Source organism: Ornithinibacter aureus (assembly GCF_009858245.1).
Classification (GTDB): Bacteria; Actinomycetota; Actinomycetes; order Actinomycetales; family Dermatophilaceae; genus Fodinibacter; species Fodinibacter aureus.
In genome coordinates this window covers 800,522-1,261,894 of sequence record NZ_VMSB01000001.1, presented here as the reverse complement: position 1 = coordinate 1,261,894, position 461,373 = coordinate 800,522, and the positions used below count along the sequence as shown (strand labels likewise).

The 461,373-nt window shown below is 70.9% G+C and carries 423 protein-coding genes, 3 tRNA genes, 3 pseudogenes and 3 riboswitches (2 of these 432 only partly in view); of the genes and pseudogenes, 298 read left to right on the top strand and 131 right to left on the bottom strand.

Annotated features, from left to right (window positions below; translation table 11 throughout):
- Positions 1-8 carry the start of an NADP-specific glutamate dehydrogenase gene (gene gdhA / locus C8E84_RS05980; protein WP_159900333.1) on the bottom strand. Its footprint begins 1,345 nt before the window's first position, so the window shows 8 of its 1,353 coding nt (coding positions 1-8); its start codon is at positions 6-8; the stop codon falls past the left edge of the window.
- Positions 9-142: 134 nt separating this feature from the next.
- Between gdhA and C8E84_RS05975 the strand changes: the two genes are divergently transcribed.
- Positions 143-616 carry a mycothiol transferase gene (locus C8E84_RS05975; protein WP_159900331.1) on the top strand — a complete coding sequence of 158 codons (474 nt, stop codon included), beginning with the start codon at positions 143-145 and terminating at the stop codon, positions 614-616.
- Positions 613-2,799: an NAD-dependent DNA ligase LigA gene (gene ligA / locus C8E84_RS05970; protein WP_159900329.1), complete on the top strand. Its 2,187-nt coding sequence runs from the start codon at positions 613-615 to the stop codon at positions 2,797-2,799. The genes C8E84_RS05975 and ligA overlap by 4 nt, the downstream gene beginning before the upstream one ends.
- A gap of 129 nt (positions 2,800-2,928) precedes the next feature.
- Here the strand turns inward: ligA and C8E84_RS05965 are convergent, their stop codons facing one another.
- Together C8E84_RS05965 and C8E84_RS05960 are read right to left on the bottom strand one after the other, a co-directional pair.
- The gene (locus tag C8E84_RS05965; protein WP_159900327.1) at positions 2,929-4,728 is read right to left on the bottom strand and encodes a hypothetical protein; all 1,800 of its coding nucleotides are present in this window, start codon (positions 4,726-4,728) and stop codon (positions 2,929-2,931) included.
- Between the two features lie 102 nt (positions 4,729-4,830).
- Entirely contained in the window at positions 4,831-5,496 is a 666-nt protein-coding gene (locus C8E84_RS05960) for a trimeric intracellular cation channel family protein (RefSeq protein WP_246196814.1), read from the bottom strand.
- A 45-nt stretch (positions 5,497-5,541) separates the two neighbouring features.
- Between C8E84_RS05960 and gatC the strand changes: the two genes are divergently transcribed.
- The 5 genes from gatC (at position 5,542) to ahpF (ending at position 11,484) form a co-directional block, all read left to right on the top strand.
- A complete protein-coding gene (gene gatC, locus C8E84_RS05955) occupies positions 5,542-5,838 on the top strand; it encodes an Asp-tRNA(Asn)/Glu-tRNA(Gln) amidotransferase subunit GatC (RefSeq protein WP_159900323.1) in 297 nt (98 codons plus the stop codon).
- A gap of 111 nt (positions 5,839-5,949) precedes the next feature.
- Positions 5,950-7,485: an Asp-tRNA(Asn)/Glu-tRNA(Gln) amidotransferase subunit GatA gene (gatA, locus tag C8E84_RS05950; protein ID WP_159900321.1), complete on the top strand. Its 1,536-nt coding sequence runs from the start codon at positions 5,950-5,952 to the stop codon at positions 7,483-7,485.
- A 3-nt stretch (positions 7,486-7,488) separates the two neighbouring features.
- Positions 7,489-9,015: an Asp-tRNA(Asn)/Glu-tRNA(Gln) amidotransferase subunit GatB gene (gene gatB, locus C8E84_RS05945; RefSeq protein ID WP_159900319.1), complete on the top strand. Its 1,527-nt coding sequence runs from the start codon at positions 7,489-7,491 to the stop codon at positions 9,013-9,015.
- Between the two features lie 304 nt (positions 9,016-9,319).
- The gene (gene ahpC / locus C8E84_RS05940) at positions 9,320-9,883 is read left to right on the top strand and encodes an alkyl hydroperoxide reductase subunit C (RefSeq protein WP_159900317.1); all 564 of its coding nucleotides are present in this window, start codon (positions 9,320-9,322) and stop codon (positions 9,881-9,883) included.
- A 5-nt stretch (positions 9,884-9,888) separates the two neighbouring features.
- The gene (gene ahpF, locus C8E84_RS05935) at positions 9,889-11,484 is read left to right on the top strand and encodes an alkyl hydroperoxide reductase subunit F (RefSeq protein ID WP_159900315.1); all 1,596 of its coding nucleotides are present in this window, start codon (positions 9,889-9,891) and stop codon (positions 11,482-11,484) included.
- A 121-nt stretch (positions 11,485-11,605) separates the two neighbouring features.
- On the opposite strand, the gene C8E84_RS05930 is transcribed toward ahpF, so the two are convergent.
- Positions 11,606-12,280 (bottom strand): DUF937 domain-containing protein, encoded by a 675-nt coding sequence (locus C8E84_RS05930; protein WP_159900313.1) that lies wholly within the window; start codon positions 12,278-12,280, stop codon positions 11,606-11,608.
- Between the two features lie 121 nt (positions 12,281-12,401).
- Here C8E84_RS05930 and C8E84_RS05925 point away from each other — a divergent pair, with 121 nt between their 5' ends.
- Positions 12,402-12,932, top strand: coding sequence for a SixA phosphatase family protein (locus C8E84_RS05925; RefSeq protein ID WP_159900311.1), 531 nt, complete (start codon positions 12,402-12,404; stop codon positions 12,930-12,932).
- Between the two features lie 133 nt (positions 12,933-13,065).
- Here C8E84_RS05925 and C8E84_RS05920 read toward each other — a convergent pair whose 3' ends face one another.
- Both C8E84_RS05920 and C8E84_RS05915 read right to left on the bottom strand, forming a co-directional pair.
- Positions 13,066-14,058 (bottom strand): SDR family NAD(P)-dependent oxidoreductase, encoded by a 993-nt coding sequence (locus C8E84_RS05920; protein WP_246196813.1) that lies wholly within the window; start codon positions 14,056-14,058, stop codon positions 13,066-13,068.
- Complete coding sequence (locus C8E84_RS05915; RefSeq protein WP_246196812.1) at positions 14,055-14,558, bottom strand: MarR family winged helix-turn-helix transcriptional regulator; 504 nt, start codon at positions 14,556-14,558, stop codon at positions 14,055-14,057. Before C8E84_RS05915 ends, C8E84_RS05920 begins: the two co-directional genes overlap by 4 nt.
- A gap of 61 nt (positions 14,559-14,619) precedes the next feature.
- Between C8E84_RS05915 and C8E84_RS05910 the strand changes: the two genes are divergently transcribed.
- The 9 genes from C8E84_RS05910 to C8E84_RS05870 all read left to right on the top strand — a co-directional run bounded on the left by C8E84_RS05910 (position 14,620) and on the right by C8E84_RS05870 (position 24,541).
- Positions 14,620-16,704 carry an MMPL family transporter gene (locus C8E84_RS05910; RefSeq protein ID WP_159900309.1) on the top strand — a complete coding sequence of 695 codons (2,085 nt, stop codon included), beginning with the start codon at positions 14,620-14,622 and terminating at the stop codon, positions 16,702-16,704.
- On the top strand, positions 16,649-16,978 hold the full coding sequence (locus C8E84_RS05905; protein ID WP_281348917.1) for a tryptophan-rich sensory protein: 330 nt from the start codon (positions 16,649-16,651) through the stop codon (positions 16,976-16,978). Before C8E84_RS05910 ends, C8E84_RS05905 begins: the two co-directional genes overlap by 56 nt.
- A 176-nt stretch (positions 16,979-17,154) precedes the next feature.
- Positions 17,155-17,730, top strand: coding sequence for an RNA polymerase sigma factor (locus tag C8E84_RS05900; RefSeq protein ID WP_246196811.1), 576 nt, complete (start codon positions 17,155-17,157; stop codon positions 17,728-17,730).
- On the top strand, positions 17,717-18,472 hold the full coding sequence (locus C8E84_RS05895; RefSeq protein WP_159900305.1) for an anti-sigma factor domain-containing protein: 756 nt from the start codon (positions 17,717-17,719) through the stop codon (positions 18,470-18,472). The genes C8E84_RS05900 and C8E84_RS05895 overlap by 14 nt, the downstream gene beginning before the upstream one ends.
- A gap of 27 nt (positions 18,473-18,499) precedes the next feature.
- Positions 18,500-20,200: a dihydroxy-acid dehydratase gene (ilvD, locus tag C8E84_RS05890; RefSeq protein WP_159900303.1), complete on the top strand. Its 1,701-nt coding sequence runs from the start codon at positions 18,500-18,502 to the stop codon at positions 20,198-20,200.
- Positions 20,201-20,289: 89 nt separating this feature from the next.
- A complete protein-coding gene (locus tag C8E84_RS05885) occupies positions 20,290-20,964 on the top strand; it encodes an ABC transporter ATP-binding protein (RefSeq protein ID WP_343041454.1) in 675 nt (224 codons plus the stop codon).
- Positions 20,965-20,974: 10 nt separating this feature from the next.
- Positions 20,975-22,543 (top strand): hypothetical protein, encoded by a 1,569-nt coding sequence (locus tag C8E84_RS05880; protein ID WP_159900301.1) that lies wholly within the window; start codon positions 20,975-20,977, stop codon positions 22,541-22,543.
- A 109-nt stretch (positions 22,544-22,652) separates the two neighbouring features.
- Positions 22,653-23,366, top strand: a complete 714-nt coding sequence (locus C8E84_RS05875) for an RraA family protein (RefSeq protein WP_159900299.1) — start codon at positions 22,653-22,655, stop codon at positions 23,364-23,366.
- A 2-nt stretch (positions 23,367-23,368) separates the two neighbouring features.
- Complete coding sequence (locus C8E84_RS05870) at positions 23,369-24,541, top strand: branched-chain amino acid aminotransferase (RefSeq protein WP_246196810.1); 1,173 nt, start codon at positions 23,369-23,371, stop codon at positions 24,539-24,541.
- Here C8E84_RS05870 and C8E84_RS05865 read toward each other — a convergent pair.
- On the bottom strand, positions 24,531-25,634 hold the full coding sequence (locus C8E84_RS05865; RefSeq protein WP_159900297.1) for a hypothetical protein: 1,104 nt from the start codon (positions 25,632-25,634) through the stop codon (positions 24,531-24,533). The genes C8E84_RS05870 and C8E84_RS05865 overlap by 11 nt on opposite strands.
- A 367-nt stretch (positions 25,635-26,001) precedes the next feature.
- Between C8E84_RS05865 and C8E84_RS05860 the strand changes: the two genes are divergently transcribed.
- The 19 genes from C8E84_RS05860 to C8E84_RS05770 all read left to right on the top strand — a co-directional run bounded on the left by C8E84_RS05860 (position 26,002) and on the right by C8E84_RS05770 (position 50,200).
- Positions 26,002-27,918: an acetolactate synthase large subunit gene (locus C8E84_RS05860; protein ID WP_159900295.1), complete on the top strand. Its 1,917-nt coding sequence runs from the start codon at positions 26,002-26,004 to the stop codon at positions 27,916-27,918.
- A gap of 14 nt (positions 27,919-27,932) precedes the next feature.
- On the top strand, positions 27,933-28,445 hold the full coding sequence (ilvN, locus tag C8E84_RS05855) for an acetolactate synthase small subunit (protein ID WP_159900293.1): 513 nt from the start codon (positions 27,933-27,935) through the stop codon (positions 28,443-28,445).
- Between the two features lie 90 nt (positions 28,446-28,535).
- Entirely contained in the window at positions 28,536-29,567 is a 1,032-nt protein-coding gene (ilvC, locus tag C8E84_RS05850) for a ketol-acid reductoisomerase (RefSeq protein ID WP_159900291.1), read from the top strand.
- 312 nt (positions 29,568-29,879) lie between these two features.
- Positions 29,880-30,353, top strand: coding sequence for a DedA family protein (locus C8E84_RS05845; protein ID WP_159900289.1), 474 nt, complete (start codon positions 29,880-29,882; stop codon positions 30,351-30,353).
- A 262-nt stretch (positions 30,354-30,615) separates the two neighbouring features.
- On the top strand, positions 30,616-32,202 hold the full coding sequence (gene serA, locus C8E84_RS05840; RefSeq protein WP_159900287.1) for a phosphoglycerate dehydrogenase: 1,587 nt from the start codon (positions 30,616-30,618) through the stop codon (positions 32,200-32,202).
- A 317-nt stretch (positions 32,203-32,519) separates the two neighbouring features.
- Positions 32,520-32,615 carry a 3-isopropylmalate dehydrogenase gene (locus C8E84_RS05835; protein ID WP_159900285.1) on the top strand — a complete coding sequence of 32 codons (96 nt, stop codon included), beginning with the start codon at positions 32,520-32,522 and terminating at the stop codon, positions 32,613-32,615.
- 193 nt (positions 32,616-32,808) lie between these two features.
- Positions 32,809-33,870: a 3-isopropylmalate dehydrogenase gene (locus tag C8E84_RS05830; protein WP_159900283.1), complete on the top strand. Its 1,062-nt coding sequence runs from the start codon at positions 32,809-32,811 to the stop codon at positions 33,868-33,870.
- 69 nt (positions 33,871-33,939) lie between these two features.
- A complete protein-coding gene (locus C8E84_RS05825) occupies positions 33,940-35,034 on the top strand; it encodes a branched-chain amino acid aminotransferase (protein ID WP_159900281.1) in 1,095 nt (364 codons plus the stop codon).
- Positions 35,031-35,870, top strand: coding sequence for an HAD family hydrolase (locus C8E84_RS05820; protein ID WP_246196809.1), 840 nt, complete (start codon positions 35,031-35,033; stop codon positions 35,868-35,870). Before C8E84_RS05825 ends, C8E84_RS05820 begins: the two co-directional genes overlap by 4 nt.
- A 58-nt stretch (positions 35,871-35,928) precedes the next feature.
- Positions 35,929-36,675 (top strand): FadR/GntR family transcriptional regulator, encoded by a 747-nt coding sequence (locus C8E84_RS05815; RefSeq protein WP_159900279.1) that lies wholly within the window; start codon positions 35,929-35,931, stop codon positions 36,673-36,675.
- Positions 36,676-36,692: 17 nt separating this feature from the next.
- Entirely contained in the window at positions 36,693-38,075 is a 1,383-nt protein-coding gene (locus tag C8E84_RS05810) for a glutamine synthetase family protein (protein ID WP_159900277.1), read from the top strand.
- Between the two features lie 10 nt (positions 38,076-38,085).
- Positions 38,086-39,513, top strand: coding sequence for an aldehyde dehydrogenase family protein (locus tag C8E84_RS05805; RefSeq protein ID WP_159900275.1), 1,428 nt, complete (start codon positions 38,086-38,088; stop codon positions 39,511-39,513).
- A gap of 9 nt (positions 39,514-39,522) precedes the next feature.
- A complete protein-coding gene (locus C8E84_RS05800) occupies positions 39,523-40,290 on the top strand; it encodes a 3-oxoacyl-ACP reductase (protein ID WP_159900273.1) in 768 nt (255 codons plus the stop codon).
- Positions 40,291-40,315: 25 nt separating this feature from the next.
- Positions 40,316-41,059, top strand: a complete 744-nt coding sequence (locus C8E84_RS05795) for a gamma-glutamyl-gamma-aminobutyrate hydrolase family protein (protein ID WP_159900271.1) — start codon at positions 40,316-40,318, stop codon at positions 41,057-41,059.
- A 10-nt stretch (positions 41,060-41,069) separates the two neighbouring features.
- Positions 41,070-42,179, top strand: coding sequence for an MBL fold metallo-hydrolase (locus C8E84_RS05790; RefSeq protein ID WP_246196808.1), 1,110 nt, complete (start codon positions 41,070-41,072; stop codon positions 42,177-42,179).
- 157 nt (positions 42,180-42,336) lie between these two features.
- A complete protein-coding gene (locus C8E84_RS05785) occupies positions 42,337-45,624 on the top strand; it encodes a S8 family serine peptidase (protein ID WP_159900269.1) in 3,288 nt (1,095 codons plus the stop codon).
- A 458-nt stretch (positions 45,625-46,082) separates the two neighbouring features.
- Positions 46,083-47,675, top strand: a complete 1,593-nt coding sequence (gene cimA, locus C8E84_RS05780) for a citramalate synthase (RefSeq protein WP_159900267.1) — start codon at positions 46,083-46,085, stop codon at positions 47,673-47,675.
- Between the two features lie 153 nt (positions 47,676-47,828).
- A complete protein-coding gene (locus C8E84_RS05775; RefSeq protein WP_246196807.1) occupies positions 47,829-49,319 on the top strand; it encodes a M28 family peptidase in 1,491 nt (496 codons plus the stop codon).
- 125 nt (positions 49,320-49,444) lie between these two features.
- A complete protein-coding gene (locus C8E84_RS05770) occupies positions 49,445-50,200 on the top strand; it encodes a 2-phosphosulfolactate phosphatase (protein WP_159900263.1) in 756 nt (251 codons plus the stop codon).
- Between the two features lie 44 nt (positions 50,201-50,244).
- Here C8E84_RS05770 and C8E84_RS05765 read toward each other — a convergent pair whose 3' ends face one another.
- Positions 50,245-51,141 (bottom strand): 3-methyladenine DNA glycosylase, encoded by an 897-nt coding sequence (locus tag C8E84_RS05765; RefSeq protein WP_211675410.1) that lies wholly within the window; start codon positions 51,139-51,141, stop codon positions 50,245-50,247.
- A gap of 167 nt (positions 51,142-51,308) precedes the next feature.
- Between C8E84_RS05765 and C8E84_RS05760 the strand changes: the two genes are divergently transcribed.
- The 6 genes from C8E84_RS05760 to C8E84_RS05735 all read left to right on the top strand — a co-directional run bounded on the left by C8E84_RS05760 (position 51,309) and on the right by C8E84_RS05735 (position 56,149).
- Positions 51,309-52,232, top strand: coding sequence for an SGNH/GDSL hydrolase family protein (locus tag C8E84_RS05760; RefSeq protein WP_159900261.1), 924 nt, complete (start codon positions 51,309-51,311; stop codon positions 52,230-52,232).
- Between the two features lie 53 nt (positions 52,233-52,285).
- On the top strand, positions 52,286-53,056 hold the full coding sequence (locus C8E84_RS05755) for a fumarylacetoacetate hydrolase family protein (RefSeq protein WP_159900259.1): 771 nt from the start codon (positions 52,286-52,288) through the stop codon (positions 53,054-53,056).
- A gap of 13 nt (positions 53,057-53,069) precedes the next feature.
- On the top strand, positions 53,070-54,740 hold the full coding sequence (gene gltX, locus C8E84_RS05750; protein ID WP_159900257.1) for a glutamate--tRNA ligase: 1,671 nt from the start codon (positions 53,070-53,072) through the stop codon (positions 54,738-54,740).
- 120 nt (positions 54,741-54,860) lie between these two features.
- Positions 54,861-54,935: transfer RNA gene (locus C8E84_RS05745), tRNA-Gln, on the top strand.
- A 105-nt stretch (positions 54,936-55,040) separates the two neighbouring features.
- Positions 55,041-55,113: transfer RNA gene (locus C8E84_RS05740), tRNA-Glu, on the top strand.
- Between the two features lie 133 nt (positions 55,114-55,246).
- Complete coding sequence (locus C8E84_RS05735) at positions 55,247-56,149, top strand: bile acid:sodium symporter family protein (protein WP_159900255.1); 903 nt, start codon at positions 55,247-55,249, stop codon at positions 56,147-56,149.
- On the opposite strand, the gene C8E84_RS05730 is transcribed toward C8E84_RS05735, so the two are convergent.
- Both C8E84_RS05730 and C8E84_RS05725 read right to left on the bottom strand, forming a co-directional pair.
- Positions 56,117-56,461, bottom strand: a complete 345-nt coding sequence (locus C8E84_RS05730; RefSeq protein WP_159900253.1) for an NAD(P)-dependent oxidoreductase — start codon at positions 56,459-56,461, stop codon at positions 56,117-56,119. The two genes, C8E84_RS05735 and C8E84_RS05730, sit on opposite strands and share 33 nt — an antisense overlap.
- 378 nt (positions 56,462-56,839) lie before the next feature.
- Positions 56,840-57,583: an IclR family transcriptional regulator gene (locus tag C8E84_RS05725; RefSeq protein WP_159900251.1), complete on the bottom strand. Its 744-nt coding sequence runs from the start codon at positions 57,581-57,583 to the stop codon at positions 56,840-56,842.
- Positions 57,584-57,737: 154 nt separating this feature from the next.
- Here C8E84_RS05725 and leuC point away from each other — a divergent pair, with 154 nt between their 5' ends.
- From leuC to murA, 4 genes are all read left to right on the top strand, one after another.
- Positions 57,738-59,153: a 3-isopropylmalate dehydratase large subunit gene (leuC, locus tag C8E84_RS05720; RefSeq protein ID WP_159900249.1), complete on the top strand. Its 1,416-nt coding sequence runs from the start codon at positions 57,738-57,740 to the stop codon at positions 59,151-59,153.
- On the top strand, positions 59,153-59,743 hold the full coding sequence (gene leuD, locus C8E84_RS05715; RefSeq protein WP_159900247.1) for a 3-isopropylmalate dehydratase small subunit: 591 nt from the start codon (positions 59,153-59,155) through the stop codon (positions 59,741-59,743). Before leuC ends, leuD begins: the two co-directional genes overlap by 1 nt.
- Positions 59,744-59,959: 216 nt before the next feature.
- Positions 59,960-60,313, top strand: a complete 354-nt coding sequence (locus tag C8E84_RS05710) for an HU family DNA-binding protein (RefSeq protein ID WP_159900245.1) — start codon at positions 59,960-59,962, stop codon at positions 60,311-60,313.
- 65 nt (positions 60,314-60,378) lie between these two features.
- Positions 60,379-61,695: a UDP-N-acetylglucosamine 1-carboxyvinyltransferase gene (gene murA / locus C8E84_RS05705; RefSeq protein ID WP_159900243.1), complete on the top strand. Its 1,317-nt coding sequence runs from the start codon at positions 60,379-60,381 to the stop codon at positions 61,693-61,695.
- A 56-nt stretch (positions 61,696-61,751) separates the two neighbouring features.
- Here murA and cofC read toward each other — a convergent pair whose 3' ends face one another.
- Positions 61,752-62,615 (bottom strand): 2-phospho-L-lactate guanylyltransferase, encoded by an 864-nt coding sequence (gene cofC / locus C8E84_RS05700; protein WP_159900241.1) that lies wholly within the window; start codon positions 62,613-62,615, stop codon positions 61,752-61,754.
- A gap of 90 nt (positions 62,616-62,705) precedes the next feature.
- On the opposite strand from cofC, the gene C8E84_RS05695 reads away from it, so the two are divergent.
- Together C8E84_RS05695 and C8E84_RS05690 are read left to right on the top strand one after the other, a co-directional pair.
- Positions 62,706-63,464 (top strand): lysophospholipid acyltransferase family protein, encoded by a 759-nt coding sequence (locus C8E84_RS05695; RefSeq protein ID WP_246196806.1) that lies wholly within the window; start codon positions 62,706-62,708, stop codon positions 63,462-63,464.
- Positions 63,461-64,459 carry an NAD(P)H-dependent glycerol-3-phosphate dehydrogenase gene (locus C8E84_RS05690; protein WP_159900239.1) on the top strand — a complete coding sequence of 333 codons (999 nt, stop codon included), beginning with the start codon at positions 63,461-63,463 and terminating at the stop codon, positions 64,457-64,459. The genes C8E84_RS05695 and C8E84_RS05690 overlap by 4 nt, the downstream gene beginning before the upstream one ends.
- 20 nt (positions 64,460-64,479) lie before the next feature.
- Here the strand turns inward: C8E84_RS05690 and C8E84_RS05685 are convergent, their stop codons facing one another.
- Positions 64,480-65,580, bottom strand: coding sequence for a trans-sulfuration enzyme family protein (locus C8E84_RS05685; protein WP_159904536.1), 1,101 nt, complete (start codon positions 65,578-65,580; stop codon positions 64,480-64,482).
- A 213-nt stretch (positions 65,581-65,793) separates the two neighbouring features.
- Here C8E84_RS05685 and C8E84_RS05680 point away from each other — a divergent pair, with 213 nt between their 5' ends.
- On the top strand, positions 65,794-66,945 hold the full coding sequence (locus C8E84_RS05680) for a D-alanine--D-alanine ligase family protein (RefSeq protein WP_159900237.1): 1,152 nt from the start codon (positions 65,794-65,796) through the stop codon (positions 66,943-66,945).
- A gap of 72 nt (positions 66,946-67,017) precedes the next feature.
- Here the strand turns inward: C8E84_RS05680 and C8E84_RS05675 are convergent, their stop codons facing one another.
- Positions 67,018-67,383 (bottom strand): DUF3515 family protein, encoded by a 366-nt coding sequence (locus C8E84_RS05675; protein WP_246196805.1) that lies wholly within the window; start codon positions 67,381-67,383, stop codon positions 67,018-67,020.
- An 86-nt stretch (positions 67,384-67,469) separates the two neighbouring features.
- The gene (locus tag C8E84_RS05670) at positions 67,470-67,703 is read right to left on the bottom strand and encodes an Lrp/AsnC family transcriptional regulator (RefSeq protein ID WP_159900233.1); all 234 of its coding nucleotides are present in this window, start codon (positions 67,701-67,703) and stop codon (positions 67,470-67,472) included.
- Between the two features lie 170 nt (positions 67,704-67,873).
- On the opposite strand from C8E84_RS05670, the gene thiL reads away from it, so the two are divergent.
- Positions 67,874-68,947, top strand: coding sequence for a thiamine-phosphate kinase (thiL, locus tag C8E84_RS05665; protein ID WP_159900231.1), 1,074 nt, complete (start codon positions 67,874-67,876; stop codon positions 68,945-68,947).
- 82 nt (positions 68,948-69,029) lie between these two features.
- Here the strand turns inward: thiL and rpmB are convergent, their stop codons facing one another.
- Positions 69,030-69,224, bottom strand: coding sequence for a 50S ribosomal protein L28 (rpmB, locus tag C8E84_RS05660; RefSeq protein WP_159900229.1), 195 nt, complete (start codon positions 69,222-69,224; stop codon positions 69,030-69,032).
- A gap of 143 nt (positions 69,225-69,367) precedes the next feature.
- Here rpmB and C8E84_RS05655 point away from each other — a divergent pair, with 143 nt between their 5' ends.
- From C8E84_RS05655 to mutM, 10 genes are all read left to right on the top strand, one after another.
- Positions 69,368-71,110: a DAK2 domain-containing protein gene (locus C8E84_RS05655; RefSeq protein WP_159900228.1), complete on the top strand. Its 1,743-nt coding sequence runs from the start codon at positions 69,368-69,370 to the stop codon at positions 71,108-71,110.
- Positions 71,111-71,127: 17 nt separating this feature from the next.
- Positions 71,128-73,332, top strand: a complete 2,205-nt coding sequence (locus C8E84_RS05650; RefSeq protein WP_159900226.1) for an ATP-dependent DNA helicase RecG — start codon at positions 71,128-71,130, stop codon at positions 73,330-73,332.
- Positions 73,332-73,901: a 16S rRNA (guanine(966)-N(2))-methyltransferase RsmD gene (gene rsmD, locus C8E84_RS05645; RefSeq protein ID WP_159900224.1), complete on the top strand. Its 570-nt coding sequence runs from the start codon at positions 73,332-73,334 to the stop codon at positions 73,899-73,901. Before C8E84_RS05650 ends, rsmD begins: the two co-directional genes overlap by 1 nt.
- Positions 73,902-73,984: 83 nt before the next feature.
- Positions 73,985-74,605 carry a hemerythrin domain-containing protein gene (locus tag C8E84_RS05640; RefSeq protein ID WP_159900222.1) on the top strand — a complete coding sequence of 207 codons (621 nt, stop codon included), beginning with the start codon at positions 73,985-73,987 and terminating at the stop codon, positions 74,603-74,605.
- Between the two features lie 9 nt (positions 74,606-74,614).
- A complete protein-coding gene (gene coaD / locus C8E84_RS05635; protein ID WP_159900220.1) occupies positions 74,615-75,169 on the top strand; it encodes a pantetheine-phosphate adenylyltransferase in 555 nt (184 codons plus the stop codon).
- Entirely contained in the window at positions 75,156-77,255 is a 2,100-nt protein-coding gene (locus C8E84_RS05630; RefSeq protein WP_159900218.1) for an acyltransferase family protein, read from the top strand. The genes coaD and C8E84_RS05630 overlap by 14 nt, the downstream gene beginning before the upstream one ends.
- Positions 77,256-77,349: 94 nt before the next feature.
- Positions 77,350-77,928: a YceD family protein gene (locus tag C8E84_RS05625; protein WP_159900216.1), complete on the top strand. Its 579-nt coding sequence runs from the start codon at positions 77,350-77,352 to the stop codon at positions 77,926-77,928.
- A 1-nt stretch (position 77,929) separates the two neighbouring features.
- Entirely contained in the window at positions 77,930-78,124 is a 195-nt protein-coding gene (rpmF, locus tag C8E84_RS05620; RefSeq protein WP_159900214.1) for a 50S ribosomal protein L32, read from the top strand.
- A 10-nt stretch (positions 78,125-78,134) separates the two neighbouring features.
- Positions 78,135-78,878, top strand: a complete 744-nt coding sequence (gene rnc, locus C8E84_RS05615) for a ribonuclease III (protein ID WP_159900212.1) — start codon at positions 78,135-78,137, stop codon at positions 78,876-78,878.
- 7 nt (positions 78,879-78,885) lie between these two features.
- On the top strand, positions 78,886-79,749 hold the full coding sequence (mutM, locus tag C8E84_RS05610; protein WP_159900210.1) for a bifunctional DNA-formamidopyrimidine glycosylase/DNA-(apurinic or apyrimidinic site) lyase: 864 nt from the start codon (positions 78,886-78,888) through the stop codon (positions 79,747-79,749).
- A 4-nt stretch (positions 79,750-79,753) separates the two neighbouring features.
- Here the strand turns inward: mutM and C8E84_RS05605 are convergent, their stop codons facing one another.
- Positions 79,754-81,739: an acyltransferase family protein gene (locus tag C8E84_RS05605; protein WP_159900208.1), complete on the bottom strand. Its 1,986-nt coding sequence runs from the start codon at positions 81,737-81,739 to the stop codon at positions 79,754-79,756.
- Between the two features lie 65 nt (positions 81,740-81,804).
- Here C8E84_RS05605 and C8E84_RS05600 point away from each other — a divergent pair, with 65 nt between their 5' ends.
- The 3 genes from C8E84_RS05600 to smc all read left to right on the top strand — a co-directional run bounded on the left by C8E84_RS05600 (position 81,805) and on the right by smc (position 86,153).
- Positions 81,805-82,104: an acylphosphatase gene (locus tag C8E84_RS05600; RefSeq protein ID WP_159900206.1), complete on the top strand. Its 300-nt coding sequence runs from the start codon at positions 81,805-81,807 to the stop codon at positions 82,102-82,104.
- Between the two features lie 83 nt (positions 82,105-82,187).
- On the top strand, positions 82,188-82,508 hold the full coding sequence (locus tag C8E84_RS05595; RefSeq protein ID WP_159900204.1) for a chorismate mutase: 321 nt from the start codon (positions 82,188-82,190) through the stop codon (positions 82,506-82,508).
- Between the two features lie 72 nt (positions 82,509-82,580).
- Positions 82,581-86,153 carry a chromosome segregation protein SMC gene (gene smc, locus C8E84_RS05590; protein WP_159900202.1) on the top strand — a complete coding sequence of 1,191 codons (3,573 nt, stop codon included), beginning with the start codon at positions 82,581-82,583 and terminating at the stop codon, positions 86,151-86,153.
- 48 nt (positions 86,154-86,201) lie between these two features.
- On the opposite strand, the gene lepB (C8E84_RS05585) is transcribed toward smc, so the two are convergent.
- Positions 86,202-86,969: a signal peptidase I gene (gene lepB, locus C8E84_RS05585; protein WP_246196804.1), complete on the bottom strand. Its 768-nt coding sequence runs from the start codon at positions 86,967-86,969 to the stop codon at positions 86,202-86,204.
- A 133-nt stretch (positions 86,970-87,102) separates the two neighbouring features.
- Here lepB (C8E84_RS05585) and C8E84_RS17635 point away from each other — a divergent pair, with 133 nt between their 5' ends.
- From C8E84_RS17635 to ftsY, 3 genes are all read left to right on the top strand, one after another.
- The gene (locus C8E84_RS17635; RefSeq protein ID WP_170296266.1) at positions 87,103-87,264 is read left to right on the top strand and encodes a hypothetical protein; all 162 of its coding nucleotides are present in this window, start codon (positions 87,103-87,105) and stop codon (positions 87,262-87,264) included.
- 75 nt (positions 87,265-87,339) lie between these two features.
- Positions 87,340-89,292 carry a M13 family metallopeptidase gene (locus tag C8E84_RS05580; RefSeq protein WP_159900200.1) on the top strand — a complete coding sequence of 651 codons (1,953 nt, stop codon included), beginning with the start codon at positions 87,340-87,342 and terminating at the stop codon, positions 89,290-89,292.
- Positions 89,293-89,848: 556 nt separating this feature from the next.
- Positions 89,849-91,060, top strand: coding sequence for a signal recognition particle-docking protein FtsY (ftsY, locus tag C8E84_RS05575; protein ID WP_159900198.1), 1,212 nt, complete (start codon positions 89,849-89,851; stop codon positions 91,058-91,060).
- Here ftsY and C8E84_RS05570 read toward each other — a convergent pair.
- A complete protein-coding gene (locus C8E84_RS05570; protein ID WP_159900196.1) occupies positions 91,057-91,464 on the bottom strand; it encodes a thiol-disulfide oxidoreductase DCC family protein in 408 nt (135 codons plus the stop codon). The two genes, ftsY and C8E84_RS05570, sit on opposite strands and share 4 nt — an antisense overlap.
- Before the next feature lie 146 nt (positions 91,465-91,610).
- Between C8E84_RS05570 and C8E84_RS05565 the strand changes: the two genes are divergently transcribed.
- The 6 genes from C8E84_RS05565 to C8E84_RS05540 all read left to right on the top strand — a co-directional run bounded on the left by C8E84_RS05565 (position 91,611) and on the right by C8E84_RS05540 (position 99,394).
- Complete coding sequence (locus C8E84_RS05565) at positions 91,611-93,008, top strand: ammonium transporter (RefSeq protein ID WP_159900194.1); 1,398 nt, start codon at positions 91,611-91,613, stop codon at positions 93,006-93,008.
- Positions 93,005-93,343: a P-II family nitrogen regulator gene (locus C8E84_RS05560; protein ID WP_159900192.1), complete on the top strand. Its 339-nt coding sequence runs from the start codon at positions 93,005-93,007 to the stop codon at positions 93,341-93,343. The genes C8E84_RS05565 and C8E84_RS05560 overlap by 4 nt, the downstream gene beginning before the upstream one ends.
- 2 nt (positions 93,344-93,345) lie before the next feature.
- A complete protein-coding gene (locus C8E84_RS05555) occupies positions 93,346-95,739 on the top strand; it encodes a [protein-PII] uridylyltransferase (RefSeq protein ID WP_159900190.1) in 2,394 nt (797 codons plus the stop codon).
- A 137-nt stretch (positions 95,740-95,876) separates the two neighbouring features.
- Positions 95,877-97,472, top strand: a complete 1,596-nt coding sequence (gene ffh / locus C8E84_RS05550; protein ID WP_159900188.1) for a signal recognition particle protein — start codon at positions 95,877-95,879, stop codon at positions 97,470-97,472.
- Positions 97,469-98,296, top strand: coding sequence for an alpha/beta fold hydrolase (locus C8E84_RS05545; RefSeq protein ID WP_159900186.1), 828 nt, complete (start codon positions 97,469-97,471; stop codon positions 98,294-98,296). Before ffh ends, C8E84_RS05545 begins: the two co-directional genes overlap by 4 nt.
- A gap of 9 nt (positions 98,297-98,305) precedes the next feature.
- Complete coding sequence (locus tag C8E84_RS05540; RefSeq protein WP_159900184.1) at positions 98,306-99,394, top strand: amidohydrolase family protein; 1,089 nt, start codon at positions 98,306-98,308, stop codon at positions 99,392-99,394.
- 112 nt (positions 99,395-99,506) lie between these two features.
- Here C8E84_RS05540 and C8E84_RS05535 read toward each other — a convergent pair whose 3' ends face one another.
- Positions 99,507-100,451 (bottom strand): sulfite exporter TauE/SafE family protein, encoded by a 945-nt coding sequence (locus C8E84_RS05535; protein ID WP_159900182.1) that lies wholly within the window; start codon positions 100,449-100,451, stop codon positions 99,507-99,509.
- A 138-nt stretch (positions 100,452-100,589) separates the two neighbouring features.
- Between C8E84_RS05535 and C8E84_RS05530 the strand changes: the two genes are divergently transcribed.
- From C8E84_RS05530 to trmD, 5 genes are all read left to right on the top strand, one after another.
- Positions 100,590-101,054, top strand: a complete 465-nt coding sequence (locus C8E84_RS05530) for an RrF2 family transcriptional regulator (RefSeq protein WP_159900180.1) — start codon at positions 100,590-100,592, stop codon at positions 101,052-101,054.
- A gap of 222 nt (positions 101,055-101,276) precedes the next feature.
- Entirely contained in the window at positions 101,277-101,762 is a 486-nt protein-coding gene (gene rpsP, locus C8E84_RS05525; RefSeq protein WP_159904532.1) for a 30S ribosomal protein S16, read from the top strand.
- 2 nt (positions 101,763-101,764) lie between these two features.
- Positions 101,765-102,007, top strand: a complete 243-nt coding sequence (locus C8E84_RS05520) for an RNA-binding protein (protein ID WP_159900178.1) — start codon at positions 101,765-101,767, stop codon at positions 102,005-102,007.
- 102 nt (positions 102,008-102,109) lie between these two features.
- Entirely contained in the window at positions 102,110-102,646 is a 537-nt protein-coding gene (gene rimM / locus C8E84_RS05515) for a ribosome maturation factor RimM (protein ID WP_246196803.1), read from the top strand.
- 4 nt (positions 102,647-102,650) lie between these two features.
- Positions 102,651-103,874, top strand: coding sequence for a tRNA (guanosine(37)-N1)-methyltransferase TrmD (trmD, locus tag C8E84_RS05510; RefSeq protein ID WP_159900174.1), 1,224 nt, complete (start codon positions 102,651-102,653; stop codon positions 103,872-103,874).
- Between the two features lie 3 nt (positions 103,875-103,877).
- Here the strand turns inward: trmD and C8E84_RS05505 are convergent, their stop codons facing one another.
- Positions 103,878-104,636, bottom strand: coding sequence for an ABC transporter permease (locus tag C8E84_RS05505; protein WP_159900172.1), 759 nt, complete (start codon positions 104,634-104,636; stop codon positions 103,878-103,880).
- Between the two features lie 244 nt (positions 104,637-104,880).
- Here C8E84_RS05505 and rplS point away from each other — a divergent pair, with 244 nt between their 5' ends.
- The 9 genes from rplS to C8E84_RS05460 all read left to right on the top strand — a co-directional run bounded on the left by rplS (position 104,881) and on the right by C8E84_RS05460 (position 112,050).
- Complete coding sequence (rplS, locus tag C8E84_RS05500) at positions 104,881-105,240, top strand: 50S ribosomal protein L19 (protein WP_159904530.1); 360 nt, start codon at positions 104,881-104,883, stop codon at positions 105,238-105,240.
- Positions 105,241-105,294: 54 nt separating this feature from the next.
- Complete coding sequence (locus tag C8E84_RS05495) at positions 105,295-105,864, top strand: S26 family signal peptidase (RefSeq protein WP_159900170.1); 570 nt, start codon at positions 105,295-105,297, stop codon at positions 105,862-105,864.
- The gene (gene lepB, locus C8E84_RS05490) at positions 105,861-106,664 is read left to right on the top strand and encodes a signal peptidase I (protein ID WP_425495947.1); all 804 of its coding nucleotides are present in this window, start codon (positions 105,861-105,863) and stop codon (positions 106,662-106,664) included. The genes C8E84_RS05495 and lepB (C8E84_RS05490) overlap by 4 nt, the downstream gene beginning before the upstream one ends.
- On the top strand, positions 106,661-107,467 hold the full coding sequence (locus C8E84_RS05485) for a ribonuclease HII (protein ID WP_159900168.1): 807 nt from the start codon (positions 106,661-106,663) through the stop codon (positions 107,465-107,467). The genes lepB (C8E84_RS05490) and C8E84_RS05485 overlap by 4 nt, the downstream gene beginning before the upstream one ends.
- Entirely contained in the window at positions 107,464-107,778 is a 315-nt protein-coding gene (locus C8E84_RS05480) for a DUF2469 domain-containing protein (RefSeq protein WP_159900166.1), read from the top strand. Before C8E84_RS05485 ends, C8E84_RS05480 begins: the two co-directional genes overlap by 4 nt.
- Positions 107,779-107,984: 206 nt before the next feature.
- Positions 107,985-108,368, top strand: coding sequence for a YraN family protein (locus C8E84_RS05475; protein WP_246196802.1), 384 nt, complete (start codon positions 107,985-107,987; stop codon positions 108,366-108,368).
- Positions 108,365-109,909, top strand: coding sequence for a YifB family Mg chelatase-like AAA ATPase (locus C8E84_RS05470; RefSeq protein ID WP_159900162.1), 1,545 nt, complete (start codon positions 108,365-108,367; stop codon positions 109,907-109,909). The genes C8E84_RS05475 and C8E84_RS05470 overlap by 4 nt, the downstream gene beginning before the upstream one ends.
- Before the next feature lie 37 nt (positions 109,910-109,946).
- The gene (dprA, locus tag C8E84_RS05465; RefSeq protein ID WP_159900160.1) at positions 109,947-111,134 is read left to right on the top strand and encodes a DNA-processing protein DprA; all 1,188 of its coding nucleotides are present in this window, start codon (positions 109,947-109,949) and stop codon (positions 111,132-111,134) included.
- A 4-nt stretch (positions 111,135-111,138) separates the two neighbouring features.
- Positions 111,139-112,050, top strand: coding sequence for a tyrosine recombinase XerC (locus tag C8E84_RS05460; RefSeq protein WP_159900158.1), 912 nt, complete (start codon positions 111,139-111,141; stop codon positions 112,048-112,050).
- Between the two features lie 30 nt (positions 112,051-112,080).
- On the opposite strand, the gene C8E84_RS05455 is transcribed toward C8E84_RS05460, so the two are convergent.
- Entirely contained in the window at positions 112,081-112,689 is a 609-nt protein-coding gene (locus C8E84_RS05455) for a murein hydrolase activator EnvC family protein (RefSeq protein WP_246196801.1), read from the bottom strand.
- 117 nt (positions 112,690-112,806) lie between these two features.
- Positions 112,807-113,961 carry a pyridoxal phosphate-dependent aminotransferase gene (locus C8E84_RS05450; RefSeq protein WP_159900156.1) on the bottom strand — a complete coding sequence of 385 codons (1,155 nt, stop codon included), beginning with the start codon at positions 113,959-113,961 and terminating at the stop codon, positions 112,807-112,809.
- A 38-nt stretch (positions 113,962-113,999) separates the two neighbouring features.
- Here C8E84_RS05450 and C8E84_RS05445 point away from each other — a divergent pair, with 38 nt between their 5' ends.
- The 3 genes from C8E84_RS05445 (at position 114,000) to tsf (ending at position 117,419) form a co-directional block, all read left to right on the top strand.
- Positions 114,000-115,406, top strand: coding sequence for an amidase (locus tag C8E84_RS05445; RefSeq protein ID WP_159900154.1), 1,407 nt, complete (start codon positions 114,000-114,002; stop codon positions 115,404-115,406).
- Positions 115,407-115,603: 197 nt separating this feature from the next.
- Positions 115,604-116,536, top strand: a complete 933-nt coding sequence (rpsB, locus tag C8E84_RS05440) for a 30S ribosomal protein S2 (protein WP_159900152.1) — start codon at positions 115,604-115,606, stop codon at positions 116,534-116,536.
- A 52-nt stretch (positions 116,537-116,588) separates the two neighbouring features.
- On the top strand, positions 116,589-117,419 hold the full coding sequence (tsf, locus tag C8E84_RS05435; protein ID WP_159900150.1) for a translation elongation factor Ts: 831 nt from the start codon (positions 116,589-116,591) through the stop codon (positions 117,417-117,419).
- Between the two features lie 106 nt (positions 117,420-117,525).
- On the opposite strand, the gene C8E84_RS05430 is transcribed toward tsf, so the two are convergent.
- Positions 117,526-118,059 (bottom strand): NUDIX domain-containing protein, encoded by a 534-nt coding sequence (locus C8E84_RS05430; RefSeq protein WP_159900148.1) that lies wholly within the window; start codon positions 118,057-118,059, stop codon positions 117,526-117,528.
- Between the two features lie 267 nt (positions 118,060-118,326).
- Here C8E84_RS05430 and pyrH point away from each other — a divergent pair, with 267 nt between their 5' ends.
- From pyrH to C8E84_RS05415, 3 genes are all read left to right on the top strand, one after another.
- Positions 118,327-119,085 (top strand): UMP kinase, encoded by a 759-nt coding sequence (gene pyrH / locus C8E84_RS05425; RefSeq protein WP_159900146.1) that lies wholly within the window; start codon positions 118,327-118,329, stop codon positions 119,083-119,085.
- 103 nt (positions 119,086-119,188) lie between these two features.
- On the top strand, positions 119,189-119,746 hold the full coding sequence (gene frr, locus C8E84_RS05420) for a ribosome recycling factor (protein ID WP_159900144.1): 558 nt from the start codon (positions 119,189-119,191) through the stop codon (positions 119,744-119,746).
- A gap of 15 nt (positions 119,747-119,761) precedes the next feature.
- On the top strand, positions 119,762-120,649 hold the full coding sequence (locus tag C8E84_RS05415; RefSeq protein ID WP_159900142.1) for a phosphatidate cytidylyltransferase: 888 nt from the start codon (positions 119,762-119,764) through the stop codon (positions 120,647-120,649).
- A 30-nt stretch (positions 120,650-120,679) separates the two neighbouring features.
- Here C8E84_RS05415 and C8E84_RS05410 read toward each other — a convergent pair whose 3' ends face one another.
- Positions 120,680-121,651, bottom strand: a complete 972-nt coding sequence (locus tag C8E84_RS05410; protein ID WP_159900140.1) for a hypothetical protein — start codon at positions 121,649-121,651, stop codon at positions 120,680-120,682.
- 94 nt (positions 121,652-121,745) lie between these two features.
- On the opposite strand from C8E84_RS05410, the gene rlmN reads away from it, so the two are divergent.
- From rlmN to C8E84_RS05395, 3 genes are all read left to right on the top strand, one after another.
- Complete coding sequence (gene rlmN / locus C8E84_RS05405) at positions 121,746-122,999, top strand: 23S rRNA (adenine(2503)-C(2))-methyltransferase RlmN (protein ID WP_159900138.1); 1,254 nt, start codon at positions 121,746-121,748, stop codon at positions 122,997-122,999.
- A gap of 390 nt (positions 123,000-123,389) precedes the next feature.
- Positions 123,390-124,568 (top strand): monooxygenase, encoded by a 1,179-nt coding sequence (locus tag C8E84_RS05400; protein ID WP_159900136.1) that lies wholly within the window; start codon positions 123,390-123,392, stop codon positions 124,566-124,568.
- 92 nt (positions 124,569-124,660) lie between these two features.
- A complete protein-coding gene (locus C8E84_RS05395; protein WP_159900134.1) occupies positions 124,661-125,221 on the top strand; it encodes a DUF805 domain-containing protein in 561 nt (186 codons plus the stop codon).
- A gap of 36 nt (positions 125,222-125,257) precedes the next feature.
- On the opposite strand, the gene C8E84_RS05390 is transcribed toward C8E84_RS05395, so the two are convergent.
- The 4 genes from C8E84_RS05390 to C8E84_RS05375 all read right to left on the bottom strand — a co-directional run bounded on the left by C8E84_RS05390 (position 125,258) and on the right by C8E84_RS05375 (position 129,823).
- Complete coding sequence (locus C8E84_RS05390; protein WP_159900132.1) at positions 125,258-126,373, bottom strand: LOG family protein; 1,116 nt, start codon at positions 126,371-126,373, stop codon at positions 125,258-125,260.
- Positions 126,374-126,415: 42 nt separating this feature from the next.
- Complete coding sequence (locus C8E84_RS05385) at positions 126,416-127,768, bottom strand: NAD(P)/FAD-dependent oxidoreductase (protein ID WP_159900130.1); 1,353 nt, start codon at positions 127,766-127,768, stop codon at positions 126,416-126,418.
- A 124-nt stretch (positions 127,769-127,892) separates the two neighbouring features.
- Positions 127,893-129,323 (bottom strand): aspartate aminotransferase family protein, encoded by a 1,431-nt coding sequence (locus C8E84_RS05380; RefSeq protein ID WP_159900128.1) that lies wholly within the window; start codon positions 129,321-129,323, stop codon positions 127,893-127,895.
- Complete coding sequence (locus C8E84_RS05375) at positions 129,320-129,823, bottom strand: Lrp/AsnC family transcriptional regulator (protein ID WP_159900126.1); 504 nt, start codon at positions 129,821-129,823, stop codon at positions 129,320-129,322. Before C8E84_RS05375 ends, C8E84_RS05380 begins: the two co-directional genes overlap by 4 nt.
- Positions 129,824-130,000: 177 nt before the next feature.
- Between C8E84_RS05375 and C8E84_RS05370 the strand changes: the two genes are divergently transcribed.
- The 8 genes from C8E84_RS05370 (at position 130,001) to C8E84_RS05335 (ending at position 139,753) form a co-directional block, all read left to right on the top strand.
- On the top strand, positions 130,001-131,449 hold the full coding sequence (locus tag C8E84_RS05370) for a gamma-aminobutyraldehyde dehydrogenase (protein ID WP_159900124.1): 1,449 nt from the start codon (positions 130,001-130,003) through the stop codon (positions 131,447-131,449).
- Positions 131,450-131,461: 12 nt separating this feature from the next.
- Positions 131,462-132,700: an ABC transporter substrate-binding protein gene (locus tag C8E84_RS05365; protein WP_159900122.1), complete on the top strand. Its 1,239-nt coding sequence runs from the start codon at positions 131,462-131,464 to the stop codon at positions 132,698-132,700.
- On the top strand, positions 132,700-133,842 hold the full coding sequence (locus C8E84_RS05360) for an ABC transporter ATP-binding protein (protein ID WP_159900120.1): 1,143 nt from the start codon (positions 132,700-132,702) through the stop codon (positions 133,840-133,842). Before C8E84_RS05365 ends, C8E84_RS05360 begins: the two co-directional genes overlap by 1 nt.
- Position 133,843: 1 nt before the next feature.
- A complete protein-coding gene (locus C8E84_RS05355) occupies positions 133,844-134,758 on the top strand; it encodes an ABC transporter permease (protein ID WP_159900118.1) in 915 nt (304 codons plus the stop codon).
- A 26-nt stretch (positions 134,759-134,784) separates the two neighbouring features.
- A complete protein-coding gene (locus tag C8E84_RS05350) occupies positions 134,785-135,558 on the top strand; it encodes an ABC transporter permease (RefSeq protein WP_159904524.1) in 774 nt (257 codons plus the stop codon).
- An 82-nt stretch (positions 135,559-135,640) separates the two neighbouring features.
- On the top strand, positions 135,641-136,924 hold the full coding sequence (locus tag C8E84_RS05345) for a saccharopine dehydrogenase family protein (RefSeq protein ID WP_159900116.1): 1,284 nt from the start codon (positions 135,641-135,643) through the stop codon (positions 136,922-136,924).
- A gap of 67 nt (positions 136,925-136,991) precedes the next feature.
- On the top strand, positions 136,992-138,452 hold the full coding sequence (locus tag C8E84_RS05340; protein WP_159900114.1) for an NAD-dependent succinate-semialdehyde dehydrogenase: 1,461 nt from the start codon (positions 136,992-136,994) through the stop codon (positions 138,450-138,452).
- Positions 138,453-138,487: 35 nt separating this feature from the next.
- Positions 138,488-139,753 (top strand): DUF6357 family protein, encoded by a 1,266-nt coding sequence (locus C8E84_RS05335; RefSeq protein WP_211675408.1) that lies wholly within the window; start codon positions 138,488-138,490, stop codon positions 139,751-139,753.
- Positions 139,754-139,905: 152 nt separating this feature from the next.
- On the opposite strand, the gene C8E84_RS05330 is transcribed toward C8E84_RS05335, so the two are convergent.
- Entirely contained in the window at positions 139,906-140,880 is a 975-nt protein-coding gene (locus C8E84_RS05330) for an IS5 family transposase (protein ID WP_159904451.1), read from the bottom strand.
- A 128-nt stretch (positions 140,881-141,008) separates the two neighbouring features.
- Here C8E84_RS05330 and C8E84_RS05325 point away from each other — a divergent pair, with 128 nt between their 5' ends.
- From C8E84_RS05325 to C8E84_RS05305, 6 genes are all read left to right on the top strand, one after another.
- Positions 141,009-142,082 carry a DnaB-like helicase C-terminal domain-containing protein gene (locus C8E84_RS05325; protein ID WP_246196800.1) on the top strand — a complete coding sequence of 358 codons (1,074 nt, stop codon included), beginning with the start codon at positions 141,009-141,011 and terminating at the stop codon, positions 142,080-142,082.
- Positions 142,083-142,164: 82 nt separating this feature from the next.
- Complete coding sequence (locus C8E84_RS05320) at positions 142,165-142,512, top strand: barstar family protein (RefSeq protein ID WP_159900112.1); 348 nt, start codon at positions 142,165-142,167, stop codon at positions 142,510-142,512.
- Positions 142,513-142,514: 2 nt separating this feature from the next.
- Complete coding sequence (gene dxr, locus C8E84_RS05315; RefSeq protein WP_159900110.1) at positions 142,515-143,735, top strand: 1-deoxy-D-xylulose-5-phosphate reductoisomerase; 1,221 nt, start codon at positions 142,515-142,517, stop codon at positions 143,733-143,735.
- Positions 143,732-145,096, top strand: a complete 1,365-nt coding sequence (locus C8E84_RS05310) for a M50 family metallopeptidase (RefSeq protein ID WP_246196799.1) — start codon at positions 143,732-143,734, stop codon at positions 145,094-145,096. Before dxr ends, C8E84_RS05310 begins: the two co-directional genes overlap by 4 nt.
- Before the next feature lie 255 nt (positions 145,097-145,351).
- Positions 145,352-145,483: a hypothetical protein gene (locus C8E84_RS18635; protein ID WP_484549346.1), complete on the top strand. Its 132-nt coding sequence runs from the start codon at positions 145,352-145,354 to the stop codon at positions 145,481-145,483.
- 276 nt (positions 145,484-145,759) lie between these two features.
- Positions 145,760-146,296: a GNAT family N-acetyltransferase gene (locus tag C8E84_RS05305; RefSeq protein WP_159900108.1), complete on the top strand. Its 537-nt coding sequence runs from the start codon at positions 145,760-145,762 to the stop codon at positions 146,294-146,296.
- A 41-nt stretch (positions 146,297-146,337) separates the two neighbouring features.
- Here the strand turns inward: C8E84_RS05305 and C8E84_RS05300 are convergent, their stop codons facing one another.
- Positions 146,338-149,256 carry an ATP-binding protein gene (locus C8E84_RS05300; RefSeq protein WP_159900106.1) on the bottom strand — a complete coding sequence of 973 codons (2,919 nt, stop codon included), beginning with the start codon at positions 149,254-149,256 and terminating at the stop codon, positions 146,338-146,340.
- Between the two features lie 287 nt (positions 149,257-149,543).
- A complete protein-coding gene (locus tag C8E84_RS05295) occupies positions 149,544-150,626 on the bottom strand; it encodes a lipase family protein (RefSeq protein WP_159900104.1) in 1,083 nt (360 codons plus the stop codon).
- Between the two features lie 237 nt (positions 150,627-150,863).
- On the opposite strand from C8E84_RS05295, the gene C8E84_RS05290 reads away from it, so the two are divergent.
- From C8E84_RS05290 to C8E84_RS05255, 9 genes are all read left to right on the top strand, one after another.
- The gene (locus C8E84_RS05290) at positions 150,864-151,028 is read left to right on the top strand and encodes a hypothetical protein (protein WP_159900102.1); all 165 of its coding nucleotides are present in this window, start codon (positions 150,864-150,866) and stop codon (positions 151,026-151,028) included.
- Positions 151,029-151,245: 217 nt separating this feature from the next.
- Positions 151,246-152,406: a flavodoxin-dependent (E)-4-hydroxy-3-methylbut-2-enyl-diphosphate synthase gene (gene ispG / locus C8E84_RS05285; RefSeq protein WP_159900100.1), complete on the top strand. Its 1,161-nt coding sequence runs from the start codon at positions 151,246-151,248 to the stop codon at positions 152,404-152,406.
- A gap of 81 nt (positions 152,407-152,487) precedes the next feature.
- Positions 152,488-153,333, top strand: a complete 846-nt coding sequence (locus tag C8E84_RS05280) for a GNAT family N-acetyltransferase (RefSeq protein WP_159900098.1) — start codon at positions 152,488-152,490, stop codon at positions 153,331-153,333.
- Positions 153,334-153,419: 86 nt separating this feature from the next.
- Complete coding sequence (locus C8E84_RS05275; RefSeq protein WP_159900096.1) at positions 153,420-154,322, top strand: GNAT family N-acetyltransferase; 903 nt, start codon at positions 153,420-153,422, stop codon at positions 154,320-154,322.
- Positions 154,323-154,338: 16 nt separating this feature from the next.
- Complete coding sequence (locus C8E84_RS05270) at positions 154,339-155,133, top strand: sulfite exporter TauE/SafE family protein (protein WP_159900094.1); 795 nt, start codon at positions 154,339-154,341, stop codon at positions 155,131-155,133.
- 187 nt (positions 155,134-155,320) lie between these two features.
- Positions 155,321-157,090 carry a proline--tRNA ligase gene (locus tag C8E84_RS05265; RefSeq protein WP_159900092.1) on the top strand — a complete coding sequence of 590 codons (1,770 nt, stop codon included), beginning with the start codon at positions 155,321-155,323 and terminating at the stop codon, positions 157,088-157,090.
- The gene (locus C8E84_RS05260; RefSeq protein ID WP_246196798.1) at positions 157,087-157,767 is read left to right on the top strand and encodes an HAD family hydrolase; all 681 of its coding nucleotides are present in this window, start codon (positions 157,087-157,089) and stop codon (positions 157,765-157,767) included. The genes C8E84_RS05265 and C8E84_RS05260 overlap by 4 nt, the downstream gene beginning before the upstream one ends.
- The gene (locus C8E84_RS18335) at positions 157,710-157,841 is read left to right on the top strand and encodes a hypothetical protein (RefSeq protein WP_281348916.1); all 132 of its coding nucleotides are present in this window, start codon (positions 157,710-157,712) and stop codon (positions 157,839-157,841) included. The genes C8E84_RS05260 and C8E84_RS18335 overlap by 58 nt, the downstream gene beginning before the upstream one ends.
- A gap of 7 nt (positions 157,842-157,848) precedes the next feature.
- Positions 157,849-158,628, top strand: a complete 780-nt coding sequence (locus C8E84_RS05255; protein ID WP_159900090.1) for a TSUP family transporter — start codon at positions 157,849-157,851, stop codon at positions 158,626-158,628.
- A 121-nt stretch (positions 158,629-158,749) separates the two neighbouring features.
- Here the strand turns inward: C8E84_RS05255 and C8E84_RS05250 are convergent, their stop codons facing one another.
- Entirely contained in the window at positions 158,750-159,682 is a 933-nt protein-coding gene (locus C8E84_RS05250; RefSeq protein ID WP_159900088.1) for a hypothetical protein, read from the bottom strand.
- Positions 159,683-159,851: 169 nt separating this feature from the next.
- Positions 159,852-161,810 carry an alpha-amylase family protein gene (locus C8E84_RS05245; RefSeq protein WP_343041432.1) on the bottom strand — a complete coding sequence of 653 codons (1,959 nt, stop codon included), beginning with the start codon at positions 161,808-161,810 and terminating at the stop codon, positions 159,852-159,854.
- Between the two features lie 145 nt (positions 161,811-161,955).
- Between C8E84_RS05245 and C8E84_RS05240 the strand changes: the two genes are divergently transcribed.
- The 3 genes from C8E84_RS05240 to C8E84_RS05230 are packed head-to-tail and all read left to right on the top strand — an operon-like array spanning position 161,956 to position 164,745.
- Positions 161,956-163,428 (top strand): ferredoxin reductase family protein, encoded by a 1,473-nt coding sequence (locus tag C8E84_RS05240; protein ID WP_246196797.1) that lies wholly within the window; start codon positions 161,956-161,958, stop codon positions 163,426-163,428.
- A gap of 28 nt (positions 163,429-163,456) precedes the next feature.
- Positions 163,457-163,957 carry an FMN-binding protein gene (locus tag C8E84_RS05235; protein WP_159900084.1) on the top strand — a complete coding sequence of 167 codons (501 nt, stop codon included), beginning with the start codon at positions 163,457-163,459 and terminating at the stop codon, positions 163,955-163,957.
- Positions 163,954-164,745, top strand: coding sequence for an FAD:protein FMN transferase (locus tag C8E84_RS05230; protein ID WP_246196796.1), 792 nt, complete (start codon positions 163,954-163,956; stop codon positions 164,743-164,745). The genes C8E84_RS05235 and C8E84_RS05230 overlap by 4 nt, the downstream gene beginning before the upstream one ends.
- Here C8E84_RS05230 and C8E84_RS05225 read toward each other — a convergent pair.
- From C8E84_RS05225 to C8E84_RS05215, 3 genes are all read right to left on the bottom strand, one after another.
- The gene (locus C8E84_RS05225) at positions 164,732-166,750 is read right to left on the bottom strand and encodes a thioredoxin domain-containing protein (protein WP_159900082.1); all 2,019 of its coding nucleotides are present in this window, start codon (positions 166,748-166,750) and stop codon (positions 164,732-164,734) included. The genes C8E84_RS05230 and C8E84_RS05225 overlap by 14 nt on opposite strands.
- A gap of 126 nt (positions 166,751-166,876) precedes the next feature.
- On the bottom strand, positions 166,877-167,788 hold the full coding sequence (locus tag C8E84_RS05220) for an aminoglycoside phosphotransferase family protein (protein ID WP_159900080.1): 912 nt from the start codon (positions 167,786-167,788) through the stop codon (positions 166,877-166,879).
- Positions 167,789-167,817: 29 nt separating this feature from the next.
- Positions 167,818-168,825, bottom strand: a complete 1,008-nt coding sequence (locus C8E84_RS05215; protein WP_159900078.1) for a hypothetical protein — start codon at positions 168,823-168,825, stop codon at positions 167,818-167,820.
- Positions 168,826-168,929: 104 nt separating this feature from the next.
- Here C8E84_RS05215 and rimP point away from each other — a divergent pair, with 104 nt between their 5' ends.
- From rimP to C8E84_RS05130, 17 genes and pseudogenes are all read left to right on the top strand, one after another.
- Positions 168,930-169,445: a ribosome maturation factor RimP gene (gene rimP / locus C8E84_RS05210; RefSeq protein ID WP_159900076.1), complete on the top strand. Its 516-nt coding sequence runs from the start codon at positions 168,930-168,932 to the stop codon at positions 169,443-169,445.
- 1 nt (position 169,446) lies between these two features.
- Positions 169,447-170,511, top strand: coding sequence for a transcription termination factor NusA (gene nusA, locus C8E84_RS05205; protein WP_159900074.1), 1,065 nt, complete (start codon positions 169,447-169,449; stop codon positions 170,509-170,511).
- Between the two features lie 20 nt (positions 170,512-170,531).
- Positions 170,532-170,900, top strand: a complete 369-nt coding sequence (locus tag C8E84_RS05200; RefSeq protein ID WP_281348915.1) for a YlxR family protein — start codon at positions 170,532-170,534, stop codon at positions 170,898-170,900.
- A 58-nt stretch (positions 170,901-170,958) separates the two neighbouring features.
- Complete coding sequence (gene infB / locus C8E84_RS05195; RefSeq protein WP_159900072.1) at positions 170,959-173,766, top strand: translation initiation factor IF-2; 2,808 nt, start codon at positions 170,959-170,961, stop codon at positions 173,764-173,766.
- Between the two features lie 120 nt (positions 173,767-173,886).
- Positions 173,887-174,396, top strand: coding sequence for a 30S ribosome-binding factor RbfA (gene rbfA / locus C8E84_RS05190; protein WP_159900070.1), 510 nt, complete (start codon positions 173,887-173,889; stop codon positions 174,394-174,396).
- Positions 174,359-175,306 carry a tRNA pseudouridine(55) synthase TruB gene (gene truB / locus C8E84_RS05185; protein WP_159904510.1) on the top strand — a complete coding sequence of 316 codons (948 nt, stop codon included), beginning with the start codon at positions 174,359-174,361 and terminating at the stop codon, positions 175,304-175,306. The genes rbfA and truB overlap by 38 nt, the downstream gene beginning before the upstream one ends.
- A gap of 9 nt (positions 175,307-175,315) precedes the next feature.
- Entirely contained in the window at positions 175,316-176,278 is a 963-nt protein-coding gene (locus C8E84_RS05180) for a bifunctional riboflavin kinase/FAD synthetase (RefSeq protein ID WP_159900068.1), read from the top strand.
- Positions 176,279-176,488: 210 nt separating this feature from the next.
- Complete coding sequence (locus C8E84_RS05175; RefSeq protein WP_159900066.1) at positions 176,489-178,363, top strand: AMP-dependent synthetase/ligase; 1,875 nt, start codon at positions 176,489-176,491, stop codon at positions 178,361-178,363.
- 260 nt (positions 178,364-178,623) lie between these two features.
- Positions 178,624-180,594: a TIGR03960 family B12-binding radical SAM protein gene (locus C8E84_RS05170; protein WP_159900064.1), complete on the top strand. Its 1,971-nt coding sequence runs from the start codon at positions 178,624-178,626 to the stop codon at positions 180,592-180,594.
- Positions 180,591-181,751, top strand: coding sequence for a sensor histidine kinase (locus tag C8E84_RS05165; protein WP_159900062.1), 1,161 nt, complete (start codon positions 180,591-180,593; stop codon positions 181,749-181,751). The genes C8E84_RS05170 and C8E84_RS05165 overlap by 4 nt, the downstream gene beginning before the upstream one ends.
- A complete protein-coding gene (locus C8E84_RS05160; RefSeq protein WP_159900060.1) occupies positions 181,748-182,395 on the top strand; it encodes a response regulator in 648 nt (215 codons plus the stop codon). The genes C8E84_RS05165 and C8E84_RS05160 overlap by 4 nt, the downstream gene beginning before the upstream one ends.
- Before the next feature lie 96 nt (positions 182,396-182,491).
- Positions 182,492-183,265 (top strand): ABC transporter ATP-binding protein, encoded by a 774-nt coding sequence (locus C8E84_RS05155; protein WP_159900058.1) that lies wholly within the window; start codon positions 182,492-182,494, stop codon positions 183,263-183,265.
- Positions 183,262-184,656: an ABC transporter permease gene (locus tag C8E84_RS05150; protein ID WP_159900056.1), complete on the top strand. Its 1,395-nt coding sequence runs from the start codon at positions 183,262-183,264 to the stop codon at positions 184,654-184,656. Before C8E84_RS05155 ends, C8E84_RS05150 begins: the two co-directional genes overlap by 4 nt.
- Positions 184,657-184,720: 64 nt before the next feature.
- Positions 184,721-184,981: pseudogene (locus C8E84_RS18330) on the top strand (ion channel); the annotation flags it as partial.
- A gap of 704 nt (positions 184,982-185,685) precedes the next feature.
- Positions 185,686-186,033, top strand: a complete 348-nt coding sequence (locus C8E84_RS05140; protein ID WP_159900054.1) for a DUF2750 domain-containing protein — start codon at positions 185,686-185,688, stop codon at positions 186,031-186,033.
- 112 nt (positions 186,034-186,145) lie between these two features.
- Complete coding sequence (locus C8E84_RS05135) at positions 186,146-186,871, top strand: formylglycine-generating enzyme family protein (RefSeq protein WP_246196794.1); 726 nt, start codon at positions 186,146-186,148, stop codon at positions 186,869-186,871.
- Positions 186,872-187,030: 159 nt separating this feature from the next.
- On the top strand, positions 187,031-187,216 hold the full coding sequence (locus C8E84_RS05130) for a hypothetical protein (RefSeq protein WP_159900052.1): 186 nt from the start codon (positions 187,031-187,033) through the stop codon (positions 187,214-187,216).
- 124 nt (positions 187,217-187,340) lie between these two features.
- Here the strand turns inward: C8E84_RS05130 and C8E84_RS05125 are convergent, their stop codons facing one another.
- Positions 187,341-188,030 (bottom strand): winged helix-turn-helix transcriptional regulator, encoded by a 690-nt coding sequence (locus tag C8E84_RS05125; protein WP_159900050.1) that lies wholly within the window; start codon positions 188,028-188,030, stop codon positions 187,341-187,343.
- A 52-nt stretch (positions 188,031-188,082) separates the two neighbouring features.
- On the opposite strand from C8E84_RS05125, the gene C8E84_RS05120 reads away from it, so the two are divergent.
- From C8E84_RS05120 to C8E84_RS05110, 3 genes are all read left to right on the top strand, one after another.
- On the top strand, positions 188,083-188,715 hold the full coding sequence (locus C8E84_RS05120; RefSeq protein WP_211675406.1) for a maleylpyruvate isomerase family mycothiol-dependent enzyme: 633 nt from the start codon (positions 188,083-188,085) through the stop codon (positions 188,713-188,715).
- A gap of 359 nt (positions 188,716-189,074) precedes the next feature.
- Entirely contained in the window at positions 189,075-189,404 is a 330-nt protein-coding gene (locus tag C8E84_RS05115; RefSeq protein ID WP_159900048.1) for a PadR family transcriptional regulator, read from the top strand.
- 27 nt (positions 189,405-189,431) lie between these two features.
- A complete protein-coding gene (locus tag C8E84_RS05110; RefSeq protein ID WP_159900046.1) occupies positions 189,432-190,388 on the top strand; it encodes a permease prefix domain 1-containing protein in 957 nt (318 codons plus the stop codon).
- A 12-nt stretch (positions 190,389-190,400) separates the two neighbouring features.
- Here the strand turns inward: C8E84_RS05110 and C8E84_RS05105 are convergent, their stop codons facing one another.
- The gene (locus tag C8E84_RS05105) at positions 190,401-191,768 is read right to left on the bottom strand and encodes a transaminase (RefSeq protein ID WP_159900044.1); all 1,368 of its coding nucleotides are present in this window, start codon (positions 191,766-191,768) and stop codon (positions 190,401-190,403) included.
- 197 nt (positions 191,769-191,965) lie between these two features.
- On the opposite strand from C8E84_RS05105, the gene C8E84_RS05100 reads away from it, so the two are divergent.
- The 6 genes from C8E84_RS05100 (at position 191,966) to proB (ending at position 199,378) form a co-directional block, all read left to right on the top strand.
- A complete protein-coding gene (locus tag C8E84_RS05100) occupies positions 191,966-192,721 on the top strand; it encodes a TIGR03936 family radical SAM-associated protein (RefSeq protein ID WP_159900042.1) in 756 nt (251 codons plus the stop codon).
- A 162-nt stretch (positions 192,722-192,883) separates the two neighbouring features.
- Positions 192,884-195,838, top strand: a complete 2,955-nt coding sequence (locus C8E84_RS05095; RefSeq protein WP_159900040.1) for an Rne/Rng family ribonuclease — start codon at positions 192,884-192,886, stop codon at positions 195,836-195,838.
- Positions 195,839-195,986: 148 nt separating this feature from the next.
- Entirely contained in the window at positions 195,987-196,292 is a 306-nt protein-coding gene (gene rplU, locus C8E84_RS05090; protein ID WP_159904493.1) for a 50S ribosomal protein L21, read from the top strand.
- A 33-nt stretch (positions 196,293-196,325) separates the two neighbouring features.
- Complete coding sequence (gene rpmA / locus C8E84_RS05085) at positions 196,326-196,595, top strand: 50S ribosomal protein L27 (RefSeq protein WP_159900038.1); 270 nt, start codon at positions 196,326-196,328, stop codon at positions 196,593-196,595.
- A gap of 123 nt (positions 196,596-196,718) precedes the next feature.
- On the top strand, positions 196,719-198,242 hold the full coding sequence (gene obgE, locus C8E84_RS05080; RefSeq protein ID WP_159900036.1) for a GTPase ObgE: 1,524 nt from the start codon (positions 196,719-196,721) through the stop codon (positions 198,240-198,242).
- A gap of 5 nt (positions 198,243-198,247) precedes the next feature.
- Positions 198,248-199,378 (top strand): glutamate 5-kinase, encoded by a 1,131-nt coding sequence (gene proB / locus C8E84_RS05075; protein WP_159900034.1) that lies wholly within the window; start codon positions 198,248-198,250, stop codon positions 199,376-199,378.
- A 13-nt stretch (positions 199,379-199,391) separates the two neighbouring features.
- Here proB and pdxY read toward each other — a convergent pair whose 3' ends face one another.
- Complete coding sequence (gene pdxY / locus C8E84_RS05070; RefSeq protein ID WP_159900032.1) at positions 199,392-200,246, bottom strand: pyridoxal kinase PdxY; 855 nt, start codon at positions 200,244-200,246, stop codon at positions 199,392-199,394.
- A 436-nt stretch (positions 200,247-200,682) separates the two neighbouring features.
- Here pdxY and C8E84_RS05065 point away from each other — a divergent pair, with 436 nt between their 5' ends.
- Positions 200,683-201,975: a glutamate-5-semialdehyde dehydrogenase gene (locus tag C8E84_RS05065; protein WP_159900030.1), complete on the top strand. Its 1,293-nt coding sequence runs from the start codon at positions 200,683-200,685 to the stop codon at positions 201,973-201,975.
- A gap of 43 nt (positions 201,976-202,018) precedes the next feature.
- On the opposite strand, the gene C8E84_RS05060 is transcribed toward C8E84_RS05065, so the two are convergent.
- Positions 202,019-202,999, bottom strand: a complete 981-nt coding sequence (locus tag C8E84_RS05060) for a glycosyltransferase family 2 protein (RefSeq protein WP_159900028.1) — start codon at positions 202,997-202,999, stop codon at positions 202,019-202,021.
- Positions 203,000-203,528: 529 nt separating this feature from the next.
- On the opposite strand from C8E84_RS05060, the gene C8E84_RS05055 reads away from it, so the two are divergent.
- From C8E84_RS05055 to C8E84_RS05030, 6 genes are all read left to right on the top strand, one after another.
- Positions 203,529-203,771 carry a hypothetical protein gene (locus tag C8E84_RS05055; RefSeq protein ID WP_159900026.1) on the top strand — a complete coding sequence of 81 codons (243 nt, stop codon included), beginning with the start codon at positions 203,529-203,531 and terminating at the stop codon, positions 203,769-203,771.
- 11 nt (positions 203,772-203,782) lie between these two features.
- Entirely contained in the window at positions 203,783-204,415 is a 633-nt protein-coding gene (nadD, locus tag C8E84_RS05050) for a nicotinate-nucleotide adenylyltransferase (RefSeq protein WP_159900024.1), read from the top strand.
- Entirely contained in the window at positions 204,412-204,792 is a 381-nt protein-coding gene (gene rsfS / locus C8E84_RS05045; protein ID WP_159900022.1) for a ribosome silencing factor, read from the top strand. The genes nadD and rsfS overlap by 4 nt, the downstream gene beginning before the upstream one ends.
- On the top strand, positions 204,789-205,454 hold the full coding sequence (locus tag C8E84_RS05040) for a histidine phosphatase family protein (RefSeq protein WP_159900020.1): 666 nt from the start codon (positions 204,789-204,791) through the stop codon (positions 205,452-205,454). The genes rsfS and C8E84_RS05040 overlap by 4 nt, the downstream gene beginning before the upstream one ends.
- Before the next feature lie 75 nt (positions 205,455-205,529).
- Positions 205,530-205,602: transfer RNA gene (locus C8E84_RS05035), tRNA-Ala, on the top strand.
- A gap of 333 nt (positions 205,603-205,935) precedes the next feature.
- Complete coding sequence (locus C8E84_RS05030) at positions 205,936-207,114, top strand: YibE/F family protein (protein WP_246196793.1); 1,179 nt, start codon at positions 205,936-205,938, stop codon at positions 207,112-207,114.
- A gap of 40 nt (positions 207,115-207,154) precedes the next feature.
- Here the strand turns inward: C8E84_RS05030 and C8E84_RS05025 are convergent, their stop codons facing one another.
- From C8E84_RS05025 to C8E84_RS05015, 3 genes are read right to left on the bottom strand one after another with little or no spacing between them, the layout of a single operon-like run.
- Positions 207,155-207,760, bottom strand: a complete 606-nt coding sequence (locus C8E84_RS05025; RefSeq protein ID WP_159900018.1) for a DNA-3-methyladenine glycosylase I — start codon at positions 207,758-207,760, stop codon at positions 207,155-207,157.
- A gap of 47 nt (positions 207,761-207,807) precedes the next feature.
- Positions 207,808-208,956, bottom strand: a complete 1,149-nt coding sequence (locus C8E84_RS05020; RefSeq protein ID WP_159900016.1) for a metallophosphoesterase — start codon at positions 208,954-208,956, stop codon at positions 207,808-207,810.
- Positions 208,953-209,444, bottom strand: coding sequence for a glutathione peroxidase (locus C8E84_RS05015; protein ID WP_159900014.1), 492 nt, complete (start codon positions 209,442-209,444; stop codon positions 208,953-208,955). Before C8E84_RS05015 ends, C8E84_RS05020 begins: the two co-directional genes overlap by 4 nt.
- 97 nt (positions 209,445-209,541) lie before the next feature.
- Between C8E84_RS05015 and C8E84_RS05010 the strand changes: the two genes are divergently transcribed.
- A complete protein-coding gene (locus tag C8E84_RS05010; protein WP_159900012.1) occupies positions 209,542-211,005 on the top strand; it encodes a flavin-containing monooxygenase in 1,464 nt (487 codons plus the stop codon).
- Between the two features lie 4 nt (positions 211,006-211,009).
- On the opposite strand, the gene C8E84_RS05005 is transcribed toward C8E84_RS05010, so the two are convergent.
- A complete protein-coding gene (locus C8E84_RS05005) occupies positions 211,010-211,579 on the bottom strand; it encodes a MarR family winged helix-turn-helix transcriptional regulator (RefSeq protein ID WP_159900010.1) in 570 nt (189 codons plus the stop codon).
- 601 nt (positions 211,580-212,180) lie between these two features.
- Between C8E84_RS05005 and C8E84_RS05000 the strand changes: the two genes are divergently transcribed.
- The 3 genes from C8E84_RS05000 to C8E84_RS04990 all read left to right on the top strand — a co-directional run bounded on the left by C8E84_RS05000 (position 212,181) and on the right by C8E84_RS04990 (position 217,546).
- Positions 212,181-212,558: a lysoplasmalogenase family protein gene (locus C8E84_RS05000; RefSeq protein ID WP_159900008.1), complete on the top strand. Its 378-nt coding sequence runs from the start codon at positions 212,181-212,183 to the stop codon at positions 212,556-212,558.
- A 196-nt stretch (positions 212,559-212,754) separates the two neighbouring features.
- The gene (gene leuS, locus C8E84_RS04995) at positions 212,755-215,697 is read left to right on the top strand and encodes a leucine--tRNA ligase (RefSeq protein WP_159900006.1); all 2,943 of its coding nucleotides are present in this window, start codon (positions 212,755-212,757) and stop codon (positions 215,695-215,697) included.
- Between the two features lie 214 nt (positions 215,698-215,911).
- Positions 215,912-216,027: riboswitch (SAM riboswitch) on the top strand.
- A gap of 43 nt (positions 216,028-216,070) precedes the next feature.
- Positions 216,071-217,546 carry an aminotransferase class V-fold PLP-dependent enzyme gene (locus C8E84_RS04990; RefSeq protein WP_246196792.1) on the top strand — a complete coding sequence of 492 codons (1,476 nt, stop codon included), beginning with the start codon at positions 216,071-216,073 and terminating at the stop codon, positions 217,544-217,546.
- A gap of 270 nt (positions 217,547-217,816) precedes the next feature.
- Here C8E84_RS04990 and C8E84_RS04985 read toward each other — a convergent pair whose 3' ends face one another.
- On the bottom strand, positions 217,817-218,119 hold the full coding sequence (locus C8E84_RS04985; protein ID WP_159900004.1) for an ankyrin repeat domain-containing protein: 303 nt from the start codon (positions 218,117-218,119) through the stop codon (positions 217,817-217,819).
- A gap of 116 nt (positions 218,120-218,235) precedes the next feature.
- Between C8E84_RS04985 and C8E84_RS04980 the strand changes: the two genes are divergently transcribed.
- The 5 genes from C8E84_RS04980 (at position 218,236) to C8E84_RS04960 (ending at position 224,509) form a co-directional block, all read left to right on the top strand.
- A complete protein-coding gene (locus C8E84_RS04980) occupies positions 218,236-219,171 on the top strand; it encodes an acyl-ACP desaturase (RefSeq protein ID WP_159900002.1) in 936 nt (311 codons plus the stop codon).
- 64 nt (positions 219,172-219,235) lie between these two features.
- On the top strand, positions 219,236-220,159 hold the full coding sequence (locus tag C8E84_RS04975; protein WP_159900000.1) for a DegV family protein: 924 nt from the start codon (positions 219,236-219,238) through the stop codon (positions 220,157-220,159).
- Positions 220,160-220,162: 3 nt separating this feature from the next.
- Complete coding sequence (locus C8E84_RS04970; RefSeq protein WP_159899998.1) at positions 220,163-220,771, top strand: glycerol-3-phosphate acyltransferase; 609 nt, start codon at positions 220,163-220,165, stop codon at positions 220,769-220,771.
- Between the two features lie 436 nt (positions 220,772-221,207).
- Positions 221,208-222,041 carry a ComEA family DNA-binding protein gene (locus tag C8E84_RS04965; protein ID WP_246196790.1) on the top strand — a complete coding sequence of 278 codons (834 nt, stop codon included), beginning with the start codon at positions 221,208-221,210 and terminating at the stop codon, positions 222,039-222,041.
- Entirely contained in the window at positions 222,038-224,509 is a 2,472-nt protein-coding gene (locus C8E84_RS04960) for a ComEC/Rec2 family competence protein (RefSeq protein ID WP_246196788.1), read from the top strand. The genes C8E84_RS04965 and C8E84_RS04960 overlap by 4 nt, the downstream gene beginning before the upstream one ends.
- Positions 224,510-224,852: 343 nt before the next feature.
- On the opposite strand, the gene C8E84_RS04955 is transcribed toward C8E84_RS04960, so the two are convergent.
- A complete protein-coding gene (locus C8E84_RS04955) occupies positions 224,853-225,806 on the bottom strand; it encodes a LysR family transcriptional regulator (protein WP_159899994.1) in 954 nt (317 codons plus the stop codon).
- A gap of 177 nt (positions 225,807-225,983) precedes the next feature.
- On the opposite strand from C8E84_RS04955, the gene C8E84_RS04950 reads away from it, so the two are divergent.
- Positions 225,984-226,895 (top strand): NAD-dependent protein deacetylase, encoded by a 912-nt coding sequence (locus C8E84_RS04950; protein ID WP_159899992.1) that lies wholly within the window; start codon positions 225,984-225,986, stop codon positions 226,893-226,895.
- 147 nt (positions 226,896-227,042) lie between these two features.
- Positions 227,043-227,468: a DUF4259 domain-containing protein gene (locus tag C8E84_RS04945; RefSeq protein WP_159899990.1), complete on the top strand. Its 426-nt coding sequence runs from the start codon at positions 227,043-227,045 to the stop codon at positions 227,466-227,468.
- A 153-nt stretch (positions 227,469-227,621) separates the two neighbouring features.
- On the opposite strand, the gene lexA is transcribed toward C8E84_RS04945, so the two are convergent.
- The gene (gene lexA / locus C8E84_RS04940; protein WP_159899988.1) at positions 227,622-228,344 is read right to left on the bottom strand and encodes a transcriptional repressor LexA; all 723 of its coding nucleotides are present in this window, start codon (positions 228,342-228,344) and stop codon (positions 227,622-227,624) included.
- Positions 228,345-228,592: 248 nt separating this feature from the next.
- Between lexA and C8E84_RS04935 the strand changes: the two genes are divergently transcribed.
- The 3 genes from C8E84_RS04935 (at position 228,593) to C8E84_RS04925 (ending at position 230,609) form a co-directional block, all read left to right on the top strand.
- Entirely contained in the window at positions 228,593-228,976 is a 384-nt protein-coding gene (locus C8E84_RS04935) for a LysM peptidoglycan-binding domain-containing protein (RefSeq protein ID WP_159899986.1), read from the top strand.
- 329 nt (positions 228,977-229,305) lie between these two features.
- Positions 229,306-229,947, top strand: coding sequence for a hypothetical protein (locus C8E84_RS04930; RefSeq protein ID WP_159899984.1), 642 nt, complete (start codon positions 229,306-229,308; stop codon positions 229,945-229,947).
- Positions 229,947-230,609 (top strand): class F sortase, encoded by a 663-nt coding sequence (locus tag C8E84_RS04925; RefSeq protein ID WP_159899982.1) that lies wholly within the window; start codon positions 229,947-229,949, stop codon positions 230,607-230,609. The genes C8E84_RS04930 and C8E84_RS04925 overlap by 1 nt, the downstream gene beginning before the upstream one ends.
- Before the next feature lie 6 nt (positions 230,610-230,615).
- Here C8E84_RS04925 and C8E84_RS18325 read toward each other — a convergent pair.
- Positions 230,616-231,128: pseudogene (locus tag C8E84_RS18325) on the bottom strand (DNA glycosylase AlkZ-like family protein); the annotation flags it as partial.
- Between the two features lie 4 nt (positions 231,129-231,132).
- The gene (locus C8E84_RS18320; protein WP_159899980.1) at positions 231,133-231,714 is read right to left on the bottom strand and encodes a DNA glycosylase AlkZ-like family protein; all 582 of its coding nucleotides are present in this window, start codon (positions 231,712-231,714) and stop codon (positions 231,133-231,135) included.
- A 111-nt stretch (positions 231,715-231,825) separates the two neighbouring features.
- On the opposite strand from C8E84_RS18320, the gene C8E84_RS04910 reads away from it, so the two are divergent.
- Positions 231,826-232,524, top strand: coding sequence for a hypothetical protein (locus C8E84_RS04910; RefSeq protein WP_281348914.1), 699 nt, complete (start codon positions 231,826-231,828; stop codon positions 232,522-232,524).
- 138 nt (positions 232,525-232,662) lie between these two features.
- On the opposite strand, the gene C8E84_RS04905 is transcribed toward C8E84_RS04910, so the two are convergent.
- Complete coding sequence (locus tag C8E84_RS04905; protein WP_159899978.1) at positions 232,663-233,256, bottom strand: GNAT family N-acetyltransferase; 594 nt, start codon at positions 233,254-233,256, stop codon at positions 232,663-232,665.
- Between the two features lie 173 nt (positions 233,257-233,429).
- On the opposite strand from C8E84_RS04905, the gene C8E84_RS04900 reads away from it, so the two are divergent.
- Positions 233,430-233,657 (top strand): hypothetical protein, encoded by a 228-nt coding sequence (locus tag C8E84_RS04900; RefSeq protein ID WP_159899976.1) that lies wholly within the window; start codon positions 233,430-233,432, stop codon positions 233,655-233,657.
- An 82-nt stretch (positions 233,658-233,739) separates the two neighbouring features.
- Here the strand turns inward: C8E84_RS04900 and C8E84_RS04895 are convergent, their stop codons facing one another.
- From C8E84_RS04895 to C8E84_RS04880, 4 genes are read right to left on the bottom strand one after another with little or no spacing between them, the layout of a single operon-like run.
- Positions 233,740-235,596, bottom strand: coding sequence for a hypothetical protein (locus tag C8E84_RS04895; RefSeq protein ID WP_159899974.1), 1,857 nt, complete (start codon positions 235,594-235,596; stop codon positions 233,740-233,742).
- Positions 235,597-235,606: 10 nt separating this feature from the next.
- Positions 235,607-239,878 carry a hypothetical protein gene (locus C8E84_RS04890; protein WP_159899972.1) on the bottom strand — a complete coding sequence of 1,424 codons (4,272 nt, stop codon included), beginning with the start codon at positions 239,876-239,878 and terminating at the stop codon, positions 235,607-235,609.
- Positions 239,875-243,168: a hypothetical protein gene (locus C8E84_RS04885; protein ID WP_159899970.1), complete on the bottom strand. Its 3,294-nt coding sequence runs from the start codon at positions 243,166-243,168 to the stop codon at positions 239,875-239,877. Before C8E84_RS04885 ends, C8E84_RS04890 begins: the two co-directional genes overlap by 4 nt.
- 3 nt (positions 243,169-243,171) lie before the next feature.
- Complete coding sequence (locus tag C8E84_RS04880) at positions 243,172-246,018, bottom strand: DUF6603 domain-containing protein (RefSeq protein WP_159899968.1); 2,847 nt, start codon at positions 246,016-246,018, stop codon at positions 243,172-243,174.
- A 324-nt stretch (positions 246,019-246,342) separates the two neighbouring features.
- On the opposite strand from C8E84_RS04880, the gene nrdR reads away from it, so the two are divergent.
- The 8 genes from nrdR to C8E84_RS04840 all read left to right on the top strand — a co-directional run bounded on the left by nrdR (position 246,343) and on the right by C8E84_RS04840 (position 255,484).
- Positions 246,343-246,843: a transcriptional regulator NrdR gene (nrdR, locus tag C8E84_RS04875; protein WP_159899966.1), complete on the top strand. Its 501-nt coding sequence runs from the start codon at positions 246,343-246,345 to the stop codon at positions 246,841-246,843.
- Positions 246,844-246,965: 122 nt separating this feature from the next.
- Positions 246,966-249,959 carry a vitamin B12-dependent ribonucleotide reductase gene (locus C8E84_RS04870; RefSeq protein ID WP_159899964.1) on the top strand — a complete coding sequence of 998 codons (2,994 nt, stop codon included), beginning with the start codon at positions 246,966-246,968 and terminating at the stop codon, positions 249,957-249,959.
- Between the two features lie 151 nt (positions 249,960-250,110).
- Positions 250,111-250,482, top strand: a complete 372-nt coding sequence (locus C8E84_RS04865) for a TIR domain-containing protein (protein WP_048698329.1) — start codon at positions 250,111-250,113, stop codon at positions 250,480-250,482.
- A gap of 3 nt (positions 250,483-250,485) precedes the next feature.
- On the top strand, positions 250,486-251,466 hold the full coding sequence (locus C8E84_RS04860; RefSeq protein WP_048698327.1) for a caspase family protein: 981 nt from the start codon (positions 250,486-250,488) through the stop codon (positions 251,464-251,466).
- Entirely contained in the window at positions 251,466-251,765 is a 300-nt protein-coding gene (locus C8E84_RS04855) for a hypothetical protein (protein WP_048698326.1), read from the top strand. The genes C8E84_RS04860 and C8E84_RS04855 overlap by 1 nt, the downstream gene beginning before the upstream one ends.
- A 75-nt stretch (positions 251,766-251,840) precedes the next feature.
- Complete coding sequence (locus C8E84_RS04850) at positions 251,841-252,947, top strand: tyrosine-type recombinase/integrase (protein WP_226963962.1); 1,107 nt, start codon at positions 251,841-251,843, stop codon at positions 252,945-252,947.
- Positions 252,925-253,248 (top strand): helix-turn-helix domain-containing protein, encoded by a 324-nt coding sequence (locus C8E84_RS04845; RefSeq protein ID WP_048700200.1) that lies wholly within the window; start codon positions 252,925-252,927, stop codon positions 253,246-253,248. The genes C8E84_RS04850 and C8E84_RS04845 overlap by 23 nt, the downstream gene beginning before the upstream one ends.
- Before the next feature lie 1,108 nt (positions 253,249-254,356).
- Positions 254,357-255,484: a hypothetical protein gene (locus C8E84_RS04840; RefSeq protein ID WP_159899962.1), complete on the top strand. Its 1,128-nt coding sequence runs from the start codon at positions 254,357-254,359 to the stop codon at positions 255,482-255,484.
- A gap of 78 nt (positions 255,485-255,562) precedes the next feature.
- Here the strand turns inward: C8E84_RS04840 and erm are convergent, their stop codons facing one another.
- The 6 genes from erm to C8E84_RS04810 all read right to left on the bottom strand — a co-directional run bounded on the left by erm (position 255,563) and on the right by C8E84_RS04810 (position 261,869).
- Positions 255,563-256,381: a 23S ribosomal RNA methyltransferase Erm gene (gene erm / locus C8E84_RS04835; RefSeq protein WP_048700196.1), complete on the bottom strand. Its 819-nt coding sequence runs from the start codon at positions 256,379-256,381 to the stop codon at positions 255,563-255,565.
- Positions 256,382-256,960: 579 nt separating this feature from the next.
- A complete protein-coding gene (locus C8E84_RS04830) occupies positions 256,961-257,674 on the bottom strand; it encodes a hypothetical protein (protein WP_159899960.1) in 714 nt (237 codons plus the stop codon).
- Positions 257,674-258,867 carry a hypothetical protein gene (locus C8E84_RS04825; protein ID WP_159899958.1) on the bottom strand — a complete coding sequence of 398 codons (1,194 nt, stop codon included), beginning with the start codon at positions 258,865-258,867 and terminating at the stop codon, positions 257,674-257,676. The genes C8E84_RS04830 and C8E84_RS04825 overlap by 1 nt, the downstream gene beginning before the upstream one ends.
- Positions 258,864-259,613: an AAA family ATPase gene (locus C8E84_RS04820; protein WP_159899956.1), complete on the bottom strand. Its 750-nt coding sequence runs from the start codon at positions 259,611-259,613 to the stop codon at positions 258,864-258,866. Before C8E84_RS04820 ends, C8E84_RS04825 begins: the two co-directional genes overlap by 4 nt.
- Positions 259,614-259,641: 28 nt before the next feature.
- Positions 259,642-261,255: a DDE-type integrase/transposase/recombinase gene (locus C8E84_RS04815; protein WP_159899954.1), complete on the bottom strand. Its 1,614-nt coding sequence runs from the start codon at positions 261,253-261,255 to the stop codon at positions 259,642-259,644.
- Positions 261,252-261,869, bottom strand: coding sequence for a hypothetical protein (locus tag C8E84_RS04810; RefSeq protein WP_159899952.1), 618 nt, complete (start codon positions 261,867-261,869; stop codon positions 261,252-261,254). The genes C8E84_RS04815 and C8E84_RS04810 overlap by 4 nt, the downstream gene beginning before the upstream one ends.
- Positions 261,870-262,042: 173 nt before the next feature.
- Here C8E84_RS04810 and C8E84_RS04805 point away from each other — a divergent pair, with 173 nt between their 5' ends.
- The 3 genes from C8E84_RS04805 (at position 262,043) to C8E84_RS04795 (ending at position 263,493) form a co-directional block, all read left to right on the top strand.
- Positions 262,043-262,366 (top strand): helix-turn-helix domain-containing protein, encoded by a 324-nt coding sequence (locus C8E84_RS04805; RefSeq protein ID WP_159899950.1) that lies wholly within the window; start codon positions 262,043-262,045, stop codon positions 262,364-262,366.
- Between the two features lie 133 nt (positions 262,367-262,499).
- The gene (locus C8E84_RS04800) at positions 262,500-262,982 is read left to right on the top strand and encodes a hypothetical protein (RefSeq protein ID WP_159899948.1); all 483 of its coding nucleotides are present in this window, start codon (positions 262,500-262,502) and stop codon (positions 262,980-262,982) included.
- A gap of 61 nt (positions 262,983-263,043) precedes the next feature.
- A complete protein-coding gene (locus C8E84_RS04795; RefSeq protein WP_211675403.1) occupies positions 263,044-263,493 on the top strand; it encodes a type I restriction-modification system subunit M N-terminal domain-containing protein in 450 nt (149 codons plus the stop codon).
- Here the strand turns inward: C8E84_RS04795 and C8E84_RS04790 are convergent.
- Positions 263,441-265,012, bottom strand: a complete 1,572-nt coding sequence (locus C8E84_RS04790; protein ID WP_159899946.1) for an IS1634 family transposase — start codon at positions 265,010-265,012, stop codon at positions 263,441-263,443. The two genes, C8E84_RS04795 and C8E84_RS04790, sit on opposite strands and share 53 nt — an antisense overlap.
- A 141-nt stretch (positions 265,013-265,153) precedes the next feature.
- On the opposite strand from C8E84_RS04790, the gene C8E84_RS04785 reads away from it, so the two are divergent.
- Positions 265,154-266,002, top strand: a complete 849-nt coding sequence (locus C8E84_RS04785) for an HsdM family class I SAM-dependent methyltransferase (protein WP_159899944.1) — start codon at positions 265,154-265,156, stop codon at positions 266,000-266,002.
- Between the two features lie 11 nt (positions 266,003-266,013).
- Here the strand turns inward: C8E84_RS04785 and C8E84_RS04780 are convergent, their stop codons facing one another.
- Together C8E84_RS04780 and C8E84_RS18430 are read right to left on the bottom strand one after the other, a co-directional pair.
- Positions 266,014-267,015 carry an IS3 family transposase gene (locus C8E84_RS04780; RefSeq protein ID WP_159899942.1) on the bottom strand — a complete coding sequence of 334 codons (1,002 nt, stop codon included), beginning with the start codon at positions 267,013-267,015 and terminating at the stop codon, positions 266,014-266,016.
- Positions 267,012-267,374: a hypothetical protein gene (locus C8E84_RS18430; RefSeq protein ID WP_211675401.1), complete on the bottom strand. Its 363-nt coding sequence runs from the start codon at positions 267,372-267,374 to the stop codon at positions 267,012-267,014. Before C8E84_RS18430 ends, C8E84_RS04780 begins: the two co-directional genes overlap by 4 nt.
- A 126-nt stretch (positions 267,375-267,500) precedes the next feature.
- On the opposite strand from C8E84_RS18430, the gene C8E84_RS04770 reads away from it, so the two are divergent.
- Genes C8E84_RS04770 through C8E84_RS04755 form a run of 4 tightly spaced genes read left to right on the top strand, consistent with a single transcriptional unit; the run spans position 267,501 to position 272,258 of the window.
- The gene (locus C8E84_RS04770) at positions 267,501-267,782 is read left to right on the top strand and encodes a hypothetical protein (RefSeq protein ID WP_159899940.1); all 282 of its coding nucleotides are present in this window, start codon (positions 267,501-267,503) and stop codon (positions 267,780-267,782) included.
- A complete protein-coding gene (locus tag C8E84_RS04765) occupies positions 267,775-268,386 on the top strand; it encodes a restriction endonuclease subunit S (protein WP_159899939.1) in 612 nt (203 codons plus the stop codon). The genes C8E84_RS04770 and C8E84_RS04765 overlap by 8 nt, the downstream gene beginning before the upstream one ends.
- The gene (locus C8E84_RS04760; RefSeq protein ID WP_159899937.1) at positions 268,376-271,390 is read left to right on the top strand and encodes a type I restriction endonuclease subunit R; all 3,015 of its coding nucleotides are present in this window, start codon (positions 268,376-268,378) and stop codon (positions 271,388-271,390) included. The genes C8E84_RS04765 and C8E84_RS04760 overlap by 11 nt, the downstream gene beginning before the upstream one ends.
- A gap of 19 nt (positions 271,391-271,409) precedes the next feature.
- Positions 271,410-272,258 (top strand): hypothetical protein, encoded by an 849-nt coding sequence (locus tag C8E84_RS04755; protein ID WP_159899935.1) that lies wholly within the window; start codon positions 271,410-271,412, stop codon positions 272,256-272,258.
- A gap of 136 nt (positions 272,259-272,394) precedes the next feature.
- On the opposite strand, the gene C8E84_RS04750 is transcribed toward C8E84_RS04755, so the two are convergent.
- A protein-coding gene (locus C8E84_RS04750; protein ID WP_159899933.1) for an IS3 family transposase occupies positions 272,395-273,581 on the bottom strand; the annotation gives its coding sequence in 2 pieces (ribosomal slippage) (positions 272,395-273,294 and positions 273,297-273,581; 1,185 coding nt in all).
- A gap of 215 nt (positions 273,582-273,796) precedes the next feature.
- Here C8E84_RS04750 and C8E84_RS04745 point away from each other — a divergent pair.
- Positions 273,797-274,114: a hypothetical protein gene (locus C8E84_RS04745; protein ID WP_159899931.1), complete on the top strand. Its 318-nt coding sequence runs from the start codon at positions 273,797-273,799 to the stop codon at positions 274,112-274,114.
- A gap of 443 nt (positions 274,115-274,557) precedes the next feature.
- Positions 274,558-275,310: a toll/interleukin-1 receptor domain-containing protein gene (locus tag C8E84_RS04740; RefSeq protein ID WP_159899929.1), complete on the top strand. Its 753-nt coding sequence runs from the start codon at positions 274,558-274,560 to the stop codon at positions 275,308-275,310.
- Between the two features lie 334 nt (positions 275,311-275,644).
- On the opposite strand, the gene C8E84_RS17770 is transcribed toward C8E84_RS04740, so the two are convergent.
- Complete coding sequence (locus tag C8E84_RS17770; RefSeq protein WP_211675829.1) at positions 275,645-275,908, bottom strand: hypothetical protein; 264 nt, start codon at positions 275,906-275,908, stop codon at positions 275,645-275,647.
- Between C8E84_RS17770 and C8E84_RS18495 the strand changes: the two are divergent.
- A pseudogene (locus C8E84_RS18495) lies at positions 275,858-276,286 on the top strand (HNH endonuclease); the annotation flags it as partial. The gene C8E84_RS17770 and the pseudogene C8E84_RS18495 overlap by 51 nt on opposite strands.
- 126 nt (positions 276,287-276,412) lie before the next feature.
- Here the strand turns inward: C8E84_RS18495 and C8E84_RS04730 are convergent.
- Complete coding sequence (locus C8E84_RS04730; RefSeq protein ID WP_159899927.1) at positions 276,413-277,984, bottom strand: IS1634 family transposase; 1,572 nt, start codon at positions 277,982-277,984, stop codon at positions 276,413-276,415.
- Positions 277,985-278,318: 334 nt separating this feature from the next.
- On the opposite strand from C8E84_RS04730, the gene C8E84_RS04725 reads away from it, so the two are divergent.
- Entirely contained in the window at positions 278,319-279,182 is an 864-nt protein-coding gene (locus C8E84_RS04725) for an HNH endonuclease (RefSeq protein ID WP_159899925.1), read from the top strand.
- 63 nt (positions 279,183-279,245) lie between these two features.
- Here the strand turns inward: C8E84_RS04725 and C8E84_RS04720 are convergent, their stop codons facing one another.
- On the bottom strand, positions 279,246-279,845 hold the full coding sequence (locus C8E84_RS04720; RefSeq protein ID WP_211675399.1) for an HNH endonuclease: 600 nt from the start codon (positions 279,843-279,845) through the stop codon (positions 279,246-279,248).
- 421 nt (positions 279,846-280,266) lie between these two features.
- Complete coding sequence (locus C8E84_RS04715) at positions 280,267-282,147, bottom strand: DUF2075 domain-containing protein (RefSeq protein ID WP_246196783.1); 1,881 nt, start codon at positions 282,145-282,147, stop codon at positions 280,267-280,269.
- A 140-nt stretch (positions 282,148-282,287) separates the two neighbouring features.
- Here C8E84_RS04715 and C8E84_RS04710 point away from each other — a divergent pair, with 140 nt between their 5' ends.
- On the top strand, positions 282,288-282,656 hold the full coding sequence (locus tag C8E84_RS04710; RefSeq protein WP_159899921.1) for a nucleotide pyrophosphohydrolase: 369 nt from the start codon (positions 282,288-282,290) through the stop codon (positions 282,654-282,656).
- A 107-nt stretch (positions 282,657-282,763) separates the two neighbouring features.
- Here the strand turns inward: C8E84_RS04710 and C8E84_RS04705 are convergent, their stop codons facing one another.
- Positions 282,764-283,183, bottom strand: a complete 420-nt coding sequence (locus C8E84_RS04705) for a type II toxin-antitoxin system VapC family toxin (protein ID WP_159899919.1) — start codon at positions 283,181-283,183, stop codon at positions 282,764-282,766.
- Positions 283,180-283,416: a FitA-like ribbon-helix-helix domain-containing protein gene (locus tag C8E84_RS04700; protein WP_159899917.1), complete on the bottom strand. Its 237-nt coding sequence runs from the start codon at positions 283,414-283,416 to the stop codon at positions 283,180-283,182. The genes C8E84_RS04705 and C8E84_RS04700 overlap by 4 nt, the downstream gene beginning before the upstream one ends.
- 146 nt (positions 283,417-283,562) lie before the next feature.
- Between C8E84_RS04700 and C8E84_RS17765 the strand changes: the two genes are divergently transcribed.
- The 3 genes from C8E84_RS17765 to C8E84_RS04680 all read left to right on the top strand — a co-directional run bounded on the left by C8E84_RS17765 (position 283,563) and on the right by C8E84_RS04680 (position 288,946).
- The gene (locus C8E84_RS17765; RefSeq protein ID WP_246196781.1) at positions 283,563-284,801 is read left to right on the top strand and encodes a nuclease-related domain-containing protein; all 1,239 of its coding nucleotides are present in this window, start codon (positions 283,563-283,565) and stop codon (positions 284,799-284,801) included.
- A 67-nt stretch (positions 284,802-284,868) separates the two neighbouring features.
- Positions 284,869-287,571 (top strand): hypothetical protein, encoded by a 2,703-nt coding sequence (locus C8E84_RS04685; RefSeq protein ID WP_159899915.1) that lies wholly within the window; start codon positions 284,869-284,871, stop codon positions 287,569-287,571.
- Positions 287,572-287,653: 82 nt separating this feature from the next.
- On the top strand, positions 287,654-288,946 hold the full coding sequence (locus tag C8E84_RS04680) for an HNH endonuclease signature motif containing protein (RefSeq protein WP_159899913.1): 1,293 nt from the start codon (positions 287,654-287,656) through the stop codon (positions 288,944-288,946).
- 67 nt (positions 288,947-289,013) lie between these two features.
- On the opposite strand, the gene C8E84_RS04675 is transcribed toward C8E84_RS04680, so the two are convergent.
- Entirely contained in the window at positions 289,014-290,456 is a 1,443-nt protein-coding gene (locus tag C8E84_RS04675; protein ID WP_159899911.1) for a glycosyltransferase family 39 protein, read from the bottom strand.
- Between the two features lie 84 nt (positions 290,457-290,540).
- Positions 290,541-291,563 carry an ADP-ribosylglycohydrolase family protein gene (locus tag C8E84_RS04670; protein ID WP_159899909.1) on the bottom strand — a complete coding sequence of 341 codons (1,023 nt, stop codon included), beginning with the start codon at positions 291,561-291,563 and terminating at the stop codon, positions 290,541-290,543.
- Between the two features lie 86 nt (positions 291,564-291,649).
- On the opposite strand from C8E84_RS04670, the gene C8E84_RS04665 reads away from it, so the two are divergent.
- From C8E84_RS04665 to C8E84_RS04630, 8 genes are all read left to right on the top strand, one after another.
- On the top strand, positions 291,650-291,901 hold the full coding sequence (locus C8E84_RS04665; protein WP_159899907.1) for a type II toxin-antitoxin system VapB family antitoxin: 252 nt from the start codon (positions 291,650-291,652) through the stop codon (positions 291,899-291,901).
- Positions 291,898-292,305, top strand: coding sequence for a type II toxin-antitoxin system VapC family toxin (locus C8E84_RS04660; RefSeq protein WP_159899905.1), 408 nt, complete (start codon positions 291,898-291,900; stop codon positions 292,303-292,305). The genes C8E84_RS04665 and C8E84_RS04660 overlap by 4 nt, the downstream gene beginning before the upstream one ends.
- Positions 292,302-293,609 (top strand): alpha/beta fold hydrolase, encoded by a 1,308-nt coding sequence (locus C8E84_RS04655; protein WP_159899903.1) that lies wholly within the window; start codon positions 292,302-292,304, stop codon positions 293,607-293,609. Before C8E84_RS04660 ends, C8E84_RS04655 begins: the two co-directional genes overlap by 4 nt.
- A gap of 178 nt (positions 293,610-293,787) precedes the next feature.
- A complete protein-coding gene (locus C8E84_RS04650; RefSeq protein WP_246196779.1) occupies positions 293,788-295,029 on the top strand; it encodes a threonine/serine exporter family protein in 1,242 nt (413 codons plus the stop codon).
- Positions 295,030-295,208: 179 nt separating this feature from the next.
- Positions 295,209-295,787 carry a DUF6318 family protein gene (locus C8E84_RS04645; RefSeq protein ID WP_159899899.1) on the top strand — a complete coding sequence of 193 codons (579 nt, stop codon included), beginning with the start codon at positions 295,209-295,211 and terminating at the stop codon, positions 295,785-295,787.
- Positions 295,788-296,221: 434 nt separating this feature from the next.
- On the top strand, positions 296,222-296,680 hold the full coding sequence (locus C8E84_RS04640; RefSeq protein ID WP_159899897.1) for a hypothetical protein: 459 nt from the start codon (positions 296,222-296,224) through the stop codon (positions 296,678-296,680).
- Between the two features lie 123 nt (positions 296,681-296,803).
- Complete coding sequence (locus tag C8E84_RS04635) at positions 296,804-298,471, top strand: nuclease-related domain-containing DEAD/DEAH box helicase (RefSeq protein WP_159899895.1); 1,668 nt, start codon at positions 296,804-296,806, stop codon at positions 298,469-298,471.
- A 336-nt stretch (positions 298,472-298,807) separates the two neighbouring features.
- Positions 298,808-299,134, top strand: coding sequence for a hypothetical protein (locus C8E84_RS04630; RefSeq protein WP_159899893.1), 327 nt, complete (start codon positions 298,808-298,810; stop codon positions 299,132-299,134).
- 70 nt (positions 299,135-299,204) lie between these two features.
- Here the strand turns inward: C8E84_RS04630 and C8E84_RS04625 are convergent, their stop codons facing one another.
- The 3 genes from C8E84_RS04625 to C8E84_RS04615 form a co-directional block, all read right to left on the bottom strand.
- On the bottom strand, positions 299,205-300,056 hold the full coding sequence (locus tag C8E84_RS04625) for a hypothetical protein (protein ID WP_159899891.1): 852 nt from the start codon (positions 300,054-300,056) through the stop codon (positions 299,205-299,207).
- A 189-nt stretch (positions 300,057-300,245) separates the two neighbouring features.
- Positions 300,246-300,554: a hypothetical protein gene (locus C8E84_RS04620; protein ID WP_159899889.1), complete on the bottom strand. Its 309-nt coding sequence runs from the start codon at positions 300,552-300,554 to the stop codon at positions 300,246-300,248.
- Between the two features lie 11 nt (positions 300,555-300,565).
- Positions 300,566-300,961 carry a hypothetical protein gene (locus tag C8E84_RS04615; RefSeq protein WP_159899887.1) on the bottom strand — a complete coding sequence of 132 codons (396 nt, stop codon included), beginning with the start codon at positions 300,959-300,961 and terminating at the stop codon, positions 300,566-300,568.
- A 211-nt stretch (positions 300,962-301,172) separates the two neighbouring features.
- On the opposite strand from C8E84_RS04615, the gene C8E84_RS04610 reads away from it, so the two are divergent.
- The 5 genes from C8E84_RS04610 (at position 301,173) to C8E84_RS04590 (ending at position 306,137) form a co-directional block, all read left to right on the top strand.
- Positions 301,173-301,850, top strand: coding sequence for a response regulator transcription factor (locus C8E84_RS04610; protein WP_159899885.1), 678 nt, complete (start codon positions 301,173-301,175; stop codon positions 301,848-301,850).
- Positions 301,847-303,631: a sensor histidine kinase gene (locus tag C8E84_RS04605; protein WP_159899883.1), complete on the top strand. Its 1,785-nt coding sequence runs from the start codon at positions 301,847-301,849 to the stop codon at positions 303,629-303,631. The genes C8E84_RS04610 and C8E84_RS04605 overlap by 4 nt, the downstream gene beginning before the upstream one ends.
- A 71-nt stretch (positions 303,632-303,702) precedes the next feature.
- Positions 303,703-304,860 carry an NAD(P)H-binding protein gene (locus C8E84_RS04600; protein WP_246196777.1) on the top strand — a complete coding sequence of 386 codons (1,158 nt, stop codon included), beginning with the start codon at positions 303,703-303,705 and terminating at the stop codon, positions 304,858-304,860.
- Between the two features lie 9 nt (positions 304,861-304,869).
- A complete protein-coding gene (locus C8E84_RS04595; RefSeq protein WP_159899881.1) occupies positions 304,870-305,127 on the top strand; it encodes a GlsB/YeaQ/YmgE family stress response membrane protein in 258 nt (85 codons plus the stop codon).
- Positions 305,127-306,137, top strand: coding sequence for an aldo/keto reductase family protein (locus C8E84_RS04590; RefSeq protein WP_159899879.1), 1,011 nt, complete (start codon positions 305,127-305,129; stop codon positions 306,135-306,137). The genes C8E84_RS04595 and C8E84_RS04590 overlap by 1 nt, the downstream gene beginning before the upstream one ends.
- A gap of 106 nt (positions 306,138-306,243) precedes the next feature.
- Here C8E84_RS04590 and C8E84_RS04585 read toward each other — a convergent pair whose 3' ends face one another.
- Complete coding sequence (locus C8E84_RS04585) at positions 306,244-307,098, bottom strand: SDR family oxidoreductase (RefSeq protein ID WP_159899877.1); 855 nt, start codon at positions 307,096-307,098, stop codon at positions 306,244-306,246.
- A gap of 169 nt (positions 307,099-307,267) precedes the next feature.
- On the opposite strand from C8E84_RS04585, the gene C8E84_RS04580 reads away from it, so the two are divergent.
- The 3 genes from C8E84_RS04580 to C8E84_RS04575 all read left to right on the top strand — a co-directional run bounded on the left by C8E84_RS04580 (position 307,268) and on the right by C8E84_RS04575 (position 309,583).
- On the top strand, positions 307,268-307,612 hold the full coding sequence (locus C8E84_RS04580) for a winged helix-turn-helix transcriptional regulator (RefSeq protein WP_159904477.1): 345 nt from the start codon (positions 307,268-307,270) through the stop codon (positions 307,610-307,612).
- A 238-nt stretch (positions 307,613-307,850) separates the two neighbouring features.
- On the top strand, positions 307,851-308,129 hold the full coding sequence (locus C8E84_RS17630) for a hypothetical protein (RefSeq protein WP_170296249.1): 279 nt from the start codon (positions 307,851-307,853) through the stop codon (positions 308,127-308,129).
- Positions 308,120-309,583, top strand: a complete 1,464-nt coding sequence (locus C8E84_RS04575; protein WP_211675397.1) for an adenylyl cyclase — start codon at positions 308,120-308,122, stop codon at positions 309,581-309,583. Before C8E84_RS17630 ends, C8E84_RS04575 begins: the two co-directional genes overlap by 10 nt.
- A 95-nt stretch (positions 309,584-309,678) precedes the next feature.
- Here C8E84_RS04575 and C8E84_RS04570 read toward each other — a convergent pair whose 3' ends face one another.
- The gene (locus C8E84_RS04570; RefSeq protein WP_159899875.1) at positions 309,679-311,481 is read right to left on the bottom strand and encodes a SulP family inorganic anion transporter; all 1,803 of its coding nucleotides are present in this window, start codon (positions 311,479-311,481) and stop codon (positions 309,679-309,681) included.
- A gap of 212 nt (positions 311,482-311,693) precedes the next feature.
- On the opposite strand from C8E84_RS04570, the gene C8E84_RS04565 reads away from it, so the two are divergent.
- The 4 genes from C8E84_RS04565 to rocD all read left to right on the top strand — a co-directional run bounded on the left by C8E84_RS04565 (position 311,694) and on the right by rocD (position 315,383).
- Complete coding sequence (locus tag C8E84_RS04565) at positions 311,694-312,395, top strand: SprT-like domain-containing protein (protein WP_159899873.1); 702 nt, start codon at positions 311,694-311,696, stop codon at positions 312,393-312,395.
- A gap of 149 nt (positions 312,396-312,544) precedes the next feature.
- Positions 312,545-313,561 (top strand): patatin-like phospholipase family protein, encoded by a 1,017-nt coding sequence (locus C8E84_RS04560; RefSeq protein ID WP_159899871.1) that lies wholly within the window; start codon positions 312,545-312,547, stop codon positions 313,559-313,561.
- Between the two features lie 82 nt (positions 313,562-313,643).
- A complete protein-coding gene (locus C8E84_RS04555; RefSeq protein ID WP_159899869.1) occupies positions 313,644-314,027 on the top strand; it encodes a hypothetical protein in 384 nt (127 codons plus the stop codon).
- Positions 314,028-314,135: 108 nt separating this feature from the next.
- Positions 314,136-315,383 carry an ornithine--oxo-acid transaminase gene (rocD, locus tag C8E84_RS04550; protein ID WP_159899867.1) on the top strand — a complete coding sequence of 416 codons (1,248 nt, stop codon included), beginning with the start codon at positions 314,136-314,138 and terminating at the stop codon, positions 315,381-315,383.
- Positions 315,384-315,386: 3 nt separating this feature from the next.
- Here rocD and C8E84_RS04545 read toward each other — a convergent pair whose 3' ends face one another.
- The gene (locus C8E84_RS04545; protein WP_159899865.1) at positions 315,387-316,292 is read right to left on the bottom strand and encodes an alpha/beta fold hydrolase; all 906 of its coding nucleotides are present in this window, start codon (positions 316,290-316,292) and stop codon (positions 315,387-315,389) included.
- 33 nt (positions 316,293-316,325) lie between these two features.
- On the opposite strand from C8E84_RS04545, the gene C8E84_RS04540 reads away from it, so the two are divergent.
- Both C8E84_RS04540 and C8E84_RS04535 read left to right on the top strand, forming a co-directional pair.
- Positions 316,326-316,688: a hypothetical protein gene (locus C8E84_RS04540; RefSeq protein ID WP_159899863.1), complete on the top strand. Its 363-nt coding sequence runs from the start codon at positions 316,326-316,328 to the stop codon at positions 316,686-316,688.
- Positions 316,681-317,112, top strand: coding sequence for a hypothetical protein (locus tag C8E84_RS04535; protein ID WP_159899861.1), 432 nt, complete (start codon positions 316,681-316,683; stop codon positions 317,110-317,112). The genes C8E84_RS04540 and C8E84_RS04535 overlap by 8 nt, the downstream gene beginning before the upstream one ends.
- A 29-nt stretch (positions 317,113-317,141) precedes the next feature.
- Here C8E84_RS04535 and C8E84_RS04530 read toward each other — a convergent pair whose 3' ends face one another.
- Together C8E84_RS04530 and mgrA are read right to left on the bottom strand one after the other, a co-directional pair.
- The gene (locus C8E84_RS04530) at positions 317,142-317,627 is read right to left on the bottom strand and encodes a nitroreductase family deazaflavin-dependent oxidoreductase (protein ID WP_159899859.1); all 486 of its coding nucleotides are present in this window, start codon (positions 317,625-317,627) and stop codon (positions 317,142-317,144) included.
- 12 nt (positions 317,628-317,639) lie between these two features.
- On the bottom strand, positions 317,640-318,707 hold the full coding sequence (gene mgrA / locus C8E84_RS04525; protein ID WP_159899857.1) for an L-glyceraldehyde 3-phosphate reductase: 1,068 nt from the start codon (positions 318,705-318,707) through the stop codon (positions 317,640-317,642).
- Between the two features lie 84 nt (positions 318,708-318,791).
- Positions 318,792-318,906: riboswitch (SAM riboswitch) on the top strand.
- Between the two features lie 16 nt (positions 318,907-318,922).
- On the opposite strand from mgrA, the gene C8E84_RS04520 reads away from it, so the two are divergent.
- The 3 genes from C8E84_RS04520 (at position 318,923) to C8E84_RS04510 (ending at position 321,839) form a co-directional block, all read left to right on the top strand.
- On the top strand, positions 318,923-320,245 hold the full coding sequence (locus tag C8E84_RS04520; RefSeq protein WP_159899855.1) for a bifunctional o-acetylhomoserine/o-acetylserine sulfhydrylase: 1,323 nt from the start codon (positions 318,923-318,925) through the stop codon (positions 320,243-320,245).
- A gap of 107 nt (positions 320,246-320,352) precedes the next feature.
- A complete protein-coding gene (locus C8E84_RS04515) occupies positions 320,353-320,640 on the top strand; it encodes a hypothetical protein (RefSeq protein ID WP_159899853.1) in 288 nt (95 codons plus the stop codon).
- On the top strand, positions 320,637-321,839 hold the full coding sequence (locus C8E84_RS04510; RefSeq protein ID WP_159899851.1) for a hypothetical protein: 1,203 nt from the start codon (positions 320,637-320,639) through the stop codon (positions 321,837-321,839). Before C8E84_RS04515 ends, C8E84_RS04510 begins: the two co-directional genes overlap by 4 nt.
- A gap of 174 nt (positions 321,840-322,013) precedes the next feature.
- Here the strand turns inward: C8E84_RS04510 and C8E84_RS04505 are convergent, their stop codons facing one another.
- Complete coding sequence (locus tag C8E84_RS04505; protein ID WP_159899849.1) at positions 322,014-322,796, bottom strand: DinB family protein; 783 nt, start codon at positions 322,794-322,796, stop codon at positions 322,014-322,016.
- 81 nt (positions 322,797-322,877) lie between these two features.
- Here C8E84_RS04505 and hrpA point away from each other — a divergent pair, with 81 nt between their 5' ends.
- Both hrpA and C8E84_RS04495 read left to right on the top strand, forming a co-directional pair.
- Positions 322,878-326,825, top strand: coding sequence for an ATP-dependent RNA helicase HrpA (hrpA, locus tag C8E84_RS04500; protein WP_159899847.1), 3,948 nt, complete (start codon positions 322,878-322,880; stop codon positions 326,823-326,825).
- 109 nt (positions 326,826-326,934) lie between these two features.
- Entirely contained in the window at positions 326,935-327,852 is a 918-nt protein-coding gene (locus C8E84_RS04495) for a proteasome assembly chaperone family protein (protein ID WP_159899845.1), read from the top strand.
- Between the two features lie 118 nt (positions 327,853-327,970).
- Here C8E84_RS04495 and C8E84_RS04490 read toward each other — a convergent pair whose 3' ends face one another.
- Positions 327,971-329,707 carry a DNA polymerase gene (locus tag C8E84_RS04490; protein WP_159899843.1) on the bottom strand — a complete coding sequence of 579 codons (1,737 nt, stop codon included), beginning with the start codon at positions 329,705-329,707 and terminating at the stop codon, positions 327,971-327,973.
- Positions 329,708-329,828: 121 nt separating this feature from the next.
- On the opposite strand from C8E84_RS04490, the gene C8E84_RS04485 reads away from it, so the two are divergent.
- The 6 genes from C8E84_RS04485 to C8E84_RS04460 all read left to right on the top strand — a co-directional run bounded on the left by C8E84_RS04485 (position 329,829) and on the right by C8E84_RS04460 (position 336,274).
- A complete protein-coding gene (locus C8E84_RS04485; protein ID WP_246196775.1) occupies positions 329,829-330,566 on the top strand; it encodes an EcsC family protein in 738 nt (245 codons plus the stop codon).
- 168 nt (positions 330,567-330,734) lie between these two features.
- Positions 330,735-331,154 carry a YkvA family protein gene (locus C8E84_RS04480; protein ID WP_159899839.1) on the top strand — a complete coding sequence of 140 codons (420 nt, stop codon included), beginning with the start codon at positions 330,735-330,737 and terminating at the stop codon, positions 331,152-331,154.
- A 121-nt stretch (positions 331,155-331,275) separates the two neighbouring features.
- Positions 331,276-332,388 (top strand): DUF4192 domain-containing protein, encoded by a 1,113-nt coding sequence (locus tag C8E84_RS04475; RefSeq protein ID WP_159899837.1) that lies wholly within the window; start codon positions 331,276-331,278, stop codon positions 332,386-332,388.
- A gap of 55 nt (positions 332,389-332,443) precedes the next feature.
- Positions 332,444-332,555, top strand: a riboswitch (SAM riboswitch).
- A 16-nt stretch (positions 332,556-332,571) separates the two neighbouring features.
- Positions 332,572-333,702 carry a homoserine O-acetyltransferase MetX gene (gene metX / locus C8E84_RS04470; protein ID WP_159899835.1) on the top strand — a complete coding sequence of 377 codons (1,131 nt, stop codon included), beginning with the start codon at positions 332,572-332,574 and terminating at the stop codon, positions 333,700-333,702.
- 65 nt (positions 333,703-333,767) lie between these two features.
- The gene (locus C8E84_RS04465) at positions 333,768-334,163 is read left to right on the top strand and encodes a universal stress protein (RefSeq protein WP_159899833.1); all 396 of its coding nucleotides are present in this window, start codon (positions 333,768-333,770) and stop codon (positions 334,161-334,163) included.
- A gap of 302 nt (positions 334,164-334,465) precedes the next feature.
- Positions 334,466-336,274 (top strand): RNA polymerase sigma factor, encoded by a 1,809-nt coding sequence (locus C8E84_RS04460; RefSeq protein WP_246196773.1) that lies wholly within the window; start codon positions 334,466-334,468, stop codon positions 336,272-336,274.
- 181 nt (positions 336,275-336,455) lie between these two features.
- Here C8E84_RS04460 and C8E84_RS04455 read toward each other — a convergent pair whose 3' ends face one another.
- The 3 genes from C8E84_RS04455 to C8E84_RS04445 are packed head-to-tail and all read right to left on the bottom strand — an operon-like array spanning position 336,456 to position 341,034.
- Entirely contained in the window at positions 336,456-338,759 is a 2,304-nt protein-coding gene (locus tag C8E84_RS04455; RefSeq protein ID WP_159899829.1) for a transglutaminase TgpA family protein, read from the bottom strand.
- Positions 338,756-340,018: a DUF58 domain-containing protein gene (locus C8E84_RS04450; RefSeq protein ID WP_159899827.1), complete on the bottom strand. Its 1,263-nt coding sequence runs from the start codon at positions 340,016-340,018 to the stop codon at positions 338,756-338,758. The genes C8E84_RS04455 and C8E84_RS04450 overlap by 4 nt, the downstream gene beginning before the upstream one ends.
- Before the next feature lie 8 nt (positions 340,019-340,026).
- On the bottom strand, positions 340,027-341,034 hold the full coding sequence (locus C8E84_RS04445) for an AAA family ATPase (RefSeq protein ID WP_425495965.1): 1,008 nt from the start codon (positions 341,032-341,034) through the stop codon (positions 340,027-340,029).
- A gap of 275 nt (positions 341,035-341,309) precedes the next feature.
- On the opposite strand from C8E84_RS04445, the gene mraZ reads away from it, so the two are divergent.
- The 24 genes from mraZ (at position 341,310) to C8E84_RS04320 (ending at position 372,376) form a co-directional block, all read left to right on the top strand.
- On the top strand, positions 341,310-341,753 hold the full coding sequence (gene mraZ, locus C8E84_RS04440; protein WP_246197043.1) for a division/cell wall cluster transcriptional repressor MraZ: 444 nt from the start codon (positions 341,310-341,312) through the stop codon (positions 341,751-341,753).
- Between the two features lie 196 nt (positions 341,754-341,949).
- A complete protein-coding gene (gene rsmH, locus C8E84_RS04435) occupies positions 341,950-342,930 on the top strand; it encodes a 16S rRNA (cytosine(1402)-N(4))-methyltransferase RsmH (RefSeq protein WP_159899823.1) in 981 nt (326 codons plus the stop codon).
- Positions 342,927-343,538 carry a cell division protein FtsL gene (ftsL, locus tag C8E84_RS04430; RefSeq protein ID WP_159899821.1) on the top strand — a complete coding sequence of 204 codons (612 nt, stop codon included), beginning with the start codon at positions 342,927-342,929 and terminating at the stop codon, positions 343,536-343,538. Before rsmH ends, ftsL begins: the two co-directional genes overlap by 4 nt.
- A 263-nt stretch (positions 343,539-343,801) precedes the next feature.
- Positions 343,802-345,607: a peptidoglycan D,D-transpeptidase FtsI family protein gene (locus C8E84_RS04425; protein ID WP_159899819.1), complete on the top strand. Its 1,806-nt coding sequence runs from the start codon at positions 343,802-343,804 to the stop codon at positions 345,605-345,607.
- Between the two features lie 11 nt (positions 345,608-345,618).
- Positions 345,619-347,199 carry a UDP-N-acetylmuramoyl-L-alanyl-D-glutamate--2,6-diaminopimelate ligase gene (locus C8E84_RS04420; protein ID WP_159899817.1) on the top strand — a complete coding sequence of 527 codons (1,581 nt, stop codon included), beginning with the start codon at positions 345,619-345,621 and terminating at the stop codon, positions 347,197-347,199.
- Complete coding sequence (locus C8E84_RS04415; protein ID WP_159899815.1) at positions 347,196-348,638, top strand: UDP-N-acetylmuramoyl-tripeptide--D-alanyl-D-alanine ligase; 1,443 nt, start codon at positions 347,196-347,198, stop codon at positions 348,636-348,638. Before C8E84_RS04420 ends, C8E84_RS04415 begins: the two co-directional genes overlap by 4 nt.
- Positions 348,635-349,717: a phospho-N-acetylmuramoyl-pentapeptide-transferase gene (mraY, locus tag C8E84_RS04410; RefSeq protein WP_159899813.1), complete on the top strand. Its 1,083-nt coding sequence runs from the start codon at positions 348,635-348,637 to the stop codon at positions 349,715-349,717. Before C8E84_RS04415 ends, mraY begins: the two co-directional genes overlap by 4 nt.
- Positions 349,714-351,183 carry a UDP-N-acetylmuramoyl-L-alanine--D-glutamate ligase gene (gene murD, locus C8E84_RS04405; protein ID WP_159899811.1) on the top strand — a complete coding sequence of 490 codons (1,470 nt, stop codon included), beginning with the start codon at positions 349,714-349,716 and terminating at the stop codon, positions 351,181-351,183. The genes mraY and murD overlap by 4 nt, the downstream gene beginning before the upstream one ends.
- A gap of 2 nt (positions 351,184-351,185) precedes the next feature.
- Entirely contained in the window at positions 351,186-352,460 is a 1,275-nt protein-coding gene (gene ftsW, locus C8E84_RS04400; protein WP_159899809.1) for a putative lipid II flippase FtsW, read from the top strand.
- A complete protein-coding gene (gene murG / locus C8E84_RS04395) occupies positions 352,457-353,575 on the top strand; it encodes an undecaprenyldiphospho-muramoylpentapeptide beta-N-acetylglucosaminyltransferase (protein WP_159899807.1) in 1,119 nt (372 codons plus the stop codon). Before ftsW ends, murG begins: the two co-directional genes overlap by 4 nt.
- 11 nt (positions 353,576-353,586) lie before the next feature.
- Positions 353,587-355,095, top strand: a complete 1,509-nt coding sequence (gene murC, locus C8E84_RS04390; protein WP_159899805.1) for a UDP-N-acetylmuramate--L-alanine ligase — start codon at positions 353,587-353,589, stop codon at positions 355,093-355,095.
- On the top strand, positions 355,092-355,841 hold the full coding sequence (locus tag C8E84_RS04385) for a cell division protein FtsQ/DivIB (RefSeq protein WP_159899803.1): 750 nt from the start codon (positions 355,092-355,094) through the stop codon (positions 355,839-355,841). Before murC ends, C8E84_RS04385 begins: the two co-directional genes overlap by 4 nt.
- A gap of 243 nt (positions 355,842-356,084) precedes the next feature.
- Positions 356,085-357,296, top strand: coding sequence for a cell division protein FtsZ (gene ftsZ, locus C8E84_RS04380; protein WP_159899801.1), 1,212 nt, complete (start codon positions 356,085-356,087; stop codon positions 357,294-357,296).
- Between the two features lie 128 nt (positions 357,297-357,424).
- A complete protein-coding gene (locus C8E84_RS04375) occupies positions 357,425-358,129 on the top strand; it encodes a purine nucleoside phosphorylase YfiH/LACC1 family protein (RefSeq protein ID WP_159899799.1) in 705 nt (234 codons plus the stop codon).
- Positions 358,126-358,872: a YggS family pyridoxal phosphate-dependent enzyme gene (locus tag C8E84_RS04370; RefSeq protein ID WP_246196770.1), complete on the top strand. Its 747-nt coding sequence runs from the start codon at positions 358,126-358,128 to the stop codon at positions 358,870-358,872. Before C8E84_RS04375 ends, C8E84_RS04370 begins: the two co-directional genes overlap by 4 nt.
- A 56-nt stretch (positions 358,873-358,928) precedes the next feature.
- On the top strand, positions 358,929-359,426 hold the full coding sequence (locus C8E84_RS04365) for a cell division protein SepF (RefSeq protein ID WP_159899797.1): 498 nt from the start codon (positions 358,929-358,931) through the stop codon (positions 359,424-359,426).
- 46 nt (positions 359,427-359,472) lie between these two features.
- Complete coding sequence (locus C8E84_RS04360) at positions 359,473-359,748, top strand: YggT family protein (RefSeq protein ID WP_159899796.1); 276 nt, start codon at positions 359,473-359,475, stop codon at positions 359,746-359,748.
- A gap of 144 nt (positions 359,749-359,892) precedes the next feature.
- The gene (locus C8E84_RS04355) at positions 359,893-361,404 is read left to right on the top strand and encodes a DivIVA domain-containing protein (protein WP_159899794.1); all 1,512 of its coding nucleotides are present in this window, start codon (positions 359,893-359,895) and stop codon (positions 361,402-361,404) included.
- A gap of 194 nt (positions 361,405-361,598) precedes the next feature.
- A complete protein-coding gene (locus C8E84_RS04350) occupies positions 361,599-362,036 on the top strand; it encodes a TraR/DksA family transcriptional regulator (protein WP_159899792.1) in 438 nt (145 codons plus the stop codon).
- Positions 362,037-362,095: 59 nt separating this feature from the next.
- Positions 362,096-362,587 (top strand): signal peptidase II, encoded by a 492-nt coding sequence (gene lspA / locus C8E84_RS04345; protein ID WP_246196768.1) that lies wholly within the window; start codon positions 362,096-362,098, stop codon positions 362,585-362,587.
- Positions 362,580-363,503 carry an RluA family pseudouridine synthase gene (locus C8E84_RS04340; protein WP_159899788.1) on the top strand — a complete coding sequence of 308 codons (924 nt, stop codon included), beginning with the start codon at positions 362,580-362,582 and terminating at the stop codon, positions 363,501-363,503. Before lspA ends, C8E84_RS04340 begins: the two co-directional genes overlap by 8 nt.
- Before the next feature lie 67 nt (positions 363,504-363,570).
- A complete protein-coding gene (gene dnaE, locus C8E84_RS18010; RefSeq protein ID WP_246196766.1) occupies positions 363,571-368,271 on the top strand; it encodes a DNA polymerase III subunit alpha in 4,701 nt (1,566 codons plus the stop codon).
- Between the two features lie 149 nt (positions 368,272-368,420).
- The gene (locus C8E84_RS04325; protein ID WP_159899786.1) at positions 368,421-370,163 is read left to right on the top strand and encodes a bifunctional metallophosphatase/5'-nucleotidase; all 1,743 of its coding nucleotides are present in this window, start codon (positions 368,421-368,423) and stop codon (positions 370,161-370,163) included.
- A gap of 89 nt (positions 370,164-370,252) precedes the next feature.
- Positions 370,253-372,376, top strand: a complete 2,124-nt coding sequence (locus tag C8E84_RS04320) for a S9 family peptidase (protein ID WP_159899785.1) — start codon at positions 370,253-370,255, stop codon at positions 372,374-372,376.
- Positions 372,377-372,398: 22 nt separating this feature from the next.
- On the opposite strand, the gene C8E84_RS04315 is transcribed toward C8E84_RS04320, so the two are convergent.
- The 3 genes from C8E84_RS04315 to C8E84_RS04305 form a co-directional block, all read right to left on the bottom strand.
- Positions 372,399-373,262 carry a universal stress protein gene (locus C8E84_RS04315; protein ID WP_159899784.1) on the bottom strand — a complete coding sequence of 288 codons (864 nt, stop codon included), beginning with the start codon at positions 373,260-373,262 and terminating at the stop codon, positions 372,399-372,401.
- Positions 373,263-373,407: 145 nt separating this feature from the next.
- Positions 373,408-373,836: a type 1 glutamine amidotransferase family protein gene (locus C8E84_RS04310; protein WP_159899783.1), complete on the bottom strand. Its 429-nt coding sequence runs from the start codon at positions 373,834-373,836 to the stop codon at positions 373,408-373,410.
- Positions 373,808-374,467 carry a type 1 glutamine amidotransferase family protein gene (locus C8E84_RS04305; protein ID WP_159899781.1) on the bottom strand — a complete coding sequence of 220 codons (660 nt, stop codon included), beginning with the start codon at positions 374,465-374,467 and terminating at the stop codon, positions 373,808-373,810. The genes C8E84_RS04310 and C8E84_RS04305 overlap by 29 nt, the downstream gene beginning before the upstream one ends.
- Before the next feature lie 86 nt (positions 374,468-374,553).
- Between C8E84_RS04305 and mtnA the strand changes: the two genes are divergently transcribed.
- The 3 genes from mtnA to C8E84_RS04290 are packed head-to-tail and all read left to right on the top strand — an operon-like array spanning position 374,554 to position 377,079.
- Positions 374,554-375,597 carry an S-methyl-5-thioribose-1-phosphate isomerase gene (gene mtnA, locus C8E84_RS04300; protein WP_159899779.1) on the top strand — a complete coding sequence of 348 codons (1,044 nt, stop codon included), beginning with the start codon at positions 374,554-374,556 and terminating at the stop codon, positions 375,595-375,597.
- A gap of 58 nt (positions 375,598-375,655) precedes the next feature.
- The gene (locus C8E84_RS04295) at positions 375,656-376,312 is read left to right on the top strand and encodes a SatD family protein (RefSeq protein WP_159899777.1); all 657 of its coding nucleotides are present in this window, start codon (positions 375,656-375,658) and stop codon (positions 376,310-376,312) included.
- Positions 376,309-377,079: a hypothetical protein gene (locus C8E84_RS04290; protein ID WP_159899775.1), complete on the top strand. Its 771-nt coding sequence runs from the start codon at positions 376,309-376,311 to the stop codon at positions 377,077-377,079. The genes C8E84_RS04295 and C8E84_RS04290 overlap by 4 nt, the downstream gene beginning before the upstream one ends.
- Before the next feature lie 45 nt (positions 377,080-377,124).
- On the opposite strand, the gene C8E84_RS04285 is transcribed toward C8E84_RS04290, so the two are convergent.
- From C8E84_RS04285 to C8E84_RS04275, 3 genes are all read right to left on the bottom strand, one after another.
- On the bottom strand, positions 377,125-377,754 hold the full coding sequence (locus C8E84_RS04285; RefSeq protein ID WP_159899773.1) for a class II aldolase/adducin family protein: 630 nt from the start codon (positions 377,752-377,754) through the stop codon (positions 377,125-377,127).
- A gap of 168 nt (positions 377,755-377,922) precedes the next feature.
- The gene (locus C8E84_RS04280; protein WP_159899771.1) at positions 377,923-378,372 is read right to left on the bottom strand and encodes an Hsp20/alpha crystallin family protein; all 450 of its coding nucleotides are present in this window, start codon (positions 378,370-378,372) and stop codon (positions 377,923-377,925) included.
- Between the two features lie 133 nt (positions 378,373-378,505).
- Positions 378,506-378,958, bottom strand: coding sequence for a hypothetical protein (locus C8E84_RS04275; protein WP_159899769.1), 453 nt, complete (start codon positions 378,956-378,958; stop codon positions 378,506-378,508).
- A gap of 354 nt (positions 378,959-379,312) precedes the next feature.
- Between C8E84_RS04275 and C8E84_RS04270 the strand changes: the two genes are divergently transcribed.
- A complete protein-coding gene (locus C8E84_RS04270; RefSeq protein WP_159899767.1) occupies positions 379,313-379,924 on the top strand; it encodes a hypothetical protein in 612 nt (203 codons plus the stop codon).
- Between the two features lie 120 nt (positions 379,925-380,044).
- Here C8E84_RS04270 and C8E84_RS04265 read toward each other — a convergent pair whose 3' ends face one another.
- From C8E84_RS04265 to C8E84_RS04220, 10 genes are all read right to left on the bottom strand, one after another.
- Positions 380,045-380,716: a DUF3800 domain-containing protein gene (locus C8E84_RS04265; protein ID WP_159899765.1), complete on the bottom strand. Its 672-nt coding sequence runs from the start codon at positions 380,714-380,716 to the stop codon at positions 380,045-380,047.
- Between the two features lie 657 nt (positions 380,717-381,373).
- The gene (locus C8E84_RS04260) at positions 381,374-382,036 is read right to left on the bottom strand and encodes a PASTA domain-containing protein (protein ID WP_159899763.1); all 663 of its coding nucleotides are present in this window, start codon (positions 382,034-382,036) and stop codon (positions 381,374-381,376) included.
- A 440-nt stretch (positions 382,037-382,476) separates the two neighbouring features.
- Entirely contained in the window at positions 382,477-382,752 is a 276-nt protein-coding gene (locus tag C8E84_RS04255; RefSeq protein WP_159899761.1) for a hypothetical protein, read from the bottom strand.
- A 74-nt stretch (positions 382,753-382,826) separates the two neighbouring features.
- Positions 382,827-383,192 (bottom strand): hypothetical protein, encoded by a 366-nt coding sequence (locus C8E84_RS04250; protein WP_159899759.1) that lies wholly within the window; start codon positions 383,190-383,192, stop codon positions 382,827-382,829.
- A 128-nt stretch (positions 383,193-383,320) separates the two neighbouring features.
- A complete protein-coding gene (locus C8E84_RS04245) occupies positions 383,321-384,295 on the bottom strand; it encodes a hypothetical protein (protein ID WP_159899757.1) in 975 nt (324 codons plus the stop codon).
- 179 nt (positions 384,296-384,474) lie between these two features.
- Positions 384,475-384,873 carry a hypothetical protein gene (locus C8E84_RS04240; RefSeq protein ID WP_159899755.1) on the bottom strand — a complete coding sequence of 133 codons (399 nt, stop codon included), beginning with the start codon at positions 384,871-384,873 and terminating at the stop codon, positions 384,475-384,477.
- On the bottom strand, positions 384,870-385,412 hold the full coding sequence (locus C8E84_RS04235) for a hypothetical protein (RefSeq protein ID WP_159899753.1): 543 nt from the start codon (positions 385,410-385,412) through the stop codon (positions 384,870-384,872). Before C8E84_RS04235 ends, C8E84_RS04240 begins: the two co-directional genes overlap by 4 nt.
- 182 nt (positions 385,413-385,594) lie before the next feature.
- Complete coding sequence (locus C8E84_RS04230) at positions 385,595-388,027, bottom strand: phage/plasmid primase, P4 family (RefSeq protein ID WP_159899751.1); 2,433 nt, start codon at positions 388,025-388,027, stop codon at positions 385,595-385,597.
- Positions 388,024-388,338, bottom strand: coding sequence for a hypothetical protein (locus tag C8E84_RS04225; RefSeq protein ID WP_159899749.1), 315 nt, complete (start codon positions 388,336-388,338; stop codon positions 388,024-388,026). The genes C8E84_RS04230 and C8E84_RS04225 overlap by 4 nt, the downstream gene beginning before the upstream one ends.
- Before the next feature lie 59 nt (positions 388,339-388,397).
- Positions 388,398-388,592 (bottom strand): helix-turn-helix transcriptional regulator, encoded by a 195-nt coding sequence (locus C8E84_RS04220; RefSeq protein WP_159899747.1) that lies wholly within the window; start codon positions 388,590-388,592, stop codon positions 388,398-388,400.
- Positions 388,593-388,714: 122 nt separating this feature from the next.
- Between C8E84_RS04220 and C8E84_RS04215 the strand changes: the two genes are divergently transcribed.
- Both C8E84_RS04215 and C8E84_RS04210 read left to right on the top strand, forming a co-directional pair.
- Positions 388,715-389,344: a hypothetical protein gene (locus tag C8E84_RS04215; RefSeq protein WP_159899745.1), complete on the top strand. Its 630-nt coding sequence runs from the start codon at positions 388,715-388,717 to the stop codon at positions 389,342-389,344.
- The gene (locus C8E84_RS04210) at positions 389,344-390,477 is read left to right on the top strand and encodes a tyrosine-type recombinase/integrase (RefSeq protein WP_159899743.1); all 1,134 of its coding nucleotides are present in this window, start codon (positions 389,344-389,346) and stop codon (positions 390,475-390,477) included. Before C8E84_RS04215 ends, C8E84_RS04210 begins: the two co-directional genes overlap by 1 nt.
- Positions 390,478-390,510: 33 nt before the next feature.
- Here the strand turns inward: C8E84_RS04210 and glnA are convergent, their stop codons facing one another.
- Positions 390,511-391,935 (bottom strand): type I glutamate--ammonia ligase, encoded by a 1,425-nt coding sequence (gene glnA / locus C8E84_RS04205; protein ID WP_159899741.1) that lies wholly within the window; start codon positions 391,933-391,935, stop codon positions 390,511-390,513.
- A gap of 208 nt (positions 391,936-392,143) precedes the next feature.
- Here glnA and C8E84_RS04200 point away from each other — a divergent pair, with 208 nt between their 5' ends.
- Positions 392,144-392,557, top strand: a complete 414-nt coding sequence (locus tag C8E84_RS04200; protein ID WP_159899739.1) for an RDD family protein — start codon at positions 392,144-392,146, stop codon at positions 392,555-392,557.
- Between the two features lie 179 nt (positions 392,558-392,736).
- Positions 392,737-393,195 carry an aromatic ring-opening dioxygenase LigA gene (locus tag C8E84_RS04195; RefSeq protein WP_159899737.1) on the top strand — a complete coding sequence of 153 codons (459 nt, stop codon included), beginning with the start codon at positions 392,737-392,739 and terminating at the stop codon, positions 393,193-393,195.
- A 140-nt stretch (positions 393,196-393,335) separates the two neighbouring features.
- On the opposite strand, the gene C8E84_RS04190 is transcribed toward C8E84_RS04195, so the two are convergent.
- From C8E84_RS04190 to lipB, 3 genes are all read right to left on the bottom strand, one after another.
- The gene (locus C8E84_RS04190; RefSeq protein ID WP_159899735.1) at positions 393,336-394,061 is read right to left on the bottom strand and encodes a DUF4191 domain-containing protein; all 726 of its coding nucleotides are present in this window, start codon (positions 394,059-394,061) and stop codon (positions 393,336-393,338) included.
- A 64-nt stretch (positions 394,062-394,125) separates the two neighbouring features.
- Positions 394,126-395,151 carry a lipoyl synthase gene (gene lipA, locus C8E84_RS04185; RefSeq protein WP_159899733.1) on the bottom strand — a complete coding sequence of 342 codons (1,026 nt, stop codon included), beginning with the start codon at positions 395,149-395,151 and terminating at the stop codon, positions 394,126-394,128.
- A gap of 69 nt (positions 395,152-395,220) precedes the next feature.
- Complete coding sequence (gene lipB / locus C8E84_RS04180; protein WP_159899731.1) at positions 395,221-395,865, bottom strand: lipoyl(octanoyl) transferase LipB; 645 nt, start codon at positions 395,863-395,865, stop codon at positions 395,221-395,223.
- A 35-nt stretch (positions 395,866-395,900) separates the two neighbouring features.
- Here lipB and C8E84_RS04175 point away from each other — a divergent pair, with 35 nt between their 5' ends.
- The 5 genes from C8E84_RS04175 to C8E84_RS04155 all read left to right on the top strand — a co-directional run bounded on the left by C8E84_RS04175 (position 395,901) and on the right by C8E84_RS04155 (position 403,001).
- The gene (locus tag C8E84_RS04175; protein ID WP_159899729.1) at positions 395,901-398,102 is read left to right on the top strand and encodes an MMPL family transporter; all 2,202 of its coding nucleotides are present in this window, start codon (positions 395,901-395,903) and stop codon (positions 398,100-398,102) included.
- A 98-nt stretch (positions 398,103-398,200) separates the two neighbouring features.
- Positions 398,201-400,312, top strand: a complete 2,112-nt coding sequence (locus C8E84_RS04170) for a M36 family metallopeptidase (protein WP_159899727.1) — start codon at positions 398,201-398,203, stop codon at positions 400,310-400,312.
- Positions 400,313-400,339: 27 nt separating this feature from the next.
- Positions 400,340-401,473, top strand: coding sequence for a PKD domain-containing protein (locus C8E84_RS04165; RefSeq protein WP_159899725.1), 1,134 nt, complete (start codon positions 400,340-400,342; stop codon positions 401,471-401,473).
- Between the two features lie 23 nt (positions 401,474-401,496).
- The gene (locus tag C8E84_RS04160) at positions 401,497-401,943 is read left to right on the top strand and encodes a hypothetical protein (RefSeq protein WP_159899723.1); all 447 of its coding nucleotides are present in this window, start codon (positions 401,497-401,499) and stop codon (positions 401,941-401,943) included.
- 26 nt (positions 401,944-401,969) lie between these two features.
- Positions 401,970-403,001: a Gfo/Idh/MocA family protein gene (locus C8E84_RS04155; RefSeq protein ID WP_159899721.1), complete on the top strand. Its 1,032-nt coding sequence runs from the start codon at positions 401,970-401,972 to the stop codon at positions 402,999-403,001.
- 64 nt (positions 403,002-403,065) lie between these two features.
- Here C8E84_RS04155 and C8E84_RS04150 read toward each other — a convergent pair whose 3' ends face one another.
- Positions 403,066-403,806: a Type 1 glutamine amidotransferase-like domain-containing protein gene (locus C8E84_RS04150; protein WP_159899719.1), complete on the bottom strand. Its 741-nt coding sequence runs from the start codon at positions 403,804-403,806 to the stop codon at positions 403,066-403,068.
- Positions 403,807-403,885: 79 nt separating this feature from the next.
- Between C8E84_RS04150 and C8E84_RS04145 the strand changes: the two genes are divergently transcribed.
- Positions 403,886-405,496, top strand: a complete 1,611-nt coding sequence (locus tag C8E84_RS04145; RefSeq protein ID WP_159899717.1) for a serine/threonine protein kinase — start codon at positions 403,886-403,888, stop codon at positions 405,494-405,496.
- Here the strand turns inward: C8E84_RS04145 and C8E84_RS04140 are convergent.
- From C8E84_RS04140 to lpdA, 3 genes are read right to left on the bottom strand one after another with little or no spacing between them, the layout of a single operon-like run.
- Positions 405,489-406,379 (bottom strand): TIGR01777 family oxidoreductase, encoded by an 891-nt coding sequence (locus C8E84_RS04140; RefSeq protein ID WP_246196765.1) that lies wholly within the window; start codon positions 406,377-406,379, stop codon positions 405,489-405,491. The two genes, C8E84_RS04145 and C8E84_RS04140, sit on opposite strands and share 8 nt — an antisense overlap.
- A 43-nt stretch (positions 406,380-406,422) precedes the next feature.
- Entirely contained in the window at positions 406,423-408,282 is a 1,860-nt protein-coding gene (sucB, locus tag C8E84_RS04135) for a 2-oxoglutarate dehydrogenase, E2 component, dihydrolipoamide succinyltransferase (RefSeq protein WP_159899715.1), read from the bottom strand.
- A gap of 39 nt (positions 408,283-408,321) precedes the next feature.
- Positions 408,322-409,704, bottom strand: a complete 1,383-nt coding sequence (gene lpdA / locus C8E84_RS04130) for a dihydrolipoyl dehydrogenase (protein WP_159899713.1) — start codon at positions 409,702-409,704, stop codon at positions 408,322-408,324.
- A 72-nt stretch (positions 409,705-409,776) separates the two neighbouring features.
- Between lpdA and C8E84_RS04125 the strand changes: the two genes are divergently transcribed.
- A complete protein-coding gene (locus C8E84_RS04125; protein ID WP_159899711.1) occupies positions 409,777-410,100 on the top strand; it encodes a hypothetical protein in 324 nt (107 codons plus the stop codon).
- Positions 410,101-410,217: 117 nt separating this feature from the next.
- The gene (locus tag C8E84_RS04120) at positions 410,218-410,412 is read left to right on the top strand and encodes a DUF5302 domain-containing protein (RefSeq protein ID WP_159899709.1); all 195 of its coding nucleotides are present in this window, start codon (positions 410,218-410,220) and stop codon (positions 410,410-410,412) included.
- Positions 410,413-410,416: 4 nt separating this feature from the next.
- On the opposite strand, the gene C8E84_RS04115 is transcribed toward C8E84_RS04120, so the two are convergent.
- On the bottom strand, positions 410,417-411,976 hold the full coding sequence (locus tag C8E84_RS04115; RefSeq protein ID WP_159899707.1) for a leucyl aminopeptidase: 1,560 nt from the start codon (positions 411,974-411,976) through the stop codon (positions 410,417-410,419).
- A gap of 127 nt (positions 411,977-412,103) precedes the next feature.
- Here C8E84_RS04115 and gcvT point away from each other — a divergent pair, with 127 nt between their 5' ends.
- From gcvT to C8E84_RS04095, 5 genes are all read left to right on the top strand, one after another.
- Entirely contained in the window at positions 412,104-413,207 is a 1,104-nt protein-coding gene (gene gcvT, locus C8E84_RS04110) for a glycine cleavage system aminomethyltransferase GcvT (RefSeq protein WP_159899705.1), read from the top strand.
- Positions 413,204-413,419 carry a hypothetical protein gene (locus C8E84_RS04105; RefSeq protein ID WP_159899703.1) on the top strand — a complete coding sequence of 72 codons (216 nt, stop codon included), beginning with the start codon at positions 413,204-413,206 and terminating at the stop codon, positions 413,417-413,419. The genes gcvT and C8E84_RS04105 overlap by 4 nt, the downstream gene beginning before the upstream one ends.
- A 1,134-nt stretch (positions 413,420-414,553) precedes the next feature.
- Positions 414,554-415,345: a hypothetical protein gene (locus tag C8E84_RS04100; protein WP_159899701.1), complete on the top strand. Its 792-nt coding sequence runs from the start codon at positions 414,554-414,556 to the stop codon at positions 415,343-415,345.
- A gap of 58 nt (positions 415,346-415,403) precedes the next feature.
- Positions 415,404-415,613: a hypothetical protein gene (locus C8E84_RS18005; RefSeq protein WP_246197097.1), complete on the top strand. Its 210-nt coding sequence runs from the start codon at positions 415,404-415,406 to the stop codon at positions 415,611-415,613.
- Complete coding sequence (locus C8E84_RS04095) at positions 415,586-416,119, top strand: VIT1/CCC1 transporter family protein (RefSeq protein ID WP_246197041.1); 534 nt, start codon at positions 415,586-415,588, stop codon at positions 416,117-416,119. The genes C8E84_RS18005 and C8E84_RS04095 overlap by 28 nt, the downstream gene beginning before the upstream one ends.
- A gap of 38 nt (positions 416,120-416,157) precedes the next feature.
- On the opposite strand, the gene C8E84_RS04090 is transcribed toward C8E84_RS04095, so the two are convergent.
- The 3 genes from C8E84_RS04090 to C8E84_RS04080 form a co-directional block, all read right to left on the bottom strand.
- Positions 416,158-416,490: a hypothetical protein gene (locus tag C8E84_RS04090; RefSeq protein WP_159899699.1), complete on the bottom strand. Its 333-nt coding sequence runs from the start codon at positions 416,488-416,490 to the stop codon at positions 416,158-416,160.
- Positions 416,491-416,580: 90 nt separating this feature from the next.
- On the bottom strand, positions 416,581-417,135 hold the full coding sequence (locus C8E84_RS04085) for an ASCH domain-containing protein (RefSeq protein ID WP_159899697.1): 555 nt from the start codon (positions 417,133-417,135) through the stop codon (positions 416,581-416,583).
- A gap of 2 nt (positions 417,136-417,137) precedes the next feature.
- The gene (locus tag C8E84_RS04080) at positions 417,138-417,722 is read right to left on the bottom strand and encodes a DUF3043 domain-containing protein (protein ID WP_159899695.1); all 585 of its coding nucleotides are present in this window, start codon (positions 417,720-417,722) and stop codon (positions 417,138-417,140) included.
- 130 nt (positions 417,723-417,852) lie between these two features.
- Between C8E84_RS04080 and C8E84_RS04075 the strand changes: the two genes are divergently transcribed.
- The 4 genes from C8E84_RS04075 (at position 417,853) to C8E84_RS04060 (ending at position 421,185) form a co-directional block, all read left to right on the top strand.
- Positions 417,853-419,244 (top strand): dipeptidase, encoded by a 1,392-nt coding sequence (locus C8E84_RS04075; protein WP_159899693.1) that lies wholly within the window; start codon positions 417,853-417,855, stop codon positions 419,242-419,244.
- Positions 419,241-420,293: a glutathione S-transferase family protein gene (locus C8E84_RS04070; protein WP_159899691.1), complete on the top strand. Its 1,053-nt coding sequence runs from the start codon at positions 419,241-419,243 to the stop codon at positions 420,291-420,293. The genes C8E84_RS04075 and C8E84_RS04070 overlap by 4 nt, the downstream gene beginning before the upstream one ends.
- Positions 420,294-420,407: 114 nt before the next feature.
- On the top strand, positions 420,408-420,647 hold the full coding sequence (locus tag C8E84_RS04065) for a hypothetical protein (protein WP_159899689.1): 240 nt from the start codon (positions 420,408-420,410) through the stop codon (positions 420,645-420,647).
- Positions 420,640-421,185: a hypothetical protein gene (locus tag C8E84_RS04060; RefSeq protein ID WP_159899687.1), complete on the top strand. Its 546-nt coding sequence runs from the start codon at positions 420,640-420,642 to the stop codon at positions 421,183-421,185. The genes C8E84_RS04065 and C8E84_RS04060 overlap by 8 nt, the downstream gene beginning before the upstream one ends.
- 14 nt (positions 421,186-421,199) lie before the next feature.
- Here the strand turns inward: C8E84_RS04060 and nadA are convergent, their stop codons facing one another.
- Positions 421,200-422,393: a quinolinate synthase NadA gene (nadA, locus tag C8E84_RS04055; RefSeq protein WP_159899685.1), complete on the bottom strand. Its 1,194-nt coding sequence runs from the start codon at positions 422,391-422,393 to the stop codon at positions 421,200-421,202.
- 31 nt (positions 422,394-422,424) lie between these two features.
- Here nadA and C8E84_RS04050 point away from each other — a divergent pair, with 31 nt between their 5' ends.
- The 4 genes from C8E84_RS04050 (at position 422,425) to aat (ending at position 425,914) form a co-directional block, all read left to right on the top strand.
- Positions 422,425-423,591 (top strand): glycerate kinase, encoded by a 1,167-nt coding sequence (locus C8E84_RS04050; protein ID WP_159899683.1) that lies wholly within the window; start codon positions 422,425-422,427, stop codon positions 423,589-423,591.
- A 116-nt stretch (positions 423,592-423,707) separates the two neighbouring features.
- The gene (locus C8E84_RS04045) at positions 423,708-424,094 is read left to right on the top strand and encodes a HesB/IscA family protein (RefSeq protein WP_246196763.1); all 387 of its coding nucleotides are present in this window, start codon (positions 423,708-423,710) and stop codon (positions 424,092-424,094) included.
- A 136-nt stretch (positions 424,095-424,230) separates the two neighbouring features.
- Positions 424,231-425,214 carry a carbohydrate kinase family protein gene (locus C8E84_RS04040; protein ID WP_159899681.1) on the top strand — a complete coding sequence of 328 codons (984 nt, stop codon included), beginning with the start codon at positions 424,231-424,233 and terminating at the stop codon, positions 425,212-425,214.
- A 16-nt stretch (positions 425,215-425,230) separates the two neighbouring features.
- Entirely contained in the window at positions 425,231-425,914 is a 684-nt protein-coding gene (gene aat, locus C8E84_RS04035) for a leucyl/phenylalanyl-tRNA--protein transferase (RefSeq protein ID WP_159899679.1), read from the top strand.
- Here aat and C8E84_RS04030 read toward each other — a convergent pair.
- Together C8E84_RS04030 and C8E84_RS04025 are read right to left on the bottom strand one after the other, a co-directional pair.
- Positions 425,893-426,174 carry a sulfurtransferase TusA family protein gene (locus C8E84_RS04030; protein ID WP_211675390.1) on the bottom strand — a complete coding sequence of 94 codons (282 nt, stop codon included), beginning with the start codon at positions 426,172-426,174 and terminating at the stop codon, positions 425,893-425,895. The genes aat and C8E84_RS04030 overlap by 22 nt on opposite strands.
- On the bottom strand, positions 426,171-427,340 hold the full coding sequence (locus tag C8E84_RS04025) for a cysteine desulfurase family protein (protein WP_159899677.1): 1,170 nt from the start codon (positions 427,338-427,340) through the stop codon (positions 426,171-426,173). Before C8E84_RS04025 ends, C8E84_RS04030 begins: the two co-directional genes overlap by 4 nt.
- A 60-nt stretch (positions 427,341-427,400) precedes the next feature.
- Between C8E84_RS04025 and ctaC the strand changes: the two genes are divergently transcribed.
- Genes ctaC through C8E84_RS04010 form a run of 3 tightly spaced genes read left to right on the top strand, consistent with a single transcriptional unit; the run spans position 427,401 to position 430,518 of the window.
- On the top strand, positions 427,401-428,330 hold the full coding sequence (gene ctaC / locus C8E84_RS04020) for an aa3-type cytochrome oxidase subunit II (protein ID WP_425495946.1): 930 nt from the start codon (positions 427,401-427,403) through the stop codon (positions 428,328-428,330).
- A 26-nt stretch (positions 428,331-428,356) separates the two neighbouring features.
- Positions 428,357-430,099, top strand: coding sequence for an aa3-type cytochrome oxidase subunit I (gene ctaD / locus C8E84_RS04015; RefSeq protein ID WP_159904461.1), 1,743 nt, complete (start codon positions 428,357-428,359; stop codon positions 430,097-430,099).
- 5 nt (positions 430,100-430,104) lie between these two features.
- Positions 430,105-430,518, top strand: coding sequence for a cytochrome c oxidase subunit 4 (locus C8E84_RS04010; protein ID WP_159899675.1), 414 nt, complete (start codon positions 430,105-430,107; stop codon positions 430,516-430,518).
- Between the two features lie 25 nt (positions 430,519-430,543).
- On the opposite strand, the gene C8E84_RS04005 is transcribed toward C8E84_RS04010, so the two are convergent.
- Positions 430,544-430,897, bottom strand: a complete 354-nt coding sequence (locus C8E84_RS04005) for a metallopeptidase family protein (RefSeq protein WP_159899673.1) — start codon at positions 430,895-430,897, stop codon at positions 430,544-430,546.
- 1 nt (position 430,898) lies between these two features.
- Positions 430,899-432,350 carry a serine hydrolase domain-containing protein gene (locus tag C8E84_RS04000; RefSeq protein WP_159899671.1) on the bottom strand — a complete coding sequence of 484 codons (1,452 nt, stop codon included), beginning with the start codon at positions 432,348-432,350 and terminating at the stop codon, positions 430,899-430,901.
- A 48-nt stretch (positions 432,351-432,398) separates the two neighbouring features.
- On the opposite strand from C8E84_RS04000, the gene C8E84_RS03995 reads away from it, so the two are divergent.
- Positions 432,399-432,680, top strand: coding sequence for a DUF167 domain-containing protein (locus C8E84_RS03995; protein WP_159899669.1), 282 nt, complete (start codon positions 432,399-432,401; stop codon positions 432,678-432,680).
- A 113-nt stretch (positions 432,681-432,793) separates the two neighbouring features.
- Here C8E84_RS03995 and qcrB read toward each other — a convergent pair whose 3' ends face one another.
- Genes qcrB through ctaE form a run of 4 tightly spaced genes read right to left on the bottom strand, consistent with a single transcriptional unit; the run spans position 432,794 to position 437,275 of the window.
- Positions 432,794-434,527 carry a cytochrome bc1 complex cytochrome b subunit gene (gene qcrB / locus C8E84_RS03990; protein WP_159899667.1) on the bottom strand — a complete coding sequence of 578 codons (1,734 nt, stop codon included), beginning with the start codon at positions 434,525-434,527 and terminating at the stop codon, positions 432,794-432,796.
- On the bottom strand, positions 434,527-435,678 hold the full coding sequence (gene qcrA / locus C8E84_RS03985; protein ID WP_159899665.1) for a cytochrome bc1 complex Rieske iron-sulfur subunit: 1,152 nt from the start codon (positions 435,676-435,678) through the stop codon (positions 434,527-434,529). Before qcrA ends, qcrB begins: the two co-directional genes overlap by 1 nt.
- Positions 435,679-435,726: 48 nt before the next feature.
- Complete coding sequence (qcrC, locus tag C8E84_RS03980; protein WP_159899663.1) at positions 435,727-436,539, bottom strand: cytochrome bc1 complex diheme cytochrome c subunit; 813 nt, start codon at positions 436,537-436,539, stop codon at positions 435,727-435,729.
- Between the two features lie 58 nt (positions 436,540-436,597).
- On the bottom strand, positions 436,598-437,275 hold the full coding sequence (gene ctaE, locus C8E84_RS03975) for an aa3-type cytochrome oxidase subunit III (protein ID WP_159899661.1): 678 nt from the start codon (positions 437,273-437,275) through the stop codon (positions 436,598-436,600).
- A 153-nt stretch (positions 437,276-437,428) separates the two neighbouring features.
- On the opposite strand from ctaE, the gene C8E84_RS03970 reads away from it, so the two are divergent.
- Both C8E84_RS03970 and trpD read left to right on the top strand, forming a co-directional pair.
- Complete coding sequence (locus tag C8E84_RS03970) at positions 437,429-437,878, top strand: response regulator transcription factor (protein WP_211675388.1); 450 nt, start codon at positions 437,429-437,431, stop codon at positions 437,876-437,878.
- Positions 437,879-437,883: 5 nt separating this feature from the next.
- Positions 437,884-438,948: an anthranilate phosphoribosyltransferase gene (trpD, locus tag C8E84_RS03965; RefSeq protein ID WP_159899659.1), complete on the top strand. Its 1,065-nt coding sequence runs from the start codon at positions 437,884-437,886 to the stop codon at positions 438,946-438,948.
- Positions 438,949-438,987: 39 nt separating this feature from the next.
- On the opposite strand, the gene C8E84_RS03960 is transcribed toward trpD, so the two are convergent.
- The 3 genes from C8E84_RS03960 to C8E84_RS03950 all read right to left on the bottom strand — a co-directional run bounded on the left by C8E84_RS03960 (position 438,988) and on the right by C8E84_RS03950 (position 443,681).
- Positions 438,988-439,269: an Lrp/AsnC family transcriptional regulator gene (locus C8E84_RS03960; RefSeq protein WP_159899657.1), complete on the bottom strand. Its 282-nt coding sequence runs from the start codon at positions 439,267-439,269 to the stop codon at positions 438,988-438,990.
- 176 nt (positions 439,270-439,445) lie between these two features.
- A complete protein-coding gene (locus C8E84_RS03955) occupies positions 439,446-441,182 on the bottom strand; it encodes a DEDD exonuclease domain-containing protein (protein WP_159899655.1) in 1,737 nt (578 codons plus the stop codon).
- Positions 441,183-441,470: 288 nt separating this feature from the next.
- Positions 441,471-443,681, bottom strand: a complete 2,211-nt coding sequence (locus C8E84_RS03950; protein WP_159899653.1) for an HNH endonuclease signature motif containing protein — start codon at positions 443,679-443,681, stop codon at positions 441,471-441,473.
- 450 nt (positions 443,682-444,131) lie between these two features.
- Between C8E84_RS03950 and C8E84_RS03945 the strand changes: the two genes are divergently transcribed.
- Positions 444,132-444,434: a hypothetical protein gene (locus C8E84_RS03945; RefSeq protein ID WP_211675386.1), complete on the top strand. Its 303-nt coding sequence runs from the start codon at positions 444,132-444,134 to the stop codon at positions 444,432-444,434.
- Positions 444,435-444,452: 18 nt separating this feature from the next.
- A complete protein-coding gene (locus C8E84_RS03940) occupies positions 444,453-445,880 on the top strand; it encodes a hypothetical protein (protein WP_159899651.1) in 1,428 nt (475 codons plus the stop codon).
- Here the strand turns inward: C8E84_RS03940 and C8E84_RS03935 are convergent.
- Both C8E84_RS03935 and C8E84_RS03930 read right to left on the bottom strand, forming a co-directional pair.
- The gene (locus tag C8E84_RS03935; protein WP_211675384.1) at positions 445,837-447,429 is read right to left on the bottom strand and encodes a hypothetical protein; all 1,593 of its coding nucleotides are present in this window, start codon (positions 447,427-447,429) and stop codon (positions 445,837-445,839) included. The genes C8E84_RS03940 and C8E84_RS03935 overlap by 44 nt on opposite strands.
- A complete protein-coding gene (locus C8E84_RS03930) occupies positions 447,422-449,212 on the bottom strand; it encodes an AMP-dependent synthetase/ligase (protein ID WP_246196761.1) in 1,791 nt (596 codons plus the stop codon). The genes C8E84_RS03935 and C8E84_RS03930 overlap by 8 nt, the downstream gene beginning before the upstream one ends.
- Before the next feature lie 129 nt (positions 449,213-449,341).
- On the opposite strand from C8E84_RS03930, the gene C8E84_RS03925 reads away from it, so the two are divergent.
- From C8E84_RS03925 to C8E84_RS03900, 6 genes are all read left to right on the top strand, one after another.
- Entirely contained in the window at positions 449,342-449,785 is a 444-nt protein-coding gene (locus tag C8E84_RS03925) for an SRPBCC family protein (protein ID WP_159899649.1), read from the top strand.
- An 8-nt stretch (positions 449,786-449,793) separates the two neighbouring features.
- On the top strand, positions 449,794-451,017 hold the full coding sequence (locus C8E84_RS03920; protein WP_159899647.1) for an ArsA family ATPase: 1,224 nt from the start codon (positions 449,794-449,796) through the stop codon (positions 451,015-451,017).
- Positions 451,007-451,558, top strand: coding sequence for a hypothetical protein (locus C8E84_RS03915; protein WP_159899645.1), 552 nt, complete (start codon positions 451,007-451,009; stop codon positions 451,556-451,558). Before C8E84_RS03920 ends, C8E84_RS03915 begins: the two co-directional genes overlap by 11 nt.
- Complete coding sequence (locus C8E84_RS03910; RefSeq protein ID WP_159899643.1) at positions 451,551-452,528, top strand: ROK family glucokinase; 978 nt, start codon at positions 451,551-451,553, stop codon at positions 452,526-452,528. The genes C8E84_RS03915 and C8E84_RS03910 overlap by 8 nt, the downstream gene beginning before the upstream one ends.
- Before the next feature lie 12 nt (positions 452,529-452,540).
- The gene (locus tag C8E84_RS03905; RefSeq protein ID WP_159899641.1) at positions 452,541-453,230 is read left to right on the top strand and encodes an endonuclease/exonuclease/phosphatase family protein; all 690 of its coding nucleotides are present in this window, start codon (positions 452,541-452,543) and stop codon (positions 453,228-453,230) included.
- Between the two features lie 72 nt (positions 453,231-453,302).
- Positions 453,303-453,635 carry a hypothetical protein gene (locus C8E84_RS03900; protein WP_159899639.1) on the top strand — a complete coding sequence of 111 codons (333 nt, stop codon included), beginning with the start codon at positions 453,303-453,305 and terminating at the stop codon, positions 453,633-453,635.
- 21 nt (positions 453,636-453,656) lie between these two features.
- Here the strand turns inward: C8E84_RS03900 and C8E84_RS03895 are convergent, their stop codons facing one another.
- From C8E84_RS03895 to C8E84_RS03880, 4 genes are all read right to left on the bottom strand, one after another.
- Entirely contained in the window at positions 453,657-454,283 is a 627-nt protein-coding gene (locus C8E84_RS03895) for a response regulator transcription factor (RefSeq protein WP_159899637.1), read from the bottom strand.
- Positions 454,280-455,980, bottom strand: a complete 1,701-nt coding sequence (locus tag C8E84_RS03890; protein ID WP_159899635.1) for a sensor histidine kinase — start codon at positions 455,978-455,980, stop codon at positions 454,280-454,282. Before C8E84_RS03890 ends, C8E84_RS03895 begins: the two co-directional genes overlap by 4 nt.
- 28 nt (positions 455,981-456,008) lie before the next feature.
- A complete protein-coding gene (locus C8E84_RS03885) occupies positions 456,009-456,761 on the bottom strand; it encodes a hypothetical protein (RefSeq protein ID WP_159899633.1) in 753 nt (250 codons plus the stop codon).
- A gap of 102 nt (positions 456,762-456,863) precedes the next feature.
- Positions 456,864-457,517, bottom strand: a complete 654-nt coding sequence (locus C8E84_RS03880) for a hypothetical protein (protein ID WP_159899631.1) — start codon at positions 457,515-457,517, stop codon at positions 456,864-456,866.
- A gap of 116 nt (positions 457,518-457,633) precedes the next feature.
- Here C8E84_RS03880 and C8E84_RS03875 point away from each other — a divergent pair, with 116 nt between their 5' ends.
- The 4 genes in view from C8E84_RS03875 to C8E84_RS03860 are tightly spaced (at most 58 nt apart) and all read left to right on the top strand, a layout consistent with a single transcriptional unit that may run on beyond the window.
- The gene (locus C8E84_RS03875) at positions 457,634-458,440 is read left to right on the top strand and encodes a lysophospholipid acyltransferase family protein (protein ID WP_159899629.1); all 807 of its coding nucleotides are present in this window, start codon (positions 457,634-457,636) and stop codon (positions 458,438-458,440) included.
- A gap of 19 nt (positions 458,441-458,459) precedes the next feature.
- On the top strand, positions 458,460-459,638 hold the full coding sequence (gene macS / locus C8E84_RS03870) for a MacS family sensor histidine kinase (RefSeq protein WP_159899627.1): 1,179 nt from the start codon (positions 458,460-458,462) through the stop codon (positions 459,636-459,638).
- The gene (locus C8E84_RS03865) at positions 459,635-460,417 is read left to right on the top strand and encodes a response regulator (protein WP_159899625.1); all 783 of its coding nucleotides are present in this window, start codon (positions 459,635-459,637) and stop codon (positions 460,415-460,417) included. Before macS ends, C8E84_RS03865 begins: the two co-directional genes overlap by 4 nt.
- Before the next feature lie 58 nt (positions 460,418-460,475).
- Positions 460,476-461,373 carry the 5' portion of a class II 3-deoxy-7-phosphoheptulonate synthase gene (locus C8E84_RS03860; protein WP_159899623.1) on the top strand. The gene runs 455 nt beyond the window's last position, so only the first 898 of its 1,353 coding nucleotides appear in the window; its start codon is at positions 460,476-460,478; its stop codon lies beyond the right edge, outside the window.

Here is a 461,373-nt window from a genome sequence, read left to right as displayed (position 1 = left end):
GCGGTCATGGGCCCACTCTGGCAAACCTTGACCCTCGACGTCCTGGTGGGTCACCCAGCGGAAGGCCAGCGGTGGCGCCAGCAGGCGGCACCGGCCGCTCGCGGCCGCCCCGAGCGTCGGCGCCCGTCGTTACGGTGTCCGGGTGATCACCGTCGATGAACTGCTCGCCTCCTGCGACACCGCCCTGGAGGCCTACGCCGACACCTGTCGCGCCCTGGGTGACGACCTGCTCAACGCCAGGCTCGACGACGTGCCGGGGAGCAACACGGCATCCGGTCTCGTCGCCCACGTGGTCGGGGTCATGGCCCGGTGGGGCCGCACGGTCAACCGCGGCATCATCGTGCCGCGCGACCGCGACGCCGAGTTCCGGGCCACCCTCACCGTCGACCAGGCGATCACCATGCTCGAGGCCGGCCGAGCCGCACTGCACGAAGACGCCCGGGCCGCCTCACCGCACGAGGCGCCGCGCAACCCACCCTCGGGCGAGCGCCTCACCCGCCACCGCACGCAGGGTGCCGTGCTGCTCCACGTGGTCGAGGAGCTCACCCAGCACCTGGGCCAGCTCGAGGTCACGCGCGACGTGCTGCTCGCCCGTCGGCACTCTGCGGCAGGATGACCGCCGTGAACGACACGCCGACCGACCCCGCCTCGACGACACCCACCGACGGCGTGCCGGACGAGGCCCGGCACGCCTGGGTCACCCTCGCCGAGCAGGTGCGGGCCCACCAGTTCGCGTACCACGTCAAGGACGCGCCGACGATCAGTGACGGCGAGTACGACGCCCTCATCCGCTCGCTGACGGCCCTCGAGGACGAGCACCCCGCGCTGCGCACCCCGGACAGCCCGACCCAGCAGGTGGGCGGGTCGATCTTCTCCACCGACTTCCAGGCGGTCGACCACCTCGAGCGCATGCTCAGCCTCGACAACGCCTTCGACGCCGACGAGCTGCGGGCCTGGGCGGCGCGCGTCGAGCGTGACGCTGGCGGTGCGGCTCACCACTTCCTGTGCGAGCTGAAGATCGACGGGCTCGCGATCAACCTGCTCTACGAAGGGGGTCGGCTCACCCGGGCACTCACCCGCGGCGACGGACGAACCGGTGAGGACGTCACCCTCAACGTGCGCACCATCGCCGGGATCCCCGAGACGCTGAGTGGCGACGACATCCCCGAGCTCGTCGAGATCCGTGGTGAGGTCTACTTCCCCCTCGCCGCCTTCGCCGACCTCAACGCGAGCCTCGTCGCCGCAGGCAAGGCGCCGTTCGCCAACCCGCGCAACACCGCAGCGGGGTCACTGCGGCAGAAGGACCCGCGGGTCACCGCGACCCGCGACCTGCGCATGCTCGTGCACGGCATCGGGGCGCACCGGGGCCTGGAACTGACCCGGCAGAGCGAGGCGTACGACCGGATGCGGGAGTGGGGCCTGCCGGTGTCCGACCAGTTCCGCGTGGTCGACACCGTCGACGAGGTGCTCGCCTTCATCACCCACACGGGCGAGCACCGGCACGACAACGCCCACGACATCGACGGAGTCGTCGTCAAGGTCGACGAGGTCGCGGTCCAGCGCCAGCTCGGGTCGACGTCACGGGCGCCGCGCTGGGCCATCGCCTACAAGTACCCGCCAGAGGAGGTCAACACCACGCTCCTCGACATCCAGGTCAACGTCGGACGCACCGGGCGGGTCACCCCCTACGGGGTCATGGAGGCGGTCGTCGTCGCGGGGTCGACGGTCACCCAGGCGACACTGCACAACGCCGACGAGGTGCGCCGCAAGGGTGTCCTCATCGGCGACACCATCGTGCTGCGCAAAGCGGGTGACGTCATCCCCGAGATCCTCGGGCCGGTCGTCGACCTGCGCGACGGCACCGAGCGTGAGTTCGTCATGCCGACGCACTGCCCCTCGTGCGGCACCGAGCTCGCCCCCGAGAAGGAGGGCGACAAGGACATCCGCTGCCCCAACGCCCGATCCTGCCCGAGCCAGTTGCGTGAACGGCTCTTCGGGTTGGCGTCTCGCGGGGCGTTCGACATCGAGGCCCTGGGCTGGGAGGGGGCGATCGCCCTGCTGGAGTCGGGCGTGCTCGAAGATCCAGACCCCGCAGACCCCGGCCTCGCCGGGCCCAGCGAGGCGCGCCTGTTCTCGCTGACCGTGGACGACATCGCCCGGGTGCCGCTCTACACCCGGGCCGCGAAGAAGACCGACCCGCCGGAAGACGTCGTCGACGGCCGCGTGGTCTCGGCCAACGGACTCAAGCTCGTCGCCAACCTCGAGTCGGCAAAATCCCAGCCGCTGTGGCGGGTGCTCGTCGCGCTGTCGATCCGCCACGTCGGACCGACCGCCGCCCGGGCGCTGGCCTCCCACCTCGGATCGATGGATGCCGTCCGTGGCGCCTCGCTCGAGGAGCTCGCCGCCGTCGAGGGCGTCGGCCCGGTCATCGCCGAGTCGGTGCGTGACTGGTTCGACAAGCCCGGCAACGAGTGGCACGTCGCGATCGTCGACCGCTGGGCCGCCGACGGGGTGCGGATGGTGGATGAGCGGGACGAGTCGGTGGAGCAGACGCTGGCCGGGCTCACGATCGTGGTCACCGGCTCGCTCGAGGGGTTCTCGCGGGACGAGACCAAGGAGGCCATCCTCAGCCGCGGTGGCAAGGCGTCGGGGTCGGTGTCGAAGAAGACCGACTACGTCGTCGTCGGCGAGAACGCGGGCTCCAAGGAGGACAAGGCCCGCGAGCTCGGGCTGACCATCCTCGACGAGGCCGGGTTCCGCCGCCTGCTCGACACCGGCACCCCCGACGCGGCGTCCTGACACCTCCGGCAGGCACTGACAGCGAGGACGACCCGGCTGGCCTGGATCGGCGCGGCCAGCCGGGTCGTGTCTTCGGGCGGGTCACCCGGGGCGCCGTGCAGGCGAACCCGGGTGACCTGCGGTGTTCCCTCAGGGAGCGCGGCGCGGGTCCACGGCCCGCGTGGTGATCGACGGTGCGCCGGTCTGCGTCTGGGCGCCGTGCGCGGTGTGCACGGCTCGCACCTCGAGCGGGCGGTCGGACACGATGTCGAGCACCCCGAGCAGCAGGCCCTGGCCGTGGTCGACGGCCTCGTGCAGCGCGCAGCAGTCGTCCATCGTCGCGTGGTTCGCGGGCAGTTCGAGCTTGGCGAACGGCTTCGCCGGCTGGACGTCGGGCTCGCGCCCGATGGTCTTGCCGTCGACCACGAGCGGGGCGAACCGCTTCTCGAGGACGGCGGTGCACGTCGACGGGTTGCTGATGAGCACGGCCGTCGCGTACCGGCCGGGCACGACCGCGCAGGGCCCGTCGTCGTCCTTGGCGTGGCCACCGCCGGAGCCCTCCCCGTGGTCCTCGTGGTCGTCGTGCCCGCGAAGGGGCGGCCGCTCACCGCAGACCACCTCGACGACGTAGTGGTAGCGGCACTTCGGCACCACGACCCGAACGGGCTTGCTCGCGACCACGACGTCGTCGGCGACGACGTCGATGGTGCCGGTGAACTCCTGGTCGCGCTCGGCGCACGCCTTGGTGCCGACCCACACGACCTCGAAGGTCAACGTGTGCGTCTCGTCGCCGGCGAGCGGACCGTAGCCGGCCGCAGGGGTGATCGACTCGACGAACTGGGCCGTGTCACCCGTCGCCACGAGGTGCACGTTGCCGGTCGACTGCACCGCGTCGGCGATGAGGTCGCTGAGCGTCGAGACGATGCTGCCCGGGTCGACGCCGGTGCGGTGCTCACCGCCGGTGGCGGCCGTGATCCGGGTGGCCTGCCCGGCTGCCCCGTTGGCCGCGCAGGTCGGGTAGTCGAAGGATCCGAGGTTCGGATCGCCGTCGAGGGCGTCGGTGACCCCGGTGGTGGTGCTCACCGCGACGACGGTGATGTTCGCGCCGCTGAGGGCCGCGGTCGCCGTTGCCTCGGTGATCGCCGCGGGCAGGCCGGTGAGGTCGGTGCAGATGGGGTCGTGGCCGGGGGCGTCACCGAACCACACGATGATCCGCTTGCTGTCGGTGCGCCACCCGATGCTCGCGTTCGTCGCGAGCTCCTGCAGGGCGTAGAGCTGGCCCTCTGGCGTGTCGCCACCCTCGTCGGCGTTCCACGTCGAGATCGCGGCGGATGCCGCGGCCGCGCTGGTCGTCGGGGCGAGCTGGTGCTGGAAGGCGTAGGAGTTGGGGGCCGGCACCGTGAAGTCGCGGTAGTTGCCGACGCCCCAGGCGATGTCGAAGGCGGCCAGGGCCGGGTCGCCCAGGATGGCGCCGGCACCGGCCTTCACCGCGTCGATGACGGGCAGCATGCTGCCCGTGGTGTCCGCGAGGAGGTAGACGTCGGCCTTGGGTGCCGTCCCCGTGGGTGGGATGGTGACGGTGATCTTCTCGCTGCGCCGGTCGCACTGGTCGAGGCGCCAGTCGTTGCGCCGCGGGTTGATCGTGACCGGCCGACGGCGCGGCGGGAAGGGGACCAGCACGGGCGGGTCGAAGTGCGGGATGAACGGGTCGTGACCCACGGATGCCGCGAAGTCGGCTCGCGGGGTCAGGGTGCCGTCGGCGCGCGCGACGACGGCGACGACGGCATTGGGGTTCTTGGCCGACACGGCATGGAACGCGACGACGCGCTCCCCACCGGGCAACTCGGCCTCGGTCTTGACGGTGGTCTGTGGCGCCGCCCCGAGCACCTCGGTGAGGTGTGCGAGCACCGCGGCCGGCAGGCGCGCGGAGGTGCGGTCGTTGTCAGGCATGGCGTTCTCCTTGGAGCGTCGCGGGCCGATCCCCAGTCCGTCTGGCCGCTCACCATGAAGGAGTCACACTCCGCGGTCCTGATACCCGCCTGCTCGAAGGGGTCAGGCCCGGCTGCGCAGGGGGCGCGGAGCGTTCAGGTTGAGCACGACCGCCACGACCCGGGTGACGAAGACGAACGCGACCGCCGCCCACGCGGTGAGCGTGGTCAGGGCGCCCGCCTCGTGCAGCACGACGACCAGAGCCGCCCCGGCCAGCGCCGGCACGGCATACAGCTCTCGCCGCAGCACCTCGGGCACCTGCCCGGTGAGCACGTCCCGCAGCAGGCCGCCGCCGATCCCGGTGATGCCCCCGATGAGCGTGGCTGCCAGCGCGCCCGCCTGGGCGTCCAGCGCCACGAGGGCGCCGCTGACGGCGAACACCGCCAGCCCCGCGGCATCCAGCAGCCGCACGGTGAACGAGACCCTGCCCAGCCGCGCGTCCGGGTGTCGCTGCGCGACCTCCTGCCACGTCCCGTGGAGGAGGAAGACGGCCAGCCCCGCGACCACCGCGGCCGCGAGCAGGCGCCAGTCGCTGACCGCCACCGGCGGGGTGATGCCCAGGAAGACGTCGCGGATGATCCCTCCACCCAACCCGGCGATCCAGCCCAGCACGAGCACCCCGAAGACGTCCAGGCCCCGGCGCACGCCGACGATGGCGCCGGTGAGCGCGAAGACGAACACGCCGACGAGGTCGAGCACGAGCTGTGTCGAGGCGGTGTCCGTGAGCACCGGCCCAGTCTCGCAGCCCGGCAGCGGGCCCATAGACTGGCCCGCATGGCCGACCTCACCCGTGACGACGTGGCGCACCTCGCCGGACTCGCCCGCATCGACCTCTCCGACGCCGAGCTCGACCGCATGGTCGGCGAGCTCGGGGTCATCCTCGAGGCGGTGGCGACCGTGCAGCAGGCACCGATCGCCGACGTCGAGCCGATGAGCCACCCCATGCCGATCGTCAACGTGACCCGCCCCGACGTGGTGCGCCCCTCGCTCAGCCCGCAGGACGCGCTGTCCGGGGCGCCCGAGTCCGAGCAGCAGCGCTTCGCCGTGCCGCGCATCCTCGACGTCGAGTGACGCGCACGCCCACCCCGTGCACCACCTGACCGCCACGCTTCATCGGATGCCGGCCACACGGCATCCGCTCGCCGTTCACCACCGCGCCCCGCACCCCAGAGGAACCACGACGTGACCACCGACCTGACCCGGTCCACTGCTGCCGACCTCGCCGACCTCCTCGCGCAGGGGAGCGTGTCGGCGCGCGAGGTGACCCAGGCGCACCTGGACCGCACCGCGGCCGTCGACGGCGCCGTGCACTCCTACCTGCACGTCGACGCGGACGGTGCCCTCGCCCAGGCCGACGAGGTCGACCGCCGTCGCGCCGCGGGGGAGTCGCTGCACGCGATGGCCGGTGTGCCGATCGCCGTCAAGGACGTCATGACGACCCGCGGCCTGCCGACGACGTGTGGCTCCAAGATCCTCCAGGGCTGGGTGCCGCCGTACGACGCGACCCTCGTGACGCGCCTGCGCGAGGCCGGCATGCCCATCCTCGGCAAGACGAACATGGACGAGTTCGCCATGGGCTCCTCGACCGAACACAGCGCCTACGGCCCGAGCCACAACCCGTGGGACCTCTCGCGCATCCCCGGCGGTTCTGGCGGTGGGTCGAGCTCGGTCGTCGCCTCGTTCCAGGCACCGCTGGCGATCGGCACCGACACCGGTGGCTCGATCCGCCAGCCCGCAGCCGTCACCGGCACCGTCGGGACCAAGCCGACCTACGGCGGGGTCTCGCGCTACGGGCTCGTGGCGCTCGCGTCCTCGCTCGACCAGGCCGGCCCGTGCACCCGCACGGTGCTCGACGCCGCCCTGCTCCACGAGGTCATCGGTGGGCACGACCCCCTCGACTCGACGTCGATCGACGCCCCGGTGCCGCCCGTCGTCGAGGCCGCCCGTCGCGCCGACGTCGCCGGCATGAAGATCGGCATCATCCGCGAACTGACCGGCGACGGGTTCCAGGCGGGGGTGCAGGCGCGTTTCGACGAGGCCGTGCAGCACCTCGTCGACGCCGGGGCAGAGGTCGTCGAGGTGTCCTGCCCGAGCTTCAGCTACGCCCTGGCCGCGTACTACCTCATCCTCCCGAGCGAGGCCTCGAGCAACCTCGCGAAGTTCGACGCCATGCGTTACGGGCTGCGCGTCGCCCCTGACGGCATCGACGCACCGAGCGCCGAGCAGGTCATGGCCGCCACCCGCGACGCCGGATTCGGCGACGAGGTCAAGCGGCGCATCATCCTGGGCACGTACGCCCTGTCCAGCGGCTACTACGACGCCTACTACGGGTCGGCCCAGAAGGTGCGTCGCCTCATCGCCGACGACTTCGCAGCGGCCTTCGAGACCGCCGACGTCCTGGTCTCACCGACGGCGCCGACGACGGCCTTCCGGCTCGGTGACAAGCTCGACGACCCGATGGCGATGTACCTCAACGACATCGCGACCATCCCCGCCAACCTCGCCGGCATCCCCGGCATGTCGGTGCCGAGCGGGCTCGCGACCGAGGACGGGTTGCCGGCCGGCTTCCAGATCCTCGCCCCCGCGATGCAGGACCAGCGCTTGTACTCCGTGGGCGCGGCTCTCGAGGCCAAGCTCACCGCCGCATGGGGTGGACCGCTGCTCGACCGGGCGCCCGCCCTCGAGGCCATGACCGCCGGCACGATGAAGGAGGCCTGAGCCATGACCCAGACCCACGCCGAGGCGACCCTTCCCTTCGACGACGCTATTGACGCGTTCGACCCCGTCATGGGCCTCGAGGTGCACGTCGAGCTCAACACCGCGACGAAGATGTTCTGCGGCTGCCCGACCGAGTTCGGCGCCGAGCCCAACACCCAGACCTGCCCGGTGTGCCTGGGCCTGCCCGGTGCCCTGCCGGTCGTCAACGCGGTGGCCGTGGAGTCGGCGATCCGCATCGGGCTCGTGCTCAACTGCGAGATCGCGCAGTGGTGCCGGTTCGCCCGGAAGAACTACTTCTACCCGGACATGCCCAAGAACTTCCAGACCTCGCAGTACGACGAGCCGATCGCCTTCGAGGGCTACCTCGACGTCGAGCTCGACGACGGCACGGTCTACCGGGTCGAGATCGAGCGGGCCCACATGGAGGAGGACACCGGCAAGTCGCTGCACGTCGGCGGCTCGACGGGTCGCATCCACGGCGCGACGCACAGCCTCGTCGACTACAACCGCGCCGGCATCCCGCTCATCGAGATCGTCACCAAGCCCCTGACCGGGGCTGGGGAGCGGGCCCCCGAGATCGCCCGCGCCTACGTGGCCACCCTGCGCGACCTGCTCAAGGCCCTCGACGTCTCGGACGTGCGGATGGAGCAGGGCTCGATGCGCTGCGACGTGAACCTCTCGCTCATGCCCAAGGGCACCGAGGTGTTCGGCACCCGCTCGGAGACCAAGAACGTCAACTCGCTGCGCTCGGTCGAGCGGGCGGTGCGCTACGAGGTGGGGCGGCACGCCGCGGTGCTCAGCTCGGGCGGCACCATCGTGCAGGAGACGCGGCACTGGCACGAGGACACCGGGGTCACGACCTCGGGCCGCGCGAAGTCCGACGCCGACGACTACCGCTACTTCCCCGAGCCCGACCTCGTGCCGGTGGCGCCCTCTCGTGAGCTGGTCGAGTCGCTTCGGGCGACGTTGCCCGAGCCGCCGGCAGCCCGGCGCAAGCGACTTCAGGGTGAGTGGGGCTTTGCCGACCTCGAGATGCGCGACGTCGTCAACGCCGGGCTGGTCGACCTCGTGGAGGAGACCGTCGCCGCAGGTGCGTCCCCGGCGGGTGCGCGCAAGTGGTGGTCCGGTGAGGTGGCTCGGCGCGCCAACGCCGAGGGTGTCGACGTGCCGACGTACGCCGCTGGGCTGGGGGTCGGCGCGGCATCCGTCGTCGAGCTCGAGGGCCTCGTGACGTCTGGTCGACTCAACGACTCGATGGCTCGTCAGGTCTGGGAGGGCGTGCTGGCCGGCGAGGGTACCCCGACGCAGGTCGCCGACGCCCGTGGGCTGGAACTGGTGCAGGACACCGGTGCCCTCGAGGCGGCCGTGGACGCCGTCATCGCGGCCAACCCCGACGTGGCCGACAAGATCCGTGACGGCAAGGTCGCGGCCGCGGGTGCGCTCATCGGTCAGGTCATGAAGGCGATGAAGGGCCAGGCGGATGCCGGTGCGGCACGGGCGATCATCATGGAGCGCCTCGGCCAGTCCTGACCCCCACTCGCGCACGTCGTGCACTGCAGCCACCCGGATCCGGGTGGCTGCAGTGCAATGAGTGCGCGGGCCTGCTGCCGCGTGCGGCCCGGCGTACCTGGAGTGACCAATAGGTCGATCTCGGTACGCGGCCCGGCGTACCTGGAGTGATCCATTGGTCGATGTCGGGACCGTTCCGGGGTGCGGGACCCGCTGTGAGGTGGCCGGACGGCATCCACTAGACTTGAACCACTCCAGTTCGGCTGGCGGCAATGGTGACGCCCCCTGGTAGGTAACCACCCCCCTCACAAGGAGAAGTGACGTCATGTCCCTCGTCAACACGACCATCAAGCCCTTCGAGGCCACCGCCTTCGTCAACGGCTCGTTCGTTCCGGTGTCCTCGGCGGACATCGAGGGGAAGTGGGCGATCTTCTTCTTCTACCCGGCCGACTTCACCTTCGTCTGCCCGACCGAGCTCGGCGATCTCGCCGACCACTACGAGGAGCTCAAGGCGCTCGGTGTCGAGGTCTACTCGGTGTCGACCGACACGCACTTCACCCACAAGGCCTGGCACGAGGCGTCCGACACCATCCGCAAGGTCACGTACCCGATGGTCGGCGACCCGACCCAGCGCATCTCCAAGAACTTCAAGATCCTGCGCAAGGCCGAGGGTCTGGCCGACCGCGGCACCTTCCTGGTCGACCCCGACGGTGTCATCCAGTTCCACGAGGTGACCGCCGAGGGCATCGGCCGCAACGCCGCCGAGCTCGTGCGCAAGGTCAAGGCCGCCCAGTACGTCCGCAACCACCCGGGTGAGGTCTGCCCCGCGAAGTGGGAAGAGGGCGAGGACACCCTGGCGCCGTCGCTCGACCTCGTCGGGAAGATCTGATCCACGTGCTCGATCCGGCTCTCGCCACACAGCTGTCGGCCTACCTGACCAAGGTGGTCGACCCCGTCGAACTCGTCAGCAGCCTCGACGAGTCGGCCACCTCGGGTCAGGTCGCCGACCTCCTCGACCAGATCGCGAGCCTGTCCGCCGGTCGGATCACCCACGTGCGCGGTGGGGATGCCGTACGCCGCCCCTCGTTCCGGGTCGTGCGCGTCGGCACCGCCGTCGAGGTGGAGTTCGCCGGGATGCCGCTCGGGCACGAGTTCACCTCGCTGGTGCTCGCGCTGCTCCAGGTGGGCGGCCACCCCTCCACCGCTGCCACGGAACTCCTGGATGCCGTTCGCGGCCTCACGGGGGAGCACCGGTTCGAGACGTACTTCAGTCAGTCGTGCCAGAACTGCCCGGACGTCGTGCAGGCGCTCAACCTGATGAGCATCCTCAACCCCGGCATCAGGCACGTCGCCATCGACGGCGCGGTCTTCCCGGGTGAGGTCGAGGAGCGCGGCGTGCTCGCGGTGCCCATGGTCTTTCGCAACGGCGAGCTCTTCGGCCAGGGGCGGATGACCCTCGAGGAGATCGTGGCGCGTCTGGATGAGGGCGCCGCAGCTCGCGACGCCCAGCGGCTCGATGAGCTGGAGCCGTTCGAGGTGCTCGTCGTCGGTGGTGGGCCCGCGGGGTCGACCGCGGCGATCTACACCGCACGCAAGGGCATCCGCACCGGGCTGCTCGCCGAGCGGTTCGGTGGGCAGCTGCTCGACACGATGGCGATCGAGAACTACCCGTCGGTGGAGCACACGGAAGGTCCGCGGATGGCCGCCGACCTCGAGCGTCAGGTCCGTGGACTCGGCGTCGAGGTCATGACCGGGCAGGTCGCCGTGCGGCTCGTCCCGGCATCGCGGGAGCCGCAGGGGTCGGGGCTGCACGAGGTGCACCTGGCCTCGGGTGCGGTGCTGCGGGCCCGCGCGGTCGTGGCGGCGAGCGGGGCCCGGTGGCGCACCCTCGACATCCCCGGTGAGGACGAGTACCGCAACCGCGGTGTCACGTTCTGCCCGCACTGCGACGGGCCGCTGTTCGCCGGGAAACGGGTCGCCGTCATCGGCGGAGGCAACTCGGGGGTGGAGGCGGCCATCGACCTCGCGGGTGTGGTCGCCCACGTCACCCTCGTGGAGTTCGCCGACGAGCTGAAGGCCGACGACGTCCTCCAGCGCAAGGTGCACTCGCTGGGCAACGTCGACGTCCTGGTCGGCACTGCCACGACCGAGGTCGTCGGTGACGGCTCGAAGGTCGTCGGTCTTCGGCACGCCCCGCGTGCTGGCGGAGCGTCGAGCGTGCTCGACGTCGACGGGGTCTTCGTCCAGATCGGCCTGCTGCCGACGACCGAGTGGCTCGACGGGGTCGTCGACCTGACACCCCACGGTGAGGTGGTCGTCGACGCACGGGGAGCGACCGGCATCCCCGGGGTCTTCGCCGCTGGTGACTGCACGACCGCGCCGTGGAAGCAGATCGTCGCTGCCGCCGGCTCGGGTGCTGGCGCCGCGCTGTCGGCGTTCGACCACCTCATCCGCACCACGTCGCCGGCGGCGAGCCAGTCGTCCGCCTGACGGGCGACGTCCTGCGCCCGACGGGGCACTTCCCCTGACAAACCCCCGCTGCGCCGGACAAGCGTTGTCCAGTGGAGCGGGGGTTTATCGGGTTACCCGATAAAGCCCGGGGGGGGCTGGGTCAGCGGCGGCCGCCACCCAGCATCCCGCCGAGGATGTCACCGATGATGCTCCCGGGGTCGATGCCACCGGGGGCGGCAGCGCCGCCACCGGCAGGGGCCGTCGAGGCTCCGCCCGTCGCGCCGCCGAGGACGTCACGCAGCATGTCGTCGAGGGACCCCGGGCCACCGGCCGCGCCACCGGTGGAGCCCGGCAGGCTGGGGGAGGTGTCGGCCCGCTGCGGAGCAGCGCCACCACCGCCGAGGCCCCCACCACCGGCACCGCCGCCGAGCACCTGCTTGGCCAGCCAGGACAGCACCATCGGCGCGAGGATCGGCAGCAGCTTCTTGACGAGCGCCCCGCCCATGCCCGAGCCACCCATCGCCGGCACCTCGCCGAGCTTGTTGACGACGTCCTCCTCCCGGTCGCCGAAGATGTGGTGGGTGATGGCCTGACCGTCGCTCTCGTTGATGGCGGAGAGGTCGGCACCGCCGCTCAGCAGGTCGTCCTGGTGCTGGCCGAGGGCCTCGAGGATGGAGCCGGCGCCGGAGGGGTCGCTGGCGTTGGCCTGGAGGCCACCCAGCAGGGCCGGCAGCACGGCGGCCGCTGCGGCGCGAACCTCGTCGGGGGAGGCGCCGACCTGCTGGGAGATGGCGTCGGCCGGCAGGGCGCCGAGGATGTCGTCGAGTGCGGACATGGTGATCCCTTCTGCGGCGGCGGAACGGCTCCGCCCGTTGCGCCCCAACCTAACCTGAGGTCGCGACGGTCGGGAGGGCATTGAGCGACAGGGTGCCCCTCATGGGTGCATGATCTGAGGCATGACCCGTGCAGCGCAGGACCGAACCCTCGTCCTCCTTCGCCACGCGAAGGCCGAGCAGCAGAACTGGGACAACGACCACGAACGCGAACTCACCGCGCGCGGTCGTCGCGACGCCGCGGCCGCGGGTCGCTGGCTCATCGAGCACGGCATCGGGATCGACGAGGTGCTGTGCTCGACCTCCGAGCGCACCCAGCAGACGACCGAGGCGGTGTGGTCCAGCGGCTGCCCCGAGGGTGAGGTGCACCTCGACCGGCGCATCTACCTCGCGTCACCGGAGCGGCTTCTCGAGGTGATCCACGAGGCCGACGAGGACGCCGACGTGCTCATGGTCGTCGGCCACGCACCGGGCATCCCATCCCTGGCCGAGCTCCTCTGCGACGGTGAGGGCAGCGTCGAGGGCCACCGCAAGATGGCCGAGGGCTTCCCCACCTGCGCCGTTGCCGTCCTGCACTACGCGGGTCCGTGGGCCGGGCTGCAGTTCGGCGATGCCACCCTCGAGCGGTTCCACGTCTGCCGGGATGACGCCTGACCCTGACTCTTCGCGCTGATCGAGAGGTGTGCCGTGAACATGTGGCGAACCCGGCGTCGGCTGCCACCGAGCCTTCACCAGGGAAGCCCGAGGTTCACGGGGGAAGGCATCCCTTGCGAACCTCGGGCTTCCCTCATGGGGAGGGAAAGTCGGGGAGGGTGACCGACTCGGCGACCCACTCCCAGAAGCGTTCCCGTTGCAGGGCCGTCGGGTGCGTGCGGCGCATGATGCTCGTCGGCCGGGGTTGACGGTCGTGCCACAGCTGGCCGGATGCCGGTGCCGGGTCGGCCGCGACGACCCACGTCGTCGTGTCGGCACCTTCACCCGCCGTGCGCAGCGACGGGCCCAGCAGTGCGTTGAACCGGGGGAGTGAGGTCTGCACGCCGGGAGTCGCCGCCCACCCCGGGTGCGTCGCGCTGACGCTGACTCCCGCGGGGAGCCAGCGTCGTGCCAGTATGGGGAGCAGCTCGATCTGGCCGCGCTTGCTGCGCGCGTAGGCCGTGGTGCCGGAGTACTCGCCACGCAGGAACTCGGGGTCGTCCACGGGCAGGGGCTGGCTGTACATGCCGCCGGAGGTCACGAACACCACCCGGCCCGCATCGGCCCCGAGCAGGGGCAGCAGCAGCTCGGTCATGAGCACCGGCCCGAGCACGTGCAGGGCCATCGTCAGCTCGTGGCCCTGTGGGGACTCAGTGCGGGTGGCGGGCAGCGCCCCGGCGTTGTGCACGAGCGCTCGCAACGGCAACCCGGCAGCGAGGAAGGCCGAGCAGAAGGTGCGCACCGAGTCGAGGTCGGCGACGTCGCACACCCAGACCCGGGCCGCGCCGGCCCTGCCGACCGCCGACTCGATCTCGGCGGCCACCCGACCACCGCGGCCGGCATCCCGGACGACGAGGTGAACGGTGGCACCCAGTGCTGCGAGGTCATGGGCGGTGCATTCGCCCAGGCCGGACGATGCGCCGGTCACGGCCACGTGGTGTCCGGTGAGGATGCCGGGGGTCGGGTCGGCGGGCCAGGTCGGCAACCGTCTCCGCACGGCGTACCCGAGCCGGGTGAAGCCCGGGGCGATGGTGCGGTCGAGCGTGCTGTCCAGGGCGCGGGCTGCTGCCGTCGTCAGCCCTGTCACATCAGCGCCTTCATCGCGGTGACCGCGCCCCGCAGGTACCGCTCCACGACCACGCGCTCGTCGTCGGTCAGGGAGGCGTCGATCTCGGCGAGCCCTCGGAACATCGGGGCGAGCCGGGTGAGGACCTCGACGCGACCCGAGTCGGTGATGACGACCTCGGTGCGTCGGCCGTCGTCCGGGTGGGGTCGGCGCTGGGCGTGGCCGCGCCCGACGAGGCGATCGACGATCCCCGAGGATGCCGCGGAGGTCACCCCGAGTTCACGTGCCAGCTCGACCGGACCCATGGGGGTGGCCATCAGGTGGCGCAGCGAGTGCAGTTCGGAGACCGACAGGCCTGCCTGGCGGGCCACCTCGTGCGGCACCTGTCCGGCGACGTCGACGAGTTCTTGGAGGGCCTCGAGGGAGGACGAGCGCTGGTAACCCGGCACCACCGACGTGACGTCGGGAGCAACGTTAGACAAAGTTGCGTCAAGACCGTCCAGTTCCTTAATCTCACTCACCTACTTAGCAACATGGTGATTCACCTTCTGAATCGGCACGGTACCAAGGGAGAGCGGACACATGGGCAACCTTGCACACGCCATCACGCGCAAGTGGGTGGCCGGCATCCTCGCGCTGGTGGCCATCCTCGGCGCAGGCGCGATCATCGGCGTGATCGGGCAGGCCGAGGGCCCGCCCACCGCGGTCGCGGCCCTGCCGGACGGCACCGACAGCAAGGCCGCTGCCGAGCTTCGGGCCGAGCTGCCCGAGGCAGAGGGGTCCGCGGCCGTCGTCCTCTACAGCAGCGAGGCAGCCCTGACCCCTGAGCAGCTGGGCGTCGTTCAGGAACGGGCCCGCACCCTGCCGGGCGCGACCGGCGCTCCGCCCGCCGTGGCTGAGGACGGCACTGCCGCAACGGTGTTCATCCCCGTCAACACCAGCGATGCGGTCGAGACCGCCGAGGTCGTCGGCGACCTGCGGGAGGCCGCCAAGGCTGGCCTCCCCGACGGCCTGACGGCCCAGGTCACCGGCCCCGCAGCCATCCAGGCCGACCTCGCGGCGGTCTTCGACGGCGCGAACTTCCGCCTGCTCGCCGCGACGGCATCCGTCGTCGCCCTCCTGCTCGTCATCACCTACCGCAGCCCGGTCCTGTGGCTCGTGCCGCTCACCGTCGTCGGCGTCGCGGACCAGCTCGCCGCGGTGGCCGCGACCCACACGTTGGCGGCCTTCGACGTCCTGTGGGACGAGTCGACGATCGGCATCCTCTCCGTGCTCGTGTTCGGTGCTGGCACCGACTACGCCCTGTTGCTCATCAGCCGGTACCGCGACCAGCTGCGGGTCACCGAGGACCGTCGCGAGGCGATGGCGATCGCCCTGCGCCGCACCACGGAGGCGATCATCGCCAGCTCCAGCACGGTCGTCATCGGTCTGCTCACCCTGCTCCTCTCGCTCTTCCCCGCGACCCGAGGGCTGGGCCTGGCCTGTGCCGTCGGTGTCGTCGTCGCGGCCTTCTTCGTGCTCGTCGTGCTCCCCGCGGCCCTGGTCGTGTTCGGTCGCTGGATCTTCTGGCCCAAGGTCCCGAAGGTCGGCCAGGCCGGTCTCGCCGACGGCAACTCGCTGTGGCGCCGCATCGGTGAGGCCGTCGCCAAGCGGCCCGCCGGCTTCGTCACCGTCACGCTGCTCGCGCTGGCCGTCATGGCCGGTGGCATCACCCAGATCAAGACCGGCCTCGACGGCCCCGACCAGTTCCTCCAGAAGCCCGAGGCCATCGCCGCGGCGGAGCGCCTCGGGGAGTCCTTCCCCGCCGGCGCTGCCGACCCGACCATCGTGGTGACCCGCGGCGACGGGGAGGCCGTGGCAGCCACGGCGAACGCCGTCGACGGCATCACCGACGCCCGCGTCGTCGCCTCCGGCAACGGGGTCACCGAGGTCGACGCGATCATCGACGCGGCCCCCGGCTCCGACGAGGCCGAGGCCACCGTGACCGCCCTGCGTGAGGCCCTGGCCGCTCAGGCGGACACCCACGTCGGCGGCACCGAGGCCGAGGCCATGGACGCCTCGACGTCCGCGGCCCGCGACCGTCAGGTGATCTTCCCGATCATCCTCGCGCTCGTGCTGGTCTCGCTCGCGGCCCTGCTGCGCTCAGTGGTGGCGCCGGTCATCCTCGTCGCCACGGTGGTCGCGACCTACCTGGCCAGCCTGGGCCTGTCGTGGGTGCTGTTCACCCAGGTGCTGGGCTTCGAGCGACTCGACGACGGTGTGCCGCTGCTCGCGTTCGTCTTCCTTGTCGCACTGGGCGTGGACTACAACATCTTCCTCATCACCCGCGCCGCCGAGGAGGCCAAGGACCACGGCTCCCGCAGCGGCATGCTGCGCGCCCTCGCCGCGACCGGTGGCGTCATCACCAGCGCCGGCATCCTGTTGGCTGCGGTGTTCGCGGTCCTCGGTGTGCTGCCGCTGGTCGTGCTCGCCCAGCTCGGCGTCATCATCTGCATCGGCGTGCTGCTCGACACCCTCGTCGTGCGCACCGTGCTCGTGCCGGCGATCGCGCTCATCCTCGGTGACCGGTTCTGGTGGCCGCGGCGGGTGGACCAGCGGGCCTCGGCTGAGGATGCCGCGGGCTCGGCGGAGCGCGCGGCAGGCCCGGTCCCCGTGGGCGGCGCGTGATCAGGCTGGCCCTCGGAGCGGGGCGCGGTGGCTCGTGGTGTTCGCGGCCTCGGTCGCGTTTGCGCTCGGCTGGGCCCGGTCGTTCTACCTCGACCACGCCGTGCTGCGGGCGGCCGTCCTGCTCATCGCCGCAGCCACACTGACCTGGGCACTCGTGGCCGTCACGGCCGGGCTCGTCGCGTGGGCGGCGTGGGTGCTGGTGCCGTATGCCGTGTGGCTCACGGTCGCCTCGAGCCTCGCGGTGGGGTACTGGCGCCTGAACGATTCTCGGTGACGGTGCATCCGCAGGACGGGTCGGCAGCGAACCACTGTCGAGACAGCCATGGCCCCGTCCCGACCCGAGAGGAGCGCAGCGTGACCCAGCTCACGATGGATCCGCCGCGTCTTCCGCCGCGGGAAGCCCGTGCGCCTGGTCGGTGTGACCGGCCCATCCCGATTATCGTGGGTTCCGTGCGAGCAGATGAGCAGGTCGAGGCGGTCGTCGTGGATGACATCGCCGAGCGGCTTTGCGCTGGATCCCGGGAGGCGCTGGAGGAGGCCTACGCTCGCTGGGCCTCGCTCGTCCACACGCTGGCCGTGCGCTCCCTCGGCAACCACCATGACGCGGAAGACGTCACCCAGCAGGTGTTCGTGTCCGCGTGGAACAGTCGGCACACGCTGCGGCCCGACAAGGGCACCGTGCCGGGGTGGCTCGTGGGCATCACCCGGCACAAGGTCGCCGACGTCCACGCCAAGCGGGCACGACTGGCTCGCGACGCCCAGGCCGTCGCCGAGAACACGCTGCCCGACGAGAGCGCCCCACCGCCGGACGACCTGCTCGCGACCCGGCTCGTGCTGCACGACGAGCTCGACCGTCTCGGGGAGCCCCGGGGCACGATCGTGCGCATGGCCTTTCTCGAGGACCGCACCCACGACGAGATCGCCGAGCGTCTCGCGATGCCCCTTGGAACTGTCAAGAGCCACGTCCGCCGCGGACTGCTGCACCTGAGGACCCGCCTGGAGGAGGTGGACCGTGATCCATCCTGATGACGACATGCTGGCCGCACTGGCCCTCGGCGAGTCGATTCCGAACGACGTCGCCGCACACGTTGGTGCCTGTGCCACGTGCTCACGCGAGGTGGCGGCTCTGCGCTCCACCCTGAGCGTCCTGCGCGAGCCCGTCCCCGCGCTCACCGCGCCCCCCGCCAGCGTGTGGGATGCCGTGCTCACCGAGATCGGTGCACCTCCCGCGTCACTCGACGCACCTTCCGCATCACTCGACGCACCTCCCGCATCGCTCGGGGCACCGGCCGACGAGCTCTCGGTGCGCCGCGAGCGCAAGGAGCGCCGCGGCATCCCCCTCGTCTGGGTGGCCGGGGCCGCCGCCGCTGGAATCCTCCTGGGCGTGGCGGGTGGTCGCCTGCTCGGGGCCGAGGACCCGGCGCCCGCGCCGATCACGGTGGCGAGCGCGGAACTCGGCACGTTGGACACCGGTCAGGTCAAGGGCAGCGCCGACGTCGTTCGCCTCGACGGCCAGCTCGACCTCGCCGTGCGCACCGACCCCATCGACGCCGGTGACGGCTACCTCGAGGTCTGGCTGATCAACAAGGACCTCGAGCGCATGGTGTCGATCGGCGTGCTGCGCCCGGACGCCCCGGAGCAGACGTTCGCCATCGACCAGGCCCTCATCGACCAGGGCTACGTCATCGTCGACATCTCCCGTGAGGGCTTCGACGCAGCCCCGCAGCACTCCGGTGACAGCGTCGTGCGCGGAACCCTCGCGACCTGACCCGGGCGCGCTCCCTAGGATGGGCGCATGACCTCGACCCCGGACATCAAGCCCCGCAGCCGCGACGTCACCGACGGCCTGGAGAAGGCCGCAGCGCGCGGCATGCTGCGCGCGGTGGGCCTCGGCGACGACGACTTCGCCAAGCCGCAGATCGGGGTCGCGAGCTCGTGGAACGAGATCACCCCGTGCAACCTCTCGCTCGACCGCCTGGCCAAGGCCGTCAAGGAGGGGGTGCACGCAGCCGGCGGCTACCCGCTCGAGTTCGGCACCATCTCCGTGAGCGACGGCATCTCGATGGGTCACGAGGGCATGCACTTCTCCCTCGTCAGCCGCGAGATCATCGCCGACTCGGTCGAGACGGTCATGATGGCCGAGCGCCTCGACGGTTCGGTGCTGCTCGCCGGGTGTGACAAGTCGCTGCCCGGCATGCTCATGGCGGCCGCTCGCCTCGACCTGTCCTCGGTCTTCCTCTACGCCGGCTCGATCCTGCCCGGCATCGCGAAGATGTCCGACGGCTCCGAGCGCACCGTCACGATCATCGACGCGTTCGAGGCCGTCGGCGCCTGCGCCCGGGGTCTGATGAGCCGGGAGGACGTCGACGCCATCGAACGCGCCATCTGCCCGGGCGAAGGCGCCTGCGGTGGCATGTACACCGCGAACACGATGGCCTCGGTGGCCGAGGCGATCGGCATGTCCCTGCCCGGCTCGGCCGCCCCGCCGGCCACCGACCGCCGCCGCGACGGGTTCGCCCGCAAGTCCGGCGAGGCCGTCGTCGAGCTGCTGCGCCGCGGCATCACTGCCCGCGACATCATGACCAAGGAGGCGTTCGAGAACGCCATCGCCGTCGTCATGGCCTTCGGTGGCTCGACCAACGCCGTGCTCCACCTGCTCGCGATCGCCCACGAGGCCGACGTCGACCTCTCGCTCGCCGACTTCGCGCGGATCGGCGCCAAGGTGCCACACCTCGCCGACGTCAAGCCGTTCGGGTCCTACGTCATGACCGACGTCGACCGGGTCGGTGGCGTGCCGGTCGTCATGCGCGCCCTGCTCGACGCGGGTCTGCTGCACGGCGACTGCCTCACCGTCACCGGCAGGACGATGGCCGAGAACCTCGCCCACATCAACCCGCCGGACGTCGACGGCAAGGTGCTGCGCGCGATGTCCGAGCCCATCCACGGCACCGGCGGCATCACCGTCCTCACCGGCTCGCTGGCCCCCGAGGGGGCCGTCGTGAAGTCGGCCGGCTTCGACTCCAACGTCTTCGAGGGCACCGCGCGCGTCTTCGACGGGGAGCGGGCCGCGATGGATGCCGTCGAGGACGGCACCATGACCGCCGGCGACGTCGTCGTCATCCGCTACGAAGGCCCCAAGGGCGGCCCGGGCATGCGCGAGATGCTCGCCGTCACCGGTGCGATCAAGGGTGCCGGTCTGGGCAAGGACGTCCTGCTCCTCACCGACGGCCGGTTCTCCGGCGGCACCACCGGCCTGTGCGTCGGCCACGTCGCTCCCGAGGCCGTCGACGAGGGTCCGATCGCGTACGTGCGTGACGGCGACGGCATCCGACTCGACGTCGCCAACGGTCGCCTCGACCTGCTCGTCGACGACGACGAGCTCGAGCGTCGGCGCGCCGAGGGCGTGACGCACCCCGAGGCCAAGTACACCCGCGGAGTGCTCGCGAAGTACCGGCGCCTGGTCGGCAGCGCCAGCCAGGGCGCCGTGTGTGACTGATCCGCCGGGGGGCGGGCCGGCGCTCGAACTGGCCGGTCTGGTCAAGGAGTTCCGGGGGCGCCTGCGTCGACCACGGACTCTCCCTGGCGGTGCCGCGCGGCTCGCTCTACGGCCTCGTCGGGCCCAACGGTGCCGGCAAGACGACGACCCTGTCGATGGCGACCGGCCTGCTGCGCCCCGACGGGGGCACCGCGCACGTCCTCGGCCACGACGTGTGGCGCGACCCGGCATCCGCGAAGGAGGTCATGGGTGTCGCGCCCGACGGCATGCGGCTGTTCGAGCAGCTGTCCGGGCGCGAGCTGCTGACCTACGTCGGAGCGTTGCGCCGGATGCCGCGCGACGTCACCTCCGCCCGTGCCGACGAGCTGCTGGCCGTGCTCGACCTCGCCGACGACGCGAGCACCGTGGTCGCCGACTACTCCGCCGGCATGGTCAAGAAGATCAGCCTGGCGGCGGCGCTCATCCACGCGCCGCGCCTGCTCGTGCTCGACGAGCCGTTCGAGGCCGTCGACCCCGTGTCCGGGCAGACGATCCGCACCATCCTGCGCCGCTACGTCGCCGGCGGCGGCACGGTCGTCATGTCCAGCCACGTCATGGAGCTCGTCGAGGGGCTGTGCGACCGGGTCGCCGTGATCGCCGGCGGGCGGGTGCTGGCCGAGGACACCGTCACGGGCCTGACCCGGGGCGGGTCGCTGCACGACCGCTTCCTCGAGCTGGTCGGGGCTTCCGATGTTGGCGGCGACGGGCTGGCGTGGCTGGGCTGAGGCGGATGCCGTGACGTGGCTCATCGTGCGGCTGCGCCTCTCGATGTGGCGCACGGCCATGAGCCGCAGCACCCTCCAGCTCACGTCGTCGATCGTCGGCGGCCTCGCCGCGCTCGCCGTCGTCGGCACGCTCGGGCCGGGCCTCGTTCTGCTCGTGGCCCAGCCGCTGCGGATCACGGCTCTCGTCGTGCCCCTGTTCACGGTCGCCACCGTGATGTGGGCGGTGCTCAGCCTCATCGCGACGGGTGTGGACTCCTTGCTGGATCCCGCCCGCTTCGCCGTGCTCCCGTTGCGGGCAGCCGAGCTCGCGCGCGGTCTGCTCGCTGCCGCGCTCACCGGCATCCCCGCCCTGATGCTGAGCCTGCTGGCCCTGGCGCAGGTGGGCAGCTGGGCGTCGGGCGCCGCCACTGCCGGCGCGGCGCTCGTCGCGGCGGTGCTGGGGGTGCTGACGGCGGTGCTGCTGTCACGGGCGGTGACGAGTGCGCTGGCCGGTGTCATGACGAGCCGCATCGGGCGGATCCTCGGCGCCGTCGTCGTCGCGCTCGTGACCCTGGTGCCGCTGGGCCTGAACCTGCTGCTGACCACCGGCACGCTCGGGTCGGACCTGCGCTCGTTCGACGCGACGCGCTCGGCCCGCATCGCCTCGTGGACGCCCTTCGGCTGGGCCTGGGGGCTGCCGTTCGACGTCGCCACCGGGCGGTGGGGCACCGCCCTGGTGCACCTGGTGCTCGCCCTGGGGTTCCTCGCCCTGCTCTGGTGGGTGTGGGTGCGGCAGGTACGGCGCACGCTGACCTCCCCGCTGACGAGTTCGGGCGGGCAGCGCATCGGGGCTGGGCGCTTCCTGCCAGCCCTGCTCGGCACGTCGCCGGTGGCTACCATCGCGGCGCGCCGCATCCGCGCCTGGTACCGGGACAGCCGGCTGGTGTCGATCGCCCTGCGCACGGCCGTGCTCCCGGTGTTCTTCGTCGCGCAGGCGATCATCATGGACACGCCGGGCCTCGCCGGTGCCGGGGTGGTGTCGCTCGCGGTGTTCGCCGGGTTGACGCTCATGAACGACCTCGCCTTCGACGGGCCCGCGTGGTGGCTGCACGTCGCCGTCGGCGTGCCGGGCTGGCAGGACCGGCTGGGTCGGGTGCTCGCGACCACCGTGGTCTTCGGGCCGGTCGTGCTCCTCACGTATGCCGTGAGCCTGGCCCTAGGGATGGTGCGGTCGCCGCTGCCGTGGCTCACCGTCACCCTCGTCGCCTTCTTCGCCAGCCTCGGGTTGGCCGTTCTCGTCGGGGCGTACCTGCCGGGGACGGCACCGCGCACCGGGGGCAACCCGTTCGCGGCGACCTCCGGGGGAGCGGCCCAGGGGTGCCTGACGGCCATCGTGTCGTTCGTCGGCCCCGTGCTACTCACTGCGCCCGTCGCCGTCCTGGCCTGGGCCACAGCGGGGACGACTGGCCGGTGGGTGGCGCTCGTCGTCGGCACCGTCCACGGGCTGGGGTTGCTCGCCGTCGGGGTCGTCGTCGGGGGAGCACGCCTTGACGCTCGGGCCCCCGAGCTGCTCGGCCAGCTCGAGTCGGCCCAGATCTGAGCGCGTGCTGTCCGCGGGGTGGCTCAACCCTTGTCGGGCACTGCCACCGGGGCGAGGATGAGCCCGCCCGGGCGGATACCCCGCCCGGGATCCCCATGAGGAGGTCCGCATGAGCCGTTGGCACCCCCAGGCGTGGTCGATCACCACCGAGGCGCCTCGTCCAGACGCCGAGCTCGTCGCCGAGCTCGCCCGCTTTCCCACGACCCAGATCGCCGACGGTGGCGGACCCATCGCGGTGGTCGGTCCCGGCATCGGGCCGATGGTGGCGGCGACCGAGATCTGTGGGCCTGCGGTCACCCTGTGGACGGCACCGGGCGACATCCTCTACATCCTGAAGTCACCTGACCTCGTGCAGCCGGGCGACGTCCTCGTCATCGACGGCGCAGGTCGGCTGGATGCCGCGGTCATCGGGGACGTCATCGGTGGACGGCTGCTGGCCAATGGCTGTGCGGGCATCGTCGCCGACGCCGCCGTTCGTGACCTCGAAGGGCTCGAGGCGCTGGGCCTGCCCGTCCATGCCCGTGGGGCACACCCGGCCACCGGCTCGAACGTCGGTCCCGGGGCCCTCAACGTGCCGATCCAGTGCGGCGGCGTCGCCGTGCACCCCGGGGACGTCGTGCGGGCCGACCGCAGCGGCGTCGTCGTGGTGCGCGCCGGCGCACTGGCCGAGGTCGTCGAGCGCGCCCGCGCCGTCGGGGCCCACGAGGACGAGTGGCAGGCGGCGTTCGCGGACGGCGCCGGCCTGGACGCCGTGTTCGGCATCGACGCCCTCATCGCCGAGAAGGCCGCAGCGGCCGGGGCCACAGGAGGGCCAGAGGCGTGAGCGTGACCACCCCTGCGCCGCACGGGAGCGAGCGCGAGGCGAGCACCCGGCATCCGATGGTTGGCGGTCTGCCCATCACGATCGAGCCGGTCAGCGAACCCCTCTCGGATGCCGTGCGGCGGGAGCGGATGCGTGAGCCCGGCTTCGGCCGCGTGTTCTCCGAGCACATGCTGACGATCCGATGGACCCGCGACGGAGGCTGGCAGGACGCAAGCCTGCACCGATACGGGCCGCTCGTGCTCGACCCGGCGACCTCGGCGCTGCACTACGGCCAGTCCGTGTTCGAGGGGTTCAAGGTCTACCGCGGCGCAGACGGGTCGGTCGCGGCCTTTCGACCCGAGGCGAATGCCGAGCGGTTCCGGGCGTCCTCCCGCCGGCTCTGCCTGCCCGAGCTGCCCGTCGACGTCTTCGTCGACGCCGTCGACCTTCTCGTCGCCCACGACCACGAGTGGGTGCCGACGGCGCCGGGCCACACCCTGTACATCCGGCCACTGCTGTTCGCCAGCGAGCCCGAGCTCGTCGTCCGGCCGTCGGAAGAATGTCTCTTCGTGCTCACCGCGTTCGTCGCGGCCGACTACTTCCCCCGCGGGTTGACGCCGGTCTCGGTGTGGGTGGCCGACCACTTCGTGCGGGCCGCCCCCGGTGGCACCGGTGCCGCGAAGTGCGCGGCGAACTACGCGGCCGGACTGGCCGCGCAGGCCGAGGCGGCCGAGCACGGGTGCGACCAGGTGGTCTTCCTCGACGCCGTCGAGCGGCGGTGGATCGAGGAGCTGGGGGGCATGAACCTGCTGTTCGTCTACGGCGGGGACGTGCCGCGCATCGTCACCCCCGAGCTCACGGGCACCCTGCTGCCCGGCATCACCCGCGACTCCCTGCTCACCATCGCCCGCGACCTCGGGTACGCGGTGGAGGAGCGACGCATCTCCGTCGACGAGTGGGAGGCCGACGTCCGGTCCGGGGCGATGACGGAGGCGTTCGCGTGCGGCACCGCGGCCGTGCTCACTCCCGTGGGGCGGGTGCGCCGCGGCGATGCGCAGTGGACGATCGGCGACGGCGGCACCGGCCCGGTCACGGCCTCACTGCGCGAGCGGCTGCTCGCCGTGCAGACCGGCGCCGCACCCGACCCGCACGGGTGGCTGCGCCGGATAGAGCCCTCCGAGGCGCTCAGGCCCTGACCGCGGGTGCCGGCTTCGGGTCGGCTCGGTGGTGTTCCGCACGCACCGCGCCGACCGGGGCGAACCGGTCGTGCATCGTGAAGAGCAGGGAGAGCAGGAGCACGAAGAACACGGTGGCACCCAGGTCCAGGGCGTTGCCGCCGAGAATCAGCCTGGCCACCAGGACGAGCCCGATGTTGGTCAGCGACCGGGCGAAGAACGCGGCCGCGAGGCCCTCGCGGCTGCCCACGCGACGGGCGACGAGCAGCGAGATCGCCGAGTTGACGACGACGTAGGAGCCGATGCCGACGAACATCCGCAGGTCGGAGGTCTCCAGACCGGGCAGGATCCGGGCGTAGATCGTCGACAGCAGGCCGATGAGCACGACCTTCTCCAGGGTCCACCACGACCACACCGTGACGTTGGCCGCGACCCAGGCGTCGCGCTCGGCGGCGGTGTCGATCTCCTCCGGCAGCGGGTCGGCGGCGACGCGCCAGGCCCAGTCCGGCGCCAGGAGGCGGGGACGCACGACGAACCAGAGGATGGCGAGCCCGACCAGCACGGCGGTGATGATGAGCGGGGCGAACCAGGACACCTCCTTCCAGGTGTCGGTGAAGTCGAGCTGGGCGATGTGGATCCAGTACTCCTGCGGCAGCTTGACGAAGATCCAGATCGCGGCGGCGGTGAGGATCCAGAACCGCGTGCTGAACCGGCGCGGGTCCCAGCGCAGCCTGATCACCTCGTAGGCGATGAAGAAGTACTCGAACGTGTTGGGGAAGATGAGGAGCAGGGCCCGCGTGCCGGTCAGCTCGAAGGCCATCACGCCGATCATCCGGTAGAAGAACAGGAACCGGGAGATCCGCACGGCCCCGCTGTGCGTCCAGTTCTGCATCGAGGACAGGAAGGCGATGGCGAGGTAGTAGACGTCCATCGCCTTGTCGTAGTTCTGGTACCCGGGCGGGTCGAACCCGAACGTCTGGAAGATCGTCTGGTCGATACCGTCGATCACCAGGCACGCGAGGATGGCCGGCAGCGGGAACTTCGGGATGAGCAACGGCACGAGGAAGCGCAGCGCCACCACGGTGACGAAGACGACGGTTGCCTCGGTGGTCATGTCGACTCCTGGTGCGCGGCCCGCGGGTGAGGGCGTTCGCGTGAACGCTAGCGGAGGGCGCGGCTGCGGCGCCCCGGCATCCACGACGCTCACCCACGGCGGGTGAGGCACGTCACCTTCCCGGATCGTGGGATCGGCCGTCTCGCCGGTTGACACGACCACCCCGGCGGGGGACAGTTCAGGGGTGGCCCGAGTCCTCGTACTTTCACGGCGCGTCTGACCGATCAGGCAGACGCGCTCCCTCCGTCGTCCCCCGTGGGGCTGGAGGGTTTTTTTGTGCACGGACGACGGCCGCGAGCAAGCGGCAAACCCCAGAGAGCGGTGAACGGCAGTGAGCGAAACGAGGCCGGCGAACCCGGTTGTCCCGATGGCCAAGAGCGCGGCCGCGACCCCGAGCGGTTCCGGGGGCTCCGGTGGCCCCGGCAGCCCGAGCCCGGCGCAGGTCGCGCAGCAGGCCCGCGCCCGGACCCCGATCGAGGTGACCGGTGCGCAGAGCCTCGTGCTCTCCCTCGAGGCGATGGACGTCGACACCGTCTTCGGCATCCCCGGTGGGGCGATCCTGCCGGCGTACGACCCGCTCCTGGACTCGGTCAAGGTGCGGCACATCCTCGTTCGGCACGAGCAGGGCGCCGGCCACGCCGCCGAGGGCTATGCCGCCGCCACCGGGCGGGTCGGGGTCTGCATGGCCACGTCCGGCCCCGGGGCCACCAACCTCGTGACCCCGCTCGCCGATGCGCACATGGACTCCGTGCCGATCGTCGCGATCACCGGTCAGGTCAACTCGGCCGCCATCGGCACCGACGCCTTCCAGGAGGCCGACATCCGCGGCATCACGATGCCGATCACCAAGCACAACTACTTGGTGACCAATGCCGACGAGATCCCGCGGATCATCGCCGAGGCCTTCCACATCGCCTCCACCGGCCGCCCCGGCCCGGTGCTCGTCGACATCTCCAAGGACGCGCTCCAGGCCCGCACCACCTTTTCGTGGCCGCCGCGCATCGACCTGCCCGGCTACCGCCCGGTGACCCGCCCCCACGGCAAGCAGATCCGTGAGGCCGCCCGCCTCATCGCCGCGGCCGAGCGTCCCATCCTCTACGTGGGCGGCGGCGTCATCCGAGCCGAGGCCAGCGAGGAACTGCGCCGCTTCGTCGAGCTGAGCAAGATCCCCGTCGTGACCACCCTGATGGCGCGTGGGGCCCTGCCCGACAGCCACCCGCTCCACCTCGGGATGCCGGGGATGCACGGGTCGGTCTCGGCCGTCACCGGCCTCCAGAAGTCCGACCTCATCATCGCCCTCGGCGCCCGGTTCGACGACCGCGTCACCGGCCAGCTGTCGACCTTCGCGCCGTTCGCGAAGGTCATCCACGCCGACATCGACCCTGCCGAGATCGGCAAGAACCGGCGGGCCGACGTCCCGATCGTCGGCGACTGCAAGGCGGTGATCACCGACCTCACCGAGGCCGTCGACTCCGACATCGACGCGGGCCGTGGCGGCGACTACAGCGAGTGGCGCGAGCGGGTCGCAGGCTGGAAGGAGTCCTTCCCCGTCGGCTACACCGAGCCCGAGGAGGCTTCTCTGGCACCGCAGTACGTCATCGAGCGGCTCAGCGCCATCGTCGGCCCGGAGGCCGTGTACGTCGCCGGCGTCGGCCAGCACCAGATGTGGGCGGCCCAGTTCGTGCAGTACGAACGCCCCAACGCCTGGCTGAACTCCGGTGGCCTCGGGACCATGGGCTACGCCGTCCCGGCCGCGATGGGCGCCCAAGTCGGTGAGCCCGACCGCACCGTGTGGGCCATCGACGGCGACGGCTGCTTCCAGATGACGAACCAGGAGCTCGCGACCTGCGTCATCAACAACATCCCGATCAAGGTCGCCGTCATCAACAACAGCTCGCTCGGCATGGTGCGCCAGTGGCAGACCCTGTTCTACAACGAGCGTTACTCCAACACCGACCTGCACACCTCGGTGGGCTCGCGGGTGCCTGACTTCGTCAAGCTCGCCGACGCCTACGGCTGCGCCGGGTTCCGGTGCGAGCGCCCCGAGGACGTCGACGACACCATCCGTGCCGCCATGGCCGTCAACGACCGCCCGGTCATCGTCGACTTCGTCGTCCACCGCGACGCGATGGTCTGGCCGATGGTCGCAGCCGGGGTGAGCAACGACCTCATCCAGGTCGCCCGCGACACCGCGCCGCAGTGGGACCGGGAGGAGTCCGAGGCGCTCGAGCAGGACCTCGATGCCGATCACGACGGAGTCCCCTCGGGCTCCCCCCGGAACTGAAAGCGGTGACTGCCATGTCGAAGCACACCCTGTCCGTCCTCGTCGAGAACAAGCCCGGCGTGCTCGCCCGCATCGCCGCGCTGTTCTCCCGTCGGGGCTTCAACATCGACTCCCTCGCCGTCGGTGAGACCGAGTACCCCGACGTCTCGCGGATGACCGTCGTCGTCGACGTCGAGGACCTCCCGCTCGAGCAGGTGACCAAGCAGCTCAACAAGCTCGTCGAGGTGCTCAAGGTCGTCGAGCTCGAGCCGACGTCGGCCGTCCAGCGCCAGGTCATGCTCATCAAGGTGCGTGCCGACGCCGCCACCCGCAGCCAGGTGCTCGAGATGGTGCAGATGTTCCGGGCCAAGGTCGTCGACGTCGCCACCGAGTCGCTCACCATCGAGGCCACGGGCACCACCGACAAGCTGCGCGCCCTGCTCGACGTCCTCGAGCCCTACGGCGTCAAGGAGCTCGTGCAGTCCGGGATCGTCGCGATCGGTCGCGGCCCGCGATCCATCACCGACCGGAGCCTGCGCACCGCCTGAGACCACGCCGCACCCCACCCGGGGCACGGCATACAGTTCCACCCGAACTTCCACCCACAGTCACCACCACCACGAGGAGAGGCCGAGACGATGGCCGAGATGTTCTACGACGACGACGCCGACCTGGCGATCATCCAGGGCCGCAAGGTCGCGGTCATCGGGTACGGCAGCCAGGGCCACGCCCACGCGCTGAACCTGCGCGACTCCGGGGTCGACGTGCGCGTCGGGCTCGCCGAGGGCTCGAAGTCCCGCGCCAAGGCCGAGGCCGAGGGCCTGCGGGTGCTCAGCGTGGCCGAGGCCGTCGCCGAGGCCGACCTCGTCGTCATCCTGACGCCCGACCAGGTGCAGCGCACCGTCTACGCGAACGAGATCCAGCCCAACCTCGCCGAGGGTGCCGCGCTGCTGTTCGGCCACGGCTTCAACATCCGCTTCGGCTACATCACCCCCGAGGCTGGTTCCGACGTGCTCATGGTCGCCCCCAAGGGCCCCGGCCACCTCGTGCGCCGCGAGTTCGTCGACGGCCGCGGTGTGCCCGTGCTGCTCGCGGTCGAGCAGGACGCCTCCGGCCACGCCTGGGACCTCGCGAAGTCCTACGCCAAGGCCATCGGTGGTCTGCGCGCCGGCGGCATCAAGACGACCTTCACCGAGGAGTGCGAGACCGACCTGTTCGGTGAGCAGGCCGTGCTCTGCGGCGGCGCGTCGCAGCTCGTGATGTACGGGTTCGAGACCCTCGTCGAGGCCGGCTACCAGCCCGAGGTCGCCTACTTCGAGTGCCTGCACGAGCTCAAGCTCATCGTCGACCTGATGATCGAGGGCGGCATCGCCAAGCAGCGCTGGTCGGTCTCCGACACCGCTGAGTACGGCGACTACGTCTCCGGCCCGCGCGTCATCGACCCGTCGGTGAAGGAGAACATGCAGGCGGTGCTCGCGGACATCCGCAACGGCGCCTTCGCGAAGCGCTTCATCGACGACCAGGATGCCGGTGGGCCCGAGTTCGCCGAGCTGCGCGCCAAGGGTGCCGCTCACCCGATCGAGGCCACCGGCCGCGAGCTGCGCAAGCTCATGGCGTGGGTCGACTCCGACCGCGACCAGGACTACGTCGAGGGTTCCGCCGCCCGCTGACCCTGCGTCCTTGCGGACCCTTCCTGCGAGGGTCTGAAACGAGTGAGCGCAACATGCCGCCTGCAGAAACTGCACGCGGCATGTTGCGCTCACTCGTTTCGGCCGTGCCGTCGGCACCTGCACCCACCTGCGAATGTGGGTGAAAAGCGCCGTCCAGCCGACGATCTTCACCCACATCCGCAGGTCAGGGCCGTGTGGTCGACGACCCGGCGGCGGTCATCGAACGCTTCCCCACGGCATCCGACGTCGTGCCCTGACCGGGGCAGCGAGACGCGGCGCAGGGGCAGCCGCCGGGACACCTACGATCGAGGGGTGGAGTCGTGGGTGGAGGGCTGGCCGGTGTGGCTGGTCTTCGGGGTGCTGTGGCTCGGCGCCTTCATCCGCGGCAACGCGACCTACTGGGTCGGCCGGGGTGTGCGCGCCGGGGGTGGGCGGTCGCGCTTCGCAGACCACCTGGAGCGCCCCATCGTGCGCCGGGCCGAGGGGTGGGTCCGGCGCTTCGGGGCTCCGGCCGTCGCGCTGGGCTTCCTCACAGTCGGGGTGCAGACGGCGATCAACGCGTCGGCCGGGATGCTGCGGATGCCGCAGAGCCGCTTCCTGCCCGCCGTCACCGTGGGTGCCCTGCTCTGGGCCACCGTGTACACGACCGTCGGGTTCGCGGTGCTCGACGCGTGGTTCGGCGACCTGGACTGGTGGTGGGCCCTCGTGGCGGTCGCCGTGGTGGTGGCGATCGTCGTGGTGTCGCGCCGACTCGAGCGGGCACCTGCGGACTCTGCCGGGGGCTGAGTCACGGCGTTGGCTCACGGTTTCGTGGGCGGCAACGCCTCGACCCACCGCTGGATGCCGTGGTGACCGCATGCGTCCCGTGTCACAGAGTGAGCAGTGGAGTCCACATGCTGGGCTGCCCGTATCATGGAACTCCCGGCCCAGCGGCGTGCCGGACCGCCTCGCCGAGCCCCGGTGAGGTGCGCGGCCCGTCCGGGCCACGGCATCCCGCATCCTCCAGCGGATGACCGACCGCAGCAGCACCGAAGGCAGGATTCCTTTCGTGAGCAAGCCCGTCGTCCTCATCGCCGAAGAACTGTCCCCGGCCACCATCGACGCCCTCGGCCCCGACTTCGAGGTCCGCCACGTCGACGGAGCCGACCGCTCGGCCCTGCTCCCGGCCATCGCCGACGTCGACGCGGTGCTGATCCGCTCGGCCACCAAGATCGACGCCGAGGCCTTGGCAGCCGCCAAGAACCTGAAGGTCGTCGCGCGCGCCGGCGTGGGTCTGGACAACGTCGACGTGCCCGCCGCCACGAAGGCCGGCGTCATGGTCGTGAACGCCCCGACCTCCAACATCACCTCCGCTGCCGAGCTCGCCGTCGGGCTGCTGCTCGCCTGCGCACGCAACATCGCTCCGGCCAACGAGGCCCTGAAGAACGGGGCGTGGAAGCGCAGCAAGTACGGCGGCGTCGAGCTGCTCGAGAAGAAGGTCGGCATCGTCGGCTTCGGGCGCATCGGCCAGCTGGTCGCCGAGCGGCTCAAGGGCTTCGGCGTCGAGATCCTCGCGTACGACCCCTACGTCTCCGTGCAGCGCGCCGGCCAGCTGGGCGCCCGCCTGGTCACCCTCGACGAGCTGCTCGCCGAGAGCGACTTCATCACGATCCACCTGCCGAAGACCCCCGAGACCATCGGCCTCATCGGCACCGAGGCGCTGACCAAGGTCAAGCCCAGCGTGCGCATCATCAACGCGGCCCGCGGGGGGGTGCTCGACGAGCAGGCGCTCGCCGAGGCCATCGCCGAGGGTCGAGTCGCCGGCGCCGGCCTCGACGTGTTCGCCACCGAGCCCTGCACCGACAGCCCCCTGTTCGCCCACGAGTCGGTCGTCGTCACCCCGCACCTCGGCGCCTCGACCGAAGAGGCCCAGGAGAAGGCCGGTGTCGCCGTGGCCAAGTCGGTGCGCCTCGCCCTCGGTGGCGACCTCGTGCCGGATGCCGTGAACGTCTCCGGTGGCGCGGTCGCCGAGGAGGTGCGCCCCGGCATCGACCTCGTCGAGAAGCTGGGCCGCGTGTTCACCGCCTTCGCGGGGGCCGTGCCGGTGCAGCTCGACGTCGAGGCCCGCGGCGAGATCACGAGCCACGACGTGTCGATCTGGCAGCTGGCAGCCCTGAAGGGTCTGTTCACCGACATCACCGAGGACCCCGTCACCTACGTCAACGCCCCCCTCATCGCCAAGGAGTTCGGCTGCGAGTCGCGCCTGGTGACCGAGGAGGTCTCCGAGGACTTCCGCAACGTCACGACCCTCAGCGGCACGATGGCCGACGGCTCGACCCTCTCGGTCGCCGGCACGCTCACCGGACCGAAGATGGTGCAGAAGCTCACCGGCATCAACGGCTACGACCTCGAGATCCCGCTCAGCGTGCACATGGCGTTCTTCTCCTACGTCGACCGGCCTGGCGTCATCGGCGCCGTCGGCAAGATCCTCGGGGACGCCAACGTCAACATCGCCGGCATGCAGGTCTCGCGCGACGACGAGACCGGCAAGGCACTCGTCGCCCTGATCCTCGACAACGAGATCCCCGCCGAGGTCGTGACGTCGGTCGAGGCCGCGATCGGCGCCGAGACGGTGCGCGTGGTCGACCTCGTCTGATCGAGCCGGTTCCGGCCCGCCGCGCGGTTCGGCGACGCAGGAGTTCGGATGGCACGCAGCAATTGCTGTGTGCCATCCGAACGTCCGCGTTCGGGGAGCGATGCCGCGCAGGCAGGGTGCTGATGCCGTTGCGCCGCCTTCGGATTCAGGCGTAGTCAGGGCGTTTGGCAGCGGAAAGCCTCGGCCTGAGCGGCGGTGTGATCAGGGTCTCGTCGCTGGAGCGTCCGGATGGTGAGAGGGCCAGGCCGCCCTGCGTGCACCTCCCTACTCTCGAAGAGACGAACCTGTCCGCCGCGCCGAGAAAGGGCCCGACACCGATGAACGAGAACAGCACCCTCGACGAGGCCACGCTGGCGCGCCAGGCGCTCCAGGAGTCCATGGACCTGCGCGACCAGGGTCACAGCGACGACTGAGTCGCCCCACCACGCCAAGGCCCTCGACCCTCCGGTCGGGGGCCTTCGTCGTTCCCGGGCCGGGTGGCCGTAGTCCCAAGCCGTGATGTCGCAGGCCCCGGCAGTCACGCCCTTCCCGTTCTGAGCCGGCGCGAACCTTTCCACGCTCTGGGACGACCGTCCGCATGCCGGTACGGATCCTTAGGCTGGCGGCATGAGCGAGCGTGACACCCAGACCCTTGACATCGCCGTCATCGGCGGAGACGGCATCGGCCCCGAGGTGGTCGCGCAGGGCCTGAAGGTCCTCGACGCGGTCGTCGGTTCGGACGGACCCAAGGTCACGACCACCCACTACGACCTCGGTGCCCGGCGCTGGCACGCCACCGGCGAGACCCTGCCCGACTCGGTGCTGGAGGAACTGAAGGGCCACGACGCGATCCTGCTCGGGGCGATCGGCGACCCCACCGTGCCGAGCGGTGTCCTCGAGCGCGGGGTGCTGCTCCCGCTGCGCTTCGCCCTGGAGCACTACGTCAACCTGCGCCCCGCCCGGCTCTACCCGGGCGTCGAGAGCCCGCTCGCCGTCGAGCGGGTGGCCCCCAACGGCATCGACTTCGTCGTCGTGCGCGAAGGCACCGAGGGCCCCTACGTCGGCAACGGCGGGTCGCTGCGCACGGGCACCACGAACGAGATCGCCACCGAGGTCAGCGTCAACACCCGCTTCGGGGTCGAGCGCGTCGTGCGTGACGCCTTCGCCCGCGCCCAGGCCCGCCCCCGCAAGCACCTGACGCTCGTGCACAAGCACAACGTGCTCACCCATGCCGGCCACCTCTGGCGCCGAACGGTCGACGAGGTCGGTGCCGAGTTCCCCGAGGTGGAGACCGCCTACCAGCACGTCGATGCCGCGACGATCTTCCTCGCCACCGACCCCGGCCGGTTCGACGTCATCGTCACCGACAACCTCTTCGGCGACATCATCACCGACATCGCCGCGGCCATCGCGGGCGGCATCGGGCTCGCGGCGAGCGGCAACATCAACCCCGAGGGTCGCTACCCGAGCATGTTCGAGCCCGTCCACGGGTCGGCGCCCGACATCGCGGGGCAGGCCAAGGCCGACCCGACCGCGACGATCATGTCGGTGGGGATGCTGCTGGCTCACCTCGGGCGCACGGCGCAGGCCGAGCGCGTCGAGGCAGCTGTGGCCGCTGACCTCGCCGAGCGCGGCACCGCCCCTCGCCCCACGCACGTCGTCGGTGACGCCATCGCCGCCCGACTCTGACCGAGTCCGTTCCCCGAGTAGCCTTCGCGGGTAGCGCCGTCGCTCCCCGAGGAAAGGACCACGAGTCCCATGAGCTTGACCTTCGACCTGCACCGCAACTCCTCCCCGGCGAGCGCCGAGCGACGTGCGCAGATCCACGCCAACCCGGGGTTCGGCGTCCACTTCACCGACCACATGGTGCGCGCCGTGTGGACCAAGGACGGTGGCTGGGGCGATGGGCGCGTCGAGCCCTACGGCCCGCTCCAGCTCATGCCGAGCGCGGCCGTGCTGCACTACGCGCAGGAGATCTTCGAGGGCCTGAAGGCCTACCGTCACGCCGACGGGTCGGTGTGGTCCTTCCGCCCCGAGGCCAACGCCGAGCGGATGCAGCGCAGTGCCCGCCGCATCGCCCTGCCCGAGCTGCCGACGCAGGACTTCGTCGAGTCGCTGCGGGCCCTGCTCGCCGTCGACGAGCCCTGGGTGCCGCCGGCCGGCACGGGGGAGACGAGCCTGTACCTGCGCCCCTTCACCTTCGCGAGCGAGCCCTTCCTCGGGGTGCGTCCCGCCAACGAGGCCACCTACTGCCTGATCGCCTCCCCGGCGGGGGCGTATTTCCCCGGCGGCCTGAAGCCGGTGACGTTGTGGATCTCGCAGCACTACGCCCGCGCGGGCGCAGGGGGCACCGGAGCCGCGAAGGCGGGTGGCAACTACGCCTCGTCCCTGGCCGGCCAGCTCGAGGGCATCGAGAACGGGTGTGACCAGGCGGTCTTCCTCGACTCCTCGACGCAGACCTACATCGAGGAGCTCGGGGGGATGAACCTGTTCTTCGTCACCCGCGACAACCACCTCGTGACCCCCGAGCTCACCGGGTCCATCCTCGAGGGCATCACCCGCGACTCCATCCTCGAGCTCGCGCCGTCGCTGGGCCTGACCCCCCAGGAACGCCGCATCCCCATCCAGGAGTGGAAGGACGGTGTCGCCAGCGGCGAGATCAGCGAGGTGTTCGCGTGCGGGACCGCCGCCGTCATCACCCCCGTCGGTGAGCTGCGCTGGGAGGGTGGCTCGGCGCCGTCGACCGCTGGAGAGGGTGGCGGTGAGGTCACCAAGGCCATCCGCACGGCACTGCTGGACATCCAGTACGGCCGCGCCGAGGACACCCACGGCTGGATGACGCGCCTCGCGTGACCTGGCCGAGCGTCCTGCCACGGGTCGTCGCCACCGACCTGGACGGAACGCTGCTGCGCAGTGACGGCAGCATCTCCTCGCGCACGAGGCAGGTCCTGGCGGACGTCGAGCGGGCGGGCACCGCGGTGTTGTTCGTCACGGCCAGGCCGCCCCGGTGGGTACACCCCCTGGCCGATGCGGTCGGGGCGCACGGGGTCGTCATCGCCGGCAACGGCGCGTTCGTCGTCGACCTCGCCCGCGGCGAGGTGACCTCCTCCGGGTGCTTCACGGCGGCCGACCTCCTGCCGCTCGTCGCCGACCTTCGGGCAGCCTTCCCGCTGGCCGGGCTGGCCCTGGAACGGCGCGCCGGCATGGCGGTCGAGGCGAGCTTCAGCTCCCCGCACCCGGATGACGACGACGCGGTCACCGTCGTCGAGGCGCTCGCGGACGTCCCCGATCTCGACGAGGACCCGACGGGCAAGCTCCTCGTCGTCGCACCGGACGGCGCGGGCGGCCCGGACTTCATCGCCGCGGTCGAGACCGTCGTCGGAGCGCGTGGCCACGTCGCCTACTCGGGGGTCGCCAGCCTGGCCGAGATCTCCGCGCCGGGCACGACCAAGGCCGCCGCCCTGGCCACGTGGTGCGCGGCCCGCGGCATCGACGCGGCGGAGGTCTGGGCCTTCGGGGACATGCCCAACGACCTGCCCATGCTCCGGTGGGCGGGCGCCTCCTTCGCCGTCGCGAGCGGGCACCCGGACGTCCTGGCCGCGACCACCCACACCTGCCCGGACAACGACCGCGACGGCGTGGCCACGGTGCTCGGCCACGCCCTCGCGGGGGGCCGCACCGGGTGGTGACAGGCGTGTCCTGGTCAAAGGTTCACACAAGGACCATTGCGCCGCTATCCTCGCTCCCGTGACCCCGGAGCAGCCGTCGCCGCCGCCCACCCGGCTGCCCGACGCCGTTCTTCGCCCGGCCGTCGGCAACGTCTTCGAGACCACCGTCGAGCAGCTCGCCACCGCGATCCGGCTCGGCGTCTTCGTCGTCGGTGAACAGCTCCCACCCGAGCGCGACCTCGCCGACCGGCTCGCGATCTCGCGCAACACCCTGCGCGAGGCGATCGCCGCGCTGCGCGACGCAGGTCTCGTCGAGACCCGCCGCGGACGCGGTGGCGGCACGATCGTCACGGATGCCGGCCACGCACCCGGGCGCGCCGGCGAACCGTCGGCGGTGAGCGGCATCCGACGCGGAGCCGCCCTCGAGGACGCCCTGGACTTCCGGCGCGTCGTCGAACCCGGCGCGGCCCGCCTCGCCGCGACGCGCACCCTGTCCGGCGACCAGCGTGTCTGGTTGCTGGAGTCGTGCCGGGCGGTGCGCGAGGCCGACCCTGCGGCGCACCGGATCGCCGACTCACGACTGCACCTGGCGATCGCCACCGTCACCGGATCACCGATGGTCGTCGAGGCGGTGACCCGGGCCCAGGCGGCCCTGGGTGAGCTGCTGGGGGCGATCCCGGTACTGCGCACCAACATCGAGCACTCCCACGACCAGCACGACACGATCGTCGAGGCCATCCTCACCGGTGACCCCGACACCGCCCGCACGACCATGGAGGAGCACTGCGACGCGACGTCGGCGCTCCTGCGTGGACTCATCGGATAGCGCCAGAAGGGGAACACATGTCGTCACCACACGCATCAGGCCCGCCCGGGCTCACGGTCGACCAGCTGCGAGCCGACATCCTCGCGGGCGAGGTCGACACCGTCATCGTCGCCTTCACCGACATGCAGGGGCGCCTTCAGGGCAAGCGCCTGCACGGGCACTTCTTCCTCGACCACGTGCTCGACCACGGCACCGAGGGCTGCAACTACCTGCTCGCGGTGGACGTCGACATGAACACCGTCGACGGCTACACGATGTCGTCGTGGGAGCGCGGCTACGGCGACATGTTCTTCGCGATGGACCTCGACACCCTGCGCCGCACCCCGGGCCACCCGAACTCGGCGACCATCCAGAGCGACCTCACGTGGCTCGACGGCACCGGAGAGGTCGCCCAGTCGCCGCGCACCATCCTCAAGCAGCAGATCGCCCGGGCCGCAGCTGCCGGGTACGGCGCCTTCGCGGGCACCGAGCTCGAGTTCATCCTCTTCGAGGACAGCTACGACTCCGCGTGGGATCGCCGCTACCACGGCCTGACGGGCGCCAACCGCTACAACGTCGACTACTCCATCCTCGGCGGCAGCAAGGTCGAGCCGGTGCTGCGCGAGATCCGCAACGAGATGTACCGGGCCGGCATGACCGTGGAGTCGGCCAAGGGGGAGTGCAACTTCGGCCAGCACGAGATCGGGTTCCTCTACGACGACGTGTTGCGCACGTGCGACAACCACACGATCTACAAGACCGGGGCCAAGGAGATCGCCGCCCGCCACGGTCAGGCGCTGACCTTCATGGCCAAGTACGACGAGCGTGAGGGCAACTCGTGCCACATCCACCTGTCACTGCGCGGCACCGACGGGGACATCGTCTTCGCCGACGACGACCGTGACGGCGGCCGCAGCGAGCTGTTCGACAGCTTCCTCGCCGGGGTGCTCGCGACGATGCGCGAGTTCTCCTACTTCTACGCACCGAACATCAACTCCTACAAGCGCTTCGCCGCCGGGTCCTTCGCCCCGACCGCCGTGGCGTGGGGGACCGACAACCGAACGTGCAGCCTGCGCGTCGTCGGCCACGGTGCCGGGCTGCGCGTGGAGAACCGCGTCCCCGGAGGCGACGTCAACCCCTACCTCGCGGTGGCGGCGATGCTCGCGGGTGGGCTGCACGGCATCCGCGAGGGACTGGCCCTGGAGCCGGCGTGCGTCGGCAACGCCTACGTCGGCGACTACGAGCACGTGCCCTCGACGCTGGCGCAGGCGCGTGACCTGCTCGCGGGCAGCGCCATCGCCCGCGAGGCCTTCGGCGACGAGGTCGTCGACCACTACGTCAACGCCGCGGACGTCGAGCTCGCGGCCTTCAACTCCGCCGTGACCGACTGGGAACGCGTCCGCGGCTTCGAGAGGCTGTGACCCCCACACCATGAGCACCACGACGACAACCACGACCACGACGCACGCGGATGCCGTGCGGCACGACGTCATCAACCCCGCCACCGAGCAGGTCGTCACCACGATCGACCTCGTCGGCGTCGAGGAGACCGACGCCGCGGTGGCGCGGGCCGTCGAGGTCGGCCCGGCCTGGCGCGCCGTCAGCCCCGCCGACCGGGCCATGCTGCTGCGCCGGTTCGCCGACGCCGTCGAGGCCGCCACCGACGACCTCGCCGCGCTCGAGGTCACGAACTCCGGTCACACCATCGGCAACGCCCGGTGGGAGGTCGGCAACGTCGTCAACGTGCTGCGGTACTACTCCGCCGCGCCCGAGCGCCTCTTCGGCCGGCAGATCCCCGTCGCCGGCGGGCTCGACGTCACCTTCAAGGAGCCGCTCGGGGTCGTGTCGGTCATCGTGCCGTGGAACTTCCCCATGCCGATCTCCGGCTGGGGGCTGGCCCCGGCGCTCGCAGCCGGAAACACCGTGGTGCTCAAGCCCGCCGAGCTCACCCCCCTCACGGCGATCCGGCTCGGTGAGCTCGCGCTGGACGCCGGTATCCCCGACGGTGTGTTCACCGTGCTGCCCGGTAAGGGCTCGGTCGTCGGGGAGCGGTTCGTCACCCACCCCGACGTGCGCAAGGTCTGCTTCACCGGCTCCACCCCGGTCGGTCAGGGCATCATGCGCAAGGCCGCCGACCAGCTCAAGCGGGTCACCCTCGAGCTCGGCGGCAAGTCGGCCAACATCGTCTTCGCCGATGCCGACCTCGACGCCGCGGCGGCCAGCGCCCCGATGAGCTTCCTCGACAACGCCGGCCAGGACTGCTGTGCGCGCACGCGGATCCTCGTGCAGCGCTCGGTCTTCGACGCGTTCATGGAGCGCTTCGAGCAGGCCATGAGCCAGGTCGTCGTCGGCGACCCCGGCGACGAGGCCACGCACATGGGCCCGCTGATCTCCGCGGGTCAGCGCGAGACCGTTCGCGGCTTCGTCGAGGGCGCTGCGGATGCCGGTGACGCGCCGGTCGACGTCGCGTTCCGTGGCGCGGCGCCCGAGGGCGCCGGCTGGTGGTACCCGCCCACGGTCGTGCTGCCCCGCAGCACGCAGGACCGGGTGTGGCGCGAGGAGGTCTTCGGGCCGGTCGTGTCCGTCATGGCGTTCGACGACGAGGCCGACGCGATCGCCAAGGCCAACGACACGGCATACGGACTGTCCGGGTCGATCTGGACCGGCGACGTCGGTCGGGCGATCCGGGTGGCCCGCGGCGTCGAGGCCGGCAACCTGTCGGTCAACAGCCACAGCTCGGTGCGCTACTCGACGCCCTTCGGCGGCTTCAAGGCCAGCGGCATCGGCCGCGAGCTCGGCCCCGACGCGCTCGACGCGTTCACCGAGGTCAAGAACGTCTTCATCAACACCGAGGCATAGGAGAGCACCATGGGAGATCGGCTTGCTGGCAAGGTCGCCGTCGTGACCGGAGGGTGCTCCGGCATCGGCCTCGCGACCGTTCGACGGTTCGCGCAGGAGGGCGCAAAGGTCGTCATCGCCGACCTCAACGACGAGCTGGGGGAGCAGTACGCGGCCGAGGTCGGTGGCACGTACGTGCACACCGACGTCGCCGACAAGGCCGACGTCGACAACCTGTTCAAGGTGGCTCACGACACCTACGGGCGCATCGACATCGCCTTCAACAACGCCGGCATCAGCCCGCCCGACGACGACTCGATCCTCGACACCGAGCTCGACGCCTGGGACAAGGTCCAGCTCGTCAACCTCACGTCGGTGTACCTGTGCTGCAAGGCGGTGCTGCCGTACATGCTCGAGCAGAAGTCCGGCTCGATCATCAACACGGCGAGCTTCGTGGCCGTGATGGGGGCGGCGACCTCGCAGATCTCCTACTCGGCGTCCAAGGGTGGGGTGCTCTCGATGACCCGCGAGCTCGGCGTGCAGTTCGCGCGCGAGGGCATCCGGGTCAACGCCCTGTGCCCCGGCCCGGTCAACACCCCGCTGCTCAAGGAGCTGTTCGCCAAGGACGCCGAGCGGGCCGCGCGTCGCCTCGTGCACGTGCCCATGGGCCGGTTCGGCGAGCCCGAGGAGATGGCCAACGCCGTGCTCTTCCTCGCCTCCGACGAGTCGAGCTTCATGACGGCGTCGACCTTCTTGGTCGACGGTGGCATCTCGGGCGCCTACGTCACGCCGCTGTGACGGACGGTGGGGTGACGGTGTGGTGATGGGTGTCGACCGGCCGGTGATCGGCGTCTCCTGCTACGTCGAGGACGTCGACCGGGCTCCGTGGGTGGCTCAGCGCAGTGCGGTGCTCCCGCACGGGTACGTCGACCACCTGGAGCGCGCAGGGGCACTCGTGGTGGTCCTGCCGCCCCGGCCGGATGCTGACGACCAGGTGGCGGCGACGGTGCTCGCCCGGCTCGACGGCCTCGTCATCGCCGGCGGGGCGGATGTCGAGGCGGCGCGCTACGGCGCCCCGCCCCACGTCACCTCGCAGGACCCGCGACCCGACCGCGATGCCTGGGAGCTCGCGCTCGCCCGGATGTCGTGGACCGCTCGGATGCCGGTGCTCGGCATCTGTCGCGGCATGCAGGTCATGGCGGTGGCCGGCGGTGCAGCCCTGGACCAGCACCTGCCCGACGTCGTCGGCACCGACGAGCACTGCCCTGCGCCAGGGGTCCACGCCCACCACCTCGTGACTCCCGTGAGCGGAACCCGGGTGGCCGGCATCCTCGGGGACGGGCCGCTCGACGTGCCGACCTACCACCACCAGGCCGTACGGCCGTCGTCGCTCGAGGGGACGGGCTACCGGGCTGCCGCCTGGCACGCCGACGGCACGCTCGAGGCGATGGAGGACCCGGCAGCCCCGTTCCGGGTGGCCGTGCAGTGGCACCCCGAAGCGGGCGCCGACCCGCGACTGTTCGCCGCATTGGTGGAATCTGCACGACAGGGTGCGGCCCGCGGGTGACAATCACCCGGTGACCAGGCTCAACCGACTTGCCATCGCCGCGGGTGCGGCCAGTGCCCTCGGTGCCTTCGCCGCCGCCGGACGAGGGGTGAATGCCGCGATGGGTGGGCGCCCGGCCGGAGCCCGCCTCGAGCGGATGAAGCGCTCCGCGTCGTACCGCGCGGGGGCGTTCCACAACACCAGCCGCAGGACCTCCTCGATGCCCTCGCAGCAGCGCGACGTGCTGCGCCGCTTCCGGGACAGCGCCGAGACCCGCAAACCAGCGAGGCCGATCCCGGTGGTCAGTGCCTCGCACGAGCCGCGACCCGATGGTCTGCACATCACCTGGTTCGGGCACGCGTCGTGCCTGGTCGAGCTCGACGGTGCCCGGATCCTGCTCGACCCCGTCTGGAGCGATCGCTGCAGCCCGAGCCAGCACGTCGGGCCCAAGCGGCTGCACGCGGTGCCGGTGCCCCTGACCGGCCTGGGCCGGGTGGATGCCGTCGTCATCTCGCACGACCACTACGACCACCTCGACATGGACACCATCCGCCAGCTCTGCCAGCTCACCGGTGCCGTCTTCCTCGTACCCCTCGGCGTCGGAGCACACCTCGAGACCTGGGGGGTGCCCACCCACCGCATCATCGAGTGCGACTGGGAGGACGGTCACGACGTGGCGGGAGTGCGCATCACCGCCGTCGAGGCCCAGCACTTCTCCGGTCGCGGTCTGCGGCGCGACGGCACGCTGTGGGCGTCGTGGGTGATCTCCGGGGCCAGCGGTCGGGTCTTCTTCTCGGGTGACACGGGGTACTTCGACGGGTACACCCGAATCGGCGCCGACCACGGTCCGTTCGACGCGTTGCTGATGGCCGTCGGCGCCTACGACCCGGCCTGGCGCGACATCCACCTCGACCCCGAGGAGGCCGTCGAGGCGGCAGTGGCGATGGGTGGCGGGTTGGTGCTGCCGATCCACTGGTGCACCTTCGTGCTCGCGCCGCACCCGTGGGCCGAGCCGGTTCAACGGCTCCTCGCCGCCGCCGGTGCGGCCGGCGTCGAGGTCGCCGTGCCCAAGGTGGGACAACGCATCGACCCGGCCGCGCCGCCGGACGCTGACCCGTGGTGGGCCCGGCTCGATGCGTGACGCTTGACGCGAACGTCAGGAGCGACACCGCAAAAGGTAAAGGAATAGTCAGAAATCGGGAAAGATCCTCCCGCTGGACGGGGGCGTCATGGTGCACTGTGCCCGCACCAACCGACCCGGGGGTTCACTCACCACCCTTCCCGACAGGATGCGCCACATGTCACGACGTTCCACCCAACCAGCGCGAACAGCGCTCGCAGCCCTTGCAGCGGCTGCCCTCGCGGCGGGCCTGGTCTCGACCACGGCCACGTCCGCAGGTGCCGCAGAGCCCGAACCCCGGGCCAAGGTCACCGCCCCCAAGGCCAACGCCGACAAGGGCACGCTGAAGAAGAAGGCCAGCAAGGACAAGCTGGGCCAGCACGACCGTCAGCTGCTCGAGAAGGCCCGCAGCAAGGGCGAGAAGCGAGTGACCATCCTGCTGGCGACCGAGAAGGGCGCCACGAAGGGGGTTGCTGCCTCGGTGAAGGCCAACGGCGGCTTCACCGGCATGACCAACGACCGCATCGGGTACGTGCGCGCGACCGTGCCGACCTCGGCCGTGGAGAAGGTCGCCGGCCTGGCCAAGGTCCTGGCCGTCGACCTCAACGAGTCGATCCCGCTGCCCGACCCCACGGTCGAGAGCTCCGGACGCGCGGGGGCCACGGCATCCGTCGACGCACCCGGCCCGTCGACGCCCGAGGTCAACCCGTACATGCCGACCAACGAGATCGGCTCGGTGGACTTCCGCACCGCCCACCCGACCTGGGACGGGCGTGGCGTGACCATCGGCGTCATCGACTCCGGTGTCGACCTCGACCACCCTGCCCTGCAGACCACGACGACCGGCGAGCGCAAGATCGTCGACTGGGTGACCGCGACCGACCCGCTGTTCGACGGTGACGGCACGTGGCGGGCCATGCTCACCGATGTGACCGGCCCGGAGGCGTCGTACGCCTCGTCGACCTGGACCCTCCCGTCCTCCGGGTCGTACAAGATCAACCGGTTCAGCGAGAGCATCACTGCGGCGAGCGAGCCCGGTGGCGACGTGAACCGTGACGGTGACACCACCGACCGCTTCGGTGTGCTGTTCGACCCGGCGACCAACGACATCTGGGTCGACGCCAACCAGAACTTCACCTTCGAGGCGAGCGAGAAGATGCGCCCCTACAAGGAGAACTTCGACATCGGCCACTTCGGCACCGACAACCCGGCGACCGACGTCGTCGAGCGGATGCCGTTCGTCGTCGAGTATCGCAAGGGTGTCGACGTCACGCCGGCCGGCCTGCCCGGCACGGCGGACTTCGTCAACATCGGCATCGTCGAGGACGCCCACGGCAGCCACGTCGCCGGCATCGCGGCGGGCAACAGCCTGTTCGGTGGGGCCGTCGACGGTCAGGCACCCGGTGCCAAGGTCGTCTCCTCGCGGGCCTGCACCTGGGGTGGCGGCTGCACCGCAGCGGCCCTGACCGACGGCATGGTCGACCTCGTCGCCAACCGTGGCGTCGACGTCGTCAACATGTCGATCGGTGGCCTGCCCGCCCTCAACGACGGCAACAACGCCCGGGCCCGCCTCTACGACGCGCTCATCGACGAATACGGCGTCCAGCTGTTCATCTCCGCCGGCAACAGCGGCGCCGGCATCAACACGATCGGCGACCCGTCGGTCGCGACGAGCGTGGTCAGCGTGGCGTCGTCGGTGAGCAAGGAGACCTGGCTGTCCAACTACGGCTCGGTCGTCTCCACCCCGCTGACGCTGCACAACTACTCCTCACGCGGCCCTCGGGAGGACGGCGGCTTCAAGCCCAACGTCATGGCCCCGGGTTCGGCGGTCTCGAGCGTGCCGCAGTGGCTCGAGCAGCCAGGCGTCGCGGAGACCGGCTACACCCTCCCCGTCGGGTACGCGATGTTCAACGGGACGTCGATGGCCTCCCCGCAGGCCGCCGGTGGGGCAGCCCTGCTGCTCTCGGCCGGGTTCGCCACGGGCACGCCGATCACCCCCGCACAGCTGCGTGAGTCGATGTACACCACGGCTGACTTCGTCAAGGGTGTCGAGGCGGTGTCCCAGGGCAACGGGCAGATCGACGTGCCGGCGTCCTGGAAGCTGCTGAAGACCAAGCCGGCGACGCGCACGTTCACCACCGACGCACCGGTCTGCACGCCGATCTCCGACTTCCTGGCCACCCCCGACCGCGGCACCGGTGTCTACAACCGCTGCGCCGCGGGCGAGGGCGGCCACAAGGTCGGTCAGAGCAAGACCTACACCGTCAAGGTGACCCGCACCTCCGGTGCCTCGGGCGCCGTGGCGCACCGCGTCCGTCTGATCGGCAACGACGGCACCTTCACGGTTCCGTCGGCGGCATCCCTTCGTCTGGACCGCGCTCGGGCCATCACCGTCGTGGCCAAGCCGCGCACGGCCGGTCTGCACTCCGCGATCCTCGTCGTCGACGACCCCAGGACCGGCGTCGTCGACCACCGCGTCATGCTCGCCGTGGTGGCGTCCGAAGACCTGAAGAAGCCCTCGTACTCGCTGACCAAGACCAGCGAGGTCGAGCGCAACCTCGTCAAGCGCCACTTCGTGACCGTCCCCGAGGGCACCAAGGCCCTTCAGGTCAACCTCGGTGGCATCGCGACGAACAGCCAGGTTCGCTGGGTCGCGTTCAACCCGTACGGCGTCCCGGTGGACCCGACGGCGACGACGCAGTGCTACACGAACTTCCCCGGCTCGTCCTGCAACGCGAACTCGCGGGCGTACAGCAACCCGATCCCGGGTGTCTGGGAGCTCATCGTCGAGTCGCGGCGCACCTCGCCGTTCCTCGAGAACCCGTACCGCCTGACGGCTGCCGCCCAGGGCGTCACGGTCGACCCGGCGATCCAGACCGTCGCTGCCCCCATCGGCGAGGCCACCCCGGTCTCGTGGACGGTGCGCAACGACTTCGGCCCGGTCACGGTCACGCCCAAGGGTGGCAACCTCGGGTCGGCCGTCAGCCAGCGCCCGAGCATCGCCGACGCGGCATCCGAGGAGTTCGAGGTCGAGGTTCCGGCCGGGGCGCAGCGACTCGACGTGAGCATCGGCAACCCCTCGGACCTGTCGGCTGACCTGGACCTGTCGGTCTACAACGCCGCCGGTGCGCTGGTCGGTCAGGACGCCGACGGTGACTCCGACGAGTCGGTCTCGCTCGCCAACCCGGCGGCCGGGACGTACACGGTGGTCGTCGACGGGTACTCCGTGCCCGCAGGCACGACCGAGTACGACTACCTCGACGTGTTCTTCTCGTCGGCGCTCGGGACCCTCACGGTCCCCGGAACGGCCCTCACCCTCGATGGTGGGCAGTCGGCCACGGTCACGGGCTCGCTCACGGCGACGGCTCCCGCGGCTGCCGGGCGCCAGCTCTTCGGTGAGATGAACGTCGTCACCGCGGCCGGTGCCGTGCTCGGTACCGGGTCGGTGCTCGTCTCCGCTCCCTGATTCGACGACGACGGCGGCGGCCCCCACCCGGGGTCGCCGCCGTCGTCGTGCCCGGGGCAGGCGTGATCGGAGCGGGCGTGATCGGATGCCGTCGGGCCGGGTCGTCGTTCCCGTGGCCGCCAGCATGTGGACGCCGGCTGTGCCCGGCCCACCCCGCCGTGCGACAGTGTGCGGGTGATGCTTCCTGTGGCCACCGCCACGCTCATTATCGGCTAGCGCGACGAGAACTCCTCGTCGCGCAGACCTCCCGCACCCGGGGGGTCTTTTGCTTGTCGGAGCGTCGCAGGTGCGGCGGGACCGGGGAGCAAGGGTCGGCCGCCCCCACCCCCGGGCGGCACGACGGCAGCGCTGGCCCGAGAATGGAACGGCAAGCAGCACACGTCATCGCCCCGGCCCGCACGGGCCGGGGCACACGACGCCGGGTGTACCGGCAGAGCGATCCGGGTGAACGAGAACCGATGAGTGACCTCCACGTCTACGACACGACGCTGCGTGACGGCGCCCAGCAGGAGGGCCTCAACCTCTCCGTGGGTGACAAGCTCGCCATCTCCGCGCACCTCGACGACCTGGGCGTCGGCTTCATCGAGGGCGGGTGGCCGGGCGCCAACCCCAAGGACACCGAGTTCTTCGCGCGGGCCGCCACGGACCTTCGCCTGCGCAACGCCACCCTGGCCGCCTTCGGCGCAACCCGTCGGGCCGGGGGGCGTGCGGCGAGGGACCCGCTCGTACGGGCGCTGCTGGACAGCCAGGCGCAGGTGATCACGCTCGTCGCGAAGTCGCACACCGGCCACGTCGAGCGGGCCCTGCGCACCACGCTCGAGGAGAACCTCGAGATGATCCGCGACACCGTGTCGTTCCTGCGCGGCGAGGGCCGCCGCGTGTTCCTCGATGCCGAGCACTTCTTCGACGGCTACGCCACCGACCGGGCCTATGCCCTCGAGGCCGTGCGCGCCGCGGCCGAGTCCGGCGCCGAGGTCATCGCCCTGTGCGACACCAACGGCGGCATGCTGCCCGACCAGGTGGCCGACGTCGTGCGCGACGTCGTCGTCAGCACCGGCGCGCGCATCGGCATCCACTGCCACAACGACACCGGGTGCGCCGTCGCCAACTCGATGGCGGCGGTCGACGCCGGCGCCACCCACGTGCAGGGAACGGTCAACGGGTACGGCGAGCGCACCGGCAACGCCGACCTGCTCACCGTGGTCGCCAACCTCCAGCTGAAGAAGGGGCTGGACCTGCTCGAGCCGCACCGGCTTCAGGAGTCCACCCGCATCGCCCACGCCATCGCCGAGGTCACCAACGTGCCGGCGTACTCCCGCCAGCCCTACGTCGGCTCGAGCGCCTTCGCCCACAAGGCCGGCCTGCACGCCAGCGCGATCAAGGTCGACCCCGACCTCTACCAGCACATGGACCCCAAGCACGTCGGCAACGACATGCGCATGCTCGTGTCCGACATGGCCGGGCGCGCCTCCATCGAGCTGAAGTCGCGCGAGCTCGGCTTCGACCTCGACCCATCGGACGAGGCGGATGCCGCCACGCTCGCCCGGGTGCTGCGCTCCGTCAAGGACAAGGAGCTGCGCGGCTACACCTTCGACGCCGCGGACGCCAGCTTCGAGCTGCTCCTGCGGCGTGAGGTCGACGGCGTCCTGCCCGCGTTCTTCGAGGTCGAGTCCTGGCGCGTGATCACCGATGCCCGCGGCGACGACGACGCCCTCTCCGAGGCGACCGTCAAGCTGGCGGCGGCCGGGGAGCGGGTCGTGCAGACCGGCGAGGGCAACGGCCCGGTCAACGCCCTCGACCACGCGCTGCGCTCCTCGCTCGCTGCCGCCTACCCCGAGATCGGCCACCTCGAGCTCATCGACTACAAGGTGCGCATCCTCGACGCGGCGCACGGCACGGATGCCGTCACGCGGGTTCTCATCGAGACCTCCGACGGGACGACATCGTGGACCACCATCGGGGTGGCCGCGAACATCCTCGAGGCATCGTGGGACGCCCTGGTCGAGTCGGTCACCTACGGTCTGGTGCGCGCCGGAGTCGCCCCCCGCTGAGCGGCTTGTCCCGCCTGAACCCCCTTCCCGCGAGGACAGGGGTGCGCTAACGTCCGCCAGTGGCCGGCATCCGCCGGAGATGGTTCACGCCCGGGCAGGGAGATGCGGATGAAGCGACGTCACAGCACGACAAGAACGGTTGGGGTCCTCACGGTGGCAGGGGCGCTCTGCGGCGCAGTCGCCCTCGGCGGCCAGGCGCAGGCAGCCGTCGCCACCAACACCAGTGCACTGCGGGCAGCGGTCACCCTCGAGGGCGTCATGGAGCACCTCGAGGCGTTCCAGACGATCGCCGACGAGAACGACGGCAACCGGGCGGCGGGCACGAGCGGCCACGACGCCTCGGTGAACTACGTCGAGGGGCTCCTCCAGGATGCCGGGTACTCCACCTGGCGGCAGCCGTTCACCTACGAGCGCACCGACTTCACGGGCACCGCGCTCTCCCAGACCGCGCCGGGCGCCGAGGACTACACGTTCGGCGTGGACTTCTACCCGATGGACTACTCGGGGGGTGGCACGGTCACCGCCGCGGTCACGGCTGTCGACATCAACCTCGGCGGCGACCGGGCCTCGACCAGTGGCTGTGAGGCTGCCGACTTCGCCGGCTTCCCGGCCGGCAACATCGCGCTCATCCAGCGCGGGTCGTGTGACTTCGCGGTCAAGGCCGACAACGCCGCCGCAGCCGGCGCCACCGCGGTCATCGTCTTCAACCAGGGCAACGTCGTCGCCGGTGACGACCGCCTCTCGGTCTTCGGCGGCACCCTCGGTGAGCCCGTGCGCGGCATCCCGGTCGTCAGCGCCTCCTTCGCCGCGGGTGAGACGTGGGCCAACACCGCTGGACTCGTGCTCTCCCTCGCAGTCGAGGTGAACATCACGCAGGTTCAGACCGAGAACCTCCTCGCAGACACCCCCACCGGTCGTGGCGACCGCACCGTCGTCGTGGGTGGTCACCTCGACTCGGTCTCCGAGGGCCCCGGCATCAACGACAACGGCTCCGGCACAGCGGCCACTCTCGAGACGGCCCTGAAGATGGCCGAGCTGGGCATCACGCCGACCAACCGAGTCCGCTTCGCGTTCTGGAGCGGCGAGGAGGACGGCCTCATCGGGTCCTCGTACTACGTCTCGCAGCTGTCGACCCGGGACATCAAGAACACGGCCCTGAACCTCAACTTCGACATGGTCGGATCGCCGAACGCGGTGAACTTCGTCTACGACGGAGACGGTGACGCGTTGGGTGTCTCCGGCCCGAACGGGTCCGGTCTCATCGAGTCGGTGTTCACCGGCTTCTTCACCTCGCAGGGCTCGGCCTCGGTGCCGACCGACTTCGACGGGCGCAGTGACTACTTCGCGTTCATCGAGGCGGGCATCCCGGCCGGTGGCCTGTTCACCGGGGCCGAGGGCATCAAGAGCGCCGAGGAGGCTGCCGTCTTCGGCGGGACCGCGGGGATCGCCTACGACCCCTGCTACCACTCGGCCTGCGACGACATCGACAACCTCGACGCGCAGACGCTGGACATCATGTCCGATGCGATCGCCCACGCGACGCTGACGTTCGCCCAGACCACGTCGGCCGTCAACGGCACCGGCAAGGGCAAGGGCAAGGGCACCATCGAGTGGCAGTACAAGGGAGCCAAGGCCCTGCGCTGACGGCCAGCACACCCTCCGAGCCCGGGGTCGCGGCGACAGCGGCGGCCCCGGGCTCGTCAGGACCGGGCCGCAGTTGCCCCTCCTTGAGTCCATGCGGCGTCACGTCGTTGCGTAGATTCGGGGTCATGGTCTCTCCTTTCGGGCAGCGACCCTTCGACATCCGGATGGAGTGGGGGCCGCGCGGCGCACGTGAGCTCGTCGATGAGGGGATCGCGGTCGCGGTCGTCGTCGACGTCCTGTCGTTCACGACATCGGTGACGGTGGCGGTGGAGCGGGGCACGGCGGTGCTGCCGTTGGCGTGGGGTGCGGTGGATGCCGCGGAGCGCGCCCGCGACCTCGATGCCGTGGTCGCGGCCGGCCGCCGCGACGGGGGTCCCGGCCGAATCACCTTGTCCCCGGCGAGCATCCTCACCGAGTCCGCACCACCACGGCTGGTGCTGCCGTCACCCAACGGATCCGCGATCTGTGAGCAGCTCGCCGCCGTCGACGTCACCGTCGTCGCAGCCTCGCTGCGCAACGCGCCCGCCGTGGGTCGGTGGCTGGCCGCGCACGGGGGGCCCGTGGGCGTCGTCGCCTCGGGGGAGCGCTGGGCCGGTGACGGGTCGCTGCGGCCCGCGGTCGAGGACGCCTGGGGAGCCGGCGCGGTGATCGACGCCGTGGTCGCGGCGGAGCCGTCCGCGACGCTCAGCCCCGAGGCGGCAGCGGCCCGGGCGGGCTACTGCGCCGTGCGACCGGACCTGCGGGCGAGGCTGGCGGCCTGCGCGAGCGGGGTCGAACTCGTCGACAAGGGGTTCGCGGCCGATGTCGCCATCGCCGCCGGCCCGTCGACGTCATCCGCGGTGCCGGTGCTCACGGACGGCTGGTTCGCTTCAGTCGACTGAGCGCAACACGCTGACGACCACTTTTCGCCGACGGCATGTTGCGCTCACTTGATCGGGAGGTGGGCCGCCCGCAGCGCCTCCGCGGCGTCGATGACGTCGAGCAGGCGCTGGCGCAGCGCGTTGGACCGCTGCGAGAAGGCACGTTGGGCCTCGATGTACGCGGCCTTGCCCTCGGGCGTCTCGATCGTCACCGGGGTGTACCCGAGCTCACGCAGGTCGTAGGGCGAGGCCCTCATGTCGAGCACCCGGATCTCGCGGGCCAGGTCGAAGGCATCCACCACGAGGTCGCTGGGAACGAGCGGCGCGAGCTTGAAGGCCCACTTGTACACGTCCATCCCGGCGTGCAGGCAGCCCGGTTGCTCCAGGGCGACCTGGCTGTCACGGGTCGGCCTCAGCGCGTTGTGCGGCGCGGCCGGCTCGGTGAAGAACCGGTAGGCGTCGAAGTGCGAACACCGGATGCCGTGACCCTCCACCACCGCGTCGGTCCCCTCGCCGCCGAGGCGCAGCGGCCACCCCGAGTGCCGCACGTCGTCGGCGGGCAACCGGTAGACCATGGCCCACTCGTGCAGGCCGAAGCACCCGAGGTGGGCAGGGCGCGACACCGTGGCCCGGAGCAGGTCCCGCACGAAGGACAGGGCCGACGCTCGCGCGGTGAGGAACGCACCGACGTCGAGGCGGACGGCATCCCCATCCTGACGGTAGTGGGTCCAAGACGCCCGAGGAAGGCCGGCGGCATCCGCGAGGACCGCACCGGGTCCCGGGTGCCAGCGGCGCAGTCGGGCCGGGGAGTGGTTGTAGTAGCGGAAGAGGAAGTCCTCGACGGGATGGGTGCGGCCGCCGGAAGTGCGCTCGCGGTGGGCGGCCGTGGCCTCGTCGACGCGCCGCTCGTGCGCGGTCTCGAGCCCGCGCCACTCCTCGAGGGTCAGCACGCGCTCAGTCACCGCACCACGGTACCCACGCGCCGAAGGTGGGTCGCTCGCGGCAGGGCTCGGTCGTGTCGAAGGACGGGAACCCGAACGGGCGTGCTGCTCGTTGAGGGGACAATGGAGGCCACGGCCTCCGGGCCCAGCGCCATCCGATGCGTTCCTTCACGACCGACGAGGACCCCATGACCCGCTCCACCCTGCCGTTCCTCGCCGTGGCGAGCGCGCTCGTGCTCGCGCTCTCGGCCTGCGCAGCCGACGCCGAGGTGGCTGCCCCGAGCACCCCGGCGGCGCCCCGCGCGTCAAGCTCGCCGTCACCCACCCCGGCGGATGCCGCGCCCGAGCGCCTCTACGTCGCCCTGGGCGACTCGCTCGCCGCGGGCTACCAGCCGGGTGGAACCGAGCTGCGCGACACGGCCTACCCGGCGCTGACGGCGAATCGGCTGAAGGCCGCGGGTGCATCGCTCGAGGTCGAGAACCTCGGCTGCAGCGGCGAGACGACGACCTCACTCATCGAGGGCGGGAAGTGCACCTTCGACGAGGGCAGCCAGCTCGAGCAGGCGGAGGCGGTGCTCGCCGAGCGCAAGGGTCAGGTGGCGCTGGTCACGATCGACATCGGGGGCAACGACCTCCTCGCGTGCGTGCGCGGCGGCGCCGCGATCGATGCAGCCTGTGTCGACAAGGGGGTCGATACCGTCGAGAAGAACCTCCCGACCATCCTCGAGCGGCTGCGCAGCGCGGCCGGGCCGGACGTTCCCGTCCTCGTGCTCGGCTACTACAACCCCTGGGTCGCCGCCCAGACCCTGGACCAGCCCGTCGCGGGCGTCGAGGAGGCGGCCCAGGGCTATGCCGACCTCAGCGACGCGATCGAGGCGGCAGCCGAGGGTGCCGGGGCGACCTTCGTCAGTCTCGACGAGGCGTTCGCCACGAACGACAGCACTCCGACCGAGATCGGCGGGCGCACGATTCCGGAGAACGCCGCCCGGGTCTGCACCCTGACCAACCTCTGCACGGCCCGCGACATCCACTTCTCCGACGAGGGCGCCGCCACCGTGGCACGGGTGCTCGCCGACGCGGCGACCACCGCCGGTGTGGGCGCCGAGAGCTGACGGGTCAGGCCCTGCACATCGGGTGAACCGGTGGCGGGCCTAGGCTTGCGTCCATGCGCATCGCGAGGTTCACGACGGGTGAGGACCCGGCCTACGGGCTGGTCGACGGGGCAGGGGAGAAGATCGCCGAGATCACGGGCGACCCGCTCTACCAGCGCATCGAACTGACCGGTGCCGTCCACCAGGTGGCCGACGTGCGACTGCTCGCCCCCGTCATCCCGCGCAGCAAGGTGATCGGCATCGGCAAGAACTACGCCGACCACGCCGCCGAGATGGGCGGAGAGGCCCCGGCGACCCCCCTGATGTTCCTCGTCCCGAACACGGCCGTCGTCGGGCCGGGCGACCCCGTCGTGATGCCTCCCCAGACGAGCGAGGTGAGCTACGAGGGTGAGCTGGCCGTGGTCATCGGGCGGCTGTGCAAGGACGTCGAGGCGAGCGAGGCCCTCTCGGCGGTGTTCGGCTACACCATCGCCAACGACGTGACCGCTCGTGACCTCCAGCGCACCGACGGCCAGTGGGCGCGGGCCAAGGGCTTCGACACCTTCTGCCCCCTCGGGCCGTGGATCGAGACCGACCTCGACCCCTCCGGTCAGCGGATCGTCACCATGCTCGACGGGGACATCGTCCAGGACGGCGCGACGTCGGACATGGTGCACGACGTCGCCGCCCTGATCGCCTTCGCCTCCCAAGCCTTCACCCTGTTGCCGGGCGACGTCATCCTCACCGGTACGCCGGCCGGGGTCGGCCTCGTGGAGGCCGGGCAGCGGGTCGACGTCGACATCGACGGCATCGGGGTGCTCAGCAATCCCTTCGTGCGTCACTAGGCTGTCGCCCACCATGACAGAACCGACCTATGAAGGCCGCCACGCCGGCCCCGCAGCCGATGAGACGGCGGATGCCGCCGGGTCACCGAGCGACGCACGCCCCGACGGGCGCCACCGAGCCGCAGAGAGCGAGCAGCCCGTGTCCGAGACCTCCGCAGCAGCACCCGTCGGCGCCCTGACCGGGGCGGTTCGCCTTCGGGTCGCGCCGTCGCCCACGGGCGACCCGCACGTCGGTACCGCCTACATGTCCCTGTTCAACCTGGCGTTCGTGCGCCAGCACGGCGGTCGCTTCGTCCTGCGCATCGAGGACACCGACCGCACGCGCTTTCGCGCCGACTCCGAGCAGCAGGTGTTCGACACGCTGTCGTGGCTCGGGCTCACCTGGGATGAGGGCCCCGACGTCGGTGGCCCCTTCGAGCCCTATCGCCAGAGCGAGCGCCTCGACACCTACCGGCCCTACGTCGATCGACTGATCGAGTCCGGCCACGCCTACCACTGCTGGTGCACCCCGGGGCGGTTGGCACAGATGCGCGAGGCGCAGGCCAGGGACAAGAAGCCCACCGGGTACGACCGTATGTGCCACGGGCTCACCGAGCAGGAGCGGGCCGAGCTGCCCGGCTTCTCCGAGACGCCCGTCGTGCGCATGTTCGTGCCCGACGACGTCCCGCTGGTCTTCGACGACCTCATCCGTGGCACGGTGTCGGCACCGCGCCCGGACGACCAGGTCATCTTCAAGGCCGACGGCTTCCCCACCTACCACCTGGCCGTCGTCGTCGACGACCACGAGATGGGCATCACCCACGTGGTGCGCGGTGAGGAGTGGATCTCCTCGACGCCCAAGCACATCCTGCTCTACCAGTGGCTCGGGCTGGAGCCGCCGAAGTTCGCGCACATGCCCCTGCTGCGCAACCCCGACTCGTCGAAGATCTCCAAGCGCAAGAACCCCGCCGCTCGCCTCACCTGGTTCCGGGAGCAGGGCTACCTGCCCGAGGCCCTCGTCAACTTCCTCGCCCTGCTGGCGTACCCGCCGGCCAAGGGCCCGGAGGGCGAGGACGTCGAGGTCTTCACGTTCGAGGACTTCTCCGCCCGGTTCTCCTGGTCCGACGTCAACCCGGTCGGCCCGATCTTCGACATGAAGAAGCTCGACTGGCTCAACGGGATGCACATCCGCGCCCTGGACCTCGACGACTTCACCTCGCGACTGCTGCCCTACCTGGAGGCCGACGGCATCCTCAGCGGCAACCCCTCGCTGGGCGAGCTGGGGCGACTGCGTGAGGTCGCGGCCCTGATCCAGACGCGGATCGCGCACCTCACCGAGGCCGGGGCGCTCGTCGCACCGTTCTTCGCCCCGGACGACATGGTCGAGGTCGCCGACGATGCCCGCGCCCAGCTGGGTGAGGATGCCGTCCGTGTCCTCGACGCGGCATCCACGGCACTCCAGGCGCTGCCCGACGAGCACAGCGGGGTCCTCGCGTCGGTGTCGACGTGGACGGCTCCCGCCATCGAGGCGGCGTTGCGGGCTGCGGTCATCGACGGGCTCGGGCTCAAGCCCAAGGTCGCCTTCACGCCGCTGCGCACCGCAGTCTCCGGGCGCCGGATCTCGCCGCCGCTGTTCGAGTCCATGGAGATCCTGGGCAAGACGGCGACGCTGACCCGGTTGGACGCGCTGCGCTCGACCCTCTGAGGTGGCTGCGCAGGCGGTGCGGCGGTCGGCGATTTGGGCACTGGCGAACGCGCCCGCTAAGATCGTGCCTCGGTTCGCCTGAAGCCACGCCCTCGCGGCAACGGCCGATGGCATGCCCCATGGGGTATGGTGTAATTGGCAACACTGGTGATTCTGGTTCATCCGTTCTAGGTTCGAGTCCTGGTACCCCAGCCATCGCACCCGGCATTGACGCCGGGCGCGATTCGGAGAATGACCTCGCCGTGGCGTAAGGTTCTTCTCCGTTGCCCAGCCGCTTCCGAGCGGATGGGTGCAGCACGAGGCCCCGTTGTGTAGTGGCCTAGCACGCCGCCCTCTCAAGGCGGTAGCGCGGGTTCGAATCCCGTCGGGGCTACAACGCCCGAAGGCCCGGTCCACCAGGACCGGGCCTTCGGCGTGTCCGGCGTCGGTCCTTGACCGGTCGGGGTTCCACCCCTCGGCTGTCGCTCCCCGGCGGAACGATTCCGCTGTCTGCCCCGGAGGTCAGCGTGGACTCGGCACTCGTCTCGGTCGGTCTGCCCGCCGCCCTGGCCGTCATCATGTTCGGGCTCGGTCTCTCGCTGACCCCCGACGACTTCGCGCGAGTGGCGCGTCATCCCCGAGCGGTCCCCGTCATCCTCGCCACCCAGATCCTCGTCCTGCCGCTGCTGGGCTTCGCGATCGCCGAGGTTGCCGGCCTCGCTCCCGAGCTCGCCGTCGGGTTGTTGCTGCTCGCCGCGTCACCCGGTGGGACCACGGCCAACCTGTTCAGCCACCTCTTTCGCGGCGACGGCGCCCTCAACATCACCCTGACGGCCGTGAACTCGGTCGTCGCGCTCGTGACGCTGCCCGTGGTCGTCAACCTCGCCATCTCCCGCTACCTCGGCGACTCCTCCGGCGTGGGGATGCAGCTGGGCAAGACGGTTCAGGTCTTTGCGATCGTCCTCGTGCCGGTGGCCATCGGCATGCTCGTGCGGTCACGATCACCACAGTTCGCGGATGCCGCGGACCGGCCGGTGCGCATCGCCTCGGCCGTGTTGCTGTTCCTCGTCGTCGTCGGCGCGATCGCTTCGGAGGACAACGCTGGCAAGTACTTCGCGCAGGTCGGGCTCGTCATGACCATCTTCTGCGCCCTGTCCCTGACGGTTGGCTACGTCCTGCCACGGCTGCTCGGCCTCACCCCCGCGCAGTGCGTTGCGAGCGGCTTCGAGATCGGCATCCACAACAGCACGCTGGCGATCGCCGTGGCGCTCACGGTGCTGGGGAACACGACCATCGGCATCCCGGCCGCGGTCTACGGCATCGTCATGTTTCCCGTGGCCGCCCTCTTCGGGCTGGCGCTGCGCCGCTCGGGAGTGCTGGCCCGCACGGACGCCGGCTCACGCGGAGAGCCCGCCCTGCCTGACCGCTGAGGCCCATTGGCAGATGCGCGCGTCGAGGTCGCCGTCGCCGGTGGCTGCGTGGACGAGCCACGCGTCCGCGAGGTCGGCCTCGACCGGCCACCGGTTCTCCCAGGTCACGAGGCGCTCGGCCAGCAGGTCGAACACGTCATCACACAGCGCCGGGGCGAACACCGTGACCGGTGTCGATGCCCGGGTCAGGGCTGCGGCCCGCCGTGCCGCCATCGTGCCCCCGCCGACGACGATGGCCCGGCGGCCGGGCCTCGGGAACCCGAGCAGGCGGGTGCGGTCACGGGCGATGCGCTGGGCAGTGGTGAGGGACATGGGCGACCTCCTCGCGCGGCAGGCGGTTTCGGATGCCGTCACGATGCCGTCGCGGTGTTGCCGGGGTGGTGTCGCCGTGTGAACTCCCTGTTTCACGGGGGCCAGCGCAGCCCAGCCCCGGCCCGGCCGACAACTTCTCCGCCGTCACAGGGATGACGGGGTAGTTCAGATTCAGGCATGGCGGAGAAATATCTCCGACCGGGTGGAGCGTCTCCACCATCACTGGGATGACGGAGAAAGTTCAGCGGGTGAGGCGCTCCTCGTTGATGCTGCGGCCGCCTGCGAACCGACCGCGCAGGGCCGTGGATCAGCCAGGTGCTCTCACCCCGGGCCGCGCTGGATCAGCCACGTGTGGCTGGAGTGCAAGAAGTCGCGGGTTCAGGCGTTGTTCTGGGCGTCCTGCTGCGCAGCGTGGCGGGCGAGGACCTCGGTGAGCTTGTTCGCGCCGGCGATGACGGTCGCGGCGTGGAGCCGACCCGGCTGGCGCGACAAACGCTCGATCGGTCCGGAGATGGAGACCGCGGCGATGACCCGCCCGGAGGGGGAGCGCACCGGTGCCGACACCGAGGCCACCCCCGGCTCGCGCTCGCCGACGCTCTGGGCCCAGCCACGGCGCCGCACCCCCGACAGCGACGTCGCGGTGAAGGCCGCTCCCTGGAGGCCGCGGTGCAGGCGGTCCGGCTCCTCCCAGGCCAGCAGGACCTGAGCGGCCGACCCGGCGCGCATCGACAGCGCAGCCCCCACCGGGATGGAGTCGCGCAGGCCGACCGGGCGCTCCGCCGCGGAGACGCAGACCCGGTGCTCACCCTGGCGCCGGAACAGCTGGGCGCTCTCGTTGGTGTGGTCGCGCAGCGCGCCGAGGACGGGGCCAGCAGCGGCGAGCAGGCGGTCCTCGCCGGCGGCGGCGGCCAGCTCGCCGAGGCGGGGGCCGAGGATGAAGCGGCCCTGCAGGTCGCGGGTGACCAGTCGGTGGTGCTCGAGCGCGACGGCCAGCCGGTGGGCCGTCGGGCGGGCCAGGCCGGTCGCCGTCACGAGCTGGGCGAGGGTCGACGGGCCGGCCTCGAGGGCGCTGAGCACGATCGCCGCCTTGTCGAGCACCCCGACGCCACTGGTGTTGTCCATGTCTTGATATTAGCGTCTCATTGCCTGAGACGCACGTTCGTTGGCCATCTGCCCGTGCGAATCTCGACGGACAGCGATGGCGCCCGACGCGGGCGTCCGCATGCGTCGAAGTCGTGAGACCGCCGAGCGGCGGTCACGTCGTGGAGGTGGAGCAATGGCCGGAACTCTGGCCGAGAAGGTCTGGGAGTCCCATGTGGTGCACCGCGGGGAGGGCGAACCCGATCTGCTCTACATCGACCTGCACCTGCTCCACGAGGTGACCAGTCCGCAGGCGTTCGACGGGTTGCGCCTCGCCGGGCGCCCGGTGCGCCGGCCTGACCTGACCCTCGCGACCGAGGACCACAACGTCCCGACCACCCCCGGCCCGATCACCGACCCGGTGAGCCGGACCCAGGTCGAGACCCTGCGCCGCAACTGCGAGGAGTTCGGCGTCACGCTCTACCCGATGGGGGACGCCGAGCAGGGCATCGTGCACGTCGTCGGACCGCAGCTGGGGCTGACCCAGCCGGGCATGACCATCGTGTGCGGTGACAGCCACACCTCGACGCACGGGGCGTTCGGCGCCCTGGCCTTCGGCATCGGGACCTCCGAGGTCGAACACGTGCTCGCGACCCAGACCCTGCCGCTGAAGCCGTTCAAGACCATGGCCATCACGGTGGAGGGCGACCTCGCCGACGGCGTCACGGCCAAGGACATCGTGCTCGCCGTCATCGCGCGGATCGGCACCGGAGGTGGCCAGGGCTACGTCCTGGAGTACCGCGGGAGCGCCATCCGTGCGCTGTCGATGGAAGCCCGGATGACGGTGTGCAACATGTCGATCGAGGCCGGTGCCCGCGCCGGCATGATCGCCCCCGACGAGACGACCTTCGAGTACTTGCGCGGACGCGACCACGCACCGACCGGCGCCGACTGGGATGCCGCGGTCGCCGCCTGGAGCGAGCTGCGCAGTGACGACGACGCCGTCTTCGACGACGAGGTCGTCCTCGACGCCGCGGCCCTCACCCCCTTCGTCACGTGGGGGACCAACCCCGGTCAGGGTGCGCCGCTCGGCTCGTCCGTGCCGGACCCCGAGCTGATGCCGGACGAGAACGACAAGGCCAACGCCCGCCGGGCCCTGGAGTACATGGGCCTGGAGGCCGGCACGCCGCTGCGCGACGTCCACGTCGACACGGTCTTCCTCGGGTCCTGCACGAACGGACGCATCGAGGACCTGCGGGCCGCGGCCTCCGTGCTGGAGGGCCGTCAGGTCGCCGAGGGTGTGCGGATGCTCGTCGTCCCCGGATCGGCCCGGGTTCGGCTCCAGGCCGAGAGCGAGGGCCTGCACGAGGTCTTCACGGCCGCCGGTGCCGAGTGGCGCCTGCCCGGGTGCTCGATGTGCCTCGGGATGAACCCTGACCAGCTCGCGCCGGGGGAGCGCAGCGCGTCGACCTCCAACCGCAACTTCGAGGGGCGCCAGGGCAAGGGCGGGCGCACCCACCTCGTGAGCCCACTCGTCGCAGCAGCCACCGCCGTGCGCGGGACGCTGTCGAGCCCGGCCGATCTCGAGCCCGTGACCGCAGGGAGCAACTGATGGAAGCCTTCACCACCCACACCGGCGTCGGTGTGCCGCTGCGCCGCAGCAACGTCGACACCGACCAGATCATCCCGGCCGTCTACCTCAAGCGGGTCACCCGCACCGGCTTCGAGGACGGCCTGTTCGCCGCCTGGCGTGGCGATGAGACGTTCGTGCTGAACGACCCGAACTACGCGGCCGGATCGGTGCTCGTGGCCGGGCCGGACTTCGGGACCGGGTCCTCGCGCGAGCACGCGGTCTGGGCGCTGATGAACTACGGCTTCCGGGTCGTCATCTCCTCGCGGTTCGCCGACATCTTCCGCGGCAACAGCGGCAAGCAGGGGCTGCTGACGGCCCAGTGCAGCCAGGACGACGTCGAGCTGCTCTGGAAGCTGCTTGAGAACCACCCCGGCACCTCCGTCACCGTCGACCTGGTCTCACGCACCATCACCGCCGGTGATCTCGTGGCCCGTTTCGAGGTCGACGACTACACGCGGTGGCGCCTGCTCGAGGGCCATGACGACATCAGTCTCACGCTTCGTCACGAGGGTGATATTTCTACTTTCGAAGGTTCGCGTCCGATCTGGAAGCCGGCCGTCACCGGCTGAGCGTGCGAGCGTGGAACTGCCGCAATCGATTACCTCAAACCCTGCGTGCGGTCCTGTTCGGGCGCTCGCTGAGCGGCGTCCAACCTCGCCTGACAGCGTGCCGCTAGCGGTGGACGAGGGCGTTCGATGGCCCTACCGTCGGTGCCGGACCGGTCATTCGGCGGTCCACGATTGTGTTGCGCCCGGCGCGCTTTTCAGAGTTTGGGGTAAGTCCACGTGAACAAGGCAGATCTGGTCAAGGAACTGGAGTCGACGTTCGGCAGCCGCAAAGCGGCAGGGGAAGCACTGGATGCCGTTCTCGACACCATCATCCGGGAAGTGTCCCGGGGTGGGAAGGTGTCGATCACCGGTTTCGGCACGTTCGATCGGGTCGAGCGGGCACCCCGCACCGGCCGCAACCCGCACACCGGGACCTCGGTGCGCATTCCCGAGGTCAAGGCGCCGCGCTTTCGGGCCGGCACCGCGTTCAAGTCCTATGTCAAGGAGCCGCACACCCTGCCCAAGGACGGCACTGCGACCGGTCGCGCCCCGGCAGGCACGGCAGCGGCCAAGAAGTCGGCGTCCGCCTGATCTCACTGCCAGATGTCGGTGATCGTTCTGCCGCACCCGGTGCGCGGGTGTGTTTGGCTTGGCCCATGACCTCATCCCTCGTCGTCGACGGCGGCTCCCCGCTCGTTGGTGACATCGAGGTCAGGGGCGCCAAGAACCTGGTCTCCAAGGCCATGGTCGCGGTGATGCTGGCCGAGGAAAGGTGTCGCCTGCGAGGCGTGCCCGAGATCTCCGACGTGCAGATCGTCAGCGGCCTCCTTGAGCTGCACGGGGTCGTCATCGACTCCACCGATCGTGACGGTGAACTGGTCCTCGACCCGACCAACGTCGAACAGGCCCACATCGCCGACATCGACACCCATGCCGGCTCCTCCCGGGTGCCCGTGCTGCTCTGCGGCCCGCTGCTCCACCGCCTGGGCGAGGCGTTCATCCCCGACCTCGGGGGCTGCCGCATCGGCGAACGCCCCATCAACTACCACCTCGACGTGCTGCGCACCTTCGGGGCGGTGGTCGAGAAGCGCCAGGACGGCCTGCGCCTGACCGCGCCCAACGGACTGCACGCCGCTGACATCCACCTGCCGTACCCGAGCGTTGGGGCGACCGAGCAGGTGCTGCTCACCGCCGTGCGCGCCATCGGTCGCACGACGTTGCGGGGTGCCGCGATCGAGCCCGAGATCATGGACCTCATCGCCATCCTGCAGAAGATGGGCGCGATCATCTCGGTCCAGACCGACCGGGTCATCCTCATCGAGGGCGTCGACCGGCTCGGCGGGTTCGACCACCTCGCGATCCCCGACCGCATCGAGGCCGGCTCCTGGGCCTGCGCGGCGCTGGCCACCCGTGGTGACATCTACGTCCGCGGCGCCCAGCAGCTGCCGATGATGCCGTTCCTCAACGTCTTCCGACGCATCGGGGGCAAGTTCGAGATCGACGACGACGGCATCCGGTTCTGGCACCCGGGGGGCACGCTGAACTCCATCGCCATCGAGACCGACGTGCACCCCGGGTTCATGACCGACTGGCAGCAGCCGCTCGTCGTCGCACTCACCCAGACCGCGGGGCTCTCCATCGTCCACGAGACGGTCTACGAGAACCGGCTCGGCTTCACCGACGCACTCGTCGACGCGGGGGCGCACATCCAGACCTTCCGTGAGTGCCTGGGAGGCTCGCCGTGCCGGTTCGGGCGGGCGAACTACCAGCACTCTGCGGTCATCTCCGGCCCGACCCCGCTGCAGGCGGCGGAGATCACCGTGCCCGACCTGCGTGGCGGGTTCAGCTACGTCATCGCCGCCCTGGCGGCGCAGGGCCGCTCCACGGTGCACGGCATCGACCTCATCCACCGCGGGTACGAGCGCTTCTCCGAAAAGCTCGACAACCTCGGGGCCGTCTACAAGCTCCCCTGACGTCGAGCGCCCTGTCGCCGATCCCGGTCAGGGCTGCACAGCCGGGCACCCCAGCGTCAGTGGATGTCCTCGCCGGGCCCGATCCCGGTGATCCACACCCGGGTCGCCGCAGCCCCACTCTCGTCGAGTTCGATGCTCACCCGCTGGCCCACCCGCAGGTGGCGCAGCCCGCTGCGCTGCGCGGCGTCCGGTGGCAGGTCGACCTCCACGCCGTCGTCGAGCAGGGCCGAGCCGGAGCCGTCGTCGGCGATGCGGTGGATGGTGGCCTGCACACCGTGAACCGTAGCGCGAGCCAGTGCCCGGGTGGTGTGTGGGCCGAGCCCCAGCCGCACGGCCTGCGCGAGCGACCGGGCATCGTCGACGTCGACCCGCAGCCCCGGCAGGTCGAGGTCGAGCCGTACGTGCCCCAGGGCCTCGTGCGCCGCGGCGCTGCCGGCACCGAACGCCGTGCGCACCGCGGCCGTCGACTCGCCCTCGCGCACGGTCAGGGTCAACATCGCCGTGCCCAGGCCGTCGGCGTCAGGGACGACTGCTGCCGGATGCCGTCCGGCCGCCTCGAGCGCGACCCTCACGTCCGCGGCGCGCAGCGCCGGGTGGTCGCCCAGGACCACCGCGATGCGGGTCGCTCCGTCGCCGGCGGCGACCCGGCATCCGGCCGCCACCGCGGCATCCAGACCCAGACCGGGGTCGGGGACGAGCCGCGCACCACCAGTCGCGACCCACGAGGTGGCCGCGGGGTCCGAGGTCACGACGAGCACCGGCATCCCCTCGAGCGCCTCGATCACAGCGGCGACGGTGTCACGGGCGAACGCGTTCGCGAGGTCGCTGCGGGCGGCGCCGGGCAGGGCCAACCGGCTCTTGGCCTGCGGCCCGCCCTTGACCGGGACGACGGCCGCCCACTGCGGAACGAGATCGGGCACGCCCTGATCCTGCCAACACGTGGCGTCATGCTCGACATCGCCGCTGTCGCAGACCACAATGCGGTGACCCGCCCGCACGGAAGGCAGCGCGTGAGCATCCCGACGGACCACTCCAGGCCTCGTGCCTACCGCTTTGTCGTGGCCCTGCTGCGACCGCTGCTGATGATCTTCACCAAGCGTCGCTGGTCCGGTCAGGAGAACCTCCCGACCGAGGGTGGCTTCGTCGTCGTCACCAACCACTACTCCCACCTCGATCCGTTCGTCTTCGGGCACTTCCTCGTCGACCACGGCTTCTCGCCCCGGTTCCTCGGCAAGGTCGAGGTCTTCCGCATCCCTGTCGTCGGCTGGATCCTCACCAGGGCCGACCAGATCCGTGTGCACCGCGAGTCGGGCCGGGCCATCCACGCCTTCCGCAGTGCCGTCGAGGCCGTGCGGGCCGGAAAGGTCGTCGCGATCTACCCCGAGGGCACCCTCACCCGCGACCCCGACCTGTGGCCGATGCGGGGGAAGACCGGCGCTGCCCGGGTGGCGCTGGAGACCGGCTGCCCCGTCGTTCCGGTCGTCTCGTGGGGCGCCCACGAGATCCTCGGGCCCTATCGGCACTGGCCGCACCTGCTGCCGCGCAAGACGATGATCGTGCACGCAGGCCCACCGGTCGAGCTCGACGACCTGCGAGGCCTGCCGCTGACCGCCGAGGTGCTCCAGGACGCCACCGACCGGATCATGGCCGCCCTGACCACCGATCTGGAGGGGGTGCGCGGGGAGCGCGCTCCCGGCATCCGCTTCGACCCCCGCGCCGCCGGCGTGACCCCCATCGGCAGACCACGACCCCTCAAGGAGGCCTCATGACGAGCGCAGCGGTGTACGGCACGGGAAGCTGGGGCACGGCGTACGCGTCGGTGCTCGCGGATGCCGGCACGAACGTGACGATGTGGGGCCGCCGGCAGGAGGTCGTCGACCAGATCAATGCCGGCACCAACGAGGACTACCTGCCCGAGCTGCGCCTGCCGAGCACCATTCGTGCCACGAGCGACCCGTTCGAGGCCGCCGCTGGTGCCGACATCGTCGTGCTCGCGGTGCCGTCCCAGACGCTGCGCGCCAACCTCGAGGCCTGGGGATCGGTGCTGCCGTCGTCGGCGGCGATCGTGTCGCTCATGAAGGGGGTCGAGCTGGGGACGACCCGTCGGATGTCCGAGGTGATCTCGGAGGTCGGTGGCGTCGAGCCCGAGCGCGTCGTCATCGTCTCCGGGCCGAACCTGGCCCGCGAGATCGCCGTCAAGCAGCCGGCGGCCTCGGTCGTCGCGTCGTCGAGCGCGGCGATGGCCGAGCTCGTCGCCGCTGCCTGTGCGGCGCCGTACTTCCGCCCCTACACCGGCTCCGACGTGGTCGGGACCGAGATCTGCGGCGCCGTGAAGAACGTCATCGCGCTGGCCGTCGGCATGGCCGAGGGCCTGGGCATGGGCGACAACTCCAAGGCCTCGATCATCACCCGCGGCCTGGCCGAGACGATGCGCCTCGGGATGGCTCTCGGCGGGGAGGCCCCGACGTTCGCGGGGCTCGCCGGGGTCGGTGACCTCATCGCGACGTGCATGTCGCCGCTGTCGCGCAACCACTCGTTCGGGGTGCGCCTCGGGCAGGGGCTGGCCGTCTCGGAGGTCATCGCCGTCACGAAGCAGACGGCCGAGGGTGTGAAGTCGTGCACCTCGATCCTCGAGCTGGCGCGGCACACCGGTGTCGACGTGCCGATCATCGAGCAGGTCGACGCGATGATCCAGCACGACCGCAGCGCCCAGGAGGTCGTCTCGGCCCTGCTCTCGCGCCCCCGCAAGGCCGAAACCGCCTGACGCAGCGGTGAGGTGGAGGGTCAGGCCCGGTCGAGGGCCTGGCTCAGGTCGTTCCAGAGGTCGTCGACGTCCTCGATGCCGACCGAGAGCCGCACGAGGTTCTCGGGTACCTGCGGCGGTTCGCTCGGGATGCGGCGTCGCCGCTCCAGCTGGCTCTCCACCCCGCCCAGGCTCGTCGAGTACACCCACAGGTGCGTCGACTCGCAGAGTCGCTGCGCGGCATCCGCCCCGCCCGCGACCTCGATCGACACGATCCCGCCCCATCCCGGATGCCGTACGCGCGTCACCGCGCGATGGCTCGCCAGGCGAGTGGCGAGTTCACGGGCGCTGGCCTGGGCCCGTTCGACCCGCAGGTGCAGGGTGCGCAACCCGCGCAGTGCGAGCCAGACCTCCATCGGGCCGGCGATCGCGCCGTGCAGGGTGCGGTGGGTGACCACGCGCTCGTGGAGGGCCCGGCCGGCCGGTGTGGAGGCCGTGACGACGGCGCCGAGCAGCACATCGCTGTGCCCCGCGAGGTACTTGGTGACCGAGTGCACGACGACATCCGCCCCGTGCTCCAGCGGGCGCTGCAGCAAGGGGGTGGCGAAGGTGTTGTCGACGACCGAGAGCACCCCTTGGTCGTGGGCGGCGCCGAGCAGCCTCGGCAGGTCGGCAACCTCGAGCAGCGGGTTGGTCGGTGACTCGAGCCAGAGCAGGTCGGCGCCGTCGAGGGCTGCGATGACGGCGGCGGTGTCGGTGACGTCGACCCGGCGCACGGTGGCTGCCCCTTCGGCCTCGCGGGCTTCCAGGGTGGCGACGACACCGTTGTAGGCCGCGTCTGGGGCGACGACGGTGCCGCCGTGGGGGAGCAGGGACAGCGCGGCGGACACGGCGGCCATGCCGGACGCAAGGACGAGTGCGTCCCCGCCCTCCAGGTTGCCCAGGGCCTGCTCGAAGGCGCTCCACGTCGGGTTGCCCGAGCGGGCGTACATGACGTCGCCGCCGGCGTGGTAGGTCGAGCTGAGCACGAGTGGCGCGCCGACCTGCTGCCCCGGGGCAGCCTCCTCGCGGCCGAGGGCGACAACCCGGGTCGCGGGGGACAGGCGGTCGGTGTCGGGGTGCTCGGGCTGGCCGGGAGTCATCGTCACGGCGTCAGGGTATGCCGTCGCAGATCCGTACTCCCGATGTGAGCCCTTGCTCCCGATGTGAGTCCCTGCTCCCGATGTGCGCTGCTGCAAGGGCGCACCACTGGAGAAGCGATCTGCAACCGGAGCAAGGCCCAGCCATCCGGCGTACGGACCTGCATCGGGGCTGCGCCCGGGATCGGGCCCGCTCAGCCGATAGAGTCGACGGCGATGAGCACCGACCTGACCAGTCCTGCCCGTGACGGCGAGGGCGCGCCCCGCCGGATCCGCGTCGCCCTCGTCTTCGGCGGGCGTTCGTCCGAGCACGCGGTGTCGTGCGCCACGGCATCCAGTGTCCTGGAGGCGCTCGACCGCGACCGGTACGACGTCGTGCCCGTCGGCATCGCCAGGGACGGCCACTGGGTGCTCGCCCCCGACGACCCGGAGGTGCTGCGCCTGGCGTCCGGGCACACGCCCGAGGTCGCCACGGGTGCCCCCAGCGTCATCGTGCCGACCAGTGCCACCGACCGGACGTTCGTCGTCCAGGAGCCCGGGCGGCCGCCGCGCACGCTCGGCGAGGTCGACGTCGTCTTCCCGTTGCTTCACGGCCCGTTCGGTGAGGACGGCACGATCCAGGGCCTGCTCGACCTCGCGGACGTGAGGTACGTCGGGTCGGGGGTCACGGCATCCGCGGCGATGATGGACAAGCACGTCATGAAGGTGCTGCTGGCGTCTGCGGGGCTGCCGGTCGGCCCGTACGTCGTCATCACCGACAAGGAGTGGCGGCGCGACCGTGCCGCGGCGATGGATGCCGTGCACGGGCTCTCGTGGCCGGTGTTCGTCAAGCCTGCGCGGGCCGGTTCGAGCATGGGCATCACCAGGGTGTCCGACCCTGCTGCGCTGGAGGCGGCGATCGAGGCCGCCCGCGAGCACGACCCCAAGGTCGTCGTCGAGGCCGCGGTGGTCGGGCGCGAGATCGAGTGCGGCGTGCTCGAGGGGCGTGGCACCGAGGCGACCCGCACGAGCGTCGTGGGGGAGTGCATCGTCGTGCAGAACCACGACTTCTACGACTTCGACGCGAAGTACCTCTCCGCCGCGGACGTGCGGTTGGTGACCCCGGCCGAGGTGCCGGATGCCGTGTCGGCCCGTATTCGTGAGATGGCGGCCCGGGCCTTCGACGTGGCTGGCTGCGAAGGGCTGGCCCGGGTCGACTTCTTCCTCACCGAGACCGGCGACGTGCTGGTCAACGAGGTGAACACGATGCCCGGGTTCACCCCGAGCTCGATGTACCCGCGGATGTGGGCTGCCACCGGGCTGAGCTACCCCGAGCTCATCGACGAGCTCATCGCCCTGGCGCTGGAGCGCCGCACCGGGCTGCGCTGACCCCGGACTGCGCGGCCCTGTTGGCCGGGTGTGAGCATGGGCAGGTCGGGCATTGCCGGTTGGCAGGTCCGCTCAGCGGCAGGCCAGGCCGTTCTCGGGAAGGGCACGCACGGCATCCGAGAAGGCCGGGAGCAGCAGTCCCTCCGGCTCGTAGGTGCCTGGCACGAGCACCTCGAGCGCGGGATCGGTGCCGAACGACGTGAACCGGATGCCGTCACTCAACTCCTGGGGTATCCACCCCACGCCGTCCACCTCCAGGCACTCGACATCGGTGGGAGGTGCCGCTCCCACGCCACAGCGGGCGATGACCGCGGGGTCGCCCCAGGCCGCCACGGCAGGTGACGTCGGCGCGGTGTCGACGCGCGGCATCCCGGAGACCTCCGCGGGGAAGGCCGCCCCAGCCAGCTCGCAGGCGGGGGTCGAACCCCCTGCAGGCACCGAGACCTCGACCGCCGAGGAACATCCGGACAGCACGATGGCGGCCGCGCCGAGCGCAGCCGCCGTCGAACGGAGTCGGTACCGAATCAGACGTGCACCACGGTGCAGGTGAGGGTTCGGGTGATGCCCTCGACGTCCTGGATCTTGGCGATGACGAGCTTGCCGAGCTCGTCGACCGTGGAGGCCTCGACGCGGGCGATCACGTCGTAGGGGCCGGTGACGTCCTCTGCGAGGGCGACGCCCTCGATCTCGGAGATCGACGCAGCGACGGTCGCTGCGCGGCCGACGTCGGTCTGGATCAGGATGTAGGCCTGTACCACTTTCAGTGCCACCTCTTCGTGTCGGGTCTGTGCAGGTCGAGCCGTCGGACAGTGGCCGGTTGGCCGGGTTGGCCGGGTTGGCCCGGTCTGGCCGGAACGCCCGTCGTGACAGGCGCTGCCCGCACGCTACCGTGCGAGGGGTCCCCACGTCTCCGGGAGGGTAGGTCACGGTGCGGTTGCGCGACACCAGCGAGGGTGAGCTCCTCGCCCGGATCTTCCCGATCTATGCCGGCAGCGGGCACGTCGACGAGGCCTCGGTGCCGGTCGGCCCGGGCGACGACGCGGCCGTGGTCGGCGCGCCCGGGGGCACCGTCGTCGCGACGACCGACTCGATGGTGCGCGGCCTGGACTGGCGTGACGACTGGTCGAGCGCGCACGACGTCGGGGTGAAGCTCGCGGCCCAGAACCTCGCCGACATCGCCGCGATGGGTGCCGAGCCGACGGCCCTGCTCGTCTCGCTCGCTGCCGACCCCGACCTCCAGGTGTCGTGGGCGGAGGACCTCGCCCGCGGCATCGCCTCGCTGGCGTCCCGGGCGGGGGCGCCGGTGGTGGGGGGCGACCTGTCGGGGGCTCCGGCCGGGGTGGTCGTCGTGTCGGTGACGGCGCTCGGTGACCTCCGCGGTCGGGCGCCCGTGCGTCGTTGCGGGGCGCGCCCCGGGGACGTCATCGCCGTGTGCGGGTCGCTCGGCCTCTCCGGGGGCGGGCTGGCCCTGCTGCACCGGGGAGAGGGCACGCTCAGCGACGCCGTCTGGGACGAGCCGGGGTGCAGCGACGGTGGTGGGAGGGGGTCGGATGCCGGGTCGTCGCGGTCCGCGGCCGTCCGCGAGCTGGTGACCTATCACCGGGCGCCGGTGCCGCCGTGGCAGGCAGGGCCGCGCGCCGGCGCGTGCGGTGCACGTGCCCTCATCGACGTCTCGGACGGCCTGGTCACCGACCTGACCCGGATCGCCCGGGCCAGCGAGGTGGGGATCGACCTCGACGGCACGGTGCTGCGCGAACGGTTCGCCGCCGGGTCGCTCACGGTTGCCCTCGGCGAGCGTGAGGCCTGGCACCAGGTGCTCACCGGCGGCGAGGAGCACTCGCTCGTCGGGGCCTTCGCCGGCGAGGCGTCGCTGCCGCCGGACACCGACCGCCCGTGGGTCGTCATCGGCCGGGTGCTCCCGCTCGGGTCCGGCGGCCCCCACCTCACCGTGGACGGTGAGGTGCCGGGCGACGCGAAGGGCTGGGACCACTTCGCCCGCTGAACGGCATCCGCAACCCCCCGAGGACAACGAAAACGGGCGGCCCCCCAAGGGGACCGCCCGGTTCATGGTGCGTGAGGGGACCTCAGCGCTTGACCTTGCCCGCCTTGAGGCAGGAGGTGCAGACGTTGAGTCGCTTCGGGGTCACACCGGCGTCGCCGACGAGCGCCTTGACGCGCTGGATGTTGGGGTTCCAGCGACGCTTGGTGCGGCGGTGCGAGTGCGAGATGCTGTGCCCGAAAGAGGGTCCCTTGCCGCAGACGTCGCAGTTGGCAGCCACGGGTGTACTCCTGAGATGGTGTGATTGATGGTCTTCGGCGGCCCGCACGAGCAGGCGCGCAACCGGACAAGAGTAGCCGAGCCACGCCCGAGCAACCAAAACGCCTCCCCGCGGGCGTCGGCGGTGGCCGTTAGGGTGAGGCCGTGCTCGACGTCCTCACTGCTGCCGACGCCCGCCACTGGGCGCTGTTGACGCGTGCGGCGCTCGCGGCCCGGCGCACCGAGATCGACGCCCTCAACGTCTTCCCCGTGCCCGACGGCGACACGGGCACCAACCTCTACCTCACGTTCGACGCAGCCATCGACGAGGTGGTCGCCGTCCACGAGCGCGCCGGCATCCTCGGCACCGCCAGCCTCGTGCGCGAGTGCCACACGCTCAAGCGGGCGATCCTGCTCTCGGCGCGCGGCAACTCCGGCGTCATCGTCAGCCAGATCATCGGGGGCATCTGCGACGTCGTCATCGACGCCGGTGCCGATGTGGTCGACGCACCGCTGCTCGCTGCAGCCTTCGCCCGCGGGGCCGCCGCGGCCCGCGCGTGCGTCGCTCACCCGCAGGAGGGCACCATCCTCACCGTCGCGGATGCAGGGGCCGCCGCCGCCGTCGACGCCGCCAACCGCGGTGGGTCGCTGGCCGACGTCGCCCAAGCCGCCGTCGACGCCTCCCGTTCAGCCCTTGCGCGCACCCCCGACCAGCTCGAGGCGCTCGCCCGGGCCGGGGTCGTCGACGCCGGCGGGGCCGGGTGCGTGCTGATGCTCGAGTCGTTCCATCGCACCATCACGGGACGGTGGACCGACGACGAGAACACCCTGCTCTCGGCCGGCCCGGCCCTCCAGCGCCGCGACGAATGGCGCGCCGTCCCCGTGACCGTGACCGGTGCCGGTGCCGTCGGGGTGGGCGCGGTCGGTCACGAGGCCCTGCCCGGTCACGACCCCCTCGACCGCGAGGCCGACCACGGCGGCGAGGGAGCCGCCGGCGGCGACGGCCCGGCCTACGAGGTCATGTACCTGCTCAACGCCACGGACCCGGCGGCGGTCGAGACCCTGACCCACACCCTCGACGGGCTCGGCGACTCCCTCCTCGTCGTCGGCGGCCCTGACCTCTGGAACGTCCACGTGCACGTCGACGACCCCGGCGCGGCGGTCGAGGCCGGCATCGCCGCCGGACGCCCCGAGCGGATCCGCATCTCCCACTTCGCCACCCAGGCGCGCACCCGCGAACACCCCTCACCCATCGCCGTCGTGGCGTGTGCCGCCGGCCCGGGCATCGCGACCCTGCTGCGCGAGGCAGGTGCCACGGTCGTCCCGTCGGCTCCGGGCCGGCGCGCGTCGGCCGGGCAGCTGCTCGCGGCGGCCCGGGCCACGGGCGCACCGTCGGTGGTGATCCTGCCCGGCGACCGCGACACCCTCATGGCAGCCGGGGTCGCGGCCGAGGCCGCCATGGGCGAAGGCATCGACGCCCACGTCGTGCCGGCCCGCACGACCGTGCAGACCCTGGCCGCGCTCGCGGTGCTGGACCCTGCCCGCGCCGTGCACGCCAACGTCGTCGCGATGACCGGCGCGGCCGTCGCCACCCGCCACGGTGCCGTCTCCGTCGCGACCAAGGAGGCCCTGACCTGGGCGGGCGTCTGCCACCCCGGCGACATCCTCGGCATCGTCGACGGCGACGTCGCCTTCCTCGGCACCGAGATCGAGGTCGCGGCCCGTGAGGTGCTCGACCGGTTGCTGTCCGCCGGTGGCGAGCTCGTGACCCTCGTCGTCGGGGCCGACGCCGCACCCGGCCTCGGCGAACGGGCCGCGGCTGCCCTGGAACGCGACCGCCCCGAGATCGAGGTCCTCGTCCTCGACGGGGGGCAACCCGTCTACCCGCTGCTCATCGGGGTGGAGTGAGTTGGCGGTGACCTGACGTGGCGACGGAGTCGAGCAGGCTGGCACCGATCATCGCCACCGCGGCCAAGAAGTTCGCCACGGCCCGTGACATCCACACCGTGGGCGACCTGCTGGCGTTCTGGCCGCGCCGCTACCGCACCCGCGAGAGCGACCTCGGGTCGGTGACGCCGGGCGAGTTCCTCGTCGGCGTCGCCGAGGTCAAGAGCGCGACCACCCGGTCGATGAAGGCGCGCAAGGGCACCATGCTCAACGTCGTCATCACCGACGGCACGCACGACATCGACATCACCTTCTTCAAGGCCTGGGGCCACGAGAAGGTGCTCGTGCCCGGCGCACGCGGCATCTTCGCCGGGGTGGTCGGCACCTACAACAACCGCCTCCAGCTGACCCACCCGGGCTACACGATGCTCGACGACTTCGACGCCGGCGATCGCAAGGACCTCATCCCCATCTACCGCGCGGTCGGGTCGCTGCACACGTGGACCGTCACCGAGAGCGTGCGCCGCGTGCTCGACGTCCTCGACGAGGTGCCCGACCCGATCCCCGAGAGCGTGCGGACCACCCGCCGACTCGTCTCACGCACCCAGGCGCTGCGCGGCATCCACACCCCGAACTCGTGGGAGGAGGTCGAGCAGGCCCGGCGGCGACTGCGCTACGAGGAGGCGTTCGTCCTCCAGGTGACGCTGGCGCAACGGCGACGCACGGCATCCGGCCAGGTGACCCGGCCCCGCGCGACGAGGTCGGGGGGCATCCTCGAGGCCTTCGACTCCCGGCTGCCGTTCGAGCTGACCGCGGGGCAGCGCGAGGTCGGTGCCACGATGGCCGACGAGATGGCCCGCGAGGTGCCGATGCACCGGCTGCTCCAGGGTGAGGTGGGCTCGGGCAAGACGGTGGTGGCGCTGCGGGCGATGCTCGCCGCGGTGGATGCCGGGGGGCAGGCGGCGCTGTTGGCGCCCACCGAGGTGCTCGCCGGGCAGCACCACCGCACGATCACCACGATGCTCGGTGACCTCGCCGACGGGGGGATGCTCGGTGGTGCCGAGAACGCGACCCGGGTGGCCCTGCTGACGGGGAGCCAACCCACGGCGGTGCGGCGCCGGACCCTGCTCGACGTCGCCAGCGGTGATGCCGGCATCGTCATCGGCACGCACGCACTGCTCCAGGAGAACGTCGACTTCTTCGACCTCGCGCTCGTCGTCGTCGACGAGCAGCACCGGTTCGGGGTCGAGCAGCGCGACGCCCTGCGCGGCAAGGGTGTCGTGCCACCGCACGTGCTCGTCATGACGGCGACGCCGATCCCGCGCACCGTGGCGATGACGGTGTTCGGCGACCTCGAGACCTCGACCCTGCGAGAACTGCCGGCCGGGCGGGCCCCGATCACCACCCACGTGGTGCCTGAGGAGCGGCCGGGGTGGATGGCGCGCACCTGGGAGCGGGTGGCCGAGGAGGTCCGCGGCGGTCGGCAGGCCTACGTCGTCTGCCCGCGGATCGGCGATGACGGCACCGGTGACGGCTCGATCGAGGGCGTCACCGACGGTGCCGACCTGCGCGAGGAGGCCGTGCCCGACGACGACCCCGGTTCCGGTCACGCGGCTGCCTTGCCGCCGCGGCCGCTGAAGAGCGTCTACGCCGTGCACGAGGCCCTGCTCGAGCAGCCCGCACTGGCGGGGTTGTCGATCGGCGTGCTGCACGGACGGCTCAGCGCCGAGGACAAGGACGCCATCATGCGGCGGTTCCAGCAGGGTGACCTCGACGTGCTCGTGTCGACCACCGTCATCGAGGTGGGGGTCGACGTCGCCAACGCCAGCGTCATGGTCGTCATGGATGCCGACCGGTTCGGTGTCTCGCAGCTGCACCAGTTGCGGGGGCGGATCGGTCGCGGAGGCCATCCCGGCCTGTGCCTGCTCGTCACGGGCACCGATGCGGAGCCGGCGATGACCCGCCTGTCCGCCGTGGCGGCCACCACGGACGGGTTCGAGCTGGCCCGCCTCGACCTGTCGCAGCGGCGCGAGGGCGACATCCTCGGGGCGGCGCAGCACGGGCGGCGCACCCAGCTGGAGTTCCTGCACATCCTGGACGACGAGGACGTCATCGTCGATGCCCGTGAGGACGCCTTCGCGCTCGTCGCCGCAGACCCCGACCTCAACGACCACCCCGTGCTCGCCGAGGCCGTTCGCGCCCGGGTCGACGCCGAGCAGGCCGCCTACCTGGAGCGTGGCTGATGACCCGCATCATCGCCGGAACCCTCGGGGGCCGAACGCTGCGCACCCCGCCCGGATCGGGCACCCGGCCGACGAGTGACCGGGTTCGCGAGGCCCTGTTCAGCGCGCTCGACGCCCGCGGCGCCGTGGCCGGTTCACGCGTGCTCGACCTCTACGCCGGGTCCGGGGCTCTCGGGCTCGAGGCCGCCAGCAGGGGAGCGCAGTCGGTGCTGCTCGTGGAGTCCGACCGACGCGCGGCCGAGGTGATCGCGGGCAACGTGCGCGACCTGGGTCTGGGTCAACGGGTGCGGGTGTCGCGTTCGAGCGTCGACGCTGCGCTGTCGCGTGCACCAGGGGAGTTCGAGCAGGTCGACCTGGTGTTCATCGACCCGCCCTACGACGTCGACGAGGACGCCCTGGGTGCCGCGCTTGCCCGACTCGCGTCAGGATGGCTCGGCCCCGAGGCGCTCGTGGTCGTCGAACGGTCGAAGCGCAGCCCGGAGCCGACGTGGCCCGACGGGCTCGAACGGGACGGCAAGCCCCGCACGTACGGCGAGACCACGCTCTGGCTGGCCCGCCCCGCACCCTGACCCACCCGGCATCCGGCGTCGTCCTTCTCACGAAGTCGGATGCTCGGGCGCATTTCGGTCGGTGAATTGGTGACGATGGGTCCATGACTGACATCGAGATCCCCCGACCCACCTCCGGCGACGTCATCGAGCTCATCCTCGACGACCACCGCCTCTTCGAGAACCTGCTGCGCGAGTGCCGTCGCAGCGACACCGACCGCGCCGCCGCCCGCGAGGCCCTGGCTGAACTGCTCGTCGCGCACGCCGTGGCCGAGGAGGAGAAGGTCTACCCCGAGCTGCGCCGCGCCCGCGCCATCGGCGCCCACGAGGAGGAGCACGGCGAGGAGGAGCACGCCGAGATCAACGAGGCCCTGCTCGCGTTCCTGGAGGCCAAGGGCACCGACACCAAGAAGTACGACGCCGCCCTCGAAGAGCTCGCCACCGCCGTCAACCACCACGCGGGGGAGGAGGAGACCGACATCCTCAACCCGGCCCGTGAGGACCTGTCCATCGACCGCCGCGAGTCACTCGGTGTCGCCTGGGCGACGCGCCGCAACCAGTTGCTCGAGGAGGGCTGCGCCTCCGCCGAACAGGTGGCGGCCCTGATCGCAGAGGCGGTGGACGAGGGCGTGCTCGCTCCGGAGGAGGCTCGCGAGGAGGCCGACGCCGTCAAGGATGCCGCCAAGGAGAAGGCGAAGGAGATCGAGGAGGCCGCCAAGAAGTAGCGTGGGGGTGTGACCGACACCGTGCGCCGAGCCGTGTGCCCAGGCTCCTACGACCCCGTGACCCACGGGCACCTCGACGTCATCGCCCGGGCAGCGGCCCTGCACGACGAGGTCGTCGTGGCCGTGCTGCACAACCCGGCCAAGGCGGGGACGTTCAGCGTGCAGGAGCGGATCGCGTTCATCGAGCGGGGTGTCGCCGAGCGTCTCGGACCTGGCGCTGGTGCCGGTGCTGCCGACAACGGCACCGGCACCAGCGCCGCGGGCACGGTGCGGGTCGAGGCCTTCGCCGGCACGTTGCTCGTCGACGTCTGCCGAGACCTCGACGCCTCGGTGATCGTCAAGGGTCTGCGCGGCTCCGCAGACTTCGAGTACGAGCTCCCGATGGCGCTGATGAACCGCCACCTCACCGGCATCGAGACGGTGTTCGTCCCGGGCGACCCGGTCATGGCGCACGTGTCGAGCTCACTCGTCAAGGAGGTCGTGCGCTTCGGCGGCGACGTGAGCGGCCTGGTGCCGGACGAGGTGCGCGACGCCCTCGTCGACCGCCTGCGTGCCGACGGCTGAGTCACCCGCGCGCCACTCCGGTTTCCGCCCGGACATCGAGGGGCTGCGCGCGGTCGCGATCCTCACCGTCCTGGCCCACCACGCGGGCCTGCCCCTGCACGGTGGGTTCATCGGCGTCGACATCTTCTTCGTCATCTCCGGCTTCCTCATCACCGGGCTCCTCGTCACCGAGCTGTCGGACACCGGGGCGATCTCGTGGTCGCGGTTCGTCGGCCGACGGATCCGCCGCCTGCTGCCCGCCGCGGTGCTCGTCCTCGTGGTCACGGCGGCTTGGTCCTTCCTCGTGGTGCCGGGGCTGCGCCGGCGCGACATCGGGATCGACATCGCGGCGTCGGCGGCCTACGTCGTCAACTGGGTCTTCGCCCGGCGAGAGGTCGACTACCTCGCCTCCGACATCCGCCCCTCACCCGTGCAGCACTTCTGGTCGCTGGCCGTCGAGGAGCAGTTCTACGTCCTGTGGCCGCTGCTGCTCATCGTGCTGGCCCTGGTCGTGCGGCGCCCGAGCCGCCGGGTCGTGCTGGGCGCACTCGGCGTGCTCGTCGCGGTCTCCTTCGTCTGGTCGATCTGGTTCTCGGACACCTCCCCCCGGCCGGCCTTCTTCACGACGACGACTCGGGTGTGGGAACTGGGGGTGGGGGCGATGCTCGCAGTGGCGCTCGCTGGGAGGCCGCGACCGGCATCCCCAGTTCGTGGCGCGAGGGTGCTCGGCTGGGCGGCCCTGCTCACCCTGGTGGCGGTGGCTTTGCTGCTGCCCGACGGCATCGACTGGCCGGGGGCCTGGGCGCTGCTCCCGACGGTGCCGACCGCGGCGCTGCTGTGGGTGGGCTGGCAGTGCGGCGGCGGGCAGGGTGCGGGCCGGGTGCTCGGGTGGCGGCCGATGGTGTGGATCGGTGGATTGTCGTACTCGCTCTACCTGTGGCACTGGCCGTTCATCGTGCTCGGGGAATGGACCGCGGATGCCGTGGGCACCATTCTCCCGACCTGGGGAAAGGCGGCGCTCGCCGTCGCGTCGATCGGCCCGGCCTGGCTGTCGTGGCGCTTCGTCGAGACCCCCGTCCACCACGGTCCGTGGCTGCGCGAGCGCCCGCGGGCCCTGCTCGCGAGCGGGCTGGCACTGTCGCTGGTAGGGGTTCTCGCGGCCCTGCCGTTGCTGCCGCTGCGCTCACCATTCACCACGACGCCCCCGGACGGGGTGGTCGTCGTGGCCGATCTCGGGGCGGCCACCGTGGTCCCGGGGCGGCCTGTCACGGACGTCGACGACCCCGGCTGGGTGACGCCCGACCCCCTCGTGGCCGGCGAGGACCGGCCGGCCGCCGACGTCGATCGCTGCCAGGTCGACCACGCCGCCACCGAGCCGGTGGCCTGCACCTTCGGTGACCCGGAGGGCACGAGCACGATCGCGCTCGTCGGTGACTCCAAGGCGATGCAGTGGCTGCCCGCTCTCGAGGTGGTCGCGCTCGATCGCGGGTGGCGCATCGTCACCTGGGGCAAGTCGGCGTGTGCGTTCGCCGCTGCACCGGCGGCCGAGGCGGGGGTGGCCTACCCCGAGTGCGACGCCTGGAACGAGGCCGTGGTGCGCTCGCTCGAGCAGGACCCTCCGGACGTCGTGGTGACGTCGGGGGTTGCTCGCAGCGCGTGGGTGGGGGAGTCCACCGAGCGTGAACTGCTCGTTCAGGGGTACGCCGACCGCTGGCAGGAGCTCACGGATCGTGGCGTGCCCGTCGTCGTCGTCGGGGACAGCCCGCTCTCGCCGGACGACCTCGACATCTGCGCGGCCCGCCACCCGCGCGAGCTCCGGCGCTGCACCTTCGCGGCGCAGCCGGCGGTCGCGGGCAGTGGGTTGCAGGTGCAGCAGGATGCCGTGGCGCTCGTCGCCGCTGGCTCGGCACCGCAGGCGCAGGCCCGCTCCGCCGTCGAGCTGCTCGACCTCACCGCGTGGATCTGCCCGGGCGGCCAGTGCCCCGTCGTCATCGGCCACGTGGCGGTGCACCGGGCCGGCGACCACGTCACCGCCACGTATGCGAAGACGCTGGCGCCGCAGGTGGCTGCTGCCGTCGACCAAGCCCTGACCAGGGCCCCTCAATGAGTCGGTTTGGGTGCGGGGCCTGTGACCGGTAACCTTGACCCTCGGTCTGCGTCCGTGAGGCGTGGCCGAACCACACCGACAACACCCAAGGCTCATGACTCGACTCGACCCCCGGTCCGAGATGGTGCTCGACACCAAGCTCGTCGGCCGTCGTCCCGGGACGATGAGTGAGCTGACGCGTGAAATCGGTGCGCCGAGCGACTTCGGCACGGTCGTCATGCGCGTCGAGCAGGGCCAGCCCCTGACCCTCGACCTGCGCCTGGAGTCCGTCGTCGAGGGAGTGCTCGTCACCGGTTCGGTCCGTGGCACGGCGACCGGCGCCTGCGTGCGGTGCCTGGACCCCGTGACCCACCCGGTCGACGGGGCCTTCCAGGAGCTGTTCGTCTACGCCGAGCGCCACGCCCACCACCACGAGGTGGGGGACGAGGACGCAGCCGAGGAGTCGCGAATCGAGGACGGTCTGATCGACCTCGAACCGCTGCTCCGGGACACGGTGGTGCCTGCACTGCCGTTCCAGCCGGTGTGCCGGCCCGACTGCCCCGGGCTGTGCTCCGAGTGCGGCAAGCCGCTCGCGGAGGACCCGGACCACCAGCACGACCTGATCGACCCCCGATGGGCGGCCCTTTCGGCCCTGACCGAAAACCAGCCCACTCCGACAGAGAAGAGGACCTGACGTGGCCGTTCCGAAGCGGAAGATGTCGCGCTCCAACACCCGCTCGCGCCGCGCCAACTGGAAGGCGGCTCCCGTCGCCACGACGACCTGCCCCCAGTGCAAGTCGCTCACCCAGCCGCACGTTGCGTGCCCGTCGTGTGGCACCTACAAGGGCCGCCACTACGGCGTCGCCGAGCGCACCGAGCACCAGGGCTGATCGCTTCCCCATGGGGAGGGCGGCGTCCGCGCCCGGTGCACTGACACCGCCGCGCCCCGTCATCGAGCTGCTGGAGCACCTGGTCCAGGTGACCAGCAGCCCGGTCGACGAGGCGCTGCTTCAGCGTGCCCTGACGCACCGCTCCTACGCCTACGAGGCGGGCGGTCTGCCGCACAACGAACGACTCGAGTTCCTCGGTGACTCCGTGCTGGGTCTGGTCGTCACGACGACCCTGCACGACACCCACCCGGACACCAGCGAGGGCCAGCTGGCCAAGCTGCGCGCATCGGTGGTCAACATGCGAGCGCTGGCCGAGGTGGGCCGCACGCTCGGGCTCGGTGACTACGTCTTCCTCGGGCGGGGGGAGGAGACCACCGGCGGGCGCGACAAGGACTCGATCCTCGCCGACACCGTCGAGGCCGTCATCGGTGCCGTCTACCAGAGCGGTGGCATCACCGCGGCCACCGAGCTCGTGCACCACCTCGTCGACCCGCTGCTCGCGCAGGCCGTGACCCTCGGGGCCGGCCTGGACTGGAAGACTAGCCTGCAGGAGATCTCCTCCAAGCACGGGCTCGGATCTCCCGAGTACTCCGTGGTCGAGGAGGGGCCGGAGCACGCGAAGTGCTTCCGGGCCGAGGTACACGTCGGGGGACGGGTGCTCGGACAGGGCGAGGGCCGCACGAAGAAGGTGGCCGAGCAGCAGGCTGCGGCGCTGGCGTGGGGCAGCATCCGCGACGCCCACGAGGGGGCCTGACCCGCCGGTGCCCGAGCTCCCCGAGGTCGAGGTCGTCCGGCGAGGTCTGGCCGACCACGTCGTCGGACGTCGGCTGACCGAGGTCGAGTTGCGCGGCCACCGCGTGGCCCGCCGCCACGTCGCCGGTCCGGTCGACCTGGCCGACCGGCTCACCGGGCGCCGCATCGCGGCAGCGCGTCGCCGCGGCAAGTACCTCTGGCTCGACCTCGAGGACGCCGTCGGCCTCGTCGTCCACCTCGGCATGAGCGGGCAGCTGCTCGTCGAGGCGGGTGACGCCCCGGACGAGAGGCACCTGCACGCCCGCTTCCGGTTCGCCGACGACGGCCCGGAGCTGCGCTTCGTCGACCAGCGGACCTTCGGTGGCTTGGCGCTGGCCGACCTCGACGAGGACGGGGTGCCGACCTCGATCTCGCACATCGCCCGCGACCTGCTCGACCCGGAGTTCGACCGGGCCGCGGTCATCAAGGTCGTCAAGGCCCGCGACAGCGCCGTCAAACGCGTGCTGCTCGACCAGCGGGTGGCCTCGGGGATCGGCAACATCTACGCCGACGAGGCCCTGTGGAGGGCCGGCGTCCACGGCGAGCGGCCAGCCCACAGCCTCAGCAAACCGCTGATCGGCACGGTGCTCGACCACGCCGCCGACGTCATGCGCGAGGCCCTCGACCAGGGCGGGACGAGCTTCGACGCCCTCTACGTCAACGTCAACGGCGCCTCCGGCTACTTCGACCGCTCGCTCGCCGCCTACGGCCAGGAGGGTCGGCCCTGCCGCCGCTGCGGCACCCTGATCCGCCGCGAGCACTTCATGAACCGGTCGTCGTTCTCCTGCCCCCGTTGCCAGCCCCGGCCCCGGCCGCGTCGCCAGTCGTCCTGACGGCTCAGGGGCTCGGGAGCTCCTTGAGCACCACGGCCTTGCCGGTGCGTTCCTCCGACAGGTCGGCCAGGGCCTGGCGCACCGTCTTGGCGAACAGGTGCGAGCCCTTCAGGCTCGGGTGGATGCCGTCGCTCTGGAGCTGTCCGCTGGTGCCCTTCAACGCGGCATCCCAGTCGGCGAGGCGCACGTTCGGTCGACCCTCGACGAGTTCGCGCAGCGCCGCGTTGTCCTCTTCGGCGCGGGCGAACCGGCCGTGGACGGTCGTCAGCACCACCATGCGGTCCGGCCCGATGGCGTCGAGGGTCTTGCGCGCGACCGGCAGGTCGGTGCCGGCGTTCGTGCCCAGCACGATCACCACGGCGCGCCGCAGGGAGTCACCCTTGGCGGCGACGTACGTGGGCGCGGCGCTCCACTGGCGGTTGGACTTGCCGTCGACGCGGATGCCGGGCAGGTAGTAGCGCAGGGCGTGGATCGAGCCGACGGCCATGGAGTCGCCGAAGACGTCGATCTCCTTGCCCGACGGCATCGTCCAGTCGGCGGTCGTCGAGGCCGCCACGGCGGCGGATGCCGTGGGGCTGGGTGAGGACGAGGCGGCATCCGCCGTGGCGGTGCCCGGGTTCGCGGGCCGACGCTCGTCAGCCGAGGACGCCGTCGTGTCCTCGAGAGCGAGGGCGGCCTCGTTGGCCGTGATGAGCTCCTCGGTGGCGGTGCGCTCCGGCGCGGTCACGAGCACCACGGTGACGACCAGGGCGAGCACCAGCGCGAGACCCCACAGGACACGAGCGCCCCGGGGGCCCATCGCCCGCAGCCGGGCCAGGGCACGACCGGCGGTGCCGCGGAAGCCGTACCGGCGCACGGGCGTCTCGATGAACCGGTAGGACAGGTCCGCGATGACGAGGGTCATGACGACGCACCAGACGCGGGTCGCGAGGTAGGCCGGGCTGCCGGGTGCCACGGGAAGGTCAGCGCCGATGACGAGGAACACCGGCCAGTGCCAGAGGTAGATGCCGTAGCTGCGGGCACCGATCCAGCGGGCCGCGGGCAGTTCCAGAACCGCCTGGATGCGTCCGGGCCGCTCGACGACGACGAGCACGAGGGCGGTCGTCGCGAGTGAGGCGAGCAGGATGCCACCGCGGAACGTCCACGCCGAGGCCTCACCTGCCGTCGCCATCAGGGCGAGCAGGGTGACGAGCGCCGCCGCGGCCACCTGACGCCGGTGGGCACCCCACCACGGGGTGCGCGTCCACGCGCGGTGCGGAGCCGCCCACGCGAACGCCAGCGCCGCGCCGAGCATCAGCCCCATGACGTGGGTGTCGGTGCCGTAGTACGCGCGGGTTGGGCTCTGCGGGTCGACGTGCACCGCCATCAGCACCGCCGACACCACGGCCAGGCCCAACGCGACGGCAGCCCGGGCCTCGTACCCCCGCGTCACCCGCAGCAGCACCAGCACGGCGAGCGGCCACAGGAGGTAGAACTGCTCCTCGACGGCGAGGGACCACAGGTTCATGAACAGCGTGGGCGTGGTGGCTGCGAAGTAGTCGCTGCCCGCGGCCAGTTCGAGCCAGTTCGACGTGAACGTGAACGCCCCGAGCACCTGGCGCCCGATGCCGACGAGCAGGTCGCCCTCGGACAGGCGGGCGAGGAGCACGGATGCCGGGACGCACACCAGCAGCGCCGGCAGCAGGCGGCGGGCGCGGCGGGTCCAGAACCCCGGGAGGTCCAGCCCGCCGGTGACCGCGCGCTCGCGCACGAGGAGCGTGGTGATGAGGAACCCCGAGACGACGAAGAACACGTCGACCCCGAGGAACCCGCCGGGCAGCCAGGACGGGTCGAGGTGGAAGGTCAGGACCGCGACGATGGCCAGGGCGCGCAGGCCGTCCAGGCCCGGGAGCCGACCGGCCTTGGACGGCTCCTCGGCGGCACGCGCCGGTGCGGGCACGCCCGTCGTGGCGTCCCGTCCGCCGGGGCTGTGAGCCGTCACGGTGCTCATGTCGGTAACGGTAGGGGCAGGCGGTGACAGTGGTGCGGAGGCGCGCAGGCCTACGCTGGGTGTCCATGGACGACGATCAGCCCACGCGCCGCGTCACGGTGTTCGTGCGCGGGGACGTCCAGGGCGTCGGGTTCCGCTGGTGGGTGCGGGCCCGGGCCCTGGAACTGGGCCTGACCGGGCACGCCCGCAACACCGCGGACGGGCGGGTCGAGGTGGTCGCCGAGGGTCCGGTCCCCGCTCTCGGTGCCCTGCTCACCCTGCTCTCCGAGCCGGTGTCCACCGCCGGGCGGCCGGGTCATGTCAGCACCGTGTCGGCCCCGCTGCGCGGTGACCCGCGCGGTGAGGTCGGGTTCCGCGAGCGGTGACGGGCGCTGCCAACCGGGCTCGACGGCATCCGGGGGGTGGACGGGGGAGCGCCGCGGAGGCCGCGGCTTCCTACGATGACGGCGTGAGCGACACCCACCCCGACCTCGCACGCCTGCGCTCGAGCATCGACAACATCGACGCGGCGCTCGTGCACCTGCTCGCCGAGCGCTTCAAGGCCACCCAGCAGGTCGGCGAGCTCAAGGCCGCCATCGGGATGCCCCCGGCAGACCCGGCCCGCGAGGAGCGTCAGATCGCCCGCCTGCGCGGCCTGGCCGACGAGGCCGGGTTGGACCCGCAATTCGCCGAGAAGTTCATCACCTTCGTCATCGCCGAGGTGATCCGCCACCACGAGGCCCTCGCAGCAGACCCCGACGCGGCCCAGAACTCCGTGGACCGGGCCTGACGCGGCGGTAGAGTCGGGCGGCAACCGGCTCCTGCCGAGCCTGCGCCACCAGACGGAAGCTGCGACGACACCGTGTACCTGAAGACGCTGACCCTCAAGGGGTTCAAGTCCTTCGCCTCGGCGACGACGATGCGCCTGGAGCCGGGCATCACCTGCGTCGTGGGGCCCAACGGGTCGGGCAAGTCCAACGTCGTCGACGCCCTGGCCTGGGTCATGGGTGAGCAGGGTGCGAAGAGCCTTCGCGGCGGCAAGATGGAGGACGTCATCTTCGCCGGCACCGCCGGACGCCCGCCGCTCGGCCGGGCCGAGGTCAGCCTCACCATCGACAACACCGACGGCGCCCTGCCGATCGACTACACCGAGGTGACGATCACCCGCACGATGTTCCGTGGCGGCGGCAGCGAGTACGCCATCAACGGCACGAACTGTCGGCTGCTCGACGTGCAGGAACTGCTCTCCGACTCGGGCCTGGGCCGTGAGATGCACGTCATCGTCGGGCAGGGCCAGCTCGACACCGTGCTGCGGGCCACGCCCGAGGAGCGTCGTGGGTTCATCGAGGAGGCGGCCGGCGTGCTCAAGCACCGCCGCCGCAAGGAGCGTGCGCTGCGCAAGCTCGAGACGATGGAGGCCAACCTCACCCGGGTGCAGGACCTCACCGGTGAGATCCGCCGCCAGCTCGGCCCCCTCGGTCGCCAGGCCGAGGCCGCCCGTCGCGCCGCCGTCATCCAGGCCGACGCCCGCGACGCCCGCCTGCGGCTGCTCGCCGACGACCTCGTGCAGCTCACCAGCCTGCTGGAGCAGGAGGTCGCCGACGAGACGGCGCTGATCGAGCGACGCACCGCCGTCGAGAACGCCCTCGAGGACGTGCGCACCCGCCTGTCCGACGTCGAGCGCCGGTCCGCCGAGGCCGCCCCCGAGCTCACCCGCGCCCAGGAGCGCTTCGTGCGCCTGCAGAGCCTGCGCGACCGGCTCGACTCCACCGGGTCGGTGGCTGCCGAGCGGGTGCGCCTGCTCTCGCAGGACCAGGAGCACGAGGCGACGTCCGGGCGAGACCCCGAGGAGTTGCGCGCGCAGGCCGAGCAGGCCCGCGCCGCCGAGGCCGCACTGCTCGCCGAGGTCGCCGCGGCCACGAGCGAGCTGGCCGCTGCCGTCACGGCCCGCCAGGAGCTCGAGGCGGCCTACGCCGCCGAGCAGGACCGCCTCTCGCGGCTGGCCAGGGCCGCCGCCGACCGTCGTGAAGGGCTGGCGAAGCTCGCCGGGCAGGTGGCGGCCCGGCGCAGCCGGATCGAGGCCGGTGAGGCCGAGATCGGCCGACTCGAGGCGACGGTGGCGGCAGCTCGCGCCCGTGCTGCCGAAGCCGAGCAGGAGTTCGCCCAGCTCGAGGGCGGGGTCGCCGTCGAGGAGGAGGGCGAGGAAGGGCTGGACGAGGCCTACGAGAGCGCCGCGGCGCGACTCGCCGAGATCGAGGAGCAGATCGAGGCACTCGTGGCGCGCGAACGCGACGCCGAGCGTGACCGCTCCTCCGCGACCGCCCGCATCGAGGCCCTCGAGCTCAGCCTGCGGCGCAAGGACGGAGCGGCCACCCTGCTCGCCGCCGCCGACGCCGAGCACGCCGTCATCGGCACCGTCGCGGCGTTGCTCCAGGTCAGCGGGGGCCACGAGGCTGCCGTCGCCGCCGCGCTCGGCTGGGCCTCCGAGGCGCTCGCCGTGCCCAGTGGCGAGCACGCGGTCCGCGCGCTGGAGTCGTTGCGCGAGACCAGCGGCGGGCGCGCCGCCCTGCTCGTCGGCACCACGGCATCCCCCTCGGATGCCGGGCAGTGGCCGGCGCTGGACGGTTCGGCGGTGTGGGCGCGCGACGTCGTGACCTCCCCCGCTGAGGTGCGGCCCGCGGTCGAGCAGCTGCTCGAACGGGTTGCCCTCGTGCCGACCGCGGCCCATGCCCTGGCGCTGGTGGCCCGCGGCGAGGGGATCACGGCCGTCACGGCTGACGGTGACGTCTTCGGCCCCGGGTGGGCCCGGGGTGGCAGCAGCGCGGGGGAGAGCCTGCTCGAGCTCCAGGCGGCCGTCGACGAGAGCCGGGAACGGCTGGATGCCGCGACCGCCCAGTCGGAGCAGGCGCGCTTCGCGCTCGTCGCGGCCCGGGAGGCCGCGAGTGCCGTCGCGACCGAGGTCGACGCGGCGCTGGAGGCCCTGCACGAGTCGGATGCCCGCATGGCCGCCGTCGCCGAGCGGCTCGGGAGCCTGGGCGCGGCGGTGCGCACGGCATCCGCCGAGGCCGAGCGCACCGAGCGGGCGATCGCCGTGGCGCGCGAGAACCTCGACCGCGACCGGGGAGAGCTCGAGGGCCTCTCGGCGCGCCTCGCCGAGGCGCAGCAGGCCCCGGAGCTGGAGTCGCAGGAACCGTCGACCGACGAGCGCGACCGGCTCGAGCTGGACGCCAGCCGCGCCCGCACCGCGGAGACCGAGCTGCGGCTGACCCTGCGCACCCGCGAGGAGCGGGCCCGTGCCCTCAAAGGTCGCGCCGACTCCCTCGAAGGGGCCGCCCGCAACGAGCTCGCCGCGCGTGAACGTCTGCGCGAACGGCGTGAGCGCCGCCGCCGCGAGGCCACCGTCGCCGAGAACGTGCGGGCAGCCGCCGTCTTCGCCGTCGCTCGCATCGGTGAGGCCCTGGCGCGTGCGACCACGCTGCGCGACACCGCGGAGGCCGAACGCGCCGAACGCGACCGGGCTGCGGTGGCGCTGCGCACCGAGCTCGGCACCGTGCAGGACGAGCTGCGCGACCTCACCGACACCGCCCACCGGGACGAGGTCGCCCGCGCCCGTCAGGTGGCCCGCATCGAGCAGCTGCAGGCCCGCGCCGTCGAGGAGCTCGGCATCGACCCCGAGGTGCTCGTCGAGGAGTTCGGCCCGCACCAGCTCGTCCCGCACGTCGTCGCGCCCGGAGAGGACCCGGATGCCGCCCCCGAGCCCGCGCCGTACGTGCGCGAGGTGCAGGAGAAGCGGCTGCGCAAGGCCGAGCGCGGGCTCGCCGCCCTGGGGCGGGTCAACCCGCTCGCCCTCGAGGAGTTCGCGGCGCTGGAGGAACGACACACCTTCCTTACCACCCAGCTCGAGGACCTCAAGCGCTCCAAGCGCGACCTGCTCGACATCGTCAAGGAGATCGACGAGCGGGTCGAGGAGGTCTTCACCGAGGCCTTCGCCGACACCAAGGTGCAGTTCGAGCGGGTCTTCGAGCGGCTCTTCCCCGGCGGGGAGGGGCGCCTCGTCCTCACCGACCCCGACAACATGCTGACCACGGGCATCGAGGTCGAGGCCCGCCCTCCGGGCAAGAAGGTCAAGCGGCTCTCGCTGCTCTCCGGTGGCGAGCGCTCACTGGTCGCCGTGGCCCTGCTCGTCGCGATCTTCAAGGCGCGGCCGAGCCCGTTCTACATCATGGACGAGGTCGAGGCGGCGCTGGACGACACCAACCTGGGGCGGCTCATCACGCTGTTCGAGGAGCTGCGCGACTCCAGCCAGCTCATCGTCATCACCCACCAGAAGCGGACGATGGAGGTCGCCGACGCCCTCTACGGGGTGTCGATGCGTGGCGACGGTGTGACGACGGTCGTCTCCCAGCGGATCAGGGACGTCGCCGCCACGGCCTGACGCCGAGTGGCTGCGCGACGGCGCCGGCTGTGCGCGACAGCGTCGCCGTCAGTTCCCGTGGGGCAGGGAGCCGAACGCGCTGAGCGGCCAGAACCGTCCGACGACGGGGCCGATCACGCGTTCCATCGGGACGAACTTGGCACACTCCTGCCCCTGGGTGACCCCACGGCATCCGACGACGGAGTCTGCCGACTGCGATCGGTGGTCACCGAGCACCAGGAGGTTCTCGCTCGGGACGGTGATCTCGGGGAAGCAGCGCACCGAGCGCGGTGAGGTCGTGCAGTCCTGGATGCCGGGTACGAAAGGGAGGTCCTCGAAGACGTAGGGCTCGGTGAGCGGTTTGCCGTCCACCGTCACGGCACCGACGTCGGTGCAGCACGCCACCCTCTGTCCGGGCGTGCCGATGACCCGCTTGACCGTGTACGACGTGCTGCTCGGACCGATGCCGGTGAGGTCGCCGAAGGCGCGGATCCCCTTCAGGAGCAGGTTGTCGGCCGGGGGGAGTTCCTTGGCCTGCCAGGTCTCGCCGTGGCCGAAGACGATGACGTCGCCGGCACGCACGTCGTCGTCGAGGCGGTTGACCACGATCCGGTCGCCGATCTGGAGGGTGTTCTCCATCGACTGCGAGGGAACCCCGAAGGGCTTGATGAGGAATGTCTGCACCAAGGCGACCGCGATGAGCGCGATGATCACCTCGGTGAACATCGGCAGGCTGCGCTGACGCTGCTTCTGGGCGGGCGCGCCCGCGGACTCGGAGGTCTCGCGGATGCCGGGGGTCTCGGGATCGCCGGACGGATTCGAGGGTTCGGCGCTCACGCGGTTACCCTAGTCCGACGTCGTGTGCTCGGGGGAGTCGGGGGACTCGGCCGTCGTGTCGTTTGGTGACGATTTGGCCACGGATGCCGGTGTGGTTTGTGTGGCCAGTGGGGCGTCTGGGACAGTTGTGACCATGGTCTCCGTCGTGCTCGGCATGCTGTTCTGCCTCGGTCTCGCCCTCGTCGTCATGGCACTGGTCGCCGTTCCCGCCCGTCGCGCCGGTCGCGACGTGCTCAGCGAGCGCGGTGAAGAGGTCATCGGGTCGCTGCGCGACCGCCAGCTCCTCAGCCGCTGACCGGCGCGACCGCCTGACGGTGTCGGCGTCGTGTGATTCGATGGGCGCCTTCGCCGACCCAGAGGAGCCAGCGCCGTGAGATCCGGAATCGACCCGAGCGCAGTCGACACGAACGTGCGCCCGCAGGACGACCTGTTCGCCCACGTCAACGGTCCGTGGATCCGGGCGACGCCCATTCCCGCCGACCGTGGCCGCTACGGCACGTTCGACGTGCTGCGCGAGACCGCTGAGCAGCACGTGCGCGAGATCATCGAGGAGGTCGCCGCGGGTGACCCACAGGGCGGCACCGTGGCGGCCAAGGTGGGAGACCTCTACGCCAGCTTCATGGACGAGGATGCCGTGGAGGCGCTCGGTGCGCAGCCGCTCGCCCAGGACCTGGAGCGGGCCGCGACCGTCTCGTCGCCGGACGAGGTGATGGCGACGTCGGGCGCCTTCGGGCGCGCCGGCATCCTCGGTCTCGTCCTGCCCTTCGTCAACACCGACGACCGTGACCCGAGCCGCTACGTCGTGTACCTCGAGCAGGCCGGGCTGGGCCTGCCGGACGAGTCGTACTACCGCGAGGAGCAGCACGCCGACAAGCGCACCGCCTACGTCGGGCACGTCGAGCGCATGCTGGCGCTCGCCGGCTGGCCCGAGCCCGCCGAGGCAGCTGCTCGGGTCATGGCGCTGGAGACCCGGCTGGCCGCCGGCCACTGGGACAAGGTGACCAACCGCGACCCGGTGAAGACCTACACCCTGCTCGACCTCGCCGGGTTGACGCAGCTGGGGCCGCAGATCGCCTGGCCCGCCTACCTCGAGGGCCTCGGTGCCCCGGCGGATGCCTTCGACGCGGTGGTCGTGCGCCAGCCCGACCACATCACGTCGGTGTCGGCAGCCCTCGCGCAGGAGCCGGTGCAGGCGTGGCGAGACTGGCTCGCCTGGCACGTGGTCCACGCCCACGCGCCCTACCTGGCCTCGGCCTTCGTCGAGGAGAACTTCGACTTCTACGGGCGCACGCTGTCCGGCGTGCCAGAGATGCGCGAGCGCTGGAAGCGCGGCGTCGGCCTGGTGGAGGAGGCCCTCGGCGAGGCCGTCGGCCAGCTCTACGTCGAGCGCCACTTCCCGCCGCACGCCAAGGAGGCCATGGTCGGGCTCGTCGACAACCTCGTCGAGGCCTTCCGGCGCAGCCTGTCGCAGGTGCCGTGGATGGGGGAGGACACCCGTCGCGAGGCCCTGGCCAAGCTCGGCCAGTTCACTCCGAAGATCGGCTACCCGCAGCGCTGGCGCGACTACGGGGCCCTCGAGGTGCGCGCTGACGACCTGCTCGGCAACGTCCGACGCGCGGTGGCGTTCGAGGTCGACCGGCAGTACGCCAAGCTCGGCGGCCCGGTCGATCGCGACGAGTGGTTCATGACCCCGCAGACGGTCAACGCGTACTACAACCCGGGCCTGAACGAGATCGTCTTCCCGGCCGCGATCCTCCAGCCGCCGTTCTTCGACGTCGATGCCGACGACGCCGTCAACTACGGCGGCATCGGGGCGGTGATCGGCCACGAAGTCGGCCACGGCTTCGACGACCAGGGCTCGCAGTTCGACGGCACCGGCACCCTGCGCAACTGGTGGACCGAGCAGGACCGCAGCGCCTTCCAGGCCCTCGCCGACGCCCTCATCGCCCAGTTCGACGAGCTCGAGACGCGCGACGCCCCGAGGCAGAAGGTCAACGGCGCCCTGACCGTCGGCGAGAACATCGGCGACCTCGGTGGGCTGACCATCGGGCACCTCGCCTACCGCATCTCCCTCGGCGACGAGCCGGCTCCGGAGATCGACGGGTGGACCGGCGACCAGCGCTTCTTCCTCGGGTGGGCACAGGTCTGGCGCGGTGCGGCCAGGGCTGCCGAGGCCGAGCGGCTGCTCGCCCTCGACCCGCACGCGCCGATGGACCTGCGGGCCAACGCCGTGCGCAACCTCGACGAGTTCCACGAGGCGTTCGGCGTCGGCCCGGGCGACGGGCTGTGGGTCGACCCTGCGCAGCGCGTGCGGATCTTCTGACGAGCGGGTGGCCCGGAGGTGACGGCATTCCGGTGACGGGATTCCGGTGACGGCATCCACCAAGCGGGGGTGACGGCACCCGCGCTGACGCGGACGTGTGGATGTCGCGCAGCAGTTCGGCGGGGACGCGGTAGTTCGGAGCGTGACCGGTAATTTCTGCGTGCGATCTGAAGTGGTGCGTCGGATCCGAAGTGGTGCGTTCTCGGCAGTTCCGCCGCCCAGAATTCGCCACGCGTGATGACAACAGGCCGCGCAACTCCGCCACGCGTGGTGACAGCAGGCCGCGCGGCAGGCGCAGCCCCGCCACAGAGTCCTGTGCGGGGGGCCATGGAGGGTCGTTGCGCCGCGCAAGCAATCCCTTGTCTGACGCAAAGACCCTCAGCGGTACCCCTACCGGGGACGCACCGTGGGCGTGTCGGATGCCGAGGGCCAGGAGCGCGGGTCAGCGCCCTTGGCCTCCCGCTCGTCGGTCCGGCCGGTCGCCAAGGCCCCCGCCGCGGGCCGGGTTCGGCGCTGCCGGTTTGGGGGGTGGTCGCCCGGCTGCGAGGATGAACGGGTGAGCGCCATCGACACCATGTGGGAGTACCTCGCCGTCGCCATCGGCATCATCGTCGTCTTCGGCGGTATCGCCGTTGGCCTGATGCGTGGCCGTGGAGGGCGGTCCAAGGAGCTTCCCCCGACTCCTCCGAGCAGCGCCCCCGGCGGGCCCGCCGTCGAGGTCGATGCGGCGCCGGAGGGCGCGGTCGGGACCATCGAGCGCCCGGCCCCCGACGTCCTCGAACCGGCCCTCGAGCCGGAGGTCATCACCCCCGAGCCGGTCCCGACCCCCACCCTTGATCGTCCCGATGCACCGGCCGGGCGCCTGCGCCGGCTGCGGGCCCGCCTCGCCCGGTCCAACAGCGCCCTCGGCAAGGGCCTGCTGGCCCTGCTGTCCGGTGGCAAGCTCGACGAGGCCGCGTGGGAAGAGGTCGAGGACACCCTTCTCGCCGCTGACCTGGGCGTGGCCGCGACGACCGAGCTCGTCGACTCGCTGCGCACCAAGGTCGCCGTCGAGGGCACGACCGACGAGGCCACCGTTCGTGCCTGGTTGCGCGAGGAGCTGCTGACCCTGGTCGACCCGACCATGGATCGGTCGATCGTGTCGTCGCGGGTCGACGGCCGACCGGCGTGCGTGCTCGTCGTCGGGGTCAACGGCACCGGCAAGACCACGACGGTGGGCAAGCTCGCCCGGGTCCTCGTCGCGCAGGACAAGGACGTCGTCCTCGGTGCGGCCGACACCTTCCGTGCCGCCGCCGCCGACCAGCTCCAGACCTGGGGCGAGCGCGTCGGGGTGCCGACGATCCGCTCCGACCGCGAGGGGGCCGACCCCGCCGCGGTGGCCTTCGACGCCGTCAAGGCAGCCGCCGAGATGGAGGCCGACGTCGTGCTCATCGACACCGCCGGGCGCCTGCAGAACAAGGTCGGCCTGATGGACGAGCTCGGCAAGGTCAAGCGGGTCATCGAGAAGCAGAGCCCCGTCGACGAGGTCCTGCTCGTCCTCGACGCCACCACCGGCCAGAACGGGATGCGCCAGGCCGAGGTCTTCTCGCAGGTGGTCGGCATCACCGGCATCGTGCTCACCAAGCTCGACGGGACCGCCAAGGGTGGCATCGTCGTCGCAGTCCAGCGCGGTCTGGGAGTGCCGGTCAAGCTCGTCGGGCTCGGCGAGGGCCCCGACGACCTGGCGCCGTTCGAGCCCGAGGCGTTCGTCGACGCCCTCCTGGACTAGGCCGCCGGGGGCAGCGAGCAGGCGGGGGTGCCACCGGGCAGGCGGTGCCGGTTCGCCGCGACCCACCGGTAGGCACGGGCTGCGAGGGCATTGACCCCCGGGGCCACGAGCACCACCCCGAGCGGGCGCACCCACCAGCGCGACGCGCGCAACGCGCGCGCGATGGCGACGTGACCGGCATCCGGGATGCCGTTCGCATCGACCCAGCGCACCGCCTCGTCGCACTCCTGCGGCGTCAGGCCCAGGGCGTCGAGATCGAGGTGCTGCCACGGCTGCACGGCGTAGTCGTCCGGGGAGCGCCGCAGGCGGCGCGTGATCACGCCGGCCGAGGTCGTGCAGAACGCGCAGTCTCCGTCGAACACGAGGACCGGCAGGGGCGCGGCGGCCGATGAGCGTGGAGCCATGGCCGTATCGTCCCACGGGCAGCTGGTCTCAGGATGCGAGACCTCTGGTCGTGTGAAACCGGATGCTTACACCCGCCGTCCTGATGCAACATCCCCGAAACATCCGGGGGCGTGAGGGGTAACGGACCGGGGTGATCGTTGACGGCATGAGCACACCACTGATGCCCCTGGCGGAGGCAGCGGAGACGGTCGACTACGCGGCAACGGCGTTCTTGATCCTCTGCGCCTCCCTCGTCCTCCTCATGACCATCCCCGGTCTCGCCCTGTTCTACGGCGGCATGACCCGAACCAAGTCCGTCCTCAACATGATGATGATGTCGTTCGGCGCGATGGGCGTCGTCGGCATCATCTACGTCCTGTACGGCTACTCGATGAGCTTCGGCAGCGAGAACATCGGCGGGATCATCGCGAACCCGTTCGAGAAGTTCGGCCTCGCCGGCACCGACACGATCATCAACCCCTTCGGCTACGAGGGCTACGGCAACATCCCCGAACTCGCGTTCGTCGGCTTCCAGCTGACCTTCGCCGTCATCACCGTCGCCCTCATCAGCGGCGCCGTCGCCGACCGGGTGAAGTTCTCCACCTGGATGGTCTTCTCCGCCCTCTGGGTCACCTTCGCGTACTTCCCGATCGCCCACATGGTGTGGGGCGGGGGCCTTCTCAGCGGTGCTGAGGGCGGCTTGGCCGCGGCGGTGTTCGGTGTGACCGACGGCGTCGCCAACGTCGTGCCGATCGACTTCGCCGGTGGCACGGTCGTCCACATCAACGCCGGTGTCGCCGGCCTGGTCCTGGCGCTCGTCGTCGGCCAGCGCATCGGCTTCGGCAAGGTGGCCATGCGCCCCCACAACGTGCCGCTCACCATGATCGGCGCCGGCCTGCTGTGGTTCGGCTGGTTCGGATTCAACGCGGGCTCTGAGCTCGCCGCCGACGAGACCGCCGCCCTCGTGTGGGTCAACACCACCGCCGCCACGTGTGCCGCGATGCTCGGCTGGCTCGTCGTGGAGAAGCTGCGTGACGGTCACGCCACCTCGGTCGGTGCGGCCTCGGGTGTCGTCGCCGGTCTCGTCGCGATCACCCCGGCCTGTGGCGCCCTGAGCCCCCTCGGCTCGATCATCCTCGGTGTCGTCGCCGGTGGCCTGGCCGCCCTCGCCGTCGGCCTGAAGTTCAAGCTCGGCTACGACGACTCGCTCGACGTCGTCGGCGTCCACCTCGTCGCCGGCCTCTGGGGCACCGTCGGTGCCGGCCTGCTCGCGACCTCCACCGGTCTGTTCTACGGTGGCGGTATCGACCAGCTCGTCGTGCAGGTGCTCGTCGCCCTCGCCACCCTCGTCATCTCGGGTGTCGTCACGCTGATCATCGCCCTGGCACTCAAGGCGACGTTGGGCTGGCGCGTCCCGGAGGATGTCGAGATCGCAGGCATCGACGGCTCCGAGCACGCTGAGTCGGCCTACGACATCAACTCTCGCGGTGGTCGGATGAGCGGTGGCCCCAGCGCCGCCCCCACTGGCGCCCCGGCCAAGAACCTCGAAGGAGCCCAGGCATGAAGCTCGTCACTGCCATCATCAAGCCCCACCAGCTCGACGAGGTGAAGGAGGCCCTCGAGGCCTTCGGCATCCAGGGCATGACCATCAGCGAGGCCCACGGCTACGGGCGCCAGCGCGGCCACAGCGAGGTCTACCGCGGTGCCGAGTACACCGTCGACTTCGTGCCGAAGAGCCGGATCGAGGTGCTCGTCGACGACATGGACTCCTCCTCCGTGGTCGACGTCATCCTCAAGGCCGCGCAGACCGGCCGCATCGGTGACGGCAAGATCTGGGTCGTCCCGGTCGAGGACGTCGCCCGGGTCCGCACCGGAGAGCGCGGCGTCGAGGCGATCTGAGCATGACGACCCCCTCGAGCGAGCTCAGCTCCAGGCGGCTCGACCTGGCCGGCACCCGCGACTTCGCCGTCGCGGGTGCCGGCCCGGCTCGTCGGGCCGCCCTCGCAGCCTTCAACCGCCAGTGGCTCGCCGATATCTGGGCGAACGCCACGGGCGGGAGCCGGATCGAGGGACTCGCCCTGGCCGCCGTCGGCAGCATCGGCCGCGGTGACGCAGGCCCCCTCAGCGACTACGACCTCGTCCTGCTGCACTCCGAGCGCTCACTGCCCGCCAAGGAACTGACGGCGCTCGCCGACCGCATCTGGTACCCGATCTGGGATGCCGGGGTGCGTCTTGACCACAGCGTCCGCACGGTGACGCAGTGCCGCCAGGTCGCGGCATCCGATCTCACCGCCGCTGTGGGGCTGCTCGACCTCGCCCCGTTGGCGGGGGACGAGCAGCTCGTCCTCGCGGCCCGCTCGACGGTGGCCCACGACTGGCGCGGCAACGCCCGCAAGCGGCTGCCCCTGCTGGTCGAGGCGGTGGCCGCGCGACACCAGCGACAGGGCGACCTCGCCCAGTCCATCGAGCCCGAGCTCAAGGAGGCCCACGGCGGACTGCGGGACATGACCGTGTTGTCCGCGCTGGCCGAGGCCTGGCTCGCCGACCGACCCCACGGCGGGGTCGATGCCGCCCAAGCCACCCTGCTCGACGTTCGCGATGCCGTGCACGTCGTCACCGGCCGGGGCCGTGACCGCCTCGGTCGCGAGGACCACGACGCCGTCGCCGCGCTCCTGGGTCACCAGGACTCCGACGACCTGTTGACGGCCGTCTCGCACGCCGGACGGGTGATCGCCTACGCCCTCGACGGCACCCTGCGCCGGGCCGGCCAGTCACAGCGCGCCAGGACCCTGCGCGTCGGGCCGCGCCGTCCGCAGATGACGCCACTCGGCCACGGGCTGTTCTCCAGCGACGGCGAGGTCGTCCTCGGATCCGCCCGGCTGGCCGAGGCCGACGCGGGGATGCCGCTGCGGGCCGGCGTGGTCGCGGCCCGCGCCGGGCTGCCGATCGCTCCGGCGACGCTGGACAACCTCGCCTCCACCTCACCCCTGCCCGACGCGCCGTGGCCGCCGTGGATGCGCGACCTCCTGGGCGACCTGCTCGCTGCTGGCCCCGGCCTCGTCGGGGTCTGGGAAGGGCTGGACCAGGTCGGCATCGTCGACCGGTGGATCCCGGAGTGGGCGTCGGTGCGCTCGCGGCCGCAGCGCAGCGCCGTGCACCGGCACACCGTGGACCGGCACCTCATCGAGACCGTGGTGCGAGCGGCGGGGCTCGTGCGACGGGTCTCGCGCCCGGACCTGTTGCTCGTCGCCGCGTTGCTGCACGACATCGGCAAGGTCCGCGGCGCCCACGACCACTCGGTCACCGGCGCCGAGCTGACCCGGCCGATCGTCACCCGGTGGGGGTTCTCGCCCAAGGACGTCGACACCCTCGTGCTGCTCGTGCGGGAGCACCTGACCCTCATCGAGCTCGCCACCCGGCGTGACCACCAGGACCCGGCCACCGTCGATGCGGCCATCGCCGCGGTCGGCGGCGATGGCGACGTCTTCGAGATCCTGCTGGCGCTGAGCGAGGCGGACGCGTCCGCGGCCGGGCCGGCGGCGTGGACCGACTGGCGGGCCACCCTGCTCGAGCAGCTGGCCGCTGCCGTGCGGGACCGGCTCGCCGGGCCGGCCCGGGTCGGGGTGCCCGTCGGAGTTGGCGACCCCGCGGTCGTCCCGTCGGGGGTGCTTGATGCCGGTGGGCTGGCCTCGGTGCGGGCGGGGGAACCCCACGTGCGCGTCATCGCCACCGGCGGGTCACACCGTCTCGACATCACCGATCTCGACCGGGTCGGACTGTTCGCCGACACCGCGGGCCTGCTCGCGGCCGAGAGCCACACCGTGCGCACGGCCATCCTGCGCACCGTCGACGGGATCGCCGTCAACGAGTGGCACGTCGAGTCCCCGAGCGGGGCGGTGCCGGATGCCGCGCGCATCGAGCGCGGGCTGGCTCGCCTCGCGCAGGGGGACCGTGGCCCCCTCACCACCTTGGACCGGCGTCGCGCCCACCACCCGCGGCCCTCGGGGCGGTCGTCGATCGGCACGCCGGGACAGGCGCGCGCGCTCATCGTCCCCGGCGCGAGCAGCGATGCCACCGTGCTGGAGGTGCGTGCCCAGGACCGGCCCGGCCTGCTCCACGAGATCGGCGCCGCCTTCGCGTCGGCCGGCATCTCGGTGCGCTCGGCCCACATCGCGACCTATGCCGGCCAGACCCTAGACACGTTCTACCTGACGGGGGCCGACGGGCTGCCGCTGCCGCCTGCCCGGGTCGCGCAGGCCGTCAGCCTCATCATCGACACGTGTGACGGCATCTGAACCCTCCAGCCCTCTCGGCGAATGTGGGTGAAGATCGTCGTCCAGCCGAGAATTTTCACCCACGTTCGCAGGAGGGGTGGGGGCGGTCGGTGTGGTGGCGGTCGGGGCCCGCTGGCATGAGCCGTTAGCCTTGACCGGTGTTCACCAGCCTCTCCGATCGCCTGACCGAGACCTTCAAGAACCTCCGCAGCAAGGGTCGCCTCACGGAGTCGGACGTCAACAAGACGATCCGCGACATCCGTCTCGCCCTGCTCGACGCCGACGTGGCGCTGCCGGTGGTCAAGGAGTTCACCCACTCCGTGCGTGAGCGCGCGCTGGGAGCCGAGGTCAGCGAGGCGCTGAACCCCGCGCAGCAGGTCGTGAAGATCGTCAACGAGGAGCTCGTCGGCATCCTCGGGGGGCAGACGCGCACGATCGCGTTCGCCAAGCAGCCGCCAACCGTCATCATGCTCGCCGGCCTCCAGGGCGCCGGCAAGACGACCCTGGCCGGCAAGCTCTCGAAGTGGCTCAAGGACCAGGGTCACACCCCCCTGCTCGTGGCCGCCGACCTCCAGCGCCCGAACGCCGTCACCCAGCTCGAGGTCGTCGGTGAGCGCGCCGGTGTGCCGGTCTTCGCCCCTGAGCGCGGCAACGTCTTCGGCCACGACGTCGTCTCCGAGACGGGTGAGGGCACCCGCAGCCACGGCGACCCGGTGGCAGTCTCGCGCGCCGGTGTCGAGCACGCGCGCCGGGCCCAGCACGACGTCGTCATCGTCGACACCGCCGGACGTCTGGCCATCGACGCGAACCTCATGCAGCAGGCCGCTGACATCCGCGCGGCGATCCAGCCCGACGAGGTCCTGTTCGTCATCGACGCGATGATCGGTCAGGCCGCCGTCGAGACCGCCCGGGCCTTCCAGGACGGGGTCGACCTCACCGGTGTCGTGCTGACCAAGCTCGACGGCGATGCCCGCGGTGGTGCCGCCCTGTCGGTCGCCTCGGTCACCGGCCGCCCGATCATGTTCGCGAGCACCGGCGAGGGCGTGAAGGACTTCGAGGTCTTCCACCCCGACCGGATGGCCTCCCGCATCCTCGACATGGGTGACATCCTCACCCTCATCGAGCAGGCCGAGAAGGCGTTCGACCGCACCCAGGCCGCGGAGATGGAGCGCAAGTTCCTCGCTGCCGAGGACTTCACCTTCGACGACTTCCTCCAGCAGATGGCGGCCATCAAGAAGATGGGCTCGCTGAAGTCGATCCTCGGCATGATGCCGGGCATGGGCCAGATGAAGGCACAGATCGACGCGTTCGACGAGCGCGAGTTCGACCGGGTCGAGGCCATGGTGCGCTCGATGACCCCGTTCGAGCGCAACCACCCCAAGCAGATCAACGGCTCGCGCCGGGCCCGCATCGCCAAGGGGTCGGGCACCAGCGTCTCCGAGGTCAACCAGCTGCTCGAGCGCTTCACCGACGCCCAGAAGATGATGAAGCAGCTCGCCCGCGGCGGCGGCATCCCGGGCATGCCGGGGATGCCGGGCGGCGGCTCCGGCCCGGGCAAGCGCGGCCGTCAGCAGGTGCCACAGCGCAAGAAGTCCAAGTCAGGAAACCCGGCCAAGCGCGCAGCCGAGCAGCGAGCGGCAGCCGAGCGCCCGGCATCCGGCGGCGGTGCCTTCGGTGCACCCGGCGCTGGCGACCCGGCGGCCTTCGACCCGGCAAGCCTGCCCAAGGGCTTCGAGAAGTTCCTGGGGCAGTGACCGGGAGCGAGTCGCTCTCGACGCTCGCGGTCGGCAGCGCCGGCCCGCGGGTGGCCTTTCTCCACGGACTGTTCGGGCAGGGCCGGAACTGGACCCAGATTGCCAAGGCGATCGCCGGCCCTGACGGTTGCGCCGCCCAGTGTTTGCTCGTGGACCTTCCCGACCACGGACGCTCGCCGTGGACGCAGCAGTTCTCCTACGAGACGTATGCCGGGCGCGTTGCCGGCACGCTGTCGGCCGCCGCGCCGGGGGAGCCGTGGGTGCTCGTCGGCCACTCGCTCGGCGGCAAGGTCGCCATGGTCACGGCCCTGACCAACCCCGAGCTCGTGCGCAGCCTCGTCGTCGTCGACATCGCACCCAAGGACTACGGCGACCTCGACCGCTTCGTGCACTACATCGAGGCGATGCGCTCGCTGCCGCTCGGCGAACTCACCGGGCGCGCCGACGCGGAGGAGCGCTTCGCGCAGGTCGAGCCGGATGCCGGGGTGCGCGGGTTCCTGCTGCAGAACCTTCGGCGTCGCGGTGAGACCTGGGGCTGGCAGGCCAACCTCGACCTCATCGCGGCGGACGCGGCGCTCGGTCAGGGCTCGCAGATCGCCGACTTCCCCGAGACCGGCGCCCCGCCGTACGAGGGTCCGGTGGTGTGGCTCGTCGGCGGCGACTCCGGCTACGTGCGTGACGAGGACACCGAGCAGATGCGGGCGCTGTTCCCGCGTGCGCGGCCGGTGGTCGTCAAGGGGGCGGGGCACTGGGTGCACTCCGAGGCACCTGAGGTCGTCATCGAAACGTTGCGCCGCGTGCTGAGGGCGCTACCCCAGCACTAGGGTCTGGGCATGGCTTCGGTCCTGCACCTCACCGGCCCTGTCCTGCTCGGCCCCGACGACGTCCGAGATCAGGCCTGGGTCCTCGGCGGCCGCATCACCTACGAGCAGCCGACCGGGGACCACGACGTCACCACCGTGCCCGGCTGGGTGCTGCCGGGCCTGGTCGACGCCCACAGCCACATCGGGCTCGACCGTCACGGGGCCACCGACGCGGCGACGGCGGAGCAGCAGGCACTGACCGACCGCGCCGCGGGTGCCCTGCTGCTGCGCGACGCCGGCTCACCCGCCGACACCCGGTGGGTGCAGGACCGCGAGGACCTGCCGCGGCTCGTGCGGGCCGGGCGGCACATCGCCCGAACCCGCCGCTACATCCGGGGCTACGCGTGGGAGGTCGAGCCCGAGCAGCTCGTCGACCAGGTGCGCATCGAGGCGCGCTCGGGCGACGGGTGGGTCAAGCTCGTCGGCGACTGGATCGACCGGGAGAGCGGGGACCTCGCGCCGTGCTGGCCGGCTGACGTGCTGGCGCAGGCGGTCGCGGCGGCCCACGAGGAGGGGGCCCGGGTCACGGCGCACTGCTTCGGGGAACAGTCACTGCGTGACCTGGCCGCGGCGGGTGCCGACTGCGTCGAGCACGCCTGCGGGCTCGAGCCCGACACCATCGACACGTTCGCCCGTCAGGGCATCGTCATCGTGCCCACGCTGGTCAACATCGACACCTTCCCGCAGATCGCCGAGCCGGCTCGCGAGAAGTTCCCCGACTACCACCGGCACATGATCGACCTGCACGCGCGCCGGTTCGAGACGATCGCGTCGGCGCGCGAGGCCGGTATCCCGGTCTACGTCGGCACGGATGGCGGGGGCTCGCTTCCGCACGGGCTCGTCGCCGACGAGGTCGCGCACCTCGGGCGAGCCGGCTTCACGCCGCAGCAGGCGTTGGATGCCGCGTGCTGGGGTGCGCGGTCGTGGCTGGGATGGCCGGGGCTGGGGGAGGGGGACGAGGCCGACCTCGTCGTCTACGCGGCTGACCCGCGGGCTGACCTCGGAGTGCTCGCTGCCCCGTCGCTGGTGGTGCTGCGCGGGATCGCCCACACCCCCTGACCCCACGCCCCTGAGACCTCCGAGCTGTGGGTCGAGAGTAGACGAATCGCCGCGAGCGGCAAGGGCCACGCGGCGATTCGTCTACTCTCGACGGGTTGTGGTGAGGGCGTGCTCAGGCGGGTTCGGCCGCGCCCTTGCGTGCGTCGTCCGTGGCGAGCTCTGCCTCGAGGTCGGCGAGCTCACGTTCGAGAGCGAGTTCGCCCCGGTAGGCCCGCACCGACCAGGCGACCGCGCCCGCCCAGACGGCGGCCAGCACGAGGTAGACGAGGGTGCGGGTGGAGTCCGAGGCGTCGATCCAGTCGCTGCGCAGCAGGGTGCGTGAGTTGGTGAGGACGATGACGCCGCCGACCGCTGAGCCGAGCACCCGGGGCGGGATGTGCCGCACCAGCCACGCGGCGATCGGGGCGGCGATGAGCCCACCGACGAGCAGCGCGACCACCCACGCGGTGTCGATGCCGGCCGAGCCCAGGGCCAGCAGGAACCCGGCGCTCGCGGCCACCGAGACGAGGAACTCGCTGGTGTCGATCGAGCCGATGACCTTGCGGGGCTCCAGGCGGCCGCTCGCGAGGATCGCCGGGGTCCCGACAGGGCCCCACCCGCCGCCGCCCGTGGCGTCGACGAATCCGGCCACCAGACCGAGCGGGGCGAGGAAGCGGCGGCGCAGTGGTTGGCCGAGGCGGTCACGACGGATGCCCTTGACGGTGAACCGAGCCAGCACGTAGACACCGAGCGCCAGCAGGATCAGCGACATCACCGGGGCGGCGACCGAGGTGTCCAGGTTGGACAGGAAGGTCGCGCCGGCGAACGCCCCGATGGCTCCCGGGATGCCGATCCGGGTGACGACCTTCCAGTCGACGTTGCCGAACTTCCAGTGCGACGCCCCCGAGGCCAGCGTCGTGCCGATCTCGGCGAGGTGCACGGTAGCCGAGGCTGCCGCGGGGTTGGTGCCGATGGCGAGCAGGAGCGTCGTCGACGTCACGCCGTACGCCATGCCGAGCGACCCGTCGACGAGCTGGGCGCCGAGGCCGACGAGGGCGAGGAGGACGAGCTTTCGCATGGGACAGGCTCCAAAGAGGTAATCCGACCGGACACGTAGGAGTTTCATTCAACGGCCCGTTATGGGTCAACAAAGAGAAAGTTATGTCTTGCATGGTGGATGCCGTTGCGCGGTCACCGGGTGGGGGAGGATGCCGTCGTGGACATCTCCGCTCGCGCCGAGTACGCCGTTCGCGCCATGCTCGCGCTCGCGCAGGCCAGCGCGGCCGGGGCGGGCCCGGTCAGTGTCGACACGCTCGCCCGTCAGCAGGACCTCCCGCGCAAGTTCCTCGAGGCGATCGTGGCCGACCTGCGCGGGGCCGACCTCGTGGTGAGCACCCGCGGAGCCCGCGGCGGGTACACGCTCGCGCGTCCGGCATCCGCAATCTCCCTCGGCGACGTGTTCCGTGCCGTTGACGGTCCGCTGGCGGAGGTGCGCGGCCTGCGCCCCCACGAGACGAGCTACGAGGGGGTGGCCCAGCACCTGCCGACGGTCTGGGTGGCGGTGCGGGCCAGCCTGCGCGAGGTGCTCGACGGCACCACGCTCGACCAGGCCCTCACGGGTGCCCTGCCGCCTGAGGTGACCTCCAGGGCTGCCGACCCCCTGGCGTGGCAGAACCGGTGACCGCGGCCCACGTGTGACGAGCCCAGTCCGCACGCCCTGCCCAGCGCCCACCCGGGCGTGGTCCGGACCGGGCGCGGCATCTGGCAGAATGGACGGCTGTACCCGTCCGGTCGCTGCCGTCTGAGCATCGCCGGACCGGACGCCTACACCGAGCCCCCGGCTCCCCGCGCGATCCGTGCGCGGTCTTGCCGCGCTCATCACGTACCAGGAGTGACCACCACCGTGGCCGTCAAGATTCGTCTCAAGCGCATGGGCAAGATCCGTGCACCGTTCTACCGTGTCGTCGTCATGGACTCGCGCACCAAGCGCGACGGCCGGGCGATCGAGGAGATCGGCAAGTACCACCCCACCGAGGAGCCCTCGCTCATCGACATCGACAGCGAGCGCGCGCAGTACTGGCTCAGCAACGGCGCCCAGCCGACCGAGGCCGTCGCCGCGCTGCTGAAGATCACCGGCGACTGGCAGAAGCACAAGGGCCTGCCGGGCACTGAGGGCACCCTGAAGGTCAAGGAGCCCAAGACCTCCAAGCGCGACCTGTACGAAGCAGCCCTGGCTGCCGCCGGCAAGGCCACCGCCGAGGACACCTCCGGTGCGACCACCGCCAAGAAGCGCGCTGCCAAGAAGGTCGAGGAGGCCCAGGCCGCCGAGGCCGAGGCCACCGAGGCTCCGGCTGTCGAGGCCGAGGCCACCGACGAGGCGAAGGCCTGACCGTGCTCGAAGAGGCGCTCGAGCACCTCGTCACGGGCATCGTCGACCACAAGGACGACGTGCAGGTGCGCCAGAAGGAGCTGCGCCGCGGCGAGATCCTCGAGGTGCGCGTGCACCCCGACGACCTCGGTCGCGTCATCGGCCGCTCCGGCCGCACCGCCAGCGCGCTGCGCACCGTCATGGGTGCGCTCGCCGGCGGGCGCCAGGTGCGCATCGACATCGTCGACACCGACCGGGGCCGCTGACCAGCGTCGACCTCCGTTCGTGAGTGCGGACGTGGTGGCCATGGCCTCCACGTCCGCACTCACGGCGTTTACCGCCCAGGACCCCACGACAGGATGGCCCCCGTGACCGAGCGCACCGTCGTCGCCCGCATCGGCAAACCCCACGGCCTGCACGGTGAGGTGACCGTCCAGCTGCACACCGACGAGCCCGAGCGCAGGCTCGCCGACGGTGAGGCCCTCGACACCGAGGCCACGAGCGGCTCCGGTGTGCCGCGCGTGCTCACCGTGCGGTCCACCCGGGTGCACAACGGCATCTGGCTCGTGGCGTTCGAGGAGATCCCCGACCGCACCGGCGCCGAGTCGCTGCGCGGAACCCGCCTCGTCATCGACGGCGAGGCAGCCCTGCCCGCGCAGGACGACGAGGACGTGTTCACCGAGGAGCAGCTGCGCGGCCTCACCGTCGTCGACCCCGAGGGCACGGTGCTCGGGCAGGTCGGCGGGCTCGAGCTCGGCGCCGCCCAGGACCGACTCCTCGTGCTGCTCCCTGACGGCCGCGAGGCCCAGGTGCCGTTCGTCACGGCCATCGTCCCGACGGTTGACCTTCAGGCCGGGCGCATCGTCGTCGACGCCCCGCCCGGGCTGCTCGACCTCGGGGTCTGAGCCCATGCGCCTCGACGTCGTCACGATCTTCCCCGACTACCTCGCGCCGCTGGATCTCTCGCTCATCGGCAAGGCGCGACGCGACGGCATCCTCGACGTCCACGTCCACGACCTGCGCACGTTCACCGACGATCGGCACCGCACCGTCGACGACAGCCCGCTCGGTGGGGGTGCGGGCATGGTCATGAAGCCCGAGCCGTGGGCGCGCGCGCTCGAGCACGTCGTGGATGCCGGGGCGAGCCAGGGTGCGCCGGTGCCGCACCTCATCGTCCCCGGCCCGGGTGGGGTGCCGCTCACCCAGGCGCTGGCCCACGAGCTCGCGCAGGAGCCGTGGCTGGCGTTCGCGTGCGGTCGCTACGAGGGCATCGACGAGCGCGTCTACGAGCACGCCGGCGAGCGGATGCCGGTCACGATCGTCTCGCTCGGCGACTACGTCCTCAACGGGGGAGAGGTCGCGGTGCTGGCCATCGTCGAAGCGGTCGGTCGGCTGCTGCCGGGGGTCGTCGGCAACGCCGAGTCCCTCGTCGAGGAATCACACGAGGACGGTCTGCTCGAGTACCCCGTCTACACCAGGCCGGCCGTGTGGGCCGACGGTGACGTGGTGCGCGAGGTGCCGCCGGTGCTGCTGTCCGGAAACCACGGCGCCATCGCGGCCTGGCGCCACGAGCAGCGCCTGGAGCGAACCGCCGCCCGCCGCCCCGACCTCCTGCCGACCTCGGCGACGACCGGGGCCCTGGCCGACCTCGACGTCCGGGTCGCCACCGCCGCCGACGCAGCAGAGCTGCGGGTGCTCCAGCTCGCGTGCTGGGTGCCCGAGGGTCGCGCGTCGGGAAGCTGGACCATCCCGCCGCTCGACGAGACGCTCGAGGAGGTGACCGCGGGCATCGGTGCGTGGGCGACGTATGCCGTGCGCACGGCATCCGAGTCCGGTGTGCCGGGGCGGTTGGTCGCCTCGGTGCGTGGCCGGGTACGCCCCGGTGACCCGAGCGTCTGGGAGACCGGGCGCCTCATGGTCGTGCCGGACCTGCAGGGGCGGGGTCTGGGCCGCGAGCTGTTGGCGCTCGCGGAGGCGGCCGCGCCGGCGTCGGTGACGACGTTCTGGATCAACACCGGGGTCGTGAGCACGGCCAACCAACGCCGCTACCGGCGCGCCGGCTACCGCCAGCTGCCCGGTGAGGGGTCGTTCCCGGGCACGGTCGACCTTCTCAAGCGTCGTCGCACCTCGTAGCGGCTAGGGCTGCAGTGAGCCTCGCAGGTCGGCGGGAAGCAGCCGGGCGCTGCCGATGAGGCGCTCGGCGACGACGGCCGTGGTCGTCTGCGCGGCCATGATGCCGAGCAGCACCAGCACCTGGGCCGCCGCGGCCTGCGCCGGTGAGCCGCCGCCGAGCAGCACGCCGATGAACGCACCCGGCAGGGTGACGACGCCTGCGGTGCGCACCTGGTCCAGGCCCGGGATGAGCGCCTCGGGCACCCGCCGGTGGATGACCTCGTGGACCGCCTGGGCTCGGGTGAGGCCGAGGGAGAGCCCGGCCTCGTACTGTCCCTTCTCCTCGCGAAGGGCGGCGAACGCCCGGCGGCACGTCAGGGTGTGCCCGTTCATGGTGTTCCCGGCGAGGATGCCGACGACCGGCACCAGGGCTGCACCCGTCGGCGGGACCGTGCGGGTCAGCAGGATGATCGCGATGACCGGCAGGAGCCCGGCGAGCATCGCCACGGTCGCCCACGGCCAGGCCGACGGCGCCTCGACCCGGCGAACGGTCGTCACGACCGCCACCGTGAACATCGCGATGAGCAGCAGGATCGACAGGGCCAGCGAGCGGATGACCGCGGCGATGACGAGCGCGGCGAGCGAGAGCTGCACGACGGCACGCACGGCCGCCACGACCGTCGACCCCGACGAGGGCAGGCGACCGACGCGGTACATCGTCACGGTGAGCGCCAGGAGCAGCAGCACGGCAAGGGCCACGGGCAGGCCGGGGTCGATCGTCACCCGACCACCGTATGCCGTGGGGCGGGCGCGGTCGTGCGCCACGGCATCCGCCGATTTCCCCGCGCACGCTCACCTCTGGCAGACTGGGCGGCTGCACCGCCGACACCATCGGCCCCCGCCACAGGGGGAGTGCCCGGACCTCGGTCCGACCAGCACGCGGCCGGGCGGTTGCACCCATCACATCACGCAGTACCGATCATGCACGGATGGCCTGTGGCAGCCCGTGGGAAAGCGACACCACGTCATGCAGCGTTTCGACGAGCTCGACTCCGTCTCCCTCAAGAGCGACATCCCGGCCTTCCGCGCCGGTGACACCGTCAACGTCCACGTCAAGGTCGTCGAGGGCACGCGCTCGCGCATCCAGGTGTTCAAGGGCGTCGTCATCCGTCGCCACGGTGGCGGCATCGGTGAGACCTTCACCGTGCGCAAGGTGTCCTTCGGCGTCGGTGTCGAGCGCACCTTCCCGCTGCACACCCCGATCATCGACCACATCGAGGTCGTGACCCGCGGTGACGTCCGCCGCGCCAAGCTGTACTACCTGCGCGACCTGCGCGGCAAGGCCGCCAAGATCAAGGAGAAGCGCGACACCCCCGTCGCCCGCTGACCAGATCTGGTCCTCCTTCGCGCCGTACCCAGCACCGCCGACTAGGCTCCGCGGGTGAGCGCACGACCCCAGGCTCGACCTGACGCCGACCCGGCAGTGGCCCCCGTGGCCGCGGCCGGGTCTCGTCGTCAGCGGCCACCCTTCGTGGTGCTGCTCGTCGCTGCCGTGCTGCTCACCGCGCTGGTGCAGGGCCTGCTCGTGCAGAGCTACTTCGTCCCCTCGGCCAGCCTGTCGCCGAGCCTGGAACCAGGAGATCGCGTCCTCGTGTGGAAGGTCAGCCCGGCACCGGCTGCCGGTGACGTCGTCGTCGTCGACACCACGGCGACCGCGGTGAACGACCGCGCCACCCCTGTCGACGACGGCCTCGCCGGCCGGGTGCTGACACCGCTGGCGAAACTGCTCGGCGTCGACACCGGGCGGCAGGACCACCTCGCCGTGGTGGGTGCTGCCGACGGCGACGAGGTGTCACTGGTGGCCCCGGTCACGGGTGCAGTTCCGGCGTCGGTGAGCCGAGACGACGTCGTCGGCACGGCCGTGCTGCGGGTGTGGCCGCTCAGCCGGTTCGGCACGATCGACACGGGTGCCGTGGGTGGGGTCGGTGCCGTGGCGGGGGTCGGTTCGTGAGCGCCCCCGACGTCAACGTGCCCGAGGACGCGGCGGATGCCGGTCGCGCACCCTCGCGCCGCCGGTCCGGGCCGCTCGCGGCGGTGGGCAGCGCGGTGCGCGAGGTCGTCGTCGTCATCGCCATGGCGTTGCTCCTCTCCTTCGTCGTCAAGACGTGGCTGCTCCAGGCGTTCTTCATCCCCTCCGGCTCGATGGAGGACACCCTGCTCGTCGGGGACCGGGTCATCGTCTCCAAGCTGACCCCCACCCCCTTCGCGATCTCGCGTGGCGACGTCGTCGTCTTCCAGGACCCCGGGGGCTGGTTGACCCTTCCCCCGCCGGTCGAGCGCTCGGGCGTCTCCGGTGCCGTGCACGACGCCCTCGTGTTCGTCGGGCTGCTGCCCGCGGAGTCCGAGGACCACCTCATCAAGCGGGTCATCGGCCTGCCGGGTGACCGGGTCTCGTGCTGCAGCGACGGTGGACTGCTCAGCGTCAACGGTGTGCCGATCAGCGAGCCGTACATCAAGCCCGGTGACGTCCCCAGCAGCCTCACCTTCGACATCACCGTTCCTCAGGGGCAGGTGTGGGTCATGGGTGACCACCGCTCCGACTCCGAGGACTCGCGCTTCCACGACCCGTCGGGCACGGGCGCCGACGGCGCCGTCCCCGTCGATGCCGTCACGGGGCGCGCGGTCGCCGTGGTGTGGCCGTTCAGTCGGGCAGGGTGGTTGTCGAACCACTCGTCGACGTTTGCGCCCGTGGGGGAGCCGGCCGATGCGCCGGCCAGTGAGCCGGCCGGCGCCCCGGCGGCCACGCCATGAAACGCACCCTGTCGCGGCGGCCCAGCCTGCGGGTCGAACGGGCCCTGCAACGCGAGGGGCACCGCGTGCTCGCCGGGATGGACGAGGTCGGTCGGGGTGCGCTGGCCGGGCCGGTCACGGTGGGCGTGGTCATCATCGACGAGACGTGCGGGACGGCACCCCAAGGGGTCAAGGACTCCAAGCTGCTCGTTCCCCACGCCCGCACGGCCATGGTTCCGCGTATCGAGCGCTGGGCGGTGGCCCACGGCGTCGGGCACGCAAGTGCCGCCGAGATCGACGACATCGGCATCATCGCCGCACTGCGGGTGGCGGGCGTGCGCGCCCTGGCCGAGGCCGGCATCCGGCCCGACCTGGTCATCCTCGACGGCAACCACGACTGGCTGACCGCCCCGCAGGACGTGGGGTTGTTCGCGTTCGCCGACGACGGGCCCGCGGCGACCCCTCCGGTGAGCACGATGATCAAGGCCGACCTGAAGTGCTCGTCGGTCGCCGCGGCCTCGGTGCTGGCCAAGGTTCGTCGCGACGCCATCATGGCCGGGCTGGGTGAGGAGCACCCCGCCTACGGTTGGGGCGAGAACAAGGGGTATGCCGCGCCCGAGCACCTCGATGCGCTGCGACGGCTCGGACCGTGTGAACTGCACCGGCGTTCGTGGCGGCTGCCCGGAGTGATGGACGATGATGGCGGGGTGGCGGCGGATGCCGCCGTGCCGGCTGACGCACCTGACCAACCTGATGCCCCTGATGTGAACGACCTGAACGCAATGAACGCTGTGGACGACCTGACGCGAGTGGGAGAGCGATGAGCTCGGAGGACCTCGAGAAGTACGAGAGCGCTGCGGAACTGGCGCTCTACCGCGAGTACCGCGACGTCGTCGGGCTGTTCAGCCACGTCGTCGAGACCGAGCGGCGCTTCTACCTGTGCAACAGCGTCGACGTGAAGGTGCGCAGCGACGGCGGCGAGGTCTTCTTCGACGTCACCATGCACGACGCGTGGGTCTGGGACATCTACCGACCGGCCCGCTTCGCCAAGACGGTGCGGGTCGTGACGTTCAAGGACGTCAACGTCGAGGAGCTCGCCAAGAGCGAGCTGGAACTGCCCAAGGGCAACTTCTAGCACGCACCACCGCGCCGTTGCCCGCGCGGTTGTGGGGGTGATCGTCCACAGGGCGGATCGCGGGACCGCGTTGTCCACAGGCTCTCGGATGCCGCTCGCATCACCGACCGCTGGCGGGTTGGCTCGCGCTCATGACGAGTCACGAACGAGCACCCGAGCAGCCAGACACCTCCGGCCCTGGTGATCGGCCAGCGACCCCGCAGGCGGTGGGTCTTGACGCGGCGGGTGCGCCCCCGCCGCGGAGCACGCTCGGGCGGGCGGGGGAGGACTTGGCGGTGCGCTGGCTCGTCGAGCACGGGATGCACGTGGTCGAGCGCAACTGGCGCTGTGAGCACGGCGAGATCGACATCGTGGCGCTCGATGGTGCCTGCCTGGTGATCTGCGAGGTCAAGGCCCGTCGCTCCCTGGCCTTCGGCGAACCGGTCGAGGCAGTCACCCACGCCAAGGCGGCGCGCCTGCGCCGGTTGGCCGCGCAGTACGCCCGCACCCACGACACGGGGGCGGCCGACGTGCGCGTCGACGTCATCGGCATCCTGTTCCGTGCGAACCGCCCGTCGCTCGTGCGGCACGTGCAGGGGGTGGGGTCGTGACCTTCGGCCTGGGGTTGACGCGTTCCGTGGTGCTGAACGGGCTCGACGGGGTGCTCGTCGACGTCGAGGCGCACATCGGTCAAGGGTTGCCGTACTTCGCTGTCGGCGGCACCCCGGACCCCGCCTGCGCTCAGGCTCCCGATCGGGTCAAGCCCGCCGCGGCGACGTGTGGGGTGCCGGTCCCGCCGCACCGCATCACGGTGAACCTGTCGCCGGCCTCCATCCCCAAGCGGGGCGCCGGCTTCGACCTGTCGATCGCGGTCGCGGTGCTGTCGGCGTCGGGGAAGATCCGTGGGGGCCGTGCCCGTGACGTCGTGCACCTCGGCGAACTGGCGCTCAACGGGCGGCTGCGCGGGGTTCCCGGGGTGCTGCCCGCGGTTCTTGCGGCGATGCGGGCGGGGGTGCGGCACGTGGTGGTGCCCCTGGAGAACGTCGGCGAGGCACAACTCGTCGACGGCGTCGTCGTGCACGGGGCGGCATCCCTGCGCGACGTCGTCGACTGGTACACCGCCGCGGAGGAGGGGGTGCCGCTGCCCCCGGCGCCTGCGCCGGGCCCACCCGTGGCGCCCCCACGCGGCGGGCCCGACCTCGCTGACGTCGTCGGTCAGGAGGAGGCCCGGCTGGCCATCGAGCTGTCGGCCACGGGCGGCCACCACCTGTTGATGTCCGGGCCGCCCGGTGTCGGCAAGACCATGCTCGCTGAGCGGCTCGTCACGGTGTTGCCGCCGCTCAGCCGCGAGGAGGCCCTGGAGACGCATGCCATTCGCTCGGTGACCGGCCAGATCGGGGAGGTCACCACGCTCGACCACACCCCACCGTTCGTCGCGCCCCACCACAGCGCCACCCTTGCCGCGATCGTCGGTGGTGGAAGCGGCGTCGCCCTCCCGGGGGCGATCTCCCGGGCCCATCACGGGGTCCTGTTCTTGGACGAGGCCCCCGAGTTCAAGACGTCGGTGCTCCAGACGTTGCGCCAGCCGCTGGAGTCCGGAGAGGTCGTCATCGCCCGGGCCCGGCAGATGGTGCGGTACCCGGCACGGTTCCTGCTCGTCCTCGCCGCGAACCCGTGCCCCTGCGGACGCTCCTACGGCAAGGGGGCCGACTGCACGTGCAAGCCGATGGAGATCCGCAACTACGGTGGTCGCCTGTCCGGGCCGTTGCTCGACCGGGTGGACCTTCAGGTGCACGTCCCGCCGTTGCAGCGGGCGGCCATCGGCGACGCGACGGGGGAGTGCAGCGCCGAGGTCGCAGTGAGGGTGGCCCGGGCCCGAGCGGCTCAGGCGCAGCGGTGGTCGGGGCGGGGGTGGGCCACGAACGGGCTCGTGCCCGGCCACGTGTTGCGCCGGGCGCCCTTCCGGCTGCCCGGTTCGGCAACGGCTTCGCTGGACCGCAGCCTCGACCGGGGGGCGGTCACGCTGCGCGGGTACGACCGCGTCCTGCGCGTGGCGTGGTCGGTCGCCGACCTGCACGGTCGGGACACCCCCGGGGCCGCCGACGTCGCGATGGCGCTCGGGCTGCGCAGTGGTCAGCTGGTGGCGGCATGACCGCGCTGCGTGAGTTCGCTGCCGAGAGGAGTGTTCGATGAGTGCCAGCACCATCACCAGCGCCGGGTCTGGGCGTCGGCCGAGTTCGCTGGAGCGTGACGAGCGGTGGGCCCGGGTGGCCTGGGCGTTCCTGGCCGAACCGCGCGATCCCTCGGTGGTCCAGGCCCTCGACACCTACGGTGCCGTCGAGGCGCTCGCACGCTTCCGGGCCGGGCAGCTGCTTGTTCGGCCCGGCGCCCTGGAGCGGCTACCGGACCTCGACGTCGACGACCTCGCGCACGCCGCTGATCGTCAGGGTGTTCACGTCGTCGTGCCCGGCGACGAGGGCTGGCCGCTCGGTGTCGACCGGCTCGACGAGCCGCCGTATGCGTTGTTCGTGCGGGGCTACCCCGACCTCGACACCCTCGTCGAACGGTCGGTCGCCATCGTCGGGTCCCGGGCGGCCACCGACTACGGGATGCGCACCGCCGCCGACCTGGCCGAAGGCCTCGGCACGCGAGGCTTCACGATCATCAGCGGCGCGGCCTACGGCATCGACTCGGCGGCCCATCGTGCGGCGCTCGCGTCCGGCGGGCCCACCGTGGCCGTCCTGGCCTGCGGTGCCGACCGGTACTACCCCGCAGCGCACCGCACCATGCTCAACGAGATCGCGCGCACCGGGGCCGTGGTCAGTGAGGTGCCCGTCGGGGCAGCGCCCTACCGCAGCCGCTTCCTGGCCCGAAACCGCCTCATCGCCACGCTGGCCCGGGCGACGGTCGTCGTCGAGGCCAGCCAGCGGTCCGGTTCGTTGACCACGGCCAGGCACGCGCGTGACAACCACCTGCCCGTCGGTGCGGTACCGGGCCCGGTGACGAGCATGGCGTCGGCCGGCTGCCACGCCCTCATCCGTGACACCGACGCGGTGCTCGTCACCGACGCGGCCGAGGTCGCCGAGCTCGCCGGCCGCATCGGCGAGGACGCACTGCCCGGGCTCGACGAGCTGGGCCGGCCACGGGAGCCGCAGGACGACCTCGACCCCGTGTCGTATGCCGTGTGGTCGGCGGTCCCGGTGCGCTCGGGTGCATCGCCGGAGAAGATCGCTGCTGCGGCCGCTGTGGACGCGCGCACCCTGATCGGCATCCTCGCAGCCCTCGAGGCGCTCGGGCTGGTGCGGCGAGATGCCGGCACCTGGCGCAAGGTGACCGCGCGCCGTGTTGCGGGTGTGACGGGTGGGGTGACACCGTGAGGCCGTGACCGTCACGTCGTCGGAGGCGCTGCCAGCGTTCGAGCGCCACCTGCGCGCCGAGCGGGGGCGGTCGGTGCACACCGTGCGGGCCTACCTGCGCGATGTGGAGTCGTTCTTGTCCGAAGCCGGCGTTGGCGACGACGACGGGTTGCGCGAGGTGTCCCTCGCCGACCTGCGCGCCTGGCTCGGGGTGCTCTCGCGTCGAGGCGCGGCCCGAGCCACCATCGCGCGCACCTCCGCGTCGCTGCGAACGTTCTTCGGCTGGCTCGAGCGCACCGGCCGCATCCCCACCGACCCCTCGCTGCGCCTCACCGCGCCGAGCCGGCACCGAACCCTGCCCCCGGTGCTCGCCAAACGATCGGCCACCGCGCTGCTCGACGTCGCCGAGGTGGCAGCCGATGACGACGACCCGGTCCACCTGCGCAACCGCGCCGCCCTCGAACTGCTCTACGCGACCGGCATCCGCGTCGGTGAACTCGTGGGGCTCGACGTCGACGACGTCGACCTGGCCAGCGACGTCCTGCGGGTCGTCGGCAAGGGCGACAAGGAGCGTCGCGTGCCCTTCGGCATCCCCGCTCGACAGGCCGTGACCGAGTGGCTCACCCGCGGTCGTCCGCGGCTCGTCGGGCCGCAGAGCGGGCCGGCACTCCTGCTCGGACGCCGAGGGCGCCGCGCCGACCAGCGGCAGATCCGATCGGTGGTGCACGACCTGCTTCAGCACGTGCCCGACGCGCCCGACCTCGGCCCGCACGGGCTGCGGCACAGCGCGGCGACACACCTGCTCGAGGGCGGGGCGGACCTGCGCATGGTGCAGGAGCTGCTCGGCCACGCCTCCCTCGCGACGACGCAGCTCTACACCCACGTGTCCGTCGAGCGGCTCAAGGCCTCGTACGCACAGGCCCATCCCCGCGCCTGAGCCCCAGCGCAGGCGGGTTCCTCCGGGCGGTCAGTGGAAGGGCAGCAGGATCACCCGACCGCCCGCAAGCAGCGGCAGCGGGTCGAGGTAGGTCTCACCCCGACGTGCCCCCAGGTGGAGGCAGCCTCGCGGGCCGCAGTGCCCAGCGGTGGCCTCGAGGGTGCCGATTCGCTGGCCAACGGTGACCACGCCACCAGCGGCGACGGAGGCCGTGACCGGCTCGTAGGTGCTGCGCAGCCCGTCCGCGTGCTGGATGCTGACCGTCCCGCGACCTGCGATCACGCCGGCATGAACCACCACGCCACCCTCGACCGCCAGAACTGCCACCCCCGCGGATGCCGTGAGGTCCAGGCCGCGGTGCCCCGCGCCGTATGGCGAGAGCGGCGCCACGAACGGGCGCGCCACCTCGGGTCGGGGCTGCACGGGCCACTGCCACCGCCGACGCTCACCGGCCGCCGGGGTGCTCTGCCCGGCACCCGCCACCTCAGCCCCGAGCAGCCCGACGACGGCGGAGGTCATGGCGTGGGTGCCGACGGCCGGCGCGCCGGGCGCGCTCACCCCCGCGTCAGGCGGTGCTGACGCGCTGACCGCTGCGGCGAGCACACCAGCCACAACGGCCAGGGCTGAGGAGAGGGACATGCACCCAGCCTGCCCAGTCGCCCCCGCCACGGCGAGACGCCGACGCAAGCCTGTGGACGGCATCCGGCCGGCCGCGACCCTGTGGACGACGACCCCGCCACGACCGCCCGGCCACGGTCAGGACGACAGGCGGCGGCAGGCCTCGTCGAGCACCTCGTCACGCTTGCAGAACGCGAACCGCACCAGCGTGCGCCCGGCCTGCGGGTCGTCGTGGAACACCGAGACCGGCACCCCGACCACCCCGGAACGCACGGGCAGCTCGTGGCAGAACGCCAACCCGTCGACGGCCCCGAGCGACGCGGCATCCGCGACGACGAAGTACCCGCCAGCGGGCACGGACACCTCGAGCCCGGCACCGCGCAAGCCGTCGACCAGCCGGTCGCGCTTGCCCTGCAACGACCTCGCCAACCCGGTGAACACCGATTCCGGCAAGCCCAGCCCGACCGCCACCGCCGGCTGGAACGGCCCCGACCCCACGTAGGTGAGGAACTGCTTGACGGCCCGAACAGCGGCCACCGCGGCAGCGGGCCCGCTCACCCAGCCGACCTTCCAGCCCGTCGTCGAGAACGTCTTGCCGGCTGAGGAGATCGTGAGCGTCCGCTCGGCCATCCCCGGCAGCGACGCCACTGACACGTGCTTCGCACCGTCGAACACCAGGTGCTCGTACACCTCGTCCGTGACCACCCAGACGTCGTGCTCACGGGCCAGCTCACACACGAGCTCGAGCTCGGCGCGGGTGAAGACCTTGCCCGTCGGGTTGTGCGGCGTGTTCAGCAGCACGAGGCGGGTGCGCGAGGAGAACGCCGCCCGCAAGGACGTCTCGTCGACCGCGAAGTCCGGGAAGCGCAGCACCGAGGTGCGGCGCACCCCACCGGCCAGGGCGATCGTCGCGGCGTAGCTGTCGTAATACGGCTCGAACGTCACCACCTCGTCACCGGGCGCCACCAGAGCCAGCACCGTCGCCGCGATCGCCTCGGTCGCGCCCACGGTCACGAGCACCTCGGTGCGCGGGTCGACCGACACACCCCGAAAGCGCGCCTGGTGCGCGGCGATGGCCTCGAGCAACTCGGGCACTCCCGGGCCGGGCGGGTACTGGTTGGCACCCCCGCGAATCGCCGCCACGGCCGCCTCGAGCACCTCGGGGGGTCCGTCGGTGTCAGGAAAGCCCTGCCCCAGGTTGATCGCGTCGTGCTCCGCGGCCAGTGCCGACATGGTCGCGAAGATCGTCGTGCCGAACGGTGTCAGCGCCGCGTTGCCGAGGGCTCGGGTCATGGGGGAGAGGCTATGCCGTGCGGCGTACCCTGCACCGCATGGACAGCCAGACCCTCGGCACCCTCGACGCCGTCGCCACCGCCGCCGCCGTGCGCGAGGGCCACGTCAGCGCCCGCGAGGTGGTGCAGGCAGCCCTGGCCCGCATCGAGGAGCGCAACGGCCCGGTCAACGCCTTCACCGTGGTCCGTGCGCAGGCCGCGCTCGCCGAGGCGGACGAGGTGGATGCCGTCGGCCCTCGCGCCGATCGTCCCCTCGCCGGCGTGCCCGTCGTCGTCAAGGAGGAGTACGACGTCACCGGCGACGTCACGTCTCTCGGTGGGTCCGGCAACTCCACGCCGCGCACCGCCGACAGTGAGGTGGTGCGCCGCCTGCGCGCCGCCGGGGCCGTGATCGTCGGCCGCACGACGATGCCCGAGTTCGGGCAGTTCCCGTTCACCGAGAGCGTGGCCACCGGAGTCACCCGCAACCCCTTTGACCTCGACCGCTCCCCGGGTGGCTCGTCGGGCGGGTCGGCCGTGGCCGTCGCGACGGGGATGGTCCCGGTGGCGCTCGGCGCCGACGGGGGCGGGTCGATCCGCATCCCGGCATCCGCCTGCGGGCTCGTCGGGCTCAAACCCACCCGTGGCCGCGTCTCCGTGGCACCCCTGTCGCAGCACTGGTACGGGCTCGTCGTCCTCGGCGGCATGTCACGCAGCGTGCGCGACAGCGCCCTGCTGCTCGACGTCATCTCCGGCTCGACCCCGGTCGACCGCTGGTCGGTGCCGCCGCCGCGCGAGCCGTTCGCGACCATGGCGGCCCGCGAACCGGGCACCCTGCGCATCGCGTGGAGCACCAAGAGCGTCACGCCCGGGGTCGACACCGACCCCGAGATCACCGCCGCCACCGAGCAGGTCGCCAGGGCGCTGGTCCGGCTCGGGCACCGGGTGCACCGCACGGCACCGCGCTGGCCGGTCGCGACCGACGCGTTCCTGCCGCAGTTCTACGGGGGCATGGCGGCCGAGGCGGGTCAGGTCGAGCACCCCGAGCGGCTCGAGCCCCGCACCCGGCAGACCGCGCGGCTGGCCCGGTGGGCGACGCCCCGGGTGGTCGAGCGCGCCATCCGCCGGGGTGAGCGGGTCGCCGCGGCCGTCGACGCACGCCTGCTCACCGACGCCGACGTCTTCCTCCTGCCGACCATGCCGAAGCTGCCCCCGCCGGTCGGCCTCCTGGACGGCATGGATGCCGTTCGCGCCCAGGTCGCGACCCTTCCCTACGTCGCCAACACCGTGCTCACCAACGTCTCCGGCCACCCGGCGCTGAGCCTGCCGGCGGGGCTGTCGGTCACCGGGCTGCCGATCGGGGTCCAGCTCATCGCCCGCCGCGGCGAGGAGGGCCTGCTCCTCGCCGTCGCTGCCCAGCTCGAGGCCTCGAGGCCCGATTTCTGGCCGGGGGTCGCGACCCCGTAGACTGGCGGGTGCGTCCGACTCCGGTCGGGCGACTTCGCGCGCCTTCTCACCGTCACCTGGACCACCACACGACGGGGCGCACCTTGGCAGTGCGGATGCCGCGGCATCCGGTGAGGTGCGTAGCAGGCGCCAGGCAGGAGCCCCGCACCTTCGCGCGGCATCCGACGAAACTGACCAACGCACAAGGAGAACACGGCATGGCCGTCGTCACCATGCGCCAGCTCCTCGAGAGCGGCGTCCACTTCGGGCACCAGACCCGTCGCTGGAACCCCAAGATGAAGCGCTTCATCATGACCGAGCGCAACGGCATCTACATCATCGACCTGCAGCAGTCGGTGACCTACATCAACAACGCGTACGAGTTCGTCCGCGAGACCGTGGCCCACGGCGGCACGATCCTGTTCGTCGGCACCAAGCGCCAGGCGCAGGAGCCGATCGCCGAGCAGGCCACCCGTGTCGGCATGCCGTACGTCAACCACCGCTGGCTCGGTGGCATGCTCACCAACTTCCAGACGATCTCCAAGCGGCTCACCCGCCTCAAGGAGCTCGAGGAGCTCGACTTCGACGACGTGGCCGGCAGCGGCTACACGAAGAAGGAGCTGCTCATCTTCAAGCGCGAGAAGGACAAGCTCGAGAAGACCCTGGGCGGCATCCGCACCATGGGCAAGGTTCCCTCGGCCGTCTGGATCGTCGACACCAAGAAGGAGCACCTCGCCGTTGACGAGGCCCGCCAGCTGGGGCTGCCCGTCATCGCGATCCTCGACACCAACTGCGACCCCGACGAGGTCGACTACAAGATCCCCGGCAACGACGACGCGATCCGTTCCGTCACGCTGCTGACCCGGGTCATCGCGGATGCCGTCGCCGACGGTCTCATGGCGCGCGCCGGTGGCCGCGCCGACGAGGACGTCGTCGCCGCTGACGAGCCCCTCGCCGAGTGGGAGCGCGAGCTCCTCGGTGGCGACGCTGCCGAGGCCGCTGCGGCTGCCGAGGCTCCCGCCGCCGAGGCTTCGGCCGCTGAGGCCGCCCCGGTCGAGGCCGAGGTTGCCGAGGCTCCCGCCGCCGAGGCCGAGGTTGCCGAGGCCCCCGCCGAGGAGGCCACCCCGGCCGCCGACGCGGACCAGGCCTGAGCCTGCCCCCTCGTCCCTGTCCGAACTGCTAGCTGAAAGAGCGATACCACTCATGGCGAACTACACCGCCGCTGACATCAAGGCGCTCCGCGAGAAGACCGCCGCCGGAATGATGGACGTCAAGAAGGCCCTCGACGAGGCCGATGGCGACATGGCCAAGGCCGAGGAGATCCTTCGCGTCAAGGGCCTGAAGGGTGTGACCAAGCGCGAGGGCCGTACGGCCTCCAACGGGCTGGTCACCGCCAACGCCGGCGCCGGCGAGGGCACCCTCGTCGAGGTCCTGTGCGAGACCGACTTCGTGGCCAAGGGTGAGCGTTTCGGCGCCCTGGCCGCGCAGGTCCTCGACCAGGCCGTTGCCACCAAGTCTGCTGACGCGCAAGCCCTGCTGGCCTCGACGCTCGAGGACGGCCGCACCGTCAAGGAGCTCCTCGACGAGGCCAACGCCACCATCGGCGAGAAGATCGAGGTCAAGCGCGTTGCCCGCCTCGAGGGCGAGCACGTCGTGTCCTACCTGCACAAGACGAGCCCCGACCTGCCCGCGCAGATCGGTGTCCTCGTCTCCACCGCCGGTGGCGACGAGCAGACGGCCAAGGACGTCGCGATGCACATCGCCGCGTTCAGCCCGAGCGTGCTCACCCGTGAGGAGATCGACGCCGAGACGGTCGAGAACGAGCGTCGCGTCGCCGAGGCCACCGCGAAGGAGGAGGGCAAGCCCGAGGCCGCCCTTCCGAAGATCGTCGAGGGTCGCGTGAACGGCTTCTTCAAGGAGAACGTCCTGCTCGAGCAGCCGTTCGCCAAGGACGCCAAGAAGACCGTCGCCAAGGTGCTGTCCGAGGCCGGAGCCGACGCGAAGGGCTTCGCGCGCTTCCGGGTCGGTAGCTGACCACGCACCGCGCCCCACGCATCACCGGATGCCGCCCGCTCACCTGAGCGGGCGGCATCCGCGCGTCGCGGGCCGGTTCGTCATCGACAGGGTGACGGCGCCGTGGTCAGCTGATGCGGCCCAGGGCCAGGGCGGCGTACGTGAGGGCGGCCACGGTCTCGCCGTCGGTGATCTCGCCGCGCGCCACCATGGCGAGCACCTCGCCCCACGGCACGCGGCGCACCTCGCTGATGCCCTCGGCCTCCTGCTCTGCCCCGGCCACGGGCGACAGGTCGGTCGCCAGGTAGACGACCTCGGGTGCGACGCAGACCCCGTTGAGGGCGTTCATCCGGCCGATCTCGCGCCACGTGCCCGCCTGGAGCCCCGTCTCCTCGGCAAGCTCACGCTGTGCCCCCGCGAGGGTGTCCGGGCCGTCGGACCCGCCGGCGGGCACCTCGACCGAGGGTCCGGTCGTGTGCCGGTCGACGGTCACGAGCACCACCTCGTCGTCGTCGGTCACCGCCACGACGAACACCGCCGGGTGCCGCAGGTGCACGACACCGTAGATGCCCTCGCCCCCGTCGGGGCGGATCACGGCATCCTCGACGACCTCGATCCACGGGTTGGCGTAGACGGTCTTCGATGCGGTGACGGGCCACATGGTCAGGCGTCCAGCACGCCTCGGCCGCTCACCGGCGGCCGGTCGCTCCACGGGAAGTCAGCCCGGGTGACGACTTCGCGCTCAGTCTCCATGGCGGCATCCTGCCAGCGCCGGACCTCGGGGCGCACGCCCACGACAGGCGGGAGCGCGGGCGGTGCGGGTCCGCGCGAACCCGGCGCGACGGCATCCGCCGTGGTTGCCGTGTCGAGTGCGTCATGCTCGCTGTGGCAGGATCGAGCGACTGCGAACCACCGCCGAGGAGGCCCCGTGACCACGCACGCCCAGACCCAGGCCGCACCGAATGCGTCGGGCGCAGCCTCGCCGCGACGGGTGCTGCTCAAGCTCTCCGGCGAGGTGTTCGGCGGTGGCAAGGTCGGCGTCGACCCCGAGGTCGTGCGCGGCATCGCCCGCCAGATCGCGGATGCCGTCCGTGAGGGCATCGAGGTCGCCGTCGTCGTCGGTGGGGGCAACTTCTTCCGCGGCGCCGAGCTCCAGCAGAAGGGCATGGACCGCTCTCGGGCCGACTACATCGGCATGCTCGGCACCGTGATGAACTGCCTGGCGCTGCAGGACTTCCTCGAGAAGGAGGGCATTGACACCCGGGTGCAGACCGCCATCACCATGGGCCAGGTCGCCGAGCCGTACATCCCGCGGCGCGCGATCCGCCACCTCGAGAAGGGGCGGGTCGTCATCTTCGGCGCCGGGGCGGGGATGCCGTACTTCTCCACCGACACCGTGAGCGCCCAGCGTGCACTGGAGTGCCGCTGCGACATGGTGCTCATGAGCAAGAGCGGGGTCGACGGGGTGTACGACGCCGACCCGCGCACCGACCCCGACGCCCGCAAGCTCGAGCACGTGACCTTCGAGGAGGCGCTGCGCACCGGCCTCAAGGTCGTCGACGCCGCCGCGTTCAGCCTCTGCATGGACAACAAGCTGCCCATGGTCGTGTTCGGGATGGAGGGTGACGGCAACATCACCCGTGCCCTGCGGGGCGAGCGCATCGGGACGCTGGTCTCCGCGGGCTGAGGCGCACGTCGCGCGGCGGTCACCGGGCGGCCCGCGACCCTGACACACTGGGACCAGACCCGCCGCGCCGGTAGCGCGGCATACCGAAGGAGAACCGCCGCAGATGATCGACGAGACCTTGTTCGAGGCCGAGGAGAAGATGGAGAAGACCGTCGAGGCCGCCAAGGAGGCTTTCGCCGGTATCCGCACCGGTCGCGCGCACCCCGGCATGTTCCAGAAGGTGCTCGTGGACTACTACGGTGCGCCGACCCCGCTCCAGCAGCTCGCGTCGTTCCAGACCCCCGAGGCGCGCACCATCATCATCAGCCCGTTCGACAAGAGCTCGATGCACGCCATCGAGAAGGCGATCCAGGTGGCTGACCTCGGTGTCAACCCGAGCAACGACGGCAACATCATCCGCTGCGTCATGCCGGTGCTCACCGAGGAGCGGCGTCGTGAGTACGTGAAGATGGCGCACTCGCAGGCCGAGGACGCGAAGGTGTCGGTGCGCAACGTGCGACGCAGCGCCAAGACGACCCTGGAGAAGCTCGTCAAGGACGGCGAGGTCGGTGAGGACGAGGGGGCGCGCGCCGAGAAGGAGCTCGAGGCCGTCACCAAGCGCCACGTCGACCAGATCGACGAGCTGCTCAAGCACAAGGAAGCCGAGCTGCTCGAGGTCTGACCTCGCACCACGACGATGACCGACGCCCCCGACCGCACCGCCGACGCCCCGGACGTCCCTGACGCACCTGATGCTCCGGCGGCGCCGGCCACCCCGAAGGTCGGGCGCGACCTTCGGGCAGCAGTCGGGGTGGGGCTGCTGCTCGGCGGGCTGGTCATCGGCACGCTCATCGTCGATGCGCGGGCCTTTCTCGTCGTCGTGATCGCCGCGATCTGCGTGGGGGCCTGGGAACTGCGTCGCGCCATCGCCACCAAGGGCATCACCATCCCCCTCGTGCCGCTGCTCCTCGGGGTTGCCGGCATGCTGGTCTCCGCCTACGCGCGCGGGGCCGAGGCGTTGGTCGTGACGTTCGGCCTGACGATCATCGGCATCCTCATCTGGCGGGTGGCCGACGGGGTCGCCGGGGCGGCTCGTGACCTGAGCGCAGCGGCCCTCGTGACGTTCTACCCCGTGTTCCTCGCCGGGTTCGCCGCCCTCATGCTCGCGGCACCTGACGGTCGCCAGCGCATCGTCGTGTTCATCCTCGTCACCGTCTTCTCCGACATCGGTGGCTACGCGGTGGGGGTCAAGTTCGGCAAGCACCCGATGGCGCCGTCGCTCAGCCCCAAGAAGTCGTGGGAAGGGTTCGCCGGTTCCGTGCTGTCGTGCGCACTCGTCGGTGCCATCTCGCTGCCCCTGCTCCTCGACGGCGTCTGGTGGGCCGGCGCCGTGCTCGGCGTCGTCGCCGCGGCCGCTGCCACCCTCGGTGACCTCATCGAGTCCAGCATCAAGCGCGACCTCGGCATCAAGGACATGAGCACGATCCTGCCCGGGCACGGCGGCCTGATGGATCGCCTCGACTCGCTCGTCGTCGTGGCCCCGGTCGCCTGGGCGCTGCTGCTGCTGTTCGTCCCGCTCGGCTGAGCGAAGCCCGCCCGGACCAGGGCAGCGCTGTCAGCGCGTGTCGCCGCCCTGCTCCACGGAGAGGATCGATCCGAGGTGCGGCCCGACGACGACGTTGAGCACGCCGTCCTCACCCCGGTGGGTCAACTGGCTGACGGCGCCGTCGTGCCAGAGGTAGGTGTGCGGGCTGAGGGGGCCGGGGCTGTCGCTGAAACCGAGCACGGCGAACCTCGGCATCAGGGTCAGGGCGTCCATGGCCGCAGTGGCCCCGTCGACGACCCGGAAGGCGAGCTGGTGGCGAAACGGCACCGCGAACACCACCCCATCGCGAAGGTCGGCACCGGGCTCGACCCGCTCGACGACGTCGGGCAGCACGAGCGCCAAGGATGCGGTGAACATCGACTCGCCGAGCACGCACCAGAACCAGTGGCCCTCGTGCTCGATCCGCTCGATCTGCAAGGGTTCCGTCGTGACCAGCGCCCGGGTGTTGCGGTGGGCCTGGTCGAGGAGTGCGGCCATGGGGCCGCGCTCGCGCAGGCGGTCCTCTGCGGGAGTGATCACCATGTCGGGGAGATCGACGACGGGCAGCGAGACCACCCCGTCGGCCCAGCTCAGTGCGTGGCCGAACGATTCGCGGCCGAGGGAGTCCAGCGAGCTCTCCTCGACCAGGCGCAGGTAGAGCTGGCTGCGGTACTGCTCGTCGGAGAGGGTGTCCGCCGAGGGGCGATCCGCGGCGAGCAGCGCACGGAAGTGACGACGGATCACCTCCGCCCACCCCTCGGGTGTCGGGTCGCTTTCGTTGTGCGCGACGGCGGCAACGTTCCACAGCCCCCACTCGAGACCGTCGTCGGTTTCCACATGGTCGGGGTGAACCGTGACCTCGTAGCCGTCCTCGGCCAACACCCGGCGCACCGTGGCGCGGAACTGCTCGGCCTGCGGCCGGGTGAAGAACGTCAGGTCGCTGTCCGGGGTGGTGTCCAGCGGTGGCGCCGGTTCGTTGCGCTTGCGCGAGAAGAGTCCCATTCAACTGCCCCTTGTCCCCAGGGAGGCAGCCCGGTGGTGCCTCGCCGTCAGCGTAGGCGTGATCGGTGACAGCACCTGCGAGAATCAACGCACCATGTCCGATTCCCCCGCGCCCTCCGAGTCCCCCGCACCCCGCCCGGCCCCCGGCCAGCTCACGTTCACCGCGCCCCGTCGGGGCAAGCCGCCGCGGCACCTGGCCGACCTCAGCCTCGAGGAGCGTCGCGAGGTGGCCGCCGCCCACGGCCACCCGGCCTATCGGGCGACACAGCTCTCGACGCACTACTTCGAGCGGCTCGTCGACCGGCCCGAGGACATGACCGACCTGCCCAAGGCCGTGCGCGACGACCTCGTCGCCGACCTCCTGCCCCCGCTGCTGACTCCGGTGCGCAGCCTCACCGCCGACCGGGGTGCCACGATCAAGCAGGTCTGGCGGCTGTTCGACGGGGCGCTGGTCGAGTCGGTGCTCATGCGCTACCCGAAGCGGGTCACCGTCTGCATCTCCAGCCAGGCCGGCTGCGGCATGAACTGCCCGTTCTGCGCCACGGGTCAGGAGGGGCTCACGCGCAACATGTCGGCGGGGGAGATCGTCGAGCAGGTCGTGGCCGCGGCCCGGTTGCTGCGGCGCGGCGAGCTGCCCGAGATCGGTGACGCCCTTGACGGCGCCGGGCTCGGCGACGAGTCCGAGGACGGTGCGGATGCCGTGGCCTCCGATGCCGCAGCCGCCGGTCCCAGCCGGGTGAGCAACGTCGTCTTCATGGGCATGGGCGAGGCGCTGGCCAACTACAAGGCGGCCATCGGAGCGATCCGGCGACTCACCGAGCCGGCGCCCTCGGGCCTGGGCATCTCGGCCCGGGGCATCACGATGTCGACGGTCGGGCTCGTCCCCGGCATCGACCGGCTCACCGCTGAGGGCATCCCGGTGACCCTCGCCCTGTCGCTGCACGCACCCGACGACGAGCTGCGCGACGAACTCGTCCCGATCAACACCCGCTGGAAGGTCGACGAGGCGCTCGATGCGGCCTACCGCTACCACGAGGCCACCGGGCGCCGGGTCAGCATCGAGTACGCCCTCATCCGCGACATCAACGACCAGGCGTGGCGGGCGGACCTGCTCGGCCAGAAGCTGCGCCAGCGCGGCCGGGGCTGGGTCCACGTCAACCCCATCCCGCTGAACCCGACCCCCGGGTCGAAGTGGACGGCATCCCGCCGAGGCGTCGAGCAGCAGTTCGTCGAGCGGCTGCGGGCGCACGGCATCCCGACGACCGTTCGTGACACGCGCGGGTCCGACATCGACGGCGCCTGCGGTCAGCTGGCTGCCGCGACCTCGGGAGCCCCCGAACGCGGCTGAGCGTCGTCGCGCGCGGTTCTGACGGGGGCCCGTGGCATCGCGGTGCTCGGTGCTCGGTGCTTGGTGCTCGGTGCTCGGTGCTGAGAGGGCGTCGGGGGGTGCTGTCAGGCGTCCTTGCGGCGCGCAAGGGATTCCTTTTCGGGCGCAAGGACCCCTGAAAGCACTGGTACCCGGGCTCACAGGTTCGACCGGTGCCCGCGAAACGTCCACCCTGGGGCGGCGCTGGTACCCGGGTTCACAGGTTCGACGGTGCCCGCGCAACGTCCACCCTGGGGCTGCGCTGGTACCCGGGCTCACAGGTTCGACGGTGCCCGGGCAACGTCCACCCTGGTCGGATGCCGGGGCTCGACAAGCGCCCTGCACCCTCGTACCCGCGGGTACGCTTGGCCGATGCACCGTCGCGCCCCGGCACTCCTGGCTGCCCTCGCCCTGCTCCTCGCCGGGTGCGGCAGCGAGGCCGACCTGCCGGCGAACCTGAAGTCCGCCGACACGCATGCGAGCACCCACGCCACCGCGCCGAGCGCCACGGTCGAGCCGGTCAAGGAGACGCCTCTGCGCAAGGGCGAGCGCTTCCAGGAGATCCGCCTCCCGGCGAAGTACACCCCGAAGGCCCCCGAGGGCATCGGCACCGACGACTACCGCTGCTTCCTCGTCGACCCCGGCTTCGACACCGACCAGCTCGTCAGCGGCATCCAGGTCCTCCTCGACAACGCACCGCTGGTGCACCACGTCGTTGTCTCCAAGGTCGAGCCGGAGGACGTCACCAAGGCCGAGAAGATCGACGCGCAGACCCCGGGCGAGGGCTGGACCTGCTTCGGTGGCGCGGGCATCTCGGGCATCGCCGGCGGCAACCTCGACAAGGCCGACTGGGTCGGTGCGTGGGCGCCCGGTGGGGGAGAGCGGGTCATGGCCGAGGACATCGGCATCCCGCTCAAGGCCGGCTCGCAGCTCGTCGTCCAGATGCACTACAACCTCCTCGCGGGCGACGGCGCCGATCGCAGTGCCGTGCTCCTGAGGCTGTCTGAAGCCAAGGGCAGCGACAAGCAGGCCCTGCAGACGATGCTCCTGCCTGCTCCCGTCGAGCTGCCCTGCCGCGACAACCGCACGAAGGGGATGTGCAGCCGCGCACTCGCGGTCGCCGACCTCAAGAAGCGCTTCGCCGAGGACCCCGCCACCGCCGACCTGCTGCACCTGCTCTGCGGGCCGCTGAAGACCGGGCCGGTGCAGAGCTGCACCCGACCGATCCGTGAGGAGGCGACGATCCGCGCCGTCTCCGGGCACATGCACCTGCTCGGGCGGGCGATCACGGTGGACGTGAACAAGGGGACGCCGAAGGCCAAGCGCGTGCTGGACATCCCCATCTGGAACTTCGACGACCAGGGCAGCATCCCCCTGGAGACCCCTCTCGACGTCGGTCCCGGTGACACCATCACGGTGACCTGCACCCACGACCAGGAGCTGCGTGACCTGCTCCCGGCGTTCGAGGGCACCAAGGACCGCTACGTCGCCTGGGGTGAGGGCACCACCGACGAGATGTGCCTGGGCATCGTCCTCAGCACCCCGCGCTGACGCCTGGAGCACAGGACGCCAACCACCCGTGGCGGGCGGTTGGCGGCTGCGTGTCGTGGTGTCGGCGCCCGGTGTGGGGTGACACTGGTGCCGTGAGTCTTCGAGACCTTCGGCTCCGCCGCGGCTGGAGCCAGGAGCACCTGGCCGAGGCCAGTGGTGTCAGCGTGCGCACCATCCAGCGCATCGAGGGCGGTCAACCGCCCAGTCCCTTCACCGTCGGTGCCCTCGCCACCGCCCTGGACGTCGCGCCCGAGGCCGTGGCCGGGACCAGTGCTCACCTGCCAGTCGATGACCGCCCGGCGAACGACGACGCACCACCGGCGCCGGCCCCGGAGCTGTCGTTCCCGGATGCCGTGCGACAGGCGGCCCGGCGTTGGGGAGACTTCGAGGGTCGGGCCAGCCGGTCGGAGTTCTGGTACGCCCTGCTTGCGGTGCTCGTGATCGTCGGGGCGCTCGCTGCGGTCGACGAACGCCTCGGCGCCGCTGCGCTCACCCTGTTCCTCATCCCGCTCGCAGCCGTGGGCTCCCGTCGCCTGCGTGACACCGCCCAGAGCCCATGGTGGTTGCTGTTCGTGTTCGCCCCGATGGGCTTCGTCATCCCGTTGACCCTCATGGCGATGCCGGGAAAGGTCTCCAGCACTGACGACGCCTGACCTGCGGGCCGGGCGACGGACTGCGCCCCCCGCAGGTCACGGGGCCGTGGCGTCCGACGAGGTGATCAGGGCCGCAGCCTCGGCGGGGGAGTCGACGAGGTGCAGCCGCCCCTGCATCACCCGCCCGCGGGCCAGGGCCTCGAGAGCAGGCCACACGGGGATCGTCTGCCTCCAGTGCTGGGAGCCGACAAGCACGAGAGGTGGCACCACGGCATCCTCGCCGGCGTAGTACAGCCGGGTCGCGGCCTGGAACACCTCCTGCACCGTCCCCGCCGCGCCCGGCAGCACGACGATGCCGACGTCGCAGCGAGCGAGCAGGCCGTCCTCGCGGATCGCGTTGGAGAAGTACTTGGCGATGCCGTCGCAGAAGACGTTGGGCGGTTCGTGGCCGTAGAACCACGTGGGGATGCCGATGCTGCGCACCGCGCCCGCGCCGCCGCGCGCGGCGTGCAGGTCGTCGTGCAGGTCGAGCGCCACCTGGGCCCAGGGCCCTATCCCCGAGCGGAACGACGGGACGCCGGCCAGCCGCTCTACTGCGCCGTCAACGGCATCAGCGGATGCCGCGAACGCGCCGAGGTTGGCAGCCTCCATCGCGCCCGGTCCGCCCCCCGTGGCCACGACGAACCCGGCCTCGGCCAGGGCATGGCCGAGGTGGGCGGCCCCGGTGTAGCCCACCGTTCCCCGTTCGAGCGCGTGCCCACCCATGACCCCGACGACCGCTGAGCTGCCGATGACCTCGCTCAGCGCGTCGCTCATCGAGTCGTCGTGGATGGCCCGCAGCAGGGTGACGAAGGCGTCGTGGTGCGAGTCACCGTCCCGTGACCATTGGTAGGCCAGGGCGTCGGGCGTGGCGTCGTACCCGTGCTCGCAGAGCCCCGTGTAGAGCTCGTGCGGTTGGTAGAGCGTCGCCCGGTAGGGGTTGATCGGCACCCCGGGGTCGGTCGGGAAGACCAGGGCCCCGTGCTGGCGCAGGTGTCTTGCGAGGTCGGCGCTGACTCGTCCGCCGAGGACGACGAGCCCCTCGAGGTCGGTGCGTTCCAGCAGGGGAGCCTCGTGGCCGGTCAGGTCGAGGTCCTGGAAGCGCAACCCGGTGAGCGGGCGCGCAGTGCTCAGCACGGCATCCAGGCCGTCGAGGTCCTCGATCTCGTGCACGCCCCGAACGTAGCCGACCCGTCACCGTCCGGGGGAGAAAGGTCAGTGGGCGGTGAGCCGGTCGAGCAGCCACCCGAGCCGCGCCGGCCGCCCGGTCGAGAGCTCCTCGCGATCAGCAGCCTGCGCCAACCGCAGTCCGGCGTTGACGCCGAGCCAGCGCAACGGCTCGGGCTCCCACCTCGGCGAGCGGTGCCCGACCCACGGCAGGGCCGTGAGTGCCGACTGACGTCCGAGCACGAGGTCGGCCAGGGTGCGGCCGGCCAGGTTGCTCGCCGCCACCCCGTCGCCGACGTAACCACCGGCGCCGCCGATCCGGGCCACCGGGTCCCACGTGACCGAGGGGTGCCAGTCGCGGGCGATGCCGAGCGGCCCACCCCAGGCATGGGTGAAGCCCACCCCGTCGAGCTGGGGGAGCAGGTCTCGCAGGATCGAGCGCAGTGCGCCGAACACCGCCTCGTCGTGGTCGAACTCCGGCCTGATCGCCGACCCCCAGTGGTAGGGCGCGCCGCGGCCACCGAACGCGATCCGGCCGTCGCCGGTGCGTTGGCCGTAGATGACGACGTGGCCGTGGTCGCTGAACACCTCTCGGCCGGCCAGCCCGATGCGTGCCCACCGCGCGTCGTCGATGACCTCGGTGGCGAGCATCAGCGAGTACACGGGCACCACCCGGCGGCCCTGCCCCGACACCGTTCCCGACCAGCCCTCGGTCGCGTGGATGACCGCACCCGCGGACACCCGGCGCCCGTCCGCGAGCACCACCACCCGGTCGCCCGTGCGCGTCACCCGCGCCCCGTCGACGATCCGCCCACCGAGCCGGCGCACGGCCCCCGCCAGCCCGTCGACGAGTCGCCGCGGGTGCACCCGGGCGCAGTCCGGGGTGAAGGTGGCCCCGCGCGCGACGGCGACGGCGAGGCGCTCACGGGTGGCACCGGCATCCAGCCACGTCGTCGACCCGCCCCACGAGGCCGAGTGGGCGACCGACGCCCTGGCGCGCTCCTCCTGGGCGGGGGTGCGGGCGACGACCAGCGCACCGCCCTTGGTGAACCCGCTGCCGACGCCCTCGGCGGCGTCGACGCGGCCGACCTCGTCGACGGTGTCGCGCAGCGCGGCCAGCTGGGCCACGGCCCCCGCGCGCCCGGCGTGGCGAGCCAGCGTGTCGGGCGACACCGGCCAGAGCGCCGACACCCAGCCACCGTTGCGACCGCTCGCCCCGAAACCGACATGGTCGGCCTCGAGCACGAGCACGTCGGCCCCGGGGCGCTCGCGCAGCAGGTAGTACGCCGTCCACAGGCCGGTGTAGCCACCGCCGACGATGACCACCTCTGCGGAGAACGGCAGGTCGGATGCCGTGGCGCGGGTGGCGCTCGCACCGTCGGCCCACAAGGGTTGGGTCATCCGCGCCGTCCGGTCAGTCGGTTGGGGAGACGAGTGAGCACAACACGCCGCTGACGGTGAATCAGGCACGGCATGTTGCGCTCACTCGTTGGGAGGTTGGGAAGGGCGGGCGACGATGCCGCGATCAGAGGTGGTTCTCGGCCTCGGTGAGCACCGACCGCAGGCGCCGCTCGATCTCGTCGAACTCGGTCGGGCCCATCGTCAGCGGGGGAGCGAGCTGCACCACGGGGTCACCGCGGTCGTCGGCCCGGCAGTACAGCCCGGCGTCGAAGAGCGCCTTGGACAGGAAGCCGCGCAGCAGGCGCTCGCTCTCGTCGTCGTTGAACGTCTCGCGGGTGGTCTTGTCCTTGACGAGCTCGATGCCGTAGAAGTAGCCGGCCCCGCGCACGTCACCGACGAGCGGCAGGTCGAGCAGCTTGTCCAGGGTGCGCTTGAAGATCGGGGCGTTCTCCTTGACCCGGTCGTTGAGGCCCTCGCGGTCGAAGATGTCGAGGTTGGCCATCGCGGCTGCGCAGGAGACAGGGTGCCCGCCCCACGTGTAGCCGTGCGGGAAGTACGTCGTGCCGTGGCGGAACGGCTCGAACAGCCGGTCGCTGGCGATCATCAGGCCCAGCGGGGCGTAGCCGCTGGTGATGCCCTTGGCCGTGGTGATGATGTCCGGGACGTAGCCCAGGTCGTCGCAGGCGAACATCGAGCCGATGCGGCCGAAGGCGCAGATCGTCTCGTCGGAGACGAGCAGGACGTCGTACTCGTCGCAGATCTCGCGGACCCGCTCGAAGTAGCCGGCCGGAGGCGGGAAGCAGCCGCCGGAGTTCTGCACGGGCTCGAGGAAGACGGCCGCGACGGTCTCCGGGCCCTCGAACTCGATGGCCTCGGCGATGCGGTCGGCGGCCCAGCGACCGAACGCCTTCTCGTCGTCGCGCAGGTGCTCGGGGGCGCGGTAGATGTTGGTGTTGGGCACCTTGTGGCCGCCGGGGACGAGCGGTTCGAACATCGACTTCGCCGCCGGGATGCCGGTGATCGACAGCGCCCCCTGGGGGGTGCCGTGGTAGGCGATCGAGCGCGAGATGACCTTGTGCTTGGTCGGCTTGCCGGTCAGCTTGAAGTACTGCTTGGCCAGCTTCCACGCCGTCTCGACGGCCTCGCCGCCGCCGGTGGTGAAGAACACCCGGTTGAGGTCGCCCGGGGCGTGGTGCGCCAGCCGCTCGGCGAGCTCGATGGCCCGCGGGTGGGCGTAGGACCACAACGGGAAGAACGCGAGCTCGCTGGCCTGCTTGGCCATCGCCCCGGCGATCTCGGTGCGTCCGTGGCCGACGTTGGTGACGAACAGACCGGCGAGGGCGTCGATGTACTCCTTGCCCCGGTCGTCCCAGATCGTCCAGCCCTGACCCTTGGTGATGATCGGCACGGAGTGGCCGAGGCCGCGCTCCTCGAAGGTGGAGTGCCGGGTGAAGTGCATCCACAGGTGGTCGCGGGCGGCGTCGGAGTACAGAGCGCCGGTACCGGTGTGGCGGTCGGAGCTGGGCTCCCAGACGTCGGACGGGTACGTGCTCATCGGGTACCCCAGTTGTAGTGCTGCTTGTTGAGTTTCAGGTAGACGAAGGTCTCGGTGCTCGTGACGCCGGGCAGGGTGCGGATCTGCTGGTTGAGCAGGTCCAGGAGGTGGTCGTCGTCCTCGCAGACGACCTCGGCGAGGATGTCGAAGCTGCCGGCCGTGGTCACGACGTAGTCGACTTCGGGCATCGCCGTGAGGGCGTCGCCGACGGCGAGCAGGTCCCCGGATACCCGGATGCCGATCATCGCCTGGCGGCTGAAGCCCACCTGGAGGGGGTCGGTCACGGCGACGATCTGCATGACGTCGGCGTCGAGCAGGCGCTGCACCCGCTGGCGCACAGCGGCCTCGGAGAGGCCGACCGCCTTGGCGATCGCGGCGTAGGACTGCCGGCCGTCGTCCTGGAGCAGTTCGATGATGTGTTTGGCGATGTCGTCCAGACGGGTCTCGGACGATGCACGCGTCACCCTGGGGGGTCGAGAGGTGGAGGTCACGCGCGCCATCGTGTCGCGGATCCCGACGGTTTGCAAGCACCCTTGGAACGGATTCCGTATGCATTGTGTGTCCGGTGTGTAACTTTTCATCACATCCGTCGCAGAATCCCTAGCGATTTCGGTGGTCGTGCGCTTAGAGTCCGGTAGCACCGAACCCACCCCCCACCCCTTTGGGAGCCATCACCCATGAGCGGTCAGCGACACCTGCGCAACTTCATCGGCGGCGAGTACGTCGACGGGCGGACAGATTCCACCACCGAGATCATCAACCCGGCGACGGGATCGGTCGTCGCGACCGCTCCGGTCAGCGGTCAGGAGGACGTCGACGCGGCCTACGCCGCCGCCGAGCAGGCCTTCGCGGGTGAGTGGGGCGCCACGACCCCCAGCGACCGCCAGCAGGCGTTGCTGAAGTTCGCGGATGCCGTGGAGGCGCACGCTGACGAGCTCATCGCGCTGGAGTCCGAGAACACCGGCAAGATCAAGGCCCTCACCGCGAGTGAGGAGATCCCGCCGATGGTCGACCAGCTGCGCTTCTTCGCCGGCGCGGCCCGCGTCCTCGAGGGCCGGGCCTCGGCCGAGTACATGGCCGGTCACACCTCGTGGATCCGCCGCGAACCGATCGGCGTCGTCGGGCAGGTCACCCCGTGGAACTACCCGCTGCTCATGGCGGTCTGGAAGATCGGCCCGGCTCTGGCGGCGGGCAACAGCGTCGTCCTCAAGCCGAGCGACACCACCCCCGAGAGCACCCTGCGCCTGGCCGAGCTGGCCTCGCAGTTCCTCCCGGCGGGCACCCTGAACGTCATCACCGGTGACCGCGAGACAGGCCGGATGCTCGTCGAGCACCGCACCCCGAGCCTCGTCGCGATCACCGGGTCGGTGCGGGCGGGCGCCGAGGTCGCGGCCGGCGCGGCGCCGAACATCAAGCGCGTCCACCTCGAGCTCGGTGGCAAGGCTCCGGTGGTCGTGTTCGACGACGCCGACATCGAGGCCGCCGTCGAGGGCATCGCCGTCGCGGGGTACTTCAACGCGGGGCAGGACTGCACGGCCGCCACCCGGGTGCTCGTCGCTCCCGGCGTCCACGACGACTTCGTCGCGGCCCTGGCCGAGTACGCGCGCACGTCGGCCCCGGTCGGCCTCCCCGACGACGAGGACGCCCTCTTCGGCCCGGTCAACAACGCCCGTCAGCTGGCTCACGTCTCCGGCTTCATCGACCGACTGCCCTCCCACGCGACGGTCTCGGCGGGCGGCAACCGCCGCACCGACCTCGGTGAGGGCTACTACCTCGAGCCCACCGTGCTCTCCGGGCTGCGCCAGGACGACGAGGCCATCCAGAACGAGATCTTCGGCCCGGTCATCACCGTGCAGAAGTTCACCGACGAGGCCGAGGCGATTCGTTGGGCCAACGGCGTCGACTACGGCCTCGCGTCCTCGGTGTGGACCAAGGACTTCGGCCGGGCCATGCGGATGAGCAAGGCCCTGGACTTCGGCTGCGTGTGGATCAACACCCACATCCCGCTCGTCGCCGAGATGCCGCACGGCGGGTACAAGAAGTCGGGCTACGGCAAGGACCTGTCGATGTACGGGTTCGAGGACTACACGCGCATCAAGCACGTCATGGCGAACATCGAGAGCTGAGGAACACACCACATGGCACTTCGACGGCGGCCTCCGGCCGACCCCATGACCCGCGGGCTGATCAGCGCCGCGCGGTCCTCGGCGCTCACGCGCCGCTCCCTGTTCGGCACGGCCGCCCTCGGTGGCGCGGCGGCGGCGCTCAGCGCGTGCGCGCCGCCCCCGCCGCCCTCCGGTGGGGTCTCCTCCCTCGTGCTTCCCGAGGACCTCTCCGACACCGACAAGGTGGTGCGCTGGGCCAACTGGACGGCCTACCTCGACTACGACGAGGAGACCAAGAAGTACCCGACCCTCGAGCGGTTCATGGCCGAGACCGGCATCCGTGCCGAGTACACCGAGGACATCGAGGACAACGACGCGTACTTCAACAAGATCGCGCCCCAGCTGCGTGCGGGTCAGGACATCGGTCGCGACATCTTCACCTTCACCGACTGGATGGCCAACCGCATCATCCGCGACCAGCTCTGCCAGCCCCTCGAGCTGATCACCATGCCGAACGCACCGAACCTGCTGCCGGCGCTGCAGAACGTCAGCTTCGACCCGGGCCGCAACTTCTCGCTCACCTGGCAGACGGGCTTCGCGGGGATCGGCTACGACAAGTCCAAGGTCTCCAAGGAGATCAAGACCATCGACGACCTGTGGACCGACGAGCTCAAGGGCAAGATCGTCGTGCTCAGCGAGTTCCGCGACACCGTCGGGCTCATCATGCAGAGCCAGGGCGTCGACATCACGTCCGACTTCGGCAAGGCGCAGTTCGAGGCTGCGGTGGCCGAGATCGAGAAGCGCATGGACGAGGGCTACATCCGCCGGATCAAGGGCAACTCCTACCTGGAGGACCTCAAGTCGGGCAACGCCATCGCCGGCATCGTCTGGAGCGGTGACCTGTTCATCCTGCGCGCCGAGACCGAGAACGAGAACTGGGAGTTCGTCATCCCGGAGTCGGGCGGCACGATCTGGAGCGACAACATGATGGTGCCGATCACCTCGCAGCACCGCCGCAACGCCCAGACCATCATGAACTTCTACTACGACCCCGAGGTCGCTGCCGAGGTCGCGGCCTGGGTCAACTACGTGTGCCCCGTCGTCGGAGCCCAGGAGGTGCTCGCGAAGACCGACCCCGACCTCGCCGAGAGCCCCTTCATCTTCCCGAGCGAGGCCTTCATCGCGGACAACAACATCCAAGGGTTCCGGGCGCTCTCGCCCGAGGAGGACCAGGAATACAGCGCCATCTGGCAGAAGGTGATGGGCAACTGATGGCTCGCAAGAACGCAAGCGGTTTCCGCGACGCACAGGGTGACCTGCGTCTGGAGAACGTCACGAAGTCCTTCGCCGAGTTCACTGCCGTCGACGACCTCAGCCTGGTCGTCCCGCGTGGCTCGTTCTTCGCCCTGCTCGGCCCCTCGGGCTGTGGCAAGACGACGACCCTGCGCATGGTGGCCGGTCTCGAGCAGCCGACGAGCGGGCGCCTGCTCATCGGCGACACCGACCTCACCGGCAGCCGCTCCTACGAGCGTCCGGTCAACACGGTGTTCCAGAGCTATGCGCTCTTCCCGCACCTGACCATCCGCGACAACGTCGCGTTCGGTCCCAAGCGGCGGGGACAGTCGGATGCCGCCGCGCTCGCCGACGATGCCCTCAAGCTCGTGCAGATGGACCACCTCGCAGGCCGCAAGCCCGCCCAGCTCTCGGGTGGTCAGCAGCAGCGCGTGGCCCTGGCCCGGGCCATCGTCAACCGCCCCGAGGTGCTGCTGCTCGACGAGCCGCTCGGTGCCCTGGACCTCAAGCTTCGGCGCCAGATGCAGGTCGAGCTCAAGCGCATCCAGACCGAGGTGGGCCTGACCTTCATCCACGTCACGCACGACCAGGAGGAGGCCATGACCATGGCCGACACCGTGGCCGTGATGAACCACGGGAAGATCGAGCAGATGGGCCCGCCCGCCCAGATGTACGACCTGCCGAGCACGGCCTTCGTCGCCAACTTCGTCGGTCAGTCCAACCTGGGCAGCGGCCGGGTCGTCGACCGTGACGGCAGCCACCTCGTCGCCGAGATCCAGGGCACCAAGGTCAAGATCCCCCTCGAGCGCAGCGCGGTCGCCGACGGCGACATCACCTTCGGGGTGCGCCCGGAGAAGGTGCGCGTCATGCGGCGCCCCTCCGAGGGTGTCGGCGACGACGTCAAGGGCACCGTGCTCGACGTGTCGTTCACCGGTGTCGCCACCCAGTACCTCGTGCAGCTGCCGAGCGGCACGGTGTGGAGCTGCTACGAGCAGAACCTCGACGTCGAGCCGATCGACCTGCGCCCGGGCGACGACGTGTGGCTGTCCTGGAACCCCCACCACGCGTTCGGCGTCCCCGTCGACGAGGCGGAGGCCCGCGCGGCGGCGGAGGCGATCTGAGATGAGCGCACTCGCCCACGTCGGAGCCGGTGGTGGGGCGAACCCGCCGCCGGTGCCGCAGCCCGACCACAAGGGCAGGAGCTGGGTCCCCTACCTGCTCCTGCTGCCCGGTGCGCTCTGGCTGCTCGTGTTCTTCGTCATCCCGCTCGTCCAGCTGTTCTCGGTCAGCCTGCAGTCGCAGTTCCCCGGCTACCCCGGCTACTACTACCGAGACCTGAACTTCGGCAACTACGTCACGGCCCTGACCGACTTCGCCCCCCACTTCGGCCGGTCGATCCTGTTCGCCACCCTCGCGACGTTCTTCGCGTTCTGCCTGGCCTACCCGCTGGCCTACGCGATGGCGTTCAAGGCCGGTCGCTGGCGCAACGTCATGCTCATCGCCGTCATCGCGCCGTTCTTCACCTCGTTCATCCTGCGCACCGTGGCCTGGCGCCAGATCCTCGCGGACGAGGGTCCGGTCGCGTCGACCCTGAACACCCTGCACCTGCTGCCCGGTGGGCGAATCACCGAGACCTGGATCGCGGTCGTCGCCGGTCTGACGTACAACTTCCTGCCCTTCATGGTCCTGCCGATCTACGCCTCGCTCGAGCGCGCGGACTCGCGGGTCATCGAGGCCGGGGGAGACCTGTACGCCAACGGGTTCACGACGTTCCGCACGGTGACCCTGCCGATCAGCATGCCGGGCGTGCTCGCCGGTACGCTGCTGACCTTCATCCCGGCAGCCGGTGACTACGTCAACGCCGAACTGCTCGGGTCGGACAACACCAAGATGATCGGCAACGTCATCGAGAGCCAGTTCTTCCGGGTGCCAGGCGGATTCCCGACGGCCGCAGCGCTGTCGTTCACCTTGATGGCTCTCATCCTCGCCATGGTGTTCGTCTACGTGCGCCGCTTCGGAACGGAGGAACTGGTGTGATCCGCTGGATCGGAAACCGCTTCGCCATGATCACGGCGTTGCTCGTGCTGTTCTACCTGTTCCTGCCCGTCGCCTACACGTTCGCCTTCTCGTTCAACAACTACAAGAAGTCGAACATCACGTGGAACCCCGAGGGCAGCCCGACGCTGAAGCACTGGAAGGACCCCTGCGGCGCCCCAGGTGTGTGTGAGTCGCTCGTGACCTCGATCCAGATCGGGTTCCTGGCCACCGTCGTCGCGACGGTGCTCGGCACCATGCTCGCGTTCGCGATGGTCCGCCACCGCTTCCGCGGTCGGGCCACGAGCAACGTGCTCGTCTTCGTGCCGATGGCCACCCCCGAGATCGTCCTCGGTGCGAGCCTGCTGACGATCTTCGTCCAGGGCTTCTCCAACGTCGGTCTGCGCCTGGGTTTCTGGACGATCGTCATCGCCCACATCATGTTCTGCGTCAGCTTCGTCGTCGTCACCGTCAAGGCCCGCCTGCAGAGCCTGGACCCGCGCCTCGAGGAGGCCGCCCAGGACCTCTACGCCGGGCCGGGCAGCACGTTCTGGAAGGTCACCTTCCCGCTGGTGCTCCCGGGCATCGTCGGCGCGGCGCTGCTCGCGTTCTCGTTGTCCTTCGACGACTTCATCATCACCAACTTCGTCTCCGGCAACGAGACGACGTTCCCGAAGTTCGTCTACATCTCCTACCTGCGCGGCATCCCGGCCCAGGCCAACGTCATCGGTTTCTCGATGTTCGTCATCGCCCTGGCGCTGGTCGTCGGCGGCCAGCTGATCGGCAACGCCCGCAAGAAGTGATCCGGCCCGCCGGGCGCGAGCCCGGCGTGCCGGACCTCCACCCACACCGGCACACCCGGTGACACCCTGAGACAGGAACACCATGCGCGTCCTCATGGTCGGTGCCGGTGGCGTCGGTGACGCCGCCGCCCGCATCGCCGCCGAACGATCCTTCTTCGAGCAGTGGGTGGTCGCCGACTACGACCTCACCCGCGCCGAGCGCACCGTGGCCTCGGTCATCGAGCGCATCCCGGGGGACACCCGGTTCCGTGCCGCGCAGGTCGATGCCTCGGATGCCGCTGCGGTCGAGGCGCTGGCGCGGGAGGTGGGTGCCACGCACGTCTTCAACGCCGTGGACCCCCGCTTCGTGCTGCCGATCTTCGAGGGGGCCCGCGCCGCCGGTGCGGACTACCTCGACATGGCGATGAGCCTGTCGAGCCGTCACCCGGAGCAGCCGTACGCCAAGGTCGGGGTCAAGCTCGGCGACGACCAGCTCGCCCAGGCCGCGCAGTGGGAGGCCGACGGGCGCCTGGCCCTGGTCGGCATCGGGGTCGAACCCGGTCTCTCCGACGTCTTCGCCCGGTACGCCGCCGACCACCTGTTCAGCCACATCGACGAGCTCGGCACCCGCGACGGCGCCAACCTCGTCATCCGCGACGAGGACGGCAACGAGGTCTTCGCCCCGGGCTTCTCGATGTGGACGATCATCGAGGAGTGCCTGAACCCGCCCGTGGTGTGGGAGAAGGCCCGGGCGGTGGGCGCCGACGGCGGCTACGACGTCGAGGCCGGCTTCTTCACGCTGCCGCCGTTCAGCGAGCCCGAGGTCTTCGACTTCCCCGAGGGCATCGGTCCGGTGGAGTGCGTGCACGTCGAGCACGAGGAGGTGCTCCTCATGCCGCGCTGGGTCGACGCCGAGAAGGTGACCTTCAAGTACGGCCTCGGCGAGGAGATGATCACGATCCTGCGCACGCTGCACACCCTCGGGCTCGACGGCACCGACCCCGTCACGGTCAAGGGGGTGCAGGTCAGCCCCCGCGACGTCGTCGCCGCCGTGCTGCCCGACCCCGCGACCATCGGCCCGCGCATGGAGGGCAAGACCTGCGCCGGGCTGTGGGTGACCGGCACCGGCAAGGACGGGATGCCGCGGCGCACCTACCTCTACCACGTGTCCGACAACGCGGACACGATGCGCGACTACGGCGCCCAGTGCGTCGTGTGGCAGACGGCGATCAACCCGGTCGTCGCCCTCGAGCTGCTCGCGAACGGCACCTGGTCGGGCGCGGGGGTGCTCGGCCCGGAGGCCTTCGACGCCGTGCCGTTCCTCGACCTGCTCGCCGCGCCGAAGCCGCAGGGCTACGGATCCCCCTGGGGCCTCGAGGACCGCTGAGTCGTAGGCTCGCCACCACCTCGTACCTGCCCCGATCACCGCCGCCCGGCCCCAGAAGGACACACCCATGGCGTTCACCCAGAAGTCGCTCGTCGAGTCCGTTCCCACCCGCCTGCTCATCGCAGGGTCCTGGCGTGAAGCGAGCGGTGGCGCGCGCTTCGAGGTGAGCGACCCGGCATCCGGTGCCGTCCTCACCACGTGCGCGGACGGGACGCCGCAGGACGGGCTCGCCGCGCTGGCGGCGGCCCACGAGGCCCAGCCGACCTGGGCGGCGACCCCGCCGCGTGAGCGCAGCGAGATCCTGCGCCGGGCCTTCGACGCCCTCGTTGCCCGCACCGACGAGTTCGCCACCCTGATGAGCCTGGAGATGGGCAAGACGGTGGCCGAGGCGCGCGGCGAGGTGGCCTACGGTGCCGAGTTCTTCCGCTGGTTCGCCGAGGAGGCCGTGCGCATCCACGGGCGCTACTCGGTGGCCCCCAACGGCGCGTCGCGGCTGCTGACGATGAAGCAGCCCGTCGGTCCCACGCTGATGATCACGCCCTGGAACTTCCCGCTCGCGATGGGCACCCGCAAGATCGGCCCGGCCGTCGCCGCGGGCTGCACGATGGTCGTCAAGCCCGCCCACGAGACGCCGTTGACGATGCTCCTGCTCGCCGAGGTCATGATGGAGGCGGGCCTGCCCGACGGCGTGCTCAACGTCGTCACCACGACCCACTCCGGTGCCGTGTGCGAGCCGCTCATCCGCGATGCGCGGCTGCGCAAGCTGACCTTCACCGGGTCCACCCCGGTCGGCAAGATGCTCGTCGAGCAGTCGGCCGAGCAGCTGCTGCGCCTGTCGATGGAGCTCGGGGGCAACGCCCCGTTCCTCGTCTTCGAGGACGCCGACGTCGATGCGGCCGTCGACGGGGCGATGCTCGCGAAGATGCGCAACATCGGTGAGGCCTGCACCGCGGCGAACCGGTTCTTCGTGCACGAGTCGCTCGCCGAGGAGTTCGCCACCAAGCTCGCGGCCCGCATGGGTGCCCTCGTCGTCGGCAAGGGCACCAAGAAGGGGGTCGACGTCGGACCGCTCATCACCGGCAAGGCTCGCGACAAGGTCGACGAGCTCGTCCAGGACGCCGTCGGCAAGGGGGCCCGCGTGCTCACCGGCGGCGCACCCGTGCCGGGCAAGGGGTTCTTCTACGCACCGACCGTGCTCGCCGACGTGCCGGCCGACAGCCGCTGCCTCGGTGAGGAGATCTTCGGGCCGGTCGCACCGGTGTGCACCTTCACCGACGAGGCGGATGCCGTGGCCACGGCGAACGGCACCGAGTACGGCCTCGTCGGCTACATCTACACCAACGACCAGAACCGGATGATCCGGGTGGCCGAGGCCATGGAGTTCGGGATGATCGGCGTCAACACCGGTATCGTGTCCAACCCGGCCGCGCCGTTCGGCGGCGTCAAGCAGTCGGGCTTCGGCCGCGAGGGCGGGTTCGAGGGCATCGAGGAGTACCTCGAGACGAAGTACGTCGGCATCGCCCTCTGAGGCTGCTGGTCGGGGAGCGAACGAGGAGGAGAGCCGTGCGCGACGTCGTGTTCACCCGTCAGGGCTGGTTCCCTGCCGTGGTCCGGTGCGAGAACGGGCTGTGCATCGAGCTCGCCGCCGGGGCGGATGCCAACCATGATCCTCGGGTCTTCAGATTCCCGGTCGACGAGGTGCGGGCCGCTGTGATCGAGGCGGACCTGAGGAGGCACCTGTTGCTGTGGAGTGCCGTGCTGCCGCTGTGCGGGGACGCCGGGAGCCAGGGCGATCTCGACGTGGAGGCTGCCGTCGCGCTGCTGGACCCCACCCTCCTCGGCACGCCCGACGAGGTCGACGCCCTGTTCCGGGGCATCCGGTGGGACTGGCGCCTGCTCATGGCCCACGGCGGCGACATCGACCTGCTCGACGACGGCAAGGTCTGGGCGGCCCTGTCCGAAGCGACCGTGACCCCCGACCGGCGCCGGGTGGAGGAATACGAGGTGAACCGGCGGCGCGCGCAGCGTGGCGTCACGTTGGCTCCACTCGACACCGCGATCCTTCGGTTCACCGGACAGTACGTGCACGGGGCGACGCTGCCGAAACGCCTTCCGGACGAGGTCGATCCTGAGCTGCTGCCCGACGTGCTGCGGGTGATCGCCACGGCGGAGCGGGCCACCACGGGGATGCGCATCGGCCTGGACCCACGCCATGGAAGGGGGGTAACGGACAAGGCAGCATGGGAGCGGGTGGCGACCGTGGCCGAGGAGGCCGTGCGTGCCGCCCACCCTGAGCTGGCGGACGACGCGGTGGCCACCGTGAGATTCCTCATGTGCTCGGAGGTCAGGGATCGTTCGAAGAACCTGCCGGAGGAGGACGACGCCGAGGGGGTGGGTGACCGTGCAGGTGGTCCGGGCGGGGTGAGGACGGCGCGGCTGACGTTCACCGACGACAAGGAGGTGGCGCAGCCGTGGGCTCCTGGCGATAGCCGCACCGCTGGCGCCGCCTTCTGGGAGTTCGTCGCCAGCCGTTCGGCCCCGGACAACGAGGTGTTCACGATCGAGGACGAGCAGCTGGGCGAAGGGCTCCAGCTGCACTTCTACGCGGACTCGGTCGCCCGGATCACGACGGTGACGAGGGGCGAGGGCGCCTCGGAACCCGAGTACCGGGTCGAGTACACGCTCGTCGACGGGCTCGACGGGTTTCGGACACGGGTGCGCGCTTTCGTCGATGGCGGTTGTGCCGCGCTCGATCCACACGGCCCCTGGACGGCCGACCTTGCGGAGCTCGAGCGCGCTCGCACGCGGCGTCGCGAGGCAAACTCCTAGGGAAGCGCTGATCAAGGGGGCAGTTGGTTGGTGCGGGGGCCCGGCGGGGTCGGGGGCACTCCCCGGGGGCTCGTTTCGCCCGGTGGGTTGGGCTCTTGACCCCCGGGTCTCGGGGTGTTTCTAGCGGTTGCGGGCAGGCTGAAGCCTGGCCGTCACCCCATGAGGGCGGCGGCCCTGGCGCGCATCAACCAGTTCGCGGAGGCGAACAACACGTTGAGGTGGTTGAGGTTCTTCGCGATCCCGCGGTAGCGGGTCTTGGTGAAGGCGAAGTCACGCTTGACGATGAGGAACGGGTGTTCGACCTTGGCCCGCACCGACGCCTGGCGTGATGCCACGGCGCGGTCATGCTCGGGCATCGTCTTGAGCACCCCTTTACGTGGGGCGACTTGCCACGTGATTTGTGACAGGTCTTCGTTCTCGGCGATCTCGGGCCGCTTCGCAGCTCCTTGGTACCCGGCGTCGGCGTACACAACCTCGTCATCGGCGCGCACCAGGTGCACCGCCTCGTCCAGGTCATGCACGTTCGCCGCGGTCGCGGTCACCGTGTGGACGTACCCGGTCCCGGCATCAGCGCCGATGTGGGCCTTCATCCCGAAGTGCCACTGGTTGCCCTTCTTCGTCTGGTGCATCGCCGGGTCGCGGGTGCCGGTGGCGTTCTTCGTTGATGACGGCGCCGCGATGATCGTGGCGTCGATGATGGACCCGCCCCGCATGATCCAGCCCTGCTGCGCGAACACCTCGTTCTGCGCCGCCAACAGCTTCTCCCCGAGGTGGTGCTCCTCCAACAAGTGCCGGAAGTGCAGCAGCGTCGTGGCGTCCGGGACCTGCTCGACCGCGAAGTCCAACCCCATGAACCGGCGCATCGCGTACGAGTCGTACACCGCGTCCTCCACGCCCTCATCGGACAGGGAGAACCACACCTGCAGCAGGTACATCCGCAGCATCGTCTCCACCGGCTTGGCCTTACGGCCCCGCTTACCCGCACGATCCGCGTAGTAGAACGGCTCGATCACCCCCACCCACGACGCCCACGGGATCGTGGCGTCCATCGCTTCCAAGAACTTCTCCCGACGCGACACACGCCGCCGGTTGCCGTACTCAATGTCGGTGAAACTGGGCTGATCGATATCCACACCCCATTCTCCCGGGACCCCACCCACCAAGGCCGAAGACGCCCCGGCCAGCCGAGAAAATCAGTGATTCCCTAGGACGTGGCCCGCCGAAACGTCACGCGCAGCCGCGCGTCAGTGGTGTCATGTCCTCCATGAGCTACAGCCCGGATGCCGCTGCCCCGGCCACCCGTAGCGCCCGCCACGTCGACCGCCGCCGCTCGGTGCAGGACCTGCTCGACGAGGCCGACGCGTCGCTGCGCCGCGGTGCGCGACCCGGGGCGACGGTCTGGCCCACCGGGTTCGACCTGCTCGACGCCACGCTCGACGGCGGCCTGCGCTCCGGCGAGCTGGTCCTGCTCGGGGGCAGCGAGGGGTCGGGCAAGACGACGATCGCGCTCCAGATGGTGCGCAACGCGGTGCGCACCGGCCGCCACGCGGTGGTCTTCTCCTTCGAGCACGAGGCAGGAACCCTCATCCAGCGCCTCATCGCCCTCGAGGCGTCGGGCCTGGCCGTCGAGGCCGGCCAGCACCCGGCGGCAGCCGCGGACGTCCATGCCGTCCGGGCGGTCTTCGAGGCGCCCGACCCCGACCGCCGCGGCCTCGCCGAGGCGCTCGCCGGCATCCCGTACGGCGCCGACGCCCTCGCGGCCGTGCTCGACTACGCACCACGGCTGCACCTCCACGAGTCGACGAGCGACACGACCCCCGCCGAGGTGGCCCGTGTGCTGGTGGAGGTGCGCGAGGAGGCCGACGAGCCCCCGATGGTCATGGTCGACTACCTCCAGAAGGTGCCACTCGACGGCGTGGCGGGCGATGAGGTCGCGCGGGTCACCGTCGTCACCGAGACGCTCAAGGACATGGCGCTCGAGCTCGAGTGCCCCGTCGTGTGCATCTCCGCGGCCGACCGCGAGAGTCTGGGTGCCGGGCACCGGATGCGCACCCGCGACCTGCGCGGCTCGTCGGCCCTGGCCTACGAGGCCGACCTCGTGCTCATCCTGTCGAGCAAGGAGAACATCGTCTCGCGCGAGCACTTGGTCTACGACCTCGGCAGCGTGCAGCGCTTCCGGCGCTGGGCCGTCATCACCGTCGAGAAGAACCGGCACGGGCTCGGGCACGTCGAGCTCGAGGTCGAGAAGGACTTCGAGCACGGGCGCTTCCACCCGCAAGCGCGGGTCGTCACCGAACGACTCATCGAGGAGCGCATCTTCACCACCTGATCGCGACGTCGTGCACTCCAGCCACCGGATCCGTCGGGGCGGCAGGTGGCTGGAGCGCAAGAAGTCGGGGGAGGATGGGGGTGTGATCCGCCACCTCCGGCCGCCGGTCGACGTCGACGCCCTCGTCGCGGATGCCGTGGCGCGCGGTCGCGTCGTGCGTCTCGTCGTCGCGGGGGAGACCAAGACCGCCACCCTCGAGGCCTTCGCCGACGCCCTGGACTTCCCCGCGTGGTTCGGCGGCAACCTCGACGCCCTGGCTGACCTGCTCGACCACCTCGCCCGGCACGACGAGGGGGAGGCCGAACTCGTCGTCGACGGCGTCCTGGCCCTCCAGCGCGAGGACCCGTTCGCGGCGGCCCAGCTCAACGGGGTGCTCGGCGAGGTGGCCCTGGCCCATCCCCGGTTTCACGTCAGTGTCATCGAGCGCTGACAATGGCTCCCGTGACTTCCCGCTCCGTCGCCATCCTCGGCTCCACCGGCTCGATCGGCACCCAGGCCCTCGAGGTCATCGCCGCGCACCCGAGGGCCTTCACCGTGGCCGCCCTCACCGCCGGGGGCAACGTCGAGCTGCTCGCACGTCAGGCCGTCGAGTTCGACGTGCCGCTCGTCGGTGTCGCACGCGGCCAGGTTGAGGACGTTCGCGCCGCGATCGCCGCGGCGGCAGCGGATGCCGGCCGGCCGGCATCCGTGACCGATGTCGTGGTCGGCGCGGATGCCGCGACGATCGCCGCGGGGTGTGGCGCCGACGTCGTGCTCAACGGCATCACCGGGTCGATCGGTCTGCGGCCGACCCTGGCAGCCCTCGAGGTGGGCTCGGTGCTGGCGCTGGCGAACAAGGAGTCGCTGATCATCGGGGGGCCGCTCGTCAAGGCGGCCGCCGCGCCCGACCAGATCGTGCCGGTCGACTCCGAGCACAGCGCCATCGCGCAGAGCCTTCGCGGCGGGCGCGCCGACGAGGTGCGCCGCCTCGTCGTGACGGCCAGCGGTGGCCCGTTCCGCGGGCGCAGCCGCGCCGAGCTCGCCGACGTCAGCCCGCAGCAGGCGCTGGCCCACCCCAACTTCTCGATGGGGCGGGTCATCACGACGAACTCCGCGACGCTGGTCAACAAGGGGCTGGAGGTCATCGAGGCCCACCTGCTCTTCGACATCCCCTTCGACCGCATCGACGTCGTCGTGCACCCGCAGCAGCAGATCCACTCGATGGTCGAGTTCCACGACGGCTCGACCATCGCCCAGCTCGGCCCGCCGCGCATGCTCGTGCCGATCGCGCTCGGGCTGTCCTGGCCGCAGCGGCTGACCGACGTCGACGTACCGTGCGACTGGAGCCTGGCCCAGAGCTGGGAGTTCCACCCGCTCGACGACGACGCCTTCCCCGCCGTGCGCCTCGCCCGCCGGGTCGGCGAGGCCGGCAGCACCTTCCCGGCCGTGTACAACGCCGCCAACGAGGTGTGCGTCGACGCCTTCCACGACGGGGTGATCTCGTTCACCGACATCGTCGACACGGTGGAACGCGTCGTCGAGGCGCACACTGGGAGCGAACTCGACGCCTCGAGCGTTGAGGGAGTGCTCGCCGCCGACCGGTGGGCCCGTCACCGCGCCGCCGACCTCATCGGCATCGCCGTCGACGACGACCAGATCCAGGAGAACCGTTGAGCACGCTCGCCTTCCTTCTCGGTGTGCTCTTCATGGCCACCGGGATCGCCGCCTCGATCGCCCTGCACGAGGTGGGGCACCTCGTGCCGGCCAAGCGCTTCGGGGTCCGCGTGACGCAGTACATGGTCGGTTTCGGCCCGACGATGTGGTCGCGCCGTCGGGGGGAGACGGAGTACGGCGTCAAGGCGATCCCGCTGGGTGGGTACATCCGGATGATCGGCATGTTCCCCCCGCGCAAGGGCGACGACCCCGGCACCGTGCGCGTGTCGAGCACGGGCCGGTTCAGCCAGCTCGTCGACGAGGCCCGCGCGGCCAGCCTGGAGGAGGTGCGTCCCGGCGACGAGAACCGGGTCTTCTACCGGCTGTCGGTGCCCAAGAAGGTCATCGTCATGCTCGGCGGCCCGACGATGAACCTGCTCATCGGTGTCTTCCTGCTGACCCTGCTCGTCACCGTGCACGGGGTGGCCACGGCCCAGCCCGGTGCGGTCGTCGCGTCGGTGTCGCAGTGCGTCGTCCCGGTGACCGAGGCGGGGGACGCGACCACCTGCACGAACCAGCCCGACACGCCGGCGCTCGCGGCCGGCATCCTGCCCGGCGACCGGGTCGTGTCCATCGACGGCCAGCCCATCGACGACACCCGGGACATCAGCACCCTGATCCGCCCGCGCGTCGACCAGGCCGTGACGATCGTCCTCGAGCGCGACGGCGAGCAGCTGACCGTCACGGCGACGCCGATCCGCAACGTCGTGCCGGTCCTCGACGCCGACGGTGTGCCGGTCACCACCGCGGACGGCACCGAGCAGACCACCGAGGCCGGCTTCCTCGGCGTGCGCACGACCGCCCCGGTCGAGTACGTGCAGCAGCCGGTCACGGCCGTGCCCGGCATCATCGGCACCTACGTGAGCCGCACCGCCGAAGCCATCGTCCACATCCCGTCGCGGATGGTCGGGGTCTGGCAGGCCGCGTTCGGCGGGGCCGAGCGCGAGATCGACAGCCCGATGTCCGTCGTCGGCGTGGGCCGGGTCGCGGGGGAGGCCACCGAGGGCAAGTACGACGCGTTCGTCGGTGAAGGGGTGGGGAACAAGATCTGGTTCCTCGTCGGCCTGCTCGCCGCGCTGAACTTCATGCTCTTCATCTTCAACCTCATCCCGCTGCTCCCCCTCGACGGTGGTCACGTCGCGGGGGCCCTGTGGGAGGGGCTCAAGCGCCAGATCGCGAAGCTGCGCGGGCGGCCGGACCCCGGCTACGTCGACGTCGCGAAGGCGCTGCCCGTCGCGTACACCGTGTCGATGGTGCTGCTCGGCTTCACGGCGCTGCTCATCTACGCCGACCTCGTCAAGCCGGTCAACCTCGGCGGCTGACGCCTGGGGCGGGACGCCCCGAGGACCTGGTTGACGAGCTGTGGAACGGCAGTCCTCCCGCGACCGCCCGCACCGCGATCCGGGTCCACGTCGAGCGCACGAGGGCCGAAGGGGTCGAGGGTCCCCGAGGATCAGAGAACTCTCACATCTTCTGCTCGCGAGGACCTCGACGATGCCCGAGCCCACGGTGTGCTGCCGCGTGCGCGGCGGCTACTGCACGCGTTGTGATCTGCTGGTTGGCCTGCCTGGGCTGCATTGATCAAGCGCGGATTCGGGCAGATCGCACGCCTGCCCAGCACGCGATACCGAGCTCGATGCACAGGCCCGGACGGAAGCCTCCATAACGTCCAGCCCCAAGGCAGGGTGCATAAGAGCGTTCTTCGTTGACCGCATAGCGGAGATAGCGCCTTCCGACCGCTCGGGGGATTTCCACCACACCACCGAAAGGGCCGATCTCTGCGACGCGGTCGTTACGAGACCATGCAGTCTTCGCTGCATCGCGACAACGGGGAATTGCCGCATGACTGGATGCGATCGACACGGCAGTTTTCGACCTGGAAACCAGTGAACGCGCGGTGCGGTGGAGCGCCGTGTCAGGTCTGCGACAGGCTGGCGTCAGACCGTGGAGCAACCCTGTGGGCAATCGTTCATCGGAGGAACGTCATGCCCACCACCCACCCCAGTGCACCGTCGGTGCGACCACTGCGAGCCGGCGAGGTCGAAGCGCTGATCGAGGTCTTCGACGGGCTCTCAGCCCAATCTCGCTTCCTGAGGTTCAACGCGCCGTTGCCACGCCTCACCACGTTGATGGTCGAGCAGTTGACCGCGCAGGAAGAGGGTCGCCACGAGGCGTTCGTCGCGTCTGTGGACGGCATGGCCGTGGGTATCGGTCGCTGGGTCAGGTATGCCGCGCACCCCCAGCGCGCGGATGTCGCCGTCGAGGTCGTGGACGCGTATCACCGGCGCGGCATCGGTCGCGCGTTGATGCAGGCCGTCACGGAAACCGCTGCCCTGGCCGGTGTCGAGTTCCTCTTCTTCTGCGTCCGACGTGACAACGACCCCGCGCGAAAGCCGTTGGCAGAAGCTGGAGTCCTCACCAACGTCGACGACCCGGAACAGTTGTGGATCCCGGTCTCGCGGCTGCTCGCCCACCTGCGTACGCGAGAGCCGGCCGACGGCACCCTTGTTCGGGCAGGCTGATTGGGGCCGGTTCGGCGGCCACGACCCGGCCCTGACTCGAATCAGGGCCGGGTCCGTTGCCGGACCGCTTGGATCGCCTCACAGATCGGGGCGATGAGTTCGTCGTCACGCACGGCGACCCAGCGACTCACGTCTTGACCTCCCTCCAGGTCTCCGTCCGCACCCCCTGTCGACGTGGCGGCGGCATCGACGGCTGCCGTCAGCCGGGGAAAGACGGGTACACCTTGCCGGCGGCACAACTCAGCGGCGGCTGCACTGTGCCCGCGCGCGCCCGGGACGCCCAATCGGCACAGGGTGGCCGATGCCCCGGATGCTGCCTCGGCGAGGAAGCACTGCACGACGCGCGGGCTCTCGTTGAGTGCGCGGTCGAACCAATATGCCGCTTGCTCGGGGACCTCGCAGTCCAGGGCTGCCCAGCCGGCGTTGAGAAGCAAGCTGCCGCTGGGCTCGACTCCCAACCGCCGATCGGCGTCGTCGATGGCCTTCGTGAGGATCGCGAGCGCCCGTGATGGATGCCCTGCGTCGAGCAGCGCGAGACCGATCTTGGCGACCACGGCACTGAGTTGAATGACGCCGGGCGAGGAGCCGATGAGGTGCCAAGCCTCCTCGGCCGCCGTCAGCGCAGCGTCGTGCCGTCCAGCAGTGGCTCTCATGACGGCCACGGTGGCGAGGACTTCGGGTAGGGCGTGGGCGGCAGTGGTAGCCGCGGGTTCGAGGAGAGCCTCAGCCTCGAGGAGCGCGGTGTCGACGTCGCCGACGACGTACGCGCCGATGCTCTCGACGAGACCGGCCCAAACGGCCCACTCGGGGTCGTCGGCGAGTAGGGCCTTCGTCGTTGCTGCGTCGGGCGCCGTGGCGTGTGGCGTCAGCGATTCGTTGAGGGAGCGCTGCATCAGCGCGATCTTGGCGTGGTCGGCGGGACCGAGCAGGCTCGAGCGCAGGATGCGATCCAGCCAGTGCGTGGTCGCTGCCTCGTGGAACAGCCAGTACCAGCCCAGAGTTACCCCGAGCCCGGCCACGCTGTGTGCATCACGGCACGCGAGAGCGTTCTCCAAGGCGTGGAGGTAGTCCTCGAATCCGTCCTGGACCTCGTTGAGCATCTCGTCGTGGAAGGGGACACCTCGCCAACGATCGGCATACCACTCGCGATGGCGAGATTGCAGACGGGCGAGCTCGTCCGGACCGGTCTCGGCGACAAGTTCGAGCGCCAGGTCGCGCATGGTGCGAAGCAGGCGGAACCGCACCCGAGGGCCGCGCCGGTCCAACTGGATGATGGCGTCGCGGGCCAGCGCACGCAGGATGTGGTCCGTGGCGGCGTCTCCGACCACGACTCGTGCGGCGTCCGCGGTGAAGGATCCGCGGAAGACGCCGACGCCACGAAAGGTGGCGCGCTCGGCAGGCCCGAGTCGGTCGATCCCGGACTGCGCGAGCGCGCGCAGTGAGCGATGCCGATCAGTGCCCGTGGCCCGGTCGTCCTCGACGTCGAGGCGGCGCGAGGTGAGCTCACTGAGTTCGGTCAAAGAGCGGGTCGCGGCCTGTCCGGCGATGAGTTCGATGCCGAGCGGGAGTCCGTCGACGTCACGGACGATCTGGCCGAGCAGGTCGCCGTCGTCGTCGGTGATGAGGAGCCCGGGCGCGCGATCGGTCAACCGTGCCTCCAGCAAGCGAACGGCGGGAAGGGTCCGGGCCAGGGCACCTGCCTCGCCCGATTGAGGGCAGTCAAGGAGTTCGACGGGTACGAGCCGTTCGCCCGGCACTCCCAGCGGGGTGCGTGAGGTGATGACCATGGACACGCCGGGGCAATGCTCCATGAGCACCCGCGCGATCGTCGCCACGGCCGTGGACGACCACTCCGCCTCGTCGACGAGCACGGTGAGGTGGGCCCGGGTCAGCGCGGCGCTCAAGGTGGCGACCGGGTCCGGGCCGGCCGCTCCGAGGCGGTACTCGATGCAGATGGCCGCGGCGACCTCCTGCGCGGAGGCTTCCCTGAGTCCGGACAGGTCGACGTAGACCAACTCCCCACTGACCTCACGGCCAAGCTCGTGCAGCAACCGGCTCTTGCCCACTCCGCCCGGACCGACGAGGGTGAGCAACCGGTGGCCCGCCTCCCGCCACCTCCGGAGCCGTTCCAGGTCCTCCTCCCGCCCTACGGTCTCGGACGCCGGCACCGGGATCGCGGTGGTGATCCGGCGGTGCTCGAGGCGAGCGGGCGCCACGAGTGACTCGGCCTGGGCCAGCACCTGGGCATGCAGGGCCTGCGTCGGGGGGCTGGGATCGATGCCCAACTCCTCCCGGAGCCGGGCGCGCAGGTCGGCATAGGCGCGCAGCGCCTCCGCTTGGCTCCCCAGCGCGTACGCCGCTCGCATGACCAACCTGGTGGGCCCCTCCCGCAGCGGGAACTCACCGACCAGGTCGTTCGCGACCGCCAGCGCCTCCTCAAGATGCGGGACCGTCCCGCCTTCGAGCAGGAGGGTGGCCAACTGCTCGTTCGCGGTGGCCTTGGCGTCCTCGAGGCGCGTCCGCTCCGCCAGGACCAGCTCATCCGTGACACCTTCGTAGGCAAGAGGCCCAGACCACAGGGCCAGCGCCCGACGGTACCGACGGACGGCTTCATCGACCTGCCCGGCCGAGCGCAGGTCACGGGCGCTCCTGATCAGGTGCTCGTGGTCGACCGCGTCGACATCGACCTCCGGCGGGAGGAGGTAGCCCTCCCTACCGGTCCGGACGAGGTCGGGGGCCGGCAGTTGCCGACGCAGGCGAGCGACGACGGTGTGGACCGCGGTCGGGTTGAGACCCAAGGCAGCGTCGCCCCAGACCAGGTCCAGGAGAACCTCGGGTGGGACGCTGCGCCCGCGCCGTTGGACAAGTACCGCGAGCACGTCCCTGGGTCGCTGACCGGTCACTGGTCCCCGGCCAGCTGGGGTCTCGACCTCGACCGGGCCGAGGACTCGAATCCGCACCCTTCCATGGAACCACCCGACGAGGGCCCACGGCTACCGGGTTGTCAGCCCCGCACGGTCGCCAGGACCTGGAGGTACCCCAACCGAGGGTGCGCGGTGGGCCTTCGAGGACCTGCGCCCCGATGCGTCGACCCCGCACTCCTGCTCGGGTGGATGCACGACCGGATCGACACCAGCTCATTCCGGGGACTACGGCACGATGTGCGGGTCGCGTTCACCGACGGTCCACGCCCGGAATGGATCGTGATCGAGCGCGGAATCGCCTCGGTGTGCCCGACAGACCCGGGTTATGCCGTGGACCTCGCCATCAGCTCGTCGGCCGCGTCTGGCCCGGCCAATGGATCGCGGTGAAGGTCGAGATGTGCGTCGAGCTGCTCGGCCAGCCAGGTGATCGCTGCGTCGGCCCCGTCAACGGCACCGGTGAGGTGATCCCCGGAGTCCAGCTCGACATGGGTCACGTGGACGTCCATGGCTTCGTAGGCCGCGGCGAGCTGACGACTCAACTCGGCGGGCACGATGTCGTCACCCTTTGCGTGGTAGAGGTACACCGGCACCTCGGGGGTGCCGCCGGGGTTGCGTTCAGCCCGCAGGAGCGCTGCCCAGAGCGGGTCCTCCCACGGACGCTCACGCGTCGTCCAGGTCGCCATCGGTTCCGGGTGGGACACCACGAGTCCCGTCACGTCGAGGGTGGCGGCCACCGCGGCGGCTGCTCGGCCCCGCGCGTTGAGTATGTCCCACAGCCGAGGGTCCTCGTGAGCGTGGGCCAGGCCCACGAGGACGGCCAGGCCGAGGCCGGAGTAGGGGCCACCGTCGATTGCCTCGACGACGGCTGCGAGGTCGGTCGGGACTCCACCGGCCGCGAGGGCGACCAAGGTCAGTTCGCGCGCATAGATGGGCTGATGCTCGGCGGCCCACGCTGCGCAGCGACCTCCTTCGGAGTACCCCCAGAGCAGCACGGGAGCGCCGACCTCCACTCCGTCCACGCCGGCGACGGCTGCCCGGACGATGTCGAGCATCGCCCGCCCCCCGACGCGGCCAGCTCCGTAGGTGTGGGGGCCGGGTAGGCCGAGGCCCTCACCATCGGTGACGACGACCGACCAGCCGCGGCTGAGGGCACGCTCCAGGAAGGCGAGTTCGCTCTCCAGGCCGGTCGCGAGCAAGTGGCTGGGTGCGCTGTCGCGTCCGAGCCCGTGGACGCCGACCCCGTACGAGAGGACCGGCCGAGGTCCCGGTCCACGCCACGACATGGCGGGAACGAGGACGGTCCCGGAGACGGCGATCGTTCTGCTGTTGGTCGCTGCCGTGGTGTGGACAACCTGCGTGGCTGCGCAGGTCAGCCCCGGCACGACGACTGGCCGGGTACGGAGCATGGTTCCTCGGCACCGCGGCATCGAGGCGGGTGTGTCGTAGAAGGGGTCCGTCGAGGGGGCGTGCACAACGCTGTCCTTTCGTCGAGGTGCTCTTGACCTCAGGCAGCATCCCGAACCAGGCCGTCACCGATCTGTCACGCACGGCCGACCGGCTGACAGATCGGTGACAGGGCCCTCGCTCACGCTGTGACCTGGTCGGCCCCCAACGGATCGGCCACCACCGAAAGGACCACGTAGATGAGCAACACACACACCCGATACCGCATCCTTCGGATCGCCACGCTCGGCGGCGTCGGACTGACCGTCGTCGCCAGCGGCCTGGCCATTCGCGCGGTGCGGTCCCTCGACGAGGCATTCACCAGCGCTATCTCGGACCCATATCTGGCCACTGAGGAGTCCTGAGTCCACGGGGTCGTTGGGGCACGTGCCACGTGCACGGTCGCGTGACCGTCGGCCGAGCCGCCAGCCCGTCAGTCACGCGGAGACCCACAGGCCCAGGAGTCGCCCTTGACGCCGTCGTGGAGCAAGCCGGCAGGGGTTGCCACCTGTCGCGCGACCGTGAAGGTGCCCTGCTCGTGGGGACCCGGTGTCCTGGGCGCACCCCGGTTAGGCTTGCGTCATGTCCGTCTCGCTCGGTATGCCGCCCCTGCCCCCGCCCGTCGTCGCCCCCCGTCGGGTCAGCCGCAAGATCCAGGTCGGCAAGGTCGCCGTCGGCGGTGACGCCCCGGTGTCCGTGCAGTCGATGACGACGACGCCGACCACCGACATCAACGCCACGCTCCAGCAGATCGCCGAGCTCACGGCCGCCGGGTGCGACATCGTGCGCGTGGCCTGCCCGAGTCAGGACGACGCCGAGGCGCTGCCCGCGATCGCGCGCAAGTCGCAGATCCCCGTCATCGCCGACATCCACTTCCAACCCAAGTACGTCTACGCGGCCATCGACGCCGGCTGCGCAGCGGTGCGGGTCAACCCCGGCAACATCCGCCAGTTCGACGACCAGGTCAAGCAGATCGCCGCGGCGGCAAAGGACGCCGGTGTGTCGATCCGCATCGGGGTCAACGCCGGCTCGCTCGACCCGCGGCTGATGAAGAAGTACGGCAAGGCGACCCCCGAGGCGCTCGTCGAGTCTGCCGTCTGGGAGGCCAGCTTGTTCGAGGAGCACGACTTCCACGACTTCAAGATCTCGGTCAAGCACAACGACCCGGTCGTGATGATCAGGGCCTACCAGCTGCTGGCCGAGCGCGGCGACTGGCCGCTGCACCTCGGGGTCACCGAGGCCGGCCCGGCGTTCCAGGGCACCATCAAGTCGGCGACCGCCTTCGGGGCGCTGCTCTCGCAGGGCATCGGCGACACCATCCGCGTCTCGCTGTCGGCCCCGCCGGTCGAGGAGGTCAAGGTCGGCATCCAGATCCTCCAGTCGCTGAACCTGCGCCCCCGCAAGCTCGAGATCGTCTCGTGCCCCTCGTGCGGCCGGGCTCAGGTCGACGTCTACAAGCTCGCGGATGCCGTGACCGCCGGGCTCGAGGGCATGACCGTGCCGCTGCGGGTCGCCGTCATGGGCTGCGTCGTCAACGGCCCCGGCGAGGCGCGTGAGGCCGACCTCGGTGTCGCCTCGGGCAACGGCAAGGGCCAGATCTTCGTCAAGGGCGAGGTCATCAAGACCGTGCCGGAGAGCGAGATCGTCGAGACCCTCATCGAGGAGGCCATGCGCATCGCCGAGGAGATGGGCGAGCCGATGGACGAGGAGTCGGCGGGCGCGCCGTCGGTCACCGTCGGCTGATCGGCGGGCGACCGACCCCCTCGGCCAAGCTTCCGGTCGATAAGCCGGTGGCCGAGGCCACGTCGCGCCTACGCTGACAGGGTGCTGCGCACGCGCTCCCCGATCAGGCCCCTGTCGCTCGCTGACCGCGACGACGCCCTGGACCTGTGTTCTCGCGACCTCCCGGGCAGTGTGTTCGTGGCGGCGCGCATCCTCGAGGGCGCCCGCACCGGGTCGCTGATGAGCGTGCTCGGCCACCGCGTCGACGGTGAGCTCACCGCGCTGTGCTGGGCCAGCGCCAACGTCGTCCCGGTGGGCACCACCGCCGAGAGCCAGGCCCTGATCGCCGAGCGGGTGCGTCGCTGGAGAGGCCGCTGCGCATCACTGTTCGGGCGCCGTGACGAGGTCGAGGGCCTCTGGTCGCACCTTGCGCCCCACTGGGGGCCCGCGCGAGCGATCCGCACCCGCCAGCCCCTGCTCGTCGCCGACCGACTGCCGTCGACGCTGGGGGTGCAGATCGACCAGCGGGTGCGCCCGGCACGCGTGGACGAGGTCGACCTCGTCCTGCCGGCAGCCGAGCACATGTTCACCGCCGAGATCGGCTACCCGCCCTACCGGGGGAACTCCCGGGGCTACCGGGCCTCGCTGGCGGCCCTGGCCCAGCGCGGTCACACCTACGTCGTCGTCGAGCACGGCGAGGTGGTCTTCAAGACCGACATCGGCAGCTTCGCGCTCGGGTGTGCCCAGCTCCAGGGCGTCTGGCTCGCGCCGCACCTGCGCGGTCAGGGCCTGGCGGCGCCGATGCTCGCGAGTGTCGTCGAACAGGTCATGCTCGGCCCGGCGCCGCTGGTCACCCTCTACGTCAACGACTTCAACACGGCCGCGCGGGCGACCTACCGACGGCTCGGGTTCCGTGACGTGGGCGACTTCGCGACGGTGCTGCTGTAGCGGCTCGTCCCTCCAGTGGTTGGATGGGGGTATGGCTCCCGCAGCCCGCACCCGCCCCGTCGCCGCCCCGGTTCGTTGAGCCCGGCATGTCGACCCTGGACTGGAAGCCCCTCACCGAGAGTGACCTTCCTGCCCTGACCCAGTTGGCCCTGTGCTGCCTCGAGCGTGACGGGGGGCTGCCGCTGCTGGCGACCGAGCCGATGCTGCGCCAGCTCTTCCTCTCCGGACACTCGGTCGGCGGGCGTGACGAGACGGGTGACCTGATCGCAGCAGCGGGGGCCTTCCTCGACGCGTCGGCGACCCGCTCGGTCACGGCGCTGATCCACCCGTCGGTGCGCTCGCAGGGGATCGGCGAACAGGTGCTCACGTGGTGGCTCGAGCAGGCCGGCGGAGGGCCGATCCGCCTCGTCGCCGAGACCGCGTCGCCCGAGTCCGATGCCTTCGCCGAACGACTCGGCCTCGAGCGCACGTTCGCCGAGCACGTGATGCGTCGCCCGCTCGTCGAGGTCCCGCGCATCGTGCGGCCCGCGGAGGTGCACACCTACCCGTGGACCGCGGACACCCAGTACCTCTTCCACGCCGCCTACTCGCGGTCGTTCGCGAACCGGCCGGGCTTCCCCGACACCCCGTACGAGGAGTGGGTCAGTTCCGTCGAGGAGGACGACGGCTTCCACCCGGATCTCTCGCGGGTCGCGCTCGACGACGACGGGCACGTGGCGGGGTTCGTCACGATCTCCGACGACTGGATCGACCAGGTCGGGGTGGTGCCCGAGTGGCGGGGGCAGCGGCTCGGGGCGCACCTGGTCGTCCGGTCGCTGCGGACGCTGCGCAAGGCCGGGTACGACCAGGCGTGGCTCGCGGTGAACGTCGACAACCCGAGTGCCCGCGCGCTCTACCGCTCGCTGGGCTTCCTCGACTCGGGGGTGCGGGCGCGCTACCAGCAGGTGGGGCCGATCGAGGCGACTGACGTGCCGATCAACATACCCTAGGGGGTATGCTTGGGTCATGTCTCCCGTGGTGCTGCTGCTCGCCGTGCTCGTCGGGGTGGCCTTGGGGCTGCTCGGCGGCGGCGGCTCGATCCTGACCGTGCCCCTCCTCGTGTACGTCGCCGGGCTCGACGCCAAGGAGGCGATCGCGACGTCGCTGCTCGTCGTGGGGGTGACCAGCCTCGCCGCTCTCGTGCCGCACGCCCGCGCCGGACGGGTGCGCTGGCGGACCGGCGCCATCTTCGGCGCCGCCGCGATGGCCGGGGCCTACGCGGGTGGGCGGATCGCCGAGTTCGTCCCCGGCACGGTGCTGCTCGTCGCCTTCGCGCTCATGATGGTCGCGACGGCGGTGGCCATGATCAGGGGTCGGGCCGGGCAGGATGCCGTCGCGCCGGCGTCGGGGTCGGCTGCCGGTGACGCTGGGGGCAGCGACGTGGCGCGCGAGCTGCCCGTCAAGCTCGTGCTGCTTGAGGGGGTGGTGGTCGGCCTCGTCACCGGTCTCGTCGGCGCCGGTGGAGGGTTCCTCGTGGTGCCTGCCCTCGTGCTCCTCGGCGGACTGCCCATGTCGGTGGCGGTCGGCACCTCGCTGCTCGTCATCGCGATGAAGTCGTTCGCGGGCCTGGCCGGCTACCTGTCGTCGGTGTCGATCGACTGGGGGCTCGCGGCGGCGGTGACCGCGATGGCCGTGCTCGGCAGCATCGGCGGGGCGCTGCTGTCGGGTCGGGTGCCGCAGGAGCGGCTGCGCCAGGGCTTCGGGTGGTTCGTCCTCGTCATGGGGGTGCTGGTCCTCGGCCAGAGCGCCCTCACCTCCTGACCTCGCCAGTCGAGAGTAGGCAACACGCCGCCTGCCTGCTGGCCGAGACGGCGTGTTGCCTACTCTCGACCGGGGGAGCGGGCGGCGCGCGGAGGTGACGCGCACGGCATCCGCCGACGTCGTTATCCTTGGCAGGTTGCCCGTGCTGGGCGACCGACCAGACCGATCCGCACCGAGGAGCCCTCCCGTGGCCATGCGCATGTCGTCCCTGTTCCTGCGAACCCTTCGCGAGAACCCGGCGGACGCCGAGGTCCCGAGCCACCAGCTCCTCGTGCGGGCCGGCTACATCCGGCGGGTCAGCCCCGGCGTCTACACGTGGCTGCCGCTCGGCCTGTTGGTGCTGCGCAAGGTCGAGACGATCGTGCGCGAGGAGATGGACGCGATCGGCAGCCAGGAGCTGCTGTTCCCGGCGCTGCTGCCGCGTGAGCCCTACGAGGCCAGTGGCCGCTGGACCGAGTACGGCGAGAACGTCTTCCGGCTCGTGGACCGCAAGGGGGCCGACCACCTTCTCGGCCCCACCCACGAGGAGATGTTCACCCTCACCGTCAAGGACCTGTACAGCTCGTACAAGGACCTGCCCCTGTCGATCTACCAGATCCAGACCAAGTACCGCGACGAGGCCCGCCCGCGCGCCGGCATCCTGCGTGGCCGCGAGTTCGTCATGAAGGACTCCTACTCCTTCGACATCGACGGCGCCGGGCTCGACAAGAGCTACCAGCTGCACCGCGACGCCTACGTGCGCATCTTCGACCGGCTCGGCTTCCACTACGTCATCGTCCAGGCGATGGCCGGGGCCATGGGCGGCTCGAAGTCCGAGGAGTTCCTCGCGACCGCCGAGAACGGCGAGGACACCTACGTGCGCTGCGTGAACTGCGGGTACGCGGCGAACGTCGAGGCCGTGCGCGTGCCGACGCCGGATGCCGTGGATGTCACCTCCCTGCCCGCTGCGCACGTCGAGGACACCCCCGACACCCCGACCATCGACACGCTGGTCGCTGCGGCCAACGCCGACCACCCCCGGGCGGACGGGCGTGAGTGGACCGCTGCCGACACGCTGAAGAACGTCGTCGTCATGCTCGTGCTGCCCGACGGCACGCGTGAGCCGCTGGCCATCGGGGTGCCCGGCGACCGCGAGGTCGACGAGAAGCGCCTCGGCGCCCAGGTCGAGCCGGCCCGCGTCGAGGCGTTCGAGGAGAAGGACTTCGCGACCTACCCGACGCTGGCCAAGGGCTACATCGGCCCGGGCGCGCTGGGTCTGGAGAAGTCGACCGGCATCCGGTACCTGCTCGACCCCCGCGTCGCCGACGGCACCGCGTGGATCACCGGTGCCGACGTCTCCGGCAAGCACGTCTTCGACCTCGTCAAGGGCCGCGACTTCGAGGGCGACGGCACCATCGAGGCCGCCGAGGTGCGCGACGGCGACGCCTGCCCATCGTGCGGCCACGGGCTCGAGAGCGCCCGCGGCATCGAGATGGGGCACATCTTCCAGCTCGGCACGAAGTACGCCGAGGCGCTCGACCTCAAGGTGCTCGACGAGAACGGCACGCTGCGCACCGTGACGATGGGGTCCTACGGCGTCGGTGTGTCGCGGGCCGTCGCCTGTGTCGCCGAGGGCAACCACGACGAGCTCGGCCTCATCTGGCCCCGCGCGCTCGCCCCGGCGGACGTGCACGTCGTCGTCACCGGCAAGGACGAGACCGTCGCGACCTACGGCGAGGAGCTCACTCGTGCGCTCGAGGCGCAGGGCGTGTCGGTGCTGCTCGACGACCGCCGCCAGGCCAGCCCCGGCGTGAAGTTCAAGGATGCCGAGCTCATCGGGGTCCCGACCATCGTCGTCATCGGGCGTGGTCTTGCCCAAGGCGTCATCGAGGTCAAGGACCGGCGCTCGGGCGAGCGGCGTGAGGTCGCCGTCGATGCCGCGGTGCAGGAGATCCTCGCGGAGATCGGGCGCGCATGAGCCACCCGGTCGACGCGGTCGTCTTCGACTGGGGGGGCACGCTGACCCCGTGGCACGAGGTCGACCTGCCCGAGCAGTGGCGGGTCTTCGCACGTGAGGTCCACGGCATCCGGGTCGACTCCCCGGACGTCTCGCAGGCCGATCTCGACGAGGCGCACCGGCTCGCCGACCGCATCCTCGAGGTCGAGAGCGCTGCCTGGACGAGGGGGCGCGACGAGCACACCTCGGCCGCGCTGTCGGACATCCTCGAGGCTGCCGGGATCGACGCCGCGCACGACCGGCACCACCTGGCGCTCGCCGCCTACCGGGGTTTCTGGGAGCCGCACACCCACACCGACCCGCAGGTGCGGCCGCTCTGGGAGGGGCTGCGTGCACGCGGGATCAAGGTCGGGGTGCTCTCGAACACCATCTGGTCCCGCGAGTACCACCGGGGGATCTTCGAGCGTGACGGCGTGCTCGACCTCGTCGACGCCGACCTGTACTCCAGCGAGCTCGACCACGTGAAGCCGCACCCGGAGGCGTTCCGGGCGATCTGCCGCGAGCTCGACGTCGACCCGCGGCGGTCGGTGTACGTGGGGACCGCATCTTCGAGGACGTACACGGCCCGCAGCAGGTCGGCATGCGCGCGATCTGGATCCCGCACTCCGACATCCCGGCCAACCAGCGGGTCGAGGTGACGGCCGTGCCCGACGGCCGGGCCCACGAACTGCTCGACGTGCTCGAGCTGGTCGACGCCTGGACGGCCGCGTGACCCGCTCGTGAGCGACCCGGGGGTCGAGGTCATCGCGCTGCTCGGCCTCGCGGGGTTCCTGGCCGGATGGATCGACGCGGTCGTCGGTGGGGGTGGGCTCGTGCAGCTTCCCGCACTGCTGCTCGGGGTGCCCGGGGCCACGCCGGCGCAGATCCTCGCGACGAACAAGTTCGGCTCGATCTGGGGCACCGCCACGTCCTCGGTGACGTACTACCGACGGGTCAAGCCCGACCTTCGCACCGCCCTGCCGATGGCCGGCGTGGCCTACGTCGGCGCCGTCGTCGGAGCGCTCATCGGGTTGCACATCCCCAAGGCGGCGTTCTACCCGATCATCCTCGTGCTGCTCATCGCGGTCGGCGCGTACACCCTGTTCAAGCCGTCGCTGGGCGAGGCGACCGCGCTGCGCTTCAGCGGGAGGCGGCACTCCGTCTTCGCGATGCTCACCGGCTTCGTCATCGGGGTCTACGACGGCGCACTCGGGCCGGGAACGGGCTCGTTCATGGTGTTCGCCCTCGTCGGGCTGATGGGTTACGCCTTCCTCGAGGCCTCGGCCAAGGCCAAGATCGCCAACTTCGCGACCAACCTCGGGGCCCTGACCGTCTTCATCCCGGGCGGTCACGTGATGTGGGTCGTCGGTGGCGTGATGGCGGTGGCGAACCTGCTCGGCGGCTACGTGGGCGCCCGGACCGCCGTGGCGAAGGGCAGCGGCTTCGTGCGGGTCGTCTTCATCGTCGTCGTCGGGTCCTTCATCATCCGCATCGCAGGAGACCTGCTCGGCGCCTGGTGACGTCCCTGCGAACGTGGGTGAAGATCGTCGTCCAGCCGACGATTTTCACCCACGTTCGCAGGGAGATCGGGTCGACGGATGCCGGGATGCCGGGATGCCGGGATGCCGGGGAAGCGGGTTGTCAGGCGGCGGCGCGGCGCGCCAACCCGCGAAGCACCTGGCTCATGAACGCTGCCTCGTGGACGCGCAGGCCGATCAGGTCGATCCGTAGCACGGTGTCGTCTCCCAGGGACACCTCGTTCTGCCTGAGGTTGTCGTCGGTGAGCGCCAGCCCCACGCGGTGCCCGGAGCCGTCGATCTCCACGACCAGTCGGCTGCCGGCCCACCTGACGTCGAGGTACACCCGCCCGAGGGCCGTCCGGCGCAACACCTGTCGTTCGGGTTCGGGAACTCCGTGACGACGGCACATCTCGGTGAAGTCCAGCTCGCCGAGTGACTGCGCCCCGTCGGCGACATCACGCAGCACCTGCCGCACGAAGGGCCGACGCCCGCGGTTGCGCACCGTGGCGAACGCCGACAACAGCCGCTCGCCGGTCGTGAGTCTCTGCTGCACGACCATGCACAGGATGAGGGCTGCCTGCCGGTCGCTCCTCGCCCAGGCAGCGGCTCTCAGCGCGGCCACCTCGACCCGGGTCCGGGGAAGCCCTCCCGACGACGACTCGCCGGTTCGACGCGTCACTCTGTGCACTCGGACCCCGTCGACACGGGGGCACTGTGCGCCACGCGGGACCGAGACGTGAACGGCATCCTCGGTGTACTTCTCCAGGCCTGCGCTGAAGAGGGCACTGACCCCGTCGACGAGTGCGACACCTTCAGCGACCTCCCACACGGCACGCCACCGACGTGCCTCGTGGCTCACGGGGCCGGTGTGCAGCGCGACCGTGTGCGTGCCGAGTCGTTGCCACCGGTCGTTGTCGACCTCACGAGCGATCGCTGCGTGGTCGAACCCGAGCTCGCCCAGCCTGTGCAAGGTCAGGACGCCGCCGAACTCCGCCGAGGCCGCGACGGCATCCCGACGGCGCTGTCGTCGAGGGACTCGCGGCGGCTCCGGCATCCCCTGATCATGGCGAAAACCGGCGACGCCGCTCCGGCGTCATCCACAGGCCCCGCGAACGTGGGTGAAAATCGTCGTCCAGCCGACGATCTTCACCCACGTTCGCGAGGAGGGGGGAGGGGGGTCTGGGCGGGGGCGGGCAGGGTGGGGGAGGGCAGGGTGGGGGAGGTCAGGTGGTCAGCCAGAGGGCGGCGAAGGGCGGCAGCCACACGTTGCCGTCCCCACCCCACGGCAAGGCGTCCCCGGTGATCCGGTCCACGGCATCCGCCACACCGAGCTCGTTGACCCGCCAGCCGGGCCACATCCGCCACTGCGGCGTCACGTTGTAGACCCCGACGAACCGCCCGACCGGGTGCTCACGCAGGGTCACCAGCACACCGGGGTCATCGACCGGCCCGATCTGCGTCTCGACCGACCCGTGCAGGTGCACCAGCGAACCGCGGGCCCGCACGAGCTCGACGAGGTCGCCGAACACCCGGCCGGCCGTCGTCGTGCGGTCGTGCCGCGACTCGGCCCGCTCCCAGTCCAGCCGCGGCCGGTGCGCCCACCGGTTGTCGTCGCCGTGCCCGGGTTCGAGCGCCCACCGCGGGTCGTTCGGCTGCCCGAGCTCGTCACCGCTCCAGATGACCGGGATGCCGCCCCACCCGAGCACCATCGCGTTGGCCAGGCGCAGGGCCGCCGCCGCGGACTCGACTTCCGCCGCAGAACCGGCCGACTGGAGGCCGATGAGGGATGCCGCGGTGCCACTCGTGCGCCCGTCGTCGGTCTCCGGGTTGTACTGGAAGACCAGCCCCCGAGCGGGTGAGCCGAAGTGGTCACCGGAGTACCAGTGCCACAGGAAGTTGCGGTGCGCGTGCCCGTTCAACCCGACGGCGCCGGCATCCTCGTCCATGATCGCCCAGCCGATGTCGTCGTGGCAGCGCAGGTAGGTCAGCCAGGTGCCCGTCGTGGGCTTCGGCGACAACGACCCGAGGGCCTGCGCGGCGAGCCGGACGTCCTGCGAGGCGAGCATCGACCAGACGTGCACCATGAGGCTGTTGTGGTAGGCGAGGTCGCTGACCTTGCCGGTGTAGGCGCCGGTTCCGAGGTAGGGCAGCAGCTTGATCGGGGCCACGATCGCCTCGGCCTTGAAGGCGACAGCGGGGCAGGCGATCCGGGTCACGGCCCGCAGCACCTGGGTGAGGGCGTGCACCTCGGGTTCGCCCTGGCAGTCGGTGCCCAGGCGCTTCCACAGGAAGGCGATGGCGTCCAGGCGCAGCACGTCGACGCCGCGGTTGGCCAGGTCGAGGATGATCGACGCGTACTCGCGCAGCACCGCCGGGTTGCCCCAGTTGACGTCCCACTGGAACTCGTTGAAGGTCGTCCACACCCAACCCTGGAGGTCCTCGTCCCAGGTGAAGTTGCCGGGGGCGAAGTCGGGAAAGACCTCGGGCAGGGTCGCCTCGTACGCGTCCGGCATCTCGCGGTCGGGGAAGACGTGGAAGTACTCGCGGTAGACCGGGTCGCCCGCCCGGGCGAGCACCGCCCACTCGTGCTCACGGGCGACGTGGTTGAGCACGAGGTCGAGCACCAGGCTCATCCCGGCGTCGTGCATCCTGGCCGCGAGGTGCTCGAGGTCGTCCATCGAGCCCAGGTCGGCGCGCACCGCCCGGTAGTCGGCCACGGCATAGCCGCCGTCACTGTCGCCCTCGCGGGGGCGCAGCAGCGGCATGAGGTGCAGGTAGCGCACCCCGAGCTCGTCGAGGTAGGGGAGGCGGTCGACGACCCCGCGCAGGTCACCCGCGAAGCGCTCGGTGTACGTCGCGTAGCCGATCATCGAGGGGTCCTGGAGCCAGTCGGGGCGCAGCATGCGCTCGAGATCCCGCACGTGCAGCCGGTCCGACCGGGCGGCGAAGGCAGCCCCCGCGAGCTCGATCAGGTCGGCACCCAGTGCGGCGGCCCGCTCGTCGCCGTAGGCCGTCCGCAGACCGGTGAACAGGTCGGGCCACCACCGGGCGACCCGGGCGCGGAACATCACCTCCCGGTCAGGGGACACCCCGGCAGGAAGGGACGTCGCGGGAGGTGACCCGGCAGACGTCGCAGAGGTCGTCACGGCAGGGGACGGGGGCGGGGGCACGGCAGCGCTCACCTGCGCATTCTTGCCCATCCCGGCGCCCACATCGAGGGTCGTCCGACACGGTGATCATCAGGTCCGCCGCCCGCCGGAGCCAAGCGACAGGGCAGGCCCAGACCATCCACAGGAGGCCCACAGGTTGCCCGGCGACGGTGGTCGCATGAGCTCGAGCACCGTCACCACCTCCCGGATGCCGTCCGCCCACCTTCGTGGTGCGTCGCACCTCCCGGGTCGCCCGGGTCCCTCGGGTCTCGAGGGTGCGACGCCCCGCCGCCGCCTCGGGCCGGTGCCTCGCCGGTGGCGCGACCTCAGCGCCGCGCTCGGCTGGGGCGTCGTGCTCTTCACCATCGGCCTGTGGGTGGGCGGCGGCGGCATCCAGGACCTCGGCAGCACCGCAGGGTTCCTCACCTCGACAGGGCGGCTCACCGGTCTCGTCGGCTCGGCGCTCCTGCTGCTCCAGGTGGGGCTGATGGCCCGTATCCCGTGGGTCGAGCAGGCGTGGGGGCAGGACGAGTTGACCCGCGTGCACCGCCTCGTCGGCTTCACCTCGTTCACCCTCGTGCTCGCCCACATCGTGCTCATCACCCTCGGGTACGCGGCATCGACCGATGCCGGCGTGTGGGGCACCCTCGTCGACCTCGTCGTCACCTACCCGGGGATGCTGCTGGCGCTCGCCGGCACGCTCGCGCTCGTCATGGTCGTCGTCACGTCGGTGAAGAAGGCCCGGGCGCGACTGCGCTACGAGTCCTGGCACCTCATCCACCTCTACGCCTACCTCGGGGCGGGGCTGGCCCTGCCGCACCAGCTCTGGACGGGCGCGGAGTTCCTCTCCTCGACGCTCGCCACGGTGTTCTGGTGGGGGCTGTGGGCCAGCACCGCCGGCGCGGTGATCCTCTTCCGGGTGCTGCTGCCCCTGTGGCGCTCGTTCGCCGGGTCGTTGCGCGTCGTGGACGTTCGGGCCGAGGGTCCGGACGCGACCACCGTGACCGTCGCCGGTCGCGGGATCACGCGGATGCCGGTGCGCGCCGGGCAGTTCTTCCAGTGGCGCTTCCTCGACGGGCCGGGGTGGTCGCGGGCCAACCCCTACTCGATCTCCGCGGCGCCGGACGGTGCCACCCTGCGCTTCACCGCAGCTCACGTCGGTGACGGCTCGCGACGCCTGGCCACCCTTCGGCCCGGCACGAGGGTCATGGTCGAGGGCCCCTACGGGCGCCTGCACGACGGGGTCCGCACCCAGCGCAAGGTCCTGCTCATGGGCAGTGGCATCGGCATCACCCCGCTGCGCGCCATCCTCGAGGACCTGCCCCAGGGCCCGGGCGACGTCACCGTCGTGCACCGGGTGCGCAGTCGCAGCGAGGCCGTGCTCGCCGACGAGCTGGCTGAGTTGGCCGCTGCCCGGGGTGCCCGGTACCTCATGGTCGAGGGTCCTCGGATCACCGGCCGCGCGAGCTGGCTGCCGGAGCAGGCCCGGCACCTCACCGATGTCGACGCCCTGCGCGAGATCGTGCCCGACGTCGCCCACCACGACGTCTACCTGTGCGGTGCCGACGGCTGGATGACCGCCGCACGGGCTGCCGCGCGAGCCGCGGGAGTTCCCCGCGACCGCGTGCACCTCGAGCGCTTCACCTCCTGATCCACCTGATCCGAGAAGGGACCCACCCATGCGCCGCATCACCCTCTGGCTGCTCGCGACGACCTCCGCCCTCGTGCTGCTGTTCAGCTACCACACTTCCACCGAGGCCACCTCGGGCTCGGCCACGAGCATCGTCGCCCAAGGGTCGACCGGCAGCGGCGGCGCGGCCCCCGAGACCGACTCGGGGTCGAGCACCGACTCGGGGTCGAGCACCGACTCCGGCACCGACTCGGGATCGCAGTCCTCCTCGGCAGCCCAGACCGTCGTCGGCGACGCCATCATGACCAAGTTCGGCAACGTGCAGGTCCAGATCACCGTCGAGAACGGGAGGATCACGGCATCCGAGGTCACCCAGGTGCCGTGGAGCGACCGCAAGGACCAGCAGATCAACGGCCGCGCGGTGCCCGTGCTCAACGCCGAGGCCGTCGACGCGCAGAGCGCCGACATCGACATGGTCTCGGGTGCGACGTACACCTCCGAGGCCTACATCCGGTCGTTGCAGTCGGCCATCGACCAGGCGAACCTGTGACCTCCGCACTCGCCGACACCCTCGCCGGGGCGCACCCCCCGGTGCTCGCCCGCCGCGCCTTCGTCGACCAGGTCATGGGGATGCCGGTGAGCGTGCACGTCCGCGCGGTCGACACCTCCCGCAGCGACGTCGAGGCTGCCGCCGCGCGGGTCTTCGCCCACCTGCGCCGGGTCGACGCGGTGCTCAGCACGTGGCGCGCCGACAGCGACTTGTTGCGCATCCAGCACGGTGAGATCGGTGAGGTCGACGGGGTCGACGAGGTGCACCCGTGGCTCGCCGAGGTCACCGACCTCTGTCTCGAGGCCGAGGACCGCACCGACGGGTTCTTTCGCGCCTGGCGCAGGCGGCCCGGAGGGCGGCTCAGCTTCGACCCCACGGGTCTGGTCAAGGGCTGGGCGGTGGCAGCGGCCGCCGAGCACCTGCGCATCGCCCCCGAGATCGCGTACAGCATCGGCGCCGGGGGAGACGTGGTCGTCGGGACGGGCACCGGGGTCGACCAGGCCCCGCCGTGGCGCATCGGCATCGAGGACCCCAGGCAGCGCGGCGGGCTCGCGCGCGTGGTCACGGTGACCCAGGGTGCGGTCGCCACGTCGGGGGCCGCCATCCGTGGCGGGCACGTCGTCGACCCGCGGACCGGCCGGGGCATCGTGCGCGCCGGGTCGGCCACCGTGGTCGGCCCCGACCTGATGTGGGCCGACGTGTGGGCGACGGCCGCCTGGGTCGACCCGCAGCGCGCCCGCGCCCTCATCGAGGAGCGCGACCCCGCCTACGACCTCATCGTGATCTGAGCGCCGCGCCGAGGGCCTCGGTGTCGGTGACCGGGCGATCGCAGACGAAGCCCCGGCACACGTAGGCGGCCGGTCCTCCGTCGACGAGGGGCCGGTCGGCGAGGAGCGCGCGGCCGGGGGCGTCCGGCATCCCGTGCATGACGACGAGGCCGGGGGAGGTGCTGGCGCGCGCCGTCCGCAGCAGCGCCCGCGCGGCGGGGCCCTCGCCCACGACGGCGACCTGGAGGGGCCCGGCTGCGGTTGCCTCCGCGACAGCCAGCGCCCACCCGGCGAAGCGCGGGTCCTGCGCGGCGACCGGGCCGCAGGCGTCGAGCGCGGCCCGAGACGCCTGGAGGTGTTCGGCCGACCCGGTGAGCGCCCCATGGGTGAGCAGCGCGCCGGCCAGGGCGGACACCCCGCTCGGCTCGGCGTTGTCCGAACGGTTCGCCGGCCGGGAGAACAGGGCGGGCGCGTCGTGGGCGGTGTCGTGCACGGTGCCGTCGGCGTCGACGAAGCGGTCGAGGGCACGCTCGAGCAGGGATGCCGCCGCCTCACCCCAGCGTGGATCTCCCGTCGCCTGGTGGAGGGCGAGCAGGCCCTCGGCGAGGTCGGCGTGGTCGTCCAGGACCGCGGGGGCTGGGCCGACGCGCCCGGCGCGGGAGGTGCGCCGCAGCATCCGGTCACCGTCGTCGGCACGCTCGGATGCCGGGACGTCGTGGGTGTCGAGGACGTGGGCAGCGGCAACCTCGGCGGCCGTGACGAGGTCCGCACGCTCGAGCAGCACACCGGCGTCGACCAGGGCCGCGATGGCCAGGCCGTTCCACGCCGTCACGACCTTGTCGTCGCGACTCGGCTGCGGGCGGGTGGTGCGTGCGGCCAGCAGCCGGGCCCGCACCCCGGCCCACCACGGGAGGTCGTCGGGGTCCTGGCGCAGCTGCAGGGTGGACGACCCGGCCTCGAAGGTCCCGCTCGCGGTGACGCCGAGGAGGCGGGCCGCGCGCTCTGCGTCGTCGGGTCCGAGCACCTCGACGAGCTGGGCCGGGGTCCACGCATACGTCAGACCCTCGTGCGAGTGCCCGTCGACGACGGTGTCGGCGTCGAGGGCCGAGGCGAAGGCGCCCTGCTCGGTACGCAGGTCCCGTAGCAGGAAGTCCGCGGTCTCGTGGGCCACCCGCAGCGCGAGGTCGTCGCCGGTCGCGCGCCACAGGTGGGCGTAGACGCGCAGCAGCAGGGCGTTGTCGTAGAGCATCTTCTCGAAGTGCGGCACCACCCAGTCGGCATCGACGGAGTAGCGGGCGAACCCACCCCCGAGCTGGTCGTAGAGGCCTCCCCGGGCCATGGCGTGCGCGGTGCCGGTGGCCATCGCGAGGGCGTCGGCCGACCCCGTGCGGGCGTGGTGGCGCAGCAGGAACTCCAGCACCATCGACGGCGGGAACTTCGGGGCCCCGCCGAACCCTCCTCGGGCGTCGTCGTAGGTCGACCGCAGCCGCCGCACGGCCGTGTCGCAGACGTCGGCGTCGACGACTGTCGGTGCCGGTGGGCCGGTGAGCTCACGCAGGCGTTCGGCAACGGTCGCTCCGGAGGTCAGCACGCGCTCGCGGTCGGTCTCCCACGCGTGGGCCGCGCCGTCCAGGAGCTGGAGGAACTGGGCCCTCGGCAGGTACGTGCCCGCGAAGAAGGGGTCGCCCGACGGCGTGAGCAGGCAGGTCATCGGCCAGCCCCCGTGCCCGGTGAGGGCGGTCGTGGCCGACATGTAGACCGCGTCGACGTCGGGGCGCTCCTCGCGGTCGACCTTCACCGCGACGAAGCGCCCGTTCACGGCGGCGGCGACCTGCTCGTCCTCGAACGACTCGTGGGCCATGACGTGGCACCAGTGGCAGGCCGCATAGCCCACCGAGAGCAGGATCGGCACGTCGCGCCGCTCGGCCTCGGCGAAGGCGTCGTCGCCCCACTCCCACCAGTCGACGGGGTTGTCAGCGTGCTGGAGGAGGTAGGGGCTGAGCGAGTGTGCGAGCCGGTTCGCCATCTCCCCACCGTATGCCGCGAGGAGGCCACGCGGGGTCGAGGTGCTACCGCCCGCAGATCCGTGCACCTGCGATTCGACCCGGCGTCGACTCGACCAGCCTCGGCTGCCGCCCCAGCGGAGCGGCGGCTACTCGTCGAGGGCCTTGGTGAGGGCCACGTGCAGGCTCACGTCGGCAGCGTCGCCGGTCTCGGTGACCCAGCTGACCTCGACCCCGGCCCTCAGCAGCGTCCAGGCAAAGGCCTCGTCGAGGTCGATCCCCGCGGCCTCGGCAGCCACCGACACCCGGTGCCGCACCGACCAGCGGAACGCCGACCCCGTCCCGAGTTCGTCAACACGGTTGTGCAGCAACGGAAACAGGTCGAACGCAGGGTGGCCCGCGACCGGCTTCGGGTCGATCGCGGTCCAGCCCTGCGACCCCATGAGCACGTTCTCGACGTGCAGGTCGGTGTGCAGCAGCACCTCGGGCACCGCACCGGAGAGCAGTTCACGAGCAAGCCCGACCGTGCGCGTGACGACCCGACGGGGCACGGCGGCCCGCCCCGGCATCCGCTCCAGGTGTGGTGCGAGGTACTCCGGGAGCCGGGGGAACTGCGGCGGCGCGGGCACGCGCAGCTGCCGGAGCAACCCGCCCACCACCTCGCACGCCTCGTCGACCCACACCTCGCTCAGGTCGCGGTCGGCGTCGAGCCGCTCGAGCAGCAGCACCCCGTCCGACGGCAGCGCGGCGACGAGCCGCACAGCTCCCGAGCCCGCCCACGTGCGCAGCGCCAGGGCCTCGTGCGCGCCCTCGGGATGCGGCCAGGCCACCTTGAGCGCGAGGGCCTCGCCGTCGCGGCGCACCGGGACGACCACCGCGGTCCACCCGGTGCGCGGCTCGCCGTCGACGACCAGCCCCCACCGCTGCAGCGCCTCGTCGATCAGGCGGGGGACGGTCGCCAGCCACGCCGCACCCGTCGGCCCCCCGTCGGCGGGGTAGCCCTCGACGCGCGCGACCCAGGCGGGCGGCAGCACCACCCGGCTCACGAGGTGCTCACGCACGAGGTGCCCACCAGGAGCTCACGAGCGGGTCACGTGAGGCCGGGGAAGGGGGCCAGGGCCACACCCCAGCGGTTCGCCTGCACCTCGACGGCGCCGAGCCACCGCGTCGCGGCAGCCAGCCCCGCACCGGCATCAGCATCGGCTCCGGGCACTGCACCGGTCGCGGCCAGCGCCCCGAGGTGTTCGCCGTACCCCGAGCGCAACGCGAGCATCGCCTCGCGAGCCAGCCGAGCGGCATCCGCCGCGGTCGTCACGGGGAAGGGGAGCGGCTGACCGAGCGTGCTTGCGGGGTCGGCCCCGCCGGCCACCTGGTCGGCGCGCACCGAGCGGAGCACCCGCACGGTGGTGTCGGCCCGGTTCCGAACCCGCCCGGACGTGCGGGCAACGACCACCTCGAACAGGTAGATCGCGGCACTCGTGCTCGCCGCCATGGCCTCGACGGCATCACCGGCGACAGCACCCCCGCCGACCTTCGGGGAGGTGCCGGACAGCAGCGTCGCCGCCGCGAAGCGTTGCGCGTGCAGTGCGGCCAGGGTGGCGAGCAGGTCGGCCTCGGCGCCGGCGAACTCGGCGGCGCGCACGGCCGACTCGGCCTCGGCGGCCGCGAGGCTCTCGATCGTGGATGCCGTGGGGCTGGCTGAGGGGGACGGGGCGCCGGTGGCGGGGTCGGGTGATGCACTCGGTGACCCGGAGGATGCACTCGGCGACGCGGCGGGGCCGTCGACGAGTGGCAGCGGCACCTGCCCGCGCAGCAGCGTCGTGCGCAACACCGTGTGCTGGCGCCGGTGGATGGAGGCGAGGCTGGCGGCGAGCGCACCCGGCACGGTGCCCGCCTGGGTGGCCAGGGCGAGGGTCTCGCCGGTGAGGGCGACGAGCTCGCTCTCGAGGGGGATCGGGGTGCGCGTCGGGACGAGCGGCACGCGTGGGGCGTCGTCCTCGAGCCGGATACCGCACGCCCCCGTCGGGAGGGCGAAGGCGCCCAGGGAGGCCGCGAGGAAAGCCCTTCTGGAGACCCCCGGACGTGCCGCCTCACCCATGCGCGCATCATCGCACGGGCCGGAGCACGGCCCGACCTGGCTTACAGTGGTGGGCGGCGGCCACCCGCCGACGACAAACTTCACACCAGAGGACGGGCAGCACGATGACCACTGCAGACGGCATCCGCCCGACCGTGCAGGACGCGGTGGAGGGCATCGGCCTCGTTCTCGAGGACGTCGCCGTGACCCCCGCGGGCCGCCGCCGCGTCGTCAAGGTCCTCGTCGACCGCGACCCGGGCCCGCAGGACGTCGCCGACGAGCCGACCGATCCCCTCACCCTCGACGAGGTCGCCGATGCCACGCGCGCGGTCAGCGACGCCCTCGACGCGAGCGACCTCATGGGCGAGCAGCCCTACACGCTCGAGGTCTCCTCTCCGGGCGTCGGCCGCCCGCTGACCCTCCCGCGCCACTTCCGGCGCAACGTCGGCCGCCTCGTCACCGCCACCCACGACGGCCAGGAGGTCACCGGCCGCGTGCTGCGGGCCAGCGGCACCGACGTGACGCTCGACATCCCCGCCACCCGCTCGACCCCCTCGCGCACGCAGACCCTGGCGTATGCCGGCCTCGAACGTGCCGCGGTGCAGGTCGAGTTCGCCCGACCGGACGACAAGGACAGCTGACATGGACATCGACCTGACCGCACTGCGCGCGCTCGAGCGCGAGCGAGGCATCTCCATGGATGTCCTCATCCAGGCGATCGAGCAGGCGATCACGCTCGCCTACCAGCGCACCGAGGGGCACTACCGGGTCTCGCGCGCCGAGCTCGACCGCAAGACCGGGCACGTCGTCATCTGGGCGCGTGAGGAGTTCGAGGTCCCCGCCGAGGAGGGTGCGGTCGACGACGAGGGCAACCCCGTGCGTCCCCGCCGTGAGCTCGGCCCGGAGTTCGACGACACCCCGAGCGGCTTCGGCCGGGTCGCCGCCGCGACCGCCCGCCAGGTCATCGTGCAGCGACTGCGCGACATCGAGGACGACGCCATCCTCGGCGACTTCAAGGGCCGCGAGGGTGAGCTCGTCGCGGGCGTCATCCAGCAGAGCCCGGTGCCGCGCCACGTGACCGTCGACTTCGGCACGGTCGAGGGGATCCTGCCCCTCGCCGAGCAGGTGCCGGGGGAGAAGTACGTCCACGGGCAGCGCCTGCGCTGCTACGTCACCTCGGTCAAGCGCGGCATGCGTGGCCCCCAGATCGAGCTCTCCCGTACCCACCCGAACCTCGTGCGCAAGCTGTTCGCCCTCGAGGTGCCCGAGATCGCCGACGGCAGCGTCACGATCGAGGCCCTCGCCCGCGAGGCCGGTCACCGCACCAAGCTCGCGGTCCACACCACGGTCGCCGGCCTGAACGCCAAGGGTGCGTGCATCGGTCCGATGGGTGCCCGGGTGCGGGCCGTGATGGCCGAGCTGCACGGCGAGAAGATCGACATCGTCGACTGGTCGAACGACCCGGCGACGTTCATCGCGGCGGCCTTGTCCCCGTCACGGGTCACCTCGGTCACGATCGTGGACTCCAAGCTGCGCGCGGCCCGCGTCGTCGTGCCCGACTACCAGTTGTCGCTGGCGATCGGCCGCGAGGGTCAGAACGCCCGACTGGCCGCCAAACTGACGGGCTGGCGCATCGACATCCGCCCCGACACCGACCCCGGGGCGGCGGATGCCGTGGCCCCCTCCCGCGCCGATGGCGCCTCATAGGGCACCTAGGCGGTAGGCTGGTGGTTACCGATCGGACTGGACTCCGGCCCGGTCACCCGATTCGCACCTGTATCGGGTGTCGTGGGGCGGATAGCCGGTCGGCACTCCTGCGAGTGGTCCTCGGGACCGGCGCGGACGGCATCCCTGTCGTTCTCCCCGATCCTGAGCGCCGTCTCCCGGGGCGCGGCGCATGGCTGCACCCGGGGTTCTCGTGCCTGGAGCTCGCCGTTCGTCGGCGGGCGTTCGGTCGGGCGTTGCGAACGAGCACACCCGCCGACCACAGTGCCGTCGAGCACTGGGTCAGGGCCCACCTGCAGGAACCACCGTCCGAGCATGAAACCGAAAGCGGGTTTGACGCTGATGAGCACCCGATGAGTACTCAGCGATGAGCACCCCCCAGCTGTAACGACGGTCCGCGCACGACGCACGGACCTGGACAGGAGAAAAGTGTCTAAAGTCCGTGTGAGCGCACTTGCCAAGGAGCTCGGAGTGACCAGCAAGGTCCTCCTCGAGCGCCTGAACGGCATGGGCGAGTACGTCAAGAGCGCCAGTTCGACGGTGGAAGCCCCCGTGGTCCGGCGCTACAACGAGAAGTACCCTGCCGAGGCTCCTGCTGCCCCGGCAGCACCTGCTGCTCCGGCGCGTCCGGCACCGGCAGCCCCGTCGGCACCGGCCGCGGCGACGCCTGCTCCGGCAGCCCCCGCTCCCGCTGCGCCCGCCCCGTCGGCACCGGCTCCCGCCGCTCCGTCGGCTCCGGCGCCCGCAGCCCCGGCAGCACCTGCGGCGGCAGCCCCGGCCGCGCCGGCCCCCGCGGCTCCGTCGGCACCTGCGCCGGCAGCCCCCGCCCCGGCGGCTCCCGCTGCTCCGGCAGCCCCGGCCGCACCTGCCGCCCGCGAGGGTGGCGCCGGCCAGGGCGCACCGCGTCCCGGCGCGCCGCGTCCGAACACCCCGCGCCCGGGCAACAATCCGTTCGCGCCGAGCCAGGGGATGGGTCGCACCCGCGAGCCCGCTCGCCCCGGCAACAACCCCTTCGCTCCGAGCCAGGGCATGCCCCGGCCGCAGAGCCGTCCGGGCGGTCCTCGCCCCGGTGGTGCAGGTGCCGGCGCTGCCGGTCCGCGCCCCGGTGGCCCGCGCCCCAGCCCCGGCATGATGCCCGACCGTTCTGCGGTCGGCCGTCCGGGTGAGCGTCCGGCCCGTGGCGCCGGTCGCCCCGGTGCGCCCGGTGGCGCAGGTGCGCGACCCGGTGGTGGCGGTGGCGGTTTCGCCGGCCGTCCGGGCGGCCCCGGTGGTTTCCGCAGCGGCCCCGGCGGTCGCGGTGGCACCCAGGGTGCCTTCGGCCGTGGCGGTGGACGACCCGGTCGTGCCCGCAAGTCCAAGCGCGCGAAGCGCATGGAGTTCGAGGAGATGCAGGCACCGTCGATCGGCGGTGTGAGCGTCCCCCGTGGTGACGGCACGACGATCATCCAGATCCGTCAGGGCGCGAGCCTGTCCGACTTCGCCGACAAGATCAACGCCAACCCCGGTTCGCTGGTGACGGTGCTGTTCCACCTCGGTGAGATGGCCACGGCCACCCAGAGCCTGGACGAGGACACCTTCAAGCTCCTCGGCAGCGAGCTCGGCTACGACATCCGCATGGTCTCCCCGGAGGAGGAGGAGCGCGAGCTCTTCGACTCCTTCAACATCGACCTCGAGATCGGTGTCGACTCCGAGGACGAGGACGACCTCGAGGCCCGCCCGCCCGTCGTCACCGTCATGGGTCACGTCGACCACGGCAAGACGCGTCTGCTCGACGCGATCCGCAACGCCGAGGTCGCTGCCGGCGAGGCCGGCGGCATCACCCAGCACATCGGCGCCTACCAGATCCACAAGGAGCACGAGGGCGTCGACCGGCCGATCACCTTCATCGACACCCCGGGTCACGAGGCGTTCACCGCCATGCGTGCCCGTGGTGCCAAGGTCACCGACATCGCGATCCTCGTGGTCGCGGCGGACGACGGCGTCATGCCGCAGACCATCGAGGCGCTCAACCACGCCCAGGCGGCCGACGTGCCGATCGTCGTCGCGGTCAACAAGATCGACGTCGAGGGTGCCAACCCGAGCAAGATCCGTCAGCAGCTGACCGAGTACAACCTCGTGGCAGAGGAGTACGGCGGCGAGACGATGTTCGTTGACGTCTCGGCCAAGCAGGGTCAGAACATCGACCAGCTGCTCGAGGCCGTGCTGCTCACCGCCGACGCGGCGCTGGACCTTCGGGCCAACCCCGACCGCGACGCACGCGGCATCGCCATCGAGGCGAACCTGGACAAGGGGCGTGGCGCCACGGCGACCGTGCTCATCCAGTCCGGCACGCTGCGGGTCGGTGACGCGATCGTCGCCGGCTCCTCGCACGGTCGTGTGCGGGCCATGCTCGACGAGCACGGCAACGCGCTCACCGAGGCGACCCCGTCGCGTCCGGTGCAGGTGCTCGGTCTGTCCTCGGTCCCGCGGGCCGGCGACACCTTCGTCGTCGCCCCCGACGACCGCACGGCACGCCAGATCGCCGAGAAGCGCGAAGCAGCCGACCGCCAGGCCAGCCTGGCCAAGGCTCGCAAGCGCATCTCCCTCGAGGACCTCAACGAGGCCCTCGCGGCGGGCAAGGTCGACACCCTCAACCTCATCCTCAAGGGTGACGTGTCGGGTTCCGTCGAAGCGCTCGAGGACGCCCTGCTCCAGATCGACGTCGGCGAGGAGGTCGACCTGCGGATCATCGACCGCGGCGTCGGCGCCATCACGCTGAACAACATCAACCTCGCGATGGCCTCCAACGCCATCATCATCGGCTTCAACGTTCGTGCCGAGGGCCAGAACGCCGAGGTCGCCGAGCGCGAGGGCGTCGAGATCCGGTACTACTCGGTCATCTACCAGGCGATCGACGAGATCGAGCAGGCCCTCAAGGGCATGCTCAAGCCGGAGTTCGAGGAGGTCGAGCTCGGCACCGCGCAGATCCGCGAGATCTTCCGCAGCAGCAAGTTCGGCAACATCGCCGGCTCGATCGTTCGCAGCGGCGAGATCAAGCGCGGCACCCGGGCGCGGATCACCCGCAACGGGGTCGTCGTGGCCGAGAACATCGAGATCGCCGGTCTGCGTCGGTTCAAGGACGACGTCACCGAGGTCCGCGAGGGCTTCGAGTGCGGTATCAACCTCGGATCCTTCAACGACCTGCAGCTCGATGACCTCATCAGCACGTACGAGATGCGAGAAAAGCCCCGCGCCTGACGCGAGGCAGCACGACCGGTGACCGGGCGGCATCCGAATGGCCGGATGCCGCCCGGCGCCGTCACCGGCACCCGTCACTAGGGTGGGTGCCGCCCCATCCGAGGACCTCAAGGAGGAGCCGTGGCCGACACCGCACGCGCCCAGAAGATCGCCGACCGCATCAAGACGCTGACGGCAGCCAACCTCGACGCGATCGTCAAGGACCCCGACCTCGGGTTCGTGACGATCACCGACGTCAAGGTCACCGGTGACCTCCAGCACGCCTCGCTCTTCTACACCGTCTTCGGCGACGCCGCCCAGCGCGCGCAGACCGCCCGCCTGCTCGAGCAGAACCGCGGAAAGCTGCGCTCGTTCGTCGGCAAGCAGCTCGGCATCCGCCTCACGCCGTCGCTGGAGTTCATCGCCGACGCGATCCCGGAGACCGCGGCGCATCTGGAGGACCTCCTGCGCGAGGCCAAGGAGCGCGACGCCGCCGTGGCGGCGGCCGCTGCCGGTGCCGTGCACGCCGGGGACGCCGACCCGTACAAGAAGGACCGCGAGGTCGACGAGGACGACGCCGAAGACATCGACGGTGGCGACGGTGACGACGTGGATGACGTGGACGAAGCCGTCGGTGACGACGCCCGCTGACCCCACGCCCGACGGCATCCTCGTCGTCGACAAGCCCCAGGGGTGGACCAGCCACGACGTCGTCGCGCGTGGCCGTCGGTTGTGCGCCACCCGCAAGGTGGGCCACGCCGGCACGCTCGACCCCATGGCCACCGGCGTGCTCGTGCTCGGGGTCGGTCGGGCGACGCGGCTGCTGACCTTCCTCGTGGGGTGCGACAAGGACTACACGGCGACGATCCGTCTCGGCCAGTCGACCCTGACCGACGACGCGGAGGGTGAGGTCACGGCATCCGCCGGGGCCGCGGGTGTCGAGGTGGATGCCGTGCGGGCCGCGGCCGCGACCCTGACGGGCGACATCGAGCAGGTCCCGAGCGCCGTGAGCGCCATCAAGGTCAAGGGTGAGCGCGCCTACCACCGGGTGCGTGCGGGGGAGCCGGTCGACCTGCCCGCACGCCCGGTCACCGTCTCCCGCTTCGAGATCGGCGACGTGCGGGCCCTCGACGTCGACGGCACCGTGGTGCTCGACGTCGACGTCGAGGTGACCGTGTCGTCCGGCACCTACGTGCGTGCCCTCGCGCGCGACCTGGGCGCAGCGCTGGGCACCGGGGGGCACCTGACCGCCCTGCGCCGCACCCGCGTCGGCGGGTTCACCCTCGAGCACGCGCACCCGCTGGCTGACCTGGAGGCTCGCCAGGGTGAACGGATGCCGGTCACGCCCCTCGCGCAGGCGGCTCGCGCCGCGTTCGCGGTGCGTGAGGTCGACGAGGCGCAGGCGCGCACGATCGGCTTCGGGCAGCGGCTGCCGTCAGAGTTTGCGGGCCGCACAGAGGTGGTTGCGGCGATCGCCCCGGACGGGCGACTCGTGGCCATGCTGGACGAGTCCCGTCCCACCGCACGCAGCCTCGTCGTCTTCTCGCCCTCGACTTCGTAGAGTGTGCGCGTGCACCGTTGGTCCGACCCGTCAGAGACACCTGAGGCCCTGAGGCCCTGCGTCGTCACCCTCGGCAACTTCGACGGGGTGCACCGCGGTCACCGCGCCGTGCTGAACGCCCTCATCGAGTCCGGGCACCGGCTCGGCCTGCCCTCGGTCGCGGTGACCTTCGACCCGCACCCGGTGGCCGTGCTTCGCCCCGAGTCCGCCCCCGAGCTGATCGCCCCGGGCGAGATCCGCGACGACCTCATCGAGGACACCGGCATCGACGGACTGCTCGTCATGGACTTCACCCCCGAGTTCGCCATGCAGCAGCCGGAGGACTTCGTCCGCGAGGTCTTCGTGCGCGGGTTGTCGGCCCGCTGTGTGGTCGTCGGGATGGACACCCGCTTCGGGTACCGCAACTCCGGCGACGTCTCGACCCTGGCCGACCTGGGGGAGCAGTTCGGGTTCGAGGTCGTCACCCTCGACGACGTGGGTGACGGCGAGCGCTTCTCCTCGACCGTCGTGCGCAGCCACCTGCGGGCCGGCGAGGTCGGTGAGGCCGCGCGCATCCTGGGCCGTCCGCACCGGGTCGTGGGCACCGTCGTCCACGGCAACCACCGGGGGCGGGGGCTGGGCTACCCGACGGCGAACCTGTCCGCGGACTCGCTCGGCCTGGTGCCCCAGGAGGGCGTGTATGCCGGGTGGCTCACCCGCCTGGACCGCTCGCCCGGGGAGCCGGACCGCACCATGCCGGCGGCGATCAGCGTCGGCACGAACCCGACGTTTCAGACGCAGGACCGGCGCACGGTCGAGGCCTACGTGCTCGACCGTGACGACCTCGACCTCTACGACGAGCGCGTGATGGTCGAGTTCACCGCCCACATCCGGCCCACCCTGCGCTTCGACAGCGTCGAGGAGCTCCTCGAGGCCATGGCCAGCGACGTCGAGCGCTGTCGCGAGCTGCTGGCGAGGATCGTCCCGGACTGAGCCAGACCGTCTTTCGCGAACGTGGGTGATGATCGTCGGCTGGACGACGATCTTCACCCACGTTCGTCGGGGTTGAGGCCGGGTTGGATGCCGTGAGCGCGTGCGTGGGGCAACTCACCGGTAACAACAATCGGCAACACGTTCCGTCGGGCACGTCCATGTGACAGGATTCGGCACCACCGGCCCCCAATGACGAGGACGATGTACGACATGCCCACAGCTGCCCCCCAGATCAACACCCCCGCCGACGAGCCCGTCGACCAGGCGATCTTCGACAACGAGGCCCAGAGCGTTGGGCACCTCTTCCGCGACCGCGTTGCGGCGAGCCCGAACGGGCCCGCCTTCATGTACGCCAACGTCAAGCCCGAGGGTGACGAGTGGGTCACCGACACCTGGGCCGAGGTCGACGTCGTGGTCCGCGAGCTCGGTGCCGGCCTGATCGCACTCGGCGTCGAGCCCGAGGACCGCGTCGCCATCGCCTCGAGCACGCGGTACGAGTGGGCCCTCGCCGACCTGGCCACGATGGTCGCCGGCGGTGCGACCACGACGATCTACCCGACGACGATGGCCGACGACGTCGCGTTCATCCTCGCCGACTCCGGCACCAAGGTGATCTTCGCCGAGAACGCCGACCAGCTCGACAAGCTGCGCGGCATCCGCGCGAGCACCCCGGCCGTGAGCCGGGTCATCGTCTTCGACGCCGAGGTCGACGACAGCGACGCCTGGACGCTGAACCTCGAGCAGGTCCGCCAGCTCGGCCGTGAGTACCTCGCCGGCGACCCGGGCGCCATCGACGCCCGTATCGACGGCATCCAGCACGACCAGCTCGCGACGATCATCTACACCTCGGGCACCACCGGTCGCCCGAAGGGTGTGCGCCTGCGGCACAGCGCCTGGACGTACGAGGGTGCGGCGGTCGCCAGCACGCACATCCTCAACGAAGACGACCTGCAGTACCTGTGGCTGCCACTCGCGCACGTCTTCGGCAAGGTGCTGCTGACCCTGCCCCTGCAGATCGGGTTCCCGACGGCCATCGACGGCCGCATCGACAAGATCGTCGACAACCTGGCCGTCGTGAAGCCCACGTTCATGGGTGCGGCCCCGCGCATCTTCGAGAAGGCCTACGGCCGGATCAGCATGATGATGGAGGCCGAGGGCGGGGTGAAGGCCAAGCTGTTCCACCTGGCCAGTGACGTCGGCCGCGAGGTCAGCGAGCTGCGCGAGCAGGGCAAGAGCCCCTCGGGCATGCTGGCGCTCAAGCACTCCTTCACCGACAAGGTCATCGGCACCAAGATCCGCGAGCGGTTCGGTGGACGCGTCCGCTTCTTCATCTCCGGCTCGGCGGCCCTGAACAACGACGTGGCCCGGTGGTTCGACTCGATGGGCATGCAGATCCTCGAGGGCTACGGGATGACCGAGACCAGCGCCGCGTCGTTCGTGGCCCGCCCGCGCGGCTACCGCTACGGCACGGTCGGCTGGCCGCTGCCCAAGACCGAGGTGCAGATCGCCGGCGACGGTGAGGTGCTGCTGCGGGGCCCGGGCAACATGGAGGGCTACCACAACAACCCCGACGCGACCGCCGAGACGATCGACTCCGAGGGCTGGCTGCACACCGGTGACATCGGTGAGCTCGACGAGCGCGGCTTCCTGCGGATCACCGACCGCAAGAAGGACCTGTTCAAGACCAGCAACGGCAAGTACGTCGCCCCCTCGATCATCGAGTCGACGTTCAAGGGCCTGTGCCCCTACGCCAGCCAGCTCGTCGTCCACGGCGCCGACCGCAACTTCGTCTCGGCCCTGGTGACCCTGGACCCCGACGCGATCGCCGGCTGGGCCGCGGCCAACGGCATGGAGGGCAAGTCCTACACCGAGATCGTCACCTCCGACGCCTGCCGCCAGATGGTGCAGGGCTACGTCGACCAGCTCAACTCCGGGCTCAACCGGTGGGAGACGATCAAGAAGTTCACCATCCTCGAGAACGACCTCACCATCGAGGCCGGCGAGCTCACGCCGAGCCTGAAGCTCAAGCGCAAGGTCGTGGCCGACAAGTACAAGGACCGGCTGGACGCCCACTACACGGGCTGACCTGGCGGTCTGCTCCACCTGGGACGGCCTGCGGCACCTGCACGGCCCGCACCACGTCACGACGCCCCCCGGCCACTGCGGCCGGGGGCGTCGTCAGGCCCACCGACACCCTGGACCCGCCCGCCACACCACACCCCCGGCATCCCGACGTCGTGCGACTTCGGTGCGGTTCCAGCCCGGCTCCCGCGCGAAAACCGCGCACACGTCGCACGACGTCGTGGGTTTTGGGCGCAGTGCGCTGACCCGCATACCCTTGGGGGATGCCCGGTCAGTCGATCTTCCGCTCCCTCGAGCCCCTTCTCGAGCAGGTGAGCAAGCCGATCCAGTACGTCGGCGGTGAGCTGAACTCGACCGTCAAGCCGTGGGACGTCGGCGCCGAGCACACCGTGCGCTGGGCCCTGATGTACCCCGACGCCTACGAGGTGGGCGTGCCCAACCAGGGCGTCATGATCCTCTACGAAGTGCTCAACGAGCGGGCAGACGCCTTGGCCGAGCGCACCTACGCGGTCTGGCCCGACCTCGAGGCACTCATGCGCGAGCACCAGGTGCCCCAGTTCACCGTCGACGCCCACCGCCCGGTCGGCGACTTCGACCTGTTCGGCCTGTCGTTCTCCACCGAGCTCGGCTACACGAACATGCTCACGGCACTCGACCTCGCCGGCATCCCGCTGCACGCCGTCGACCGCGACGAGAGCCACCCGATCGTCGTCGCGGGCGGCCACGCCGCGTTCAACCCCGAGACGATCGCCGACTTCATCGACGCCGCCGTGGTCGGCGACGGTGAGGAAGCCGTGCTCGCGATCACCGACATCGTCGCCGCGTGGAAGCACGAGGGGATGCCGGGTGGTCGCCAGGAGATCCTGCTTCGCCTCGCGCGCACGGGTGGGGTCTACGTGCCGCAGTTCTATGACGTCAGCTACCTGCCCGACGGCCGCATCCAGCGCATCGCGCCGAACCCGGCCTTCCCGCAGGTGCCGTGGCGGGTGGCCAAGCACACCGTCATGGACCTCGACGCGTGGCCCTACCCCAAGCAGCCGCTCGTGCCGCTCGCCGAGTCGGTGCACGAGCGGATGTCGGTCGAGATCTTCCGTGGCTGCACCCGTGGGTGCCGGTTCTGCCAGGCGGGCATGATCACCCGCCCCGTGCGCGAGCGCAGCATCACGGGCATCGGCGAGATGGTCGAGCGCGGCCTGGCCGCCACCGGCTTCGAGGAAGTCGGCCTGCTCTCGCTGAGCTCGGCCGACCACACCGAGATCGCGTCGGTCGCCAAGGGGCTCGCGGATCGTTACGAGGGCACGAACACCGGCCTGTCGCTGCCGTCGACGCGCGTCGACGCCTTCAACATCGACCTGGCCAACGAGCTGACCCGCAACGGTCGCCGTTCGGGCCTGACCTTCGCCCCCGAGGGTGGCTCCGAGCGCATCCGCAAGGTCATCAACAAGATGGTCACCGAGGACGACCTCATCCGCACGGTCGCCGCCGCATACGGTGCCGGCTGGCGCCAGGTGAAGCTCTACTTCATGTGCGGGCTGCCGACCGAGACCGACGAGGACGTCCTGCAGATCGCCGAGCTCGCGAAGCGGGTCATCGACACCGGGCGTGAGGTCAGCGGTCGCCGTGACATCCGCTGCACCGTCTCCATCGGCGGCTTCGTGCCCAAGCCGCACACCCCGTTCCAGTGGGCCGCCCAGCTCGGCGCCGACGAGACCGACGCGCGGCTCGACAAGCTGCGCCAGGCGATCCGCTCCGACCGCCGCTACGGCTCGGCCATCGGCTTCCGCTACCACGACGGCAAGCCGGGCATCGTCGAGGGTTTGCTCTCGCGCGGTGACCGCCGGGTCGGGCGGGTCATCGAGGCCGTGTGGCGTGACGGCGCCCGCTTCGACGGGTGGTCCGAGCACTTCTCCTACGACCGGTGGATGGCCGCCGCCGAGCGCGAGCTGTCGGCCTTCGGGGTCGACGTCGCCTGGTACACCACGCGCGAGCGCGAGGAGGCCGAGGTGCTGCCCTGGGACCACATCGACTCCGGGCTCGACAAGGAATGGCTCTGGCAGGACTGGCTGGACTCGCTCGACGAGACCGAGGTCGAGGACTGCCGCTGGACGCCCTGCTTCGACTGCGGGGTCTGCCCCCAGATGGGCACGCAGATCGAGATCGGACCCACCGGCAAGACCCTCCTGCCGCTGACCGTCCTCGGCTCCGGCCGGGAGCGGATGACGGCCGCGCCGTGAGCGGCGCCGGTGCCTGGGTCGAGGACGACCGCCCCGGGCGCCGCGGCCTGCTCGTCGACGTCGCCGGTGCGCTGGCCTTCGGGAGTTTCGCCGTCTTCGTGGGCACCGCGCAGTCCGGGTGGTCCGCCCTCGCGGGAGGGCTGCTCGCGGCGGCCGTCGCCGTGCGGCGTGGGTGGTGGTGGGCCGCCGTCGCGCTCGCCGTCACCGCCGGGCTCCTCCAGGTGGTGGTGGGGGACCTCAACATCGTCGCCGACCTCGCCTTCGCGCCCGTGGCCTTCACCCTCGGTGCGCACCGGTCCAGGGCCGTACGGCAGGCGGGACTCGTGGCCAGCATCCTCGGCGTCGCCGGGGCCGCCACCTGGGCCGGGGTGGAGGCCACCGGCTCCCAGGGCACGGGCGGGCCCGCCCTGTCGGTTGCCGGGATGGCCACCGCGGCGGCGCTGGTCCTCGTCGGCGGCTGGGTCACGGGCTACGTGCGCTGGCAGCGGCGTGAGGCCCTGCGCGCCCACCTCGACGCGCAGCTGCGGGCCGCGGAGGAGCGCCGGCTGCGCGACCTCGTCGCCATCGAGCGCGACCGGTTGCGGATCGCCGCGGACATGCACGACGTCATCGCCCACTCTTGGGCCGTCGTCGCCGCCCAGGCCGACGGCGCCCGCTACGCGATGCGCACCGACCCGGCCGCGGCGGAGGACGCCCTCGGGGTCATCGGGGAGACGGCGCGCGGCGCGATGACCGACGTCCGTCGCCTGCTCGGCCGGCTCCGCGACGCTGAGCTCGCCGCTGACGACGACCTCGGCGGCCCCGACGAGCTCGTCACGCGGATGCGCGCCTCCGGCATGACCGTGGACGTGCACCGCGAGGGCACCCCTGACCCCGCCGTCGCCGGTGCCGCCCGGCTCGTCCTCGCCGAGGCCCTGACCAACGCCCTCAAGCACGGCGACCTCTCCGTGCCGGTGCGGATCGAGGAGGCCGGCGGCCCCGTGCACCGACTCACCGTCACCAACCGCCGGGGATCGCCGGGCGCGCCGGGGGAGGGGCACGGTCTGCGGGGGATGCGCGAACGCGTCGAGCGGGCCGGCGGTCGGCTCACGGCCGGCCCGACCGCGGACGGTCGCTGGGTCGTCGACGCCGAGCTGCCCCGGGCCGGGGCGTCGTGAGCATCCGGGTGGCGCTGGTGGACGACCAGCCGTTGTTCCGGGCGGGGATCGCGATGGTCCTCGGCTCGCAACCGGACCTAGAGATCGTGGGTGAGGCCGGGGACGGCGACGAGGTCCTCGCCCTCGTCGAGCGCACCACTCCCGACGTTGTGGTGATGGACGTCCGCATGCCTCGCGTCGACGGGGTGGCGGCCACGGCGGCCCTCGTCGCGGCCCTGGGGGAGGGCGCCCCGCGGGTGCTCGTCCTCACCACCTTCGACCTCGACGAGGCGGCGCTCTCGGCCATCGAGGCGGGGGCGGCCGGGTTCGTCCTCAAGTCGGCCGAACCCGAGCTGCTGCTGGCCTCGGTGCGGGCCGTCGCGGCCGGCAACCAGGTGGTCGCCGCGGGGGCCACCCGGGCCCTCGTCGAGCGGTTCCGGGCCCGTGGCCGGGGCGCCCCCGGGCCGGAGTACGAGGCGCTCACCCCGCGGGAGCGCGAGATCCTGCGGCGGACGGCCCAGGGCCTGTCGAACGCCGAGATCGCCGCGGCCGAGCACCTCGCGGAGGGGACGGTGAAGACCCACGTCTCCCGGGTCCTCGCCAAGCTCGGCCTGCGCGACCGGGTCCAGCTCGTCGTCTACGCCTACGAGCACGACCTCGTCTGAACCCGCCGCCCGACGTCCGCGTACGTCTCACGACGGATGCAGGTCACGACCTGCGGCAGACGCGCCGGGCCGGCCCTCCTCCCTAGCGTCGTCGGCATGGACACGAGCACCGATCCCCGAGCCCCCATCCCACCCGTCCTCGCCTTCCGTGGCGTCGAGCGCGTCTACGGCAGCGGCCCCGGCGCCGTGCGCGCCCTCGACGGCGTCAGTGTCGACGTCGTCGCCGGGCAGTTCACCGCCCTCATGGGTCCGTCGGGGTCCGGGAAGTCGACGTTCATGAATGTCGCCGCCGGGCTCGACGACCCGACGGGCGGGGAGGTCTGGCTCGCCGGCCACCCGCTCCACGCGCTCGACGACACCGAGCGGACGCTGGTCCGGCGCGACCACGTGGGGTTCGTCTTCCAGGCCTTCAACCTCGTCCCGACCCTGTCGGCGCGCGAGAACGTCGTCCTGCCCTTTGAGCTCGCCGGGCGTGCCGTCACGGCCGAGGTCCGCTCGCGCGTCGACGGGCTGCTCGAGAGCCTCGGCCTGCTCGACCGGGCCGAGCACTTGCCGTCGGCCCTCTCCGGCGGCCAGCAGCAGCGGGTGGCCATCGCCCGGGCCCTCGCGAGCGAGCCGCGCGTCGTCATCGCCGACGAGCCGACCGGCAACCTCGACATGCGGACCTCGCGGGAGGTGCTCGCCCTGCTCCGAGCGGCGGTCGACGACCACGGGCAGACCATCCTCATGGTCACCCACGACCCGGTGGCCGCCTCGCACGCCGACCGGATCCTCGTCATCGCGGACGGCCGGCTCATCGCCGACCACGGGCGGATGACGCCCGGGTCCATCGCCGACGTGCTCGTCTCCCTCGAGGTCGGTGCGGCATGAGGCGCGAACTGGTGCTCGGCGGCTGGCGCGACCTCAGCACGGTGGGACTCGTCGGCAGTCTCTGCGGGGCCTACGCGGGTGTGCTCGTCACGGCGAGCAGCCTGCTGCGCGCCACGGCGGCCGAGGGAGGGGCGGCCGTCGGCGTCCTCCTCGCGGTCGTCGCCACCGTGTTCATCCTCATCGCCGTGTACGTCTCCGCGGTCGTCATGGTCAACGCGGTCGACACCGTCGTCGCCGGCCGGCTGCGCCAGGTCGCGCTGCTGCGCCTCCTCGGGGCTCGAGGGCCGGAGCTGCGGGCCTCGGTGATGCGGGCGTCGGGCCTGGTCGGTGGTGTGGGCGCGGTCGTCGGCGCAGTCGCCGGTGTCCTCGCCACCGACGTCTTCCGCGTCGTCCTCGTCGCTCGCGGGACCCTGCCCGACGTCGACTATCCGGTGACCAGCCCCTACCTCCTCGCCCCCGTCGCGGTGGTCGGCGTGACGACACTGTTCGCGGGGTGGGTGGGGGCTCGCGGAGTCCTGCGGGTCTCGCCGGTGCAGGCGATGTCGAGCGTCGACGCCGGTGTGCCACCCACGACGGTCACCGCCCGGTGGCGGGCCGTGCTCTCTAGCCTGCTCATCGGCGGTGGGGGCCTGGTCCTCGTCCTCGCTGCCGCACTCGCCGAGGCCGGCAGCGTCGCCGGCTTCCTGCTCGCGTTCGTCGGGAGTGCTTCTGCGGCGACGGGTCTGCTCGTCGGGGCGCGTCTGGTCATCCCGCGCCTCGTCCTCGCGGTCAGCGTCGTGCTCGGCTCCAGCCCTGCGAGCCGCATCGCCCGGCGCAACGCCGTCGCTGACCGGATGCGGACGACGCGCTCGACGATGGGCCTGGTCATCGGCGTGACCCTCGTGACGACCTTCGCCTCCGGGATGGACGCCCTGCAGACGTCCGTGCACGCGTGGAACGACCTCAGCATTGCCCAGCGGCAGCAGACCGAGACCCTCCTCTCGACGGCGACGGTGGTCCTCCTGGGGATCGTCATCGTCTCCTCGGTCATCTCCGCGGTGGGGTTCGTCAGCACGATGTCCCTGACCGTCATCCACCGTCGCCGTGAGATCGGGCTGCTCCGGGCTCTCGGCTTCACGGCGACGCAGGTCCGGGCGATGGTGGCCCGGGAGTCAGCGGTACTCGCCGGCACCGCGGCGCTGTCCGGGCTCGTCCTCGGGGTGGTGTTCGGCTCGGTAGGTGCCCAGTCGCTCGTCGGGCGACTGACCGACGGCTTCGTGTGGGGGCTGCCGTGGCCGGTCCTCGGAGCCGTCGCGGCCTCCGCCCTCGTGCTCGTGTTCCTCGCTGCGCTGCCTCCGGCGCGACGGGCCGTCGCGGTCGCCCCGGTGGAGGCGCTGCGCGTCGACCGCTGAGGCCGTCGCGTGGCGTTGCCCGCAATCGCGCTCGCGGCCCCGCTCCGGCTGCCACGCTGGAGGTGTGGTCGGGCCGAGCACGAGCAGCCGTCGCCGGGCCCTGCTGACGGGCACCGACTCGGGGCGCGACGCGCTGCGCCAGATCGTCGTGGCCCTCACCGCCCTCGCCGCGGTCGTCGTCGTCGGCACGGTCGGCTACGTGGCCCTCGGCTTCCCGCTCCTCGACGCGGTCTACCAGACCGTGACGACCGTCGCGACCGTCGGCTTCCGCGAGGTGCGGCCGCTCGGGCCGGGGGGCCAGGCGTTCACCATCGTCCTCATCCTGCTCGAGGTGGGGACCGTCGACGACAACCTCAGGGTCCTCATCGAGGCCGTCACCGAGGGCCACCTGCGCGAGCACCTCCGAAGGCGCCGCATGGAACACGACATCGCGCGGCTGCGCGACCACGTCATCGTCTGCGGGTTCGGACGGGTCGGGCCCGCTCCAAGAAGACCTCGACACGGTCGCCCGCGAACTCAACGGGCGACCGCGTCAAACCCTCGGCTGGGCTAACCCGGCTGACACACTCACCAAGTACCTTGTCAACGGCGAGCCATTTTGAGATTTACCCGGGAGTACGAGACGGCGTGAGACAGATCGCGACTTCAGCGGTGGACTTTGAGACACCAGCCGCAGAAATTGAGACGCGGCCGACCTGTCACATCCCCATCTGCCGGTTGATCGCGGTCGCTCCGATCTCGACAGCGAGGTCGCGACCCGCGTTGCCGAGGTAGGCGGCGGTCTTACTGAACCAGCCCTTCCTGTCGGCGGGGAGCGATTCTGGGAAATACTCGCGAGTTCGGGACAGGTGGGACAGATCGGCCACTTCAGCGGCGGATTTTGGGACGAACCCTTCCCCCAGCCTCGACTCGGCGAGGCCGGCTTCAGGTTCCTGGTTGACTTCCCCCTGGACCGATCAGCGGCAGGAGCGCCTTACCTCTCCGCGGCAAAGTAGTGCGTTCGGCGCTCGGGTCCAGCACCATGACGACATGAGCGTCAGCGCTGCACACGCATCGGCCTTCTACGCGGAAGCCGCGGAGCATCAGCGCGTTTGGGGCATTCGCGATGGCGGCGGATTCCCTGCTCCGTTGAACGGTGACGGGGAAAGGGCGATGCCGTTCTGGTCGCTTCGCAGCCGCGCTGAACGCGTGGTCTCCACGGTTCCGGCATACGCCGCCTTCGAGGTGGTCGAAGTGCCGCTTGATGCGTTCCTCACGCGCTGGCTGCCAGGGCTGGAGCGGGATGGCCTTCGGGTCGGGCTCAACTGGTCAGGCTCGCGGGCCACGGGATACGACATGGCTCCGCCCGACGTACTAGCGCAGCTTCAGACGGACTGACGCTGCCCTCGCGCGGCGACACGCCTCGCACCGACTGCGGCAAATCCGGTACACGCCTCAGGCTGGGGAGCGGACGTGTTGTGATCCCCTCGATGCAAGGGAGAATGCCACCGTGCTGATCGACATGGTCCGAGTCCGCAGAGGCGCCACTGCGGCCGAAGCCATGGTGGACCGCCGCACTGGGCGTACGTGGACGGTGGACGTTCGCACGTTTGACATCGCTACCACCGTCGTCACCCTGGGGCAGTGGAACGCATTGCGCGGAACTGAGACCGATCCCAGCCAGGCAGCCTTTCCGAAGGTCGACGTCAGCTGGCGCCAGGCTGTCGCGTTCTGCAACGAGATGTCCTTGCGGGACCGGCTCGAGCCCGCTTACACGATCACGACGATCGATGCGCCAACCCGGAGTCATGCCACCTGGACTCCGCACGACGAACCGGCCCCTTACGAGTGGGGAGTGACCTGGGACCGAGAAGCGAACGGATACCGCCTACCGACAGAGGCCGAATGGCAGGTTGCCTGCCGGGCCGGCTCGACCGGCCCTCGCTATGGCGACCTGGACGAGATTGCCTGGTACGCGGACAACTCGCTCGGGTTCATGCACCCGGTTGCAGAGAAGACACCCAACGCGTGGGGGCTGTTCGACACCTTGGGTGGGGTCTGGGAATGGTGCTGGGACCAGTACGACGCGGAGGCCTACGGGTCGTACCGCATCATCCGGGGCGGCGGCTGGAGCGACCCGCACTGGGGTTGCCGGGTCGGAGTCCGTCGCAAGACCAACCCCGAGGCTGCATTCGACGACCTCGGTTTCCGTCTCACCCGGACGATCACGGAGTGACAGCCGCGCTGCAACGACCCGTCGCGTATCGGCAAGGCCGGTTAACACTCTCCGCGGCAGATGCGGACGTCACTCGGACCGGCCGCCGATCACTCCCACGGCCCTCGACGCCTACGAGGCCAGACGTTGGATCCATCCGTCGCGAAGTAGAGTTCCGCCGTGTCGTACCCCCAGTTCCTCGTCGTCCGAATTGGGGGCCTGCTGCTCTTCCTCTTGTTCCTGTTCGGCGTCATCGAGTCTGAGACAAGGCCATGGAAGGTGTTCTTCCTCATCCTCACCGTCGCGCTGCTTGTTGCGGCTGTGCGCCTCTACAAGCGCTTGGACAGGTGGCCCAGCGACCGCTGAGGCGATCCCGGGAGCCGGACGTCCAACCGCAGGATCGATCGCCCTATCCGCGGCATGAGAGTGCGTCAGGGGCGTGGATATTGGTTGCTCTCCACGCTCTCTCGACTGGCTGCTCCACGCATGCTCAGGCGGAAGTTGGCTGGAGCCGCGTTGCGTCGAGCAGGGCCTGCGCAGCAACGCTGCTGCCGGCGACGGCGATGTTGGGTTCATCTCCGATGGCAGCCGTCGCCGACATGATGACGTGTTTCCAGCCTCGTGTTGTCGCGGACACTTTGGAGTGTGCCCTCCCGTCGGGGCCTCGACCTCGGAGGACGGTGGTACCCGCCGACGTGAGTTTGGCGTGGTAGGTGACCGGATCTGCGGCCGTTCGCGAGTCGGTGAGGACGAGCTCCACGACCCAGTCCTGGCTTCGAGTTGGCAAGGGACGCGCATGCGCCCGCATGGCTAATACCAAGGCGTCAGGTGACATGTCCGCGTTCCACGGAAGGCCAGGCGAGGACACGGCCCATGCGGAAAGCGCCGCGTTCACGGCTTCAAGCTCGTATCCCCACTCGGTGAGGGCGTACAGGCCCGCCCGTACCGGGGGTCCGAAGGTTTCGCGTCGGACGACTCCCGCCCGCTCGAGTGCGCCGAGCTTCTGGGTCAGGACCGACGGGCCGATGCCAAGGACATCACGCTCAAGATCAACGAAGCGCTTAGGTCCCAAGAGCAGTTCTCGGACAACGATGAGGGTCCATCGATCCCCGATCAGGTCGAGCGCGTGCGCAGCCGCGCAACCGTCGTTGTAGGAGCCGTAGGTCCGTCGCGATGCCACATGCTCAATCTACTACTTGATTAGTAGTGGCAACTACTGTTTTAGTAGTGACATGGGCAACGAAATGCTTTGGGCAGCGGTGCACGCCGAGAGAACAGCGCTGGCTCGCGACCTGGATTCCCTTAGCGACCAGCAATGGTCGGCACCGACCGCGTGCCCTGGTTGGGACGTTCACGACGTCTTAGCGCACCTGGTCGATTCCGCGAAGACGACTCGAATCGGGTTTGTGCTCGACATGCTCGCCTGCCGGTTCGACTTCGACAAGGCGAACGAGCGGGGCATTCGGCGAGAACGCCGTGCGGACCCCCGCGAGACACTCGCGAGCCTGAGCGGGGTCATCAATCGAACGACAACGCCTCCAGCCCCGCTGGCCACCCGGCTCGTAGAGGCCTTCGTCCACGGCGAAGACATCAGGCGCGCGATCGGGCTGCATGGCAGTTACCCGGCGGAGCACGTGGCGACAGCTCTCCGTTACCAGGTCCGCACCTCGTTCGCCTGGGGAGGCGGCAGGGAGCGTTGTGAACGGCTCCGCCTGGTTGCATCTGACTCTGACTTCGTGGTCGGCGACGGTTCACAAGTCTGCGGCACGAGCATCGCGCTGCTGCTCGCAGTATCGGGACGCCCCGTGAAAGACGGCGAACTAACTGGCGACGGGGCCGGAGCGCTGATGGAAGCCCGCCGCTGAGCCGCAGGAATTCAGCGGTTGACGTCATCAACGGCAAGTAGTTCCACACGCGCTCATCGGCATGTCCGGTAAGGACCGTGCCCCGCGCAGCTGCGGAGACGTCGACGTCGAGCTGCGCAGGCTGACCTCGTGATGGCCGTCTCAGAATCCCCCGCTGAAGCAGTCTCATTATCGACCGCCCAGGCAGGCGCCTGTCTCAGAGTCGTGCGCCGCTGACATACCTCGTTGCAACAACCGCTTGACTCCCCCCCCTCGCGCCTGCGTATTGCCCCCTCTCGACGGCCCGTACGCCTGCTCGTCGACAGTTCACATCGTTGTGCCCTTGACGATAGTGTGTGACGCACACTATCGTCTCGGCCATGACGTATGACGAGGACGTGCTGAACGGCCACCTCCAGGAGCTGCGGCGGGGGACGGTGGTCGTCGCCGCGCTGGCGACCCTGCGCACCCCGGGCTACGGCTACGCACTGCTCGAGACGCTGGCCCGCGCCGGGTTCGGCGTCGACGCCAACACCCTCTACCCGCTGCTGCGCCGCCTCGAGAAGCAGGGCCTTCTCGAGGCCGAGTGGAACACCGAGGAGTCCCGGCCGCGGAAGTTCTACCGCACCAGCCCCGCCGGCGAAGACGTCCTCGCCGCCCTGCGCACCGACTGGCGCTCGCTCGATGCCGCCATCAACGACCTCAGCTGACCCGAGCCCGACCGAGAGGACCCCGAGATGACCTCCTTGACCGACCGCTACGTGCACGCCACCGTCCGCGGCCTCGACGAGGGCCAGCGCCCCGACGTCGAGCAGGAGCTGCGCGGCACCATCGAGGACATGGTCGACGCCCGCCTCGAGGCCGGCGCGCCCAGCCGCGAGGTCGCCGAACGCGACGTCCTCGTCGAGCTCGGCGACCCGATGCGCCTGGCCGCCGGCTACAGCGGCAGCCCGCTCCACCTCATCGGCCCGGCGTACTTCCCGCAGTGGCGCCGGCTCGTCACCCTGCTCCTGTCGATCGTTGTGCCCATCGTCGCCGGCATCGTCCTGGTCGTCCGCCTGTTCGTCGAGGACTCCAGCGCGGGCAGCGTGGGCACGGCCTTCGGGGGCGCGGCGGTCGTGGCCCTGCACACCGCGGTCCACATCATCTGCTGGACCACGGTCGTGTTCGCGGTCATCGAGCGCTCGGAGCCTGCCGGCGAGCTCGGTGCCTGGAATCCCGACCAGCTCCCCGAGCCCACCGCCGGCCGGCAGGTCGGTCTCGGCGAGAGCGTCACGGCGGCCGTGATGATCCTGTTCACCGTCCTGGCCGTCGTCTGGCAGCAGGTGAACCCTCCCGTGCGGGTCGACGGCGAGTCCGTGCCGGTGCTCGACGCCGGCCTGTGGAGCGGGTGGATGTGGGTCCTTCTCGCCCTCCTCGGTGGTCAGCTGCTCGTCGTGTGGCTGGTGCACCGGGCCCGGCGCTGGACGGTGGCGCTCGCCGCGGCGGGGCTCGTCGTCGACCTTGCCTTCGCCGCCGTGATCGTCGGGCTCGTGCTGGCCGACCGGTTCTTCGACGGCGTGTTCGTGGAGGCCGTCACCCGGGCCGGGTGGGAGAGCGCCGCCCGCGACCTCGCCTACGCCACGGTGCTGTCGGTGGTCGTCATCATCGTCTGGGACCAGATCGACACGTGGCGGCGGGTGCGGGCGGGCTGACGCCGCCCGCCCTCAGCCGTACAGCGCGCCGACGACCTCGCGGAAGGTGTCCGTGTGCCGGTCGACATCAGCGCGCGTGGTCTCCGGGCACATGAGGGCCATGTTGTGGAACGGGGTCATGAGAATGCCGCGGTTGCACATCGCGAGGTGCATGTAGGCGTCGAGGTCGTCGTCGTGTGCCACGGCGGCCTCCTCGCCGGTGCGCGGCGCGGGGCGCGCGAACCGGTACTCCGAGCGCGCTCCGAGCTGGCTGACCGACCACGGCACGTCGAACTCGTCGAGGGTGGCCTGGACCCCTTCGGTGAAGGCGGTCGCGAGGTCGATCATGTGCTCGAACGCCGCATGGGTCAGCACCTCACCGAGCGTGGCGCGCATCGCCGCGGTGGACAGGGCGTTGCCGGCGAGGGTGCCGCCCACCCCGCCCACGTCGACGATGTCGGCGTCCCCGGCATCCGTGTGCGAGGTGATTGAGGCGGCGACCTCGGTGGTGATCCCGTAGGCGCCGCAGGGGATGCCGCCCCCGATGGACTTGCCGATGACGAAGATGTCGGGCTCGAGGTTCCACGTCGCGGTGGCGCCGCCCCACCCGGCCGAGAAGGTGTGGGTCTCGTCGATCATGAGCAGGGCGCGGTAGCGGGTGGCGAGCTCGCGTAGCCCCTCCATGAAGCCGGGCTCGGGCAGCACGATGCCGATGTTGGTCAGCGCCGGCTCGGTGAGGATGGCGGCGACGTCACCGTGGGCGAGTTCGCGCTCGACCGAGGCGAGGTCGTTCCACGTGGCGGCTCGGGTCGTGAGGTCCAGGGGAACCGGTGGGGCGACGTTGCCCGGGCGCGACTGGGCCTTGCCGTCAGGGCCGGGGATGGCGAAGGTCTCGTCGACCGAGCCGTGGTAGCAGTAGCCGAACACGAGGATCTTCGGCTTGCCGGTCGCGAGCCGGGCCAGACGGACCGCCCAGCGGTTCGCGTCGGTCGCCGAGAGCGTGAAGCTCCACAGCGGCATCGTGAAGCGTGCGGTCAGCTCGGCCCCGACCCACTGGGCGTCAGCACTCGGCAGCATCGTCGTGATGCCGCCGAGGTCGCCCATGCGGCGCGCCACCGCTTCGACGGTCGGGCGGGGGGAGTGCCCGGCGAACGCTCCGGTGTCACCGAGCGCGAAGTCGACGTAGGTGTGGCCGTCGACGTCGGAGATCCGGTTTCCGCGGGCGTGGTCGAGGTAGAGCGGGAAGCCACCGGTCCACTTGTTCATCCACGTCATCGGCACCCGACCGAAGAGGTTGCTGCCCTGCGCGAAGAGCTCGCGGCTGCGCGGGTGGGCTGCGGTGTAGACCTGCTGCTCGGCGGCGATGAGGTCGGTCAGGCGGGAGCGGTCGATCGGTGGCATGCGAGCACGATAGCGGACTGAATCAGTGGTCAATCACTGTTCGTAGGCCAAAAACGGCATCGGATGCCGTGGTGCACGACGGATTTCGGAGCTCGCCTGTGGGGTGGGGCCGACGGTGAACAGCTGCCGACCCTGCCGCGGGCGATGGTCGAGCCCCATCCGGCCCAGGCCGCCCAGCCGTCTACGCTGGGGGCACCATGGCTCGACAGCGCACCCCCGAGGGGCCCCCACCCGCACCCGCCGTGCAGAAGCTGCGCATCCGCTACGCCAAGCGTGGCCGGTTGCGCTTCTCGTCCACGCGTGACTTCTCCCGGGCCCTGGAGCGCGCGCTTCGCCGGGCCGACGTCCCGATGGCGTTCTCGGCCGGGTTCCACCCGCACCCGCTCATCTCCTACGCCAACGCGGCACCCACGGGCACGGCGAGCGAGGCCGAGTACTTCGAGATCCGCGTCACCGAACGGGTCGAGCCGGAGGCGGTGCGGGCCGCCCTCGACGAGGCGCTGCCTGAGGGGCTCGACGTCCTCGAGGTCGTGCAGGCCGGCCCCGGTGCGCTCGCCGACCGGCTCGAGGCCAGCGAGTGGCACATCGTCGTGCGGGCAGCCGACCCCGCCGAGGTCACCGCGGCCGTCGACGCGTACCTGGCCTGCGAGGTCGCGGAGACGACACGAACCTTCAAGACCGGCCCGCGCACGTTCGACACGCGCAGCGCCGTGCTGGCGTTGGATGCCTCCGGTGTCGACGACGAGGGGTGTGCGATACTGCGCATGGTCGTTCGGCACACCACACCGTCCGTTCGACCCGATGACATCCTGACCGCACTGCACGCAGTGACTGGGTTCGCGCCTCCGGTCCCACCCCTGGTGACTCGGCTGGCCCAAGGCCCACTGCTCGACGCAGCTGCTGGGGTGGCCGACCCGTTGGCTGCCGACAAGGAGGCCGTCGGTTCCGGATAGGTGCCGCGCCGCCCGCGCGAGCCGCTCCGGGGCAGCAGCTGACTTCCGTACAGGGCACGCCCTGCACGATCCGATCGCACCACGCGGTCGGCGAGGGACCGGTCAGAAGTTGGGGCCGGAACCGGTGTGGTCGTCGCCCACGTGGATGACGGAAGGGGCCTCATGGCTTCCCAGAACGACACCACCACGACGCTCGAGACGGCCGCCGCAGACCAGGCGCCCGCCGAGAAGCCCAAGCGCCGCCGCGCCACGAAGAAGGCCGCCGCGCCGGCCGCCGAGAGCGTCACGGACGCCGCGGATGCCGTGGCCGCCGATGCCGGCGACGTCACCCCCGCGCCCGCCAAGCGGGCCCCGCGCAAGCGCGCTGCGAAGAAGGCCGCCCCGGCAGCCCAGGGCACCGACCTCGCGCCGAGCGCTGCCGATGGGGAGGCCGCCGCACCCGCCGACGTGGCCGACTCCGCTGAGGGCACGGACGGTGACGCCCCGGCACCCGCCGAGGCGCCCAAGGCCAGGCGCGCGACCAAGGCCGCGAAGTCCCCGCGGTCGAGCAAGCGCGCAGGGGCGACCAAGGCCCCGGCCGAGGTGTTGCTCGACGACCTCTCGCTGCTCGAGCCGGGCACGGCCGACCTGCTCCTGCCGATCGACGAGGACGACGAGGAGGCCGCAGACGCCGAGGCCGCCGTTCCCGCCGGCGCCGCCGAGGCCGCTGCTCCCGTCGACGACGTGTCGCCCCTGCCCGCGGCCCCTGGCCTGTCCATGCTCTTCCAGGCCCCTGAGCCGGTCGCCCCGCGCCGCCGCCGGGCCACCGCTCCCGTGCAGGCCCCGGTCGAGCGCCCCGCGGTCGATGAGTCAGCTGCCGAGACCGTGGCGACCTCCGCAGACGTCGACGCGGACGCTGTCGACGAGGTGGCCGCTGACGACGCAGTCGCCGCCGGCCAGGAGGAGTCCGTCACGGCGGAACGCGCCTCCGAGGACGCAGACACCGTCGGCCGTGGACGCCGTCGCCGTGGCGGTCGAGGCCGCCGTGGGCGAAGCCAGGGTGAGGACGACAAGGGGGCCACGGCATCCGCCGACTCCACCGACGCCGAGCAGGTCAGCGGCACCGGGCCCGAGGACTCCGCCGGGGACACCGACGGCGAGTCGGTCTCGAGCCGTCGCCGTCGCCGCCGCCGCCGCGGCGCAGGCAGTGGTGACGGCGAGGGTGACGACCCGCCCGGCACCGTCACCCGGGTGCGCGAGCCCCGCGGCCAGCGGGACGAGCCCACCGCCGTCAAGGGCTCCACGCGCCTCGAGGCCAAGAAGCAGCGTCGCCGCGAGGGCCGGGAGGCCGGTCGTCGCCGCACGATCATCACCGAGGCCGAGTTCCTGGCCCGTCGCGAGAGCGTCGAGCGGGTCATGGTCGTGCGCGGCCGTGGAGACCGCACCCAGATCGGCGTGCTCGAGGACGGCGTGCTCGTCGAGCACTACGTCTCACGCGAGACCACGTCGTCGATGGCCGGCAACGTCTACCTCGGCCGGGTGCAGAACGTCCTGCCCTCGATGGAGGCCGCCTTCGTCGACATCGGCAAGGGCCGCAACGCCGTGCTCTACGCCGGTGAGGTCAACTGGGACGCCGCCGGGCTCGAGGGTGGGCAGGCCCGCCGCATCGAGAACGCGCTGTCCTCGGGCGACACCGTCCTCGTCCAGGTCACCAAGGACCCGATCGGGCACAAGGGTGCTCGCCTGACCTCGCAGATCAGCCTGCCCGGGCGGTACCTCGTCTACGTGCCCGAGGGGCAGATGACGGGCATCTCCCGCAAGCTCCCCGACACCGAGCGGGCCCGCCTCAAGGCCATCCTCAAGGAGGTCGTGCCCGACCACGCCGGTGTCATCGTGCGCACCGCCGCCGAGGGGGCCTCCGAGGAGGAGCTGCGCGCCGACGTCGAGCGCCTGACGAAGATCTGGGAGAAGATCAAGGCCAAGGCCGAGTCGGCCGGGGCCAAGAAGGCCGGCAGCGGCGGCGCCCCCGCCCTGCTGCACGGCGAGCCCGACCTCACCGTGCGCGTCATCCGCGACGTCTTCACCGAGGACTTCACCTCGCTCGTCGTCTCCGGCGACAAGGCGTGGTCCGAGGTCAGCCAGTACGTCGAGGACGTCGCCCCCGACCTGGCGCCGCGCCTGCAGCGCTGGACCTCCGAGGCCGACGTGTTCGCGGCGCACCGCATCGACGAGGCCATCGCCAAGGCGATGGACCGCAAGGTGTGGCTGCCCTCGGGTGGGTCGCTCGTCATCGACCGCACCGAGGCCATGACCGTCGTCGACGTCAACACCGGCAAGTTCATCGGTGCCGGGGGCAACCTCGAGGAGACGGTCACCAAGAACAACCTCGAGGCCGCCGAGGAGATCGTCCGCCAGCTGCGCCTGCGCGACATCGGCGGCATCATCGTCGTCGACTTCATCGACATGGTCCTGGAGTCCAACCGCGACCTCGTCGTGCGCCGGCTCCTGGAGTGCCTGGGCCGTGACCGCACGAAGCACCAGGTGGCCGAGGTCACCTCGCTCGGCCTGGTGCAGATGACCCGCAAGCGCGTCGGGTCCGGCCTGGTCGAGGTCTTCTCGGAGACCTGCGAGCACTGCTCCGGGCGCGGCATCGTCGTGCACTCCGAGCCGATCGACCGCGCCGGGGCGAACGACGTCGGCGGCGCCAACGCCGCGCCGTCGCGCTCGGGCCGTGGCCGTCGGGGGACCCCGGCTGCCGGTGGTTCGTCGAACGGCGGGTCGGATGCCGTGGCACCGGTCGAGGAGGTCCGCACCCCGTCGGGTCCCACGGCCGCCCAGATCGCTGCGGCCGCGCACGCGGCGGCGCTGCGGCGGGCCGAGGCCGAGGCCGCCGCGGAGGTGCCGGCTGACGGCATCCCCGCCGAGGCCCCCATCGCAGAGGCTGACGTCGCAGAGGCTGCCGTGGCAGAGGCTGCTGTGGTCGAGGCTGCTGAGCCTGAGGCGCCCGAGCCCGAGCCCGAGCCCGAGCCCGCGCCTGAGCCTGCTCCGGCGCCGCGAGGCCGCCGCAAGCGTGGCCGGGTCGTCGCCCCGGCCGGTCCGCCGCGGGGTGTGAGCACGCAGCCCGAGCCGACGGCCTGATCCGCCGGCCCGTGATTTGGAGGGCTGCCGGGGCCCCCGGTAGTCTGTGCAGTCGGTGCGTCCACCGAGCTGATGTCCCGTGTCGTCCACGGGGTCGCTATCGGCCGGTCATCCAGGAGACGTGCCCGTAACGAAAGTGAGTCAGACCGTGTACGCGATTGTGCGCGCAGGTGGTCGCCAGGAGAAGGTTTCCGTCGGCGATGTCCTGCTCATCGACAAGATCGGCCAGGCCGGCGACGAGATCCAGCTGCAGCCGCTGCTGGTCGTCGACGGTGGCACCGTGACCAGTGACGCGAGCAAGCTCGCCAAGGTCAAGGTCACCGCCGAGGTGGTCAAGGCGGCCAAGGGCCCCAAGATCACGATCCTGAAGTACAAGAACAAGACCGGGTACCGCAAGCGCCAGGGTCACCGCCAGCCGCTCACCCAGGTCAAGATCACCGGCATCGACGCCTGATCCGCGCCGGAACTCACGTAAAGGACTACAGACATGGCACACAAGAAGGGTGCGTCCTCGACCCGCAACGGTCGTGACAGCAACGCCCAGTACCTCGGCGTGAAGCGCTTCGGCGGTCAGACCGTCAAGGCCGGCGAGATCCTCGTCCGCCAGCGCGGCACGCACTTCCACCCCGGCGACGGCGTCGGCCGTGGCGGCGACGACACGCTGTTCGCGCTCGTCGCGGGTGCGGTCAAGTTCGGCAGCAAGCGCGGCCGCAAGACCGTCAACATCATCGAGCCGGAGTCCGTCTCCGCCCAGTGATCGCACGCCGGGCGTCCACGCCCGGCCGCTTCACCCACGCCGTTTGAGGGGCGGGCCCGTGCTGGCCCGCCCCTCACGGCATCCATCGAGCACCATCACCACCCCTTTGTCAGGAGCGCAGGCATGACGACCTTCGTCGATCGCGTCGTGCTGCACGTCGCTGCAGGAAACGGCGGCCACGGCGTCGCATCGGTCAAGCGTGAGAAGTTCAAGCCGCTCGGTGGCCCCGACGGCGGCAACGGCGGGCGCGGTGGCTCGGTCATCCTCGCCGTCGACCCGCAGGCCACCACGCTGCTCGACTACCACCACACGCCGCACCGCAAGGCCGCGAACGGCAAGCCCGGCGCGGGGGACGAGCGCAACGGTGGCGACGGCGCCGACCTCGTCCTGACCGTGCCAGAGGGCACCGTCGTCAAGGACGCCAACGGCACCGTGCTGGCCGACCTGGTCGGGCACGACACCACCTTCGTCGTGGCCCGCGGCGGTCGTGGGGGGCTGGGCAACAAGGCGCTGGCCAGCCCGCGGCGCAAGGCTCCCGGCTTCGCGCTGCTCGGTGAGCCGGGCGAGACCGCCGACATCGTGCTCGAGCTGAAGTCGCTTGCCGACGTCGCGCTCATCGGGTTCCCGAGTGCCGGCAAGTCCTCGCTGGTCTCCGTCGTGTCGGCTGCCCGGCCGAAGATCGCCGACTACCCGTTCACGACACTCGTGCCGAACCTCGGCGTTGTCACCGCCGGGTCGATGCGCTACACCATCGCCGACGTGCCCGGGCTCATCCCCGGCGCGAGCGAGGGCAAGGGTCTTGGGCTGGAGTTCCTGCGCCACGTCGAGCGCTGCTCGGTGCTCGTGCACGTCGTCGACTGCGCCACGCTGGAGCCCGGCCGTGACCCGATGACCGACCTCGAGGTCATCGAGGCCGAGCTCGCCGCGTACGTCACCGACGACACCCTCGGGGGTCGCCCGCTGTCCGACCGCACCCGGATCATCGTGCTCAACAAGGCCGACGTGCCCGAGGCGCGCGACCTGGCCGAGATGGTCAAGCCGATGCTCGAGGAGCGCGGCCTCGAGGTGCACATCATCTCCGCCGTGGCGCACACCGGCCTCAAGGAGCTGACCTTCGCCCTGGCGCGCCACGTCAACGAGGCCCGCGCCGAGGTCCTCGCCCGGGTGCCAGACCGTCCGCGCGTCATCATCCGCCCGACCGCGGTCGACGACGCCGGCTTCCACGTGCGCCGCGAGAACACCCCCGACGGTGAGCTCTTCCGCGTCATCGGTGAGCGCCCCACCCGCTGGGTGCGCCAGACCGACTTCTCCAACGACGAGGCCGTGGGCTACCTCGCGGACCGGCTCAACCGCCTCGGTGTCGAGGACGCCCTGCTCAAGGCCGGCGCAGTCTCCGGCTCGACGGTGCTCGTCGGCCCGGAGGACAACGCGGTCGTCTTCGACTGGGAGCCCACGATGTCCGCCGGTGCCGAGCTGCTCACCGGCCCCCGCGGCACCGACGTGCGCTTCGAGAACGAGGGCCGCAAGACCCGCACCCAGAAGCGCGAGGAGTTCCACGCGCGCAAGGACGCCCAGACGGTTGCGCGTGACGAGCTCGCGACGGAGCGGCGGGCAGGGCACTGGGCCTCCGTCACCGACGAGGACTGAGCCGGATGCCGGACACCGCCGCTCGCTTGCGGCGCACCGTGGGTGCGGGGCAGCGCCTCGTGGTCAAGGTCGGGTCGTCGTCGCTGACCAGCGCCGACGGCGGTCACCTCGACCACGGCGCCCTCTCGGCGCTGGTCGACGTCCTGGCGACGCGCCGGGCGCAGGGGCGTCAGGTCGTGCTCGTGTCGTCGGGCGCCATCGCGGCCGGCATCGGCCCGCTCGGGCTCTCCCGCCGACCCACGGACCTCGCGACGCAGCAGGCGGCTGCGTCGGTCGGCCAGGGGGCCCTCGTGGCGGCCTACCAGGCGGCGTTCTCCGCCCACGGGCTCACGGTCGGGCAGGTGCTGCTCACCGCGGACGACGTGACCCGGCGGGCGCACTACACCAATGCCCGGCGCACCCTCGAGCGCCTGCTCGAGCTCGGGATCGTGCCGATCGTCAACGAGAACGACACGGTGGCGACCCAGGAGATCCGCTTCGGCGACAACGACCGGCTCGCCGCCCTGGTGGCCGACCTCGTCGGGGCCGACGCGCTCGTGCTGCTCACCGACGTCGACTCGCTCTACGACGGCCCGCCGTCGCAGGGGGGCTCTCGTCGGGTCCCGCTCGTCGAGACCGTGGCCGACCTCGACGCCGTGCGCATCGGCGGCACCGGCTCCTCGGTCGGCAGCGGCGGCATGGTGACCAAGGTGGAGGCGGCCGGCATCGCCGGTGGGGCCGGCATCCCGACGTTGTTGACCCGGCTGGCCGACGTCTCAGGCGCGCTCGCCGGGGAGGACCGGGGCACCGTCTTCGCCCCGGCCGCCGCGACCCGCGCCTCCCGCAAGCGCTGGCTCGCCCACGCCACGACGGCCCGCGGTCGGCTCGTGCTCGACGCAGGCGCCGTGGCCGCGGTGACCGACCGCCGCAAGTCCCTGCTGCCTGCGGGTATCACCGGCGTCGAGGGCGGGTTCGCTGCGGGGGACCCGGTCGACGTGTGCGCCCCCGACGGCACGGTGATCGCGCGCGGCCTGGTCAACTACGCGGCATCCGAACTGCCCCGCCTGCTCGGGAAGTCGACGCGCGACCTGGCCCGCGACCTGGGGCCGGCGTACGAGCGAGAGGTCATCCACCGCGACGACCTCGTCGTCCTCTGACCCGCGCCCACCCTCAGCGGAGCTGACGGACCTCGAACTGCCTCCGCGGGTTGGCGATCTCGTCCTGGCTCTGCACGAGCTGAAGCTCCCGACGGCCGGACTCGTGCGTGCGGGTGAGGAGGTCGAACACACTGGACACGGTGCGCCCGAGCGCGACCCCGGCATCCCCGCTCTCCAGCAGGTGCGCGGTGAACAGCGCGGCCGTGACGTCACCCGACCCGTTGGCCTTCATCGGCAGCTGCGGGGTCTGCACGATCCAGGCGCCGTCGCCGTGGACGGCCAGCATCTCGATGGTGCCCTCGGGGCGGTCGGGGCGCAGCACGCTCGTGACGAGCACGGTGCCCGGCCCCATGGCCCGCGCCCGCTCGACCGACTCCAGGGTCGAGTCGAGGTCGCCGGGCTCGGTGTCGGTGAGGAAGCCGAGCTCGAACTGGTTCGGCGTGATGAGGTCGGCCTGCGGCACGACCTTCTCGCGCAGCAGCACGGGGATCGCCGGGTGCACGAAGCAGCCGGATGCCGCGTTGCCCATGACGGGGTCGCAGGCGTAGATCGCGCTCGGGTTGGCGGCCTTGGTGCGGGCGACCGCGTCGAGGATGACGTCCCCGATCTGCTCGCCCCCCTGGTAGCCGGAGAGCACCGCGTCGACCTCGGGCAGGGCGCCGCGCTCCTCGATGCCGGTGATGACCTCGCGGACGTCCTCGGGTGCCATGAGGGGGCCGCGCCACGCGCCGTACCCGGTGTGGTTGGAGAAGTGCACCGTGTGCACGGGCCACACCTCGACACCGAGGCGCTGGAGCGGAAAGACTGCGGCTGAGTTGCCGACGTGGCCGTACGCCACCGAGGACTGGATGGACAGGATCGTGGTCACCCGCCCATCCTCCCAGACCGTGGGCGTCCCTCGATCGGCCGATCGCGCGATGCCGGGGGGCGGGGCCGGACGCCAAGCTCCGGGGCCGATTCTGCATCTGCACCTTCGGTGCGTGGCGGCCCCAACAGGTACCGCGATGACAGACGTCCGGATGCTTCACACGGTGAGCCAGCCCGGCTCACGACGCGATCCATCCCAAAGTTGGTTCGTGCAGCGGGGTGGCTCACGAGGTGATCCATCCCAAAGTTGGTTCGTGCAGCGGGGTGGCTCGCCACGTGAAGCATCCGGACTGCCCGCCGTGGGGTCTCCCCCAAGGGCACAGGATCGCAAGCGCCCGAATCTGTGTCGGCGTCGAGCCCTCGAGCCCTCGAGCGCCCGCACCCCGAGCGCAGCCACCTCGGCGCAGCCGAACCGAGCGACGACCTACCCTTGTGCCATGACTGACCGCACCTCCGGCATCGACCCCGCCGACGTCGAGCAGGTCCGCGTGCTCGCGCAGGCCGCCCGCGCCGCCTCGCGCCGCCTGGCCCTGCTCTCGCGCGCCGACAAGGATGCCGCGCTGCGCACCCTCGCCGACGCCCTCGACGCCGCCACCGACGAGATCGTCGCCGCCAACGAGCTCGACCTCGCCCGTGGCCGCGAGAACGACATGCCGCAGAGCCTCCAGGACCGACTGCGCCTGGACCCCCCGCGCGTCGCCGCCGTCGCCCAGGCCCTGCGCGACATCGCGGCCCTGCCCGACCCGGTCGGCGAGGTCGTGCGCGGCTCGACCCTGGCCAACGGCCTGCAGATCCGCCAGATCCGGGTGCCCATGGGTGTCATCGGCATGATCTACGAGGCCCGCCCCAACGTCACCGTCGACGCGGCCGGCCTCGGCCTGAAGTCCGGCAACGCGGTCATCCTGCGTGGGGGCAGCGCCGCCGCTGGGACCAACCGCGCCACGGTCGCCGTGCTGCGCGCCTCGCTCACCGCCCAAGGCCTGCCCGCGGATGCCGTGGGCCTCCTCGAGGGTGGCCACGGCGCCGTTCGTGCCCTGATGACCGCCCGCGGCCAGGTCGACCTGCTGATCCCGCGCGGCGGAGCGGGGCTCATCCAGAGCGTCGTCACCGAGTCGACGGTGCCCGTCATCGAGACCGGCATCGGCAACTGCCACGTCTACGTCGACGCCCGCGCCGACCTCGACAAGGCGCTCGCGATCACCGTCAACTCCAAGACCCACCGCCCCAGCGTGTGCAACGCCGCCGAGTCGCTGCTCGTGCACCGCGACGTCGCCGCCGCGTTCCTGCCCAAGGCCCTGTCAGCGCTCGCGGGGGAGGGCGTCGTCCTGCACACCGATGCGGATGCCGGTGCACAGGCCGACGTCGCGGGCGTCGCCCACGACGTGGCCACCGACGAGCACTTCGCCACCGAGTTCCACGGGCTCGAGATGTCGGTGCGGGTCGTCGACGACCTCGACCAGGCCCTTGAGCACATCGCCACCTACGGGTCGGGCCACACCGAGGCCATCGTCACCGAGGACCGCGGAGCCGCCCGCCGCTTCACCGCCGAGGTCGACGCAGCCGCCGTCATGGTCAACGCGAGCACCCGGTTCACCGACGGTGGTGAGTTCGGCTTCGGTGCCGAGATCGGCATCTCGACCCAGAAGCTGCACGCGCGCGGGCCGATGGCACTGCCCGAGCTGACGACCACCAAGTGGGTCGTCGAGGGCGACGGTCAGGTCCGCGCCTGACCTCGGTTCAGCCTCTCAGCGACGTTGAGCCACGCAGCGAGGGTCAGTGTCGCGCCCGGGCTGATGAGTCCACCAGCGAGTCGTGCGCGACGTAGTACGACGGCCTGCCCTGGAGCATGGCGTACATCCGCCCGACGTACTCGCCGAGGATCCCGAGTGCCAGCAGCTGCACCGCCCCGACGGCGGCGACGATGACCACGGTCGAGGTCCATCCGGGCAGGGTGTTGCCGAGCAGCATGGCGATGACGGCATACACGAGCACCCCCAGGGCGGCGACCCCGCCGAGCAGCCCGAGCCAGGTGGCGAACCGCAGCGGGGCGATCGAGAAGCCCGTGAGGCTGTCCACGGAAAGGCGGATCATCTTGCCCAGCGGGTACTTCGACTCCCCGGCCGCGCGGGCTGCCCGGGTGTAGGACACCGACGCGCTCGGGAACCCCAGGGCCGGGACGACGAGGCGCAGCACCCGGTGGTGTTCGGGAAGGGCGTTCACGGCATCCACCGTGGCGCGGGACATGAGCCGGAAGTCGCCGGCATCCACCGGGGCGTCGACCGCCGACAACGCCCGGATCGAGCGGTAGAACGCCCGGGCGGACAGGCGCTTGAAGGCGGTGTCGCTCGCGCGGTCGCCCCGCACGCCGTAGACCACGTCGACACCCTCGGCGCGGGCGACGGCGAGCATCTCGCCGATGGCCTCGGGAGGATCCTGGAGATCGGCGTCGATGGTGGCGACCCAGTCACCACGAGCGCGCGCCAGTCCGGCCGAGATGGCCGCCTGGTGGCCGGCGTTCGCCCGCAGCCGGACCACGCGAACCTGCGGCCACTCACGCCGAAGTCGTTGCAGGAGAACGGGGGTGGCGTCGCTCGAGCCGTCGTCGACGCACAGCACCTCGTAGCTGACCCCCCACGAGTCGGCCAGCGGTCGCAGCCGGTCGACGAGAAGCGGGAGCACCGCCTCCTCGTTGTACACCGGGATCACGACACTGAGCTCGACGGGCGAGCGCGCTCCCTCGACAGTCTCCGGCATGGGCCAAGACTAGGCGGCCCACGGACTCGAGCCGCTCAGGTCACGCCCGGAGACGGCCGAGGGCCCCCGAGTATGAGATCGGGGGCCCTCGCCGGTCGACTGCTGCCGACGTGTCGAGCCGGTCGGTCCGTGTGGTCTCCCGCACGGTCTGCCACGCGACGGTGGCGCCGCCCTGGGGTCAGGACGGGCTTCGACTCAGGTCGAACGGCCGCGGCACCCGCGCCGTCGCGCGCGTCGCACGAGCCCGAGGGCCCGCACGTCCCGTCCCTTGCGGGGCGGGAGCGGTGTGCCGTTATCCGTACGACCTGCCCCCCGGGTGCCGCTCCGGCGCCGAGGCGTCGGTGCTGTCCAGCAGGGGCGTGGTGTCAGTTCTAGTCGCCGAGGTGGGGGCCTCGCAAGGAAACGGGCAGCCAATCGGTGACCGGTCAATCGTGCTCCTCGCCGTCCACAGGCCCCGTGCGGCAGACCCGTGTTGTACACAGGGCTGTGGACGACATTCGTGGACAGCGGACGCGCTAGGCTGGCCCCCATGTCGATGACCGTGACCCGTTTCCTGGCCGAGGAGGCCGCGCACCGCGAGCTGCCCATGCCGCCGTGGATGTTCGGCGTGATCGGTCTCCTGGCGTTCGCCTTCCTGCTCGGCCTCACGTGGTCCTTCCGCGGCACGGCCCAGAAGTACGCGCCCCCGACCGCGCACGGCGCCCACGGCGAGCAGCACACCGCGCCCGAGGGTGACACGGCGCACTGGCCCGAACACCCCGGCCACCACTGAGCACGGCACGCATGCGGCTCGGGGTGATGGGCGGCACCTTCGACCCCATCCACCACGGGCACCTCGTCGCCGCCTCGGAGGCCCAGTCGCTGTTCGGCCTCGACGAGGTCGTCTTCGTCCCCACGGGTGAGCCCTGGCAGAAGCAGGGCCGCGACGTCGCCCCCGCCGAACACCGCTACCTCATGACGGTGGTGGCCACGGCATCCAACCCGCGCTTCACCGTCTCGCGCGTCGACATCGACCGTGACGGCCCGACGTACACCATCGACACCCTGCGTGACCTGCACGCGCAACGGCCTGACGACGAGCTGTTCTTCATCACCGGCGCCGACGCGTTGGCGCAGATCCTGTCGTGGAAGGACTCCGACGAGCTGTTCGACCTCGCCCGCTTCATCGGGGTGACCCGCCCCGGCTACGAGCTGTCCGAGTCCGGACTGCCCGCCGACCGGGTCGACCTCCAGGAGGTGCCGGCCATGGCCATCAGCTCGACCGACTGCCGAGAGCGGGTGGCCCGCGGGGAGCCGGTCTGGTACCTCGTGCCCGACGGCGTCGTGCAGTACATCTCCAAGCACCACCTCTACTCATCACCCACAGCCACCCCATCCTCAGCACCATCACCTCACGCCTCACCGGGAGCACCATGACCGCCACCGACCGCGCGCTCGAGCTGGCCAGGGCGGCCGCCTCCGCCGCCGCCGACAAGCTCGCCACGACCATCACCGGCATCGACGTCTCGGAGCAGCTCGCGCTGACCGACGTCTTCGTCATCGTCTCCGCGGAGTCCGAGCGCCAGGTCGGCTCGATCGTCGACGAGGTGGAGGACACCCTGCGCGAGATGGGCTCCAAGCCGGTGCGCCGTGAGGGGCAGCGCGAGGGCCGTTGGGTGCTCATCGACTTCTCCGACATCGTCGTTCACGTCCAGCACGACGAGGAGCGCTCGTTCTACGAGCTCGAGCGGCTCTGGAAGGACTGCCCGAGCATCGACCTCGGCGTCGTCGGCACCGAGCAGGGCGGTCGGTGAGCCCAGCGCCTGCACGCGGCGGCAGGCGGCGCCTGATCGTCCTTCGCCACGGCGAGACCGGGCACAACGCGGCCGGCATCTGGCAGGGGCAGCTCGACGTGCCGTTGTCCGACGTCGGTGTTGCCCAGGCGGATGCCGCTGGGCCGGCTGTCGCGGCCCTGTCGCCGTCGCGCATCGTCACCTCCGACCTCTCCCGTGCCCGGCGCACGGCGCAGAGCGTGGGCCGGGCGACCGGCATCCGGGTCGAGGTCGATGCGCGGTTCCGGGAGATCCACGCGGGGGCGTGGCAGGGGTTGACGGCGCAGGAGGTCGCGCAGGGCTGGCCCGAGCTGCGGGCGGCTGCGCTGCGCGGTGAGGACGTGCGCCGCGGGGACGACGGCGAGACGATGGGGGACGTGCTGGCCCGGGTCGGGGAGGCCCTGGACGAGCTGCTCTCGGACCTGCCGGCGGGGGAGTGCGCCGTGGTGTCCACGCACGGGGCGGCTGCGCGGGCGGTGGCGTCGTGGGTGCTCGATCTCGACCTCGCGGTGGCCTGGCGCCTGCTCGGCGGGCTCGGCAACTGCCACTGGGGTGAGCTGCGTGAGGGGCGGCACGGGTGGATGCTGCACACGTGGAACGCGTCGTCCGGGGTGCCGTCGCAGGCCGGTTCGTCGCCTCCCTGAGGCCGATTTGGTCAGGCGCGGGGGGGCATGGGTAAACTTCACCGTCGCCCCCCACCAGGGGAGCGACAACCGCAAGGGGCTGTAGCGCAGTTGGTAGCGCACCTCCATGGCATGGAGGGGGTCAGGGGTTCGAATCCCCTCAGCTCCACAACGCGAAGAAGGACCGGACACGCTTTTCGTCCGGTCCTTCTTCGCGTTATCGAACTCAGTGATTCGAGGAGGAGCGAGGGACGAGCGACGGAGTCCCTTCAGTCTTTGCTGTCGAAGGCGATGGCGGGGATTCGGGAGGACCCCCCGGCGCGAAGCGCCCCCACGTGACGGCTCCCCTCAGCTCCAGGTGAGGGAGCAGCGCAACGAGCGAGAACGGCATCCCACCAGCTCCAAGTGAGAAGGCAGCGCACCGAGCGAGAACGGCATCCGACCACCCCTCACGTCCATGTGAGGATGAAGCGCACCGAGGACGGAGAGGGAGAGCACCACCATGGGCGGCGTCCACGCCAAGCACGGATCCAGCGACACCCGGCAGATGCGCCGGGTCGCACGCGCCGTCGTGCTCGCCTTGGCGCTGCTGACCCTGGGCGCGGTGCTGTGGCTCTGGCCTGACGCAGCGCCTGCGGACTCGGAGAACCCGGCGCCACCCGAGCTGAAGGCGACGGTGGTGGCGCTGCACCCCGAGCCGTGCCCGCCGGACGTCACGGAGACGACGGCCAACGGCTGCGGGAGCGCGACGGTGGAGTTGTCCGAGGGTGCGGATGCCGGCCGGACGGTGGTCGTGGACCTCCCCAACGGCCCCGGCGCCCCGGTGATCGTCGAGGGTGACGCCATCGTCGTCATCGCGGTGCCCGGCGTCGAGGAGCAGCAGTTCGGGGTGGTGGACCACCAGCGCGGCACCGGGCTGCTCGTGGTGTGTCTGGCCTTCGTGCTGGCCTTGCTCGCGTTCGGGCGGTGGCGTGGGCTGTCCGCGTTGGCAGGGCTCGGCGTGACGTTCCTCGTCCTGATGTTCTTCGTCGTTCCGGCGATCCTCGGTGGGGAGTCGCCGATGCTCGTGGCGCTCGTCGGGTCGGCCGCGATCACGCTCACGGTGCTCTACCTGACCCACGGCATCACGATGACCTCGACGGTGGCGGTCCTCGGCACGTTGGCCAGCCTCGTGCTGACGGGGGTGCTCGCGGCCGTCTCGGTCAGTGCCCTGAAGCTGAGCGGCATCACGGACGACGTCTCGTCGTCGGTGAGCGACCGCTACGGCATCACGATGTCCGGGCTGCTCGTGGCGAGCATCATCATCGGCTCGGTCGGGGTGCTCGACGACGTCACGGTGACCCAGGCGAGCATCGTGTCCGAGCTGGCCGAGGCAAACCCCACGTACGGCGTCGGTCGGCTGTACCGCTCGGCGAGCCGGGTCGGGCGGTCGCACATCGCCTCGGTCGTCAACACGATCGTGCTGGCCTACGCGGGTGCGTCGCTGCCGTTGCTCATCCTCGTGGCCGCGGACAACCCCTCGCTCGCCGACGTGGTGACCACGCAGTTCATCTCGCAGGAGATCGTCCGCAGCATCGTGGCGACCCTGGGCCTCATCGCCGCCGTCCCGCTGACCACGGCGCTGGCTGCCTACGCGGCCCGAGCGGCCACCGCGCAGCCGGCTCGGACCGGGTCGTCCTGACGGTCGCCCACGTGCCGGTGCTCCAGGCGGTCGTCGGTGGCTACTGCGGCCAGATGCCGCTGGTGCCGCGCCGGTGGGAGCCGAGCAGGTGGGTGTCGACGATGCCGATGGCCTCCATGAGCGCCCACATCGTCGTCGGCCCGACGAAGGTGAACCCCTTGCGCTTCAGGGCCTTGGACAGGGCCACCGACTCCGGCGCCGAGGTCGGCACCTCGGCCATGGTGCGGGGCCGCGGGGTGGCCGCCGGCTGGAAGGACCACACGAACGCGGCCAGGTCGCCCTCGGGGTCGTCGCGCAGCGCGAGGGTGGCCCGGGCGTTGGTGATCGTCGCGGCGACCTTCGCGCGGTTGCGGACGATCCCGGCGTCACCCATGAGGCGCTCGACGTCGCGGTCGTCGAACGCGGCGACGGCCTTGGGGTCGAAGCCGGCGAACGCCTCGCGGAAGGCCGGTCGCTTGCGCAGGATCGTCGCCCACGACAGCCCCGACTGGAAGGCCTCGAGGGACAGCCGCTCGAACATCCCGCGTTCGTCGCGCACCGGCATCCCCCACTCGGTGTCGTAGTACTCCCGCAGCAGCGGGTCGACCGATGCCCACGCGGGCCGAGCGAGCCCGTCGTCACCGACGACGATTCCGGGCTCGCTCACGGCCGGATGCCGGTCACGGCCGGACGCTGGTCAGCGCGCGGCACCGCTCACGACCGCTTCAGGGTGATGATCGGAACCTCGGGGGGAGCGGCCACCCGGATCGCCGGCCCCCACGCCCCGGCACCACGCGAGGTGATGACGGGGGTGCCGGCGACGTCGCCGCGGCCCTCGAGCATCGGCTGCTGAAGGGGCACGAGGTAGTTGATCGGCCACATCTGACCGCCGTGGGTGTGCCCGGAGACCTGGAGGTCGACGCCGCGGCCCTCGACCTCGAAGGCCTGCAACGGCTGGTGGGCCGCGAGCAGCGTGAAGCCTTCGGGGTCGACGCCGGCCAGGGCAGCGTCGTAGTCGGGTGCGAAGACCCCTTCACCGATGGCGTCGTGAACACCCGCGAGCACCATGGTCGCCCCACCGCGCTCCAGCGGCACGGACTCGTTGCCCAGCACGACCAGGCCGACGTCCTCGAACGCCGACACCCAGTTGACGGTGTCCTCGAACATCTCGTGGTTGCCCGTCGTGGCGAAGACACCCAGCGGGGCGCGCAGGTCGGCCAGTGGCGCGAGCTCCGGGGCGTAACGCTCGGCCGTGCCGTCGACGAGGTCGCCGGCCAGCACGATGAGGTCGGGCTCCTGCTCGTTGACCAGGTCGACGACCTGCTGGGTGAAGGCAGCGCTGCGCACCGCCCCCGCGTGCACGTCGGTGATCAGGGCGACCTTGGCCCCGTCGAACTGCGCCGGCAGCTGCGGGGAGGCCAGCTCGAACTGACTCACGCTCGGATTGGCTGCCTCGACCGCCCCGTAGGCGGTGACCCCGACCGCGACGGCCGCCACGAGGGGCGACGCGATCGCGTTCAGGCGACGCCGGGCGGAGCGGCCGTGGTCGTCGTGGCGCCAGCCCACCAGCCAGATCGCGACGCTCGCGAGCCACACCGGGACGAGTCCGAGGAAGAGGTAGAGACAGCTGGCGAGGAACGCCTGGCCGAGCCAGGCCACCGGCCGCATCTGGGCGGGCGTGAACGAGCCACCCCAGACGTCGAACCCGGCGAACGCGAACACCGTGAGCACGACGAGGACCGCCGCCACGACATACCTCACCCAACGGCGGCGCCACCCGGGGGCGATCGCCAGACGGTGCCACACGAAGGCGATGAAGCCCCCGAAGACCCCGAGCGGGATGAGGATGAGCCAGGAGCTCATGCCGCCTTGTCGGCCAGGGCTGCGCGGATGTCGTCGGCGAGGTCACCGGGCTCGGTCGTCGGCGCGTAGCGGCTGATCGGCTGACCGTCGCGGCCGACGAGGAACTTCGTGAAGTTCCACTTCACCCGGCCACCGAGCAGGCCCTTGGTCTCCGCCTTCAGCCACTCGAAGAGCGGGTGCGTGTCGTCGCCGTTGACGTCGATCTTCGCGAACATCGGGAAGCTCACGCCGTAGTTCATCTGGCAGAACTCGCCGATCTCGTCCTCGGTGCCGGGCTCCTGGCTGCCGAACTGGTTGCAGGGGAAGCCGAGCACGACGAGGCCGTCGTCCTTGAACTCCTGGTAGAGGGCCTCGAGGCCTTCGTACTGGGGCGTCAGGCCGCACTTGCTGGCCGTGTTGACGACGAGGACGACCTGGCCGGCGTAGTCGGAGAGGTTGCGCACCTGTCCGGTGAGGGTCGTGGCGCTGAAGTCGGAGAGAGTGGTCATGAGGTCATCGTCACACGAGGCACCGACGCGCACGCAGTCGTGACGCCCCCGGTGGGCGCGAGGTTCGACACGCTCCGAGGCGAAATACGCTGACCCGGTGTCACCCCCGCACGCCCGCCCCCTCGATGTCGACGTCCTCGTCGTGGGTGCTGGCATCGCCGGGGTCGACGTCGGCGCCCGGTTGGGCATGCACTGTCCGGGCACCGCCTGGGCCGTGCTCGAGTCGCGGGATGCCGTCGGCGGCACGTGGGACCTGTTCCGCTACCCCGGCATCCGGTCCGACTCCGACATGTACACCCTCGGCTTCCCGTTCCGGCCCTGGCGGGGGGAGGCGTCCCTGGCGTCCGGGGAGCAGATCCGGCAGTACGTGCAGGACACGGCGCGCGAGTTCGGGGTCACCGAGCGCATCCACCACGGGCAGCGGGTCGAGCGGCTCGACTGGTCGTCGGCTGACGCACGCTGGACGGTGACGGCACGCACGGATGCCGGGACGGTGCGGCACACGGCGCGGCTGGTCTACCTCGCGACGGGCTACTACTCCTACGAGCGCGGGCACGTCGTCGACTTCCCCGGTCAAGGGCTGTTCGACGGCCCGGTCATCCACCCGCAGGCGTGGCCGCAGGACCTGTCGGTGCAGGGCAGGCGGGTCGTCGTCATCGGCAGCGGCGCGACGGCCGTGACCCTGGTGCCGGCGCTGGTCGAGGCGGGGGCCGCGCACGTCACCATGCTCCAGCGCAGCCCGAGTTACGTGGCGGCGGTGCCCAGCCGCGACCCCGTGGCCACCCGGGTTCGGCAGGTGATGCCGGATGCCGTGGCGCACCGCGTCGTGCGCGGCAAGAACGTCGCACTGTCCACCCTCGGCTACCAGGTGCTGCGGCGGTATCCGGATGCCGGGCGTCGCCTCCTGCGCCGACGGATGGAGCGGGCGCTGCCCGCCGGCTATCCGGTGGAGGAGCACTTCACCCCGACGTACGACCCCTGGGACCAGCGCCTGTGCGCCGCTGCGGACGGCGACCTGTTCAGGGTGCTCGGCGACGGGCGGGCGAGTGTCGTGACGGCGAGCATCGACGCGTTCGAGCGCGACGGCATCCGGCTTGCCGGTGGCGAGCACCTGCCGGCGGACGTCATCGTGACGGCGACCGGGCTGGAGATGGAGTTCGGCGGGGGAGCGCGGGTGTTCGTCGACGGGGCGGAGGTCGATGTGTCGAGCGGTCACGTCTACAAGGGGCTGATGCTCTCGGACGTGCCGAACATGGCCATGGCCGTCGGCTACACCAACGCGAGCTGGACGTTGCGTGCGGACCTGTCTGCGCGGTGGTTCTGCTCGCTGGTGCGGCACCTGGACCGGCGCGGGTTGTCGGTCGCGACGCCGCGCTACCGCGAGAGCGACCCGGTGGATGCGCCGATGCTCGACCTGACGTCGGGGTACGTGCAGCGCTCGGCGCACCTGCTGCCCAAGCAGGGCAGGCGTCGGCCGTGGAAGGTCGTGCAGAGCTACGTCTACGACCTCGCGGTCATGCGGCTCGGCCGGATCGACGACGGGCACCTGGAGCTCAGGTGAGCGATCAGGTGAGGTCGGCCAGGGTGGCGACGAGCGGGACGAGGGCACGTTCGGCCCCGTCGTCGACCTCGTCGAGCCACTGGTGGGCGAGGTCCTGGAGCATGGTGTTGACCGTGTCGAGGTAGTCGCGACCATCCTCGGTGATGTCAGCCCGGCGGACGCGGCCGTCGAGGTAGGTCCCGCTGCGCACCGTGAGACCGGCCTCCTCGAGGCGGTTCAGGATGCGACACACGCGCACCGTCGAGATGCGCAGGTACTCGGCGAGGTTGACGCCGTAGGAGGGCTTGTCAGCGATTCGCCGCAGGGTGTCGAGTTCCATGGGGGTGAGCTGTGGAGTGGCCGTGGCGAGGAGCCGTGCCACGTCGGCATCCATGGCCGCGCTGGCCTGCCGGGTCAGGATGGCGAGGTTGCGGAGGTCCTCGGGGTCGGGCCGCTCGAGCCGGCGTGCGATGTCGACACGTTCGCCGTGGCGCTCGACGAGGTGGTGGCGCAGGCGTTCCCAGGGTTCGTTCCACTCACGTTCGCCGGGCCCGATGCTCCGGCTGCGTGCCCAGTCTTTGCCCTTCCTCGGCATGGTCGGCTCCCCCCGGTTCGTTGTGCGTTGGGCCATCATCACTCGGCGCGGAGGCGAGTTTGCGGTTGTCCACAGCCTCAGATGGGTGGATGCCGATGCCGACCAGGAGGCAGCGGGTGGAAACGGTGGCTGTGGGCGCCGGAGTGCGCTGGTGGCTGGTACCGGTGGGTTCGGGCCGGGGGCGGGGGGCGCATGGCTGGTGCGAGAGTGGTGCGAATTCTGAGAGCCCGGGAGTAGGTACCTCGCCCAGCGTCCTTGCGCCGGCGAAGGGATTCCTTGCGACGCGCAAGGGGTGTGGCGGTCGCGCGAGGTTTGTGTGGACGTCGTTGCCCGGGTCAAGGGATTCCTTGCGACGCGCAAGGGTGCGCCGGTCTGCGGCCGAATCTGGGGAGGTGCTTGCTCGATGTGAGGGATTCCTTGCGATGCGAAAGGACTCTCCACGAGGTACCCAGGGGTCGGCTCTCAGGAAACGTCGGACGCGACCGGCTCCAGTCAACCCCGCACACCGAGAGACGTTCACCGGCCGGGGTGCCATGATGCGGCGCATGCCCGCACCTTCCGCACCCGCGACGACGGCGCCTCGCGCCGCGACGAGGTCCCAGTGAGCGCATCGCTCGGCATCGGCCTGGCAGCGCTGCTCACTGCCGCCATCATGGCCACCAACCTCTGGGCGGTCGTGCGCGACCGGCGTGATGTCGAACGGATCACCAAACCCGCCGCGATGCTCACCCTGCTGGCCGTGGCGGCGCTCGCGGGAGCCGGCGCCGTTGCCGCCTACATGCTCGTCATCGGCGCCATGGCGGTCATCGGCTGGGCCACCGGGCTGCTGCTCGTCGGGCTCGGCGTGAGCCTGTTCGTCGTCAGCGACACGGTGCTGGCCCTGGGCCGCTTCGTCGAGCCCCGATCGTGGACCCGCCCCGTGACGATGCTGACCTACCACGGCGCGCAGGCCCTGATCGTCGCCGGCCTGCTGACCTGACGGTGGCGGCCTGCTGGCCTGACGGTGGCGGCCTCGACCCACCCGCTGCGATACCCTGACCCGGTGACCACGGTGCTCCTGCTTACCTAGCCGCGACGGCCACCCCAGCCGCGCGGCGACCCCTCCTGAGCGAGGGGTTTTTTCATGAGCGCACCACCGAGCACCAGCGCACGACGACACGACGAACGAGGACGAGATGAGCGAGACCCCGTACCGCTACACCGCCGAGCTGGCCGGGCAGATCGAGGTGGCCTGGCAGGACCGCTGGGAGCAGCGCGGCACCTACCACGCCCCGAACCCGGCCGGCCCCTGGGCAGACCCCGAGGGCGTTGCCGCCCACTCCGGCGGGCACCTGCTCGTCCTCGACATGTTCCCCTACCCGAGCGGCGCCGGCCTGCACGTCGGCCACCCGCTGGGTTACATCGCCACCGACGTCTTCGCCCGGTACAACCGCATGCTCGGCAAGAACGTCCTGCACTGCCTCGGCTACGACGCGTTCGGGCTGCCGGCCGAGCAGTACGCCGTGCAGACCGGCCAGCACCCGCGCAAGACCACCGAGGACAACATCGTCATCATGGCGCGCCAGCTGCGCCGCCTGGGCCTGGGCCACGACGACCGCCGCGCCATCCAGACCATCGACCCCGACTACTACCGCTGGACACAGTGGATCTTCACCCAGATCTACGACGCCTGGTACGACGCGGATGCCGTGCGCCCCGACGGCGGGACGGGTCGCGCCCGCCCCATCGCCGAGCTGGAGCAGGAGTACCGCGACGGGACCCGCCCGCTGCCCGGCGGTGAGGACCGCGCGTGGGACACGTTGAGCGCGAGGGAGCGGGCCGGCATCCTCGACGCGTCGCGCCTGGCGTACACGAGCGAGGCGCCGGTGAACTGGTGCCCCGGTCTGGGCACGGTGCTCTCCAACGAGGAGGTCACCAACGACGGCCGCTCCGAGCGGGGCAACTTCCCGGTGTTCAAGCGCAACCTGCGCCAGTGGATGATGCGCATCACCGCGTACACAGATCGCCTCGCCGACGACCTCGACCGGGTCGAGTGGCCCGAGAAGGTCAAGATCATGCAGCGCAACTGGATCGGGCGCAGCCACGGCGCAAAGGTCACCTTCCCGATCGTGCGTACCTCCGGTGACCCATTGGTCGATTCAGGAATGCCGGATGCCGGGATCGAGGTCTTCACGACCCGTCCCGACACGCTGTTCGGCGCCACGTTCATGGTGCTGGCCCCCGAGCACCCGCTCGTCGACACGCTCGTCCCCGCAGGTGGCTGGCCCGAGGGAACCAAGCCCGCGTGGACCGGTGGCGCCGACACCCCGGCTCAGGCCGTCGCGGCCTACCGCCTCGCGGCCTCACGCAAGAACGACATCGAGCGCCAGTCCGAGGGCAAGGACAAGACCGGTGTCTTCACCGGTGGCTGGGCGACCAACCCGGTGACGGGCACCCGTATCCCGGTGTTCATCGCCGACTACGTGCTCATGGGCTACGGCACCGGCGCCATCATGGCCGTGCCCGCGCAGGACGAGCGCGACTGGGACTTCGCCACCGCGTTCGACCTGCCGATCATCCGCACCGTGCAGCCCTCGCAGGGGCACGACGAGAACACCGCCTTCACCGGCGACGGCCCGGCGATCAACAGCAGCAACGACGACATCGACCTCAACGGGCTCGGGGTGGCGCAGGCCAAGGAGCAGATCACCGCCTACCTGGCCGAGCGGGGCCTGGGCGAAGCGACCGTCACCTACAAGCTGCGCGACTGGCTGTTCAGCCGCCAGCGCTACTGGGGCGAGCCGTTCCCGATCGTCTTCGACGAGGACGGTGTCGCCCACGCGCTGCCCGACGAGATGCTGCCGGTCGAGCTTCCCGAGGTGCCCGACTACAGCCCGAAGACCTACGACGCCGAGGACGCCAGCAGCGAGCCCGAGCCGCCGCTGTCGCGCGTCCCGGACTGGGTGGAGGTCGACCTCGACCTCGGTGACGGCCGCGGCACCCGCCGCTTCCGCCGCGAGACCAACACCATGCCCAACTGGGCGGGGTCGTGCTGGTACTACCTGCGCTACCTCGACCCGGCGAACGAGAGCGCTCTCGTCGACCCCGAGAACGAGGCGTACTGGATGGGCCCGCGCCCCGAGCCGGTCACCGGCGCCCCCGCTGGCACCCGCGACCCGGGCGGTGTCGACCTGTACGTCGGTGGTGTCGAGCACGCCGTGCTGCACCTGCTCTACGCCCGGTTCTGGCACAAGGTGCTGCACGACCTGGGCCACCTCAGCAGCGACGAGCCGTTCCGCACGTACTTCAGCCAGGGCTACATCCAGGCCCCGGCGTTCACCGACAGCCGTGGCCAGTACGTCGAGGCCAAGGAGGTCACCGAAGGTGTCGACGCCGACGGTCACCCGGCCTTCACGTGGAACGGGGAGCCGGTCACCCGCGAGTTCGGCAAGATCGGCAAGTCGCTGAAGAACATGGTCAGCCCCGACGAGATGTACGCCTCGTTCGGTGCCGACACCTTCCGCCTCTACGAGATGGGTCTGGGCCCGCTCGAGCAGAGCAAGCCCTGGGACACCCGGGCTGTGGTCGGCAGCCAGCGCTTCCTCCAGCGGCTGTGGCGCAACGTCGTCGACGAGGAGAGCGGCGAGGTCGTCGTCGTCGACACCCCCATCGACGATGCGACGAACCGGGTGCTGCACCGCACCATCGACGCCGTGCGCGCCGACTACGCGGGGCTGGGCTTCAACACGGCCATCGCCCGGCTCATCGAACTCAACAACGCCCTGACCAAGCTGCCCGGGGGAGTGCCTCGCGAGGCCGCCGAGCAGATCGTCCTCATGGTCGCGCCCCTCGCGCCGCACATCGCCGAGGAGCTGTGGGCCCGACTCGGACACACCGAGTCGCTGGTCCACGAGGCGTTCCCGGTGGCCGACCCGGCCCTGCTCGTCGAGGACACCGTCACCTGCGTCGTGCAGGTGCGCGGCAAGGTTCGCGACCGCATCGAGGTGCCGGCCGACATCAGCGAGGACGCCCTGCGAGAGCTGGCGCTGGCGAGCGAGAGGGTCCAGGCGGCGGCGCCGGACGGCATCCGCACGGTGATCGTGCGGGCGCCCAAGCTCGTCAACGTCGTTCCGGCCTGACGCGCCCCCACCCCGGAGGTTTATCGGGTGACCCGATAATCCCGATCCTCACCCGACAAGGCTTCCCGGGTGAAGTAGGGCGTTGCCGGGGGAAGTTGCGCCTCGGCTCTGCTCAGCTGCGAAACGTGCGGCGGATGCCCTGCCCGGCTGCACATCTCGCGACGTGGACCCGGGATGCCGTGGCGCGGCATCCGCTTCTACGCTTGCCCACGTAGGTCATGAGTGCCAGCGACAAGCCCCGGCTCGTTGGTCAGCAACCCTCCTTCCGCGGTGGGGTGCTCCGGGTGACGACCTGGTCGACGTCGAAACCGGCGCCGGCAAGCGCGGATCACGGGGTCACCCGAGGTCCACAGTCCCGACGGAGACCTCCATCGTGTCGATCGCCCCGAGCACCCAGTCCCACTCCATCCACCGCCGCCCCAGGCTGCGGGCCGTCCCCGACGTCGACCTGCTCGCCCCTCGCACCGGGTCGGATGCCGTCGCGCGCCTCGCGCACCCGTCGCACCCGTCGCACCGGGGCGCCGCCGGCCTCGACCACGCAGGCCTGCCCCCGGTGGTGCGCGCCGGCCTGGTGCCCACCCTGTCCGGAGACTGGGTCGACTACGCGAACCTGGACCACGCGGCATCCACGCCTGCGTTCGAGCGGGTCGCTCAGGCCGTGGAGTCGGCCACCCGCACGTACTCCAGCGTCCACCGCGGCACGGGGTGGCTCTCGCGGGTGACCAGCGCCCACTACGAGGCGGCTCGCGACGAGGTGGCCCGCTTCGTCGGTGCGCGTGAGGACGACGTCGTCGTGTTCACCCGTGGCACCACCGACTCGGTGAACCTGCTGGCCCGGGCCCTGCCGCGCAACACCACCGTCATCGTGTTCAACTCCGAGCACCACGCGACGCTGCTGCCGTGGCCGAAGCGAGGAACGGTGCGCCTGCCCGTGCCCGGCAGCGCCCGCGACGCCGAGGTGCTGCTCGAGAGCGCCCTTCGTGACCTGCCGGCCGGCACGGCTCGGCGACCGCGTCAGGCCCTCGTCGTGCTGACGGCGGCGAGCAACGTCACCGGCGAGTTCTGGCCGGTGGAGTCACTGACGGCCATCGCCCGTCGCCACGGCGCGCGCGTGCTGCTGGACGCCGCGCAGTCGGCCGCCCACCGGCCGATCGACCTCGCGGCGCTCGACGTCGACTGGGTCGCCTTCTCGGGGCACAAGCTGCACGCCCCGTTCGGCACCGGGGTGCTTGCCGGGCGCAGCGACTGGCTGGATGCCGCGGCGCCCTACCTCGCGGGTGGCGGCGCGACCGCGCAGGTCACGGCCGAGGCGACGCGCTGGGCGACGGGTGCTGCCCGCCACGAGGCCGGCAGCCCGAACGTGCTCGGCGCCGTGGCGCTCGCGGCTGCGTGCGCGACGATCCGCGAGCACCGGGCCGCGATCGACGCCCACGAGGCTGCACTCACGACGGCCCTGCGCGCCGGCCTGCGGGCCATCGACGGGGTGCAGACCTACTCACTGTTCGGTGAGGACACCGTCCGCGGGCCGGTCGTGACGTTCACCGTCGACGGGCTCGACAGCCAGCTCGTGGCGGCGGCGCTGTCGGCAGAGCACGGCATCGGGGTGCGGGCCGGCAAGTTCTGCGCGCACATCCTCGTCGACACCCTGCTCGAGGAGGGGTCGGACGAGCACGACAGCGCGGTTCGTGTCAGTGCCGGCCTGGCGAGCACCCCCGAGCACGTGGCCCGGCTGGTGGCGGCCGTGACGGCGCTGGCGGCTGACGGACCGGGCGCCGAGTACGAGCTGACGCAGCAGGGCTGGGCGCCGGTCGATGACACCCGCGAGCTGGACGCGCCGCTGCCCTGGTGAGCGATCGGCGCTTCGGCGGCCGACGACTTGGTGCTCCGGTGGCCCATCGCGGGGCTGGTGACCCGACCCTGCTCGAGGCTGAGAGAGGGGCATAGGGGTGCTGTCAGGAGACCTTTCGCCGCGCAAGGACTTCCTTGTCGGGCGCAAGGACTCCTGACAGCACTGGTACCCGGGCTCACAGGTTCGAGCTGGAGCGGCGCCATGTCACCCCGCGTCGGAACAGTTCTCGCCCCCACGCGGCGCAGGTTTCGCCCCACGTCGGCACAGACCTCAGGTGTCGGTGGCGCCCATCGCGACGAGACGCTCCACGACGCTGGTCAGCCCTCGGGCCCGAGCAGCCTGCAGCGGGGTCTGACCCTCGAGCACGGAGATCAGGGTCGGGTCGGCGCCGTGGTCGAGCAGCAGGTGGGCCATCCGTTCGTGCCCGAGGTCGATGACGGCGACGAGCACGGTCGACTGGTACTCGGCGTGCGAGAAGTTCACGTCGACGCCGCGGGCCAGGTGGTGCAGCACGAGGTCCTCGTCGCCGGCGCACGCGGCGCCGAACATGTCCTTCCAGTCGCCAGCAGCCATGCGGCAGAGGTTATCCGGGAAACGCCGCGCCACTGGGGTGGTCTGCGCGTCCGTGACGGTGCAGAGTGAGACTCCACGGAGGTGACGCCGGTCACAGCCGCTCCCGAGGAGGACCCATGGCCGATCTCGACACCGGACGACTGCTCGCAGCCCTCGAGCCCGTGGCGGAGGAGAACCTCAACCGCCACCTCGCCACCGCCCAGGAGTGGATGCCGCACGAGTACGTCCCCTGGTCCCTCGGCCGCGACTTCAAGGAGCTCGGCGGTGAGCCGTGGTCGGTGGAGCAGTCCCAGCTGTCGCCGATCGCCCGCACGGCGCTCGAGGTCAACCTGCTCACCGAGGACAACCTTCCGAGCTACCACCGCGAGATCGAGCGCGCGTTCGGCCGCGACAGCGCGTGGGGGGCCTGGGTGAACCGCTGGACCGCCGAGGAGGGCCGCCACGCGTTCTGCATCCGCGACTACCTGCTCGTCACGCGTGGGGTCGACCCCGACGAGCTCGAGCGGGCCCGCATGGACACCATGGAGACCGGTTACGACTCCGGTGACAAGCCGCTGCTCAACGTCTGCGCCTACGTCTCCTTCCAGGAACTGGCCACCCGGGTCTCGCACCGCAACACCGGCAAGTTCACCGACGAGCCGATCGCGGAGAAGCTGCTGATCAGGGTCGCCAAGGACGAGAACCTGCACATGATCTTCTACCGCAACATCATCCAGGCGGCGCTCGAGCTGACGCCCAACCAGACGATGCGGGCGATCACCGACGAGGTCGTGAACTTCCAGATGCCGGGCGCGATCATCCCCGGCTTCGGGCGCAAGGCCGTGCAGATGGCGATGGCCGGCATCTACGACCTGCGCATCCACCACGACGACATCGTCCAGCCGCTGCTGCGCCAGTGGGGCATCTGGGAGCTCGAGGGCCTCGACGCCGACGGTGAGGCTGCCCGCGACCAGCTCGCCGCGGCCGTCGCCGCCCTCGACGCTGAGGCCACCCGCTTCGTGGAGAAGCGCGAGGAGCGGGCGGCCAAGATCGCGGCACGCAAGAACGCGTGACCTGCCCACCGGCATCCGGCCGCTGCGACCTGTCGGGGCGGCGACCGACGACTACCCTGCTCGGGTGAGCACCGCCCTCGTCACCGACTCCACGGCCTACCTGCCGTCCGCGCTGCTCGACGGTCTGGACATCCGGGTCGTGCCGCTGCACGTCGTCGTCGGCGGGCGCACCCACTCCGAGGGCGTCGACATCGACCCCGCGGCCGTGGCGGCCGCCCTGCGAGCGTTCACCCCGGTCACGACGTCACGGCCCACCCCGGCGGCGTTCATCGACGCCTACGAGGCGGCGGCGGCCGCCGGCGCCGACTCGGTGGTCTCGGTGCACCTGTCCGAGGCGATGTCGAGCACCATCGGCAGCGCCCACCTCGCCGCGAGCGAGTCGCCGATCCCGGTGACGGTCATCGACTCGCGAGCACTCGGGATGGTGATGGGATTCGCGGTGCTCGCGGGGGCGCGGCTGGCCGCTGGCGGGGCATCGGCCGGGGAGGTCGCGGATGCCGTTCGCGCCACGTGCGCAGGAGCGAGCGTCATGTTCTACGTCGACACCCTGGAATACCTGCGCCGCGGTGGGCGGATCGGCAAGGCCGGGGCGATGCTCGGTTCGGCCCTGGCGATCAAGCCGATCCTCGGGCTGCGCGACGGGCAGATCGTGCCGCTGGAACGGGTGCGAACGTCGTCACGGGCCATCGCCCGTCTCGAGGAGCTCGCGGTCGATGCGGCCCAGGCTGCGGGTGCTGCGGATGCTGGGGGTGCCGGGGGTAATGGCGGCGGAGTCGATGTCGCCGTGCACCACCTCGACTCACCGGAGCGCGCCGAGCGACTGGCCGAGCGGTTGCGGGCGCGGCTGGGGCCGGGCACCGAGGTCGTCGTCGTCGAGCTCGGTGCCGTCGTCGGGGCGCATGTCGGGCCGGGAACGCTCGCCGTGGCCGTGGTGCCCCGCGTCGTGCCGCTCGTACCTCCGGGTGCGCCGCCTGCGGTGGCGCGCTGATCGATGGGCCTGTACGTCATCCAGCTGTGCGGCGTCGCCGCACTCAGCTTCCTCGTGGGATCGATCAATCCCGCGACGATCCTCGCTCGCGCACTCGGCCGTGACCTGCGGTCGTCCGGCTCGGGGAACCCCGGGGCGACCAACGCGGCCCGGGTGCTGGGCCCCCGCTGGGGGGTCGTCGTGCTGCTCCTCGACGTCGCGAAGGCGTGGCTGCCGAGCCTGCTCGTGCTGCGCAGCATGGGCACCCTGGCCGCCATCGTCGCCGGCACCGCCGTCGTGCTCGGGCACATGTTCAGCCCGTTCCTTCGTGGCAAGGGCGGAAAGGGAGTGGCCAGCGCACTCGGGGCGCTCCTCGCCATCGCGCCCTGGGTCGCGCTCGGGGCGGTTGTGGTGTTCGTGCTGGCCAAGACGGTGCTGCCGTTCGTCGGTGAGGCCTCCGTCGTGACGATGCTCGTCGTCGCCGCCGTCGGGGTGGCCGCCGTGGCGGGGGTGGTGCCCGGTGTCTCGCAGCTCGTCGGGGGGTGGCTCATCGTGCTGCCGCTGCTCGTGCTCTCGCGCCACCAGCGCAACATCCGGGCGTGGCTGATGCGTCGCAAGCGCCGCCAGGCCTGACTGGTGGCGCTGACGGTCGAGCCTGACCGCTGGTGCTGACAGTCGAGTTCTGACCAGCAAGCCTGACCGGTGAGCTGTGACCGCTGGCGCGGAGCGGGTGGTTGTCCACAGGGGGCGTCTCGGCGGGGTGTCGTCCACAGGCCGCGGGATCGAGGCGGCGGCGACCGCTCGGCGTTCGTACGGTCGATGCATGTCACGCCGTCACCCCGTCGAAGAGCTCTCACCGCGCGCACTGGCCCGCCTGCGGTCCCGACCGAGCACGTCCGTGCCGGGCCTGCCCGTGCCGAGTGCCTCGGTGTCGAGCGCCCACGAGCCGAGAGCCGCTGTCCCCAGCGCCTACGTGCCGAGCGAGCGCGACCTCACCCACGGCATCCGGCCACCGCAAGCGGGCCCATCGAGACCAAGCCCATCGAGCGATGTCGGGCGGCATGCTCGGGTGACCGCCCCCCGTGGGTGGTTCCGGCTGCCCGCGGCGTTCGTCGATGCGCGCTGGCAGCCCGGCCGGGCCGCCGTGCTCGGGGTGGTGGTCGTGGGGGTGCTGGCCGTGCTCATCTTCGGGCTGCGGGTGCTGTGGGCGAGCGCGGATGCCGAGGGCACGGTGATCGCTCCGGGCGGCGGTTCGCGCGCCGGGCCGAATGGGCTCAGTGCAGGCGCCGCCCCGGTGGGCGTGGCGCCGTCGGCGGGGCAGCGGCTGTCCACCACGGGGCCATCGGCGACCTCGGGCGCGCAGACGGCGCCGTCGGGGTCGGCGATTGCGGAGCCCGGTGGGGGAGGGGGGACCGCGGCGGCCGGCCCGGCATCCGCCGTCGTGGTCGTGCACGTCGTCGGCCAGGTCAAGCGCCCTGGGGTTCGCGAGCTGCCGGCAGGGTCGCGGGTGGCGCAGGCGGTCGCAGCTGCCGGCGGCGCGAAGAGCGGAGCGGACCTCAGCCGGGTCAACCTGGCGCGGGTGCTGACCGACGGTGAGCAGGTGCGGATTCCGTCCCCGGGTGATCCGGTCGATCCGCGTGAGCTCACCGGGCCCGGCGCTGCGCCCGGTGCTGGTGGCGGCGGCGCGGGTGGGGCCGGCGCGGGTTCCGGTGGGCAGGTGGCGCTGAACTCGGCCGACCTCGCTGCCCTGGACACGCTGCCCGGGGTGGGGCCCGTTCTCGCGCAACGAATCCTCGACTGGCGCACCCAGCACGGACGGTTCACGAGTGTCGACGAACTCGGGGAGGTGAGCGGCATCGGCGAGAAGCTGCTGTCCCAGCTGACACCGCTGGTGACCCTGTGAACGGGCTGAGCGATGCGGCATCCGGCGCGGGTGGAGCCGTGCTGAGCGAGAGCGACGGCCGGGCCTCAGCGCCCGGGGGTGTCGGCTTCGGGGCCGCCCTGGCCCGTCGCCGGGCGACCTCGAGCACCGACCTCAGGTTGCTCGCGCCAGCCGTCGTCGCGTGGGTGGTCGCCGCCGCGACCCTGGCCATGCCGGTGGCCGGCCACCTGTGGGTGGCTGCCGCGGCGATCGGGGTGGCCGCGGTGGCGAGCGCGGTGTCTGCGGTGTCCGGGGTGTCCGCGGCACGGTTCATGCTGTGCTGGCTGGTGGTGCTGACGATGGTGCTGGTCGTCATCCTCCAGCTGGCGGCGGCCGGGCACTCGGTGCTTCGCGTGCGCGGCGGGGTGCAGGAGCTCGTCGACCAGCGGGCCGTCGTGACCGCCCTCGTCGTCATCACCGGCGACCCGCTGACCCTGCCCTCGCGCGGTGACACCCCGCGGGTGCTGCGCGAGGCGACCGTGGTGCACCTCGACGCGCGCGGTCGTCAGCGGGCCGCCGGGGCGCCGGTGCTGCTCACCGGCGACGCTGTATTGACCGACCCCGCGTGGCGGTCGACGGTCCAGCTCACCGGCCGGCTGCGCCCCACCGAACCGGGCGATGACCGAGTGGCGAGCCTCGCAGTGACCGGCACCCCGAGGGTCATCGCGCCACCCGGTGCAGTTGCTTCGGCCGCCGAGCACCTGCGCGCAGGGCTGCGCGGCGCCGTCGACGGGGCACCAGCCGATCCACGCGGTCTGTTGCCCGGCCTGGTCATCGGCGACACGAGCCAGACCCCGCCCGACCTCACCGAGGCGATGCGCGCCACCGGCATGACCCACCTGACCGCGGTCAGCGGCAGCAACGTGGCCGTCGTCGTCGGTCTCGTCCTCGGGCTGTGCGTCCTGCTGGGGGTTCCCCTGTGGGCCAGGCCGGTGCTGGCGCTGGTGGCCCTGGCCGGCTTCGTCGTGCTCGCCAGGCCCGAGCCGAGCGTCGTGCGGGCCGCGGCGATGGGGGCGATCGGGCTGATCGGGCTCAGCAGGTCGCGGCGCTCGGCCGGGCCGCCCGTGCTCGGTGCGGCCATCATCGTCGTGCTCGTCGTCGACCCATGGCTGGCGAGGTCGTTCGGCTTCGCGCTGTCCTCGGTGGCGACCCTCGGTTTGCTGCTGTTCACCCGGCCGTGGGGTGAGGCCATCGGTGCCCGCCTGCCCGTGCGGCTGGCCTCGATGGGGCCCGCGCTCGCCGTGCCGGTCGCGGCCCAGGCCATGACCGCGCCCCTGGTCGTGCTGCTCCAGGGGTCGGTCAGCATCGTCGGCGTGGTCGCCAACCTGCTCGCCGCACCCTTGGTGCCGATCGCGACGGTCGCCGGCGTCGCGGCATCCCTGACCTCGGTGATCTGGAGCGATGGTGCCCGACTCATCGCCTGGGCCGGGGTGCTGCCCGCATGGGGCATCGCGAGGGTGGCCCGGTGGTTCGCCGAGGTCCCCGGCGGCACGATGCCGTGGCCGGACGGTGCGCCCGGGGCCCTGCTCCTCGCGGGGCTCACCGTGGTCGTGCTGCTCACGGGGCGTGCTCTCGCCACGGGGGCCGCCGCTCACCCGGTTCTTGCCCTCGGGTGCGTCCTGACGCTGGCCGCCTCACTCGTGCCCACCGGGACGGTCACATGGCCGCCGCAGGGATGGCGGGTCGTCGTCTGTGACGTCGGGCAGGGTGATGCCGTCGTGGTGCGAACCGGCGCAGACAGTGCCCTCCTCGTCGATGCCGGGCCCGATCCTCCACTCGTCGACGGCTGCCTTTCCCGCCTCGGGGTCACGACCCTGGATGCCGTCGTTCTCACCCACCTGCACGCCGACCACGTCGACGGACTCGTCGGGGCGATCGACGGCCGGCGGGTGGGCCAGCTGTTCATCACCCCGGTTCGCGAACCTGCCGACAGCGCGGCGCACGTCGACGCGCTCGCGGTGCGCCACAGCATCCCCGTACGGCCCTTGTCCGCGGGCGACCGGCTCACGCTCGGCGAGATGGATGCCGTCGTGTGGAGCCCGTGGCGACGCATCGCTGACGGGTCGGTGCCGAACAACGCGAGCGTGGTGCTTGCCGTGCGTGCCGGCGAGGTCGACGCCCTGTTGCTGGGCGACATCGAGCGTGAGGCGGCGCACGACCTGCTGCTGCGGTTGCGGCGCGAGCCGTCGATGGCTCAGGCGGCAGGTGGGTTCGATCTTGTGAAGACCCCGCACCACGGGAGTGCGAACCTCGATGACGACCTCATGGCGGCGGTGCGGGCCCCCGTCGGGGTGATCAGCGTCGGCGCCGACAACGACTACGGCCACCCGGCCCCGAAGCACCTGGACCTGCTGCGGCGCAACGGGTACGCCATATACCGCACCGACCAGCGTGGCGACGTGGCGATCGCCGAGCGTGGCGACGACGTCATCGTCACGACCAGCCGCTGACGGTGCTGGAGGGCGGGGACCTGCCTGCTGCCGGTCCGGCCTGGTGTTGGCCTTCGCGTCGGGTCGCTACGGCGTCCCTGCGCGACGGGTCACCCACGGCGTCCCTGTGTGAAGGATCGTCGTGGGCGTGTTCAACCCCTGAGGGCCCAGGAGGGTGTGCTGTCACGGACCGTTGCAGGACGAGAGGGATTCCTTGTCCGCCGCAACGACTTCTGACAGACCCCCACCGCCCTCTCCACAGGAGTTCACGTGTGAGGCGGGGTGGGTGTGCATGACCTCACGTGCAGCGCGAGGTGGGTGTGGGTGCATCAGCCCGATGGCTGACCGGCGGCAGCGGTGCCGCTCAGATCGAGAAGGTCGGCTCCGGGGCGCGCACCGTCGAGGCCGTCGACTGGGCCGCGGCGCTCTCGGTGAGGGCCTCGAGGGTCGCCTTGACCGCCGGCACGCGCTGCAGGTCAGAGGTGGTGACGGCCATGATCGAGCGACGCGACGCCGGGGTGATGGGCAGGGCGACGACGTCGGGGTGGTGCACCGTGCGCAGGATGAGGTCAGGGATGAGCGCCACGCCAAGACCCTCGGCGACCAGGCCCATGACGGCCACGTAGTCCTCGGTCTCGTAGGCGACGTCGGGGCGGAACCCGGCGTCGTGCGTCAGCTGCAGCAGGTGGCCCCGACAGCGCGGGCAGCCGGCGATCCACGGTTCGTCGGCGAGCACCGAGAGGTCGACGTTCTCCTGCGAGGAGACGCCGTGGCCCTCGGGAACGGCCAGGCGCACCTCGTCATCGAGGAGCTTGGTGATGACGAACTGGTCGAGGTCCTCCTCGCCCCGACCGATGTCGGTGCCCTCGTAGGCGAACGCCACCGCGAGGTCGCACTCGCCGGCCTTCAGCGCTGCCAGGCTCTCGGGGGGCTCGGCCTCGGTGAGGGTGATGCTGACGTCGGGGAAGCGCTTCTTGACCAGCGACAGCGCGCGCGGCACCAGAGTCGCCGAGGCCGAGGGGAAGGCCATGAGTCGCACCCGTCCGCTGCGCAGCCCCGCGATCGCAGCGACCTCTTCCTCGGCCGCGTCGATGGCAGCGAGCACCGGGGTCGCGTGGCGCGCGAGCACCTGGCCGGCCTCGGTGAGGCGGACGTTGCGCCCGACGCGTTCGACGAGCACGGTGCCCGTGCGCTGCTCGAGGCGCCGCACCATCTGCGAGATCGCCGGCTGCGTGTAGCCCAGCGAGGTCGCGGCCGCGGTGAAGCTGCCTTCGTCGGCGATGGCCTTCATGACCCGGAGTCCTGCGGCATCGATCATGCCCCGCATTCTATAACGCCGAGTTATCCCCTGCCATGACTTTCGTACCCCGGGTGATCCGACTTCTTGCACTCCAGCCACCTGATGGATGGGCGTGGAGGGGGCTGACGTGCAATCAGTCGGGGTGGGAGGTGGCTGGAGTGCAATAGGTCGAGGTGGGGTGGGAGGATCCACGCCATGCCGGATGCCGTCGCGCCACTCACCCTTGCGCTCTCCTCTGCGGCACCACTCACCCAGGCGTCGCTCGAAGCGGTGGCCGAGCTGCTGTTGGACCACCCGGGAACGCTCGTGCTCACCGGGGCCGGGATGTCGACCGACAGCGGCATCCCGGACTACCGAGGCCCGGACGGCCAGCGCCGGGTCACCCCTATGCAGCACGGTGAGTTCGTCGGCAGCAGCGCGGCTCGGCAGCGCTACTGGGCACGATCGTTCATCGGTTGGCAGCGGTTCAGCCACGCCGAGCCCAACGACTGCCACCGCTCGGTATCGGCGCTTCAGGCGCGTGGTGTGCTCGGGCCGGTCATCACCCAGAACGTCGACGGTCTGCACCAGGCCGCCGGCAGTCGAGATGTCACCGAACTGCATGGCACGCTCGCCGAGGTGCTGTGCCTGACCTGCGGCACACGCACCGACCGCGACCTGCTCCAGGCCCGCATGGCCGAGCAGAATCCGGGGTTCGAGGCGCTCGCGTCGGGCGAGGCGTCGGACGGGTCGCGGGTGAGCAGCCAGATCCGCCCGGACGGCGACATCGTGCTCGACGACGCGCTCGTCACCGCGTTCCACCTGCCGCACTGCACCACCTGCGGCGCCGACACCCTCAAACCCGATGTCGTCTTCTTCGGAGGCTCGGTCCCACGAGAGCGGGTCGACGCCTGCTACGCCCTGACCGACGAGGCGCCGGCCCTGCTCGTGCTGGGTTCGTCGCTGGCCGTGATGTCGGGACTGCGGTTCGTCCGGCACGCCGCGAAGCGCGGCATCCCCGTCATGGCCATCACCCGCGGACCCACACGGGGCGACGACCTCATGACGGTGCGCGTGGATGCCCCACTTCGGCCGAGCCTGCGCGCCCTGGTCGATCACCAGGCCTGACCCGTGGAGCGCTCCAGCGCCGGCCGGGCAACGGTGCGCCGCCGTGACGATCCGCGCCATGACGATCCGCCACATGACGATGCGTGAGTGACGCGGGCAACGCCCCGCCGCCGACCCGTCGTGCTCTGGCAGGCGTACGCTGAAACCATGGGAGCCACCGGATCAGGACCCTTCGAGAACGACGACGCACTCGACTTCCTCGGTGATCTGGAGGACCTGCCGCGCGACCAGCGACCGGCCGTCGTCCTGGCTGCGCTCGAGACCGTGCTCCGGTCGTCGGGGTACATCGAGGCGCCGGAGATGTGTGAGGCCGTGGCGGGTGCCGCAGCAGTGGGTGCCAGCGTGAATCCCGCTGCGGCACAGGGGGAGCCATACCTTCCGCAGTGGCTCATCGACGAGCCCCTGCCGACGGGCGATCAGGAGCTCGTGGAGAAGTCGCGGCAGGTGCTGCGCCGCGCGGTGCGCTCGCACGCCAACGAGTGGTGGGAGCTGTGGGAGGAGGCCGGGCTCGCCGGTGACGTCACGGCATCCTGCCGTCGGGCCCTGGCGTGGCTCGGCGACCGCGACGACTGATGCACCTGTCAGAGCGCGCCCTGACGGCGCGGGCCGAGGTTCGCACCACAAGGTTCAGGTGAGCACCACAAAAGAAGTGGTGCTCACCTGAAGGTTCCGGCATCGGGCGAGAAAGTTCTTCCCGGCTGCAGCCGCAGGCGCGGCGCAGGACCGTCAGACGCGGCGCAGGACTGCAGTGACCTTGCCCAGGATCGTTGCGTGGTCTCCGTCGATCGGTGAGAACTCCGGGTTGTGCGGCATCAGCCAGACCTTGCCGTCGCGCCGCTTGAAGGTCTTGACGGTGGCCTCGTTGTCGAGCATCGCCGCGACGATGTCGCCGTTCTCGGCATTGGGCTGCTGGCGCACGACGACCCAGTCGCCGTCGCAGATCGCGGCGTCGATCATCGAGTCGCCGACGACCCGCAGGAGGAACAGCGACCCCTCGCCGACGATCTGGCGGGGGAGGGGGAAGACGTCCTCGACGACCTCGTCCGCGGTGATCGGCACACCAGCAGCGATCTGACCGAGCACCGGCACGTAGGTGGCCTCCGGCCGCTGGTCGTTGATGCCGGTGACGTCCTCGTCGTCGTGGTCGGGCACGCCGCGGTAGCCGGGCTCGTCGCTCGCGGTGTCGGGGGAGATGACCTCGATCGCCCGGGGGCGGTTCGGGTCGCGCCGCAGGTAGCCCTTGCGTTCCAGGGCCGAGAGCTGGTGGGCGACCGAGCTGGGGGAGGTCAGACCGACGGCGTCGCCGATCTCGCGCATGCTCGGCGGGTAGCCGCGCCGGTCGATGGAGTTGCGGATGACCTCGAGGACCTTGCGCTGGCGATGGGTGAGCGCGCCGCCGTCGCCGCGGTCGGGCATCTCGTGGATGTCGGCGTTCCTCGGACGTGCCATGTCGACCCCTTCGGTCACGGTCACCGGCGCTGGTGTCAGTTCCGGTCTTTTCGCAGGTCAGGCCGACTGTCGGTGCTCGTCGGCAGGATCTCCTGCATGACACCACCCTACGAGTCTCGTACAGAGAATTCAAACATTTCTTCGAGGTGTGTCTTGAGTGGCTCGAACATTCGTGCTACAACTCGTACAGACGTTCTATCGAACACCGGTTCGACGGCGGCCTCGGCCCCCGAGATGGAGGAGACATCATGAGTGCACTCGCGTGGGACCACACCGAGCTCGGGTACGCCGGGCCGGCCCCGAAGCGTCCTCACCTCGTCCTCGTGCAGGGTGGCGCGCGAACCACGGCGGATGCCGGTGGCGTTCGCCTCACGCGCCGCGGTCGCCTGGCGCTGTTCCTCCTCGTGCTCGCGGTGGTCGCAGTGACCAGCCTGACCGGGCTGCGCGGGGCAGGGGCGAGTGAGCCGCTGCGGGCCGTGACGGTCGCCCCGGGCGAGACGTTGTCGCAGATCGCCGTGGCCGAGCTGCCGACTTTGTCGATGGACCAGGCCATCGTCGCGATCCAGATCGCCAACAACCTCAGTACCGCGCAGGTCAGCGCCGGCCAGCAGCTGGTGATCCCGAGCTCCTGACCCTCATTCCACCGGGTGCCGTGAGGCAGCCGGTGCCCCAGACCTGAGTCCCTCGACCCGGCTCAGAAACGCCGAAGGGCGTCACCCCCGTGCAGGGGGGTGGCGCCCTTCGTGCTGCTCGGCTCTCACGCAGTGGCGTTCGAGGTGCTGGACCTGGTCGATGTGGGCGGCCGGCCCGCCCGTGGTCATCAGCCGAATGGGGTGTGCGGGTCGTGCGCTGCGACGCTATCGTTCCGGGTGAGCGGGGGATCAACGGCTCTGTCCAGTCCCTGTGTCATTCATCAGTCACTGGCGGGTCTGTGCTGGCCCGTTGTCGAAAGGTCTGCCCCATGAACCGCCTTCTCAAGCCCTTGGTGCCGCTCGTCGGGGCCGCTGCCCTCATCGCGGCACCCGTCGCCTTCGCGGCTCCGGCGTTCGCCGCCGTGATCGAGCCCGACGACTCCATCCCGTTCGACCCCGAGCTGCTTGACCCGACGGTGTGGGAGGACATCCTCGCCGAGGAGGAGGACGTCGACGCGTGGTGTGAGTCCTTCGGCGACATCAGCACCCCGGTCGACATCCCCGAGATCACCGACGCCTTCCAGCTTCCTGAGGATGCCGAGCCCGCAGACTTCGGCTACTACCTCGCGGTTCTCGCGGGCTTCCCCGAAGAGGGCACGGAGGAGGACCCTGACCTCGAGCTCTACTGGGAGCCCTCGGTCGGTGATGAGATCGAGCACGCCGCCGGTCAGAACCTTGAGGTCATCCTCTGCGTCGCCGAGTACGAGGACGAGGTCAGCCCGAGCCCGTCGCCGACCGTCAGCACGAAGCCCTCGGTGAAGCCCACCGTCACCGGCCCCGTGGTCGAGACCGACCGCGTCGGTGACTCCGCCTCCGTGCCGGGTCTTGGGCTGGCCGCCGCCGGCGCCGCGCTCGTCGCCGGAGCAGGCGCCCTCGTCCTCAGCCGCCGCCGTCAGGGCAGCCACCGCTGATGACTTCTCGCCCACTGCGTGCGGTGGGCGTGGCCCTGATCGTCCTCGCCGTCGCGCTGCTCACCTGGGTGATGCAGCGCGACGGCGATGCCGTTCCCGTCGCGGCCACCCCAGCCGCGACGACCCCGGCGCCATCGATCACCCCGAGCACTCCCAGCCCCACGCCAACGCCCACGCCGACACCAACCCCGACGGCATCCACGAGCAAGGCGCCCTCGACCGAGGGCTTGCGCATCCGGATCCCGGCCATCGGGCTGGACCGCGCCATGCGCGGGGAGGGGCTGAGCTCGAACGGCACGATCGACCCAGCCCCGGGCACCGTGATGTGGTTCACGGGGTACGAGCGGGTGCGCCCCGGCAAGGTCGGCACGGCCGTCATCGCCGCTCACGTCGCCACCGGGAAGCGGCCCGACGTCTTCGCCGACCTGGCTGACGTCAAGGTCGGCGACACCGTCGAGGTGTTCGAGGGTGGGAAGACCGTGAAGTACCGCGTGACTCGGGCTGGCGCCATCGACAAGAAGAAGGTCACCACCGACCAGACGGTCTGGGGTGAGAACACCTCGCGGACCCGGCTGGCGATCATCACCTGCGATGACGCCTACGGTCTGCGCGGTGACGGTCACCGGGTCGCCAACTTCGTCGTCATCGCCGACAAGGTCTGACGAGGGCTACGCGAACGTCAGGTCCAGGGGGAGTTCGAGGAACGCAGCAAGGCCGGATGCCGCGTTGCCGAGCGCCGCGGCATCCGCGGCATCGAGCGCGGTGTCGCCCCGCACGGTGACCTTGACGGCCTTCGGTGTCACGGTGCGCTTCCACACGCCGACGTCCTCGTCGCCGACAACGGCGATCCCGCCGCCGGCTTCGGACACCAATCGGGCCCGCGCCGCGGAGGGGTCGCGGCGGGGAAAGCCCGTGTCCCGATAGGTCAGGCACACCTCGTCGAACGTCGACAACAGCATGGCGACCGGCGCGCGCGAGGTGCGCGACGGCATCCGAGGGTCGAACCAGAGGCGGTGGCCGCCCGCGTCGACGTGGTCGAGGGCGCCCTCGAGGTCACGCAGGGCTGCGCGGATCTGCGTCAGGGTGAGGGTGGACCAGCGGGCGAAGTCGCGCTCGGATGCCGGGCCGTGGCCGGCGAAGAAACGTCGCGTGAGTTCTCGGCGGGCGTCGTCGGCGTCGAGGCTGTCAAGGGGGGGCCGGGGGCAGCGTCTCGTCGGCGAGCACGTAGGTGTGCTCCGCGCCGCGGGGCGGGCCCGAGCAGATGAACGAGCGCAGCTCGGCGACGATGAGCAGGTGCGCGAGCCGCTCGACGTCGGTCGGCAGGCCAGCCGCCTCGAAGCGTGGCCGCAGCTCTCGGCGGGTGTGCGGCGTCGGCCCCGCGAGGACGCGCTCGAGCACTCCGAAGGCGCGCAGGATCAGGTCGTCGTCGAGCCCGAGCCCGCGGCGCCGGCCGTTCAGGGATGACTCGACGCGTGGGCCGGTGGCGCGCTGCATCCAGCGCAGGTCCTCGGGGGCGAGGTGGTGCCAGGTGGGGCGCAGCACGTGGGTGCGCACCCAGCCGCCAGTCGACTGCTCGGCCAGCAGGCCCGCACAGGTGGTGCCGGGCGGCATCCGCATCGCGAGTGACCACGCGGCCAGCGGCGCGTCCTGGGACTGCACGGCGGTGAGGAGCCGCACGACGTCACCCCCGTGCGGCAGCCCGGCCGCCGACAGGCGCTGGGTGGCCAACCGCCGTCGGCGCACCTGGGGCAGGGATGCCGTGCGCATGCCGGTCATCGTCGCACCGACCGCCGACGGGGTACGTCGTGCTCGGGAACAGATTCGGCGTGCCTTGCTTTTGATAGGATGTATTCAAGTAATCACTGCAAGGAGTACGCCATGCGACACCCACACGTCACCCCCTCAGACCCAGACACCGTCGACGCCTCGGGAACGGCCCGTGGGCCGCGCGGCATGCGCGGCGTCCGCGGTCCCCGTGGCGGTCGTCCTGGCCCCGGCGGCGGCCCCGGCGAGGACGGCCCGCGCGGCCCTCGTGGCCCCCGTGGGCGTGGCTTCGGCCGCCCCGGTGGCTGGCAGCAGGGTGACCTGCCCAGCGCCGACGACGCCCAGAGCTGGTTCACCGGGCGCCTGCCCGACGACTGGTTCGACGGCGTCGAGATCACCGTCGACCGCGAGGAGATCACCGTCATCGGTGTCCTCGCCAACGTCGACGCCGAGACCGACCCGGCCAAGGCCGAGGGCCGGATCAGCCGGTTCCGCGCCGACACCCGTGACGAGCGGATCGCCACCGCGAGCGAGGCCCAGGCCCGCTACCAGCGCACCGTCTCGTGGGGCGCGCGCGTCGGCGAGACGACCGTGATGTTCACCCACCTGGCCGTCCCGGTCATGACCCGGCTGCGTCAGCCCGAGCGGGCCGTGCTCGACACCCTCGTCGACGCCGGTGTGGCACGCTCTCGCAGCGACGCCCTCGCGTGGTCGGTGCGCCTCGTGGGTGAGCACGCCGACACCTGGCTCGGTGAGCTGCGTGAGGCGATGGCCGAGGTCGACAAGCTGCGCGCCAAGGGCCCCACGGTCTGAGCAGCGCTGACCCGGACAGCCCGTACCCACACTGACCTATTGGTCGGTGTGGGTGCGGGTGTGTGGGTATGGGTGCGTTGGTCAGGGCAAGCTCGGGCAAGCTCGGTGGGTGCCCCGCTTCGAGCAGGCGAGATCGCCTCAGCCCAGCGTGCGGCGCATGACGATGCGCGGCATCCTGCTCGCCACGGCATCCGTCGTGCCGATCACCTCGAAGCCGGCCCGCTCGAACATCGACCGCGTGCCGACGAAGGCCATCGTCGTGTCCATACGACCTACGGGATCCACAGGGTAGGCCTCGACGGCGGGTGCGCCGTGGGCGGCGGCGTGCGCCACGGCCCCCTCGAGGAGGTGCCCGACGACCCCCTGTCGACGGTGTCCGCCGCGGACGACGACGCACACGATGCTCCAGACGGGCACGTCGTCGACCGGCCGGATCAGCGCGCTGTTCACCAAGCGAGGGATGTCTGCGCGCGGCCCGATGTTGCACCACCCGACCGGAACTGTGTCCCGGTAGGTGACGACACCGGGCGGCACGGAACGCTCGCACAGCGCCCGCATCGCCCGTTCCCGCTGGTTTTCTCCGTCGCCGCCGAGCTCGCGGATGTCCGCCGCGCGAAGCCGGTGCGACAGGCACCAGCACGCCACCTCGCGACGGTTGGGATTGACGATGTCGGCGAAGTCGTCGAACCGGTCGGGCGTCAGCGGGTGGGTCTGCCAGGTCGCGGTGTCCATGGGTCCAGCGAACCACCGACCCCTGACGGAGCCGTTCCTGAGATTGCTCACATTCGTTCCAGAATCGCCCACATGGGCGCCGCGCGCGTGCCTAGCGTGGAATCCGTGCCGCAGGGGACATGCGGCACGTCCGGGGTTTGCACACCACTGGTGTGCTCAGGGAGGGGAAATCGATGTCTGACATGCGTTTTCAGTTGAATGCCGCGGCGGGGCAGCCGCAGGCCGTCACCTCGCCGGAGAGTCGGCGAACCGTTGCCAAGGGGGTGGCGTGGAGCGTGCCGACCATCGCCATGGTCACGGCCGCGCCGACCATGGCCACGTCGGGGCCCGAGCCGACGTTCCGGTTCATCAGTGCGTGCAAGAGCCCGGGCAACTCGTGCTCGGTCTTCCCCAAGGGGTAGGACTTCCGGTTCGAGGTGTGCAACCCGAGCACCCTTCGATCTGGCTCTACTCCGTGGCGTACACGGTGTCGGGCACCTGCGCTCAGGGGCGGGGCCGGCGCACCGTGATGTCGGCGCGCAGCCCGGACTCTGCCTCCCCGCGCCCGACGAGCACCCGCCGTCCCGTCCACGACGCCCAGGTTCCGTCACCGCGGCGGGAGATGACCGGCACCCTCTGCACCCGGACGCCGTCGCGGGGCACTTCGGCGGAGTCCACCCAACGGTGCTCGTCGCCGCTGAGCACCGTCCCCGCGGGGGCGACGTCCACCCGGGAGTCGCCCGAGTACCGCGCGACCCGGCCACGCACCAGCGTGACCGCCCCGACGGCGCGGCCTGCGATCGGCCCGACTCGGGGCAGGAACGGCGTCCAGGTCTGCGGGACCTCGGTCATCAGGTCATAGGCGAGCACCTCTTCGCCCTCGACGGATGCCGCAGACACGCGCCTCGCGGGCGGGGCGGACCGCGGCACCACGGGGTCTCCGCCCGCCCCGGGCACGAGGTGCTCGATCGCCCAGACGAGGTTGGCCGACTCGTCGCGCAGGAAGCCGACGTCCTCGATCGGCGCACCCTGCAGCACCCCCGAGGATGCCGGGGGCACGACGAGCCCCGGCAAGGCCTCCGAGCCCGCGCCCGCACCAGCACCAGCGCCCGCACCAGCACCAGCGCCTGCACCCGCTCCCGTCACGGCATACATCCGCCACCGCTCCGTGTCCGCGCCGTCGGTGTCGACGGTCCACGTCGTGCCGAAGGTGTCGGTGTACTCGACGGCATCCACCGTCACGACCACCCCTGCCGGCACGTCGACCGGGACGACCAGCCAGTCCCCGCCGTGCACGAGGGCGCACTCGACAACCAGCAGGCGAGCGAGCTCGTGCGGGTCGGCCCACACCGACCCGAGGTCGACCCGGGCGTCCTCGAGCTCCCAGAAACGGGCGGCCGGCATGCCCGGGAACGACAGGCCCGTCGCGAGCATCGTGCGGTCGATCACCCGCGACACCGCCTGCGACGGGGGAGGATCGCCGACACCGCCCTCCCCGTCGGCCGACCCCGGCTCGACGTCGAAGCTCGACCACGACACCTCGCCACCCCCGTGGCCCGGCGCTCGCAGCACCCGGGTGGGCGTGGCGACGGCGAACTCGTGCTCGAGCCGGGACCCCACCCAGCACCCGTCGTCGCCGCGATCCGGCAACACCTCCGCCCGCACCCACGACACCCAGTGGGCCAGGGCCCGCTCGGCCGACGCGCGGCGTGCAGGTCCGGTGCGCAACGCGGTGCGCCACCACGATGGCCGCGCCCCGCCCTCGAACGTGGCGAGCACCGCGTGGGCGTCGATGGCCGTGTCCAGCAGCGCGTCGGCGACCGGGCTCCACGAGTCGGCCAGATGGGCGGTGCGGATGCCGGCGCCCTCACCTCCGCCGGCTTCCTCGCCTCCGCCAGCCTCCTCACCACCGCCCACCACGGCGAACCGTTCCCGCAGCGCCGCCGCCGCACGGACCTCCCCGAGGTCCTCGAGCGTCTCGAGCAGGGCCCACCCGGCCAGCGCCAGCTCACGCGCCCCGGGCCGCGCCGCGTCACCGACCTCGGCGTCGACGAGCCACTCGAGCGGAGTGCCGGCGGGCAGGTCCCGCCACGCAGCCCCACCGTCGCGCGGCCCGGGCCGCCACGCGACGATCGGCTCGGCCGTGGCCCGCACCCGCACGGTGAGCGGCGTGCCGGTGTCCTCACCCGCGAGCTCGCCGAGCTGCCACTGCCGCCCGAGCAGCCAGAGCGGGTCCCACAGCTGCGCCGTCAGCCCGACCGCGGGGTCGCCCGACACCGACTGCGGCTCCAGCCGGGTCGAGAACGGCGTCAACGGCAGCGAGCCGAGCATCAGCTCACGGGCGCGGAACAGGTCTGCCACGTCTCCTCCTCTACCCGTCGAACCTGACGAAACGCGGCGTCGTCGAGAGGTCGGCGAGCTCGGACAACAGCCGGGGGTCGAGCACTCGCTCCCCGTGCAGCGACCAGTGCGACACCGTCGCCGCGGGCAGGAGCGAGCCGGCCAGTGGCAACCGCTCGAGGGTGACCAGGCGTTGGCGCGCCAGCGCCCGGGTCTCGTCGACGATCGCGAGCACGCGCTCCTGGCTCCACGGCATCCGGTCGGGGGTGACGGCGAGCAGCAGCACCTGGGGGGCGCGCGCGTCGGGGCCGTTGGCGTGCACCGCCAACCCGGTGGTCGCGACCTCCTCGGGCGGGGCATCCTCGGCGCCGGTCGCCGACGTCGTGTCGTCGGGAACCTCGCGCCGCCTCGGCAGCGTCTCGTGCCACGCGTCGACGACGAGCCCGCTGTAGCCACCGACCGGATGCACCCCGGGTGCGGACTCGACGACGAGGGAGGTGTGGGCACTGGCCGGTGCCACGGCATCCGGGAGGTGTTCCCCGAGCCAGGCCGGCCGGTCGAGCGTCACCGCACGCAGCGGCGCCCGGCGCCGCGCCGCGGCCCGCAGCATCGCGACCTCCGTGTACCCCTGAACCCCCGAACGCACCCTGGCGTGCCGGGCCAACCACGCCCGGATGCCGTGCTGCTGGCTCGCGTCGTCGGCCTCCCACGCGGTGGTGAGGGGCTCTGGGGTCGGGGCCGGATCGAGGGGGAGCGGCACGGGGAGCTCGGAGCCGGTGAGCAGCCCAGCCGCGGTGACGACGTCGGCGACGGTGGCGGCGGCACCGAGCAGGTCGGTGACCTCATCGACGCGGGCCTCGGCCTGAGTGAGGGCGGCGGCCACCTGCGCGCGCAGGAGCAGGTCGTCAGCCGGTGCGCCAGGACTGCCGCCGTCATCGGGGTCAGCCACGCCCTCGGGCACGACGCCGTCGACCAGGCCGAACTCGGCCAGCCGGGCGGCCAGGCGCCGGATCGTCCCCGGGGACGCACCGGGGGACGCCACGGCAGGGGGTGCCTCGGCGACGATGGCGGCCAGCGTGGCGAGCAGCGCGTGCAGGTCGTCACGCCACGGGTCGCCGGGGCCCGGGACGGCCGGTGCCGCGCGCACCACCCTCTCGTCGCGGGGGTCGTGCACGACATCGGCGGCCTCGAGCGCGCGGGCCGAGACGAGCACCCGACGAAGGGCCCCGGCGAGCTGCCACGCCCCGCCGAGGGTGACCTTGCCGGCCGCGAGGGTGGGCGGCCGCTGCGTCAGGGGCTCGGCCGGCAGCCGGGGTCGGGTCAGCCGGGCGCGAGCCCAGAACGTCGTGAGGCCCAGGCTGCCCGCACCGGCCGCCTCGACGACGTCGAGGGCGCCCACGTCGAGGGCGCGCAGGGTCGACCCGTCGGCCGTGACGACGATGCGGTGGGCCGGGCCGAGCACGAGGCGGCACCACGACTCCAGCCGCGGGTTGGCCCGAGCCCGCGGCGTCGCCGACCACCCGTCCGTCGCGCCGGCCCCGGGTGAGTGGGGGAGCAGCACGACGAGGCGGTGCGACAGGCCGGAGCGGTCGTGGGGGTTGGCGATGACGTCAGGGTCCGCAGGCAGGCCGTCGCCCGACAGGGCGTCCATCGCGGCGGCGGCCCCCGCGGGGTTGCCGGCGACCACCTGGTGCACACCCTCGGCGAGCAGCAGGTCGCCGACCGCGTCGAGCAGGCCGCCGAGTCGGTCCAGGGTTGCCGAGACCCGACCCCACTCCTCGTCGATGGGCGGCCACGGCGCGTCGTAGCGCGCGAGGGCCGGTGGGCGCTGGCGAAGCCGCTCGCGGACCGACGCGCGGTCGAGGTCGAGCAGGCGCACGCCGTCGACGACCTGCGAGGTCGCCAGCACCTCGACGCCGACGTCGACGATGCCCTCGGCGACCCGGTCGACCTCCTTGGCGGCGATCGACGGCGCCAGGGCGCGCAGCGGCGCGACGAACCGCCCCAACGAGGCGTCGGTGTCGGTCAGCCAACGCTCGAAGCGGTAGCCGAGGAGGGCACCGAGTTCCTGCCCGGACCGCATGCCTGCCAGCACCTCGCGGGCCTCGCGGGCCCGGGTGCTCGACAGGTCCATCTCCAGGGCCCGGTCGGCCTCGTCGTCCGGGGCGTGCGCCAGCCGTGCGCTGCGCAGCACGGCCGCGGTCGAGGCGTGGCGCAGGCTCGGCGCGTGCACGACGCCTCCGCGCTCGGCGGGCTGGGTGTCCGGCGTCTCGGGGTCGGCCGGCCGGTGACGACGCACGAGCACGAGGTCCTCGACGAGGCCGAACGCGCCCACCGTGATCCCCGTGCGACGCTGCGCCCGCAGCTGCGCGAGGCGGGCCGTCGCGATCGAGGTCACCCAGGCGTCGTGGCGGTGCGAGGTGCAGTCGAGGGACTCGGCGAGCAGACCGCGCCGGTCCGCGGGGTCGGACACCCGGGCCAGGGTGCGCAGGGCGTCGCGAACGTGCCGCCAGAGCACGAGGGCGCGCAGCAGGGCGTCCAGGTCGGTGACGAGACCCTCGGTCGTCGGTGGCGCGAAGCTGGCATCGAGGGTGCCCAACGGGCGGGCCCACCGGGTCACGACGCCCTGCTCCTCGACCCCGCGGTCGATGAGGTGCAGGGTGTGCTCGGCCAGGTCTGCGAGGTCGTCACGGTCGTCGTCGCCGAGCACCGCCTCGAGCACCTCGCGCGCGGCGTTCGCCGCGTCAGCGCCGATGGCCTCGAGCAGCCGCCCGTCGAGGGCGTCGCGCAGCTCGCGAGCCCGACGGTACCGGTCGACCTCGCCGTCGACGCGAGGCCCGGCGAGGCGACGGTCGAGGTCGGTGCGCACTCGCTCGTGGGCGAGCCCGAGGAGCACCTGGAGCACGCTGGACTCCCCGGGGTCGCCGCCCTCGGCCAGTGCGGCGAGCACCTCGGGGTCGTCGTCCGCGACGAGGGGCAGGCCCAGGGTGCGGTCGACGCCGAGCACGTCGGGGTCGGCGAGGGTGCCCTGACGCACGCCCATGAGCGACTCGAACACGGCCGTGAGGTCGCCTCGGGCCTGCGCCTGCTCGAGCGACGTGGCGGCGACGGCCGCGGCGAGGGGCCCACCCGTGCCCAGGAGGCGCCGCACCCGCAGGCCCCACGACACGGGCGTCTGGCCGAGGATGCCGGGGAGCGCGCGGATGCCGTCGCGCGGCACCGCGGGCACCGACCGGGCGCCGAGGCGCCAGAGCACGGCGGTGCGCTCGAGCACGCGGGCCAGGGCGTCCACGGCGGGCGACACCCCGGTGGCCTGCGCGAGCACGGTCACGGGCAGCACGCCGTAGGGCTGGCGCCCGATGCGCAGCAGCGGCAGCGGTCCGCGGCCCCGAACCGCGGCGCGGTGGTGGCCACGCAGCGCGTCGATCCGGCCGGGGTCGAGCGCTCCCGGGCGCACCGAGCGGGTGAGGAAGGTGCCGCCGGTCACCGGCCACAGCACCGTGGCCATGGCGTGGGCCCACGCCTGCCCGTCGTCACCGGCGCCGACCCAGTGCGCCAGTGGCGCGTCGGGGGCGCCGAAGGCCTCGGCAAGGAGGGTGGCCGCCGACGTGGCGGTCAGGGCGGCGGGGTCGGGCTCGACGCTCTCGCCTGCACCGGCATCCGGCCGTGCCCACGCGGAGCGCCCCTGCTCGGTGTTGTTCGTCGGGTCACCCGCGCGCAGGAACCCGCAGTCGTCGCCGTGGGCGAGCAGGGCCGCCGTGACCGCTGCCGACTCCTCGTCGGGGTCGCGCCCGGTGCGCGCCCCCATGACGACGAGGCTGTCGAGGCGCTCGGTGCCGGGCGGCAGGGTGAGCGTCACCGCCATCCCCACCTCGAGGGCCGCCTCGTATGACCACAGCCACTCGGCGCCGGACACCGCAGCCCCCTCGGCGCCGGCCGCCGCCGCACCCTCGGCGGTGTCGTGCCGGGCCAGCGCCCGCAGTGACGCGGCGAGGTCGTCGAGGTGTTCCGGTGCGGTGCCCTCGGAGCGTCCGAGCCCGAGGTGGTCGAGCGAGACGGGTTCACCCTGCTCGACCGCCACCACGTCGCCGCCGACCCGGGCAACGACGACGAAGGCGTCAGGCAGCAGCAGGGCGGTGCCGGTGTCGTGGTCGAGCCCGACGTCGTCGGGGTAGATGCGCACGCGCAGCCGCACGGGGGCGTCCGGCGGGGCGTCCGCGGGCATCGCCTCGGTCTGGGTCTCCAGGCGCACGGGGACGAGCAGCAGCGGCACCTCGTGGTCCAGCCCCTCCCAGGCGGTCATGGCCCGACCTCCCACCACGGCCGGGGCCGCAGCATCCGGCCGAGCCGGTAGCCGGCCCGCGCCGGAAGCTGGAAGAGCAGCCAGGCGAGGTCGGCCGAGGTGGGGTTCGCCGCGGCCCCCGCGGGGCGCGGTGCCGTGGCCGGGCTGAGGTGGGCACCGACGAGGGGCCAGTCCGCCCAGGCGAGGTCGTCGCGGGCCCGGGGTGGAGGCGGCAGCGGGGGGTCGCCCGGCCCCGGGGTCACGTCGAGTCCGAACCGTGGTTCGCCGACGTGCTCGGAGAGCGTGAACCACCAGGCACCGTCACGCGGCACGGGCTCCAACGTCCCATCGGGTCCGAGCGGGTCGGCGGTCAGGGCGTCCTGTGCGGTGAGGTCGACCCCGGTGAGCAGCAGGTCGGGCCCGATCCTCAGCTGGAACAGCGTCCGGGCCGGCCGTCGGCGGTACTCGATGGGCTCGTCGCCGCCGTCCTGCTGCACCGCCACGCCGAGCAGGTGGGGGTGGCGGCGCACCAGCTCGCCGCGCACGAGCACGACCAACCGGCCGGATGCCGCGTCGCCGAGGTGGGTGCCGAGGTCACCCCCGCGCAGGCGGTGGATCTCGTCGTCGAGCTCGTCGGTGGGTGACCAGAACGACCGGAAGCTCGTGCCGCGCCCGTCGGTGGGGTAGCCCCGCCAGACGAGCTCGCGCATGAACTCGTGGTTGAGGCCGACGAGGAAGGCCTCGACGAACACGGGGTTCGTCGCCAGGGTCGTCATCATCTCGTGGGGATCGATGCTCGCGACGCCGGGCAGCAGCCACTCGGGGTCGTGGCGGTGCAGTGCCTCGTACATCGGGTGGGTGAACCGGGGGGCCGCCATGACGGGGTCGTAGCGGGTGTTGTCGAGCCACCCGGGGAAGTGGGCGTCCAGGCCGGGGATCCGTTGGCGCACCCGGCGCCCGATCGTCACCGCGGGCTCGAGCAGCGGGAGCAGGTGCAGGGAGGGGACGACGAGCACCTCGCGCACCGACTCGCTGAGGCTGTCGGTGCCGATGAACGCGTCGTCGTAGGCCTGGGCGAGGGCCTCGACGAGGCGCTCCGTCTCACCCTGGAACACCTCGACGAGGCGGCGGGCAGCACCGGCGGTGGGCTCGTCGAACGCCTCGCCCGCCGGCTCGCCCTGGCCGGCGCCCTGGTGCACGAGCCGCTCCCACAGGAAGGTCACGAGGTCCTGGAGGTCAGGGGTGCCGACGGCCAGCCGTCCGGGGGCCTCGGGGACGTCGGTGCCTGGCAGCTCGTGGCGGGTCGTGAGTGGGCGGGGGAGCCACCACTCGTCCTGCGCCTGGATCAGCCCCCCGGCCTGCGACACCAACGAGGCGGCCCGGTCCAGGGCCGACTGGTCGAGCTCGCGGCCGGGTTCGGGCGACTCGACCTCACGCACGGTCGGCAGGGCGGTGAGCAGCACCTCGAGCAGGCCGCTGAGAGCCAGCCGGGTCACCGTGGCCGGGTCGACCCCCGGTGCGGCGCCCGCCCCACCGTCGGTGATGGCGTCGATCAGGCCGGGCTCGGCCACCCCGGCCGCCAGGGCATCCGGGTCGACCACGCCGAGCTCGGCCAGCAGTGCCCGGCCCACGTCGCCGATGCCGCGGGCGCCGTCGGGCGGGGAGTAGCGCCAGACCCAGTCGTGGGCGACGTCGCCGTCGGCGAGCAGCGGGCCCGACCCCTCGGCGGCGAACCGGCGCAGGGGGCCACCGGGGCGGGCGAGCGCGCGCAGCGTGCTGGCGGTGGCGGCGGTGGGTGTGGCGCTGCGGCCCACGACGGCCCTGGTCGTCGACCCGGGCTCGGCGAGCAGGCGCGAGTGAGCTCGCGAGGTGACCGCGAGCAGGGCGCCGGGGTCGAGCCGTGCCAAGTGGCGGCTGTGCAGCCGGTCGCCGACGAAGCGGGCGAACTGGGCTGCCCGCAGCGCCGTGTTGGCGTCGAGCACCGAGGGCAGCTGGGCCCACGCCGAGGTCATCAGGTCTTCCTGGTCCATGCGCGCCACCGCGGCCCCGAGCCCGGCGGCGATGCGGTGGGCCGGGTCGAGGTTGAGCTGGCGCAGCCACGCCGGTTCGGCGCCGGCGGCCGGCAGGGTCCCGGTGGCGAGGTGGGTGCCGCCGTACAGCGGGGGAGCGAGCTCGGGGTCGCGCTCAGCGGGGTCGAACGCGACGGCGTCGAACTGCACGTGGTCGGGCTGTTCCACCCGCGCGCGCAGCGCCTCGACCGCCTCGTCGTCCCAGACGCCCGCGGCACCCGGTGCTGGCACCGCGGCCGCGGTGTCACCGGCAGCGTCCGGCACCGGGTGGGTGAGGGCGCCGTGCACCGCGCGCGGGCCGCCACTGGTGGTCACGTCGAGGCCCAGGCCCGGGTCGGAGGTGTCGACGAGGCGGCGCCCCGTGCCCATGGGAGCGTGGACCGGCTGGATGCGGCGCGCCAGTGACTCGAAGTCGCCGTCGAGGCCAGTGCTGAACGACCAGTGGTCGTACACGGGCAGGCGCACGGTCGGCTCGGGCCCGCCGAGCGTCCACGCCCACCTCAGGTCGTCGAGGGGGTCCGTGATGCCCAGCCCGGCCCGGCGCCCGACCTCGAAGGTCGGCACGAGCAGGGCCGTCCACGACCGGTTCGGCTCCAGCTCGCGCGGGCAGAGCAGCCGGGCGACGTTGAGGGCGGGGTTCTCCGGCGACAGGCGCGGGTCCTGCCCGGTCGCTCCCGGCTCCCGCGGGCTGCCGAGCACCTGCACGTGCGCCCACGCCCACGCGTCGGCCTCGGGCGGCAGGTCGGCCAGGGCGACGTCCGCCCAGGCGGGCAGGCCGGGCTTGTCCGGTGGTCTCACGAGCCCGGGTTCGTCGGGGACGACGACCAGGCGCAGCCACGGCGGAAGGTGCCCCCCGGCATCCGGGCCGGTGGGGGTGAACAGCCACGGCAGGTCGGGTTGGTCGAGCTCGCAGTGGGCGAGGTCGCTGGGTTCGGCGTCGCGGGTGCCGGGGGACGGGTACCGTCGCACGACCTGGCGGGGGTCGATGCCGAGCACGTCGCCGGGCCCACGCAGCAGCAGCCGCCCGGTGCCTCCGTCGAGGTTCGATCCGTCGGTGAGGGGCACGGTGACGTCGATGCGCCCCCGGGCCCGGGCACTGGTCGTGAACGGTGTGCGGTAGGCCGCGGCGGTGCCGGTGCGGTGGTGGGGCAGGAGGGTGTAGGAGCCGAGCCCCACCTCCGTCAGGGCGATCGGATGGGCGCCGGCGAGCACGTCACGCAGGTGGGTCTGCCAGCCGGCCACCGCTCACACCCCCGTCTTCGTCAGGTGCAGCGTGCTCAGGGCGACGTCGCTCGCGGTGGCCGCGGCATCCGACCACGGCGCGAAGCCGTCGTCGAGCCCGGTGTCGGCGGGGTCGGGGGTGGTCACGGTGGCGTTGGTGGCGAGGTCGGCGACGCGCACGGCGGATGCCGGTCGCACGGTGAGCGGGCGCGCCACCTCGGCGTAGCGGTTGGCGGCGCGCAGGGCGCTGGCGCCGGATGCCGTGGCGTCCAGGGCGACCTGGACCGACAGGCCCTGGGCCCACCACGCGGTTCGCCGGGGGCGGCGGAAGGTCTCGAACGGGTGGACGTCCTCGTAGGTCATCGTGGCCTCGACCCCGGCGGGGCTGTCGGGGCGGGAGCCGCTGGGGTCGATGACCAGGCCGGCGGTGCGGTCCTCGAAGTCGGGGGCGTCGAGGGCCTGGTCGTCGGTGAGGTCGAGGAAGGCCGCGGTCGCGAACGCCTCGCGCACCTGCGACCACGTGGCACCCTGCTCGCCGCCGACGAGGGGGTCACCGGCGATGCGCACCGTGCACCGGGGCGGGTCCACGGTGTCCGGGCCGACCCGGTCCAGGCGCATGCCGAGAGGCGCGACCCGCTGGGTGGCCTGGAGCAGCGCCCACGGTTCGATCGGGGTGCGGCCGGCGTCGGCGCCGTCGAGCCGGGGGAGTGGGGCGAGCGTGACGGGAGGAGTGAACCCGGGGCGAGCACGCGGCATCCACGCCGTGGCGTCGTCGAACGCCCGCGCGATTCGGGGCAGCGGCCGGACGGTGGATCGTGGGGTGGGCGGTGCCGGGTCGCCGAAGATGATCGGCCCGACCGAGATGCTCGGGTCGGGAAGCGGCCATGGCAGGCGCAGCCGGCCGGTGCCCTTGACGCACCACGGTGAGGGGCCGCGCAGGTTCAGGGCGAGGTCGACGCCGGCGACGCTGTGGCCTAGGGCCTCGACGCCGACCTTGACGAGCAGGTCGAGCTCGAACCCGAAGGGGTTGAACTGGACGATGGCGTTGATCTCGAGGCTGCCGCGCACCGCCGCGACGAGCACCGTGTACGCGACCTCGATGCGGCCGCCGAGCTGGAGGGTGTTGGGGGTCAGGGCGACGTAGCCGCTGATCCGCATCTGGAAGCCGATGGGTGGGGCGAGCTCGGAGGAGATCCGCGAGAGCCCGGCCAGCTCGCCCGGGACCTTGGTGTAGCGAGGGTGGAAGCCGCCGGCGGAGACGACGAACGTGGGGTCGCCCCCGAAGCGGGCGAGGATGCCGAACCCGCCCTGGACGCTCGCGAAGCCGACGCGGGAGGTCTCGAGCTCGGCCCGCACGAGGACCATCCCGCCGCCGAACTGGGCGAGCAGGCTGGCCCGCAGGTCGATGACGGCGGCGTCCGCGGTGGGGAAGGCGGCCCGTGCCCGGCCCAGGACGACGACCACCGGGTCGGGCAGGGCGAGGGCGACGGCGACGTCGAGGCGCACGAGCGTGGGGCGGCCCCAGCCGAGCGCGAGCATCGGCCCGATGACGAAGCCGTCGTCGCGGGCCGGGAACACCTCGCCGAGCGTGCCGAGGATCTGGGGTGCGGCGGCGACCGGGTCGGGCGGGAAGAGCAGCCGCCCGATGATGCCGTCCTTCAGGCCCTTGGCCAGGGGTGTGGTGTTGATGGTGACGCCGTGCCCGAGGATGCCGCCGACGCCGTTGAGGGTGAAGCCAAGCCCGAGCTCGACGGCGGGGTTGAGCTCGACCGACATGACCGCGACGAACGAGGTCTCACCGCCGCGTTCGCGCAGCAGGCCGAACGCCTTGACGTCGACCGGGCCGAGCCGAAGCTGAAGGGCCCCGCCGTAGCCGGCGCCGCCGGCGCCGGTGGGCGGGCTCGGGGCGAGGTAGCCCCCGCCCGTGACCAGCCCCGTGTCCAGGGACAGGCCGATGCCCCTCACCGGCGCGCCGACGCGCGGCGGGGGCAGCGGTGTCCCGTCGAGCAGGGCCACGGGGTCGACGACGATGACGGTCTCGACCCCGTCGACGACCGCGGCGAGTGGGCCGAGGGACCCCGTGAGGCGGCCGGTCAGCGCGATGGCGACGGCGCCGCCCTCGGGGCGGACGCTGAGGCGCAGGTCGTCGAGCGCGGCGATGCCGACGTCGGCCGTGGCGGGGATGCTGACCGGCCCGGAGCTCCCGTGGGTGCGCAGGCCGTGGCGGGATGCCGTGAGGTCGACGTCCGCGGTGATGCGCGCCGCCTCGCCGACGATGGTCGACAGCACGACGTTGGGTGCCCCGTCCGCGGCGCCGACGAGGTCGAGGCCCAGGCCGGCCAGGGAGAGCGTGGCGGTGAGAGCGCCGCCGCCGCCGTCGCCGTCGCCGCCGACCGCCACGGTCAACGCCACGCGGCGCAGCCGGGTGCCCGGCACGAGGGCGGGCGGGGCGCTCGTGCGCCACGTGAGGGTCAGGGCGCGGTCGGTCCACGCGACGGTGGGGTCGGCGAGGCCGAGGGTCGACACCGCACCGGCCGGGAGGTGCTGGGCGATGAGGGTGCGCAGGTGCGGGGCCGGGTCGGGGGTGGCGAGCAGGGCGGCGGCCGCGCGCACCTGCGCGAGGGCGGCCCAGAGGCTGGTGCCGGCACTCGCGATGTCCGGGGGGTCTGCGGTGGCGGCGGCCAGCGCGGTGTCCGCCTCGGAGGCGGCGCTGGTCAGGTGGGCCGCGACGGCGGCGAGGTCGGCGCCGTCGGCGGGCAGGGGCTGGCCGAGGGCTGCGGCGAGGGACGAGGGCGTGGCCACGTCGCGCAGCCGAGCCACGGCGTACCCGGTGGCAGCTCGCAGCAGCTCGCCGGCGGGGTCCGCTCCCATGCGCAGCGATTATCCGCCGCCGGGGGTCCAGCGTCCAGAGCGTGTCGACCACGCACCCACGGCGACACGCCCGAGCGGCCGGTGGGCGGACGGCATCCGAACGCCCTGACCTGCACAAACGGAACTCGCCACGCCGAAACACCCGGAATGTCTTGCGGCCCCCGTCACAGTGAGTCAAGATAGCCACCACATCTAGTGGTTACACCCATGTAGTTCGTCCACATGTTGTGCACACGAAATGCTGGTCATCCACAGGTTGTTCACACCTGTATCCACCGCATCGTCCACAGGGCGCCGCGCCGCAGCCCACACGAGGGGGGTCACATGCACTGCCCGTTCTGCCGCCACACCGACTCCCGCGTCATGGACTCGCGGGCCACCGACGACGGCGCGAGCATCCGCCGCCGCCGTCAGTGCCCGCAGTGTGGGCGCCGCTTCACCACCGTGGAGACGGCCAGCCTGAGCGTGGTCAAGCGTTCCGGCGCCACCGAGCCGTTCAGCCGCGCCAAGGTGCTCGTCGGCGTCCGCAAGGCGTGCCAGGGCCGCCCGGTCAGCGAGGACGACCTCGCCCGGCTCGCCCAGCGCGTCGAGGAGACCATCCGCAGCCAGGGCAGCGCCGAGATCGACGCGCACGAGGTCGGCCTGGCCGTCCTCGAGCCGCTGCGCGAGCTCGACGAGGTCGCCTACCTGCGCTTCGCGAGCGTCTACCAGGCGTTCGACAACCTCGAGGACTTCGAGTCCGCGATCACCCTGCTGCGCGCCGAGCGCGACGCCGCAGGCATCGAACCACCGGGTCGGATGCCGTCCGCCCACCCCACGGGGTAGCTCGCCGTCGTCCGTCGTCGCCGGCCCACCCCGGCTGCGGCAGCGATGTCAGCGCCTCGCAGTACAACAGACACATGTCAGGTCACCACGGCCCCCGAACGGGGCAGAAGGTAGGGAAACGCATGACCGAGACCGCCGGAGCACGTGCAGGTGCCCGCAAGTCCGCCCGCGGCAAGGGGGTGACCGTCGAGCGCATCTTCACCACGCCCGGGGTCCACCCCTACGACCAGGTGACCTGGGAGAAGCGCGACGTCGTCCAGCAGAACTGGAAGACCGGGGAGACGATCTTCGACCAGCGCGGGGTGGAGTACCCCGACTTCTGGAGCGTCAACGCCAGCACCATCGTCACGACCAAGTACTTCCGCGGCGCCGTCGGCACCCCGGAGCGCGAGACCGGGCTCAAGCAGCTCATCGACCGCGTCGTGCTGACCTACGTCAAGGCCGGTAAGGACCACGGCTACTTCGGCACCGCCGAGGACGCCGAGATCTTTGAGCACGAGCTGACGTACGCCCTGCTGCACCAGGTGTTCAGCTTCAACTCGCCCGTGTGGTTCAACGTCGGCACCGCGAGCCCGCAGCAGGTCAGCGCCTGCTTCATCCTCAGCGTCGACGACTCGATGGACTCCATCCTCAACTGGTACAAGGAGGAGGGCTTCATCTTCAAGGGCGGCTCCGGTGCCGGCCTGAACCTCTCGCGCATCCGCTCCTCCAAGGAGCTGCTGTCCTCCGGTGGCACGGCCTCGGGACCGGTGTCCTTCATGCGTGGGGCCGACGCGTCCGCGGGCACCATCAAGTCCGGTGGCGCGACGCGCCGTGCGGCCAAGATGGTCGTCCTCGACGTCGACCACCCGGACATCGTGGAGTTCGTCGAGACCAAGGCGCGCGAGGAGGACAAGATCCGCGCGCTGCGTGACGCCGGCTTCGACATGGACCTCGGCGGCAAGGACATCGTGTCCGTGCAGTACCAGAACGCGAACAACTCGGTGCGCGTCACCGACGAGTTCATGCGCGCGGTCGAGGAGGGCAAGGAGTTCGGCCTGACCTCGCGCAAGGACGGCTCGGTCATCGAGACCGTAGACGCGCGCGAGCTCATGGGCAAGATCGCCAAGGCCGCGTGGGAGTGCGCCGACCCGGGCATCCAGTACGACGACACGATCAACGACTGGCACACCAACCCCGAGACGGGCCGCATCACGGCATCCAACCCGTGCTCGGAGTACATGAGCCTGGACAACTCCTCGTGCAACCTGGCGAGCCTGAACCTGCTGAAGTTCCTGCGCGACGACGACAGCTTCGACGCCGTGCAGTTCCAGAAGGTCGTCGAGCTCGTCATCACGGCGATGGACATCTCCATCTGCTTCGCCGACTTCCCGACCGAGCCGATCGGTGACACCACGCGTGACTACCGCCAGCTCGGCATCGGCTACGCCAACCTCGGCGCGCTGCTCATGGCCACCGGCCACGGGTACGACTCCGAGGGTGGGCGCGCCATCGCGGCGTCGATCACCTCGCTGCTCACCGGTGCTGCCTACAAGCGCTCCGCCGAGCTGGCCGCGATCGTCGGCCCGTACGCCGGGTACGCCCGCAACGCCGACGCCCACAAGCGGGTCATGCGCAAGCACGCCGCCGCCAACGACGCCGTGCGCACCGTCACCACGATGGACAAGGACATCCACCGCGTCGCCACGAAGGCGTGGGACGACGTCGTCAAGCTCGGTGAGAAGAACGGCTACCGCAACGCCCAGGCGTCGGTGCTCGCCCCCACCGGCACCATCGGCTTCATGATGGACTGCGACACCACCGGCATCGAGCCCGACTTCTCGCTCGTGAAGTTCAAGAAGCTCGTCGGTGGCGGCTCGATGCAGATCGTCAACCTGACGATCCCGCGGGCGCTGCGCAAGCTCGGCTACACCGAGGAGACCGTCGAGGCGATCGTGGAGTACATCGCCGACAAGGGCCACGTCATCGACGCGCCGGGCCTGAAGACGGAGCACTACGAGGTGTTCGACACCGCGATGGGTGCGCGCGCCATCTCCCCGATGGGCCACGTGCGGATGATGGCTGCGGTGCAGCCGTTCCTGTCCGGTGCCATCTCCAAGACGGTCAACTTGCCGGAGACGGCGACCGTCGAGGAGATCGAGGAGGTCTACGTCCAGGGCTGGAAGATGGGCCTGAAGGCGCTGGCGGTCTACCGCGACAACTGCAAGGTGGGCCAGCCGCTGTCCGATGGTGGTTCGACCGCCAAGGACGCCGCGGCCGACAAGGCCGGGGCTGCCGTCGCGGCGGCGCAGGCCGAGATCGTGGAGAAGGTCGTCTACCGGCCGACGCGTGAGCGCCTGCCCAAGCGTCGCTCCTCGCAGACCATCTCGTTCGCCGTCGGTGGGGCCGAGGGTTACCTCACGGCCGGCACCTACGACGACGGGCGGCTCGGTGAGCTGTTCCTGAAGTTCGGCAAGCAGGGCTCGACCCTGGCCGGGGTCATGGACGCGTTCTCGATCGTCACCTCGGTCGCGTTGCAGTACGGGGTGCCGCTGGAGACGTTCGTGGAGAAGTTCACGAACATGCGCTTCGAGCCGGCAGGGATGACCGACGACCCGGACGTGCGGATGGCGCAGTCGCTGATGGACTACGTGTTCCGCCGGCTGGCGCTGGACTACCTCGACTTCGACACTCGCTCGTACATGGGCATCCACTCCGCGGAGGAGCGGGCGCGCCAGCTCGAGACCGGGTCGTACGCGCCGGTCGACGAGGAGACGGGTGAGGACCTCGAGGAAGAGCTCGAGTCGTTCAGCCAGGGCATCGGTGCCTCGTCGAAGAAGTCGGATGCCGTGGCACCGGTCGCGTCGTCCGCTGCGGCAGCGCCGTCGGCTGGGGCTGCGGCGGCGGCGGGGGAGTCGGGCCACGCGCTCGACGCCTCGGCGGTGTCGTCGGGTGCGGGTGCTGCCTCGGCCCGTGAGGTCTCCTCGGAGATCCACTCCTCGGCGGACCTGCTTGCGATGTTCGGTGACGCCAAGGCTGCGGATGCGCCGATGTGCATGACCTGCGGGACGAAGATGCGCCCGGCCGGTTCCTGCTACGTCTGCGAAGGCTGCGGAAGCACCTCCGGCTGCAGCTGAAAGCGAGCCATATTCAACGGATGCAACGTTGGGGCCGCTCGTCCAGCGGGCGGCCCCAACATCTCGTGACGAGGTTACAGTCGATCGAGCCCTGTTCAACCGAAGTAACTTGCGGGGCCATTCACGCCCTAGCCGCGATGGGAGAGTAATCATGACCGACAAGAAGGTTGTATTCGTCGCGTTCGCGATCGAAGACGAGAGGATGCGGGACCTCTTCAAGGGACAATCCCTGCACCCGCGCCACCCCTACGAGTTCATCGACATGTCGGTCAAGAAGCCGTACGACACTGAGTGGAAAGAAAAGGTCCGCACCCGGATTCGCCGCTCCGACGGAATTGTGGCTTTGGTCAGTAAGAACTCGCTCACGTCATCTGGTCAGAAGTGGGAGATCCAGTGCGCCAAGGAGGAGGGGAAGAAGATCCGAGGCATCTGGATCTACTCCAATGACCGGACTGCGCTGGCGGGCGTCCAAACCGTCGAATGGACCGACGCTAACGTGGCGAATTTCATCGACTCGCTCTGAGCTATGCGTAAGGCACTCATCGTGGGGATCGACTACTACGAGTCGATAGTATCGCTGCACGGAGCAGCCAATGACGCGCACAATGTCAAGGGGGTCCTGGACCGGCACGCCGACGGGACCACGAACTTCACTCAGCCCAAGTTGCTTGTGGCGACGAGCGAGGATAGTGCCGTGTCGCGAACCGAGTTGCGCGAATCCGTCCAGGAACTGTTTCGGGACAAGGCCGACATCGCGCTGTTCTACTTCTCGGGCCACGGCTATATCGACAGCACGGGCGGATTCCTGTGCCCTAGCGACTGTGCTGACGGCCATGACGGACTCGCCCTCAGCGATGTGATGACGTTGGCCAGTCAGTCCCCGGCGGAGAACAAGGTCATCATCCTCGACTGCTGCCACAGCGGAGGAGCGGGGAACAATCCGATTTCTCCCGCGTTTGCCGAGATCAAGGACGGCGTGACGATTCTCACCGCGTCAACGGCGAAACAGTATTCACTGGAATCGAATGGTTCTGGGGTGTTCACCAACCTCCTCGTGGATGCTCTCAGCGGTGCCGCGGCTAACCTGGTTGGTGAGGTTACGCCGGGCAGTGTGTACGCACATGTCGATCAATCGCTAGGGCCTTGGGCCCAGCGGCCGGTCTTCAAGACCAACGTTGAGCGCTTCGTTTCACTGCGAAAGGCAGAAGCTCCGATCGCATTGACAGCTTTGCAGAGGCTGACCGAGCTGTTTCAGGACCCGGCGTTGGAACTCCCGTTGGATCCGTCCTACGAGCCCGAGCGTAATGGGAGCGAGCCCCCGGGCACTCCGCTGCCGGATCCCCTGAAGAACGCAGATTTCGCGATCTTGCAGGAACTCGCAAAGGTCAACCTCGTACGGCCCGTTGGGGAGAAGCACATGTGGCACGCAGCGATGAACTCAAAGGCTTGCGAACTGACCGTCCTTGGTCAGCATTACTGGGGACTAGTCAACCAAGAGCTCATCTAATGTCCGAGAGCGACAGGATCCGACAGGTCCTCGAGAGCAAGAGGATCCTCGATCGGCTCGCCTCGATCGAGCACGAGCGATGGGCCCACTGGCAACGCTACGTCCATGCCCACTGCCAACGACGTGACGATGGGTCCCTCGTCATCCCACCAGATCTTGTCGCAAGGTGGGAGCGGCAGATCGAGACGCCGTTTGTCAACCTCCCGGAGGGAGAACAGGAGAGCGATCGCGAACAGGTCCAGCGATACCTGCCAGTCGTCATCAGAGCACTGGAGGACTGGCAGGCCCTGGACAGCTAGCGAGAGCAGGGGCGCGACGCTTGGCCCGCAGGCCTTGGGTGATCCATCCGCATCAATGATGCATATAATGCAACAGTGACGAACGTTGTTGCGGGACGATTCCCCGGGGTTGCCCCTTCTGTGGATCCCGAGCGCATCGTCTTCGACGCGATGCAGGAAGGGTGGGCCGCTCAACAGAGGTCGCGGCAGTTGAAGGCCTCGACGATCGAGGGCCGGCTGGCTGTCGTGAGGCGCTTCGCGGAGTACACCAACCAGTACCCATGGCAGTGGACAGCAACCGAGTTCGAAGCCTTCGTCACCAGCCTGGTCGGGGCTCGACCGACGACGATCCGCGGCTACCAAGCAGCCTTGCGAATCTTCCTGGAGTACGTCACGAGCGCGGACTACGAGTGGGTAAGCCGATGCAAGGACGAGTTCGGGTCTGCCCCGACCCAGGTCGTCACCGAGTGGAACAGCTACCACCACACCACGCCTTACGAAGGCGACCCCGGACGCCGCCCACTCACCTACGACGAGGTTCAGGCACTATTCGACGCCGCTGACGGTCTCGTGGAGAGCATTCGTTGCCGAGGCCGGAAAGGCGCGATCGCCGCGCAGCGTGACGCCATCGTCCTCAAGGTGGTGTATGCCTTTGGGCTTCGACGCCGCGAGCTCTGGGGCCTTGACCTCGCCGATCTCCACGGCAACCCCAAGGTGCCCGAGTACGGCAAGGCGGGCTGTCTGTTCGTGAGATGGGGCAAGAGTTCGCGTGGCGGTCCTCCGAAGCGTCGATCCGTATTGCTGGTGCCGGAGATGGACTGGGTCGTTGCCTCGGTGCGGCAGTGGATCGATGAACTGAGACCGATGTTCGGGCCGACGGGCCACCCTGCGCTGTTCCTCTCCGAGCGAGCTGGACGTCTCTCTCTGAGGTCGATCAACCGAGCGTTCAACGACGCCCGCGAGGAAGCGGGCCTGCCCGGAGAACTGGACTTGCACTCGCTCCGCCACTCCTACGTGACCCACCTGATCGAGTTCGACTACCCGGAACGCTTCGTTCAGGACCAGGTAGGCCACCAATACGCCTCCACCACAGCGGTCTACGCCGGCGTCTCAGACGATTACCGGCATCGGCTGCTTCAGCGCGTCATCGACCGGGACCGACACCGATGGGAGATCACTCATGATCCGCAAGATGGGCTATGACTGGCACTTGCGCCAGCTCATGGCAACGCATGGCATGTTCCAAACGAGCGACCTGCTTCCACTCCTCGAGGAGCGAGGCATTCATCTATCACGGGAGCAGGTCTACCGGCTGGTGACCCAGCCGCCGCAGCGGCTGTCCATGGACACCCTCGCAGCGCTGTGCGACATCCTCGGGTGTGGGCCGGGAGACCTCATCAGCGTGTCGGTGGTGAATCGGGAGGTTGCCAAGACCGGCACGACGGCAGCTCGTGAGCAACCTCCCGTTCGACGCACGACAATCCGGCGGCCCAAGGGTCTATGACGTGCTCTCCTGGCCGACTGATCCACGGCTGGTCGAGGCGATCTGTCGGTTGCTGGACAACCCCGACGTCCGGGACTCTGTTGCCGAGATTCTCGGTGGGCTCAACCTGTACCCCAAGGTCCAAGCCAAGTTGCTCAGCTACTTGGACAGCCACCCCGATGCTCTGGTGTCAGGACGATCGGACGGCCCTGCAAGTCGCCTGCGCCTTCTCAAGGCCCTTGCCGAGACACACCCAGGGCTCGTCGTCCCAGCCAAGTGCTCGGGTTGCGGGCGTCAAGTGGTTCTCAACCGCTGGGGCGCCAACGGCGACCGAGTCTGCGGCACCTGCTATCTCGCCAATCGGCTTGTCCCCTGCGGGCGTTGCGGCCGCATCAGGCCAGTCGGCGGCCGCCACTCCACGGATGGCCTGGTCTGCACGGCGTGCATCAGGCATGATCCGGCGCGTCGCCAGGAATGCTCCCTCTGCGGCCGGGTCAACCCCGTAGCAGCCCGAACTCCAGGTGGCGAGCCCCTGTGCCAGACCTGCCGACCGCGGGAGAGCTTCGTCTGCCTGAGTTGCGGGCGCACGCACACGGTGAAGAGCCTCAACGTCGCCGGTGGTGCCTTGTGCTGGGCCTGCTACAAGCGTCACCACAAGCAGGCGTGTTCTGACTGCGGTCGAGAGCACGCGCAGGTCCCCCGGCGGGGACCACGGGGGGAGCGACTATGCGACCGATGCTGGGACCCGAGACCGGTCTCTTGCCGGGACTGTGGCAAGGGCACGTCGCCCAAAGTCAGGCGGGTCAATGGCGGGCATCTCTGTTACGCCTGCTACGTCCTCAGTCGCCCGCAACGACCCTGCGGGGCGTGCGGTCGTACCTCGCCCGTGTGGGCCGAGCTTCCCCTCGGACCTGTGTGCAGCGCCTGCTACCAACAGATCCGCACCAAGCCTCACCCTTGCTTTCAGTGCGGCGAGAGTAGACCCCTGGTCGGGATCGCCAGCGGTGATCGCCGGATCTGCGGTGCATGCGCGGGCCAACGACGCCCGTGGACCTGCCACGCCTGCGGTGTCCTCGCTGCTCCCTACTCTCGTGGACGATGTCCGAGGTGCACCGCTCAGGAAGAACTGATGTCTGTGATCTCACGCGACGGTGATGTGGTTGAGAGCCTCAGACCGCTGCTGGACTACTTCGACATCGAGAACCGCCCCATGACCGCGATTGGCTGGACGCGCAGCCGATCCGCGGCCATCCTTCGCGAACTCCTCAACGGCAAAGGTCTGAGCCACGAGGCGCTCGATGCCGAGAACAACACCGCAGCCGCCAACTTCCTTCGAGCACTTCTCATGTTCACCGGAGTCTTGCCAGGTCGTGCATCGGAACTAGACGACACCCTTGAGTGGCTGACCCAGCGACTTGGCGCCGTACAGCCCCAGCACCAGACGATCGTTCGACGGTACGCGATGTGGCACGTACTGCGACGGGCGAAGGGGCGCCCTCACCGCCCGGCAACTCGTCATCACGCACGCGAACGTCTCCTCCTCGCCCTACGCCTTCTGTCGTGGCTGGAAGCCGAAGGGCATGGGCTCCAAGAGTTGTCGCAGTCGGGGTTCGACCGTTGGCTCGCCAATGGACCGCCGGCTCGCGTGGAGATCCGTGACTTCATCAGCTGGGCCCATCGCCAAGGCTTGGTGGACGAGCTGCGGGTACCGCTGCGGCGACATAGCCAGCCATCGGAGTTCCTCCCCACGGATCGGCGCTGGGAGACGCTTCACCGGTGCATCGTCGACTCCTCACTTCCGTTAAACATCCGTGTGGCTGGCGCCCTCCTTCTCCTTTTCGCCCTCGGGCCGACCGCCTTGACCACGATGAGCGTGGAACAGGTCGTCGAACATGAAGGCCGCGTCGAACTCATCGTCGGGCGAACGCCGATCCACCTCCCTGACTCTCTAGCGGATCTCGTGCTGCAGCAGCGGAAAGTGGCCGAAGAGTCGATGAGCGGCTGGCTCTTCCCCCGTCAACACCCCGGCCGACACCTCAACCCCGGCAGTCTGGCAGCACGCACGAAGCAGTGCTTGGGAATCGGAGTCCGTCCTTCCAGGAACGCCGCACTCGCGCATCTCGCTAAGGAGCTGCCCGTCCCCGTACTCGCGGATTACCTCGGCCTGGCACACACCACCGCTTCCCAGTGGGCTGCCCTGGTCGAGCGCCAGTGGACTGAGTACGTCGTCCTGCGCCGAGCTCAGGATCCGGCGTGAGGAACGCTGGTCGGGTTGAACACCGCCAGGCGCTTACCTCAGGATCCACGCGGGCGCCAGGCCTCCCGCCGTCGGTCGTCAACCTCGCCGGCGGCTGCGTTGACCGCGATTGGTGCGTGTCGGTGGCGGAGACGTCCCCGTCGTGCGGAACAGGTCGACCCATGCCATCGTGCTCATCGACTTGGGCACGTCGGATCCCGCGAGTCTGTGCTTGAGCAACCAGGACGTGGCGTCCTTCGGACTTCCGAGGGCGGTATTGCGAGCGAGAATCTGAGCCAATCCGTGTCCCGGACCGGTGTACACCCGATGGACAAGGGCCTGAAAGCGGCGACGATCGCGCATGCGGATGGGCGGGTCTGGGCAGCGCCGGATCGCCATCAGGCCTCCGTCGACTCCCGGAGCCGGGGTGAACGCTCGGGCCGGCACGCGACCGTGAAGGGTGAACTCGAACCATGGTGACCATTGAGCGGTCATCATGCTGGCTCCACCCACGCCGGCCCGTCGTCGGGCAACCTCCCACTGGACGAGTAGCACCGCGTCGGTCCACCCGGGTGCATGCAGGATGTGGCGGAGGATGGCAGTGGTCTGGTGGAAGGGGAGGTTCCCGACGAGCACGTGCGGATAGTCAGGGATCCTGTGCTTGAGGAAGTCGCCCTCGGTGATCGTGGCGAGACCAAGCTCTTGGTTGAGCTTTCGGGCGAGACGGGGGTCGATCTCGACGGCGTGGACGGGTCTACCAAGGCTCAGGAGTGGGCGGGTTAACGCGCCCTCGCCTGGTCCGATCTCCAAGATCGGTCCGCACGTGTCGCGGACCAGGTCGATGATGCGTCGGATCGTCTGGCGGTCGGTGAGGTAGTTCTGGCCGTGCTCGTGACGGCCGTGGCGGTAGGTGGGCACTGCTTCGCTCCGTTGTTCGTGGCGGAGCCGGGCATGGCATAGCGGCCGCCCGGCATGACTCCGGGGGCGGGAGCGTCACGAAGAGAAGTGCTGCTCGCCGCCGTCAGCGGCTGCGCAGGCGCAGCGAGGCAGTGCCCTGAACCAACATGCCCACCACCCTAGAGCACGGACCAGGAAGTTCCCATCGAGTATCTGAAGTACCGCCCGCGCTCACACGATGCCCTCCCTGTGAGCATTCCCCCGGCGGTGCGGACGCCGCGTCGGTCATTCCAGGGTCGAGAACTCGCAGGCTGCGAAAGGAGAACTGTGCTCACCCCGAATAGTGCACCCCTACCAGTATGCAAGTTCTCACCCGAATGTCACCGTAATGAGACGCTGGTGTCACCACCGTCGCACGGTTTTGTCACCAGCGTCGCACCGGATGTCACCACTGTCTGTGCAGGTCACAGGCGTGGGAGGCGTCACGGGAGGCCCGTGAGAACGGGAGTGACAAGAGGATGAGAACAGCACGACCGATTGCCCCGGGCCGTACTCGGTCCGGGGCAATCGCGTCCCCCGAGTCGGGGGTGTCCTGTCTGTCTACGTCGTAGCGGTCGGGTCCTCGTCGAGCATGAGCGAGTAGGTCGCGTCCGCGGACAGGACGGGGCCGTGTCCGGGGGTGAGGGCGCCGCGGTTGGTGAGGGCGGCCATGTCGATCCGGTCCTGCCGGGTAGCACGCTGTTCGCTGAGGGTTCCTGTGTAGGCGCGGTGGAGGACGCTGGCAGCGGAGCGGGTGATGGGCCGGTCGGCGGCGTCGAGGCGGGCGAGCGCGTCTATGGCTTGGGTGGTGTCGGGGTCGGCGCCGCGGGAGAGGGTGACGGCGCTGTTGTTGGGATACCCCAGCGTGAGGCCGAGTGCAGCGAACCGTGGTGCAAGGGTGGCGAGATCGTCTTCGAGTTGGTCGAGGGTGTACCCGAACACGATGCACAGATGCTCGATGAGGGTGCCGTGCCTGGCTGTAGTGAGGATGCGGGCAAGGATCGTCAGGCGGGTTTCGTCGGGCAGGTGCGTGGGAGGCAGGTCGGGTAAGGGCTGGTCGTGGTCGAGGAGTTCGGACCAGGTGATGCCGGCGGTCGTGATGAGCGCGTGGACGTTCCCGATGGGGGTGGAAGGGTGGATGCCGTCGGCGACGATCACCTGGCGGAACGCGGACGTGGACAGGCCCGCGGCGCGGCACGCTTCACGTTCGGACATGCCTGCCGCGCGAACTGCGGTCGCGAGGGTGGCACCGTTCGCGGGGACGTGCTTGGGCATTACCGGCTCCTTCCCACGGGCGTGACCGTGAGGCGCAACGACTTGACCCACTGGTCGGGCTGGTGGGCGCGGGCGTTCCCGGACAGGTTCAGATCCGACCGTGCCCACCGGACGGCGTCGGCGACGTCGCGGCCGGGGCGGGACAGGATCGGGTCGTCGGGACCGGCCCCTTCAAGTAGGCGCAGGTGCCGTTGCGCGCGCAGGAACGGGGCCGCGTCTTCGTGAAACGTCCAAGCGTCCCGACCCTTCCCGGTGAGCGTTCCGTCCGGCGTGACGTTTCGGAGCCTGAGCCTGGACATGTTCATGGCGTACTCCATGCCTGCGTCGTGGAGGAGGACCGCGGTCCCGACCCACGGTTCGGCGTATGCGCGCAGGGACCTGATCTCGTGCCGGTTGAGGCGGCGGTGATCGTTGGTGCGGACGGCCGCGAGGGCCGCGTTCGTGACCAGGCTCAGGAGGAACCCGGACGTGAACATAGCGGACTGGACGGCCCGAACGACGGTCATGCACTCGCCCGGGCCGGTCTTGTCCGCGAGCAGCCCAGCGATGACACGGGTGGCGGTATCGGCATCGCCGGGCGGGTCGGCTGCCACGGACGCGAACACGTCCCGGTACAACCGGTCCACGACCGCGAAGTCCGCGGGTGGGAGTGTGTCGCGGGCGCGGGCTCGCCACACGTAGAACGCGGCCCGCGGCACGTGCACTGGGAACGGGCGGGCCGCACGCTCCTCGGGCGGCTCCTGGTAGGCCGCGCGGACAGTGAGGCGTGACGGGTCCTGGCCCGTCTCGACCGGCATCCCGTTCGCGGCGCACCAGTCCGCGAACTGACCGCCTGCGGAGTCGTCGGACACGAGGACGAGATCCGCGCCCGCAGCCTCCACCGCTTCCGCGATGGGGACGATCCACTTGGGCACGCCGATCATGTCCGCGTGCGCGAGGACGACCGCCTCCACCCGGTAGCCGGTCAGCCACGACTCAATGAGCGCGAGCTCGCGACCTGCCCCGGAGCGGGCGTTAGCGCCCCGCACGTCATGCCGTGCGCCGATCGCTGCGAGCACGTCCCGGTGGAACGTGTACGGGCGGCGGTGCGGGCGGACGACCGACAGGACCACGCCGTCATCCACGGTTCCGGCTTCCCGGATCGCGCGGGAGTGGTCGGCGGGGTCGGCCCACAGGTAGCGGCGGGTCGTCACGCTGACCGCCTTGCCATGAGGACGCTGCGCGCCCACGCGAACCTGTCCCCGGTCACGGGCACGGCGGGGTCGTCGTCGGCGAGGACGCGCGCGGTGTGCGCCCACGTGCGGATCAGGCCCCGGCACACAACCCGGTCGTGGACAAACACGTCGGCAGGGTCGGCCAGCGCGAACCCTGGGTGGAGGCGCACGACGGCGCCGAGCAGGTCGTCCCCGTCCAGGGGCGCGAACGTCGCTGACGTGAGGACGCGTGATTCGAGCTGCGGATACCGGGTGACCGCTTCGAGGACGTTCGATCCGACGGCCGCGAGCGCGAACCCGCCACGGGTCGTCTCGTGCAGCCACACCAGTTCCTTCATCGCGGAAACCTGCGCGTTCTGGAGCTCGTCCACGACGAGGAGTCCGCCCCACTCGGGCAGGGCGTCGCGGAGCAGGTTGCCCAGGTCGTATCGGGTGAGGCGCCCGCACCGTTCCCCGGTGATCGCCTGGTAGGAGTGGCGGAGCACATCCAGCGGGGCGGGTCGGTCGGACATGGTGACGATCACGGCTGGCCGGGCGACCCGGTCGGCGGCGTACACCGCACAGGTCGTCTTGCCCGTGCCGGGCGGCCCGTCGATCGCGACAATCGCGTTCTCGTCCGTCGCGTACCGGATCTTCGCGTACGCATCGCGGAAGTAGGGCGTGATTGCGGGATCGTCGCGCAGGATCGCGGAGAACGGGATCTGGGTCCGGTCGGTGACAGTCACGGGGCTGTTCCTCTCAGTAGGGGTGGGGTCAGTCGGGCAGGTCGTTGCTATACCTGTCGAGCAACTCGGGCGGCAGGACAGGGGACGGGACGGGCTGTTTCGTGTCCTGTGCGGTGCGGCGCTTGCGCCGGTCGAGCTTGACTACGGGCTCGGGCACGACTGGTGTGGTCGCTCCGTCCGGGCCGTCGTCGTCGTGGGTGTCGTCCGCGTGGTGGGCAGCGGCGATCGCGTTGCCGGAGCGCGCGCGCTGCTCGCGCACGATCCGCAGGGACTCGTTGACACGGTTCAACTCCTGCGAGTCGCGGGCACGCTTGGCGAGGATCGCGTCACGTTCCGACTTCGGCAGCACGTCTACGTTCCACGCGCGGGCCACGTGCTCGCCGGACGTGTCGAACACCTCGATGAAGTCGCGGGACCGGGCCATGTGCCGGACGCGGTAGTCGGTGCCGACACGCAAGTCCGCGGACACGTACTGGCCGTTGTCGAAGTGGATGCCGTTCTTCGTGGCCCGGTACGTGTCCTTCGCGGTCGGCATCATCGCGGCGCGGAGCTCGACCGGGGTGATGAACCGTTGTTCGGTCGGGTCGGCCGCGTATGCCTGAAGGCGGGTGAGGCCGCCGAGCTCCTTGACGGGGATGCGGGTGTTGATCTCGTCGACGACCTCGGTGAGGGCCAGGTTGAGTGCGCCCCACGTCCACACGGAGTTCAGGTCGGTGTCCTTCGGGAGGTTCGCGACGACGCGCCGCTTCCCGTCTTGGGTGGTGCCGACGTGCAGTGCGCCGGGTGCACGCCCGGTGAGGCGGGAGTTCACGAGCTGGATTGCGCGTTCGGCCTTCCCGTTCAGCCAGGACGAGTAGGGCGGAATAGGGGAGACGACCCAGCCGAGCATGTCCGCTGAGGTATGCGTGACTGCGGCGTAGTTCTCGGCGCCGTTGTCGAAGACGACCTGTTCGGGGATGCCACCGAGAGTCACACCGTGGTAGTCATGCTCGGTCGCAACCTCCGCGAGGGCGGCAGCGACCAAGTCGGTGTTCACGGGGGTCTTCCACAAGAACGCGTGGACGAGGCTCGTGGCGGCGTCCACGGCCACAGTCAGGTACGGGCGGATCGCGTTACGGGCGCGGTGGTCGGGGAGGACGCGCACGTCCGCGCGGGTGTGGTCGACGTGGAGGGAGTGGTTGCGGTGCGGCGACGTGGTGCGCAGGTACACCCAGTTGCGGGCCATGCCGGGGAACCCTTCGAGGGCGCCGTACCTGCGTGCGGGGTCGACGCGTGCGAGGGCGCGGGCGAACGTCGCGTACGAGCAGTCGACCTGCCCATGTCGGGTGAGCTGGCGGTACGCGTCGCGGGCGGAGCGGCTGTCCGCGTACGCGAGGAGGTGCTCGGACGTGATCTCGAACCTGGCCCGAGTGCCCGGGGCCTTGGGGGCGTCACTTACAGGCGCGGTGGTGCTTTCGATGTCCACGACGGTCTGTTCCGGGGCGTGGTGGGGGTCGGCCGTGAGCCAGCGGCGGATGGTGCGGGGGGTTACTCCGAGCCGTGCCGCGGTGTCGCGGACGTGCTGGTTGGAAACGCGGCCGTCGACTGCGAGGCGGCGCAACCGGGCGACGGACGCGGCGCGGTCGCTGGAGGAGACGGTCACGGCGTGGGCCTTCCTGCGAGGGCGGTCGGGGACAGGTGTGTGTCCCATAGCGGCGTGGCGCGACCGTCTGGTGCCATGAGTAGGGACGCGGCCGTGTTCCCGAGCGTGAGGAGGCGGACCCCCGCGAACGCGAGCCCGTGCCGCGTAGTGCCCGCCGTCACGTACCGGGCGAGCTGGGTCAGGGCAGCGGCGTCGTGGGCGGTGTCGGCGGAGCGGTAGGTCTTCAGCTCGTCGTAGAAGATGCCGGCGTGCGGGTGATCCCACGCGAGGTCAGCGCGTCCGTGGCCGGGGGTGTGAACCTCCGCGCCCGCGAAAGTGGCGGTGCGGGGGAGGAACACGCGGACGTACTGGTGGACGAGGCCGGACACGCGGACGCGTGCGACGGCTCTACGCCCGTTCTCGCGGCCTACGACCTGTTCGGCGACGGCCCGGCGGATGAGGTCGGGCAGGTCATCGTCGGCGGTGCCGGGGACGCGCCCGGCGATTGCGGCGATGGCGGCGTGCGCTTGGGTTCCCTGCCTGCGGGCGGTGGCGATATGCCGGTCGTTCACGGTGGGCGAGGGGTCGGCTGCGGGTGCGAGGGCGATGGGTCCGATGTCGTAGAGGGAGGTCACGAGCGTGCCTCCGTCCACCTGACTGGTGCGGGGACGCCACTGTGTGTGGGGCAAGGAAAACCTTCCATAGTGTCCGAGATATAGGACACCCTCCCGTCCCTACCCCAGTCGACGCAAGTCCTCCACGGCGCGGACGGGACACACAGTCCACCCGCATCCGTAAAGTGAGCCCCGTGACCGACCAGACACCCAGCACCCCAGCACGGGCCAGAAGCCTGCCGCTGCGCGGCACCCCCAACGAGGGAGTGACCGACTGGCCGAACACACCCAGTTCCGACCCCGCCGCCGAGAAGGTCCGCCGCCTCGCGCACCAGCTCGCCGTCGTCATGCAGGAACGAAACCTGTCCGCACGGGCCGTCGCACGAATGGCCGGCATCGGAATCGGGACCGTTCAAGTGATCCAGCACGGCAACCGGTGGCCCGACAGTCGTGCCGTCGCGCGCCTGGAAGTCGCGCTCGACACCGCCCTGTGGCCCAGCCACGAAAGCGGCAACTGACCGGCCAGCAACCGCACAAGCAGGGGCGTAGTTCGTCATGCCCACCACGGTGACCGAGCGTCCGTTTTCGGATGACGTCATCTGCGTCGGCGAGTCGCATTGATCGGCGCACGGGCTCCCAGTACGAAGGAGCATGTCGCGCGAAACAGCCCCCTCCGATTGCGTCACCCCCGGCTGCGCCCGACCGGCCATGCCGGGACGTGACCACTGCCCCGACCATCACACGCGGCGGCAGGAAACGTGGCGGGCTGCACGGCAGGACTACCGCGCCCGGCAGACCCGACGCGTCCAAGAACTCGTCGTTTGGGCGCGACTCACCCACGACGATCTCATCCCCGCCTTGGCTTACGCCTACGACCACAACGACGCCGCGATGAACGCAGCCGAAGCCTTCGACCAGGCGCTCGTCCGAAATGACACGAGCGCCGCCGACGAGCACTGGGCGGCGTTCGCGGACGCCCTGAACCAATGCATGGCAGCGATCGTGGACGCGAACCGGCAGATCCAAATGACGCGAGGGCTCACCGCGCCTCTACCGGACCTCATCGACCCGCCCGACAAACGCCACCAAGCCCGAACCAAACGAACCGGCCAGGAGGGCGACCGGTTGGCGTGATTCGACCGTCCGCGCCTGTCAGTCCCAGCCGATACGTTCCGGTGAAGATAGTGTCGGAAAAGTGAGTGGGAACGGAATGTCGATCACCCTGTCAGAGCTGGAAACCCGCCTGTGGGCAGCAGCGAACGCGTTGCGCGGCCCGGTCGACCCGGCCGACTTCAAGACGTACGTGTTCCCCATGCTGTTCTGGAAGTGGATCAGCGACACGTGGACATGGGAACGCCAGCAAGCGATCGCTGAGTACGGGGCAGGGGTGGACCCGGAAGTCGAAGCTGACTTCCACCGATTCGTCGTACCCGAAGGCACCCACTGGGAGCAGGTAACCAAGTCCACGCACAACCTCGGCACGAAGGTCAACACCGCCCTCGGCAAACTCCAACAAGCCAACCCGGACACCCTCGCAGGCATCTTCGGAGACGCCGCTTGGGGTAACACCCGACTCGTGCCACCGGGGTGTGTCACTGAGCGCGGAGGTCGAGTGCGTCGAGGATCGTTTCTGCCGTTGGGGTGAGCGGGTCGTGGGCGAGGTGTTCGTGGCCGGCGATGCGGACGGTGACGTGTTGCAGCGGTCGCAGGGTGTTGACGATCTTCTTGATGCTCATCCCCGTGGTGTCCTGCAGGTAGCGGGCGACGGCCAGCGCGGCGAACACGATGGTGAGGTGGGCCTCGATCGCGTCGCGGGTGTGGTGGAAGATCGGGCGGGCTCGCAGGTCGCTCTTGCTCATCCGGAACGACGCTTCGACGTGCCACAGCTCGTGGTAGCTGGCGATGACTTCACCGGCGGGCATCACCGTCGCGGGGATGTTGGTGACGTACCCCTTGAGCCCGACCACGCGACGCGCCCGCGCCAGCGAGGTCTCGTCCAGGCTGCGTGAGCCGTTCTTGACGGTCACGAACCGCGGGGTGCGGGCAGCCTTCTCCCTGGCGATCACCGCTTTGGCGCGGTTCTCCTGCAACGTCAGCGTCTTGGCGTCCCTGGCGGCGCGTTTGGCCGAGTACGCCCACACCGCCCGCCACGACCGTTCGTGCACGGCCGGGTCCCACACCGGCTCGGCACGCTTCTTCTCGTCGTTGACACCGCGCGCGGTGGTGGTGGCCACCCGCGGGGTGATGGTGTCGATGACCTGAGCGTCGGTGAACGCGTCCCCGTGCCAGCGAAAGTGCGAGGCCAGGTCAGCCGGGGCCTTGGTGGCCCTGGAGCCGACGATGAACCGCAGCCCCGCCTCGTGCAGGTCCTTGAGGTTGCCCGCGGACAGCATCCCCGCATCAGCGACCACGACCATGGCCTCGATGCTGTGCCGCTCCTGGAACTGGCGGATGATCGGGAGCATCGTGGTCGTCTCAGCCTTGTTGCCCTCCCAGCAGCCGATCTCCAACGGGAACCCGACCCGGTCCACCAGCAGCCCGACAATGATCTGCGGGTCCACGCGGCGTTCCTTGGAGTAGCCGACCTTGCGCAGCTCGTCCTCGTGTTCGGCCTCGAAGTACAACGTGGTCACGTCGTACAGGCACAGCGAGACGTCCCCGCTGGTGGAGGCGTGGGCGAAGCACGCGGACGCGACCGTGTCGCGGTAGCCGCGCTCCTGGGCGCGGGCCAGGGAGCGGAACATCGTGCGCAGCGACCCGTGCACCACCCCGAGCTCGTCGAGCACCCGCAGCGAGTCGGCCTTGCTCGTGGGCTCCACGATACGGGCGAGCACCAGCTGCTTGAACGCCTCGTCGCCCACCACGTCGAACCCCAGCCGCGCGTACACGCTCGACAGGACCTGCCAGAGCACCACGGACCGCTTGCCCGTGATCACTCCGGGCCGCTGCGGCAGGCCTTCCTGCTCCAGGCCCACCCCGTCCAGGTCGAACGCTTCCTGCCCGGGCCGCAGTCGTCGACGGGCCTCAGCCATCAGCACCGCCAACTCGCCCTCGCTGCGGGCCGTGCCCACGTGCTCAAGGACGACATCCCGGCCGGCACGACGCTCCGCGATTTGAACCTTGGTGCTCCCAGTGCGACCCGGGGACTTCCGCACGAACACCACGAGCCCGACACTACCGACCCCGGGGTGTGTCATCCCGACCACGACCGAGGCCCTGACCAGCACCTTTGCCGCTAGCGCCGCGCCCTATCCGTCAAGTGGCACGAGTCGGGTAACAAGGACCGCCTCCCCGAAACGGCACTCGTGAACCTCATCGGAGCGTTCGACGGACTCGTGCTCAACCCCGACGAGGTGTCCCACGACATGCTCGGCCAAGCGTACGAGTACCTGCTCAAGAACTTCGCAGACTCATCAGGCGTCAAGGCGGGAGAGTTCTTCACCCCTCGGCATGTGGTGCGACTCCTGGTTCGTCTCCTGCAACCTCGGCCTGGCGAATCCGTGTACGACCCCGCGTGCGGCACCGGTGGCATGCTGGTGGAAACGATCAACACGGTTCGCGACGACGGTGGGGATACCCGGACGCTCCGCCTGTACGGCCAAGAGGTCAACCTGACCACGTCCGCGATTGCGCGGATGAACCTCTTTCTTCACGACATTGAGGACTTCAAGATCGTCCGCGGGGACACGCTCCGCCAACCGGGGCTCAGGCAAACGAACGGGGGCCTCGGACAGTTTGACGTTGTCATCGCCAACCCGCCGTTCATTCAGAAGGACTGGGGCGATGAGACATGGGCGAATGATCCGAGAGCCTTCTGTGGCGTTCCGCCATCTGGCAACGGGGACTTCGCCTGGATACAGCACATGCTGGCTTCCATGAGGACGGGCGGGCGCGTCGGTGTTGTGATGCCCCACGGGGCCTTGTTTCGTCCCGATGCTGAGCAACGGATCCGTCGCTGCCTGATCGAACAGGACCGTCTGGTTGCAGTAGTAGGGCTGCCCCGCAACATCTTCTACAGCACCAGCATCGTTGCGTGCCTGCTTCTCTTTTCTGACAGCAAGCCTGAGCATGAGCAGGGCACAGTGCTCTTCATTGACGCGTCGTCGCGATTCGTCAAGGGCAAGAACCAGAACGGAAGGTGTCAAGCCGTTTGAGACATCTGCGGTCAGGCGCTTTGTATGAGGGCCTCCTGTGAGGGCTGGTTGATCCACGCGGCGGTGGGCAGTTTCGGTGGTGCCGGCCGGCGGCGGCCGAAGCGGTCGGGGTGGGTCGCGTACGCGGCGTCGAGGGTGGTCTGCCGCTGGGCGCGGACCTGTGTGGCGGTGCCGTAGTGGACCGAGGCGGGGGTGTGCAGCCCGATCCCGGCGTGGCGGTGCTCGTGGTTGTAGTAGCCGAAGAACCTCTCCCCGAACGCTCTCGCGTCGGCCAGGGACCCGAACTCGCCGGGGAAGGCCGGGGCGTACTTCAACGTCTTGAACGCGGCCTCGCTGTAGGGGTTGTCGTTGGACACGTGCGGGCGGGAGTGCGAGCGGGTCACGCTCAGGTCGACGAGCAGCTGCGCGACGGGTTTGGAGGTCATCGAGGTACCCCGGTCCGCGTGGACCACGTCGGGGATCCCGTGCACACCCATCGCCTCCTCGAGCATGGCCTTGGCGATCTCGGCGTCTTCGCGGGCGGCGACGGTCCACGCCACGACGTAGCGGGAGAAGATGTCGATCACGACGTACAGGTCGTAGTACACCCCGCGCTGCGGCCCGCGCAGCTTGGTGATGTCCCAGGACCACACCTGCCCGGGCCGGGTCGCCACCAGCTCCGGTTTGACCCGGGGCGGGTGGGTGGCCTGGGCGCGGCGCTCACCCGCGGCGTCGTTCGCGCGCAGGATCCGGTGCATCGTGGACCGCGAGCACAGGTAGGTGCCTTCGTCGAGCAGCGTCGCCCACGCCTGGGCCACGGACTTGTCGGCGAACCGGTCGCTGGTCAACACCGTCAGCACCTGCGCCCGTTCGGCGTCGGTCAGCGCGTTGGGTGGGGCCGGGCGCGGCGCCGAATCCCTCACCGGGCGAGGAGCTTTGGCCCGGTAGTGGCTACCCCGCGCCCGGCCCAGCAGCGCGCACGCCGTCTTGACGCCGGTGTGCACCGCCAGCACGTCCACGAGCGGGTTGATCACCGCCGCGACCGCTTGGTCGGCTCCGCGCCCTCGGAGAGCGTCTCCAAGAGCGCGTGTGCTTTTCCCACCAGGTCCAGCGCCGCCCTCGTGCGCACCAGCTCGGCCTCGGCCCGCTCGGCCCGGGCCGTGAGCTCCTCAATCTCCCGGTCGCGGCGGTCCCGCGAGACCGGGCCCAAACCAGCCCGGGCACCGGCGTCAGCCGCTCGACGCCACTCCACGATGTGCGAGGAGTACAGCCCTTCCCGGCGCAGGACCGCACCCCGCCCACCGTGCTCGGCCGCGTCGTACTCGGCCAGGATCCGCGCCTTGTACTCCGCCGTGAACACCCGCCGCTTGGGCCGGTCACCTCGAGGTCCCATGACCCCATCATCAACGGCCCCATCGGCCAAAGTCATCGTCATCAGCTACTACTCGCTTCTCACCCCGTGCAAGGGAAGGAACTCAGTCGTCGTGTCTCACCTCAGCCTGACGCACAGGGGAATCACATGTCTGATGAGGACGTGGACGAGATCCACTCGACGTTCACTTCCGGCGATGCCGCTCCCGGCACTCGCCTGACGGTGAGGCGAGTGGATGTGTCCGAGATCGAAGCCAACAACTTCAATCTGAGCATCAACCTCTATCTGGCTTCGGCCTCGGAAGAGGCAGGCACTTTGGACGAGGCGATCGGTGATTACACGGTGGCAAGAGCGGCACGAGTTGAACTGGAGAAGTCCGTGAACGAGTCACTGGACGCGCTTGGGTTGGCAGGGGTTTTCGGTGAGTGAGTGGGAGACGGCGACGCTGGGATCTATTGCGAACCTGACAATCGGACGGACACCACCACGGGGTGAGGCGCAGTGGTGGACAACCGACCTTGAGCGGCCGTTCTGCACGATCGCGGACATGGGGCCCATGAGCGTCCGGCCGACTCGCGAAGGGGTTACCGAACACGCGGAGCAGGCGGGCAAGGCCAAGCGGTTTCCGGCTGGAACACTGATGATGAGCTTCAAACTCAGTATCGGGAAAGTTGGCTTCGCTGCGGTTGATGTTTTCCCAAACGAGGCGATTGTCGGGATCGACGTACACGACCCAAGAGTCGACGTGCGCTACCTTGCTCACTTCCTCGGATCCCAAGACCTCACCAGAGCAGCCGGCGAAGCCGTGAAGGGTAAGACACTCAACGGCACTACCCTTCGGGCGATTGTGGTGTCCATACCGCCGATGGATGTGCAGAGGGCGCTTGTGGCGGCAATCGACCAGATGGATCAACTCCGAGACGCACTCTATGCAGAAGCGGCGTCGTTGACGTGTGTGAAGTCACGGACAATCAGGGATGTTCTCAACCGCACTCTGAACGTGAACGGAGACGCTAGTGGCCGTGTTCTCTGAAGCCAGCACTGTTCAGAAGTGGCTGGTCAAGCGCCTGGTCGAACTCGGTTGGGAGTACGTGCCGGGGGACAAGCTCGCGCGTGAGCGCACGGACGTGCTTGTGGAGGACACGCTCATTGAGGCGCTGGAAGTCCTGAACGACCGTCTGCACGGGTTCCCTGAGCGGGTGGATGAGGTGCTGCCGGAGATTCGCGCTCGCGTGCTTGCGGGGGCGACGGATGGGCTGGTGCCCGCGAATGAGGCGATGACGACGCTGCTTCGCGGCGATCACACGGTCAAGTACGTGGGCACGGACGACTATGTGCCGTTGCGGCTCATCGACTTCGACAACCTGGGCGAGAACGACTTTGTTGTCTCCGATGAGGTGACGTTTGGCCCGCCCGGTAAGGAACGTCGCTATGACGTGGTGTTGTGGGTGAACGGCATTCCGTTGGTCGTGATTGAGACGAAAACGGCGGTGAACTCGTCGGTGTCGTGGTTGAACGGGGCGCGGGACATCGCGAACGTGTACGCGGTGGAAGGGCCGACGTTCTTCACACCGAACGTTCTCGTTGCGGCAACGGACGGTAAGGAGTTCCACTACGGAGCTGCCGGGCAGCCCGGTGAGCATTGGCTCATGTGGGGTTCCACGCAGGACCCGTACTACTTGGACGGGACACCGCGCGTGAAAAGGTCCGTGGAGCTGCTGCTCACCCCAGCGCGGGTGCTGTCGGTTCTGCGGGACTTCACGCTGTTTGAGGCGAACCCTGACGGTGGGAAGCGGAAGCTCATCCCCAGGTACCCGCAAGTGGAGGCCGCGGAAGCGATCCACAAGCGTGTCCTTGACGGGGGCACGAAGGGCCTCATCTGGCACTACCAGGGCACGGGTAAGACGCTCCTGATGGGGTTCGCGGCGTTGATGCTGTTGAACGACGACGCTGTGGGTGGGCCAACGATTCTGGTGGTGTTGGACCGTCTCGATCTGGTGGAACAGGTGGAACGCCAGTTCCGAACCGTGGGCCTGCCCCGGTTGACGGTTGCGGGCACGAAAGCGGAGCTGTCGCAAGCGTTGAAGGACGACAAGCGCGGCATCGTCGTCACCACGATCTTCCGGTTCGAGGACGTAGGGGTCCTCAACGACCGGGACAACATCATCGTGATGGTGGACGAGGCGCACCGCACCCAAGAGGGCCAGCTCGGTGACCTGATGCGGGCCGCGCTCCCGAACGCCCGGTTCTTCGGCCTGACTGGAACCCCGATCTCGGACAAGGACCGCAACACGTTCAAGCTGTTCGGTGACGAGTCCGATCCGGGTTACGTGCTGAACTCGTACAGCATGGAGCGGTCCATCGTGGACGGTGCATCCGTGCCCGTGCATGTGGAAACCCGGCTGGTGAACTGGCATTTGGACAAGGGCGCGTTGGACGAGGCGTTCAACGAGTTCGCTGACGAGGAGAACCTCACCGACGAGGAACGAGACGTGCTCGCGGGGAAGGCCGCGCACGTGAAAACGCTGCTGCTGAACCCTGACCGGGTGACCGCCGTGTGCGAGGACATTCTCGACCACTACACGGCGAAGATCGCCCCGCTCGGCATGAAAGGCCAAGTCGTCGCCTACGACCGTGAACTGGTCGTCGCGTACGAGAAGGAACTGAACCGGCTCATCAGCGAACGCGACCTGTCGTACACGACCGCGGTGGTGATGACCGCAGGCGGGAAGGACGACCCGACCGACTGGGCGAAGTACGAGCTCACCCGCCAACAGGAAGCCGACATCAAGGCCCGGTTCAACAAGCCGGACACGGGACCGACGCTGCTGATCGTGACCGCGAAACTGCTCACCGGGTTCGACGCCCCGATCGAACAGGTCATGTATCTGGACAAGCCGTTGCGTCGTCACACGCTGTTCCAAGCGATCACGCGCACGAACCGCCGCTACACGAACCCGGTCACGGGCCAGGAGAAACGCAACGGCCTGATCGTGGACTACATCGGCGTGGGCAACCAGATCGCGCAGGCGTTGAAGGCCGCTGACCCGGAAGCGGGCGGGAAACGACCCGTGGACGTGGACGCCCTCGCCGCCGAGTTCCAAACGAAACTCGACCAGTGTTTGGCGCGGTTCGACGGGATCGACCGGACCGACCATTCCTACGAAGCCCTGTCCGCCGCACTCGAACGGGTGAAGACCACGGAGGAACGGGACGCGTACGCCCGCGAGTTCACGGCCGTGCAAACCCTCTGGGAGTTCCTGTGGCCCCACGACGACCTGAAACCCGTCGAGGACGACTACAAGTGGCTCGCCCAGGTGTACGAAGCGTCCCGCCCGTCGAAGGTGTCCGACGCGCTCCTGTGGCACCGGTTGGGCGCGAAAACCCTCGCCCTCGTTCACGGGCACATCACCGACGTGGCCGTGACCGGCACCGGCCTCGAAGAGGTCATCGTTGACCCGGACAGCATCGACGCGCTCCGCAAACTCGCGGAGCAAGGCGAACTGGACTTGGACCCGGACCGGGACTACGCGAAAGCACCGATCACGCTGGATGAAGTGCTCGACACGATCGACGCTCGCATCAAGAAACGACTGGACGCGACCGGCGGGCACGCCGTGTACGCCACCCTCGCCGAGCAGATCGAGAAGCTGCGCCAGCAGGCGATCCAGTCCGCAACGGACAGCATCGAGTTCCTGAAGAAGGCCCTCGAAGTTGCCAAGACCGCCGTGAAAGCCGAACGCCTCGAAGACGAAGGCAAGCTCGACCAGGCGGCGCATCTGCTTGACCCGAACATTGGTGCGCTCACCCAGATCGTGAACGAGTACAAGCCCGCAGGCACGCCCGTCGTCGTGGACGACGTGGTGCGGGACATTGACACGATCGTGAAGCAGGTTTCCTACTCCGGTTGGGCGGAGAACCAGTCGGGGGACCGGACCGTCCGAAAGGAACTCCGCTCCGTGCTGTCCAAGTACGGACTCCCACTCACCGGCGACCTGTTCGACCACGCGTACGCGTACGTGAGAGAGAACTACTAAGGCAGAAGGCGGCGGGCGCGTGGACGCTGAATGGGACATGTACGAGAAGGTCCGGTCCACGTGGCCGCGACTGGACCGGTGGCGCGAACGAATCCGCTCCGACTTCCGCCCAACAGCCGGCAGCGAACTCGCCGACGACGACCTGGACTGGCCTCCCATGCCAGTCTCACAGGTTGCGTGGGCTGGATTGGGTTCGGCAACCATGCACCTGCACGGGATGCGGCTCCACTTGGACCCTTCGCCGGGTCGGAAGCCGGAGTTGGTGCCGTTTGCGCAGCTCTCCCTTGGACGTGGCGCGTTGATCGGCGCCGCGCAAGCGGTGTGGGTCCTCGCTCCTGCCGAACGGTCGCGTCGGTTGGAACGCAGCCGGATTGTGTCTCACTACGTGATGGATGAGCAACGGAAGTTCCTCAACGACGTGGCCCCGCTCCCGGGAACGCACGACCGCGCCTTGGAAGTCGTGCAACGGCACGTGACTGAACGCCTCAAAGAACTGGATCGCCTGCGAACGGCCTCGGACGAACGAGCCGCATTGAACACGACCCAGATGGTGAAGGACGCGGCAGCGGCGGCGTTCTCGGACCCGGATCTCGTCGGTGAAGCCGTTGCGATGTGGCGGTTGGGGTCCGCTGCGGCTCATGGGTTGATCTGGTCGGTGTTCGGGGGCTCTGAGGCGCGGGCTCCGAGTGATGAGGAGCTGGCGACCCCTTCCCCTCCGGCGGAAGAAGCGGTGTTGGCGGAAATGTCGGCGGGCGGGGACATGGTCCGCAACGGGAACCTGTATCTCGCGGCGTTTCACTTGGCAGGGCACGCGTGGCGGCTGATTGGCGAGCGTGGAGGGGTGAACACCGGACCTTGTGTGTCCTAAATATAGGACGCTATGGTCGACGGGCGCAGGTCACCGACCCGCCCGAAACCGATAGGACACACGCCCCGCATGCTCGGCCACGCAACCCCAGAAGAAGCCGCCCCGGGACTGCTGCACGGATAGGTGACAGGTTGGGTCACGCGGCCTGGGTGGCCGGTGTGGTCATGATGGTCTCGTACTCGATGGGGGTCAACTTGCCGAGGCGGGCTTGGCGTCGTCGGCGGTGGTAGGTCCGTTCGGTCCAGGTGACGATGGCCAGCTTCAGCTGGTCGCGGGTGTCCCAGGTGTGGCGGTCCAGGACGTTCTTCTGCAGCAGGGCGAACCAGCTCTCCATGGCGGCGTTGTCCGCGCTCGAGCCGACCTGGCCCATGGATCCGAGCAGGTCGTGCCGGGACAGGGCGCGCAGGTATTTGCGGGACCGGAATTGGGACCCTCTGTCGCTGTGGACGATGCACCCGGCCACGTCGACGCCCGCTCGGGCGCGGGTGTCCACGGCGTGTTCCAACGCCTGCACGGCCAGGCGGGCCTTCATCCGCGAGCTGATGGAGTACCCGACGAGCCGGTTGGACCACACGTCCTTGACGGCGCACATGTACACCTTGCCCTCACGGGTGCGGTGCTCCGTGATGTCGGTCAGCCACAGCTGGTTCGGGCCGGTCGCGGTGAAGTCACGCTGGACGCGGTCATCGTGCGCCGGCGGGCCGGGCCGGCCCTTCTTCGAGCGCTTCTTCCCGAACACGCTCCACCACGCGTTGCCCGAGCAGATCGCCCACGCGGTGCGGTCGCACATGTCCTGCCCGGCGTCGCGGGCCTCGTCCGCGAGCAGCCGGTACCCGAACTCCGGGTCGTCACGGTGCGCGTCGAACAACGCGTTCGCGCGGTGCGCCGCGACCCAGTCGGCGTCGGTCACCGGGTTGGCCAGCCACCGGTAGTACGGCGCTCTGGCAAGGTTCAGCACCCGGCACGTCACCGTCACAGGAACCCTGATCGGGGTCTCCTGGGCGGCCAGCTCACGGACGAGCGGGTACATCATTTTCCCGGCAGGTTCGCCTGCGAGAGGTACGCCGCTGCGCGGCGTAGCACCTCGTTCTCTTGCTCGAGCAACCGGATCCGACGCTTGGCCTCGCGCAACTCACCAGAGTCGCTCACGGCCGTGGCGGGTTTGTTCCCGTCCTGCCGGTCAGCGATGGCGAGCCAGTTAGTCAGGCAGGATTCCGAGATCCCGAAATCGGTCGCGATCTCCTTCAACGTCGTCCCTGCCTCACGAGCGCGAGCCACCTCGATCACGTTCTGTCGGAACTCCTTGGGGTACGGCTTGGGCATGGTGCACATCCTCTCCCGTGGCACCCCACGGCACCACAGAGTCGTTGTCACCTATCCGTGCAGCAGTCCCCCCTGACGGCGGACACGTCCACGAGGTGTACACCGTAGGGAACCGTGAAACGGGGGAGATCATCCGCTGGGAGCAATGCCGGTCGTGCCCACGACCACAGCCCACAACCACGTGGACCGACGAGGACGGCGGCAGGCACATTCTCGTGGACGGGGCTCACATCGCCATTCCCAGCGGGCAATACCTGGACTACTGGTGGGCAGAACACGCGTGGCATGAGACGGACAGCACCGTCACGTACGTCCCGGTCGGGTTCGACGAGCCGCGCCCAACGAACCTTCCCTACGCCCTCAACTGGGAGGAACGGGACCAGTGGCTCCACTTCGTCGCTGGAGAACCGTGGGAACCGGGAATGACCGACGATGAATGGCTAGACATGCTCCGCCCCCTCGAACCCGACGACGAGGGAGATCAGGACGAGGCTGACCCGCCCGCCGATGATGCCGACGGCCAACCGGGCTGACCAGTGACCCCGCCCGCTCACCGGCCGATACGGCGCCCATGCCAGTTGAGCTGCTCGTAGGAATCCTGGCCGGCGCGTTCGGGTCGTTCGCTTTGGGCTGGGCTGCCGGACTGCATCATGCTCGGCGGACCTCCGTGCCGGAAGTTGTGGACGCGACTACCGCCTACCAGCGCGGGTTCGCCGATGGGGACGCCCAAGCACGCCAGAACGTGGCCGAATGGGTACGAAACAACCCCGACAGTATGGACGCGTGGGCAGACGCAAACCGTCAGGCAACGGCCCAACGTCTTGCTCCAGTCGGAGACGATGCCGTCGAGGACGGCCGTGCGCAGACGAGGGAACCTCCCCACGGCGAAACCTGACTCAGTTGTGTCAGAGGTCGCGGCTACGGTCCTGGTATCGGTGAACGGCCAGCATTGAAGGGCGGCGGCAGGGACATGGCGATGAGCGCGAGCGAGTACAACCGGCGACTGCGAGAAGCGGCACGCAAAGCACAACGGGACATACAACGCGAAGTGGACCGGGTGAATCGCGAGAACAAGCGCAAGGTGGACGACTACAACCGGAGAGTTGACCAGCACAACCGTCGCGAGATCGACCGGGTGAACCGTGCGAACAAGAAGGCCGTGGACGACTACAACCGCAAAGCCGAACAGCACAACCAGAAGGTCATCGCGGACATCAACCGTCGCCTGTCCAGCCCGTCAACGAGAACCGTCACCTATCAGCCCGTGGAACGGGCGCTGGTAGACCGGGTTCACGGCGCAATCAACTTTGACGACGGCCGCGAGTACGACGTGTTCCTCAGCTACGCCCGAATCGACGGTGAGGACACCGCCAAGACGCTCGCTGCAGCCCTCGAAGAACGAGGCGTCAGCGTGTGGATCGACGCGGTGGCGATCCAACCCGGCAAGTCCCAGTCCCTACAGATGGACTCCGGGCTGCGGAAAGCCCGCGCCGGCATCGCGGTCCTGACCGCCGCCTACCTCGCCGGACGGTTCTGGACACAGCGCGAGCTCGGCGTGCTCCTCAACAAGCCCACCCTCATCCCTGTGCTTCACGGCGTCACGTTCGACGATGTGAAGGAATACTCCGGCATCCTTCCCGACCTGGCCGGGTTCACCACCGCCCAAGACGGCATCGACACCATCGCGGACAAGATCGCCCCCGCCCTCACCCAAGCCGAACCGGCTTAGCGACACGCGCCTCCCGGCGACGCATCGGCAGACGCACCCGCTAGATTCGCTGGTGACAGTGAAGTGAGAACTGGAACGACAACTGGATGAGAACTGGCAGCTGACCCAGCACGGTCCACGGCTGAGGGCCTGAGCGCAATGCGCTCGGGCCCTCAGCCGTTTGTGTTTCATCGGATAGGACTGGCTGCGGCCGAGCGTCGTTGACCGTGCGAGCGTTCCGGCATACGGTCCGGTCATGAAAGCCGTGGTGGGGGTCACCGACAACGAGTGGGCGGCGTTCCTTCGAGATAGACCGCACCTGACTGAGGCCAACTTCTGGCTGCCGTCGGGAAAGTCAGGCTTCGGCGCCCTGGCCACCGGCGAACCCTTTCTCTTCAAGACGCACTGGCCCGCCAACAGACTCGTCGGCGGTGGATTCTTCAGCGGGTTCACCCGCCTCACCATCCAAGAGGCCTGGGAGATTCATGGAGAGGGAAACGGAGTAGCGAGTCTCGGCGAGCTGACGACTCGGATCGCGCACTACCGCAAGGCGCAACCCGATCCGCGGATGGAGATTGGCTGCGTGCTGCTCCGCGACCTCTTCTTCGCCCCGGAGCATTCGACCCTCCCTGCCCCCGAAGACTTCGCGAAGAGCATCGTGCGTTTCAAGACGTATCAGTTGGCCTCCAGCTCTGCCCTCGAGGGAGGTCTCCAGGAACTCCTAGGGAACTCGTTCGTCAGGGCGGAGGGCGGACCCCTGGAAGTCCTCGGCTCAACACGAGGTCTGCCAGTGCTCACGGTTCCGCGAGTCGGGCAACAGGCCTTCAAGTCCCTTGTCCTGACGTCGTATCACCGCCGGTGCGCGATCACGGGGAATCGAGTGGAGCCGGTGCTTCAAGCAGCGCACATTCGGCCTGTTGCTGAGAACGGGCAACATCGCGTGGACAACGGCCTCCTTCTGCGATCCGACGTGCACATCCTCTTTGATCGTGGATATCTGGGAATCGACGAGCGGCACCGACTCAGGGTGAGTCCTCGTCTTCGGAGTGACTTTGGCAACGGCGACGAGTTCTACAGCAAGCAGGGGGCAGTGATTGCGCCCGACTCGTGCCACCGGGGTGTGTCACTGAGCGCGGAGGTCGAGTGCGTCGAGGATCGTTTCTGCCGTTGGGGTGAGCGGGTCGTGGGCGAGGTGTTCGTGGCCGGCGATGCGGACGGTGACGTGTTGCAGCGGTCGCAGGGTGTTGACGATCTTCTTGATGCTCATCCCCGTGGTGTCCTGCAGGTAGCGGGCGACGGCCAGCGCGGCGAACACGATGGTGAGGTGGGCCTCGATCGCGTCGCGGGTGTGGTGGAAGATCGGGCGGGCTCGCAGGTCGCTCTTGCTCATCCGGAACGACGCTTCGACGTGCCACAGCTCGTGGTAGCTGGCGATGACTTCACCGGCGGGCATCACCGTCGCGGGGATGTTGGTGACGTACCCCTTGAGCCCGACCACGCGACGCGCCCGCGCCAGCGAGGTCTCGTCCAGGCTGCGTGAGCCGTTCTTGACGGTCACGAACCGCGGGGTGCGGGCAGCCTTCTCCCTGGCGATCACCGCTTTGGCGCGGTTCTCCTGCAACGTCAGCGTCTTGGCGTCCCTGGCGGCGCGTTTGGCCGAGTACGCCCACACCGCCCGCCACGACCGTTCGTGCACGGCCGGGTCCCACACCGGCTCGGCACGCTTCTTCTCGTCGTTGACACCGCGCGCGGTGGTGGTGGCCACCCGCGGGGTGATGGTGTCGATGACCTGAGCGTCGGTGAACGCGTCCCCGTGCCAGCGAAAGTGCGAGGCCAGGTCGGCCGGGGCCTTGGTGGCCCTGGAGCCGACGATGAACCGCAGCCCGGCCTCGTGCAGGTCTTTGAGGTTGCCCGCGGACAGCATCCCGGCGTCGGCGACCACGACCATGGCCTGAATGCTGTGCCGGGCCTGGAACTGGCGGATGATCGGGAGCATCGTGGTCGTCTCAGCCTTGTTGCCCTCCCAGCAGCCGATCTCCAACGGGAACCCGGCCCGGTCCACCAGCAGCCCGACAATGATCTGCGGGTCCACGCGGCGTTCCTTGGAGTAGCCGACCTTGCGCAGCTCGTCCTCGTGTTCGGCCTCGAAGTACAACGTGGTCACGTCGTACAGGCACAGCGAGACGTCCCCGCTGGTGGAGGCGTGGGCGAAGCACGCGGACGCGACCGTGTCGCGGTAGCCGCGCTCCTGGGCGCGGGCCAGGGAGCGGAACATCGTGCGCAGCGACCCGTGCACCACCCCGAGCTCGTCGAGCACCCGCAGCGAGTCGGCCTTGCTCGTGGGCTCCACGATACGGGCGAGCACCAGCTGCTTGAACGCCTCGTCGCCCACCACGTCGAACCCCAGCCGCGCGTACACGCTCGACAGGACCTGCCAGAGCACCGCGGACCGCTTGCCCGTGATCACTCCGGGCCGCTGCGGCAGGCCTTCCTGCTCCAGGCCCACCCCGTCCAGGTCGAACGCTTCCTGCCCGGGCCGCAGTCGTCGACGGGCCTCAGCCATCAGCACCGCCAACTCGCCCTCGCTGCGGGCCGTGCCCACGTGCTCAAGGACGACATCCCGGCCGGCACGACGCTCCGCGATTTGAACCTTGGTGCTCCCAGTGCGACCCGGGGACTTCCGCACGAACACCACGAGCCCGACACTACCGACCCCGGGGTGTGTCATCCCGACCACGACCGAGGCCCTGACCAGCACCTTTGCCGCTAGCGCCGCGCCCTATCCGTCAAGTGGCACGAGTCGGGTCGGAGTGACTTTGGCAACGGCGACGAGTTCTACAGCAAGCAGGGGGCAGTGATTGCGCTCCCGGATCGCAAAGTCGATCGGCCGAGTTCCGATGCCGTTGCCTGGCACATGGATAGCCGATTCATGAGCGCGTAGTCCGGCCAAGCTTTGTGGGGCCTGGCAAGCTGTCCGCATGGCGGTTGGATGGGGGCGAGCGGAGGACCTACACCTACGCCATGCAGCGATGGACTGGCTGGGCCGGCGGACCAACGACGGCGCTGAACCCCTCACCACCGAGGAGCTCAAGGACTTCAGGTTCCGCGGCGCACCTCTGCCGCTCATGGACATGCAACGTGGGATTCGCAAGCCCGCGGTCCTCGACGCCGCGCTGTCGTTCCGCACTGTGTACCGGCCCGACGGTGCCGAGCGCCCTTACGCGGACGGCCGGGGCTCCGATGGCCTCATGCGCTACAAGTTCCGCGGCACCGATCCACAGCATCCCGAGAACCGCGCACTGCGTGCGGCCATGGATCGCAAGCTGCCCCTGATTTGGTTCTTCGGCGTCGGCCCCGGGGTCTATCTTCCGACCTTTCCCGTGTACATCGTGGGGGAGGAGCCTGAACACCTACAGTTCATCGTCGACGCGGTGACTGATGGGGCGATCCAGCCACACGGTGCCCTGGAGGAAGCGCTGAAGCGATACGTCACCGTCGAGACCAAGCGTCGGCTTCACCAGCCGATCTTTCGCGCCACCGTGATGCGCGCGTACGAGTCCCGCTGCGCAGTGTGCGCGCTCGGCCATCGCCAGTTGTTGGACGCAGCCCACATCGTCCCAGACCGAGAAGAGGCGGGAGTGGCCGGCATTCGCAATGGCCTGTCACTCTGCAAGATTCATCACGCTGCGTTCGACACCCACATCCTGGGGGTGCGACCGGACTACGTTGTGCAGATCAGGTCGGACTTGCTTGATGAAATCGATGGGCCGATGCTGCGGCACGGGCTGCAAGAGCGTCATGGGCAACCGCTGATGGTGCTGCCGTCGGTGCGGCGAGAGCGCCCGGCGAGCGATCTCCTCGAGATCGCATACGCAGTCTTCCTCGAGCAGTAGTTCAGCCGTCGTCCCCATGACACGGGGGTCGGGGGCCTGAGACCTGTCACGGTCCCTGGCCTCCTATAACGACACGACCGCTTCGTCCTCGTACCAGTGACAGAGCCGAAGGTGTGCCGCGAGCGAGGCTGTTGCCGGGCGTTGGACGTACATCGCTGGCACCACCGCCAAGGGTTGGCTGTCGAGGTCCATGTACGGCGTGGCGGCGAGGCTGGGCGCAACCTTGACCTTGAGGTCGGTGGTGACAGTGATCAGGTATCGGTCGAAGAGCGTGTGGATGTCGGCACGCAGGAGCAATCCGTTGGTCACGTCGTTGGTGTGATGCCCCTTGTAGGGAGAGATATGCGCGGCCTCAAGCACTGATTCGGTTCGGTACCCCGTTACGCAGCACGTCCACTCATAGGCCGTAAGGAGCGCATTGCGAAAGGCGGGCTGACCTTGGCGCAGTGCGATCGTTCTCTGCGCTCGCTCACGCAGGTCCTCGCCGAGAAGGCTCTCGACCTCGACGCGGAGGGTCTCGTCGATCTCGACGCGGAGGGTCTCGTCGATCTCGATGTCGACCGGGGGCACTGAAGACGATGGGAACTGGTCGGCAAGGTAGGCCTCGCCCTCCGGCGAGTCGATGCGCTGCGGCCCGAAGTTCAGTCCGGCCCGGGCCCGCACTTCGCGCGACGACGGTCCACGAGGGCTGCGCGATCGGCTGGTCCGAGTCGACCACGAAGTGGAAGCGGGTGGTGTACGAGCGGACGCCGGAGTCCTCCCAGGGCAGTGCGTCCGCCTTGTAGATCTTCGCGGCGTCGCTCGTGGCGGTGGTCTTGCTGACAAGGCTGCCCTTGGTCAGCCAGAAGTACACGGTGTCCCCGCGTTGTATGTCCACCCGCTTCGTCATGTCCCAGAAGCCGTGGCGCGCAGCGATCTTCCAGTGCTGAGGATGGGTATTGGCAATGGCGACGATCCAACTCGTCATGAGGGCAGGGCCCTTCCCGTGTGATCACGGGTGGTGGCATGTCCTAGAGCGGAAGCCGGTCGGGCCGTGTGGTGCTGGTCGTTGGCGAGCTTCCGGTTGGAAGCCGTTGAGCGGTTGCTACGTTGCGAGCTTCTGCAGGCGCTCGTGGGTTTCGTGGTCGGTGGAGAGGATCGCGACGCCTCGCATGCCGCGTGTCAGCAGGACCTTGTAGACGTTGCGGACGAGGCGGTCGAAGTCGGCGTCGCTCACCGTCGTGCGGTTCCGGAAGTCGGGGTCCTTGTTCGCAGCTCGAACCGCGACCCACTTGCCGTCGCGCCACACGAGGTCGGGGCCGAGGATGACTCCGGCGTAGTCGTACTCGAAGCCCTGGGCGGTGTAGACACAGCCGACCTGGCCGAAGCCGGCGGGGTCGGTCGCCCAGAGCGCAGCAGCGGGGGCGCCGCCGATCGCGCGGTCTCCCTTGAGGTTCCACGGCTTGGCCCACTCGCCGATGCGGACATCCGGGACCAGCGAGCCATCGGGTCGTGGGTCGCTCCACGGCCAGCAGTACCCGGCCGCCATCCGCGCGGAGTAGCCGCCCTCGAGCTTGGTCGCGAGGTAGGCCTCCATCTCGTACGGCGAGTCGACCACCTCGACGTCGAAGTGCTCGTCGCCCGCCCATTCAATCTGGTCGCCCGTGCCGCCTGTGCCGCCGGGCACCAGTTCGAGCAGGCGCTTGACCCAGGTCACGTACTCCTGCGACCCACCACACCGGAACTGGGCGTCGAGGTCGATCTTGACGACCTCGATGCCGTGAGCGGCCGCGTGCCCCTCGATATCAGCGGTGGTTCCCTTCTCGCCGGGGCGCACGACCTGGAACTCGTCGAGGAGGAACACCGGCACGCGGGCAGCATCCAACAGTTCTTCCACCTGCGGCTTGCCGGTGCGGTGCTCGGCCCGGGTCCAGCGAGAGGCAGAGGTCTCACGGATGCGGTGTGCCTCGTCGAGGATCAGGGCGTCGAGGTCGTTGGGGAAGGCGCCCGCGAACGAGTTGAAGTACTGGAACATCTTCTGCACCCGTGGTGCCCGCTTGCCGGCGACCTTGCGCAAGGTCTGGGTGAACGACCGCGACCCGGTGGCGTGCAGGACCGTGCGACCCTGCCTCGACATCTCACCGAGCAGGGACAACGCGATCACGCTCTTGCCGCTCCCCGGGCCGCCAGAGACGATCACCGCGGTCTTGGTGTTGGAGCGCCGAGCCCGCTCGACCGCGTGCAGCACGTAGTTGTAGGCGTCGCGCTGCTCGTCGAGCAGCACGAACATCTCGCGGCGCTGCACCTCCTCGGCCGCGACCGCGAGCAGTTGCTTTGATGGTGCGATGCGGCTGCCAAGGAGGCGGTCGGCATCCGATGCCCCGCTCACACCCGGAGCGAAGCGGGTCTTGAGGAACTCCTGGAACTCGCCGCGACGCTGCCCCGTGAAGACCGAGCCCAGTCGGTCGCCGGGGAGGCGGAAGAGGTCTTCGACGCCGGAGTCGGTGGCGTTGTGCAGGTAGGCGACTCCCGCGAGAGACTCGGGGTCGTCGGCGAGGACGGCGGTGAAACCGAGGAGGTAGTCGCAGTAGTCGCGGACCTGGAGGGCGGGGTGGGTGACGGGTCTCGACCCGTATTCCTCGATGCGGACCAAGGAGTCGCTGTCCTCGAACTGCTCGGCGTGACTCCACTGCTTGAGCTCGACGACGAGGTACGACGGCCCGCCGGTTGTCGGGTGGCGGCCCGCGAGGACGACGTCGGCCCGCTTGCTCGTGAGGGGGAGTTGGTACTCGACGAGCATCTCAACATCGCCAAGGCCCGCGGAGAGGAGGTCGGCTCGCAGCGCGGGGATGCTGCGCTGCCACGACCGGTACTCGCCGGTGGAGGGTGTGCGGCCGGTGCGAAGGGTCATCTGCTCGGCGAGGAGGTCGGCAAGGTGGGCCTCGACAGGCGAGAACCCAGCGACCGATTGCCGGTACAACGTCACAGAACAGAACCCCAGGCAGCACGAAGTGAACCGTGCGGGTGGGGGCTTGTCCTGAAACGGAAGCCCGTCGGGCCGCTCTTACCGTGGCGACTCTAGTGCTGGTGGGTCGCGGTCGGGGGTTGAGCGGCATACTCACCGGTGTGTCAGACCTGATCGAGATCCGGGACGCCGCGCGCGCCTTCATCGCCGAGCGTGACTGGGAGCAGTTCCAGGACCCCAAGTCGGTGATGCTCGCTCTCGTCGGCGAGGTGGGGGAGTTGGCCGAGCTGCTGCAGTGGTTGCCGGCGGATGTCGCTCGCGACCTGGCGCAGGAGGAGCCGTTGCACACGCGGTTGTCGGAGGAGATGGCTGACGTGCTCGTGTACCTCGTGGGGTTGGCCGACCAGTGCGGAGTTGACCTGGGGGCGGCGGCGCTCGCGAAGATTGAGGCTTCGGGGCGCAAGCACCCGGTTGAGGGGAGCCGGGGAGTCGCGCCTTCCCGCCTTGACGCGGGTCCGGCGCTCGGATGAATGACTCTGCGCGCTCAATCCCCCGAACGTGATGTTCACGCGGTCAGCCTTTCGCGCGGACCGCGTGGCTTGGCGACAGCCCGGCTGCTACGCGCTTCGCAGGCTGGCTACTGCCCGAACGGGTTGATGAGGGTCAGCCCCGATGTGGCGGAGAAGTCGGCGACGTTGCGAGTGGCCAGCTCGTGGCCGCCGGCGACGCAGATGCCGGCGATTTGAGCATCCGCCAAGGACATCGGCCGCCTGGCCGCCTGAGCGTCCACCAAGATCGCCGCGGTGTGCCTGGCGGCGGTGAGGTCGTAGACCACGACGGCGTCGGCGAAGGCGTCAACCAAGCCGGACCATCGGTTCTGGAGGTCCTGTCGTCGACGACCGGCGGGCAACCGGCCAAGTCCACGCTCGATCTCTTCCACGGTCACCACGCAGATCGTCAGCTCGGCCGGTGCGAGCGTCCCAGCCCACGCCATGACGACGGGGTCTGGGGTGTCCCGCATGAACTCCGACACCACGTTGGTGTCAGCGATGATCACAAGACGTCCACCGGCCGTGGCTGGTCGGTTCGGGGCGGAAGTTCCAGATCCAGCCCATCCACATCTGCCACAACATCTCGCAACGAGAGCAGGAAGTTGCGCTCCGGAACGTTGACCGCTGCGTCCAGGATCGCCCGAACCTCAGCCTCCACGGAGCGCCCGTGCTCAGCCGCACGCCCACGGAGCCGAGCGTGCGTGCGCTCGTCGAGTTGCCTGATCGTCAACGTGCTCATTGTCGACCTCCAATCGCTGACAGCAATGCTAGCACTGCCATCCCAAGCGCGCCGGGAGCTGCGCCCGATCTGTTCGGTTCACCACCACCAGGTGGCCGTTTTGGCAGCATGACTGCTCCAGGGGTCGAGTCGGCGTGGAGGTGGGCGTGGGGGAAGGCGCCGACGAGCCCGACGTCAACACGCCGGGCGCCGACGACCCCGGCCCCGTGGGTGAGTCGGGGTGGAGCGCAGACCAGCGGGCCAAGGAGTTACGCGCCCGCGGCCGGTCGTCGGCGGGCGCGTGGGAGGCCGGTGCGCTGGGGGAGCGCCGGGTCGCCCAGGCACTGTCAGCCCTTCCCTCAGAATGGCTCGTGCTGCACGACCGACTGCTCATGCCCGGGCGTGCGGAGACCAACCTCGACCACGTCGTCGTCGGCCCTGCGGGGGTCTTCCTCATCGACTCCAAGAACTGGGCCGGCACGATGTCCGAACACCAAGGCAGCGTGTTCAAGCACACCAGCGGGCCCGGAGGCGAACGACGCCACACCCCCTTGGATCGCCAGTTCGACGGCGTGTTCGCCATGGCCGCCGAGATGGCGCGTCGCACTCAGGTCGGCGTGACCGTCGTGATCGCCCTGTCCGGCAGGCGTGCCGAACAGTTCGGGGAGCCGCGGCTGATGCGCAACGTCTGGGTCGTGCCGGTGGGGAAGCTCGCCGGGTGGCTCCAGAGCCGCCCACCGGCCGGTATCCCCGATCTCTGCCGACTCGGCGTTCTCGTGCGCACCGAGTTCCCGTCGACGACGACCGACTGGCAGCTGCTCGCGGCCATGGGTCGCGACCTGGACCGCCGGGCGCCACAGCGGGCCTCGACGCCGAGCCGCAAACCCCGATCCCGCCCGCCGACTCGCCCGGCTCGCCCGACTCGCCCGGCTCGCCCGGCTCGCCCGGCTCGCCCCACGCCACGGCGACGCGAGAAGCGGACGCAACGGGGCGGCATCCTGAAACCACTCCTCGCACCCGTTGGCCTGGCCTTCCTGTGGTGGGCGGCCAGCACAGGTGCGTTCTCTGGGATGGGCGCCGCGGCATCCCGCGTGATGACCGAAACCGTCGTGGATGCCGTTGGCTCACCTCCCAGCGCGGCGCCCGACCGGCTGTCGTGCGCCGACGTGGACCTCGCATCGGCCGGGCTGAGCCCGAGCGTGAAGGTCGTTGCATCGCCGAGGTCATTGGGCTGCGCCTGGACCATGCAGGCCAAGGGAGGCTCGACCATCGCCGTGCTCACGCACTCGGTGGGCAGGCCACGCATCTGTGGGTGCGGGCCGGCGTCCCCCTCTCGACGTCCAAGGGTGCTCCGCTCGCATCACGGAGCACGCACGTCCTGGTGGCTCACGAGGCTCTGGGCCTGACGCCCAGACAGGGCAAGAAGCTCGCGGTGAGGATCGCGACGCAGGCGAGTGAGCGGCATCCGCTCCCGTGTGGGTGCTGCCCCTCGCGTATGCCGTTGCGGACGTCGCCGAGACCGTCGTGACGTGTCGGCTCTTCGACTGTGGAGGGTTGACGTGCGAGTTCCCAGCCGGTCAACCGTTCGTGTGGATCAGTGTGCTGTCGTTGCTGAAGTGGGTGGCGTTGTTCGCAGCCCTGTTGGCCATCCTCGTCGGATTCCTCAGGCCCGATGTCAATGGGCAGGTGAGTCTCAGCGGGTCGTGGGACAGGCTGGGTGGTCCGACCCGCCCGGTGGGTGCGGCCGGTGGCTTGACCTGGGTGGTCGTTGCCTTTGCCCTGGTTGTCGCACTCCCGGCAGGTGGGCCACTGGACCAGATTCCCGACGTCATTCGCTCACAGTTCGAAGACCCCCGTCAGGCGCTGGTCTCCATCGTGCTGGCGGTGGTCTTGCTGCTGTCGGTCGTGGTGGCCGGGCTGTGGTCGATCCGGTACGAGGAGGACTCCAAGCCCACAGACCTTGGATGGCGAAGAGCCACCCTCAGGGTGGTTGGCGGGGCCTGCGTGCTGTCGGTGGTCCTTGCGGCTGTTCAGGTCGGGGTCGACGAAGGCTTCGCCACGATTCGGCTCTGGCAGCCTGCGGCGCCGTTCATCACGGTGATCGCACTCCTGGGGCTCGCCTGGGTTGTCCGGTACATGCAGCGCATCGACCGCAGTCAGGTAGTTGCCCCGCTGCGCCGCGCGCGCCCCGCCGTCGAGGAGGGCTCCGCACCATCTACTTGGGATGACCCGAGACTGCGGGCTGTCGGGCTGCTGGCAGCACTCGTCGTGCTCGCACTTGGCCTCGGGCTGGTTCGAGCTTTCACTCCCGTGGTGCTCACCGGGGACGACGGCATCGACAAGGCGGTCGTCCTTCTACTTGTTGGGGTCCTGACGGCCGCGTTCGTGGCTCCATCTCTGGCAGTTCTGCTCACGTGGGCGCTCAGTCGCCAGGTGTCCACCGTGGTCAAGCGCGCGTGCACCGCCATCGGTGTGGCCGTCGCAGTCTGGACCATCATCGCCGCGGTGGTGTTGGCGATGCGCCCGCAGCTGGCTTGGGGTGGGGCGACTGGGGTTCTGGCCGTGTCCTTTGCGTTCTTCGCCACCGTCACCGGGCTGCTCGGTTGGGCGTCCCACCACTTCTGGTGGCCGGTCACGAAGGCCCTGGGGCTGGGCAGGCGCACGCCCTGGGGGCTTCTCGTTGTGCTGTGCTGGCTCGTCGCGAGCAGCCTGAACTTCACTGCCGGCTACCACGACGCCCGCGTCGAGCAGGCCAGTGCCGCTGCCGCCCCGACGCTTGCCGACCGGTTCGCAGCCTGGCAGGCAGGGTGGGACGAGGCGACGATCGCGCAGTGTGCCCTGAAGGACGGCACGGTGCCCTTGGTGCTGGTGGCGGCTCCCGGCGGTGGGGGCAAGGCAGCCTTCTGGACCGGCACCGCGATGGACGAACTCTTCGGCGAGGACGGGCCGCTGTGCCCGCAGTCGTTGTTCGCTGTGTCCGGAGTGTCCGGCGGCGCAGTGGGCCTCGCCGTCACGCTGGGAGACGTCCCGGGTGCGACGGAGGACGCGCGCGGCTCCGACCCATTGCGGCGTCTTACCGATGACGGCCCGCTGGCGCAGCTCATCGCGGCCATGCTGTTGCGGGACCTGCCGCAGCCATTCGTCGGCGCGGCCGACGGCTGGTCCGACCGCGCCGAGGTGCTGGAGACCGCGTGGGAGGAGGCGACCGCGGGGACCACGGCTGGCAGCGGGCCGCTCGGGACTGCGGACCAGCCCCAGACCATCGATGAGCTGGGCGCCGGGTGGTGGAAGGGTGATGAGCCGTCGCACCGGCCCGCGATCGTGTTCAACTCCTCCTCGGTGACCGACGGTTGCCGGGTCCTGGTCTCGAACGTGGGCGCACTCCCCACCGATGCGGGGTCCTGTCGAAGCGGCGTCGCGACCGAGGGATTTCCCGCGGGTCCGATTGCGGTGTCCATCGATGGTCGAGCAGGCTTGATGGACCACGAGGGTGTGCAGCGACTCCAACCCGGAGATGGGTGCACTGTCTCCGGCGTCGCCAGCATGCGCGCCTCCACCGCGGCCCTGATGGCAGCCCGTTTCCCCTACCTCACCCCCTCCGGCGCACTGCGCCGTTGCCCGGTGACAGAGCCGCCCAGTGCGACGACGAACGTCACCTACGGGGTGGACGGCGGGTACCTGGACAACACCGGCATCCCTGCGCTCCTGGAGATCTGGCACTCGGTCGCTCCGCAGGTGGAGCAGCACAACGCGGCAGGGGGACGTTCTGAAGGGGAGCTGGCAGGGCTCGGCGCCCTCACGATCGAGCCGTGGGTCATCTACCTGGAGAACCACTACCGCAGCCAAGCCGCGCCCGTCTCTCCAGGGCGTCCCAAGGAACTGTGGGTTCCCCTCAAGGCCATGGGGGCCTCCGAGACGCTTCGCTCGACCCTCACGCTGGAGCAGCAGGCCGCGGTGCAGATGGCCGAGCTGACCTCCACATCCGGCACGGGGCACCGCTTCGTGATGATCGCGCCCTACAACGCTCCGCAGGTGCAGGCTCCGCTCGGCTGGGCACTGGCCGAGCCCACGCGACTGTCGATGGAGGACGGCGTGACTCAAGCCGTTCAGAAGAACTGCTTGAGCGCGTTGTTCCGCGGCCTCGTGCCGTGCGAGCCCGGGTCATCACCGCCCTGATGCATCGCCAGGCCCTCGGTTGATGGCTGGCCCTGTGGAGAACTCCGAGGCCCTGTCGGTGGACGTCTGTACGGTTTGGGGTATGGCACAGGGGGCGGAACTCGACGAACGGTTGGCGCGGATCGCGGCCGGTGTCGAGGCGTGCCGTGGGTTGGGTGATGAGTTGTGGCGGGCCGGGTCGGCTCAGCTTGAGCAGGTGATGGGGGACGTTGACGCGATGGTCGTCGCGGGGGAGGCTGCCCGGGTGGTGGTGACGGCCGAGGCGATCGGCCGGGGGGAGACCGGCGCGGGTGCGGAGGCGTTGACGCCGGTGGGGTGGGTGCGGCGGTTCGCGCCGTCGACGAAGGCTGGCGGGGCGGGTCAGGTCGTCGCGGTGGCGCAGGCGTTCGCGGTGGCCGGGGTGGCGCCGGTGAAGGATGCCGTGCTGTCGGGCTCGCTTCCGGTGCGCAGTGCCGCTGTGGTGCTGTCCGAAGCGGAGAAGCTGCTGCCGTTGATCACGCAGGAGGCGCGGCCCACGGTGCTGGACGGGCTGATCGAGGTTGCCGCGACGGCGGGGCCCCGGGAGTGCCGCAGGTTGCGGCCGACCCTTTTGGCGACCTACGGGGTGGATGGGGAGTTGCAGCGTGAGCAGGACGCGGCGAAGCGGTTCGTGTCGCTGTCGCAGCCGTTCGTCGACGAGATGGGCCTGGCCGAGTACCGGCTCGTACTCGACCCCGAGGGCAAGGCCGTGCTCGAGGCGGCGCTGGGTCCGCTGTCGGCGCCGGCACCCGTTGACGGTGAACGCGACCTGCGCTCGAGCGACCGCCGCCGCGGTGAGGCCCTGGTGACGCTGGTGCGGCAGGCCGTGTCGTCGGCCGAGCCCGGCTCGCGGGCCACGAAGGCTCAGCTGTTCGTCACCGTTGACCTCGAGACCCTGCGCAGTGGGCTGCGAGGGGCCGGCGTGACCGTGGGTGGGCCGGAGGCCGGCACCCTGCTCGCCCCCGAGACGGTACGCCGGCTGGCGTGCGACGCGACGATCATCCCGACGGTGATGGGCGCCGCCGGTGCGGTGGTCGACCTCGGCAGGGACGTGCGGTTGTTCACGGCCGCGCAGAGCAAGCGGCTCTGGCTGCGTGACCAGCACTGCACCTATCCGGGGTGTGACATGCCCGCGCACTGGAGCGATGCGCACCATCTCGTGCACTGGGCCGATGGTGGGCCGACGGATCTATCGAATGCTGCCTTGCTGTGCGAGCGGCACCACACCGTGGTGCACACCCGGCGGTATGCGGGGGTGCTCGTCGAGGACGACACCGGGACGCGGGTTGAGTGGGACCGCACCGTCGACTCCTACGACCGATTGCTGGCGGTCCAGTCCGCGCGAGAACCAGCGTGACCCCGCCCCGCACCCTGCCGACCCGGCAGGTCGATCAGCGACGCCTGCTGTCCGGATCGGGCGCCGTTCAGGGCCGCCGGAACGCGGGCCAGTTGTCCACCCACGGGCGGGTCAGGCCCGTACAGGCGAGCATCGTGGTGCCGTCTTCGTCGTTGTCGATGCCCCAGCGGTTCTCGAGCACGCCGACCTCGCGGCAGGTGGTGAACGCGTCGTCGAGGACGTCCGGGTCGACGCCGATGGCGAGCACCGAGTCGGCCTCGTCCGGCGGCGGCCCCCAGAGCCAGTAGGCCATGTGCCCCGAGTGCGCCGGCGGCAGCCCGAGATCCGGGCCGTAGCGGTCGACGGCTCCGGCCAGCCCGTAGTTGCCGGCGACGATCGCGGTGCCCTCGGGCAGGGTCCGGTGGGTCGCCGCCACCTGCTTGACGAGGTCCGGCCAGCCGATCGTCTCGCCGACGTCGTAGTTGACCGCGACGGGGATGCCGGCCTGAGCCGCCGGCAGCACGGGCAGCGTGAACACCACCGCCGGCACGCTCAGCCCCAGCAGCGCGACGCACGCAGGCACCTTGATCCGGTAGACGACGGGCTGCGCCCCGGCAGCGAGCAGCAGCGGGTAGAGACCGGCGAGGTAGTAGGGCTTGCCCCCGAGCAGGAGTAGGAGCGCCGCGAGGCCGAGGTAGGTGGCCCCGAGAACCCGCACCGACGGCATCCGGAGCAACCGCACCAGACCGACGACCCAGAACGGGGTCAGCAGCGGGCCAACGAGGAGCAGCTGCATCGGCACGAACAGCGCGCGTGGCTCCGACGAGCCGGACTCACCATTGGCGATGCCGCGCGCCACGTCGAGCTGCGGCCAGCCGTTCGTGTGTTGCCAGAACAGGTAGGGGGCGATGACGACGACCGCGATGGCGCCGGCGACATAGAGTCCAGGCTCGCGGAGGAGTTGTCGTGGGCCGACAGCGGCCAGCGCGGCGACGAGCACGACGAGGAGCAGGCCCACCAAGGGGTTGGATTGCGCGGTCAGGCCGGCGACCGCCCCCACGGCGACCCAGCGCCCGAGGGTGGCTCCGTCCTGGAGGATGCGGACGAGCAGCAGGGTGAGCAGTGTCCAGCCGAGCAGGCCGAAGGTACTCGTGCTCAGCAGGTGGGTCATGGCGAGCACGAGCCCGCACGTCGCGGCGGCGCTGGCGGCGATCACCTGGCCCTCGCGTTTCGCCCCGAGCTCGCGGGCGATCGCCGCGGTCAGGGTGACGATGGCGATCGCTGCGAGCGTCGACGGCAACCGCAGGGCGACCAGCGAGCCCGGGGCCACCAGGTCGGCGAGGCGGGCCAGCAGCGGCACCAGGGGCGGTTGGTCGGGGTAACCCCAGGCGAGGTGTTTGCCCGCAGCGACGAAGTAGAGCTCGTCGCGGTGGTAGCCGTACCGGCCCGAGAGAGCGAGCAGGACGACGCCGACTGCCGCCGCCACCAGAGCAACCCCTCGGCTCGCGAACGGCTGGCGCGTGGTGGGCACGACGACAGGCTGCCATGGTCCGGGCACTGCTGCGGCCCGGTCGCGCTGGGGGTTCATGCGTTGTGGCCGCCTCGCCGGGTGGGCTCAGCCTCGGGTGGCCGTGCGGGTGGCGAGATCGGTGAGGTCGGTCGCGGTCATGCCCGGCCAGCCGTGGACCAGGCTGCTCCACGCGTCGGGTACGGCGGACGCTCCGTACCGCGCCCCCAGTAGCCCGCCGGCGATCGCCGCGACGGTGTCGGTGTCGTCCCCGGCGTGGACGGCGGCGGACAGTGCGCGGCGGAGGTGGGCCGCTGCGTTGCCAGCACCCCGGTCGCGCCCATCGCCGCGATCGCTCCCATCTCCGCGGCCGGGGTCGGTCGACGTGATCGCGGCCCACGCGGCCTGGAGCGCGGTGACGGTGAATCCGTTCGGGGAGAACCGTGCCGGGTCGGCGCCCGTGGCCTCGTCGATCCACGACGCCCACTGGTCACGGCCGTCGGCATCGATGAGGTCGAGACCTGAGGTGAGGTCGAGGCGACCATCCACGACGGCGCGGCGCACGGCATCCGACCAGAGGACGCAGGAGTCGATCGCGAGCCGGTCGGCGTGCGTGATCGCCGCGACGGCGCGCGCGGATGCTGCGGTGTGGTCGCGGTCGTGCAGGCGGGTCAGGCCCACGATGCTCGTGCGCATGAGGGCGCCGTTGCCGGCGCTTCGCGGGTGGGATGCCGTGTACTCCCGTGCCGCTGTCGTGAGCCGGATGCCGGCCGGCCCGGTCGCGCGGGCTGCGGCCCGCAGGACGGCGCGGGTCTGGGTGCCGACGTCCGAGGCGCCGCCGTTGAGCCAGCCCTCGAAGGCGGCGGCGACGGCATCCACCGCGGTGGAGGAGGTGAGGTCGGCACCGGTGGCGGCGACGCGGGCGATGCAGATCGCCATCTGGGTGTCGTCGCTCCACTCGCCGGGCTCGTAGGGGCCCAGCCCGCCGCCGATCATCTCGGGCTCATCCGCTGGGGGAGCGGCGAACTCGTACGGCACGCCGAGGGCGTCTCCGACCGCCTGGGTGAGCAGGACGCCCGTGGCGCGGTCGATCTGGGTCGGCGAGAGGTCGAGGTCGGGCGTTGAGGTCACCGTGCCAGTGTGCCCGCTGGCCGTGTGCCCTCGTGCGGCAGACGTCCGCAGGGTAGAACGGTAGACATATGAGGTACCATAACGCCATGAGCATGAACATCAAGAGCGAGCGCGCCCACGACCTGGCCCGGCGTGCGGCCGCCGCGACGGGGCGGTCCCAGACGAGCGTCGTGGAGGAGGCGCTTGCTCGCTATCTCGAGCAGGTGGGGGAGGCCGACGCCCAGGCGCAGCGTCGCGTGTGGGACCTGCTGGCGGCGGTCGATGCCCGGCTCGTCGACGTCGACCGGGAGGCGTTCGCGGCGGACGACCTCTATGACGAGCAGGGTCTGCCGGCGTGATCATCGACAGCTCGGCCTTGATCGCGATCCTGACGGGTGAGCCGGAGCGAGCGGCGTTCGTCGAGGCCATCCGCGCCGCACGCGACCCGCGCATCAGCGCGGCATCCCTGCTCGAGGCGAGCATCGTGGTCGATCGCCGAGGTGACCCGGTGCTGAGCCGACAGTTCGATGACCTGGTCAGCGCGTTGGGGATCACGGTCGTGCCGTTCGATGCCGAGCAGCTCGCCGTCGGGCGAGCCGCCTACCGGGACTTCGGGAAGGGCAGCGGGCACCCCGCCGGGCTGAACCCGGGGGACTGCTTCTCGTACGCGTTGGCGCGGTGCAGGGGCGCGGCGCTGCTGTTCAAGGGCGACGATTTCTCGCACACCGACGTCGCCCCCGCGGTCGATAGCCTGCGCTCATGACGACGTCATTGCGCGTCCCCGGGCTGGTGCTGACCGATCACGTGCTCACCCTGCCGCTCGACCACGACACCCCGGATGCCGGGAGCATCGACGTCTTCGCGCGTGAGGTCGCCGCCCCGGACGGGCTGGATCGGCCGTTCCTGGTGTTCCTCCAGGGTGGGCCGGGGCAGGAGGCGCCGAGGCCCACGAGCCGGCCAGGATCGCCGCCGTGGCTGGCCCGGGCGCTGCGTGACTACCGGGTGCTGATGCTCGACCAGCGCGGCACCGGGCGGTCCACGCCGTACGGCGTTGGGGTGCGTGGCACTGGTGGAGTCGATGCCGCGGGTGGGCTTGGTGGCACAGCGGGCGGTGAGGCGAGTGTGGGGGCCGGCGACGCGGCATCCGAGGCGCGGTACCTCACCCACTTCCGCGCCGACGCGATCGTGCGTGACGCCGAGTGCTTCCGCGAGCACCTGGGGGTGGCGCAGTGGAGCGTGCTGGGGCAGTCGTTCGGTGGGTTCTGCACGCTGCACTACCTGAGCGCGTTCCCCGGGTCGCTGCGCGAGGCGTTCTTCACCGGGGGTCTGCCGCCGGTGGGGTTGCCCGTCGACGACATCTACGCGACGACGTACGGCATCGTGCGGCGGCTGAACGCCGAGCACCACCGGCGCTTCCCGGGCGACGAGGAACTGTTGCGGCGGGCGATGGCGCTGTGTGACGCGGGGGAGGTGCTCCTGCCCGGTGGTGCGCCGGTGTCGAGTCGGCTGCTGCGCTCGATCGGTGGCCGGCTCGGGGCGGACGGCGGGTCCGAGGAGATCCACTACCTGCTCGAGCGGGACCCCCGCTCGCCGGCGTTCGGGCACGACCTTGCCGGGCTCTTGCCGTTCAACGGACGGGCCCCGCTGTATGCCGTGCTCCACGAGTCGAGCTACGCCGACGGGGGAGTCACCGACTGGTCTGCTCAGCGGGTGGCGCCCGATGACTTCGTCGGTGACTCGACGCTGCTCACCGCCGAGCACCTGTTCCCGTGGCACTTCGAGGACCACCCGGAGCTGGTGCCGTATGCGCAGGTGGCGGACGTGCTGGCCGGGCACGAGTGGCCGCGGTTGTTCGACGCGGATGTGCTGTCGGCGGTGGATGTGCCGTGTGCGGCAGCCATCTACGTCAATGACGCCTTCGTCGACGTCGGGTACTCGCAGCAGACGGCGGACCTGTTGCCCGGGATGCGTCGGTGGGTCACCGACGAGTACCACCACAACGGGTTGCGCACCGACGGTGGGCGGATCCTCGACCGGCTGATCGGGTTGGCCCGCGGGAGCCTGTGACCCAGGGACGCGGGCCATGCACGAGGTGAGGCGGGGCGCCGACGGTGCGGACGGCATCCCAGGTTGTCCCAAGGCGCCCACCCGTTGGGCTGACGTCTGCGCCAGACCCGAACCTGCGCGGCAGCCGCGCATCACGGGGAATGATGGCGCGCATGCGACGACACCCGGCAGCGCGCGCGTGACCACAGGCGATGAGGCTCACGAGCGGCGCACGCGTGCCCTGCTCGCCCAGCTCGGAACGGCGATGATCGCGGCCGGCCAGCCGGTGCAGGAGATCGAGGAGGAGCTCGTCGAGCTCGGGGGAGTGCTCGGGTACCCGGACGTGCAGCTCGCCGTCGGGCCGACCGGTTTGCAGGTGACCCTGACCGAGGGCGGCGCGTCGACGAACCGGTCAGCGCCGCGGGGTCTGCAGCTGCACCAAGCGGCGAGCGTGCGGCGGATCCGCTACCAGCTGGTGCGCGGCGAGCTCGGCCCCGAGCAGGCGCGCGAGCAGCTGACGGCCGCGACCCGGCGACCGGTCGGGCACCCGTGGTGGGTGGTGGCGCTGGCCTGGCCGGTGCTCGCGGTCGGGATCGCGCTGATCCTGCAACCCGGGTGGGCCAACGTCGCCGCGGCCGGGATCGGGGCCGTGATCGTCTACGGGTTGATGCAGCTGGCGGGTCGGTACCAGGTCGTCACGGCGCTGCTGCCGACGCTGGCGGCGTTCCTCGTCTCGCTCGTGGTGTTCGGTGCGGCCAACGCCGGGCTCCTCGAGGGTCCGCTGCGCACGGTGCTGCCTCCGCTGGCGGTGCTGCTGCCCGGGGCGCTCGTCGTCAACGGGATGTCCGAGCTGGCCGCCGGGCACATGCAGGCAGGGTCGGCGCGGCTGACGTACGGGTTGGTGCAGCTGGGCCTGTTCGCGCTCGGGCTGCTCATGGCGACGACCCTGTTGAGGGTGCCGACGTCGGCTCTGGCGAACATCCGGGTTGACGAGATCGGCTGGGGCGGCGCCGTCGTGGGGCTGCTGCTGATCGGGCTCAGCATCTGCCTGATGGAGGGGGTGCCACTGCGGATGCAGGGGTGGGTGGTGCTCGTGCTCGCGCTGGCGTTCAGCGCGCAGGTGGCTGGGCAGGCGCTGGGGTCGGTGGCCCTGGGCGGGTTCCTCGGGGCGATCGCGGCGAGCCTGGGTGCGAGTGTGGTGGAGATGCGGCGGCCACAACTGGCGCGGCTCGTGTTGTTCCTGCCGGCGTTCTGGCTGCTCGTGCCGGGGAGCCTGGGGCTGGTGGGTGTCATGGAACTGGCCGCTGGGCGCCAGTCGGCCACGGACGTCGCGCTCAGCGTGCTCGGCGTCGCCATCGCGATCGCTCTGGGGCTGCTCGTGGGGTCGTCGCTGGGGCGGTCTCTGCGTGGGCGATTGGCTGTTGATCTGGCACCTGCCTGAGGTCGGTTGGAGGGGTTTTCCACAGGTGGTGCTGCTCGGGTGGCGAGATCTGTGCTGATCGCTACCGTTGTGGCAGCGGGTCGACATCGGGGGCGGCCGGGGAAGGACGTTTCGTGGCTGCTCTTCGTGTCGGTCGTGGTCGGATGCCGTGGGCCCCTCTTGGCTCGTCGCGTCGACGGATGTCGTTTGCGGCGTTCGTCGTGGCGGGTGCCGTGGCGCTGGGCGGGTGCACGGGGGAGTCGGATCCCGACCCGAGCCCAAGCGCCGGCTCGGCGTCGGCGACGTCGAGTGCATCCCCGTCCGTGACGCCCTCGCCGTCGCCGTCGGTGACTGCGTCGGGGCCGGAGATCCCCGCGGCCGCGCGGGAACAGACCGAAGCCGGCGCAATCGCATACGCCAAGTTCTTCTTCGACCAGTTCAACATTGCGTGGACCGAGCCCCGCGCCGGACTGATCGCGTCCCTTAGCGATCCCGAATGTGACTTCTGTTCAGCTAGCGAATCCGATGCTGGTTACCTCGTGAAGGAGCGCCAGCGCTATCAGACCGACCCTTCGGAGCTGCTCGAGGTGGAGCCGATTTCTGGGGCGCCAGAGGGCCAGCAGTACCTCGCTATCAGGCTCGAACAGAAGAACGCGCGGATCGTCGACGAGGCAGGCGCTGTTGTCAGCTCGGATGAGCGGCTGGTGGTTGACCGCTACATGGCTCTCGTCTGGTCCGACGGTCGATGGCTCACGCTTGAAGTTGAGAAGACTGAGTGACCATGAGATTCAGTGGCCTCATCCTTGCGGCTGGTACGAGTCTCTCGCTGGTGCTCCCTGTGCATCATGGCGGTCCGCACGGAATCGCTGGAAATGCTGGCGAGGCTGGCTCGGAGTTGACCCTGCTCAGCAGCCAGACTCTGCGTGGCTGGTCCGAGCAGGCGCTCTTGCAGGCGGATACCGGCCCGTGGTTCGAGTACGACTCCGTGTCGGTGTGTGGTGGGCATCCTGATCGGCCTGGGTCGGACACCATGTGCCTGCGTGCCGTGGTCATGTGTCAGAGCGGTGTGAATGGCGACGGGCCGGCGGTGGCGATCTTCCGGCGGGAACTGGAACGCAACCGTCAGCCGATGCCTGGTGCCGCTGGGCGGTGGGCTTCAGTTGGGTTCACGTGTTTCCCAGCGTTGGTGCCGGGGGCGAGGAACACGTTGACGATGGCGATGATCCGGGAGGCGTTCCACGACACCGACTTCACGGTGCCGACGGTGAACATCCAGCCCGAGGGTGACCTGACCCTGGTGAACCTGCCGACGTTCTTCGAGGCGAGGTTCCCCGAGAGCGGGTATGGCCCCGGCGAGATCGACGAGGTGGATCCTGCGCGGATGCTGGGACACCGGGTCGAGGTGCGCCCCGTGCTGAAGTCGATCACCTACCACCTGGGCGACCAGACACTCGGCCCGACGACGTCGTTGGGTGGGCCGTACCCGAACGGTGACGTGCGGGCGACGTACGCCCGGCCGGGCACGCATGAGGTGCGTGCCGACATCGTCTACACGGGGCAGTTCCGGGTGGGTGGCAGTGACTGGTTCGACATCCCGGGCGAGGTCGACCTGACCGGCACCACGGTGACGTTGACCGTGGCCGAGGCGAAGTCCCGCCTTGTCACCAACTAGCGTCCGCCCTGTCAGCACCCTGACGTCCTCCTCGCCACCAGGTAGGGGCCGCTGGGTCACCACCTGAGGGGGATCTGCCTTCCGTTCCCCAGGCCTGTCGGTGGTCGCTGCCACGATGGCACCGTGAGCGCCCACGGCATCCCCGATGACCCGCAGTTCGCGACCGAGTCCGAGCGCGAGGTGTGGACGCGCCTGAAGGCCGACGGCGCGTCCGACTGGACGCTGCTCGCCAACGTGCGCCTCACCGACGCCAAGAAGGACCACGAGCTGGACGTCATCGTGCTCATGCCGGACGTCGGCATCGTCGTCGTCGAGGTCAAGGGCGGAGACCTGCGGATGGAGGAGGGCGAGTGGGTCGTCGGCCACGGCAAGGGCCGCCGCGTGGTGCACCCCGTCGACCAGGGGCGCGACGGCAAGTACGCCCTGCGCGCCTACATCGAGCGTGACCCGCGGTGGAGGGCGAGCAGCCGCACGAGGGTGCGGTTCGGCCACGCCATCGCCGCCCCGTATACCGACCTCGCCGACGACTTCGCCACCCCCGACTGTCCGCGCTGGATGATCAGCGGCCGACGTGACCAGCCCGACCTCGCCGGCCGCCTGCACGACATCGCGTCCCGGCAGGAGAGCGGGCACCGCGTGCCCACTCACGACGACTGCGACCTCATCGTCGAGATCCTCAAGGGCCGCAACCTTCCCCAGCGCACCTTGCTCGCCGAGGCCGACGAGCGCGAGTCACGCGCCGACCGGCTGACGATCGAACAGGCGACGATCCTGGGCGTGACCCGGCTGATCCACCGCGTCGACGTGCGCGGCGGCGCCGGCAGCGGCAAGACGGTCCTGGCCCTCACCCAGGCCAAGGAGCTCACCCACGGCCGACACGGCCAGCCCGCGCAGCGGGTCGCGCTCCTGTGCTACTCGGTGGGTCTGGCGAGCTGGTTCAAGCGCTACATGGACACCGTCGACCGCCGGCACCGCCCCGCCTTCGTGGGCACCTTCGAGGACCTCGCCGCCTATCTCGGGGTGAGCGAGTTCGGCGGGCGTGACGACACCGACTTCTGGGAGAACCGGCTGCCTGCGCAGATGGCAGAGCGGGCGGGGGACCTGCCTGACGGCAAGCGGTTCGACGCCGTCGTCGTCGACGAGGGTCAGGACTTCGCCGACGGCTGGTGGACGCCGATCATGCGCTGCCAGCGCGACGAGCTCGACGGCGGCGTCTACGTCTACAGCGACGAGAACCAGCGGGTCTTCGCGCGCTTCGGCAGGCCCCCGGTCCCGCTGGTGCCGCTCGTGCTCGACCACAACCTGCGCAACACCCGCCAGATCACCGAGACCTTCCTGCCGCTCGCGCCGATGCGCATGTACGCGCGCGGGGGAGAAGGGCCCGAGGTCACCTACGTCGAAGCCAGCGCTGACGATGCCCTCGACGCCGCCGACGACCAGATCGACCCGCTGCTCGAGGACGGCTGGCGCCCGGAGGACGTCGCCCTGCTCACCACCGGCGACCGCCACCCCGAACAGGTCTCGCTCCAGGAGTCCGAGGGTCAGCTCGGCTACTGGCGCACCTTCTGGGACAAGGACTGCGTCTTCTACGGCCACGTGCTCGGCTGCAAGGGTCTGGAGCGCAAGGTCGTCGTGCTCTGCGTCAACGAGAGCACCCCGCGCGAACGGGCCCGCGAACGGCTCTACGTCGGGCTCTCGCGGGCCACCGACAAGCTCGTCGTCGTCGGCCCGCGCGACGTCATCCTCGAGATGGGTGGACCAGCCGTGGCACGCAGGCTCGGGATCAGCTGACCAGACGTATCAGCCGAGGTGTGAACGACTCCTTCGCCGTGTCACGCCACCGATGCGGTCAGCGATGTGGCCGCGGTGGCGGTGTGACGGGGTTGAGGTTCTCACTCGAAAGGTCCGCTGATGCGTCCGCACATCTCCACCGGCTCCGTCCGGCTCCGTCCGCCTCCTGCTCGTCCCTGCCGTTCTGGTCGCGCTCGCTGGCTGCGGCGACGCAGAGCCTGCCGACCCGGCAGCGACCGCCACTGACGCACCACCCCCGTCCGCGTCTCCAGCCACTGCGGCCACTCCAGCCACCCCCGCGGATAAGCCCACGTCGAGCACCCCCTTGGCCCCGCCGTGCCGTCCCCGTCCGACATTCCGTCCGTCAAGGCCTACGGCGAAGCATCACCCGAGTGCGCCGGCATGTCGGCCGCCCTCATGGGCGCGACGAGGATCGGTGGGCTGGCCGACCAGGGCAAGGTCACCCAGGGCGACGTCGAGGCTGCCTACACGGACCCGTTGCTCAACGACATCCCCGTCGACGCCGTGCCGATCCTCGCCGACATGAAGACGGCCAGCATGTCGCTCGTCGGGCTGGATGCCGCTGCGGCCCAGGCGCAGCTCGGCACCTTCCAGAGCGCCCTGAGCAACCTCGTCGCGACCGCGGAGGCCGTCTGCTCCTGAGGCTCGCGTTCGACCACGACACGATCATCGCCGTCGGCGTGGAGCGAACCGGGCGCGGTTCGACCTCGGGTCAGCGCACCGAGGTGAGCGGGCGTGCGCCAGCGCGGTCCTTGTCCCACAGCAGGAACGCCGCGGCGTGGCGCGTGTCGGTGAACCCGTCACCGACGAGCTCGAGCAGCAGGTCGTTGGACCAGACCGCGAGCCGGCCGATCTGCATGGCGGTCGCGTCGTGCTTGGCAGGCAGGTGGAGGCCGAACACGGACTCGGTGATCTCGCGCTTGCCGGTGCCCTCGGCGGTGTAGGTGAACAGCGGCAAGAAGCGCTCGGGGTACACGACGCACAGAACCTTGGTGAGCAACGGCTCCTTGAAGCCGGGCATCGCCGTGTCCACGTCCTCCTCGATGAGGTGGGTGAGGCGGTCCTCGAGGGGGATGTCGTCAGGCCCGCGCAGGAGGTAGTCGATCGACTCGCGGGTGCGCTCGGCGGCCTCGTCGGCTCCGAGCTTGTTCCACGCCCGGCTGTAGATCGACGCGGTGCCCGTCTCGCCACCGATCGAGCTCGTGGCGAAGTCCTTGAGGTCCTGCGGGTCGCAGGTTGCCAGGACCTCGGCGGAGAACAGGTGCTGGAAGCGGGCCCGGTGCTCGTCGACCTCGGGGGTCGGCAGTGGCTCGTTCTTGAGGAACTGGCGCTTGAGCCGCACGACGCGGGCCGCCCGCTCGGGGCTGAGCATCGGCGCGGTCGCGAACCGGCCCCTGGCCATCTCGAACGGGGAGCGGTCCGAGGTGGACCGCGTGGGGGCAACGCTCGCACCCCAGGTGTGCTCGCACTCGCCGCAGCGGAAGGTGCGGGTGCCGTCGGCGGCGTCAGCGCCCAGGTGGATGTCGTTGTCCGAGAGGCAACTGGGGCAGGAGATGATCGCCATGGGGTGGCTTCCTTCGGGTCGGTACAGCGGGGGACCCGTCGGTCGAGCGCCGGTGCAGCAGTGGTGCCGGGGTGGTGCAGTGGTGGTCCAGAGGCGGTACGGGGTGGCTCAGGTGGTGCAGAGCAGTGCCCTCCCACGGTAACAGCGTGGGAGGGCACCGGGTGTCTGCCTTTGGCGGGCCCTGGGCGGTCAGGCGACGGCCCGCGCCTCCGGACGTGGTGTCGCCCGTCTGGCCGACCGCCTCGCCTCGGATCGCGTACGCGCCTCGTGGGCCAGGGCGATGAGCGCGAACCCGACGACGAAGACCCCCAGCGTCGTGACGCCGTAGGAGAGGGGGAACTCGCCCGGACGGAAGGCCGAGCTGTCGAGCAGGAGGTAGAGCGTCTGGAAGACGAACGCCCACAGGTACGCCACGGCATACGTGGTGTTGGCGACGAGCCACGAGCGGGCGAACCATCCGAGTGGCAGGCAGAGCGCGATGGTGACGACGGCGATCACGGCACTCGACCTCAGTCCGTCACGGTGGCGTGGCCGCGCTGCGTGGAGAACATCAGCACGACGGACGCGATCGTGAGCAGCACCCCGACCGCCGCTGCGGCCTTGAGCCAGGCTGGCACGTCGACGAAGAACGCCGGCACCGCGGTGAGCGCCGTGATGATGATGGCCCCGGCGGCGACACGCAGCGCCCGGCGGTTTCCGGTGCGCCAGGCGATGACCACGGCAACGAGCCCGACGATGCCGAGCACCGTGCCGGCCCACAGCACGACGGCCGGCGGTCCGACCTCGCCCTCGGGGGCGGTGTCGCCGAAGGCGCTGAAGATGTTGCTGAGGCTGAGCAGCCCGGCGAGGGCGAGCCCCACCTTCGAGCGGGTGGTGCCCCGGGTCGGTGACGGGGCGGTGGTCATGGTTTTCATGGTGACTCCTCGGGTGCTGGTTGGCGAGGGTTTGAGCGTGCGCCGCGACCGTTCCCGACCGACAGGGATGCCGTGCCCGTTCACCTTCCCGGGTCGTCCCACTCACGTCTCGGTCATGTTCCTGCACAGTCCCGCCGATGGGGACTGCCCGTAGGCAGGAGTTCCCGGGTCAGGACGGGTCCGTCGCCGCCATCATGGTGAGGTGACCGCGCTGCGCATCGTCGTCGTCGACGACCACCCCGTCGTGCGGGGAGGGCTGCGGGCGCTCATCGGCACCCTCGACGGCCTCGAGGTCGTCGGAGAGGCCGACGACGGTGAGTCCGCGGTGCGCGAGGTGCAGCTGCTGCGCCCCGACGTCGTCCTCATGGACGTCCGGATGCCGGGTGGCGACGGCATCGAGGCCACCCGGCGGATCCGCACGATCGTCCCGGACACCGCGGTGCTCGTGCTGACCATGCACGACGACGACGCCACCGTCTTCACGGCCATGCAGGCCGGCGCCCGCGGCTACCTGCTCAAGGGCGCCAGCCAGGACGAGATCGTCAGCGCCGTGCGCGGGGTCGTGGCCGGCCAGCTCGTCTTCGGCCCGGGTGTCGCCAGCCGGGTGCTCGCGTACTTCACGGCCGGCGCGCCCCACCAACCCCCGGACGCCCAGACCGCTCCGGAACCCTTCCCCGAGCTCACGACCCGCGAACGGGAGGTGCTCGACCTGCTCGCCTCGGGTCGGCGCACGGCCGCCATCGCCCAGGCCCTGTACGTCTCGCCCAAGACGGTGAGCAACCACCTGACGAGCATCTTCGCCAAGCTCGAGGTCGCCGACCGCGCGGCCGCGATGATCAGGGCCCGCGAGGAGGGCCTGGGCCAGGGGAGCGGGCAGTGAGCTCGACGTCCGTCGCGCTGGCGGTGGCCGTGCTCGGGCTGGTCTGGGCCGCGAGCGGGCTCGCGATGGCCCTGCTCAGTCGGTCGACGGTCTCCGCGATCGCCCTCACGGCGGCCGGCGCGGGCACGCTCGCCGCGACGATCACGCAGGCGACGATCACCCAAGCGACGACAACAGGGGCGAGCGGCACCCCGGGGCTCACCCGCTTCCTCCTCGTCGCCAGCTGGGCGCTCGCCATGCCGCTCGCGGTCACGGCCTACCCCGCGTTGCAGTGGAGGCACCCCGTGGATGCCGTCGCCCTCACCACGGTGTTGGGCGCCGGCATCCTCGCGACGCTCCAGCCCCAGTCGCAGCCAGTGCTCGACGCCACCGGCGTCGTGCTCGGGTCGGTTCTCGTCGCGCACACGTGGTGGCGCCTCGAGCGCGCCCACAGCAGGGCGCGGTCAGCACTCGCATGGCTGGCGGCCGTCGGCACCGGGGCCGCACTGATCGGTCTGGTCGTCGGGTTCCTCACACCCACGCCCGCCGGAGCCGTGATGGCGACCCTGATGGTGGCGCTCCTCGGCCCGGCGATGCTCGTCGGCGCGACCCGTCCCGACGTCCTCGACGTGCGCGTGGTCGTCGTCCAGCTCGTCGTCGTCGCCGCGGTGCTGATCGGCTACATCGCCCTGTTCACCCTGCTGGCCTCGCTGCTCGAGGTGATCCTCGGCCGCCCCGCCGCGGTCGCCGAGCTCGCCGTCGCCGGTGCCCTTGCCACGTTGCCCCTTCCCGCCCTGCGCACCGCCCTGCGTGGCGTCGTCGACGAGCTGTTGTTCGGCCTGCGCGCCGACCCGCTCGACGCCGCCACCCACGTCGCCGGCAGCGACGTCGGGGATCCGGTGTTCGCCCTGCGCGCCGTGCGCGAGGCACTCGACCTTCCGTATGCCGTGCTGCGGGTCGCGGGGGAGAGCGTCGCCTCGTCGGGTCGGTCGGCGACGAGCACCACGACGCTGCCGCTCACCCTCGGGGCGGACGTCGTCGGCGAGCTCGAGGTGGGCCTGCGCCCCGGAGAGGTCTCGCTGTCCGGCGACGACCGGAACGTGCTGGCCCTCGTGGCCCCGTTGCTCGCCCTCACCGCCCGCTCGGCTGCCCTGGCCGCAGCCCTGCAGGAGTCGCGGGAGCAGTCGATCACGGCGATCGAGGAGGAGCGCCGCCGCCTGCGCCGCGACCTGCACGACGGGCTCGGCCCACGCCTGTCCGGCATCGCCTTCACCGCTGACGCCGCACGAAACAGCGTGCGCACCGACCCCGACGCCGCCGAGGCCCTGCTCGCGCAGCTGCGCGCCGAGACGAGCACGGCCATCGACGAGATCCGCGGCCTCGTCTACGCCATGCGCCCGCCGGCGCTCGACGAACTGGGCCTGGTCAGCGCCATCAGACAGCAGGCCCTCGCGCTGCGCACGCCAGAGGGGACGCCGCTGCGACTCACCGTCCAGGCCCCGCCGACGCTGCCGCCCCTCACCGCCGCCGTGGAGGTCGCCGCGTACCGCATCGTCGTCGAGGCCCTGACCAACGCGGCCCGCCACAGCGGCAGCGACACCGTCACCGCTGCTCTGTCGGCGGATGCCGGGGCACTCACCATCGAGGTCCACGACCGGGGAGCGCCGAGGCGGGGCCGCTGGGAGGCCGGCGTCGGGATGTCGAGCATGCGCGAGCGCGCGGCCGAGATCGGCGGGTCGATCGAGGTCGGCCCGGGCGACACCGGGGGGCGGGTGCGGGCTCGGCTGCCCCTGTCGGTCTGACCCGTGCGACGGCATCCATCCGCTGTAGAAGGTTTTCCGAAGGTTGCCCTCCGTCGGCCTAGGTTGTGGCAGTGATCACACCGGACTCCGCGGCATCGACCCCCGCGGCATCGACCCACGCGGCCTCGACCCCCGAGGTCGCCACCCCCGAGCCCCGGCGGGTTCTGGTCACCGGAGCCACCGGCTACATCGGCAGTCGCCTCATCCCGCGCCTCCTGCGCGACGGCCACCACGTGAGGGCTGCGGTGACCAACCTGGAGCGGGCCCGCACGGCCTGGTGGGCCGACGACGTCGAGCTCGTCCGGATGGACGTCCTGGACTCCGCCACCGTCGAGGCGGCCGTCGAGGGCATGGACGCCGTCTACTACCTGATCCACGCCCTCAAGGGTGAGGACTTCACGACGACCGACCGGATCTCCGCGGAGAACATGGCCTGGGCCGTGGCCGCAGCGGGGGTCGAGCTGCTCGTCTACCTCAGCGGGCTGGTTCCGGACGTGCCCGAGAGCGAGCTGTCCGAGCACATCACCTCGCGCCTGGAGGTCGAGCGCATCCTCACCGGTGCGACGGCCGGCATCCGCGTGCTCACCCTGCGCGCCGCGATCGTCACGGGGTCCGGGTCGACGAGCTTCGAGGTGGTCCGCCAGATCAGTGAGCGGATGCCGGTGCACACGGTGCCGGCGTGGATGGACAGCCGCGTCCAACCGATCGCCGTGGTCGACGTCGTCGAAGCGCTCACGGGTGCGCTGTCGGTGGCGAGCGAATCGCGCTCGTACGACGTCGGTGGCCCGGAACGGATGCCGTACACGCAGCTTCTCGATCGCTACGCCCGTGCCGCCGGGCTCACCCGCCCCCAGGTCACGGTGCCGGGCCTGCCGACCGACGTCGTCGCCGTGCTCGCCGGGGCCATCACCGACGTCCCCGGATCGACGGTGCCGGCCCTCGTGGAGAGCCTGCACCACGACATGGTCTGCCACGACGTCGACTGGACCTACGACCTGCTGCCCGACGGCTACGAGCTCGTCGGGGTCGACGAGTCGTTCGCCCGGGCACTGCGCGAGCCCGACACCACCCTGCCGCCGGCGCAGTGCGACCCCCTGGGACCGATGCCCGGCGACCCGGCGTGGGCCGGGGGCTCGGGCACGACGACCGGGGGAGTCGGTGCCATCATGGCCGGGGCCCGGTCGGTCGTCTCGGGGCTGGCGGGTCGGATGCTCCCAGGCCGTGGCTAGGCTCGGCCCATGCTCTTCATCGGAATCATTCTCTTCGGCATGCTCGTCGGCGCGGCCGCCCAGCTCATCCTCGGACGCGGCGGGTCCGGCATCAACTGGCCGCTCGCCTTCGGCACCGGCATCGCGGGCTCGTTCGTCGGTGGGCTGCTTGCCAGCCTGCTCGCGGGTGACGGGTTCAACCTGCGGCCGAGCGGCATCATCGGCTCCATCATCGGCGCGATCATCGTGACCCTCGGGTACGACCGGCTCAAGGGCAGCAAGGCCTGATGAGGTTCCGCTACCTCGGCAACAGCGGCCTGAAGATCTCCGAGATCACCTACGGCAACTGGCTCACCCACGGCTCACAGGTCGAGAACGACATCGCCACGCAGTGCGTGCGCGCCGCGCTCGACCACGGCATCAGCACCTTCGACACCGCCGACGTCTACGCCAACACCAAGGCCGAGAGCGTCCTCGGTGAGGCGCTCAAGGGCGAGCGGCGCGAGAGCCTGGAGATCTTCACCAAGGTGTACTGGCCCACCGGCCCCGGCGGGAAGAACGACACCGGCCTGTCGCGCAAGCACATCATGGAGTCGATCAACGGCTCGCTGACCCGCCTGCAGACCGACTACGTCGACCTCTACCAGGCCCACCGCTTCGACACCGAGACCCCGCTCGAGGAGACGATGACGGCCTTCGCCGACATCGTTCGCCAGGGCAAGGCTCTCTACATCGGGGTCAGCGAGTGGACCGCCGAGCAGATCCGGGCCGGGCACGCCCTGGCCAAGGAGCTCAACATCCAGCTCATCTCGAGCCAGCCGCAGTACTCGATGCTGTGGCGGGTCATCGAGGGTGAGGTGGTGCCCACGAGCGAGGAGCTCGGCATCAGCCAAATCGTGTGGAGCCCCATCGCTCAGGGTGTGCTGACCGGCAAGTACGTGCCGGGGCAGGCCCCGCCGCAGGGCTCGCGCGCTGCCGACGACAAGGGCGGCGCCGACATGATCAAGCGCTTCATGAACGACGACGTCCTCACCCGGGTGCAGGCCCTCAAGCCCGTCGCCGACGAGGCCGGCCTGACCATGGCCCAGCTCGCCGTCGCGTGGGTGCTGCAGAACCGCAACGTCGCGGCCGCTCTGGTCGGGGCGTCCCGCCCGGAGCAGGTGGGCGAGAACGTCAAGGCGTCCGGGGTGACCCTCGAGCCCGAGCTCATGGCGCGCATCGACGAGGTGCTCGGCGACGTGGTGCAGCGTGACCCGGCCCTGACCGCGGCGAACGCCCCGAAGGGTCGCGTCGCCTGAGCGACCTCCCGCCCTACCCCCCGACGGCCCGGCACACCCTCCACGTGGTGCCGGGCCGTCGGCGTCGGGCGTCAGGCCGCGAAGGTCCGTTCGACACCTCGCGGCGTCAGGGTGCGAGGGTCTGCTCGATCGCCTCGCGCAGCGTCGTCGGCGGTCGCCCGATGAGCCGCTCGAGGTCGCCGGTGTTCACCTCCAGCTCGCCGCGGCCGATGCCCTCGTCGGCGCTCGCGAGCACCTGCGCGTAGCCCTGCGGCAGGCCGGCCCCGACGAGGATCGCGGTGAGCTCCTCGGCGGACACCTCGGTGGCGGTCACCTCCCGCCCCGAGACCGAGGCCACGGTGGCGGCGAGCTCCGCGAGGGTGAACGACGGCCCGCCGAGCTCGAGGACCTGACCGGCCGAGTCGTCGGCGAGCAGCGCGACAGCGGCGGCGTCGGCGTAGTCGGCGCGCGTGGCGGCGCTGATCCGCCCGCCCCGAGTGGCCCCGACGACGCCGTGCTCGAGGTGGGTGGGCACCTGCGAGAGGTAGTTCTCCAGGTACCAGCTGTTGCGCAGGAAGGTGAACGGGATGCCGGACTCGCGGATGACTCGCTCGGTCTCGCGGTGCTCGGTGGCCAGCGCCATCTGCGCGGTGTCGGCGTGGGAGATGCTCGTGTAGAGCAGCTGCCCGACGCCGGCAGCCTTCGCAGCATCGACGACGGCGGTGTGCTGCGGCAGGCGCTGCCCGACCTCGGAGCCGGAGATGAGCAGCACGCGGTCGGCGCCCTGGAACGCGGCTGCCAGCGACGCGGCATCCGCGTAGTCGGTGACGGCGGTGCGCACCCCCGACGTGGCGAGCTCGGCGAGACGGGCCTCGTCGCGGCCGGTGGCGACGACGTCGGTGGGGGAGGCGCCGCGGCGCAGGAGGGACTCGACGACGAGGCGGCCGAGCTGGCCGGTGGCTCCGGTGACGACGATGGTCATGGGTGGTCCTCTTTCAGCAGTGGTGCGCGGGTGGTGCGCGCGTGGTCGTCCGGGCCAACCGGCGGGGGAGCCAGGTACTTCCCCATGGTTAGTACGCACTTTGAAGTAAGGTACGCACGTGCAGGTAACCCAGCAGGTCAGCGGATCGGTCGCCGTGGACGGGCGACGGATGCCGGTCGCGCCCGAGGTGTTCCCGGCCGCCTGTCCCAGCCGGGTCGTCCTCGACCACGTCACGAGCAAGTGGGGCGTCCTCGTGCTCGTCGCGCTCGCCGACGGGTCGCAGCGCTGGAGCGAGCTGCGCCGCCGGGCCGAGGGGATCAGCGAGAAGATGCTCGCCCAGACCCTGCGCACGCTCGAGGCCGACGGCTTCGTGCACCGCGCCGCGCAGCCGGTCATCCCGCCCCGGGTCGACTACAGCCTGACGCCGCGGGGCGAGGAGCTCGTCGCGCACCTGCTGCCGCTGTTCGGGTGGGTCGTCGCGCACGCCGACGAGATCGTGGCCCAGCGGGGCTGACCAGGGGCGCGGCCCACGCGAGCAGCCGACCCACGCGGGCGCCGTGGCTGCGTGGGTCGGTGTGCCCTTGCGGCACCGGGGCCTCTGCCCGGTGACGCAGAGACCCCTGGTGAGACAAAGGCCCTGTCCAACCCTGAAACTGCTCCGCTCGCAACGGTTGTCAGGGTGGACCGTGTGTGGTTCTCTGGTGAGAGCGCTCTCTCATCGGCGAGTGGGCCCGCGGAGGAGAGGCCTGCCCATGAAGAGTCCAGACCCCCGACCCGCGTGGCTCCCCGCCGGAGCCCGACGGAGAACGCGCGCCACGGCATCCGCTCGGGCCACGGCATCCGTCGTCGCCATCGGCGCACTCACCCTGACCGCGGCCGTCAGCACCACCACCGCGGCGGCGGCGACCAGTGCGGCACCCGCAGCGTCCACGGCATCCGCCGCGTCTGTGTCCTCCATCGCCGCCCTGCCCGCGGCGGCGACCCAGACCGGTGGATCCGTGACGGCGGCACGACCTACTGCGTGGCGCTGAACAACTTCTGGCGCACGATGTCCAACCTCACGATCAACGTCAACGGCGCGGGCCAGGACGGATGCCGGGCGTCGGCGAACTTCTGGGCCGTGAGCCAGGCGGTCTCCCTGCGACGGGTCGAGGTCACCGGCGGCAACCTCTCGCTGATGGACTACTGCACCGCGGGCCCGCAGTTCGCGAGCGGCGGCTTCATCGCCGACTCCAAGGCATCCTTCGTCATCAACGGCTCGCAGCAGCAGTGGCTGACCCGCAACAGCGAGGTCGGCGGCTGGAGCAACGGCGTGTGGAACCAGGTGTTCGCGGGTGTCGAGGGCGCCCCGAGCGACGCCAACTTCCCGACCGAGCCGTACACAACGCTGGAGACCACCCCGCTCAGCCGCGAGAAGCCGTGGCTGTGGGTGGGCGACAGCGGCGCCTGGAAGGTGCGCGTCCCCGCTGCCGCGGCCGAGACCCGCGGTACCACGTGGGGCGACGGGCTGACGGCCGGTCGCACCCTGGACCTCTCCGAGTTCCACATCGCCAAGCCCGGTGACTCGGTGCAGTCGATCAACAGCCAGCTCGCCCGCGGCAAGAACCTGATTCTCACCCCCGGTGTCTACGACATCAACCGCAGCATCGACATCAAGCGCCCCGGCACCGTCGTGCTCGGCATGGGCCACGCGACGCTGACCGCCGTCAACGGAGCGACGCCCATCACGGTGTCCGACCGGGCGGGCATCGTCGTCGCCGGGGTCACCATCGATGCCGGGCTGAAGAACTCGAAGGTCCTCATGCAGGTCGGCGCAGACCGGCCCCGCAACCCGGCTCAGGGTTCGACCTTGGCCAACCCCGTGACGCTCAGCGACGTGTACTTCCGCGTCGGTGGACCACACATCGGCAAGGCCGACGTGTCGCTGCAGATCGACGCCGACAACGTGCTCGTCGACCACACCTGGGTGTGGCGCGCCGACCACGGCGTCGAGGGCTTCACCGGCCCCAACGAGGGCGACTCGCAGCGCTGGGCGACCAACACCGGCCGCAACGGGCTCATCGTCAACGGCGACGACGTCACGGCGACCGGGCTGTTCGTCGAGCACTACCAAGAGCACAACACCATCTGGAACGGTGAGCGCGGACGCGTGGTGCTTTACCAGAACGAGCTGCCCTACGACCCGCCGAGCCAGGCCGACTGGACCCAGCCCGACGGCACCCTGGGCTACCCCGGGTACAAGGTCTCTGACGACGTGACCACCCACCAGTTGTGGGGTGGCGGGTCCTACGTGTTCAACCGCAACGACCCGAGCATCGTTACCGAGAACGGCTTCGAGGTTCCGGACGCTCCCGGGGTGAAGATGACGCACCTGCTCACGGTCAACCTCGACGCGGGCACCATCCGCCACGTCGTCAACGGCGTGGGTGAGCAGGTGGATGCGACGAGGTCCGGCCTGCCGGCCTACGTCACCACCTACCCCTGACGGACCCACCGCTCTCGGGCGGTGGGTGGCGGATGCCGTCCGCGCACGTCGCGGTCGTCCTGCGACAGTCCGCGGACGGCATCCGCCGGGAGGGATCAGGAGCGCTCGCCCTTCGAGGCGATCCGCTCACCGGCCCCCTCGTCGAGCTCATCGGGCTCGTCGAGGGCCTCGACCTCGTCCTCGGTGGGGAAGGGGTTGGCCGGGTCGACTCCGGCGGCGCGGGCGGCCCGGGCCGCCTTGACCCCGGCGGCGATCGAGTGCCACACGTGGTCGGGGCCGAGGGTCTCCAGGAAGCCGGACTTCGAGAGCACGTCACGCACGTTGCCGAAGACCCGCACGAGGTAGAGGTCCGTGCCCTCCGCGCGCAGCCGGGTGAGTAGCCCGTCGAGCCGCTCGGCGGTCGTCGTGTCCATCTGATTGGTGGCCTCGAGGTCGAGCACTACGGCGTAGAGCGGCTGTCGGGCCCGGGTGGCCATCTCGATGTGACCGACGACGGAGGTCGCGTTGGCCCAGAAGAGCGGCCCGTCCGGACGAAGCACCGTGACCCCGCGGTACGTGCGGCGGCTTGAGTCGTTGGCGACAGATCCCCAGGCGGCCTTCTCGCCCTCGACCCGGCCCATCTCGTCGATGCCCACCTGCATCGAGCGGTAGACCAGCCCGAGCAGCGACTGGGCGATGGCGAGGAGCAGGCCGTTGAGGGGGCCGAGGAAGAGCACCCCGCCGAAGGCGACGACGGCCGCCACGAAGTCGTTGCGGCGCACCGCGGCGTAGCGGCGGAAGGTCGACGGGCTCACCAGGCCCCACACGGCGTGGATGACGATGGCTGACAGCACGGCTCGTGGCAGGTCGGCGAGCAGCCCGGCGGCGAAGGCGACGAAGAGCAGGACGATCAGGGCGGCGGCGACGCCGCTGACCTGGGTGAAGGCGCCGGCGCGGGCGTTGGCGGCCGTCTTCGACAGGGACCCGCCGACCCCCATGCCGCCGAAGATGCCGGAGGCCAGGTTGGCGGCCCCGTGCCCGACGAACTCGCGGTTGTCGCTCTCGGGGTCGATGGCCCCGGTCGGGGCGAACGTGCGCACCGCAGCCAGCCCCTCGGCGATCCCGACGGCGGCGATGGCGATGCCGCCGGTGATGATGCCGCTCCACAGCTGCACGTCGACGACCGGGATGGACGGCAGGGGCAGGCCTGTCGGCACCTCACCGACGACCCGTACGCCTCTGGCGGCGAGGTCGGCGGTGGTCGACACGGCGATCCCGCCGACGAGGACGATGAGCGACCACGGCGCCCGGGGCAGCAGTCGCGACCCCACGAACAGCACGGCGAGGGCACCCGCGCCGACGGCGAGGGTGATGCCGTGGAAGTCGCCGAGGTTGCGCACCGTCTCGTCGATGCGCTGGAAGATGCCGCCGCTCGGGGCGCTCACTCCCGCCAGGGCGGGGATCTCACCGATGACGATGAGCACGACGAGGCCGGCGACGAAACCGGTGACGATGGGCTCGCTGAGGAACTGGGCCACCCATCCCAGCCGGAGCAACCCCACGGCGACGAGCACGGCCCCGGCGGTGAGCGCGAGGATGGCCGTGAGGGTGATGGCCAGCTCTTGGTTGCCGCCGGAGAGGGCGCCGACGATCGATCCCGAGAGCACCGAGACCGTGGACACCGGCCCGACGAACAGCAGCCTCGAGGAGCCGAACAGCGCGTAGGCGAGCAGGGCCGGGGGCAGGGTGTAGAGCCCCACCTGCACCGGAACTCCTGCGACGACGGCGTACCCCAGGGATTGTGGGACGGCGAGGGCGGCGACGAGCAGCCCGGCCAGGACGTCCTGGGGCAGGTGTCGACCGGAGTAGTTGCGCAGCAGGCGAAGGCCGATGGGCAGGGTCGGCGTGGGCACGTGCACGGGGGACAGTCTGCACCTGTGGTCGTGAGCGCGCAGCCCCCACAGATCAGTGTGCAGCAGGTCGGTGGACGGGCGTGGGCGCGCGTCGTGGCGAGGGGCTGTCAGTGCCTCGTCCTAGGGTCGGGGGCATAGAGCAGCACATCAGGGCACGGGCCACGCAGGGACGGTGCAGGGAACACCGCGGGGAACGACCGGTCGCGAGAGGAGGGCTGATGGAGATCACCAGGGCACTGGCCACGGGTCGCCGACTGCTGCGCGAACACGGACTCGACGACTGGACGATCGTCGCCGACCGCGCCAAGACCCGGGCCGGGGTGTGCCGCTACTCCCGGCGCGAGATCGGTATCAGCGGCCCCTTGACCGCGCTGCACGACGAGAGCGAGGTGCTCGACACGATCCTGCACGAGATCGCCCACGCCCTCGTCGGGCCCCGGCACGGTCATGATGCCGTGTGGCAGGCCAAGGCTCGCGAGATCGGTTCCAGCGGGCGGCAGTACGTCTCGCCCGAGGCCCCTCGCGTGCCCAAGGACTGGGTCGGTCGCTGCCCGGCGGGTCACGAGAAGTCTCGCCACCGAGGCCCGACCCGGTTGATGTCCTGCGGGCAGTGTTCGACGCGGTTCGACCCCCAGCACTTGTTCACCTGGACGTTCCGCGGCCGCCGGGTTCCTCTGCCCCCGTCGTACGCCGAGCAGCTGGCCGCGCTTGCTGAGACCGTGCGACCGACCGCTACGCGACGCCCGCCGGTCCACCTCGGTGACGTGGTGCACGTGCTGTCCGGGCCGTGGGGTGGGCGGTCCGGTGAGGTCGAGCACGTCGGCACGCTGCGCTGCCAGGTGCGGGTGGGCGACGACCTCGTGAGCCTTCCCCTCGAGCAGGTCCGCCTCGAGCCGGCGACGGCAGCCCGCTCGGTGTGACGGGTCTGAGGCATTCGGTGTGATGGGCTCGGCGAGAGGCACTCGGGGTGAGGCACTCGGCGTGAGGCACTCGGTGTGACGGCACGGCGTGAGCACTCTCACCCCGTGCGGACGTGCGGGCGACGCGGGTGGCGTGACAAACTGTACTCGTGAGTAACATCGCGCCACAGGTGCAGCAACTGTCCCTCGAGACCCCGAGTGGGGGCACGGGGCGCGCCCCGGGCGTGTCCGGGGCCACGGACACGGAGACGGCCGCGCCACAGGGGAGCGTCGCCGTGCGCGCCACCACCGACGGCGGCGACGAGTTCGCGAGCTGGCAGCCGCCGACCACCGACAACGAGCGGGCGTTCGTGCTCGCCGGTGGCGGAGCGACCGGCATCGCGTGGGAGGCCGGCGTCATCATGGGGCTGCGCGACGGCGGTGTCGACGTCCGCGAGGCCGACACGATGATCGGCACCTCAGCCGGGTCCATGGTCGCCGCCCACCTGCGGGTCGGCACCCAGGAGTCGCTCGCCTTCGCCCGGATCCGCGAGGGTGCCCAGATCGCCGAGATCGGTCGCCTCGGGCCGGCCGACGCCTCGAGGTACCTGCGCGCCCAGCTGTCGCTGGACAAGAAGCGTGGCCGCGCCCTGGTCGGGCAGGCGGCCCTCGCCGCCCGCACGACCACCGAGGAGGAGTGGCTGAAGGCCATCGGTCTCGGACTCGTCGGCAAGGAGTGGCCGGACAAGCGCCTCTTCATCACGGCTGTCGACGCGCAGACCGGAACCTCGGTCGTGTTCGACAACTCGAGCGGTGTCCCGCTCGAACGAGCCGTTGCCGCGAGTTGTGCCGTGCCCGGAGTGTTCCCGGCCGTCGAGGTCGGTGGCCGGCGCTACGTCGACGGCGGCCTGCGCACGGTCGCGAACGCCGACCTGGCCGCAGGGCACCGTCGCGTGCTCGCGCTGTCGCCCTACCCCGTGGCCTCGCACCTGCGCGACCTACCGGCCCGCCAGCTCCGCTCGCTGCGACCGGCATCGCGCACCCACCTCGTCGTCCCCGACGCCCGTGACCTGTGGGCGATGGGTGCCAACCCGCTCGACTTCAGCCGCGGCGCCGACACCTTCGAGACGGCTCGGGCCCACGGCCAGCGCATCGCCGACCGCGTCGGCGAGATGTGGCTCGCCTGACGGATGTATCACCGGGCCGCGTGAGCCCTCCTTGGTGCTGAGGTCGCGCACGGGCGTGACCGCGACCCCCCGGAGGTCTGCCATGGCTGCGCTCGACGTCATCCCGCTCATGAGGTTCCCGGCATCCTGGCCGGTGCCCGTCGTCGCCACCCTGGCGATGGCCGTCCTCGCGGGACTCGACCTGCTCGGCGCGATCGCCGCGAAGGAGTGGGCGGAGAAGCAGAGCATCGCCGCTATCGCCTTCGGCACGATCGCCTCGGTCGCCCTGTTCTGGTTCTACGCCTCGTCGCTGCAGTACGCCGAGCTCGCGGTCGTGACGATGGGCTGGATCGTGCTGCTCCAGGTCGGCATCGTCATCGTCGACCGGGTGCACTTCGGCACGGTGCTGGGCCCCGACAAGATCGGTGCGCTCATCATCATCCTGGTCGCGCAGGGCTACCTCGTCCTCGCCCCGAGCTCGACCTGACCCGGCACACCTGAGCCGGCGCACCCGGACCGCCACGACCGGATGCCGTCCGCCCCACCCGCGCGCTGAACCTCGCCGACCGCTACGCTCACCAGCGAGGAGGCGACGATGACGTCAGACAGCACCAGCCACGTGGGCAGCGCCCAGACCGCCGCACACATTGCCCAGGTGGAGCGTTACGCCGCGCACAACTACCACCCGTTGCCGGTGGTGCTCTCCCACGGGGAGGGTGCCTGGGTGACCGATGTCGACGGCAAGCGGTACCTCGACTGCCTCGCCGGGTACTCGGCACTGAACTTCGGCCACGGGCACCCGCGGCTGCTGGCGCGCGCCCACGACCAGCTCTCGCGGCTCACCCTCACGAGCCGGGCCTTCCACAACGACCAGCTCGGCCCGTTCTCCCAGGCCCTAGCCGAGCTGACCGGCAAGGACATGGTCCTGCCGATGAACACCGGCGCCGAGGCCGTCGAGACCGCCCTGAAGGTCAGCCGGCGCTGGGGGTACCGCGTCAAGGGGGTGCCCGAGGACCAGGCCAACATCATCGTCATGGAGGGCAACTTCCACGGCCGCACGACGACCATCATCAGCTTCTCCGACGACAAGGTCGCCCGCGACGAGTACGGGCCATACACCCCGGGCTTCCGCACGGTCACCTACGGCGACGTCGAGTCGCTGCGCCAGGCGGTCGACGAGTTCACCGTGGCGGTCCTCCTCGAGCCGATCCAGGGCGAGGGCGGCGTCGTCATCCCACCCGAGGGCTACCTGCGGGCCGTGCGCCAGATCTGCGACGAGGCCGGTGTGCTCATGCTCGCCGACGAGATCCAGTCGGGGCTCGCCCGCACCGGACGCACCTTCGCGTGTGAGCACGAGGACGTCGTTCCCGACATCTACGTGATGGGCAAGGCCCTCGGCGGTGGGCTCTACCCGGTCTCGGCCATCGCGACCAACCGCGAGATCCTCGAGGTCATCACCCCCGGGTCGCACGGCTCGACCTTCGGGGGCAACCCGCTCGCCGCCGCGATCGGCCACGAGGTCGTCACCATGCTCTCCGAGGGGGAGTTCCAGGCACGGGCCACCGAGCTCGGCAGCCTGCTCAGCGAGCTCCTCACCCCGCTCGTGCGCACGGGTCACGGAAACGGGCTGTCCGGCATCCGGGTCCGTGGGCTATGGGCCGGGCTGGACATCGAGCCCGGCGGTCCGAGTGGCCGCGAGGTCTCCGAGCGCCTCATGCGGCGCGGGGTGCTCGCCAAGGACACCCACGGGTCCACCATCCGCATCGCCCCGCCGCTGGTCATCACGGCTGACGAGGTCGGCATGCTCGTGGATGCCGTCGCGGACGCCCTCGAGCGTCCGTAGTCCTCAGTCCTGGCTGACGCAGACCTTGGCCCGCGCGGCGTTGCGGACGATCTCCTCGACGATCTCGGCGCGGCGCGGACCCGGCAGGTCGTGGGCCATGTCGGGGAACATCACCAGGCGTGAGCCCGGGATGGCCCGGGCGGTCGCGATACCACCGCTCGGCAGGACGAGCTGGTCGAGCAGGCCGTGGATGACCACGGTCGGCACGGTGATCGTGCGCAGCCCGGGGGTGCGGTCGGGGCTGGCCTGGATCGCGAGCAGCTGGCGAGCGGTGCCGAGCGGGTTGATGTCCCGGTCGATGGCCCGGCGGACCATGACGGCCATCTCGTCGGCGTCGTAGTGCGGCCCGGCGATGAGGCGGAAGCTCTCGACGCCGCGGCGCTCGGCCTCGTCCGGGTCGGTCGGGCGCGGCGTGGTCATGGTCATCGCCATGGTCGGCAGCAGCTTGGGGGCCACCGTCCCGTGCAGGCGCGAGCCCGTGTTCGACATGATCGAGCACAGGCTGAGCACGCGCGTCGGGTGGTCGATGGTCAGCTGCTGGGCGATCATCCCGCCCATGGACACACCGACCACGTGGGCGGCCTCGATGTCGAGGTGGTCGAGCAGCGCGACCGCGTCGCCGGCCATGTCGGCCAGGAGGTAGTCGGACTGGGCGTAGCGGCGGTGGGCGAAGGCCTTGAGCAGGTCTGCCCGCGTCGGTGCCGGACCTTGGGTCTTCGTTGACAGGCCGATGTCGCGGTTGTCCATCCGGATGACCCGGAAGCCGTTCTCGACGAGGCCGTCGATGATCGGGGTCGGCCACGCGACGAGCTGGGCGCCCAGCCCCATCACGAGGAGCATCGGGATGCCGTCGTCGGGGCCGTCGATCTCGAACTCGATGGTCACGTCGCCGAGCTGTGCACTGGTCATGTGGGGACCATACCCGCGGGTAGGCTGACACACGTGATCGCGCCGCTGACGTATGCCGTCGTGGGCCTGGCGGCCGTGCTGCTCGTCGTCTCGGGCTTCTACGCCGTCCGGGACCGGCTCATCGACGACCGGGTGCTGTTGCTCGCGGCCCTGCTGGAGATCGGCCTGATCGTCCAGCTCGTGCTCGGGCTCGTCGGGCTCGGGGAGGTCGAGGACTCCACGGACCGTGCGACGTTCGTGGCCTACCTGGTGTCGCTGCCCGTCATCCCGATCAGCACCGTGTTGCTGACGATCAAGGAGAAGACGGTCTGGGCCATGGGGTCCCTGGCCGTTGGCGCGTTCGCCGTCGCCGTGATGACGGCCCGCCTCCAGCAGATCTGGAACCTCAGTGCCTGAGGCGCGCTCCGCCGCTGATCGAGCCGCCGACCGCCGGGCCCTCGGTGGGCCCGGCGTCATCCTCGTCACCGTCTACGGCGTGCTCGCCCTCGCCGCCACCGGGCGCTCGATCCTTCAGATCACGACCGACTTCGGGGCGGCGCCGCTCGCCTACACGCTCTCCGCGCTCGCGGCCGCCGTCTACGTGCTCGCGACCTGGTGCCTCGCCCGGGGCGGACGGTGGGTGCGCGTCGGAGTCATCGCGTGCGCGATCGAGCTCGTCGGCGTGCTCGTCGTCGGGACGGCGTCGTTCCTCGTGCCCGACGCCTTCCCGGACAAGACCGTGTGGTCGCACTTCGGCCAGGGCTACGGCTTCGTCCCGCTCGTGCTGCCCGTGCTCGGCCTGTGGTGGTTCCGCCGGGTCGACAGCGCTGGCCCTGCCTGAGCCTCAGCCCGGCTGGTCCTGCCCGGGCCTCAGCCCACTGGCACCGGCTCCAGCAGGAGCACCGGGATGGTCCGGTCGGTGTTGGCCTGGTACTCCGCGTAGTTCGGGAAGGCCGCCACGCAGCGTGCCCACCACTGCTCCCGCTCCTCACCGGTGATCTCGCGCGCGACGGCATCCCACGAGGCGGTGCCGTCCATGAGCGTCAGGGTCGGGTTGGCCAGCAGGTTCGAGTACCACTGCGGGTGGTCGGGGGCGCCGCCCTTGCTGGCCACCGCGGCGTACACCCCGTCGTGCTCCACCCGCATGAGGGGCACCTTGCGCAGCGCGCCGGTCTTCTTGCCACGCATCGTCAGCAGGACGACGGGCAGGCCCATGATGTCGACCGAGCGGGTGTCCCCGGTGGCCTCGATGGTCTCCACCTGCTGGCGGACCCAGTCCGACGGGCTGGGGATGTAGGTGTCGGTGCTTTCGGTGCCGGTGGTCACGGTGTTGGTCGCCTCGGTGTCGTTGGTCATGGTCTGCTCAACTCACTTGTCGCTCGAGGTCTTCCACAGGTTGATGCCGGCCTCGACCGCGTGCTGGTCGATCTGCGCGAGTTCGTCGGCGGAGAAGTCCAGGTTGCCCACGGCATCCAGGCTGTCGTCGAGCTGCTCGACCGACGACGCACCGATGAGCACGGAGGTGACCCGGGGGTCGCGCAGTGCCCACGCCAGCGCCATCTGGGCGAGCGACTGCCCCCGCGTCTGCGCCATCTCGTTCAGCGCCCGCACGTGGCGCAGCGACTCCTCGGTGAGCAGTTCCGGGTCCAGCGACTTGCCCGCAGCCGCGCGAGAGCCCTCGGGGATGCCGCCCAGGTACTTGTCCGTCAGCATCCCCTGCGCGAGCGGGGAGAACGCGATGACCCCGGCCCCGACCTCGTCGGCCGCGTCGAGCAGGTCCGCCCCGGCAGAGCCGGGGGCCCGCTCGATCCAGCGGTTGAGCATCGAGTACGACGGCTGGTGGATGAGCAGCGGGGTGCCCATCTCCCGCAGGATCGCCGCGGCCTCGCGGGTGCGCTCGCCCGAGTACGACGAGATGCCGACGTACAGCGCCTTGCCAGAGCGCACGAGCGAATCCAGCGCACCCATCGTCTCCTCGAGGGGAGTCGTCTCGTCGAAGCGGTGGCTGTAGAAGATGTCGACGTAGTCCAGGCCCATGCGCCTCAGCGACTGCTCGCACGAGGCGATGACGTACTTGCGCGAGCCACCGCCCTGGCCGTAGGGGCCGGGCCACATGTCGTAGCCCGCCTTGGAGCTGATGACCAGCTCGTCGCGGTAGCGGGAGAAGTCGCGGGCGAGGATCGACCCGAAGTTGCGCTCGGCGCTGCCGTACGGCGGGCCGTAGTTGTTCGCGAGGTCAAAGTGCGTGACGCCCCGGTCGAAGGCCCGTCGCAGCGTGGCCTGCTGGCGCTCCAGCGGCACGTCGTCGCCGAAGTTGTGCCACAGCCCGAGCGAGATCGCCGGGAGGTCCAGCCCCGAACGGCCGACGCGGCGATACGGCATCCCCGCCTCGTAACGTCCGGGAGCGGCCTGGTACTCGTCTGCGTGAAGGGTCATGGAGCCATCCTGTCGCGTTCGCGAGGTGAGATGGGCGCGGGGGCCGCGTGACCGGCATCCGGATGCCGTCGTATAGTCCCGGCAGGTCATGAGTGCCAGCGACAAGCCCCGGCTCGCTGGCCGGCAACCCTCCACCCGCGGTGGGGTGCCCCGGGTGAAGACCTGGCGACCGGCGCCCGCCGGCACGCAAGCGCTCGTTCGAAAGAGGCAATGCCATGACCGACCCGTCCCAGTGGGGTTTCGAGACCACGCAGATCCACGCCGGCCAGGTGCCCGACCCCACCACCGGTGCCCGGGCCCTGCCGATCTACCAGACGACGTCCTATGTCTTCAACGACACCACGCACGCGGCGAACCTGTTCGCGCTCAAGGAGTTCGGGAACATCTACACCCGAATCATGAACCCGACGCAGGATGCCGTGGAGCAGCGGATCGCGGCGCTCGAGGGTGGCGTCGGGGCGCTCCTCGTCTCGTCGGGGCAGGCCGCGACGACGCTCGGCCTGCTCAACATCGCCGAGGCCGGTGACCACATCGTCGCCAGCTCGGCCCTGTACGGCGGCACGGTGAACCTGCTCAAGTTCACCTTCACCAAGCTCGGCATCGACGTGACCTTCGTCGAGGACCAGGCCGACCTGCAGGCCTGGCGCGACGCCGTGCGCCCCAACACCAAGGCCTTCTTCGCCGAGACGATCGCCAACCCCAAGGCCGAGGTGCTCGACATCGCCGGGGTGGCCGGGGTCGCCCACGAGGCCGGTGTGCCGCTCGTCGTCGACAACACCATCGCGACGCCCTACCTGATCCGTCCGCTGGAGTGGGGCGCCGACGTCGTCATCCACTCGGCGACGAAGTACCTCGGCGGGCACGGCACGTCGATCGCCGGCGTCATCGTCGACGGCGGAACGTTCGACTTCGCCCGGGACCCGGAGCGCTTCCCCAACTACAACACCCCCGACGAGAGCTACCACGGGCTGGTGTTCGCTCGTGACCTCGGCGTCGGTGGCGCGCTCGGCGCCAACCTCGCGTACATCCTCAAGGCCCGCGTGCAGCTGCTGCGCGACCTCGGGTCGGCGATCTCGCCGTTCAACGCCTTCCTCATCTCCCAGGGCATCGAGACGCTCAGCCTGCGCGTCGAGCGACACATCGAGAACGCCCGCGCCGTGGCGGCCCACCTGGCCGCGCACCCGCAGGTGGAGTCGGTGCGCTGGGCCTCGCTCGACGGCAGCCCGAGCAAGGCGCTGGCCGACAAGTACGCACCCAAGGGTGCCGGTGCGGTGCTCGCGTTCGAGATCGCCGGTGGCCTCGAGGCGGGGCAGCGCTTCGTCGAGGGGCTGACGCTGCACAGCCACGTCGCCAACATCGGTGACGTGCGCTCGCTCGCGATCCACCCGGCATCCACGACGCACAGCCAGGGTGGCGACGAGGACCGTCTCGCCGCAGGCGTGACGCCCGGGTTGGTGCGCCTCGCGGTCGGCCTCGAGTCGATCCAGGACATCCTGGCCGACCTGGATGCCGGGTTCGCCGCCGCCGCGACGCAGTAGCGGCTCTACTCTGCATCAGGGTGTCGAAAGACGTTGTGGTGCAGGCAGGTTCAGTGCCTGTGGATAACTTTCCGGGCTGATCGTCATGGCCACCTACCGTGGTGGCCATGACGATCATCCGGGTGGACGGGGCGCAGGTCGCCGAGCTGGGGGTGTCGCTCACCGAGGTGGGCGCCGACTTCCTGTTGATGCAGGACCCTTCGATCGAGCGCATGGTGCTAGGGCCGGGGGAGAGCGGCCCTGCCGTGGAGGAGCTGCTCGGGGGGTGGCGCCGGCAGCGGATCGCGCTCGGTAGGGCCCTCGGCTCGCTCGGGGAGGCTGCGGTGAGCGCGGGCACCGTGTACGTCGACACCGAGGCCGGGGTCAGGCGACTGTTCGGCGGTGCCCAGCCATGATCCTGGAGCCGTTGTCGGGCAGCCCGAGCGGCGTGCGTGAGCTCGCCGACCGGCTGACCGCGTCGTCACGTCGTGTCGGGGATGTGACGACGGTGCTCGCAGGGTTGAAGCGTGGCGCGACGTGGGTGAGTTCATCGGGGGAGGCGTTCGGGGCCAGGCTCGACGAGGCGCCGCCCCTGTTGGATGCCGTGGCGCGGCGACTCGGCGGCGCTGCGGTGCCGCTGCGCGAGCTCGCCGATGCCATGGAGGAGGCGCAACGGGTCGTCGAGGGGGCGATCCGTGACGACTCCGAGGCTCAGGACACGTACGCGGTGCTGGAGGACCGTGCATACGCCCTGATCAGTGCCGGGTCCGACGAGGTCTCGCCGGACGTCGTTGCGGTGCGCGCCCTCCAGCGTGACCAGGTGCGCATCAGGGACAGCGCCCGGGCCCGGCATGCGGCCGCCATGGAGCGGTTCCGTGCGGTGGATGCTCGGTGCTCGGCCGCGGTGCGAGCGCTGACGCAGGATGCCGTGACCGACTCGGCGCTCTACCGGCTGGTGGCGGGTGGCCAGACGGTCGGTCGCAACCTGGCGGCGGTGGGCACCGTTGCGACAGTGGCGCCCTGCCTGCGTCCGGTCGCCGCTGCCGGTGACGTCCTGAACCTGGCTGCCGACACCACGTTGCTCGTGGGGTACGGGGAGGGGTCGTGGTCCGACCTCGGGACCACGGTCGCGATGGCCGGTGCGTCCAATGTGGCCGGGGCACTCAAGATCGCCGGCACCGCGGGGGCCACGAAGTCGGCATCCGGCTCGTTCTTCAGCAGCACGCGCCGGCTCACCACGCAGCAGCGGCTCGCCCTCGGGGTGACGCAGCAGGCGAGGGCCAGGCGCGACGCCATCAGGGCACGGTTCCGGGTCGAGGCCGATGATCGTGCCACCCCGACCAGGTTCCTCGAGGTCACGCCCCGCCCGGTGCGCACCACCCCGGTGTGGAAGGTGTCGCGGGAGCAGGCGGTGGCCCGGGTGCGCACCGCAGCGCAGGTTAAGGCCGATCAGGTGTTCCTCGACGGGTGGCGGCGGGCCAGCGCCAACGGTCCGGCAGCCCAGAAGATGTATGCCGCCGGCACAGCCCTCGACGTGGGGGTGAAGGTCGCACCGAAGGTGCTCCCCAAGGTGGTGCCCCACGAGGAGCCGCACCGAGCTCGGTCGGCGACGTAGCCGCGGCCCGCGCAGTAGTGCGAAGGGCCCCGCCGCCGTGTCACCGGTCGGCCCGTCGCCGGTCACGTCATGACAGAGCGCGTCATCACAGGGTGAGTCATCACAGGGTGCGTCATCACAGGGCGCGTCATCACAGGGCGCGCGCTGAGCGTCCAGCATCCACCGCTGCGGGCGTCAGGACTGCTGGGTGAGCAGGGCCAGGTCGCGCCGGATGTAGCGCAGGTGTGCCCACTCCTCCTCGAGGATGACCCGGACGCAGTCGCCGACGCTCGGGTGCCAGTCCTCGTCTCCCCACGGGTCGTTGCGCTGCTCGGCCAAGGTGTCCTCGGTGACGTCGTCGAGGAAGGCGGTCACCATCTGCTGACGTTCGGCACGCACGCGCAGCACCTCCTCGAACGGCACGTCGTCGCGGAAGGCGGAGGTGTCGACCCCCATGGCCTCGGCGCCGGTGAACAGCTGGCCGATCTCGTGGAACGGCTCAGGCACCTGGAGGATCGCGCAGCGCAGCCAGGCATCTGTGGCCAGGACGAGGTGGCGCAGTGTCTGGGCCAGTGACCACTCGTCCGGGACGTGGGCGTCGATGAGGGATGCCGGGGTGTCGTCGACCGTTCTGCGCCAGGCCGCCTGAACGGCGACCCAGCCCTCACGCAGGCCCTGCGGGGTGGTCGCCTTCTGCAGGTCGCGGCCGGGGAACTGCCGGTTGAGCTCGGCCTCGACCAACGGCACGACGTCGACCCCGTTGACGAACAGGGAGCCGAACGCCAGGTCGTGGCTGTCGATGTCGAGCCCCCCGACGTCCACGCTGCGCATCGTCATCCCGCTGACGTCGGAGAAGCGGATGGTCGCTCCCGTGAAGTTCGCGCGCACGAAGGTGGCGCCCTCGAAGTTCGCGCGCTCCACCAGTGAGCCGCCGTCGGTCGCGGGGTTCTCGGTCGCTGGCTTCTCGGATGCCGTCATCTCCCCATGGTGGCGCATGAGCTCGCCATGCGGGGGGGCGCTGGGGCACAGGGGAGGCAGGAGGCGAATTAGGCTGGTGGGATGCCTGCCCAGCACGTCGACGCCCCTGCATCGGGCGTGGAAGGTCCCGCTGCGCCGGGCTCGGTGGATGCCGCTGCGCCGGGGGTCGTGGATCCTGCGGTACCGGGCCCGGTGGATCCTGCTGAGCTGCGCTACCCCGAGCACCTGCCGGTCGTCGAGCGCCGCGATGACATCCTCGCGGCGATCCGTGACCACCAGGTGGTCGTCATCGCCGGGGAGACCGGCTCGGGCAAGACGACCCAGCTGCCGAAGATGTGCTTGGAACTGGGCCTCGGCGCGACCGGACAGATCGGGCACACCCAGCCACGGCGCATCGCCGCTCGCTCGGTGGCCGAACGCATCGCCGAGGAGATGGGCGTCGACCTCGGCGACCTCATCGGCTACCAGGTTCGGTTCACCGACCACAGCAGCGACGCGACCCGGGTCAAGGTGATGACCGACGGCATCCTGCTCGCCGAGATGCAGCGCGACCGCGACCTGCGCCGCTACGACACGATCATCATCGACGAGGCCCACGAGCGAAGCCTGAACATCGACTTCATCCTCGGCTACCTCAAGCAGCTGCTCCCGCGCCGGCCCGAGCTGCGGGTCATCGTCACCTCGGCCACGATCGACCCGGTGCGTTTCGCCCTGCACTTCGCGACCGACGAGCACGGCCGCGATGTGCGCGAGGTGCCGGTCATCGAGGTGTCGGGGCGCACCCACCCCGTCGAGGTGCGCTACCGGCCGCTGGTCGAGCTGCACGCCGAAGGTCGCCACGTCGTCGCCGAACGAGACCAGGTGACCGGCGTCGTCGAGGCCGTCGAGGAGCTGTGGACCGAGACCCCGCCGAGCCCCGAGGCGACCGACATCCTCGCCTTCTTCTCCGGTGAGCGCGAGATCCGCGACGCCGCCGATGCCCTGAACGCCCTGAAGCTGCCGAACACCGAGGTGCTGCCGCTATTCGCCCGGCTCTCGGCCGCCGAGCAGCACCGTGTCTTCCACCGGGGCAGCGGGCGGCGGATCATCCTGGCCACGAACGTCGCGGAGACCTCGCTCACCGTGCCCGGCATCGGGTACGTCGTCGACACCGGCACCGCCCGCATCTCGCGGTACAGCCAGCGCACCAAGGTCCAGCGCCTGCCCATCGAGCCGGTCAGCCAGGCCAGTGCCGCCCAGCGCTCCGGTCGGTGCGGCCGCATCGCCCCCGGTGTGTGCATCCGGCTGTACTCGCAGGAGGACTTCGAGGCCCGCCCCGAGTTCACCGAGCCCGAGATCCAGCGCACCTCGCTGGCCTCGGTCATCCTCCAGATGACCGCCCTCGGCCTCGGTGACGTCGCTCGTTTCCCGTTCGTCGACCCGCCCGACCCGCGCCAGATCGCCGACGGGGTGCGCCTGCTGGAGGAACTCGGGGCATTCGCCATCGGTGACGCGAAGGGTGAGCAGCAGCGCGGCCGGCACCGCGGCCGCGGGCGACGACTCACGGCATCCGGTCGCACCCTGGCGCGACTGCCGCTCGACCCGCGGCTGGCACGCATGGTCATCGAGGCGGGCCGGCTCGGCTGCACCCGCGAGGTGCTCGTCATCGTCTCGGCCCTGTCGATCCAGGACCCTCGGGAGCGGCCGGTCGACAAGCAGGCCCAGGCCGACCAGTCGCACGCCCGGTTCAAGAGCGAGCGCTCCGACTTCGAGGCCCTGCACACCCTCTGGCGCTACCTCAAGGACCAGCAGAAGGCGCTGTCGCACAGCGCGTTCCGACGCACCTGCAAGGCCGAGTACCTGCACTACCTGCGCATCCGCGAGTGGCAGGACCTGCACTCTCAGCTGCGGGCGGCCTGCCGCTCGGTGCGCATCGACCCCGACGTCGCGACCTCGGCACCCGACGCCGAGCCCGACTGGGACACCATCCACAAGGCGCTGCTCGCCGGGCTGCTCTCGCACGTCGGGGTGCGCGACCAGGTCAAGCGCGAGTACCAGGGTGCCCGCGGCGCCCGCTTCGGCATCAGCCCGGGGTCGGGTCTGTTCCGCAAGCAGCCCGACGTCGTCATGAGCGCCGAGCTCGTCGAGACCAGCCGCCTCTGGGCGCGCGTCAACGCCGCGATCGACCCGGAGTGGGCCGAGGAGGCCGGCGCCCACGTCGTCACCCGCACGGTCAGCGAGCCACGGTGGAGCCGCCGGGCCGGTGCGGCGGTCGCGACCGAGCGGGTCACGCTGTTCGGGGTGCCGCTGGTCACCGACCGCACCATCCAGTACGCCCGCATCGACCCCGAGGCCGCCCGCGAGATCTTCATCCGGTCTGCGCTGGTGGAGGGGGACTGGGACCCCCAGCACGACTTCTGGAAGCGCAACCTCGCCACCCTCGCGCGGGTCGCCGAGCTCGAGGAACGGGCCCGGCGCCGGGACATCGTCGTCGACGACGAGGTGCTGAACGCGTTCTACGACAGCCGGATCCCACCCGACGTCGTCAGCGAGCGGCACTTCGACCGGTGGTGGCGCGGGGAGCGCAGGCGACGCCCGGACCTGCTCACCCTCACCGAGGAGATCCTCACCGCCGACTCCGGTGAACAGGTCTCGGCCGCCGACTACCCGCGCACCTGGCGCCAGGGTGACGTCGAGCTCGACGTCACCTACCAGTTCTCGCCCGGTGCGGATGCCGATGGCGTCACCGTCCACGTGCCGGTGGCCGTGCTCAACCGGGTGACCTCCGACGGCTTCGACTGGCAGGTGCCCGGGCTGCGCGACGACCTCGCCGTCGCCCTGCTGAAGTCGCTGCCCAAGGCCACCCGCCGCCACTTCGTGCCGACCCCTGACCACGCGGCCGCCGCGCTCGCCGAGGCTGACCCGTCGCGTGGGCCGCTCACCGCGGAACTCGCGCGAGTGCTCCACGCGCGCACCGGCATCCGCATCTCACCGCAGGAGTGGGACGTCGAGCGGGTGCCTGACCACCTGCGGATCACGTTCAGCGTCGAGGGCCCCGGCCGCCGCGTCGTCGCCCGCGGCAAGGACCTCGACGCCCTGCGTGAGCAGGCCGGGGGAGCGGTGCGCGCCGGCATGGCCCGGGCGGGGGCGTCGCTGGAGCGCACCGGCCTCACGACGTGGTCGGTCGGTGACGTGCCCGAGACCTTCGAGGGTCGCTCCGGCGGGCTGACCGTGCAGGGGTTCCCCGCGCTCGTCGACGAGGGGGCGAGCGTCGCGTTGCGGGTGTTGCCGGATGCCGGTGCCGCGCGCGCGGCGCACCGGGCCGGGGTCCGCCGGTTGCTGCTGCTCGGCACGACCGCACCGTGGAAGCGGGTGCTCGCCCGGTTGAGCAACGCCCAGAAGCTGGCGCTCGCCGACAACCCGCACGGCTCGGTCCCCGCGCTGCTCCAGGACTGCCTCGACGCGGCCGTCGACGACATCGTCGCCGAGCACGTGCCCGGAGAGGTGCGAACGCAGGAGGCCTATGACGCGGCCCTGTCGGCCGTGCGCACCCACGCTGCCACCCGCGTGCTCGTCGTCGTCGAGGCCGTGGAACCGGTGCTCGCCCTGGCCGCCCAGGTCCGCGCCACGTTGGCGACCCTCGAGCGCGGAGCCACCTCGGCCAGGACCGCGGCGACGAGGGCGGACGTGCGTGCCCAGCTCGACAGTCTCGTGCGGCCGGGCTTCGTCGCCGCGACGGGGGTTGCCCGGCTGCGCGACGTGCAGCGGTACCTGCGCGCGGCGCAGCACCGGCTCGAGCGGGCGGCGACCAATGCCCGTGAAGGGGTGCTGCAGGCCCAGATCGACGGTGTCGAGGCTGCCTATGCCGACCTGCTCGAGTCGCTGCCGCCGGTGCGGCGCGGTGCCGCCGACGTGGTGGACATCGGCTGGCAGATCGAGGAGCTGCGGGTGTCGCTGTTCGCGCAGGCGCTCGGCACGCCGCGTCCGGTGTCCGAGAAACGCGTTCGCGCGGCGATCGCGGCGATCACCCCTTTACCCCATGACCCATGACCCACCGGCCCCCTGCCCCGACCCCTTGACCCCCGGCGGAAGGGAATCCCACGGGGGCGCCCGGACGTTCAGGCAGGAGACGAGCTCCACCCCCGCGAAAGGCCGTGCCGTGCTGAACCCCTCCGCGCTCTACCGTTTCGAGACCGACGCCGACCTCACCGTTCCCCGGCCCGGCGTCCTCATCGTCACGCTCGGGGCCTTCGTGGATGCCGGCCAGATCCAGTCCGTCCTCGGTGGGCACCTCCTGGAGACGGGTGAGCCCGAGGTCGTCGCGTCCTTCGACATCGACCAGCTGCTGGACTACCGCGGACGCCGCCCGGCCATGGTCTTCGACACCAACCGGTGGGTCGAGTACGACGACCCGACGATGCTGCTGCACCGCCTCGCCGACCGTGACGGGCAGACGTACTACCTGCTCACCGGGCCTGAGCCCGACTACCAGTGGGAGCGCGTCATCGAGGCGGTGCGCGAGCTCGTCGTGCGCCTCGGGATCACGCTCGTGGTGCACACCCACGGCATCCCCATGGCCGTGCCCCACACCCGGCCCGTCGGCATGACCGCCCACGCGACCGACACCACCCTCATCGGCGACAGCGTCTCGCCCTTCGGCCGTGTCCAGGTGCCCGGCTCCATCGGGGCGCTGCTCGAGATGCGGCTCGGCGAGTCCGGCCACCAGGCCGTGGGGTTCGCGATCCACGTGCCGCACTACCTCGCCGGCGCCGAGTGGGCCGAGGGTGCGCTCGCCGCGTTGAACGCCGTGGTCGACGTGACCGGGCTGAACCTGCCCAACGACGACCTCGTGCTGCGTGCCCGCAGCAACCAGCAGGCCATCGCCGCCGAGGTCGAGGGCAACGACGAGGCCCGTGCGGTCGTCAACGCGCTGGAGCAGCAGTACGACACCTACCTCGAGGGCAAGGAGCGCCCCAGCCTGCTTGCCACCGAGGCCTCGCAGCTGCCCTCCGCCGACGAGCTCGGCGCCGACTTCGAGAACTTCCTGCGCCACGTCGCCGACGACGAGACCAGCTGACCGGGGGAGACTTCACCCGACTTCCCCCTACTGCGCGGTGGAAGCCTTGTCGGGTGAGGATGGGCTTTATCGGGTCACCCGATAATCCGACGGCCGGCCACGCTGAGCCCCGGCGAGGTCAGTCCTTGGCCTCGGACCACCGGTGGATCACCGAGGTGTCCGCCACGAACCGCACCGGCGCCCCGCCGGCCCACCGGCGTGAGGCGTCCTGCAACGCCTGGTCGACCCGCGACGCGACCTCGTCGGCCTGCTCGATCGGCGCGTGGACCAGCAGTTCGTCGTGCAGGCACAGCACGACCTGCGCACCGAGGTCGCGGGTCGTCGCCCGCACCGTCGCGGCCCAGGCCTTGAACAGCTCGGCGGCCGCGCCCTGGATGATCGCGTTGCGGGCGAACCGGCCCCGGGCGGCGTCCAGCGCCGGATCAGCCCCGACGCCACCCATGACTCCACCCGCGACTGCGCCCCCGGCCCCGCCCCCGGTGAGCACGGTCCCCGTCGGGATGAGCCGACCGCCGTACGTGCGCAGCGGTGCACCGCGCACCCCCGCGGCGTACGCGCGGTCCAGCAGGCCCATCGCGACGGGGTAGGCCCGCTCCAACCCCTTGAGCGCCTCCCCGGCGGCCCCGCTGCGCTGGCCGTACATCGCCGCCAGCACCGCGATCTTGGCCACCGGACGCTCCACCCCGAGCCGTTGCGCCACCGGGGCGTAGAGGTCGTCGGCCTGCGTGGCCGCCGCGAACACGGCATCCCCGCTCACCACGGCGAGCACGCGCGGCTCGATCTGGCCGAGGTCGGCCCGCACGAACACGTGCCCCGGGTGTGCCGCGACGCCCGGACGAAGGGCCGCCGGCAGGTTGTGCAGCCCGTTCTCGGCCGTCATCCGCCCGGCCGCACCGTCGCACGCCGTCCAGCGCCCACGGAGGCGGTCGTCGGCACCGACGTGGGCGTCGAGCCACCGGTACCCGTAGGTCGTGGCGATCCGCTCGTCACGCCGCCACGTCAGCAGCGCCTCGACGACAGGGTTGACCGACCGGTAGGGCTCGAGCACCCACTTGCGGGTGTTCGGCACGTCGACGCCGACCGCGGCGAGCAGCTCACGCACCTGGACCGGGTTGCGCAGGTCCGTGGACTCGCGGCCGGGAGCGAGCCGCAGCACCTGCGCGTCACGGGCTCGCCGGGATGCCGCCTCGTCGGCGTCGGTGCTCGGCCGCGGTCCGGCGGCACCCTCGATCAGCGCCTCAGTGGTCTCGCGGTCGATGGGCAGCCCGTCGCGCTGAAGCTCCAGGCAGAGCAGCGCGGCCGCCGACTCCGAGTACACCGTCGAGGGCAGGCGAACGGACGTCGCCGCCGCAGCTTCGTGCTGCCGGTGAGCGGTCTCCAGGGCGGCGCGGGCCCAGGCCCGAAGGTGGGCCGGGTCGCGCAACCAGGCCTCGTGGTCGCCGCGCAGGTGCCCGGCACCGTCGACCAAGGCGTCGGCAGCGAGCGGCGCGCCCTCGGAGGCGAACTCGAAGAGGTCGCCGGTGGGCGGCGCCGGCACGGTGTCGGTGGGGATGCCGTGCGCGGCCGCCCAGCACACGCCGGCGGTCGCGCTCCACCCGCCGTGCAGGAGCCGGTGCGCCTCGGCGACGTCCCAGGCCCGCGCGAGAGGGATGCCGGCCTCCACCAGCGGTGCCGCGGCATCCGAGGCGGCCCACCAGACCCACCGAGGCGACAGGCGAGCGTCGAGGGAGCGGACGGCATCCGGAGCCTGCTCCAGGGCGACGACGTCGCATCCGCCGTCGTGGACGAGGGCCGCATACCGTCGACCCGCTCCGCGAGGGGTCACGGCGAGTGCCGCGACGGCTCCGGGGATCATCGCGCCAGCGTAGGCGCAGCGTGCGTCAGTCCCGGCCGGTGGCGGACATCCGCGTGGCAGGATGGACAGTCGATGCCAGCGCGCCGCACGGGCGGCGCCGGCCAGTTTCGAGGAGGACGACGTGGCACTTCCCGGCAAGGGCGGGGACCGCACGAGCGATGCGGTCAAGGACGTCAGGAGCGCGCTCGAGCAGGCCCAGGCCGCTAGCGCGGACCAAGGGGTCCTGGACCGCCAGTCCACGAAGTTCGTCCAGAACATCCTCGACCTCGGGGTCGACGGCAAGGGTTGGTTCGACTCGGCCGCCCACGAGGCCGACGCGGCGCTGCGGGAGAACGGCGGCGACGTCGAGGCGGCGGTCGATGCGATCGTTCGCAGCCACGTGACCAAGGGGGCCGGCACCGGCTTCCTGACCAGCGTCGGTGGATTCATCACCCTCCCGCTGGCGCTGCCGGTGAACCTGCTCGCGTTCTACCTGCTCGCCACGCGCATGACGGCCTCGATCGCCAAGGTGCGCGGCTACGACCTGTCCTCGGAGCAGATCCGCACCGCCGTGCTCCTCACCCTCGTCGGCGCCGACGCCGACGACCTGCTGCGCAAGGCCAACGTCGTCGTGCCGGGCGGGACGCTGTCCAACCTGGCCGTGCAGCGACTGCCCGGGCCGGTGCTCATGGTGGTGCAGAAGGGCATCGGCTTCCGGTTGCTCGCCCAGGTCGGCACCAAGTCCTTCGCGCGGCTGGGGCGCCTCGTGCCCGTCGTCGGCGCTGCCGTCGGTGGCGGCGTCGACGCGTACATGCTCAGCCGGTTCGCCCGCAACGCCAAGGACCAGTTCCCGCGGGTGGCGCCCGCCATCGAGCGCTGAGGCTGCAGAGGCCTGCTCGGTCGGGCCGCTGAGGGGCACCTGAGGAGCGAGGCGCGCATCACGTCTGGTCCGGGAACGGGAATCACCCGCCGTACGTCCTTCGTTGAGCACAACGGCACCGTGATGCACCCACGCCCACGAGTGACCGGCTTGACCCAGGAGGAACCCATGGCATCACCCAAGCGCTTCGCGGCCATCGCCGCCGTCTACCAGGCCGTCCGCGTCGCGATCCGTCCCGGCGGCCCCTCGCTCGGTGAGCGTGCCGGGGCCTTCCCCCGACTCGTGCGGGCCGCGATCACGGGGGAGTACACCGCGATCAGCAAGGGCCGCCTCGCTCTCATGGTCGCCGCCCTCGCCTACATCGTGTCCCCGCTCGACCTCATCCCCGAGTTCGTTCTGCTGGCCGGGCTCGCGGACGACGCGCTCGTCATGGCATGGCTGGCCACGCAGTTCGTCGAGGAGACCGAGGCGTTCCTCGAGTGGGAGCTCGCGCAGGTCTCGCCCGCCTACGCCGCCTCCTCGGGGCACGCGTTCCCCGGCGGCTCCTCCTCGACGTCCCACACCGTTCGCGGCGACGTCATCCGCTGACGTCCGCCGGGCCCGCGTCGCTGCGGGTGCGGTTGTCCACAACCGGGCGCTGACGCACCCTTGTCCACAGGCCCTTCGGCCTTGACCTGACACCCTCCTCGCATGCGGGGAGGGTGTCGTCATGACACCAGACATCACCCTTCGAGGGCCGGGCGACATCGTCTCGGTCCTGCCCTATCACCTGGGCTACCACCCGCGCGACAGCGTCGTGGTCGTCTCCATCCGTGGCCGTCTCCTCGGGCTCGTCGCCCGGGTCGACATCCCACCACCCGGTCGTGAGGCCGAGGTCGCCACCTGGCTCACCGGGCCGATGGTCCGCGACGGCGCCAGCGCGGCCATCGTCGTGTCGTTCGAGGACCGGGTCGACGCGAGCGTCCCCCTCTCGCTCGCGGTGGCCGACCACCTCGAGCAGGTGGGCGTCGATGTGCTCGACGTCCTGGTCGTCAGGGACGGCCGGCGCTACTCCCCGCGCTGTGACCAGGACTGCTGTCCTGCGGAAGGAATCGCCCTTCCGGACCCGGCCGATGTGGTGGGCGTGGCCGAGTACGTCGCACGAGGGCGCGCCCCGCTGCTCTCGCGCAGCGCGGTCGACGACCTGGTCCGGGCCGACCCCGTCGCCAGCACGGGTGTGGCCGCCGCGATCGGGGCACGCGAGGGGATGCCGCGTCGCCGGTTGCGTCGTCGCTCCGCGCGGGCGTGGGCGGAGGTCCTGCGCCGACCGCCTACCGACGGTATGGCCCGCGATGGTGGTGGGCAGCGCCCGTCGCCGACCGTCGTTGCGGACCTCGCGCTCGGGTTGCACGACATCGCCTGGCGCGATGCCGTCATCGCGTGGCTGGCTCCCGGGGTGCTGCCGCTCGCCGACCTCCACCGCGGTGCCGTGCTTCTGCTGGAGTCGACGATGCCCTCGTGGGGAGGGATGGGCTTCGACGGCGAGCCGGGCGAGGGCAGTGACGAGGTGCTGCGGCGGTTGGTCTCGCTGTGCCGCTCGCTGCCGGACGAGGCAGCGCAGGAGGCGGCGGCCGTCTGCACGGTCGTGGCCCATGTGGCCTGGGCCAGCGGGGACGGAACGATCGCGCGTGCAGCGATCGAGCGGGCGCAACTCCTCGCTCCCGACTACCGCCTGGCCGCGCTCCTCGCGAAACTCATCGACGGCGGCATCCGATTTCCCGCCATCACCACGACGGAGGGGGTGACGCAGGGCGGCGACGACAGGTTGGGCCGCGCGGGCTGACCGGAACTCGGACGCACTGGGACATGCAGGTCAGGGGCGGTTTAGCATGGAGGCCGGTCATGAGTCCCAGTGCCAAACCCCGGTTTGCTGGGCGGCAACCCTCCTCGCGGTGGGGTGCCCCGGGTGATGACCCGGCCCCACCCGTCCCGGTGCGGCAAGCGCGATGGTCAAGGAGCACCTGTCATGACAGCCACCCCCACGAGGTCCACCTCGGCGGTCTGGCGTGCAGGCGACCCCGTCGGGGACCGGTTGTTCGCGGCCGTGGGGGACCTGTCGCTCGAGCGCGGTGGGGTCCTGCCGGACGTGACCGTGGCCTACGAGACCTGGGGGACGCTCTCGCCATCGGGGGACAACGCCGTGCTCGTGGAGCACGCCCTCACCGGTGACAGCCACGTCGTGGGTGAGGTCGGCCCCGGGCACGCGTCACCCGGCTGGTGGCCGGGCCTGATCGGGCCGGGGGCGCCGCTGGACACCAACGAACTGTTCGTCGTGGCGAGCAATGTGCTCGGTGGGTGCCAGGGGAGCACGGGGCCGGCATCCGCGGACCCTGACGGTCGGCCGTGGGGAGGCCGGTTCCCCTTCATCACGATCCGCGATCAGGTGGCCGCGGAAGTGGCTCTGGCCGATGCGCTCGGGATCGAGCGGTGGCACGGGGTGCTCGGCGGGTCGATGGGCGGGATGCGTGCCCTGGAGTGGGCCACGGGCCAGGCCGAGCGCGTCGAACGCACCCTCGTGCTCGCGTCGACCCCGTACGCCACGGCCGACCAGGTGGCCTGGTGCCTGCCACAGCTCCTGGCGATCCGCTCCGATCCTGCGTACCGGGGCGGCGACTACTACGGGTACGAGGACTGGCCGGTCACGGGGATGGGCATCGCCCGGCGGATCGCCCACACCACCTACCGTCACGAGGGTGAGCTCGACGACCGGTTCGGCCGTTCGCCCAGGGCGGGCGAGGACCCGCTCGGTGGCGGAGGGCGCTACGACGTCGAGAGCTACCTTGACCACCACGCAGCCAAGCTCGCTCGGCGCTTCGACCCCAACAGCTACGTGGTGCTCACCGAGGCGATGAACAGCCACGACGTCGGGCGAGGCCGCGGGGGAGTGGCCAGCGCCCTCCGGGCCTACCGGGGAGCGCTGCACGTGGCCGGGGTGACCACCGACCGTCTGTACCCCCTGCGGTTGTCGGAGGCGATGGTGGCGGCCAGGACGGGCACCGAGTTCTCGGTGATCGAGTCGCGGTTCGGCCACGACGGCTTCCTCATCGAGACCGATCAGGTCGGTGCTGTCATCGCGCGCTCGCTCGGCACTGCCTGAGGGCTCCCTGACTGCGGTAACGTCATTCACGAGACAGTGCAGTCCCGCCCCCAAGGAGGATAATCGTGACCATCGTCGTCGGGTTCGTACCGACCAAGGAAGGGCGGGCAGCCCTCGCCCGAGCGGTCGAGGAGGCGAGGTTGCGCCAGTCCAAGCTCGTCGTCATCAACTCCAACCGTGGTGGTCGGGACTACGACGACGACACGAGCCAGACTGCCGAGGCCGAGCTCCAGCGCGTCACCGACGAGCTGAGTGGCCACGGCCTCGAGCTCGAGGTCCGCCAGCTCGTGCGTGGCAACGAGCCCGCCGAGGACCTCATCGCCGTCGCCAATGGCACCGACGCCGACCTGATCGTCATCGGCCTGCGGCGCCGCACCCCGGTCGGGAAGCTGATCCTGGGCTCCAACGCCCAGCGCATTCTGCTCGACGCTCCCTGTGCGGTGCTCGCCGTCAAAGGCTGAGCACGGCTGATCGGGCTGAGCACGGCTGACGGGCTGAGCACAGCTGACGGGCTGAGCACAGTTGATCGTCTGCTCCTTCTCGGCTCTCGCGCACCTCGATTGCCACCGGTGACACCCGGTGCGATGTGCCGGAATGGGCACGCGCGTTTTATAATGGAAGAGCGCACCTGGCCACACCCCCGGCCCAGCCACCTCGGCCGGACGACACGGTGTCGCACAGGACCTCCCCCTCAGCCGGCCCCGGCGTTGCTCTGCGCGCCCGGATCCCGGTTTTCCGCGACGAAAGGTTGTTGGTGTCGCCTGTGTCCAACACATCCCCCGAGCTCGGCGCACTTCCCCCGGAGTTCTCTCACGAGGCACTGCAGGCACTGATTCGCATCGGGGCGGCCACGGGGTCGGTGACCGGTGAACAGGTTGCCCACGCCATGCAGAGCGCTGAGGTCAAGCCCAAGCGTGGACGCGTCGTCCTGAGCGCACTCGGCGAGAATGGCATCGAGGTCGTCATGGACCCGGCCCACATCGGCGTGGCTGCTGCCTCGGCACGCACGACCAAGAAGGCCGCAGCCTCGGCGTCGACGGCGAAGAAGGCACCCGCGAAGGCGGCGGCGACGAAGGCGACTGCCAGCAAGGCCGCCGCGACCAAGGCGACTGCCAGCAAGGCCGCCGCGACCAAGGCGACTGCAACCAAGGCGACTGCCAGCAAGGCCGCCGCGACCAAGACGACTGCAACCAAGGCGACTGCAACCAAGGCGACTGCAACCAAGGCCGCGGCGACGAAGGCGGCCCCCGCGAAGGCCACGGCGACCAAGGCTGCACCGGCCACGACGACTGCCACGAAAGCAACGGTGACGAAGACCGCCGCGGCCAAGACGACGGCATCCTCGACGGCCGCTGCCAAGACCGCCGCTGCCAAGACCGCTGCGCCGCGCGCAGCTCGGGCCACCACCACCCGCAAGGCCGCTGCCGCTGCCGCCGGCACCGACGCTCCGGCGAAGACCACCGTTCCCCGTCGCAGTGCGGCCGCGAAGAAGGCTGCCGCTGCCGAGACCGAGGCGGCCGCCGAGGCCGTTGACGAGGTCGAGGACGACGAGGAGGACGACGAGGCCAAGAAGCCTGCCGAGCCGGAGACCGAGACCAGCGGCTTCGTCCTGCGCGACGACGACGAGGACGACGCACCCGTCCAGCAGGTCGTCACGGCAGGTGCCACCGCGGACCCCGTCAAGGACTACCTCAAGCAGATCGGCAAGGTCGCCCTGCTCAACGCCGAGCAGGAGGTCGAGCTCGCCAAGCGCATCGAGGCCGGCCTGTTCGCCGAGGAGAAGCTGAACTCCGGCGAGAAGATCGACATGAAGCTCAAGCGTGAGCTCTGGTGGATCGCCCAGGACGGCAAGAAGGCCAAGAACCACCTCCTCGAGGCCAACCTTCGCCTCGTGGTCTCGCTGGCCAAGCGCTACACCGGGCGCGGCATGCTCTTCCTCGACCTGATCCAGGAGGGCAACCTCGGCCTCATCCGTGCGGTCGAGAAGTTCGACTACACCAAGGGCTACAAGTTCTCGACGTACGCCACGTGGTGGATCCGTCAGGCCATCACCCGTGCGATGGCCGACCAGGCCCGCACCATCCGCATCCCGGTGCACATGGTCGAGGTCATCAACAAGCTGGCCCGTGTGCAGCGGCAGATGCTCCAGGACCTGGGTCGCGAGCCCACCCCGGAGGAGCTGGCCAAGGAACTCGACATGACCCCCGAGAAGGTCGTCGAGGTCCAGAAGTACGGCCGCGAGCCCATCTCGCTGCACACCCCGCTCGGCGAGGACGGTGACAGCGAGTTCGGAGACCTCATCGAGGACTCCGAGGCGGTCGTGCCGGCGGACGCCGTGAGCTTCACGCTGCTGCAGGAGCAGTTGCACTCGGTGCTGGACACGCTCTCCGAGCGCGAGGCCGGGGTCGTCTCGATGCGCTTCGGTCTGACCGACGGCCAGCCCAAGACCCTTGACGAGATCGGCAAGGTCTACGGGGTGACACGTGAGCGAATCCGCCAGATCGAGTCCAAGACGATGAGCAAGCTGCGCCACCCGAGCCGCAGCCAGGCCCTGCGCGACTACCTGGACTGAGCCGTCCCTGTCGTGACACCGCGACGGCCCCACCATCTGCGCGATGGTGGGGCCGTCGCGGTGAGCGGGGTCGAGGTGATTGCGCCGGGGGACGGGTGCGCCTGGGAGGAGCTCGCCGGGGGGCTGATCCCCAGTTTGAGGACTACCGCCAAGGTAACGGTCGGCTCCGATGATGTGCGCGTTACTCGTCGGTGTCCTTGTCGGCTGGCCCGGGCCTGCTGAACCGCAGGATGCTGCGCCACAGGCCGCGACCCTCGGCGGGAAGCAGCAGCGCCCGCACCTTGTCGACCCGCCGGCGGCGTCCCAGCGCCCCACGCCACACGGTCTGTGCGTCGTCGGCGACGTCGTGCAGCTCGGTCCCCGGGCGGGCGTATCGGGCCAGCTCGACCGTGGCGACGACACGACCCAGCGCTTGGTCCTCGTCCGGGGTGAGGTACGCGGCCTTGGTGATCTGGCGTGAGGCCTGCCGGGGGGTCGTCCCGTCCGGCGGCACGTACCCGATGTCCTGCAGCCGGAGCAGCAGGCTCTGCCACTGCGCCTCGACCCGTTCGGCGTCGTCGCGGGCGGCTCGCGCAGCCCGTCGCCGGCTGAGCCACGCCCCGAACGGGACAGCCGAGACGGCCAGGACGACGACCAGGATGCCGAGCAGCGTCAGGGCGTTGTCGGTGACGAACCGGACGGGGGAGAACCCGCCGGTGTCGACGGCGCCCATCCCGCCGTTGTCGGTCAGGTCGCGCGTCGGAGCAGTCGAGGGCGCTGCGGATGCCGTGGGCGTGGTGGCGCTCGGCGTGGGGGTGGCCGTGGCCGCGGGGTCGGAGGCCTCGAGGCTGTAGTCGGGGGCCGCGTTGCTCTGCGTCGCGGGGGTGGGCTCGAATCGCACCCAACCGAGCTGGGGGAAGTACAGCTCGGGCCAGGCATGGGCGTCGCTGACCCGCACCACCCGATCGTCACCGTCGGCAACCCCGGGCAGGAAGCCAACAGCCATGCGCGACGGGATGCCGGCGGCCCGGGTCAGCATGATCATCGCGGTGCTGAACTGCACGCAGTACCCGCGGCGGGTCTCCAGGAAGCGCAGCAGCGGGTCGGAGGGGAGGGTGCCGTCGTCCTGGGCGAGCTCGAGGGAGTAGGTGAACTGCGAGCTGCGCAGGTACGCCTGCACCGCCTGGGCGACCTCGAGGGCGGAGTCGCCGTCGTCGGTCAGCTCGGCGAGCAGCGCCCGCACCTCGTCCTCGGAGCGGCGGTCCAGCGCGAGGGTGGAGGGGTCGACGCCGAGCTGTGACGCGTCGGGCCCGGTGGCGAACTGCCCTGGCTCCGGGTCGAGCTCGATGAACTCCGCGGTGTAGGAGTCAGCGGCCGTCGTGGCCTGGACGACCCCGGCCACGGTGACGTTCCACGTGCCGTCCGGCAGCGACGTCGAGATGGTGCCAGCGGGTAGGGCCACCTGGGGCGCCCCCACGGCGTTGTCGCTGACCTCGATGCGTTCGACTCGGCGCGGCACCTCGGGCCCCGCGATCGGAGGCGGGATCTGACCGTCGATCGGAACGAACGAGAACTCCTGGCGGGCCTGCCACTGGCCTCTGCGGTAGTCGTCGAGCACCCCGACGCGCAGCGGTTGGAGGTCCTGCGAGGAGGAGCGGTAGCGCAGCACCGGGTTGTCCGAGCGGCTCTCGAGGTCACGGGCGATGTCGACCGTCGACGACAGCTGGATGCTCGACCCACCCCCGCCCCGGCCGTTGCTGCTCTGCCCGAGGCCGTCGGCGATGAACGTCGTCGGCAGGTGGGGGATCAGCGTCGGCACCACCACGGCAGCCGCCAGGGCCGCGACGCCGACGATGCGCCCGGTGGCCGCGAAGGAGGTGCTCGGGTCCGCGCCGGCCCGGCCGCCAGCGCGCGGCGCAGGCGTGCCCCACGCCCGCAGCGACCCCACGGACTGCCGGCCCATGAGCGCGAGCCAGCAGAGTGCGGCGGGAACGGCATACCAGGGTGCCAGCCCGTCGCCGGAGTTCGTCGCCGACCCGAGGAAGGCGGCGAGCAGGGGGATGCCCGCCAGTGCGGGGCTGCGATAGGTCACGCCGATGGCGTCGACAGCGAGGGCGGTCAGTCCGACGAGGAGGCTGATCCCGAGGATGGTGCCGCGGTTCGAGGGTGCCGGTGCCGCTGAGATCGCCACGGTCTCGCCTGCCTGGGTGAGCAGGATCCCGAAGGCCTTGCCGGTCTCGGGCGTCGGGACCAGGTCGGCCCACAGGTGCCCGCGGCCGTGAAGGAGGGCTGCCGCGTAGACCAGAGCCGTGCTCTGGCCGAGCACCACGAGGGGGCGCTGGCTGGTCAGCGTGCGCAATCCCGCACCGGTCAGGGCCACCACGGCGACGAGGACGATGCTCGGGCGCATCCACGTGTTCGGGGTGAACAGCGTGGTCACCGGGAGCGTGACGGCGGTGGTGGCGAGCGCCGCGAGCAGGGCCTCGATCGGCCGGGCCCGGTTCACCGTGCACCCACGCTCTGGGCGCCGACGACGGCACCCCATGCGAGCGACGCGGTGGTCTGCGCGTCGACGGCGGTGGCCAGCCACCCGTTGGAGTGCAGCGCCGCGACGGACGCCGACGCTGAGGCGACGTCGGCGCCTCCGCGCCGCTGGTGGCCGCCGAAGGATGCCGGGTCGGTGATGATCGCGGCGCCGCTGGAGCCCGGTTGGCGCAGGGCCGCGAGCGCCCGCCCGTCGACGTCGTCGAGCGGACCGCCGATGAAGACGACCAGACCTCCCTGCGAGGTCAGCACGCTTGCGGCGTGAAGCACCGCTCGCAGGCTCTCCGGTGACTGAAGGGTGACACGAGCCAGGGTCTCGAGCCCTTCCTCGTGGGAGTCGTCGTGCCGGACACCGGTGTCGGACCGGGCGTCGGCGGTGAGGAGGTGCACGGCATACCCCGCGCCGACCACGTGCGCCGTGACCGAGGCGGCCATCGTGACGCACCACTCGAGCGAGCTCGCGCGGCCCGTCCCCGCGTGCGCGGTGGAGCGTGAGTCGAGGATGACGACGGCTCGCCGCTTGGCCGGTCGATCCTCCTGGCGCACCATGAGCTCGCCGGTGCGGGCGCTCGCCGGCCAGTGGATGCGGCGCAGGTCGTCGCCGTCGCGGTACTCGCGAACGGTCTGGTCGTCCTCCCCGTGCAGGGCGACCATGTGGGGCACCGAGCCCTCGGATCCGATGCCGCTGCCGAGCGAGCGTGCCCCGGGCAGGGGCAACACGCGGGGGAGCACGACGACCTCGGCGTCTCCGCTCAGGGCAGATGTGCGCAGGGTGAGGCCGAACGGATCCCGGACGCGCACGCCGAGGGGTCCGATGCGGTGCACCCCCCGACTGTGGGAGCGCACGGTGTACTGCACCTCCTGCGTCTCACCGGGCCGCAGCGAGCGCAGCACGAACCGCGGTCGGTCGCCGAGGGCGTAGTCGATCGACTCCTCGGCCATGACGACGGGGGATGCCGTGGACTCCCCGTTGCGTACCCGCACCGTCACCACGGCACGCTCGTCGATGGTGATTCGGCTGGGGACGGCGGTCCGCACGACCTCCAGGCGCAACCCGTGACGGCGCACGAGCACCAGCCCCATGGCCGTCATGGCACTCAGCAGCACCCCGATCCGGGTCAGGTCGGGCTGTCCGAGCAGGATGCCGCAGGCGAGCAGCACCACGGCCGCGCCGACGAAGGACGCACCTCGGGTGGTCAGGGAGCGTCGCAGCGGGAGCACGGTGGTCCTCAGCGCGTCGGGGAGGGGACCCGGACTCGCTGGAGCAGGTCCTGGACGACGTCGGCTGTGCTGCGGTGGGCCATCTGCGTCTCACCGGTGGGGATGAGTCGGTGGGCCAGCACCGGGACGGCAACCTGCTGGACGTCGTCGGGCAGGACGTGGTCACGGCCGGCCAGGGCCGCGTGGGCCCGAGACGCGCGCAGCAGGTGGATCGTCGCGCGGGGCGAGGCACCGAGGCGCAGGGCGCTGCTGGAACGCGTCGCGTGGGTGAGGTCCACGATGTACTGGCGCACGGAGGGGGAGGCGTGCACCTCGCGCACCGCCCGCACCATCGCCGAGACGGTGGCGGCGTCGGTGACCGGTTGGAGGGCATCGAGGGGGGAAGCCCCGCCATGGACATCGAGCATGTCGAGCTCGGCACGGGCCGACGGGTACCCCATCGAGATCCGCGCCATGAAGCGGTCGCGCTGCGCCTCCGGGAGAGGGTAGGTGCCCTCCATCTCGATGGGATTCTGGGTGGCCATGACGATGAAGGGCCGTGGGAGGGCGTAGGTCGTTCCGTCAACGGTGACCTGGCCTTCCTCCATCGACTCCAGGAGTGCGCTCTGGGTCTTGGGTGAGGCGCGGTTGATCTCATCGCCGACGACGACGTTGGCGAAGATCGCGCCGGGCCGGAACTCGAAGTCACGAACGTCCTGGTTGAAGACCGAGACCCCGGTGATGTCGCTGGGGAGCAGGTCGGGGGTGAACTGCACCCTGCTCACCCGGCAGTCGATGGTGCGGGCGAGGGTCTTTGCGAGCAGGGTCTTGCCCACCCCGGGGACGTCCTCGACGAGAAGGTGGCCCTCGGCGAGCAGCACGGTGATCGCGGTGCGGACCACGGACTGCTTGCCCTCGATGACGGCGTTCATGGTGGCCGCCAGCGACGCCGACACCTGCAGGACCGTGTCGAGGGAGGCACCCCGCGCCGGCGCCGGCGCGTCCGAATCGGTCGAGGTTCGGCGGTGGTCGTCCAGTTCGCTCACGGTGATCCCTTCGTCGTCGGTGGTGTGCCAACGATCAGTTGGTGCTCCGGGTGCCCTCGATCTTGCCCCACGACGTGCCGATGTGGTCTGGGCGCCGAGCGTTCACGCAAAGCGCTCCACTTTCCACCACCCCTTCTGAACTGCACAGATGTCGAGATTGAGCCCATCTGAAGGCGGAATTTGATCCCTTGTGGAGAGTTGGTGGAGTAATGTGGGGGAAACCGGTGGATCCGGGGGCGCAGCGAAGGGTCGAGGAGGTGGCGCCAGTGCAGGAGTTCCTGGGTACCCACACGCCCCGACTCGACGACAAGGGGCGGCTCTTCCTCCCCGCCCGCTACCGCGCGGACCTCTCCGAGGGCCTGGTCATCACCACCGGGCAGGAGAACTGCCTCTACGTGTTCCCCACGGCCGAGTTCCACCGCATCTCCGCGCAGATGGCCGCGGCCCCCAGCTCGTCGAAGAACGTGCGCGACCTCGTTCGCGTGTTCCGCGCCCGAGCGCACTCCGACACCCCCGACCGCCAGGGCCGCGTCACGATTCCCGCGCCGCTGCGCGCCTACGCCGGGCTGGAGCGCGAGTGCACCGTCATCGGCAACGGCAACCGGCTCGAGGTCTGGGACACCGCCCGTTGGGACTCCTACCTCGACGAGGTCATGCCCGCGTACTCCAGCTACTCGGTCGAGACCGAGGAGGTGGTCCCCGGACTCTGACGGCTCGCCCGCACCGACCCGACCGCCGGCCTCCAGCCGACCCGCTCCCGACGCGACTTCCCCCGCGCCGGGCCCGGATCGGATGGGGACCAGTAGCCGGGTCGACCGGCACCACCACCCCGCACCACCGCACACCACCACCTCGCTCCACCACTTCGCACCACCACCGCACACCGATCGACGACGAAGGATCACGATGACCAGCCCAGGAGATGCCGCCCAGCGGCACGTTCCGGTGCTGCGGGACCGCATCGTGGACCTCCTCGAGCCCGCCCTGTCCGTCGAGGGGGCGGTCTGCGTCGACGCCACCTTGGGCATGGGAGGCCACGCCGAGGCGCTCCTCGAACGCTGCCCGTCGGCTCGAGTCATCGGAGTCGACCGTGACGAGCAGGCCCTGGCCCTGGCCGGCGAGCGACTGGCCCGCTTCGGTGACCGCTTCCTCGGCGTCCACGCGGTCTACGACGAGATCGCCGACGTCGTCGAGGCGCACACCGACGGTGTGGCCCACGGCATCCTGTTCGACTTGGGGGTCTCCTCCCTCCAGCTCGACCAGCCCGACCGGGGTTTTGCCTACCGGCACGACGCGCCCCTGGACATGCGAATGGACCAGTCGTCGGGGATCACGGCCGCCGAGGTGCTGAACACCTACTCCCACGGAGACCTCGCGCGGATCCTGAAGACGTACGGCGAGGAGCGCTTCGCCGGCCGCATCGCCTCCGCGGTCCTGCGTGAGCGGGAGAAGGAGCCGTTCACCACCTCCGCCCGCCTCGTCGAGGTGTTGCGGACCGCCATCCCGGCCGCCTCGCAGCGCAGTGGCGGACACCCTGCCAAGCGGACCTTCCAGGCGCTGCGCATCGAGGTCAACGCGGAGCTCTCGGTGTGGGAGCGCGCGATCGACGCCGCGATCGGCGTGCTCGCTCCGGGCGGGCGGATCGCGGTGCTGTCCTACCACTCGCTGGAGGACCGCATCACCAAGCAGGCGTTTGCCCGCGGTGCGACCAGCCGCACCCCCGCCGGGATGCCGGTCGAGCTGCCCGAGCTCGCCGCCTACCTACGACTGCTGACCCGCGGGGCCGAGGTCCCGGACGAGCAGGAACAGCACGACAACCCCCGATCCGCCTCGGCCCGCCTGCGCGCAGCCGAACGACTGACCTCCTCGAACGGAGCCACCGCATGAGCCAGCTCGCACCGGCCAGGCCCCTCCCGCGCACGTCCGCCCGGCGGACCACGGCGGCGACCCCTCGCCAGCTCAAGGTGGTGGCGCCGCCCGAGACCCGTGGCAACGGCGCGTTCCTCGCGCTGTGCGTGCTGCTGCTGCTCGGGGGCTTCGTCAGCGTGCTCATGCTCAACACGGCGATGGCCAAGGGCTCCTACACGCTGCGCGACCTCCAGCACCGTTCTGACGAGCTCACCGACACCCAGGACCAGCTGCGCCACTCCCTGGACGCGGTCTCCGGTCCGGGGCCGCTCGCCCAGCGGGCCCGGGAGCTCGGGATGGTCAAGGCACCCACGCCCGCCTTCCTCCGGTTGTCGGACGGGGCCGTGCTCGGCGTGGCGGAGAAGGCCAAGGCCGACACGACGTTTAGCGTGGTCACCGAGACCTCGATCACCGCCAGCACACCAGGGCGCAGTCCTGCTCCGGCGGCCACCGCCACCGCCACGACCACTGCCCCCGCCACGCCGCAGCCCAGCGCCTCGGCCTCCAGCCCCACCGCCAGCCAGGCCACACCGACCCCCACCACCAGCCAGGCCACACCCACGCCGACCACGACGGAGAGCCCGTGACCCAGCGCAGGACGCCACCGCCCTCAGGGCGCGGGCGACCCGGCGGCACCCCGGCTCCCCGACCCGGCGCAGCACGCCCCGCTGCTCCCCGATCCGGTGCGCCACGGTCCGCTTCGCCGCGAGCGGCTCAGCCCCGACCGGCTGCGCCCCGAACGGCTCAGACTCGTCCTGCTCAGCCGCGATCGTCGACGCCTCGCAGGAAGCCGCCCGCGAGCAGCGCCCCACCGCGGCCCGTCGCCACGGCGGCCAACCCGCGGCGGCGGATGCGCGCCCTCACGGTGGCGAGCCTGTTCGTGCTGAGCGTCTTCGGTGCCCAGCTCATCAGGATCCAGGGCTTCGATGCGCACGCCGTGGCCGAGGAGGCCCAGAGCAAGCGCGCCGGCACGCAGATCATCCCCGCCATGCGCGGCCAGATCCTCTCCGCGGACGGGACCGTCCTGGCTGCCAGTGCGGTGCGAGAGGTCGTCGTCGCCGACCAGCAGGCGGTGTGCACCTACCGCACGAAGAAGAACACGTGCAGCCCGGAGCGGTCCGCGCAGGCCGTCCAGGAGGCTGCCGTGGGGCTGGCGCCCCTCCTCGGCACCACCGTGGCCCAACTCGTGCCGAAGCTCACCGGCACCAACCGCTACGTCATCCTCAGCAAGGACGTCACCCCGGTGACGTGGAACGCCATCGCCGACCTCGGCATCCCCGGCATCTACCGGGACCGCCGCGCGACCCGGTCCGAGCGCACCTACCCGCAGGGCACGACCACCGCGGCGCTCGTCGGGTACGTCACGGCAGACGGCAACCCCGGTGGCGGCGTCGAGCTCATGGTCAAGGACCACCTCAAGGGCACCCCCGGCAAGCAGACCTTCGAGCAGGGGCGCGACGGCACGATCATCCCGGTGGGGGAGCGGTCGCTCACGCCCGCGGTCGACGGCAACGACGTTCACCTGACGATCAGCTCCAGCCTGCAGTGGTACGCCCAGAACTCGCTGGCGCAGCGGATCAAGGACGTCGGTGCGAAGTCGGGCACCGTCGTCGTGATGAACGCCAAGAACGGCAACCTCCTCAGCGTCGCCTCCTACCCCACGTTCAACCCGAACACCGATGTCGGGAAGAAGGGTGCCAAGCTCGGCAACGTCGCGTTCTCCGACGTGTTCGAGCCGGGGTCGACGTCGAAGATCATGACCGTCGCGGCCGCCCTCGAGGAGGGCACGGTCACGCCCTCGACGCCGGTCGTCATCCCCAACCGGCTCAAGCGCTTCGACGCCTCCTTCAAGGACAGCCACGACCACCCCACCCTGTACCGCACGGTCGCCGGCACGCTCGCCGAGTCCAGCAACATCGGCACGGTCCTGGTCAGCGAGACCATGACGCCGAAGACCCTCGAGACCTACTTCCGCAAGTTCGGCGTGGGCGAGCGCTCGGGCACCGGCTTCCCCGGCGAGTCGGCTGGCCTGCTCGCCCCGTCGGAGCAGTGGAGCGGGACGCAGGCCAAGACGGTGGCCTTCGGGCAGGGGCTGTCGGTCACGGCGATCCAGGCCGCGTCGGTCTTCCAGACCATCGCCAACGGCGGCGTGCGGGTCGCGCCGCGACTCATCGAGAGCCTCACCGCCGCGGACGGCACGGTGACCCCGACGCCGGCATCACCCACGACGCGCGTGGTGTCGGAGCAGACGGCGAGCGACGTGAGCAAGATGCTCGAGGGTGTCGTGAGCGGCGAGGGCACGGCCCAGGAGGCGATGATCCCGGGCTACCGCGTGGCCGGCAAGACGGGGACGGCCGACTACTACGACGCGGCCGCGAAGCGGTACAGCGGGCGCACCGCGAGCTTCATCGGGTACGCCCCGGCCGACGACCCGCAGATCGTCGTCGCGGTCATCGTGCACAAGCCCATCCAGCCGTTCTTCGGTGGCCCGGTCGCCGGCCCCGTGTTCAAGGACGTCGCCACCTACGCGCTGCAGGAGCTGAAGATCCCGCCGACGGGTGCCACACCGCCCAAGATCACCGTCAAGGTGTCCCCGGAGGAGGCGCAGGCCGACCCGACCCTGCTGCTCGACGGCCGCAAGCGCAGCGCCGGGTAGGGTGCTGCGACGTGGCCGTACCTCGACCGACACCGCTGCGCAGCACCTCCATCAGGACCCTGGCTGATCTGCTGGGAGCGCGCGCGGCAGACCTTCCCGACGTCAGTGTCACTGGTGTCACCCTCGACTCCCGGGCCGTCGTCGGCGGCGACTTGTACGCCGCCCTGCCGGGCGCACGGGCCCACGGTGCCGACTTCGTCGAGTCCGCTGCGGTCCTGGGCGCCGCGGCCGTGCTCACCGACTCCGACGGGGCCAGCCGGGTCTCGGCCGCCGGCGTCGACCTGCCCGTGCTCGTCGTCGACTCACCCCGTGCCGTGCTCGGCGAGGTGTCGGCCGAGATCTACGGCACCACGGACCTGACGCTGCGCATGCTCGGCGTCACGGGCACCAACGGCAAGACGACCACGGCCTACCTCGTGCACTCCGCCCTGACGGCCCTGGGAGCAGCCACCGGTCTCATCGGCACGGTCGAGACCCGCATCGGTGACGAGCGGATCGACAGCGTGCGCACCACCCCCGAGGCCCCCGAACTGCACGGCATCCTCGCGGTGATGGCGCAACGCGGCCTGAGCACCTGCGTCATGGAGGTCTCCAGCCACGCCCTGGCCCAGCACCGGGTCGACGGGGTCGTCTACGACGTCGCGCTGTTCACCAACCTCAGTCAGGACCACCTCGACTTCCACCACGGCATGGAGGACTACTTCGCCGCCAAGGCGTCGCTGTTCACGCCGCGGAGGTCCCGGCGTGCCCTGGTCTGCGTGGACGACGCGTGGGGTCGCCGGCTGGCGAGCGAGGCCACGGTCCCCGTGCACACGATCGCCACCCTTCATGCCGGGCAGTCGTCCGCCGATGGCGCAGGGCACGCCGCAGGGTCCGCGGACTGGGTGATCACCGTCGACCTCGCCGACCCGGCCGCCTTCCACCTGACCGGCCCGGGGGTGGACCTCCACCTGAGGTCGAGGCTTCCGGGGGACTTCAACGTCACGAACACGGCCATGGCCGCGGCCGCTCTCATCCTGCTCGGCGAGGACGTCGATGCGGTGGGCGCCGCGGTGCTCTCCGATCCGCACGTCCCCGGCCGGATGGAGGCGGTCACCGGCCCGCAGGGATCGCCTCGCGCACTCGTCGACTACGCCCACACCCCCGAGGCCATCCGCGCCGCCCTGCACGCGTTGCGCCCGAGCACACCGGGCACGCTCGTCGTGGTCACCGGGGCCGGGGGAGACCGTGACCGTGACAAGCGCCACGCCATGGGCGCAGCCGCTGCCGAGGTCGCCGACCTCGTGGTCGTCACCGACGACAACCCGCGCTCGGAGGACCCCTCGTCGATCCGAGCCGCGCTCCTCGAGGGGGTCGAGGCGGCCCGTGCCGGCGGGCGGCACGGCATCCGGGTGCTCGCCATCGGCGATCGTCGCGAGGCGATCCGCGAGGCGGTCGCAGCGGTGTGGGCCGAGGGCGGCGCCGCGACGGTCGCCGTCGTCGGCAAGGGCCACGAGAGCGGCCAGGAGATCGCCGGTGTCGTGCACCCCTTCGACGACCGTGCCGAGCTCGCCCACGCGCTCGACCTCGCAGCATCGAGCGCCACCCGATGATCGCCCTCACCCTGCGCGAGGTCGCCCGCGCCGTCAGCGGCGTGATCGTCGCACCCGCCGACCTCGACCCCGACACGCTCGTCATCGACGGGCCCGTGGTCACCGACTCGCGCGAGGCAGGCCCCGGCGGCCTCTACGTCGCCCGCGTCGGGGAGCAGGCCGACGGCCACGACTTCGTCCCGGATGCCGTGGCGCGCGGTGCCGTCGCGGCTCTCGTCACGCGGGCCGTCGACGGCGTCCCGTCCGTCGTCGTCGCCGACACCCAGGACGCCTTCGCCGCGCTCTCCCTCGAGGTGGTGAGGCGCCTGCCCGACCTCCAGGTCGTCGGCATCACCGGGTCGTCCGGCAAGACGAGCACCAAGGACCTCCTCGGCACCGTCCTCGCCACCGTCGGGCCCACGGTCGCCCCCGTCGGGTCGTACAACTCCGAGGTCGGCGTGCCGCTCACCGTGTGCCGCGTCGCCGCCGACACCCGCTTCCTCGTCGTCGAGATGGGGGCCCGCGGGATCGGCCACATCGAGTACCTGACGACGATGGCGCCGCCGCGCGTCGGGGTCGTGCTCAACGTCGGCACCGCGCACGTCGGGGAGTTCGGTTCGCGCGCCGCCATCGCCACCGCGAAGTCCGAGCTCGTCGCGGCCCTGCCGGCCCACGGTCTCGCGGTGCTCAACGCCGACGACCCCGCGGTTCGAGCCATGGCCGACGTGACGCCCGCCCGCGTCGCTCTCGTCGGCGAGGCCGACGACGCACAGGTGCGGGCCACCGACGTCGTGCTCGACGACGGGGGCCGCGCCGCGTTCACCGTGCACACCCCGACCGGCACCCGCACGGTCCACCTGGGGCTGGTCGGGCGCCACCACGTCGGCAACGCCCTGGCCGTCATCGCCGTCGCGACCGAGCTGGGCATGCCGCTCGACGACGTCGTGACCGCACTCGAGGCAGCCCGCCCGGTGAGCCGCTGGCGCATGGAGGTCATCGAACGCCGCGACGGGGTCACCCTGGTCAACGACGCCTACAACGCCAACCCGGACTCCATGCACGCCGCCCTCGGTGCCCTCGCCAGGATGGGGCAGGGCCGGCGAACCTGGGCCGTGCTCGGCACGATGCTCGAGCTCGGGCCGGAGTCGGACTCACTGCACGCCGAGGTCGGGGCCGACGTCGTCGCCCACGGCATCGGTGAGCTGCTCGTCGTCGGTGACGCCGCGGCATCCCTCGCTGCAGGCGCCCGTGACGCCCTGTCCGCCACCGGCGCGCCCGAGGGTGCCGACCTGCCGACCCCCGCCACGAGGGTGCGCCAGGTGGCCGACGCCGAGGCCGCGCAGCAGGTACTGGCGGCCGAGCTGCGACCCGCGGACGTGGTGTTGTTCAAGTCCAGTCGCGACGCGGGACTACGGTTGCTCGGTGACCGGATGGCGCAGGACGAGGAGGAGCTGACGTGAGGGCTGTGCTCATCGCCGGCGTCGTGTCGCTCGTCATCTCGCTGCTCGGCACCCCGCTGTTCATCCGCTTCCTCGTGCACAAGGGCTACGGCCAGTTCATCCGCGACGACGGGCCCACCTCGCACCACACGAAGCGCGGAACCCCCACCATGGGCGGGGCCGTCATCGTGCTCGCCTCGCTCATCGCCTACGCCGTGGCCCACCTGGTCACCGGTCAGAGCCCCACCGTCAGCGGCCTGCTCGTCCTGTTCCTCATGACGGGACTGGGCTTCATCGGCTTCCTCGACGACTTCATCAAGATCTCCAAGCAGCGCAGCCTCGGCCTGCGCTCGGGCGAGAAGCTCGCCGGCCAGACCCTCGTCGCCGTCATCTTCGCGATCCTCGCGCTGCAGTTCCCCAACGACGCGTTCCGCACCCCGGCCTCGACGTCGATCTCCTTCGTGCGCGACACCGGTCTCGACCTCGCGTTCAGTGGCGCCCTGGTCGGGGTCATCCTCTTCGTCATCTGGGCCAACATCATCGTCGCGGGCACGTCCAACGGCGTGAACCTCACCGACGGCCTCGACGGCCTCGCCACCGGGGCGTCGGTCATGGTGTTCGCGGCCTACGTGCTCATCGGCATCTGGCAGTTCAACCAGAACTGCCAGTGGAACCCGGGCACCAAGTGCTACGAGGTGCGCGACCCCCACGACCTGGCCATCGTCGCGGCCTGCGGCATGGGCGCCTGCTTCGGCTTCCTGTGGTGGAACGCCTCACCCGCCAAGATCTTCATGGGCGACACCGGGTCGCTGGCCCTCGGCGGCGGGCTCGCCGGCCTCGCCATCCTCACCCGCACCGAGCTGCTCATCGTCATCCTCGGCGGCCTGTTCGTCACCATCACGCTCTCGGTCATCATCCAGGTCGCCAGCTTCAAGACCACCGGTAAACGGGTGTTCCGCATGGCACCGCTGCAACACCACTTCGAACTCCTCGGCTGGGCAGAAGTCACGATCGTGATCCGGTTCTGGATCATCGCCGGCCTCTTCGTCGCGCTCGGGCTCGGGTTGTTCTACGCAGAGTGGGTCGTGGGCGCCGGATGAGCGAGCGGCTCGCCACCTTGACCCACAGTGACGCGAACTGGGCAGGCCTGCGCGTCGTCGTCACCGGGCTCGGGGTCAGCGGTTTCGCGGCCGCGGACGCCCTGCTCGAACGAGGCGCCGACGTGCTCGTCGTCGACGGCGCCCAGCCCGACGGCATCCTCGCCGAGCGGGCCAACATCCTCGACATCCTCGGCGCCCGCCTCGCCTTCGGCCCGGATGCCGTCGTTCGGATGCCGGACACCCCCGTGGACCTCGTCGTCACCTCCCCGGGGTGGCGGCCCGACCAGCCCCTGCTCGCGGCCGCCGCCGCGTCCGGCGTCCCCGTCTGGGGAGAGGTCGAGCTCGCCTGGCGGATGAGGCCGGAGCACGGGGGTGCCCCGTGGCTGGCCGTGACCGGCACCAACGGCAAGACGACCACCGTGCAGATGCTCACCTCGATCCTGCAGGCGGCGGGGCTGCGGGCGTGCAGCGCCGGCAACGTCGGCACCCCGATCCTCGAGGCCGTGGTGCACCCCGACCCGTTCGACGTCATCGCCGTCGAGCTCTCGAGCTTCCAGCTGCACTGGTCGCACTCCCTCGCGCCGCAGGCGTCGGTGTGCCTCAACGTCGCCCCCGACCACGTCGACTGGCACGGTTCCCTCGAGGAGTACGCCCTGGCCAAGGGCAAGGTGTACGCCAACACCGAGGTCGCCTGCATCTACAACGTGCAGGACGAGCGCACCCGCCGACTCGTCGAGGACGCCGACGTCCAGGAGGGGTGTCGAGCCATCGGCTTCACCCTCGACCTGCCTGCCGTCTCGCAGGTCGGGCTCGTCGGCGACGTCCTCGCCGACCGAGCCTTCGTCGAGCAGCGCCGCACCGCGGCCGCCGAGCTCGCCACCCTCGACGACCTCTCGAACGGCGGCCCACCGCCGGCCCCGCACCTCGTCGCGAACGCCCTGGCTGCAGCCGCCCTGGCCCGAGCCCACGGCGTGCCTGCCGGTGCGGTGCGAGCCGGGCTGCGCGCGTTCGTGCCCGAACCCCACCGCATCGCCGAAGCCGCGACGATCGACGGCATCCGGTTCGTCGACGACTCCAAGGCAACCAACCCGCACGCGGCCCGCGCCAGCCTCACCGCCTACGAGCACGTCGTCTGGGTTGCCGGCGGCCTGCTCAAGGGTGCCGACGTCGACGACCTCGTCGCCGCGGCCGCCGAGCACCTGCGCGCCGTCGTGCTGATCGGTCAGGATCGGGCACTCATTGCCCAGGCACTGGCCCGACACGCGCCGGATGTCCCCGTCGTCGACATCGACCGCACCGACACTGGTGCCATGGACGAGGTGGTGAAGCAGGCCCGCGCGCTCGCACGGGCAGGAGACGTCGTGCTCCTTGCGCCCGCTGCCGCGTCGATGGACATGTTCACGGACTACGGCGCTCGCGGTGACGCCTTCGTCGGCGCGGTCGACCGGCTCGCCGCAGGGGAGTAGCCGTGAGCAGCACGAGCGCACCTGCCCGCGCTCGCAGCGCCGGCGCGCAGGCTGGGACGACGACGCACCGTGGCTGGTTCGGGCGTTTCGAGTCCCCGGTGACGACCTACTACCTGCTCGTCGGGGTGACCGCAGCCCTCGTGGTCTTCGGCCTCATCATGGTGCTCTCGGCCTCGGCGATCGTCAGCATCCAGAACACCGACGGGGCCTCCGCCTACTCGATCTTCATCAGCCAGGCCGTCTTCGCCACGATCGGCGCCGTCGCGCTCCTCATCGCCTCAAGGTTGCCGATGCGCTCCTGGAAGGCGTTGGCCTTCCCGATCCTGCTCGTCGGCGTCGTCCTGCAGGTGCTGGTGCTGTTCACCGGTACCGCCGTCAACGGCAACCAGAACTGGCTCAAGGTCGGCCCGATCACCGTGCAGCCCTCCGAGATCATCAAGCTCGGCCTGGTGCTGACGGGGGCCGTGGTGCTGTCCAAGAAGCGCCAGCACCTGCACTCCTTCGCGCACGTCGTCGTGCCCTACCTCGTCCCCATCGTGGCCGTCGGGGTGGGGGCCGTGGCTCTCGGGCACGACCTCGGCACCGTGCTCATCCTCGGGGCGATCGTCGCCGGGGTGCTCTTCGCCGCGGGGATCCCGCTGCGCTGGTTCGCCTTCGCCGGAGTGCCGTTCGTCGCCGGCGTGCTCTGGTTCGTGCTGAGCAGCGCCAACCGGCTCAGCCGGTTCGACGTGTGGCTCGGGCGCGACACCGACGAGTTCGGCACCGCGCGCCAGCCGATCCACGGCCGGTACGCACTCGCTGACGGCGGCTGGCTCGGCGTCGGCCTCGGGCAGAGCCGCGAGAAGTGGGGGCTGCTCTCCGAACCGCACAACGACTTCATCTTCGCGATCATCGGCGAGGAACTGGGCCTGCCCGGCTCGCTCGGGGTGCTGGCCCTGTTCGCGGCGCTGGCACTGGCCTGCTACCGGCTCGTCACGCGCACCGACGACTTCTTCGTGCGCGTCGCCACGGCCGGGATCATGACGTGGATCATCATCCAGGCGGTCATCAACATCGGCGCCGTCATCAACCTGCTGCCCGTCATCGGGGTGCCCCTGCCGCTCGTCTCCTCCGGCGGCTCGGCCCTCATCACGACGATGTTCGCCCTCGGCATCCTGCTCTCCTTCGCCCGGTCCGAGCCCGGCTGCGCCGAGGCGTTGTCCGCCCGGCCTTCGGCGATCCGCCGGACCCTTGCCGTTCTTCCCGGCGTGGGCCGCCGGCGCCGGGCCCGGTCGTGAGCGCCACCACCGTGAGGTCGGTCCTGCTCGCCGGCGGAGGCACGGCGGGTCACGTCTCGCCGCTGCTCGCCCTGGCCGACTGCCTGCGCCGCCGCGACCCTGACATCGCGATCACGGCGCTCGGTACCGCGGCCGGGCTCGAGGCCCGACTGGTCCCCGAACGCGGGTACCCGATGATCGAGGTCCCCAAGGTGCCCCTGCCCCGTCGGCCCTCGGGTGACCTGCTGCGGCTGCCCGGCAACCTGCGTCGAGCCGTTCGCGCCGCCGAGGACGCCATCGCGAGCACGTCGGCCCAGGTCGTCGTCGGCTTCGGCGGCTACGTCTCGACGCCGGCCTACCTCGCGGCGCGACGACACGGCATCCCGATCGTCGTCCACGAGCAGAACGCCCGCCCGGGCATCGCGAACCGCCTCGGCGCCCGGTTCGCGTCGGCGGTGGGCGTGACCTTCCCGGACACCGCGCTGCCGCGGGCCACCGTCACCGGGATGCCGTTGCGGCGCGAGATCGCGACCCTGGACCGGGGTGCCCTGCGCGAGCAGGCCAGGGCCCACTTCGGTCTGAGTGACGCCCCGACCGTGCTCGTCACCGGTGGCTCGCTCGGTGCGCAGCGCCTCAACGAGGCGTTCGCCGCCGCGGCCGCGCGCCTGTCCGCCGCCGGGGTTCAGGTGCTGCACGTCGCGGGCACCGGCAAGGACTTCGTGCCCGAGGGCGTCACCGGCGCGCCGTACGTCGTCCTCCCGTACTGCGACCGCATGGACCTCGCCTACGCCGCGGCCGACCTCGTGGTCGCCCGCTCCGGCGCGAACACCGTGTGCGAGCTGACGGCGGTCGGCCTGCCCGCGATCTACGTGCCCCTGCCCATCGGCAACGGGGAACAGCGGCTGAACGCGGCGAGCGTCATCGCTGCTGGCGGGGGCCTGCTCGTCGAGGACTCCGCGGTCACCGCGGCCTGGGTCGACGACGTCGTGCGCCCGCTCGCGCTCGACGGCCAGCGACTGGGTGGAATGGCCTCGGCCTCGGCCTCGGTGGGGGAGCGCGGCGGCGACGAGTTGCTCGCCGACCTCGTCGTGGCCGCTGCTGGCGGGGCCACCACGGCGGCGGGGCGCGCCCGATGACCCTGCCCGACATGAGGTTCGACGTCACGGCGCCGGCCACACCGCTCGAGGACCTCGGGCGCGTGCACCTCATCGCGATCGGCGGTGCCGGGATGTCCGCGGTGGCCCGCCTGCTCCTCGCCCGTGGGGTGGGCGTCAGCGGGTCCGATGCCGCCGACGGGCCGGCCCTGCGGGCGCTGCGCGACCTCGGGGCACGCGTCCACCTCGGCCACGACGCCGCACACCTGGCCGGGGTCGACACCGTCGTCGTGTCGTCGGCGATCCGGGAGGACAACGTCGAGCTCGCCGCGGCGCGCGCGGCGGGGCTTCGGGTGCTGCACCGCTCGCAGGCCCTGGCGTCGTTGATGGCCGGCTCGCGACGGGTCGCGGTCGCCGGGGCGAACGGCAAGACGACGACGACCTCGATGCTCGTCGTCGCGCTCGACGCCGCGGGTGAGCGCCCGTCCTACGCCTGCGGGGCCGAGATCGCCCAGCTCGCCACCAACGCCGCGATCGGTGTCGGCTCGGTGTTCGTCGTCGAGGCCGACGAGAGCGACGGCTCCTTCCTCGCCTACCGCCCGGACGTCGCCGTCGTGACCAACGTCCAGCCGGACCACCTCGACTTCTACGGCACTGCCGAGCGGGTCGAGGAGGCGTATGCCGCGTTCGCCGCCACGGTGCCCGCCGACGGCCTCGTCGTCGCCTGCTTCGACGACCCCGGCTCGCGTCGACTGGCGCAGGCGGTGCGCTCGCGCGGCGGAGCCGTCGTGACCTACGGCTACGAGGTGGGGGCCGACCTGCACGTGCTGTCCACCGAGGCCGATGGGCTCGGCACCCACTCGTCGTTCGTGCTCGACGGGTGCCTGAGCACCCTCGAACTCCTCGTCCCGGGGCCGCACAACGTCATGGACGCCTGCGCCGCCTACCTCGCCGCGGTGCGCGGCGTCGGCGCCGATGCGGATGCCGTGCTGACCGGCCTCGCCTCGTTCTCGGGTGCACGGCGTCGCTTCGAGGTCCGCGGTGAGGTTGGCGGGGTCACCGTCGTCGACGACTACGCCCACAACGCACCGAAGGTGGCCGCGGTGGTCAGCACCGGGGCGGACCTCGTGCGCCGCGCGGGTTCCGGGTCGCTGCACGTGATCTTCCAGCCCCACCTGTACTCCCGCACGCGCGACTTCGCCGTCGAGTTCGCCCACGCGCTGGCTCCCGCCGACCACGTCGTGCTGCTCGACGTCTACGGCGCCCGTGAGGCTCCCGTCGACGGGATCAGCTCGGCCCTCATCGGGGACCCGCTGCGCGAGCTGCCGGGGGAGCGGAGCGTGCTCGTCGGCCCCAGTCGTGAGGATGCCGTGGCGGCGGTCGCGCAGCGCGCCCGGCCCGGGGACCTCGTCCTCGTCGTCGGGGCCGGGGACGTCACCGCACTGGCGCCGCTCGTGGTGGACGCCCTGGCTGGTGCCCGCACTGCCCCTGACCACCGCACGACCACTGATCACCGCACGACCACTGATCACCGCACGACCACTGACGGAGGGCCCCGATGAGCCTGCGCACCGAGTATCCGGCGGGAGCCACGGCATCCTCCTCGGCCCGGTTCCGGGAGCGCGAGCTCGCGAACCGCCGTCGTCCGTGGCGACGGGCGCTCGTGGCTCTTGGTGCCGCCACCGTCGCGGCGGTGCTCGTCTGGTTGCTGGGGTGGAGCAGCATCCTCGGCGTCTCCGAGGTCGATGTGTCGGGAGCGACCGACGCCGAGGCCGCCGCCGTCACCGAGCTCGTCGACGTCCCGATCGGCACCCCGTTGGCACGCGTGGACACCGATGCCGTGGCCGCCCGGGTTCGTGAGCGGATCACCGTCGCCGAGGTGTCGGTGCGCCGAGCCTGGCCGAGCACCCTGGCCGTCGACATCGTCCTGCGGACCCCGGCCATCGCCGTGAAGAACCCTCAAGGTCAACTTGAGGTTGTGGATGCGGAGGGGATCGCCTTCGGTGTCGTCAAGGCAGCGCCGAAGGGGGTGCCCGTGGTGACGGCGGTGGGGGCCAGGGGTGCCACTCGCGAGGCCATGCAGTCGGCGCTCGCGCTGCTGAACGCCCTGCCGTCCGACCTCTCGAGCCAGGTCTCCGGCATCACCGTGAGCAGTGCCAACCTGGTGACCTTCACCCTCGGCAAGCGCACCGTCGTGTGGGGCAGTGGGGCGGACTCCGAGCGCAAGGTGGCGATCCTGACCGCGCTGCTGCCCACCAAGGCCAAGGTCATCGACGTGAGCGCACCGGAGACGCCGGTGACCCGCTGAGGACTCCCCGCGTGGCCTCACCGCGTGACGGGTGTGACTCATGGGGTCAAAGTGACGGCTGAGTCTGCCCGTGAAAGGATTTCCGCAGGGGATGTCGCGACACGCCCACCGCGTCTTTGCCTGACGTCGGGGACCGACCTAGCGTCATGCCATAGAACCGCATCCGAAGTGTGACTGTCAACCTTACGTTGAGAGTTCTTCGAACAGCGAACCCGAGTTCCGACCCAGTGGAAGGCCCGTATCGTGGCAGCACCCCAGAACTACCTCGCCGTCATCAAGGTCGTCGGCATCGGCGGCGGTGGTGTCAACGCCATCAACCGGATGATCGAGGTCGGCCTCAAGGGCGTCGAGTTCATCGCCGTGAACACCGACGCCCAGGCGCTCCTGATGAGCGACGCGGACGTCAAGCTCGACGTCGGCCGCGAGCTGACCCGGGGGCTCGGCGCCGGTGCCGACCCCGAGGTCGGCAAGAAGGCCGCCGAGGACCACGCCGAGGAGATCGAGGAGGTCCTTCGCGGCGCCGACATGGTCTTCGTCACCGCTGGCGAGGGCGGCGGCACCGGCACGGGTGGCGCGCCCGTCGTGGCTCGCATCGCCCGCGGCCTCGGCGCCCTGACCATCGGCGTCGTCACGCGCCCCTTCACCTTCGAGGGTCGCCGCCGCGCCAACCAGGCCGAGACCGGCATCGCCCAGCTGCGCGAAGAGGTCGACACCCTCATCGTCATCCCGAACGACCGCCTGCTGTCGATCAGCGACCGCGGGGTGTCGATGCTCGACGCGTTCCGCAGCGCCGACCAGGTGCTCCTGTCCGGTGTTCAGGGCATCACCGACCTCATCACGACGCCGGGTCTGATCAACCTCGACTTCGCCGACGTCAAGTCGGTCATGCAGGGGGCCGGCTCCGCGCTCATGGGCATCGGCTCGGCCCGCGGTGAGGACCGTGCCGTCCAGGCCGCCGAGCTCGCCATCTCCAGCCCACTGCTCGAGGCGAGCATCGACGGCGCCCACGGCGTGCTGCTCTCCATCCAGGGTGGCAGCGACCTCGGGCTGTTCGAGATCAACGAGGCGGCGCGACTGGTGCAGGAGGCCGCCCACCCCGAGGCCAACATCATCTTCGGTGCCGTCATCGACGACGCCCTCGGCGACGAGGTGCGCGTCACGGTCATCGCCGCCGGGTTCGACGGCGGGGCGCCGGTGCGTCGCGCCGACGACCGGGCCCTCGGCTCGGTCCAGGGGCGCTCCGCCCCCGCAGCCGCAGCCCCGGTGGCAGCGCCCGTCGCGCAGCGTCAGCCCGCAGCACCGGTCGAGGCTGCCCCGGAGGAGGGCGCCGTCATGACCGAGCAGGTCCAGGCGCCGGTCGAGCCGGCCCGTCCGGCGCAGCCCGTGCAGGCACCGCCGCGCACGGTGACCTTCGACGAGAACGACGACCTCGACGTGCCGGACTTCCTCAAGTAGGTCGGGTCACGACGTCAGCACCGCCGACAGGGGCGGGCCGGTTCAGCCGGTCCGCCCCTGTCCTGTGTCGGGTGCGGAGACGGCCTGCCCGGCCCGTGCAGCCCCCCCCGCGACCGTAGGGTGGGAGGGTGTTCGCCTGGCATGAGGACCGCAGCGGAGTCTTCCGCGCTGTCACCGACCGCTCGTCGGGCGTGAGCACTGGGGCGTATGCCGGGCTGAACCTCGGCGGCCACGTCGGCGACGACCCCGAGGCGGTGAGCCGCAACCGGGCAGCGCTGACCGAGGCGCTGGGCCGTCCGGTGGCGTACATGGACCAGTGCCACGGTGCCGGGGTCGCCGTCATCGACGGCGTCCCGCAGGTCGCCCCGACCTGCGACGCCCTCGTGACCGATTCTCCTGACCTGGCCCTGGCCGTCCTCGTCGCCGACTGCGTCCCCGTGCTGCTGGCCGGGGACGGCGTGGTGGCCGCGGTGCACGCCGGGCGACCCGGCCTGGTGGCCGGCGTGGTTCCGGCAGCCATCGCGGCGATGCGTGGCCTGGGTGGAGACACGATCGACGCCGTCGTCGGGCCGTCCGTGTGTGGACGGTGCTACGAGGTCCCGGAGGCGATGCGGTCGGACGTCGCCGACGTGGTGCCGGTGGCCGCGACGGTGTCGTGGTCGGGGACACCCGCCGTCGACGTGGCAGCAGGGGTGGTGACCCAGCTGCGGGAGGCCGGCGTCACGGTGCGCTGGGTGCCCGGCTGCACCAGGGAGCGCCCGGACCTGTACTCGTACCGCCGGGACGCAAACACCGGCCGCTTCGCCGGAGTCGTCGCGCGGAGTCGGTTGTGATCCCTGACGGCTCCGTGACCCCGGGCGGCTCCGCGGACACGCACGACCTCGAGCGGCGACGTCGAGACCTCGAGCTGAACCTGAGCGCCGTCCACGACCGCATCGAGCGGGCCCGGCGCGACGCGGGCCGCACCGACGAGCTCACCCTGGTCGTCGTCACGAAGTTCTTCCCGGCCTCGGACGTCGACCTGCTCGCCGGACTCGGCGTCACCGACATCGGGGAGAGTCGCGACCAGGAAGCCACCGCCAAGCTGGAGTCCCTGGCACGCCGCGCTGACCTGCGCGTGCACTTCATCGGCCAGCTGCAGAGCAACAAGGCGGGGTCGGTCGCGCGGTACGCCGACGTCGTGCAGTCGGTGGACCGGGCCAAGGTCGTGCGTGCTCTCGACCGGGGAGCCTGCGCGGCGGGGCGGGTCCTGGACGTGACCGTGCAGGTGGCGCTGGCCGACGGTGGGGGCCGGGGAGGGGTACCCGTCGACCAGGCCGAGGCCCTCGCGGACGCGGTTGCCGGCTCCACCTCGTTGCGCCTTCGCGGCGTCATGGCCGTGGCCCCGCTCGGGGGTGACCAGCACCCCGCCTTCGCCCGCCTGCGGGAGGTGAGCGACGGCATCCGAACATCTCACCCGGACGCCACGTGGATCTCCGCCGGGATGAGCGGTGACCTCGAGGCCGCCGTGGCCCACGGCGCGACACACCTGCGTGTCGGATCGGCAATCCTCGGATCTCGGCTGTCACACCGGTAACTTCAGTCGCGATGGACGGCGCCGATCAGGCGGGGCCGACGACCAAGGAGCACTCAATGGCAGGCGCGCTGCGCAAGACGATGGTCTACCTGGGCCTCGCCGAGGACCAGGGTCGCTACGACGACGACTACGACGAGATGTACGACGACCACGTCGACGCGGTCGAGGACCACGCCGCCCCCGAGCGCGCCGAGCGTCGCAGCGCCGAGGTCACCCACCTGCCCACTCGTCACTCGGTGGCGCACGTGGTGAGCAGCCCGGAGGTGGGCGGGCTCTCCCGCATCACGACGATCCACCCGCGCACCTACAACGAGGCCAAGACCGTCGGCGAGAACTTCCGCGACGGCATCCCCGTGATCATGAACCTCACGGACATGAGCGATGCCGACGCCAAGCGCCTCGTCGACTTCGCCGCCGGTCTCGTGTTCGGCCTGCGCGGATCGATCGAGCGGGTGACGTCCAAGGTGTTTCTGCTCTCGCCCGAGACGGTCGAGGTCAACGCCGAGGAAGGGCCGGTCACCGCGTCCGGTCGCGGCGTGTTCAACCAGAGCTGACGCGGACGTTTCGGGAAATCACCTCCTCGTCAGTCACACTCCTGCCATGAACGCGGTGCGTGAGGTCCTGGGCTTTGTCGTCTTCCTGTACTTCCTCGTGCTCCTCGGGCGGGTCGTCTTCGACTGGATCCGGATCTTCGCCCGCGAATGGCGTCCTCGTGGGGCCGCGTTGCTCGTCGCCGAGCCGATCTACACGCTCACCGAGCCGCCGCTGCGGGCGCTGCGCAAGGTCATCCCCCCGCTGCGTCTCGGCGCCGTCAACCTCGACCTGTCGTTCATGGTGCTCTTCTTCGTGGTGTACCTCCTGCTGATCCTGCTGTGAGGGCGGTGGCCGCTCGCCGTCTCGGCTGACGGTGTGACCCCTTGATCGCGTAGTCTGGCGAGACCGGTCCTCAACCGGGCGTCGCGCTGTGCGTGGATGCCGGGAGCGGGACTCGACACCGATGCCCCACCACAGGAGTTGACCATGGCTCTCACGCCCGAGGACGTTCTCAACAAGACGTTCACCCAGACCCAGTTCCGCCGTGGGTACGACGAGCGGGAGGTCGACGACTTCCTCGACGACATCGTTGCCGAGATGCGTCGGATGACCAAGGAGTCTGACGACCTGCGCGGCGAGCTCAACGCCGTCCGCGAGGGCAACGGGTTGGCACCGGTCGCGGCCCGCCAGGAGCCGGACACCTCCGCCGGTGACCTCGACGAGCTGCGTTCCAAGAACGCCACCCTCGCCGCCCGCGTGTCCGAGCTCGAGAGCACCCGCAGCGACCTCACGGCGCGCCTCGGCGAGTACGAGGGCAAGTCCGGCGACACCGAGGCCCGCAACGCCGAGCTGCAGGGCCAGCTCGCCCAGCTCCAGCACCGGGGCGGCGAGCTCGAGGCCCAGGCCGCCGAGGCCACCGCGCGCGTCGACGAGCTGGAGGCCGCGAACGCAGCCCTGCAGGAGCGCGCCACCGAGCTCGAGACCAAGGTCGCACAGCTCGAGGACGAGCTCGAGGCCAGCCGGGGCGACCTCGCCGCCGCCCAGGCCGAGCGCGAGCAGGACGCCGCCGCTCGTCAGGACGCCGCCGCCGAGAACAACGACCAGGTGACGGCCCTGCGCGCCCGGATCGACGAGATCGAGCAGGACGCCAGGGCCCGTATCGCCGAGGCCACCGCCCGTGCCGAGGAGGCCGAGGAGCGCGCCGCCGCAGCGGCCCAGCGCGGTGACGGTGCCGTGGGTGCCGTTGCCCTGGCCGGTGCCGGTGGTGGCGCCAGCGCCGCCGGTGTCATCGCCCTCGCCCAGCGCCTGCATGACGAGCACGTCGCTGCTGGTGAGGCCCGTCACGAGGAGCTGGTCACCGAGGGCCAGCGACGTCACGACGAGCTGGTCAGCACCGGTCAGGCCCGCCACGACGAGCTCATCGGTACGGCTCAGGCCAAGCACGACGAGCTGATCAGCACCGGCCAGGCCCGCCACGACGAGCTCATCAGCACGGCTCAGGCCAAGCACGACGAGCTGATCAGCACCGGGCAGGCCAAGCACGACGAGCTGATCAGCACCGGGCAGGCGCAGCACGACGAGATGATCGCCACCGGGACGAGCACGAAGGAGGAGCTCATCTCCACGGCCACAGCCCAGCGTGACGAGATGATCGCGACCGCCACGGCCCAGCGCGACGAGATGATCGCCACCGCCACCGCCCAGCGCGACGAACTGCTCACCGAGGGGCGCGAGCGCTCCACGGGGATGGTGGCCGAGGCCCAGCAGAAGAAGGCCGGGATCCTCGAGGAACTCGGTCGCGAGCGTGGTCTGCTCGAGCGCAAGATCGAGGAGCTGAGTGGCTTCGAGCGCGACTACCGCTCGCGCCTGCACACCTACATCGAGGCGCAGCTGGCCGACCTGAAGAACACCGGTGTCGAGCACTCCGACGAGGAGTCCGCCGACGCCCAGCAGCACGAGGAAGCGGCTGCCGAGCCGCAGCCCGAGCACCAGGGCTGACGCGACCACGAGGAAGGGCCCGGCCATCGGCCGGGCCCTTCCTCGTGCCGTGGGCAACCCTTCCCTCGTGCTGTGACCGACCTCGCCGTGCACGTCTGCGTTTTGTCGTTGAGGCAGGGCCCTTCACGCCGTATCCTCAGCCCACTGGCGACGGCCGACCACGGCCCGCCGGCCCCTTACGGAAGTGGGTACGCATGGTTGCCAGGAAGACTCCGACGGCGAAGAAGGCCACGTCCAGCCGCACGCTGGCGGTGCGCGAGGACGAGTCGCCATGGACCGCCAAGGAGCTTCGTGACCTGCGCGCTGAGCTCGAGCAGGAGATCGCCCAGCTGCGCGCCGAGCTCGTGGACGCCGAGAGCGACCTCGTGGACCTCATGCGTGACTCCGGTGACGGCGCCGGCGACGACCAGGCGGATGCCGGGGCCAAGACCTACGAGCGCGAGCAGGAGATCTCGCTGGCGAACAACGCCCGCCTGATGCTCGAGCAGAGCGAGCACGCCCTGGAACGGTTCGACGACGGGACGTACGGAATCTGCGAGTCGTGCGGCGACCCGATCGGCAAACTTAGGCTCCAGGCCGCTCCTCGTGCGACCCTGTGCATGCCATGCAAGAAGAAGCAGGAACGCCGCTGACCTCGAGTCACCCCGCCCAGTCCACGCCACGCCCGGTTCCGCTGGGCCATCAGCGACGGTTGACGACCGTCCTGCTGGGGCTTGCCCTCGTGGTCCTCGTGATCGATCAGGGCACCAAGGTGTGGGCCCTGAACTCGCTGACGCCGGGGGAGAAGGTCGACCTCATCGGGTCGTTCATCTCGCTGAACCTCATCCGCAACCCCGGGGCGGCCTTCTCGATCGGCGACGGCGCCACGTGGATCCTCACCATCGTGTCGCTGGCGATCCTCGGGTGGGTGCTCGTCGCCGCGCGCAAGGTCGGCACGATGGCGTGGGCGGTCGCGCTCGGGCTGCTCCTCGGCGGCGCCGTGGGCAACCTCGGTGACCGCTTCTTCCGCGAGCCCGGCCCCGGTCGAGGTCACGTCGTCGACTTCATCGACTACTTCGGGTGGTTCATCGGCAACGTCGCTGACATCGCGATCGTCGTGGGCGCCGGCATCATCATGGTCCTGGCCCATCGGGGCACCCCCGTCTCCGGACCTCCCCACCACCCGGAGCACGCTCATGACTGACGCCCGTACGGTCCTCGTTCCCGACGGCCTCGAAGGGGAACGGGTCGACGCCGCCATCGCCCGGCTCTTCGGTCTCTCCCGCACGCGGGCGGCTGACCTCGCCGCCGAGGGTGGCGTCGTGGTCAACACCGCCAGCGTGGGCAAGAGCCACCGGGTGAGCGCGGGCGACGTGCTCGAGGTGACGCTGCCGGCATCCCCGGCCAGCCCGACCCTCGAGGTCGTCGCCGAACCGGTCCCCGGCATGGCCGTCATCCACGACGACGACGACATCGTGGTCGTCGACAAGCCCGTGGGCGTGGCAGCCCACCCCAGCGTCGGCTGGAGCGGGCCGAACGTCCTGGCCGGGCTGAAGGTCGCCGGGTACCGCATCTCCACCAGTGGCGCCAGCGAGCGCCAGGGGATCGTGTCTCGTCTCGACGTCGGCACGTCCGGCCTGATGGTGGTGTGCAAGAGCGAGCGCGGGTACTCGGTGCTCAAGCGCGCCTTCAAGGAGCGCCGGGTCGACAAGACCTACCACACGCTCGTGCAGGGCCTCCCGGACCCGCTCGAGGGCACCATCGACGCCCCCATCGGGCGCCATCCCGGCCACGACTACAAGTTCGCGGTCATGGACTCGGGCAAGCACGCCGTCACCCACTACGAGCTGCTCGAGGCGTTCCGCTACGCCTCGCTGCTCGAGATCAAGCTCGAGACCGGCCGAACGCACCAGATCCGCGTGCACATGGCGGCGGTGCGCCACCCCTGCGTCGGTGACCTGACCTACGGCGCGGACCCCACCCTCGCGCAGCGGCTCGGCCTGGAGCGGCAGTGGCTGCACGCGGTCGGCCTCGGCTTCGAGCACCCCGGATCGGGGGAGTGGGTCACCTTCACGAGCAGCTATCCCGCTGATCTGCAGGGCGCCCTCGACGCGCTCTGAGCGCTGCGCCGACACGGTCGGCGACACGCCGAAGGGGTGTCGGCCCGGCGACCTAGGATGGTCGGCGATGTCCTCCGCGAACGATTCCTTCGTCCACCTGCACGTCCACACCGAGTACTCGATGCTCGACGGTGCGGCGCGCATCGGTGACCTCTTCCAGCGTGCCGCCGAGATGGGGATGCCGGCCCTCGCCACGACCGACCACGGCTACCTCTTCGGGGCCTACGAGTTCTGGAAGAAGGCCCAGGGCACGGGGGTCAAGCCGATCATCGGGGTCGAGGCCTACGTCACTCCCGGCACCCACCGCACGGACAAGACCCGCGTCACGTGGGGCGACGAGCGCTCCCGCCCCGGCGACGACGTCTCGGGGTCGGGTGCCTACACGCACATGACCCTGCTCGCCAGGGACAACGTCGGGCTGCACAACCTGTTCCGGATGGACTCGCAAGCCTCGCTGGACCAGGTCTGGGCGAAGTGGCCGCGCATCGACCGCGAGCTGCTCGACCAGTACGGCAAGGGCCTGATCGCCACCACCGGCTGCCCGTCTGGTGAGGTCCAGACGCGGCTGCGACTGGGCCAGTACGACCAGGCCAAGCAGGCGGCGTCCGACCTGCGTGACCTGTTCGGGGCCGAGAACTTCTTCTGCGAGCTGATGGACCACGGCCTCGACATCGAGCGCCGCGTGCAGAAGGACCTCCTGCGGTTGGCCCGTGAGCTCGGGCTGCCCCTGGTCGCGACGAACGACCTGCACTACACGAACCCCGAGGACGCCAAGGCCCACTCGGCCCTGCTGTGCGTGCAGTCGGGCTCGACGATGATGGACCCGAACCGGTTCAAGTTCGACGCCGACGACTTCTACCTCAAGAGCCCGGCCGAGATGCGCCACACGTGGCGTGAGCTGCCCGAGGCCTGCGACAACACGCTGCTCATCGCCGAGATGTGCGACATCTCGTTCACGGTCGACGAGGGGCGCTACATGCCCCAGTTCCCGTGCCCGCCGGGGGAGAACGAGGCGAGCTGGTTCGTCAAGGAGGTGCAGCGGGGGCTGCACGAACGCTTCCCCACCGGCATCCCCGAGTACGCCCAGAAGCAGGCTGAGTTCGAGACGGACGTCATCGTCTCCAAGGGGTACTGCTTCCCGCCCGAGACACCGGTTCTCATGGGTGATGGTGGGTGGAAGGCGATCAGCGATGTCGTGGAGGGCGACGTCGTGACCTCGGTCGACACCCACGCCCTGCGCGGACGCAACGCGATCGTCGAGAAGGTCCTGACACGTTCGGTGTCGGAGGACCTGCACGTCATCCACCCGTACGGTCAGGCCTTTCCGCTCAAGGCCACTGCCGAGCACCCATTCCTGGTGGCTCACCGCGGGTGGGTGGAGGCCAAGGACGTGCGGCCCGGCGACGAGGTGCTCCTGCCTCAGCCAGAGCGCGCGGTCTACCAGGACCTCGACGTCGTGGCCCTGATGGAGGCTGCTGGGTGGACCATCGGACAGTCGCCGGACGGTCGAGTCCACCGCATGGGGGCAGGTCTCAAGCGTGCGGCCCGCCCGAACGTCGGCACCCTGCCCTCGAAACTGGAGTGGTCCACGGATCTGCTGTGGTTGTTCGGGTTGTGGGTTGCGGAGGGGCATCTCTACGACCCGGAGGGAGGCGTCAACCCGGGACAGATCGGGTGGACGCTGCACGAGGACGAGCCCGCCGTGCAGCGACTCTGCCGCGTCATCGACGACCTCGACCTCGGCACCGCGCGCGTGTATTCGAAAGCCTCGCCGTCCGTGCCCGGGCATCACGGGGTCGTCGTCATGCTGACGAACCACCCGTTGGCGCTCGTGCTGACGAGGCTCTTCGGCTCAGGGGTCCGCAACAAGCGCGTCCCCGAATGGGTGCTCTCGACCCCGGACGAAGGGCTGCGGGCATTCGTGAGGGGCTGGCACGAGGGTGACGGTCATGTCGACGCTCGCGGCAAGTGGATGGTGACCACCGTCAACGACGTCCTGGCGCGGCAGCTGCGGTCCATCCTGTTGTCACTCGGTCAGTGGTGCACGCTGCAGCGCTCTCCCAGTCAACGGTCCTACAAGGTGCTGTGGGTGCCGCAGTCGCAGAAGCAGCCCTACAACGCCCGTTGCGTGGACGGTCGATGGTGGGTTCGGGTGCGAGCGGTGTCTCGGGAGGCGTACTCGGGGACGGTGTTCAACCTCACGGTGTCCGGTGACCACACCTACGTCGCCGAGGGCGTCGCGGTGCACAACTGCGGCTACTTCCTGGTCGTCGCCGACTTCATCACCTGGGCCAAGAACAACGGCATCCGGGTCGGCCCGGGTCGTGGCTCGGGTGCGGGGTCGATGTGTGCGTACGCGATGAAGATCACCGACCTCGACCCGGTGCCCCACGGCCTGATCTTCGAGCGGTTCCTCAACCCCGAGCGCCCCTCGCTGCCCGACTTCGACGTCGACTTCGACGAGCGCCGGCGCGGTGAGGTGATCCGCTACGTCACCGAGAAGTACGGCAGCGAGCGGGTCGCGCAGATCGTCACGTACGGCACGATCAAGGCCAAGCAGGCCGTCAAGGACGCCGCCCGGGTGATGGGCCACCCCTTCGCGGTCGGCGAGCAGCTGACCAAGGCGATGCCCCCGGACATCATGGGTAAGGGCGTGCCCCTGTCGAAGATGTACGACGAGACCCACGACCGCTACGGCGAGGGCAAGGAGTTCCGCGACCTCGTCGCCGGCGAGCCGCACCTGCAGGAGGTCGTCGAGACGGCCAAGGGCCTCGAGGGCCTGAAGCGCCAGTGGGGAGTGCACGCGGCCGGCGTCATCATGAGCAGCGAGCCGCTCATCGACGTCATCCCGATCATGCGCCGCCTTCAGGACGGGCAGGTCATCACCCAGTTCGACTACCCGAGCTGTGAGTCTCTCGGCCTGGTCAAGATGGACTTCCTCGGCCTGCGCAACCTCACGATCCTCGACGACGCCATCGCCAACGTGCAGTCCAACCGTGGCGAGGAGATCGACCTCGACGCGCTTTCCAAGGACATGACCGACCGCGCCACCTTCGACCTGCTGGCCCGCGGGGACACCCTCGGGGTGTTCCAGCTCGACGGCGGCGGCATGCGCACCCTGCTCAAGCTCATGCAGCCGGACAACTTCGAGGACATCTCCGCGGCCCTGGCGCTCTACCGCCCCGGGCCGATGGGCGTGAACGCCCACACCAACTTCGCCCTGCGCAAGAACGGCAAGCAGGCGCTCATCCCGCTCGACCCCCAGCTCGAGGGCAAGCTCCAGCCCGAGATGGTGGCGGCTCTCGAGCCCATCCTCGGCACGACCTACGGCCTGGTGATCTACCAGGAGCAGGTCATGGAGATCGCCCAGAAGCTCGCCGGCTACTCCTTGGGCACCGCCGACCTGCTGCGGCGGGCGATGGGCAAGAAGAAGAAGGAGGTGCTCGACGCCGAGTACGGAACCTTCTCCGAGGGCATGAAGGCCAAGGGCTTCAACGAGGCGTCGATCGCGGCCCTGTGGGGTGTGCTCGTCCCCTTCTCCGACTACGCCTTCAACAAGGCCCATACCGCCGCCTACGGCCTGGTGTCGTACTGGACCGCGTACCTCAAGGCCAACTACCCGGCCGAGTACATGGCGGCGCTGCTGACCTCGGTCGGTGACGACAAGGACAAGTCGGCCCTCTACCTCGGGGAGTGCCGCCACATGGGCATCAAGGTGCTGCCCCCCGACGTCAACGACTCACTGGGGCAGTTCGCCGCGGTCGGCACCGACATCCGCTTCGGCCTCCAGGCGATCCGCAACGTCGGCCACAACGTCGTCGAGGCGATCATCGCCGCACGGGCGGAGAAGGGGCCGTTCACCTCCTTCCGGGACTTCATGTCCAAGGTGCCGGCGGTGGTGTGCAACAAGCGCACCATCGAGTCGCTGATCAAGGGCGGCGCGTTCGACGGCCTCGGTGAGCCCCGGATGGGGTTGCTCCAGGTCCACGAGGAGTACGTCGACGCGTTCGTCGCGGTCAAGCGTCAGGAGGCGATCGGCCAGGACAGCCTGTTCGGCTCGTTCGGTGACGACTCCGGTGGCGACAGCGGCGGTGACCTCATGGGCCTGGCGAGCGTGCCCGCCGTCGAGTGGGACAAGTCGGCGCTGCTCTCCTTCGAGCGCGAGATGTTGGGTCTCTACGTCTCCGACCACCCGCTGTTCGGGGTCGAGCACGTGCTGAGCCAGCACGCCGACACCCAGATCGCGGCCCTGACCGGTGACGAGGCCGGTCGGCCGGAGGGCTCGATGGTCACCATCGCCGGCCTGATCACCGGCCTGCAGGTCAAGCGCACCAAGAAGGGTGACCTGTGGGCGATCGCGACCGTCGAGGACCTCGCGGGGTCGATCGAGTGCCTGTTCTTCCCCAGCGCCTACATGACCGTCGGCCCGATGCTGCGCCAGGACACCGTGGCCGTGGTGCGCGGCAAGATCAACCGGCGTGACGACAGTGTCTCCATCTACGCGCAGGAACTGACCCTGCCCGACGTCAGCGAGGGGCCGCGCGGGCCCGTCGTCGTGACGATGGAGACCGCCAGGGCAACGACCGAGCGGGTCGAGGAGCTCAAGAGCGTGCTGACCAACCACCCTGGCACCACGGAGGTGCACCTGCGGCTGGTCAAGCCCGGCCGCGCCGTCGAGATCCGGCTGGACCCGGCGTTCCGGGTCGAGGCCACGGAGGCCTTGTTCGGTGACCTCAAGGTGCTGCTCGGGCCCCGCTGCCTCGCCTGATCCGTGGTCTGGGTGACGCGCCGGTGGACGGCGGGCTACTGGCAGGTAGCGCCCACGAGGATGCCGGAAGTTCGGTGTGTTTTTCCGGCGCGGCACGCGTGGTGCGCGCCTAGGGTGGGGCCCGGCCGACCACCACAAGGAGATCTCACATGAGCAGCACTCATCGGCGCGTCCTCGGCGCCGGGATCGCGGCAACCGCGATCGCAGCCCTCGTCGCGGGCACCCCCGCCTTTGCCGGGCCGGGCAAGAAGCCCGCCGTCAAGGGCAACCCGAACCTCACCAGCGTGCAGGTCCTGTCGTTCAACGACTACCACGGGCACCTCGAGGCCACGGACGGCCCGTTGGCAGCCATCCACGACCCGTCGGCCACCCCCGTCGGCGGCGCCGAGTACCTCTCGACCAAGCTCACCGAGCTGCGCTCCAAGGTGGGCGACAGCAAGAGCCTGACCGTGGCTGCCGGTGACCTCATCGGTGGTTCGCCGTTCTTGTCCGGCCTCTTCCACGACGAGCCGTCGGTCGAGAGCCTGAACGCCATGGGCCTGGACGTCAGCAGCGTCGGCAACCACGAGTTCGACGAGGGCACCGACGAGCTGCTGCGCATGCAGAACGGCGGCTGCCACCCGGTCGACGGCTGTTACTTCCCCGACGAGCCCTACGCCGGTGCCGACTTCCCGTGGCTGGCCGCGAACGTCATCAAGAAGAGCAATGGCACCACGTTCCTGCCTGGCACCTGGGTCAAGGAGATCTCCGGCACCAAGGTCGGCTTCATCGGCATGACGCTCGAGGGCACCGACCTGCTCGTCAGCCCCGGTGGCATCTCGTCGGTCACCTTCAAGGACGAGGTCGAAACGGCCAACGCGGCTGCCCAGAAGCTGAAGAAGCAGGGCGTCAAGGCGATCGTCGTGCTCATGCACGAGGGCGGCGCCAACGCCGGCACCTACAACAGCTGCGTCGGCATCTCCGAACCGATCGCGACGATGGCGACCCAGTTCAGCCCCGAGATCGACCACATCGTCACCGGGCACACCCACAACCCCTACGTGTGCTCCATCCCCGACCCGGCCGGCAACCCGCGGACCGTGACGTCGGCCGCCGACTACGGGCGGGTCGTCACCGAGACCAACCTCGTCATCAATACGCGCAGCGGTGAGGTCGACCGCGGCCGCACGACGTCGACGAACCACCTCGTGACCCGCACGGCCAAGGACCCCGTGCAGACCGAGGTCATCGCGAAGTGGAAGGCCCTCAGCGGAGAGCTCGGCGCGCAGGTCGTCGGCACCCACGTCGAGGACATCATCGGTCACTCCGACCCCCGCTCGAACCGCGCCATCGAGACCCCCATGGGCAACCTCGTCGCCGACGCGATCCTCTGGGGAACCTCGGGGGACAACGGCGGAGCGCAGATCGCGTTCATGAACGTCGGGGGCGTGCGCGCCTCACTCCCGATGGCGCCGGTCGCCGGTGAGGGTGTCGGCAACATCACCTACGCCGAGGCCTACGCCGTTGCTCCGTTCGGCAACCTGCTCAACACCATCACGATGACCGGGGCCCAGATCAAGGCGGTCCTGGAGCAGCAGTACCGTGTCAGTGGCGCCGGTGTCGCGAGCACGCTGTCGATCAACGTCTCCGAGGGCTTCACCTACACCTGGACGGCGGGTAACGCCGCCGGCTCCAAGGTCAGCGACATGCGCCTCAACGGTGTGCCGCTGAGCATGGACCAGACCTACCGCGTGGGCACGCTGAGCTTCCTCGCGCAGGGCGGTGACGGGTTCAGCGTCTTCACCCAGGGCACCAACCTCACCGGTGGTCCCGAGGACCTGAAGAACCTCGTGGACTACTTCAGGGCCCACCCGGGCCTGACGGCTCCGGGAGACCGCGTCGCCGGCCTGTGACCGACCGGTCCCTGAGCACAGCAGCGAGGGCCGCACTCCCGACCGGGGTGCGGCCCTCGCCGCGTGGTGGCCCGGCATAGGGTGACGCCATGCCCAGCACCACCCCACCGGTCCCGCCGCGCCGACCCCACCTGCGCGAGCACCACGGCGACACGTTCGAGGACCCCTTCGCCTGGATGGCCGACCTCGAGGACCCCGCACTGCTCGCCCACCTCGAGGCCGAGAACGCCTACGCCGACGCTCGCACAACCCACCTGGAGGGCCTGCGCGGTGAGCTCTTCGAGGAGATCCGGTCGCGCGTCAAGGAGACCGACCTGTCCGTGCCGGTCGCGAGCGGCCCGTGGTGGTACTTCTCGCGCACCGTCGCGGGCCGGCAGTACGCCTCGCACGTGCGCGTCCCCCTCACCGATGCCGCCCAGCGCCCCGACCCCGAGGCGGATGCCGTGCCGGGCGAACAGGTCGTCGTCGACGGAAACGTCGAGGCAGGGGACAGTGAGTTCTTCTCCCTCGGTGCGCTGACCGTCAGCGCCGATCACCGGCTCGTCGCGTTCGCCGTCGACACCGCGGGCGACGAGCGCTTCGACCTCGTCATCCGCGACATCGGCACGGGTGAGGTGCTCGACAGCTCGGTCACGGGGATCGGCTACGGCGTCGAGCTGAGCCTGGACGGCACCTTCGTGTTCTACACGCGCCTGGACCAGGCGTGGCGACCGCACCAGCTGTGGCGGCACCGCGTCGGTGGTGACCCGGCCGATGACGTGCTCGTGCACCAGGAGGATGACGAGCGTTTCTGGATGGGTATCGGGTCAAGTCGTGACGAGCGTTGGCTCATGCTGGGTCTGGGGTCCAAGACGACGTCCGAGGTGCACCTGCTGGACTCGGCTGACCCGGAGGGGGAGTGGCGCGTCGTCGCGCCGCGCCGCGACGGCATCGAGTACGACGTCGAGCCGGCCGGTGACCGGCTGCTCATCGTCCACAACACCGACACCCCCGACGCCGACCTCGCCTGGGCGCCGCTCGACGCGACGAGCCACGAGCAGTGGGTCCCGCTCCTGAACTCGACAGACGGCGAACGGTTCGTCTCCGTCGACGCCTTCGACACGGCATCCGTGCTCTCCCTGCGCAGCGGCGGCCTGACCGCCCTTCGCGTGCTGCCCCGCGACGCCTCGAGCGACTCGGGGCACGCCGCCGGCTGGGACGTCTCCGTCGACGCCCCCGTGCACTCGATCGGGCTCGGCGACAACCCCGAGCCCGGGCAGACTTCGGTCCAGGTCGTCGTCGAGTCGTGGGTGACGCCCCGCTCGATCCTCGACGTGGACCTGCGCACCGGGGAGCGCACCCTCCTCAAGCGGCAGCCGGTGCTCGGTGACTTCGACGCCGCGAACTATGCCGAACGGCGCGAGTGGGCCACGGCATCCGACGGCACCCTCGTGCCGGTCTCGGTGGTTCACCGCGTGGGCGTCGAGCCCGACGGCACCAATCCAGGGCTCGTCACGGCGTACGGGGCGTACGAGATCTCCTCCGACCCCTACTTCTCCGTCGCGCGGCTCAGCCTGCTCGACCGCGGGGTCGTGTACGCCGTGGCGCACGTGCGCGGGGGTGGTGAGCTCGGCCGCCGCTGGTACGACGAGGGCAAGCTGCTCGCCAAGACCACCTCGTTCACCGACACCCTCGCCTGCGTCGACCACCTCGTGGCGACCGGCTGGATCGACCCCGAGCGTGTCGGGCTCGAGGGCGGCTCTGCCGGTGGGTTGCTCGTCGGGGCCGTGCTCAACCTCGCGCCCGAGACCTTCCGCGTCGCGCACGCCGCGGTGCCGTTCGTCGACGCGCTGACGACGATGCTGCAACCCGACCTGCCGCTGACGATCGGGGAGTGGGAGGAGTGGGGCAACCCGCTCGACGACCCGCAGGTCTATGCCGCGATGCGGGCCTACGCCCCCTACGAGAACGTGCGCGCGGCCCGGTACCCGGCGGTGCTCGCCACGTCCAGCCTGCACGACACCCGCGTCTACGTCACGGAGCCGGCCAAGTGGGTCGCCAGGCTGCGCGAGGTCGCGACCAACGACCTCGAGCAGCGGCCCGTGCTGATGCGCACCGAACTGGCCGCCGGACACGGCGGCCGCAGCGGCCGGTATGCCGCGTGGGAGCAGATCGCCTGGGAATGGGCCTTCGTGCTCGACCAGCTCGGCGCGACCAGACGCATCGACGCCTGATCGGGGCCTCGCGCCTGCCTGGTCAGCGGGTGAACAGCACCGGGCAGGGGCTACGGCCCATGAGGCGCAAAGCCGTCGACCCGACGTGCAGCCCGGGGAAGCCCCCCGATCCGCGGCTGCCCACGACGAGCAGCCCAGCGTCTGCGGCGTGGTCGAGCAGGGTCTGGACCGGCTCACCCGTGACCACCTCGTAGCTGACCTCGACGTGCGGGTTGGAGGCCTGCTGTGCGGACAGTGCTGAGCTGAGGGTGCGCTCGAGGTCGGCGGCGTAGTCGCTCCACGTCGAGTCGCCGGACAACGTGGGGTCGCTGGCGCTGCTGGGCTCCCAGGCGTGGACGACGCGCAGGGGAGCGCTGCGGCGCACGGCCTCGTCGAACGCGGCGGACAGGGCTCGCAGGGAGGCTTTGGACCCGTCGACGCCCACGACGACCGCAGCATCCTCGGATGCCGGCGGGCCGCCTTCGTGGCCCACGACGAGGACGGGGCAGCGGGCGTGCGTCACGACCTGCATCGCGACCGCGCCGACACTGGCCCGGCTGAACAGCCCGTGCCCCATGGCGCCGACGACGACGAGGGCTGCGGTGCGTGCGGCATCGACGAGGGCCTGGCTCGCGTAGCCGTCGCGGACGGCGGTGGTCACCGTGAGGGAGGGGTCGATCGCGTGGGCGCGGGCAACCCCCTGGGTGACGAGCCTGTCCGCGTGGGTGGACACGACGTCGGAGTCCTTCGCCAGTTCGCCGAACCCCAGCATCGGGAGGTCGACGGCGAAGGCGTGCAGCACGTGCAGGGGCAGTCCCCGCTCGCTGGTGATCTGTGCTGCCGCGGACACGGCGGCCATGGACAGCGGGGATCCGTCGACCCCGACGACAACTCGTGATGCGCTCATCCGGGTTTCCTCCGATCGCGAGTGCTTCGCGGCGGCGGGCTGAGGAAGTCCGTCGTCGTGGAACCAGGGGCTCCACACCTCGACCGTGGCACGGTGCGACCCGAGACGCAAGGACGCGGGTCACATCAGGGTCACCGGACGCGGATCACCGCGCGAGCCGCTCACCGGACCCGAAGACGTGGAGGACGACCCCGCTCGCGCCGAGTGCGCCGTTGGTGCTGACCCACGACGACGCTACCGACCCGTCGGCCACGACGACCGACGCACCTGAGACCGAGGCACCGCCGGGGCTCAGCACCACGGCCGACCCGGAGGCCACCCCGATGGCGGGCTGCGTGGGGGCCGTCGCGACGCCCGCGTAGAGGCGACCCCAGCGGAAGTCGTCGGTGAGGTGGGGGACCACGGTGGCGGGAACCAGCGCGAGCCCGAGCTGCCAGAGCGCGTCGTCGGCGCGGTACGCCGCGACGCCCTCGGCCTCGAGGGTGCTGGACGTGGGCCTGGCCTTGGCCGACCAGCGCTCGCCGAGGACGGCGGTCATCGAGCCGTCAGCGAACACCACCGGCGTGCTGCGCACCGCCTGGGTGAGCGTGGCCCGAAACGCCGGGTCTGCCATCGACGACGCGAGCGCCACCGGCACTGTCCCCTCCGAGGGCTGCGCCGCGCTGGACGGCTGCGGTGATCGCCTCCTCGGCCGGAGAGTCGGCGAGCACCTGCATGGCCAGGCCCTGGTCGCCCCCGAGCACGTAGATGCCGTCGGTGCCGGGGTCGGCCAGGGCGAGCGCGTTGGCTGGATCGAGCGCGTCGGCGCGGTTCAGCAGCACGGCCAGGGTGGCGGTGCACCCGGTGAAGCCGCTCGCCGGTGACGCGACGGCAGCGTCGCACGCGGCGTCGAGCTGTGCAGTTCGTTCGGCCGCGAGCCGCAGGTTCTCGGCCCGGTCCTTGGCGCCGTCGCCGTAGGCCGAGGGGACGACGACGAGGTCGACGGTGGGTCCGCTGGCACTGAGCGCCGCGGCATCCGCGAACCCGGCCAGGGTCGAGGTGACGTAGCCGCCACCGATCGGAGTCAGCACGGTCGGGTCGTCGCCGTGGGCGGCGGACGCCGCTGCCGGGATCATGGCGAGCGCCAGGGTGAGGGCTCCGGCGGAGCGGGCCCGGCGCGTGCGAGGGCTGGGCGAGGTCTGGCGCAGGGTGGGTCGCGGGCTCATGTTCGGACGCTAGCCCCTCGGCAGGGGGTAAGCACCCCGCAGCACCGGGCGTACTGCCACTCGTCACGCAGCCTAGGCTGACGCCCATGACGCTCACCGCCATCTCCTGGGACGACACCGCGGGCCGTGACGGTCGCGGGGCCGTCCGACTCATCGACCAGACCCTGCTGCCCGGGACCGTCGTCGATCGGGTCACCGACACCACGGACGACCTCGTCGAGGCGATCGCCGTGCTCGCCGTGCGCGGCGCTCCCGCACTCGGTGTGGCCGGTGCCATGGGCGTCGTCGTCGCGATGGACGAGGGGGCTCGTGAGGGCTGGGACGAGGCGCGGATCCAGGCTGCCGTTGACCGGGTGCGCAATGCGCGGCCGACGGCCGTCAACCTCGCGTGGGGGGTCGACCAGGTGCGGCCGCTGATGGGCCATGGTCGGGATGCCGTGCTGGCGGCGGCACGCCAGCTCGCCGGCGAGGACGAGGCCGCCAACCGTGAGCTGTCGCGACTCGGGGCGGACTGGCTGCTGGCCCGCATCGACCGCCCACGGCTGCGGCTGCTGACGCACTGCAACACGGGGTCGCTCGCGACGTCGGCGTGGGGTACCGCCCTCGGTGTGATCCGCGAGCTGCACGCCCGTGACCGCATCGAGCTCGTCTACGCCGACGAGACGCGCCCGCTGCTGCAGGGGGCCCGGCTCACGGCCTTCGAGCTGGAGCAGGACGGCATCCCGCACGTGGTCCAGGTCGACGGGGCCGCTGCCTCGACGATCCTGCGGGGGTTGGTCGACTTCGCCGTCGTCGGTGCCGACCGCATCGCCGCGAACGGGGACGCCGCGAACAAGATCGGCACCCTCGGGGTGGCCCTGGCCTGCCGGGACGCCGAGATCCCCTTCATGGTCGCTGCGCCGTGGTCGACCGTCGACCTGTCGATGGCGGACGGGTCGGGCATCGAGATCGAGGAGCGGTCGGGGGATGAGATCACGAGCCTCGGCGGGGTACAGGTCGCGCCCGAGGGGTCGGCCGGGTTCAACCCTGCGTTCGATGTCACCCCCGCGCGTCTGGTGGATGCCGTGGCGACCGAGCGTGGGGTCGCCGAGCCGAGGTCGGGGCAGGACCTGTGGTCGATCGCCCCGTGACGGGAGCCGTTCTTTCGTCTCGGGCTTCATTGCCAGCATCTGAAGGTATGATCTTCAGATGGAGCAAATGAAGAACAACGCTTCACGGTGCACTCTCATCGGCGACATCGTCGGTTCTCGGGGGTCGGTCGACCGTGCAGACCTGCACCGTGCCGTCGAGGCCGCACTTCGTCAGGTCGACGACGCCGTCCCGTCCCTCACGGGGCTGCGGGTCACCGTCGGCGACGAGTTCCAGGGGTCGTACGCGACGCTCGGCGAGGCGCTGGATGCCGGGCTGCGCGTGCGCCTGGCCCTGCTGCCCGACGTGGATACCCGCATCGGGGTCGGGCGGGGGAGCGTGACCACGCTCGACCCGGAGCGAGGGATCGAGGACGGCCCGGGCTGGTGGGCGGCCCGCGCTGCCGTCGAGGCGGCGGAGGAGGCTGCGGCGAAACCTGCCACCCGGCACCTGCGCACGGCCCTGCGGGTGGACGCGTCAGAGGACGACAGCGCGGTCGACGCCGTCAATGCCGCACTGCTCTGTCGGGACCATCTGGTTGGCTCGTGCTCAGAGCGTTCGATCCGACTGCTGAGGGGGCTCATGGAACCGCACACCACCCAGGGTGACCTGGCGACACTCGAGGGCATCAGCCCGTCGGCGGTCTCCCAGCGCGTGCGCGCTGACGGCCTCGGGGCCGTGTTGGCGGCCCATGACCTGCTGCGGGCGCTGCCGTGAGCTGGCTCGGCGTCTGGCTCGTCGGCCTCGGCCTCGCCGACCTCGTGCGAGCCGCAGCTCCGCCGGCGGTGGCCCGGCGGTCACCCGCTGTCGGGGCAGCGGTGATGGCGGCGTTCGCCGCTCTGGCCGGGCTCACGGCTCCCATCGACCTCGTCGTGCTGGGGGTGTCGATGGTGGCGCTTGCCCTGTGGGCGGTGCTGTCCGCTCAGGCCTTGTCGACGGGGCGGGGCCACGGCCGTGCCCTGGCCGTCCTCGGTGCCGTGGCCTTCGCGCTCATCGCGCTGTCGGGGTGGGCCTCGTCGGCCGGCGGGCGGCTCGCGTCGTGGCTCGCCTGGGCCGACCTGCCCATGCTCGAGGCCGACAGTGACCCGGGTGCGGTGCTGCTCGTGACCGGTCTGCTGGTCGCGAACCTCGCCACCGCCAACGTCGTCGTCCGACTCGTCCTGGTCAGCGTCGGTGCCCTGCGGCCGGTGCAGCAGGCCGAGCTGCCGAGCGGGCCGCAACCCTCGGACCAGCTGCGCGGTGGTCGGCTCCTCGGCCCGATGGAGCGGGTTCTGATCATCGGTCTCGGGTTGGCCGGTCAGCTCACGGCGGCCGGGCTCGTCATCGCCGCCAAGGGTCTGATCCGCTTCCCCGAGCTGCAGGCCAAGCGTGACGAGAGCTCGACGGTGGATGCCGTCGGCATCGACGAGGTCACCGAGTACTTCCTCGTCGGGTCGTTCGTCTCCTGGCTGGTGGCCCTGGCCAGCCTGGCGCTGACCCGCTGAGCGACTTGATCTGCTGAGGGTCCTGGCCCGGCGCAGCCATCGTGCTCAGATGCTGATGATGTTGCCCTTCCACTCCTGCGGGAAGTCCGTGGTCGTGTCGCCGGCCATGAGCAGGCGGTAGGTCATCGCCGCGGCCTCCTCGAGGTTCAGGGACCGACGCAGTGCCATCGACACGGTGTCGCCGAGCGTCGAGCACCCGTGGTGCGCCATGACGACCGCGTCGTGGTCACGGGCGGCATCCGCGGCGGCATCCGCGATCTCCTGCGAACCGGCGGGGTGGAACGGCACCCGCCCGGCGCTGCCCAGGTAGAACTGGTGGTCCAACGTCGTGAACCGGATCGGGGCGCCGAGCATGTCGACGAGCAGCACGTGCTGCGGGTGCAGGTGGATGACGGCCTGCACGTCCGGGCGGACGGCGTACGTGCGCTGGTGCAGCTTCCACTCCACCGACGGGCGTTGCGCGCCACCGATGCGCTCACCGTCGAGGGTCAGCTCGACGAGGTCGTCGGCGGTGAGGCGGTCGAGCCAGGTGCCCGACCCGGTGACGAGGAAGGTGTCGGTGCCCGGCAGGCGGACCGACAGGTTGCCGCCGCTCGCCTGCACGAGGCCGCGGGCGACGAGGTGCCGCCCGGCATCCAACAACTGCTCGATCAGGGTGGCGCGCTCACTCGTCATGCGCCCGATTCTCGCCTACGCAGAGCCCCGTCCCGACCTTCCCCACGAGACGTGGACGCCACGTCGCCGGTGCTCGTCTCGGCGACTTCTCGTGGGGAGGGTCAGCCGGGGTCAGGCGCGCAATCAGGCACTCGCGGGCCGGGCTGCTGTCAGGGGGCTGAGCCGGGCTCAGACGCCCACGGGCTGGGCGGCGCTCGCCTCGCCCTCGATGACCTGGCGGCTTCCCTTGTGGCTCACCGAGATCTTGCGGGGCTTCGCCTCGTCGGCGACAGGAATCGTCAGGGTGAGCACCCCGTCGGAGTAGTCGGCCTCGATGCGGTCCGGGGCCACCCCGTAGCCCAGCGTGAGCTGGCGTGCGAAGGTGCCGGTCGGTCGCTCGTGGGAGAGCCACTGGACGTCTTCGTCGGTGGTGTCACGACGCTCGGCGCGGATGGTGAGGGTGCGTTCCTCGACATCGACGTCGATCGTCGACGGGTCAACCCCCGGCAGGTCGATGTGGGCGACGAAGTGGTCGCCGGACCGGTAGAGGTCCATCGGCATGGCGGCTGACGCGGGAGTTCGCAGAGAGCCAGAGAGCACGCGGTCCAGGTCGCGGAAGGGGTCAAAGGTGGTGGCCATGGTGTCCTCCTTGCTCGTTGGGCGGCCGGCCCAAGATTGAGTGATGATGACTCAATATTAGGGCTGGAGGTTGGCTCAATGTCAACTCCCTCAGCCATCGAATCCCGAACATCAGTGGGTGCTCGGTTCGCCGTCACCTCGGGTGGTGCTGCCACCCATCCCCTCGTGACCAGGACACCAGCGTGGGTGCCCGACCGGTGGTCACGATCCACAAGCGCGTCAGCCCGTCGGCGACGACGTCCTCGTCAGCGAGTGCCGGCCACCCGGCATCCGGCGTCGATTCGGAGGTGATGCCGATGAAGAGGTGTCGCTCGTCGACGCCTCGTGCGCTGACCACCTTCACCATGCGGCGCGCGACGTGGGGCACGAGGAGGAGGCTGAAAGGGTCGGCGGGCAGGCTGCTCGCCGTCGTGACCTCAACGGCAGCCGTTCTCCCTCTCGGATACGTCAGGTGCAGGTCGTACGCCCCCTGCCGCGTGCCGACGTCGTGGGCGCGCACGGTCCCGCCCGTCACGTGCTCGAGGAGCAGAGCGGCGGCGCGCTCGTCGGGGCGCAGCCCGTCGAGGCGGCGCGGGTCGCTGCCCATGCAGCCGCACGCTACCGGCCGAGAAGGCGTTCGTCCCCGGAATGCAGGGGGGATGCCGTGGGCGCGGCACCATCGGGGGCGCGCGGACGGCATCCCACGATGCGTGGAACGCCGGAACCGCGCTGCCCCGCGAGGGACAGCGCGGTTCCGGCGAAGGATGGCCTCGATCAGATGTCGAAGTACATCTCGTATTGCCCGTGCATGATTGTTCGCGTTGGCGCAAGTTGGCGGCAAGCTTCTGACCTGCGAATCTGTGGTTGGTCGCGTTGGCCGATGTTGACAATGACTGGTTGCTGGCACGGACACTTTCGCGGAAACATTCAGGGCGCGGCCAGCGGATGGCAGCATACGAGCGTGGACTCCGAGCCTGTGATCGCTTCCCAGGATCAGCCGCCCCTCAGGCCGTCCGTCCTCCCTCCTCTGACCGGACAGGAAACATTCAACGGAGTCGACGCGACTGTTGCGGACTTCTGGCGATTCGCCATGTCGGACTTGCGTATGAACAACACTCGCGGCTACCTCGCCGAGTTTCTCGTCGCCCGCGCAGTTGGCGCAGAGGGCATGCGCGTCGAATGGGACGAGTACGACGTTCTCACCCCCGGTGGCATCCGCATTGAGGTCAAGTCCTCGGCATACCTGCAGAACTGGGAACAGCGAAACCTGTCCCGCATCCAGTTTTCTGGCCTTTCCCGTAAAGCCGACACGACGGGGGGAGGTGAGGGCCCAGCAGAAGGCACCTACCACGCCGACGTGTACGTGTTCGCAGTGCAGACCGCCACCTCTCACACCGGGAACGACCCTCTTGACGTGAGGCAGTGGGACTTCTACGTCCTAGCGCGACAAACCATCGTCGCGCTGGGCCAGCGGTCCCTCGGCCTAGCGGCCTTGGCGCGACTGACCGATGGCGCAGTCACCTACGCTGAGCTCGCGGCCGCCATCCACCAGGCCGCAGCAAGGCGGCCTTGATCGCGCCCGCGCCGTGAAGGTAGTTGCGTACCCACTGCCCCGTGGCCCAGGACCCGCGTCGACTGCATCTCCAAGGCAGTGGGAGCCGCCCCTGGTCGGCAGCGAAGCCAACTCCGTCCCTCAGGAGGCAGAGGACCCACCCATCATGAAGTTGACGGGGCGGTACTCGAGGTGGCGAACTTGACTCCAGAGATCGCCGTGGGGGGCGCCAGGCGTCTCCTTGGCCTGCCAGACATGGGCGACGAGATCTGCAAGTTGGATCATTCTTGATCGGCGCGAGTCCACGGCGTAGACCGCGTCCACGATCACCGCATGATGGTAAGGGTCTTCCATCCGGTCAAAGTGCATCACGCTATCGGTGGTAACGAGATCGACGCTCTGCTCGTCGCACACGGCCATGATCGAGCGCTCGTTGACCTCGCGAGCGTAGTCGCTCGCCACTATGGCCATGGCCATGCTGGTGCTCCTCTTGGCCTCATTGAGCGTCTTGCCTGCCGGCTTGCGGCCAACGCGCTGGAGGATGCGCGCGCCGTGCGGTTCCAAACTCGCCAGGCATTGTGTGGCGACGAGCAGTCGTTCCCGCGGTGACTTGCTCCTCCACCAGCCGCGGTTTCCCAGGATCTCCTCGCCCTTGAGTTCCACGGACTGCCGGTTCTTGGGGGCCGGGCCACCCTCGCGGACTATCGCTTCGACTGCGGCGCAGAGAGAGCGCACGTTGTCGCTTGGCAGGATGATCCCCACGAGCCCGACCCGGCCCTGGGACTTCACGTCGTCGAGGTACAGGCTCAGCATCCGCTCATGGCCTCGAGTCCAACTTTCGACTCCAGTGACCTCGATGGCCTGACGCAAAGGCTCGGACCTCGCGCCTGAACTCCTCGATGTCCTGCCGCGTCACGGCCTGCGATTCCGCCTCGACCTCGCGCACCTTGTTGAGAGACGGCGCGCAGTTCAACGCCTCAGTCGAGCAGTGTGGAGAGCGTGCGGGCCTTCTGCTTGTTGACGTAGGCCGCGACCTTCGCATCGTCGAAATCGGCAGTGACGGCCAATGCGAACGGGTCGTGTTGTTATAGGGCTCCCCCTTGAGTCGCACGGGAGCGCCGGGGGAGAAGTCGCAGGCTTTGCAGGCGGCCTTGTAGTAGGACTCTGCCTGAAGATTCGGGACGTAGGTGCCGGCCGGCGCCGAAAGGCGATCCGTCGGCCCGACCAGTAGTCCCGTCGAGTCCTCGCACAGCCTCAGCACCGTCTCGCCGTTGCTGTCGCGGTAACGGATGAGGTGCAGTGGCGGCATGCCACCGTCGGCGGCAACGAAGCGGGCGGCGTTGCCGTCTCGCGCGGCATACCAAGCCGCCTGGGGCTTGTAGTCCTGTGTGGGAGGCCCAACCTCGGCCTCGGTCCGTTTGAATTGATCCCACCACCCCATGCGTGCAGCGTAGGGCCTCGTCGCTCAGGTCAGTAGTCACCCATGAGTGTCGTCAGGGCCGCCTCGTAACGGGGCCGCAACTTATCGGGCGTTCGCGCCGCCAGATAACTCAGGACGATCACACCCTCCTGATGCGCATTGGCGGCACCCCATGACTTCAGGAACGCCGTGGCGTCTCGCTCGTTCGCGAACTCATAGACCGACACGTCCTCGGTCGTCATGAGCATCACGCACTCGTGGACCACTCCGTAGCAGTTCTGCTCCGTGTTGTCCCGCGGCTCGGTGACCGGCAACCCCTTCTCCTTGAAGGCAGCGATCACCTCCGAGGCCAAAGGCCCGACCTGTGCCGCCACGAACTTGACCTCATCGCCGGGCTGGGCCTCTGCGCCGGCCGCTGGCGTCTGGCTCGTCACGACCCAATGGCCGCGGTCGTACAAGTCCGGCATGTTGACAACTGGGGGCGCGAAGCTGCCGACCAGGCCCATGCCAATCAGGACTTTGCGAGCCGCCTCGCCCGACATGCCCTTGATGTCGGGGATAAGGACGTCCGTGGGTGGCGCAGTCGTGACGCTGGGCGTCGTTGCGGGTTTCGTTGTGGAAGTTGGCGTGGACGGCGACTCATCAGGCTGAGCCGAGCATCCCGAAATGGCCAAGGTCAGTCCGATGATGACGATGCTGCGCGGCGGGATCATTTCGGCGATCCTGCCGCATGGAGGCCGTCCACGCCCATCCTTTCGCGTGGTCCCACAGACGCGGCCCCTCGCTCAGGACGCCATGCGCGCGAGGTGCGCCTTGCTGGCCTTGCCTTGGCGCCTGGGTGGTGCTGTCAGTCGTCGTCGAGGACCAGCCCGCCCAGACGCCGGAGCCGTACATGCACCCGTCCGCGGTGAGGCATTCGTAGGCGACCGGGCACTGACCGCACAGGGAGCGAGGTCGCCTTGGCCGAGGTCGTCCCGGTATTGAGCCTCCACGGAGGCGTAGGAGGTCGTCTCGTCGGACTCGCGGAACCTCGAGGCGGACGTCTGCCAAGCCGTGTCGAAGTCGGCGGTGCGGCCCCCGGGCTACCCCGCAAAGAGGCAGCCGGCCGGCACCTGCTCACCGATGGGGGAGACGGCGAACGCTTCGCGTCGGTTCATGGTGCCCACCGCACGAATGGTTCGGTGTGCCGACGCACGGTGGCGGTAGAGCGGGCCAGCAGCTCATGCTGGCGTGCCTCGAGGGCTTTGAGCGCTCGTAGGTGTCGCTCGGATGCCTGTCGTTGTCGTGCCTCTTGGTCGGCCCAGTCCAGCGGCACGAGGCCGTCGACGGTGAACAGCGCGAGGCGCTCGAGGATGACCGGCGGGTACTCGTGCGCTGCGAGGCTCGCCGACCAGGCGGCCAGTTCCTCGGTGAGCCGCCGAGCGGTCATGCTGGCCGATGGTCGGCACAGGCGGCGAGGTGGCCGAACCTCGCGGGGTTGGAGCGCAGCGGCTCGACGCCGCCTCACTGGACCGCTCCACGGATGCCGTAGGCGCCACGGGACGCGCCACGGCGCTGGGGCCGCCGCAGCCCCTCGCCGGCCTCCTGATCACCTGAGGGCAGCCGTAGGCTCGCGAGGAGTCGCGACAGCGCGAGCATCTGGCCCCGCTGCTCGCCGAGCAGCGGGTGGGCCTTGGTCGAGCCTCGCTCGCCGGGCACGACGAGAGCCGCGCCCTCGAGCTCGACGTCGATGCCGTCGAGACGGTCGACGATGCGGCAGGCCTGCAGCAGCAGCGCTGCCTCATGCTCCTCGAGCTCGTACTCGTCGACCACGGACCGCCACAGGCGGCGGCCGGCGGCCTTGAGGCCTGTCGGTGTCTTGCTGGCCATCGAATCTCCTTTGTCTGGCGCCCCAGGGGGGCGTGTGTTTCAGGGCTTGCGGACCCGTACGCGCTATGCACCTTGGTGCGGGGCCGCAGGGGTCGAGGGGGACACCCCCCACCCCTGCGGCCCGAGGGTCACGTCGCGCGCTCGACCGTGACCGGGTAGCCGTTGCGGGTGTACCGGTAGCCCTCGCGCTGCTCAAGGGCGAGGAGGTTGAGCCACTCGCTCTGCGCGTGCCGTCCGGTGTCGGAAAGCACGCGCTTCGCGATGGTGACCCGCATGCCGTAGGACAGGCCGTTGATCCTGCGGTCGAGGACCGCCCCGGTCTCGACGCGCTTCCATGAGTCGCGGCCGAGTTCGGCAATGACGGTCGACATACCGTCGTCCGCCTTGTGTCGCGTCCAGGGCGAGGCACTGCGCGCCTCGGGGTCAGCGGCGACGCCGAGCGTCTGGGCGGCCTCCACGGTGACGGCGAGCCGCTCGAGGGTGGCGCGCGCGGCGTGGGCAGCCTTCAGCGCCGCGGCGTGCGCGGTGCTGACCTCGGCCAGGACGGCCGCCGACCAGTCGGGCAGTGCCTGCTCGACCGCGGCGTCGTACCGGGACCGGGCGTCGTTGACCCGGTCCCACAGCCCCGCCAGGACTGCGTCGGCGTGGCGCCGCTCTGCGTCGTAGTCGCGGGCGCCCTTGATGGCCTTGACGGCCTTGCCGGCCGCGACGGCGAGACGGACCCGCGAGGCGTCCTTGGCGGCCTCGTGGCGCTCGTCGTGGTCGACCTGAGCGCGGTCCTTGCGGCCCTGCTCGTAGTCACCGAGGGCGGCCTCGACGGCCTCCCATGCCTGCGCCACGGCGGCCGGGGTGCCGACCAGGTGGGCCTCGGGGCGGCTCGCGGCCTCCCTGATTGCCTGTCGCCGGAAGTGTGACTCGATGCGGTCTCGGCCCGGGGCGGGGCTCCCCGTCAGGCGCGCCGGGGCGTCGCCCGCTGCGTCGTCGTGCCAGCCCATCTCGCGGGCGACGCTCTCGACGGTATCGACCTGCTCGTGGCTGCCGTGCCCGTAGCCGGTGCGGACCCTGACGCCCGCGAGGGCGTTCTCGTTCTCGTGCTCTTCCATGGTGGTGGTGCCCTTCTGTTGTGGTGGTGGGGAATCGGTGGCCCTACCCGGCCGCGCCAGGCATCGGCCTTGCCTCGCGTGCCTGCGATGCGAGCAGGCCGAACGCGGCCGGGCAGGGGTTCATGGGGTGGGCAGCGGGCGCGACCGGAGGTCGCGGCGCTCGCGGCTGGTCATGGTGGTCACTGGCGGCGCTCCGTCGCGGGACAGTCGGGCTCCGGCAGGTCGTAGCCCTTGACCGTGACCCGGTCGGGGTCGAGCAGCAGCACGACATAGCCGGGGGTGCTGCAGGCCTCGCCGTGCCCGACCCGGTGGCCCTCGGCGATGCGGCGACCATCGCCGCGGCCGTGCGTGTGCCGGATGGGCCTGCCGCCTCGGCGACGGGGCTGGCAGGCGGGGCACTCCACGACCAGGTGCCATCGGTCGATCTCGACCACAGGCGCGACGGGGTAGGGCTGCAGGTCCACGGGGCGGCCATCCATGGACGGGGCCTTGATGGCGACAACCTCGCCCGTGGAGTCGACGTGGCCGACCAGCCACCCGGCCCGGTACCCGGTGACGGTGATCTCGGGGGCGTTCACAGCGGCCCGCCCGTCGTGCGCTCGAGCAGGGCGCGAGCGCGTCGGACGGCTGGCGTCTCGCCGCCCGACTCAGCCCAGCGCCGAAGGGTGTACGTGCCCGCTTCCGAGTCCACGATGAGCTCGACACCGGCGAGTGCGAAGTCGACCTCGGCCTCGATGTCATCGAGGAACTCGAGGACATCGGCGACGTTGCCGCCGTCGAAGAACCGCTCGAGGCTGGACAGGCGATGGATGCCCGGACCGGCGGCCAGCATGGCGGCCGTGCACGGGTCGCCCTCCAGCTCCCGCCGTGCCTGCGTCCGCAGGGTGCCGGCCAGGGGGGCGAGGTGCTCCGCGCCGGGGTGCCCGCCGGTCGGGAGGATGAAAGCCACCTGCAGCGGTCGGGCGATGTGGCCAGCCACGCACACGGGCAGATGTGCGCTCGGGTCGTTCGGGTCCGGGGCCCAGCCCACGACCGGCCGCGCGATGAGGCGCCCGTCCTCGCCGCAGGTAGAGGCCGACCAGGCCGTCAGGGGCGTGGTGTTGGGGATGAGGTTCATGCCGTGGCGCTCCGTTTCTGTAGGTGATGCGTGGGGGCCGAGCAGGGGGCGGGTGCCCCTGCCTGTGCCGGGTGTGCCGGGGCAATTTGATGAACTCCATGCGAAGGGCGTCTTGGTGGTTATCGAAAGACCCCGGCACACCCGGCACAGAGGTGGATTTGTGCAGGTCAGAGGGCTGTGGGTCATCGCGCCCCCTCGGTGAGGCGTCGGAATCGCAGCCCCTTGTGGACGCGGACCTGTTGGCCGGGCGCGTAGGCCTGGTTGGCCTCCTCGAACCGGCGTGACAGGCCTCCGTGGTCCCGCGTGCGGGCCCGCGCGACGTTGCGTTCGGTGACCATTTCGTGGCTGTCGAAGCGCTCGGAGAAGGTCTTCTCGCTCCACCTGCTGTGGCCGCGGTTCGTCATCCAGTCGCCGAAGTCTGCGTAGAGCTCGAGGGAGGGGACCATCGCCGCAGCGTCGAACTCGAGGCGGTCGTGAACGTAGGCGAGTACGAGGTCGGACTGCCGCCGCCACGCCAGGGTGTCCTCGGCGACGCGCCCGGGGGGCGGCGGCAGGACACGCCCGGCGGCATACCAACGCCGTGCGCCCTCGACGACCCAAGCGAGGGCGGCCTCGTGTTGGCCATCCAGGCCCTCACGCAGGCGCTGCCGCAGCCCCTGATCAGCGGTGCGCTGGCCAGGCCCAGATGGCGCAGCGGCGTAGCGCCAGGGGAAGGTGACGAGCGCGAGGCGGCGCCAGGTGCCGTGGTCTGTGTCGACGATCTTGGGTCGGTAGTTGCTCGACAGCACCAGGCTGTGGGTGGCGGGGAACGACACGTTGTCCCGGCGAATCGCGCGCGCCGTGATCGCATGCGTCCCGGAGACGTCCTTCAGGCGCTTGGTGTCTAGGGCATGCCCCTCGGGGAGTTCTTCGGAGATCGCGAGCCTCAGACCACGGAGCTGCATGAGTTCCGTGGGGTGATCCCCTGCCCGGCCGACCATGAGGCGGGCTGAGACGACGCCGGAATGCTCGCCGAGTGCGGTGTCGACGGCCCCCAGCACCGAGGACTTGCCGTTGGCTCCGCCCCCGAAGGTGATGGGCACGATGTCGTCGGGGGCCGGGTGGCCGGAGGCGGCCTGCCCGAACCGCACCTGCATCCATTCGCGGGTCTCTGCCGGTATGGCCTGCAGTGCAGCCGACACGTCTGGGTGGGTGGCGTCGGGGAGGTAGGGAACCGGTGAGATCCGCGTGAGCAGTAGGCCGGGGTCGTGCGGTCGGAGGCCACCCGAGCGGAGGTCGACAACACCGTTCGCGACGTTGAGCAGGTCGGGGTGGGCGTCCAAGGCCGAGGCCTGCACCCGCACGCCGTCGATACCGCGCGCGAGTTCGACGACGGCGCGGATCGCGTTCTTGGTGAGGCGCCGGGTTAGGGCCTTGATCGCGTCAGGATCCGCGCCGCGCCTGGTCGCGTCGATGATGAGTTGCTTGGCGTATCGGCGGGACGACTCGACCACGACGGACTCGTCGGTGTCGGCCCAGCGCCGACCATCCCACTGAAGCCAGCCCAGGCCGGGCGCATGGAGGAACCGCCCGCTCAGTTCGGCGTCGGCGAAGCGTGAGGCCTGCTCGGCGTCGGACAGTGCGCCGGCCGCCGTCAGGGCGACCTCATCGCGGTCCAAGGTGCGCCCGGTCAAAGCCGAGGGCCCGCTGCGCGGCGTCACCTCCTCGAGCCATGAGGTGTTGTCGACGGGCGCCGGCCGCTGCTTCGCGCCGACCTTGCCGCGGGCACTGTCGATCTTCGCCTCCACCCGGGAGCCATCGAAGCCAGCGTCGCGAGGGGCCTCAGCCCTTACGAGAAGCGGCACTTCGTCGGGCGTGAGAGCCGTCCAGTCGCTGTTGGCGAGCTCGAAGAGCTTGCAGGCGACCTCGAAGGTGGTGGCGTCCCATGGCTCGCCCTTGTACTCCGCGCCGTCGGGGGTCGCGGCGTCGCGCATGGCCTTGAGGCGGGAGACCTCGCTGTCGATGGCGCTGGTCTCATAAGGACTCGCCTCGCTCGGCTTCCGCTGCTCAGGGTCGGCCGCCCGGACGGGCTCCGCGACGGCCTTCGGGCGCAGCAGGTCGAGGAGCCACCCCGGGGCCGGCGCAACCGGGGAGGAGTCGATGACCGTGTAGAGGCCCTTGCCGCTGCGGTGCGGGGGCAGGATGACATAGCCACCGTTGCCGCGGACGTCGACACCCTTGGGCAGTCGGCCGGGGCTGCAGGTGATGTCGAAGTCGTCCGGCATCGTGAAGAAGTAGTGCCAGGTGCCGCCGCCGGTCTGGTGCTTGCGCGTCGCAGGGAAGCCCCCATGCTCGGCGATCAGGGCCTTCATCGGCTCGACACCGGCCTCGTCGACATCGAGCACCCAGAAGCCAGCCTCCGCGCCGGTGCGCACGCCGAGCCCGCGCGGGGTGCGCCCGTGTTCGGTCAGGGGGGCGGCGTCCTTCCAGTATCCCTTCGGGTGCTTGCCGGCGCCGCGGGTGCAGGTCGCCCCGTCGGGGCAGTGGCAGGTGCCGTCGGGGCCGGCGCTGTAGATCTCGATCAGGGGCCAGCCTGCGAACTCGGTAGCGATGGCCTTGTGCATGTCAGCGCTCATCGGCCGAAACCCGACGCGAGCTCCCAGGCAGCGCGCGCCGCAGCGAACCAGAGCACCAACTCGGTGGCAGCGCCAGCCGTGGTGATGAGTTGCTCCACCGAGCGAGTAGCCGCGGAACGGCAGCGCCGTTCTGCGACAATGGAGGTGCGGCGCTTCGTGGTGGTTGCTCCGCCCTCGCGCTCGCCCTCGGCCTTGCCGGGGGCGGCGTCGTCTTCGGGCGGGGCCTCGCCGAGGGTGGCAGCCATCTGGGCCGCCGCCTGGGGGTTGTGGGGGGCCGCGGCGAGCAGGTCGCTGCGCAGGTTCGTGCTCATGGTGTGGTGGTTCCTTTGGCCGGGCGCGACGGGGCGGGTCGACGCGCGACGTATCTAGGTCAGGCGGACGTGGCGGCCGGTTCGCCTGCGGCGATCCAGCGCTCGACCTCGGATGCGCGGTAGAGCACACGCCGCATGCCGGGCGGGGAGAAGCCGCGCGGGCCGGTGCCGCGGTGGCGGTGCCAGCGGATGGTCGCGGGGGAGAGGTGCACCATCGCGGCGACTTCCTCGGTTGTGAGAAGTGAATCGGTCATGGCTTGGTCTCCTTCTTCCGTATGGCCCGTGTTGGTCCTTATCGGTTATTGCTAATGATGCTCGGCTCTTGCTACGCTGTCTTTAACGAGAAGCAGAGCACTTAAACGATAAGGAGAAGGGCATGGCGACAGCGGCCGGGTTCGTGGTGCGAGGCGATGCCGAATGGGTCGCCACGGAGACGGACGAGCAAGGGCGGACGTTGTGGATGCCGACCGAGTTCTCCTGGGTGCGCCGAACTGACGTCGAGGTAGACGACGAGGGACACGACGTGGGCGGCAACGTCGACATCGGCGTGCGGTTCGGCTACGTCAATGGCCGAATCGCATTGAAGGAGCTGCGGATCGTCCCGCGCGCAGGCGGCGCCGGCTACGGACGATTCATGCGTAGCGCCGCTCTCGAGCGCCTCGGGCTCGATGGCCTGGTGTCCGTGGCGGAGGTCCGCGACGAGGACGCGGCCGACGCTCTCGACTGGTTCTTCGACGGACAGGACCACAGCGGGTACGCCGCCGTACAGGGTGCGATGGCCAAGGAACTCGCCCGCCGCACGACCAACCAGCACCGGGGCCGCCCACCGGTCGACCCTGCGCTCATCGAGGAGGCGGCCGAGGTCTACCGAGCCGCAGAGCACACCCCGCTGCAGGCGGTCGCGGACGCGCAGGGCGTCTCCCGACCGACTGCGAGCCGCCGTGTGAAACTCGCTCGAGAGCGCGGCCTATTGCCCCCCACGACACCCGGGAAGGTGGCCCGCTGATGGCCGCATCACTGGTCGAGGACCGCTGGACCGTTCGTGACCGCGCCACGGGCAAGCGCGTCCCCAGTGCTGTCCACGGCAAGGGCTCCCGCTGGCGCGCACGCTACATCGATCCGCAGGGCAAGGAGCAGGCCAAGCGGTTTGCGCGCAAGGTTGACGCCGAGCGGTGGATCGAAGTACAGCGTGCTGGCGTTCTCCGCGGCGACCACGTCTCGGTTCGCGATGCCCGCACGACAGTCGAGGACTGGTGCCAGCAGTGGCTCGTCGCCTATGGCACGCGCAAGGCGTCGACAGTGCGTCAGGCGCGTACTCACGTCGCACAGATCGAGGCCGAGTTCGGCCCTCTGGCCCTGGTCGACGTCAAGCCCTCAGCGGTCAAGGCATGGACGGCTCGGCTCGCCAATGAGGGCAAGGCCAAGTCCTACGTCTACGCGCTGCATCGACGTCTCAGCCAGATCATGGGCGACGCGGTGCATGACGGTCTCATCCCTCGCAACCCTTGCTCGAGGCGCACCTCGCCGGGTGCCGGCTCGCAGCGGCCCTACGTTGCCACCACGGAGCAGGTGTGGGCGATCCATGACGCCATCGAGGCCCACGCTCGGCCGGCCATCCTGCTCGGGGCGTTCGCTGGTCTGCGTGTGAGCGAGGCAGCAGCGCTACGTCGAGACGACGTCGACTTCATGCGCGGCGTGATTCATCCGGCCATCCAGTGGGGTGACGAGCCACTGAAGACCGAGACGTCGCGGACCTCGATCCCGATTCCGCGTGAACTCGCCACCATGCTGGCCACCGACGAGCCGACCATCGTGGCCGGTGCCTACGGTCGCCCAGTCGGGCCGTGGCAGATCGAGCGGGCCTTCCGCGAGGCGCGGGCGAAGGTCGCGGGCCTGCCGGAGGGCTTCCGCTTCCATGACCTCCGGCACTACTTCGCCTCGATGCTCATCGCGTCCGGGCTCGACGTGAAGGTGGTCCAGGCGCGCCTGCGGCATGCCAGCGCGACGACGACCCTCAACGTCTACGGTCACCTGTTCCCAGATGCCGACGAGACGTCGAGAGCTGCCGTGAGCGCTGTCCTCGCGATGCGCCCGGTCACTGCTAGTACGGACACATTCACGGAAACAACGATGCCCTGACCCACGTTTCCGCAGGTCAGGGCATCGGGTCGATCAGATGTCGAAGTACATCTCGAACTCGTGCGGGTGTGGGCGGAAGCGGATCGGGTCCACCTCGTTCTTGCGCTTCCACTCGATCCAGGTCGCGATGAGGTCCTCGGTGAAGACGTCACCCTCGAGCAGGAACTCGTGGTCGGCCTGGAGGGCGTCCAGCACCTCGGGCAGTGAGCCGGGAACCTGGGCGATGGCCTCGTGCTCCTCCGGCGGCAGCTCGTAGAGGTCCTTGTCCACCGGCTCCGGGGGCTCGATGCGGTTCTTGATGCCGTCCAGGCCAGCCATGAGCTGCGCCGCGAAGCACAGGTAGGGGTTGGAGGACGGGTCGGGGATGCGGAACTCGATGCGCTTGGCCTTCGGGCTGTCGCCGGCGATCGGGATGCGCACGCAGGCGGAGCGGTTGCGGGCGGAGTACACGAGGTTGACCGGGGCCTCGTAGCCGGGAACCAGGCGGTGGTAGGAGTTCACCGTCGGGTTGGTGAAGGCCAGCAGCGCCGGGGCGTGCTTGAGCAGTCCGCCGATGTACCAGCGGGCGAGGTCCGAGAGGCCGCCGTAGCCGCGCTCGTCGTAGAAGAGCGGCTCGCCGTCCTTCCACAGGGACTGGTGGGTGTGCATACCCGAGCCGTTGTCGCCGAAGATCGGCTTCGGCATGAAGGTGGCGGTCTTGCCCTCTTCCCAGACGGTGTTCTTGACGACGTACTTGAACTTCATCATGTCGTCGCCGGACTGCAGCAGCGTGCCGAAGCGGTAGTTGATCTCCTGCTGGCCGGCGGTGCCCACCTCGTGGTGGCTGCGCTCGACCTCGAGGCCGACCTCGGCCATCTTCAGGCAGATCTTGTCGCGGGTGTCGGCGAAGTGGTCGACCGGCGGGACGGGAAAGTAGCCGCCCTTGTAGCGGGTCTTGTAGCCGCGGTTGCCGCCCTCCTCGACGCGACCGGTGTTCCAGGCCGCCTCGACGGAGTCGATGTAGTAGTAGCTGGCGTTGGCCTTGGTCTCGAAGCGCACGTCGTCGAAGACGTAGAACTCGGCCTCGGCACCGAAGAACGCGGTGTCGGCGATCCCGGTGGACTTCAGGTAGGCCTCGGCCTTCGCGGCGATGTTGCGCGGGTCACGGCTGTACGGCTCGCCCGTGAAGGGGTCGACGATCGAGAAGTTCATGATGAGCGTCTTCTCGACCCGGAAGGGGTCGAGGTAGGCGCTCTTGGGGTCCGGCACGAGCTTCATGTCGGACTCGTGGATGGCCTGGAAGCCACGGATCGAGGACCCGTCGAACATCTGGCCGTTGGTGAAGAAGTCGATGTCAACCGTCTTGGCCGGCACGTTGAAGTGCTGCATGACCCCCGGCAGGTCACAGAAACGGACGTCGACGAACTTGACGTCCTCGGCCTTGATGAAGTCGAGGACTTCCTCGGCGGAGCTGAACACGATGAACCTCCTGGTTCGGGGCAAGGGGGGCTTGGAGCGCCAGCCCTGGGCGTTGTGACGACCTTAGGGAGCGGCGGTTTCCCGTCCGTGACCCTCATGTTTCGCCGGTGTAACGCGGCCCAACGTATCAAGAGGTGAGATGCGCCGCCCGACTGGCGGACGGCATCCGAGACGGAGGGCCGTCGGTGGTCCACCTAGGATGGATGCCGTGACGTCGCCACCTCGAGCTTTGTCCCCCCAGGGTGCGTCGCTGGGGCGTCGGTTCGCGGCCTGGGCCATCGACTGGGTGATGTGCCTGTTCATCGTCTTCGGGCTCCTTCCCTATGACATCGTCCTCGAGCCCGGGGCCGAGCCACCCCTGTTCCTCGGGGTGCCGCAGAGCTCGTGGGCGCTGATGGGAGTCTTCGCCGCCCTGAACATCGTCCTGGTCAGCCTCACCGGATCAACCGTCGGCCACCGACTGCTCGGGTTGCAGGTGTGGCAGGTCCGCCCGGGCTCCTTCCCCCTCCAGGTCGTCGTGCGCACGGCCCTGCTGTGCCTCTTCGTGCCTGCGATCATCACCCGCGCCGACGGTCGGGCCTGGCACGACTCGGTGGCCGGTACGCGCATCGTCCGGGCCTGAGTTCACCCCCTTTCCCGACGCGGCCGCCCCCGTCGCCCTGGCGTGTGACACGGCAACCCGTCGCTCTGGCGTGTGACGCGGCCGACACAGTCGTGAATTGCTCAACTACTACGTGATGTAGGAGAATGGATGGTGCCGGAGGAACAAGAGCCGGCAACACCACTAGGGCAGGAGCGGACATGAGCAGCACAACCAGTCAGACCGAAGCGGTTGCCACGCAGCGTGGCGGATTCGTCAAGCTCTCCGGCATCATCATCGCGGTCATCGGCGCGATCATGTTCGTCGGCGGCGCGAGCACCTGGGTGCTCGTCCAGAACCAGCTCTCCGCGGAGAACATCGTCGTCGCCGAGGACGCCTCGTTCCTCGCCGGCGACAACGTCAACGGCCCCTTCAGCGCCTACGCCCAGGCCCAGATCATCAACGAGCACGCCCTTGACGCCTCCGGTGGCAAGACCTACGCCGAGCTCGACCGTGAAGACCCGGTGCGCGCCGTGGTCATGAACGGCTCGTTCCTTCGCGCCTCGCTCTTCACCAGCGTCCTGGCCTTCGGTGTCAGCGCGATGGCCATGGGTCTCGGCCTGGTCCAGGTGCTCGGCGGCGTGGCCCTGCACAAGCTCGGCCGCCACGAAGACCTCTGATCCTCGGCGACACGCACCAGAACGGCCCCGGCTCACCAGAGCCGGGGCCGTTCTGTGTCCTCTGCCACCCGGTCGTCCTCTGCCACCCGGTCGAGGCGGCATCCGGATGCCGTGGGGTCGCGGGACGAGGGAGTGGCGCGTTACTTACCGCGCATGGCCTTGCGGTCGACGCGGGCCCGCGTGGGGTCGACACCCTTGGGGATCGGAGGACGCATGCCGCCGAGCGACTTCAGCCGCTTGTTGACCACGGCCGTCTCGGCCTTGGTCAGCACCGGGCGCATCCGGGTCAGCTTGCTCGCCACCTTCTTCACCGGCACCTGGCCCTCGCCGTCACCGACGACCCACAGGTGCACCGGAACGCCGGGAGCCACACGGGCGACCTTCTTCTCCTCCTGCTTGAGCAGCTTGTTGACCCGGGCCGGCGGGCCCTCACCGAGGAGCACCACGCCGGGGCGTCCCAGCGCGCGGAAAACCATCGCGGCATCCACCATGTCGCTCGGTCGGGTGCCGCGAGCGCCCTCGAGGGCGACGGGCTCCTGGGCGGCGTACCACCCGCGGCGGCCGAGCCCGGTGAGTGTGGCCCCGGTGGCGCCGACCTGACCATCGAGGGCCTTGTACATCGCCGTGTTGCCGCGTCGGTTCATCACGATCACCGCCGCGAGCAGCGCAGACGGGATCGCCACGAGCGCGGCGTACCAGCGCCACCAACCACCGAGGAGGAAGCCACCAGCGAGCAACAGCGCAGCCGTGCCGAGGGCGGCGAACAACATCCACCATCCGAGCTTGGGGTCCAGGCTCTTGATCGCGCTGTACGCCTGCCGGGCCTGGGCGATGCGGCCGGTCTTCTTCTCGGGCTGTTCGGACACGGGAGTCGTGCTCCTGGATGAAGTCAGGGGGGCGGAATCCGCGGGATGCCGCGGGCGTCGCAGATCAGGATACGGTGCGCGCCGCCGCCGCCACCAACGATGCCGCCTCCTGACGCGCCGGGTCGCCCGACGCCGCCTCGAGGTGCGCCAGGTGCTCGGGGATCGGACGCCCCCACCGGTTCATCGCCGTGGCCCACAACCGACCGGCCCGGTACGACGAGCGCACGAGCGGGCCCGCCATGACGCCCTTGAACCCGATGTCCTCGGCGCGTGCGGACCAGTGCACGAACTCCTCGGGCTTGACCCAGCGGTCGATCGGGTGGTGCTTGGGTGAGGGGCGCAGGTACTGGGTGATCGTGAGGATGTCGCAGCCGGCGTCGTGCAGGTCGCGGATGGCCTCCTCGATCTCGTGGTCCTCCTCGCCCATCCCGAGGATGAGGTTGGACTTGGTGACCAGCGAGGCCTCCCGCGCCATCGACAGCACCTTGAGGGACTTGTCGTACGTGAACGCCGGACGGATCCGCTTGAAGATGCGCGGCACCGTCTCCAGGTTGTGCGCGAACACCTCGGGCCGGGCATCGAAGACCTGACCGACGAGCTCGGGCTGGGCCCCGAAGTCGGGAGGCAGGATCTCGACCCCGGTGGTGGGGTTCAGCGCGTGGATCTGGCGGATCGTCTCGGCGTAGAGCCCCGCGGCACCATCGGGCAGGTCGTCGCGGGCCACCCCGGTCACGGTCGAGTAGCGCAGCCCCATCGTGCGCACCGACTCGGCGACCCGGCGCGGCTCGTCGAGGTCCAGGGCCTGCGGGCGGCCGGTGGCGATGTCGCAGAAGTCGCACCGCCGGGTGCAGGTGTCCCCACCGATGAGGAAAGTGGCCTCACGGTCCTCCCAGCACTCGAAGATGTTCGGACAGCCGGCTTCCTGGCAGACGGTGTGCAGACCCTCACCCTTGACCAGCGAGTGGATGGCCGTGTACTCGGGCCCCATCTTCGCCGTCGTGCGGATCCATTCCGGCTTGCGCTCGATCGGGGTCTGCGCGTTGCGCGCCTCCACCCGCAGCATGCGGCGTCCCTCGGGTGCGACAGTCACGTCGACCACCATACGTCCAGTGCCTCGCCCGGCCCCAACGGCTGTGCAGCCACTCCGCCGGGGCAGGGGTCAGCGCACCCCTGCGCCGAGGACCTCGCTCAGGTGCTTCTCGGCGTAGGGCAGGACGTCCTGGACGGTGATCCGGCGACCGGCTTCGAGCGTGAGCGTCGAGACGCCGGCATCGGCGATGCCGCAGGGGATGATCGCGTCGGCCCACGACAGGTCGGCGTCGCAGTTCAGCGCGAAGCCGTGCATCGTCACCCGCCGGCTCACCCGCACCCCGATCGCCCCGAGCTTGCGGTCCGGGCCGCGGTCGTCGGCCAGCACCCACACCCCGCTGCGACCCGCGACCCGCACCGTCTCGACGCCGAACTCGGCCGTGGTGCGGATCATCACCTCCTCGAGGCGCCGCACGTGGGCGACGACGTCGATCGGCACCTCGGGCAGGCTCACGATGGGGTACCCGACGAGCTGGCCGGGGCCGTGCCAGGTGATCTTACCGCCGCGATCGACGTCGATGACGGGGGTGCCGTCGACGGGCCGCTCGTGCGGCTCGGTGCGCTTGCCGGCGGTGTACACCGCCGCGTGCTCGAGCAGCAGCGTGGTGTCCGGGAGGGTGCCGTCGACGACCTGGGCGTGGACCTCCCGTTGGGCCTGCCAGCCCTGCTCGTAGTCGACGAGGTCGGGGGAGAAGCCCAGGTGAACGATCCGCATGCACACACCGTATGCCGCGGCCCTAGCCTTGCGGTATGTCCGCCGATTCGCGTCGCCCCCGCCCGGCCCTCCTCGGTGCGGTCGTCGTCCTGCTCATCTGGCTCGTCGTGGCCGGTCTCGGCGGTGCCGCCCAGAGCAAGCTGACGGGGGTGCAGACGAACGACAACTCGACGTTCCTGCCCGAGAACGCCGAGTCCACGCTGGTCAGCGAGGCAGTGGCCCGGTTCGCGAGCAGTGACTCGCTGCCCTACCTCGTCGTCTTCACCCGGGCCGACGGTGCCCCGCTCGCCACCCCCGACCTGGAGTCCGTGGGCCGCTTCGCCGCGGGCGTGCCGACCCTGGCGCTGCCCGAACTCGGTGACGGCGTGGTGCTCGGTGACTTCCTCGTCGGCGACGCACCCCTGGTCCCGATCCCCTCGCAGGACGGTGCCGCCGCCCTGCTCAGCGTGCCGCTCGACGGCGTCACCGGAACGGCGGCCAGCGGTGAGACCTCAGCCCTGGTCGAGGGTGCGGATGCCCTGCGGGCGAGCATCGAGGAGACGCTGGTCCCCGCCGGGTTGTCGGCCAACGTGGGAGGGCCGGGTGGCCTCATCGCCGACTTCGCCGAGGCGTTCGCCGGGATCGACGGCATCCTGCTCGCCGTGGCCCTCAGCGTGGTGCTCGTCATCCTGCTCATCGTCTACCGCAGCCCGATCCTGCCGTTCGCCGTGCTGCTGAGCGCCGTGTTCGGGTTGAGCGCCGCCTCGCTGGTCGTCTACCAGCTCGCCGTCAACGACGTCATCACGCTGTCGGGTCAGTCGCAGGGCATCCTGTTCATCCTCGTCGTGGGAGCCGCGACCGACTACGCGCTGCTCCTCGTCAGCCGCTTCAAGGAGGCCCTGCACGACGAGGCCAGCGCCTGGGTCGCCCTCAAGCGGGCCTGGTTCGGGGCGGTCGAACCGATCGTCGCGTCGGCCGCCACGGTGATCCTCGGCCTGCTCTGCCTGCTGCTCGCCGAGCTGCGCAGCACGTCGGGTCTCGGGCCGGTCGGTGCGCTCGGGATCGCCGGCGCCATGCTCGCCTCGCTGACCTTCCTGCCCGCCGTGCTGCTGCTCTTCGGCCGCAAGGTCTTCTGGCCCTTCGTGCCCAAGCTCGACCACGTGCACGCCGAGGACGTCGTCGGCACCCGGGGGATCTGGGGCCGCGTGGCCGACCTCGTCGGGAAGCACCCGCGGCGCACCTGGGTGCTCACCCTCGCCGCGCTGCTCGCGGCGGCGGCCTTTGCCCCGACCTTCACGGCGAGCGGGTCGACCATCGAGGAGACCTTCCTCGACGACACCGACGCGATCGTCGCGCAGCGGGTCATCGGCGAACACTTCCCGGCCGGGTCGGCCACCCCGGTGCAGGTCGTCGTGCCGCAGGCCGATGCGGATGCCGCGCTTGCCGTGGTCACCGCCGACGCCGGGGTCGAGAGCGCCTTCATCGGACTGGTCCCGCCGGTGTCAGGAGCACCCGCCGTCGCGCCCCCCGTCGTCGACGGAAACGTCCTCATCCAAGCGACGACGACGGCGGCCTCGGACACCGCCGACGCGCGCGACACCGTGGAGCGGCTGCGCTCCGACCTCGACGCGGTGTCGCCCCAGGCGCTCGTCGGTGGAAACGCCGCCACGAACCTCGACGTCCTCGACGCGAGCGCCCGTGACCTCAAGGTTCTCGTGCCGACGATCCTCCTCGTGATCTTCCTCGTCCTGTCCCTGCTGCTGCGCTCCATCGTCGCGCCACTGCTGCTCGTCGCGGCCAACCTCGTCTCCTTCGCGGCGACCATCGGTATCGCCGCACTGGTCTTCGAGTACGGCTTCGGCTTCACCGGGGGAGACCCCGCGATCCCGCTCTACGGGTTCGTGTTCCTCGTGGCGCTCGGCATCGACTACTCGATCTTCCTCATGACCCGCGTGCGTGAGGAGGCCCTGGTCAGGGGGACGCGACCCGGCATCCTCGTCGGTCTCGCCGTGACGGGAGGCGTGATCACCAGCGCCGGCATCGTGCTCGCGGCGACGTTCTCGGCCTTGGCGGTGCTGCCTCTCGTCTTCCTCGTTCAGATCGCCTTCATCGTCGCCTTCGGGGTGCTGCTCGACACCTTCGTCGTCCGTTCCCTGCTGGTGCCCGCGGCGGCCTACGACCTCGGCCCGCCGGTCTGGTGGCCGAAGTTCCTGAGAGCCGATCTCAGGAAGGACGAGGAACTTTCGCCAATCCCGTGACAGCTGGGGCGATCGAGAGGATCGTGACGGGGCCGTGAGGTGGCTCACAGCCCGACGCAGGGCCGGGTTGGTGCGAGGTGGCCTCACTGGAGGACGTCATGCGCGCTCGTCGATCCGTCTCCCTCGGCCTCGGTGCCGTGCTCGTGCTCAGCCTCGCGGCGCCCGTCGCCGCGGCTGCTGCGGCCCCCGATCGCAAACCCGGGGCGTCGAGCGCCTCGCCACCGGGGGCGGGGGACCTCGTGCGCCGCAACGCCTTCGGGTGGGTGGAGTCGACGTCGTCGCCCGCGGGACTGACCAAGCCGTCCAAGGCACCCGCCGGGGACATCGCCCTGGCCTACGCCAGGTCGGCGGGGAGCGACTTCGGTCTTGGCTCGGGGGCGGCCAAGACCCTCGTGGTCACCAAGGCGCAACGCCTCACGACCGGCGCGACCGCCGTGCACGTGGGCCAGCGTGTCGAGGGGCTTCGGGTGACGGATGCCGTGCTCACGGTGGTCGTCGCGGCCGACGGTCGCGTGATGTCGGCGGCCGGACGGCTCGCAAGAGGGACCACGACCAAGGGCACGTCGGCGGGCCTGACGGCTCGCCAGGCCCTCGACGCCTCGGCCGCCAAGCAGGGCGCCAAGGCCGAGCGGCCGCTGCGTGAGGCAGACCTGCGCAGCACCGGCAAGAAGACCTTCCCGAACGTCTACCGGCAGGGATCGGCCAGTGAGCGGCCCGTGACCGCCGAGCTCGCCTGGTACCCCAGCGCCGACGGCCAGTCACTGCGCCTGGCCTGGGTGACCGACATCGAGTCCTCCGGGCAGCAGTGGTGGGAGAGCGTCGTCGACGCCAGCACCGGCGCGGTGATCGAGCGCACGAGCCGCTACGCGCACGCCGGGCCCGAGGGCACGGTGTGGCGCGAACAGCACCCGGAGGCCGCGGGGGCGACCCGCCAGGTCACCGCGTTCACCGGCCTCGACGGCTCGTGGGTCAGTGGCACGACGACGAGCGGCAACAACGTCAACGCCTACCTCGACCGCAACGACGACGACGCGAACAACGAGTACCAGCCGCAGACCCCCGCGAGCGGTGACCCCGAGTACCAGCACTTCAACTACGCCTTCGGCGACACCTGGCGCACCACGGCCGACGTCTCCTCCCTCGCCGCGCTCGACGCCGATCGCGACGCGGCCATCACCCAGCTCTTCTACTACACCAACGTCATGCACGACTGGCTCTACGGTCACGGCTTCGACGAGGCCAGCGGCAACTTCCAGGTCGACAACTACGGCCGCGGCGGTTCAGGCAACGACCCGGTCCTCGCCGAGGCCCAGGACGGGTGGGACTTCGGCTGCGTCGACGACAAGGGCACCAACAGCCCGGGCGACGACGAGGCCATCCGCTGCCTGAACAACGCGAACTTCGGCACCCCCGTCGACGGGCAGAGCCCGCGCATGCAGATGTACATGTGGGCCCCGAACCGTCCGTACCGGGACGGCGACCTCGACGGTGACGTCATCGCCCACGAGTACGGCCACGGCGTCTCCAGCCGGCTCGTCGGAGGCGGCGACCTCGGCTACAACGGCGACGACCAGCGCGGCGCCCTCGGCGAGGGCTGGAGCGACGTCGTCTCGTACCTGAAGTGGGGTGACGCCGTCATCGGCGAGTACGTCACGGGCAACGCGAGCACCGGCATCCGGTCGGTGGCCTACGACGCCTCCACCCTGGACTTCCAGGACTACGACGTCAACGCCGGCAGCGGCCACGGCCCGGGACAGATCTGGGCCACCACCCTGTACGATATCCGGGACCAGCTGCCCGGTGGTGTCGAGGCGATGGCCTCCCTCGTGCTCGACGGGATGAAGGCCACCCCGGCCAACCCGACCTTCCTCCAGGCGCGCGACGGGCTGCTCGCCGCAGACGGCAACGCCAACCGGTGCCTCATCTGGTCGGCGTTCGCCGGCCGAGGTCTGGGGACGGGGTCCACCGGAAGCCTGGACACCGTGCCGACCTTCAGTGACGACGTCCCGGCCGAGTGCCTTCCGACGGCCGACGCGGGAGGGCCGTACGTGACGGCCGAGGGCACCGACGTGGCGCTCGACGGCACCGGCTCGGCCGCCGGGAGCGACCCGTCCGCGGGCGCCATCGCCACCTACGAGCGGGACCTCGACAAAGACGGCGCCTACGACGACGGGATCGGTGCCACCCCGACGTTCTCCACCGTCGGGTAGGACGGCGTCTTCCCGATCGGGCTGCGGGTGACCGACGCCCTCGGCAACACGGCGACCGCGACGTCACAGGTCACGGTCACGAACGTCGCCCCGACCGTCAGCGTCACCGCGATCACGGCGATCGACGAGGGCGGCACGGTCACCGTGTCGGGAACGGTCACCGATCCCGGCTGGCTCGACCCGCTGACCGCGACGATCACCTTCGACGACGGCGCGGCCCCGGTGGCCCTGGCCGGCACGCTCGAGAACGTTCGCCCGAACGCGACGCTGACGTTCTCGGTCGACCACCAGTACGGCGACAACGGCGCATTCACCGTGCAGGTGTGCGCCGCCGACGACGACACCACCGGCAACTGCGACAGCGAGGTCGCGACCGTCGGCAAAATCGACCCGACGGCGGTCATCGACACCTCGGGCGAGCAGGTCTGCGACGGGGTCTCCGCGTTCATCCTCGAGGCCGGTGAGGACCTGACCGTGCCCGTCGGATCGGTGGACCCGGGCAGTGACGACCTCACCGCCGAGTGGGCCTGGGGCGACGGCTCGACCGACAGCCAGACCTCGTTGGTCAACCCGCCGGGTACCGACCCGGCGAAGAGCCCGAGCAACCAGCCGCGCGACGTCGACTTCAGCAAGACCCACGCCTACGTCGACGCGTGCGCCTACACCCTCGACGTGACGGTGACCGACGACGACCTCGGCTCGGCCGCGGACAGTGCGCTCGTGCTCATCACCGGCAACGCCGACGTCTCCAAGGGGCACGGCTGGTGGCTGAACCAGTACCGCACCAAGGCGCCGAACGACTTCACCCCGGCGCAGCTGCAGTGCTACCTCGACATCGTCGGAGCGCTCAGCATGGTGTTCGACGAGAAGACCGACGCCTCCACGCGGGCCAAGGCCACCAAGGTGCTCAACGCCCCGGCCAAGGCACCGGCGAACGTCATCTTCGACCAGCACCTGCTCGGGGCCTGGCTGAACTTCGCCAACGGGTCGGTCAAGCTCGCGACACCGGTCGACACCGACGGCAACGGCAGCAAGGACAGCACCTTCGGTGCGGCGGTGTTCGCGGCCGAGTCGGTGCGCATCAACCCGGTGTCCTCCAGTGCCCAGATCAAGGCGCAGAAGGACATCATCGAGCGGGTCGCGCTCCAGAGCGGCAACTGATCGCGATGGGCGCACTGGTCCCGGTGACGGCCGTTCGGGCCGTCACCGGGCCGCTCGCGGTGGTGCTGCTCGTCCTCCTCGGCGGGTGCGGTTCCGCATCCGAACCCCGTGCCACGGCATCCGACACCGGCGCCACGGCATCCGGGGTGCCGTCCCCGTCACCATCCGCGATGCCGTCCACGTCGCCACCCGCGCAACCGTCGCCGTCGCCGGCCCCTCGCCGGCTCACGCCCGAGGCCGACGACAGCCACTACTCGATGGCGATGGGCTCGACCACTGCCCTGGTCGTGCGGGAGCCGGGTGCCGACGAGCCCGAGGTCGACGGGGCGTCCGTGATCCTCATCCCGGTCGTCAACGTCACCGGCTCCGGCGTGCGCGAGTGGGAGGTTCGCGCCGTCGATCCCGGCACCAGCGTCATCACGAGCACGACGCCGGCCTACACGATCACGCTCACGGTCGATGGTCCCTGAGCCGGCCACGCCCTAGATTGGGCGCCATGATGCGCGTCGCCCTCGCCGGGTTCGGATCCTCCGGTCAGACCATCCACGCCCCGCTGCTCCACGAGGCCGGGTGTGAGGTCATCGCCGTCTCCACCCGCGACCCCGAACGTGCTGCGGCCGCCCGGACCGAGTTCCCCGGGACCACGGCGGTCGAGGACCTGACCGCGTTGCTCGCGGTGCCGGGCGTCGACCTGGTCGTCCTCGCCACCCCGAGCGGGGCACACGCCTCGCAGGTGCGCACCGTCATCGACGCCGGGATCGCCTGCCTGGTCGACAAGCCCCTGGCGGTGGATGCCGCGTCGGCGGCGGACGTGGTGCGCCACGCAGCGGCCAGCGGGGTGCCGCTCACCGTCTTCCACAACCGGCGCTACGACCCCGAGCACGCCACCGTCGCGCGCGTGGTCGCCGACGGGCTCATCGGCACGCCGTTCCGCTACGAGACGCGGTGGGAGCGGTGGCGCCCGGTGCCCAAGGACCGGTGGCGCGAGAACGCGAGCCCAGCCGACGGCGGCGGCATCCTGCTCGACCTGCACAGCCACCTCGTCGACGCCGCCGTGCAGCTGTTCGGGCCGATCGCGTCGGTGTTCGCCACCGTGGCCGCGCACACGACGCTCGCCGAGGACGACGCATTCCTGGTCTGTCGCCACGAGTCGGGGGTGGTCTCCCACCTGGGCGCGACCGCCCTGTCCGGTGCGCCGGGGCCGCGGGTGCGGATGCTCGGCACGACCGGCGCCTACGTCATGGCCGACTTCACCGGGGAGACCCACGTGTGGACCGGTCAGGCTGACGCGGACCCCGGCCAGAGCGGCTGGCTGTACCGCGGCGACGAGCGCGAGCCGGTTGCCCGCGGCACGAGCACCCAGGCCGACCTCTACCGCGCGGTGGCGGCAGCACTGGAGTCGGCGGACCCCCAGGCCGCCATGCCCGTGGACCCGTGGGATGCCGTGCACACCCTGGCCGTCATCGACGCCGCCCGCGAGTCGGCGGCGCAGGAGCGCGTGGTGAGCGTGCGCACCCCCGCCCGCTGACGGCATCCGCACTTCTTGCACTCCAGCCACCTGCACGAGGTGGCTGGAGTGCTATGAGTCGTGGTCAGGGGGAGGGCAGGCGGCGAGGTTCGACGCGCTCCTCGTGGATGCCGTCGCCGTCACCGTCGCGGGTCACGATGAAGGCGCCCTTGCCGCCGACCTCGCTGACCGCCTCGACGAGCTCGGTGCCGCGGTAGACCAGGCCCACGCCGTCGTCGGTGCAGTGCGTCGTCGGGAGCGTGCCGTCACCCACGAGGGCGTGGATCGTCGGGCGGCGGCGCTCCTCGGAGTCGTAGTGCACGCCGCTGCCGTAGGGGAGCAGGCCGAGACCGTTGGCTACCGCGCGCAGGTCGGGGCCGAAGGAGTCGGTGCAGCCGCCGAGGTACCAGCAGATCGACCCAGCAGACACGCCACCGAGCACGACACCGGCCTCCCAGGCGGCGCGCATCGCCGGTCGCAGGTCGTGCACGTCCCACACCGCGAGGAGGTTCGCGACCGAGCCGCCACCGACCCACACGACATCGGCCTCGAGCAGGTGCCCGGGGACGTCGTCGAGGTTCGGCATGGGGAACAGGTCCAGGCACGTGACGTCGAACCCGGCGACGCGCCCGGCCTCGATGACGCGGTAGTTCATGAAGCGGGGATCGCCGGATGCCGTGCCGACGTAGGTGACGCGTGGTCGCCGCCCGTGGACGCCCGAGAGGTCGACCGCGTGGTGCACGAGCGCGTCGAACTCGACATCCGTGCGGTGTCCGTAACGGAAGCCACCCGAGGTGGCGACGATGGTCGGGGCGTCGGCAGTCATGGGCACGACGGTAGCCGCCTGGCGGGGTGCCTGTGGAAAACTCTCGGGGCGCTCTCGCGAAACACGGCACAGTGGGGGCATGGACGAGGAGGGGACGCAGCCGCCGCAGGTGTCGGGGTTCGAGGTGGGGGAACTCCTGGCGCGGGGCGGCACGAGCGAGGTCTGGGCAGGGGTGTCGCTGCCCGATGGTCGGCGGGTCGCGATCAAGGTGGTGCAGGCCGGCCTGCGGGAGGTCGAGGCCGCGGCACGCGAGGCGGCGGTGTCGGCGGCCGCGGCGTCAGCGCACATCGTCGAGATCGACTCGGTCGTCGGCCTGGCTGATGGCCGGGTGGCGCTGGTCATGCCGCACCTTCGCGGTGGGTCGCTGGACGCGCTCGTGCGACAGCGCGGGCACCTGACCGCCGGGGAGGTCGTCACGGCGCTGGCTCCGGTGGCCTCGGCGCTGGGGCGCCTGCACGGTCTCGGTGTCGTCCACGGTGATGTCTCCCCGGGAAACGTGCTGCTCGACCTCGACGGCCGGCCCGTGCTCGGCGACCTCGGTCTGGGCCACGTGCTCGGTGACATCTCCCCGGGGGTGTGGGGCACCGACGGATACGTCGCGCCCGAAGTCGTCATGGGCGGCGACCCGTCACCGGCGTCGGACGTCTACGGGGTCGGCGCCCTGGGGTGGCTCTGCCTCACCGGCAGCGTGCCCGGTGCACCGGGGTTGCGCCCGGCGCTCGCCGACGTCAGCCGTGCGGGGCAGTCTGCTGCGGCGCTGGTGCAGGCCCTCGAGGCGGCCCTGTCCCCCGAACCGGCGGGTCGCCCGGATGCCGACGGGCTCGGCTGGCTGCTGTTCCAGGCGGCCACCGCGACACCGCTCGACCTCGTTCGTGGGGGTGACGAGGTCAGCGCGGTGACCTATCGGCTGCGAGCGGCCGCCGGCGAGGCAGCGGCGCCCGAGCCGCCGTCACGGTGGCGACTCGGGCGGGCGCGCGTCGCGAGACGCGGTGCTGCAGCGCTGACGTCGATCTCGCTCGGGCAGCGCCGGGGGCCCGGTCGGCACAGCGAGCCGTCGACTCGGACCGGAGCGGGCGTCGCTCGGGTCGCGGTGACGGCCGCTGGCGCCGCCATTCTCGCCGTCGCGCTCGTCGTGGCCGTCACCGTGCTCGGCAGGGACGGCGGATCAGCCGAGGCTCGACCGGCGCCGTCGATGGTGCAGCCGTCGGCCGTGCAGTCGCTGGCCGTGCGGTCGTCGGTCACGCCGGAGCGCAGCCCAGCACAGGTGAGGCCGACGGCTGCCGCTGATCCCAGGGTGGACCCGGTGGCCCCGCGGGAGCGCCCGCAGGAACTGCTCGCGGTGCTCGCCGAGGCCCGGGCCGGGGCCTTCCGGGAGGCGACTGCGGCGATGCTGCACGGTGCCGTGGCGCCGGGCTCGACGGCGGCCGCACGAGACACCGCTGCGGTCACGCAGATCGCCCGGCGCGGCCTGCGCTATTCGGGTCTGCGCTACGAGGTCGTCGGCGCGCGCCATGTCTCAGGTGACGCGCGGGCGGCCGTCGTACAGGCCCGCATCGACGCCAGTGCCTACTCCGTCGTCGGCCGTGACGGATCGCAGCCGCAACCCGCGCAGGAGGGCGGGGAGGTGTTCGTCGACCTCGTCCTCACCCAGTCCGGGTGGCGGATCAGCGCCATCCGCCCGGTCAGCTGACGAGCCAGCGGGCAGCGCCCTCGAGGTCGGGGTGGGTGAACTCGTAACCACTCGCCGCGAGCACCTCACCGACGATGCGCTGACTCCCGAGGATCTCGGTGGCGAACTCGCCGAGCACGATGCGCAGGGCGGGCGAGGGTGCGGGCAGGATCGTCGGACGGTTCAGGGCGCGCCCGATGGCCGAGACGATGTCGCGCTGGCGTGCCGGTTCGGGGGCTGAGAGGTTGACCGGGCCGGTGATGTCGTCGCGGTCGAGCAGGTGCAGCAGGGCACCGACCTCGTCGTCCAGCGTGATCCACGGCCAGTACTGCTTCCCTGAGCCGAGCGGCCCGGCCAGCCCGAACCGGGCGAGTTGCAGCAGTCGCTCCATCGCGCCGCCCTGACGCGCGAGGACGATGCCGGTGCGGGCCAGCGCGACCGACGCCCCGGCATCCACCGCGGGAGCCGCGCTGGCCTCCCAGGCCAGCACGACGTCGGTGAGGAATCCCTCGCCCGGCGCGCTGGCCTCGGTGAGCGGCTCGTCCCCGCGGTTGCCGTAGTAGCCCACGGCCGACCCCGAGACGAAACGCACCGGGTGCTGCACCTGGGCGATGGCGGTGGCCAGTGCGTGGGTGGTGTCGGTTCGCGACGCGAGGATCTCGCGCTTGTACGCCGGGGACCAGCGCTTGTCGCCGACTCCCGCCCCGGCGAGGTGGACGATGCCGTCGACGCCATCGAGGGCCCGCGGGTCCAGGGTTCGGCTCGTCGGGTCCCACTGCACCTCGTCACGCCCCTGGGCGGGGCGGCGCACGAAGCGCACCACGTCGTCGCCGCGCTCACGCAGCGCGGCGACGACGGCGGTGCCGATCAGGCCCGAGGAGCCGGTGACCGCGATGCGCTTCACCTGGTCCTCCGCACGGTGCCGGTCAGTGCTCGACGAGATGACATCACAGTCCCAGGTCGGCCTCGAAGGCGCCTTCCTCGAGACGCTGCTTCATCGTCGTGAGGAAGCGGGCGGCATCCGCACCATCGACGATGCGGTGGTCGTAGGACAGCGCCAGGTAGACCATCGAGCGGATGGCGATCGTCTCGCCACCGTCCTCGGTCATGACCACGACGGGGCGGCGGACCACCGAACCGGTGCCGAGGATCGCGACCTGCGGCTGGTTGATGATCGGGGTGTCGAACAGTGCGCCGCGCGAACCGGTGTTGGTGATGGTGAAGGTCCCACCGGACAGGTCGTCCGGCATGATCTTGTTGTTGCGCGTGCGCTCGGCGACGTCGGAGATGCCGCGCGCCAGTCCGGCGATGTTGAGGTCACCCGCGTTCTTCAGCACCGGGACGAGCAGGCCCTTCTCGGTGTCGACCGCGACACCGAGGTGCTCGGCGCCGTAGTACGTCACCTGGTCGCCGTCGAGGCTCGCGTTGACCGTCGGGTGCGCCTTGAGGGCCTCGACGGCGGCGAGCGCGAAGAACGGCAGGAAGCTCAACTTGGTGCCCTCACGAGCGGCGAAGTCGGCCTTGGCCCGGTCGCGCAGCTTGGCGATGCGGGTGACGTCGACCTCGACGACCGTGGTGAGCTGGGCCGAGACCTGGAGCGACTCGACCATGCGGCGGGCGATGGTCTGGCGCAGACGGGACATCTTCTCGGTGGTGCCCCGGCGCGAGTCCGTGGCTGCGGGTGCCTTGGCCGGGGCGGAGGGCGCGGCCGCCGCAGGTGCCGCCGGTGCCTCGGGGGCGGGAGCCGGGGCCTTCTTGGCCTCGGCGGCCGCCATGACGTCCTGCTTGCGGATGCGGCCGCCGATGCCGGTGCCGGTCAACGTCGCGAGGTCGATGCCGTGGTCGGCTGCGAGCTTGCGCACCAGCGGCGTGACGTAGGCCGCGGCGTCGCGACCATCGGAGTCGTCGCTGCTCGCAGGAGCGGCTGCTGCCGGTGCCGGTGCCGGTGCGGCGGGAGCAGGGGCAGCAGGCGCGGGTGCCGGAGCAGCAGGCGCGGGGGCAGGTGCTGCCGGTGCGGGGGCAGGTGCTGCCGGTGCGGGCGCAGGAGCAGCCGGTGCCGGTGCGGCAGCAGCAGGCTCGGGAGCCGGAGCGGGAGCCTGCGCAGGTGCATCGGCAGCGGAGCCACCGCCGGAACCACCGATGACCGCCAGGTCAGCGCCGACCGGGACGGTGTCGTCCTCCTGGACGAGGATCTTGGTGAGCGTGCCGGCCACGGGGGAGGGGATCTCGGTGTCGACCTTGTCGGTCGAGACCTCGAGCAGCGGCTCGTCGACCTCGACGTCGTCACCCTCCTGCTTCAGCCAGCGGGTGACGGTGCCCTCGGTGACCGACTCGCCGAGGGCCGGCATGGTCACGGTGGTGCCGTCGCCGCTGACGCCGTCGCCGCCGCTGTCGCCAGCGGACGACGCCTCGGCAGAGCTCTGCGGTGCGGCCTCCTGCGCCGGTGCGCTCTGCGCCGGGCCGGCTTCGGCAGGTGCAGCCTCTGCCTCGACGGGTGCCGGCTCGGGCGCAGCCTCGGCGGGCGCGGCCTCAGCCGGTGCGGCCTCGGGCTCGCTCGCCGCAGGCGCGTCGCCGTCACCGATGACCGCGAGGTCAGCACCGACGGGGACGGTGTCGTCCTCCTGCACCAGGATCTCCTGGAGCGTGCCGGCGACGGGCGAGGGGATCTCGGTGTCGACCTTGTCGGTCGAGACCTCGAGCAGTGGCTCGTCGATCTCGACGGTGTCGCCGACCCCCTTGAGCCAGCGCGTCACGGTCCCTTCGGTGACGGACTCGCCGAGCGCAGGCATCTTCACGCGTTCTGACATCGGGACAGCTCTCCTTTGTAGGCGGTGACGTTGACCACTCTAGTTGTGTGCGTGCAGCGGTTTCCCAGCGAGCGCCAGATGGGCTTCGCCGAGGGCTTCGTTCTGGGTCGGGTGGGCGTGCAGCAGAGCCGCGACGTCCTCGGCATGGGCCTCCCACGAGACGATCAACTGAGCCTCCCCGATCTGCTCACCCATGCGTGAACCGACCATGTGGACGCCGACGACCGGGCCGTCCTTGACCCGCACGAGCTTCACGAAGCCCTGGGTGCGCAGGATCTGGGACTTGCCATTGCCGCCGAGGTTGTACTCGTAGGTCTCGACCCGGTCGCCGTACTGCTCCGTGGCCTGGGCCTGGGTCAGCCCCACCGACGCGATCTCGGGCTCGCAGTACGTGACCCGGGGGATGGACGACTCCACGAGCGGCATCGGATCCAGCCCGGCGATGTCCTCGGCCACGAAGATGCCCTGGGCGAAGCCGCGGTGGGCGAGCTGGAGCCCGGGCACGATGTCGCCGACGGCGTAGACCCCGTCGACCGAGGTGCGGCAGCGCTCGTCGGTGATGACGAATCCGCGCTCGATGCTCACCCCGGCATCCTCGAATCCCAACCCGGCGGTCGACGGTCCTCGCCCGACGGCGACGAGCAGCACGTCGGCGCTCAGCTCGTCACCGCCCTCGAGGCGCACGGTGACCCCGTTCTCGGTCGGGGTGGCCGACTCGAAGCGCGCTCCGGTGCGCAAGGCGATGCCGCGCTTCTTGAACGCGCGTTCCAGCGCGGTGCTGACCGCCGGGTCCTCCGCGGCGACGAGCCGGGGGAGTGCTTCGACGATCGTCACGTCGGCGCCGAACGAGCGCATGACGGAGGCGAACTCGACGCCGATGACACCCCCGCCGAGCACGATGACGCTCTTGGGCACCTCGGTCAGCGCGAGGGCGCCGTCGCTGGTCATGATCGGGCCACCCAGCTCGAGCCCCGGCAGGGTCCGGGCGTACGAGCCGGTGGCCAGCACGACGTGGCGGCCGACGAGGCGCCGGTCGCCGACGACGACGGTGCGCTCACCCTCGAGACGACCCTCACCCTGGACGTAGTCGACCTTGCGTGAGGACACCAGGCCCTGAAGGCCCTTGTGCAGCCGGCTCACGACGCCTTCGCGGTAGGCGGTGACACCCGGCAGGTCGACGCCCTCGAGCGTCGCGCGCACCCCGAAGCGGATGGCTTCACGGGCCGAGTCGGCGACCTCGGCCGCGTGCAGCAGCGCCTTGGTGGGGATGCAGCCCCGGTGCAGGCAGGTGCCGCCGAGGAGGTCCTTCTCGACGAGGGCGGCGCTCAGGCCGAGCTCGGCGGCGCGCAGCGCGCAGGCGTAGCCGCCGCTGCCACCTCCGAGGACGACGACGTCATGGGTGGGTTCGGCGGTGGCCGGCATGAGCTGCTCCTTCGCGCGTGGGTGGGGCGCCTGCGAGCATCCTGTCACTCCCTGAGCGCTTATCGTGTCGTCATGGCTTGGTGGAGACGCAGTCGCGACAAGCAGGCACCCCATGGTGGTGGTGACCTCACCAGTGCCCGTGCCCACCTGCAGGAGTTCGTGGCGTCGCGACGCGGGGTGGAGGCGTACGTCGAACCCGCGACCAACATCACCGCGACGACCGTGGTGCTCATCGCCCACGACGGGGAGTGGACGCGGAGGGCTCTGCCCTCTCGGCCGGTGGCCTTCGAGGTCGCGCGCTCGCTCGACGTCCCCGTCTACGACGTGAACCTCACCGGGTACCCGGCTCGCATGCGCCAGTGGACCGCCCGCCAACGGCGCCCCGACCAGCGCTGACGGCAGCGACGAACGGCGCCATCGACGCCCTGCCACCCGCTGCGGACGGCAATTCGATCGATCGGGGCGCCCGGGTCTGCGAAGGTTGGTGCACCACCCGCCGAACGAAGGAGCACCATGTCAGGCTCGAAGAAGCCGCGCCCCACCGTCGACGAGGACGTGAAGGCCAAGTTCCGCGCAGCCCTGGACGCGAAGAAGTCCCACGGCGGCGCAGACGTCTCGGACCGCTCGGACCACTCGAAGGTCGACCACGCCCACGGGCCCGAGGCCAGCGCGACGCAGCAGATGTTCCGCCGCAAGAGCGGCGGCTGATCCCTCAGCCGGCGCTGGACTCCACGAGGGCCAGCAGGGTCGCCACGCCGAAGCCGGTGCCGCCCTTGGGGGTGTGACCCTTCGGGGCCTTCTCGTTGAACGACGGCCCGGCGATGTCGACGTGGGCCCACGGGATGCCCTCGCCGACGAACTCCTTGAGGAAGATCCCCGCCGTGAGCATCCCGCCGTCGCGGTCGCCCTTGTGCGCCAGGTCGGCGGTGGGTGTGTCGAGCTTCGCGCGCATCTCGACGGGCAGCGGCATCGGCCACGCACCCTCACCGGAGGCGTCGGCGGCGTCGACGACGCGGGAGCGGAAGGCGTCGTCGTTGCCCATGACACCCGCGATGTCGGTGCCGAGCGCGATGACCTGGGCGCCGGTCAGGGTGGCGATGTCGACCACCCAGTCGGGGTTCTTCTCGCTGGCCAGGCACAGTCCGTCGGCGAGGACCATGCGTCCCTCGGCGTCGGTGTCGAGGATCTCGACGCTCGTGCCGTTGCGCATGACGACGACGTCGCTCGGCCGCTGCGCGGTGCCGCTCGGCATGTTCTCGGCCAGGCACAGGTAGCCGGTGACGGCCACGGGCAGGGCGAGCTCGGCGGCGGCGATGACGGCGGCCGTGACGGCGGCGGCGCCGGCCATGTCGCTCTTCATCGTCACCATGCCTGCGGACGGCTTGATGTTCAGGCCTCCGGAGTCGAAGGTGATGCCCTTGCCCACGAGGGCGACCGAGGCCTTCGGTGAGGCCGGGCTGTAGGACATCGTCACGATGCGCGGCGGGTGGACGGAGCCCTGACCGACGCCGACGATGCCGCCGAACCCGCCCTTGACGAGAGCCTTGTCGTCGAGCACGGAGACCGTGACGCGCGCGGTCGACCCCGCGACGCGCTTCTTCACGGCATCCGCGAAGGACGCGGGGTAGAGGTAGTTCGGGGGAGTGTTGACGAGGTCTCGGGCCCAGTCGCGGGCGGAGCCGAGGATGCCGGCGCGCGTCACGGCATCCTTGGCGGCACGCCCCTGCCCGGCACCGGAGACGACGAGAACCCGCGGGCCGGATGCCGTGGGCCCGGCGGTCGCGGTCGGCTTGCCGGGGCGGGCGGGCACCGTGCGGCGGGCCGTGCCGACCACCGCGAGGGGTGCGCTCTTGTCGTAGACGTAGCACCCGGCATACGCGCCGTCGGCGACGGCGGACAGGCTCTCGACGTCGGGGGTGGGCAGGGCGACGGCGACGGTGCGCTTGCCGCGCACGGTCCGCAGGGCCGCTCCGGCTGCCGAGCGCAGGACGGTGTGCGGGTAGGTCGCCCGGCGGGACGTGCCCTCGCCGAGGCCGGTGACGACCACCGACGTCGCCTTGACTCCGGGGACGGCGACGACCCGCATGACCTCGTCGGCCTTGCCGGTGGCCTCGAGGTCGGCGAGCACGGCCTGGAGGTGGACGACGGCTTTGCGGGGCAGGGCGTGACCGGTGGCGAGGTCGGTGCCGTCGGGAGTTCGCACGGATCCGATGACCAGGCAGTCGACGGCAAGCTCGGCGGGGGTGCGGGTGGTGAGCGACACGGAAGTCATGTCGGCACCCTAGCGACCAGCCGCCGACGACCGTTGCCACGGATGCGTCGGGTCGAGCACGGTCGAGAGCGGGCGGGCATGCTCGAGCACGGGCGGGCACCGTCGGCCACGCGGTAACGTGCCGACCATGACCGAGCTGCTGCACTCCCCGCTCCATGACCAGCACGTTGCCCTCGGCGCCAAGATGGCGGACTTCGGGGGGTGGTCGATGCCGATCGAGTACCCCGGTGGTGGGGTGGTCGCCGAGCACACGGCGGTGCGGGAGCGAGTCGGGATCTTCGACGTGTCGCACCTGGGCAAGGCGCGGGTGTCGGGCCCCGGCGCGGCGGACTTCGTCAACGCCTGCCTGACCAACGACCTGCGCCGCATCGAGCCCGGCCAGGCGCAGTACACGATGTGCTGCACCGAGGAGGGCGGGGTCGTCGACGACCTCATCCAGTACCTGCGCTCGGACGACGACGTCTTCCTCATCCCCAACGCGGCGAACACGGCGGCGGTCGTCGAGCTGCTGGCCGCAGCCGCGCCCGAGGGGATCACCGTCGAGAACCTGCACGACCGCTACGGCGTCATCGCGGTGCAGGGGCCGAAGTCCGACGAGGTGCTGGCCGGTCTCGGGCTGCCCGTCGACCACGACTACATGAGCTTCGTGGAGACCCAGTGGGAAGGGCTGCCCGTCATCGTCTGCCGCACCGGCTACACGGGGGAGCGGGGCTACGAGATCGTGCCGGCGTGGGACGTCACCTCGTCGGTGTGGGACGCGCTGGCTGCCGCGGTGATCGAGCAGGGTGGGATGCCGTGTGGTCTCGGCGCCCGCGACACGTTGCGCACCGAGATGGGGTACCCGCTGCACGGCAACGACCTGTCGCTCGACATCACCCCGGTCATGGCTGGCGCGGCCTGGGCGGTCGGCTGGGACAAGCCCGCGTTCTGGGGCCGCGAGGCGCTCACTGCGCAGCGCGCCGCGAAGGAGTCCCGTCTGATGCGCGGGCTCGTCGTGACCGGTCGCGGCATCCCGCGTTCGCACTGCGAGGTCAAGGACGCTGACGGAAACGTCGTCGGTGAGGTGACCTCCGGGACGTTCTCGCCGACCCGCAAGCAGGGCATCGCTCTGGCCCTGCTCGACCGGTCTGTCACGCTCGGTGACGACGTCGTCATCGACGTTCGCGGCCGTGACGTGGGGGCGACGGTGTCCAAGCCCCCGTTCGTCGAGGTCGGGGTGCGCTCCTCATGACCGGGCGCTGGACGTGGTCGTACGAGGATGCCGCCGGGTCGGCGATGGATGCCGCTTCACTTGGCGCGACGGTTTTTCCGACCCAGTCGGACGCCGAGTCGTGGTTCGGCGAGGTCTGGGCCGACCTCACGGATGCCGGTGTCGCTGCGGTCACGCTGTGGCGAGACGGCGAGAAGGTCTACGGGCCGATGAGCCTGGCGCCCGCGCCCTGACGCTTCGACCTGTTTGCCACCTGTCCTGTGTGCCACCTCGTGTGCCACCTGTCTACGACGTGGGCGCCGGGGTCGACCACCCATGAGACTCCGCGCCCAGTACGGGCGCCGCGCTTCGCTCCGTGACGCTGGGCCGCGGGACTGCCGGTTTCGCGGACATGCGGATGGTCGGACGTATCCCGGTCGGCCAGTCGAGGAGTCGCAACACGCACACGGAATCGCGCGATCCCGCGCATGTCTTGACTCCTCGACTACCGCCGAGATCTCGGATTCTGAGGTCCCCCCCCCGTCCGGATTTGCCGCGGATGGCGCTCACCAAGGACGGTTGTGCCGATCACTGCTGGATCCCGAGTTGGGCTCGGATCTGATCAACTGTGGATGGTGTAGCGGGGTCATGTCGAGCTCGCGGTACGGGCTCAGGGACAGGTCCTCGAGCCAGCCGGCGACACCGATGGTGTGCTCGACCTTGGTCCCACGTACAGTCCAGGACCCCAAGCATCGGGAGGAGCGTCAGGTCGACGTGGGAGCCAGGGGCGGCCTGGACGCGGAACTCCTCGAGTGTTGAGCCGAGGTCATGAACCGCGGTCAAGTCGGTGATCCCGCGGTCGAGGATGTTGAGCCGGCGCAACGGGAGCTCGCGGACGAACTCAATGTCGCTGCCCACGAAGCCCCGGGCGTAGTTGGCGACGAGCCCGTCCGCGCCTGAGTTCTAGAACGCCTGTCGCATTGCGGGTGACCACCCGCCGTGTAGATCGAAGTCGGCACGCCCCTGGCCCGTCATGGGTTATGGCGAACTGTGGCCTCATGCCTGCATCATCCACATCGCACACACAGAATCCATCCGGACATGCCGCAACCGGGGCGACACCAGCGGCGCGCGGCACGTGACGCTGGCCGGGAGCGTTGCGATTGTGCATCGGTTCCATCGGCTGATGACCTGTGGGCAGTCCGGGGGCACACGTCACCGTGGGAGGTGGTGGGATGTCAGGACGTAGCCAAAGCGCATCGGCACAACGCCACGGGCTGCGAGCTCGGTTGTGCGTGTGCCTGGCATCAGTGGCGGTGATCGCCTGGCTGTCGAGCGGGTGCGGGTCGGGAGCCCGCGCTTACGAGCCCGCGGCTGGCGGGCCGATCGTGAGCACTTTCACGGTGCCCACGTACGCCTGGGACAAGGGAGCCGGTGCGGACGCCTCGGTCAGCGGCACGCTGTGGTTCACCGCCGAGGGGTGCACCCTCATGAGCAACGGTGAGGGTGCGGACCGGGTCACCGAGGCGGTGTTCTTTCCCAACGCCACCGGCGTGACCTATGGCGACGGTGTGCGGGCCGTCGTGGATGCGGAGGGAAGGGTGTTCGCCGTCGAAGGACAGGACTTCGCCTATGGCGGCGGGTTCGGGGTACCAGCGGCGTCTGACCTCCGGAAGCAGTGGCTGGACCAGTGCCCCGGCACCGAGGTGCGTGAGGGAGCGGTCATCAACGACGAGCCGGCATCGCCCCCATCAACGATCTCGCCGCCGCTGCCGGCACAGCCGGGCCCGACCGCGCCCAGCACCGCCGCAGAGCTCGGCTACTTCCCGGTGCCGACCTACCAGTGGCAGCCGGACGGTGGCGGCCCTGACTTCGTCACCGGAACGGTGACCTTCGCCGACGGCCGCTGCCCCGTCATGACCACATCACAGGGCGACGACGTGCAGCACATCGGCCTGGTCTTCCCGAACGCTGAGGGATTCCGACACGCTCAACACGCCCCCAGGCCGGTGATCTACTCGACCTTGCCCAGTGGCAACGGCGGCTTGATGGTCGAGGACGAGCAGCTCACCGGGTTCCACGGCAGGACCGGCTCATCGAACGACAGCGCGTGGGCCGCCCTGTGCACCACGGTGCCGGTTGACTCGGTCTTCTCCGTCCAGGACTTCCCCAACCGGTGATCCACGACATCGCGGCACCCGTCGACGGCCGCAGCGCATTGGCTCAACGCTGCCGCGCATGGATGCCGGAACGCACCCTGGAGCGGACGTGGCCGCCGACGGACTGTGGCGCCGCATCCTCGCCCGGGTGAGGGAGGCGTCATGGGCCCTCGACGCCAACGACGGGATCATCGGCATCGCCGGCATCCTCCAGGGCTTCGCGAGTGCCGGGGCCGGCGACCGCCTCCTCATCTTCGCCGCATCGCCGGCACCCTGGCCGGTGCGCTGAGCGCCGGTGGCACGAAGTGGGCGGAGGTCGCTGCCCAGCGCGAGACCGAGCTCGCCATCGCGAACCAGGTGGCCCTGGAGCTCGCGACCGACCCGGCGGGGGAGCGGGCCGAGCTCGTGGAGTACTGGGAGGGGCGCGGTCTGACCCTGGTCCTCGCTGGCGAGGTCGCCGATCAGCTCATGGAGCGTGACGCCCTCGGCGCTCAACTCGACGCCGAGTTCGGTCTCGAGGAGGTGACGTCCCGCACGGCACCCCTGCTCGCCGGGCTCCAGACGACGATCGCGTTCACCATCGGTGCGCTGGTTCCGCTGCTCATCACGTGGTTCGTGCCGCTCGCGATCGAGACCACCCTCATCGTCGTCGCGGTCGTGGTGTCACTGTGTCTGACCTCGCTCGTCGCTGCTGGCGTGGGTCGCCTGTCAGCCCTACACATGATGATCCGCAGTCTCACCGTCGGTCTGGGGACGATGGGCGCGAGCTACCTGGCGGGCGCGGTTTTCTTCTGACCCGTGACGCCCGGTCGCGGCCATGCCCCAGGGTGAGATCAGAGCAGTCCCATGGCAAAGAGCGCGAACCACACGGCGAGCACGATCACGGTGCCAGCCGCGATGCTCGCCACCCGACGTCCGGAGGACGTGACAGCCGGGCCTGTCGTCGATGATCCGGATGCCGCGTGCGCGGCTGACGTCGTCAGCAAACCGAAAAGGGCACCCGCGGCCACACCCACGATCAAGATCGGCAGGCCGAGGTACACCAGCGGGTCAGAGAACTCGTAGAAGTCCCCTTCCAGGGCTCGAGGCAGCCAGAGCAATGCCGCCACGAGCAGCGCCCCGACGCCCAGACCGACCAGCGCACCCCGTCCCGGTTGCCCCCTCATGGCGTGAGTGTGCTCCCGCCTGCGCGACGCCGCAACAGCAGCGCGAAGCCAGCACCACCGGCCGAGGTCAGGCGGTGCCGGCGAGCCGGTTCAGTCGTTGCCGGCGACCGCGGTGTGGCCATACAAGACGGTGAACCGCTGGAGGACCACCGGCATGTCGGGCTGGAACCCGCGGTCGTGTGCCGCGTGGTCGGTGAAGAACCGTTCGTGCACCTGCCGCCACGAGGCCAGCGAGCGGTCGCCCTCACCCTCGAGGAACGCGTGCTCGGCACTGACCTCGTCAAACGGCACGACCTCGACCTCGGTGGTCGAGATCAGGACGTGGGGGACACCTCGACCGTCGGTGACGATGGCGAGTGACCCCGGCGCCGGCAGGTCCTCACCCTCGGCCTCGTAGTCCCAAAAGGCACCGGCGGTCGCTGTCTTGTCGCCGGAGATGACCAGGGCGAGCAGGGAATCCGCCTCCTCCGGGGTGGCGCCGAACGCCCAGGCCGGCGGCGGCAGCAGGCCCTCGGGACGCTCACCCGTGTAGTAGCCGGTGGGGTTGAGCTTGGCGCGCATGCTGGCGACCTGCCAGAACGACTGGATCATCCGGGAATCACCGGCGTTGTCCTCGGCGGCGGCCCCGACCTCGGGAGCGTCCATGACTACGCGGGGTACTGTCCGCGCTTGACCAGCGCCCGCGGCATCCGCGAACGGCGCAGCTGGAAGGCGCGCATCGCGGCATACATGCCATTGCCCTTGGCCTTCGCGGCCTCCTCACCGAACTTCGCGGTGAGGCGCTTGCGCAACCCGCGCCACATGAGCACCGTGTCAACGATCGCGGTGAGCAGGATCGCGTAGGTGAGGATCGTGACGAAGAAGAGGATCTCGTTCGTGCGCAGGAAGCTGAGCGCCAGCACGATGAGCATCAACGGCAGCATGAACTCGGCGAGGTTCCACCGGGCATCGATGTAGTCGCGGATGTAGCGGCGCACCGGGCCCTTGTCACGGGCCGGCAGCCCGGACTCATCACCCGTGAGCATCGCCTGGCGCGTCTTGTACATCTGCTCGTTGCGCTTGGCGCGGTCGAGCTTCTTGGCCTGCTTGCGGTCAGCGACGACGAGCGGCTGCCGACGTGCGGCCTCCTGGACCTTGCGCTTGGGCGTGGGCCGGTTCTTGGCCCCCTCGCGCGCGGGGTGGAGCGCCTCGTCGGTGAGCTGCTCGTTGGTCGTCTTGTTGCGTCCGAACACGCCACCACTGTAGGTGCAATGCGCCGGATGCCGTGCACGCGCCCGTGCGGGCGCCCCGCCTCGCGCGCTGGGTCGGGCCCCCCGTCGTCGCTGGTGAAGGTTGTCCGTCGCCGTCGGTATCGTCGCCGTCATGAGTGACGTGCTGACTGCCGACCAGATCCGGGACCTTCGCGATCGGGTGCACGCCCTGATGCCCGGGCTGCGTGCCGACCTCGAGGCGCTGACCCGCATCCCGAGCGTCAGCCTCGACGCGTTCGACCAGGCCCACGTGGAGGCGAGCGCCCAGGCCACGGCCGACCTGCTGCGCGCCGAGGGGCTCGAGGTCGAGATCGTCCGCGAGGGCGGACGGCCTGCGGTCATCGGCCACCTCGCCGGCCCGCCCAGGTCCCGCACGGTCATGCTCTACGCCCACCACGACGTGCAGCCCCCCGGCGACGACGCCCTCTGGGACAGCCCGCCGTTCGAGCCGAGCGAGCGGGACGGGCGGCTCTACGGGCGCGGCGCCGCCGACGACAAGGCCGGGGTGATGGCGCACGTCGCCGCCCTGCGCGCGCACGCCGGTGCCCTTCCGGTGGGCGTGACGGTGTTCGTCGAGGGTGAGGAGGAGATCGGCTCCGACTCGTTGCCGACGATCCTGGAGCGGCACGGAGAGCGGTTGCGGGCCGACGCGATCGTGCTGGCCGACTCCACGAACTGGGCCATCGGTGAACCGGCCCTCACGACGACGCTGCGCGGCATGATCCGGGTCGTCGTCACCGTGACCACGCTCGACCACGGCATCCACTCGGGGATGTTCGGGGGAGCGGTGCCTGACGCGATCACCGCCCTCGTACGGTTGCTCGCGAGCCTGCACGACGACGACGGGAACGTGGCTGTCGCGGGCCTGCGCTCCGGTGAGGCCGCTGACCTGCCCTTCGACGAGGCCCGCCTGCGTGAGGAGTCAGGGCTGCTCGACGGGGTGTCGACGATCGGGTCCGGCCCGCTGCTGTCGCGGATCTGGACCAAGCCGGCGATCACGACGATCGGCATCGACGCGCCCTCGGTCGCGACCTCGTCGAACACCCTCGTCCCGAGCGCCTCGGCGAAGATCTCCATGCGCATCGCCCCCGACGAGGACGACCTGGCGGCCTTCGAGCTGCTGCGCACCCACCTGCTCGACCACGCCCCGTGGGGTGCCCGGGTCGAGGTGACCCTCGATGACCGCGGTCTCGGGTTCGCCGCCGATGCCGACGGCCCGCTCTACGACCAGGCACGGGCGGCCTTCCAGGACGCGTGGGGCGTGGCCCCGGTCGACATCGGCGTCGGCGGGTCCATTCCGTTCGTGGCGGCCTTCGCGCAGCGCTTCCCGGATGCCGCGATCCTCGTGACCGGTGTCGAGGACCCGGACACCCGGGCCCATGGGGCGAACGAGTCGCTGCACCTCGAGGAGTTCGAGAAGGTCTGCGTCGCCGAGGCGGTGCTGCTCGCCCGGCTCGGTGCGCTTCCGGTGGGCGAGCAGTCACAGCGGGAGGGGTCGCAATGAGCGGGGGAACGTACGTCGAGCCGAGTTTCGAGCGCGACACGACCTACATCACCGACCGCATCACCGTCGACGGCGCGGGCGATGGGTCCGGTGACGGCCCGTGGCCCGTCGAGGCGGGGCGCTACCGGCTCGTCGTGGCACGGGCCTGTCCCTGGGCCAACCGGGCCATCATCGTGCGCCGGCTGCTCGGGTTGGAGGAGGCCATCTCCATGGGCATCTGCGGCCCAACGCACGACGCCGACTCCTGGACCTTCGACCTCGACCCCGGTGGGGTCGACCCAGTGCTGGGCATCCCGCGGATCAAGGACGCCTACGACAAGCGCTTCCCGGGGTACCCGCGGGGCATCACCGTCCCGGCGATCGTCGACGTCCCCACGGGGGTCGTCGTGACCAACGACTTCCCGCAGCTGACCCTCGACCTGTCGACCCAGTGGCGCGAGCACCACCGCGAGGGCGCCCCCGACCTCTACCCGCAGGCGCTGCGTTCCGAGATCGACGAGGTCAACCGGTGGGTCTACACCGAGGTGAACAACGGGGTGTACCGCTGCGGCTTCGCGGGCACCCAGTCCGCCTACGACGCCGCGTACGAGCGGCTGTTCACGGCGCTGGACCGCCTGGAGGCACGCCTACTGAACCAGCGCTACCTCGTCGGTGACACGATCACCGAGGCCGACGTCCGGCTGTTCACGACCCTGGCCCGCTTCGACGCGGTCTACCACGGGCACTTCAAGTGCAACCGGACCAAGCTCAACGAGATGCCGGTGCTGTGGGCCTACGCGCGCGACCTGTTCACCACCCCGGGATTCGGCGACACCACCGACTTCGTGCACATCAAGAGCCACTACTATGAGGTCCACCGCGACATCAATCCCACCGGGGTCGTCCCGGCCGGGCCGGACCTGTCGGGTTGGGCGCAGCCGCACGGTCGGGAAGCCCTCGGTGGGCGACCGTTCGGTGACGGCGCCCCACCCGGGCCGCCACCGGCCGGCGAGCGGGTGCCGACAGCGCACAACCCGCACGTCGGCGACGACGGACTCGTCCACACCTGACGGGGTCACGAGCCATCCAGGGGATCGCGCGACCGACCCACCCGGGCCACCGCTACCGGGTCCGGGTGTCAACAGTTTCTTGACAGCCGAGCGATGTCAAGGAAAGATTGACACATGACCTCGCGACCCGGCATACCCACCCTCGGCATGGGCCTCGTGCTCCTCGGTCTCCTCACCGGCTCCCTCAGCAGGGTGGTCGAGTCAGGGTTCTTCCACGGCGTCTTCCAAGGGATGACCATTGCCCTCATGGTGCTCGGTGCCTACGCGATCGGCCGAGGGGTGTGGGGCAGTCGCGGCGACGGTGTCGAGCAGCGCGGGGCGATGTGGCTGCCGAGCCGTGACCGTCGTGAGTGACACGATCGCCGACCGCGTCGGTCGGCTCATCCTCGACGACAGCGACCAGGAGAGCGTCGACCACCTCGAGCTCGTGGGGCGGGCCGCCGAGGCGCACGAGGCAACCCGCGACCTGCTCCACCAGTCGGTCGCGACGGCCCGCTCGGGCGGCCACAGCTGGGCGGCGATCGGAACGGTGCTCGGCCTGACCCGTCAGGCCGCGCAGCAACGCTTCGGCGGTGCCGTGGATACGCCGGGCACGGTCGACCAGCCCATGGGCGCCGACGGCCTGCCCGGGCCCGAGGTGCGGTGGCTGGGCCCGGTGACCGCCTTCGACGAGATGGCCGAGCTCGCCCTGGCCGGTCGCCGGGGGTGGCGAACGGTCGACGCGGGGATGCTCAAGCACAAGGTCGTGCGCACGCCGACGCAGTGGGAGCACCGACGCGTGGTGTGGACCCGACCGGCCTCGGCCCTCGAGCAGGACGGGTGGCACGTCGCCGTGCGAGCCTTCCCGTGGCTCTACCTCGTGCGGGACACCGGAATCCCTGCCGAGGACTGAACGGCACCGCCCGGTCAGTCCTTCGAGGTCTCGCCGGGCAGGGCGAGCATCTGGTCCAGCGCCACCCGCGCGTCGTGGGCGACCTGGTCGTCGACCCGGATGGTGTTGACGACGCGACCCTCGACGAGAGACTCCAGGGCCCACACGAGGTGCGGCAGGTCGATCCGGTTCATCGTCGAGCAGTAGCAGACGTTCTTCTCGAGGAAGGCGATCTGCTGCTCGGGGAACTGCGCAGCCAGTCGCTGCACGAGGTTGAGCTCGGTGCCGACTGCCCACGCCGTGCCGGCGGGTGCTGCCGCGATGGTCTTGATGATCTTCTCGGTCGAGCCAACCTCGTCGGCGAGCTCGACGACCTCGTTGCGGCACTCGGGGTGCACGATCACCTTGACGCCGGGGATCGTGCGGCGGGCGGCCTCCACGGCATCCACGGTGAACCTCCCGTGCACCGAGCAGTGACCACGCCAGAGGATCATCGTCGCGTCGCGAAGCTGCTCAGGGGTGAGCCCGCCCATGGGGCGGTGCGGATCCCAGACGACGCAGTCGTCCAGCGATCCGCCGAGGTCGCGGGCGTAGGTGTTGCGGCCCAGGTGCTGGTCGGGCAGGAACAGCACCTTCCCGCCGGCGCCGGCCTTCTCGAGCGCCCAGGTGAGAGCGGTCTTGGCGTTGGACGAGGTGCAGATCGTGCCGCCGTGGCGACCCGTGAACGCCTTGATCGCCGCGGAGGAGTTCATGTACGTCACCGGCACGGTCGCCTCGGCGACACCGGCCTCGACGAGCTCGTCCCAGCACTCCTCGACCTGGTCGATCGCGGCCATGTCAGCCATCGAGCACCCGGCGGCGAGGTCGGGCAGGATCACGGTCTGCGCGTCGGAGGTGAGGATGTCGGCCGACTCGGCCATGAAGTGCACGCCGCAGAACACGATCCACTCCGCGTCCGGGCGGGCCGCGGCCTCCTTGGCCAGCTTGAACGAGTCACCCGTGACGTCGGCGAACTCGATGACCTCGTCCCGCTGGTAGTGGTGACCGAGCACGAAGACCCGGTCCCCGAGGGCCGCCCTCGCCGCCCGGGCGCGCGCCACGAGGTCGGGGTCCGACGGGGCCGGGAGGTCGCCCGGGCACTCGACACCGCGTTCGCTCGCGAGGTCGCGGCCCGCGCCGAGCACGAGCAGGGGCAGTCGGGCGTGGGCAGGACCGGTCGTCGTCGTCACGAGGTCGATCGTAGGGCGATAACCTCGGCGCGTGCGCGTGTTGATCGCCCCCGACTCCTTCGGTTCGACCCTGGGCCCGGTCCAGGCAGCCACGGCCATGGCTGCCGGCTGGGCCGAGGGTGCGCCGCACGACGAGGTCGAGGTGCTGCCGCTCTCGGACGGTGGCCCGGGGTTCCTCGACGTCCTCATGCGGGCCCTCGGGGGCACCACCATCGCGACGACCGTGAGCGACCCGCTCGGCCGTGAGGTGCCCGCCGCGGTGCTGCTCGTCGAGCGTGACGAGAGGCGCACGGCATACGTCGAGGCGGCCCAGGCCAGCGGGCTGCACCTGCTCGGCGCCGACGAGCGCAACCCCTCCATCACCGGGACCTGGGGGGTCGGGCAGTTGCTGGAGGCGGCCTTGGCGACCGGGCCCGACAAGGTCGTCGTCGGGGTGGGCGGCAGCGGAACCCACGACGCCGGGGCGGGGATGCTCTGCGCGCTCGGTGCGGGACCGGCATCCGAACTCGCCCGCGGTGGCCGCCACCTCGCCACGGTGTCCGACGACGTCCTCCTCGGTCTGCCGGGCGTCATCGATCGGTGGCGCGGGGTCGACCTCGTCCTGGCGACCGACGACGACACGCCGCTGCTCGGCCTCCAGGGCACGAGCGCCGTCGACGCCCCGCGCAAGGGGGCGAGCCCGGAACAGGCGCAGGCCCTGGAGGCGGCCCTGGGCCGGTTCACCGAAGTGGTGGGTCGCTCACTGCCGACCCCCCAGGTAGACCTCCTGAGTGGGATGCCGTGGCGCCTGGACCGCGAGCCGGGCGCCGGTGCCGCTGGTGGTCTCGGGTACGCCCTGCTCGCCCTGGGTGCGCGGCGTGCCAGTGCCGTGGGGGAGGTGCTGCGGGAGTGCGGCTTCGGGGTGGCCGCGGCCCGCAGCGACCTGGTCGTGACCGGTGCCGGCCTCGTCGACTGGCGACAGGCCCGCGACTCGGTGGTCGCCGGGGTCGCCGCGGCGACGATGGAGACGGCCCGGCCGACCGTGCTCATCGCGGGGGAGTGCCTGCTCGGCCGGCGCGAGACGATGACCATGGGTTTCGCCGGCAGCTACGCCGTCGCGCAGACCCCCGCCGAGCTCGAGGCGATGGTCGCCGACCCCGTGGCCACCCTGGCGCGACGCACCGCGCGGGTGGCGAGCACCTGGTCTCCCGGCCGCTGATCGGCCGACCGCGACGTATCCTTGACGGGAGCCCGGGAACACCGGCGGCCCGAGGTGGGTTGACCACGGCGAACGGGCTTGCCCCACAGCCACCCCCAGCACGAGGAGTGCATTCCATGAGCGACCAGCTCCAGACCGCCGACGCGCCCACGGACGCCCCCGCCACGCAGGCTCCCGCCCACGGCGTCGTGCTCACCGGTGTCGCCGCCGACAAGGTCCAGTCCCTGCTCTCCCAGGAAGGGCGCGACGACCTGCGCCTGCGGGTCGGCGTGCAGCCCGGCGGCTGCTCGGGCCTGATCTACCAGCTCTACTTCGACGAGCGCACCCTCGACGGTGACCTCGTGCGCGACTTCGACGGTGTCGAGGTCGTCGTCGACCGGATGAGCGCCCCCTACCTCGAGGGCGCCACCATCGACTTCGCCGACACGATCGAGAAGCAGGGGTTCACCATCGACAACCCCAACGCGGGCAGCTCCTGCGCCTGCGGCGACAGCTTCAGCTGAGGTTCACGCAGCGCCCGCTCCGGGCACTGCGAGGAAGGGGCCCGTGCCACGGTACGGGCCCCTTCCTCGTGCTCAGCGCTGGTCCGTTGCCAGCCGGACCACGGATCGGAGGGGGACAGGGGGTAGGTTGCTCGTCGTGCAGATCGCCGTCGCCGGGTCCATTGCGACCGACCACCTGATGACCTTCAAGGGCAGCTTCTCCGACTCCCTCGTGCTCGAGCAGCTCGACAAGATCTCGGTGAGCTTCCTCGCGGAGACGCTCGAGATCCGTCGGGGAGGCATCGCGGGCAATATCTGCTTCGGCATGGCGGCACTGGGGGCGCGACCCATCATCGTCGGCGCGGCGGGCGAGGACTTCGCCGACTACCGCAGCTGGCTCTCCCGCCACGGCGTCATCACCGACCACGTCCACATCTCCGAGTCACGGCACACGGCGCGCTTCGTCTGCACGACCGATGACTCGATGGCGCAGATCGCCACGTTCTACGCCGGCGCGATGTCCGAGGCGCGGATGATCGAGCTCGGCCCGATCCACGAGCGGTGGGACCTCGACCTCGTGCTCATCGGTGCCGACGACCCCGAGGCCATGCTGCGCCACACCGAGGAGTGCCGCACGCGCGGCATCCGCTTCATCGCCGACCCGTCGCAGCAGCTCGCGTTCGCGGAAGGCCCCTTCATCCGCCAGCTCATCGACGGCGCGGACTACCTGTTCACCAACGAGTACGAGTCCTACCTCACCGAGACCAAGACCGGGTGGAGCCAGGACGAGATCGACAGCCGGGTCACGACCCGCGTCATCACGCGCGGCAAGGACGGCGCCGACATCCGCACCCGCGGCGAGGACCCCATCCATGTTCCCGTCGCCGGTGACGTCGAGCGGGTTGACCCCACGGGCGTCGGCGACGCCTTCCGCGCTGGCTTCCTCGTCGGGCTCGCCGGCGGCCTCGGGCACGAACGCTGCGCCCAGATGGGTTCGGTGCTGGCCGCACACGTCCTGGAGACCGTCGGCACGCAGGAGTACACGGTGACGCGCGAGGGTTTCCTCGCCCGGTTCGCCGCGGCCTACGGTGACGAGGCCATGGCCGAGATCACCCCGCTCGTGCGCACGATGCGGGGCTGACACCGACCACCCCGCCATGGTGTTCCCACCCATCGAGCCGCCGGCCACGCCGTGGCACCTCGACGACGCACAGCCCGACCCCGGCGACGACCTCGTCGCGGCAGGTGCCGACCTCGAACCCGGAACCCTGCTCGCGGCCTACCGGTTGGGGCTGTTCCCCATGGGGCTCGGACACCATGGCACCGGGGCCATCGGCTGGTGGTCACCCGACCCCAGAGGTGTCCTGCCGGCCGGGGCGCTGAAGGTCCGCCGGTCGCTGCGCAAGGCCATCGACCGCTTCGACGTGCGGGTCGACACCGCCTTCGACGAGGTGGTGGCCCACTGCGCCGACCCGTCCCGTGAGGGCCGGTGGATCACCGACGACATCGCCGCGGCCTACCGGCGGCTGCACGACCTCGGCTGGGCGCACAGCGTCGAGGCCTGGCAGGACGGAGTGCTCGTCGGCGGGCTCTACGGCGTCTCCATCGGCGGGCTGTTCGCGGGCGAGTCGATGTTCCACACGGTTCGCGACGCCTCGAAGGTGGCTCTCGTGGGGCTCGTGGAGCGCTTCCACCGCGACGGCGACCCGCGCCGCCTCGTCGACGTGCAGTGGGCCACCGAGCATCTGGGCAGGCTCGGCGCGCAGGAATGGTCGCGCGAGACCTACCTCGCCCGCCTCGCCGAGGCCCTGAACGCGCCTCAGGTCGACCTGTCGGCCTGACCACGCCCGGTTCGCGGCTCGCCGAGCACGACCCGGAACTCGGTCCAGTCCTCGTCCTCGGTCAGCGTGACGCTGTGGCCCTTCATCCGCGCCCACGCCGGGACGTCGGACCACGCCGCCGCGTCATCGGCGAGCAGCATCAGGGTCGCGCCCGCAGGCAGGCCCCGGCTGGCTCGGGCGAGGCGGATGACGGGGACCGGGCACCGGGTGCCCCGCGCGTCGACCACCGTCGCGCGGTCCGGCGGATCCGTGGGGCTCACAGGTCATCCGTCCCGAGCCGACGGCGGACGGCGGCCACGGCATCCGGCAGCTCCCGGCACAGCCGGGCGACATCGGCCTCACGGGTGGGGGAGACCGCCCGCAGGGGCAGGGTGATCCGCACGTTGCCGTGGGTGAGCACCCCCATCGCAGCGAGCACGTGGCTGGGGCGCAGGTCGCTGGAGGTGCACGCGGAGCCGGAGCCGACGACGAGGTCACGACGTGCGAGTTCCTCGAGGAGTACCTCACCGTCGACGTAGAGGGCACTGAACGTCACGACGTGGGGGAGCCGGTCCTCGGGATCGCCCACGACGGCGACGTCGGGGATGCGGGCCGCCACGTCGCGGACCCGGTCCACGAGGGCGCGAGCGGCACGTTCCTCGTCGGCGTGCTCCTGCTCGGTACTCACCCAGGCCTGGGCAGCGGTGAGGGCGAGGGGAACCCAGGGCGCGGCGAGGGCGCGACGGTGCTCGGCCTCACGGCGGGGCCCGGGCAGGCCCCAGCGCGTCCCGGTGCGCACGGCGAGCAGGCCGAGGGGTGGCCCGCCGAAGGTGGCGGCATCCGCGACGATCACCGACCCGGCATCCTCGGGGTGTGCTGCCGGGTCACGACCGAGGGATGCCGTCGCGTCGAGGAGCAGCGGGATGCCGGCTGTGCGGCACAACGCGTCCACGGCGGCGACCGGCTGGCGGGTGCCCACCTCACCGTTGGCGCTCTGGAGCACCGCGGCCGCGGGTGGGCCGTCGCCCGGGTTGTCGAGCGAGGCCGCGAAGGCTGACACGTCGACTCGACCCTCGTGGTCGACGGGCACTGGCTGGTCGGTTCCCGGTGACAACAGGACGACAGAGCGCTCCACGGCACTGGCGACCACGCGGGTGCCGACCCGTCGGCGGGCGTGTCGCAGCCCGTCCAGGCCCACCGTCAACGCCGTCTGGGCGTCGGGGTGGAGGGACAGCTCGTCGGGGCGGACACCCACGGCACCCGCCAGCACCTCCCGGGCCTGGTCGAGGGCAGCCCGGGCTCGTCGTCCCGGGGGGTGCAGGGCCGCAGGGTCGCCCCAGGCGAGGTCCACCGCGGCGTCGAGGGCGGCGCGGGCCGCCGGGTGGAGGGGGCCCCTCGAGGCGTCGAGGAGGCCGGTCGTGCCGAGATCGGTCCGCGTGGGCGCCACGCCTGCACGGTAGTCGAACCCTGCCTGACCGCGCGGGGGGTGGTGCAGTAGGGTTTGGCCTTGTCCGTCCACCTCCTCCAGACGAAGGGTGCAGCGGTGCGCCAGCACGTCCTTTCATCGCCCCGTCGGTTGCGTCGCCGAGTCGGCTCCGCGACCCTTATCGGCGCGCTGTCCGTCGCCGCCCTGACCGGGTGTGCCAGCGGCGAGTTGCGCGGCAACGCCTCCACCGGGTGGCTGCCGCCCGCCGTCACCGAGGGTGGCGAGGTCGTCACCAACCTGTGGATCGGCACCTGGATCGCCGGGCTCGCCGTGGGCGTGCTGGTCTGGGGGCTCATCGCCTGGTGTGTCGTGGCCTACCGCCGCCACAAGGACGACAACGAACTGCCCGTCCAGCTGCGGTACAACATCCCGATCGAGATCCTCTACACGGTGGTCCCGATCTTCATGGTCGTCGTGCTCTTCTACTACACCGCACGCGACGAGGCCACGCTGCTCGACACCTCCCAGGACCCCGACGTGACGGTCAACGTGGTGGGCAAGCAGTGGAGCTGGGACTTCAACTACCTCGAGGACGACGTCCACGAGGTCGGCGCGCAGGCCATCCTCACGGGTGAGCCCGGGGCCGAGGAGACCATCCCGACGCTGTACCTCCCGGTCGGTGAGCGGGTCGAGTTCGTGCTCACCTCGCGGGACGTCATCCACTCGTTCTGGGTGCCGGCGTTCCTCCAGAAGCTCGACATGATCCCCGGCCGCGTCAACCGCTTCCAGGTCGTACCCACCCAGGAAGGCACGTTCAAGGGCAAGTGCGCCGAGCTGTGCGGGGCCTACCACTCGAACATGCTGTTCAACGTGGCCGTGGTCTCCCGGGCCGAGTACGACAAGCACATCAACGACCTTCGGGCTGCGGGCCAGACCGGCATGCTCAACAACACGATCAGCCGCGGCGAACTGATGGACGGCCAGGACGCCGGCACCGACGGAGGTAACTGACCATGAGCGCCGCCACCGAATCAACGATGTACCGCACGGCGGGGGAGAAGACCACCACCCGCCGCCTCGCTCCCGGCTCGACCGTCGTCAAGTGGGTGACGACCACCGACCACAAGGTGATCGGCAACCTCTACTTCATCACCGCGTTCATCTGGTTCATCATCGGTGGCCTCATGGCCCTGGTGATCCGGGCCGAGCTCATGGCCCCGGGCCTGCAGGTCGTGGACAACCCCGACCAGTACAACCAGATGTTCACGATGCACGGCACGATCATGTTGCTGCTGTTCGCGACGCCCCTGTTCGCGGGCTTCGCCAACGCGCTGATGCCGCTGCAGATCGGCGCCCCTGACGTCGCCTTCCCGCGCCTGAACATGTTTGCCTACTGGCTCTACGTCTTCGGTGGCGCCATCGCGGCAGCGGGCTTCCTGACGCCCGGCGGTGCCGCGGCCTTCGGCTGGTTCGCGTACGCACCGCTGTCCGACGCGAGCTTCAGCCCCGGCCTCGGCGGCGACCTGTGGGTCTTCGGTCTGGCGCTCGGTGGCTTCGGCACCATCCTCGGTGCGGTCAACTTCATCACCACCATCCTGTGCATGCGCGCCCCCGGCATGACGATGTTCCGGATGCCGATCTTCACGTGGACGGTGCTCGTCACCTCCATCCTCGTGCTGCTCATCTTCCCGGCGTTTGCCGCAGCGCTGTTCGCGCTGGGCGCCGACCGGCGGTTCGGGGCGCACGTGTTCGACCCGGCCAACGGTGGCGCGCTGCTCTGGCAGCACATCTTCTGGTTCTTCGGGCACCCGGAGGTCTACGTCATCGCCTTGCCGTTCTTCGGGATCATCTCCGAGATCCTGCCGGTGTTCTCCCGCAAGCCGATCTTCGGTTACAAGACCCTCGTCTACGCCACCATCGCCATCGCGGCCCTGTCGGTCAGCGTGTGGGCGCACCACATGTACGTCACCGGACAAGTGCTGTTGCCATTCTTCGCGATCATGACGATGCTCATCGCGGTGCCAACAGGGGTGAAGTTCTTCAACTGGATCGGCACGATGTGGGGCGGCAAGCTCTCCTTCGACACCCCGATGCTGTGGTCGCTCGGCTTCCTCGTCACCTTCCTCTTCGGAGGCCTGACGGGCGTGATCCTGGCCAGCCCCGCGCTGGACTTCCAGCTCTCCGACAGCTACTTCGTCGTGGCCCACTTCCACTACGTCGTGTTCGGCACCGTCGTCTTCGCGATGTTCGCCGGCTTCTACTTCTGGTGGCCCAAGCTCACCGGCCGGATGCTCGACGAGCGCCTCGGCAAGATCCACTTCTGGCTGCTGTTCATCGGCTTCCACACCACGTTCCTCGTCCAGCACCTGCTCGGGATGCAGGGCATGCCCCGTCGCTACGCCGACTACATGCCCGAGGACGGCTTCACCCTGGGCAACCAGATCTCGACGGTCGGCTCGTTCGTCCTCGCCATCTCGATGCTGCCGTTCATGTACAACGTGTGGAAGACGTGGAAGACCGCGCCGCTGGTCGAGGTCGATGACCCGTGGGGCTACGGCGCCTCGCTGGAGTGGGCCACGTCCTGCCCGCCCCCGCGGCACAACTTCAACAGCATCCCGCGCATCCGCTCCGAGCGTCCCGCGTTCGACCTGAACCACCCTGAGGCTGCACCCGCCGGCGTGCACGACGCCGCGGTCGCCGACGACAACGTGCTGGTCTCTGCGCTGGGCCCGGCCGACCTCGGAGGCAACGCCTTCGCCGACGAGAAGAAGGAGGGCTGAGCCCCATGCTCGCGATGGAGCGCATCGGCGCCCTGCTCGGAGTCTTCGCCTTCCTCATGGCGACGATCTACGGCTTCTGGACGAACTCCACCGAACTCGGGATCGAGTGGGTCGGCGTCATCGGCCTGATCCTCGGTGGTCTGCTCGGCTTCATGATCACGTGGTACCTCGGGATGACCCGGCGCAAGCTCGAGGTCGACCCCTCCGACGACCCGCTGGGCGAGATCGACGAGATCCAGGGTGACTACGGCTTCTTCAGCCCGCACAGCTGGTGGCCGCTGTTCCTGGCTGCGGCCGCGGCCGTCTGCTTCCTCGGCTTGGCCGTCGGGTGGTGGGTCTTCATCATCGGCGCGTTCTTCGCGGTGCCTGCCCTCATCGGGTGGACCTTCGAGTACTGGAAGGGCGAGCACGCGCTCTGAGGCAGCGGCGCGTCGGGCTCGGTCGTCAGCCCCAGCCGAGGTCGTGCAAGGTCTCTTCCTCGATGCCGAAGTGGTGGGCGATCTCGTGAACCACGGTCACGGCGATCTCCTCGCGCAGTTCCTCGGCGTCCGCACACATCCTGGTCAGTGGGCCGCGGAACAGGGTGATCCGGTCCGGGAGTGACCCCTGACCCCACCACTCGCCGCGTTCGGTGAGGGGCGTGCCCTCGTAGATGCCCAGGAGATCGGGGTCGTCTGCCGAGGGCTCGTCCTCCACGAAGAAGGCGACGTTGTCGAGCATGGCCATCAGTTCGGCGGGGACGTCGTCGAGCGCCTCCTGCACGATGGCGTCGAACTGCTCGTCGGTCACGGGGTCCATGTCAGTCTCCATCCGGATCGCGCTGCCATGCCAGGCAGGGCCCGTGCAACGGGTACCCGCGCCACCGGGCCGAGACGACGCCGTCAGCGCAGCGCAGGTGCAGCGAGTGGGGCGTCTGTACGGCGATGACAGTGGCCTCGAAGACGCCGGTGGACACCCAGCCGCCGGCGGCGACGAACGGCACGCCAGCGGCATCCGGCCACCGCCCGTCACCGCAGGTGATCGTCAGTGGTTCGCCGTCCACGACGAGGAGCAGCCACCCGTCACCGTGAGGGCGCACCTCGACGCCCATGAGACGTGGATGCTCCGGAGTCGGCTCGTGGGTGAACACCCACGGGCCCGGACCGGAGGGTTCGCACGCCGACACGGGAGCAGGAAGCGCCGCAGCGTCCAGCGCCCGTGCGAGCTCGTTCACGGCCTCGGGGGCGGCTGTGCAGGGCGCCTCGGTGAGGGCCGGGATCAGTTCCTCCCAGACGGCGTCCAGGAGCGGCTGTGCATCGTCGGTGCAGGCCGTGATGGCGACGACGAGGTCGTGCCGTGGGTGGATGAGGCTGAACTGGCCGTAGGCCCCGTCTGCGCGAAAGCCGTCGTGGCGGGAGCGCCACATCTGGTAGCCGTAGCCATGCTGCCAGTCGGGTGTCCCCGGGTGGTGTCCGGTGTCGCTCAGCGCGCTGCTGGCAGTGCCCACCCACCCGCTCGGGAGGAGTCGGCTGCCCTGCCACATGCCGTCGTCGAGGAGCAGCAGGCCGAGCCGGGCCACGGCGTCCGTCGTGGTGTGCAGGCCGCTGAATCCGAGGTCGCGTCCCGCGGTGTTGCGCCAGCTCGCCGAGGGGATGCCGAGGGGCTCGAGCAGGCGGGGTCGCAGGTAGCGCAGGAGCCGCTGCCCGGTGCGGCGCTGCACCGCCAGGGCCAGCATGAGGCTCGCACCGTTGTGGTAGACGAACCAGGACCCCGGCTCGTGCTGCGGCTCTGCCGCGAGGAACAGGGCTGCGGCGCCGTCAGCGGACCCCAGGAGCCCCGCCACGCTGTCCAAGGTGTCCTCGTGGTGCCCCGTCGACATCCGCAGGCAGTGTTCGACGGTGATCATCGACGCCCGGGGGCCGGCACTGGCTGCCGCCTCGGGAAAGACGTCAACGAGCCTCTCGCTGCGCCCGAGCAGTCCCTCGTCCTCGGCCAGCGCCACGGCGAGGGCCAGGAAGGTCTTGCTGACCGAGTAGAGCAGCTGGCGGTGCTCCGGCTGGTAGGGCGCCCACCAGCCCTGCGTGACGACGTGGCCATGTCGGACGATCACCACGCTGTGCGGTTCACAGTCGCTGGCCTCCCAGCGGCGCAGCATCGCCAGGATCGCCGCCGACGGAATGCCCTGACTCTCGGGTGTGCCGCCGGGTAGGGGTGCCCTTCGGGCTGGGGACGCGCCACTGGGGTTGACTGTGGTCGGCTCACCCTGGCTCACCTGCTCAGCCTATGTCGCGGCCCGGCTGCCTCGGTCAGGAGTGGCACGATGAGGGCTGTGCGCATCACCGTGAGAGTACGGCCGGGGGCCTCACGCACGCGCGTGGGAGGCCGGTGGGGCGACGGGGAGGTGCTCGGGGTGTCCGTGGGTGCTCTGGCGGTGGACGGGGCCGCCACGGCGGCCGTGTGCGCAGCCGTGGCTGATGCGTTCGCCGTGCGCCCTCGGGAGGTCAGCCCGGTGTCGGGGGAGCGGTCACGGACCAAGGTGCTCGAGGGCGACGTCGATGCCGACGCGGGGCGCCGCACCCTCGAGGAGTTGCTGTCCCGCTAGCGGAGCCCGAAGGGAGCCCTGCTCAGGGTCCGAACGCGCCGGTATGCGAACGGGGCGCACCCTCAGCCATGGTCGGCTGGCGGTGCGCCCCGTGTCGGGACCCGGTGGTCAGGTCAGTGGCGACCGACCTGTACGGGCTCGGACTCGTCGGTGGACGGAGCTGCCTCGATGGCCTCGTGCTCCTCACCGTGGTGGTGAGCGGCGGCGAGTTCCGCGGGGGTGACGGGGTTGACGGCATCCGCGAAGTAGAACCTCGAGAGGGCCACCTTGGCCCTGGCAAACCGACTGGTCTTGCGGGCCACTCCGTGCTCGTCGACCTCGGTCTCGAGCTCGAGGGGAGCCACGGGGTCGTGCTGCACCAGGATCCACTGGTCGGCGGTGAGCTCGGTGTCGTGACGCTCGAAGAACTTGCCGTCCGGGGTGCGGATGATGGTGCCCGTCTCCCGGCCGTGCAGGACGGTGTCGCGGTCACGGCGCTGCAGCGACAGGCAGATGCGCTTGGTGACCCAGAACATCAGCGGCGGCAGGACGAACAGGCCGATGCGGAAGAACCAGGTGATGTCGTTGATCGACATGCCGAGCTTGATCGCCATGATGTCGTTGCCTGCAGCGAACATGAACACCGAGTAGGCCGTGATGCCCGCCATGCCGATGCCGGTGCGCACGGGGTTGTTGCGCGGGCGATCGAGCAGGTGGTGCTCACGGTCGTCCTTGGTGACCCAGCGTTCGACGAACGGGTAGATGCCGAGCACCGTGTAGACGAGCGGCAGCAGCACCAAGGCACCGAGCGCGATGTTCAGCGACAGGGTGTAGCCCCAGAACTCGAACTCCAGCCATCCCGGCAGGAGCCGCAGCGCACCATCGGCGAAGCCCATGTACCAGTCGGGCTGGGAGCCCGCGGTGACGGGGGAGGGGTCGTACGGACCGTAGGCCCAGACCGGGTTGATCTGCACCAGTGCCGAGATCATGGCCAGGACACCGAAGACGATGAAGAAGAAGCCACCGGCCTTCGCCGCGTACACCGGCATGACCGGGAAGCCGACGACGTTCTCGTTCGTGCGGCCCGGGCCCGGGTACTGGGTGTGCTTCTGAACGAAGACCAGACCGATGTGCGCCGTGAACAGCCCGATCAGGATCGCAGGCAGCAGGAGGATGTGCACGCTGTACAGCCGCGGGATGATCATCTCGCCGGGGAACGGGCCGCCGAAGATGCCGTACACGAGGTAGGTGCCGATCACCGGGGCGGTCTGCACGAACCCGGCCATGGCCCGGATGCCGGTACCCGAGAGCAGGTCGTCGGGGAGGGAGTAGCCGGCGAAGCCCTCGACGATTGCCAGCAGCGCCAGGACGGTGCCGATGACCCAGTTGATCTCGCGCGGCTTGCGGAAGGCCCCGGTGAAGAAGACCCGGAACATGTGCACCGTGAGGGCGACGATGAACATCAGCGCGGCCCAGTGGTGGATCTGGCGGATGATCAGGCCGCCCTTGATGTCGAACGAGATGTTGAGTGTCGAGGCGTAGGCCTCCGACATCCCGACACCGCGAAGCGGCACGAAGGAGCCGTCGTAGACCGTGTGACCAGCGCTCGGCACGAACCAGAAGGTGAGGAACGCACCGGTGATCAGGCAGATGATCATCGAGTACATCGCGATCTCACCGAGCATGAACGACCAGTGGTCGGGGAAGACCTTCTTCATGAGGTAGCCGACCGGCTTGGCGGCCCCGGTGCGGTCGTCGACCCAGCCGGCGATGCCACCGACGCGACGGGCGGCTCCGGAGGGAGCGGCCTCGACGGGGGTGTCCCCCTCGCGCAGGGCGTCGGCGGGTCGGGCGGTGGTGGTGCTCATCAGCCACGCTCCCAGAAACTCGGGCCGACCGCTTCGGCGAACGGTGCGGCGGAGACGAGGTAGCCCTCGTCGTCAACGGTGATCTTCAGTTGTGGCAGCGGCCGCTTGGCGGGGCCGAAGATGACCTTGCAGTCCTGCGTCACGTCGAAGGTCGACTGGTGGCACGGGCACAGCAGGTGGTGGGTCTGCTGCTCGTACAACCCGACGGGGCAGCCGACGTGCGTGCAGATCTTGGAGTAGGCGACGATTCCCTGGTGGCCCCAGTCGCGCTGCTTCTGGCTCTGGATGAGGTCCTCGTCGAGACGGATGAGGATGACGGCGGCCTTGGCCTTCTCCTCCAGGACGTGCTTCTCGAGGTACTCAGCCTCCGGGTCGTCCGGGTTGGGGAGCAGGCCCTCGGGCATGATGTGGAACACGGAGCCGATGGTGACGTCCTCGGCCTTGACCGGCGTGCCCTCTGGGTCGCGCATGAGGCGCAGGGGACGGAACTCGGGGTCCTCACCCGGGCCGCTGGGGCCACCGTTCCAGAAAGTCAGCGACAGGCTCTTCTGCGGCATCGGGCCGAGGCTGCCGGCCACCTGGAGCACGAGCGGCACGGCGAACAGGCCGAGCGCGCCACCCATCGTGTACTTGATGAGGGGGCGACGGGTGATCTGCGACTGCTCGCCACCTTCGGCGAGCACCTTCACGACCCGCTCGCGGGACTCGTCGGACGCGCGCATCGGGTGGCGCTCCTCGACGACCTCCTCGTCAGGCATGAGCGTCTTGGCCCAGTGCACGGCACCGAACCCGATGCCGAGCATGCCGAGGGCCATCGTGGTGCCGAGCGCGAGGTTGGAGGCGTTGGTGACGCCGATTCCCGGGACGAAGACCGTCTGGTCGAGGTCGATCGCGAAGTACAGGACGATGAACGCCAGCGTGCCGAGGATGGACAGGCCGAACAGCGTCGCCACCTGCTTCTCCGCACGACGGGCCGCTGCCTCGTCGAGGTCAGCCGCTCGCGCGACGTGGGCGGGCAGCCCGGGGTTGGTGAAGCGCTCGGGGATGCCACCCGTGCCGATGATGTGGCCCTCATCAAGCCTCACGGCCGTGCTGGAGGTGGGTTCGTGCTCCACCTCAGCACCGGGCTGGTGGTTTTCCTGCTCGTTCATCGGGGTACCGATCTTCTGTTCGACGGGCGGGTAGGGAAACGACTGGGGCTAGGCCGACTTGGAGCCGAGCCAGACGGCACAGGCCACGAAGATGCCCAGACCGAAGACCCAGGCGAACAGGCCCTCGGAGACCGGACCCAGCGAGCCCAGCGTGAGGCCACCCTGCTTGGGCTGCTCCTCGATGGTGTTGAGGAACGCGATGATGTCGCGCTTGGCCTCGGGGGAGAGGTTGGCGTCGTTGAACACCGGCATGCTCTGGGGGCCGGTGGTCATGGCCAGGTAGATGTGCTCGTCGCTCGTACCGGTGAGGGCCGGGGCGTACTTGCCGCGGGTCAGGGCACCGCCGGCACCCGCGAAGTTGTGGCACATGGCGCAGTTCACGCGGAACAGCTCGCCACCCTTGGCCGGGTCACCCTTGGTGGGGTCGACCGCCTCGGCGCTCGGCCGCTCGGGACCCGGGGACAGCGAGGCGATGTAGGCGCCGATGGCGTCGATCTGCTCCTGCTCGAACTTGACCTCACCCTTCGGGGGCGCCTGCACCATCGGCCCGGCGAGCGGCATCCTGCCCGTGCCCATCTGGAACTCGACGGCGCCTGCGCCGACGCCGGCGAGCGAGGGGCCGGCGACCTTGTCGCCATTGCCGGTGGCCCGGCCCTCGGCGTTCAGGCCGTGACAGGAGGCGCAGTTGGCCTGGAACAGCGCCTTGCCCTCCTCCACGGTCTGCGCCGGTAGCGCCTTCGTGGTCGCGTCAGCCGGCTTGGGCGCGAACGCCGCGTACACGGCGCCCGTGAGGAACAGGCCCAGGATGATCAGGACGGCGATCGCGGCTGGGTGGCGGCGGCGGGCTGCCAGTGAGTTCACGGGTGCGTTCCTGTCGTCGTCTGCGGGGTCGTGGTCGTGGGGTGCGTCATCGTGGGGGTCACTTCAGGACGTAGATCATGATGAACAGGGCGATCCACACGACGTCGACGAAGTGCCAGTAGTACGACGTGACGACCGCGCCGGTGGCCTGCGCGTGCGTGTAGCGACGGGTGGTGAAGGTGCGCCCGATGATGAGCAGGAACGCGATGAGGCCGCCGGTGACGTGCATGCCGTGGAAGCCGGTCGCGAGGTAGAAGACCGAGCCGTAGGCGTCGGAGGACAGGGTGACGTTCTCGGCGACGAGGTGGGCGTACTCGTAGACCTGACCGGCGATGAAGATCGCGCCGAAGATGTAGGTCAGGACGTACCACTCGCGCATGCCCCACGCGGAGACCTTCGTCAGAGGCGTGCCGACCGGGCGTGCGACGACACCCTTCTCGGCCTGCAGCACACCGAGCTGGCACCACACCGAGGAGATGACGAGGATGATCGTGTTGGCGAGGGCGAACGGGATGTTCAGGATCGCCGTGTTCTCCGCCCACATCTGCGGCTCGTGGCCACGGATGGTGAAGTAGAACGCGAACAGCGCCGCGAAGAACATCAACTCGCTCGACAACCACACCATGGTGCCGACAGCGACCAGGTTCGGTCGGGTCGCTGGCCCTTGGCCGGGGATCGAGGGCACGGGCCCCGCGGGCCTGGTCTGGGAAGCTGTCTGAGTCGCCACGGACGCCATTATGGCCGGAAGTTCTCTCGCGTGCTGCCGGGACCCCCCGAAACGCTCGACAAGTCCTCGAAAGTTTCCGCTGAACGGCAGGCTCGACGAGGTGTTCGGGCCACCACGCAGCCCTTCCCGGCGGGTCGCTGTCGCCACCGGTACGATGCGCGCATGACCTCATCGCACGGCACCGACACCTCGGCCCAGGCCCCGGAGTCCGCCGGCATCCACCGGGTGTCGGTCCTCCTCTACAGCGACGACGTGACCACGCGGGACGCCGTGCGTGCCGCCGCCGGCCGCCGCCCCGCCCGCGACGTCGAGATCGTCCGGTGGCACGAGTGCGCGACCGCCGAGGCCGTCGTCGAGGCGATGGATGCCGGTGGGTACGACGTCGTGATCCTCGACGGTGAGGCGTCCCCCCTCGGCGGGCTCGGCCTGTGTCGTCAGCTGAAGAACGAGATCTTCGAGTGCCCGCCGATCCTCGTGCTCACCGGGCGCCCGCAGGACGGGTGGCTGGCCGGGTGGTCGCTCGCCGACGAGTCCGTGTCACACCCGCTCGACCCGATCGTCGTCTCCGAGGCCGTGGCGGCCCTGGCGCGAACCCGGGTCGCGGTCGGCTGAGCGGCGTGACCCTTACCGATCCGGCCAGGACCACCTGGCCGGACCTGTTGACCGCCCTCCTGCGCCGCGAGGACCTCAGCACCGAGCAGGCCGGCTGGGCGATGGCCGAGATCATGTCGGGCGAGGCCAGCCCGGTCCAGGTCGCGGGGTTCCTCGTCGCGCTGCGTGCCAAGGGTGAGACCGTCGCCGAGCTGCGCGGCATCGCGGACGTCATGCTCGAGCACGCGAACCGGATCGACATCCCCGGCCCGAGCATCGACATCGTCGGCACCGGTGGGGACCGCATGCACTCGGTCAACATCTCGACGATGGCCTCGATCGTCGTCGCGGCGACCGGCCTGCGGGTCGTGAAGCACGGAAACCGGGCGGCGTCCTCGAGTTCGGGCTCCGCCGACGTGCTCGAGGCGCTCGGCGTGTCGCTGACGTTGGCCCCCGAGCAGGTGGCGGCCGTGGCGCACGAGGCCGGCATCACGTTCTGCTTCGCCAACGCCTTCCACCCGTCGATGCGCCACGCCGCGGTCGCCCGCCGGGACCTCGGGGTCGGCACGGCATTCAACGCGCTGGGCCCGCTCACCAACCCCGGCCAGCCGACGTACGCCGCCGTGGGTGTCGCCGATGCCCGGATCGCTCCGCTCATCGCTGGGGTGTTCGCGGGCCGTGGCCGGGCCGCGGCGGTCTTTCGAGGTGACGACGGCCTGGACGAGCTGACGCTCGCGACGACGTCGACCGTGTGGTGGGTGCGCGACGGCGACGTCACCGAGCTCAGCCTCGACCCGAGTGACTTCGGTCTGGAGCGCAGCCCGGTCGAGGCCCTGCGCGGGGGAGATGCCGCGCACAACGCCCAGGTGGTGCGTGACCTGCTGGCCGGGGAGGTCGGTCCGGTGCGCGACGCGGTGGTGCTCAATGCCGGTATGGCGCTCGCCACGGCATCCGGTCTTGGCGGCGACGTGTCGTCCGCCGCGCTGACCAGGGCAGTCGACGAGGGGATGCGCAGCGCCCGCGCAGCCATCGACGACGGGGCCGCCGCACGGCTGCTGGAGCGCTGGGTCAGCGCAACTGCTGCCGCCTGAACGGGTCATCCGGGCCGCGTTCGGTCGGTGCTCGAGGGCTCAGTTCTCGAGGCCGAGGCTGAAGGCCGCCTCGAGGTCGTGCGAGGAGTAGGTGCGGAACGCGATGTGCGTGTTCGTACCCGTGACGCCGGTGACCTTGTTGAGCCGGTCGGCGATCGTGTCGGCGAGGTCCTCGTGGCGGCGCACCCGCACCATGGCGATGAGGTCGGCGTCGCCGGCCACCGAGTAGACCTCGGTGACGCCGTCGAGGTCGGCGATCTCCTGCGCGACCTCGGGGATGCGGTCGACGTCGGCGGTGATGAGGACGATGGCGGTGATCACGACGTCAGCGTAGCCGGGGCGGTCACGAGGGATCGGATGCCGTGCCGAGCGTGCGTCGGATGCCGCGCCGTGGGTTCCTTGGACGTCCGGCGGACGGTTGGCCGGATGCCGGTGCGGGGGTTCGCCTGCAGTGCCGTGGTTCGCCGGATGCCTTCGGAGGTTGCCGGCGAGGAGCGTCAGCGTGATCCGGCGAAGCCGGCGACCTCACGCCGGGCGCTCTCCAGCGGTTCGAGCTCAGCGCGCACGGGGGCCGCACCGCCGACCGGGCAGGTCCAGACGCCGTCGATGTCGACGATGCGCACCCCGGGTGACTCGAGCCAGCGCAGGATCTTCTCGCTCTCCTCGGCGGTGGCTGCCGTCGCGGGCGGCAGCGCGGGGGCGACGACCTCGGCGCTTGCCCGCAGTGCCTCGATGTAGGGCATCGGGTCGGCGCCACGCGGTGAGCTCGTGCTGCCGGCGAGGCGGCCGTGGCGCACGCAGATGACCTCCCAGCCGCCGAGCAGGGTGCGCCGGGCAGCCACGAGCTCGCGGCTGCGGGCCAGCGGATCCAGGCGCTGCGACCGAGAGGTGCCGCGCACGAGGGCGACGAGCCGGTCGCGGACCACCTGGGCGTCCTCGAAGCGCTGCTTCGCGGAGAGCTCGGCCATCCGCGCGCGCAGAGCCGTGAGCAGGTCGCGGGTTCCGCCGGAGAGCAGGTCAGCTGCGCGGTCGACGATCAGCGCGTAGTCGTCGACCGACTGGGCTCCGGTGCAGGGTGCGCCGCAGCGGCCCATGTCTGCGAGGGCGCAGGCGGACCGGGGCCGGGTGGGGGAGAGCCGCTCGAGGCACTGGCGCAGCGGGAGCACCTCGTGGACGGCCGCGATCGCCGCCTCCGCGGCCGAGCGCGAGGAGAACGGCCCGGCGTAACGCGCGCCGTCGTCGGCGACCGCACGCACCACCGACAGCCGGGGGAACGGCTCGACGGTCAGCTTGACCCACGGCGCCTTCTCGGGATGCCGTGACCTGCGGTTGTAGCGCGGCTTGTGCTCGGCGATCAGGCGCAGTTCGCGGACCTCGGCCTCGAGGGTCGTCGCGCACACGACGGGGGTCACGGACTCGGCGATGCGCACCATCTCACCCATGCGCCGCCGGTGCTCGGATGCGGTGAAGTAGGAGCGCACCCGGGTGCGGATCGACACAGAGGTGCCGACGTACAGGACTCGGCCCTGGCCGTCCTTGAAGAGGTACACGCCGGGGGCATCGGGAAGGCCGTCGGCGAGGTGGCGCTTGCGGCGGCGAGCGGGGGAGACCTTGGCCGTGTAGTCGAGAAGCTCCTCGAGGGAGTGCACGCCGAGCGAGCCGATGCGTTCGAGCAGGCCGTGCAGGACGTCGACGGTGGCCCGCGCGTCGTGCAGGGCCCGGTGGTCAGGGGTGGTGGTGGCTCGGAAGAGCTGCGCGAGGCTGGCGAGCCGGTGGTTGGGCACCTCGTCGCGGCGCACGACCTGCCTGGCCAGGTGGACGGTGTCGAGCACCCGAAAGCCAGGCCACTCGTGGTCGGTGCGCCTGGCGGCGGCCTTCAGGAAGGAGATGTCGAAGCCCGCGTTGTGGGCCACGAGGACGCTGCCGGCCGCGAACTCCAGGAAGGCAGGCAGGGCGGCCTCGATGCGCGGCGAGCACGCCACCATGGAGTCGGTGATGCCGGTGAGCACCGAGATGAATGCCGGGATCGGGCCCCCGGGGTTGACCAGGGTCTGGAACTCGCCGAGCACCTCGCCGCCGCGCACCTTCACGGCGCCGATCTCGGTGATGCCGCACTCGGCAGGGCTGCCGCCGGTGGTCTCGAGGTCGACGACGACGAAGGTGACCGTGGACAAGGCGGTGCCCAGGTCGTCGAAGGTGCCCTGCACCATGGCGGGGACCGCGGCCGTGCTCATGTCGTTGACGCTAGGTGCCGCCACCGACAGACCCCGTGAGGCGCGCGGAGGCAGGCAGCGCTGTGGGCGTGGCGGCGCGGCTGGAGGCAGCGGGGAGGCTTGCAGCGCCGTGGGGCATGGCGGCGTGGAAGCGGGCATCGGGGAGGCTTGCTGCGATGTGGGGCACGGCGGCGTGGAAGCGGGCATCGGGGAGGCTTGCAGCGCTGTGGGCATGGAGCCGCAGTGGCCCTGACGTCGCTGCCGGCGTGGGGTCAACGCACTGGGCTTGATCTTCGGGTGGCGGCTCGATCAGAAGGGTGGTGGTTCCATCTCGATTCTTTCCGCCGCCACCAGTGGCCCGGCGTGGCTGTGGTGGTGGGGATCGTCGTCGCGACGCCTCGGATATGTCAGGCACGAGCGACCGGGCCGGGGCCGGACGAGATCGCCGCGCCATCGCCGTGGCGTTGGCGATGTCGGGTGGTCTGCGGTGGTTGCGGGCGGGTAGCCGTCGCTGAGCACCTCGAAGACCGTCTCGAGGATGCTCACCTCGGTGGCGCTGCCGGTGGCCACCGCTGGGGGCGAGGGGTCAGCAGACAGGGTGACCGCCGCAGGCAGGGTGACCGCCGCAGGCAGGGTGACAGCCGCAGGCAGGCTGAGCAGGTCACGATGGTTGCGCGGCCAGGTGACGAGGTGTCTGCCGACGGGGTCCGTCCAGGACGTGGTGCCATCAACGTCCAGACGCACGCTCCATCCGGGTCGTTGTTTGATCCGGTGGTGACGCCGGCACAGGCACATCAGGTTCGCGGCGGTGGTTGGTCCGGTCGGCCACGGCCGTACGTGGTCCAGGTCGCAGAAGCGGGCCGCCACCGAGCACCCGGGAAAGCGGCATCGCCCGTCGCGCGAGCGCACCAGCGCGGCCAACTGCTTCCCGGGTCGGTACACCGCAGCCCCGGGTGAGCCTGTCGACGCCAGGGGAGAGGACTGTGACGCCGCAGCCGCGGGCGAGACCTGTGACGCCGCAGCCGCGGGTGAGTACTGCGGCTTCGGGTGCGCGGTGCCCCCGTCGAGAAGCGCGCCGGTGCGGGGGTGGCACCGTGCGAATCGCACCTTCCCGCTGGAGCTCAGGAGTTCGGTGAGCCAGTCACGACGAACCAGCATCGGATCGCCGGCGAATGGCCCGAAAGCCTCCACCAGATCGTCGGCCCGGTTCTCGTGCGGTGCAGACCGCGCAGAACGTGAAGGTCTGTCGTCACCGTGGTCCTCCCGGTGGGTGTCGGTGAGATGGTCATCAGCGGCGAGGCCCTTCTGGCGTGGAGCAGCAGCTGGCGCGCACGCGGGCGCAGTGGAACCCACGCCGCCGGCCGGGCTCAGCCCGCCCGCCATGTGCGCCGGGCTCTCCCCGCTCGCCGGGCTCACTCTGCCAGCCGGGCTCACACCGCCCGCCATGTTCGCCGCGCTCGCAGGTCTGCCCAGGCTCGCTGGGCTCGCCGGGTTCGTCGGGTTCGCTGGGCTCGCCGGGTTCGTCGGGGCGGTCGGGCTGGCGGGGTTGGTCGGGTCGCTGTCCTCGGCGGTGGTGATCACCACCGTCACGTCGATGTTTGCGTTTCCGGTGACCAGGTCGATCAACGCCTTGCCGCGGGCCTGCTCCAGATGGCCGCACGACCCGTCGGCGACGTACTGCCGCGCCAACGCGTCGACGGCGGCCCATCCCAACGCTGCCCGCTCGGAGGGGAACGACCCCGACCAGCGGTCAACCCCCGGTTCCTCCGCCCACCGCCGCAATCCGCACTCTGAGCGGGCTCGGACCGCCCGTTGACGCAGCAGGTCTGGACTGACCTTCGCCAGCGCGCGACGACACCGTCGCCGCAACACCGACGCGCACTCTCGACCGAACCACCCCTCCAGTCCGACGACCACGGCACGGGCGACCTCTGACGGAGCTTCTGCGAGCTCATCGGCGAGCACCGCCGCGGCGTACCCATCCAGACGCCCATCGCGCATCGCCGAATGCACCCCGGCCAGCCCCGACGGTGCGGCGAGGGTGTCCTCAGCGTCAGCATCGGTTCCGCCAGCGTCGGTTCCGTCAGTGTCGGCATCAGGTGAATCAGTCATCTCGGAACCGTCAGCATCATCGCCGTCCACGGCATCCGAACCCTCGGCAACGTGGGGGACTGTGGATTGCCCGGCAGCGGCCAACCGGGCTGCCAACACCACCCGACGTTGCGCGTGCAGGTGCGATACCCGCAACGCGCCCGCCACCACGTCCGGTGCATCCAGAGCCACGTGCCCTGGCACCCGCCGCGACTCGACGACCAAGCCGTCCTCGTCCCACTCTTCCTCGATCGCCGCCACATGCGTGATCGCCACGTCCTGCACGGCCGTCAGCATGTTGATCAGGCCCTGAGACTCCTCGATCACGGCAGCGAGGTCAGGGCGCGACGCCAGCCCAGCCTCGCGGTCCACGACGCCAGCCAAGGCCGCCACCGCCAGACGCACGTCCGACAGCTCTGCTGCACCCACGGGACCTGCAGTCTCCGCGCAGCTCGCTGGCTGGACCGAGCCTGCTCTGTCCGCGCAACTCGCTGTCTGGGCCGAGGCTGATGTGTCCGCCCAGCGCGACGTCTCCACCGAACCTTCCAGCCCGGATGTAGGCAGTTTCGGATGCCGGTCGCCACTGCGACCCACGGTCACTCCGAGGTCAGACACGCCACCCTCTCCTCCCCGAAAATCACTGTCCCCCAGCGCGATAGCCCCACCGCTGACCCCGCCGCCCACCCTGTGTGGGGTGATACAGCAACCCTAGACGTGGCCACCGACAGGGCCCTCCGGCAAGACCTCAGCCACGCCTCGGCCACGCCCGCGAGGGAAGCTGTCTGTCCGGCAGCGGACGCTGGGTACGACGGCTCGCGAGGCCTTGTCAGTGGTCTCTCCTACCGTGGACGCAGACCACCTGGAAAGGGGTGAGACCCGATGACCGGACACGACCTGACGATGACCGTCGAGTGCCGAACCTGCCCCGTGCGCGAGCTGCACTGCGGTGACTGCATGGTGCCCGTGCTGCTCGACCTCGCGGCGCCCACGCTGCGAGGTGACCTCGTGGAGCCGACCCTGCGCGTCGACCTCGCTCTCGACCCGCAGGAGCGCGCCGCCGTGACCAATCTCGTGCTGGCTGGGCTCGTCGATGCCGAGACCGCGTCGCGTGCCCGTGCTCGGCTCGAGCCGGCGTCGTCGCAGCTGACGGGGGTTGCCGGAGACGACCGGGCCGTCGGTTGACCTCCGTACGATGGGTCGGTGCCCCGCCGGTCCCCTCTGAGCCTCCGTGTGGTCGTCTCGGCGCTGACCGCGCTGTGGATGGTCGGTGCGGGAACAGTCGCCGGGTGTGCCGGACCGGGCCCCACCTCGGCGACCTCGTCCAGCGGATCGTCCGGCACCACACATCCCTCGACCGCGGACCCGACGACGAACACCACGACGGGGGGAACGACGCCGGATGCCGGGCGGTCGGCATCCGCGTCCGAGGTCGCCGCGCTGCTCACCCGCCGTGCCGAGGCTCTCCTCGCCGGTGACGAACAGGCGTTCAGGGCAACGGTCTCCGACCCGCGGGCCACCTCCGGGCGCCGCCAGCTCGACTCCTATGACGCTGCCAAGGCGCTGGGGCTCGCCCGCCTCGAGGTCGAGAACCCCACGCTGGTCGGTGACCTCGCCACCGTGGTGGTGCGCTACCGACTGGGCGGGCTGGACACGGGCGACCGGGAGACCCGATTGGTCTACCGAGTGGTGTGGACGGGGGACGGGTGGGCGGTGGCATCCGAGGGGCCGTCGGGCCCGGGTGCGAGCGCTCCGTGGGTCGCCATGCCGAAGCTGCGGGTTCACCGCACCCCCCACGCGGTGGTGGCCGGCACGGTGCCACGGGCGAGCCTCGTCGAGTACGCGGGCATCGTCGACCGAGCCCGGCCAGAGATGCATCGCCACTGGCCGGGGACTCCCACCCGGGTGCTCGTGCTCGCCCCCGCCACCGCGGAAGAGGCCGACGCCCTCCTCGGACGCCCGGGAGCGGCAGGTCTCGGCGGGGTGACCGGCTCAGGCGGGGTGACCGGCTCAGGCGGGGCGACCGGCTCAGGCGGGGCCGCCGGCTCAGGCGGGGCGACCGGCTCCGCAGGATCGCGCAGCGCGGTGGCGGCCACCACCGAGGGCCCGACCGGCCCCGACGGACGGGCGACGGGGGACCGCATCGTGCTGGACCCCGATGCCTATGCCCGGCTGTCGACCGCGGGCCGTGACGTCGTGCTCACTCATGAACTCGCCCATGTCGCGGTGCGCTCGAGCGTGCCCGGAGCCCCGGCAACCTGGCTGGCCGAGGGCTACGCGGACCATGTCGGCTACGCCCGGGCCGGCCTTCGCGACCGTGTGCTGCTCGCACCCCTGATCACCGCGGTGCGCGAGGGGCGTGCCCCGACCGATCTGCCTGACTCGGCCGCGCTCCAGCCCGCATCAGGGGACCTCGAGGTGCCCTACCTCGCCGCGTGGCAGGCCGTTGACCTCATCGCGCAGGAGTACGGCGAGCAGGCGCTGCGAGAACTGGTCGAGGCTGCAGCCTCCACCGGCACCGCCGCTGACGCGCAGGCTCGCACGGATGCCGCGCTGGAGACGGTGCTCGGCAGCAGCCGTGAAGAACTCACCCGGGCGTGGCGGCAGCGGCTCGAGACCCTGGCTCGCTGACAGTCGCCCCTTCCGGCAGGGCAGGGTCGGCCGCGTCGACGTTGATGGCCGCGTCGGCCGCGTCGACGTTGATGGCCGCGTCGGCCGCGTCGGCCGCGTCGCCCGCGTCGCCCGCGTCGCCCGCGTCGCCCGCGTCGGCTCCCCGCGAATCACCGGTGGGCAGGGCCAAGGACGCCGCCACGAGTGCCGCGACCAGCCAGAACTGGTTGTAGAACCCCTGCTTGTTGACCAAATTGGCCACGGCCAGAACAAGGGCAAGCCAGCGCAGCACCTCGGCGACGTCAGGCTGTCGACGCCACACGGCACACGCCGCGACCGCCACGATGCCGATCATGGCGGCGCCGGTCACCGCGAACGGCAGGGTCACCCCGTGCTCGTTGAGGGCGTAGAGGTACCAGGTGTTCGCGAACCGGATGGGGTGGAAGTTCAGCAGGGTGACCACGGTGTCGTTGACGAACGCCTCGGCATCCGCGATGACCCACGGCAGCATGAGCAACCCCGCCAGACCGCCCGTCGCCAGGGTTCGCGAGACGCCGAACGGCCGCCAGACCAGGAGCACGGGAGCGAGCAGTGCCAGGTGCTGCTTGCTCGCGCACGCGAGCGCCAGCGGCACGATCGCCCACCACGCGTGCCCCCGGCGAACGAGGACGGCCCACCACACGATCGCGGCCGCGAGCACCGGTTCGGTCCATGCCTGGTCGACCTGGGTCAGGGTGCCCGGGGCGAGGACGAGCACGGCGGTCACGGCGGCGGCCCGCTCGACGCGCCCCCTGGCCAGGGCCCCCAGGCCGGCGTAGAGCACGAGCGACCACACGAGGACGGCCCACCGCACGTCACCGGCGAGCCACCGGCCGGGAGCGGTGAGCACCGACATCCACGGCAGGTAGGGGAAGAAGTCCTGCACACCGGGGGAGTCGGTCCACTGCTGGGTGTAGAGGTTCTCGCCGCGCCCCAGCGCATCCGCCCCCTGCTGGAGCACCACCCAGACGTCGATCTTGGGGGCGGGGTCGCCGATGACGGCGAGGGCCGCAAGGGCGGTGTGGGTGAGCACCGCGACGACGTAGGCCGCCAGCGCCGTGGCGCGGCCGGGCCGGGTCAGCAGGGCGGCGCAGACCAGCCCCCCGGTCGTGAGGATCGCCAGGGCAGCCGTGAGCCAGCCACCGCGCACGTAGCTGAACAGCGGGACGGTGAGCGTGATGGCGACCGACCCGAGCAGCACGCTCGGGGCCAGCCAGCGTGGGACGTCGATGACGACCCGGCGGGCCAGCCACCACGCGAGCAGGCCAGCGCACACGGTCAGGGTCAGCACGATCGGCACGCGGAACCGCACGACGCTCCACTGGAGCACCCCGAACCACGCGAGCCACGCAAGGCCGAGCACGGCGGCGGCCCCGGGGCCGGTCAGGGCACGGGAACCACCGGACGTGGTCGGGGTGGCACCGGTCCGCCGAGCCGCGGCGGCACCGGTCTGCGACGCCTCACCTGCGTCCGGCACCTCGTCTGTGTCAGCCACCTCGTACGCGTCAGCCGCCTCGTCGGTGTCAGCCACCGTAGAGGGCGTCGACCTCGTCCTCGAAGTCGCGCATGACGATGTTGCGCTTGAGCTTCAGGGACGGGGTGAGGTGACCGGACTCGAGCGTGAAGTCGCCGTCGAGGATGCCGAACTTGCGGATCGACTCGGCCTTGGAGACCGCGGTGTTCGCGGTGTCGACCGCCTTCTGCACCTCGGCGAGCACGATCTCGTGCGTGCGGGCGGCGGCGAACGGCACCCCCTCCATGCCGTTGTTCGCTGCCCAGCCTGGGTACATGTCCGCGTCGAGGGTCACGAGCGCTGCGATGAAGGGCTTGCCGTCGCCGACGACGACGCACTGGCTGATGAGCGGGTGGGCACGCAGGGCGTCCTCGAGGACAGCGGGGGCGACGTTCTTGCCACCGGCGGTCACGAGGATCTCCTTCTTGCGACCGGTGATCCGCAGGAAGCCGTCGCGGTCGAGCTCACCGATGTCGCCGGTGTGGAACCACCCGTCCTGGATCGCGGATGCCGTCGCCTCGTCGTTCGCGTGGTAGCCGCGGAAGACGTTGACACCCCGCAGCATGATCTCGCCGTCGTCGGCGATCTTCACGTCGACGCCGGGCAGCGGGAGACCGACCGAGCCGATCCGCATCGCCGACGGGCGGTTCACGGTGGCCGGGGCCGTGGTCTCGGTCAGGCCGTAGCCCTCGAGGATCGTGATGCCGATGCCTCGGAAGAAGTGGCCGAGCCTGGTGCCGAGGGGCGCCCCACCGGACACGGCGTACTGGATTTCGCCGCCCATCGCGTCGCGCAGCTTCGCGTAGACGAGCTTGTCGAACACCGCGTGGCGCACCCGCAGTCCGAGCGGGACCGCACCCGTGTCCTGGGCCTGCGACCACGCGATGGCCGCCGCGGTGGCTCCGGCGAAGATCTTGCCCTTCCCGCCGGCCTCGGCCTTGGCCTCGGCGGAGTTGTAGATCTTCTCGAACACGCGCGGCACGGCCAGCACGAACGTCGGCTTGAACGTGGCGAAGTCGTCGAGCAGCGCCTTGAGGTCGGAGGAGTGCCCCATCCGCACCCCGGCCGTCACCGCCAGCACCTCGATGAACCGGGCGAAGACGTGGGCCAGGGGCAGGAAGAGCAGGGTGGAGGCGCCCTGGCCCTTGAAGACCTCGGCGATCTCCTCGCTGGCGTTCTCGGCCAGGGTGAGGAAGTTGCCGTGGGTCAGCTCGACACCCTTCGGGCGGCCCGTGGTGCCCGAGGTGTATATGATCGTCGCGAGGCTGTCGCGCTGCAGGGCCGAGCGGCGAGCCGCCAGGTCTGCGTCGTCGACGTCGTTGCCGTCCTGGCTCAGGCTGTCGATGTCCCCCTGGTCGATGACCCAGACCTCCCGCAGGCCCGGCAGGCGCGAACGTGACGCCTCGACGGCGGCGAGGTGGGCGGCATCCTCGACGATGACCGCGACGGCAGCGGAGTCCGCGAGGATCCACTCGACCTGATCGGGGGAGGACGTCTCGTAGATCGGGACCGGGACGGCCCCGGCCGACCAGAGGGCGAAGTCGGCCACCGTCCACTCGTAGCGGGTGCGGCTCATGATGCCGACGGCCTCGCCGGGGGAGATGCCGGCCGCGATGAGGCCCTTGGCAAGGGCGGCCACGTCGGCGGCGAAGGTGGCTGCGGTGACGTCGGTCCACCCCGACCCCGACCGCACCGAGAAGGTCACCTTGCCGGGGTTCGCACTCGCCTGACGGCCGGGCAGGTCGGCCAGGCTCCCGGTGGAGGTCTCAGGCAGGATCAGCGGCATGGACTTCTCGTGCACGGGTGGCTCCTTGGGCGACGACGGCAGGGCTTCGTGAGGGCAACGAACGGGCTTCGTGACCCACTGTAGGACCCGTCAACCCGGGCACCCGCGAATGACGGGGGCAAGGTGCGGGTAACGTGCCGTCCCATGGCCGACCGCACCCAGTCCTCGATCGAGATCGCCGCCGAACCCGGAGACGTCCTCGACGTCATCGCCGACTTCGAGCGCTACCCGGAGTGGGCGAACGAGGTCAAGTCCGTGTCCGTCCTCTCCGAGGACGGTGACGGGTGGGCGGACCAGGTCGAGTTCCAGCTCGATGCGGGAGCGATCAAGGACACCTACGTCCTGGAGTACGACTGGAGCGTCGCCGAGGACGGCACGGGCAGCGTGTCCTGGCACCTCGTGCGGGCCAGCCTGCTCAAGGGGCTCGACGGCACCTACGCGCTCGAGGCGGTCCCCGGTGGCACCAAGGTCACCTACGACCTCGAGGTCGACCTCACCATGCCGATGATCGGGCTGCTGAAGCGCAAGGCCGAGAAGCACATCATCAGCACCGCCCTGACCGAGCTCAAGAAGCGCGTCGAGGGCTGACCCCCGCCATGCCCCGCGTCGTCCTCGTGACCGGCAAGGGCGGCGTCGGCAAGACGACGACCGCCGCCGCGACGGCCGTGCGGGCCGCGCGGTCGGGTCTGCGGACCCTGGTCATGTCCACGGATGCCGCGCACAGCCTCGGTGACGCGCTCGACGTCGACCTGCGCACCGCCCGCACCTGGGACGACAGCCACGAGGTGGAACCCGGGTTGCACGCCCTCGCCGTGGGCGCGCACACCGCCGTCGAGGCCGACTGGCAGGTCGTGCGCGACTACCTGCTCGGTGTGCTGGACGCCATGGGCGTGGACCCCGTCGTCGCCGACGAGCTGACCTCGCTGCCCGGCGCGGAGGAGGTCACGGCGCTCGCTGCCCTCGCCCTGCAGACCCAGCGCGGCCAGTGGGACCTCGTCGTCGTCGACTGCGCCCCCACCGCGGAGACCCTTCGCCTGCTCGCCCTGCCCGAGGTGCTCGGCTGGCACCTCGATCGCCTGCTGCCCGCACAACGACGGCTGCTCACCGTCCTGCGCCCGGCGGCATCCGCCGCGACGGGAGTGCCGGTGCCGGGCCCGGAGGTGCTGCTCGTCCTGCGCGCCTGGCGCGACCTCATGGTCGAGGTCCGCACCCTGCTCACCTCACCCCGGGCCAGCGTTCGCGTGGTTCTCACGCCTGAGCGGGTCGTCATCGCCGAGAGCCGCCGGGTGCTCACCTCGCTCTCGCTCCACGGGTACGCCGTCGATGCCGTCGTCGTGAACCGGGTGCTGCCCGGGTCCGCCCCGGGCGACACCGACCCGTGGCGCACGGCGTGGACCGCAGCCCAGGCCAGCGGGCTGGAACGGGTGCGGGAGTCCTTCCGCGGCATCCCCGTCCTCATCGCCCCCTACCTCGCCGGTGAGCCGATCGGGGTCCACGCCCTCGAGGCGCTCGCGACCTCGACGACGTCCGAGCGCGGCCCGGTCCCGGCGATCATGGACGACGTCGACGTGCCGGTCATGCGGGTCGCGGCGGACGGCAACGACTTCGTGCTCAGCCTGCCCCTGCCGCTCGTGTCGGCGGGTGAGGTGGAGATGGCCCGCCGTGACGACGACCTGGTCATCGAGGTGGGCGGTCAGCGGCGCGTCGTCACCCTCCCGTCGGTGCTGCGCCGCTGCGTCGTCCAGAATGCCGATGTCGGCAACGGAGTACTGCGGGTGCGGTTCGAACGGGACGAGGAGCAGTGGGCCAGTGGGCGCTGATCGCTGGGACGAGCAGGTCGGATCGGTCGCCGACGAGGCCGCCAAGCTGCTCGAGAGCCTGCGCCGGTCGGCGGAGGCCGCCAACGCCAGCGCCGCAGCCACCGGCGCGGCCCACGCCGCTGCCACCAGTGCCGACGTCGACGACGACGCGGACGAGCCCGAAGGTCGAGCCGGGGAGCGACGTGAGGGTCCACGCGACGGTGAGCGCCCGGCATCCGAGGCAGGTGGGCACGATCCCTTCTGCACCTGGTGCCCGCTGTGCCGCACCGCCGAGGTCGTGCGCTCGCTGAGCCCCGAGACGATCACCCGACTGGCCGACGTCGCGACCCTGGCCGCCACGGTCCTCGCCGACTTCGCGAGCGCCCGGGCGGCCGACGCACCCTCGAACGCCCCCTCGGATGCCGGGGAGTCGCGCTCGCGGCGACCCGCGGCGTCCGCGGCACCACGACCCAGCCCGAGCAGACCCATCCCGGTGAGGGATGCCGAGCCGGTCAGCGCCGACGGGCCGGCTGCCGACCTGAAGGAGGCACCCCGTGGCTGAGCAGGCCCTGGCGATCGGCATCGACATCGGCGGCACGAAGGTGGCCGGCGGGGTCGTCGACGCCGACGGGGTCGTCCACGAGCGGGCCCGTCGCAGCACCCCTCACCGGTCGACGAGCCCGCGCGTCGTCGAGGACACCATCGTCTCGGTCGTCGAGGAGCTGCTGGACAGCAGCACGGGGCCGATCGTCGCGGTCGGCATCGGTGCCGCCGGCTTCGTCGCGGCCGACCGCGCGACCGTGGTCTTTGCCCCACACCTGTCCTGGCGCAACGAACCGCTGCGCGACGCCCTCGCCAGCCGGGTGGCGCTGCCGACCTTCGTCGACAACGACGCCAACGCCGCGGTGTGGGCCGAGCACCGCTTCGGTGCCGGGCGCGGCGAGAGCCACCTCGTCATGGTCAACCTCGGCACGGGGATCGGCGGGGGCATCGTGCTCGACGGTCAGGTCATCCGTGGCCGGCACGGCATCGCGGGCGAGTTCGGGCACATGCAGGTCGTGCCCGACGGCATCCGGTGTGAGTGCGGCAACCGGGGGTGCTGGGAGCAGTACGCCTCCGGCAACGCGCTCGTGCGGGAGGCCCGGGCGCTGTTCTCCGCGGGAAGTCCCGTCGTCTCCGACCTCTTCGACCGGGTCGGTGGCCGACCTGAAGACCTCACCGGCCCGCTCGTCACCGAGGCCGCGCGCGACGGCGACCCGCTCGCCTGCGAGCTGCTGGCCGAGATCGGGCGTTGGCTGGGGCTCGGCATCGCCGACCTCGCCGCTGCCCTGGACCCCGGCACCTTCGTCATCGGCGGCGGCGTGAGCGCAGCCGGCGACCTGCTGCTCGAGCCGGCTCGGGCGGCGTTCCGTCGCCAGCTGACCGGCCGCGGCTATCGCCCCGAGGCGACCATCGTCGCGGCCGAGCTGGGCAACGAGGCGGGGCTCGTGGGTGCCGCTGACCTCGCGCGCAGCGACACCCTCGCCCGCTGACGTCCTCGCCTCGTGAGCACCGGGCCATCGACCACGCTGCGGGTGGCGACGTACAACACCCGCGACTTCCTCGACGACCACCACCTCGCCGCCCGGATCGTGCGGGCGATCGCCCCGGACATCCTGTGCCTCCAGGAGGTGCCACGGCGGTTGTTCGGTGGGTGGCGGGTCGGGCGGTTCGCCGCGGCCACCGGGATGCTCTGGCCGGGGAGCCACCGGGGCAGTGGCGGCACGACGATCTTCGTCTCCGACCGGGTGCGGGTGCTCGACTGCCACCATGCCCGGCTGCCGGTGCGCTGGCCCGACCGCACGCGGGGGTACGCGGTGGTGCGCGTCGCCGCGCCGGGTGGGGCCGAGCTGACGGCCGTGTCGGTGCACCTCAGCCTGAAGCCCGACGAGCGGGTCGTCCACACCGAACGCATCCTCCAGGCGCTGTCGGACCGCGGCTCGCTGATCATCGCCGGCGACCTCAACGAGGGCGACACCGGTGCCGCGTGGCGCCTCATCGACGTCCCCGACCGGATGAGGCTGGTGTCCCCCGCGGCCCCCACGTTCCCGGCCAGGCGGCCGCGGCGGGTGCTCGACGTGGTGTTCGCGTCACCGGACCTGCGCGTGAAGCCGCACCGCGACGTGTTGTTGCCGGATGCCGTGTGGGCGCAAGCGAGCGACCACCGGGCCACCTGGGTCGACCTCGAGGTGTGAGGAGCCGGTGCGCTGCCGCGCCATCGGTCAAAATCGATTGTCCGCCGCAGTGCCCGCTGACAGGCTGAGGCCATGTCGCAAGCTGCCCTCGAGCCTCCGTACGACCAGCTGCTCGCCACCGCTGAGCGGGTCGCGCGGGAACGGCCCGAAGTCGACCTCGACATGGCGCGTGAGGTGTTCCTCGAGGCGGCGACCCTTCTGCACAACGGCCTGGCGCTCGACGGGCTCGACGAGCACGATACGAGCGCCGTCGTCGCCGGGCTGTGTGAGGACCTCATCTCCGGGGACCCCGGCAGTGCCGTGCTCACCCGCCACGAGGCCGCCCTGGAGTCCGACGGTGTGTTTCACGACCCGGCGGGTGTCGCGGCATCCCTGCTCGTGTGCGCAGCCGTCCTGCAGCTGTGATGACCGGCGCGTCCCGAGGGCTCAGGGCGACAGGTGGGCGCGGATGATCCGCGCGGCATCCGCTCGATCGGTCGCGGCGAGCTTGAGCAGGATGGCGCTCACGTAGTTCGCCACGGTCTTGGTCGACAGCCCGAGGCGGGCGGCGATCGTCGGGTTTGCCAGCCCCCTGGCGAGCAGGTCCGCGACCACGAGCTCGCGGGCCGTGAGGCCACCCGGCAATGCCGTTGGCTCACCGCCTGACCGCGTGGCGAACGCGGGCCGCTCGACGCCGCGGCCGATCCACAACGCCCCGGAACTGGCCGCCTCCACGGCGGCGATGAGGTGCTCGGGCTCCGCGTGCTTGCCGAGATACCCGGCCGCACCGGCGTGCAGCGCCCGGGCGACCGAGGCCTCGTCGGAGAACAGGGTGACGACGACCACCGCGACGTCGGGGTGGTCGGCGGTGATCCTGGCCGTGGCCTCGAACCCGTCGCCGTCGGGCATCGACAGGTCCATGAGCACGACCTGGGGCTTGACCTGAGCAACGACCTCGAGCGCTTCGAGGCCGCCCCGCGCCTGGCCGACGACCTCGTGGCCCGAGGTCGTCAGCAGGCCGACCAGCCCGCGGCGGAAGACGGGGTGGTCGTCGACGACGACGACGGTGGTCATGACACCTCCAGGGGTAGGTCGACCACCAGGTGGCAGCCCTTGGTGCTGCGGTCGTAGCGGGCGGTGCCGCCGACCTCGTCGGTGCGCTCCGATATCGACATCATGCCGATGCCCGCGCGCACGTCCGGGGGCAGGCCGGGCCCGGCGTCACTGACCAGCAGGCGGAGCATGCCGTCGCGCAACCGCAACCGGATGCCGATGGGTGCGGCACCGTGTTTGCGCGCGTTGGTCACGGCCTCCCCGATGATGCGAAGGGCCGCGAGGTCGACCGAGGCCGGGAGGTCGAGGTGCTCCGGCGCGTCGATCTGGACGTCGGGGCCACCCACCCGGTCGTGCAGGGCAGCCACGAGCCCGTGGTCGTCGAGCACCGGCGGGCGCAGCCCGTAGGCGAGCTCGCGGGACTGCTCGACGGCCAGCCGCAGCTCCCGGTGCAGCTCGGCGGCCTCCGGGTCCTTGGTGCGGGCCGCCAGTGCTGCCGCGCTCAGCGCGATGCCGGAGAGGGTCGGGCCGAGGTCGTCGTGCAACTCCCGGCGGATCCTGCGTCGCTCCTCCTCGCGCGCGGCGACGGTGCGGGCCCGGGACTCGCGCAGCGCCACGACGGTGCGCGCGGCGTCGAGTGCGGGGGCCGCCTGGGCGAGGAGCCCGTCGACCACTCGGCGGTCACGGCGGGTGAGGGTGCTCTCGCCGCGCCGGGGCGGCAGCTCGAGGACGGCCAGCACCTCCCCTCGGTACTCGACGGGAAAGGACTCACCGCCGGATGCCGTGGAGGTGTCCGGTCCCAGCGCGGCGGGCTCGAACCACGAGCCGCTGATCCGCCCCTGGTCCAGGTACAGGGCGTCGGTGAAGGCGGTGAGCACGGTCCTCGGGGTCTCCTGCTGGCCGGTGCGGGTGTTGAGCGCAGCCAACATCCGGGTGACGGCGCGGTCTGGATCGGGGCGCCCCCGGTAGAGGAGCCAGTCGCCGACGCGGGTCATCGTCAGGGCCACCGGTGCGGCGATGACGGCGACGACGACGAGGCGCACCCAGTCAGGGGCCGGTAGGGACCGGACGACCACGGTGAGCGCCGTGATAGTGCCCAGGCTCACCACCGTCGCCCGCAGGAACTCATCGACGTCGAGCGCTCGCGGGGCGAGGACCCCCACGGCAACGCCGACGAGCAGCGGCAGCCCGGCCAGCTGGGCGGCGACCACGGAGCCTGTCGAGCCCTCGCCGATGGACCCGAAGGCGGCCTGGGTCGCCGCGAACGACGCCATCGTCAGCAACGTCCCGAGGATCACCCAGCGCACCGACTCCCGCTCCTGCGTGGAGGATCGGCGGCGGTACCGGTGGACCTGGGCGAGGAGCAGGAGAAGCTGGGAGTTCACGACCAGGCCCCACCACGGGCTCTCGCTCCACATGCCGGCCGTGACGAGGTCGCCGAACGCCGCGACGGCGAGCATGCCCACCGGTACCCACAGCCACCGCGGTGTGATGACGCCATCCGGGTACACAGCGACGAGCAGGGGGAAGGCCACGAACCACAGGGTGTGTGCACCGGGCACGACGACGACGGCATACAGGAGCAGGCAGGCGAGCACGACCACCCAGCGGGGGCCGCGCGGCATCCGGCGCAGTGACGCGAGCAGGAGCACGGCCAGGACGAGCACGACCACGGTGACCGCGATCTCGCTCGTCCTGACCAACCCGTCGGGGGTCATGATCCGATGATGGCACCGGCGGGCTGCGTCACCGCAGTTTCCGGGACTTCAGGAGCAGCGCGATGCCGAGGACCAGCGACCCGAGGACCGCGATGATGAGCGGCCACGGCGTCGCGAAGGGCACCACCGCCTGGTAGAGCGGGACCACGGCGAACAGGCCGAACACGGCGCTGAGCGGCCGGCCGATGAGTCCGGCCCGCCGGCCGGTGGTGGCCAGCAGGACGTTCCAGCCGATCGACCCGATCCCGACGACGATCAGCCCCGCCGTGACGGCCAGGTAGGAGGCCTGGAGCGACGCCGCCTGGATCTCGCTGTCCGCCGAGACGTCAGCCAGACCCGCGCCCACCGAGGTGTACATGCTCAGCCCGTGCCCGGCGACCCAGAACCACGCAGTGGCGCCCACGAGTGCCATGGCGAACCCGACGGTGCTGAGGACGCCATCCGCGGCACCGTGCAGGCGCATGGCGCGCCACACGGCCAGCACCATGACGAGTGAGGCCGCGCCAATGCCGGAGAACAGCACGGCGTCGAAGCCGCCGGCCCACGAGTTGGCTTCGAGGGCCGCCATGCCAGGGGTGTCGTCGGCTCCACGGCTCACGAGCACGGCGACAAGGATCGGCTGGCACAGCCAGAAGGCGAACACGGCGATGCCGGCCCACCCGGCCAACCGGGTCAGGGACCTGATCTCGTCCGGGTCCGTGGGCGCGGTCGATGGTGCACCCGGGCGGATGGAGGTGTTGTCGTGGTGCTCGGCGTTGCCGAGCAGGTCTGCGGTGCTCATCGGAGCATCCCCTTTCGTCGGAAGCGATGGCTCCAGACTCCGGGGGAGTGTTCCCGGGACGGAAGTGACACGTGATCACGACTTCTCGGGGCTGCGGGGGTGTCAGACGCGCGCGCCGTCGTCTCCGCTCGTCGGGTCGCGGTGCGCGGGCTGGCGCAGGACGAGCAGGGCGAAGCCGAGCAGCGAGACGACGACCGACGCCACGAACCACCGGGTGCTGTGGAACGGGCGGGCGAACACGACGTAGAGCAGCATGAGCGGCCCGGCGACCAGGCCGATGACGGCACCCCAGAAACCGAGGTCCTCCTGCGGAGGAAGGGTGACCTCGGGGGGCTCGAAGTGCGGCTCCTCCGCGGCGAGGGCCTCCTCGGCCTCGGCGGCGGCGCGTTCGGTGGCGGCGTCCTGGGGGTCAGGGGTGCGCCACGCCGAGGCCGGGACGACCAGGTTGAGGGGGGAGGGGTTGACCCAGGGGTCGCGCGGTGCGGGAGCGGTCGGGTCCGACGCCCCCGCGTCTGACGCCCCTGAGTCCGCCGCCCCTGCGTCCGCATCCTTCGGGGCCGCATCCTCCAGGGCCGTGTCCTCGGCGGCGCCCTCGTGCCGTGCTTCGGGAGCCGCGGGGGGCTCGTCGGTGACGGGGGCACCTGCCGAGGCCACGGCATCCGACTCATCGACCGCCGAGTGCTCCCACTGCGCCACGATCGAGGCGAAGCGCGCATCGACGTCGCGTTCGTCCATGTCGCCGGGCCGGTCGGGCACGGGGTCTCCTCGGGTGCTGCGGGATGGGGCTTCGATCTTCGCATGCGATCAGATCAGGACAGCCATGTGATCCAGTGCACTAGGCTGCGGGCGACGCGCAAGGAAGGGTGGTCCGGTTGTTCTACTGGGTGCTGAAGACGGTCATTCTCGGGCCGATCATTCGCCTGCTGTTCCGGCCGTGGGTCGAGGGGTCGGAGAACATTCCCGAGACCGGTGCGGCGATCTTCGCCAGCAACCACCTCTCCTTCTCGGACTCGATCTTCCTGCCGGTGTGCGTGCCGCGGCGGATGACCTTCCTCGCCAAGTCCGACTACTTCACGGGTGAAGGCATCAAGGGCCGGCTCACCGCGGCCTTCTTCAAGGGTGTCGGGCAGCTGCCCGTCGACCGCTCCGGTGGGCGCGCCAGCGAGGCCGCGCTGCGCTCGGGGCTGAAGGTGCTGCGCCGCGGCGAGCTGCTCGGGCTCTACCCCGAGGGCACGCGCAGCCCCGACGGTCGTCTCTACAAGGGCAAGACCGGGGTGGCGCGCATGGCGCTCGAGGCCGGGGTGCCCGTCATCCCCGTGGCGATGATCGACACCGACAAGGCCCAGCCGACCGGCAAGAAGATCCCCAAGCTGATCCGCGTCGGCGTGCGCATCGGCGAGCCGCTGGACTTCTCCCGCTACGAGGGCATGGAGGGCGACCGGTTCGTCCTGCGCTCGATCACCGACGAGATCATGTACGCGATGATGGAGCTCTCCGGCCAGGAGTACGTCGACATGTACGCCACCGCGATGAAGGACCGCATCGCCCGCGAGAAGAAGGGCAAGGCCAAGGAGGCCCAGCAGGCGGCTCAGCCCGGCCGGGCCGTCTCCGAGCTCGAGGCAGCCCTCGACGCCGAAGGGCTCGACGACGACAACGGGCCGCAGCGCCGCGCGAGCTGACCGGGGGGTCGTGGTGGGGGTGCTCGGGCCGAGCTCGGAGCGCACGGGACGTCGCGAGCCCGTCGTGGTGGAGTCCTTCCACCGCGGGCTCGACGTCTACCGCCCGCTCGCTGCGCTGTATGCCGCGTGGCTGGCCTGGCAGCGCCACGAGACGATGGTGCGGCCCTGGGTGGCCGTGGTGGTGCTCGCCGTCATGCTCGCCTGGTCGGTCGGCCTGCTGTTCTACCGGCGCCGCACCGTCGGGGTCGTCGTCGTCGAGGTGTCGATCGCCGTGGCCGGCATCCTGGCCACCCTGCTCGCCGAGACCCCCGAGTCCATCGCCGCCGGGCAGTTCACCCTGCCGACGATCTGGGCGGCGGGCTCGGTGGCCGGTGGGGCCGTCGTCGCCGGCGCCCGCGGAGGGCTCATCGCGGCGGCGGTGATCGCCATCGCCGACCTCATCGAGGTGGGCAGGCCGACCCAGACCACGATCCACAACATCGTGCTGCTCGTCCTGCTCGGCGGCCTCATCGGGCTGGCGGTCGACCTCGCCCGCCGCGGCCTCGAGAGGGAGGAGCAGGTGCTGCTCGAGCGCGAGCGGTTGCACGAGCGCGAACGAATCGCCCGCGTCGTCCACGACGGCGTGCTCCAGTCGCTGGCCTACATCCACCGCCGCGGTGAGGACATCGGGGGCGAGGCCGCCGACCTCGCGGCGATCGCCGCCGAGCAGGAGCGGTCGCTGCGGCGTTTCGTGTCGGGGACTGGAGCGCCCGAGGCCGGCGGTGCCGTCGCCGACCTGCGAGCGGCGCAGGGGCACGAGATCGACCTGCGGATCGCCCTCACGGCCCGCGAGCGCCCCGACGTCACCGTCGCGGTGCCGGCCGACCCTGTCCTCGTCGACGTGCTCGTCGCCCACGAGGTCGACGCCGCGCTCGCCGCCGCCCTGGACAACGTCGACCGGCACGCCGGGCCCGGTGCGCGGGCGTGGGTGCTGCTCGAGGGCGACTCCTCGGGGCTCGAGGTCACCATCCGCGACGACGGGGTGGGTGCTCAGCTCGCTGACGTGTTCGACGCCGCCGACAGGGGGCGCCTCGGGGTCAGCTCATCGATCCGCGGCCGCATCGAGGACCTCGGCGGCACCGTCACGTGGACCACCCGCCCCGGCGGAGGGTGCGTGGTGAGGATGACCATTCCGCGAACCGTCAAGGAGCGAGCATGACCACGACCCCACCGGATGCCGGGGGGTCGCCGTCCGTACCGACCCCGGGTGACGCGTCGCCGACCGTCCTCGTCGCCGACGACCACCCGTTGTGGCTCTCGGCACTGGAACGGGACCTCGCCGAGCGGGGCCTGCGGATCGTCGCGACGGCCACTGACGGTCCCTCGACCGTGCGCCGGGCTCGGGCGACCCGACCCGACGTCCTGGTCCTGGACCTCAACCTGCCGGGGATGCGCGGTGACGAGGTGTGTCGCGCCCTCGGTGACCTGCCCACCCGGGTGCTCATCCTCTCCGCGAGCGGTGAGCAGCGTGACGTCCTCGCGGCGATCAAGGCAGGGGCCACCGGCTACCTCGTGAAGTCGGCATCCGCACAGGACATCGTCGATGCCGTGCACGCCACCGCCCGCGGGGAGGCGGTGTTCACGCCGGGGCTCGCCGGGCTCGTCCTCGGGGAGTTCCGCCGGATGGCCGACGGGTCGACGTCGTCGAGCGCCACGGCATCCGAGGGGTCCGGCACGGGTGCCACGCCTGTCGGGGCGACCGTCGAGGAGCGCCGCCGACCCATCCCCGAGCTGACCGAGCGCGAGACCGAGGTGCTTCGCCTCGTCGCCACGGGCATGTCGTACAAGGAGATCGCGGCCGAGCTGTTCCTGTCGCACCGCACGGTGCAGAACCACGTGCAGAACACGTTGGGCAAGCTGCACCTGCACAACCGGGTCGAGCTCGTCCGCTTCGCGCTGGCCCGCGGCCTCGAGGACGAGGGCCCCGCGCAGGACTGAGCGCGACCGGCATACGGGCAGACGCAGGCGGGCGCCGCACGGGACCTATCCTTGCCCGGTGAGCACGACCACCGCACCAGACCCCCGCCAGCGGCTCGCCGCCGGTGCCGAACTCCCCGCTGCCCAGCAGCCGGTCTGGCCCGACGCCGACGCACTCGCCGAGGCCGTGGCCACCCTGGCCAGCTACCCGCCGCTCGTCTTCGCCGGCGAGTGCGACGTGCTGCGCGAGCGGATGGCAGCCGTCGCCCGCGGTGAGGCCTTCGTGCTCCAGGGCGGCGACTGCGCCGAGACCTTCGCCTCCGCCACGGCCGACAACATCCGTGACCGGGTCAAGACGATCCTGCAGATGGCGGCCGTGCTCACGTACGGCGCGTCGGTGCCCGTCGTCAAGGTCGGCCGGATGGCCGGGCAGTACGCGAAGCCACGATCGAGCAACTTCGAGACCCGCGCGGGCGTCACCCTTCCGGCGTTCCGCGGCGACATGGTCAACGACTTCGACTTCACGCAGGAGTCGCGCGCGCCCGACCCCCAGCGACTGGTGCGGGCCTACCACGCGAGCAGCGCCACGCTGAACCTCGTGCGGGCATTCACCACCGGTGGCTTCGCCGACCTGCGCCACGTCCACGACTGGAACAAGGGCTTCGTCGCCAACGCCGCGAACGCGCGCTACGAGCGCCTCGCCAAGGACATCGACAAGGCGATGAAGTTCATGAACGCCTGCGGCGCCGACTTCGAGGCGATGCGCACCACCGAGTTCTTCTCAGCCCACGAGGCCCTCGTGCTCGACTACGAACGGCCCCTCACCCGGGTCGACTCGCGCACCGGTGAGCTCTACGACACCTCGGGACACTTCGTGTGGGTGGGGGAGCGCACCCGCGACCTCGACGGCGCGCACATCGACTTCGTCGCCTCCGTGCGCAACCCCGTCGGCATCAAGGTGTCGGCCAACGCCGACA

Bases quoted from the DNA above. Each gene is read 5' to 3' on its own strand.
- C8E84_RS04425 (WP_159899819.1), top strand. From the start codon at position 343,802: ATGCGCGCCCTCACGGTGGCGAGCCTGTTCGTGCTGAGCGTCTTCGGT.
- C8E84_RS04115 (WP_159899707.1), bottom strand. From the start codon at position 411,976: ATGACTTCCGTGTCGCTCACCACCCGCACCCCCGCCGAGCTTGCCGTC.
- C8E84_RS03955 (WP_159899655.1), bottom strand. From the start codon at position 441,182: ATGAGCACGGCCGCGGTCCCCGCCATGGTGCAGGGCACCTTCGACGAC.
- C8E84_RS05875 (WP_159900299.1), top strand. From the start codon at position 22,653: ATGAGCCGTTGGCACCCCCAGGCGTGGTCGATCACCACCGAGGCGCCT.
- sucB (WP_159899715.1), bottom strand. From the start codon at position 408,282: ATGTCAGAACGCGTGAAGATGCCTGCGCTCGGCGAGTCCGTCACCGAA.
- C8E84_RS04490 (WP_159899843.1), bottom strand. From the start codon at position 329,707: ATGATCCCCGGAGCCGTCGCGGCACTCGCCGTGACCCCTCGCGGAGCG.
- C8E84_RS05225 (WP_159900082.1), bottom strand. From the start codon at position 166,750: ATGGCGAACCGGCTCGCACACTCGCTCAGCCCCTACCTCCTCCAGCAC.
- dxr (WP_159900110.1), top strand. From the start codon at position 142,515: ATGGCTCCCGTGACTTCCCGCTCCGTCGCCATCCTCGGCTCCACCGGC.
- C8E84_RS04090 (WP_159899699.1), bottom strand. From the start codon at position 416,490: ATGAGGGGGCAACCGGGACGGGGTGCGCTGGTCGGTCTGGGCGTCGGG.
- hrpA (WP_159899847.1), top strand. From the start codon at position 322,878: ATGCCTGCCCAGCACGTCGACGCCCCTGCATCGGGCGTGGAAGGTCCC.
- C8E84_RS05445 (WP_159900154.1), top strand. From the start codon at position 114,000: ATGGACAGCCAGACCCTCGGCACCCTCGACGCCGTCGCCACCGCCGCC.
- C8E84_RS18335 (WP_281348916.1), top strand. From the start codon at position 157,710: ATGCGCGCGATCTGGATCCCGCACTCCGACATCCCGGCCAACCAGCGG.
- C8E84_RS05755 (WP_159900259.1), top strand. From the start codon at position 52,286: ATGCGCATCGCGAGGTTCACGACGGGTGAGGACCCGGCCTACGGGCTG.
- rpsB (WP_159900152.1), top strand. From the start codon at position 115,604: ATGGCCGTCGTCACCATGCGCCAGCTCCTCGAGAGCGGCGTCCACTTC.
- C8E84_RS04260 (WP_159899763.1), bottom strand. From the start codon at position 382,036: ATGATCCCGCCGCGCAGCATCGTCATCATCGGACTGACCTTGGCCATT.
- C8E84_RS05140 (WP_159900054.1), top strand. From the start codon at position 185,686: ATGAGCGTCAGCGCTGCACACGCATCGGCCTTCTACGCGGAAGCCGCG.
- gatC (WP_159900323.1), top strand. From the start codon at position 5,542: ATGGCCGACCTCACCCGTGACGACGTGGCGCACCTCGCCGGACTCGCC.
- C8E84_RS05540 (WP_159900184.1), top strand. From the start codon at position 98,306: ATGGCTTCGGTCCTGCACCTCACCGGCCCTGTCCTGCTCGGCCCCGAC.
- C8E84_RS05260 (WP_246196798.1), top strand. From the start codon at position 157,087: ATGAGCCACCCGGTCGACGCGGTCGTCTTCGACTGGGGGGGCACGCTG.
- rplS (WP_159904530.1), top strand. From the start codon at position 104,881: ATGCAGCGTTTCGACGAGCTCGACTCCGTCTCCCTCAAGAGCGACATC.
- C8E84_RS05370 (WP_159900124.1), top strand. From the start codon at position 130,001: ATGAGCGGTCAGCGACACCTGCGCAACTTCATCGGCGGCGAGTACGTC.
- leuD (WP_159900247.1), top strand. From the start codon at position 59,153: ATGGAAGCCTTCACCACCCACACCGGCGTCGGTGTGCCGCTGCGCCGC.
- C8E84_RS04510 (WP_159899851.1), top strand. From the start codon at position 320,637: ATGATCCTGGAGCCGTTGTCGGGCAGCCCGAGCGGCGTGCGTGAGCTC.
- C8E84_RS04170 (WP_159899727.1), top strand. From the start codon at position 398,201: ATGCGCGCTCGTCGATCCGTCTCCCTCGGCCTCGGTGCCGTGCTCGTG.
- rsmD (WP_159900224.1), top strand. From the start codon at position 73,332: ATGACCCGCATCATCGCCGGAACCCTCGGGGGCCGAACGCTGCGCACC.
- C8E84_RS04360 (WP_159899796.1), top strand. From the start codon at position 359,473: ATGAACGCGGTGCGTGAGGTCCTGGGCTTTGTCGTCTTCCTGTACTTC.
- C8E84_RS05095 (WP_159900040.1), top strand. From the start codon at position 192,884: ATGGCTTCCCAGAACGACACCACCACGACGCTCGAGACGGCCGCCGCA.
- C8E84_RS04855 (WP_048698326.1), top strand. From the start codon at position 251,466: ATGTCCGAGAGCGACAGGATCCGACAGGTCCTCGAGAGCAAGAGGATC.
- leuC (WP_159900249.1), top strand. From the start codon at position 57,738: ATGGCCGGAACTCTGGCCGAGAAGGTCTGGGAGTCCCATGTGGTGCAC.
- C8E84_RS05250 (WP_159900088.1), bottom strand. From the start codon at position 159,682: ATGCCGGAGCCGCCGCGAGTCCCTCGACGACAGCGCCGTCGGGATGCC.
- metX (WP_159899835.1), top strand. From the start codon at position 332,572: ATGACAGCCACCCCCACGAGGTCCACCTCGGCGGTCTGGCGTGCAGGC.
- C8E84_RS04010 (WP_159899675.1), top strand. From the start codon at position 430,105: ATGCTCGCGATGGAGCGCATCGGCGCCCTGCTCGGAGTCTTCGCCTTC.
- C8E84_RS05930 (WP_159900313.1), bottom strand. From the start codon at position 12,280: ATGTCCGCACTCGACGACATCCTCGGCGCCCTGCCGGCCGACGCCATC.
- C8E84_RS05355 (WP_159900118.1), top strand. From the start codon at position 133,844: ATGAGCGCACTCGCCCACGTCGGAGCCGGTGGTGGGGCGAACCCGCCG.
- C8E84_RS05810 (WP_159900277.1), top strand. From the start codon at position 36,693: ATGTCGTCACCACACGCATCAGGCCCGCCCGGGCTCACGGTCGACCAG.
- C8E84_RS04910 (WP_281348914.1), top strand. From the start codon at position 231,826: ATGCGACACCCACACGTCACCCCCTCAGACCCAGACACCGTCGACGCC.
- cimA (WP_159900267.1), top strand. From the start codon at position 46,083: ATGAGTGACCTCCACGTCTACGACACGACGCTGCGTGACGGCGCCCAG.
- C8E84_RS05030 (WP_246196793.1), top strand. From the start codon at position 205,936: ATGGGCGGCGTCCACGCCAAGCACGGATCCAGCGACACCCGGCAGATG.
- C8E84_RS05600 (WP_159900206.1), top strand. From the start codon at position 81,805: ATGGACGACGATCAGCCCACGCGCCGCGTCACGGTGTTCGTGCGCGGG.
- C8E84_RS05625 (WP_159900216.1), top strand. From the start codon at position 77,350: ATGACTCGACTCGACCCCCGGTCCGAGATGGTGCTCGACACCAAGCTC.
- C8E84_RS03920 (WP_159899647.1), top strand. From the start codon at position 449,794: ATGCCCCGCGTCGTCCTCGTGACCGGCAAGGGCGGCGTCGGCAAGACG.
- C8E84_RS04005 (WP_159899673.1), bottom strand. From the start codon at position 430,897: ATGGACCCCGTGACCGACGAGCAGTTCGACGCCATCGTGCAGGAGGCG.
- C8E84_RS05275 (WP_159900096.1), top strand. From the start codon at position 153,420: ATGTCGACCCTGGACTGGAAGCCCCTCACCGAGAGTGACCTTCCTGCC.
- C8E84_RS04235 (WP_159899753.1), bottom strand. From the start codon at position 385,412: ATGAACCTCATCCCCAACACCACGCCCCTGACGGCCTGGTCGGCCTCT.
- C8E84_RS04255 (WP_159899761.1), bottom strand. From the start codon at position 382,752: ATGACCGCTCGGCGGCTCACCGAGGAACTGGCCGCCTGGTCGGCGAGC.
- C8E84_RS04860 (WP_048698327.1), top strand. From the start codon at position 250,486: ATGCGTAAGGCACTCATCGTGGGGATCGACTACTACGAGTCGATAGTA.
- murC (WP_159899805.1), top strand. From the start codon at position 353,587: ATGAGGTTCGACGTCACGGCGCCGGCCACACCGCTCGAGGACCTCGGG.
- C8E84_RS05155 (WP_159900058.1), top strand. From the start codon at position 182,492: ATGGACACGAGCACCGATCCCCGAGCCCCCATCCCACCCGTCCTCGCC.
- C8E84_RS04770 (WP_159899940.1), top strand. From the start codon at position 267,501: ATGTCTGATGAGGACGTGGACGAGATCCACTCGACGTTCACTTCCGGC.
- C8E84_RS05605 (WP_159900208.1), bottom strand. From the start codon at position 81,739: ATGAGCACCGTGACGGCTCACAGCCCCGGCGGACGGGACGCCACGACG.
- C8E84_RS04700 (WP_159899917.1), bottom strand. From the start codon at position 283,416: ATGAGCACGTTGACGATCAGGCAACTCGACGAGCGCACGCACGCTCGG.
- C8E84_RS05120 (WP_211675406.1), top strand. From the start codon at position 188,083: ATGGGCAACGAAATGCTTTGGGCAGCGGTGCACGCCGAGAGAACAGCG.
- C8E84_RS05685 (WP_159904536.1), bottom strand. From the start codon at position 65,580: ATGACTCCCGGCCAGCCCGAGCACCCCGACACCGACCGCCTGTCCCCC.
- C8E84_RS04900 (WP_159899976.1), top strand. From the start codon at position 233,430: ATGTCTGACATGCGTTTTCAGTTGAATGCCGCGGCGGGGCAGCCGCAG.
- C8E84_RS04215 (WP_159899745.1), top strand. From the start codon at position 388,715: ATGGCGACAGCGGCCGGGTTCGTGGTGCGAGGCGATGCCGAATGGGTC.
- C8E84_RS04320 (WP_159899785.1), top strand. From the start codon at position 370,253: ATGCCCAGCACCACCCCACCGGTCCCGCCGCGCCGACCCCACCTGCGC.
- C8E84_RS04955 (WP_159899994.1), bottom strand. From the start codon at position 225,806: ATGATCGATGCCGCAGGACTCCGGGTCATGAAGGCCATCGCCGACGAA.
- C8E84_RS05565 (WP_159900194.1), top strand. From the start codon at position 91,611: ATGAGCACACCACTGATGCCCCTGGCGGAGGCAGCGGAGACGGTCGAC.
- murD (WP_159899811.1), top strand. From the start codon at position 349,714: ATGAGCGAGCGGCTCGCCACCTTGACCCACAGTGACGCGAACTGGGCA.
- lipB (WP_159899731.1), bottom strand. From the start codon at position 395,865: ATGCGGATCGTTCACCTGGGCTTCTCCCCCGACCTCGTCGACTACGAG.
- C8E84_RS05020 (WP_159900016.1), bottom strand. From the start codon at position 208,956: ATGAGCTCCTGGCTCATCCTCATCCCGCTCGGGGTCTTCGGGGGCTTC.
- lpdA (WP_159899713.1), bottom strand. From the start codon at position 409,704: ATGCCGGCCACCGCCGAACCCACCCATGACGTCGTCGTCCTCGGAGGT.
- C8E84_RS05065 (WP_159900030.1), top strand. From the start codon at position 200,683: ATGACTGACCGCACCTCCGGCATCGACCCCGCCGACGTCGAGCAGGTC.
- C8E84_RS04870 (WP_159899964.1), top strand. From the start codon at position 246,966: ATGACCGAGACCGCCGGAGCACGTGCAGGTGCCCGCAAGTCCGCCCGC.
- C8E84_RS04265 (WP_159899765.1), bottom strand. From the start codon at position 380,716: ATGCTGAGCCTGTACCTCGACGACGTGAAGTCCCAGGGCCGGGTCGGG.
- ilvC (WP_159900291.1), top strand. From the start codon at position 28,536: ATGGCCGAGATGTTCTACGACGACGACGCCGACCTGGCGATCATCCAG.
- C8E84_RS04580 (WP_159904477.1), top strand. From the start codon at position 307,268: ATGCCGGTCGCGCCCGAGGTGTTCCCGGCCGCCTGTCCCAGCCGGGTC.
- C8E84_RS05725 (WP_159900251.1), bottom strand. From the start codon at position 57,583: ATGGACAACACCAGTGGCGTCGGGGTGCTCGACAAGGCGGCGATCGTG.
- C8E84_RS04365 (WP_159899797.1), top strand. From the start codon at position 358,929: ATGGCAGGCGCGCTGCGCAAGACGATGGTCTACCTGGGCCTCGCCGAG.
- C8E84_RS05290 (WP_159900102.1), top strand. From the start codon at position 150,864: ATGAGCAACACACACACCCGATACCGCATCCTTCGGATCGCCACGCTC.
- C8E84_RS05835 (WP_159900285.1), top strand. From the start codon at position 32,520: ATGAACGAGAACAGCACCCTCGACGAGGCCACGCTGGCGCGCCAGGCG.
- C8E84_RS04655 (WP_159899903.1), top strand. From the start codon at position 292,302: ATGACGACGTCATTGCGCGTCCCCGGGCTGGTGCTGACCGATCACGTG.
- gcvT (WP_159899705.1), top strand. From the start codon at position 412,104: ATGACCGAGCTGCTGCACTCCCCGCTCCATGACCAGCACGTTGCCCTC.
- C8E84_RS04350 (WP_159899792.1), top strand. From the start codon at position 361,599: ATGGTTGCCAGGAAGACTCCGACGGCGAAGAAGGCCACGTCCAGCCGC.
- gltX (WP_159900257.1), top strand. From the start codon at position 53,070: ATGACAGAACCGACCTATGAAGGCCGCCACGCCGGCCCCGCAGCCGAT.
- C8E84_RS05925 (WP_159900311.1), top strand. From the start codon at position 12,402: ATGACCCGTGCAGCGCAGGACCGAACCCTCGTCCTCCTTCGCCACGCG.
- C8E84_RS05270 (WP_159900094.1), top strand. From the start codon at position 154,339: ATGTCTCCCGTGGTGCTGCTGCTCGCCGTGCTCGTCGGGGTGGCCTTG.
- C8E84_RS04065 (WP_159899689.1), top strand. From the start codon at position 420,408: ATGACCTCGCGACCCGGCATACCCACCCTCGGCATGGGCCTCGTGCTC.
- C8E84_RS05345 (WP_159900116.1), top strand. From the start codon at position 135,641: ATGCGCGTCCTCATGGTCGGTGCCGGTGGCGTCGGTGACGCCGCCGCC.
- C8E84_RS05015 (WP_159900014.1), bottom strand. From the start codon at position 209,444: ATGACCACTCTCTCCGACTTCAGCGCCACGACCCTCACCGGACAGGTG.
- frr (WP_159900144.1), top strand. From the start codon at position 119,189: ATGATCGACGAGACCTTGTTCGAGGCCGAGGAGAAGATGGAGAAGACC.
- C8E84_RS05150 (WP_159900056.1), top strand. From the start codon at position 183,262: ATGAGGCGCGAACTGGTGCTCGGCGGCTGGCGCGACCTCAGCACGGTG.
- C8E84_RS04530 (WP_159899859.1), bottom strand. From the start codon at position 317,627: ATGACCAACGACACCGAGGCGACCAACACCGTGACCACCGGCACCGAA.
- C8E84_RS04070 (WP_159899691.1), top strand. From the start codon at position 419,241: ATGAGCGGGGGAACGTACGTCGAGCCGAGTTTCGAGCGCGACACGACC.
- C8E84_RS03890 (WP_159899635.1), bottom strand. From the start codon at position 455,980: ATGACCCCCGACGGGTTGGTCAGGACGAGCGAGATCGCGGTCACCGTG.
- C8E84_RS05865 (WP_159900297.1), bottom strand. From the start codon at position 25,634: ATGACCACCGAGGCAACCGTCGTCTTCGTCACCGTGGTGGCGCTGCGC.
- obgE (WP_159900036.1), top strand. From the start codon at position 196,719: ATGACGACCTTCGTCGATCGCGTCGTGCTGCACGTCGCTGCAGGAAAC.
- C8E84_RS05785 (WP_159900269.1), top strand. From the start codon at position 42,337: ATGTCACGACGTTCCACCCAACCAGCGCGAACAGCGCTCGCAGCCCTT.
- C8E84_RS04555 (WP_159899869.1), top strand. From the start codon at position 313,644: ATGGCTGCGCTCGACGTCATCCCGCTCATGAGGTTCCCGGCATCCTGG.
- qcrB (WP_159899667.1), bottom strand. From the start codon at position 434,527: ATGAGCACCACCACCGCCCGACCCGCCGACGCCCTGCGCGAGGGGGAC.
- C8E84_RS04085 (WP_159899697.1), bottom strand. From the start codon at position 417,135: ATGGACGCTCCCGAGGTCGGGGCCGCCGCCGAGGACAACGCCGGTGAT.
- rocD (WP_159899867.1), top strand. From the start codon at position 314,136: ATGACGTCAGACAGCACCAGCCACGTGGGCAGCGCCCAGACCGCCGCA.
- nadD (WP_159900024.1), top strand. From the start codon at position 203,783: ATGCGGCTCGGGGTGATGGGCGGCACCTTCGACCCCATCCACCACGGG.
- C8E84_RS03895 (WP_159899637.1), bottom strand. From the start codon at position 454,283: ATGACCACCGTCGTCGTCGTCGACGACCACCCCGTCTTCCGCCGCGGG.
- C8E84_RS04930 (WP_159899984.1), top strand. From the start codon at position 229,306: ATGAACCGCCTTCTCAAGCCCTTGGTGCCGCTCGTCGGGGCCGCTGCC.
- C8E84_RS05730 (WP_159900253.1), bottom strand. From the start codon at position 56,461: ATGTCCCTCACCACTGCCCAGCGCATCGCCCGTGACCGCACCCGCCTG.
- C8E84_RS05110 (WP_159900046.1), top strand. From the start codon at position 189,432: ATGACCTCCTTGACCGACCGCTACGTGCACGCCACCGTCCGCGGCCTC.
- mtnA (WP_159899779.1), top strand. From the start codon at position 374,554: ATGACGCTCACCGCCATCTCCTGGGACGACACCGCGGGCCGTGACGGT.
- C8E84_RS05380 (WP_159900128.1), bottom strand. From the start codon at position 129,323: ATGAGCACGTACCCGTCCGACGTCTGGGAGCCCAGCTCCGACCGCCAC.
- C8E84_RS05800 (WP_159900273.1), top strand. From the start codon at position 39,523: ATGGGAGATCGGCTTGCTGGCAAGGTCGCCGTCGTGACCGGAGGGTGC.
- nrdR (WP_159899966.1), top strand. From the start codon at position 246,343: ATGCACTGCCCGTTCTGCCGCCACACCGACTCCCGCGTCATGGACTCG.
- C8E84_RS05410 (WP_159900140.1), bottom strand. From the start codon at position 121,651: ATGGGACTCTTCTCGCGCAAGCGCAACGAACCGGCGCCACCGCTGGAC.
- C8E84_RS05560 (WP_159900192.1), top strand. From the start codon at position 93,005: ATGAAGCTCGTCACTGCCATCATCAAGCCCCACCAGCTCGACGAGGTG.
- C8E84_RS04520 (WP_159899855.1), top strand. From the start codon at position 318,923: ATGACCGACCCGTCCCAGTGGGGTTTCGAGACCACGCAGATCCACGCC.
- C8E84_RS05430 (WP_159900148.1), bottom strand. From the start codon at position 118,059: ATGTGGCCCGTCACCGCATCGAAGACCGTCTACGCCAACCCGTGGATC.
- rsmH (WP_159899823.1), top strand. From the start codon at position 341,950: ATGACCAGCCCAGGAGATGCCGCCCAGCGGCACGTTCCGGTGCTGCGG.
- C8E84_RS04480 (WP_159899839.1), top strand. From the start codon at position 330,735: ATGGCATCACCCAAGCGCTTCGCGGCCATCGCCGCCGTCTACCAGGCC.
- C8E84_RS04210 (WP_159899743.1), top strand. From the start codon at position 389,344: ATGGCCGCATCACTGGTCGAGGACCGCTGGACCGTTCGTGACCGCGCC.
- C8E84_RS03995 (WP_159899669.1), top strand. From the start codon at position 432,399: ATGAGGGCTGTGCGCATCACCGTGAGAGTACGGCCGGGGGCCTCACGC.
- C8E84_RS04640 (WP_159899897.1), top strand. From the start codon at position 296,222: ATGGCGATGATCCGGGAGGCGTTCCACGACACCGACTTCACGGTGCCG.
- C8E84_RS04950 (WP_159899992.1), top strand. From the start codon at position 225,984: ATGCCGGATGCCGTCGCGCCACTCACCCTTGCGCTCTCCTCTGCGGCA.
- trmD (WP_159900174.1), top strand. From the start codon at position 102,651: ATGCGCCTCGACGTCGTCACGATCTTCCCCGACTACCTCGCGCCGCTG.
- C8E84_RS04625 (WP_159899891.1), bottom strand. From the start codon at position 300,056: ATGGCGATCATCTCCTGCCCCAGTTGCCTCTCGGACAACGACATCCAC.
- C8E84_RS04680 (WP_159899913.1), top strand. From the start codon at position 287,654: ATGGCACAGGGGGCGGAACTCGACGAACGGTTGGCGCGGATCGCGGCC.
- C8E84_RS03970 (WP_211675388.1), top strand. From the start codon at position 437,429: ATGACCTCATCGCACGGCACCGACACCTCGGCCCAGGCCCCGGAGTCC.
- C8E84_RS05215 (WP_159900078.1), bottom strand. From the start codon at position 168,825: ATGGGTGAGGCGGCACGTCCGGGGGTCTCCAGAAGGGCTTTCCTCGCG.
- mgrA (WP_159899857.1), bottom strand. From the start codon at position 318,707: ATGACCCTTCACGCAGACGAGTACCAGGCCGCTCCCGGACGTTACGAG.
- C8E84_RS04195 (WP_159899737.1), top strand. From the start codon at position 392,737: ATGAGCAGCACAACCAGTCAGACCGAAGCGGTTGCCACGCAGCGTGGC.
- C8E84_RS04545 (WP_159899865.1), bottom strand. From the start codon at position 316,292: ATGACCAGTGCACAGCTCGGCGACGTGACCATCGAGTTCGAGATCGAC.
- C8E84_RS05965 (WP_159900327.1), bottom strand. From the start codon at position 4,728: ATGCCTGACAACGACCGCACCTCCGCGCGCCTGCCGGCCGCGGTGCTC.
- C8E84_RS04315 (WP_159899784.1), bottom strand. From the start codon at position 373,262: ATGAGCGCATCACGAGTTGTCGTCGGGGTCGACGGATCCCCGCTGTCC.
- rimP (WP_159900076.1), top strand. From the start codon at position 168,930: ATGACCACTGCAGACGGCATCCGCCCGACCGTGCAGGACGCGGTGGAG.
- C8E84_RS05105 (WP_159900044.1), bottom strand. From the start codon at position 191,768: ATGCCACCGATCGACCGCTCCCGCCTGACCGACCTCATCGCCGCCGAG.
- C8E84_RS05115 (WP_159900048.1), top strand. From the start codon at position 189,075: ATGACGTATGACGAGGACGTGCTGAACGGCCACCTCCAGGAGCTGCGG.
- C8E84_RS04665 (WP_159899907.1), top strand. From the start codon at position 291,650: ATGAGCATGAACATCAAGAGCGAGCGCGCCCACGACCTGGCCCGGCGT.
- C8E84_RS04355 (WP_159899794.1), top strand. From the start codon at position 359,893: ATGGCTCTCACGCCCGAGGACGTTCTCAACAAGACGTTCACCCAGACC.
- qcrA (WP_159899665.1), bottom strand. From the start codon at position 435,678: ATGAACGAGCAGGAAAACCACCAGCCCGGTGCTGAGGTGGAGCACGAA.
- C8E84_RS03945 (WP_211675386.1), top strand. From the start codon at position 444,132: ATGACCGGACACGACCTGACGATGACCGTCGAGTGCCGAACCTGCCCC.
- C8E84_RS04340 (WP_159899788.1), top strand. From the start codon at position 362,580: ATGACTGACGCCCGTACGGTCCTCGTTCCCGACGGCCTCGAAGGGGAA.
- C8E84_RS04230 (WP_159899751.1), bottom strand. From the start codon at position 388,027: ATGAGCGCTGACATGCACAAGGCCATCGCTACCGAGTTCGCAGGCTGG.
- ilvD (WP_159900303.1), top strand. From the start codon at position 18,500: ATGACCTCGACCCCGGACATCAAGCCCCGCAGCCGCGACGTCACCGAC.
- C8E84_RS05450 (WP_159900156.1), bottom strand. From the start codon at position 113,961: ATGACCCGAGCCCTCGGCAACGCGGCGCTGACACCGTTCGGCACGACG.
- dprA (WP_159900160.1), top strand. From the start codon at position 109,947: ATGAGTGCCAGCACCATCACCAGCGCCGGGTCTGGGCGTCGGCCGAGT.
- C8E84_RS04295 (WP_159899777.1), top strand. From the start codon at position 375,656: ATGGAGCAAATGAAGAACAACGCTTCACGGTGCACTCTCATCGGCGAC.
- C8E84_RS04645 (WP_159899899.1), top strand. From the start codon at position 295,209: ATGTCGTTTGCGGCGTTCGTCGTGGCGGGTGCCGTGGCGCTGGGCGGG.
- C8E84_RS05235 (WP_159900084.1), top strand. From the start codon at position 163,457: ATGCGCCGCATCACCCTCTGGCTGCTCGCGACGACCTCCGCCCTCGTG.
- ctaE (WP_159899661.1), bottom strand. From the start codon at position 437,275: ATGGCGTCCGTGGCGACTCAGACAGCTTCCCAGACCAGGCCCGCGGGG.
- C8E84_RS04280 (WP_159899771.1), bottom strand. From the start codon at position 378,372: ATGGCCACCACCTTTGACCCCTTCCGCGACCTGGACCGCGTGCTCTCT.
- C8E84_RS05295 (WP_159900104.1), bottom strand. From the start codon at position 150,626: ATGCTCCGTACCCGGCCAGTCGTCGTGCCGGGGCTGACCTGCGCAGCC.
- C8E84_RS04385 (WP_159899803.1), top strand. From the start codon at position 355,092: ATGAGCCTGCGCACCGAGTATCCGGCGGGAGCCACGGCATCCTCCTCG.
- C8E84_RS04565 (WP_159899873.1), top strand. From the start codon at position 311,694: ATGGAGATCACCAGGGCACTGGCCACGGGTCGCCGACTGCTGCGCGAA.
- lexA (WP_159899988.1), bottom strand. From the start codon at position 228,344: ATGGCACGTCCGAGGAACGCCGACATCCACGAGATGCCCGACCGCGGC.
- C8E84_RS04325 (WP_159899786.1), top strand. From the start codon at position 368,421: ATGAGCAGCACTCATCGGCGCGTCCTCGGCGCCGGGATCGCGGCAACC.
- leuS (WP_159900006.1), top strand. From the start codon at position 212,755: ATGAGCGAGACCCCGTACCGCTACACCGCCGAGCTGGCCGGGCAGATC.
- C8E84_RS05400 (WP_159900136.1), top strand. From the start codon at position 123,390: ATGCACCGTCGCGCCCCGGCACTCCTGGCTGCCCTCGCCCTGCTCCTC.
- C8E84_RS04865 (WP_048698329.1), top strand. From the start codon at position 250,111: ATGACCGACAAGAAGGTTGTATTCGTCGCGTTCGCGATCGAAGACGAG.
- C8E84_RS04830 (WP_159899960.1), bottom strand. From the start codon at position 257,674: ATGCCCAAGCACGTCCCCGCGAACGGTGCCACCCTCGCGACCGCAGTT.
- C8E84_RS05770 (WP_159900263.1), top strand. From the start codon at position 49,445: ATGGTCTCTCCTTTCGGGCAGCGACCCTTCGACATCCGGATGGAGTGG.
- rnc (WP_159900212.1), top strand. From the start codon at position 78,135: ATGGGGAGGGCGGCGTCCGCGCCCGGTGCACTGACACCGCCGCGCCCC.
- C8E84_RS05375 (WP_159900126.1), bottom strand. From the start codon at position 129,823: ATGGCGCGCGTGACCTCCACCTCTCGACCCCCCAGGGTGACGCGTGCA.
- C8E84_RS04595 (WP_159899881.1), top strand. From the start codon at position 304,870: ATGCTCTTCATCGGAATCATTCTCTTCGGCATGCTCGTCGGCGCGGCC.
- C8E84_RS05535 (WP_159900182.1), bottom strand. From the start codon at position 100,451: ATGCGAAAGCTCGTCCTCCTCGCCCTCGTCGGCCTCGGCGCCCAGCTC.
- C8E84_RS04585 (WP_159899877.1), bottom strand. From the start codon at position 307,098: ATGACCATCGTCGTCACCGGAGCCACCGGCCAGCTCGGCCGCCTCGTC.
- C8E84_RS05555 (WP_159900190.1), top strand. From the start codon at position 93,346: ATGACGACCCCCTCGAGCGAGCTCAGCTCCAGGCGGCTCGACCTGGCC.
- C8E84_RS04945 (WP_159899990.1), top strand. From the start codon at position 227,043: ATGGGAGCCACCGGATCAGGACCCTTCGAGAACGACGACGCACTCGAC.
- C8E84_RS04840 (WP_159899962.1), top strand. From the start codon at position 254,357: ATGTCTGTGATCTCACGCGACGGTGATGTGGTTGAGAGCCTCAGACCG.
- C8E84_RS04980 (WP_159900002.1), top strand. From the start codon at position 218,236: ATGGCCGATCTCGACACCGGACGACTGCTCGCAGCCCTCGAGCCCGTG.
- C8E84_RS04275 (WP_159899769.1), bottom strand. From the start codon at position 378,958: ATGGGCAGCGACCCGCGCCGCCTCGACGGGCTGCGCCCCGACGAGCGC.
- tsf (WP_159900150.1), top strand. From the start codon at position 116,589: ATGGCGAACTACACCGCCGCTGACATCAAGGCGCTCCGCGAGAAGACC.
- C8E84_RS04505 (WP_159899849.1), bottom strand. From the start codon at position 322,796: ATGACGGCATCCGAGAAGCCAGCGACCGAGAACCCCGCGACCGACGGC.
- C8E84_RS04415 (WP_159899815.1), top strand. From the start codon at position 347,196: ATGATCGCCCTCACCCTGCGCGAGGTCGCCCGCGCCGTCAGCGGCGTG.
- C8E84_RS04075 (WP_159899693.1), top strand. From the start codon at position 417,853: ATGAGTGACGTGCTGACTGCCGACCAGATCCGGGACCTTCGCGATCGG.
- C8E84_RS05680 (WP_159900237.1), top strand. From the start codon at position 65,794: ATGAGCACCGACCTGACCAGTCCTGCCCGTGACGGCGAGGGCGCGCCC.
- C8E84_RS04155 (WP_159899721.1), top strand. From the start codon at position 401,970: ATGATGCGCGTCGCCCTCGCCGGGTTCGGATCCTCCGGTCAGACCATC.
- C8E84_RS05910 (WP_159900309.1), top strand. From the start codon at position 14,620: ATGGGCAACCTTGCACACGCCATCACGCGCAAGTGGGTGGCCGGCATC.
- C8E84_RS18430 (WP_211675401.1), bottom strand. From the start codon at position 267,374: ATGGGACCTCGAGGTGACCGGCCCAAGCGGCGGGTGTTCACGGCGGAG.
- ilvN (WP_159900293.1), top strand. From the start codon at position 27,933: ATGTCGAAGCACACCCTGTCCGTCCTCGTCGAGAACAAGCCCGGCGTG.
- C8E84_RS05360 (WP_159900120.1), top strand. From the start codon at position 132,700: ATGGCTCGCAAGAACGCAAGCGGTTTCCGCGACGCACAGGGTGACCTG.
- C8E84_RS05240 (WP_246196797.1), top strand. From the start codon at position 161,956: ATGAGCTCGAGCACCGTCACCACCTCCCGGATGCCGTCCGCCCACCTT.
- C8E84_RS04245 (WP_159899757.1), bottom strand. From the start codon at position 384,295: ATGGAAGAGCACGAGAACGAGAACGCCCTCGCGGGCGTCAGGGTCCGC.
- C8E84_RS04175 (WP_159899729.1), top strand. From the start codon at position 395,901: ATGTCCGCCGATTCGCGTCGCCCCCGCCCGGCCCTCCTCGGTGCGGTC.
- C8E84_RS04890 (WP_159899972.1), bottom strand. From the start codon at position 239,878: ATGACCGCCTGGGAGGGGCTGGACCACGAGGTGCCGCTGCTGCTCGTC.
- C8E84_RS05830 (WP_159900283.1), top strand. From the start codon at position 32,809: ATGAGCGAGCGTGACACCCAGACCCTTGACATCGCCGTCATCGGCGGA.
- C8E84_RS03925 (WP_159899649.1), top strand. From the start codon at position 449,342: ATGGCCGACCGCACCCAGTCCTCGATCGAGATCGCCGCCGAACCCGGA.
- C8E84_RS04800 (WP_159899948.1), top strand. From the start codon at position 262,500: ATGTCGCGCGAAACAGCCCCCTCCGATTGCGTCACCCCCGGCTGCGCC.
- C8E84_RS05340 (WP_159900114.1), top strand. From the start codon at position 136,992: ATGGCGTTCACCCAGAAGTCGCTCGTCGAGTCCGTTCCCACCCGCCTG.
- C8E84_RS04905 (WP_159899978.1), bottom strand. From the start codon at position 233,256: ATGGACACCGCGACCTGGCAGACCCACCCGCTGACGCCCGACCGGTTC.
- C8E84_RS04925 (WP_159899982.1), top strand. From the start codon at position 229,947: ATGACTTCTCGCCCACTGCGTGCGGTGGGCGTGGCCCTGATCGTCCTC.
- C8E84_RS18005 (WP_246197097.1), top strand. From the start codon at position 415,404: ATGGATGCCGGAACGCACCCTGGAGCGGACGTGGCCGCCGACGGACTG.
- C8E84_RS05640 (WP_159900222.1), top strand. From the start codon at position 73,985: ATGACTGACATCGAGATCCCCCGACCCACCTCCGGCGACGTCATCGAG.
- C8E84_RS04045 (WP_246196763.1), top strand. From the start codon at position 423,708: ATGAGCGACCAGCTCCAGACCGCCGACGCGCCCACGGACGCCCCCGCC.
- C8E84_RS04225 (WP_159899749.1), bottom strand. From the start codon at position 388,338: ATGAGCACGAACCTGCGCAGCGACCTGCTCGCCGCGGCCCCCCACAAC.
- C8E84_RS05805 (WP_159900275.1), top strand. From the start codon at position 38,086: ATGAGCACCACGACGACAACCACGACCACGACGCACGCGGATGCCGTG.
- C8E84_RS05325 (WP_246196800.1), top strand. From the start codon at position 141,009: ATGTCCTCCATGAGCTACAGCCCGGATGCCGCTGCCCCGGCCACCCGT.
- C8E84_RS05350 (WP_159904524.1), top strand. From the start codon at position 134,785: ATGATCACGGCGTTGCTCGTGCTGTTCTACCTGTTCCTGCCCGTCGCC.
- C8E84_RS05365 (WP_159900122.1), top strand. From the start codon at position 131,462: ATGGCACTTCGACGGCGGCCTCCGGCCGACCCCATGACCCGCGGGCTG.
- C8E84_RS05305 (WP_159900108.1), top strand. From the start codon at position 145,760: ATGCCCACCACCCACCCCAGTGCACCGTCGGTGCGACCACTGCGAGCC.
- C8E84_RS05825 (WP_159900281.1), top strand. From the start codon at position 33,940: ATGAGCTTGACCTTCGACCTGCACCGCAACTCCTCCCCGGCGAGCGCC.
- C8E84_RS05570 (WP_159900196.1), bottom strand. From the start codon at position 91,464: ATGGCTCCACGCTCATCGGCCGCCGCGCCCCTGCCGGTCCTCGTGTTC.
- rlmN (WP_159900138.1), top strand. From the start codon at position 121,746: ATGTCCGATTCCCCCGCGCCCTCCGAGTCCCCCGCACCCCGCCCGGCC.
- C8E84_RS04125 (WP_159899711.1), top strand. From the start codon at position 409,777: ATGGCTTGGTGGAGACGCAGTCGCGACAAGCAGGCACCCCATGGTGGT.
- ligA (WP_159900329.1), top strand. From the start codon at position 613: ATGACCGCCGTGAACGACACGCCGACCGACCCCGCCTCGACGACACCC.
- C8E84_RS05795 (WP_159900271.1), top strand. From the start codon at position 40,316: ATGGGTGTCGACCGGCCGGTGATCGGCGTCTCCTGCTACGTCGAGGAC.
- C8E84_RS18320 (WP_159899980.1), bottom strand. From the start codon at position 231,714: ATGCGCACGGCATCCCTGCCCCAGGTGCGCCGACGGCGGTTGGCCACC.
- C8E84_RS04845 (WP_048700200.1), top strand. From the start codon at position 252,925: ATGATCCGCAAGATGGGCTATGACTGGCACTTGCGCCAGCTCATGGCA.
- C8E84_RS04475 (WP_159899837.1), top strand. From the start codon at position 331,276: ATGACACCAGACATCACCCTTCGAGGGCCGGGCGACATCGTCTCGGTC.
- ispG (WP_159900100.1), top strand. From the start codon at position 151,246: ATGTCCGTCTCGCTCGGTATGCCGCCCCTGCCCCCGCCCGTCGTCGCC.
- C8E84_RS05480 (WP_159900166.1), top strand. From the start codon at position 107,464: ATGAGCTCGGAGGACCTCGAGAAGTACGAGAGCGCTGCGGAACTGGCG.
- C8E84_RS04220 (WP_159899747.1), bottom strand. From the start codon at position 388,592: ATGACCGATTCACTTCTCACAACCGAGGAAGTCGCCGCGATGGTGCAC.
- C8E84_RS03885 (WP_159899633.1), bottom strand. From the start codon at position 456,761: ATGAGCACCGCAGACCTGCTCGGCAACGCCGAGCACCACGACAACACC.
- C8E84_RS04590 (WP_159899879.1), top strand. From the start codon at position 305,127: ATGAGGTTCCGCTACCTCGGCAACAGCGGCCTGAAGATCTCCGAGATC.
- C8E84_RS04105 (WP_159899703.1), top strand. From the start codon at position 413,204: ATGACCGGGCGCTGGACGTGGTCGTACGAGGATGCCGCCGGGTCGGCG.
- C8E84_RS04740 (WP_159899929.1), top strand. From the start codon at position 274,558: ATGAGCGCGAGCGAGTACAACCGGCGACTGCGAGAAGCGGCACGCAAA.
- C8E84_RS05905 (WP_281348917.1), top strand. From the start codon at position 16,649: ATGCCGCGGGCTCGGCGGAGCGCGCGGCAGGCCCGGTCCCCGTGGGCG.
- C8E84_RS05100 (WP_159900042.1), top strand. From the start codon at position 191,966: ATGGCTCGACAGCGCACCCCCGAGGGGCCCCCACCCGCACCCGCCGTG.
- C8E84_RS04305 (WP_159899781.1), bottom strand. From the start codon at position 374,467: ATGAGCCCGCGACCCACCCTGCGCCAGACCTCGCCCAGCCCTCGCACG.
- truB (WP_159904510.1), top strand. From the start codon at position 174,359: ATGACGTGGACGAAGCCGTCGGTGACGACGCCCGCTGACCCCACGCCC.
- C8E84_RS03900 (WP_159899639.1), top strand. From the start codon at position 453,303: ATGTCGCAAGCTGCCCTCGAGCCTCCGTACGACCAGCTGCTCGCCACC.
- rsfS (WP_159900022.1), top strand. From the start codon at position 204,412: ATGACCGCCACCGACCGCGCGCTCGAGCTGGCCAGGGCGGCCGCCTCC.
- C8E84_RS05485 (WP_159900168.1), top strand. From the start codon at position 106,661: ATGAAACGCACCCTGTCGCGGCGGCCCAGCCTGCGGGTCGAACGGGCC.
- gatB (WP_159900319.1), top strand. From the start codon at position 7,489: ATGACCCAGACCCACGCCGAGGCGACCCTTCCCTTCGACGACGCTATT.
- C8E84_RS05860 (WP_159900295.1), top strand. From the start codon at position 26,002: ATGGCCAAGAGCGCGGCCGCGACCCCGAGCGGTTCCGGGGGCTCCGGT.
- C8E84_RS04935 (WP_159899986.1), top strand. From the start codon at position 228,593: ATGAGTGCACTCGCGTGGGACCACACCGAGCTCGGGTACGCCGGGCCG.
- C8E84_RS05005 (WP_159900010.1), bottom strand. From the start codon at position 211,579: ATGCCGAGGAAGGGCAAAGACTGGGCACGCAGCCGGAGCATCGGGCCC.
- nusA (WP_159900074.1), top strand. From the start codon at position 169,447: ATGGACATCGACCTGACCGCACTGCGCGCGCTCGAGCGCGAGCGAGGC.
- C8E84_RS05415 (WP_159900142.1), top strand. From the start codon at position 119,762: ATGACCGACGCCCCCGACCGCACCGCCGACGCCCCGGACGTCCCTGAC.
- C8E84_RS04120 (WP_159899709.1), top strand. From the start codon at position 410,218: ATGTCAGGCTCGAAGAAGCCGCGCCCCACCGTCGACGAGGACGTGAAG.
- ahpC (WP_159900317.1), top strand. From the start codon at position 9,320: ATGTCCCTCGTCAACACGACCATCAAGCCCTTCGAGGCCACCGCCTTC.
- proB (WP_159900034.1), top strand. From the start codon at position 198,248: ATGCCGGACACCGCCGCTCGCTTGCGGCGCACCGTGGGTGCGGGGCAG.
- C8E84_RS17635 (WP_170296266.1), top strand. From the start codon at position 87,103: ATGGTCTCCGTCGTGCTCGGCATGCTGTTCTGCCTCGGTCTCGCCCTC.
- C8E84_RS04970 (WP_159899998.1), top strand. From the start codon at position 220,163: ATGGGCCTGTACGTCATCCAGCTGTGCGGCGTCGCCGCACTCAGCTTC.
- C8E84_RS04985 (WP_159900004.1), bottom strand. From the start codon at position 218,119: ATGGCTGCTGGCGACTGGAAGGACATGTTCGGCGCCGCGTGCGCCGGC.
- C8E84_RS04725 (WP_159899925.1), top strand. From the start codon at position 278,319: ATGGACTGGCTGGGCCGGCGGACCAACGACGGCGCTGAACCCCTCACC.
- dnaE (WP_246196766.1), top strand. From the start codon at position 363,571: ATGTCCTCCGCGAACGATTCCTTCGTCCACCTGCACGTCCACACCGAG.
- rpmA (WP_159900038.1), top strand. From the start codon at position 196,326: ATGGCACACAAGAAGGGTGCGTCCTCGACCCGCAACGGTCGTGACAGC.
- C8E84_RS05055 (WP_159900026.1), top strand. From the start codon at position 203,529: ATGTCGATGACCGTGACCCGTTTCCTGGCCGAGGAGGCCGCGCACCGC.
- C8E84_RS17770 (WP_211675829.1), bottom strand. From the start codon at position 275,908: ATGCTCCGGGGCGAAGAAGAGGTCGCGGAGCAGCACGCAGCCAATCTC.
- ctaD (WP_159904461.1), top strand. From the start codon at position 428,357: ATGTACCGCACGGCGGGGGAGAAGACCACCACCCGCCGCCTCGCTCCC.
- C8E84_RS05060 (WP_159900028.1), bottom strand. From the start codon at position 202,999: ATGCCGGAGACTGTCGAGGGAGCGCGCTCGCCCGTCGAGCTCAGTGTC.
- C8E84_RS05385 (WP_159900130.1), bottom strand. From the start codon at position 127,768: ATGACCCAACCCTTGTGGGCCGACGGTGCGAGCGCCACCCGCGCCACG.
- C8E84_RS03865 (WP_159899625.1), top strand. From the start codon at position 459,635: ATGACCACGACCCCACCGGATGCCGGGGGGTCGCCGTCCGTACCGACC.
- C8E84_RS04615 (WP_159899887.1), bottom strand. From the start codon at position 300,961: ATGACCACCGCCCCGTCACCGACCCGGGGCACCACCCGCTCGAAGGTG.
- murA (WP_159900243.1), top strand. From the start codon at position 60,379: ATGACCTCATCCCTCGTCGTCGACGGCGGCTCCCCGCTCGTTGGTGAC.
- C8E84_RS04145 (WP_159899717.1), top strand. From the start codon at position 403,886: ATGGACGAGGAGGGGACGCAGCCGCCGCAGGTGTCGGGGTTCGAGGTG.
- C8E84_RS05170 (WP_159900064.1), top strand. From the start codon at position 178,624: ATGCCCGGTCAGTCGATCTTCCGCTCCCTCGAGCCCCTTCTCGAGCAG.
- C8E84_RS04880 (WP_159899968.1), bottom strand. From the start codon at position 246,018: ATGGGAGCGGACCCCGCCGGCGAGCTGCTGCGAGCTGCCACCGGGTAC.
- C8E84_RS05690 (WP_159900239.1), top strand. From the start codon at position 63,461: ATGACGAGCGCAGCGGTGTACGGCACGGGAAGCTGGGGCACGGCGTAC.
- C8E84_RS04515 (WP_159899853.1), top strand. From the start codon at position 320,353: ATGACGATCATCCGGGTGGACGGGGCGCAGGTCGCCGAGCTGGGGGTG.
- C8E84_RS04285 (WP_159899773.1), bottom strand. From the start codon at position 377,754: ATGACGAGTGAGCGCGCCACCCTGATCGAGCAGTTGTTGGATGCCGGG.
- C8E84_RS05175 (WP_159900066.1), top strand. From the start codon at position 176,489: ATGCCCACAGCTGCCCCCCAGATCAACACCCCCGCCGACGAGCCCGTC.
- C8E84_RS05760 (WP_159900261.1), top strand. From the start codon at position 51,309: ATGACCCGCTCCACCCTGCCGTTCCTCGCCGTGGCGAGCGCGCTCGTG.
- C8E84_RS04150 (WP_159899719.1), bottom strand. From the start codon at position 403,806: ATGACTGCCGACGCCCCGACCATCGTCGCCACCTCGGGTGGCTTCCGT.
- aat (WP_159899679.1), top strand. From the start codon at position 425,231: ATGGTGTTCCCACCCATCGAGCCGCCGGCCACGCCGTGGCACCTCGAC.
- C8E84_RS05455 (WP_246196801.1), bottom strand. From the start codon at position 112,689: ATGTCCCTCTCCTCAGCCCTGGCCGTTGTGGCTGGTGTGCTCGCCGCA.
- C8E84_RS04250 (WP_159899759.1), bottom strand. From the start codon at position 383,192: ATGGCCAGCAAGACACCGACAGGCCTCAAGGCCGCCGGCCGCCGCCTG.
- ftsL (WP_159899821.1), top strand. From the start codon at position 342,927: ATGAGCCAGCTCGCACCGGCCAGGCCCCTCCCGCGCACGTCCGCCCGG.
- C8E84_RS17630 (WP_170296249.1), top strand. From the start codon at position 307,851: ATGAAGAGTCCAGACCCCCGACCCGCGTGGCTCCCCGCCGGAGCCCGA.